Below are 457,771 nucleotides of genomic sequence, written 5' to 3' on the forward strand. Positions count from 1 at the left end.
CTCAGCATTGCTGCTGGCCGGTGCGCTGCTGGGCAGTCTGCACGCCGACTGGGATTTTTCCCTGATCAGTCAACGTGCCACGGCGCTTTACGGTCCCCTGGGCGAAGGTCAGCAACGTATCGACGCCTGGCAGCACCTGCTGGCGACGCAGAAGCAGGTCCCCGAGCGTGAGCAACTGAAAGTGGTCAACCTGTTCTTCAACAAGAACGTGCGCTACGTGGAAGATATCGACCTGTGGGGCCAGGTGGACTACTGGGAAACCCCGATCCAAGCCCTGTGGAAGGGCGCTGGCGATTGTGAAGACTACGCGATCGCCAAGTACTTCAGCCTCCGCCACCTGGGGGTGTCCAGTGACAAACTGCGCATCACCTACGTCAAGGCATTGCGCCAGAATCGCGCGCACATGGTCCTGACCTACTATTCCAGTGCGGACGCCATGCCGCTGGTGCTCGACAGCCTGGAGGACACCATCCGCCCGGCCAGCGAGCGGACCGACCTGTTGCCGGTGTACTCCTTCAATGCCGAAGGCTTGTGGCTGCCGGGCGCCAAGGGCAACAAACGGGTTGGTGACACCAAGCGCCTGTCCCGTTGGCAGGACGTGTTGAAAAAAATGCAGGCCGAAGGTTTTCCGGTCGAGACGACTAACTAGGAGCACGAGCTCAGATGTCTTTGTTTAAACAGCTGTTGATCGCAATCTGTGTGTTCCTGGTGGTCGCCTTCAGCGGCAGCTTCATGGTCAGCCTGGAAAGCTCGCGCACCCAATATGTCAATCAACTGCGCTCCCATGCCCAGGATGCGGCCACAGCCCTGGCCTTGTCGCTGACGCCGAACATCGATGATCCGGCGATGGTCGAGCTGATGGTCAGTTCGATTTTCGATAGCGGCTACTACTCCAGCATCCGGGTAGTGGACCTGGCCACCGACAAGACCATCGTCGAGCGCAGCGGCATTCCCGAGGTCGGCAATGTGCCCCAGTGGTTCGTCACGCTGATTGGTCTGGAGCCGGCCGGCGGCGACGCCATCGTCAGCCGTGGCTGGGAGCAGGCGGCTCGGGTCGAGGTGCTCAGCCACCCGATGTTCGCTGTGGCCAAGCTCTGGCAGAGCGCCCTGGGCAGCCTGGGTTGGCTGCTGATCTGTGGCGCGGTGAGCGCGGTGCTCGGTGCCCTGTTGCTGCGGCGCCAGCTCAAGCCACTGGACTACATGGTCCAGCAGTCCCATGCCATTGCCCGGCGAGAATTCCTCAGCCTGCCGCAATTGCCTCGCACCCCGGAACTGCGCCGCGTAGTGCAGGCCATGAACCAGATGGTGGAGAAGCTCAAGGCCCTGTTCCAGGAGCAGGCCGAACGCAGTGAAAAACTGCGCATCGAGTCGTATCAGGACAGCCTGACCGGGTTGGCCAACCGACGTTATTTCGAAATGCAGCTGCATGCCCGCGTCAGCAACCCGGAGCAGGCCAGCTCCGGTTACCTGCTGCTGTTGCGGGTCAAGGATCTGGCCGGCCTGAATCAGCGCCTGGGGGGCCAGCGCACCGACCAACTGCTGCAGGCAGTGGGTGAGCAACTGCTGCGCGAATGCAACAAGTACCCCGAGACCCATAACCTGGTGACCCGGGTCCGTGGTGGTGAGTTCGCTGTGCTAGCGCCGGGTCTGGTGCGCAATGAAGCCATCCAGCTGGCCCAGAGCCTGGAAAGCGCGCTGGGCAACCTGCATGCCACGGGCGCTACCGATGTTGCCGCTGTAGCTTCCATCGGCCTGGCAGCCTTTGCCCACGGTGATTCGCCCCAAGCAGTGCTCAGCCTCGGCGATCAGGCCCTGGCCCAGGCCGAAGGCCAGGGCGACACCCACTGGGCGTGCCTGGACCAGGGCACCGGTGCCCAGGTCGGCGACGATCACCATGCCTGGCATACCTGGTTGGACCGGGCGCTGTCGGAGCAACGCTTCCAGCTGTACTTCCAGCCGGTGGTGGCGGTCCAGGACACGGCGCGGGTGCTGCATTACAAGGTGCTTTCACGGCTGCTGGACGAGCAGGGCCAGGCCATTCCCGCCGGCCGCTTCCTGCCGTGGCTGGAACGCTTTGGCTGGACCTCGCGCCTGGACGTGCTGATGCTCGAGCAGGTCCTCAAGCAGATGGCCGGGCATGACCGCAGCCTGGCCCTGAACCTTTCAGCGGCCACCCTGGAAGATTCCCAGGCCTTGAGCCGGGTAATGGACATTCTGCGCCAGTACTCCGACCTAGGGCCGCGCCTGACCCTGGAGATCGGCGAGGAACAGTTGCCCGAGCAGGTCCAGCTGGAACAGTTGACCCGGCGCCTGCGGGAGTTGGGGTTCTCCCTGAGCCTGCAGCGCTTTGGTGGCCGCTTCAGCATGATTGGCAACCTGGCCCGCCTGGGCCTGGCTTATCTGAAGATCGACGGCAGCTACATCCGCAACATCGACCAGGAAAGTGACAAGCGCCTGTTTATCGAAGCCATCCAGCGCGCGGCGCACAGCATCGACCTGCCACTGATTGCCGAGCGGGTTGAAACCGAGGGCGAGCTGCGAGTGATTCGCGAGATGGGGCTGTACGGCGTGCAAGGGCAGCTGTTCGGCGAACCGGCGCCCTGGAGTTGAAAGCGCTTTCGCCGGCAAGCCGTCTCCTGGCGTAGGAGCCGGCTTGCCGGCGAAGAATCTCAGATCAATCCGGTTTCATCATCGTTGATCAACCGGCTCAAGCCTCCCAGGGCCACCCGGGCCTGGGTGCGATCCATCAGCTTGGCCTGGGCCGCCGTCGGCAGATCGGTGACACGAATCACGCCCTTGCTGGTCAGGACCTGAATCAGGTCGTCCAGAACCCGGATCATCTCCAGGTCGCTCTGCTTGAGTTGCTTGAGACTGACCTCCACCGCTTCATTGGCGAACCAGGTCTGGATCTCGAGGTGATCGGCAGGCAGCGTCTCGGTAGCCTCGGCGTATGCGGCGGCTTCCACCCGAATCAGCTGACCTTGCGCATCGCGTTGCACGTAGAACATGGCAAATCCCTCAGGCTTTTTATTCGGCGTCCGGCACTCAGCGACATAGGCCAACGCCACATCCAGCGCGTGAGTATGCGGTGCTGCGCGACAATCGTCACGGCGCAGGTTGTCTGCCAGCAGCCGGCAACCACCCGCAAGGGGTGGCTGCCGGGAGCCCATCAGCTGTTGTTGTGATCGATCTTGATGGTCGGGTCGCTACCGGCGATCAACGAATTGATGTTGGCGTTGGACCAGTTGTTGCCTTCCAGCTTGATCGTCACGTCGGCGTTGGCCAGGCCTCCGGCCGCGTTGAGCTTGCCTTCGGAGCTGACCTGCAGGGTCGAGACCCCGTCCACGGTGGTGATCTTGAGGAAGTTGTCGATGGTGCTGGCGCTCTCGCCCTGCAGCAGATCCCGCAGGTCGATGCGGTCACCTTCGCTGGCCTTGAAGTCCTTGATCACATCGTTACCGGTATCGCCGGCCTTCCAGACGAAGGTATCGGCACCCGAACCGCCAATCAGGATGTCATTGCCCTTGCCGCCGATCAGTGTGTCGTTGCCGGTGCCGCCCAGCAGGATGTCATTGCCCCGGCCGCCGTCCAGCAAGTCGTTGCCGCCCTGGCCGAAGAGGATGTCATTGCCATCGCCACCCAGCAGGGTGTCGTTGCCGTCGTGGCTGCCGGACACATCGAACTCGGTGTAGTGCTCGGTGATGTACTGGTGCACGTTGCTGGTGCTGACTTGGCTGACATCGACCCCGGTCTGCTTGGCCACATAGGCCTGCATGGCCTGGTAGCCCTCGCCGGCGATGCCGTTGAAGCTCACCAGGTCGCCGAACAGGATGTCGTTGCCGTTGCCGCCACTGACGGTGTCGGCGCCGGGCATGGTGGCTTCGGTGTGGCCGATGATCGAGTTGGCCAGGTCGTTCGGGTCGATGTTGGTCTGCGGCTTGCCGTCGCTGTCGTAAGGCTTCAGGTCGTTGAGGCTGACATCGCTGTTCAGGCCGATGGCTTCCACCTGGGACAGTTTGCTCAGCAGTACGAAGCCGTCATTGGAGTTGCTGGTGGTGGCCGAGTTGGTGCTGTTGCCGTTACCCGCCAGGCTCGACAGCTCATAGGTACCGTCTCCCTGGGCGTGCAGGGTGCCCAGGGTCGTGCTGTTCCAGCCGCTGCCCCACCAGTTGCTGCTGTAGGTCTGCAGTACCACCGTACCGTTGGCGTTCACGCTCAGGGCATGGGTGTTGTCGATGTAGGTGCTGAAGGTGTCCCCCAGCTTGTAGTTGCTGGTGGTCACCACATCGTCGAGGCGCACGTTGCCGTAAAGCGTCGGGTTGGTCTGCTCGCCAGTCTGGTAGTAGGTCGGCTTACCGTCGGTGATGAAGTACGTCAGGTTGGTGGCATTGGTGTTGCCGGTGGCCTGGCTGCTCTGGAAGAAGTTGGCCGTGGCCTTGAACACGTCTTCATAGTTGGTGCCGCCACCGGAAACCATCGAATCGAGCACCGCCTTGAGCTGGGCCAGGGCATTCGGATCGTTGAGGTTCACCGATACCGACTTGTTGACCTGGGTATCGAAGTCGGCCAGGAAGATGTTCACGGTGCCCGAGCCGGCGCTGCCGATGCTGTTCTTCAGGGTATTGAACACCGAGGTCAGGGAGTTCTTGGCCGCGGTGATCGAGGCACTGCTCATACTGCCCGAGCTGTCCACCATGAAGGCGATGTTGTAGTTGGTGCCCGGGACCACGGTCAGGCCGCCGATGTCCGCGACCACGATGTCGTTGCCGTCGGTGCCGGTAACGGTATCGTCGCCGGAGGTGGCGACCACGGCGTTGTAGGTGGCCGGGTAGACCTTGACCGGGATCTGCGCCGTGGAGCTGGCAGAACCACCCAGGGACTCGGTGGAGGTCGAGGTCACGTTGAGGTTGAACGAGCCGTTGTAGTAAGGCGGCGGCGTGACCATCAGGTTGCCCAGGTTCCAGCCGGTGACGTTGGCTTCGCCGGAGCTCGCGGTGGCGGTGAAGGTATGCCCGGCACCATCGCTGAGCACGGAGCCTGCAGGAATGCCGCTGATCTTCACGCTCAGGGTTTCCGAACCGTCGGTATCGGTCAGCCCGGTGCTGATCTTCGACAGGTGCACGCTGCCGCCTTCGCCGCCTTCGTTGAGCTTGTAGCCGTCGTAGTAACCCTCGCCGTTGGTGCCGTGCAGCTCGGACACCGAGACTCCAGCGTTGGTCAGGTCAGTGACGCCGGTGTACAGCGGCACGCCAGCGTTGCTCAGGTCCACCGGGGCCCCGCCGTTGACCGACAGGTTGACGTCGTAGTTGCCCGGGCCGCTCTGGTTGTGGTGGTAGATATCGATGGTGTAGTAGCCACTGGTGGTCGGGGTGAAGGTCCCGTTGAGCTTACCGCCCGCGCCCCAGGTGGTGCTGGCCACGTTCTTGCCGCCGATGGTCACCAGCAGGCTGTCGTCGCCGGTGCCGGAGAAGGTGTAGGACTTGCCGGCTTCCAGGTAGATCAGGCCGGAGGTCTTCGATGCAGTACCCGGAGTGATGTTGCCGTCGGACTGGACGTTGGTCGCCAGGCTGCTGCTGTTTGGCGTACCGGCGGCGTCGATCACCGATTTCAGGGTGCTGGCGGACGCGCCGCTGCCGTCGGTGCCCAGGCCGCTGAGGCCGGTCCAGACTTCCTTGAGCAGGCCCACCGAGTTCACGTTGTTGCCGGCCACGCTCAGGGTCGGCGCATCGGCCACTGGGGTGATGTCGACCGTGACCGTACCGGTGCTGCCGAGGGCCTGGCCATCGGTTGGCTGGAACTTGATCTGGGCGTAATCGGCCTGCTGGTTGCCCACGCCACTGCCGCCGTAGCCGTTGGTGCCGGATTCGTTGGCGTCCGGGGTGAAGCGCAGTTTGCCGGCATCGATATCGGCCTTGCTGAAGGTCTGGTTGTTGGCCACATCCTTCCAGGTCGAACCGTCCAGGTACTGCAGTTTGCCGTCACTTGGTAGCTGGGTGATCTTCACCCCGAGGCTGGATGCCGGGCTGTCGACGTCGCTGACGCCGAAGTTCGACCAGGTCAGGGCCAGTGGGGTGTCTTCGCTGCCGGTCACGGCGCCGCCGGTGGCGGTTGGGGCGTCGTTGACCGCCACCACGTTGACCGTGGTGGTGGCGACGTTGGAGTAGTTGCCACCGTCGGTCACGGTCACGGTGATGGTCCGTGGCGTGGTGCTCGGATCATGGCTGTTGTTGGTGAAGGTGATGTTCTTGATCTGCTGCATGTAGTCGGCCAGCGTCGCGTTGCCCGACAGGGTCAGGGTGATCGAACCGTCCTTGCTGTTGGCATTGATGCTGATGCCGTTGACGCTGTTGCCCAGGTTCAGCGAGTCCCCTGGCTGACGGTTGGTCAGCACGATGGTCGCGCCGGTGAGCATCGTGCTGTCCGGGTCGGTGATGCTCAGGTCGGTGTCGGCGATCGACACGCCAGGGCCCGCGGTGCCTTCGGTGAAGGTGACCTTGTAGTCGGCCCCGGTGGCGCCGCTGGAGTTGTTGGCGTCCAGATCGATGACCGGCGGAGCATCGTTGTCGATGATCGAGGTGGTGACGCTGTTGTTGCTGCCCACCACCAGGTTTTCGAAGTTGCCTCCGGTGGCCGAGTCGATCTTGACCACGAAGTTTTCCGTGCCTTCGGTGATCTTGTCGTCGATGGTGGCTACGTTGAAGGTGGCGCTGCTGGCGCCGGCCGGAATCTTCACGGTGTACACGCCGCTGAAGTCCGAGCCGTCGGTGGCGGTGCCGCTGTAGCTGATCTTCAGGGTGACTTCGGTCTGGGCCGGGTGGGTCAGGCTCACGGTGTAGCTGGCGGTCTGGCCTTCGGTGACCGAGGTGCTGCCGGTGATGCCCACCGAAGTGGTATCCACGGTGTCGGTGACGTTGGTCACCGCTGGGGTGGTGTCCGGCACCAGCTTCTCGAAGTTGCCTCCGGTGGCGCTGGTGATCGAGGCATTGACCTTGCCGGCGTCGATGTAGACGTCGTCGGCCGGCGCCGCGACGGTGACGGTACCAGTGGTTTTGCCGGCAGCGATGTTGATCACCGCACCATTGGACAGGGTCACGGTGACCGGCGTACCCGCGGCGTTGGTCAGGGTGGCGGTGTAGATGATCGAGCCGCCTTCGGCCACCGTGCCGGTGGCGCTGAGGCTGACGCTGGTGGTGTCGATGGTATCGGTCACGGTGGTGCTGACCGGGGTCTTGTCGGCGACCAGATTCTCGTAGTTACCGCCACTGACATTGGTGATGGAGTTGGTCAGCGGAGTGTGACCGACCAGTACATCGTTCGGCGCATTGATGCTCACCGAACCGGTGGTTTCGCCAACTGGAATGGTGATTTTTTCGCCATTGGCCAGGGTTACCACGACCGGCGAGTCGGTCACCGGAGCGGTCACGGTTGCGGTGTAAGTGACATTGCCACCTTCAGCTGCCGAAGGCGTGGCCTTCAGCGATACGGTGCTGGTGTCGATGGTGTCGGTGACATCAGTCACAGCCGGTGTGGTGCTTGGTACCAGCTTCTCGAAGTTGCCGCCTTCGGCCTTGGTGATGGTGGCTTCTACTTTGCCGGCGTCTTTGTAGACGTCGTCGGCCGGTGCCGCCACGGTGGCAGTGCCAGAGGTAGCGCCAGCAGCAATGGTGATTACAGCACCGTTGCTCAGGGTTACGGTGACCGGAGTACCTGCGGCATTGCTCAGGGTGGCGGTGTAAACAATCGAACCGCCTTCCGCTACCGACGGTGTGGCACTGAGGCTCAGGTTAGTGGTGTCGACGGTATCGGTCACGGTAGTGCTGACCGGGGTCTTGTCGGCGACCAGATTTTCGTAGTTGCCACCGCTGACATTGGTGATGGAGTTGGTCAGCGGAGTGTGGCCGACCAGCACATCGTTCGGCGCAGTGATGCTCACCGAGCCGGTGGTTTCGCCGACCGGGATGGTGATCTTCTCGCCATTGGCCAGGGTTACCACGACCGGCGAGCCGGTCACCGGAGCGGTCACGGTTGCGGTGTAGGTGACGTTGCCACCTTCAGCCGCCGAAGGCGTGGCCTTGAGCGACACGGTGGAGTTGTCGATGGTGTCGGTCACATTGGTGACGGCCGGCGTTGTGCTTGGTACCAGCTTCTCGAAGTTACCGCCGTCGGCCTTGGTGATGGTGGCTTCGACCTTGCCGGCGTCCTTGTACACGTCATCTGCTGGCGCGGCGACAGTCACGGTGCCACTGGTTGCCCCAGCGGCGATGGTGATTACCGCGCCGTTGCTCAGGGTTACGGTGACTGGGGTGCCGGCGGCGTTGGTCAGGGTCGCGGTATAAACGATGGAACCGCCTTCTGCCACCGACGGAGTAGCGCTCAGGGACAGATTGGTGGTGTCGACGGTGTCGGTCACGGTGGTACTGACCGGGGTCTTGTCGGCGACCAGGTTCTCGTAGTTACCGCCACTGACATTGGTGATGGAGTTGGTCAGCGGAGTGTGGCCGACCAGTACATCGTTAGGCGCAGTGATGCTCACCGAGCCGGTGGTTTCGCCGACCGGGATGGTGATCTTCTCGCCATTGGCCAGGGTTACCACGACCGGCGAGCCGGTCACCGGAGCGGTCACGGTTGCGGTGTAGGTGACGTTGCCACCTTCAGCCGCCGAAGGCGTGGCCTTGAGCGACACGGTGGAGTTGTCGATGGTGTCGGTCACATTGGTGACGGCCGGCGTTGTGCTTGGTACCAGCTTCTCGAAGTTACCGCCGTCGGCCTTGGTGATGGTGGCTTCGACCTTGCCGGCGTCCTTGTACACGTCATCGGCTGGTGCGGCCACGGTCACAGTACCGCTGGTTGCCCCAGCGGCGATGGTGATTACCGCGCCGTTGCTCAGGGTTACGGTGACTGGGGTGCCGGCGGCGTTGGTCAGGGTCGCGGTATAAACGATGGAACCGCCTTCTGCCACCGACGGAGTAGCGCTCAGGGACAGATTGGTGGTGTCGACGGTGTCGGTCACGGTGGTACTGACCGGGGTCTTGTCGGCGACCAGGTTCTCGTAGTTACCGCCGCTGACAGTGTTGATGGCATTGGTCAGCGGAGTGTGGCCGACCAGTACATCGTTCGGCGCAGTGATGCTTACCGAGCCGGTAGTTTCACCAACTGGAATGGTGATTTTTTCGCCATTGGCCAGGGTCACCACGACCGGCGAGCCGGTCACTGGCTCGCTGACAGTGGCTGTATAAGTCACGGTGCCGCCTTCGGCCGCCGTTGGCGTGGCCTTGAGCGTAATGGTGGAGTTGTCGATGGTGTCAGTCACGTCGGTGACCACTGGCCTAGTGTCAGGCACCAGCTTCTCGAAGTTGCCACCATCAACCTTGGTGATGGAAGCCTCGACCTTGCCGGCGTCCTTGTACACGTCATCGGCTGGCGCGGCCACGGTCACAGTACCGCTGGTTGCCCCTGCGGCGATGGTGATTACCGCACCGTTGCTCAGGGTTACGGTGACGGGTGTACCAGCAGCGTTGGTCAGGGTCGCGGTGTAGGTGATCTGGCCACCTTCGGCGACAGTGCCGGTAGCGCTCAGGGACAGATTGGTGGTGTCCACTGTATCGGTCACGGTAGTGCTGACCGGGGTTTTGTCGGCGACCAGGTTCTCGTAGTTGCCACCGCTGACATTGGTGATGGAGTTGGTCAGCGGAGTGTGGCCGACCAGCACATCGTTCGGCGCGCTGATGCTCACCGAACCGGTGGTTTCACCAACTGGAATGGTGATTTTTTCGCCATTGGCCAGGGTCACGACTACCGGAGAACCGGTGACCGGAGCAGTCACGGTTGCGGTGTAGGTGACGTTGCCACCTTCAGCCGCCGAAGGCGTGGCCTTGAGCGATACGGTGCTGGTGTCGATGGTGTCGGTGACATCAGTCACAGCCGGTGTGGTGCTTGGTACCAGCTTCTCGAAGTTGCCGCCTTCAGCCTTTGTGATGGTGGCTTCGACTTTGCCGGCGTCTTTATAAACGTCATCGGCTGGGGCTGCGACGGTAGCGGTGCCCGAAGTAGCACCGGCAGCGATGGTAATGACTGCGCCGTTGCTCAGGGTCACGGTAACCGGAGTACCAGCAGCGTTGGTCAGGGTGGCGGTGTAGATGATCGAACCGCCCTCGGCCACCGATGGCGTAGCGCTGAGGCTGAGGTTAGTGGTGTCGACGGTGTCGGTCACGGTAGTGCTGACCGGGGTCTTGTCGGCGACCAGATTCTCGTAGTTACCGCCACTGACATTGGTGATGGAGTTGGTCAACGGAGTGTGGCCAACCAGCACATCGTTCGGCGCGCTGATGCTCACCGAACCGCTTGTTTCACCAACTGGAATGGTGATTTTTTCGCCATTGGCCAGGGTCACGACTACCGGCGAGCCGGTCACCGGAGCGGTGACAGTCGCGGTGTAGGTGACATTGCCACCTTCAGCTGCCGAAGGCGTGGCCTTCAGCGATACGGTGCTGGTGTCGATGGTGTCGGTGACATCAGTCACAGCCGGTGTGGTGCTTGGTACCAGCTTCTCGAAGTTACCGCCTTCGGCCTTGGTGATGGTGGCTTCTACTTTGCCCGCATCTTTATAGACGTCATCAGCTGGAGCCGCGACGGTGGCGGTGCCAGAGGTAGCGCCGGCAGCGATGGTAATGACTGCGCCGTTGCTCAGGGTCACGGTAACCGGAGTACCAGCAGCGTTGGTCAGGGTGGCGGTGTAGACGATCGAACCGCCTTCTGCCACCGACGGTGTAGCACTCAGGGACAAATTGGTGGTGTCGACGGTGTCGGTCACGGTGGTACTGACTGGGGTCTTGTCGGCGACCAGGTTCTCGTAGTTGCCGCCGCTGACATTAGTGATGGAGTTGGTCAGTGGGGTGTGACCGACCAGCACATCGTTCGGCGCAGTGATGCTCACCGAACCGGTGGTTTCGCCAACTGGAATGGTGATTTTTTCACCATTGGCCAGGGTTACCACGACCGGCGAGCCGGTCACCGGAGCGGTCACGGTTGCGGTGTAGGTGACGTTGCCACCTTCGGCCGCCGAAGGCGTGGCTTTCAGCGACACGGTGGAGGTATCGATGGTATCCGTGACGTCCGTGATGGCCGGTGTGGTGCTTGGTACCAGCTTCTCGAAGTTGCCGCCTTCGGCCTTGGTGATGGTGGCTTCTACTTTGCCGGCGTCTTTATAAACGTCATCGGCTGGGGCTGCGACGGTCGCGGTGCCCGAAGTGGCACCGGCAGCGATAGTAATCACCGCGCCGTTGCTCAGGGTCACGGTGACCGGAGTACCTGCGGCATTGCTCAGAGTGGCGGTGTAGATGATCGAACCGCCTTCAGCTACCGAAGGTGTGGCACTGAGGCTGAGGTTGGTGGTGTCGACGGTATCGGTCACGGTAGTGCTGACCGGGGTCTTGTCGGCGACCAGGTTCTCGTAGTTGCCACCGCTGACATTGGTGATGGAGTTGGTCAGCGGAGTGTGGCCGACCAGTACATCGTTCGGTGCGCTGATGCTCACCGAGCCGGTGGTTTCGCCAACTGGAATGGTGATTTTTTCGCCATTGGCCAGGGTCACGACTACCGGAGAACCGGTGACCGGAGCAGTGACAGTCGCGGTATAGGTGACATTGCCACCTTCGGCCGCCGAAGGCGTGGCCTTGAGCGATACGGTGCTGGTGTCGATGGTATCGGTGACATCAGTCACGGCTGGCGTGGTGCTTGGTACCAGCTTCTCGAAGTTACCGCCTTCAGCCTTGGTGATGGTGGCTTCGACTTTGCCGGCGTCTTTATAAACGTCATCGGCTGGGGCTGCGACGGTAGCGGTGCCCGAAGTAGCACCGGCAGCGATGGTAATCACGGCGCCGTTGCTCAGGGTCACGGTAACCGGAGTACCAGCAGCGTTGCTCAGGGTGGCGGTGTAGACAATCGAACCACCTTCGGCCACCGAGTCGGTAGCGCTCAAGCTCAGAGTGGTGGTGTCTGGTGTATCGGTAACCGAGGTTTCAGCCGGCTTGTCGTTGATCTCCAGCTTCTCGTAGTTACCGCCGTCCGCTTTGGTGATGGTGGTGCTCAGGGAGCTACCGCCAGCCAGGGCGTCGTTTGGCGCGGTGAAGTTCACAGTGCCGGAGGATTCACCAACTGGAATGGTGATGGTCTGGCCGTTGGACAGGGTTACTACGACCGGCGACCCGGTCACTGGCGCGGACACCGAAGCGGTGTAAACGACAATGCCGCCTTCCGCGACGCTCGGCGTAGCGGTCAGGCTGACAGTCGAAGTATCGATAGTGTCAGTGACGTCAGTCACGGCTGGAGTCGGATTAGTCTCCAGGTGCTCGAAGTTGCCGCCATCAGCCTTGGTGATGGTGACTTCAACCTTACCGGCGTCTTTATAGACGTCATCGGCCGGTGCAGCGACGGTAGCAGTGCCCGAAGTGGCGCCGGCAGCGATGGTGATGACTGCACCGTTGCTCAGGGTCACGGTGACGGGAGTACCAGCAGCGTTGCTCAGGGTGGCGGTGTAAACAATCGACCCGCCCTCTGCCACGGTATCGGTGGCGGTGAGGCTCAGCGTTGTGGTGTCTGGTGTATCAGTAACGCTGGTTTCAGCCGGCTTGTCGTTGATCTCCAGCTTCTCGTAGTTACCGCCGTCCGCTTTGGTGATGGTGGTGCTCAGGGAGCTACCGCCAGCCAGTGCATCGTTAGGTGCGGTGAAATTCACCGAACCGTGGCTTTCGCCAACGGGGATGGTGATGGTCTGGCCGTTGGACAGGGTCACTACAACCGGTGAACCAGTCACAGGGGCAGAAACCGACGCGGTGTACACCACGATGCCGCCTTCAGCGACGCTCGGCGTGGCTGTCAACGAAACGGTACTGGTGTCGATGGTGTCGGTAACGTCAGTGACGGCCGGAGTGGTGCTTGGCACCAGGTTTTCGAAGTTGCCACCCTCTGCCTTGGTGATGGTGGCTTCAACCTTGCCGGCGTCCTTGTACACGTCATCTGCTGGCGCGGCGACAGTCACGGTGCCACTGGTTGCCCCGGCGGCGATGGTGATCACCGCGCCGTTGCTCAGCGTTACGGTCACCGGTGTACCAGCGGCGTTAGTGAGGGTCGCGGTGTAAACGATTGAACCGCCTTCCGCTACCGAAGGTGTAGCCGCCAGGGACAGATTGGTAGTGTCGACGGTGTCGGTCACGGTGGTGCTGACTGGCGATTTATCCGCCACCAGGTTCTCGTAGTTGCCGCCGCTGACATCGGTGATGGAGTTGGTCAACGGAGTGTGGCCAACCAGCACATCGTTCGGTGCGCTGATGCTCACCGAGCCGGTGGTTTCACCGACCGGGATGGTGATTTTTTCACCATTGGCCAGGGTCACCACGACCGGCGAGCCGGTCACCGGAGCGGTCACGGTTGCGGTGTAAGTGACGTTGCCACCTTCGGCTGCCGAAGGCGTGGCTGTCAGCGACACGGTGGAAGTATCGATGGTGTCGGTGACGTCGGTCACGGCTGGAGCAGGGTTGGTAACCAGGTTCTCGAAGTTGCCACCGTCAGCCTTGGTGATAGTGGCTTCTACTTTGCCGGCGTCCTTGTACACGTCATCGGCGGGTGCCGCGACGGTGACGGTGCCAGTGGTCTTGCCTGCTTCAATGGTGATCACCGCACCGTTGCTCAGGGTCACGGTGACCGGCGTGCCGGCAGCGTTGGTCAGGGTTGCGGTGTAAACGATGGACCCGCCTTCTGCTACCGAGTCAGTAGCGCTCAGGCTCAGAGTGGTGGTGTCTGGTGTATCGGTAACCGAGGTCTCGGCTGGCTTGTCGTTGATCTCCAGCTTCTCGTAATTACCGCCGTCAGCCTTGGTGATGGTGGTGCTCAAGGAGCTGCCGCCTGCCAGGGCGTCGTTTGGCGCGGTGAAGTTCACGCTGCCGGACGATTCGCCAACCGGAATGGTGATGGTCTGGCCGTTGGACAAGGTCACTACGACCGGTGAACCAGTCACAGGGGCAGAAACCGACGCGGTGTACACCACGATGCCGCCTTCAGCGACGCTCGGTGTGGCGGTCAGGCTGACAGTCGACGTATCAATAGTGTCAGTCACATCGGTGACCGCAGGCGCTGGGTTGGTGACCAGGTTCTCGAAGTTGCCGCCTTCGGCCTTAGTGATGGTGGCTTCGACTTTGCCGGCATCCTTGTACACATCGTCGGCAGGTGCGGCGACGGTGGTCGTGCCGGAAGTGGCACCGGCGGCAATGGTGATTACTGCACCGTTGCTCAATGTCACGGTGACCGGAGTGCCAGCAGCGTTGGTCAGGGTGGCGGTGTAGACGATGGAGCCACCCTCGGCCACGGAATCGGTGGCGGTGAGGCTCAGCGTTGTGGTGTCTGGTGTATCGGTAACCGAGGTTTCAGCCGGCTTGTCGTTGATCTCCAGCTTCTCGTAATTACCACCGTCAGCCTTGGTGATGGTGGTGCTCAAGGAGCTACCGCCAGCCAGGGCGTCGTTAGGCGCGGTGAAGTTCACGGTGCCGGAGGACTCGCCGACTGGAATGGTGATGGTCTGGCCGTTGGACAGGGTTACTACGACCGGCGAACCGGTCACTGGTGCCGAAACCGACGCTGTGTAAACGACGATGCCGCCTTCGGCCACGCTTGGCGTAGCGGTCAGGCTGACAGTCGATGTGTCGATAGTGTCAGTGACATCGGTAACCGCAGGAGCTGGATTGGTTTCCAGATTTTCGAAGTTGCCGCCTTCAGCCTTGGTGATGGTCGCTTCAACTTTGCCAGCGTCCTTGTAGACGTCATCGGCAGGTGCAGCAACAGTGACGGAACCTGTGGTCTTACCGGCCTCAATGGTGATGACTGCACCGTTGGACAGGGTGACGGTCACTGGTGTGCCGGCAGCGTTGGTCAGGGTTGCGGTGTAGACGATGGAGCCACCTTCGGCCACGGAATCGGTAGCCGAAAGGCTCAGCGTGGTGGTGTCTGGTGTATCAGTAACCGAGGTTTCAGCTGGCTTGTCATTGATCTCCAGCTTCTCGTAATTACCGCCATCAGCTTTGGTGATGGTGGTGCTCAGGGAGCTGCCGCCTGCCAGAGCATCATTGGGTGCAGTGAAGTTCACCGAACCATGGCTTTCACCAACCGGAATAGTAATGGTCTGGCCATTGGACAAGGTCACCACAACTGGCGAACCGGTCACTGGTGCAGACACAGACGCGGTGTACACGACGATGCCGCCCTCGGCGACGCTCGGCGTGGCTGTCAGGGAAACGGTGCTGGTATCGATAGTGTCAGTGACATCAGTCACAGCTGGCGCTGGATTGGTAACCAGGTTCTCGAAGTTGCCACCGTCCGCTTTGGTGATGGTGGTTTCGACTTTGCCAGCGTCTTTATAGACGTCATCGGCCGGTGCAGCCACGGTGGTGGAGCCAGAGGTGGCGCCAGCGGCAATGGTGATTACCGCGCCATTGCTCAAGGTCACGGTGACCGGCGTACCTGCCGCATTACTCAGTGTCGCGGTATAGACAATGGAGCCGCCTTCAGCCACGGAGTCGGTGGCCGAGAGGCTCAGTGTGGTTGTATCCGGAGTATCGGTAACGCTGGTTTCAGCGGGCTTGTCGCTGATCTCCAGCTTCTCGTAGTTACCGCCGTCGGCTTTGGTGATGGTGGTGCTCAGGGAGCTACCGCCAGCCAGGGCATCGTTCGGTGCGGTGAAGTTCACGCTGCCGGACGATTCGCCAACCGGAATAGTGATGGTCTGGCCATTGGACAGGGTCACCACAACCGGCGAACCGGTCACCGGAGCGGTGACCGAAGCGGTGTAAACGACAATACCGCCTTCGGCCACGCTCGGCGTGGCGGTCAACGAAACGGTGCTGGTATCGATAGTGTCGGTGACGTCAGTCACAGCAGGAGCTGGATTGGTAACCAGGTTCTCGAAGTTGCCACCGTCCGCTTTGGTGATGGTGACTTCAACCTTGCCGGCGTCCTTGTAGACGTCATCAGCAGGTGCAGCAACGGTAACGGAACCTGTGGTCTTACCGGCCTCAATGGTGATAACTGCACCGTTGGACAGGATCACGGTGACGGGAGTACCGGCAGCATTGGTCAAGGTCGCGGTGTAAACAATCGAGCCGCCCTCAGCCACAGTATCGGTAGCGGTCACGCTGAGGGTGGTGGTGTCTGGTGTATCGGTAACCGAGGTTTCAGCCGGCTTGTCGTTGATCTCCAGTTTCTCGTAATTACCACCGTCAGCCTTGGTGATGGTGGTGCTCAAGGAGCTACCGCCAGCCAGGGCATCGTTTGGCGCGGTGAAGTTCACAGTGCCGGAGGATTCACCAACCGGAATGGTGATGGTCTGGCCGTTGGACAGGGTTACTACGACTGGCGAACCAGTGACTGGTGCAGACACCGAAGCGGTGTAAACGACGATGCCGCCCTCAGCGACGCTTGGAGTCGCCGTCAGGCTGACAGTCGAAGTATCGATAGTGTCGGTGACGTCAGTCACAGCAGGAGCTGGGTTGGTAACCAGGTTCTCGAAGTTGCCACCGTCAGCCTTGGTGATAGTGACTTCAACCTTACCGGCGTCTTTATAGACGTCATCGGCTGGGGCCGCGACGGTGGTGGTGCCGGAGGTGGCACCTGCTGCGATGGTGATCACCGCACCGTTGCTCAAGGTCACGGTGACGGGGGTGCCAGCAGCATTGGTCAAGGTCGCGGTGTAAACAATCGAGCCGCCCTCGGCCACAGTATCGGTAGCGGTCACGCTGAGGGTGGTGGTGTCTGGTGTATCGGTAACCGAGGTTTCAGCCGGCTTGTCGTTGATCTCCAGCTTCTCGTAGTTGCCGCCGTCAGCTTTGGTAATGGTGGTGCTCAAGGAGCTGCCGCCTGCCAGGGCGTCATTTGGCGCGGTGAAGTTCACGCTGCCGGACGATTCGCCAACCGGGATGGTGATGGTTTGACCGTTGGACAAGGTCACCACAACTGGCGAACCGGTCACAGGTGCAGATACCGAAGCGGTGTAAACGACGATGCCGCCTTCAGCGACGCTTGGAGTCGCGGTCAACGAAACGGTGCTGGTATCGATAGTGTCGGTGACGTCAGTCACAGCAGGAGCTGGGTTGGTAACCAGGTTCTCGAAGTTGCCACCGTCCGCTTTGGTGATGGTGACTTCAACCTTGCCTGCATCTTTATAGACGTCATCGGCTGGGGCCGCGACGGTAGCGGTACCGGAAGTGGCGCCCGCTGCGATGGTGATTACCGCACCGTTGGAGAGGGTCACGGTCACTGGTGTGCCGGCAGCATTGGTCAGCGTGGCGGTGTAAACGATGGACCCGCCCTCAGCCACTGTATCGGTGGCCGTTACGCTCAGCGTCGTGGTGTCCGGCGTATCGGTAACGCTGGTTTCAGCCGGCTTGTCGTTGATCTCCAGCTTCTCGTAATTACCACCGTCAGCCTTGGTGATGGTGGTGCTCAAGGAGCTACCGCCAGCTAGGGCATCGTTCGGTGCGGTGAAGTTCACGCTGCCGGACGATTCGCCAACCGGAATAGTGATGGTCTGGCCATTGGACAGGGTCACCACAACCGGCGAACCGGTCACCGGAGCGGTGACCGAAGCGGTGTAAACGACAATACCGCCTTCGGCCACGCTCGGCGTGGCGGTCAACGAAACGGTGCTGGTATCGATAGTGTCGGTGACGTCAGTCACAGCAGGAGCTGGGTTGGTAACCAGGTTCTCGAAGTTGCCACCGTCCGCTTTGGTGATGGTGACTTCAACCTTGCCTGCATCTTTATAGACGTCATCGGCTGGGGCCGCGACGGTAGCGGTACCGGAAGTGGCGCCCGCTGCGATGGTGATTACCGCACCGTTGGAGAGGGTCACGGTCACTGGTGTGCCGGCAGCATTGGTCAGCGTGGCGGTGTAAACGATGGACCCGCCCTCAGCCACTGTATCGGTGGCCGTTACGCTCAGCGTCGTGGTGTCCGGCGTATCGGTAACGCTGGTTTCAGCCGGCTTGTCGTTGATCTCCAGCTTCTCGTAATTACCACCGTCAGCCTTGGTGATGGTGGTGCTCAAGGAGCTACCGCCAGCTAGGGCATCGTTAGGCGCGGTGAAGTTCACGGTGCCGGAGGACTCGCCGACTGGAATGGTGATGGTCTGGCCGTTGGACAGGGTCACTACGACCGGGGAACCGGTGACAGGTGCAGACACCGAAGCGGTGTACACCACGATGCCGCCTTCAGCGACGCTTGGCGTAGCGGTCAGGCTGACAGTCGAAGTATCGATAGTGTCAGTCACATCGGTGACCGCTGGCGCTGGGTTGGTGACCAGGTTTTCGAAGTTGCCACCATCGGCTTTGGTGATGGTGACTTCAACCTTGCCGGCGTCCTTGTAGACGTCATCAGCAGGCGCAGCAACGGTAACGGATCCTGTGGTCTTACCGGCCTCAATGGTGATGACTGCACCGTTGCTCAAGGTCACGGTGACGGGGGTGCCAGCAGCATTGGTCAAGGTCGCGGTGTAAACAATCGAGCCGCCCTCAGCCACGGTATCGGTAGCGGTTACGCTCAGCGTCGTGGTGTCCGGCGTATCGGTAACCGAGGTTTCAGCTGGTTTGTCATTGATCTCCAGCTTCTCGTAATTACCACCGTCAGCCTTGGTGATGGTGGTGCTCAGAGAGCTGCCGCCTGCCAGTGCATCGTTTGGCGCGGTGAAGTTCACAGTGCCGGAGGATTCACCAACCGGAATGGTGATGGTCTGGCCGTTGGACAAGGTCACCACAACTGGCGAACCGGTCACAGGTGCGGATACCGAAGCGGTGTAAACGACGATGCCGCCCTCAGCGACGCTTGGAGTCGCCGTCAGGCTGACAGTCGACGTGTCGATAGTGTCGGTGACGTCAGTCACAGCAGGAGCTGGATTGGTAACCAGGTTCTCGAAGTTGCCACCCTCTGTCTTGGTGATGGTGACTTCAACCTTGCCCGCATCCTTGTAGACGTCATCCGCCGGTGCGGCCACGGTGGCAGTGCCGGATGTGGCGCCGGCGGCGATGGTGATCACCGCGCCATTGGACAGGGTGACGGTCAACGGCGTACCGGCCGGGTTGGTCAAGGTCGCGGTATAGACGATGGAGCCGCCCTCGGCCACGGTGCCGGTGGCCGACAGGCTCAGGCCGGTGTCGTCGATCGTGTCGGTGACCGTGGTGACCGCTTTGTCGGCGCTCGGCTGCAGGTTCTCGAAGTTGCCGCCTTCGGCTTTGGTTATGCCGACCTCGATGATGCTGCCGTTCTTGTAGACGTCATTGGCCGGAGCCGCTACGTCGACCGAGCCGCTGGACTTGCCCGCTTCAATGGTGATCACCGCGCCGTTGGACAGGGTGATGGTCACAGGCGTCTGTGCCGGATTGGTCAGGTTGGCGGTGTAGGTGATCTGTCCGCCTTCGGAGACGCTGGCATCGGCGGTCAGGGTGACGGTGGTGGTGTCGATGGTGTCGGTGATCTGAGTCACCGCCGGAGTGGGATCTACCGTGACCACCAGGCCGCTGCCGCCGGTGGTGCCGGTTACGCTCACACTGATCTGGCCAGGGTCGATGTAGACGTTGTCCTGGGGCGCCAGAGGGACTTGCACGCTGCCAGTGGTCTGGCCTGCGCTGATCACGATGACCGCGCCATTGGACAGGGTGACGGTCAGGTCGGTCAGCGGAGCCTGGGTCAGGGTGGCGGTGTACACCAGCACACCACCGGCCTCGGTAATGGTCGGAGTGGCGCCCAGGGTCAGGGTTGCCGGGCGCAGCGAATCACTGCCGTTGCCGTTGGTGGTGGCCAGGCCGTTGTTGGTCAGTCCACCAAGGTTGTTGTCCACGGCCGAGGTGGCTTGACCCAAGCCGGCCGTCGGGAAGCCGATGGTCGGGTCTACCCGGCCTGCGGTTTCTTCCAACTGGACGAAGCTGTGGCCACCGCCCGCGGCGCCTCCGGTGCCGGCAGCGGTCGGGCCGGCTGCGGTGGCTTCCATATCGGTGGTCGGGTCGGCACCGGCGGCGATCGCCTGCTGCAACTCTGCCACCGAAGGGGCAGCTTGCGCGCTGGCCTGTGCCAGGTCGGTGCCGGAATCCGGCGCGGCGCCGCTCCACTGAGTGTCACGACCAAGATCGAGTGTGCGCCCGTCGGTCAATTCCAGGGTGACCGCACCGGCCGGGCCGGTATCGACCTGGTCACCCACGAACAGGCGGTCGCCTTCGATGAGTACGCGCCGGATTCCTTCCGGGGAAACTACGAAAACCTGACCGACAATGCTTTTGACGATGGCAACAACACTGCTCATTGGGGACTCTCCGATGTACCGCTTAATCGACTTCCATGTACCGGCTTGGGCTCGGGCCGCAACTCAGTCAGGAGGTACATTGCTGTGTAATTGAAAACGGGTATTTGACAGTATAGCTGTCAATATATTGGCTAGTTTTTTTCGAGATTAACTTTATGCCAAACTATTGACCTTATGGGTGCCATCCTAAACAATCGCTGAATTAATGTCACATTGATATTCGTGCAGTAACCTGACTTGAAGTATGTGAACCAGTTCTTAGTTTGAACTTTCCGACGGGCGGTCGTTAATGGTTGTAATCAATCAATGTGGCGCCACGTTTTGACGTGTTTCTGGACATGCTGTCCGAGGGAAATTTCTATCATGCGTTTTCACCTGTTAAAGGCCCTGCCGTTCGCCTTGGCCGCGAGTTTCGTGCAGGCACAAACACTCCCCGAAGCCATGCAGAAAGCACTGGATGTGCACCCGGAAATTCAAGCCGGGGTCAACAGCCGTCTAGCCGCTGACTATCAACTCAAAGCCGCCAAAGGTGGCTATCTGCCACGTGTCGACATGCTCGCCGGCTATGGTCGCGAGGGCACTGATAACCCCAGTACTCGTGCGGGTACTGGCAGCAATCACTGGGAAACCTTGAATCGCGGAGAGTCAAGTTTACGTCTCCAACAGATGGTTTTTGACGGTTTTGCCACCTCCAGTGAAGTGGGGCGTCAACAAGCCACCGTCAATTCCCGGGCTTATTCCCTGCTCGGCACCTCCGAGCGCACGGCGCTGACCGTAGCCCAGGTGTACCTGGACGTACTGACCCGCCGTCAATTCGTGCAGTTGGCGGAAGACAATCTGCGCAATCACGAACGCATCTACGACCAGATCAGACTGCGCACCCAACGCGGAGTGGGCAGCGGTGCCGACCTCGATCAGGCCGAAGCGCGCATGGCCCAGGCCCGCAACAACCTGATCACCGAGCAGACCAACCTGGCCGACGCCCAGACCAACTACCTGAGTGCGGTAGGACAGATGCCCGATCAACTGGAGCGTCCTGCCAGCTTTATGGCGATGATGCCGGCCAACCTTGATGAAGCCCGGCGCCAGATGCTGGAAAACAGCCCGATCCTGCGCTCCGCGGAATCCGACATCGTTGCCGCCGAGAAGCAGTACGACGCCGCCAAATCGGCGTTCTACCCACGTTTTGATGCTGAACTGGGACGCACTGCCGACAACGATCTGGACGGTCAGAACGGCCACAACAATGAATGGCAGGCCATGCTGCGCATGCGCTTCAACCTGTTCGCCGGTGGCAGCAACAAGGCCGATCTGGAGTCCAAGGCCTACCAGTCGAACCAGGCCCTGGATATCCGCAACAACGCCTTGCGGGTCTTGAACGAGGAACTGGGCCTGGCCTGGAACGCCTTGAACAACGCCAACGCCCAAGTGCCGATTGCCCAGGAATACGTTGACCGCAGCACGGCAGTGCGCACCGCTTACCAGAAGCAGTTCAGCCTGGGCGAACGTACCCTGCTGGACTTGCTCGACAGCGAAAACGAGTTGTTCACCGCGTCCCGGCGTTTGGCCGAGATCAAGAACATTCAGTTATTTACTCAGTATCGAATCAAGGCGACCATGGGCGAGTTGCTCAAGAGCCAGGGAGTGGTCGCACCTATGGCTTCCGTCGTGCAGAACGATGCGAAGCCCAAGGTCCAGCTGCCTGGGATGAATTGAGCTATTTTCATCCAACAGCCAGCCAAGAGTGTCCAGCGTGGAATCAGAAGCCAGTCGAGCGCAATTCAGTCATGATCCACGCGGTATGCATGACGACCCCTTGCTGGATGGATTGCTGACCCTTTGTTTCCTGCATCAAAAGCCCGCCAGTGCGGCAATGCTGACCACCGGTCTGCCATTGCCGTCACAGCGCCTGAGCGCCGAGTTGCTGCCCCGCGCAGCGGCCCGGGCGGGGCTGCAGGGGCGCGTGTTGCGCCGCAAGCTCGAGCAGATTCCGAGCATCGCCATGCCCGCCCTGTTGTTGCTCAAGGACGGTCGCAGTGCCGTGCTCCTAGGCTGGCAAGGTGAAGACAAGGCGCGCCTGCTGCTCAGCGAGAGCGATGGCGGCGAGGTGTGCGTCGATCGCCAATTGGTGGCCGAGGACTACAGCGGGCGAGTGTTCTTCGCCCAGCCCCAGCACAAGTTCGACGTCAACCACGGTTCGCTGATTCCCCGGGCCCGCTCCTGGTTCCGCGACACCCTCAAGCGCTCGCGCTGGCTGTATGCCGACGCCATCGCCGCCAGCCTGTTGATCAACATCATCGCCATGGCCGCGCCGCTGTTCGTGATGAACGTCTACGACCGGGTGGTGCCCAACCAGGCCACCTCGACCCTGTGGGTGCTGTCCATCGGCATCATGGGCGCTTATATCTTCGACCTGATCCTCAAGAGCCTGCGCAGCCTGTGCCTGGATCTGGCAGGGAAAAAGACCGACCTGATCATTTCCGCCACGCTGTTCGAGCGCATCGTCGGTATGGCCATGAAGTACCGCCCGGCCCGGGTCGGCAGCTTCGCCCAGAACATCCATGAGTTTCAGAGCCTGCGGGACTTCCTCGCGTCCCTGACCCTCACCAGCCTCATCGACCTGCCCTTCACCCTGCTGATCTTCCTGGTGATCGCCATCCTTGGCGGCCACCTGGTGTGGATCCCGGTGCTGGCCTTCCCGATTGCCCTCGGCATCGGCTACGCCTTGCAGAAGCCCCTGGTGGCGACCATGGAAAAAACCATGGCCCTGGGCGCCGAGCGCCAGTCGAGCCTGATCGAAACCCTGGCCGGGCTGGACGCCGTGAAGGTCAACAACGCCGAGAGCGAGCGTCAGTACCAGTGGGAGCAGACCATCGGCACCCTCAGCCGTCTGGAGCTGCGGGTGAAGATGCTCTCCAGCCTGGCGATGAACATCACCTTGCTGATCCAGCAACTGGCCGGGGTGACCATGATCGTCTTCGGTGTGTACCAGATCATCGACGGCAACCTCAGCATGGGCGGCCTGATCGCCTGCTACATGCTCAGCGGCCGGGCCCTGAGCCCGCTGGCTTCGCTGTCCGGCTTGCTGACCCGTTACCAGCAGGCGCGCGTCACCATGACCTCGGTGGACCAGATGATGGAGCTGCCCCAGGAGCGCAATTTCGACGAGCGCCCCCTGAGCCGCAGCGTGCTGCAGGGCGCTATCGAATGTCGGCTGCTGAATTTCACCTACCCGGGGCAGCAGAACCCGGCGCTGAAGAACATCAACCTGGTGATCAAGCCGGGCGAGAAGGTCGGCATCATCGGCCGCAGCGGCTCCGGCAAGAGTTCCCTGGCCAAGCTGCTGGTGGGGCTCTACCAGCCTGACTCCGGGGCCTTGCTGGTGGATGGTGTAGACATCCGCCAGATCGACGTCAGCGAATTGCGCCACAACATTGGTTACGTGCCCCAGGACATCCAACTGCTGGCCGGCACCCTGCGTGACAACCTGACCTCCGGTGCCCGTTACGTCGAAGACGAACTGGTGCTGCAAGCCTCCGAACTGGCAGGGGTGCATGAATTCGCCCGGCTGCATCCACAGGGCTATGAACTGCAGGTCGGCGAGCGCGGGCAAAACCTCTCCGGCGGTCAGCGCCAGAACGTCGCCCTGGCCCGTGCCCTGCTGCTCGATCCGCAGATCCTGCTGCTCGACGAGCCCACCAGCGCCATGGACAACACCGGCGAAGAGCGTCTCAAGCAGCGCCTGGAGTCGGTGGTGCAGAACAAGACCGTGGTCCTGGTGACGCACCGGGCGTCGCTGTTGTCCCTGGTGGACCGGTTGTTGGTGGTGGACCGTGGACAGATCCTGGCCGATGGCCCGAAAGCGGTGGTGATGGAAGCGTTGAAGAAGGGGCAGATCAGTGTTGCTTAAGCCGGGATTCAAGGACTCGATCCGCCGCTATTTCAAAGGCAGCGATTCCCTCAAGGGGCAGCCACTGCCCGAAGTCAACAAGGCCCTGATCGAGGATGCGCCACGGGTCATTCGCCTGACCATCTGGGGCATCATCGCCTTCTTCCTGTTCCTGCTGCTGTGGGCCAACTTCGCGGTGATCGACGAAGTGACCAAGGGCGAGGGCAAGGCCATTCCGTCGTCCAAGGTGCAGAAGATCCAGAACCTGGAGGGCGGGATCGTCTCCGAGCTGTACGTCAAGGAAGGCCAGGTGGTGGAGGCCGGTGCGCCGCTGATTCGCCTGGACGACACGCGCTTCCAGTCCAATGTCGGCGAAACCGAGACCGTGCGCCTGTCGATGCTGCTGCGGGTCGAACGCCTGAGCGCCGAAGTGGATGAGCGCGAACTGAACTTCCCCGCCGACGCGGTCAAGGAAGCGCCCGGCCAGGCGGCCAGCGAAAAATCCCTGTACCAGAGCCGTCGCCAGCAACTGCATGACGAAATCGGCGGCCTTCAGGAACAGCTGATCCAGAAGCAGCAGGAACTGCGCGAGTTCACCTCCAAGCAGGCCCAATACCGCCAGCAACTGGGCCTGCAGCGTCAGGAAATCGCCATGTCCGAGCCCCTGGTGGCCCAGGGCGCGGTGTCGCCGGTGGAAGTGCTGCGGCTCAAGCGCGCCGAAGTGGAAACCCGTGGCCAGCTGGACGCCACCACCCTGGCCATTCCCCGTGCCGAATCGGCGATCAAGGAAGTGCAGCGCAAGATCGATGAAACCCGCGGCAAGTTCCGCAGCGAGGCCCTGACCCAGCTCAACGAGGCGCGCACCGAACTGAACAAGGCCAGCGCCACCGGCAAGGCCCTGGAAGACCGGGTCAGCCGGACCCTGGTGACCTCGCCGGTGCGCGGTATCGTCAAGCAGCTGATGGTCAACACCATTGGCGGGGTGATCCAGCCGGGCAGCGACATGGTGGAAATCGTGCCGCTGAACGACACCCTGCTGGTGGAAGCCAAGATCCGTCCCCAGGACATCGCCTTCCTGCACCCGGGGCAGGAAGCGGTGGTCAAGTTCAGCGCCTATGACTACACCATCTATGGCGGTCTCAAGGCCCGCCTGGAGCAGATCGGCGCCGACACCATCACCGACGAAGACAAGAAGACCACCTACTACATGATCAAGCTGCGCACCGACCGCAGCCACCTGGGCACCGATGAGAAACCGCTGCTGATCATCCCCGGGATGGTGGCCTCGGTGGACATCATCACCGGCAAGAAAAGCATCCTCAGCTACCTGCTCAAGCCGATCATCCGCGCTCGCGCCGAAGCCCTGCACGAGCGCTGATCCGCGTAAAAGGCGACCTTGTCTGTAGGAGCTGGCTTGCCAGCGAAGGGGCCCGTGAGAGCGCCTTCGCCGGCAAGCCGGCTCCTGCAGTTCGTCCCATCGAACCGTCGACAGTGCAGCGTCCCCAGGCATCGCGTCGCCCGATTCAACATATCGTTATTCACTAACGGTATTTAAATTTGCTTTCTTATATCTATAAAGTCGACTCCCTGCGTACCTGCCGACCAATCGGCGCGCCGCACGAAATGAACCCACACGGGATCTCCGTGAGTTTCTGATCGACGCGCGCGCCTTCGGCGCGCCTGCGCGGGAGTTTCAGTCATGTCTGCATCAGCCAGTGCCGCGCCCATCGCCGCACAAGCCTTCGAAATCCGTCCTTTCAACGACGCTGTCGGCGCCGAAATCATCGGCCTGGACCTGTCCCGGCCGGTCAACGACCAGGACTTCGCCCGCATCCATCGCGCCCACCTGGATCATCATGTGGTGGTGTTCCGCGACCAGCGCATCAGCCCCGAACAACAGATCGCCTTCAGCCGTCGCTTCGGCGTGCTGCAGATCCATGTGCTCAAGCAGTTCTTGCTGGCCGGGCACCCGGAAATCCTCATCGTTTCCAACATCATCGAGAACGGCCAGTCCATCGGCCTGGGAGATGCCGGCAAGTTCTGGCACTCGGACCTGTCCTACAAGGAACTGCCAAGCCTGGGCTCGATGCTGCACGCCCAGGAACTGCCGGCCGAAGGCGGCGACACCCTGTTCGCCGACATGCACAAGGCCTGGGACAACCTGCCCGAGGCGCTGCGCAAGGCGGTCGAGGGCCGCAGTGCGGCGCATTCCTACACGGCGCGCTACAGCGAGACCAAGTTCGAGGGCAACTGGCGTCCGACCCTGACCCCGGAGCAACTGGCCCAGGTCGCCGAGGTGGTGCACCCGATCGTCCGCACCCACCCGGAAAACGGCCGCAAGGCGTTGTTTGTCAGCGAAGGCTTCACCACCCGCATCATCGGCCTGCCGGAGGACGAAAGTGCCCAGGTGCTGGCCGAGCTGTACGCCCACAGCGTGCTGCCGGACAACGTCTACCGCCATCAATGGCAGCCCCATGACCTGGTGTTCTGGGACAACCGCTCGCTGATCCACCTGGCCGCCGGTTGCCCGAGTCACCTGCGCCGCAAGCTGTATCGCACCACCATCCAGGGCGACGCCCCTTACTGATCGGCCGGCACGGCAGGAGAATCACCATGTCCTTATCCATTCCCTTCATTCCCCGCCTCGGCAAACTGGCCACGGCCATCGGCCTGGGTTTCAGCCTGCTGGCCGGCAGCCTGGTGGCGCCCGCAGCCGCCCAGGCCGAAGGCCAGATCCGCATCGCCGAACAGTTCGGCATCGTCTACCTGTTGCTCAATGTGGTGCGCGACCAGAACCTGATCGAAAAACACGGCAAGCAAGAGGGCATCGACATCCAGGTCGACTGGACCCAGCTGTCCGGCGGCGCCGCGGTCAACGACGCCCTGCTGTCGGGCTCCATCGACATTGCCGGGGCCGGCGTCGGCCCGCTGCTGACCATCTGGGACCGCACCCACGGCCGGCAGAACGTCAAGGCGGTGGCCTCCCTGGGCAACTTCCCCTACTACCTGGTGAGCAACAATCCCAAGGTCAAGACCATCGCCGACTTCACCGAGAAGGACCGCATCGCGGTGCCGGCGGTGGGTGTCTCGGTGCAGTCGCGCTTCCTGCAATACGCCGCGGCCAAGCAATGGGGCGACCAGGAATTCAATCGCCTGGACAAATACACCATCGCCGTGCCGCACCCGGACGCCACGGCGGCGCTGATTGCCGGTGGCACCGAGCTGACCGGGCACTTCTCCAACCCGCCGTTCCAGGACCAGGCCCTGGAGAACCCCAACGTGCACGTGGTGCTCAACACCTACGACCTGCTGGGCCCGAACTCGCCGACGGTGCTGTTCGCCACCGAGAAATTCCGCAACGACAACCCCAAGACCTACAAGGCCTTCGTCGAAGCCCTGGCCGAGGCGGCCGAGTTCGCCCAGAACGACAAGGGCGCGGCTGCCGATACCTACATCCGCGTGACCAAGGCCAAGATCGACCGCGCCGCCTTGCTCAAGATCATCGACAACCCGCAGTTCGAATTCAGCGTGACGCCGAAAAACACCTACCCGCTGGCAGAGTTCCTGTACCGGGTCGGCGCCATCAAGAACAAGCCGCAATCGTGGAAGGACTACTTCTTCCAGGACGCCAAGCCGCTGCAAGGGAGCTGATAGCCATGAATGCCCCCTTGCCAGGCCACACGGCCAGCAACTCCGCCGCCACCGCCGAAGCGCTGCTGGCGGTGGATCGAGTCAGTTTGGAATACCGCACCCCGCAGCGCGTGGTGCGGGCCACCCACCAGGTCAGTTTTGAGATCGATCCGGCTGATCGTTTTGTCCTGCTGGGGCCTTCGGGCTGCGGCAAGTCGACCCTGCTCAAGGCCGTGGCCGGGTTCATCCAGCCCTGCGAGGGCGAGATCCGCCTGCAAGGCCAGCACGTCAGCCAGCCCGGGCCGGACCGCATCGTGGTGTTCCAGGAGTTCGACCAGTTGCCGCCCTGGAAAACCGTGAAGCAGAACGTGATGTTTCCCCTGCTGGCGTCGAACACCCTCGGCCGTCGCGCAGCCGAGGAGCGCGCCCTGCATTACCTGGAGAAAGTCGGACTGGCGGCCTTTGCCGATGCCTACCCGCACACACTGTCCGGTGGCATGAAGGCCCGGGTGGCGATCGCCCGGGCCCTGGCCATGCAGCCGAAGATCCTGCTGATGGACGAACCCTTCGCCGCCCTCGACGCCCTGACCCGGCGCAAGATGCAGGAAGAGTTGCTGCTGCTCTGGGAAGAGGTGCGCTTCACCTTGCTGTTCGTCACCCACTCCATCGAGGAGGCACTGGTGGTGGGCAACCGCATCCTCTTGCTGTCGCCGCATCCGGGGCGGGTGCGGGCGGAGGTCCACAGCCACCAGTACGACCTGCAAAGCCTCGGTGGTGTGGACTTCCAGCAGACCGCGCAGCGTATCCACCGCCTGCTGTTCGATGAAGGCCAATCGCCGGAAACTGAAACCGAGCTGGATTTCGCCGATATCCGCATCGCCTATTGAGCCGTCAGGCCACCGTTGAACGAGGAACGCCCGATGAGCCATTCATCTCCCGCGCGCGAAGAATACGAAGTTGTCCTGCAGCCCCTGTTGCAAGTCCCCCTGGAACGGGAACTGCCCCTGGCCCAGCGACTCTGGCAACAGGGCTGGCTGCGCAAGGGCCTGATCCTGGTCCTGCTGGCGCTGCTCTGGGAAGCCGTGGCCCGCTACCAGAACAACGACCTGCTGCTGCCGAGTTTCCTGCAGACCGCCAGCGCGCTTTACCAGGGCCTGCTCAGCGGCGAATTGCTGGGCAAGGTGGGCATTTCCCTGGTGGTGCTGCTCAAGGGCTACCTGATCGGCATTGTCCTGGCCTTCGCCCTGACCACTCTGGCGGTGTCGACTCAGTTCGGCCGCGACCTGCTGAGCACCCTGACCTCGATGTTCAACCCGTTGCCGGCCATTGCCCTGTTGCCCCTGGCGCTGCTGTGGTTCGGCCTGGGGCAGAACAGCCTGATCTTCGTGCTGGTGCATTCGGTGCTCTGGGCCCTGGCCCTGAACACTTACGCCGGGTTTCTCGGCGTCTCGGAAACCCTGCGCATGGCCGGGCGCAACTACGGCCTCAAGGGCCTGCGCCTGGTGCTGTTCATCCTGATCCCGGCGGCGCTGCCGTCGATCCTTGCCGGGTTGAAGATCGGCTGGGCCTTTGCCTGGCGCACCCTGATCGCCGCCGAACTGGTGTTCGGCGCCACCAGCGGCAAGGGCGGCCTGGGCTGGTACATCTTCCAGAACCGCAACGAGCTGTACACCGACAAGGTATTTGCCGGGCTGGCGGTGGTGATCCTCATCGGCCTGCTGGTGGAGAACCTGATCTTCGACACCCTGGAGCGGATCACGGTGAAACGCTGGGGCATGCAGCGCTGAGCTGCCTCGTCCGCCAGAACCACCCCCGACCGTAGGAGCTGGCTTGCCAGCGAAGGCGTCCTCAAGGGCGATGCAAGGTTCGAGGGCCCATTCGCCGGCAAGCCGGCTCCTACGCGGCTAGTGGGTTCATGGGTCAGGATTGATCTCCCTCATTTTCCTCGGCGCCAAGCCTGCTAGCATTGCGCGTAGATCAATCCTGATCAGCCATGAGTGCTCAGCATGCAACTTCCGGACATGAACCTTCTGGTGGCCCTCGACGCCCTGCTCGACGAGGGCAGCGTGCGGATTTCGGAGCACCGTGACCGGCCGTTTCGGTTGATCGTGACCGGTCATTTCGCTAACGCGTGACCGCTCATTTCGGTAGCAACGTGACCGATTTTCCGCCTGTTCCGAAACAGGTGGTCACGGCTTACCGAAATCGCCGGTCACGACTTAGCGAAAGCCTTCCCCTTCGTTGCGCATGACCTGATGCGCCGCCATCCTCGACCGATTTCGGGAGAGGAAGATGGCGGCGCCGCGAGTAGCCATGCGAAACATCAAAGAATGTCTGCGCCTCAAGTTTGAGGCCGGCTTGTCCCACGAGAAGATTGCCCGTGCCTTGCAGCTGTCCAAGGGCGTGGTTAGCAAGTACATCGCGGCGGCGCGGGTGGCCGGGCTGGACTGGCCGGCGCTGGTGGCCATGGACGAGGCCGCGCTGGCGGCCGCCTTGTTTGCACCGACGTCGACGAACAAGCCGCGCGGTGAGCGAGTGCTGCCCGATGTGCTGAGCATCCACCGCGAGTTGCGACGCAAGGGCGTGACCTTGCAGCTGCTGTGGGAGGAATATCTCGCCGCGCATGCGGGCCAGCCGACCTACCGCTACACCCAGTTCGTCGAGCACTACCGGCGCTACGCCCAGACGCTCAAACGTTCGATGCGTCAGCTGCACCGTGCGGGCGAGAAGCTATTCATCGACTATGCCGGGCCGACGCTGCCGGTGGTCGACCCGGCCACCGGCGAAGTGCGCCGGGCGCACATCTTCGTCGCCGCCCTGGGCGCCTCGAATTACACCTATGCCTGCGCGACGCCAGGCGAAACCCAGGTGGACTGGCTGACCTCGCTGGGCCAGGCTCTGACCTACTTTGGCGGCGTGCCGGAAATGGTTGTGCCGGACAATCCGCGCGCCCTGGTCGCCCAGCCGGATCGCTACGAGCCGGGCCTGAACCGGGCCACGCTGGAGTGCGCGCGTCATTACCAGACGGTGATCCTGCCGGCACGGCCACGCAAGCCTCAGGACAAGGCCAAGGCCGAGGTGGCGGTGCAGGTGGTCGAGCGCTGGATCATGGCGCGGCTGCGCCATCGGCAGTTCTTCAGCCTGCATGCGCTTAACCAGGCCATCGCCGAGCTGCTGGAGGATCTGAATCGGCGCCCGTTCAAGCGGCTCGATGGCTGCCGGCGCGACTGGTTCGAGCGCCTGGATCGCCCGGCCTTGCGAGCGCTGCCGGTGCATCCCTACGAGGTCGCCACCTTCAAGCGCTGCAAGGTCAGCATCGACTACCACATCGAGGTCAATGGCAGCTTCTACAGCGTGCCCTCCGCCCTGGCCCGGCAGAACGTGGACGTGCGACTGACGGCACACACCCTGGAAGTGCTGCATGGCAACCGGCGGGTGGCCAGCCACCTGCTGCTGGGGCGACGCGGCGCTTACAGTACCCAGCGCGAGCACATGCCCGCGGCGCACCAGGCGCATCGCGAATGGACGCCACAACGCCTGCTCGACTGGGGCGCGCGGATCGGCCCCTACACGCGCCAACTGATCGATCACCAACTGACCCACAAGCCGCACCCGGAGATGGGCTACCGCGCCTGCCTCGGCCTGCTCTCGCTGGCCCGGCGCTATGGCAATGCACGCCTGGAAGCCGCTGCCGAACGTGCCGTACACCTGCGCGCCTTCACCGGGCGCAGCGTGCGCAACCTGCTCCAGCAAGGCCTGGATCAACAGCCGCTGCCCCAGCGTGCCGCCGAAACGACCTTACCCGGCGACCACGAGAACGTCCGTGGCGCCGACTACTACCAACCCCCGCAACAGGAGCTGTTCGATGATGCCGCAACACACCCTGAATCAACTGCACCAGCTACGCCTGGACGGCATGGCCCGCGCCCTGGAAGAGCAATGGACGCTGCCGGCCAGCCACAGCCTGAGCTTCGATGAACGCCTCGGCCTACTGCTCGACCGCGAACTGGCCTGGCGTGACAACCAGCGCCTGGTACGGCTGCGCAAGAAGGCCAAGCTCAAGTACGCCAACGCCTGCCTGGAAGATCTCGACCGCCGCACCGGACGCGCCCTGGACGAGCGTCTGATCGCCACCCTGGCCAGTGGCGACTGGATCCGCCAGCAGCACAACCTGCTGCTGACCGGCCCGACCGGTGCCGGCAAAACCTGGCTGGCCTGCGCCCTGGGCAACCAGGCCTGCCGCCAGGGCTATAGCACCCTGTACCTGCGCACCCCGCGCCTGCTGGAACAACTGCGCATCGCTCATGGCGACGGCAGCTTCGGCCGTACCCTGCAACAGCTGGCAAAGGTCGACGTCCTGGTGCTGGACGACTGGGCGCTAGCCCCGCTGGAGGAAGGAGCCCGGCATGACCTGCTGGAGGTGATCGACGACCGCGCTGGCAGCCGCTCCACCATCCTGACGAGCCAACTGCCCATCGAGCACTGGCACGGCTGGATCAACGACCCGACCCTGGCCGATGCCATCCTCGACCGCCTGGTGCACAACGCCTACCGACTGACGATGAAAGGCGAGTCGCTGCGCCGAAAAAAAGCCGAGGAACAAGCCGCATCGTGACCGATGCGATTACAATCCAGAACCCGCGCAACCGGGGTGGAAGCACCGGTCACGTATTAGCGAAACGCTCGGTCACGTTCACCGAAATCCGCAGGCAGCGTGGTCGGCGCGGCGCGGCGCATGAACCTCAGCCCGGCGGCCATGAGCCGGACCCTGACGCGAATTCGCGACGCCCTGGGCGACCCGGTGCTGGTGCGCGCCGGGCGTGGCCTGGTGCCCACCCCCAAGGCGCTGGAGCTGCGCAGCCAGGTGCGTGATCTGGTGGAGCAGGCGGCGCTGGTGTTTCGCTCGGCGGATCAGGTCGACCTGCTGGCGTTGCGCCGGCGCTTCAACGTGCGCGCCAACGACTTTTTCATCGGTGTCTACGGCGGACGCCTGATCGACACGCTGGAGCGGCAGGCGCCGTTGTGCGAACTGCGTTTCGTGCCCGAAGGCGACGGCGACGACGGGGCCCTGCGCGAAGGGCGGATCGATCTGCGCATCAGCAACACCCGGCCGCTGACCCCGGAAGTGAAGGTGCAGAACCTGTTCACCACCGCCTTTGTCGGCCTGGTGAGGGAAGGCCATCCGCTGCTCGATGACGAGATCACCGCCGAGCGCTTTGCCGCGTTCCCCCATATCAGCATGTCGCGCCGCGGCATTGCCCGCGGACCGATCGACGTGGCCCTGGCGGAGCAGGGCCTGGAGCGGCGGGTATCGCTGATTGCCCCGAGCTTTCATGCGGCCATGTTCATGCTGCCGGATTCGGACCTGATCCTGCCGGTGCCCCAGGAAACCCTGCTCAGCGTTTCGCGCCTGGGCTTGCGCCTGCGTTCGTTCGTGCTGCCGATTTCTCTGCCGACCCTGGTCCTGACCCAGGCCTGGCACCCGCGCTACGACAAGGATCCGGCGCACAAATGGTTCCGTGAAACCCTGCGCAGTTCCTGCCAGGCCACCTGGCGTGAAGCCCAGCCTGCCGCCTCGTAGGAGCCGGCTTGTAGTGGTCCAGCTTTTTTGGACCACTCTGTAGGAGCATTAGGCCGCCAGCCTTTCAAAAGCAGCGGGTGGCAGATCGTTCGAGGCGCTGTGGCAACGCCGATGGTTGTAATGGGCAATGAAATGCATCACATCCTTCTGCGCCTCAAAATGATTCTGGTAGCCATTTTCAGGCGACCAATCGTGTTTCAGTGTCCGGAAATAACGCTCCACCACCGCGTTGTCCCAGCAGTTTGCGCGTCGACTCATGCTCTGCACGATCTGCTTTTCAGCCAGGTATTCGACAAAGCGATCCGCGGTGTATTGGCAGCCCTGGTCCGAGTGGAATACCAGCGCTGAACCAGGCCGACGTATGCCAACAGCCAGCCGTAACGCCTTGAGCGACAGCTCGGCATCGGCGGTCCTGGAAAAGGCCCAGCCGATGATCCGACGTGAAAACAAATCCATCACGATTGCCAGGTACAGCCAGCTTCCACCGACGCGAATGTAAGTGATGTCTCCGGCCCAAAACGTATTGGGTGATGCAGGATTAAAGCGACGATCGAGGAGATTGGCTGCGGTATTGCTGGGCTTTCCGGTCCGACGATAGTGAGCGTAACGGGCTCGTCGCCTGACCAGCCCAAGGTTTTTCATCAGACGGCCCATACGATGGCGCCCAACCGCTACGCCCTGTTTTTTGAGCTCCCTGGCAAATCCCCGGGCGCCCAGGGCACCTCGATGCTCCCGGTGCAGCTGCCGAATGGTCTTTTCCAGTTGCCGCTCGACCCCAGGTTCAGACCGAGCCACGGGCTTGGCGTAATAGCTGCTGCGAGGCACGCCCAGAAGTCGACAGCAGTGCCGAATGGAGAGCTGTCCTTTCAACCCCTCGATCATTTGATTCGGCTGAACAGCACCTTCAGATGAGAGGGCAATTGCTTTTTTAGGACGCTATTCTCGGCTTCCAGCAAGGCGAGTCTGGCCTGCAGTGAATCAATCAGTTCCTGGTCCTGAGGGCGTGTGGGCAGCAAGGCTCCTTCATGCTCCTTGCGCCATCTGGCGACCCAGCGTCGCAGGGCTGTAGGCCCAACCCCAGTTTGCTCACATGCCTTAGGCACCGAGTAATTCATTTCCACGACCAAGCGAATGGCTTCGGCCTTTTCTTCAGCGCTAACAACCCGAAATCCCATGATGCTTCCTTAGGCTGAAACTCCTACAGAGTGGTCCAGGAATATTGAGCCACAACAGCTTGCCGGCGAATGCGTTCTTGAGGGCCTCTTCGCTGGCGAGCCAGCTCCTACGGTCCCGCTGCAGGCCGCACTGCCCCTGTAGGAGCCGGCTTGCCGGCGAATGCGTTCTTGATGTCCCCTTCGCTGGCAAGCCAGCTCCTACGGTCCTGTTGCAGGCCGAACTGCCCTTGTAGGAGCCGGCTTGCCGGCGAATGCGTTCTTGAGGCCCCTTCGCTGGCAAGCCAAGGCCTACGATCAATAGCTCTAATCGTTGCGTCTGACGCACTTATAACCTGTCGATAAGTCAATTTTCGTCAGTACTGGCTGTTCATAAACTGCTCTGGTTTTCTTGTCTGGAGCAGTACTTCCATGAGTTCCCTCGCTGTCGCTGCGCCTGCTTCGGTTGACGCCGCCAGCAAGCCGGCAGCCATTGCCCCACCGCTGTTCGGACCGCGAATCATCATCGGCCTGGTGGGGGTGCTGCTGGCGGTGCTGGTTTCCGGTCTGAACGAGATGGTGACCAAGATCGCCCTGGCAGATATCCGCGGTGCGTTGTTCATCGGATTCGACGAGGGCACCTGGCTGGTGGCGTGCTACACCGCTACTTCTGTGGCGGCCATGGCCTTTGCGCCCTGGTGTTCGGTGACCTTTTCCCTGCGCCGTTTCACCCTGTTTGCCATTGCGCTGTTCACCCTGCTGGGGGTGCTGTGCCCCTTCGCCCCGAACTACGAAAGCCTGTTGCTGCTGCGCACCCTGCAAGGCCTGGCCGGGGGTGCGCTGCCGCCGATGCTGATGACCGTGGCCCTGCGCTTCCTGCCGGCCAACGTCAAGCTCTACGGCCTGGCCGGCTATGCCCTGACCGCCACCTTCGGCCCCAGCCTGGGCACGCCCCTGGCGGCGCTCTGGACCGAATACGTGGGTTGGCAGTGGGCCTTCTGGCAAGTGGTAGCGCCCTGCCTGTTGGCGATGGCGGCGGTGGCCTACGGCCTGCCTCAGGATCCGCTGCGTCTGGAGCGCTTGAAACAGTTCAACTGGCGGGGCCTGCTGCTGGGCTTCCCGGCGATCTGCATGCTGGTGATCGGCACCCTTCAGGGCAATCGCCTGGACTGGTTCCAGTCGCCTTTGATCAGCGGGCTGCTGGGGGGCGGGCTGGTGCTGCTGGTGCTGTTTCTGATCAACGAATGGTCGCAGCCGGTTCCCTTTTTCAAGCTGCAGATGCTCGGCATCCGCAACCTGTCCTTCGCCTTGCTGACCCTGGCCGGGGTGCTGGTGGTGCTGACCGCGGTGATCATCATCCCCTCTGCCTACCTGACCCAGGTCCAGGGCTATCGCCCATTGCAGACGGCGCCGGTGATGCTGGTGATGGCCCTGCCGCAACTGCTGGCGCTGCCCCTGGTGGCGGCCTTGTGCAACCTGCGCTGGGTGGATTGCCGCTGGGTGCTGGGGATCGGCCTGGGCATGCTGGTGCTGTCCTGCCTAGGCGGCACGCACCTGACCGCGGCCTGGATTCGCGACGACTTCTATGTGCTGCAACTGCTGCAGATCTTCGGTCAGCCCATGGCGGTGCTGCCGTTGCTGATGCTTTCCACCGGCAGCATCACTCCGCTGGATGGTCCCTTTGCCTCGGCCTGGTTCAACACCGTGAAAGGCCTGGCGGCGGTGATCGCTACCGGAGTGCTGGATGTGCTGACCACCCACCGCCTGCATTTCCACTCGACGATGCTGGTGGACAGCCTGGGCAACTCGCCCCTGGTGGACGACCGGCTGGCCGGGCTGGCCCAGCGCCTGCACCAGCAAGCCGTGGTGCTGACGTCCGCCGATCTCTACTTCTGCATGGCGGGAGTGGCCGCTGCGCTGATCCTGCTGATTTTCTGGATGCCGACGCGGATCTATCCACCGCGGGCAGCCACTTGAACGAGAAGGTTTTTATGACGATCCAGAGCAAAGACAAAATCGCCATCACCGTGGTGGCGGTGGCCGCCCTAGGTGCGCTGGCCTATGTGGCCGCGCCGGGCCTGTTCGGCCGTGGCAGCGAACAGAGCACCAACGATGCCTTCATCGCCGCCGACTACACCCTGGTGGCGCCGCGGGTGGCCGGGTTCATCAAGGAGGTGCTGGTGGAGGACAACCAGCAGGTCAAGGCCGGGCAACTGCTGGCGCTGATCGACGACCGCGACCTGCGGGCCGCGGCCCAGGCGGCGGATGCCGAAACCCTGGTGGCCCAGGCCCAGTTGCAGAACGCCCGGGCGACCCTGGACCGGCAGAGCTCGGTGATTGCCCAGGCCCAGGCAGCCTTGAGCGCGGCCCAGGCCGAGCGCGCCTTTGCCGAGCATGAGTTGAACCGCTACAACCACCTGGCCGGGGTCGGCGCCGGCACGGTGCAGAACGCCCAGCAAGCCAGGACCCGCATCGACCAGGCCAGCGCCCGCTTGGCCACCGCCACCGCGGCCTTGGCGGCGGAGCGCAAGCAGGTGGAGATCCTCACGGCCCAGCGCGATGCCGCCGAAGGTGGCCTGAAGCGGGCCCAGGCAGCCCTGGAAATGGCCAGCTACGAGCTGTCCTACACCCGCATCGTGGCGCCAGTGGACGGCATGGTCGGCGAGCGCGCGGTACGGGTCGGCGCCTATGTCACTCCGGGCAGCAAGATCCTCGCCGTGGTGCCCTTGCAGCAGGCCTACGTGCTGGCCAACTTCCAGGAAACCCAGCTGACCGCCATGCACGCCGGGCAGAGGGTCGAGGTGCGGGTCGACAGCCTGGGGGGTGAAACCCTGCACGGCCGGGTCGAGAGTCTGGCCCCGGCCACCGGTGTGACCTTCGCCGCGGTGAAACCGGACAACGCCACCGGCAACTTCACCAAGGTGGTGCAGCGCATTCCGGTGAAGATCGTCCTGGAGCCCAACCAGCCCATGGCCGAGCGCCTGCGGGTCGGCATGTCGGTGGAGGCCAGCGTCGACACCCACAGCTCGGCCACCAATGCGCGCGAGGTGACCCAGCGATGAGCACCTTACGCCGCCAGTACACAGGCTCCTCGTGGCGAGGGAGCTTGCTCCCGCTGGGTAGCGCAGCTACCCCGGAACCGCTCGCCGCGGTGGCCCAGGCCGCCGACCAAGGCTGCCAGGCGAGTGCTCCGCACTCGAACGGGAGCAAGCTCCCTGGCCACGGGCTTCGCACCCTGCTGGCGCTGAGCCTGCTGGCACTGGCCGCGTGCAACGTCGGTCCGGATTTCCAGCGGCCCCGGGCGACCCAGGTCCAGGCCTGGCCGGTGCCTGCGCAAGGCGCCGCCAGCCGGGCGGTGGACAGCCCCATGCAGGAGCGCTGGTGGGAGGTGTTCAACGATCCGCAACTGTCGGCCCTGAGTCGTCGGGCCCTGAGCGACAACCTTGACCTGCAGCTGGCCAGCAGTCGCTTGCAACAGAGTCGGGCGGCGCGTCAGGTGATCAGCGCCGAGCGCTACCCGAGCACCTCGGCCAATGGCGGCTACGCACGCAAACGCAACAGCGCCGAAGGCCTGAACGACCCTTCGGGGAACAGCGGCAAGTCGGCGTTCAATCTCTGGGAAGCGGGTTTCTCCGCGGCTTGGGAGCTGGATCTGTGGGGCCGGGTCCGGCGCGAAGCCGAGGCCGCCGACGCGACCCTGGAGGCGGCGGAAAACGATCGCCGCGGGGTGCTGCTGTCGGTGCTGGCGGAAGTCGCCCAGGACTACATTCAGTTGCGCGGTGTACAGAACATCCTGGCCGTCACCGAGCAGAACCTGGAGGTTGCCCGGCACAGCCTGAAGCTCTCGCAATTGCGCCTGGCCGATGGCGTGGCCACCGACCTCGACGTGGCCGAGGCCGCCGCCCAGGTTGCCACCATCGAGGCGCAACGGCCTGCGCTGCAACAGCGTCAGGCGCAGTTGATCAATGCCCTGAGCCTGCTGCTCGGGGAGCCGCCCCAGGCCCTGCACCAGCAGCTGGCCAGCGCCGCACCCGTGCCGCAGCCGCCGTCTCGTGTGGCTATCGGCCTGCCTTCGCAACTGGCCGAGCGACGCCCGGATATCCGTCAGGCCGAGGCCCGGCTGCACGCGGCCACGGCCAGCATCGGCGTGGCCAAGGGCGATTTCTATCCGCGGATTACCCTGTCCGGCAACGTCGGTTCCCAGGCCCTGCAACTGGCGGATTTCGGCACCTGGGGTTCGCGCCAGTTCGGCATCGGGCCGCAGTTCAGCCTGCCGCTGTTCGACGGTGGTCGCCTGCGGGGCATGCTCCAGTTGCGCGAGGCCCAGCAGCAGGAAGCGGCCCTGGCCTACCAGCAGACCGTGCTGCGGGCCTGGCATGAAATCGACGACCAGCTGACCCGCTACAACGCCAGCCAGTTGCGGCGCGACAGCCTGGCCGAGGCGGTGCGGCAGAACCAGATTGCCCTGCGTACCGCGCAGCAGCAGTACGTCGAGGGCGTGGTGGATTTCGTCAATGTCCTGACCGTGCAGGGCGCCTTGCTGGCCACCCAGGAGCAGTGGGTGGAAAGCTCCGCCGGGGTGTCCCTGGCCATGGTCGGGCTGTACAAGGCGCTGGGCGGCGGCTGGGAGTCGGTGTACCCGTTGCAGGTCGCCAGCCAGCCGCACTGAAAAGCGTTTTGCCTGGATTGAGAAAAAAGTGTAATGATAATTGCTCTCAATCATGTGCGCAGTTTCATTCATGCCAGCCACCACTGACGGCAACGCTCAGCTCCATCGTCTGTATCAGGATCACCACGGCTGGTTGCAGGGCTGGTTGCGCAAGCGCCTGGGCGATCGCGAGCATGCGGCGGATGTGGCGCAGGACACTTTTCTGCGCCTGCTGCTGTCGGGACGCTTTCCCGGGCAGCAGGAAAGCCGCAGTTACCTGGCGCAGATCGCGCGCAATCTGGTGATCGACCAGTGGCGCCGCGCGCGCATCGAGCGCGCCTACCTGGACAGCATCGCCTACTTGCCGGAGCCGCAGACCCCTTCCCTGGAAAGCCGCGCGCTGATCCTGGAAACCCTGATGCAGATCGACACCATGCTCGATCGCATGCCGGACAAGGTGCGCCAGGCCTTTGTCATGTCGCAGTTCGAAGGTCTGGGTTATGCGCAGATCGCCGAGCGCCTGGAGGTGTCCGTCAGTTCGGTGCAGAAGTACATGACCCGCGCGATCCAGGCCTGCTATCAGGTGCTCTACGCAGAATGAAACCCCATCAGGCTCCCATTGCCCCCAGCATCGTCGAGCAGGCCAGCGAGTGGCTGATGCTGCATTGGGGCGGCCAATTGAGCCCGCAGCAGCGTGCCGCCTTCGAGGCCTGGCAACAGGCCGATCCCGAGCACCTGCGGGCCTGGCAACGCTTGCAGCATCTGCAACAGACCTTGCAAGGCGTACCGGAGCAGGGCGCCCATGTGCTGCTGGCCAAGGCCCCGGACCGGCAGCGCCGGGCGGCGCTGAAGCTGCTCGGCTTGCTGCTGGTGGCGGGCGGCAGTGGTTATCTGCTGCAAGGCAGCCAGCCCTGGCGCGCGACCTTTGCCGGGGAGCGCAGCGCCACCGGGCAGGTGCGTCATCTGACCCTGAGCGACGGCAGTCGCCTGGACCTCAACAGCGCCAGCGCCGTCGATGTGCTGTTCACGGCCAGCGAACGGCGGATTCGCCTGATCCAGGGCGAGATCCTGCTCACCAGCGGGCATGACCCGTCGCGGCCGTTGATCGTTGAAACCGCCGCCGGCGATATCCAGGCCCTGGGTACGCGCTTTGCGGTGCGCGAGCTGGAGGGCGGCACCCGGGTCGATCTTTACCAGGGCGCGCTGCGGGTCAGCCCACGGCATGCCCAGGCCCTGCAACTCAAGGCCGGCGAGCGCCTGTGGTTCAGCGCTGAGCGGGTTGCCCCGCGGCAAGTGGCCGAGGTCAACGCCAGCAGCTGGAGCGAGGGCCGGCTGATAGCCGAGCGCCAGCCCCTGGGGCAGTTCATCGCCGAGCTGGCGCGCTATCGACCAGGGGTGCTGCGCTGCGACGAGCAGGTGGCGGGCCTGTTGCTCACCGGCGTCTTTCCCCTGGCGGACAGTGACGCGGTGCTTGCGGCGCTGGAGCGTTCGTTGCCGGTGCGGGCGCACGCGGTGACGCGCTACTGGGTGACCCTCAAGCCACGCGAGTGAATAAAAATCTGTCGGGCCGTTGTCGGTTCCGCTGAGCTGTTCGGGATACCCCATGAAAGCCGATCAAGACGCATTCTCATGGGGAGTTCAGGAATGCCTTACCAGACCACAGCATCCATTTTGACCCTGGGCACCGCTGCCCGCCGCCACGCCCTTGTCGCGCTGCTGGCCATGGCCCCGGTGTGTCCGGGCATGGCCCAGGCCAGCGGCGACAGCCTCAGCCAGGCGCGGGACTACCAGATCGCCGCCGGCAATCTGGACCAGGTCCTGAACCGTTTTGCCGGTGCCGCGGGGATACTTCTGTCGGTGGATGCAAGTCTGACCGCCGGTAAGCACAGCGCCGGCCTGCAGGGCCGCTACGAGGTGGCGCAGGGCCTACAGACCCTGCTCGCCGGCAGTGGCCTGCAGGCGGTGCAAAGGGGGGGCAGTTGGGGTCTGCAACCTTTGCCCCAGGACGGCGCCCTGCAACTGGCGCCGACCCGGGTCGGCATCACCCAGATTGATGAGAGTGCCTGGGGCGCGGTGCCGGGCATCGTCGCCAAGCGCAGCGCCACCGGGAGCAAGACCGACTCGGCGCTGGTGGAGATTCCGCAGACCATCAACGTGATCGGCGCCAGGGAAATCAAGGCCCGCGGCGCCCAGAGCGTGACCGAGGCGCTGCTCTATACCCCGGGCATGACCGGTGGCGGCTTTTCCGACCGGGTGAAGATTTTCGACGAACCCACCTCCCGCGGTTTTTCCCCGACGCCGATGTACCTCGATGGCCTGCATTTGCCCTACGGCGGCGGTAGCACTGGCGGTGCCCTGCAGATCGAGCCCTATGCCCTGGAGCGCATCGAAGTGCTCAAGGGCCCGGCCTCGGTGCTCTACGGGCAGAACCAGCCGGGCGGGATCGTCAACATGGTCAGCAAGCGGCCCACCGACACCCCCTTGCATCAGTTGGTGCTGGAAGCCGGCAGCTATGACCACAAGAGCATCGCCCTGGACCTGGGCGGGCCGCTGGATGAGCAGGGGCAGTTCCTCTACCGCCTGACCGGGCTGGCCAGCGACAGCCAGGACGCTGTCGATTACGTCCAGCGCCAGCGCCAGTTCATCGCCCCGAGCCTGACCTGGCGGCTCGACGACGATACCCAGCTGACGCTGTTCGCCCAGTTCCAGAAGGACAACGACGTGCCCGAGGCCCAGGGCCTGCCCAGTGTGGGCACGGTGTTCGCCAACCCCAACGGCAAGATCGACCGCGACTTGTTTCTCGGCGAGCCCGGGGTCAATGCCTACGACCGCGACCAGTTCGTCCTCGGCTACGAGTTCTCCCATCGCCTGAACGATGTCTGGACCCTGAAGCAGAACGCCCGCTACGCCGATGTCGATGACCGTTACCGCGCGCCGTTGCACGGCTACAAGTTCGTCAGCAATCCCAAGACCGGGCTCAATGACCAGCGCTACATGACCCGCTACGGGGTCGACTGGAAGCAGCACAACAAGGTTTTCGGCGTGGATAACATCGCCCAGGCCGAGTTCGACACTGGGCCCTTCAGCCATACCCTGCTGGTGGGCCTGGACTACTACCGCTTCAATTCGAAATTCAACGGCAAGTACGACTTCAACCCGCCGATCCTCGACATGTTCACCCCCACGTACGGCCAGTCGCTGAATTTCGGCAATCCTTACCAGTGGGACAACACCATCAGCCAGACCGGCCTGTATGTGCAGGACCAGATCAAGTACGAGCAGTGGGTGCTGGTGCTGGGCGGTCGCAACGACTGGGCGGAAACCGATAACAAGACGCCGCTCGACGGAGGGCATACCAACGCCAAGCATCAGTCCTTCACCGGGCGCGGTGGGCTGGTGTACCTGTTCGACAACGGGCTGGCGCCCTTTGTCAGCTATTCGGAATCCTTCTTGCCGTTGAGTGGCACCAGTGTTCAGCGCAGCGCTTTCGAGCCGTCCACGGGCAAGCAGTACGAAGTGGGGGTGAAGTTCCAGCCACCGGGCCAGGAGAGTTTCGTCCAGGTGTCGGCCTACCAGCTGGACCAGGAAAACATCCTGACCTCCGACCTGGCCAACCCCGGGTTCAGCATCCAGAGTGGCGCGGTACGCTCCCGGGGCATCGAGCTGGAAGCCAAGGCCAGCCTCGGCGAGTCGCTGGACGTGATCGCCTCGGCGTCGCGCAACGACATCAAGTACACCAAGGACAATGACGGTCGCCAGGGGCGGCATCCTGCCGGCATGCCGCCGTTGACCGCGTCGCTGTGGCTCAACTACACCCTGCTTGGCGACACGCCGCTGGCGGGCCTGGGCGCGGGTATCGGCACCCGCTACGTCAAGGGCAGCTACGGCACCGATTACGACGGCGCTTTCCAGATCCCGTCCTACACCGTGTACGACGCCAGCCTGACCTACGACCTGGAAAAATCGCCATTGCAGTTCAAGGGCGTGAAGCTGGCGCTGAACGTGAAGAACCTCACCGACAAGACCTACGTCGCCAACTGCACCAGCATCTGGGACTGCTACTACGGCGAAGGCCGGACCATGGTGTCGAGTTTGACCTATGACTGGTAAGGGGACGCCTTGCTCTTAAGGGTTCTGCAAGAACACCACATAGCCCCTGAACCAGGGGCTGTCGCGCAGGGCCTGGGGTTCCTGCCAGTCGCCACCCTGGATCAGGCCGACCTTGTAGGGCAGGCCCATGCGGTCCAGGCGCGGCAGGTAGGCGGTGTAGTTGGAAATGCTCCGGCGGCCCTGATAGGTCTGCACCACCACCTCGTCCACCACGCCCTTGAGCTGGCCGATGGCTTGCGGATCGGCGTTGCTGCTCCAGTCCATCAGGCCAGTGATGCTCAGGCGGTACTGCGCGGGCAGGCGCTGGCGCAGATCGCGGAGGAAATGGCCGTAGCGTTCGAGATCGTGGGTGCTGCTGTCGAAGTCGATCTGGATGCCCACCACCGCGCTGCCCGTGGCCTGCCAGCGCTGCACCTGGTCGAGCAACTGGCGATACACCGGCTCGGTCCAGGCCAGGGTGTGGGCGCGGTATACCACCCACACCTGTTCCTGGGGCAGGCGCGACACTGGCAGGCCCTGGGCGATGAGCTCGACACCGCGCCCGGGATGGCGCCGCGAGCGGCTGATCTGGCCCTGGAGGATGTACAGGGTCTTGGCCTGGCCCAGCACCGGCTGGGTCTTGACCCCGCTCCACAACCAGAAGGCGTTGTATTCGGCGGCGTCCACCACGGCGTTCGCCGGTGTTGCCCAGCACAGCCATAACGGCAGCAGGCCAAAGCCCAGGCGCCTCATGCCTACCAGTAGTAACGCTGTGACTGGCCCCATTGGGTATCTCCCAGCTTGGTCTTCAACTGACGGAACCAGGCCTTGCGCACCGCCGGTTCGACCCCGGCGCCGCCACAGTTGTTGTGGCCCGAGGAGGCATAGCAGTTGATGGCCCGGTACAAGGCGTAGGCACGATCATCACGGCTGGCCTTGGGGTTGTTGATGATCACCTGATAGCCGTCGAGCCGCGAGAACGGTTTGCCCGGAAACGCATCCGGGGTACCACCCAGGTTCTGGGCCGGTGGCGGGGTATCCAGGGGCATGCGGTCGAAGCCACTGAAGCGCATGAACTCGCCGAGGCAGAGCAGCCCGGCCGGGGCCTTGGGGTCACGCTGCAGGAGGGCGGCCGTCTCCACCAGGCTCGGGCAGCGGTAGTCGGGGTTTTCCTCTTCGGGCTGTGGGCCATTCCAGTGGAAGTTCTGCAACGGCGGGGTAACGAGGTAGATGTAGCCCAGGCTGGCGGCAAGACTGGCGTCGGGCAAGGTGGGCGGCAGTTGCTCGTAGTCTTGGCCGAAGGCCGCGTACTGGCCGCGGGTCAGGTCCTTGTACAGCAGGATAAAGCGTGCGGCGTTGCGTTCCGCTGCCGAGTCAGCCTTCTGTGCCTGTTGGCGCAGCAGTTTGGGCGAGGCCACCTGGCGCAGGAGAATGGCCCGCACTTGGGCGGTCTTGATCGGCGAGTCGGCGGCGAACACCTTGGCTAGCTGGCCGCTGCGCTCGTAGGTGTAGGCCAGGGCCAGTTCCAGCTGTTCCCGTTGCAGCGGTTGCTGGGCCAGGGGCAGCAATTGCAGCCACAGCGCCTCGGCGCCTTTCCAGTCCTGCTGGGCCTGCAGGGCCAGGCCGCGCAGGGTCTGCTGGCTGAAGCTCAGGTAGTCCAGTTGCGCCGGCAACTGGCTGGGCAGTTGCTTGAGCGCCGCGGCCGGTTGCTGTTCGACATACAGGCTGAAAGCGGCCTGGAGGTAGTCGAACAGCGCCGGTTGGCTGGCGAACAGGGCCTTTTGCTGCTGCAGGGTGTCGCGGGTCAATGCCGCCGGCGTGGCGCCGCGCATGTGCATCAGGTCCTTGACCGCCAGCAGCAGCGGGGCCTTGAAGTGGTCTTCGGGCAGGCTCAGCAGTTTGTAGTCGACTTCTTCCACCAGATCGTCCAGCGGCATGTTGCGCGGGGTGCCCGGTGCCTCGGTCAGTTGCCGGGCATAGTCATCGGCCAGGGCCTGGGTGTCGCCCGTCAGCCAGTGCACACGGCGGATCAGGCCTCTGGCGGACACGGCGTAACGGCCCTGTGGATAAGCCTTCAGGTAGGCCTCGAAACCGGCCTCGGCCTGTTGCAGGACGGCTTTGTCCACATGCTCCAGATTGACCATGCTCCATTCATCGAAGGCGTTCTGCTGGGCCAGGTTGAGCGTGGTACGCGGGCTCATATAGGCCGCGGTTTCGGCCAGCCAGGGCTGGGGATTGTCCTTGAGCGCGGCAAAACCGTTGCCGGCTTCGCTGAAGCGACCGCTGTAGAAGTCGGCGGCGGCCTGCAGGTAGCTGGCGAACGTCTTGGCCGTTGCCGAGTTCAGGTTGCCCGGCAGCAGCCGGCTCATTTCGCTGGCGTTCCAGCTGCAACTGGCCAGCAGCTGCACCCGGGCTTCGGCCAGGGCCTGGCGTTCTTCCGGGCTCAGTGACGCCTGGTTGAGCTGCTCGACAAAGGCCAGGGCGCTGGGGTCCGAGTTGCTGCGGCAGCGGCTGCCCTCCCCGGATAGAAAGGCGTCTCCGGCGGTTTCCTTGCTGTCGCGTCGCAGGCCCACGGCCTGCAGCAGGCTGTCGAGCTGCTCGGTGGCGGGCGAGGGGCCGGGCTTGGGTGGGTTGCCGGTGTCGGGGTCGAGCTTGGGTTCCGCTGGGTGCAGGCGATAGTGCATGAAGGGCACGGGACCGTACCCCATGCCCAGCTCGTCCTGGCTCAGGGGCTGAGGCGTCAGGGGCAGGCTGCCCTGGTCGGCCAGCAGCAGCCGCAGGTTGACCCGGCTATCGTTGCCCGGACTGAGAAAGGGCAGGTTGCTGCAACCGTCCAGCTGATTGGCGTACAGCTTCCAGGTCGGTGAGCAGATGTCGTCCGAGCTGGCTTGAGCCTGGCCGGCGCAGAGCGCCGCGAGGGCCAGGGTCAATGACGGGAGCAGAAGCTTGCGCATGAATTGTCCTTAATTCAGAAAAGCCGGGAGGGCAGGTTCCGAGTGTGGCGAAAATCATACAGAAGGCGCCGGCTGGCACCTACGTCGCTGATTAGAAAATCTGCCGTTCTGTGACGCGACTTTGCTGTCCTCCGGTCTATGTTCATCCATGGCCGGGCCTGGCTCCGGACCACGGTGCCCGAGGGCAATCGGCAGGAGTCGCGCATGACATTCGATGAGCGGCTTTTTGCCCGCGTGTCTGAGCTTTGCGGTTTTCCAGGCAAAGGACGATGCTGTCGGGGTTTGAGCGACCAGATCATGCGAATTTATGGGGAGCAAGGAATGGATTTTCGCAGAGCGCCGGAGTTGATCGGGCGTTTGCAAGAGCAGGCCGTCGTGCCTCGGGAGCAGGGCGCGCAGCGGCTGATGCGCCAGGTGCTTGAGTACTGGTTGCTGCCGGTGTTGCTGTTGGCGGCGGCCGTCCGCTTTTATGACCTGACCGCGGCGGCCATCTGGGGCGATGAAGGCTCCAGCCTGGTGCTTAGTCAGTATTCGCTGAGCGATATCTGGGTTCATGCGGCCCGCGACGTACATCCCCCGCTGTATTTCATGCTGTTGCGCGGCTGGATCGAACTGTTTGGCGACGGGATCTTTTCCATTCGCACCTTCAGCGCGCTGCCGGGGATCGTCACCGTGGGGCTGGGCGTCTGGCTGGTGGCGCTCATGGCGACCCGTCGCGCGGCGATTCTCGCCGGTGTGTTGCTGGCGCTGCTGCCCACGGCCGTGCGCTACAGCCAGGAAGTGCGCATGTATGCGCTGCTCGGCCTGTTGCTGTTGGGGGCGACCCTGGCCCTGGTGTACTGGCTGCGCCAACCCTCGCGCTGGGGCCATCTGGTCAGCTACGCGCTGCTGATGACCCTGGCCTTCTACACCCATTACTTCACGGCCTTCTGCGTGCTGGCGCACTGGTTGTACCTGGCCGTATCGGGCGTACGCGGCGAGGGCGACGGCCGTCTGATCGTCCGTCCGGCCTGGTGGCTGGCGAATGCGGCGATCGTGCTGCTGTACCTGCCCTGGGTGCCGGAGTTGCTGGACCTGCTGCGGCATATGGACGAATTGAAGGCCAACGGCGATGTCGGCTGGGAGCCTCCGGTGACCTGGTCGTCGCTGCCGGCGATGGTCTGGCAGTTGCTGATCCAGGACGAGGGCGACGACCTGCCCGGGGCGTTGTTCGTGGGCATGCCGCTGCTGTTGCTGGCGCTCTGCAGCGTACCGGCCTGGCGTAAGTGGGCACCGGTCCGCTTCGGCGGGCTGCTGGCGAGTTTCACCCTGCTGCCGTTGTTGCTGGTGTTTGCGGTGTCGTTCGCCTCCCCGGTGTTTATCGAGCGCTACCTGACCGCCTATGCCCTGGGTATGCCGATGATCATTGCGGTGCTCGTCGATCGCTGGCTGAAATCGGCCCGGCTGGCGGCGCTGGCGCTGTTGTTGGGGTTTGTCGGGCTGGAAGCGGTGGGGCTGAAAAACAATGTCGATGTCGACGCCAATGACCAGATCAGCGTGATGGTCGACTACGTCAACCGGCACTACGTGGCCGGCGATCGCATCGTGATCAGCGACATGCTCTGGTACCTGAGCTACATCTACTACAACCGCACCGATGCCCAGCCGATGCTCTACACGCCGCCGCTGCCGGGAGGCGCCTCCAGCAGGCCGAACGCCTACGGCTTCGGCACCCTGATCGACCACCCGGAGCAGGTCTACCTGGATCAGTTGAGCGCCTTGCCAGTGGGCAGTGGACGCTACTGGCTGGTGGGTTCGGACGATCAGTCCGAGGAGTTCGCGCCGTTGCCACAGGGCTGGCACAAGATCGTTCAGTTCGCCGCAGGCGGTACCCGGGCGCGGCTGTTTGTCCTCTGTGGCCCTGCAACGGGCGCGCCCTGCGCCGGGCAATGAGTGCGCAGGGTGCCGTTCGGAAGTTCGGGGCATTGAGTTCCGCGGCGCGACCTAGACTTGCATCAGGAGTCACAGTCCTGTCCCCGTTCGCGGGGCACCGAGGTGCATCATGCGTATGGCAAGAACCGTACAGCGCAGTCTGGAACAGGCAGCGTGCGAGTTTGATCTGGTGACCCACCCCCATTCCGCCAGCAGCCTGGAAACGGCGCGGGTGGCGGGGGTGCCGGCGGAACGGGTGGCCAAGTCGGTGATTCTCGACGATCACCACGGCCACTACCTGATGGCGGTGTTGCCGGCCAGTCGTCACCTGGACCTTGGCAAGGTGCGCGGCAGCGGCGAATGGCAGATCACCCGGGAAAGCACCCTGGCTCACCTGTTCAACGATTGCGAGCGCGGCGCCGTGCCGGCCCTGGGCGAGTCCTATGGGCTGGACGTGGTGATCGACCCGCTGCTGACCCGGCAGAAAGACATCTACCTGGAAGCCGGCAACCACCACAACCTGGTGCACTTGAGCATGGCCCAGTACCTGAAGCTGGTGCCCCACGCCGAAGTCTGCGAAGTCTCGCGCTGATCAGGAGCCCGACCATGGAAGCACCGACCCACAATCTGCCGGCGTTGTTCAAACAGTTGGGGCTGGCCGATGACCCGGAGAGTATCGATCGTTTCATCGCCACCCATTCGCCGCTGAAACCGGAGCTGCACCTGGCGGATGCGTTCTTCTGGAGCAAGAGCCAGGCGGATTTCCTGCGCGATGAAGTGCTGGATGACGCCGATTGGGCCGAGGTGGTGGATCAGTTGGATGTGTTGTTGAGGAAGGGGCGCGGGGGCTAGGTCGGTGGCGGCCATTGGCGAGCGGTGTGGACCAGGGCCAGGATCCAGACGTGGTCCTGGCTTATCTGATAGACCAGGCGATAGCTCGGGTGGGGAATCAGTTCACGGGTTCCTGCCACAAGTCCCGTGGAGCCGATCTGCGGGTTGAGGATCAGATGACCGACGCATTCGCTGAAGCGCCTGTCCATGTCGACCGCAGCCCTCGGGTTGAGTGCATGCAGGTAGTCCCAGATATCCATGCGGTCCTGTACGGCTTCGGGAACCCAGACAACCTTCATTCCAGCCTCGATGCCCGAACGCGACGGGCAGCGAACTCTGCCTCTACCTCTTCATGGTTGTGCCCGCGTTGAGCGTCTACGGAGGCTCGAGCCAGCAGGACTTTCTGTTGCAGGAAGGCCTCGTACTCTCGGGATTCGTGCTGTTTTTGCACGAATTCGCGCATCAACTCACGCACGATCTGTGAGGCTGGGCGATGTGCGGCCTGTGCCTCCGCCATAAACTGATCCCGCAGTTCAGTTTCCAGTTTCATCGTAAAGATGGCGTGCTTGGGCATGAGCCTGCTCCTCAAAAAGTACTGAAAAAGTATATACCCTTTCAGTACTTTCTCTGTTTTGTAGGCGCTGGATCCAAGGCTTGGCCGAGGTATTTGTTACAAAACTTGACTGGATTTATTCGTCGATGCCATATTGATAGTTAGCAAACTAACAGTGTGCGAACAGTCTTGTGCCCAACTCCCTTGAATCACTCCACATGAACATCAGCAGTGGCATGGTGGTCGCGTCGCGGCATTGGCGGCGGATCTGCCAGAGCACCCTGGTCAATTTCGGCATTTCCGAAGCCTGCGCGGTGCCCCTGTTGATGATCGGGCGCCTGGGGGAGGGCGTGCGCCAAGTCACCGTGGCCCAGGCCGCGGGGATGGAAAGCCCGTCGCTGGTGCGCCTGCTGGACCAGCTGTGCGGCGCCGGCTACGTGTGCCGCAGTGAAGACCCCAACGATCGCCGGGCCAAGTGCCTGAGCCTGACCGACAGCGGCCGCGAGTTGGTGCAGGCGGTGGAAAGCGAGCTGGTGCGCCTGCGTCATGAAGTCCTGGAAGGCATCAGCAGCACCGACCTGGAAGCCGCGCTGCGGGTGATCCGCGCCTTCGAGTCCGCCAGCCATGGGCCGGTGCTGCCATCTTGAAAGGCTTCTTTACCGGCATGCCCCCCGCACGGGACTGGTTCTACGGCGTGCGCACCTTCGCCGCCTCGATGATCGCCCTGTACATCGCCATGCTGATGCAGATGCCCCGTCCCTATTGGGCCATGGCCACGGTGTACATCGTTTCCAGCCCCTTTGTCGGCCCCACCAGCTCCAAGGCGCTGTACCGGGCGATCGGTACTTTTATCGGTGCGGCCGCCGCCGTGCTGCTGGTGCCGATGTTCGTGCAGAGTCCCTATGTGCTGGTGCTGATCATTGCCCTGTGGACCGGGATCCTGCTGTTCCTGTCCATGCACCTGCGCACCGCCAACAACTACGCCCTGATGCTGGCCGGCTACACCCTGCCGCTGATTGCCCTGCCGGTGGTGGACAACCCCCTGGCGGTGTGGGACGTGGCCGAGGCGCGGACCGAGGAAATCTTCCTCGGCATCATTTGCGCCGCGGTCATCGGCAGCCTGTTCTGGCCCCGGCGGCTGGCCCCGGTGTTCGTCGACTCCGCCGGCAAGTGGTTCGCCGATGCCGCGCTCTACAGCCAGCGCTTCCTGGCTCGCAACGTCCAGCCTGAGGAAGTCAGCGCCTTGCGTGCCTCGATGGTGGGCACCTTCAACACCCTGGAGCTGATGATTGGCCAGTTGCCCCACGAAGGCACCCGGCCACAGACGGTACGCAACACCAAGGAGTTGCGCGGGCGGATGATCCACCTGCTGCCCGTGGTGGATGCCCTGGATGACGCCCTGTATGCCCTGGAACGACGGACCCCGGAACTGGTAGCGCAGTTCGCCCCCTTGCTGGCCAAGGCCGAGGCCTGGCTGCAAGGCACTGCCCGGGACGCCTCGGTGGAGCACTGGCAAGCCCTGCGCAACGAACTCGAAGCCCTGCAGCCCAGCGCCGAAGCCTTGGATGACCGGCGCCAGTTGCTGTTCTCCAATGCCCTGTATCGCCTCGGCGAGTGGATCGACCTCTGGCAGGACTGCCGCAGCCTGCAGCACGCCATCCAGTGCGAAAGCCAGGACACCTGGCGCGCGGTCTACCGGCATTGGCGCCTGGGCCGGCTGACGCCGTTTCTCGACCGCGGGCTGATGCTGTATTCGGCGGGCTCGACGGTGCTGGCGATCATCGTCGCCTCGGTGCTGTGGATCCTCCTGGGCTGGACCGACGGCGGCAGCGCAGTGATTCTCGCGGCGGTGGCCTGCAGCTTCTTCGCCTCGATGGACGACCCGGCGCCGCAGATCTACCGGTTCTTCTTCTGGACCGCGATGTCGGTGCTGTTCGCCAGCCTCTACCTGTTTTTGATCCTGCCCAACCTGCACGACTTTCCGATGCTGGTGCTGGCCTTCGCCGTGCCCTTTATCTGCGTCGGCACCCTGACGGTACAGCCACGCTTCTACCTGGGCATGCTCCTGACCATCGTCAACACCTCGTCCTTCATCAGTATCCAGGGTGCCTACGACGCGGACTTCCTGAGTTTTGCCAACTCCAACCTGGCCGGGCCCATGGGCCTGCTGTTCGCCTTTGTCTGGACCCTGATCGCCCGGCCGTTCGGCTCGGAGCTGGCGGCCAAGCGCCTGACCCGCTTCAGCTGGCGCGACATTGTCAGCCTTTCCGAGCCCGCAACCCTGGCCGAGCACCGGCACATGGCCGCGCAGATGCTCGACCGGCTGATGCAGCACCTGCCGCGCCTGGCCATTACCGGCCAGGACACCGGCGCCGCCCTGCGCGAGCTGCGGGTGGCGCTCAATGTGCTGGACCTGCTGGCCTACGCGCCGCGGGTGCGGGGCCTGGCCCAGGCCCTGCTGCGCCAGGTGGTGGCCGAGGTCGGCGACTACTTCAAGGCCTGCCTCAAGGCCGGCGAGCGCCTGCCGGCTCCCGGCGGCTTGTTGATGACGCTGGATCGCACCCGCCGGGCCTTGGGCAGCCAGGGCCTGCAAGGCGACGACGAAACCCGCCTGCACCTGTTGCACGCCCTCAGCGGCCTGCGTCTGGCGCTGCTGCCGGGGGTGGAATTCGTCGCCACCGGCGAGCTTGAACAACCCTTTCCCCATGGCATCGATGGAGCGCCCTTGTGATCGGTGATCTGGATATCAGCGGGGTGTTCCTGCCCACGCTGCTGGTGCTGATGGGCATCACCTATGGCTTGTACCTGCTGGTGCACGGGGTGCTGACGCGCTTGCACTTTTATCGTCTGGTCTGGCACCGGGCGCTGTTCAACGTCGGTCTTTACGCGCTGCTGCTGGGCGCGGTGGACTCTCTCAGTCGATACCTGATGACATGAAAAAACCCTTATTGACCATTGGCCGTGTGGTCCTGACGTTATTGGTGGTGACCTTCGCGGTCGTGGTGGTCTGGCGCATGGTGATGTACTACATGTTCGCGCCCTGGACCCGGGACGGGCACATCCGCGCCGATATCGTGCAGATCGCCCCGGACGTGTCCGGGCTGATCCAGCAAGTGGAGGTGCGCGACAACCAGTTGGTCAAGCGCGGCCAGGTGCTGTTCAGCATCGACCAGGACCGCTTCAAGCTGGCCCTGCGCCAAGCCAGGGCGGCCCTGGCCGACCGTCAGGAAACCCTGGCCCAGGCCCAGCGCGAGGCCAAGCGCAACCGTGGCCTGGGCAACCTGGTGCCGCGCGAGCAACTGGAAGAAAGCCAGTCCCGCGAGGCCCGCGCCCAGTCGGCCCTGGCCGAGGCCCAGGTGGCGGTGGACAGCGCCCAGCTCAACCTCGATCGTTCGGTGGTGCGCAGCCCGGTGGACGGCTACGTCAACGACCGTGCGCCACGCACTCAGGAATTCGTCACCGCCGGCCGCCCGGTGCTGTCGGTGGTGGACAGCAATTCCTTCCATATCGATGGTTACTTCGAAGAAACCAAGCTCGATGGCATCCATCTCGGCCAGGCGGTGGATATTCGCGTGATCGGCGACCGCGCGCGGCTGCGCGGGCATGTGGAAAGCATCGTCGCCGGGATCGAGGACCGTGATCGCAGTAGCGGCTCCAACCTGTTGCCCAACGTCAATCCGGCCTTCAGCTGGGTGCGCCTGGCGCAACGGATTCCGGTACGGATCGCCTTCGATGAGGTGCCGGCGGACTTTCGCATGATCGCCGGGCGTACCGCCACGGTGTCGATCCTCGACGATCAGGCCAAGCGGGAGCCCGGCCAATGAACTATGGCGCACGTTTGGCCCTGGCCGGGCTCGGCCTGCTGCTCTCGGCCTGCCAGATGGTCGGGCCGGACTACCGGCTGCCCAAGGATGCGGCGCTGCAACGCCAGGACCTGCAGGGCGCATTGAGCGCCAAGGGCGCCAATGTGGTGTCGGCGCCGGTGCCCGCCGACTGGTGGCGGCTGTACCAGGACCCGCGCCTGGACCAGCTGGTGCAGCAGGCCCTGGCGTCCAACACCGACTTGCGGGTGGCCGCGGCCAACCTGGCTCGCGCTCGGGCCCAGGTGGATGAAGCCCAGGCCGCCGGCGGCTGGAGCGGCGGGGTCAAGGCCGGGGTCGAGCGCCTGCAGGAGTCCGGCGAAGCCTTCCTGCTGCCGGAAAAAGTGCCGGTGGCCAACGTCGGCAACCTGTCCATCAGCACCTCTTACCAATTCGACCTGTTCGGCACCTTGCAGCGCGGCATCGAGGCGGCCCAGGCCAATGCCGATGCGACCCAGGCCGCGGCCGATACCGCGCGCATCACCCTGGTGGCGGATGTGGTGCGGGCCTACACCCAGGTCTGTGCGGCCAACGAAGAGCGGGAAATCGCCGAGCACTCCCTGAGCCTGCAAGCCCAGAGCACCGAACTGACCCAGCGTCTGCGCGACGCCGGGCGTGGCGACGAAACCCAGGTCACCCGCTCCCAGACCCAGTTCAAGTCCCTGCGCGCCGAGCTGCCGCGCTATGAAGCCGCGCGCCAGTCGGGGCTGTTTCGCCTGTCGATGCTGCTGGCCAGGCCGGTGGATCAGTTGCCCGCTGGCACCAGCAGTTGCGCCGAGTTACCGCACATTGCCCAACTGTTGCCGGTGGGCGACGGCGCGGCGCTGCTCAAGCGCCGTCCCGATGTACGCCAGGCCGAGCGCCAACTGGCCGCGGCCACCGCACGCATCGGCGTGGCCACCGGGGCCCTGTACCCGGACATCAGCATCGGCGCGACGGTCGGCACCGTGGGCATTCTCGACAACCTGGGCAAGCCGTCCACCAACCGCTGGGGCTTCGGCCCGCTGATCAGCTGGACGGTGCCGGCCAACGGCGCCCGCGAGCGCATTCATGAGGCCGAGGCCGCGAGCCAGGGCGCCCTGGCGCATTTCGACGGGGTGGTGCTCAACGCCATTCGCGAAACCCAGACCGGCCTGGCCCAGTACAGTGCGCAACTGCAACGCCGCGAGGCCCTGGCAGACGCCGAGCAGTCGGCGCAACGGGCGGCGGACCAGACCCACCGCTTCTTCCAGGCCGGGCGCGCGTCCTTCCTCGCCGACTTGCAAGCCACCCGCACCTACACCGACATGCGCGCGCAACTGGCGGCAGCCAATACCCAGGTGGCAATGAGTCAGATCGATCTGTTCCTGGCCCTGGGTGGTGGCTGGGAAAGCGGACGAACGCAAGCCTCGCAGCCGATCAAACCCTGAGGCCGTTGCTATGCTTTGAACAGTTGCAAAGCCCGCGGTGCAACGGGGTTTGCAACCGATCAAAGCATGTGATGGTCATGGGGATTCCAATAATGAAAAACCCTTATGCTCCGGGCTTCTGGTGCGCGCTCTGTGCGCTGGTGCTGCTCTCTGCCACCTATTTCTACGGCATCATGCTGGCCCATCAGATCGACAAGGCCATGGTCTTTCTCGACAGCGCCAGCGCGCTGATCGCGGTGATGGCCATCGGCGTGGTGGCCTGGGCCTCCTGGCAGAATCAGAAAATCAAGAAGCGACAGCTCGAACAGAGCAAGACCCTGGTGGTGATCTGGGACACCAAAGTGGCCCTGCGCCGGGTCGAAACCGTGTTCGACCGCTATTTCTGGGGCAGCTACTGGCAACCGGGGCGGACCTTCGCCGAAGTCATGGGCGAGCTGACCGGCACCCCGCTGGAAAAGAGCCTGGAGGCCTTGAAGAAGCAGTGCATGCTGCTCGACAAGCAGGCCGACGACGGCCACCACTGGCTGAGCAATGCCCGCGAGCTGTCGGACGTCGCCACCGCTATGGCCCGGGAACGCTATCAGCTGGACTTCTGCGACCCCCGGGGCGAGTCCCGGGGCAACAGCATGGTGATCGACCGGGATTTCGAGGTCCTGGTGTACACCTGGAGCGCGCGCCTCAAAAGCTTCGACCATCAACTCGATGCCCTGGAAGTCCAATACTCCTGAGCCGCAAGCCGCAAGCCGCAAGCCGCAAGCCGCAAGCCGCAAGCCACCTGCTGCCTCTGGCTTGCAGCTTGCAGCTGGTTTAGCTTTGGCCGCCAATGGTAATCTGCGCCGGTTTTACGCGGAGTCGAGCCGCGACCCGTCATGGGTTCAGGGAAGACCAGCACACCTTCAAACAACGGATATTGATCGGGTCAGACATGAATAAATCAGCAGGCGTACTGTTAGGAATCGTCGTCGCAATAGGTGCAATCAGTGCGGGCGGCGCCTGGTACACCGGCACCAAGCTCGAAGGGGTCCTGCAGCAGCAGGTGATCGAAAGCAACAAGGAGCTGCAAGCGGCGCTGATCGGCTACGACGCCACCGCCACTCTGGAGCTGGTGTCCCTGGAGCGTGGCGTGTTCAGCAGCAACGCCCGCTACCGCCTCAAGGGCCAGGGCGAAGTGTTTCGTGGCGATCTGGAACTGCTGATCGCCGATCATATCGAGCACGGCCCGCTGCCTTTCTCGCGCCTGATCCGCCTCAAGTTGCTGCCGGTCATGGCTGCCAGCCATTACGAGCTGGAGAAGAGCCCGCAGACCGACAAATGGTTCGCGGCGACCAAGGGCGTTGCGCCGTTCAAGGGCGTAGTCAACGTTGGCTACGACCTGTCCGCCGAAGGCACCCTGGATTTCGCGCCGATGGAGCTGGCCCTGGATGAGCAGAACAGCCTCAAGTTCTCCGGCCTGAACTCCACCTTCAGCGTCAGCGACAACCGCCAGAAGGCCAAGGTCGATGGCTACATGGACAGCCTGAGCCTCTCGTTCAACTCGCCGGACAAGGCCCCGGGCAAACTGGAAATCAACGGCCTGACCCTGGCCAGCAACCTGCAAAAGAGCAGCTTTGGCTACTACCTGGGGCAGAACACCCTGGAACTGACCGGCACCAAGGCCACCTTTGGTGACAAGCAGTCGGTGCTGACCCTGAAGAACTTCGAACAGAAGACCTTCAGTGAAGAAACCGGCAGCACCGTGGCCGGTCGTGCGGACTACCGGGTGGGCGAGATCACCTTCGACGGCAAGGCCGTGGGTTCGGCCGAGATGCTCTGGAGCATGAAGAACCTCGACAGCCAGGGCATGCTCGATCTGCTGCAGATCTACCAGACCGTGCTGCAGCCGTATCAGCAGGCTGCCACCGCGGCCACTGCCGAGGGCGAGCCAGCGCCGGAACTGCAGATGAGCGAAGCTCAAGAGGTCAAGGTACGTGCGGCGGTGAACAAGGTCCTGGAGGCCAAGCCGCAGATCGCCTTGGAAAGCCTGGCGTTCAAGACCGCTGGCGGTGAAAGCCGTTTCAGCCTGAGCCTGGACCTGGCCAAACCGCAGAACCTGGAGCTGCCGCCGGCCGAGCTGGGCAAGCAACTGATCAGCCAGCTGGATGCCAAGCTGTCGCTGTCCAAGCCAATGATGGCGGACGTGGCGGCCTTGCAGGCCCAGGCCGAGGGCCTGACCGATGCCAAGCAGATTGCCGAGCAGAGCGCGGCCACCGCGGAAATGCTCAGCGCCATGGCCCTGGCCACTCAACTGGCCAAGCTGGAAGGCAATAACGTGGTGTCGGCGCTGCACTACGCCAACAACGAGGTGAATTTCAACGGCCAGAAGATGAGCGTTGAACAGTTCGTTGGTTTTGTCATGAGCAAGATGGGCGGTGCTGGCGCCCTGCAATAAGTTCGTACAGGGCGGCTTAACCCGCCTCCTGCCCCTCAACGCCCGGTGCTGTGTGACACAGCCCGGGCGTTGTGCTGTCTGCAGCCCCGTGCCTGCGACGGGTGAACACCGATTGCTCTGGCGCGGGGGGGCACAGGTCCTAAAAACTGATTCTGAACAAATATGGTGTTTCAAATTCTCGACTACCCTTCGTGGAAGAATTTCCCGGACAGCTTTGCCGGGTCATGCGTTCCCGTTACCTGACGTCTGCAAGGGCGAGGGTCCGGGCAGAGCTTTGGCTTGCTATGTAAGGATGCTGACGAAATGCCACGTACTGCTCATCCCGCTCGCCGTTGTAATCTGCGCCCGCTGTTTGGTCTGGCGTTGTGCGGCCAACTGCTCTGGTCCGGTGGGGCCTGGGCCGATGCGGCCTATGACCAGTTGATCATCCAGGCTCGGGCCGGCAGTTATGCCCCGGCACTCGACCATCTGCGGAAGGTGCCAGACAGTGCCTTGAACAACGGGTTGGTCAGTGATCACTTGCAGATCGCCAGCTGGGCCGGGCTCGATGCCGAAGTGGTGAAGGTCTATGAAACCCAGGGGCGCAACCGCGTGCTGCCGTTGCAGGCGCTGACGGCCACGGCCCGGGCCTATCGCAACCTCAAGCAGTTTGACAATGCCACCCGGCTTTATCGCCTGGCCCTGGAGCGCGAGCCGCAGAATGCCGACCTGCAACTGGGCCTGGCCCTGACCCAGGCCGATGCCGGTCTGCCGGCCCAGGCAGTGGCCCAGGCCCGGGCTTTGGTGGCGGCCAAGCCCGATGATCCGTCGCGGCGCCTGGCGCTGGGCTATGCACTGACCCGGGCCAATCAGCCCTACGAAGCCCTGGCCGAGTACGACCAGGCCTTTGTTCGCGCCGGCGACAAGCCCGAGGTCCTGCGTGAATACATCTACGCCCTGCAACGGGCGCGCTTGCCGGAGCCGGCCCTGCGCCTGGCCCAGCAGCATCCCGGGTTGATCGATCCGGTCATCCAGCGGCGGATCCAGGCTGATCTCGCGGCCGAACGGGTGCGTTTGTCGGAGCTGGCCAGCCGTGGCGAAAAGGAACGGTTCGTGGTGGCCGACCGCGCCCTGGCCGACTACGACGCCCTGTTCGCGGCCTGGGGCCAGGACCCCAAGGCCCAAGACGAGTTGACCCGCTGGCGCATCGACCGGCTGGGGGCGCTCAAGTCCCGGGCGCGTACCGCAGAGGTGATCAGCGAATATGAGCAACTCACCGCTGCCGGTGCGGCCATTCCTCCCTATGCCCTGCGCTGGGTGGCGGCTTCCTACCTCGACCAGCGCCAGCCGGAGATGGCCGCGGATCTGTATCGGCGCGTACTGTCGGCCCCGGATGGCGATGCCGCGTACCGTCTGGAAGACACCACCGCCCTGTATTACGCGCTGTTGGAGAGCGAACGGCCGGAAGAGGCGCTGAAGCTCGCCAATGACTTGGCCGACAGCACGCCGCGGCGGATTCAACTGACCGGGCAAATCGTCGGCGACCCCAATGACGATTGGGTCGATGCCCAACTGCTGGCGGCCCAGGCCGGTGCTGCCGGCGCTTCGGGGGCGGACTTGCCGGGCACCGAGCAACGCCTGGAGGACCTGGCCGTGCAGGCGCCCGGCAATATCAGCGTGCGCCTGGCCCAGGCCGACCTGTATCGGGTGCGCGACTGGCCGCGGCTGTCGGAAAGCCTGCTCAAGGAAACCGAGAGCGTGGCGCCCCGCGATGTCAGCCTGGAAGTGTCCCAGGGGCACACCGCCCTGGAACTGCAGGAATGGCGGCAACTGGATGCCTTGACCGACGATGTGCTCCAGCGCTTCCCGGAAAGCCGTCAGGTGCAGCGCCTGGCCCGTGAGCGCGAAGTGCATGACATGGCCGAGTTGCGCGTCTCGACCTACGGCGGCAAGAGCTATGGCGGCGGCAGCAGCGGTGCCGGCGCAGTGGCCGGGAGTCGGGATTTCGGTATCGAAAGCCGGCTCTACACACCGCCCATTGCCGAGGACTGGCGCCTGTTCGGCGGGCTCGGCTACGCCATGGGCGATTTCCCCGAAGGCATCGGCCACCACCGCTGGCAGGTCCTGGGGGTGGAGCGGCGCACCCGTGACATGACCCTGGAAGCCGAAGTTTCCAACCATTCCTACGGCTACGGCGACAAGACCGGTGCCCGGGTGTCCCTGGCCCGCGACATCGACGATCACTGGCAATACGGCGGCAGCCTCGACTACTTATCGGCCAACACCCCGCTGCGGGCGCTGAACAGTGACATCAGCGCCAATGGCGGCAGCGCCTTCCTACGCTGGCGGGCCAATGAAAGCCGGGAATGGAAACTGTCCCTCAGCCCGTCGCATTTCAGCGACGGCAACAACCGTTTCGAGGCGCTGCTCACTGGCCGTGAAGGGGTCTACCGCTCACCCAAGGTGCAGGTCGACCTCGGCCTGGAAGTGGGCGCCAGCCACAACACCCTGAAAGACACGCCCTATTACAACCCCGAGGCGGATCTCAGCGTGCTGCCCACGGTTACCGTCAACCACGTGCTCTATCACCGCTATCAAACCGCCTGGAGCCAGCAGTTCCAGGCCGGCGCCGGGACTTACAGCGAACGCGGCTACGCCACCGGAGCGGTGGGGCTGCTCAGCTACGGCCAGCGCTACAGCTGGAATGACGTGTTCGATATCGCTGGGGTCTTGAGCGTAATCAACCGGCCCTACGACGGCGATCGGGAAACCGATCTGCGTCTGGCGGTCGACCTTACCTATCGTTTCTAGAGACGAGCGTGATGATGCGCCTGATCAACCGTTGCATCTTCCTGCTGGGAGTCCTGATTCTCAGCGCCTGTTCCCGGCCCGCGGCGGAATTTGTCGTCCCGGCGCAGCGCCCCTTGCCTCATAGCGAGGCGCCGTGGCCGAAAAACCACGTGCTGGGCATTGCCTACCACGACATCGAGGATCGCGACCCGGACCAGCGGGTGGTGGCGGTGCGCACCGAGCGGATGATCGAGCAACTGGCCTGGCTGCGGGAGAACGGCTACCGGCCGGTGACCGTGGACCAGATCCTGGCGGCGCGCAAAGGTGGGCCGGAACTGCCGGCCAAGGCCATCCTGCTGACTTTCGACGATGGCTATTCGAGCTTCTACACCCGTGTGCTGCCGGTGCTGCGCGCCTACCACTGGCCTGCGGTGCTGGCGCCGGTGGGCGTGTGGATCGACACCCCGGCCAACCAGCCGGTGGATTTCGCCGGTGACCTGCGGCCCCGTTCGCAGTTCCTGACCTGGGCACAGGTGCGTGAGATTTCCCGTTCCGGGCTGGTGGAAATTGCCGCCCATACCGACCACAGCCACCTGGGCATTCTCGCCAACCCCCAGGGCAACCTGCAGCCGGCGGCGGCCACCCGACGCTATGACGCTGCCAGCGGTCGTTATGAAAGCGAGGCGGATTTCCAGGCGCGGATGCGCCAGGACGTGACCAGCATCTCGGACAAGATCCTGGCGGTGGCCGGTTATCGCCCGCGGATCTGGGTCTGGCCTTACGGCACGGCCGACGGCTCGACCCTGCAAGTGGTCGACAGCCAGGGTTTCAAGATGGCCCTGACCCTGGACGATGGCCTTGGCACCCTCGATAACCTGATGAGCAGCCCGCGCTTCCTGGTGGTTTCCGACCCGGACGGCATGCACTTCTCCAACAGCATCGTCGGCACCGAGGCCAGCGCCCCGATGCGCGTGGCGCACGTGGACCTGGACAATGTCTACGACCCGGACCCCAAACAGCAGGAAATCAACCTCGGCAAGCTGGTCCAGCGCATGGCCGATCTGGGGGTCAATACCGTATTCCTCCAGGCGTTCGCCGATCCCAAGGGCGACGGCCTGGTGCAGTCGCTGTACTTCCCCAATCGCCACCTGCCCATGCGCGCCGACCTGTTCGACCGGGTCGCCTGGCAATTGCGCACCCGGGCCCACGTCAAGGTCTACGCCTGGATGCCGGTGCTCAGCTTTGCCCTGGATGCCCATCTGCCGCGTGTCACGCGCTGGGATCCGGCCACCGGCCAGAGCACAATCGACCCGAAACAGTATCAGCGCCTTTCACCCTTCGACCCGCAGGTACGGCGCCTGATCGGCGACCTGTACCAGGACCTGGCGCGGCTGACCTCGGTGGACGGCATCCTGTTCCACGATGATGCCGTGCTCTCGGACTTCGAAGACGCCAGCCCCGAGGCCTTGCGCGCCTATGCCGCCCAGGGGCTGCCGGATTCCATCGCCGGCCTGCGCAATGATCCGGCGACCCTGCAGCGCTGGAGCCGTTTCAAGAGTCGCTACCTGATCGATTTCACCCATGAGCTGACGGCCAAGGTCCGGGCGATCCGCGGGCCCCAGGTACAGACTGCGCGCAACCTGTTTGCCGAACCGATCATCAATCCGCAGAGCGAAGCCTGGTTCGCCCAGAACCTCGACGACTTCCTGGTCAGCTACGACTGGACCGCGCCCATGGCCATGCCACTGATGGAAGGGCAGAGCCTGAAGCAGTCCGGACCCTGGCTGGAGGCCCTGGTGGATCAGGTGCGGGCCCGCCCCGGTGCCCTGCAGCGCACGGTGTTCGAGCTCCAGGCCCGGGACTGGCGACACAAGCCCGCCAGCGAGCTGTCGGCCCAGCAGATGGCTGACTGGATGGGCCGGCTCAAGCGCCAGGGGGCGACCCACTTCGGTTACTACCCGGACAACTTCCTCGAGAACTCACCGGACCTGAAAACCCTGCGGCCCGCGCTCTCCAACAAATGGAGCCCATGAATCATGATGGATCGTATATTCGCCCTGGTGGTGCTGGCGCTGGTCCTCGGGGTGCCCCTGGGGCTGATCTTCCTGGTGACCGGCGAGTTCCTCATGGACTTCGTCTTCTATTACCCGCTGTTCATGTCGGCGCTGTGGATCGCCGGTGGCCTGTATTTCTGGCTGCACTGGGAGCGCCACTGGCCCTGGTCCGATGACACGTTGCCGCCGCCGTTGGCCGGTGAGCCGCTGATCAGCATCCTCATCCCCTGCTACAACGAAGGGGACAACGTCACCGACACCATCCACGCGGCCCTGGCCCAGCACTACCCGAACATCGAAGTGATCGCCATCAACGATGGTTCCAAGGACAACACCGCCGAGATCCTCGACGCGATCGCAGTCCAGGACCCGCGCCTGCGGGTGTTGCACCTGGCGCAGAACCAGGGCAAGGCCGTGGCCCTGCGCATGGGCGCGGTGGCGGCACGCAGCGAGTACCTGGTGTGCATCGATGGCGATGCCTTGCTGGCGCCCAACACCGCCGCCTACCTGGTGGCGCCGATGCTGGACAACCCGCGCCTGGGCGCGGTCACCGGCAACCCGCGGATTCGCACCCGCTCGACCCTGGTGGGCCGGGTCCAGGTAGGCGAATTCTCCTCGATCATCGGCCTGATCAAACGCACCCAGCGGGTGTTCGGCAAAGTCTTCACCGTCTCCGGAGTGATCGTCGCCTTTCGCCGCACGGCCTTGCACCGGGTGGGCTACTGGAGCCCGGACATGATCACCGAAGACATCGACATCAGCTGGAAGCTGCAACTGGATCACTGGTACGTGTTCTACGAGCCCCGGGCGTTGTGCTGGATTCTCATGCCGGAAACCTTGCGCGGCTTGTGGAAGCAGCGACTGCGCTGGGCCCAGGGCGGCGCCGAAGTGCTGTTCAAGAACATCCGCGGCATCTGGGAATGGCGCCACCGCTACCTGTGGACCCTGCTGTTCGACTACTGCCTGTCCACCGGCTGGGCCTTCACGTTCCTGCTGTCGATGATTTTCTGGGTGCTGGGCAAGTTCATCGTCATGCCCGAGGCCATCGCGGTGCACTCCATTTTGCCGCCGGCCTTTACTGGCCTGGTGCTGGCGATGGTGTGCCTGGTGCAGTTCGCGGTCAGCATCCTGATCGACCGGCGATATGAGAAGGACCTGTGGAAGACCATGTTCTGGGTGGTCTGGTATCCGTTGGTGTTCTGGTTCATCAGCCTGCTCACCACCCTGGTGAGTTTTCCCAAGGTGCTGTTTGGCGAGCATCAGAAACGGGCGCGTTGGGTGAGCCCGGACCGGGGTATCAAGCCCATCGATGACGAAGAGGAAGCGCGCTGATGAAAATCATCAGAACTCGTCAACGGCCCTTCATGCTCGTGGTGGATATCATCCTCACCGTGCTGGCCTGGGTCGGCCTGTTGTATTTGCTGATCCGTGGGCTTATCCCCTTGCTGGACGAGCATCAGGGGCCGCGTATCGAAGTGGGCATGCTCGATGCTCTGACCACCTTGCAGTTCTATGGCCTGGTCGCGGTAATCAATGCCCTGCTGCTGGTTTCCTGGGCCCGCTATCGCCAGCGTCGCAACCGCAACTACCCGCCACGGCTGCCGGCGCCGGTGGTGGACGACAAGCGCTTGAGTGAAAGCTTCAAGCTCAGCGATGAAACCTTCACCCAGATGCGCCAGCCCGGGGTCATCACTGTGTACAACGATGAAGAGGGGGGCATCATGCATGTCGCCACGCAGTTCTACCGTATCCGGCCCGAGGATCAGCAACACCCTCCATTGGTGGTAGAGCTGCCGCCGCGGGTGATTCATCTGCATTCGGAGGAGGGGGAGAAGTAGGCAGGTCCTTGTTCTGGACTTGATCTGGCGAGAATCGTGAAGGTGCGGCACTGGAGAGCTCGGCTCATCACCCAATGTTGCCGGAGGGTCAGAGCCGCTCGACCATGATGGGATATTCCCGCTCTTGAGGAAGCAGGCTGTAAGCCTTTTCCAGGTCCCCATCCTCAATCAGTCGATGAATCTCGTGAGCCAGGGGCGTGACATCGGTGATGCGCTTGATCCACTGGTTCACGTACAGCTGCACGGCCTCCTTGCTCAGGCCGATCTGGATCGCTCGGTGTTCCTGTGGCCGCAGGTACAGATCCCGTTCCGGGTCCCACTGAATGCGCACCGGCGACTGGTCTTTCAACTGCAACCACTCTTCCTTGCTCATGGACTCGTCGGCATGGCTCAGGCAGCCGTTGGCCAGGGCCCATTCGAAGCCTTCGCGGCTGATGTCGATGGCCAGGATGCGGGTCTGTCCGGCGTCTTTGTAGCCCCAGCCGGCGCGGTACATCATCCATAGGAAAGACGGCTTTATCCAGGTCATGCGCTCCATCTTGAACGGTGGGGAGACGAAGGTGCCGTGGGCCAGGGCGGCGTCGGCAATGCTGTCGGAGTAGGCCTGGTAGACGCGGATGGTGTCGGCGTCGTAGAGCGCGCGGATCTGGCGCTGGGGGAGTTCTGTTGCGGGTTTATGCATGGCATTTCCTTATGAAAAGCGGGCGGCCGCTAAGCCGCCCGGGGGTGTTTAGAGTACGGCCTGCGGTTGCAGGCGCCGTGATGTCACATCCAGCAGATCACAGCCATCGCGCAGCAGGATGCTGCACACCAGGGTCAGTTCCTGCAGCACCACCGGTTCGCTGCGCAGGGTATCGGCGGCGAAGTGCTCCAGCAGTTGGGTCGCGGCGCGGATGCGAAAGGCTGCGGCGTCGTGCAGCACATCGATGGGCGCCTGGGTGTCGATCAGCAGGGAAGGAATCAGGCAGTCGTGGCCGGTTAGGGATATATAACGGTTCATTAGTACACCTCGCTTAATGGATAGATGTACTCGTTATTCCGGTCGCCAAACCAGGTCGCCATCTGGGCGACGGCCGGACTATAAGCCGCGGGCTTCCAGCGGTGCAAGGCAAGTGTGGTGGCGTCTTTTCCGAGAACGTTGTAGGGCTTTTTCCGCACACATCCATCCCGCTTGCGACTGTATTTCCAGGTATTTACCCAGGGCGCTTTTGGCGAACGCTCGGCTAGTCTGTATGTACATTTGTAAATACGGAAATGCTCATGTACTTTGAATGGGACGAGGCCAAGAACCACGCCAACCTGCTCAAGCACGGCATCGATTTCAACGATGCGGTGTTGATGTTCCAGCGTCCGGTGCTGTCCTTGCGCGATGAGCGCCTGGACTATGGCGAGGAGCGCTGGGTCAGCCTCGGTTGGATCAGAACCCTGGTGGGCGTGGTGGTCCATACCGAGCGGCGGGGTCATGCGGTGCGCATCATTTCGGCGCGCAAAGCCACTAAACGGGAGGCTAAACACTATGTCCAACGGATCGAAAACTGACGGATCGAAAACGGATTGGGAGCGCCTGGCGAAAACCGATGACCAGGACATCGATACCTCGGATATCCCCGAGCTGGATGACGATTTCTTTCGCCGCGCCGAGGTGCATCTGCCGGGCAAGAAAGCCGTGACCATTCGCCTGGACGCGGATGTGCTGGCCTGGTTCAAGGGCCAGGGCGCGGGTTACCAGACGCGGATCAACCAATTGCTGCGTCAGTACATGCAGGCCCATCAAGGCTGAGGGCCTGCTGTGTCATTTCAGGCGCAGTTCCTGGCGGGCGGTTAACCGTGCCCGCTATCGCGGTTGGCGTCTGAAATATCCATTTACAACTACCCCTGTCCTCAAGCTCAATCTGTCCCGCGCCGTGCACGAAGCGGCGCGCTCTGTCCTGCAGGCTATAGTCTTTTGGCTCATCCCGATCTCATCCGCAAAAAGGTGCTTTCGTATGTCTCGCTTTGCCTCCCGCAATACTTGGCTGGCCGCTGGTGCCGTGCTGCTGTGTCTGCAGTTTCCCGTGCAGGCCCAGGAGCGTTTTACCCTGAACATTCCCGGGGTCTCGGATGACCGGCTGTTCACCACCGGCAATGCCAGCGATGCCAAGGGCTGTGGCGGGCACAACAATTCTCCGGCCTTGAGCTGGACCGCCGGGCCCGAGGGCACCTTGAGCTACGCCATCGTCATGCACGATCCGGACGGCGCCAAGGGCCAGGGCGTGGACCACTGGGTGCATTACGGGATCAAGCCGACCACCCGCCAGTTGCCGGCCGGCGCCGGCACCAAGCCGACCCTGGAAGGACTGGCTGGGCTCAACAGTCGCAACGGCACTTTCTACATGGGGCCGTGCCCGCCGGTGGGCGATAGCGCTCATCACTACATCATCCAGATCTTTGCCTTGGACCTGGCGCCCGAGGTGCTGCCCGCCGGGCTGACCCGCGCCCAGTTGCTGGAGAAGATCAACGGCCACGTGCTGCGCAATAGCAGCGTGGTGCGCCGTTATTCGCGCTGAGTGAAATTTTTTTCCGGGGCTTAACCCGAATCGCCAAGGGGCTTCGTCTGAAGGGGGGAATGGATCATTTCTTCCCGAGGTCAGCCCCCATGTCCCTTCCTCTGCATTTTCTTCGTCCGGCCGCCCAGGGTTTCGCCGCCGGCCTGCTGCTGGCGGTGGCCGGTTGTGGTGTGTCGTCCAAGTCTGAATCCGCCGCGGGGGCTTCGACCCGGGGCGCACTGCAGGCCGCACCCGAAATACAGTACGAGGTGCAGCGCGCCGATGCCGCGATGATCAAGCGCAATGTGCATCCTGTAGGCTTGTCTGCGCCTATGCCGGCGCCGATGGCCGCCCGCGATTCGAGCCTGGCCGGCTACCGCGACGAGCCGCGGGAGCAGTACCAGAAGCTGGCGGACAACCCGATCCACAGCGTTGCCCAAGCGCCGGTGTCGACCTTCAGCGCCGACGTCGACACTGGCGCCTATGCCAACGTCCGCCGTCTGCTCAACCAGGGCAGCCTGCCGCCGGAAGGCGCGGTGCGCCTGGAGGAGCTGGTCAACTACTTTCCCTACGATTACGCCCTGCCCAGCGATGGCTCGCCCTTCGGCGTGACCACCGAGCTGGCGCCTTCGCCGTGGAATCCCCACACCCGCTTGCTGCGCATCGGCATCAAGGCTTCGGACCGCGCGGTGGCGGAACTGGCCCCGGCCAACCTGGTGTTTCTGGTGGATGTCTCCGGCTCCATGGACCGCCGCGAAGGCCTGCCCCTGGTGAAAAGCACCCTCAAGCTGCTGGTGGATCAGCTGCGGGATCAGGACCGGGTATCGCTGGTGGTCTACGCCGGCGAATCGCGGGTGGTGCTGGAGCCCACATCCGGACGCGACAAGGCGAAGATTCGCACGGCCATCGACCAGCTCACCGCCGGCGGCTCCACGGCCGGCGCCTCGGGCATCCAGCTGGCCTACCAGATGGCCCAACAGGGCTTTATCGACCAGGGCATCAACCGCATCCTGCTGGCCACCGACGGCGACTTCAACGTCGGCATCAGCGATTTCGACAGCCTCAAGGCCATGGCCGCCGAGAAGCGCAAGAGCGGTGTCTCCCTGACCACCCTGGGTTTCGGTGTGGATAACTACAACGAGCACCTGATGGAGCAATTGGCCGATGCCGGTGATGGCAATTACGCTTACATCGACAACCTGCGTGAAGCACGCAAGGTGCTGGTTGACCAGCTCAGCTCGACCCTGGCGGTGGTGGCCAAGGACGTGAAGCTGCAAGTGGAGTTCAACCCGGCTCAGGTCAGTGAATACCGCCTGCTGGGTTATGAGAACCGTGCCCTCAAGCGTGAAGACTTCAGCAACGACAAGGTCGACGCCGGGGAAATCGGCGCTGGGCATACGGTGACCGCGCTCTATGAAATCGTCCCGGCAGGCGAGAAGGGCTGGCTGGAACCCCTGCGTTATGCACCGGCCAAGGCGCCGGAACAGAGTGGCAAGAATGGTGAACTGGCGATGCTGCGGGTGCGCTACAAGGCGCCGGAAGGTGGCAGTAGCCGCTTGATCGAACGGCCGATCAGCGCGCAGCAGCCAGCCAAGCTGGCCGAGGCCAGCCCGGACCTGCGCTTTGCCGCCGCCGTGGCGGCGTTCTCCCAGCAACTCAAGGACGGCCGTTACACCGGCAACTTCAGCCTGAGTGACACCGCCAAGCTGGCCCGGGGCGCCAAGGGCGACGATCCTTACGGGCTGCGGGGCGAGTTCGTACAACTGGTGGAACTGGCGCAAAGCCTGCAAACTCAGGCGCCGAAAGCCCAGGCCGGGCATGCGCCCCAGGCCGAGGCTCAGCCCGTGGACATGAGCCAGTTGCAGAGCCGCCTTGAATAGCCCCCTCACGAGCAGTGAACAGGAGTTCATCCGCCCCATGTCTGCTCCCCAAGTGTCCACCGATGCCAGCAGCGATGAAGCGCTGCTGGCGCGTTATCGCGCCGGAGATCCAGCGGCTTTCGAGGTGCTGTACCAGCGCCATCGTCAGGGTTTGTATGGTTTTGTGCTGGGCTTGTGCGGCAAGGCCGAGCTGGCGGAAGAGGTCTACCAGGACACCTGGCTCAGCCTGATCCGCAGCGCCAGCCAGCCCCAGGGCCGGGCCAGCTTTCGCACCTGGCTGTATCAGATCGCGCGCAACCGCCTGATCGACCACTGGCGCAAGCACGGCCAGCGCAACCCGCTGCACGACAGCTACGACGAACAACTGCACGGCGAAGCCGACCAGGCTCCCGGTCCCGAACAGCAACTGAGCCTGTGCCGCGACCAGCAGCGTATCGAAGCCGCCTTGCAGGATTTGCCCGAAGACCAGCGCGAAGTGTTCCTGCTGCGGGCCCACGGCGACCTGGAACTGCCAGAGATCGCCAGCCTGACCCAGGCGCCGCTGGAAACGGTGAAAAGCCGTTTCCGTTATGCGCTGAAAAAATTGCGTCGGCTCCTGGCCGAGGAGGTACTCACATGACTGACGCCCGACAGACCCCGTCCCCTGAAGAGCAGATGCTGGCGCACATTCGCCAACACGGCGCCCAGGAGCCACCGGCCCATCTGGATGCCCTGATCCTGGCCACCGCGCGCCGCGAAGCCCCTGCGCCCAAGCCGAGCCTCTGGCAGCGCTGGATGCAGGCCTGCCAACGGCCGCGTTATCAACTGGCCTTTGCCAGCCTGTTTGGCGTGGCGCTGGTCATTGGCTTGCTGCGGCCTTCCCCGGAGCACTATCCACAAGAGCAGGCCTTTGTCCCCGCCCCCGCTCCAGCGCCTGCTGCGCCCATGGCGCGCCAGGCGGCGCCCCGCTCCGCCGAGCTGGCCGGGGCCTTGAGTGCCCCTGAGCCTGCTGCTTCTTCGCCCATCGCTCCGGCGGCCCCTGTGGGCAGTTTTGCCGCAGCGCCAGAGATAGACGCGCTAAGCGACGCAGCACCAGCTGCGGTGGCCAAACCCAGGGCGGAGTCGAGCAAGTTGGCCCAACGCATGTCGGCCCCGGCCGAGCCGCGGACCATCAAGCGGCTGGATAAGCAACTTCAGGCGGTCTTGCGCCTGTGGGAAGGTGGCCAGAGCCGCGAGGCGGCCGAGCTGCTGCTCCAGCTGCATGAACAGTACCCACAGGAGGATCTGGACGCGCGCCTGCAAGCCTTGCGTCGTCAATAAAGAGCGGGGGTTGGCTGTCGCCGGGGAAAGCGCGCACTATCTGCCCAGTTTCCAGCAAGTGAGAGGCCGGTCATGGCACCCCGCATCGACCGTATAGCGGCAATGTTGAACTGCCCGATCAAGGGCGCGGATATCCGTCAGGCCATCAAGGAGAGTCGCAAGGACTTTGGCCTTGAAGAGGCTGAAGAGGGCGCCGACGCCGAGGCGCAGGACGAAGCCGAGCAAGCACAGCAGGACGCCAACGCCGCCGAGGATGAATAGTCCTGGCGGCCGCCGGATTCAGTTGTAGGGCAAGGCGGGCAGGTCGATGAACTCGGCGCAGGCACCATCCGCGGTCATGCGCCGGGCTCGTTCCGGTAGCAGCCGGGCGTGGTTTTCCACCTGCCAGCGATACCAGCTCAGACGCTGCACGATGCGCCGCCGGCAAGGCTCCGGCAATTGCCCCAATAGATCGATGCTCTCGGGCGCCCAGTGGGTCCGGGTCGAGTAGTAACAGAACAGGTTTTCCCGCAGGCCGAAGCAATCCTCGATGGTTTCCACAACGCTGTAGACGTAGAGCTCGAAGGCGCTGCTCAGTTGTTGTGCACCGTCGGCGTGGTCCCGCAGGTAAGCGAAGACTCCCGGCCAGTTGATGCAGTACAGGTGCTCGTCCCAATCGCCATCCCGGGTCAGGTACTGGCCCTGGCCGCGAAAGAACTGGGGCATTTCCTGACGCTCCAGGGCCACTTCAAAATTGCTTTTCATCGCGTATTCCTTCGACGTCGGTGATGCTCGCGGACAGCGCTACGCATTCGATCACGCAGTCGAAGCCGATTTCCAGGCGCAGGTAATAACCGGGATTGAGACGGGTGAGCTGGGTGCGCAGGCGGCCATCGAAACGCGTACCGCTGACCGCCAGTTCGCTGATGCCCTGGACCTTGAGCAACAAGCGGCAGTGGGTCGGGGCCTGGCTTGCCGGCCAGGTGCAAGGCAGCGACAGACGCCCCAGGTTGCCATACAGCTGCAGGTTCAGTTGCTCGCCTTGAAACACCGGGCCCGGGGTATCGAGGTCATAGGGTGTGGCCGCCTCATTGAAGACTGCCCGCCAGGCTTCGGCGTTGTCGATGTTGAACAGCCAGTCGCGGGTGCCCCGATCCCGCTCCGGGATCGCCCGGCACTCTGCCAGTGAGGGTAACTGCGCGCGGGTCAGATCTTCGTGCCATAGCTCCCGGGCCGCGATCAGCAGGCGCTGGAAGAAGTCCCGGCTGTCGTCGATCACCGCTGGCCAGCCGCTGGGCCATTGATCGTATTCGTCGGCCTCCTCGACCGGCTCCCAGACACTGTCGAAAGCGTAGTCCGGGTCGTCCAGGGCCGCTTGCAGGACCTGCACCAGCCGTTGCCGATGACGGAAATTCTGCTGGGGGTAATCGCGCCTCAGCGCGTAGTGGCGGATCAGGTATTCGCGGTCTTCGGGGTCGTTGGGGTTGAAGCGGCTCAGTTCCGCATCCCGCTCAGGGGGCATGTCATAGCCGGTGAAACAGCTGATCCAATCACGGAGTTCTGGCTCGAAGGGCTGGTTACACAACGGATGGCAGAGCATGGGGACCTCCTGTCCGGGGGCGTGGAATGTAGCAAGTTGCGCCTTGTCGGGACAGCCACCCGGCGCCGTTCGGGTTCCGGTTGTCGATGATGGCTGCGGCCGGAAACCTTGAAGCCCGAAAACAAAAAAGCCCCAGGCCATCAGACCTGGGGCTTTTTCGCTAAAGCTGGCGCACTCGGCGGGATTCGAACCCACGACCCCTGCCTTCGGAGGGCAGTACTCTATCCAGCTGAGCTACGAGTGCAGTGCGGGCGACATCATACCTATGTCGACTCGGGGCGTCCACGCCGGTTTTCATTGGCGTGCGGTTGTCCGTCGCCACCCGAGGAAACCCGGGCCGTAGCGGCAGTTTTTCCCGCTGCAGTGTCTTCGTACCTGCGCGCAACCTGCAGCCATATCCGTGCGGTCACGGGGCACAGGGAGGTGCGGGAGATGAATTGTTCGATGCAAGAGGGCCTGCCGACACGGTTGGCGGATCATCTGTTCGAGGCCAGCTGGAAAGCGGTGCTGCCCGGGTTGCAGCGTCGCGCCCGGCAGTTGGCGCGGGGCAACGCCGATGGCGCCCAGGAGTGGCTGGCGGCCACGGCGATCAAGGCGCTGCTGTTCTTTCGCCGTTCGCCGGAGCGGATTCGCGATCCCCAGGGCTTTCTGTTCCTGGTGCTCGATCATGTGTTTGTCGACAGCTGTCGGCGGCGGGCGCGGGAGCAGCGTCTGTTCGTGGATTTCGCCGATTTCGAGGACGACCCGCTGCAGCAGCTGGAGGCCCCGCAGATGTCGGTGCTGGAGCAGGTGGAGCTGCTGGAAACCCTGGCCCTGCTGAGTCAGCGGGTGGCGCAATTGCCCGTTAAGAAACGCCGCTTGTTTGAACTGAAGTTCGTCGACGATCTGCCCTACCCGAACATTGCCGCCGAGCTGGGGATGAACCAGCCCCTGGCGCGCAAGCACGTGCAATTGTTGCGCGAGGCCCTGCGTTGAGGTCGTGACAGGATTCACAGCAGGCCCGCCGGGACGTTCTTGTTCAGTGAGCCTGTTTTCGACGCTGTAGCCGGTGCCGCCGCCTTCTGCGGTGGGCCATTCCATCTAAGGAGAGATGTATGCCAGATCCAATGGTCAACTCGCAGATCACCGACGCGGTGACCCAGACCAACGTCAAGGTGGTGGCCGAAGCCCCGGCCCAGGCCATCGCCTCGTTGTATCAGGTGGCCAGCCATTCGACGGGCCTGTCGTTGCAGAACGCGGTCAACAGCCAGCAAGCGCTGAACCAGATCTCCAACGCGGTGGTGTCCAAGGCCGTGGCGTTGATCATGGCGATCGGCGAGTAGGGCTGACAGCCCGGGAGAATCGTCATGGCATGGTTCAAGAAGAAAACCCCACCCGCGGCCGCGGCCGATGAAACCGCGAGCGCGGCGGCCGACCCCAGTTCGGGGGAGCAAGCGGCAGAGCCTCGGGTGGCGCCCCGCGAGGCCGCGTCGAACGGCACCGATCCGGCGCCCGAGGCTGCGCCTTCTCCGCCACCCGCCGCCGCGCAACCTTCGGTGATGGAGACGATGAACGCGCAGTTGCTGAAGCAGGCCAGCAGCCCCAGCACCGACAGCACCGATGCCCTGAACAGTCAGATCGTCCAGGCGGTGCAGTTCACCAATGCCCAGACCTTCAGTTATGCCCCGGCGCAGATCGCGATCGCTCCCGACATGATGATCAGCCAGGCCGCCGGTCTGGTGGCGCAGTCGGCGGCGGGGTATTTCGACGGGGTCAGCAAGCTGGCCCTGGCGGCCCAGGCGGTACTGCTCAAGCAGATGACCGAGAACATCGTCAAAGAGAACGTCAAGGGCGCCGCCGAGGATGCCCTGGGCGTACTGGCTACCGACCTGATGGTGGGCGCCGCTGCCGCCGTGGCGGCGGCGGCCGGTGCCATGGAAGCCGATGCAGCGGGCATGGCCATCGACAAGATCGACGCCAGCATCGCCAAGTACAGCGCCACCCTGGCCAATCGACCGTCGTCTTCCTGAATGCGCCCCTCGGGCGCGCAAGGCGCCCGGGGCTGTCGCGCAAAAGGCGCCGGCGTTCCCCGGCCGCTCTGTTCACCCCAGGCGTTGAAGTTCGACGGACCCGGTGCCAGCCCTTCAACGCCATTCATCGATAAAGGAGCAAGCAATGGCGAATGAAGAGCAAACCCCGATGGCGACGATACTTCTCTTTGCCGAGAGGTACCTGAAGCGTCCGTTGACCCAGGTCGAGCGCCAGGTACTGGAGGCGTTTGTCCAGGACAAGCCGCTGGACATGTCCAAGTCTGCGCAACAGAGCGTTGATCAGGCGCGGCAGCGAGCCGCCGAGCTGATACAGGCCGATGAACAGCGCACGCGCAATATCATCGAGCAGTTGTCGGGTTTCGGTGTCGGCAGGGCCGATCCCCAGGCGCGCGAGCTGGTGCTGCGTCAGCTACTGGCGGCGGCCGAGAGTCAGGCTGCGGCCTCCACTTCAGCCCCGACTGGCGCCTCGGAGCCGGCGGCGCCGAGTTCGGACCAGACCGGGGGCGCGGTATCCGCCCCTGACCCCACCCCCAGCCTGGCCCCTGCCGACGATCCAGCCCTCAAGGCGATGATCAGCGCCCAGGTGCAGCAGGAGGTGAAAGCCGCCGTCGAGGCGCGCATGGCCGAGTTGTCGCAGAAAGTCGAAGACACCCTCAAGCAGGTGCTCGCCGCTGCAGGGCAATGAGTCCCCCCTGAAATAAGCCGAGAGTCCCAGGCCCCACGGTTCACAGGAAAACGGCTGCCACGTTCACTCAAAGACACGGAATGCTCCGTGTGCCTAACAAAGGAAGTTGAGCCATGCCACTTGTAAACGAACAAATCACCGATGCCGTCACCCAGACCAACGTCAAAGTCGTCGCCGAAGCGCCGGCCATGGCGATGGGCACCATCTACCAATCCATGGCCCAGGCCACCGCGATCCTGTTCCAGAACTCGGTTTCGGCGCAGCAGCAGCAAAATACCCTGGCCCAGGCCGCGACCAACCAGGGCGTGATGCAGATCTACAGCGTCGACACCACCGCCGGCGCGGCGGCCACCGAGAAGGTTGCCCAGGGCGGCGTATCCGACAACCTCACCAGCCTGCTGACGGTGCTCAAGTCCTTCCAGGGCTGAGTGGCTGAACGCCTGATTTCCCGTTGAACTTTCCTGCTGAAAAAATGGAGTTTTTATGAGCACAGTCAGTCCGCAAATCACCGATGCCGTCACCCAGACCAACGTCAAGGTGGTTGCCGAAGCACCGGCCATGGCCATGGGCACCGTCTACCAGTCCATGGGCCAGTCCGTGGCCATCCTGTTCCAGAACTCGGTGTCGGCGCAGCAACAGCAAAACACCCTGGCCCAGGCCGCGACCAACCAGGGCGTGATGCAGATCTACAGCGTCGACACCACCGCCGGTGCCTCGGCTACCGAGAAAGTCGCCCAGGGCGGTGTGGCCGACAACCTCACCAGCCTGCTGACGGTGCTCAAGTCGTTCAGCAGCTGATCCTTCTCCAGGCGTCACGCCAACGCCCCCGCGGTCTGCAGACCGCGGGGGCGTTGTCTTTTGCCCGGCGGCATGGGAGGTTGAAGCGGATTTTTTACCGCTAGGCGCCTTTACGTTCTTTTTTTCGAACAACCTATTGTCCTTTACCCCCGTTGACCCTAGGATTCGTTTGAGATTTCAAACGCTCTTGCCTGGGTGCCCAAGCGCACGTCTATCCTTGTGTGCGACATTTTCGTGCTTTTACCCAGTGAACGATTTTCCTGACGGCAGCTTTGTCCCGGCTTTCGGACGCGCCAGCGCGGTCCGTGCCTGACAGGGCGCCTTTTCAACAATCACAATTCGCCCCGCGTATGCGCGGTGCTGTTAAGGAAGCCGACATGCAGCTCAAAGACGCCCAGTTGTTCCGCCAGCAAGCCTTCATCGATGGAGCTTGGGTCGACGCGGACAACGGCCAGACGATCAAGGTCAACAACCCCGCTACCGGTGAAATCCTCGGTACCGTACCCAAGATGGGCGCCGCCGAAACCCGCCGCGCCATCGAAGCCGCCGACAAGGCCCTGCCGGCCTGGCGTGCGCTGACCGCCAAGGAGCGCGCCACCAAGCTGCGCCGCTGGTATGAATTGCTGATCGAAAACCAGGACGACCTGGGTCGCCTGATGACCCTGGAGCAGGGCAAGCCGCTGGCCGAAGCCAAGGGCGAAATCGCCTACGCCGCCTCCTTCATCGAATGGTTCGCCGAAGAAGCCAAGCGCATCTACGGTGACGTGATCCCCGGCCACCAGCCGGACAAGCGCCTGATCGTGATCAAGCAGCCGATCGGCGTCACCGCGGCCATCACTCCGTGGAACTTCCCGGCGGCGATGATCACCCGTAAAGCCGGCCCGGCCCTGGCCGCCGGTTGCACCATGGTCATCAAGCCAGCCTCGCAAACCCCGTTCTCGGCCCTGGCCCTGGTGGAACTGGCGCACCGCGCCGGGATCCCGAAAGGCGTGCTCAGTGTGGTCACCGGCAGCGCCGGCGACATCGGCGGCGAGCTGACCAGCAACCCGATCGTGCGCAAGCTGTCGTTCACCGGCTCCACCGAAATCGGTCGCCAGCTGATGGCCGAATGCGCCAAGGACATCAAGAAAGTCTCCCTGGAACTGGGCGGCAACGCGCCGTTCATCGTGTTCGATGACGCCGACCTGGATAAGGCCGTCGAAGGCGCGATCATCTCCAAGTACCGCAACAACGGTCAGACCTGCGTCTGCGCCAACCGCCTGTACATCCAGGATTCGATCTACGACGCCTTCGCCGAGAAGCTGAAAGCGGCCGTGGCCAAGCTGAAGATCGGCAACGGTCTGGAAGAAGGCACCACCACCGGCCCGCTGATCGACGAAAAAGCCGTGGCCAAGGTCCAGGAACACATCAGTGACGCCCTGAACAAAGGCGCGACCCTGCTGGCTGGCGGCAAGTCCATGGAAGGCAACTTCTTCGAGCCGACCATCCTGGTCAACGTGCCCAAAGACGCGGCCGTGGCCAAGGAAGAAACCTTCGGCCCGCTGGCGCCGCTGTTCCGCTTCAAGGACGAAGCCGAAGTCATCGCCATGTCCAACGACACCGAGTTCGGCCTGGCCTCGTACTTCTATGCCCGCGACCTGGGTCGCGTGTTCCGTGTGGCCGAGGCCCTGGAATACGGCATGGTCGGGGTCAACACCGGCCTGATCTCCAACGAAGTGGCGCCATTCGGCGGCATCAAGGCCTCGGGCCTGGGCCGCGAAGGTTCCAAGTACGGGATCGAGGATTACCTGGAAATCAAATACCTCTGCCTGGGTATCTGATCCGGTTTCAAGCGCCGGGGGCACGAGAGCGCTGCCCCCCGGCGCGGCTTTAAAAAACGTACTTTTCAAGGTGGCCCGGGAAGGTCCCGACAGTCGATCAACGCATGCTGTCGCAGCCTCTTCCCCGCCCCGCAACCCTTGAATCACACCGCTGTAGCCGCGGTGAACGAGGACACTATGAGCAAGACCAACGCATCTTTGATGAAACGCCGTGAAGCCGCTGTACCACGCGGTGTTGGCCAGATTCACCCGATCTTCGCCGACAGCGCGAAGAACGCCACCGTTACCGACGTTGAAGGCCGCGAGTTCATCGACTTCGCCGGCGGCATCGCGGTACTCAACACCGGTCACGTGCATCCGAAAATCATCGCGGCGGTGACCGAGCAACTGAACAAGCTGACCCACACCTGCTTCCAGGTCCTGGCCTACGAGCCCTATGTGGAGCTGTGCGAAAAGATCAACGCCAAGGTCCCGGGTGACTTCGCCAAGAAAACCCTGCTGGTGACCACCGGTTCCGAAGCCGTGGAAAACGCCGTGAAGATCGCCCGTGCCGCCACTGGCCGCGCTGGCGTGATCGCTTTCACCGGTGCCTACCACGGCCGCACCATGATGACCCTGGGCCTGACCGGCAAGGTCGTGCCTTACTCGGCCGGCATGGGCCTGATGCCTGGCGGCATCTTCCGCGCGCTGTACCCCAACGAACTGCATGGCGTGAGCATCGACGACTCCATCGCCAGTATCGAGCGCATCTTCAAGAACGACGCCGAGCCTCGTGATATCGCCGCGATCATCATCGAGCCGGTACAGGGCGAAGGCGGTTTCTACGTTGCCCCCAAAGAGTTCATGAAGCGCCTGCGCGCCCTGTGCGACCAGCACGGCATCCTGCTGATCGCTGACGAAGTGCAGACCGGCGCCGGCCGTACCGGCACCTTCTTCGCCATGGAACAGATGGGCGTGGCCGCCGACCTGACCACCTTTGCCAAGTCCATCGCTGGCGGCTTCCCGCTGGCCGGTGTCTGCGGCAAGGCCGAATACATGGACGCCATCGCTCCAGGCGGCCTGGGCGGCACCTACGCCGGTAGCCCGATCGCCTGTGCCGCCGCTCTGGCGGTGATGGAAGTGTTTGAGGAAGAGCACCTGCTGGATCGCAGCAAGGCAGTGGGCGAGCGCCTGGTGACCGGCCTCAAGGCCATCCAGGCCAAGTACCCGGTGATCGGCGAAGTGCGTGCCCTGGGCGCGATGATCGCGGTGGAACTGTTCGAAAACGGCGACAGCCACAAGCCGAACGCCGCGGCGGTGGCCCAGGTCGTGGCCAAGGCTCGGGACAAGGGGCTGATCCTGCTGTCCTGCGGCACCTACGGCAACGTCCTGCGGGTCCTGGTGCCGCTGACCTCGCCAGACGAGCAGTTGGACAAAGGCCTGGCCATCATCGAAGAGTGCTTCTCTGAGCTCTGAAATGGTTGCTGCTGTGACCTGATCGACAAAAAAACCCGCTTCGGCGGGTTTTTTTCATCCCCAGGCGGTCCATAGGGGATTTGCGCTGTATGGAAGCCCGCGCATTGACTAAGGTGCAAGGGATTGCCTAGGGAGCGTGCTGCATGACCGCTGTTGATCTACCCGCTGTACCTCGCGTGCTGATTGCCGAGGCTGACCCTTGGTCCCGCGATTTGCTCAAGCAAGTGCTGCTCAACGTGCGCTGTGACGCGCGCCTGGACCTGTGTGGCGATGGTCAGGAAGCCCTGGAGCTGTTGAGCGAAAAAACTTATGACCTGATCATTGCCGACTGGGAGCTGCCGGGCGTCGACGGCCTTTCAGTGTTGCGCGCAGTGCGTCAGCGCAAGCGTAACCCGCTGCAGCCGTTCATTCTGCTCAGCGCTCGCAACGACAGTGCCAGCGTGCGCGAAGCGTTGCCCCTGGCCCCCACTGCCTACCTGACCAAACCCTTGAACATGGAAGGCCTGACCCAGCGCCTGCAGGGCTTGCTGCTGGACGCTGGCCAGGAAGTCTCCTGCGAGGTGCCGGCTCTGGCCCCGGGCATGAGCCTGTGGACCTTTCTCGAGCGCCGGCGCGAAGTCGCCGATGGCGCGCCGTTGCTGACCGATGTGCAACAGGCGGTCAAGCGCAGCCTCAATCCCGACGGTCTGGACCTCAAGCAACTGGAGGAAGAGATCCGCACCGACCCCCAGGTCACCGCGGTGCTGATCGCGGCCGCCAACAGCGCTGCGCAGCACCACGGCGACGGCGTGCAGACCCTGTCCCAGGCCCTGCACCGGTTGGGTACCGGACAGAGCATGAACCTGATTCTCGGGCTGACCCTCAAGCGCAGCGCGCGCCTGAGCGATCCGGCCCTGGCTGACTACGCCGAGCGCTATTGGGAACTGTCGCTGCATACCGCGGAATATGGCCGCACCCTGGCGCGCCTGCTGGATCTGGACCAGGAGCGTTGCTACTGCGCCGGGCTGTTGCATCGCCTGGGTGATCTGGCGCTGCTGCGCTGCCTGCAGGAGTGGCAACAGGCTGGCGGCGAACTCGACGATCAGGAAGAGATCGGCGATGCCCTGGAGCGTTTTGGCGCGGCCTACGGTTCGGCGCTGCGCACCCGCTGGCGCATGCCCCTGGAACTGCGGGAGCTGATTGCCTCCAGCTACCAGTTGGGCGGTGGGGTGTACTCCCGCGAGGCGCTGGTGATGAACCTGGCGGCGCAGCTGGCGCGCTTGACCGAGCATGAGGGGATCGAAGAACTGGCCCGCAGCAAGACCGCCCGCCTGCTGAAAATCGGTCTGCCGGAGCTGACCCGCCTGCGCAAGGGCTGAGCCGCCGTAGGAGCCGGCTGGCCGGCGAAAGCGTCCCTCCTGACACACCGCAGCGCGCGGTTCGCTGGCAAGCCAGCTCCTACCAGAAGGTTCGCACCACACCCGTAGGAGCCGGCTTGCCGGCGAAGAGGCCCGCCAGCCATGTGCACGCCTTGAAGATGCCTTCGCTGGCAAGCCAGCTCCTACGAGTTCGGGCCGGGTGCTTATCCGCTGACGATGCGGTTCTTGCCCTGGCGCTTGGCGTGGTACATCGCCGCGTCGGCGCGGGCGAACAGGCTGTCGAGGCTTTCGTCATCGCGCCGCAGGTCGGTCAGGCCCTGGCTGACGGTGATAGTGAAGACCTGGCCCTGGTGGCTGAAGCTCTGGCGCTGGATTTCCCGTTGCAGACGTTCGGCCACCTGGTGCGCCCGGTCCGCGCTGCAGCCGGGAAACACCGCGGCAAATTCCTCGCCGCCAATACGCCCGAACAAGTCGCCACGGCGCAGTGCGGCGCGCCCGCTTTCGGCGATGCGCTGCAGGACGATGTCACCTTCGGGGTGGCCGTAGGTGTCGTTGATCACTTTGAAGTCATCGATATCCAGCAGCAGGAAGGCCAGGGGCGAGCCTTGCAGCCGCGCTTGCTCGAACTCGCGGTTGGCGCATTCGAAGAAGTGCCGGCGGTTGCTGCTCTGGGTCAGCACATCGGTGGTGGCCAGGCGTTGCAGTTCGGCTTCCAGCCGCTTCTTCTCGGTGATGTCTTCGGCGATGCCGACTACGATCAACCGTTGCCCGGGCTCGGCATTGCGGTTGATGAAGCATTTGTCGCTGAGCCAGCGCACCTGGCCCTGGGCATCGATGATGCGGTATTCGCGATCTTCCACCGCGCCCCTGTCCAGGACCTGGGCCAGGCTGCGTTCGGCGTATTCCAGGTCATCGGGGTAGATGCTGTCGCGCCACTGGTTGCAGTCCGCCAGTAGCAGGCCGGCGGGGCGACCGAAGATCCGTTCATAGGCCGGGCTGACGTACAGCACCTGGCGGTTCTCCCAATCGAAGGCCCAGAGCACGGCGTTGACGCTGACCAGCAGGGAGCTGAACAGCTGCTCGCGTTCGGTCAGGCGGGCTACTTCGCCCTGTGCATGCATCAGGGCCATCAGGGTTTGCGCGGCCTCGGGCCACTGGGGAAGCGAAGATGGAGTGTGTGGGTTCTTATTGACCATCGGCACAGATCTCAAAGGGCGTGCCGCGCGATGTTCGACAGCGGCTACAACCAAGCCCGCCTGGGTGGCGAAGTGTTCAGTGAGATAGGGGATCGGACGCTAAGTTCCCAGCCGTTGCGGCGATACCTGGCGCGCCCGCCGGACGGTCGCAGTCGCCCCTCGCCAGCTTGTGGCGAGGGGCTCTGGCTCAGGCTGCGGTGGGCCGCAGAGAGTAGGTTTTCAACTGATGGGCAAAGTCCCGCAGCGACTGGATGCCGCTGGCTTCGGCCTCGTGCACCCAGTCCTTGATCGCCGCCAGCATGTCGTGGCCGTTGGCGCTGGTCTTGACCCAGATCTGCTGCAGGGCCAGGCGTTTTTCGTAGATCACCTTCAAGGCCTGGCTGTGTTCCAGCATGTTCTGGATACGCAGGTGGTGGCGCTCTTCCAGCAGGCTGGTTTCCCGCGATAGCAGGCGCTTGGCGCGGTGGAACTGGTGGCGCACCGAGTGATCGACCTTGGCCAGTTCCTGTTTCACCAGCGGGCCGATCACCAGCTTGCGGTACTGGGCCATGATCTGGAACCGGTTGTTGAGGATGGCCATGGCGGTGTCCATGTCCAGGTGCCCCTTGCCTTCGACCCGATGGGCGATCGGCGCCACCCGCTGGACCTTGGCCAGCCGTAGCAGGCTGAACAGCTTGATCCAGGCCCAGCCCATGTCGAACTCCCATTTCTTCACCGAGAGCTTGGCCGAGTTGGGGTAGGTGTGATGGTTGTTATGCAGCTCTTCACCGCCAACGATGATGCCCCAGGGCACCAGGTTGGTGGCGGCGTCGCGGCATTCGAAGTTGCGGTAGCCCACCGCATGGCCCAGGCCGTTGATCACACCGGCGGCCCAGAACGGAATCCACATCATCTGGATGGCCCAGATGGTGATGCCGATGGTGCCGAACAGCAGCAGGTCGATGACCGCCATCAGCGCGATGCCACCCAGCTTGTAGCGGCTGTAGAGGTTGCGCTCGATCCAGTCTTCCGGGCAGTTCTTGCCATAGATGCGCAGGGTTTCCGGGTTCTTCGCCTCTTCGCGGTACAGCTCGGCGCCCTTGCGCAGCACGGTGGACAAGCCCTTGATCACCGGGCTGTGGGGGTCGTCGACGGTTTCGCATTTGGCGTGGTGCTTGCGGTGGATGGCGGTCCACTCACGGGTGTTCTGCGCCGTGGTCAGCCACAGCCAGAAGCGGAAGAAGTGTTTCAGGCCGGCGTTGAGTTCCAGGGAACGGTGCGCGGAGTAGCGATGCAGATAAATGGTGACCGCGACAATGGTCACGTGGGTCATCAAAAGAGTGACTGCCACCAGTTGCCAGGCGGACAAGCCAAGTAAACCTTCGTACCACATAGGCGATAAGGCCCTCGATAAAGAAAAAAACAGCTCAGGCATTATCACTATGCCCACTGAGAAAACCAGTCGCCCTTTCAGATAAGAGTGGCGGCATGTTTCTTCCTCTATAATCCCGAACTTTTCGTGTGGAAATAGACGGACTTATGTCGGTTTCTTATCGCAATGGCTTGCGTGCCGCGCTGCTTTACCTGCTGCTGTCGCTGATCTGGCTACAGTTCAGTGGTTATTTACTGAGCAGTTTCTTCGATGAATTCTCCGATCAGGCGCACTGGCACCAGATCAGTGGCTACGCCTGGGCACTGGTCAGCGCGGTGCTGATTTTCTTTGCCCGGGCTCGCCTGTTGCGGGTCATGGGGGCCGATCGCTGGTTGCGCCATCAACAGACCGATCGCGAGCGTCTGCGCCAGGCGGCGGCGGTGTTCGACTGCACCCGCGAAGGGGTGCTGGTCAGCGACACCCAGGGCCAGATCGTCCACGTCAATCGCGCCTTCATCGAAATCACCGGCTACCAGAGCGAAGAGGTGCTGGGGCGCCAGCCGAGCCTGTTCAAGTCCGGCCATCATTCGGCGGATTTCTACAAGGCGATGTTCGACTCGCTGCAGAAGACCGGAGAGTGGAGCGGCGAAATCTGGAACCGGCGCAAGAGCGGCGAGATCTACCCGCAGTGGCAGAGCATTCGCGCAATCCGCGATGAGCAGGGTGAGCTCACCCACTATGTCGCGGTGTTCTCCGACATCAGCGCAATCAAGGATTCCGAGCACGAACTGGCGCACCTGGCCCACCACGATCCGCTGACCGACCTGCCCAACCGCCTGCTGTTCACCGACCGCGCCGAACAGGCCCTGGCCTCGGCGCAGATCCACAAGCGCGGCTGCGCCATGCTGATGATCGACCTCGATCACTTCAAGATGATCAACGACAGCCTCGGTCACAACGTCGGCGACCAGTTGCTCAAGGCCGTGGGCGAGCGCCTGGGAGGCATGTTCGGTCCAGGCATGACCCTGGCGCGCCTGGGCGGCGACGAGTTCGCCGTGCTGGCCGAAAGCTGTCCGCAGCTGGTGCAGGCCGCGGCCCTGGCCCAACGCATCATCGACGGCCTCAGGGAACCCTTCCAGCTGGGCGAACAGCAGGTGGTGATCAACGCCAGCATCGGCATCAGCCTGTTTCCCAGCGATGCCCTGAGCGCCAGCCAGCTGCTGCGCAACGCCGACGCGGCGCTGTTCAAGGCCAAGAGCGCCGGACGCAACGGTTACGCGTTGTACACCGAAGAACTCACCGCCCATGCGCAGCAGCGAGTGGAAATTGCCTTCGAACTGCGCCGGGCCCTGGAGCAGCAGGAACTGCGGGTCTACTACCAGCCGGTACACGATCTCAAGAGCAGCCGCCTGATCGGCGTCGAGGCCCTGGTGCGCTGGGAGCATCCGCAGCGTGGCCTGGTATCCCCGGCGGAGTTCATCCCCATCGCCGAACGCACCGGGATGATTGCCGAGATCGACGCCTGGGTCATGCAGCAGGCCTGTCGGCAGATGTGCCAGTGGCAGGCCGACGGCGTGGTGCTGTCGTTTATCGCGGTGAACGTTTCGACCCGGCTGTTCGCCCGCAGCGAGCTGTACCAGCAGGTCGCCCAGGTGCTGCACGACACCGGCCTGGACCCGGCCTACCTGGAGCTGGAGGTCACCGAGAGCGCGGTGATGGATGACCCGGAAGTGGCCCTGGAACAGATGCACCGGCTGCGCGAGTTGGGCATTCGCCTGGCCATCGACGACTTCGGCACCGGCTATTCCTCGCTGTTGCGGCTCAAGCGCCTGCCGGTGCAGAAGCTCAAGATCGACCAGGGCTTTGTCGCCGGCCTGCCGCTCGATGAAGACGATGCGGCCATCTCTCGGGTGATCATCGCCCTGGCCCAGAGCATGGGCATGCAGGTGCACGCCGAAGGCATCGAACAGGTGGAGCAGGCGCGCTTCCTGCTCGAACACGGTTGCGACCTGGGGCAGGGCTACTGGTTCGGTCGGCCGATGCCGGCGCAGGAGTTGAACTGGAGCAACGCACCGCCGATTCACTGACGGCCATACCTCAGGCTGTTATCCGCTTGCAGCTTGCAGCTTGCAGCTTGCAGCTGCAGGCCGCGATCCACCTGCAAATCGCTCCTGGTTATATAAAAATTCTTAAATAGTATTTTTAAGAATATCCGTGCCTATCTACTATTGCTCCCACGCCGCAAGCAGTGCCGCCACTGCCAGGCACATCTCACTCAGGAGCAGCACCATGAGCGCATCTCTACGTAGCGTTGACGGCCAGGACGAAGCAACCATCTTGCGTGAAATTCAAAGCGCTCTGCGCGACCTGCGTTTTGGCGCGGTGGAAATCACCGTGCACAACGCCCAGGTCGTGCAGATCGAACGCAAGGAAAAATTCCGTCTGCAGCAGCCCGGCCACAAGCCCGGCTAATGCCGCCCCGCGCAATACCGCATCACCCTCTCGCCATCGAGAGGCCCGACTGGACAACCGGAGGGCGTCATCCATGACCCCCAGTCTGATTCCCAGCGTTCACCCACGAATGCGGGCCTGATTCGCCATAAGAAAAATGCCAGCACTTTAAAAAAATTCGGGAGCTCCATCATGTCGTCGATTCGCCGTTATGCCCTGGCCGCCCTCGCCAGCGCCATTTTTGCCGGTTCCGCCGTTGCCAAGGATTACGAGCTGCTCAACGTGTCCTACGACCCGACCCGCGAGCTGTATCAGGACTACAACGCCGAGTTCACAAGCTTCTGGAAGCAGTCGCATCCCGGCGACAACGTGAAGATCCAGCAATCCCACGGTGGTTCCGGCAAACAGGGGCGGGCGGTGATCGACGGCCTGCGTGCCGACGTGGTGACCCTGGCCCTGGCCGGTGACATCGACGAAATCGCCAAGCTCGGCAAGAGCCTGCCGGTGGACTGGCAGAAGCGCCTGCCCGATGCCAGCACTCCCTACACCTCGACCATCGTGTTCCTGGTGCGCAAGGGCAATCCCAAAGGCATCAAGGACTGGGGCGACCTGATCAAGAAAGACGTCTCGGTGATCACCCCGAACCCGAAAACCTCCGGCGGCGCCCGCTGGAACTTCCTCGCCGCCTGGGCCTATGGTCTGAAGGCCGGTGGCAGTGAAGCCCGTGCCCAGGAGTACGTGAAGGAGCTGTACAAGCACGTACCGGTACTGGACACCGGTGCTCGCGGCTCGACCATCACCTTCGTCAACAACGGCCAGGGCGACGTGCTGCTGGCCTGGGAAAACGAAGCCTTCCTGGCCCTCAAGGAAGACGGCGGCGCCGACAAGTTCGACATCGTCGTGCCTTCGCTGTCGATCCTCGCCGAGCCACCGGTGGCGGTGGTGGACAAGAACGCCGAGAAGAAAGGCAACAGCGAAATCGCCGAGGCCTACCTCAAGCACCTGTACAGCCCGGCCGGCCAGGAAATCGCCGCGAAGAACTTCTACCGTCCGCGGGACAAGAACGTCGCCGCCAAATACGCCCAGCAGTTCCCCAAACTGGAGCTGGTGACTATCGACAAGGACTTCGGCGGCTGGAAAACTGCCCAACCGAAATTCTTCAATGACGGTGGCGTGTTCGACCAGATCTACACGGCCCAATAAACCCGACCCTCCGTAGGAGCTGGCTTGCCAGCGAAGGCGCCCCGAAGGGCAACGCACGACTTGCAGGCCTTTCGCCGCAAGCCGGCTCCTGCGAGGCAGAGCCCGCATTCAGTTGCGGGCTTTGCGTATCCGTTCCGTTAACCAAGGACTTTTATGTCGCGTCGTATCTCCCCCGTCATACCCGGCTTCGGGCTGACGCTGGGCTACACCTTGGTGTACCTCAGTCTGATTGTGCTCATTCCCCTGGCGGCGATGTTCGTGCATGCCGCACAACTCACCTGGGAACAGTTCTGGGCAATCATTTCGGCGCCACGGGTGCTCGCCGCACTCCAGCTGAGTTTCGGTACCGCGTTGTACGCGGCCATCATCAACGGCGTCATCGGTACTCTGCTGGCCTGGGTCCTGGTGCGCTACAGCTTCCCCGGGCGCAAGATCATCGATGCCATGATCGACCTGCCCTTTGCCCTGCCCACCGCCGTGGCGGGCATTGCCCTGACCGCGCTCTACGCACCCACCGGCCTGGTGGGGCAGTTCGCCACCGACCTGGGCTTCAAGATCGCCTATACGCCCCTGGGCATCACCCTGGCGCTGACCTTCGTCACCCTGCCGTTCGTGGTACGTACGGTGCAGCCGGTGCTGGCGGACATTCCCCGTGAAGTGGAAGAGGCCGCCGCCTGCCTCGGCGCCAAGCCCTGGCAGGTGTTCCGCCATATCCTGGTGCCGGCCTTGCTGCCGGCCTGGCTCACCGGTTTTGCCCTGGCCTTCGCCCGGGGCGTAGGCGAGTACGGTTCGGTGATCTTCATCGCTGGCAACATGCCGATGAAGACCGAGATCCTGCCGCTGCTGATCATGGTCAAGCTCGACCAGTACGATTACACCGGCGCCACTTCCATCGGCGTGCTGATGCTGGTGGTTTCCTTTGTCCTGTTGCTGCTGATCAACCTGCTGCAGCGGCGCATCGAACGTCCATAAGGAGGCGCGAACATGTCCCAATCGTCTATTTCCGTCGCCGCCTCCGCCAACGCCGCCCGCCGTGGCAGTGCCACCTCGCGGCGGCTGCTGATCGGCCTGGGCTGGCTGATCTTCGCCCTGTTCCTGCTGCTGCCGCTGTTCATCGTGGTGTCCCAGGGCCTGAAGCTGGGCATCGGCGCCTTCTTCGAGGCGATCTTCGAGCCCGACGCCCTGTCGGCGCTGAAGCTCACGGTGATTGCCGTGCTGGTTTCGGTGCCCCTGAACCTGGTGTTCGGGGTCAGCGCCGCCTGGTGCGTGAGCAAGTACTCGTTCCGCGGCAAGAGCATCCTGGTAACCCTGATCGACCTGCCGTTCTCGGTGTCGCCGGTGATCGCCGGCCTGGTCTACGTGCTGATGTTCGGCGCCCAGGGCCTGTTCGGCCCGTGGCTTTCGGATCACGACATCCAGATTGTCTTCGCCTTGCCGGGCATCGTCCTGGCCACCATCTTCGTCACCGTGCCCTTCGTCGCCCGGGAGCTGATCCCGCTGATGCAGGAGCAGGGCACCCAGGAAGAGGAGGCCGCCAGGTTGCTGGGGGCCAACGGCTGGCAGATGTTCTGGCACGTCACGGTGCCCAACATCAAATGGGGCCTGATCTACGGCGTGGTGCTGTGTACCGCCCGGGCCATGGGCGAATTCGGCGCGGTGTCGGTGGTCTCCGGGCATATTCGCGGGGTCACCAACACCCTGCCGCTGCACGTGGAAATCCTCTACAACGAGTACAACCACGTGGCCGCGTTTGCCGTCGCCAGCCTGTTGCTGATCCTTGCGCTGTTCATCCTGCTGCTCAAGCAGTGGAGCGAATCCCGAATCAACCGCCTGCGCGCCAGCGCCGCGGAGGAATAACTCATGTCGATCGAAGTCCGTAACGTCAGCAAGAACTTCAACGCCTTCAAGGCCCTGAACAGCATCAACCTGGATATCCACAGCGGCGAGCTGGTGGCGCTGCTGGGGCCGTCCGGCTGCGGCAAGACCACCCTGCTGCGGATCATCGCCGGCCTGGAAACCCCGGACGACGGCAGCATCGTGTTCCACGGCGAGGACGTGTCTGGCCACGACGTGCGTGATCGCAACGTCGGTTTCGTGTTCCAGCACTACGCGCTGTTTCGCCACATGAGCGTGTTCGACAACGTCGCCTTCGGCCTGCGCATGAAGCCCAAGCACCAGCGCCCCAGCGAGAGCAAGATCGCCGAGAAGGTCCACGAGCTGTTGAACATGGTGCAGCTGGACTGGCTCTCCGACCGCTACCCGGAGCAACTTTCCGGTGGCCAGCGCCAGCGCATCGCCCTGGCCCGCGCCCTGGCGGTGGAGCCCAAGGTACTGCTGCTGGACGAACCTTTCGGCGCTCTCGACGCCAAGGTGCGCAAGGAGCTACGGCGCTGGCTGGCGCGGCTGCACGAAGACATCAACCTGACGTCGGTGTTCGTCACCCACGACCAGGAAGAAGCCATGGAAGTGGCCGATCGCATCGTGGTGATGAACAAGGGCGTGATCGAGCAGATCGGCTCCCCAGGCGATGTCTACGAGAACCCGGCCAGCGACTTCGTCTACCACTTCCTCGGTGACTCCAACCGCTTGCACCTGGGGGAGGACCACCACGTGCTGTTCCGTCCTCACGAAGTGTCGCTATCGCGTTCGGAACTCGAAGACCACCACGCCGCCGAAGTGCGCGACATCCGTCCGCTGGGCGCTACCACCCGGGTCACCCTCAAGGTGGAAGGGCAGAGCGAGCTGATCGAAGCCGAAGTGGTGAAGGACCACGACAGCCTGATCGGCCTGGCCCGTGGCGAGACGCTGTTCTTCAAGCCCAAGGTCTGGCAGAAGCACACCAGCCTCTGACCCCGCCGACATCACGCCCGCTGTAGGAGCTGGCTTGCCAGCGAAAGGGTCCTTCAGGCTTGCACCTGGCTCGAAGGCTCCTTCGCCGGCAAGCCGGCTCCTACAGCGGTCCGGCTCAATCCTCCCGAAGCGTGCCAGGGCTTCAGATCATGGCTTTCTTGTGGCGCAGGGCCACCGGGCCCGAGCGCTGCTCGATGGCCTGTTTCAAGTCATGGCGCAGCCCCAGCAGGAACGCCAGCTCGGCCACCACGAACAGCGGGCCGACGATCAGGCCCGACAGATCATCGACAAAGGCCGGCTTGCGGCCTTCGTAGTAATGGCCGATGAACTGGATCACCCAGCCGACCACGAACAGCCCCAGGCCGCAGCTCAACCACAGCCCGGTGCTCTGCGCTGCCAGCGCCTGCCCGGCCCAGACCGACAGCCCCATCAGCACACTCATCAACACGCCCAGGCGCAACTCCAGGCGCAGGTAGAACACGCACGAGGCCAGGGCCAGCAGCACGGCCGGCGACACCAGGATCCCCGCCAGTGGCCAGGCGGGACGGGACAAGAGCACGGCCACCGCCACCACAATCAGCGGAATGCCGATAAAGTGGCTGGCGATATTGCGCGGGTCGCGGTGGTAGGCGGCGTATTGACTGAGATGATCAACGAGGCTTTTCATTGTTGTTCCTCCGTTAGGGTGGCCCGATCATGCCCGGCGCTGGTTTGCGGTTCTGTCAGCTAGGCGACAATCATTGCGATGCCCTGAGGGAAAGACCTGTTCATGGACCTGCACCCGTGGCGTGAATGCCTGATGAACGGCCAGTGGTTCAGCCACTTGCCGGTTTCCTTACAGAATAGTTTGCTCGACAACGCCCGCCTGCGCCGGCTGGCGGCGGGGCAGTGCCTGTTCCTGCGCGGCGATCCGCCCTGCGGGTTGTACGCGGTAGTCGAGGGCACGGTACGGGTGGGCGCGGTCAGCGAACAGGGCAAGGAGGCGTTGCTCAGCTTGATGCAGGCGCCTCACTGGTTCGGCGAGATCAGCCTGTTCGATGGCCAGCCACGCACCCACGATGCCTACGCCGAGGGCGCCTGTACCTTGCTCCAGGTGCCGCAGGCGAACCTGCTGCAACTGCTGGAGCAACAGCCGCAGTACTGGCGCCAGTTCGCCCTGCTGATGAGCCACAAACTGCGCCTGGCCTTTATCAATCTGGAGCAGTTGAGCCTGATGCCGGCCCCGGCGCGGGTGGCCAGCCGCCTGCTGGCGATGGCCACCGGCTACGGCGAAGTCAGCCAGTGCCGCAGCCTGCTGCAATTGCCCCAGGAGCAGTTGGCGCTGATGCTTTCGCTGTCGCGCCAGACCACCAACCAGATCCTCAAGGACCTGCAGCACCAGGGCATCCTGCGCCTGAGCTACGGCGAGATCGAAATCCTCGACACCGAGCGCTTGCGCGCCCTGGCCGGCCTGTAGGAGCTGGCTTGCCAGCGAAGAGGCCCTCAAGACCGCCTTCGCCAGCAGTCCGCTCCTACGAACCGCGATAGGTCGAGAAGCCATAAGGGCTGAGCAACAACGGAATGTGGTAGTGCTGCTCGGTCTGCTTGACCTCGAAGATCACCGGAATCTCCGGGAAGAAGGTGTCGCGCTTGGCCTGCTTGAAATATTCGCCGGTCTTGAATACCACTCGATATTCGCCGGCGGTCAGCGCCTGGCCCGTGGGAAACAGTTCGCTGATCCGCCCTTGCTCGTTGGTCACGCCTTCGGACAAGGCTTTCCAGTCCTGGCCCACATGCTGCTCCAGGGTCACCTTGACCCCCGGCGAGGGCAGGCCGTTCTCCAGGTTCAGCACATGCACGCTCAACGGATTGCCCGCCGCCAGGGCCAGGCTCGACAGGCCGCAGAGGCCGACAGCGGCCAGGCTATTACGCAAAAAGTTCATGCAAGACTCCTCATTACACTGATCAAACAACACACACGCCGGCCGCGTTACAACACGGCCCGCAAACCGATGTTCTGCGCTGCTTTGAGCGCACATTCTTCGTCCTGCGCGGCGCCACCGGCACCGGCAATGCCCATGGCGCCCACCAGCTCGCTTCCGGCGAACAGCGGAATCCCGCCCCCCAGCAGCAACAGCTCGGGCAAGGTATTGAGATTGGCCGCCTCGGGGTTGTTGCGCGCCCGTTCGGCGAACAGCCGGCTCGGGGTCTTGCTGGACAGCGCGGTATACGCCTTGCGCTGGCTGGCGACGGTGTTGTGCGGGCCGACGCCATCGGCGCGCAGGGTCACCAAGAGGTTGCCGCCACGGTCCAGCACCGACACCACGGCCGTGCACTGGGCCAGGCTGGCGTCCGCCAGCTGACGGGCGGTGGCCAGGTCTAGCTCGGCGTGGCGAGGCAGTTCCGGGGCCGCCAGGGCGCTGCCGGCAAGGCCCAGACCAATGCTTAGAACCAGGGGTTTGAAGATCATGGGAAGGCTCCTGAAAGACAGGTCGCCACCTTAGCCAGCGGTCCTCGTCAGAACCTCGTCAGTTGGATTACAAGTTTGTAATGGGCAAGCGCGCGCCGGGCGCCTAGCCTGTGCCGATCATTTCCGAGGTGCGCCATGCGTTTGCTGGTAGTTGAAGACGAAGCCAAGACCGCGAATTTCCTTGCCAAGGGCCTGGGAGAGTCCGGATTCGCCGTGGACGTGGCCCTGAACGGCCTGGACGGGCGCTATTTCATCGAGCAGCAGGCATACGACCTGATCATCCTCGACGTGATGCTCCCCGGCCTCAACGGCTGGCAGTTGCTGCAACTGATCCGCCAGCGCGGCGCCACCCCGGTGCTGTTCCTCACCGCCAAGGACGCCATCGAAGACCGGGTTCGCGGCCTGGAGCTGGGCGCCGACGACTACCTGCTCAAGCCCTTCGCCTTCGCCGAACTGCTGGCCCGGGTGCGTACCCTGTTGCGTCGTGGGCCGCTGCGCGAGGCCGAGTCCTTCAGCATCGCTGACCTGGAGATCGACGTGCTGCGCCGCCGCGTCAGCCGCGGCGGCCAGCGCATCGCCCTGACCAACAAGGAATTCGCCCTGCTGCACCTGTTGGCCAGCCGCCAGGGCGAAGTGCTGTCGCGGACCCTGATCGCTTCCCAGGTGTGGAACCTGAATTTCGACAGCGACACCAACATGGTGGAAGTGGCGGTGCGCCGGCTGCGGGCCAAGGTCGACGATCCCTACATGCCCAAGCTGATCCACACCGTGCGTGGCGTCGGCTACCAGCTGGAAGCCCCGGATGCAGCGCTCTAGTTCCATTGCCTGGCGGCTGGCCCTGGCCTTTGCCGCGGTCTGCGCCCTGGTGCTCAGCATGATCGGGGTGTTTCTCTACCGCTCCCTGGCCGGGGAGATCGCCTACCGCGACGACCTTGCCCTGATGGGCCGACTGGAACAGGTGCGGGCCCTGCTGCAGGACAGCGACAGCCTGGACGCTCTGCAAGCCCGGCCACGGCTGTACCAGAACATGCTGGGCAACCAGGAAAGCCTGCTGCTGGTGCGGCGGGCCGATGGCTCGACGGTGATCGGCATCAACCCCCGGCAGCAGCGCTTGCCCGAGTTGCAGCCGATCGCCCAGGAACTGCGTCCACAACGCCGGGACATTCTCCTCTGGCCGGGCAGCGACCAGGTCCCGGTGGCGTTGCTGGCGGGGCAGGCCAGCGGCCCAGAGGGCGAGGTCCTGACGGTGATCGCCGGGAAGATCCTCAGCGAGCGCGAGCAGATGCTCGCCAGCTACCGCCTGCGCCTGTACCTGGCGGTAGGCCTGGGGGCCTTGCTGGCCTTTGCCTTGGGCCTGCTGCTGTTGCGCCGGGGCCTGCAGCCGCTGCGCCAGCTCAGCGAGGCGGTGCGCGAGATCGATTTGCGCAGCCTGGACCGACGCCTGCACAGCACCGGCATCCCGGCCGAATTCCACGAGCCGGTGCAAGCCCTGAACGCCATGCTGGCGCGCCTGGAGGAGAGCTTCCAGCGCCTGTCGCAGTTTTCCGCCGACCTGGCCCATGAAATACGCACGCCGTTGCACAACCTGTTGGGCAGCAACGGCCTGGCCCTGAACCAGCCCCGCAGCGCCGCGGAGTACCAGGAAGTGCTGGCCTCCAACATGGAGGAATTCGAGCGCCTGGGACGCATGGCCGAGAACCTGCTGTTCCTGGCTCGGGCCGAGCAGGCCGATGCGGTCCTGGACCGCCAGCTGCTGTCACTCTCGGCTGTCGGCGCGCAATTGTGCGACTACTTCGAAGCCCTGGCCGATGACCGGCAGATTCGCCTGGAGAACGGTTTTTACGGTGAGCTGTGGGCCGACCAGCAACTGCTGCAACGGGCCCTGGGCAACCTCTTGGCCAACGCCGTGCGCCACGCCGACCCGGGTTCGCCGATCAGCCTGCGGCGCCGCGACGAAGCGGGCTGGTGCTGGCTGCAGGTGCACAACCAGGGCCCGGCGATTGCCCCCGAACACCTGCCGCGGTTGTTCGATCGCTTCTACCGGGTCGACCCCTCCCGTGCCGAACCGGGAGATTCCGGCGGCCTGGGGCTGGCCATCGTGCGCTCGATCATGCTGCTGCATGGCGGTCAGGTGCGGGTAGCTAGCGAGGGACAGGCCACGGTGTTCGAGTTGGGTTTTGCCGTGCTTTGACGGTCACTGGATCAGCTCGTCAGGCTGCGCGCCACACCGGTTTTCCAGGCTTCGCTCATGGCTTCGGCCATGCCCTTGAAGGCGGGATGGGCAGCGGTATAAATCCGCATTTCGCTCATCGCCTGTGCCATGCCGTGCTCGACCTGTTGCAACAGTTCATGGCTGCGACCTTCGCTGAGGTTGCAGGCCGTGCGGGCGAAGCGCAGCAGCGCCTTGCGTTTGGGCCAGGCCTTGGAGCCTCCCAGCAATAGCGCCAGGCTGTCTGCCTTGATGTAGACCGAGGTGGTGACCAGATCAAAGGCCGGGGCCAGGCTGACGGGGGCATCCACATCCGTGTCGGGGTACAGCACGCCGAAGTTCTTCAGATGAGCATCGCCGTTTCTCAGCCCGGCCGATAACGCCACGATCTTGAAGAACGACTCCAGGGCCTGGTTCAGCAGAGGGGGTGAGACAAAGGCCTTGATCTGTTTCGCCGCGCCTTCGTAGGAGCCGTCGTACTTGGCTTTTGCCGGCCAGGCGTTGAGCACGCAGAAATCCTCGAAACCCAGGTAGCCCTGGGCGCTCAGGTCGAAACGTTTGACCACCAGGAACTGGCCATTCTGGCTGAGCTCGATCTCCGGTACTTGCAGGCCGGCATGCAGCGCCGCACGCATGCAGAAGAATTCGTTGGTGGCCAGGTGCGGGTATTGATCGGCGCGGAAAGCCTTTACCAAATGCGTGGCGCCGCGATGGGTCAGGCGTTCGACGCTGCTGGCGCTGTCGCGGATCAGGACTTTGGGCTGCACCCCGGAAACGCCTGAATACCGGCCATAGGTCGCCAATAGATCCTCGAACAGGCCCTCGGCTCCGTCATGCACCAACAGGTCCTCCAGGCTGGTTTCCGGCAGGGGTGCCTGGAGGGCTTGTGCTGTGCTGATGGCCACCCGGCCCAGTTGGTGCGGCCCCACGATCGAGAGCAGGGCGAAGTCGTCGAAACCCCGCACCGCCTTGCTGAAACGGCGCAGCAGTTCATCACGCAGCGAACCTTCCGGCAGGTGCATATCGAACACCGGTGGAAGGCCCTGGTCCCAGTCATAGCTCGCCAGGCGTGGCGGCATGGTCAGGGAGATCGCGTCGCGGGGCGAGGTGCTTTCGCTGTAGGTGAACACCGAATCCGTCCGTGTCTGACCACGGCCGAGGGTGCCCACCGCCGTGTTGGCCACGCGGATGTGCAGCCGCTGTTCTTCAGTCATGGAAATGCGCCTGCTTCAGGCTCTCCAGGGTCGGACGTTGCCGAGGCCGGGGCACGGCGCTGAGCTCGTAGCCAAAACCATTGAGAATGGCTTCGACCTTGCGCAGGCCTATTTCCGTAATGGTGTTGTTCTCAATCCCCGAGATGGTGGCGCGGCTCATGCCGTATTGCTCCGCCAATGCTTGCTGCGAGAGTTTTCGCTCTTTGCGCAAGGTTCGGATCAGTTGTCCAAGGCTTTCCATTAGCTTCATTCCGCATCATATGCGATGCATTTTTATCGAAAATTATTTAATGCATCGTATTTGATGCATTTTCAGTGTAGGCCAGGTGGATGTCTCGCGGCGATTTTCATGGGGGACGTTTTCATCGGCCGCTTCGCCTGCGGGCGCCGGCAAGCCGGCGCAGGGGGCTCAGCGCAAACCGTCGCGAAACTGCCCCGGGGTCATCCCGGTCCAGCGCTTGAAGGCCCGGCTGAAGCTGCTGGCGTCGGCGAAACCCAGGAGGTAGCTGATCTCGCTCAGGGAACATTCCAGGTCCCGCAGGTGCAGCAGGGCGAGGTTTTCCCGGCATTCGTTGAGCAGGGTGTCGAAGCGCGTGCCTTCATCCGCCAGGTGCCGTTGCAGGCTGCGCAGGCTCAGGTGCAGGGCCTCGGCCACCCGTTCGGCGGAGGGTTCGCCTTCGGGCAATTGGGCTTCGATCACCCCGCGCACCTTGCGCTCCCAGGTCAGGGGCCGCAGCTGCAACAGGGTGCGCTTGAGCACCGCTTCGTTGTGCTCGGCCAGTTCCGGGTTGGCGTCGTCCAAGTGGCTGTCGAAATCGTGCAGGCCGAATTCCAGGCAATCATCGCTAGCGGCAAAGTGCACCGGACAGCGGAACACCTTGTGCCACTGGCTCGGGTCCGCCGGTGCCGGGCGCCGCAAATGCACGGCCAGCGGCGCGTAGTCGCGGCCCAGGCGATTGCGGCAGGTGCGCACGTAGATCGCGGCAAACGCGTCGATGGCTTCAAAGGCCGGCTGCGGCGCGCCTTCGGGCACCTTGAGGAAGAACCGGTAGCGGTCCGGCTCCCGGGTCAGGGCCAGCTCCAGGGCGTCGCTGACCACCTGGTGATAACGCACGATGCGCTCGAACACTTCCCGCAGGCTGCCGCTGGCCACCAGGGCGTAGCCCAGGGCATGAAAGGTGGTGGGGCTGACAAAGCGCGAGACGCGCAGGCCAATCGCCGGGTCGCCGCTGGCCTGCACGGCCAGATGCCACAGGCGGGTGGTGGCCGACAACGGGTAGCGGGCGTTGGGGTCGTCCATCAATTGCGGGTCGAGCCCGGCCTCGCGGCACAGCGCGCCGCTATCGAGGTCGAGGGCGTCCAGTTGCTTGCGCAAGGCGCGGGTCCAGCTGGCAAGGGAAGTGGCTTCGGTCATGCGATTGGCGCGTCCGGTCAACAGGTTGGCGTTTACGGCTAGCGCCCGGAGCCGGGGCTCGGGGCAGGATGCACACATCACTGACCAGAGGATGGAATCATGCAGGGTACTTCTGCAAGCCCCGAACGGATGAACGCACAGCAGCGGGCGGCACATATTCGCCAGGTGGTCCTGGCCCGGGGCGATGAGCTGCGCCGGCGTTTCCCCGTGCTGCGACATCAGGACGCCCTGGGCGCTGGGATCCTGTTCGTGGCCTTGTCCGGGATGCTGGGGTCAGCGGCGCTCTATATCGGCGGCTACCTGGCCTGGTGGGCGTGCCTGCTGCTCAACGCGTTCTTCGCTTCCCTGACCCACGAGCTGGAACACGACCTGATCCACAGCATGTATTTTCGCAAGCAGCGCTTGCCCCACAACCTGATGCTGGCGCTGGTCTGGCTGGCGCGGCCGAGCACCATCAACCCCTGGGTGCGGCGTCATCTGCACCTGAATCACCACAAGGTTTCCGGCAGCGAAAGCGATATCGAGGAGCGCGCCATCACCAATGGCGAACCCTGGGGCATCGCCCGCCTGCTGATGGTGGGGGACAACATGATGGCGGCCTTCATCCGCCTACTGCGGGCGCCGGGGGCCAAGCGCAAGCTGGGCATTCTCATCCGCACCCTGGCGGTGTACGCGCCGCTGGCGCTGCTGCACTGGGGCGCCTGGTACCTGTTCCTCGGTTTTCATGGAGCCAACGCCGTCGCTGCCTTGCTCGGCAGCCCGATCCAGTGGTCACAAGACACCCTGGCGCTGATGCACGGCATCGATATCGCCGTGGTGGTGCTCATCGGCCCCAACGTGCTGCGCACCTTCTGCCTGCATTTCGTCAGCTCCAACATGCATTACTACGGTGACATCGAGCCGGGTAACGTGATCCAGCAGACCCAGGTGCTCAACCCCTGGTGGATGTGGCCGCTGCAGGCCTTCTGCTGCAACTTCGGCAGCACCCACGGCATCCATCATTTCGTGGTCAAGGAGCCGTTCTACATCCGCCAGATGACGGCGCCGGTGGCGCATAAAGTGATGGCCGAGATGGGCGTGCGCTTCAATGATTTCGGCACCTTTGCCCGGGCCAACCGCTTTCATCCCCGGGAGCAGGTGCAGGAGGATGCGACGCGTGAGGTGCGGGCGTAGGGCCTGTCGTCAACCAAACGCACTCCGTAGGAGCCGGCTTGCCGGCGAAAGGGCCCTGGAGACTGGTGTTGCTCTGGAGGACGCTTTCGCTGGCAAGCCAGCTCCTACACAAGCAGGCTCCTCCAGGGGCCGGTTCATAGACAAGCCAGCTCCTACAAGCTCAATCCGGCTGGAACGGCGATTCGCTGAGGATCACCCCGGTTTCGTCCACGTAGCGCTGCCACTCTTGCAGCAGGGTGCGCAGTTTGTCCGGCTGGCTCTGGGCCAGGTCATGGATCTCGCCCGGGTCCTGGCTCAAGTCGTACAGCTGCCAGGTCGCCGGGCCCACCGGCCCGGGGATGTACACCGCCTTCCACTGGCCCTGGCGAATCGCCCGGCGGCCGAACAGTTCCCAGCCGGTCACCGTGTGCTGGTCATGCACCTGGGCGGTTTCGCCGGAAAGAAAGCCCAGCCAGGACTTGCCCCGCAGCGGCGCCACGTCGCGCCCGCGCCAGCGCTTGCCGGGGTGGCGCACGCCGGCCAGGTCGAGCAAGGTCGGGGTGATGTCCATCACCGTGCCAAAGCCGTGGCTGATCTGCCCCTTGAGCGGCAGTTGCGGGTAATGCAGCAGCGCCGGCACGCGAATCCCGCCCTGGGTGGTGAAGGCCTTGAACAGCCGCGACGGCGCGGTGGCCGCCTGGGCCCAGGCCGGGCCGTACCAGACGTAGGAGTTGGCCCGGCCAATATTTTCCAGGCGGTTGTCGTAGTGCTGGTTGAGGTAGGTCAGAAGTTCCGGGCCGAACTTGGGAAAGGCTTCCAGCAGCGCGCCCTCGGCGCCGTTATCGGACATGAACAGGATCAGGGTGTTGTCCAGCTGGCCCTGCTGGCGCAGGTAGTCCACCACCCGGCCGATGTTCCAGTCCATACGCTCGACCATCGCCGCATATACCTCCATGGCCCGAGCCGACAGTTGCCGTTGCTCGTCGCTGAGGGCGTCCCATTCGGCGTTGAGGTTGATCAGCGGATGGGGTTCGACCTCGGCATCGATCAGGCCCAGGGCCTTGAGTTTTTCCAGGCGCTCGCGGCGCAGCACCTCGGGGCCGGCGTCATAGCGGCCGCGGTATTTGGCGACGATTTCCTCGGGGGCCTGCAGCGGCCAGTGGGGCGCCGAGAACGGCAGGTAGGCGAAGAACGGCCGGGTCTGGTCGCGCTCTTTCAGGTACTGCAAGAGCTTGTCGCCAAAGGCGTCGGAGGAATAGAAGTCCGCCGGCAGTTCATCGATGAAACGGTCGTCCTCGATGTACAGCGCCGGGGTGGATTTCAGCAGCCCGGGGGTGTGTTCGTCGTAGGTCGGCTCGAAGCCGTAGTGGTTGGCCGCCCCCGGCAGCAGCGAGAACGAACGCTCGAAACCCCGGGCATGGGGCGCGCGCTCGGCGGTCAGGCCCAGGTGCCATTTGCCGCTCATCAGGGTCTGGTAGCCGGCTTCGCGCAGCAGCTCCGGCAGGGCCACCACGCGGTCATTGAGGTAACCCTCGTAGCCCGGCTTGCCGATCAGGTCGGGGGTCAGGGCTTCGGCCATGGTGCCGATCCCGGCAATGTGGTGGTCGGTGCCGGTGAGCAGCATGGAGCGGGTCGGCGAGCAGGTGGGGGCGGTGTGGAAGTCGGTCAGGCGCAGGCCACCTGCGGCCAGGGCATCGAGGTTCGGCGTGGCGATCTCGCCACCGAAGGCGCCGAGGTCGGAGAAGCCCAGATCGTCGGCCAGGATCACCAGAAAGTTGGGACGTTGCGGCATCGCGGCACTCCTGTTCAGCAAGCAATGAAGGTCAAAGGCAGGTCGCGGATCTGCGCCGGCTGCGGCGCCTGGTAGTGATCATCGCTGGTCAGTTCGTGGAGCAGTTCTTCGCGCAACTGGTGGAAGTCGAAACTGCTGCGCTGGCGCGGGTGCGGCAAGGCCACCTGAACCACGCGCTTGATCCGGCCCGGGCGCGGCTCCATCACCACCACCCGGTCGGCGAGGAAGATCGCTTCCTCGACATCGTGGGTCACCAGCACGGTGGTGATTCTTGCCCGCTCGCGGATCGCCAGCAGCTCGTCCTGCATCTGCTGGCGGGTCAGGGCGTCGAGGGCGCCGAAGGGTTCGTCCAGCAGCAGAATGCGCGGGCTGGCCACCAGCCCACGGGCAATGGCCACCCGCTGCGCCATGCCGCCGGAGAGCTGGTGGGGATAGGCTCGGGTAAAGTCCTTGAGCCCCACCAGCTCGATGAAGTCGTCGATCCGCCGCTGGCGCTCGGCGGCGCTCAAGGGTTCGTTGACCAGGCCCAGGCCGATGTTCTCGGCCACGGTCAGCCAGGGGAACAGGCGGTGTTCCTGGAACACGATGCCGCGTTCGCTGCCGATGCCGCTGACCCGCTGGCCGTCGACCCGGATCTCGCCGCGAAACTCGGTGTCCAGGCCGATCAGCAGGCGCAGCAAAGTGGACTTGCCACAGCCGCTGGAACCGACGATGGCGACGAACTCGCCTTCGGCGATGTCCAGGTTGAATTCACGGATCGCCTCCACCTCGCCACCGGTGACGGTGAAGGTCTTGCCCACGTGATTGAAACTGACCAGGGGTGCGTTCATGCGTGTCTCCAGCGGGTGGCGCGAATTTCGAGCTGTTGCCCGATCAGGTTGAGCAGGGCTCCGGTAAGGCCCACCAGGAGCATGCCGGCCATGATCAGGTCCATGCGCAGCAGTTGCTGGGCACTGATCATCTGGCTGCCGATGCCGCCGTTGGACGGCATGAAGTATTCCGCGCCGATGGTGCCCAGCCAGGCATAGATCAGGCTGATGCGCAGGCCGGCGAAAATCCCCGGTGCGGCGCCGGGCAGCACCAGCCGGCGCAGCCGCTGCCAGAGGTTCAGGCGCAGCACCTGGGCGGCTTCCGCCAGTTGCGGCGAAAGCTGGGCGACGCTGCGCTGGGTGGCGATGAACAGCGGGAAGAACGCGGCCAGGGCGACAAACACCCACTTGGCCAGTTCCCCCAGGCCGAACCAGGCAGTGAGCAGCGGCACCCAGGCGAAGATGGCGATCTGGCGGATGGCGGCCAGGGTCGGCCCCAACAGCCGTTCGCTGAGCCGTGACAGGCCCAGCAGCAGGCCAAAGCCCAGGCCCAGGCCACCGCCCAGCAGCAGGCCGCCGAGGGTACGCCCCAGGCTCAGGCCCATGCCGCCCAGCAGGCTGCCGTCGAGCAGGCCGGTGCCAGTGGTGGCGAGCACCGCCAGCGGGCTGGGGAGAATGTTCGGGTCGACCCATTGCTGGTCGCTTGCCGCCTGCCACAGGGCCAGCAGCGCCAGGGGCAGCAGCCAGGGTTGCAGGCGCTGCCAGCCCTGGTAGCGCGGGCCACGACGGAATTCGGCGGTGGCCGGGTGCGGCCAGTACACCAGCTTGCGGTCGAGCCAGCCGATGCCGCGGTCCATGAAAACTCCCAGCAGGCCGATCACCAGGATGCAGACGAAGACGATGTCCAGCATGAACAGCTGTCGCGCCCAGACCATCAGGTAGCCGATGCCTTCGCTGGAGGCCAGCAGCTCCACCGCCAGCAGCGAGGTCCAGCCGGTGGCCAGGGCCAGGCGCACCCCGGCCATGAACGCCGGCAGCGCGGCGGGCAGCACCAGGCGCCGGATCAGCAGCGCAGGGGGCAGGCGCAGCACCGCGGCAGCTTCCCGCAGCTTGGGCTGGGCATCACGCACGCCCACCAGCGTATGCAAGGTCACGGGGACCACCACGGCCTTGATCAGCACCACCAGCTTGAGCACTTCACCGATGCCGAAAAACACCATGAACAGCGGAATCCAGGCCAGGGTCGGGATCTGCGACAGGGCGCCGAAGGTCGGAAACACCAGGCGCTCCAGGCGTCGGCTGAAACCCAGCGCGCCGCCCAGTAGCGCCCCGGCGGCGATGCCCGCCAGCAAGCCCCAGAACAGCCGTTGCAGGCTGATTGCCAGGTGGCTCCACAGTTCGCCGTGAGCCAGCTCCAGGGCGCTGCTCCAGACCAGCGCCGGAGCCGGCAGGATCTGCTCGCTCATCCACAGGTTGCGGCTGGCCAGCCACCACAGGACGAACAGGCTCAGGGGCAGCAGCCAGGGCAGCAGGCGCTGATGGATGGCGGGCCAGCCCGGGCGTCCGTTGGACGGTGCCGCCAGGGGCAGGCTGAGCAGGGAAACACGGGCCATGGATGACCTCCGTCGTCGGGTTCTGCATGGCGTGGGTCGATGCCGTGGGGGCTGGCGTGTCGGCGAATCAGCCCTTGAGGGCGACGCAGGGCTTGCGGGCCTCTTCGTCGGCAAGCCGGCGCCTACGGGATATGCATTTGTGATCTATTAAAATTCTTATCGATTCAATTGGGAGATAAGAAAGGCCATTTAAGGCTTCTCGCCGACACGCATCCAATGCATTTGAAGAATATTTTTCATGCGTTTCATGCATGTCCCCGGGGATGCCCGTGGATGCTGGTTTATTCGAATCGGTTCTTAAAATGTGAATTTATAGTATTTATATGTTGATCGATTCCGTGCCTACCTTCTGCGCATCACCGCCTTTGTCAGCAGGAGCCGCACCCATGAACCTTCCCTTCAAACGAGTCATCAGTCTGTTCGCCGCGCCGGCCCTGGCGGGGCTCCTGGGCTGCCTGCCGCTGCTGGCCCAGGCCGCCGAACTCAAGGAGATCCGCATCGCCGTGCCCGACCTCAGCGCCGGCACCCAGCACAGCGGCGGCGGGGTGGTGGACGTGTTGCGCCAGCAGCAGATCTTTGAAAAGGCCTTCGCCGACCAGGGCATCAAGATCCAGTGGAATTTCTTCAAGGGCGCAGGCCCGGTGATCAACGAAGCCTTTGCCAACGGCCAGGTCGACCTGGCTTATCTCGGCGACCTGGCGGCCATCATCGGCAAGTCCAATGGCCTGGATACCCGTTTGCTCAGCGCCTCGGCCCGTGGGGTCAAGCACTACCTGGGGGTGGTGCCGGGCTCCGGGATCAAGACCCTGGAAGACCTCAAGGGCAAGCGCGTGGCGGTGTTCCGTGGCACGGCTACCCAGCTGTCGTTCGACGCGGCCCTGGCCAGCCGGGGCCTTAGCGAGAAGGACCTGAAAGTGGTCAACCTCGACTTCAACGCGGCGGTGGCGGCCCTGGCGGCCAAGCAGATCGATGCTTCCTGGGGCAGCACCGGGCTCTCGGCCCTGCGCAGCAAGGGGCTGGCCGAACTGCCCCTGAGCACCAAGGACCTGGGCGGCGCCGGCAGCGTGCAGAGCGTGCTGGTGGGCGCCGGCAAGTTTGTCGACGAGCATCCCGAGGCCGTGGAAAAACTGCTCAAGGCCCAGCAGCAGGCGGTGCAGTGGCTGACCCAGGACAGCAACAAGGACGCCTATATCCAGCTGGTGTCGGGCCTGGCCAGCTACCCGCCGGTGATCTTGCAGGAGGACCTCAAGGACCAGCGCCTGAGTGAGATCTTCCCCTCGACCCTGGACCCGGTGTTCCTCGGCAAACTGCAGGAATCGGTGGACCTGGCGGCCAAGGAGCGGTTGATCCGCAAGCCGTTCAAGGTCGATGCCTGGGTGGCGCCGCAACTGGCTGCTGCCGGTCTTTGAAGTCGACGCCATGCGCCGACAAGCCGGCTCCTGCGTAGCCCTGTAGGAGCCGGCCTGCCGGCGAGGGCGGTCTTGAGGGCCTCTTCGCTGGCAAGCCAGCTCCTACGGTCGGCGGGGATATCGTGCGGGATCTTGCCGACGAAGCCGTTCTACACGGCGATGGCGTGCCCCTGCCGATCCACCTCCACCAACACCTCGATCAGCTTGCGCGCCGCCGGCGACAGGCGAAAACCGCTGCGGCTGACGATGCCGCAGCGGGCGTTCAGGCTGTCGAGGTTCTGCGGCAGGTTGCGCCAGTGCAACAGCACCAGCGATCCCTGCTCGATGTCTTCGGCAAAGGCCTCGGCGGTGCCCACGCCAATGGCGTTGGACTGGCGGACGATCTTCACCAGCGCCGGAAAGTGTTCGGTTTCGATGGTCGGTGAAAAGTCGATGCGTCCGCTGAGGTTGGCCAGCAGTTTGCGAATCCCCGGGGGGATCAGGGTGGCGGCCAGGGGGTAATCGAACATGTCGTTGGTGGACAGGCTTTCCTTGGCCAGCAGCGGGTGCCCGGGGCGGCAGAAGAACACCCCGCGCTTGGGCGTCAGCGGTTGGGTCTGGTAGTTCGGATCGGCCTCGAAATGGCGGATGTCGGCGATGAAGAATTCGATCTCTTCACGGTTCAGGCTGCGGCTGAGTTTCTCCCAGTTATCCACGGCAAAGCAGGTGCGCACCTTGGGGTGGGCACTGGTGAATTGCGCCACCGCGTCGGGCACCAGTTTCACCGCCGGCGCCGGGCCGCAGCCGAAGCGCACCTCACCGGCGTCGAGCTTGGTCATCTGCGTCACTTCACTGCTGAGCAAGGCCGCGCCCTGGACCAGGCTCAAGGCGTGCTGCAGCACCACCTGGCCTTCCGGGGTGGGGCGCAGGTCCTTGTTGCCGCGGTCCACCAAGACACAACCGAACTCCTGTTCCAGGCCCTGGATACTGCGGCTGAAGGCCGGCTGGGTAATGCCCATGGCATCGGCGGCACGGACAAAACTGCGGTGTTCATTAAGGGCGATGAAGTAACGCAATTGGCGAAGATCCATATGCTTTCCCGGCATCCGAAAAATAGCTCGAAGGCATTTGCGACGAGTGAGGCATGAGGTTTTAAATGCAAGCTCTTATTCCGTCAACGAAGCATGTGGTTATCTATTAGATCTAAATTGAATATAGATAGAGCGTTGTTTCGCGGCGGTTCCAACCGTAAGCAGTCGATGAGGGTGTACCTGATGAGCAATGCCGCCTTAGCCGTTAAACCCGCTGTCCATGCCCTTGATATCCACCCGGTGGCCGGTCGCATCGGCGCCGAGATCCGTGGCGTGCAACTGTCCGGCGAGCTGGACGCCGCCACCGTGGAAGCCATCCAGCAGGCGCTGGTGCAGTACAAGGTGATCTTCTTCCGTGGCCAGACCCACCTCGACGACCAGAGCCAGGAAGCCTTCTCGCACCTGTTGGGCGAGCCGGTGGCCCACCCCACCGTGCCTGTGCGCGACGGCACCCGCTACCTGCTGGAACTGGACGGCGCCGAAGGCCAGCGGGCCAACTCCTGGCACACCGACGTGACCTTCGTCGACGCCTACCCAAAGGCCTCGATCCTGCGCTCGGTGGTGGCCCCGGCCTCCGGAGGCGACACGGTGTGGGCCAACACCGCCACCGCCTACAACGAACTCTCGGCAGAACTGCGGGAGCTGGCGGACAAACTCTGGGCGGTGCACAGCAACGAATACGACTACGCCGGGGCCAAGCCCGATGTCTCGGCAGAGAAGCTGGAGCGCTACCGCAAAGTCTTTACCTCCACCGTATTCGAGACGGAACACCCGATCGTCCGCGTGCACCCCGAGAGCGGCGAAAAGAGCCTGGTGCTGGGGCATTTCGTCAAGCGCATCAAGGGCTATTCCCAGGCCGATTCGGCGCACCTGTTCAACCTGCTGCAAAGCCACGTGACCCGCCTGGAAAACACCGTGCGCTGGCGCTGGAGCGCCGGTGACGTGGCGATCTGGGACAACCGCTCGACCCAGCATTACGCCGTGGACGACTACGGCACCCAGGACCGCATCGTGCGCCGCGTGACCCTCAAGGGCGATGTCCCGGTGGGTGTCCACGGCCAGCGCAGCCAGACCATCAAGGGCCTCTGACCCGTCCCATCTACCCGATGAGCCCGCCTGCCGTAGGAGCTGGCTTGCCAGCGAAGGCGTCCCTGAGCGCGAGGCAAGGTTTCAGGGCCTCTTCGCCGGCAAGCCGGCTCCTACCGGCATTTACCCGATGAGCCCGCCTGCTGTAGGAGCTGGCTTGCCAGCGAAGGCGTCCCTGAGTTCGAGGCAAGGTTTCAGGGCCTATTCGCCGGCAAGCCGGCTCCTACCGGCATTTATCCGATGAGCCTGCCTGCTGTAGGAGCTGGCTTGCCAGCGAAGGCGTCCCTGAGCGTGGGGCAAGGTTCAAGGGCCTCTTCGCCGGCAAGCCGGCTCCTACGGTGGGAGGCGCGGTTGGGCCTACCACACGCCGATCGGCACCAGCTTCTCGCTTTCCGGTTCGCCGTAGCGAAAACGCTGGCCGCGCAGGTCGATCTCTTCATGGCTGATGGTGGTGCGGCGTTTCAGGCCACGCAGCCACTCCAGCAGATACCCCAGGTGTTCTTCACGCACCGCGGCATAGGCCGGGTCGGCCCCTAGGTCATGCAGTTCCTGAGGGTCGTTGTGCAGGTCGAACAGCTGTGGGCGCAAGCCGTCATAGGCCAGGTACTTCCAGCGCTCACTGCGCACCATGGTCATGCGGCAGCGGTCGATGGGCTGGCCCAGGCGCTCCCGGGCCGGGGCCTGGAAGGCGTAGTCGTATTCGCTGATGGCGTAGCGGCGCCAGTCCGCTGTCGCGCCGTGCAGCAACGGGATCAGCGAGCGGCCTTCCAGGCGGTGTTCGGCCCCCGGCAGGCCCAGGGCATCGAGGAAGGTCGGCAGGGCGTCGATGGTTTCCACCAGGCGCTCGTCCACGCTGCCACGACGGCTGTCCGCCGCCGCCCGCGGGTCGCGGACAATCAGCGGCACGCCCACCGCCGGCTCCAGCAGGAACTCCTTTTCTCCCAGGTAGTGGTCGCCGAGGAAGTCGCCGTGGTCGCTGGTGAAGACGATCAGGGTGTCGTCCCAGCGGCCATTGCTCTGCAGGAAATCAAATAGCCGGCCCAACTGATCGTCCACCTGCTTGATCAGCCCCATGTAGGTTGGCACCACGTTCAGGCGCACCTCATCCCGGGAAAAATTCAGGCTCTCTTGATGCTGGCGAAACGCAGCGTAGACCGGGTGATCGCTGAGCTGCCCGGGCGCGGCGCGCACCGCCGGGATCACCTGCTCGGGGCCATACAGGGCGTGGTACGGCGCTGGGGCGATGTAGGGCCAGTGCGGCTTGATGTAGGACAGGTGCAGGCACCAGGGCTGCTCGCCCTGCTCATTGATGAAGTCGATGGCGCGGTCGGTGGTGTAGACGGTTTCCGAGTGTTCTTCGGCGACCCGGGCCGGCAGGTGGGCGTTGCGCATCTTCCAGCCGCTGAGGATCTGCCCCTGCTCGCCGGCCCCGGCGTTGGCCCAGTCGTGCCAGGGGTTGAGCCCGTCGTAGCCGAGGCTGCGCAGGTAATGGGTGTAGGGCGCGGCATCGCGCTTGTCGTCGAAGATCGGGTCGTCGGGGTAGATGCCGTCGTGACGCAAGTAGGGTTCGAAGCCGACCTCGTTGAGCGCCTCGGCCTGGGGGCTGTCGGGATCGATGGCCAGGCGTTGCAGGGCATCGAGATTGGGCGTGGCGTGGGTCTTGCCCACCAGCGCGGTGCGGATGCCGTGGGGCCGCAGGTAGTCGCCCAGGGTCAGTTCTTCCAGGGGCAGGGGCACGGCGTTCCAGGCCACCTGATGGCTGCTGACATAGCGCCCGGTGTAGGCCGACATGCGCGAAGGGCCGCAGATGGTGCCCTGGGTGTAGGCGCGGCTGAAGCGCACCCCGGCGGCGGCCAGGCGATCGATGTTCGGGGTGTGCAGGTGCGGGTGGCCGTAGCACGAGAGGTAATCCCGGCGTAGCTGGTCGCACATGATGTAGAGCACGTTGCGCACGGGTGGAAGGCTATTGGACATGGGGTTCACCGAAGGAAAGACAGGCGAGGTTTTTCGCCTTCGGCGGGGGCTATCGGCAAGCGCATTTGCCGAATAGTTTTGATGCAGGGCGCGCATAACCGCAGGTGTTGGCGTCTCAGGGTTACGAAAGCACTTCAGTGTGAGGTGCGGGCTTGTTATCCGTTGAGCGTCTGTTGGCAGAGCAAGCTATTATCCGACGTTATGTTTCTGTGTGATTTCAGCGTCATTCAAACCTTGATAACAAGATTTACCAAGTAAGACTCCTGACAGTGTTAACGTCTGCCGGCGGCTAATTTTCACATCGCCATCGCTCTTATCTCGAGGAAAGCATGCTCAAACGACTCCACATCAAAAACTTCACAGTCTTTGAAGAGGCCGATCTGCAGTTCAGTAAACAGCTGAATGTGATCGTGGGGGAGAATGGCGCGGGAAAGACGCATCTGTTGAAGCTGGCATACGCCGGGCTCGCGACCAGTTCCGAGGAGCGCAACCGGCCGAATGCGGCATCCATGGAACCGACAAAATCTGTTTTGCAGTTGCGAATGGCCGATAAGCTGGTGGGGGTTTTCCGTCCTGAGTCACTAGGAAGACTGGCCCGGCGCAAGCGAGGCCGCGAGCGATGTGATGTGAAGTTTTTCTTCGATAAGAGTGAATACGACCTGGCTTTCAGTTTCGCCACTAACAGCAAGACCGAAGTCAGTGTCGAACATCTGCCCAAATGTTGGCTCAAGGCAACACCTACGTATTTACCGACGCGTGAGTTGTTGAGCATCTACCCAAACTTTCTTGCGGTTTATGAGAACCACTACCTGGAGTTTGAGGAAACCTGGCGTGACACCTGCAGGCTACTTGGCGGGTTATTGCGTAAGGGACCGACCGAAGATCGTATTCGCGAGTTGCTCAGCCCTCTGGAAACCGCGATGCAGGGCAGTATTGAGCTGGATAAAAATGGGCGTTTTTATCTACGTAATGTCAGCGGCAGAATGGAAATTCCACTGGTAGCGGAGGGTTTGCGAAAGTTGGGCATGCTGGCACGTCTGATCAGTACGGGGGCCTTGCTGCATCAGGGGTATCTGTTCTGGGATGAACCGGAAGCGAACCTCAACCCTCGCTTGATCAAGCAAGTGGCCAAAACCATCGTTGACTTGAGCGCGAGTGGCATCCAGATATTCATAGCCACCCACAGCCTGTTTTTACTACGTGAGCTGGACATTCTGTTAACTGAAAAGCCTCAGGATGCAGCGTTTTTTGGTCTTCACAGCAGTGAAGGCGGGATTACCGTGAAACAAGGTGGGAGTTTGGAAGATATCGGCGATATCACCGCTCTTGAAGAAAGCCTGCAACAGTCCGACCGTTATCTGGCATTGGAGTGAAGGGCATGTCGGTTTTGCAGATTGAGAGGCTGACCTTTACGTTTCCGGCCCATTGGCAAGCCAGCAAGTTCGATGACTGGGGTTTCTATCGCAATCATTTCGTTAGGCAGCGCAATGATATTCAAGCTGTAGATATCCTGGCGCTGTCCCCGGATCAAATAGCCTTTTTCATCGAGGTCAAAGATTATCGTCACCCTCAGGCGCTCAAGCCATCGGCCTTACCCGAAGCGATTGCCAACAAGGTGTTTTGCACTTTGGCAGCTTTGCTGCCGGCCCGTCTGAATGGCAATACCTTGGAGCATGAGCGGGCGCTGAGCCAAGCCGTTCTCAATTGTCACAGGTTGCATGTGGTCGTGCACATCGAACAGCCTGCCGCACACCAGCCCAAGGTCGAACTTGCGGACATCAAGCACAAGCTTAAACAACTACTGCGAGCTATAGACGCTCACCCAAAGATAGTCAGCATGAAAAGGCCTCAAGCAATGGCGTGGCTTGTTACGGCCCGTTAATCAAAGCTTTCGCGAGTATTTCATCACGCCGTCATTTCTTCTCACGCTGCCTTCAGCTGTTGTTTATCAGCATACGCCTGCAATTTCCCTGCTCTTCACATTCGAAGACAGTCCTGAAACCCATCAGACGGCGATCTTGTCCAGGCTGCACACGTCCTCGTCCTGTTCGTCGGTGGCCTTGATCTCTTCGATCATCGCCGCTGCCAGGGGCGACAGGCGGTAGCCGGCGCGGCTGACGATGCCGTAGCGGGTGTAGAGCTCTTCCAGGTCGTCGGCCAGGCCGTCGATCTTCAGGCACACCAGTTCGCCCTTGGCGTTGTGCAACGCGTCGCTGTAGGAGCCGACGATGCCGATGGCGTCCGAGCGCAGCACCACCCCCAGCAGGCTGTAGCTGTTTTCGCATTCCACATTGGGCGTGTAGTCCGGCTTGCCGCAGAGGTCGACGATGACCTTGCGCAGGTTCGGCGGGCGGATGGTCACCGCCAGCGGGTAGCTAATCAGTTCGCTGGCGCTGACGCTGTCGCGCTGGGCCAGCGGATGCCCGGCGCGGCAGCAGAAATGCCATTTGCGCGGGCGCAGGCGGTGAGTCAGGTAGTCCGGGTCGGCTTCGAAGTGGCGGGTGTCGGCCACGAAGAATTCGAACTCTTCGCTGAGCAGGCGCTTGCTCAGGCTTTGCCAGTCATCCACCTGGAACTGCACCCGGGCCTTGGGGTAGCGCCCGATGAAGCGGCCGATGGCCCGGGGGATCAATCCCGAGGCCGGCGCCGGGCCGCAACCGAAGCGCAATTCCCCCGCCTCCAGGCCATTGAACTGACTGATCTCGTTGGCCATCTGCTGGGCGCCGCTGACCAGCCGGCGGGCGTGCTCCAGCAATAGCTGGCCCTGCTTGGTCGGTGCCAGGTCCTTGCGCCCGCGATCCACCAGTTGGCAACCGACGCTGTGTTCCAGGGCCTGGATGCTGCGGCTGAAGGCCGATTGCGAAAGGTGCGGATTTCGGTGAACGTGACCGAGCGTTTCGCTAATACGTGACCGGTGCTTCCACCCCGGTTGCGCGGGTTCTGGATTGTAATCGCATCGGTCACGATGCGGCTTGTTCCTCGGCTTTTTTTCGGCGCAGCGACTCGCCTTTCATCGTCAGTCGGTAGGCGTTGTGCACCAGGCGGTCGAGGATGGCATCGGCCAGGGTCGGGTCGTTGATCCAGCCGTGCCAGTGCTCGATGGGCAGTTGGCTCGTCAGGATGGTGGAGCGGCTGCCAGCGCGGTCGTCGATCACCTCCAGCAGGTCATGCCGGGCTCCTTCCTCCAGCGGGGCTAGCGCCCAGTCGTCCAGCACCAGGACGTCGACCTTTGCCAGCTGTTGCAGGGTACGGCCGAAGCTGCCGTCGCCATGAGCGATGCGCAGTTGTTCCAGCAGGCGCGGGGTGCGCAGGTACAGGGTGCTATAGCCCTGGCGGCAGGCCTGGTTGCCCAGGGCGCAGGCCAGCCAGGTTTTGCCGGCACCGGTCGGGCCGGTCAGCAGCAGGTTGTGCTGCTGGCGGATCCAGTCGCCACTGGCCAGGGTGGCGATCAGACGCTCGTCCAGGGCGCGTCCGGTGCGGCGGTCGAGATCTTCCAGGCAGGCGTTGGCGTACTTGAGCTTGGCCTTCTTGCGCAGCCGTACCAGGCGCTGGTTGTCACGCCAGGCCAGTTCGCGGTCGAGCAGTAGGCCGAGGCGTTCATCGAAGCTCAGGCTGTGGCTGGCCGGCAGCGTCCATTGCTCTTCCAGGGCGCGGGCCATGCCGTCCAGGCGTAGCTGGTGCAGTTGATTCAGGGTGTGTTGCGGCATCATCGAACAGCTCCTGTTGCGGGGGTTGGTAGTAGTCGGCGCCACGGACGTTCTCGTGGTCGCCGGGTAAGGTCGTTTCGGCGGCACGCTGGGGCAGCGGCTGTTGATCCAGGCCTTGCTGGAGCAGGTTGCGCACGCTGCGCCCGGTGAAGGCGCGCAGGTGTACGGCACGTTCGGCAGCGGCTTCCAGGCGTGCATTGCCATAGCGCCGGGCCAGCGAGAGCAGGCCGAGGCAGGCGCGGTAGCCCATCTCCGGGTGCGGCTTGTGGGTCAGTTGGTGATCGATCAGTTGGCGCGTGTAGGGGCCGATCCGCGCGCCCCAGTCGAGCAGGCGTTGTGGCGTCCATTCGCGATGCGCCTGGTGCGCCGCGGGCATGTGCTCGCGCTGGGTACTGTAAGCGCCGCGTCGCCCCAGCAGCAGGTGGCTGGCCACCCGCCGGTTGCCATGCAGCACTTCCAGGGTGTGTGCCGTCAGTCGCACGTCCACGTTCTGCCGGGCCAGGGCGGAGGGCACGCTGTAGAAGCTGCCATTGACCTCGATGTGGTAGTCGATGCTGACCTTGCAGCGCTTGAAGGTGGCGACCTCGTAGGGATGCACCGGCAGCGCTCGCAAGGCCGGGCGATCCAGGCGCTCGAACCAGTCGCGCCGGCAGCCATCGAGCCGCTTGAACGGGCGCCGATTCAGATCCTCCAGCAGCTCGGCGATGGCCTGGTTAAGCGCATGCAGGCTGAAGAACTGCCGATGGCGCAGCCGCGCCATGATCCAGCGCTCGACCACCTGCACCGCCACCTCGGCCTTGGCCTTGTCCTGAGGCTTGCGTGGCCGTGCCGGCAGGATCACCGTCTGGTAATGACGCGCGCACTCCAGCGTGGCCCGGTTCAGGCCCGGCTCGTAGCGATCCGGCTGGGCGACCAGGGCGCGCGGATTGTCCGGCACAACCATTTCCGGCACGCCGCCAAAGTAGGTCAGAGCCTGGCCCAGCGAGGTCAGCCAGTCCACCTGGGTTTCGCCTGGCGTCGCGCAGGCATAGGTGTAATTCGAGGCGCCCAGGGCGGCGACGAAGATGTGCGCCCGGCGCACTTCGCCGGTGGCCGGGTCGACCACCGGCAGCGTCGGCCCGGCATAGTCGATGAATAGCTTCTCGCCCGCACGGTGCAGCTGACGCATCGAACGTTTGAGCGTCTGGGCGTAGCGCCGGTAGTGCTCGACGAACTGGGTGTAGCGGTAGGTCGGCTGGCCCGCATGCGCGGCGAGATATTCCTCCCACAGCAGCTGCAAGGTCACGCCCTTGCGTCGCAACTCGCGGTGGATGCTCAGCACATCGGGCAGCACTCGCTCACCGCGCGGCTTGTTCGTCGACGTCGGTGCAAACAAGGCGGCCGCCAGCGCGGCCTCGTCCATGGCCACCAGCGCCGGCCAGTCCAGCCCGGCCACCCGCGCCGCCGCGATGTACTTGCTAACCACGCCCTTGGACAGCTGCAAGGCACGGGCAATCTTCTCGTGGGACAAGCCGGCCTCAAACTTGAGGCGCAGACATTCTTTGATGTTTCGCATGGCTACTCGCGGCGCCGCCATCTTCCTCTCCCGAAATCGGTCGAGGATGGCGGCGCATCAGGTCATGCGCAACGAAGGGGAAGGCTTTCGCTAAGTCGTGACCGGCGATTTCGGTAAGCCGTGACCACCTGTTTCGGAACAGGCGGAAAATCGGTCACGTTGCTACCGAAATGAGCGGTCACGCGTTAGCGAAATGACCGGTCACGATCAACCGAAACGGCCGGTCACGGTGCTCCGAAATCCGCACGAAAGGTTCACCGCCGCTGCGGCCGCAACAAAGCTGCGCTGTTCAGCGAGGGCAATGAAGTGACGGAGCTGGCGCAGGTCGATATGCATTTTTCACATAAAAAATATCGGGGAAATGCATTGGCTATGCATTAGGTCGACTCCTTATAAAGGCAATCTCTTATGCAGTAAATCTTTGTAAAAACATAAATAAATAACTTTAAGGAATATACGAGGCTGTATATTTTCTGACCAGGAGCCGCCCATGAGTCCGTTGTCCCTCGCTTCACCCCTCTCGCCCCGGCGGCTCAAGCGCCTGCCCCTGGCCCTGTTGCTGGCCGGCAGCGCGAGCTGGACGCCAAGCTGGGCCGAAGACGCCCCGGCGCCGGACACCACGCCGGCCAAGAGCAGCGCGAGCAAGGTCAAGGCCGATGATGGCCAGTTGCAGACGGTGACCGTGACCGCGCGGCGCCGCGAGGAAAGCTCGCAGAACGTGCCCACGCCCATGAGCGTGGTGGGCGGCCAGGCCCTGGAGAGCCAGCGGGTGTATCGCATTCAGGATCTGCAGCAACTGGTGCCCAGCGTCAACGTCGCCTACATGCATGCGCGCCAGTCCAGCGTGTCGATCCGCGGCCTGGGCAACAACCCGGCCAGCGATGGCCTGGAAGGCAGCGTCGGGCTGTACCTCGACAACGTCTACCTCGGCAGGCCGGGGATGGCGGTGTTCGACCTGATGGACATCGAGCAGCTGGAAGTGCTGCGCGGCCCCCAGGGCACCCTGTTCGGCAAGAACACCACCGCCGGGGTGATCAACATCAGCACCCGGGCGCCGAGCTTCACCCCGGAGCGCAGCATCGAAACCTCCCTCGGCGAGGACGGCTACTTCCAGACCAAGGGCACGATTTCCGGGCCGCTGACCGATGAACTGGCGGGGCGTTTCTCGGCCTATCGCACCCGCAGCGACGGCGACATCAAGAACGAATTCGACCGCCACGACCTCAACGGCGGATCGCGCCAGGGCTTTCGCGGGCAACTGCTGTACAAGCCCAATGAAAGCTTCAACCTGCGCTGGATCGGCGACTACAACGAAGAGGACTCCAGCGCCGGCACCCGGGTGCTGTACAGCACCGGGCCGACCATCAACGGCACCAACGTCTACCAGTCCCGCGCGGCGGCGGCCGGGGCGACCCTGGTCAACGGCTCGCACCGCAAGGTCAACCTGGACAACGACCAGCATGTCACGGTGTTCCAGGGCGGTACTTCGCTGGAAGCCAACTGGACCCTGCCCAGCGATTTCACCCTGACCTCGGTCAGCGCCTACCGCTGGTGGAACTTCACCCCGCGCAACGACGACGGCCTCAACGTGCCGGCCAGCTACAACGCCGGGGTCTCGGTGGAAGACAAGCAGTGGTCGCAGGAATTCCGTCTGGCCTCGCCCACCGGTGGCTTCTTCGACTACGTGTTGGGCGCCTACTACTTCGGCTCCGACCTGGACAACAAATCCTTCGCCTATTACGGGCCCCAGGCGGATATCTGGAACGGCACGCCGGCCGGGGCCCTGAGCAACGTCACCAGCATCGGCAACGGGCATATCCAGACCAACAGCTTCGCCCTGTTCGCCCAGGGCACCTGGCACCTGACCGAGCGCCTGGATTTCACCGCCGGGCTGCGCGGCACCTACGAGGAAAAAAGCGCCTGGGTCAGCCGTAACGCCCCGCTGGGCGGCGCAGCGGTGGCCGGTGCCGCCGCCAACGCCCGTCGCGGCCGCACCGGGGCCTATGATTCCGGCGACCTCAACCAGTACAGCACCAGCCCTTCGGGCCTGCTCAACCTCAGCTACCGCTTCACCGATGACCTGCTGGGCTACGCCACCTTGTCCCACGGCGAGAAGTCCGGCGGGGTCAACCTGGCGGTGGGCTCGGCGCCGACCGCCGGGGCCGACTCGCTGCTGATTGGCACCGAGCGCGCCAACAACGCCGAGCTGGGGTTCAAGAGCACCCTCTGGGATCGCCGTCTGCAACTCAACGCCAACCTGTTCTGGACCCAGGTCAACGGCTACCAGACCAACGCCTACGACAATGCCAACCGCGTGCAGTACCTGACCAACGCCGGTTCGGTGCGCTCGCGCGGGGTGGAAGTGGAAAGCACCCTGGTGCCGATTCGTGGCCTGACCCTGAACCTCAACGGTTCCTACAACGACGTGCGCTACCTGTCCTACAAGGATGCGCCGTGCCCACCGGAAGTCAGCCTGCGCCCCGGTGCACCGGCCTCCTGCGACCTCAGCGGGCACCAGGTGGTGGGCGCCTCGAAATGGATCGGCAACGCCAACGGCGAATACAAGTGGAACCTGGACAACGGCCTGGAAGAGTACGTCACCGCCAGCTACGCCTTCCGTTCCAAGGCCGTGGGCACCGTGGAAGATTCCGCTTACGGGCAGATCCCCAGCTACGCCGTGGTCAACCTGTCCACCGGCCTGCGCGGCAACTACGAACAGGGCCAGTGGGACGTCTCGCTGTGGCTGAAGAACGCCTTCGACAAGACCTACTACACCACCCTCTGGACCGCCGGCAACGGCGGTTACGAAGGCCTGCTGGGCACCCCGCGGACCCTCGGCGTGACCGGTCGCTACGACTTCTGATACCCGGCTTTTCGCACCTCGCGCCGGGTTCGCCGGCGCCCTTCGACTTGAACAGGAGTGCTTGTCATGTTGCGCCTCACCACCGCGTTGCCCCTGCTGTTGTCCACCGCCCTGCTGGCCTCGGCGGTGCAGGCCGCCCCCAGTGTCTACCCCACCGGAGTGACCCGCTACGATCCGGCCAGGGCCTATAACCAGTACGTGATCTTCAGCGGCGCCGATAAACAGACCCACCTGATCGACATGAACGGCAACGAGGTGAAGAACTGGCCGCAAGCCGGTTTTCCCTCGGCGATCATCGACCCGCAACTGGTGAACGGCGAGCGTGGCCGGGTGCTGTTGCAGCTCAAGGACAAGGAGCCCGGGCCCCTGGGCTCGGCCGGCAACGGCCTGGGCAACCAGAGCGTCGGTGAGCTGGACTGGAATGGCAAGGTGCTCTGGCAGTGGGGCGACCAGGCCCCGGGTGGCGCCGCCCAGCAGCACCACGACCAGCGCCGGCTGAGCAACGGCAACACCCTGGTGCTGGCCAACAAGGTGCACAAGGTGGCGGGGTTCAAGGTGCCCCAGGTGATCGACGATGCGATCTATGAAGTCAGCCCCGAGGGCCAGGTCAAATGGCAGTGGCTGGCCTCCGAGCACCTCAGGGAATTCGGTTTTACCCCGGCGCAACTGAAGCTGGTGTACGGCACCGACAACCCGGACTACCTGCACATCAACAACCTCAGCGTGGTGGGCCCCAACCGCTGGTTCGACGCCGGTGACCAACGCTTCGCCCCGGACAACCTGCTGATCGATTCGCGCAACGCCAACTTCATCGCCATCCTCGACAAGCACAGTGGCAAGGTGGTCTGGCGCCTGGGGCCGAACCTGGCGCCGATCAACCCCAAGACCGCGGGCAAGGTGCCGCGTCCGGTGGATCAGTTCGTCGGCCAGCATGACGCCCACATCATTCCCGCCGGCTTGCCGGGGGCCGGCCACCTGCTGGTGTTCGACAACCAGGGCACGGCCGGTTACCCCTCGGTGCCTCTGGGGCTGATCGCCGGCTCCCGGGTGCTGGAGATCGACCCGATCAAGAATGAGATCGTCTGGCAGTACAGCGCCGCCAGTTCCCGGCAGCCGGGCTGGGCCTTCTACAGTTCGTTCATCAGCAGCGCGCGGCGTTTGCCCAACGGCAACACGCTGATCGACGAGGGCATGAACGGGCGCTTCTTCCAGGTCACGGCTGGCGGCGAAATCGTCTGGGAATACGTCAGCCCCTACCTGGGCAAGGCCCCGGGCAGCGAGGCCATCAGCAACTGGGTGTACCGCGCCTTGCCAGTGAATTACGACTGGGTGCCCGAGGGCACGCCGCGTTCGCAAACCGCGGTGAGCGTGCCGGAGTCGGGGCTGAAGCAGGCCAGTGCCAGCACGGGGATTTGAGCTAGAGGCCGTGCTGCTGCGGTCAGGTCGGGCTGGCAGCCCAGCGGGAGCAAGCTCCCTCGCCACAAATGAGGTGCGGGAGCAGCTCTGGAGGATGACCTCAAAAGTAGAAGAACAGGCCGGTGTCCCGTTCCAGGGCCAGTCGATTCAGGGCGATGAGCTTGTGGATAAGTTCATCCTCCGCCGTCGCGGTCTGGGTGAGGATCGACAGCGCCGTGGCCAGGGCGGCCCGACCCTGGATCGAAGCGTCTTCGTAGTCGTCGATCAGAGTGCCCAGGGCGTGGTTCAGGCTCGGTAGCAGGTCGCTGCTGCACAGGGCGGTCCACTGCTCCGCGGACAGCGCCAGTTCCTCCAGGTCCCCCGGCAGGCACTGGTCCAGATCCAGGCGTTGCATGGCGTCCTTGCTGGTGGGCACGACTATCCATTTGCGCGGTGTGTTCATGGCTGCCAGCGCTCGACGAAGGCCTTGAAGTCTGCGGCCACCGGGTAGCGGCTGGCGTTCTCGGGGTCGAAGATTTCCACCGCCACCTGCGGGCTGTTGAAGTCCAGGCAGATCAGCAGGCCGCCGGCATCCCGGGCGATCGGCAGGCAACCGGCGGGCAGTCCCGGCACGCGGCCAGGGCTGGCGTACCAGAGCAGGGTCCAGGGTTCGCTGGTCAGGCTGAAATCGAAGAACTCGCTGATGCAGGCGTAGCCGCCGTCATAGGCAAAACGGCCGATCCCCGGCGTGGCGGCCTCGGCGTATTGCACCAGCTCCAGGTACAGCGGCGGGAGCTCGACGCCGAGGCGTTGCTGCACCTGGGTGATCCGCTGTTCATCCACCGCCGATCCGGGTTCTATTTCCCAGGCATTCCAGTCCGTGGTCATGTTCGACATGCGCCTTGTGATTGAAGACATGCGCCCGCGCGCGGGGGCGAGCGGGCGATTGTAGGCGTGTCGTCCGGTGCGCGGTAGGCGCTAGTTGCAGCTCTGGCCTTCGGGCAGGGTGACGCTGTATTTGCGTTGCACGCGGTTGCGAAAGTCCAGGTTATCGAGGCTTTCCTGCACCAGGAAATCCTCGACCTTGGCGTCCTGGCAGTCCTCGTTATAGGACGAGGCCCGCAGCAGGAATACCGTGCGCCGGCTCTGCTCGTCCTTGGCCTTGATGTTGAAGGTCGAAAGGGTGGTGTAGCCGGTGCGCTCCGAGGAGCCGATGGCGCGGTAGGACATCACCGGGGTGCTGGTGCACACCGTCTGCTGGTGCTTGCCGGGCATGCATGTGGTTTTGGTGCTGCTGGGCACCTGGCCGTAGTCGGTGGCGGTGTAGCGGTAGCTGGTCTTTTTACTGCCCACAGCAAGGGCAATGTTCATGCGAAACGGCGGGTGGTTTTTCGGCAGCGACGATTCGGTATACACCTGGGTAAAACCCATGCCATGCAGGGCGGCGACCATGTCGCGCAGGTAGTAGCTGGCCTTGAGGCCCTGGGCATCCTTGGCGCCGTCGACGGTCACCAGCACCGGAGCCTTGGGGTCGAAGTAATAGTCTTGGGCCGGGGTGGCGTCGATCGCCACTTCCAGTTTGTTGGCGCAGCCGGTCAAAAAACAGGCGAGCAAAAGCAGCGGGCAGAGCAGGTAGCGAGTCATGAATAAGCCAATGTGCAACGTGAGGAATGGATAAGGCTTTAACGATCGAGACTCGGTTCGAACAAACGTGGGGGGTTACGCAGGCTCGCTGGCCTGATACTCCAGCAGGTCGCCGGGTTGGCAGTCGAGTGCAGCGCAGAGTTTGTCCAGGGTCTCGATTTTCATCCCCTTGACCTTGCCATTTTTCAGCAACGACAGATTCGCCTCGGTAATGCCCAGGATGGCGGCCAGCTCTTTGGAGCGAATCTTGTTTTTAGCCATGACAACGTCAAGCCGAACGATAATGGTCATCTCATTGTTCTATATGTAGTGACTGTGCTCATCACTGAGGACTTTGGCGTCGCGCATGATAATGGAAAACGAGCAGAGCAAGATTCCTTTGACCACCTCGTAAGCGGCGTAGGACGAGAAGCCCGCGGAGATCTGCAGAATGCGCTGGCCGGGCGGCAGGTCGATGGACAGGGCCAGGCCTTGCAGGGTTTCCATCATCGGGAAAGTGGCCGGGGCGACGATCCACAGCATGCCCACGCGCCAGAGGATGCGGATGTTGCGATCGCTCCAGGTTTCGCCGCGCGACAGCCGCAGGAAGAACACCCCGGTCAGGTACAGGGCGAAGCTCGACAGCAGCAGGGGCAGGAAGTCGAGGATCACCAGCAGGGTGAAGCTTGCGGACGACAGCTTGAAATCGGCTTCCAGCAGGCGCGGCGAGTGTTCGGCGAATACGCTGAGCAGGGCACCGAGCATCTGGTCCTTGTTATAGATCCACATTCCGGCATTGCCGCCGACCTCGACGACACCCATGACCCAGGCCAGGATCGCGGCCAGCAGGCCGACCCGTCGCAAGCGGTATTGGGCCGAGCCGTTGATTGGGGAGTGCATGCGTTATTCCTTGCAAAACGGGGGAGGTGGCTGATTATTGATAAAAAATTATCGAATTACAATAATTTATTTCTTTGTGAATGCCTTGGCTCTATAGCTTGGACTAATGATGTGGCGAGGGAGCTCGCTCCCGTCCGGGCGCGCAGCGCCTCTTTGATTTTTCGGAATGTTAGGTATACGTTACGTTCAATCAATTTTGTTGCGTATACAGAACATGGACTACTTTCTGATCACTGCGCGCCTTGGCGAGCAGGTTCGCCAGCGTCGTCTGCACCGTGGCCTGACCCAGGCCAGTCTGGCCGCCCTGGCCGGTGTGACCCGGCAGAAGGTCATTGCCATCGAGCGCGGCGACTTGTCGGTGGGCATGGCGGCCTATGCGCGAGTGCTGGGCGCCCTGGACTGTGAATTCACCCTGGTGCCGGCCGCCATGCCCACCTTGGACGAGATCCAGGGAGTGTTCGACTGATGGCCACGGTGTTGCAGGTAGCCACCCCGGCCGGTGAGAGCGGGAAAGTCCACCGTGGCGCAGACGACTATCTGTTTCGCTATCACGATGATGCTCGGGCACAGGCTGCGATCAGTCTGCTGATGCCCGTGCGGCTGGATGAATACCGTTATCGGGAGTTGCACCCGATCTTCCAGATGAACCTGCCCGAAGGCTATGTGCTGGAGCAATTGCGCAACCGCCTGGCCAAGGTGCTGAAGGTCGACCCGATGTTGCTGCTGGCACTGTCCGGCAGCAGCGCGCCGATCGGGCGGGTCGCGGTGAGCTCGCCTGAAGTCGATGGGCTGTTGCAGCGACAGCAGTTTCCCGGGGAAAAACTGCAAGAGATCCTCGCGTGGGATGGCGCCGAGGACATCTTTGCCGATCTGGTGGAGCGCTACATCCTGCGTGCCGGGATATCCGGCGTGCAGCCCAAGGTCATGGTGCCGGAGCGGCCTGATGCGGCGTCGCGGCGTTTTACCTCGAACACCTCGGAGTTGATCATCAAGAGCGGCCGGGATGAGTTTCCGGGTTTGGCGATCAATGAATTCCTGTGCATGTCGGTGGCCAGGGAGTCGGGGATGGCGGTGCCCGAGTTCTACCTCTCCGATAACGCCAAGTTGTTCGTCATACGCCGCTTCGACCGGGACGAGCAGCTCGGTTGCCTGGGGTTTGAAGACATGGCGGCGCTGATGGGACTGGGTGCGCAGCAGAAATACAGCAAGAGCTATTCGGCCATTGCCAAGGCTGTGCGCCTGTTCTGTCCACCTGAGCAGGTGCCGGGTTCACTGGCGCAGTTGTTTGCCATGGTCAGCCTGAGCTGCATCGTGGGGAATGGCGATGCCCACCTGAAGAACTTCGGGCTGCTGTATTCCGACCCTGGCCAGCGCGATGCGCGGCTGGCGCCGGCCTACGACATCGTCAATACCACGGCCTACATACCGCAGGACGTGCTGGCCCTGGATCTGCTGGGCAACAAGTCCCTGTTTGCTTCTCGGCAGGGGTTGTTGGAGTTCGCCAAGGTCTGTGATGTGGCTCGTCCGCAAGAGGTTATTCGCGGGCAGTTGGCAGCACTGGAGCGGGTGTTGAACCGATCGGCCGAATGGGGCGAACGGGCGCCGCATGTCGTCGCGGCGATCCGGCAATGTGCCGAGCCCTTTATGAAAACCTTTGGCTAGTGCCTTGGTTGCCGGGCCGTGCCTTGCGGCCGCTTGCTACGCATGGCTACGGGGTATCTCGTGCCATCGTAGGAGCGGGCTTGCCCGCGAAGGCGGCCGCAAGAGCGCTGCAAGACGTCGGCACAAATCGCGTGAGGAATACAGTTGCTACGCAAAGCAGCCTGGTTGGCGATAGGGCACGGCTCAGTCGCGCTGCGGCTCCAGCAAGTCGAACGACAGGACCTTGATCTGCATGTCGGCGTTATAGACCAAACCAACCCGCGCACTGGGATGCAGAGGCTCCGGCAGGCGGTAGCTCTCCCAGGCGTTGAGCGTGTATTGCCCATCGGCTGATGGCCTGCGTTCCCCCGATCGCAGGGGCGTGCCCAGCAGGCTGCGGATTTCCTCGTGGGTCATGGTGCGCGAGAAGGGGGCAGGCAGCTCGCCGCGGTAATACGAGCGCCCCTGTTCAAGGGGCATGAATTCGATCAGTACCTTTTCCAGGGCCAGGCTGTCTTCCCAGAAGTCCAGCATCAGGCCGGGCTCGACGACCACGGTCAGCCATTCGAATTCATCGTAGATCTTGCCCGTCGGGCGCTCGATGCGCTCTCCCCGGGCGATCAGTGCTTCATGGCTGAGCCCGAGGCTGCTTACCCAGCGGCTGATCGTTTTAGCGTCCATGGTTTCTCCATTGTCCTGTGCTGAGTGGGGGCTCGTTGGCGGCCGATCTTAGCCGGTTGAAAAGACCAGTGGCTCCGTTGGGACACAAAGAAAGCCGCCTGCAATACCGGCAGGCGGTTGGTTTGAGGCGCGCTGTCAGGTCGGTTGTGGTGCTGTGTCGAGCTGGGCCCGGCCCTGATAGCTGGCCGGGCTGAAGATCCGCGTCAACAGCAGCATCGCCAGGACACCCACGATCAGCACCCACCATGCGCTGACAAAGCTGCCGGTGACTTGCCGCAGCCAGCCGCTCAGCCACGGCGAGATGGCATTGATCAGAAAGCCCACGCCCTGGACGAAGGCCGCCAGTTGCCCGGCTTCCCGGGGATCACGGCGGTGATCCAGGGTCAGGATCAGGCTCAGGGCAAAGCAGGCTCCCAGGCCGAAGCCGATCAGCGCTACCCACAGGTGCGGGCTCTGCAAAGGCCACAGCACCAGCCCGAGAAACCCCACGGCCTGGGCCGCGAGGCTGATGCCCAGCAGTGGCCGGCGGTCGCTGCTGCGCTGGGCCAGGGCCGGCATCAGCAGGGCGGCGGTGACTTGGAACAGGGTCATGAAGGCCAGCAGCGAGCCGCTCTGGCTGGCGCTCCAGCCCAGTTGCAGGTAGTAGGCCGGCAGCCACGCCACCATGCTCATGTAGCCGCAGTTCACCAGGCCGAAATACAGGGCCAGCAGCCAGGCGCGACGGTTGTTCCACAGTGTTTGGCTGGGGGCCTGGCTGACGTTGCGGCGACCGGCGCCCAGGGGCAGGCACCGCCACAGCAGCAGGGCGGCCATGGCCGGCAGCAGCCAGACGCCCAGCCCCACTTGCCAGTTGCCGAAGTGGCTGGCCACCTGCGGGCTGAGCAGGGCGGCGAGGCCGCCACCGCCCATCAGCGAGGCCGAGTAGACGCCCATGGCCAGGGCCACGCGCTGCTGGAACTGGCGTTTGATCAGTGCTGGCACCAGGGCCTGGATCAAGGCCACGCCGGCGCCACCGAGCAGGGCGGTGGCGAGCAGGGCCGTGGCCTGGCCAAAGCACAGCCGCACCCCACAGGCCAGCAGCACCAGCAGCAAACCCAGGGACACGCCACGGCGTTCGCCGAGGCGGGCTTCGATCCGTACCCCGAGCAAGGCCACCAGGCCCATGCAGATCACCGGCAGGCTGGTGAGCCAGGCGCTGCCCTGGAAGCTCAGGCCGGTGGCGCCACGGATCTCGTCGAGCAGCGGGCTGACCGAGCTGAGGATCGGCCGCAGGTTCAGGCCCAGGCACACCAGCAGGGCCCAGCCGGCCCAGCGCTGGAAGGTGGATTCAGTTCGCGGCATGGCGCTGCTGCCAATCCTGGTACAGGGCGACCATCGCCGCCTGGGGCAGGTGCAGCAGCGGCAGGCGCTGGGCTTCCAGGGGCTTGCTCAGCTGTTGGTAAATGGCCGCGGTGGACAGGCCGAACGGCTCTGCCTGTTCATTGCTGGCGGCGAACACCGCGCGAGATACGCCGCACAGGTACATGGCGGCCAGGCACATGGGGCAGGGCTGGCCACTGGCGTAGATCACGCAGTCGTCCAGGCGCGGGCCCAGTTGCCGGCTGGCGGCGCGGATGGCGAGCATTTCGGCGTGGGCCGTGGGGTCCTGGCTGAGGTGGATTTCATTCACCGCCTCGGCCAGCACCCGGCCGTTGCGCACCAGCAGCGCGCCGAACGGGCGGCCACCGTGTTCGACGTTGCGCCGGGCCAGTTCAACGGCCCGTTGCAGGTAGTGTTGATCGTCGTTCATCAAGGTTTCCGTGGAAGAGGAGGCGGGACCACGCACTGAAGTTGCGTCAGAACCGCTGGTTCCGGTTGCTGGAGGGGCAGTATGGTGAGTGGCCTTGGTATTCTGAAATTAAATATAACCATGCCAATCAGTGGCATTGAGGATGGTGAGTGAACATGCTGGACCCCGTGTTGCTTCGCAGTTTTGTCGCGGTGGCCGACAGCCAGAACTTCACCCGCGCCGCCGAGCGCCTGCACCTGACCCAGTCCACCGTGAGTCAGCAGGTGCGGCGCCTGGAAGAGAGCCTGGGCTGCCAGTTGCTCGATCGCGACCAGCGCCGGGTGGTGGCCACGGTGGAGGGCGAGCGCCTGCTGGCTTATGCCCGGCGCATCCTGGCGCTGCATGAAGAAGCCTGTGATGTGCTGCTCAACCAGCGCGGCGAGGAGGTGCTGCGCCTGGGTGTGCCGGAAGACTTCGCAGCCGAGCGCCTGATGCCGATGCTTTCGCGCTTTGGCCTGGACTACCCGGCGGTGCGCCTGGAGGTCACCTGCGGCCTGGGGCCGGAGCTGCTGCGCCAGTTCCGCCGTGGCGAGTTCGATCTGTTGCTGGTCAAGCAGATGGGCCACAGCGACGACTGCCTGGAGTCCTGGCCCGAGCCTTTGTGCTGGGTCGACAGCTTGCGCCAGCCGGCCTTGGGCCGCGATCCGCTGCCGCTGGTGGCGTTTCCGGTGGGCGGGTTGTATCGCCAGGAAATGCTTCACCACCTGGAGGTCGGCGGCTGGCCGTGGCGCATCGCCTATTCCAGCGCCAGCCTGGCCAGTGTCTGCTCGGCGGTGGCGGCGGGTCTGGGCATCAGCCTGTTGCCGGTGCGGGTGCTGGGCAAGGGCCATCGACTGCTCGACGCCGCCAGCGGCCTGCCGGATATCCAGGGCGTGCGCTTGGCGCTGTACGCCGGCAGTGGCCTGAGTCGGGCCGGCAAGGCATTACAAGAGCAGTTGAGGGCAGTGGCCAGCGTCAAGCCGCAAGTTGAAAACACCGGGAAGTTATAAGTGCTTTTGTTTCGGTCATAACTTATAGAGAGCCGATTGTAGGCTATAGCTATTTAATTAGTTGTTGCGCAAGTTTGTTTTGGACAGAGTTATAAACGCCGACCATGCTGGGTTGTAAGTTCCAGGGGGAACTTGCTTCATTGGACGAAACATTCAACCGCATAAGGAAACCCGCATTATGTCGAGCATCAATGGAACCTATGTAAACTCCAACGCTGACGCCCGTCTGATCGTGACCGACGGCAACGACGCCAACGGTTCGTTCAGCGGTGAGTTGACCCAGGCCGGGGTCAAGTACAGCGTGGCCGGGCATTACCACTTCCAGAACAGCACCGGGCAGCCGACCATCATCAATGTGTCCGGGTACAACGATGGCTACGGCTACCAGGCCTGGGCGCTGTTCTCGCCCGATCACAACTATTCCCGCTTGCGCGCCTCCGGCGCCCGCAGCAACTTCAGCGGCGATGTGGTCGGTCTGAGTGGTGAGTTCGTCAAGCAATAACAAGTTCGATGAAAAGTAGCCGCTGAATACTCGCCGCTCTATATAAAGTGGCGTGCTGGTTCAGCGGCTTTGTCGTGTCCGCTTATAAAGTTTATTTAAAGAGTTGCCAGTCAAGTGACTTGAAAGTGCCGTGGATGGCTATTGTCTTTTGCACTAACGGGCCTGTTTCGATGCTTTACAAGAATATTTTCAATGCCTGCAAGGCATGGGTTTTTTCCTGCTCGGCTACAGCCCTTGAATTACGGGGCCTGGGGCGATTCGGGGAAATCTTATATTCGAATTCGATCTATCTATAACTTGAAAGATTACTTTAAGAGATAAGCGCGGGGCGCCGATCATTGAGCCCGCGGCACCGTTGTGTGGGGGTTGTTCAAACGCCGGTGTCGGGCTTTTCAAAAAGATCGTAGGGAGTGAATCCATGGGCAATGTCCAGACCGCCGCCAGTGCACACGAGGTGCTTTGGCGCCAGGCACCGAGCGGCGAGTTGGTCGACCTCGGCCGGCCTCACCGCTCGCCGCTGGGCCAATTGCGTCTGCAACGCACGCCCAAGGGGGTATTGCGTCGTCGTGAGGCGATCCTCCTGGGCGTCGCGGCTCTGGTATTGCACGGTGCAGTGATCTACTGGCTGAGCCAGAAACCGACCCCGGTGCTGCCCATCGTGCCGCCGGAGATTCCGCCCATGACCATCGAGTTCTCGCATCCGGCGCCGCCGGTGGTCGAGCCGCCTCCGCCTGTGCCGGTACAGCCGGTGGTGGAGCCGCCGCCTCCGGTGGAGGACGAGCTGGCGGTCAAGCCGCCACCGCCCAAGCCGGTGCCCAAACCCAAGCCCAAACCGGTGCCCAAGCCCGAGCCGAAACCCGCGCCCAAGCCGGTGCAGCAGACGCCGGCGGCGCCGCAACCTGCGGCGCCAGTAGCCGCTCCGACAGCGCCCGCGCCACCGGCCCCGGCCCCTGTGACACCGGCTTCGGCCAGCGCCGCGTACCTGAAGAACCCGGCGCCGGAATACCCCTCCCTGGCCCAGCGCCGCGGTTGGGAAGGCACGGTGCTGTTGCGGGTGCATGTCCTGGCCAGCGGCAAGCCGGGGGAGATCCAGATCCAGAAGAGCAGCGGTCGCCAGCAACTCGACGATGCGGCCCTGGCCGCGGTCAAGCGCTGGAGCTTCGTCCCCGCCAAGCAGGGTGACGTGGCCCAGGACGGCTGGGTCAGCGTACCCATCGACTTCAAGATTCATTGAGCCGCAAGGCCGATCAAATAACGCGCGCTAAACGCTTACACAGAGGGAACACATCATGACGTTACTGGCATCTCCACTGGAATCCATCGAAAGCGCGGTGATCTGGCTGTTGGTGGTCTTCTCCGTCGCCACTTGGGGCCTGGCCCTGGTCAAGGGCGTGCAGTTCGCCCGCCTCAAGTCCCAGGATCGCAAGTTTCACAATCAATTCTGGGCCGCTTCCAGCCTCGACTCCGCCGCCGCCCTGAGTGAAACCGCGCCCGGCGCGGCGGCCCGGGTGGCCCAGGCCGGCTATGCGGCGATCCAGGTCGGCGACGCGCCGCATGCGGCGGACCTGAGCCAGGCGATCAATCACCAGGACCGCCTCGAACGCGCCTTGCGCCAGCAGATCGTGCGGGAACGCCGCTCCCTGGAAACCGGCCTGGCGGTGGTCGCCAGTATCGGTAGCACCTCGCCCTTCATCGGCCTGTTCGGCACCGTGTGGGGGATCATGGAAGCCCTGAAAGGCATCAGCGCCGCCGGCTCGGCGAGCCTGGAAACCGTGGCCGGGCCGATCGGCGCGGCGCTGGTGGCCACCGGCGTGGGGATCGCCGTCGCGGTGCCGGCGGTGCTGGTCTACAACTACTTCCTGCGGCGCCTGAAGCTCACCGCCGCGGACCTCGACGACTTCGCCCACGACTTCTACAGCCTGGCGCAGAAGAGCTCGTTTCGCGTGCTGATCCACCCGAGCGCGCACAAGGTGGCGGCCCAGGGCGGCCAGCAGAAAGTCAAGGAGGCCTCCTGATATGGCCTTCTCCACCCAAGACAGCGATGAAGTGCAGAGCGAGATCAACGTCACCCCGTTGGTGGACGTGATGCTGGTGCTGCTGGTGGTGTTCATCGTCACCGCGCCGCTGCTGACCAACGCCATTCCGATCAACCTGCCCAAGACCGAGGCCGTGGCCCCGGTGGAGCAGAAGGACCCGCTGGTGGTGAGCATCGACGGCACCGGCAAACTCTTTATCAACAAGGACCAGATCCAGCCGGACCTGCTGGAAACCAACTTGCAAGCGGCCAAGGCCAAGGACCCGCAAGTGCGGGTCCAGCTGCAGGCCGACGATGGCGTCAACTACGGCGAAGTGGCCCGTGCCATGGCGTCCATCGAGCGTGCGGGCATCACCAAGCTTTCGGTGATTACCGCACGCTGACACCGAGCAACAAAGCCACGACTTTTCAGGCCGTCTCCTTGGCAGGGTGCGGCCTTTTTTTTGCCTGACAAAAAGTTCCGCAAAGCCCCTGCCGAAATGCCCTGGCGGAGCAAGGCTCGAGGGCCTCTTCGCCAGCAAGCTGGCTCCTACGGTGGGCGTGTTGCGCTGAGTCTTGTAGGAGCTGGCTTGCCAGCGAAAGCGTCGGCGAGGGCGGTGCAAGGCTTGGGTGGCCTCTTCGCCGGCAAGCCGGCTCCTACAAGGCCGTCAGCGAAATTGCTCGGCTCCTGTGGAGGGCTAAGGGTTTTTTTGATATTCATTTTGGGTATTAATAAATAGCTTCTTATTCCTTAACGAATATAAATCCCCTCCCTATACTCGTTCGGGAACAGACACGCAGCAGGAGAGTTCCCCATGCGCAACGAATCCATTCGCTACTTGATTGTGCCGGGCTGGCAAGGATCGCCAGAAGATCATTGGCAAACCCATTGGCAGAACAGCCTGCCCAACAGTGCGCGGGTGGAGCAGGCCGATTGGCTGACGCCGCGCCGCGAGGACTGGGTGGCGGCCCTGGCCGAAGCCATCGCCGCCGACGACACCCCGGTGATCCTGATTGCCCACAGCCTGGGCTGCATCACCGTGGCCCATTGGGCAGCGCGGGCGCCTCTGGCCGCTCTGCGTCAGGTGCGTGGCGCGCTGCTGGTGGCTCCGGCGGACGTCGAGCGTCCGGCCTGTGCCCCGGCGCTGCGCAATTTCGCGCCGATTCCCCGGGACCTGCTGCCGTTCCCCAGCCAGGTGGTCGGCTCGGACAACGACAGCGCCGTGAGTGCCCCGCGGGCTCTGCAGCTGGCCCGCGACTGGGGCGCCGAAGCCGGGATCCTGGCCGGTGCCGGGCATATCAACGTCAAGTCCGGCCACCAGCGCTGGGAGCAGGGCTTCGCCTATCTCTACCGTCTGCAGAACCGTATGGAGCAACACGCCCTGCGTCGTGCCTGATTGTCCTTTTCCTGTTTAAACGCCCCCGTCCCCAGGCGGCCTGGGGCGGGAGTCTGCCATGAGTTCTCACACCCCTTTCGGCCAGCCATTGCTGACCTTTCCCGATGCGGAAAAAAGCCCCCTGAGCATCCGCGCCAAGGCGCTGGTGTTCGTCGACCCGCGTTCGCGGCAACTGCGTGAAGAACTGGAGCAGCTGGCGCCGCGCGCGGTGTCGGTGCTGATCCGTGGCGAAACCGGCACCGGCAAGGAACTGCTGGCCCGGCATATTCACCGCGCCAGCGACCGTAGTGGCCTGTTCGTCTCGGTCAACTGCGGCGCCATCAGCCCGACCTACGCCGACGCCGAACTGTTCGGCTATGCCGCCGGCAGTTTCAGTGGCTCGGCCAGTAGCCGCGCCGGCTGGTTCGGCTCGGCCAATGGCGGGACCCTGTACCTGGACGAGATCGGCGACCTGCCGTTGCCGATCCAGACCAAGCTGCTGGCGGCCCTGGAGAACCACGAAGTGACCCGGGTCGGCGCCCAGCAGCCGAGCCCGGTGGACGTGCGCCTGGTGGCGGCCACCAGCATCGACCTGGCCCAGGCGGTGGCGGCGGGCAAGTTCCATGAGCGCCTGTATCGCTACCTCAGCGAGGGCCAGCTGGAGTTGCCGGCGCTGCGCGAGCGAGTGGGGGACATCGAGTCCCTGGCCGAGTACTTCCTGGGCATTTACAGCCAGCGTCTGGACCTGCCGGTGCCGCTGATCAGCGAAGCCGCGCAGCAGGCCCTGGAGCGCCATAGCTGGCCGGGCAATACCCGCGAGCTGGAGAACGTCATTCACTTTGCGCTGCTGGTCAGTAGTGGCGAAGAGATCCTGCCGGAGCACCTCAACCTGCCGCCGGCGCCTTCGCCCCTGGAGCAGGTCGAGCAACTGCTGCGGCAGATCGGCGACAGCGGGTCCGCCGCCGAGCGCCAGGCGTTGCACCAGTTGTTGCAACGCACCGCCCTGACCTGAAACCCCGGCCATCGTAGGCGCTGGCTTGCCAGCGAAGGCGTTCGCCAGAGCGATGCAATGCCTCGGGGCCTCTTCGCCGGCAAGCCGGCTCCTACCAAGACGACTTCAGATCCGACTCGTAGGAGCTGGCTTGCCAGCGAAGGCGTTCGCCAGGGCGATGCAATGCCTCAGGGCCTCTTCGCCGGCGAGCCGGCTCCAACCAAGACGACATCAGATCCGCCCTGTAGGAGCTGGCTTGCCAGCGAAGGCGTTCGCCAGGGCGATGCAATGCCTCAGGCCCTCTTCGCCGGCAAGCCGGCTCCTACGCAGGTTGGCCCGGCAGGCGGGAGGGCGCAGGCCAGAGCCTTGGGTTGCTGTATGAACAAAATGGAATATGAACGTGAATAAAAGATATTTTTAGGGAATAAAAAATCTCGGTATTGTCCGCTTCACGCCAGCAGTGGCACATCACTGGCACCTCAATCAGTTCCCTATTTGAAGCCGTCGGCGATTCCGACCCCTAAGGACCTTGCATGAAAAAAGTTCTGTTGTTCACCGCACTGGCGGCAGCCCTGAGCGCCGGTATTGCCCAAGCCGCCGAGAAGCTGGTGGTCGCCGCGACTCCGGTGCCCCACGCCGAGATTCTCGAGCTGATCAAGCCCACCCTGGCCAAGGAAGGCGTGGACCTGGAAATCAAGGTCTTCACCGACTACGTACAACCCAACGTGCAGGTCGATCAGAAGCGTCTGGACGCCAACTACTTCCAGACCCTGCCGTACCTGAAGAACTTCAACGAAGGCAAGGGCACGCACCTGGAAACCGTGATCGGTGTGCACGTCGAACCCTTCGGCGGCTACTCGAAGAAGGTCAAGTCCCTGGCCGAGCTGAAAGACGGCGCCACCATCGCCATCCCCAACGAAGGCAGCAACAGCGGCCGGGCCCTGATCCTGCTGCAGAAGGCCGGGCTGATCGAGCTCAAGGATCCGAAGAACGCCGTGTCCACGCCCAAGGACATCGCCAAGAACCCGCACAACTTCAAGTTCAAGGAACTGGAGTCGGCCATGCTGCCGCGGGTCCTGGATCAGGTTGACCTGGACATGATCAACACCAACTACGCCCTGGAAGCCGGCCTGAACCCGGCCAAGGATGCGCTGGTGATCGAAGGTGCCGATTCGCCTTACGTGAACTACCTGGTGGCGCGTCCGGACAACAAGGACAGCGCGGCGATCCAGAAGCTGGCCAAGGCCCTGACCAGCCCCGAGGTGAAAGCTTTCATCGAGAAGAAGTACAACGGCGCGGTATTGCCAGCGTTCTGATGAACTAGGCTACTGACCCGATAAACCCCTTCAAGGTTTGAACGTCGACGGCTAGCACAGCGTCGGCGTTTTTTATTGCGCCCGCGCAAGCGGCAGGAGCCGGCCGGGCGGCGTTCCGCTTGCCTGTCCCTACAGTGGAGCGCTTTTGGCGGTGGCTTGGAGGGCTCGGCGCAAGGCCGTCAGCCATTTCACCAGCTCATGGGGATCCAGCGGTTGCGGGGTCTTCGCGTCGGCCATGCTGATTGTCCTGGTCAGGCTCAAGGGCAGAAAAGGTAGTTGCTCGGCGCCAGCCCGGCAAATCCGCGGGTTAGGTTTTTGGGTGATATCAATATGCCGTAACGGTATTTAAATTCTGCTTTTTATAGCTATAAAGTCGCGGCAGCCGGGCGGTTACCCACTGCCCCACGGACTGCACCACCGCCGCTGTACCCCAGCGGCGTCCAGGACTTTCAATGACCCTCGATTACGCTTTTATCCTCAGCACCCTGCCGGCCTTTCTCAAAGCCGTGGGGGTGACCCTGCAGGTCGGCCTGATCGCCATCGGCACTTCCTTGCTGGTGGCCCTGATCAACGCCACCATCCTGGTGTTTCGCACCCCTTACCTGCGGCGGCTGATTGGCCTGTACGTGGAGCTGGCGCGCAACACACCGCTGCTGATCCAGCTGTTCTTCGTCTATTTCGCCTTGCCGGCCCTGGGCATCAAGGTTTCCGGTTTCGCCGCGGCGATCATCACCATGACCTTCCTTGGCGGTGCCTACCTCACCGAAGTGCTGCGCGCCGGGGTCGAAGCCGTGCCCCAGGCGCAGCTGGAATCGGGCCGCTCCATCGGCCTGTCGCAGTGGCAACTGCTGCGCTACGTGATCCTGCCCCAGGCCGGGATCCTCAGCCTGCCGTCGCTGTTCGCCAATTTCATTTTCCTGCTCAAGGAAACCACCGTGGTTTCGGCGGTGGCGGTGCCGGAGATTCTCTACACCACCAAGAGCTACATCGCCCTGTACTACAAGACCTATGAAATGCTCGCGGTGCTGACCCTGATCTGCGTGCTGCTGTTCTTGCCGCTGTCGCTGTTGCTCAGCCGTCTGGAAAGGAGGTTGCAACATGGCCAGTTCGGGTCTTGAGCTGTTGCTGGTGTCCCTGCCGCAACTGGCCCGGGGCGCCGCGCAGACCTTGTCGATTTCCCTGTTGAGCATTGCCTTCAGCACCTTGGGCGGGGTGCTCTACGGCGTGTTGCGCAGCCTGCAACGCAAGGTGCTGGACGTGCCGCTGCGGATCTACCTGGAGCTGTTCCGGGCGATTCCGGTGCTGGTCTGGCTGTACCTGTTGTTCTTCGGCTTTCCGATCTTCTTCGGCCTGAGCATTCCCAGCTTCACCTGCGCGGTGCTGGTGCTGTCGCTGTGGGGCGCCAGCGAGGTTGGCGAGGTGGTGCGCGGCGCGTTGCAGTCGCTGCCCCGGGGCCAGCGTGAAGCCGGCCTGTCCATCGGTCTGTCCGGGGCCCAACTGTACGGCTACGTGTTGCTGCCCCAGGCGCTGAAACGCATGACGCCACCGACCATCAACGTCTACACGCGGATCATCAAGACCAGCTCCCTGGCGGTGCTGATCGGCGTGGTGGACGTGATCAAGGTCGGCCAGCAGATCATCGAGCGCACCTATGAATCGGTGCTGATCTACGGCGTGCTGTTCCTGTTTTTCTTCTTTATCTGCTACCCGCTGTCGGCCGCCTCCCGCGTGCTGGAGCGGCGCTGGACGCAAGCATGAGCGCATTGATCGAGTTCCAGGGTTTCAACAAGTTCTTCGGCCCGCAGCAGGTGCTCAAGGAGGTCGACCTCAGCGTGGCGGCGGGGGAGGTGATCGTCATCCTCGGCCCCAGCGGCTGCGGCAAGAGCACCTTGCTGCGCTGCCTCAACGGCCTGGAAACGGCCCACAGCGGGCACCTGCGTTTTGCCGGGCGCGAGCTGCTCGGCCCCGCCACCGACTGGCGCCAGGTGCGCCAGCAGATCGGCATGGTGTTCCAGAGCTACCACCTGTTCCCGCACATGAACGTGCTGGACAACATCCTCCTGGGGCCGCTCAAGGTGCAACAGCGCGAGCCCCGCGAAGCCCGGGCCCAGGCCGAAGCGCTGCTGGAGCGGGTAGGCCTTCTGGACAAGCGCGAGGCCTTTCCCCGGCAGCTGTCCGGCGGCCAGCAGCAACGCATAGCCATCGTCCGCTCGCTGTGCATGAACCCCCAGGTGATGCTGTTCGACGAGGTCACCGCGGCCCTTGATCCGGAAATGGTCAAGGAGGTGTTGCAAGTGATCCAGGGCCTGGCCCGGGACGGCATGACCCTGTTGATCGTCACCCACGAAATGGCCTTCGCCCGGGCCGTGGCCGACCGCATCGTGTTCATGGATGGCGGGCGCATCGTGGAACAGAACACCCCCGAGGCTTTCTTCACGAACCCGCAGAGCGCACGCGCGCAGCAGTTCCTGGAGAAGTTCTCCTTCGTTGAAGCACTGCCCAAGAAAGCCCCTAAAAAGGAACCGGAGCTCTTATGAAAACTGCCAAGTCTTCGCTGTTGTTACTGCCGCTTTTCGGTCTGGCCCTGCTGGCCGGCTGCGATAAATCCAATGATGCGCCCAAGCCGGCGGCCAGCGCTGCCAGCGCCGCGCCGGCGGCCGGTTACCTGGACAAGATCAAGGCCCGGGACAAGCTGATCGTCGGCGTGTTCACCGACAAGCCGCCGTTCGGTTTCGTCGATGAAACCGGGCGCTACGTGGGCTTCGATACCGACATCGGCCGCCAGTTCGCCAAGGACCTGCTGGGGGACGAGAACAAGGTGGAGTTCGTCGCCGTGGAACCGGCCAGCCGCATTCCCTTCCTGCAGAGCGACAAGGTCGACCTGATCCTGGCCAACATGACCGTGACCCCGGAGCGCAAGCAGGCGGTGGAGTTCACCAACCCCAACCTCAAGGTGGCGGTGCAGGCCCTGGTGCCCGATGGCAGCGCGGTGAAGAGCCTGGATGACCTGGCGACCCGCACCACCATCGTCACCACCGGCACCACCGCCGACCTGTGGCTGACCCAGAATCACCCGGACTGGAAACTGCTCAAGTTCGAGAAGAACACCGAATCCCTGCAAGCCCTGGCCAATGGTCGCGGCGATGCCTATGCCCAGGACAACCTGATCCTGTTCAGCTGGTCCAAGCAGAACCCTGGCTACCGCGTGCTGCCGCAGACTTTGGGCGAACAGGCACCGATTGCCCCGGCGGTGAAGAAGGGCAACCTCGAACTGCGCGATTGGGTGAATGCCGAACTGGCCAAGCTGGGTGAAGAGAAATACCTGCTCAAGCTGTATGACCAGTACGTGCGCAAGGAACTGAGCGACGACACCAAGCCTGAGAGCGTGATTGTCGAAGGCGGCAAATGGCAGGGCTGATCCCTTCCATGTAGGCGCTGGCTGCCAGCGAAAGCGTCGGCGAGGGCGGAGCAAGGCTCGAGGGCCTCTTCGCCAGCAAGCTGGCTCCTACGGTGGGTGTGTTGCGCTGAGCCTTGTAGGAGCTGGCTTGCCAGCGAAGGCGTCGGCGAGGGCGGTGCAAGGCTCGAGGGCCTCTTCGCCAGCAAGCTGGCTCCTACGGTGGGTGTGTTGCGCTGAGCCTTGTAGGAGCTGGCTTGCCAGCGAAAGCGTCGGCGAGGGCGGAGCAAGGCTCGAGGGCCTCTTCGCCAGCAAGCTGGCTCCTACGGTGGGCGTAATGCGCTTGAGCTCTGTAGGAGCTGGCTTGCCAGCGAAGGCGTCGGTGAGGGCGGAGCAAGGCTCGAGGGCCTCTTCGCCAGCAAGCTGGCTCCTACGGTGGGCGTGTTGCGCTGAGCTCTGTAGGAGCTGGCTTGCCAGCGAAGGCGTAGGCGAGGGCGGAGCAAGGCTCGAGGGCCTCTTCGCCAGCAAGCTGGCTCCTACGGTGGTGGTAGGGAAATGAGGGCTGGGGCGCTTCAGTCCGGCCAGTACCATGCCGGTTCGTCCAGCGGGCGCTGGCCGACGATGCCGGTCTGGCCCAGCTCTTTCTCCAGCACGATGCAGTTGCATTCGGGGTCTTCCTGCAGGGCCGCGATCAGGCGTCGGGCGTGGGACACCACCCACACCTGGCACTGCTGCGAGGCGCGAATGATCAGGCGCGCCAACGCTGGCAGCAGGTCCGGGTGCAGGCTGGTTTCCGGTTCGTTGAGCACCATCAGGCTCGGCGGACGCGGGGTCAGCAGGGCCGCTACCAGCAGCAGGTAGCGCAAGGTGCCGTCCGACAGTTCCGCTGCCGACAGTGGTCGCAGCAAGCCTTCCTGGTGCAGATGCACGCCGAACAAGCCCCCCGGAACGGCATCGATCTCCAGCCGCGAGTCCGGGAAGGCGTCGCTGATGCTCTCGTGCAATGCCTGCTGATCGCCCACCTCGATAATGGTCTGCAACGCGGCGGCCAGGTCCCGGCCATCGTGGTGCAGCACCGGGGTGCGGGTGCCCAGTTGTGGTCGGCGCGCGGGAGCCTGGCTGTCGGTGCGCAAGTGGTCATAAAAACGCCAGCCACGAATCTGCTCGCGCAGATGCAGAACCTCGGGCGATGAGCTCAGGTTGCCCACCTGGTCGAACAGGCTGTCGCCGCTGCTCGTATGCTGCGCCAGCACTTCCCACTGGCGGCCCGCGCGGGCTCGTATCATCGGGCCCTGGCGGTCCACCAGGGCACTGGCCGTGCGATACAGGGGCCCGCCCCAGATGCTCTCGCGCTTGATCCATGGGTCGAGGGTGAAGCGCGAGGCAATCGGCAAGCTGTGCCCGGGCAACATGAAATGACCGCTGGAATCCGGCAGCCCCAGGCTGATCGCGTACCCGAAGTCCTCACCGGCAAAGCCCAGTTGCAGGCGTCTGGCGGCCTTGCGCGGCCCGCCCTGGATCGGCACCTCGCCCTGGCGCATGCGCCGGCTGATCTGTTCCGGCCCGGCCCAGAAGGTCGAGTCCAATCCGCCTTCCTTGGCCAGGGCATTGACCACCCCGCCCTGGGCCGTCTCCGCCAGCAGGCGCAGGGCGCGGTACAGGTTGGGCTTGCCGCTGCCGTTGGCGCCGGTGATCAGGTTCAGTCTGCCTAAGGGCATCACCAACGTGTTGATGGAGCGGTAATTGGCCACCGCCAGGGTCTTGAGCATGTCGAGTCTCCTGTTGCGTGGCGCGCAGTGTGCCTGATTTGTCGGGAGGCGGCTTGCTCGCCGCCGCCCTCGAAACCGCTGTTGCGCTTGCCTGGTCAGAGCGTGCCAATGGCTCTGGCAACGGCTGCGCTCCGGGTTGCGCAGGAGCCCGCGCTCTCCTCTCCTGGGCCTGCTTCACAAGAGCCGCGTGCAAGGGTTGAACCCTGTTCTACGCTCACAGTCGTAACGTCACTGGCGCGACGAACAAGCACAAGGAGCCTGCATGGCCGGTCTCAATTCAAGGTGGATAGTGGGGCTGAGCCTGCTGGCTCTGCTCGGTGGCTGCGGGGCGGAAAAACCGACCGAGAAGGAGCGCCCGCGGGTGCGAATCCAGTCGGTGCAGCGCAGCGATTTCGCGCCTTCGGTAACCCTCACCGGCGACATCCAGGCCCGGGTGCAGACCGAGCTGTCGTTCCGCGTCGGCGGCAAGATCATCCAGCGTCTGGTGGATGTCGGCGACCGGGTCAGCGCGCAGCAGGTGCTGGCCAGGCTCGACCCGAAGGACTTGCAGACCCAGGTCGACTCCGCCGCCGCCTCGGTGTTCGCCGAGCAGGCCCGGGTCAAGCAGGCCAGCGCGGCCTTTGTCCGCCAGCAGAAACTCTTGCCCAAGGGCTACACCAGCCAGAGCGAATACGACTCGGCCCAGGCCGCGCTGCGCAGCAGCCAGAGCGCCTTGAGCGCGGCCCAGGCGCAACTGGCCAATGCCCGCGAACAGCTGGGCTACACCGAACTGGTGGCCGAGGCGCCGGGGGTGATCACCGCGCGCCAGGCCGAAGTCGGCCAGGTGGTGCAGGCCACCATGCCGATCTTCAGCCTGGCTCGGGACGGCGAGCGCGACGCGGTGTTCAACGTCTACGAGTCGCTGTTGATGCAGCCGTCGGGCCAGGCAACTATCCACATCAGCCTGCTGGACAACCCCGCGGTCACCACCACCGGCAAGGTTCGCGAAGTGACCCCGGTGGTCTCGGCCCAGAGCGGCACGGTGCAGGTCAAGGTGGTGCTCGATGCACTGCCGGCGGGCATGGACCTGGGCTCGGTGGTCAGTGCCACTGCCCGGGCCAAGGGCAAGGCCAGCGTGGTGCTGCCCTGGTCGGCGTTGACCAAGAATCTCAGCGAGCCGGCGGTGTGGCTGGTGGGCGAAGACGGCAAGACGGTGCTGCACAACGTCAAGGTCGGGCGTTACCTGACCGGCAAGGTGATCATCAGTGATGGCCTCAAGGGCGGCGAGAAGGTGGTGGTGACGGGTGGGCAGTTGTTGCATCCGGGGATGAGGGTGGAGATTGCCGCCAGCGGCGACGATCAGGGAGCGCAACCATGAAGCGCCTGCTGCCATTGTTGTGCGCCGCCGTCCTGCTATCGGGCTGTTCCAAGGAAGAGGCGGCGCCTGCGCCGGTGCGTCCGGTGCTGTCGATCCGGGTGGTGGCGCAGTCCGAGGAAAGCCTGGGGCGCTTTGCCGGCAACATCCAGGCCCGTTATGAAACCAACCTGGGCTTCCGGGTGCCGGGGCGCATCGCCAACCGCACGGTCGATGTCGGCGCCGAAGTCGGTCCCGGTGACCTGCTGGCGACCCTCGATCCCACCGACCAGCAGAACCAGCTGCGGGCCGCCCAGGGCGACCTGGCCAAGGTCGAGGCGCAATGGATCAACGCCCAGGCCAATGCCCGACGCCAGCAGGAACTGTTCGACCGTGGCGTCGGCGCCCAGGCGCAACTGGACATCGCCCAGACCGACCTGAAGACCACTGGCGCCGCCCTGGACCAGGCCAAGGCCGCGGTGCGCCAGGCTCAGGATCAGCTCAACTACAGCCAGCTGCACAGCGATCACGGGGGCGTGGTCACTGCCTGGAACGCCGAAGCCGGACAGGTAGTGACGGCCGGCCAGCAGGTGGTGACCCTGGCCCGACCGGAGATCAAGGAAGCGGTGATCGACCTGCCGGCGACCCTGGTGGACCAACTGCCGACGGACGTGGAATTCAAGGTCGCCGCGCAACTGGACCCGAGCATCAGCACCACCGCCACGGTGCGCGAGATCGAGCCTCAGGCCCAGAGCGCGACCCGCACCCGACGCGCGCGCCTGACCCTCAAGGACACCCCCGAGGCTTTCCGCCTGGGCACCGCCATCAGCGTGACCCTGAGCTCGGCCATCGAACCGCGCACCGAGTTGCCCCTGAGCGCCCTGCAAGAGGTGGATGGCCAGACCCGGATCTGGGTCATCGATCCGCAGAGCCAGACCGTCGCCCCGCGTGCAATCAAGGTGCTCAGCCGCGACGGCGATTCGGCGCTGATCGGCCAGGGCGTCAAGCCCGGTGAGCGGGTGGTCAGTGCCGGGGTCAACAGCCTCAAGCCGGGGCAGAAAGTCAAAATCGACGAGGATCGCGCGCAATGACGCCTGCCAGCAAAGCAAGCTTCAACCTCTCCGAATGGGCGATCAGGCATCAGTCCTTCGTCTGGTACCTGATGTTCGTCGCGCTGCTGATGGGGGTGTTTTCCTACCTGAACCTGGGGCGTGAGGAAGACCCGTCCTTCACCATCAAGACCATGGTGATCCAGACCCGCTGGCCCGGCGCGACCCAGGAAGAAACCCTGAAGCAGGTCACCGACCGCATCGAGAAGAAACTCGAAGAGCTGGATTCGCTGGACTACGTGAAAAGCTACACCCGTCCCGGCGAGTCGACGGTGTTCGTCAACCTGCGCGATACCACCGCCGGCAAGGACATCCCCGAGATCTGGTACCAGGTGCGCAAGAAGATCAACGACATTCGCGGCGACTTTCCCCAGGGCTTGCAGGGGCCGGGTTTCAACGATGAGTTCGGCGATGTGTTCGGTTCGATCTACGCCTTCACCGCCGACGGCCTGAGCATGCGCCAGCTGCGCGACTACGTGGAACAGGTGCGCGCCGAGATCCGCGAAGTGCCGAACCTGGGCAAGGTGGAGATGGTCGGCGAGCAGGACGAAGTCATCTACCTGAACTTCTCCACCCGCAAGCTGGCGGCCCTGGGCATCGACCAGCGCCAGGTCCTGCAAAGCCTGCAAGCGCAGAACGCGGTGACCCCGGCCGGGGTGATCGAGGCCGGGCCGGAGCGGATTTCGGTGCGCACGTCCGGGCAGTTCGCCTCGCAGAAGGACCTGGCCACGGTCAACCTGCGGCTCAATGACCGTTTCTATCGCCTGGCCGACATCGCCGACATCAGCCGCGGCTACGTCGACCCTGCCACACCGCTGTTCCGCTTCAATGGCCAGCCGGCCATCGGCCTGGCCATTGCCATGAAGAAGGGCGGCAACATCCAGGATTTCGGCAAGGCCCTGCATGTGCGCATGAATGAGCTGACCGCCGACCTGCCGGTGGGCATCGGCGTGCACAAAGTGTCCGATCAGGCCGAGGTGGTGCAGGAAGCGGTGGGCGGTTTCACCAGCGCCCTGTTCGAGGCGGTGATCATCGTCCTGGTGGTGAGCTTCGTCAGCCTCGGGGTGCGCGCCGGGCTGGTGGTGGCGTGTTCGATCCCGCTGGTGCTGGCCATGGTCTTCGTGTTCATGGAATACAGCGGCATCACCATGCAGCGGATCTCCCTGGGGGCGCTGATCATCGCCCTAGGGCTGTTGGTGGACGACGCCATGATCACCGTGGAAATGATGGTCACGCGTCTGGAAAAAGGCGAGAGCAAGGAGCAGGCGGCGACCTTCGCCTACACCTCCACTGCATTCCCGATGCTCACCGGGACCCTGGTGACCGTGGCCGGCTTCGTGCCCATCGGCCTCAACGCCAGCTCCGCCGGCGAGTACACCTTCACCCTGTTCGCGGTGATCGCCGTGGCCATGCTGGTGTCGTGGATCGTCGCGGTGCTGTTCGCCCCGGTGATCGGCATCCACATTCTCAGCACCGAGGTCAAACCTCACTCCGAGGAGCCGGGGCGCGTCGGTCGGGCCTTCAATGGCGGCCTGCTGTGGGCCATGCGCAACCGCTGGTGGGCGATCGGCATCACCGTGCTGCTGTTCGTGGCTTCGGTGTTCGGCATGCGCTTCGTGCAGAACCAGTTCTTCCCGTCTTCCGACCGGCCGGAGATCCTGGTGGACCTCAACCTGCCGCAGAACGCCTCGATCAACGAGACGCGCAAGGCGGTGGACCGCCTGGAAGCGACCCTCAAGGACGATCCGGACATCGAGCGCTGGAGCACCTACATCGGCGAGGGCGCGATCCGGTTCTACCTGCCCCTGGACCAGCAGTTGCAGAACCCCTACTACGCCCAGCTGGTGATCGTCAGCAAGGGCCTGGAGCAGCGCGAGGCCCTGAGCGAGCGCTTGCGCAAACGCCTGCGCGAAGACTTCGTCGGCATCGGCAGCAACGTGCAGGCCCTGGAAATGGGCCCGCCGGTGGGGCGGCCGATCCAGTACCGGGTCAGCGGCAAGGACATCGACCAGGTGCGCAAGCACGCCATCGACCTGGCCACCGAGCTGGACCGGAACCCGCACATCGGCGAGATCATCTACGACTGGAACGAGCCCGGCAAAGTGCTGCGCATCGACATCGCCCAGGACAAGGCGCGGCAGCTCGGGCTGTCATCGGAGGATGTGGCGCGGCTGATGAACAGCATCGTCAGCGGTTCCACCGTGACCCAGGTGCATGACGACATCTACCTGATCAACGTGGTCGGCCGCGCCGACGACAATGAACGCGGCTCCCCGGAAACCCTGCAGAACCTGCAGATCGTCACCCCCAATGGCACTTCGATTCCGCTGCTGGCTTTTGCCACCGTGGGCTACGAGCTTGAGCAGCCGCTGGTGTGGCGCCGCGACCGCAAGCCGACCATCACCATCAAGGCCGCGGTGCGCGACGCGATCCAGCCCACCGACCTGGTCAAGCAACTCAAGCCGAGCATCGAGCGCTTCGCCGCCAGCCTGCCCGCCGGTTATTCGGTGGCCACCGGCGGCACCGTGGAGGAAAGCGGCAAGGCCCAGGGCCCGATCGCCAAGGTGGTGCCGCTGATGCTGTTCCTCATGGCGACCTTCCTGATGATCCAGCTGCACAGCGTGCAGAAGCTGTTCCTGGTGGCCAGCGTCGCGCCCCTTGGGCTGATTGGCGTGGTCCTGGCCCTGGTGCCCACCGGCACGCCCATGGGTTTTGTGGCGATCCTCGGGATCCTTGCGCTGATCGGCATCATCATCCGCAACTCGGTGATCCTGGTGACCCAGATCGACGAATACGAGCGCGACGGCTATCACCCCTGGGACGCGGTGCTGGAAGCGACCCACCACCGCCGCCGGCCGATCCTGCTGACTGCCGCGGCGGCCAGCCTGGGGATGATCCCGATTGCCCGGGAAGTGTTCTGGGGGCCGATGGCCTACGCCATGATTGGCGGCATCATCGTTGCCACCTTGCTCACCCTGCTGTTCCTCCCGGCGCTGTACGTGGCCTGGTACAAGATCAAGGAGCCAAGCCCGGACCCCGCCCGCCCCAGCGCCACGTAGGAGCTGGCTTGCCAGCGAAGGGGCCCTGGAGGCGGGCGCCTGATCCGGAAAACGCCTTCGCCGGCAAGCCGGCTCCTACGAGGTTGGCGGTGCTGCGAATGGCGTAGGCGGCCCACAGCCGTAGGAGCTGGCTTGCCAGCGAAGGGGCCCTGGAGGCGGGCGCCTGATCCGGAAACGCCTTCGCCGGCAAGCCGGCTCCTACGAGGTTGGCGGTGCTGCGAATGGCGTAGGCAGCCCACGGCCGTAGGAGCTGGCTTGCCAGCGAAGGGGCCCTGGAGGCGGGCGCCTGATCCGGAAACGCCTTCGCCGGCAAGCCGGCTCCTACGAGGTTGGCGGTGTTGCGAATGGCGTAGGCAGCCCACGGCCGTAGGAGCTGGCTTGCCAGCGAAGAGGCCCTGGAGGCGGGCGCCTGATCTGGGACCGCTTTCGCCGGCAAGCCGGCTCCTACCGGGTTGGCGGTGTGGCGGGGGTGGGGTCAGGCCTTGCGCCAGACGCTGGCCAGCCAGGGTTGCTGTTCACGGGGCAGGCCGGCGGGGCGGTAGTAATGCTCCAGTTCGACAAAACCTGCTTCGGTCAGCAGTGCCTGCCAGGCCGCGAGGTCGTGGTAGGCGCCGTAGCGCGGGCCGTTCCAGCCTTCCTGGTTGTCGCCGCGCGGGTTGGAGCTGAATAGCACGCCGCCGTCCTTGAGGCTGGCATGCAGCTGCTTGAGCACCCGTGGCAGTTCCTGGCGGGGAATGTGAAACAGCACCGCGTTGGCGAAGATGCCGTCGAAGTGGCTCGCCGGTAGATCGAGCTTGAGAAAATCCTGTTGCCACACCTCGCAGCCGCTGTCGTCCCGGGCCATCTGGGTGAAGCGTTCGCAGCCGTCGAGGCCGATGGCGATATGGCCGAGGCGGGTGAAGGTCTGTAGATCGCGCCCCGGGCCGCAGCCAAAATCCAGCACGCGGAACGGCGCCGGGCCCCGGATATGCCGCAGCAGCGCGTCGATGTTCTGGCTGACGTCGTGGTCGCGGGTGCCTTGGCGAAAGTCTTCGGCCACTTGCTGGTAGTGGCCGAGGGTGGTGGCGGTGATGCTGTCGAGATCGTCGGGGGCGAGTTTCATGGCGGGCTGCGGAGGTCGAGGGCAGGGTGGCCAATATAACGCCAATGGCGGCCTTGAGGGCCCTATCGCGAGCAAGCTCGCTCCTGCACAGGGCATCCGAACGGACACCCCGTCCCTCAACGCTTGTTCAGCACCCGCGCCAGGCGGTCGCCGCCCAGCTGGATCGCCGCCACCAGGATCACCAGCAGCACGATCACCGTGAGCATGATCTGGCTGTCGAAACGCTGGTAACCGTAGCGGTAGGCAATGTCTCCCAGGCCTCCCGCGCCAATCGCGCCGGCCATGGCCGAGGAGTTGATCATGGTCACCAGGGTGATGGTGAAACCGCCGACGATGCCCGGCAGCGCTTCCGGCAGCAGCACATGCCAGACGATGTGCCAGCGGCGGCAGCCCATGGCCTGGGCCGCTTCGATCAGGCCGTGATCGACTTCCCGCAGGCTGACTTCGGCAATCCGCGCGAAGAACGGCGTGGCGGCGATGGTTAGTGGCACCACCGCGGCCCACACGCCGTAGGTGGTGCCGACGATCAGCCGGGTGAAGGGGATCAGCGCCACCATCAGGATCAGGAACGGGATCGAGCGGAACAGGTTCACGAAGGCCCCCAGCACCCGGTTCAGGTTCGGCGCCTCATAGATTCCGCCCTTGCCGCTGGTGACCAGGATCACCGCCAGGGGAATCCCTGCCAGCAGGGCGATCAGCGAGGACACGCCGACCATCAGCAGGGTGTCGAGAATGCCCTGCAACAAGCGATCAAACCACATAGCCCAGTACCTCCACTTGCTGTGCCCATTGCCCCGCGCGCTGGCGCAGTGCTTCGGCGTCCAGGGGCGATCCCTGGACCGCCAGCAGCAGTTGCCCCAGGGCGTGGCCCTGAATGCGTTCCACGCCACCTTGCAGCAGGCGCACGCGGCCCCCGAGGGCGCTGAACAGCGCCGCCAGGTCCGGTTCATCATGGCTGCTGCCGGTGAAGCGCAGGCTCAGCACCACGGCCGCCGCGGACGATTCGGGGTGACTGCGCAGGCGGTTTTGCAGCTCTGGCGGCAGGCCATGTTGCAAGGGCGCCAGCAGGGTCTTGCTGACCTCGTGCTGCGGGTTGCCGAAGACTTCCCAGACCGGCCCCTGTTCGACGATGCGCCCGTGTTCCAGCACCACCACGCGGTCGCAGATCTCGCGGATCACCGCCATCTCGTGGGTGATCAGGATGATGGTCAGGCCCAGGCGCTGATTGATCTCCTTGAGCAGGCCGAGGATCGACTGGGTGGTTTCCGGGTCCAGGGCCGAGGTGGCTTCGTCGCACAGCAGGATCTCGGGATCGTGGACCAGGGCCCGGGCGATGCCCACCCGCTGCTTCTGGCCGCCGGACAGTTGCGCCGGGTAGGCCTGGTGCTTGTCCTTGAGGCCCACCAGTTCCAGCAGCTCGCGGACCTTGCGCTGGCGCTCGGCCTTGGGCACCCCGGCCACCTTCAGCGGCAGCTCGACGTTGTGCCATACGGTCTTGGCCGACATCAGGTTGAAGTGCTGGAAGATCATGCCGATGCGCCGGCGCAGGGCCACCAGGCGGTCTTCGTCGAAGTCGCCGATGTCCACTTGATCGATCAGCACCCGGCCGCTGCTGGGCTGTTCCAGGCGGTTGATGGTGCGGATCAGCGACGACTTGCCGGCGCCGCTGCGGCCGATGATGCCGAACACTTCGCCGCGCTGGATCGAAAGATCGATGCCGTGCAGGGCCTGCACCGGACCCTGCTGGCCTTGGTAGGTCTTGCCCAGGCCGATGAAGCGCACCTGGGCGCGGTTCAGTTCGGGGTGCAACTCGGTCTGCTCGGCACGCTGGGGCGCAGGTTCCGACAGCTTGCGCTGTAGCGTCGCGGCACTCATGTCAACCTTCCCAGCCGGCTTGGTAGAGCTTGCCGTGGGCTTTGTCCAGGGCCGCGCGAACGGCGGGCGAATGCTGGTAGATATCGACGAACTTGATCAGCCGCGGGTCGTTCTTGCTCTTGGGCTGGATCACGAACTGGATCACGTATTCCTTGTGGTCCAGGCCGTCGAACAGCAGCGCCGAGCCGGCGTCGAAGGTCTTGGCCAGGCGGATGTAGGCCGGGTAGCCCTGGACCAGGTCGGCGTCGTCATAGGCGCGTACCAGTTGCACGGCTTCGACCTGGAGGATCTTGATCTTCTTCGGGTTGCTGACGATGTCTTCTTCGGTGGCCTTGTAGCCGACTCCCGGCTTGAGGGTGATCAGCCCGGCCTTGGCCAGCAGTTGCAGGCCGCGTCCGCTGTTGATCGGGTCGTTGGCGATGGCCACGCTGGCACCCTCGGGCAGTTCGGCGAAGCTTTTGTATTTCTTCGAGTACAGGCCGACGTTGTTGATGATCCCCGGGGCGAAGGGCACCAGGTCGAAACCGGCGGCGGCCTTGGCGTTTTCCAGGAAGGGGATGTGCTGGAAGTAGTTCACGTCGATGTCGCCTGCGGCCAGGCTGACGTTGGGCGCGATCCAGTCGGTGAACTCCACCAGCTCAACTTTCAGGCCCTGCTTGCCGGCCTCTTCCACGGCGGCCTCCAGGGGAATGGCGAAGGCGGCGGTGGTGCCGACCTTGAGCGGCGCGTCGGCGGCGAACAGGGCGCCGCTGAACAGGCCGAGGGCGAGGGCCAGGGCTTTGACCGGGTGGCGCAGGCGTTTGCTTTTCATGTGGGTCAGGGTCCAAGTCGGGGCGAGGGAATGTGCAGGTTTTGCGGGCCTCTTCGCTGGCAAGCCAGCTCCTACAGGTGAGGTGTGCAGGAGCCGGCTTGCCGGCGCAGCGGTTAGCGGCGGTAGGCCGCGCCGGTGTGTCGTTCAGGCAGTTTGCGGCCTTGGTGGAACAGTTTTTCCCGCAGGGTGCCGTCGTCGTAGGCGGTCTTGTAGGAGCCGCGACGCTGCAGTTCGGGGATCACCAGGTCGATGAAGTCGACATAGCTTTCCGGGGTGACGATGCGGGTCAGGTTGAAGCCGTCCAGACCGGTCTCGGCGATCCAGGATTCCAGCTCGTCGGCCACCTGTTGCGGCGAGCCGACCACGGTGAAGTAGCGGCCGCCCAGGGCGTGCTGCTCCAGCAGCTTGCGCCGGGTCCAGTCGTTGTTCTGCAGGTTCTTGGTGGCCGACTGGATGGCGTTGCTTTTCACGTACTGGATGGGTTCGTCGATCTCGTACTGGGAAAAGTCGATCGCGGTGGACGCGGAAAAATGCGCCACGCCGGCTTCGGCGCTGGCATGGCTGCGGTACTCGGCATGCTTCTGCCAGGCCAGCTCCTCAGTTTCGCCAACGATCACGTTGAGGCCCATGAACACCTTGATGTCCTCTGGGTTGCGTCCGGCGGCCACGGCGCTGGCACGGACCTTGTCCACCTGGGCCTTGGTCGCGGCCTTGTTCTGCCCGCTGATGAACACGCACTCGGCGTGGCGCCCGGCGAACAGCAGGCCGCGATCCGAGCTGCCGGCCTGGAACAGCACCGGGGTGCGCTGCGGCGACGGCTCGCACAGGTGATAGCCGCTGACCTGGTAGAACTCGCCCTGGTGCTCGACCTTGTGCACCTTGTCCGGCTGGGCATAGACGCGCTGCTCGCGGTCGTTGAGTACCGCGTCGTCTTCCCAGCTGCCTTCCCAGAGTTTGTACAGCACCTCCAGGTACTCGTCGGCCTGGTCGTAGCGGCGGTCGTGCTCGATCTGCTGCTTCAGGCCCATGGCCTGGGCGGCGCTGTCCAGGTAGCCGGTGACGATGTTCCAGCCGACCCGGCCACGGCTCAGGTGGTCGAGGGTGGAAAGACGCCGGGCGAACAGGTAGGGCGCCTCGTAGGTGAGGTTGGCGGTCAGGCCGAAGCCCAGGTTCCTGGTGACTGCGGCCATGGCCGAGACCAGCAGCAGTGGGTCGTTGACCGGCAGTTGGATCGACTCCTTGAGGGTCACGTCCACCGAGTTCTGGTAGACGTCGTAGACCCCGACGATGTCGGCGATGAACAGCCCGTCGAATAGCCCGCGCTCCAGCAACTGGGCCAGTTCGGTCCAGTATTCCAGGGTCTTGTACTGGGTCGAGTTGTCCCGCGGATGGGTCCACAGGCCGTGGTTGATGTGCCCGACGCAGTTCATGTTGAAGGCGTTGAGCAGGATCTTCTTTTTCGCGGTTTCTGGCGCGGCCATCAGATGGTCCCCCGCAGTGGCGGGTTCTGCTGGTTGAGGTAGTAGTTGCCCACCGCGTGGTACTTCCAGCGCACCGGATCGTGCAGGGTGTGCACCCGGGCGTTGCGCCAGTGGCGGTCCAGGCCGTGCTCGGCCAGGGTCGCCTGGCTGCCCGCCAGTTCGAACAGGGTGCTGCCGGCGGCCAGGGAAATTTCCGTGCTCAGGGCGCGCACCTCGGCCACGGCGATGGACGCGGCGGCCACGGTGTCGGCGTTGGTCTCGGCCTGGGCCTTGTCGAGGAATTCCCCGGCGCGTTCCAGCAGGGCCTCGGTGGCGTGCAGGCGGATGCTCAGGTGGCCGAAGCTCTTGATGGTCAGCGGGTCTTCGGTGGCCTTGTCGGTGCCGGAGTCGATCCACGGCCGGGTTTTGGTGCGCACGAAGCGCAGGGCGTCTTCATAGGCGGCGCGAGCGATGCCGGTGTCGATGGCGGCGTGGAGGATCTGCGCCAGGGGGCCGACCGGGGTCGGGCGTTCGAAGGCGCTCTGGAACGGCACCACGTCGGCCTCGTCCACCGCCACGTTGTCGAACTGCACCGAGCCGCTGCCGGTGGTGCGCTGGCCGAAGCCGCTCCAGTCGTCGATCACGTTCAGGCCCTGGGCGTCGGCGGGGACGAAGGCCAGTTGCTGCACGCCGTGTTCATCCACCACCGAGGTGGGGATGCGCTGGGCGTAGATGGCGCCGGTGGCGTAGAACTTGCGCCCGTCGATGCGGTAACCCTGGCCGCTGCTGTCGCGGCTCAGGCGGGTGGTGCGGTCGTGGGCGGTCTTGGTGCCCAGTTCGGCCAGGGCGTTGCCGAAGCGGCGGCCGGCCAGGACTTCGGCGTACAGCCGTTGTTTCTGCGCTTCGCTGCCGTTCACCCGCAGCACTTCCAGGGCGTAGAAATGGTTCTGCGGGATCTGCCCCAGGGAGGCGTCGGCCTCGGCGATCAGGGCGATGACCTTGGCCAGGGTGACGTTGGACACTCCAGCGCCGCCGTAGGCCTTGGGCACGCTGATGCCCCACAGGCCGGAGCGGGTGAAGGCTTCCAGTTCCGGGTGCGGCAGGCGCCGTTCGCGGTCGCGCAGGGCGCTGTCGCGTTTGAAGTCTTCAGCCAGGTCGCTGGCGACAATCAGGGCTTGTTCATCGCTGGTGATAACCGCGATGTGTTGAGAAAGAGACATGTGTTTCTCCAGAGATCTGGTCAAAAGCGTTCTGGGCGGTTAAATCCAGGAGTGCCGGGCCGGCAGCGTGCCGTTCAGGTGGTAGGCGCCGACGGCGTGGTACTTCCAGCGCACCGGGTCGTGCAGGGTGTGCACCCGGGCGTTGCGCCAGTGACGATCGAGGTTGAATTCGGCGAGGGTGGCGCGGCTGCCGGCAAGCTCGAAGAGCTTTTCGCTGGCCAGCAGCGAGATCTCGGTGGTCAGCACCTTGGCCTCGGCCACGGTGCGGATTTCGGAGCACCGTGACCGGCCGTTTCGGTTGATCGTGACCGGTCATTTCGCTAACGCGTGACCGCTCATTTCGGTAGCAACGTGACCGATTTTCCGCCTGTTCCGAAACAGGTGGTCACGGCTTACCGAAATCGCCGGTCACGACTTAGCGAAAGCCTTCCCCTTCGTTGCGCATGACCTGATGCGCCGCCATCCTCGACCGATTTCGGGAGAGGAAGATGGCGGCGCCGCGAGTAGCCATGCGAAACATCAAAGAATGTCTGCGCCTCAAGTTTGAGGCCGGCTTGTCCCACGAGAAGATTGCCCGTGCCTTGCAGCTGTCCAAGGGCGTGGTTAGCAAGTACATCGCGGCGGCGCGGGTGGCCGGGCTGGACTGGCCGGCGCTGGTGGCCATGGACGAGGCCGCGCTGGCGGCCGCCTTGTTTGCACCGACGTCGACGAACAAGCCGCGCGGTGAGCGAGTGCTGCCCGATGTGCTGAGCATCCACCGCGAGTTGCGACGCAAGGGCGTGACCTTGCAGCTGCTGTGGGAGGAATATCTCGCCGCGCATGCGGGCCAGCCGACCTACCGCTACACCCAGTTCGTCGAGCACTACCGGCGCTACGCCCAGACGCTCAAACGTTCGATGCGTCAGCTGCACCGTGCGGGCGAGAAGCTATTCATCGACTATGCCGGGCCGACGCTGCCGGTGGTCGACCCGGCCACCGGCGAAGTGCGCCGGGCGCACATCTTCGTCGCCGCCCTGGGCGCCTCGAATTACACCTATGCCTGCGCGACGCCAGGCGAAACCCAGGTGGACTGGCTGACCTCGCTGGGCCAGGCTCTGACCTACTTTGGCGGCGTGCCGGAAATGGTTGTGCCGGACAATCCGCGCGCCCTGGTCGCCCAGCCGGATCGCTACGAGCCGGGCCTGAACCGGGCCACGCTGGAGTGCGCGCGTCATTACCAGACGGTGATCCTGCCGGCACGGCCACGCAAGCCTCAGGACAAGGCCAAGGCCGAGGTGGCGGTGCAGGTGGTCGAGCGCTGGATCATGGCGCGGCTGCGCCATCGGCAGTTCTTCAGCCTGCATGCGCTTAACCAGGCCATCGCCGAGCTGCTGGAGGATCTGAATCGGCGCCCGTTCAAGCGGCTCGATGGCTGCCGGCGCGACTGGTTCGAGCGCCTGGATCGCCCGGCCTTGCGAGCGCTGCCGGTGCATCCCTACGAGGTCGCCACCTTCAAGCGCTGCAAGGTCAGCATCGACTACCACATCGAGGTCAATGGCAGCTTCTACAGCGTGCCCTCCGCCCTGGCCCGGCAGAACGTGGACGTGCGACTGACGGCACACACCCTGGAAGTGCTGCATGGCAACCGGCGGGTGGCCAGCCACCTGCTGCTGGGGCGACGCGGCGCTTACAGTACCCAGCGCGAGCACATGCCCGCGGCGCACCAGGCGCATCGCGAATGGACGCCACAACGCCTGCTCGACTGGGGCGCGCGGATCGGCCCCTACACGCGCCAACTGATCGATCACCAACTGACCCACAAGCCGCACCCGGAGATGGGCTACCGCGCCTGCCTCGGCCTGCTCTCGCTGGCCCGGCGCTATGGCAATGCACGCCTGGAAGCCGCTGCCGAACGTGCCGTACACCTGCGCGCCTTCACCGGGCGCAGCGTGCGCAACCTGCTCCAGCAAGGCCTGGATCAACAGCCGCTGCCCCAGCGTGCCGCCGAAACGACCTTACCCGGCGACCACGAGAACGTCCGTGGCGCCGACTACTACCAACCCCCGCAACAGGAGCTGTTCGATGATGCCGCAACACACCCTGAATCAACTGCACCAGCTACGCCTGGACGGCATGGCCCGCGCCCTGGAAGAGCAATGGACGCTGCCGGCCAGCCACAGCCTGAGCTTCGATGAACGCCTCGGCCTACTGCTCGACCGCGAACTGGCCTGGCGTGACAACCAGCGCCTGGTACGGCTGCGCAAGAAGGCCAAGCTCAAGTACGCCAACGCCTGCCTGGAAGATCTCGACCGCCGCACCGGACGCGCCCTGGACGAGCGTCTGATCGCCACCCTGGCCAGTGGCGACTGGATCCGCCAGCAGCACAACCTGCTGCTGACCGGCCCGACCGGTGCCGGCAAAACCTGGCTGGCCTGCGCCCTGGGCAACCAGGCCTGCCGCCAGGGCTATAGCACCCTGTACCTGCGCACCCCGCGCCTGCTGGAACAACTGCGCATCGCTCATGGCGACGGCAGCTTCGGCCGTACCCTGCAACAGCTGGCAAAGGTCGACGTCCTGGTGCTGGACGACTGGGCGCTAGCCCCGCTGGAGGAAGGAGCCCGGCATGACCTGCTGGAGGTGATCGACGACCGCGCTGGCAGCCGCTCCACCATCCTGACGAGCCAACTGCCCATCGAGCACTGGCACGGCTGGATCAACGACCCGACCCTGGCCGATGCCATCCTCGACCGCCTGGTGCACAACGCCTACCGACTGACGATGAAAGGCGAGTCGCTGCGCCGAAAAAAAGCCGAGGAACAAGCCGCATCGTGACCGATGCGATTACAATCCAGAACCCGCGCAACCGGGGTGGAAGCACCGGTCACGTATTAGCGAAACGCTCGGTCACGTTCACCGAAATCCGCAGCCACGGCGATCGAGGCGCGGGCCGCGGACTCGGCGGTGATCGGCGCCGCGCTGACCTGGTCCAGCACCTGCCCGGCCTTGCGCAGCAGGGCCTCGGCGGCGTGCAGTTCGATCTGCAACTTGCCAATGTCGGCGATCACGTACAGGTCGTCGCTGGCGCGCTCGACGTTGGCGTCGATCCACGGGCGGGAGCGTTCACGGACAAAGGCGATGGCGTCGGCCACGGCTTCCCGGGCGATGCCGGCATCGATGGCGGCCTGGATCAGTTGCGACACCGCGCCCTGGATATTCGGCGACTCGTTGATCCGCCAGTTGTCCAGCACCAGCTCGGACTCGACCCGCACATCGTTGAGCAGGATGGTGCCGCTGGCGGTGGTGCGCTGACCGAAGCCCGACCAGTCGTCGACGATACGCAGGCCTGGTGTGCCGCGACGGACGAAGGCCAGTACCTGGCGGCCTTCTTCGTTCAGCGCCTTGACCGCCACCCAGTGGGCGAACAGCGCGCCGGTGGAGTAGAACTTCTGGCCGTTGAGCACATGGCCGTCGGCATCTTTGGTGATTCGCGCCTTGAGTTCCAGGGTGTTCTTGGTGCCACGTTCCGGGCCGGCATTGCCGATGCGCCAGCCTTCCAGAACGCTTTGCAGCAGCTGTTTCTTTTGCCGCTCGGTGCCGCAGCCGAGGATCAGGCCGAGGATGCCGAACTGGTTCTGCGGGATCTGTCCCAGGGCCGGGTCGGCCGCGGAAACGATGGCGAAGACTTCGGCCAGGGTGACGAAGGACACCTGTGGCCCGCCGTAGGCGCGGGGCACGGAAATGCTGCCCAGGCCGCTGCGGGTGAATTGTTCGATCTGCGCCCAGGGCAGCTTGCGCTGACGGTCGCGTTGGGCGGCTTGCTGACGGGCTGCGTCGGCCAGTTCATGGGCAGCCTGAAGGGCTTCGGCGTCGTTGCGCAGTACCCGAGCGGGCAGCAAAAGGGGAGCAATATCCAGGTCACTCTGGACCTGGGCTTCGATCAGACTGGACATCAGCGCCACTCCTTGGCTGCACGCAATGCCCTGGCGATCTGCACTGGGGTGATTGTGTTCCGGACCATACCTACCTCACATCTTTTGGATAGGCCGCGTTGTGCGGCGAAATCAGAATCAAGAATGTCCGGTGGTCCGGTGCATATACCCTATGCGCGTATAAAAATTAAATAAACTAACTTTTAGGAATATGAATAGAAGGGTTGAATCGGAGCCCGCAGGCGTTATGGATCAAGGCCTTAGAGTGCTTCTACGGCCGTGGTTCTGGCGACGAATGGCCCCCCAAAACCACCTGTATCTGCACGTAGGAGCTGGCTTGCCAGCGAAGGCGCCCGCGAGGGCATTGCAAGGCTTGAGGGCCTCTTCGCCGGCAAGCCGGCTCCTACGGGAATTGTGGTGAGGGGGCGGGTCTGCTGTAGGAGCTGGCTTGCCAGCGAAGGCGCCCGCGAGGGCGGTGCAAGGCTTGAGGGCCTCTTCGCCGGCAAGCCGGCTCCTACGGGGGTGTCAGGCGGGGGACTGGCCGTGCTGGAGAAACTTGCTGAGAAACTGTCGGGTGCGCTCGTGCTGGGGGTTGGCGAACAGCGCCTTGGCTTCGCCCTGTTCGACGATCACCCCCTTGTCGAAGAAGATCACCCGGTTGGCCACGTCCCGGGCAAAGCCCATTTCGTGGGTGACGATGACCATGGTGCGTTTCTCTTCGGCCAGGCTACGGATGGTGGCCAGGACTTCGCCCACCAGTTCCGGGTCCAGGGCCGAGGTCGGCTCGTCGAACAGGATCACTCCGGGTTCCATGGCCAGGGCTCGGGCAATCGCCACCCGCTGTTGCTGACCACCGGACAGGCGCCTGGGGTAGCTGTCTTCCTTGCCCGCCAGGCCAACCTTGGCCAATAGCTTGCGGCCCAGGGCCAGGGCTTGCTCCCGTGGGGTTTTCTTCACCACCAGCGGGCCCTCGATGACGTTTTCCAGGGCGGTGCGGTGGGGGAACAGGTTGAAGTTCTGGAACACGAAACCCACGTGCTGGCGCAATTGGCGTATCCGCCCCTGCTGCTGGCTCAGGGGGATGTTGCTGTCGATGGCGATGTCGCCGATGCGGATGCGTCCGCTGGTCGGTTCTTCAAGAAAGTTCAGGCAGCGCAGGAAGGTGGTCTTGCCCGAACCGCTGGGGCCGATGATGGCGACCACCTCGCCTTCCTTGACCTGCAGGTCGATGCCATTGAGCACCGTCTGGCCCTTGAACTGCTTGGTCAGTTTTTCCACCACGATCATGGTTTCAAGACTCCTGGTCGTGCCGATTGACCCGCTGTTCCAGACGGTTCTGCAGGTGCGCGAGCACGCTGGCGAGAATCCAGTAGATCAGCGCGGCGGCAAGATACATGGTGAATATTTCGAAGGTACGGGCAGTAATCAGCTGCGCCTGGCGGAACAGTTCCGGTACCTGGATGGTGGCGGCCAGGGCGGTGTCCTTGACCAGGGAAATGAAGCTGTTGCCCAGCGGCGGCAGGGCCGTGCGCATGGCTTGCGGGAGGATCGCCCGGCGCAGGGTCTGGGCCCGGGTCATGCCGATGCTGGCGGCCGCTTCCCATTGACCGCGTTCGATGGAACCGATGGCAGCCCGAAGGATTTCACAGGCGTAGGCCGCCATGTTCAGGGAGAAGCCGATCAGCGCGGCGGGCAGTGGGTCCAGTTCCAGCCCCAGTTGCGGCAGGCCGTAATAGATCACGAACAGCTGCACCAAAAGCGGTGTGCCACGAAAGAACGACACGTAGACCCGGGCAATCCAGCTCACCAGCTTGAAGCGGGACAGGCGCATCAAGGCCAGGCCAAAGCCCAGCAGCAGTCCGAAGAACATGCCGCCGAGGCTGAGGATCACTGTGTAATACGCGCCCTTGAGGAGAAATGGCGCTGAATCCAGCGCCAGTTGCAGGCCTGCTTCCATTATTGAGTGACGTCAGCGTTGAAGTATTTCTCCGAGAGTTTTTTCAGCGTGCCATCGGCCCGCAGCTCTTCGATCGCCTTGTTCACTGCGGCCAGCAGTTCAGGCTCGCCCTTGCGCAGGGCAACACCGGCTTCCTGGCGGGAGAAGGGTTCGCCGGAAACTACCAGGGTGTCCTTGGTTTTCTTGATCAGTTCGAAGGCCGCCAGGCGGTCCACCAGAATGGCGTCGATACGGCCTACGCGCAGGTCCTGGTATTTGGTCGGATCATCGTCGTAGGTCTTGATGATGGCGTTCGGCACGTTGTCCTTGAGCCATTGCTCGTAGTTGGTGCCCAGGCCCACGCCGACCTTGTGGCCACCCAGGTCGGCGGCCGTCTTGAACTTGCCTTCGTCCTTTTTCTGGGTCAGGGCCTGGATCCCGGAGATGGTGTAGGGGGTGGAGAAGTCGTACTTTTTCTTGCGCTCTTCAGAGATGGTCACCTGGTTGATCACCGCGTCCAGGCGCTTGGATTCCAGGGCCGCGAGAATGCCGTCCCACTTGGTCGGCTGCAGCTTGACCTTGACCCCGAGCTTGTTCGCCAGGGCCTCGGAGAATTCCACTTCGAAGCCGGCCAGCTTGCCGTTTTCATCGACATAGCTGAAGGGTGGGTAGGTGCCTTCCAGGCCGACGTTGATCACGCCTGCATCCTTGATCTTCTGCAGTTGCTCGCCGGCAACCGCTTGTCCCATCAGTCCGGCACCGAGGGCCAGGCCCAGTGTGCCAATCAGCAGATTGCGACGCAGTACGGAAAAATTCATGACAAGCCCCTGTGATGTTCTTATGCACGATGCGGGTGGGAGATGCAGGCCAATCGGTGAGCCGAGAGTGACGCCTTATCCTGCCTTAATGCAGCGTATGCGTCTTTTGCCAAATCAGCCTGCGGCGCGACTATAAGGCGACGTTGATAGGATTAAAAATAATATAAATTCACTTTGTTATTCGTTTTTGTTTGGTTTCCTTTGGTCAATCCCCTTTGTGGTAGCTGGCTTGTCAGCGAAGGCGTCCGAGAGGACGACGCAAGGCCAGCGAGCCTCTTCGCCGGCAAGCCGGCTCCTACAGAAATCTGTGCTGTGTCCCCTGCGTAGGAGCTGGCTTGCCAGCGAAGGCGTCCGTGAGGGCGACGCAAGGCTTGTGGGCCTCTTCGTCGGCAAGCCGGCTTCTGCAGTTCAGGCGAAGGCGCCGGGGTAGGCGAACAGCGCCGGGGCGCCACCGGTGTGCAGGAAGATGATCGGGCCATCGTTGAAACGCTGGCGGCCAACGCCATCCAGCAGGCCGGCCATGGCCTTGCCGGTGTACACCGGGTCCAGCAACAGGCCTTCCTGGCTGGCCAGCAATTTGACCGCGGCCAGGGTGCCGGCATTGGGTTCGCCGTAACGGGGGGCGAAGTATTCGTCCCACAGTTGCACGTTGAAGCTGTCCGGCAGGGTGACCCCCAGCAGCTCGGCGGTGCGTTCGGCCAGGCCCTGGACCTTGGGCCGCTGATTTTCGTCGCTGCGCGAGACGGTCACGCCGATCACCGGCAACTGCGGCAGCACTTCGCTCAAGGCCAGGGCCAGGCCACTGTGGGTGCCGGCGCTGCCGGAGGCCAGGACCACCGCGGCGAATTCCAGGCCGCTGTCTTCGATCTGCTGGGCCAGCTCCAGGCCAGCCCTTACGTAACCCAGGGCCCCCAAGGCGTTGGAGCCGCCGATGGGCACCAGGTAGGGTTTCTTGCCGTTGCTGCGCAGGCGCGCGGCCAGTGCCTGCAACTGTTCGTCGGCCTGGTCGAGGTTCTCCACCAGCTCGACCTTGGCGTCGAACAACTCCAGCAGCAGGCGGTTGCCGTTGCCCAGGTAGCTGGGGTCTTCGGTGCCGATGGGGTTTTCCAGCAGGGCCACGCAACCCAGGCCGAGCTTGGCGGCCAGGGCCGCAGTCTGGCGCACGTGGTTGGACTGGATCGCGCCAGCGGTGATCAGGGTATCGGCGCCCTGGGCCAGGGCGTCGGCGGCCAGGTATTCGAGTTTGCGCAGCTTGTTGCCGCCCATGGCCAGGGGCGTGGTGTCGTCGCGCTTGACGTAGATATCGCGGCCGATCCAGGACGACAGGCGTTCGAGTTTTTCCAGGGCGGTGGTAGACCCGAGCAGGTCGAGACGGTGAAAGCGGGCAAGCTGTTGTTTGATCATGAGTTCGCACGGAACAGGAAAGGTGCAAGGACTATAGGCAGCGATATTTGCCCGGGCAACCGCCAATCGCTTATGCGAAAAAGTATTGTAAACCGAACAATTAGTTCTTAAACCCCGCCCTGGCGGGGCGTAAAGTGATCGCCGTTTGCGCGGCCCGATTGTCCGGCCGCCCGAGTAAGGAGTCTTATCGTGAGCGAGCGTTCCAGCCATTGGCAATTGCAGACCATCGTTGGCCAACTGCGCGATGCCCGTGACCAGTGGCGTACCCGCAACGGTCGGGTCAGCGGCGAGCAGGGCGGCCGTGAATTGCCCTCGCGAGCAGCCATGGCGGAGATCCTTGAGGCCCTGTGCGGAGCCTTGTTCCCCATGCGCCTGGGGCCGGTGGACCTGCGTGAAGAGAGTGAAGACTTCTACGTCGGCCACACCCTGGACGCCGCCCTCAACTCGTTGCTGGCCCAGGCGCGCCTGGAGCTGCGTTATGTGGCCCGGCAGAACGGCGAGGCGGATGCCGAGGTCGATGCCAAGGCGATTCGCCTGATCCAGGATTTCGCCCTGGCCCTGCCGGGCCTGCGGGTGTTGCTCGACACCGACGTGCTGGCCGCCTACCACGGTGACCCGGCGGCCCGCAGCGTCGATGAAGTGCTGCTGTGCTACCCGGGCATCCTGGCGGTGATTCACCACCGCCTGGCGCATCATCTGTACCGCGCTGGCCTGCCGTTGCTGGCGCGGATCAGCTCGGAAATCGCCCACTCGGCCACTGGCATCGACATTCACCCGGGGGCGCAGATCGGCCGCAGTTTTTTCATCGACCACGGCACCGGCGTGGTGATCGGCGAGACCGCGATCATCGGCGAGCGGGTGCGCATCTACCAGGCGGTAACCCTGGGCGCCAAGCGCTTCCCGGCGGACGAGGACGGCCAGTTGCAGAAGGGTCACCCGCGCCACCCGATCGTCGAGGATGACGTGGTGATCTACGCCGGCGCGACCATTCTCGGGCGCATCACCATCGGCAAGGGCTCGACCATTGGCGGCAACGTCTGGCTGACCCGCAGCGTGCCGGCCGGTTGCAACCTGACCCAGGCCAACCTGCAGCACGACGACGGCTCGCAGAAGTAGGAGCTGGCTTGCCAGCGAAGGCGTCCCCGAGAACGATGCAGGTCTTGCGGGCCTCTTCGCCGGCAAGCCGGCTCCTACCCAGGAATGTGCACGGCCGCTTGCTGTAGGAGCTGGCTTGCCAGCGAAGGCGCCCCTGAGAGCGGTGCAGATCTTGCGGGCCTCTTCGCCGGCAAGCCGGCTCCTACCCAGGAATGTGCACGGCCGCTTGCTGTAGGAGCTGGCTTGCCAGCGAAGGCGTCCCTGAGAGCGGTGCAGATCTTGCGGGCCTTTTCGCCGGCAAGCCGGCTCCTACGGAGGGGGGACGTTTTGTTCTGCTGAACGATTCCGTTCGACATCCGTCATACCCTTCCTTGAGCTAGCGTACTGAACGGTACCGCTGAGCCCTGCGATTAGTCCTGAAACGCCTATCCATGTTTAACTTGAACGCTCGTTCAAGTTAAACCGGCGGTTCGCTGCCCGCTCACAACAGGAGGCTTGCCTTTGCTGAGTCCGTACATTTCAGCCATGTTTCATCCCTTCGAGGTGCACCGATCATGAGTGCGCCATCCAGCTCCGCGAATACTCTGATTCGCATGAACCCCCCGGTGTTCTACTTCGCCGCGAGCTTTATCCTGATCTTCGGCGTGGTGGTGATTTCCATGCCGGAACAGGCCGGCGCCTGGCTCCTGGCCGCGCAGAACTGGGCGGCCAATACGGTCGGCTGGTACTACATGCTGGCCATGACCCTGTACCTGGTCTTCGTGGTGGTCACCGCCTTGTCCGGCTACGGCAAGATCAAGCTCGGTGCCGACCACGACGAACCCGAGTTCAGTTACCTGTCCTGGGCCGGCATGCTGTTCGCCGCCGGGATCAGTATCACCCTGTTCTTCTTCTGCGTTTCCGAACCCCTGACCCACATGCTGCAACCGCCTCAGGGCGAGGCCGGCACCGCCGAGGCGGCGCGCCAGGGCATGCAGTTGCTGTTCCTGCACTGGGGCCTGCACGGCTGGGGGGTGTTCGCTTTCGTCGGCATGGCCCTGGCCTATTTCGCCTACCGGCATAACCTGCCGCTGGCCCTGCGTTCGGCGCTGTATCCGCTGATCGGCAAGCGCATCAACGGCCCCATCGGCTACGCGGTGGACGGCTTCGGCATCATCGCCACGGTGTTCGGCTTGGGCGCCGACATGGGCTTTGGCGTGCTGCACTTGAACTCCGGTCTCGATTACCTGTTCGGCATTGCCCATACCCAGTGGATCCAGGTTGGCCTGATCACCCTGATGATGGGCGCGGCGATCATTGTCGCGGTGTCCGGAGTCGACAAGGGTGTGCGGGTGATGTCCGACATCAACATGCTGCTAGCGGTGGCGCTGCTGCTGTTCGTGCTGTTCGCCGGTCCGCCCCAGCACTTGCTCAACACCCTGATCCAGAACCTCGGGGACTATCTGGGGGCGTTGCCGACCAAGAGTTTCGATGTCTACGCCTACAACAAGCCCAGTGACTGGCTGGGCGGCTGGACCGTGTTCTACTGGGCCTGGTGGATTGCTTGGTCGCCGTTCGTGGGGTTGTTCATCGCGCGGATTTCCCGGGGCCGGACCATCCGCGAGTTCGTCTTCGGCGTGCTGCTGATTCCCCTGGGCTTCACCCTGGCGTGGATGTCGATCTTCGGTAACAGCGCCATCGACCAGGTGCTCAACCATGGCATGAGCGCCCTGGGCTTGTCGGCCATCGACAACCCCTCGATGACCCTTTACCTGCTACTGGAAACCTACCCCTGGAGCAAGACCGTGATCGCGGTCACGGTGTTCATCAGCTTCGTGTTCTTCGTCACTTCGGCGGACTCCGGCACCGTGGTGCTCTCGACCCTGTCGGCCAGGGGCGGCAACGCCGACGAAGACGGGCCGAAATGGCTGCGGGTGTTCTGGGGCGCGATGACCGCGCTGGTCACCAGCGCGCTGTTGTTCGCCGGCAGCATCGACTCGCTGAAGTCGGCGGTGGTGCTGACCTCGCTGCCGTTCTCGCTGATCCTGCTGCTGATGATGTGGGGGCTGCACAAGGCGTTCTACCTGGAATCGCAGCGGCGCATTGCCCAGCTGCACTCTCTGGCGCCGGTCGCGCCTTCGCGGCGGGGCAAGGGCGGCTGGCGCCAGCGCCTGAGCCAGGCGGTGCATTTCCCGTCCCGCGATGAGGTGTATCGCTTCCTCGACCAGACGGTGCGCCCGGCCATCGAGGAGGTGACCGCGGTGTTCGCCGAGAAGGGTCTGAACGTGGTGACCCAGCCCGACCCGGCCAATGACAGCGTCAGCCTGGAGATCGGCCATGGCGATCAGCACCCGTTCATCTACCAGGTGCAGATGCGCGGCTACTTCACTCCGTCTTTCGCCCGTGGCGGCATGGGCCCGAAGGAGCTGCGCAACCGCCGCTACTACCGGGCCGAAGTGCATCTGGCCGAGGGCAGTCAGGATTACGATCTGATGGGCTACAGTAAGGAGCAGATCATCAACGACATCCTCGACCAGTACGAACGCCACATGCAGTTCCTGCATCTGGTGCGCTGAGCCAGGTGCTCAGGCCCTGGTGAGCAGCAGGTAGAGCACCAGGGCCAGCACCGGCACGGCAAACACCAGACTGCCGACCATCAGTTCCGACCTCAGGGGCTGATGGGCGGTGACCATCCCCACGGCGCCGTTGATCACCGTCAACGCCAGCCACAACCCGGTAAATCCGTAGCTCAATGTCGCTCGGGAAAAGCCCAGCCGCTCGCCGATGAACAGCAGCAGTGCCAGCAGAATCAGGCCGAAGGTGATGATGATGGTGGTGTGCATGGAAAGCGTCTCCTGCAGGAGCGGTCGGACGATGTCGCGCCAGCCGGCTCGGGGTGTTTGCCGGCCTGTTCATGGAGCATAGGCGGCAAACCGGCTCGCTTGCGGTCGGTGCAAGGCTTGAGCAAATCTTCGCCGACAAGTCGGAGTTCGCGTTCCGGCATTGTGCTCGGCGCTGCGCGAACTGCCGGCCTGAGGCTAGGTGCTTTCGCGCTCTATCACCTGGCATTGCAGCAGGTTCAGGCGCTGCACTGGCGCGCGGGTTGGCAGCACCCCGAGGCTTTCCAGGACCCGGGTCGCGGCCAGTACGCCGATCTCCAGCGCCGGTGGCTGGATGGTGCTCAGGCTGGGCAGCAGCATCTGGGCAAAGGGGTAGTCGCCAAAGCCCAGCACCGCGCAGTCTTGGGGAATCTTCAGCCCGGCGCGTTGCCCCGCCAGCAGGCCGCCGGCGGCCAGGTTGTCGTTGGCGAAGATGATGGCGTCGGGGCGCGGTGAGGCGCTCATCAGGGTCTGCATGGCCTGTTTCCCTGCTTCGAAGGGGGGCAGGTCGGGTTCCGGGGCAAACACCCTGGGGGGCAATTCCAACTCTTCCAGGGTGGCGAGATAGCCGTCGCGGCGCTCCAGGGCGCTGTAGTCGCCGGGGGCGCTGTTCTGCACGAAGGCAATGCGCCGGTAGCCCTTGGCGTGCAGGTGGCGAACCGCGCTGACCCCGACCTGAAAGTGAGAAAAGCCGATCTGCATGGGCTGGCGCTGTGGCTGGTAGTCCCAGGTTTCGATCAGCGGGATCTCGGTTTCGGCGAGCATCTTTTCCGTGCCTGGGCTGTGGAAGTGGCTGGTCAGCACCAGGGCTGCCGGCGACCAGCCGAGAAAGGCCCGTACCGCGCTCTCTTCCTGTTTCTCGTCGAAGTAGCTGGAGGCCAGCAGCAACTGATAGCCATGGCGGCTGAGGGTGTCGCTGAAGCCCTGGATGGTCTGGGCGAAGATCGGTCCGGAAATGTTCGGAATGACCATGGCGACGATTCTGCCCCGGGCCGAGGCCAAGCCGCCGGCCACCAGATTGGGCACGTAGCCGAGTTCCGCCACCACGGCGGCGATGCGTTCCCGACGTTCGGGAGAGACGCTCTCGGGCTGGTTGAAGTAGCGCGACACGGTGATCGCCGAGACCCCGGCCTGGCGCGCCACGGTGTTCAGGGTCACGCGGCCGGCGCCGCGGCGCTTGCGGCCAGGCGCTGGGTCAGTGGTCATGAGGGCATTCCTTGGACTGAACAAAAAGGCATATAAAAGTAATTTTTCAGTATTTGACGCTCTATGCAGAGCGTGTCGATACTGGCGATGTTAGCGCTAACAAGGCGTCATGTCTGCTACTCGCTCGAGCGAATGTCCAAGACAGATTTCAGGCACTGCCGGCGCAGATCGGCAGCGGTTCGGGGCATTTTCCAGCAGGTGCAGCATGCAGAATTTTCTTGGGGAGCAGCACAGACTCGCGCGGTCGATCCGTGGCACCACTTCATCTCGGCCGCATCTGGGCTGGTTGCTGGCGGGGCTGGCGGCCCTGCCGTTGCCCGCGGCCCATGCCGCCGTCGACGGCGGAGTTGGCGCACAGGATCAGGAGCCGACGCTGAAGTCGGTGACCGTCACCGCCACCCGCCGCGAAGAGTCGCTGCAGAAGGTGCCGGTGGCGGTTTCAGTGGTGGATGGCGAGCAGTTGGAGCGGGACAACCGCAACGGCGTGGCGAGCATCGTGCAGCAGGTGCCGTCGCTGAATTTCCGTACCGGGGCGTCGAACAAGGACACCTCGCTGTTCATCCGTGGCGTGGGGACTATTTCCACCTCGCCGGGCGTCGAACCGACGGTGGCCACCGTGATCGACGGCGTGGTCTACGGGCGGCCCGGACAGGCCACCCTGGATCTGCTGGACCTGGAGCGCATCGAGGTGCTGCGGGGTCCCCAGGGCACCCTGTTCGGCAAGAACGCTTCGGCCGGGGTGCTGAATATCGTGACCAAGGCGCCTTCCGCCGAGACGCACGGTTACATCGATCAGTCCTACTACAGCGGCAACGAAAGCCGTACCCGTTTCGGTATTGGCGGCAGCCTGATTCCCGACACCCTCAAGGGTTCGGTCACCGCCTTGTTCGGCAGTTACGACGGCAATGTGGACAACCTGCACAACGGCCAGGAGGTCAACGGCTACAACCGCAAGGGCGTGCGCGGCAAGCTGGAGTTCACTCCCAGCGAGGATCTCAAGTTCACCCTGGCCGCGGACTACATGCAGGCCCACGACGACGCACCCAATGGCGTGGTGAGCAAGGCCCTGACCCCGGCCTTCGCCAATGCCCTGAACCCGGTCCGGGCCAGCAGCGACAACCGCGACATCAACACCGATACCCGCACCCACGTGGACGACATCAACAAGGGCCTGTCCGGCCAGCTGGACTGGAACCTCGGCGATTACACCCTGACATCCATCACCGCCTGGCGTGGCTGGAACAACACCCAGTATCAGGATGGCGACCGTCTTGGCACGGTCACCGCGGCGTTTCCCGGGACCGCCGACAAGGGCGACCTGGACTACAACCAGTACTCGCAGGAGCTGCGCCTGGCCTCACCCAAGGGGCAGTTCCTGGAGTACGTCGGCGGCCTGTTCTACATGCACGGCAAGGACGAGGAAACCTACCGGCGCACCCTGACCACCACCACCAGCGTCAACCGTGGCGTCGCCGATTACAGCACCACCAACGACAGCTACGCCGTGTTTGGCGAGAGCACCCTGAACTTCACCGGGGACTTTCGTGGTATCGCCGGTTTGCGCTGGACCCACGATGACCTGAAATACGACCACCGGCGGGTGTCGACTTCACCCACCACGGTCAGCGGGATCCAGCCGGGCACCCAGAGTTCCGGCTCGGTGGATGAGGACGGCTGGTCCGGTCGCCTGGGCCTGCAATACGACCTCAGCGACACGGTCACCAGCTACCTGACCTATTCCCGCGGCTACAAGGGCCCGGCCTACAACGTGTTCTTCAACATGCAGCCGCGGGACACCGGCGCGCTGAAACCCGAAACCTCCAATACCTGGGAGGCGGGGATCAAGGCCAGCACCTGGAACAATCGTCTGACCACCAACCTCGCGGTGTTCCACAGCGAGTACGACAACTACCAGGCCAACTTCTTCGACACCGTGGCCGGGCAGGTGGTGACCCGCCTGATCAATGCCGGCAGCGTCAGCAGCGAGGGTGTCGAGCTGGATTACGCCTTGCAGGCCACCCAGCAACTGAAGCTCTCCGGAGCCCTGGCCTACACCCGGGCGCGGATCGACGAATTCGCCTGCCCGGCGGGGGCGGCGGCCTCCTGCAACGTCAATGGCAAGCCGTTGCCCTTCAGCCCGGATTGGAAAAGCTATGTGCGGGCCGACTACAGCATTCCCCTGGACAACGGCCTGGATATCGAACTGGGCACCGACTACAGCTGGCAAAGCGAAGTGCAGTACGACATCAGCCAGAACCTCGACACCAAGCAAGGCGCCTACGGCATCTGGAACGCCAGCATTGCCCTGGCCGACTACAACGATGGCTGGCGCGTGGCGTTGCTGGGCAAGAACCTGGCTGACAAGTCCTATTCGCCGCTATTGGCCAGTGGCGGCAACTACATCTATCGCGCGGTGCCCCGGGATGACGAACGTTATTTCGGCGTACAGCTGCGCAAGGACTTCTGATGCCTGCCCGACTGTAGGAGCCGGCTTGCTGGTGAAGGGGGCTGCGAGATGGGCGTAGGTCTTGCGATTGCTTTCGCTGGCAAGCCAGCTCCTACGGCGGGTGTTGGGGTGTTCCTTTTGCAGCATGAACCAGGAGTGATCCATGTCTCGTTCCACTCGCCAGCTCAAGCTCGGCGCTTTTCTCATGGCCACCGGTCATCACGTTGCCGCCTGGCGGCATCCGCAGGTTCCGGCCCAGGCAGGGCTGGATTTTGCGGTCTATAAAGAACTGGCGCAGATCGCCGAAGCCGCGCGCTTCGATGCGCTGTTCGTCGCCGACAGCCTGGCAGCGCCTACCGGCGTCATTGCCAGCCGCATGGCGCGCTCCGATTACTTCGAGCCCTTGACTTTGCTATCGGCCCTGGCCGCCGTGACCGAGCGGATAGGGCTTATTGCCACTACTACTACGAGCTATAACGTACCGTACCACGTAGCACGTAAATTCGCTTCGCTGGACCATCTTTCAGGAGGCAGGGCGGGGTGGAACCTGGTGACGTCGGACAATGCCGCCGAAGCGCAGAATTTTGCTCGGGATGAGCATTTCGGGCACGCCGAACGGTATCGCAGAGCCCGGGAGTTCTATCAGGTGGTCACCGGGCTCTGGGACAGTTGGGAGGACGACGCCTTCGTCCGGAACAAGGCCAGTGGCGAGTATTTCGACCCGAAAAAGCAGCATTTACTGGATCATCGCGGCGAATTCTTCCAGGTCAAAGGGCCCTTGAATGTGCCGCGCCCACTGCAGGGTTACCCGGTGATCGTGCAGGCCGGCTCCTCGGAAAGTGGCCGCGACCTGGCGGCGCAGACGGCCGAGGTGGTGTTCACCGCGCAACCGTCCCTGGCCGCTGCACAAGTCTTTTATGGGGACCTGAAAGGGCGTCTCAAGCAGTACGGTCGTAGTACGGAATCGCTGAAAATCATGCCCGGGGTGTTCGTGGTGGTGGGCGACAGCGAAAGTCAGGCACGGGAGAAATTCGAATCGTTCCAGGCACTGGTGGAGCCCGAAGTGGGGGTGGCCCTGCTCGGACGCATGCTGGGCAATTTCGATTTGTCCGGTTTTCCGCTGGATGGGCCTTTGCCGCCATTGCCGCTGACCGAAAGTGGGCAGCAAAGTCGTCAGCAGTTGCTCACCGAACTGGCCGGTAAGGACAACCTGACTCTGGCCCAACTGGGGCGCAAGATTGCCGGCGGCCGTGGGCACTACAGCCTGATCGGCACGCCGGCGCAGATTGCCGACGAGCTGCAGGCCTGGTTCGAGGAGGGCGCCGCCGATGGTTTCAATGTGCTGGTGCCGCATCTGCCGGGTGGCCTACGGGATTTTGCCGACGGGGTGATCCCGGAACTGCGGCGGCGCGGACTGTTCAGAACTGAATATGAAGGCCGCACGTTGCGGGAAAACCTGGGGCTGGCACGGCCCAAGAATCAGTTTGCGTCACTGTAGGAACTGGCTTGCCAGGGAAGGTGCTGGTGAGGGCGGTGCGCGGCTTGAAGGTCTGTTCGCCGGCAAGCCGACTCCTGCGGGGCGTGTTTATCGACGTTAGTTGTTTTGCAAAGACCTGACCCAGAGAGGATTCGATGACCTACATAGCTGCCGAAAACCGTTACGACTCCATCCCCTATCGCCGTGTCGGCCGCAGTGGATTGGTGCTGCCAGCGCTGTCCCTGGGGCTTTGGCACAACTTTGGCGACAGCACGCCAATCGATACCCAGCGGGCCTTGCTGCGCACCGCCTTTGACCTGGGAATCAACCACTTCGATCTGGCCAACAACTACGGCCCGCCCTACGGCAGCGCCGAGATCAATTTCGGTCGTCTGCTGCGGGAGGACTTCAAGGCCTATCGAGATGAGCTGATCATCTCCAGCAAGGCCGGCTGGGACATGTGGCCCGGGCCTTACGGGCAGGGCGGCGGTTCGCGCAAGTATGTGCTGGCCAGCCTCGATCAGAGCCTGCAGCGCCTGGGTCTGGATTATGTGGATATCTTTTATTCCCACCGCTTCGACCCTGATACGCCGCTGGAGGAAACCGCCAGCGCCCTGGCCACCGCGGTGCAGCAGGGCAAGGCCTTGTACATCGGCATTTCCTCCTATTCCGGGGCGAAGACCCGGGAAATCGCCGCCTTGTTGAAGGAATGGAAGGTACCGCTGCTGATCCATCAGCCGGCTTACAACATGCTCAATCGCTGGGTGGAGAAGGACCTGCTGGAGACCACCGATGAGCTGGGCGTGGGGGTGATCGCCTTTACTCCGCTGGCCCAGGGGCTGCTCACCGATAAATACCTCAATGGCATTCCCGAGGATGCGCGGGTCAATCGTCCGGGCGGCGGCTCGCTGCAGGCTTCGCACCTGTCAGAGGCCAACCTGGCCCATGTGCGGGCTCTCAACGAGATCGCCAGGAACCGCGGCCAGAGCCTGGCGCAACTGGCCCTGGCCTGGACCCTGCGCGATCCACGGGTGACTTCGGCCTTGATCGGTGCCAGTCGTCCCGAGCAGATCGTCGAGAACGTCGGGGCCTTGCAGAACCTGAGTTTCAGTGTGGAGGAGCTGGCGCAGATCGATCATTTCGCCAAGGAGGGGCGGATCAACCTGTGGGAAAAACCCTCGCTGGCGCAATAGCGGCGTTGGCGGACGGCAATTCATCCAGCCCCCGGCAGAGTGATCTGCCGGGGGCTGTTGCTCTGGTGCTTCAAAGCTTGCTTTGCGCAGGTTGGGTGGGGGCTTTGCTCGGGCCATGACATTGGCTTTGTATTGAAAATATTATGAATATAATATTAGTATGTCGATCGAAATTCCAAAGGCAGATGTCTGCCACGGCTGCAAGCTCGACAGCCCATCTCGACCGAGGTCTTTAGCCGGTCCGTGATCGGTAGCAGCGCAGATGACGACCCTTCGCGATCAGGGCCTGCCGCGGGTGCGTGGCGTAGACCGGTAACCAGATCGTGGCGCCTGGGCTGTTCGCCGCGCCGTCACTCATGGCCACGGTGGCTGTGGCCGAATTCGTTTGCATGAAGGACGACAACCTATGAATGAGCAATACGATGTGATCGTGATCGGCGCGGGTCCTGGCGGCTATGTCGCGGCGATCCGGGCGGCGCAGTTGGGATTGAAGACGGTCTGTATCGAGCGCTACAAGGGCAAGGACGGCAAGACTGCCCTGGGTGGCACCTGCCTCAATGTCGGCTGCATTCCTTCCAAGGCGCTGCTGGACAGCTCCCATCACTATGATGAAGCGCGCAACCGCTTTGCCGTGCACGGCATTGGCATCAGCAACCCGCAGATCGATGTGCCGGCCATGCTGGCGCGCAAGGACAACGTGGTGCGCAATTTCAACGCTGGCATCGCCTCATTGTTCAAGGCCAATGGCGTGGCCCTGCTGGAAGGTCACGGCAAGCTGCTGGCCAACAAGCAAGTGCAAGTCACCGCGGCCGATGGCAGCACCCAGCGCATCAGCGCCACCAGCATCATCCTCGCCCCCGGCTCACGGCCCATCGATATTGCCGCAGCGCCGCTGACCGACCCAGTGATTGTCGACTCCACCGGAGCCCTGGAATTCACCCGCGTGCCCCAGCGCCTCGGCGTGATTGGCGCCGGTGTCATCGGCCTGGAACTGGGCTCGGTCTGGGCCCGCCTGGGCGCCGAAGTGACGGTGCTCGAAGCCCTCGACAGCTTCCTGCCGGCAGTGGACGTACAGATTGCCAAGGAGGCGCAGAAGATCCTCGGCAAGCAAGGCCTGGATATCCGCCTGGGGGCCCGGGTGACGGCCTGCGAAGTGCAGGGCGACAGCGTCACGGTCAGCCTCAGCGAAGGCGGCGAGGACAAGCAGCAGACCTTCGATCGCCTGATCGTCGCCGTGGGGCGTCGGCCCCTGACCGCCGACCTGTTGGCTCCCGACAGCGGCGTGCAACTGGATGAGCGCGGCTTCATCCACGTCGATGGCCAGTGCCTGACCAGCGTGCCTGGGGTGTTCGCCATTGGCGACGTGGTGCGCGGCCCGATGCTGGCGCACAAGGCGTCGGAGGAAGGGGTGATGGTCGCCGAGAGCCTTGCCGGGCATCAGCATCCGCTCAATTACCCGCTGATTCCGTCAGTGATCTATACCCATCCGGAAATCGCCTGGGTCGGCCAGACCGAACAGGCCCTCAAGGCTCAGGGCATCGAGTTGAACATCGGCACCTTCCCGTTCTCCGCCAGCAGCCGCGCCATGGCCGCCAACGACACCGCCGGGCTGGTCAAGGTGATTGCCGACGCCGCCACCGACCGGGTGCTTGGGGTGCATGTGATCGGGCCGGGCGCTGCGGAACTGGTCCAGCAAGGTGCAATCGGCATGGAGTTCGGCACCAGCGCCGAAGACCTGGGGATGATGGTGTTCTCCCACCCGACCCTGTCCGAAGCCCTGCATGAGGCGGCGTTGGCGGTGAATGGCCAGGCGATTCATATCGGCAATCGCAAGAAAAAAGCGCCTGCCAGCGTCAAATAGCCTGCTGTCCCCGGCTTCGCTCATCCAGCGCGGCCGGGGTCTGCAGCATCTCCCCGCGTTTCAGCGAAAGAACGGCACATCCCCAAGAATGGTCGCGCGGTGCATGACTCGGCGCTGGGGACGGTAGTCGTCCACGGCATAGTGCTGGGTTACGCGGTTGTCCCAGAAGGCCACGTCGTTTTCCTGCCAGCGCCAGCGAATGGTGAATTCCGGGCGGGTGGCGTGGGCGAACAGCAGCTTGAGGATGGCCTCGCTTTCGCTCTCGGACAGTTCGTTGATGCGGGTGGTGAAGCCGTCGTTGACGAACAGCGACTGGCGCCCGCTCACCGGGTGGGTGCGGATCACCGGGTGCGACAGCGGCGGATTCTTGCGCCGGGTTTCCTCCCAGCGCGCCAGGTCTTCTGGGGTGTTGCCGAAGCGCTCCAGAGGGAAGGACTTGATGAATTCGTGGGTCGCGGTCAGGCCCTGCAACAGGCGCTTCAGCGGCTCGGACAAGGCCTCGTAGGCAGCGATGCCGCTGGCCCACAGGGTATCGCCGCCGAACGCCGGCAACTGCTTGGCGCTGAGCACCGCGCCCAGGGCCGGAGTTGGCAGGAAGGTCACGTCGGTGTGCCAGATGGCGTTGTCGCGCACGTCGGTTTCGGCGGTGTCGAGAATCAGCACTTCCGGCTGCTCTGGCACATTGGGGTAGATCGGGTGAATGTGCAGGTCACCGAAGTGGGCGGCGAAGCGCGCCTGCTGCTGTGGGGTAAGCGGCTGGTCGCGGAAGAACAGCACCTGATGGTTGAGCAGCGCCTGCTCGATGGCGTCGCGCTGTTCGACGCTGAGCGGCTGGCTGATGTCGACGCCGCTGATCTGGGCGCCGAGGGCGGAGCTTAAGGGGGTAATGGTCAGGCTCATGGTCATTCTCGTATTCGCTGTGTGCAGGAGCCGGGCGGCGTTCCGCTCGCTGGCGCAGGCCGCCGAGAGGATGGTCCGAGGCTTGAGGGCCTTTTCGCTGGCAAGCCAGCTCCTACGCAGGAGAGGGGATCCGTTGTGGTCAGTGGGATTGGCCGTGCCAGGGCACCAGCTTGCGTTGCAGGGCGCGCAGGCCCATCTCCATGGCAAAGGCGATCAGGGCAATCACCAATATCCCCAGCACCACCACATCGGTGACCAGGAACTGCGCGGCGGATTGCACCATGAAACCCAGGCCGCTGGTGGCGGCAATCAGCTCCGCCGCCACCAGGGTCGACCAGCCCACGCCCAGGCCGATGCGCACGCCGGTGAGAATGTCCGGCAGGGCGCTGGGCAGGATCACGTGGCGAATCAACTGCGCACGGGTGGCGCCCAAGGACTGCGCGGCGCGCAGCTTGGCCGGGTCGACGGTGCGCACGCCGGTGGCGGTGGCGATGGCAATCGGGGCGAAGATCGCCAGGTAGATCAGCAGCACCTTGGACAGCTCGCCGATACCGCACCAGATGACGATCAGCGGCAGGTAGGCCAGGGGCGGAATCGGCCGGTAGAACTCGATCAACGGGTCGAGCACGCCGCGGGCAACGCGGTTGGCGCCGATGGCGATGCCCACCGGAATGGCCGTCAGCACGGCAAAGCCCAGGGCCAGGCCGATGCGTTCAAGGCTCGCCGCCAGGTGCTGCCAGAGGGTGGAATCCATGTAGCCGCTGGTGGCCAGCAACCAGCCTTTTTGCAGCACGGCGGCCGGTGGTGGCAGGAACAGCGGTTCGATCAGGCCGCTGGCGGTGACCGCCCACCACAGGGCCAGCAAGGTGACCAGGGTCAGGACGCTGATCCAGCGGGTGCTCAGGCTGCGGCGCACGGCTTGTGGTGCTTTCGGGTTGGCGTCGCGGGTCGCAGTGGCGGGAATCTCGTAGCTGCTCATGGGCGCTCCTGTTGCTGGGTGGCGCTGCGTTGGGAGAACACCCGGGACAGCACATGTTCGCGGGTTTCGATGAACAGCGGGTCGGACTTGATCGCCCGGGCCGACTCGCCGGCGGCGTAGCGCTGGCCGAAGTCCAGGTTCAGGCGTTCGACGATCTGTCCCGGGTTGGGCGCCAGGAGGATCAGGTCGGTGGCGAGGAATACCGCTTCCTCGATGTCGTGGGTAATCAGGAACACCGGCTTGGCGGTGCGCCGCCAGACTTGCAGCAACAGCTCCTGCATCTGCTCGCGGGTGAAGGCATCCAGGGCGCCGAAGGGTTCGTCCATCAGCAGCACTCGCGGGTCGGCGGCCAGGGCGCGGGCCAGGCCCACGCGCTGTTTCTGTCCACCGGAAAGCTGCCAGATACGGCGTTGGTCGAAGCCGGCCAGGTCCACCAGGGCGAGCATTTCCCGCGCCTTTGCTTCACGCAGTTCGCGGGCGACGCCGGCCAGTTGCAGGCCGAAGGCAACGTTGCCCAGCACATCCTGCCAGGGCAGCAGGGCATCGTCCTGGAACACCACGCCGCGCTCGGCGCTGGGGCCCTTGACCGGCACGCCGTCGAGGCTGATGCGCCCGGCGCTGGGGTCGACGAAGCCGGCAATCAGGTTCAGCAGCGAGGTCTTGCCGCTGCCGGAGGGACCCAGGGCGACCAGCAGTTGCTGTGGCCCCAGGGTCAGGGAAATATCCGCCAGCACCGGTTCGGCGGCGCCGGGGTACTGTGCGCTGATGCGCTCCAGTTGTAGCAAGGCCATGACGGCTATCTCCTGTCCGGTCGCGGGTTATTCAGGGATGAACTTGGCGCTGACGTAGGGGGCGTAGTCCGGCAGCACCGCTTCGACCTTGCCTTGCTCCTTGAGGAACACTGCGGTGTCGGTGATGGCCTTGGTGGTCGGGGCGCCGAGGCTGACCACCTGATCGGCGGCCAACGGGTAGACGTTGCCTTGCAGCAGCAGCGGGATATCGCTGGCCTTGGCCCCGGAGAGCTTCACCAGCTTGTCGACGTTGCCCTGGTTGGCGAGCCAGGCTTGTGGATCCTTGCGGTATTGGGCGTAGGCATCCAGGGTCACCTTGGCGAAGGCGGTGACGATCTCCGGGTGCTTCTCGGCGAAGTCCTTGCGCACGATCCAGGCGTCGAAGGTCGGCGCGCCGAACTTGGCCAGCTCGCCGGAGGTGATCAGCACCTTGCCGTTTTCCTTGGCCACGCCCAGGGCCGGGTCCCAGACGTAGGTGGCATCGATATCACCGCGCTTCCAGGCGGCGATGATCGCCGGTGGCGCGAGGTTGAGAATCTGTACTTTCGACGGGTCGATGTTCCAGTGCTTCAACGCCGCCAGCAGGCTGTAGTGGCCGGTGGAAACGAACGGCACGGCGACCTTCTTGCCGATCAGGTCCTGAGGGCTGTTGATCCCGGAACCGTCACGGGCTACCAGGGCTTCGGCGGCGCCGATCTGGGTGGCGATGAGGAAGGTCTGCACCGGCACCTTGCGGGTGATGGCGGCGGTCAGCGGGCTGGAGCCCAGGTAGCCGATCTGCACATCGCCGGAGGCGATGGCGGCGATGACGTCGGCACCGTTATCGAATTTGCGCCAGTTGATCTTGGCCTGGGTGGCTTTTTCGTAGCTGCCGTCGGCCTGGGCGACCTTGGCCGGGTCGACGGTGGTCTGGTAGGCGACGGTGACGTCGGCGGCCTGGGCAAAGAAACTCGCGGCAGCCAGGGACGCGGCCGCCAGGAGGCGAAGGGGGAAGTGCAGTTTCATGGGGGTGCTCCTCATAGGCGACCGGTGATCGGCGTGTGAGGAGACTAAATGATCTAAGAATGCAGAAATAAATAACTTATTTGCATTAGCTTATGAGGGGAATATGCAGCGAGCTGTTCGCCAGCAAGCCGGCTCCTACGGGATGGCTGTAGGAGCCGGCTTGCCGGCGAGGCGTCAGTTGCTGATGGCCAGGATGCTGGCCTGGTAGGCGCCGACGAACACGTCGAAATCACCCACTTCGTTCTGTTCCAGCTCGGTCTGCTGTTCCAGGGATTTGCGCGCCGCGTCTTCGAAGGCGGCTTGTTCTTCCTTGGCCAGGGGCTGGTTGCGGAAGTACTCGGCATGCACCTGGCTCTGGCGCAGGGAGAACTGGCTGAAGCTCTCCTTGTGCTCGCTCATGGCCGCCAGCACCTGGGCCGACGGGGTCAGGGACGAATCCTTGACCTTGGCCCGCTGGGCGTCCAGCGCCTTGCTGTGCACATCGCTGCCGTGGCTCTGGTCGAGCAGGGCGGCCAGTGGCGCGATCTGCTCCAGCAGTTCGGTGGCCCACTCCTTCATTTCCACCGGCTGGCCCTGGCGTTGCAGTTGCAGGCCCGGACGCCGGCCTTCCTTGACCACGGCGAGGAAGTTCGAGGTGGCATTGCCGCACTCGTTGTTCTCGAACAGCGGGCTTTCGTTGAGCGCGCAATACAAGAGGAAGGCGTCGAGGAAGCGGGCTTCCTGAATGTCGATCCCCAGGGGCAGGAACGGGTTGATGTCCAGGCAACGGGCTTCGACGTACTGGATGCCTCGGGCCATCAGCGCCTGGATCGGCCGCTCGCCGGTGTAGGTCACGCGCTTGGGGCGGATGTTGGAGTAGTACTCGTTTTCGATCTGCAGGATGTTGGTGTTCAGTTGCACCCACTCGCCATCCTTGTGGGTGCCGACCGCCACGTAGGGCGCGTAGGGCGTGGCCACGGCCTTGCGCAGGCTGTCGGTGTAGCTGTTCAGGTCGTTGTAGCAAGGGGTCAGGCCGGCCTGGGCCTTGCTCTGGTAGCCCAGGTCGCTCATGCGCAGGCTGGTGGCGTAGGGCAGGTACAGGGTTTCGGCGTCCAGTTGTTCCAACTGGTGCGAGCGGCCGCGCAGGAAACCCGCGTCCAGGGCCGGCGAGGCGCCGAACAGGTACATCAGCAGCCAGCTGTAGCGGCGGAAATTGCGGATCAGGGCGATATAGGCCGAGGACTGGTAGTCACGGTCGCTGCCGACGAAGCCTTCGGCTTCCTTGAGCAGGGGCCACAACTGTTCCGGCAGGGAAAAGTTGTAGTGGATCCCGGCAATGCACTGCATGGTCTTGCCGTAGCGCAGGGCCAGGCCCTTGCGGTACACGTACTTGAGCTGGCCGATGTTGGAGGTGCCGTAGTAGGCGATCGGGATGTCTTCCTCGGCCGGCAACGGGCACGGCATCGATGGACTCCACAGGTACTCGTTGCCGAGCTTGCTGTAGGCGAAGCGATGAATCTTGTCGAGGCTGGCCAGGGTATCCGCCGGGTCCGCGAGGGCCGGGGTGATGAACTCAAGCAGCGACTCGGAATAGTCGGTGGTGATCTGTTCGTTGGTCAGCGCGGAACCCAGTTCTTCCGGGTGCGGGGTCTGTGCCAGGCGGCCTTCGCCGGTGACACGCAGGCATTCACGTTCGATACCGTGCAGGCACTGCTCGAGCAGGGAGAGGTTAGCGCGCTCGCCGAGCAGAGCCAGGCGGCGGTTGAGAAGTTCGCTCAAGTTGGATTCCTTCACGCGTCAGTCGCCCCAATATGGGGGTGGGCAGGACGGTCTACAAGGGTGAAGTTAAAACTGGCGTTTTCGCCTGGTTTTTGAGTCAAGCCGACTCGCCTGAAAACGCCAACACTCCATCCTTGAATCTGGCTTCAGCGCAGGCAAGAAAATTCCGACGCCGCTTTCGCAGCGCCGAAATTAACCCAAATTCATGACGGGGAGCTATAGGACCGCGAAGGTGCCTTGTGCTTTAGCGACCAGTTTGTCGCCCTGGATCACGTCCGCTTCGACCACCAGGGTGCGGCGGCCAGGGTGGATCACCTTGGCCCGGCACAGCACCTCGCCCTCGGCCACCGCGCGGATGTAGTTGATCTTGCACTCGATGGTGGCGCTCTGCTGGTCAAAGCCGTGGGTGCTGGAACAGGCCAGCCCCATGGCAATGTCCACCAGGCTGAAGATCGCCCCGCCGTGCAGCTTTTGCCCGCGATTGCGCAACTGCGGGGTCAGCTCCAGGGCGACGTCCGCCTCGCCGGTTTCCAGGCGTTGCAGACGGCAGCCGAGCAATTGGCTGAAGGCGCTTTCGGTCAGGCCGGCAGGGATTTGCATCAGCGCTTCTTCAACTGCTTGGCATTGGCGAACAGCGAGGCCATGGCGTTGTTGCTCGGGGCGGCTGCGGTGGTTTCCTTGCGTGGCGCATTGCCTTGGGAGGAGCGCGGCGCCGAGCCTGGGCGGGAGCCGCGAGCACCGTCGATCTTCTCGCCCGGGGTGTCGCTCATGCGCATCGACAGGCCCACGCGTTTACGCGGGATGTCGACTTCCATGACCTTGACCTTGACCACGTCGCCGGCCTTAACCGCTTCACGCGGGTCCTTGATGAACTTCTCCGACAGCGCCGAGATGTGCACCAGGCCATCCTGATGCACGCCGATGTCGACGAAGGCGCCGAAGTTGGTGACGTTGGTCACCACGCCTTCGAGGATCATCCCCAGTTGCAGGTCCTTGAGGTCTTCGACGCCGTCCTGGAACTCGGCGGTCTTGAACTCCGGACGCGGGTCGCGGCCCGGCTTGTCCAGTTCCTGGAGGATGTCGGTGACGGTGGGCAGGCCGAAGGTTTCGTCGGTGAATTTCTTCGGATCCAGGCGCTTGAGGAAGCCGCTGTCGCCGATCAGCGAGCGAATGTCGCGGCCGGTGTCGGCGGCGATGCGCTGTACCAGCGGGTAGGCTTCCGGGTGCACCGCCGAGGCGTCCAGCGGGTTGTCGCCGTTCATCACCCGCAGGAAGCCGGCGGCCTGTTCGAAGGTCTTTTCACCCAGGCGGGCGACCTTTTTCAGCGCGGCGCGGGTCTTGAATGCACCGTGTTCGTCGCGGTGGCTGACGATGTTCTGCGCCAGGGTCGCGTTGAGGCCGGAGATCCGCGCCAACAGGGCCACGGAAGCGGTGTTGACGTCAACGCCGACGGCGTTCACGCAGTCTTCCACCACAGCGTCCAGGCCGCGGGCCAGTTTCAGCTGCGAGACGTCGTGCTGGTACTGGCCGACACCGATGGATTTCGGATCGATCTTCACCAGTTCCGCCAGTGGGTCCTGCAGGCGGCGGGCGATGGACACCGCGCCACGGATCGACACGTCCAGGTCCGGGAATTCCTTGGCCGCCAGTTCCGAGGCCGAGTACACCGATGCACCGGCTTCGGAAACCATGACCTTGGTCATCTTCATCGCGGGGTATTTCTTGATCAGCTCGGCGGCCAGCTTGTCGGTCTCGCGGCTGGCGGTGCCGTTGCCGATGGCGATCAGGTCCACCGAGTGCTTGGCGCACAGCGCGGCCAGGATGCCCAGGGTCTGGTCCCACTTGTTGTGCGGTACGTGGGGGTAGACGGTGGCGTGGTCCAGCAGCTTGCCGGTGGCATCCACCACCGCCACCTTGCAGCCGGTGCGCAGGCCCGGGTCCAGGCCCAGGGTGGCGCGCGGGCCGGCCGGAGCGGCCAGCAGCAGGTCGTGCAGGTTGTGGGCGAAGACGTTGATCGCCTCGGTTTCCGCGTTGTCGCGCAGCTCGCCCAGCAGGTCGGTTTCCAGGTGGGTGTAGAGCTTGACCTTCCAGGTCCAGCGCACCACTTCGCCGAGCCATTTGTCGGCAGGGCGGTTCTGGTTCTGGATGCCCACGTGCTGGCCGATCATGCCTTCGCAGGGGTGCATGGTGCCCGGCAGCTCGTCACCGACTTTCAGCGCGGAGCTGAGAATGCCTTCGTTGCGGCCGCGGAAAATTGCCAGGGCACGGTGCGACGGCATGCTTTTCAGTGGTTCATCGTGTTCGAAGTAGTCGCGGAACTTGGCGCCTTCTTCTTCCTTGCCGGCGACCACGCGGGCGCTGAGGGTGGCTTCCTGTTTGAGGAAGTTGCGCAGCTTGTCCAGCAAACCGGCGTCTTCGGCGAAGCGTTCCATGAGGATGTACTTGGCGCCTTCCAGCGCCGCCTTGACGTCGGCTACGCCCTTCTCGGCGTTGACGAAGCGCGCGGCTTCGGCTTCCGGAGCCAGGTTGGGGTCGTTGAACAGGCCGTCCGCCAGTTCGCCGAGGCCGGCTTCCAGGGCGATCTGGCCCTTGGTGCGGCGCTTCTGTTTATAAGGCAGGTAAAGGTCTTCGAGGCGGGTCTTGGTGTCGGCCAGTTTGATGTCGCGGGCCAATTCCGGGGTCAGCTTGCCCTGCTCTTCGATGCTGGCCAGGATGCTGATCCGCCGTTCGTCGAGTTCTCGCAGATAGCGCAGGCGCTCTTCCAGATGACGCAGTTGGGTGTCATCGAGGCTGCCAGTGACTTCTTTCCGGTAGCGGGCGATGAAGGGCACGGTGGAGCCTTCATCCAATAGAGCGACGGCCGCTTCGACCTGTTGTGGGCGTACACCGAGTTCCTCGGCAATGCGGCTGTTGATGCTGTCCATAAAACCACCTGACAAATTGTGAAAGCAGGCCCGCGGGCACGAAAGTTGAGGCCCGGAGGGTCTGGTTGAGCGGCCTGGCACGCGCCGCCACCTGGATCAAAAGGCTGGCTGTTGACCCGTGAAATCGAAAAAATACTGCCGGCCGAGGTAAAAAAATAATCCGGCCGAAGGCGTACTGATCAGATATTGCCCAACACAAAAGGCGGCGCATTATACCCAGCGTTAGCGGTTGCGGGGTGATCGCCGGCCTCAGGCCGACAGCGGGTTTGCTGGCGATAGAGGAAAAATCTGCTAACAATGCACACGGTGCGTATAACGGCAGCTACGCCATAATGCGCACCGAGATTAGAGGAGCATCCAATGAGCAGCACTGCACAAACTGCTGAAGGCGAAAAAATTCTTATTGTTGACGATGACCCGGGGCTGAGCAGCCTGCTGGAGCGTTTCTTCGTCAGCAAGGGCTACCGTGCCCGCGCTGTACCGAACACCGAGCAAATGGACCGTCTGCTGGGTCGCGAAGTGTTCAACCTGGTGGTCCTCGACCTGATGCTGCCTGGCGAAGACGGCCTGACCGCTTGCCGCCGCCTGCGCAGCGCCAACAACCAGATCCCGATCATCATGCTCACCGCCAAGGGCGACGAACTGAGCCGCATCAAGGGCCTGGAACTGGGCGCCGACGATTACCTGGCCAAGCCGTTCAACCCTGACGAGCTGATGGCGCGGGTCAAGGCCGTGCTGCGTCGTCAGTCGGCTCCGGTGCCGGGTGCGCCGGGCAGCGAAGACGAAAGCGTGAGCTTCGGTGACTACGAACTGTCCCTGGCCACCCGCGAGCTCAAGCGCGGCGATGAAGTGCACATGCTCACCACCGGTGAGTTCGCGGTGCTCAAGGCCCTGGTGATGAACGCTCGTCAGCCGCTGACCCGCGACAAGCTGATGAACCTGGCCCGTGGCCGCGAGTGGGACGCCCTGGAGCGTTCCATCGACGTGCAGATTTCCCGCCTGCGGCGGATGATCGAGCCCGACCCTTCCAAGCCGCGCTACATCCAGACCGTCTGGGGCGTGGGTTATGTCTTCGTGCCGGATGGCACCGCGACCAAGTGATAAGTGATTTGTAGGAGCGAACGCCCGGGCCGGCAACGACCCGGGCGTTCGCATTCCGCAACTGTGCGAGCGCGAGCCGCTCCTGCAAAGTGTGTAGTGGCTGTTATGAAAACCCCGCTGTGGTTCCCCCAGAGTTTCTTCTCCCGCACCCTGTGGCTGGTGCTGATCGTGGTGCTGTTTTCCAAGGCATTGACCCTGGTTTATCTGTTGATGAACGAGGACGTGCTGGTGGACCGGCAGTACAGCCACGGCGTGGCCCTGACCCTGCGCGCCTACTGGGCCGCCGACGAATCCAACCGCGACCAGATCGCCGAGGCCGCCGGCCTGATCAAGGTGGTGGGTAGCGGCGTGCCGGCCGGCGAGCAGCACTGGCCCTACAGTGAGATCTACCAGCGGCAGATGCAGGCCGAGCTGGGCGCCGACACCGAAGTGCGCCTGCGCATGCATGCGCCGCCGGCGCTCTGGGTACGGGCCCCGAGCCTGGGGGATGGCTGGCTCAAGGTGCCGCTGTATCCGCACCCGCTGCGGGGGCAGAAGATCTGGAGCGTGCTGGGCTGGTTCCTGGCCATTGGCCTCTTGTCCACCGCCTCGGCGTGGATCTTCGTCAGCCAGCTCAACCAACCGCTCAAGCGCCTGGTCTACGCCGCCCGGCAACTGGGCCAGGGGCGCAGTGTGCGCCTGCCGATCAGTGATACACCGAGCGAGATGACCGAGGTCTATCGCGCCTTCAACCAGATGGCCGAGGACGTGGAACAGGCGGGGCGCGAACGCGAGCTGATGCTGGCGGGTGTGTCCCACGACCTGCGCACGCCACTGACCCGCTTGCGCCTGTCGCTGGAGCTGATGGGCGCGCACACCGACCTGACCGACGACATGGTCCGGGATATCGAGGACATGGATGCGATCCTCGACCAGTTCCTGGCGTTTATCCGCGACGGCCGCGACGAGTCGGTGGAAGAGGTGGACTTGAGCGATCTGGTGCGCGAAGTGGCCGCGCCCTACAACCAGAACCAGGAGCGGGTGCACCTGCGCCTGGAGCCGATCCAGCCGTTCCCGCTGCGTCGGGTATCGATGAAGCGCCTGCTCAACAACCTGATCGGCAACGCCTTGAATCACGCTGGGACGGATGTCGAGGTGGCGGCCTATGTGTCCGGAGACACCAAGGCGCCGTATGTGGTGCTGAGCGTGATGGACCGCGGCGCGGGGATCGACCCTTCGGAACTGGAAGCGATCTTCAACCCCTTCACCCGTGGCGACCGTGCCCGGGGTGGCAAGGGCACCGGCCTGGGCTTGGCCATCGTCAAGCGGATTGCCGCCTTGCATGGCGGCAACGTCGAACTGCGCAACCGTCCCGATGGCGGCCTGGAAGTGCGGGTGCGCCTGCCGCTGGGGCTGCTGCTGCCGCGCGATGCAGACTAAAAGCAGCTGCAAGTTTCCAGCTTCAAGCGACAAGTGAGGCTCAGCGCTTCTACTTGCCGCTTGCAGCTGGAAACTTGCCGCTGCTTTTAACCTTTGCCTTTGGTGCGGGTCATGTTCGGGCCGCCGTTCTTTTCGATGTGCTCGATGATGATTCCGGCGACGTTCTTGCCGGTGGTGGTCTCGATGCCTTCCAGGCCCGGGGAGGAATTGACTTCCATCACCAGCGGCCCGTGATTGGAGCGCAGGATGTCCACCCCCGCCACGCTCAGGCCCATGACCTTGGCTGCCCGCAGCGCGGTCATGCGTTCTTCCGGGGTGATCTTGATCAGGCTGGCGCTGCCGCCGCGATGCAGGTTGGAGCGGAACTCCCCCGGCTTGGCCTGGCGTTTCATCGCCGCAATTACCTTGTCGCCCACCACGAAGCAGCGAATGTCGGCGCCGCCGGCTTCCTTGATGTATTCCTGGACCATGATGTTCTGCTTCAGGCCCATGAAGGCCTCGATCACCGACTCTGCTGCCGTGGCCGTTTCACAGAGCACCACGCCGATGCCCTGGGTGCCTTCCAGCACTTTGATCACCAGGGGCGCGCCGTTGACCATCTCGATCAGGTCGGGAATGTCGTCCGGCGAGTGGGCAAAGCCGGTCACCGGCAGGCCGATGCCGCGCCGCGACAACAGTTGCAGCGAACGCAACTTGTCCCGGGAACGGGCGATGGCTACCGACTCGTTGAGGGGGAAGACCCCCATCATTTCGAACTGGCGCAGCACCGCGCAGCCGTAGAAAGTCACCGAGGCGCCAATCCGCGGGATCACCGCATCGAAGCCTTCCAGGGGCTTGCCGCGGTAGTGGATCTGCGGCTTGTGGCTGGCGATGTTCATGTAGGCGCGCAGGGTATCGACCACTACCATTTCATGGCCACGCTCGGTGCCGGCCTCGACCAGACGACGAGTGGAATACAGACGCGGGTTACGCGACAGCACAGCGATCTTCATGCAACACCTGTGGCAGAGGTAGTGGATACCGGGAACACCGGTTTGTCTTGTACGTATTTGATGCCCGGATTGACCACCAGCTGGCCGTCGATCAGGGCCTTGGAGCCCAGCAGCAGGCGATAGCGCATGGCCTTGCGGCAGGCGAGGGTAAATTCCACCCGCCACACGCGATCGCCCAGGGCCAGGGTGGTGCTGATGACATAGCGCACCTGGGCCTGGCCGTTGGAGCTTTTAATGGTCTTCATCGCCACCAGCGGTGCTTCGCAACGCCGGTGCCGCAACTGCACCACACTGCCCAGGTGGGCATTGAAACGCACCCACTGCTCACCGTCGCGCTCGAACGGCTCGATCTCGGTTGCATGCAGGCTGGAGGTACTGGCTCCGGTGTCGATCTTGGCACGCAGGCCGGCCACTCCCAGATCAGGAAGCGCCACCCACTCGCGCAGACCGACAACGGTCAAATGGTCAAAAGTCTTCAAATAGGGGAAATCCGCAATTAGCTTTTCCAGGCCGCGGCCGAAACCTCGGCCAGGGCTTTGAATGCAGGTTTGGCGAACCAGTAACCCTGCATCAGGTAAATTCCACAGTCGCTGAGAAAGTCTCGTTCACCGGCGCTTTCAATGCCTTCGGCAATGACTGTAACCCCCAACTCCGCACAGATTGTGACAATCCCGCGGATGATCGCCTGGCGTACGCGATCCTGGTCGACATCGCGAATCAGCGCCATGTCGAGCTTGATCAGGTCGGGTTGGAAATTCGCCAGCAAGTTCAGCCCCGAGTATCCCGCGCCGAAGTCATCGATGGCGGTCTTGAAGCCGAATTCGCGGTATTCACGCAGAATATGGGTCAAATGGCGACTGTTATCTACGTGCTGGCTTTCCAGGGTTTCGAAAATCAGCCGGTCCAGGGGAAAGTGCTGGGCCCGGGCGGCTTCCAGGGTGCTGCGGATGCACAGTTCCGGACGGTAAACGGCGTTGGGCATGAAGTTGATCGACAGGTGGCTGCGCATCCCCAACTGCGCCGCCGTGGTGATGGCCAGGGTTCGGCAGCGTTGGTCGAAGCGATAGCGGTTGCTGTCGTCGACCTGGTTCAGCACGGTGTTGGCGCCTTCGCCATTGACCCCGCGCACCAGGGCCTCATGGGCAAAGATCGAGCGGTCGCGCAGATCGACTATGGGTTGATAGGCGAAGGAAAAATCGAAGCCCAGTGGCGGGCTTTTCTGGCAGCCTTCGCAGCGGTTGCCCGGCGAGGTCAGGGATGTGGGGAAATCAGTCACGGGGACTCCTCGCGTATCAGGGCGCAACCTGGGTTACTTTAGTTGAGCGGCAGGGTATATGAGAGCCCGGTCGCAGGCTCTACCGTTGCGACATTTTTCAGCAAGAGGAATTCCAGTGGCGCACAAGCAGGAAGAAGAGGACAAGGTTCGTCTGGATAAGTGGCTGTGGGCGGCGCGCTTCTACAAGACCCGTGCCCTGGCCAAGGCGGCCATCGAAAGCGGCAAGGTGCATCACCGTGGCGAGCGCTGCAAACCGGGCAAGGAGCCGCGGGTAGGCGATGAATACCAGATTCGCGCCGGCTTCGATGAGCGCACCGTGGTGGTCCAGGCCCTTTCCATCGTCCGTCGGGGGGCGCCCGAAGCGCAGACCCTCTACACGGAAACCGAAGCCAGCATCGCCAAACGCGAAGCCGCCGCGGCCCAGCGCAAGGCTGGCGCCCTAGGGGTCAGCACCGACGGCAAGCCCACCAAGAAACAGCGCCGGGACCTGTTCAAGTTCCACGGCAGCAGCCACGAGTGAAAGCGTAGGAGCCGGCTTGCCGGCGAATGGGCCCTCGAGGACGCCTTCGCCGGCAAGCCGGCTCCTACAGGGCTTTTTAGCGCAGCAGGCTGCTGGCGCGGACCACGTTCATGCGCGACAGCAGCGGCATCCGGCTCACCAGCTTGAACAGCGGGTGCGTCAGGCGCAGCAGGAAGTTCGACATCCGCGCCGCATACGGTGTGTAGTAGCCCCAGCCCAGGGCCAGCACTGCCAGCAGCACGCCGCCGATGTAGTCGTCCTGGCCCCAATGCGCGCCCGCCACCAGGCGCGGCATCATGAACAGCAGGGTCAGGCCCCAGACGATCAGGAACTGGCCGACACTGCGGCTGAACAGGCCCATGAACAGCCCCCAGATCAGCAGCACCGAAGCGTGGTCGCCGGGGAAGCTCTGGCTGGAGCGGTCCTTGAGTTCCCAGGTCTTCTCCCAGGCGGGGAAGTAGTCGCTCATGTGCACGGCGCCTTCAAGCACCATGGACGGGCTGTTGTGTTGCCAGTTCATCAGCGCCACCAACTTGGAAAACAGCGCGCGAATCACCACCATAAGAATCAGGATCGACAGGAAGCCGAAAAACGCCCGGCGCACGTCCACCGCCTTGAACACCCAATCACCACGAATCAGCAGGCCGAGCATGATCAGGCCCACCACGATATCGAAGGGGCGCAGGCTGGCCACGGCCCAGATATGCAGCCAGGTAGAGTTTGTCGCGAGGGGGGTGTTGAGGTGACGGAACAGCCACTCGTCGAACATCAGGCAGTACATCTGCCCGGTCGGCCACAACCAGAATCCCAGCAGGGCCAAAGGGAGTAAATTGCACAGAACCAGCTTGCCGAGGTTCCACCTTGCTTGGAACAAACCCGGATTGTTCATAAAATATCTCCAATCACCGCAAAAACTGCACCCTTATGGTGCAAAACCGCAATTTTCGGTGCTTGTAACCTTTTTGTCATCATTCAGATACCCAGACCTATGACTGATTTGCCGGATACCGACTTCACTCAACGCTTCATCTTCGATGAGAGCGACGCCCGCGGCGAGCTGGTGGCGCTGGAGCGCAGTTACGCTGAAGTCCTCGCCAAACACGCCTATCCCGAGCCGGTGGCACAACTGCTCGGTGAACTGATGGCGGCGGCATCGTTGCTGGTTGGCACCTTGAAGTTCGATGGCTTGCTGATTCTCCAGGCCCGCTCCGAAGGCCCGGTGCCGCTGCTGATGATCGAGTGCTCCAGCAACCGCGAGATCCGTGGCCTGGCTCGCTACGATGCAGCGCAGATCGCCCCTGATGCGACCCTCGCCGACCTGATGCCCAACGGCGTCCTGGCCCTGACCGTGGACCCGACCCAGGGCCAGCGTTACCAGGGCATCGTCGATCTGGACGGCGCCACCCTGGCCGAATGCTTCACCAACTACTTCGTCATGTCGCAACAGACCGGCACCCGTTTCTGGCTCTACGCCGACGGCCGCAATGCCCGCGGCCTGCTCCTGCAACAACTGCCTGCCGACCGCCTGCGCGACCCAGAAGAGCGCGAGGCCAACTGGCAGCACCTCACCGCCCTGGCCAGCACCCTGACCGCCGATGAACTGCTGAGCCTGGACAACGAAACCGTGCTCCACCGTCTGTACCACGAAGAGGCCGTGCGCCTGTTCGACGTGCAACCGCTGCGTTTCCGCTGCAGTTGCTCCCGCGAGCGCTCGGGCAACGCGCTGGTCAGCCTGGGGCTGGAAGATGCGCAGGAACTGGTGGTGGAACACGGCGGCAGCATCGAGATCGATTGCCAGTTCTGCAACGAACGCTACCTGTTCGATGCCGCCGATATTGCGCAATTGTTTGCCGGTGCGGGCGTCGACACGCCGTCAGATACTCGTCACTAAAACGGTTCAGCGCAGGTAAATCACCTGGCAAACGCCGGAATTACGCCGTACTGACGGGAGGACCCTACTATTTTTGGGCTTTTCTGGCATAATCCGGCGCACTTTTTTCGCGGTAGTAGTGCGCGAGTTTCTACTACAAAACGTTTGGAGCACTCGGCCACTGGCCGACGGGGAACCTCATGACGCAAGCCAATAACGCCGTGTACACCGATCTGAGTGTGGATGATCTGGTCAAAGAAGCCCTGAACCGCGGTGAGGGCGAACTGGCCGATACCGGCGCTCTGGTGGTTCGCACCGGTCATCGTACCGGCCGTTCGCCAGTGGACCGTTTCATCGTTGAAGAGCCCACCACCCAGGACGCCATCGCCTGGGGCCCGATCAACCGCAAGTTCCCGGCGGCCAAGTTCGACGCCCTGTGGGACCGCGTCGAAGCCTACCTGGGCGAGCGCGAGCGTTTTGTTTCCCATGTGCATGTAGGTTCCGATCCGGCGCACTACCTGCCAGTGAAAATGACCACCGAGACTGCCTGGCACAACCTGTTCGGCCGTTGCCTGTTCATCAACCCCGAGCAGTACAACGCCGGTGGCAAGGATGAATGGCAGATCCTCAACGCCCCTAACTTCGTCTGCGAGCCTGAGCGCGACGGCACCAACTCCGACGGCACCGTGATCCTCAACTTCGCGGCCAAGAAAGTGCTGATCGCCGGCATGCGCTACGCCGGTGAAATGAAGAAAGCCCTGTTCTCCGTGCAGAACTTCCTGCTGCCGGCTGCCGACGTACTGCCGATGCACTGCGCCGCCAACATGGGCGAAGACGGCGACGTGACCCTGTTCTTCGGTCTGTCGGGCACCGGCAAGACCACCCTGTCGGCCGACGAAAGCCGTTACCTGATCGGTGACGACGAACACGGCTGGGGCGTGGGCGTGGTGTTCAACATCGAAGGCGGTTGCTATGCCAAGTGCATCGACCTGTCGGAAAAGAACGAGCCGGTGATCTGGAAAGCCATCCAGCACGGCGCCGTCCTGGAAAACGTGGTGATCGACCCGGTCACCAAGAAAGCCGACTACGCCGACGACAGCCTGACCCAGAACAGCCGTGCTGCTTACCCGCGCGAGCTGATCGAAAAACGCGCACCGAAGAACCTCGGTGGCGAGCCTAATGCTGTGATCTTCCTGACCTGCGACCTGACCGGCGTACTGCCACCGGTGTCGATCCTCAGCGAAGAACAAGCCGCCTACCACTTCCTGTCCGGCTACACCGCTCTGGTGGGCTCGACTGAAATGGGTTCGGGCTCGGGCATCAAGTCGACCTTCTCCACCTGCTTCGGTGCCCCGTTCTTCCCGCGTCCGGCCGGCGAATACGCCGAGCTGCTGATCAAGCGCATCCGCGGCTTCGGCTCCAAGGTCTACCTGGTCAACACCGGCTGGACCGGCGGTGGCTACGGCGTGGGCAAACGCTTCAACATCCCCACCACCCGTGGCGTGATTGCAGCAATCCAGAGCGGCGCGCTGATCGGTGCCGAGACCGAGCACCTGGACATCGTCAACCTGGACGTGCCGAAAGCCGTACCGGGCGTCGACACCGCCCTGCTCAACCCACGCAACACCTGGGCTGACAAAGCCGCCTACGACGAAGCCGCCAAGGCCCTGGCTGGCCTGTTCATCGAGAACTTCAAGAAGTTCGACGTGAGCGACGCGATCAAGGCTGCCGGTCCGAAGCTGTAAGCCTCGACCTGCGATGAAAAAGCCGCCCTTCGGGGCGGCTTTTTTGTACCTGCTATTTGAGATCGGAGCGGCTCAGGGCATGCGCAAGTGGGCGTGTTCCAACAGATCACAGCCGTCCTGCACCAATAGATAAAGCGCGTTGACGACATGGGTGGTGTCTTTGCTGTCCGCCTGATCAAAGCTCAGGCAAGTGAGGGTCTCCAGTAAGTCGGAGGCCGCCCGTAGGCGTTGTCTTGCGCAGCTATGCAGGTCCAGAGCATCGGCCTGGGTGTCGATTACTAGGGCTGCGGTGCTGGTGAAGTTGCTCTTGAGCGGTTGATAGCGGGTTCGATCAAGGTCCATTGCGTTCATGGTATGGGTCGCTTTAGGTCGTAAACAGATGCACCCGTGAGGAGTGGTGCGTTTTGCTGTTCTCGGGTGACCAAACCCGCTCGCTGTATCTTTCAGCGATGTCCGAACTATAGGTTCGATTGCTCAGGGGGCTCCATCAGCCCAATTCGACGCATTCTGTAGGGCGTGTCTTTTATGGGCTGCGAATAGCCGTTCGCCTCACGTCTTCAAGTGCAACACCAACGCCCCCAGCAACACCAGCACCACCCCGGTCACTTGCACCGCCGTCAGCCGCTCTTTGAAGAACACATAGCCCAGCACCGCAGCGATACCACCGGACAGGGTGCTGATTACCGTCACCACCGACACCGAGCCACTCATGGCACCCCAGGAAAAGGCGAAGAAGGCGCCCAGGTTCATCAGGCTGGTGGCGGCCAGCAGGCCGCAGTTCTTCAGCGGCGGGATCTTCAGCCCGTCCGCGACTTTGAGCACCATCAGCAGCATCACGCCGCTACCCACTGCGTAACCCAGCCAGAGCATGCTGATCGGCCCCAGTTGCGGCAGGGTGTAGCGGCCCTGCAGCCAGAAGCTGGTGCCATACAGCAAGGCCGAGAGCAGGGCGAAGAAGATCGAGCGGCCGGCGGCGGTGCTGTGGGGCAGTTTGGGGTTCGAGTGCAGGCTGGAGAGGATCACGCCGATCACGCACAACAGGATGCACATGAGCTGCAGCAGGCTGATCTGTTCGCCGCTGGCCCAGGACAGCAGGGTGGTGACCACGCCGTAGGAGGTCACCAATGGGGCGACGATGGAGGCTTTGCCCAGGGCGAAGGCCTTGCCCAGGGCCAGGGCGCCGGAGACGGTAAAGGCCGCGGCGAGCACGCCCATCAGCCAGACTTGCGCGGGCGCGGCCAGGGCCTTGTAGAGGATGGCGGGAAAGATCACCAGTAGTAGGCTCATCAGGATGAACCCCAGGCTCTGGCTGAAGAACACCGCTCGTTTCACGCCTACGGCGCGGACGTTGAGCCCCACGAGAAAATCGGTGCCGCCCCAGAGCAGGGCGGCGAGCAAGCCCATCAATACGTCCACTGACTGTCCTTGTCGATTGACGGGTTGGCGAAGTCCAACGGCCGTGCTGTTTACTGCTGTGCGAGTCGAAACGCCGGCGCCATGCGTTCTTGCTCGCGCCGGGACAGCCCCAGGGCCTGGGCCAGGGTCGGCCATTGGCGAACCACGCTCTGGCAGTGTTCGATGATGCCTTCGGCCTCTGCACGACCGAGGCGGAAATATGCCGCTACTTCCCGTGCCAGTTCAAGGTCCAGCGCATTGTCGGCTTCAGTGATGTTGAGTTTCAGCCCGCTGGCGTGGGCGCAGGGATTCATGTCGTAGGCCGGGGACAGGCGCCAGCCGCGCCCGGGTTCGAGCAGGAAGCCATGGTTGCGCAGGTGGTCGTCGCTGTTGCACACCAACAGGTTGAAGACCATCCGCGACCACAACTCACGCAGGTCGGCACGGGTTTGTGCGCCGTGGGCGATCAGCACTTCGGCCAGTTCCAGGTAGCTGGCGCCGGTGGAGGCGTCGTCGCCGTCGCTGCGGTCGGTGAGGGTCATGGCCGAGGCAAAGTGCAGTCGGCCGCCCGTTTCGGTACGGTCGAAGCGCTTGACCATGAAACAGTGTTGGTCGCTGGCGAAGCGTCGCGCCATGGCCCCGGGCACCCGCAAGCCGCAGTGGCTGGCCAGGGCGTTGACCAGCATCTCCCAGGCGCCAACGTCATGTTCGTCGCGGACGCTGGGAAACTTGGCGATCCACAGATGGCCCTCGTCGTCGGCGACACTGGCCTTGGGGCGGGCGCCGCCCAGTGATCCACCCGGGGCGATCAGCATGCGCAGCCATTGGCCACCGTCGGCGGCGCTGTTGTGGGGATCGTTTTCCAGGGCGCGGCTAGCCTGTTCCAAGGCCCGCAGTTCGACGAACGGCGGCGCTGCCAGGCCATCGCGATCATCGAGGAACGGGCCTTGATCATTGAGGCGGTAGCGCAGGGCGCCGACCCGATACAGGTCATGCACGCCCAGCAGCAGGTCGGCGTCCTGCAGGCGCGTGCCGACGGGCGCCAGGCCTTCGCGAATGTCCCGCTCCAGCCGGCGTTGCATCAGCAGATGGCCCCAACGATCGGGGCTGGAGTCGGAAAACAGTCCAAAGCGGTTTTGTTGCTGGCCGCTGAATTGCCGGCCGGCGAAGCGCCCGATGCGCGGGTCCAGGGCGATTTGGGTGAGCTCGGGATCGAGCAGCGCCGCGGGGTCATATTCGAATTCGAAGACGCTGGCAGCGCGGACTGTCCCGACATGCAGCCAGCCCAGGCGCCTTGGCCCGCCCAAGGATTGCCAATCGGCATGGACGGCGATCAGGGTCATGGCTCATCCATCCTTGGCGTGGGCTTTTTCGCGGGCTGCAGCAGGCTGCTCAGCGACTGGGTATTGATCGGGAAGCCAGCCGAGGGCGGTGCTGGAGTGAGCAGCTCGGCCGCGGCTTCATGCAGGGTCAGTCCGGCGGCAGGCGCCTTGGCCGAACGCAGGCTGGGGGCGCGGCGTGCTTTGCCTGGCGCGTTGCTGTCTCTCGGCAAGAGCCGGGCATCTTGCAGTTGGCGGCCCAGCTCATCGCGGGCCGCCAGTTGCTCCAGGTCCCGTTCCAGCCCCAGCACCTGCATCACCGACAGGTAGGCTCCCATGGTCACGCCGGACCCGCCCGACTCCAGGGAGCGCAATGTGGTCAGTGACATGCCTGCTCGTTCGGCCACTTGCTTGGCGGTCAGCTTGCGCCGCAGGCGAGCCAGTTTCAGGCGTTCGCCAAAGGCATTGAGCAGCTTGTTTGTGGCAGGCAGGAGTGGGGCGGTCTTCTTAGCCATGTGCCATTATTCCTAAGTTTTTCAGCGTTAACTGCTAGAATATTAGCACTTAATGCCCGGTGCGCCAGTGTGCTCCAAGGCTGGGCAGGTCGCCGCTGCGGATGTTGTTCGAGGGTGGATTGACCCCTGCCGGGCTTAGAGCGCTTCCAGCGCCTGGGTGTCCCAGCGCTGTTGCCTGGTCGCCTGGTACAGCATGCCGATGGTCAGCGGCACCTTGTCGCCACGGCCCTTGGCTCGGCGTTTCTGGAACGGGTCGAAGCCTTCGGGCTGGAAGTAGCGATAGCTGTCGAAGTCGACAAAATCGATTCCGAACTGCTCTTCCAGGGCCAGCAGCAAATGCCGGGCGTCGGCGCCGTCGCAGCCCAGGTCGAGGTTGATGGCGGTGCTCAAGCGCAGGGTCTTGCGCTCGGGCAGGCCGATTTCCTCATGCAGCAGTTGCATCAGTTGACGCATGACGGCGTCGTCGGGAAAACCGGGGGCCAGTTGCATGATCGGGTTCGCTTGCGGTGTTTGAGAAGGCGCAGTGTACGGCGATTCTCCGGCAGCTTTGCAACCAGCGGGCGGCTGGGCAAGTTGTTCATTGCACGACGGCTCTGGCGCCTTTTTGCCCGCGGTTTCCCAGGTTGGACCGAGCATTGGCGGGCAAAACTGTGTATGGTTCGCCGCTGGCTGGTGGGCCGGGATAGAGGCCCGGTCACCCTTATCTACAGGGATTTTGTTATGGCTTTTTTTCGCCTCGCGGCGCTGTTGTGGCTAGGGATGCTGTCGGTTTCGGTACAGGCCCAGGCCGTGTCGATTCAGGTGCTGGACGCGGTGGCCAAGGGCGCGCCGCTGGCTGATGCCCAGGTGCAGCTGCAACAGGGCGCGACTCAGGTTGCAGGCAGCACCGATGCCCAGGGCCGGGTAACCCTGACGGCCCAGGTGGCCGATTCGCCGGCCAGTGAGCTGCTGATCCGTAAGGCCGGTTACGCCGACCTGCGGGTCAAGTGTCCTTGCCAGGGGCTCAACTACGCCCTGAGTCCGCTGCTGGACAACCCGGAAAGCCTGCGCATAGTGCTGAGCTGGAGCGCGCCGGGGCAAGACCTCGATGCCCACCTGAGTTATCCCCACAAGCTGTTGTACTTCGCCACCGGCAAGGGCCCCGGAGCTCGCCTGGATTCGGACAGCAGCGACAGCAGCCGGCCGGAAACCATCACCATCGACCAGCGTGTGCCGGGCGACGCCTACGTCTTTGCCGTGCACGACTTCACCAACAGCACCAGCTACGAAGCGTTGTCCCTGGGCCGCAGCCAGGCGCGGGTCTTCGTCTATAAAGGCGCTGCGCTGATCCGCAGCTACCGGGTGCCGCAGAACCGCAAGGGCAATCTGTGGGTGGTGTTTCGCCTGACCGCCGATGGCCGTTTGCAGGATATCGACCGGCTGCTGCAAGGCAGCGAGGAGCCGGAATCGGTCATGAGCGCGCTCGACCCGCTGCTGGAGAATGCCAAGTCCATCGATGAAGTGGTGGCCAAGGACTTCGGGCCGGTGGATGCCAAGAGCCTCAACCTCAAAGGCGAGGAGTCCTACCGCAAGGGCGATTTCGGCGGGGCGCGGATCTTCTACAGCGAAGCCATCGAGCTCGAGCCAAGCTTTGCCCAGGCCTACAGCAACCTGGCCCTGGCCAATCGCAAGAACAGCCGCCCCGACGAGGCCATCGCCGCGGATCGCAAGGCCATCGCCCTGGCCAGCGGCCCGGCCGCATCGACCATTCGCGCCAGTGCCTACTACGACATGGCGCGCATCTACGAGGACGCCGGGCAGTTGGCCACGGCGCTTGAGCACTACCAAAAAGCCCGGGAGCAGAAGGCCAACCCGGTGTACGACAAGGCCATAGAGCGGCTGCAAAACCGCTGATCACACAGGCAGAAGTTATCTCCACAACGCGCCGGCAGCGGCGCGTTGTGCATTTATGGAGGTTGATATGCGATTTCGTGTTTTCCCCTGGTTGCTGGCGCTGTGCCTGTCCGGCGGTGTGGCACAGGCGGCCGGGCCGCAGATGTTCGCCACCATCGACCGCAGTGGCTGGCCCAATTCCCTGACCCGCCCAGAGGATTTTGACAGCGCTTCACGGGGCGAGATTCTGATGTTCGGCAAGGCGTTGCTGGACAGTGAAACCCTGGACGAGCCGGCCTTGAAGCAGCGCCTGGGCGTCAGGCAGTTGGACCTGAAATCGGTGAATCAGGTGCGCCAGCGCTTCTGGGAACTGTTGCTGAACAACTATCGCCTGGCCAGCCAGGGCTGCGAGGGCATGCCGTTCTGCCTGCCGGTGCGCAACCTGGGGGAGCTGCGCCAGTTGGTGGCCAGCTTCACTGCCGGCAGCAAGGTCAGCTATGAGCGCTGGGCCGAGGCCAGCGCTGTGTTTCACCAGCAGTACCTGAACGAGCAGTTGCGTTTGGCGGCGCTGTTTCCCACGGTCAGCAGTGAGATCCAGCGTATGGATCCGGCGGAGCAGTTGGGGGACGAGCTGGCGGACCGGCAGTTCATGCTGACGTTCGATGACGGCCCGACTGCGCGCGGTGGACGTACCGATTCATTGATCGATGTGTTGCGTGCCCAGGATCTGCACAGCCTGTTCTTTGTGCTGGGGGACTCTTTCCAGGCACGCCTGAGCCAGTCCTCGGCCTTGCAGATGCGTGAGCTGTATGACGGCCAGTGCGTGGGCATACATGGCTGGGAGCATAAATCCCACGCCTCGTGGCGTGATTGGCAGAGCTCGGTGATCCACAGCGCCAATCTGGCCAATCGCACGCTGGCGGACCAGTACCAGCCCTTGTTTCGCCCGCCCTACGGCCAGCGCCGCAGCGACAGTGCCGGGTTCTTCAAGGCTCAGGGGCTACAGGTGATGCTGTGGAACATCGACTCCCAGGACTGGAGCAAGAAGGTCAGTGCCACGGGCGCCGTCCAGCGGGTGCAGACCCTGATGCTGCTCTGGCGCCGCGGCATCATTCTGTTTCATGACACCCACGCCAAGGCCGCCCGGGCGGTGCCGGCACTGCTTGAGGCCAATCGGCACAATGGCGTGCAATGGCTGGACTGTCGGAACCTGCGTTAGGTTTTGCCATTTGCTTCGCCGGCCCGCCGGCTCCCAGGGGCGGACTTGCGAGGCAAAGCGCTATCACCCGGTATCATCCGGTATCCGTTTTTGCGCGACCTTTTCTCGACCCGCCGACCTGTGCCGCTAGTCTTCAACACAGGTCGGCGGTCAAAGGAGTGACCCTTATGCACAGCACCCTCGAACAGGTCTTCGGTTATCCACAGTTTCGTCCGGGCCAGGAAGCCGCGGTCAGTGCGGTACTGGCCGGACGCTCGGCGGCGGCGATCTTTCCCACCGGCTCCGGCAAGTCCCTGTGCTACCAATTGCCGGCCCTGCTGCTGCCGCACCTGACCCTGGTGGTTTCGCCGCTGCTGGCGCTGATGCAGGATCAGCTGGCCTTTCTCCAGCGTCACGGCGTTGCCGCCGCCAGCATCGATTCGGCCCAGGGCCGCGATGAAGCCAATGACGTCATGGCCCGGGCCCGCAGCGGTGAGCTGAAGATCCTGATGATCTCGGTGGAGCGCCTGAAGAACGAGCGCTTCCGCAACTTTCTGCAGCAGGTGCCCATCTCCCTGCTGGTGGTGGACGAGGCCCACTGCATTTCCGAGTGGGGCCACAACTTCCGTCCCGATTACCTGAAGCTGCCGGACTACCAGCGCCAGTTCAATATTCCGCAAACCCTGCTGTTGACCGCCACGGCCACGCCCAAGGTGATCGCCGACATGCAGGCCAAGTTCGCCATTGCCCTGCAGGATGTGGTGACCACCGGCTTCTACCGGCCCAATCTCAACCTGCTGGTGGAGCCGGTGCGCGGCGCTGACAAGCGCCAGCGCCTGGTGCAGTGGATGGGTGAGCGGGCCGGGCAGCCGAGCATTGTCTATGTGACCCTGCAAAAGACCGCCGAGCAGATCGCCGAGCACTTGAGCCGCCAGGGCATCGCCGCCGAGACCTACCATGCCGGTTTGCCCCACGAGCAGCGCGAGTCGATCCAGCGCCGCTTCATGGAAGGGCGCGGTAACTGCATCGTCGCGACAATCGCCTTCGGCATGGGCATCGACAAGAGCGACATCCGTAACGTGGTGCATTTCGACTTGCCCAAGTCCATCGAAAACTACAGCCAGGAAATCGGCCGCGCCGGGCGCGACGGCCAGCCTTCGGACTGCCTGGTGCTGGCCAACCGCGACAGCCTCAACGTGCTGGAGAATTTCGTCTACGGCGACACCCCGGAACTGAGCGGCATCCGCTGCGTGCTGGATGAGTTGCAAGCGTCGGCGCCGGAGGGGCAGTGGGAGTTCCTGCTTGGGCCCCTGGCGGATCAGAGCAACATTCGCCAGTTGCCGCTCAAGACCCTGCTGGTGCAGTTGGAACTGCGCGGCCTGATCGCTCCGCGCTACGCCTATTTCGCCGAATACCGTTTCAAGTTCGTTGAGCAACCGCAGGCCCTGCTGGCGCGTTTCGAAGGCGAGCGCCGGGACTTTGTCGAAGCCATCATCAACACCTCCAGCCGGGCCCGGACCTGGGCCACGGTGAATTTCGACGCGCTCTACGAGCAGTACCAGGCGCCGCGCACCCGGGTGGTCAAGGCCCTGGATTATTTCCAGGAGAAGGGCTGGGTGGAGCTGGAAAGCAAACAGATGACCGAGGTCTACAGCCTGCTGCAAACCGACTTCGATGCCGGTGCCTTGAGCACTGATCTGCACGCTTACTTCACTCGGCATGAAGGCAGCGAGATTGCACGGATTCACGCCATGCTCGACCTGTTCGCCACCGAGCAGTGCCTGGGGCATCGCCTGGCGCAGTATTTTGGTGACGCGCAGGCGCCCCGGCGTTGTGGGCATTGCTCGGTCTGTCATAGCCAGGTGGCGCGATTGCCGGAACCTCCCGCGTTGCCCGCGCTTGTGGATAAACACTTCGACGGGCTGTGCGGCGATTTTATCCACAGGCACCAGCAGCACACCGGCGACGTACCGGGAGCGGAGCGGCTGACGCGCTTTCTTTGCGGCATCAGCGTGCCCTTGTTCACCCGGCTCAAGGCCCGCAGTATTCCCGGTTTCGCGGCGTTGGAGGATTACCCTTACGCCGCGGTGCGTGAGTGGTGCGAGGCCCATCTGGCTGCCTGACAAGCCACCGGCGCTATCGATGCAAAAGGGTTTGCGAAGGCTTGGGCGTCTGCGGTGAAATGCCGGGCGATCAGCCATCCAAGGGAGAGAGCCCCGATGTCCGAGCCTATGCCGCAACGCGGCGACTATCGCCACTTCCAGCCGATCATCACCCGCTGGCACGACAACGACGTCTATGGCCATGTGAACAACGTCACCTACTACAGCTTTTTCGACACGGCGGTGAATACCTACCTGATCGAACAGGGCGGCCTGGATATTCACGGGGGTGAGGTGGTGGGATTCGTGGTCAGCTCGGCCTGCGACTACTTTGCGTCGATCGCCTTCCCCGAACGAATCGAGATTGGCCTGCGGGTCGGCAAGCTGGGCAACAGTTCAGTGCAATACGAACTGGCGGTGTTCAAGGCGGGAGAGGCCGACGCCTGTGCGGCGGGACGTTTCGTCCATGTGTTCGTGGATCGGGGATCGAACCAGCCGGTGCCGACTCCGCCCGCGTTGCGCGCGGCTCTGGAGCGTCTGCAGCTGGTTTGATCCCGATAGCTGTCGCGACAGATCAGTCGCGATAGTGGTGGTGTTTGCGATGCCCGTAGGCATGGCCACGGCCACGGTGGTCGTCGCGGTAGTAGCGGCGGTCGTCGCGGCCACGGTAGTCGCGATCTTCCCGGGCGCTTTCGTTGCCCATGTAGTTGCCCAGTGCACCGCCGGCGCCACCGCCTGCCGCGGCACCGATCAGGCTGCCGGAGTTGCCGCCCATGCTGCGGCCGACCACGTTGCCGCCGGCTGCGCCCAGGGCGCCGCCAATGGCTGCCTGGCCACGGCTGCGTTTGTCCGCACCCACTGCGCTACCGCCGGCACCGCCCAGGGCCGCACCAATGGCCGAACCGGTGTTGCCGCCGATCTGCTGACCGACCACCGAACCTAGAACCCCGCCCAATGCGCCGCCCACACCTGCTTCAACGGTGCCACCGGCAGAGGCGACGCCGCTGACCAGGCCAAGGGACAACAAGAGAATCGAGGAGAACTTCATGGGGGAACCTCAAAGGGATGACGGCGCGATCCTGAGGCTGTACCGCGATGCTTACAAACGAAATCCGACGAATAGCACGAGAGCTGCACAATCTCATAACTTGTTGTTTTTATTGCGGAACTTAAGTGGTTTTTACGAGTCTTTAGCTACTTCGCAGAGGCCGCTTTTATACAAAGGCGGCCTTTTTTGTGCCTGCGATTCAGCCCCGTGGGGAGGCGTTCGCCGGCAAGCCGGCTCCTACCCTAGCCGTAGGAGCTGGCTTGCCAGCGAAGAGGCGCTCAAGCCAGGAGTCAGGCCGAACGCGCCATGATCAGGCCGTTGTCGCTGGCCGCCTCCAGGCGGATGGCGATGAACTTCGAGGTCGGGGTGTGGCTGCCGTCACCGGTGCTTTCCAACGGTACCAGCGGGTTCACTTCCGGGTAGTAGGCCGCGGCCTGGCCGGCCGGAATGTCGAAGGCCAGCAGGGTGAAGCCCTTGACCCGACGCTCGCGGCCGTCATCCCACAGGGAAACGATGTCGGCTTTCTGCCCCGGCTTGAAGCCCAGGCGGATGATGTCCGCCTCGTTGGCAAACAGGACGTCGCGTTGGCCCTTGACCCCGCGGTAGCGGTCATCGAGGCCGTAGATAGTGGTGTTGTACTGGTCGTGGGAACGCATCGATTGCAGGATCAGGTCCGGCAACTGGCCGGTGGCCCGGGTGCGTTCGTGGATCAGGTCCTTGGGCAGCAGGTTGGCGCGGAAATTGGCCCGCCCCGAAGGGGTGTTCCATTGGCGCGAACCGGCGCTGTTGCCCAGGTAGAAGCCGCCCGGGTGCTTGAGCCGTTCATTGAAGTCCTTGAAGCCGGGAATGGTGTCGGCGATCAGGTCGCGGATGCGCCCGTAATCCGCCGCCAGCCAGTTCCAGTCCAGCGGATGGTTGCCCAGGGTCGCGGCAGCGATTCCCGCCACGATCCAGGGCTCGGAGCGCATTTGCGCTGACAGTGGCTGCAACTGGCCGTTGGAAGCGTGAACCATGCTGAAGGAGTCTTCCACGGTCACCGCTTGCGGGCCGCCGGCCTGCAGGTCGATGTCGGTGCGGCCCAGGCACGGCAGGATCAACGCGTCCTTGCCGTGGGCCAGGTGGCTGCGGTTGAGCTTGGTGCTGATCTGCACGGTGAGGTCGCAGTTGCTCAGGGCCTGGAAGGTTCGCGGGCTGTCCGGAGTGGCCTGGGCGAAGTTGCCCCCCAGGCCGATGAACACCCTGGAGCGGCCTTCGAGCATGGCGTGGATCGCCTCGACCACGTTGTGGCCGTTGTCCCGCGGCACCTTGAACTGGAAGCGCCGCTCCAGGGCATCGAGGAAGGCCACTGGCGGGCGTTCGTTGATGCCCATGGTGCGGTCGCCTTGCACGTTGCTGTGGCCGCGTACCGGGCACAGGCCGGCGCCAGGCTTGCCGACGTTGCCGCGCAGCAGCATCAGGTTGGCGATTTCCTGGATGGTCGGCACCGAGTGGCGATGCTGGGTAATGCCCATGGCCCAGCACATGATCACGTTCTTGCCCTTGGCGTACATGCGCGCCGCTTGCTCGATCTCCACCAGGGTCAGGCCGGACTGCTCGACGATCTGCTCCCACGGGGTGTCATCGATCGTGCCCAGGTAATCCAGCACGTGAGCGGTGTGGGCGTTGAGGAAGTCGTGATCGAACACCGATGCTGCGCCGGCTTTCTGTGCGTCGCGTTCCCACTGCAGGAGGAACTTGGCCATGCCCCGCAGCAGCGCCATGTCGCCGCCCAGGGCCGGGCGGAAGTAGGCGGTGTTGGTCGGGCGGTTGCCGTTGGTGAGCATTTCGATCGGGCTTTGCGGGTGCTGGAAGCGTTCCAGGCCGCGCTCCTTGAGCGGGTTGATGCAGACCACCTGGGCGCCGCGCTTCACTGCTTCGCGCAGAGGTTCAAGCATCCGCGGGTGATTGGTGCCGGGGTTCTGGCCCCAGACGAAAATCGCATCCGCGTGTTCGAAATCATCGAAGGTCACAGTGCCCTTGCCGACTCCGACGCTCTGCGCCAGGGCCACGCCGCTGGCCTCGTGGCACATGTTCGAGCAGTCGGGAAAGTTGTTGGTGCCGTAGGCGCGCACGAACAGCTGGTACAGGTAGGCCGCTTCGTTGCTGGCTCGGCCCGAGGTATAGAACTCGGCCATGTCCGGGCTGGGCAGGTTGTGCAGGTGCTTGGCGATCAGGCTGAAGGCGTTGTCCCAACTGATGGGCTGGTAGCGGTCGGTTTCGGCGTCGTAGCGCATCGGCTCGGTCAGCCGGCCCTGGTACTCCAGCCAGTAGTCGCTCTGCTCCAGCAGCGAGGTGACGCTGTGCTTGGCGAAGAAGGCCGCATCCACCCGGCGCTTGGTGGCTTCCCAGTTCACCGCCTTGGCGCCGTTCTCGCAGAACTTGACCATGCCGCTTTCCGGCGAGTCGCCCCAGGCGCAGCCCGGGCAGTCGAAGCCGCCGTTCTGGTTGGTCTTGAGCATCATGCGGATGTTCTTCAGCGCGTTGTCGCTGGTCAGCCAGGCCTGGGCCACGCTGATCAGGGCACCCCAGCCACCGGCCGGTCCCTTGTAGGGCTTGTAGCGGGCCACGGGTTTCTGATCGGCTTGGTTGTGTGTACTCACGGGCGACTCTCCATCGCGGGCTGTGGACCCGCAGCGCACTCTCAGGCGGCAGGTGGACAAGGTTGAGACGCTGTTGGCGCGGCCAGCCCATGGCCAGGCAAGCGCGATGGCGTACTCGCGTTCGAAGGGTGTTGTGGGGCTGGCTGGCAGCGGGGCGGGTGCCCGTTTCGCCGAGGCTGGGCGACCAGTCGCGTAACGGCTCACAAGACTAAGCGCGGCAATCTGTCGCGTCTAATTGCTAGTGCCGATCCATTGATAGATGGCGTCGATCAATAACCGCTGAAGGACTGCTGGTAGAGGGCAAAGCAGGCTTGCGCCAGGGCTGAGGTTGGCGCGCTGCGGCGCATGATCAGGCCCAGTCGGGCCAGGGTCTGGGCGTCTTCGATGGGGTGCAGGCGCAGGTGTTCGGTGAGGGTTTCCAGGCTGCTGTCCAACGGCATCACCGCGCAGCACAGGCCGCCATGGACCATCTGCACCAGTTGGTGGACGGCGTCGGTCTGCAACACCGGTTGTGGTTGCAGGCCGCGAATGTGGAAATTGTGGTCGATGGACTGGCGAAAGTGCATGCCGCTGGTGAGCAGGCCCAGGGGCAGTTCGATCAGCGCCTCCCAGCTCAGAGGTTGCTCGCCGAAGCTGAAGTGTCGCTGGTCGTAGAGCAGACCCATGTGGGTGGGCTCCAGGGGCAGCGAGTCGAAGTGCTCGCCGTCCAGGCGCTCCAGGTAGGAAACCCCCAGGTCCAGGCGGTTGCTCGCCAGTTGTTCGAGAATCTGCTCCGAACTCAATGACGACAGTTCGAAGCGCAGGTTCGGGTGTTCGGCGTGCAGGCGCTGCAGCAATGGCTGCGGATTGAAGCTCGACAGCGGCACGACGCCCATCCGCAGAGTGCCCACCAGGTTGCCGCGGCAGGCGGCGGCCTCGGCGAGCAACCCGTCATGGGCGGCCATGACCGTGCGGGCCCAGGCCAGGACCCGTTCACCGGGCGCGGTGAAGCCTTCGAAACGCTGGCCACGGTTGACCAGAGGCAGGTCGAGTTCTTCCTCCAGGCTGCGCAGGCGCATGGACAGGGTCGGCTGGGTGATGTGGCAGCGCGCGGCGGCCTGGCCGAAGTGGCGGGTTTCGTCGAGGGCGATGAGGAATTTCAGCTGCTTGAGGTCCATCTTCGCTCCTGAGCGGCAAAAGGCCGGGATTCTACCGCGCCGCTGCGCCCCCGGGTCACTGGTCGCCCGGGAACCTCACCCGGTCGGGCTGGTCTAGTCTTTCGCGTCTGGATCTATCAACCAAGGAGTGTGCGACATGAGCATTTTCAGCTTTGTGAAGGAAGCCGGAGAGAAACTGATTGACCTGTTGACCCCGGGTAACGCCAATGCCAGCGAGCAACTCAAGGAGCACATCGAAAAGGTCGGCCTGGGCAATCCCAACGTCCATGCCACGGTGGAAGGCGACAAGGTGATCGTCAGCGGTGAAGTGGCGAGCCAGGAAGAGAAGGAAAAAATCCTCCTGGCCCTGGGCAACATTGCCGGCGTCGGCAGTGTCGAGGACCAGATCACGGTGACCGGTCCAGTGGTGGTGTCCGCGGTGTTCGTCACCGTGAAGAAGGGCGACACCCTGAGCGCCATCGCCAAGGTGCAATACGGCGATGCCAGCAAGTACCACAAGATCTTCGAGGCCAACAAGCCGCTGCTGTCTCATCCGGACAAGATCTATCCAGGCCAGGTGCTGCGTATCCCTGAATGATCGAGGCTGTTCTTTCGCGGGCAAGCCCGCTCCTACGGGATGGTGTGGGAACGGGCTTGACCGCGAAGGGCCTCACAGCCCTTCGAGCAACGCCCGGTAATCTTCCAGGGCCGCGAACTCCGCGGTGTCCTTTGGTCCTTTGCGACTGTCCGGCCGACTGACCGCCAGCAACTGCGCTACACCAAAGTCCCGCGCACTGCGCAGGATCGGCAAGGTGTCGTCGATGAACAGGCTGCGGGCCGGATCGAACTGGATATCGGCCCGCAGCGCGTCCCAGAACTGTGGATTTTCCTTGGGGAACCCGTAGTCGTGGGAGCTGATCAGGCGCTCGAAGTAAGGTGCCAGCTCGACCCGCTCCAGTTTCAGGGACAAGGAATCGCGATGAGCGTTAGTGATCAGGATCACCCGCTTGCCAGCGTTCCTGATGGCGGCGAGAAAGGTGTCGGCGTCCGGGCGCAGGGCAATCAGGTGGGCCGTTTCCAGCTTCAGCTCGCGTACCGGGAGCTTCAGTTCGGCACTCCAGAAGTCCAGGCAGTACCACTGCAGCTGCCCGGCATTGCGTTCGAACAGCGGTTGCAGCTCAAGCTCGGCCATGGCCCGGCTGACCCCATGCAATTCGGCGTAGCGCTGGGGCAAATGTTCCATCCAGAAGTGGTTGTCGTAGTGCAGATCCAGCAGGGTGCCGTCCATGTCCAGCAGGACGGTATCAATATCGCGCCAGGGCAGCAGGGCCATTGAACACTTCTCCAGCGGTAAGAAAACAGCCTGTATAGTAACCCGCTATCGCCAAGGAGCCCGCTATGCGCCAGAAACCCACTGTACTCGCCCGCGAGATCGTCGCCACCAGTCGTCTGTTCTGTGTCGAAGAGGTGCAGTTGCGGTTTTCCAATGGCGTGGAGCGCACCTATGAGCGCCTGGTGGGCAAGGGGGCGGGTTATGGCGCGGTGATGATCGTGGCCATGCTCGATGCCGAGCATGCGGTGCTGGTGGAGGAATATTGCGGCGGCACCGACGCCTACGAGTTGTCCCTGCCCAAGGGCCTGATCGAGCCGGGGGAAGATGTGCTGGCGGCGGCCGAGCGTGAACTCAAGGAAGAAGCCGGGTTTGGCGCGCGGCAACTGGAGCATCTGACCGAGCTGTCGTTGTCCCCGGGCTACATGAGCCAGAAGATCCAGGTGGTATTGGCCACCGATTTGTATGAAGAGCGCCTGGAGGGCGATGAGCCGGAACCGATGCGGGTCGACAAGATCAACCTGCGCGAGCTGGCCAGCCTGGCGCAAAATCCTCAGTTCAGCGAAGGCCGGGCCCTGGCCGCGCTGTACCTGACCCGCGACCTGCTGAGCCAGCGCGGAGCCTTTCCAGCATGAGCATGACCTCGATGAATTTCCCCCATCCTTTATTGGCCCCGGTGGCTGAGCTGGCCTTGCGCGCTGGCGAGGCGATCGTGCCGTTCTGGCGCACCGAAGTGGCGGTCAACCACAAGGCCGACGAGTCGCCGGTGACCGCCGCCGACCTCGCCGCCCATCACTTGATCGTCGCTGGACTCAGGGCCCTGGATCCCGGCATTCCGGTGCTCTCCGAGGAAGACGCCGACATCCCCCAGGACATCCGCGCCGGCTGGCAGCGCTGGTGGTTGGTGGACCCACTGGACGGCACCAAGGAGTTCATCTCCGGCAGTGAAGAGTTCACCGTCAACATCGCCCTGATCGAACAGGGACGGGTGGTGTTTGGCGTGGTGTCGATGCCCACCAATGGCCGTTGCTATCTGGGTGGCGCTGGCCTGGGCGCCTGGCGCGTGGATCCGGGGCAGGCGCCGCAAGCGATCCGGGTGCGTGAGCAGCCGGGTGTTGGCGAGGCCTTTACCGTGGTGGCCAGCCGGCGCCATTCGAGTCCGGAGCAGGAGCGTCTGCTGGGTGGCTTGAGCGCGGCCCTGGGTGAGTTGCAATTGGCCAATATCGGCAGCTCGCTGAAATTCTGCCTGCTGGCCGAAGGCGCGGCCGATTGTTATCCGCGTCTGGCACCGACTTCCCAATGGGACACCGCTGCGGCCCAGGGCGTGCTCGAAGGGGCAGGTGGCGAAGTGCTGGACCTGTCCGGTGCGCCGTTCTGCTATCCACCTCGGGAGTCGTTGCTCAACGGCTTTTTCCTCGCACTACCGGCCAAGGCTGCGTGGCGCGGCAAACTGCTGGAGCTGGCCCGCGCCTGATCGCCCTGTGGCGATTGCCTCTGCAACCTCTTGTGCAGGAGCCGGCTTGCCGGCGAAGGGACCCTTGAGCCCTGTGCAAGGGTTTCCGACCTCTTCGCTGGCAAGCCAGCTCCTACAGATTTGCGCTGGTTCCGAAACGGGTCAGCGGTGCAGGACGTACTGGCCGGTAAAGCGGACCGCGTCCGCTTCGCTGCCGACGTTGACCACCCGGGTGTGCAAGGTCAGGCGGGCACGACCGTAGCGCTGGTACATCGAAAGGAATTTCTTCCAGACCTTGTCTTCCGGCGCCGGGCAGATGGCCACGGCATCGCCGGTGACCGGGAGCGGGTAGCTGATCTGGCCTTCCTGGATGACGATATGCCCGTCATCAATCCCTTCTTCCTTGAGCCGTAAATGCAGCCAGCCCCAACCGGCCAGTACCGCGCCGCAATACAGGCTGCCGCCGAACATGGTGCTCTTGTGGTTGACGTTGGCCTCCAGCGGCAGTTGCAGGCGCAGTTGTTGCGCCTGCCAGTCGAGCACCTTCAGGCCCATGTCCCGGGTCAGGGGAATGTCGTGGTGGAGGATGGATTCCAGGTATCGACTGTCGCGGTTCATGCACGGGCCTCTAGGGTGGAAGGGTGGCTGCTGCGGTTCATTCGGATTCATCGCCGGGCTGGCTGGCACTGTTGTCGGCGAAGCTCAGGCCGTGTTTGCGCAGCTTGTCGTGCAGGGTCTTGCGCGGAATGCCCAGGGCTTCGGCAAGGCTGCGCATCGAGCTGTGGTGCTGGGCCAATTCGGCGGCGATCAGGCTCTTTTCGAAGTGTTCCACCTGCTCGCTCAAGCCGCCGCTGATCAGTGTCGGGACGGCGACCGTGCCCTGTTCCGGCTCGTTGTTGTCCAGGGCCAGCTCCAGGCCCAGGGCAAAGCGTTCGGCGGCGTTCTGCAGCTCGCGCACGTTGCCCGGCCAAGGGTGTCTCAACAGCAGGGTGCGATGCCCGGGTTGCAATTCCTGGCGCGGCAGGCCGTGGCGAGTACTGGCCTCGTCGGCAAAGTGCTGGAACAGCATCAGTACGTCCTCGCCTCGTTCGCGCAGTGGAGGAATGCGCAACGGGGCGACGTTCAGGCGGTAGTAGAGGTCGGCGCGGAAGCGCCCCTGGTCCGCGGCCTGGCGCAGGTCTTCCTTGGTGGCGGCGATGATGCGGATATCCAGGGGGATCTGCTGGTTGCCGCCCAGGCGCTCGACCACCCGCTCCTGGAGCAGGCGCAGCAGCTTGACCTGGACATCCAGGCTCATGCTTTCGATTTCGTCGAGGAACAGGGTGCCGCCGTTGGCGAATTCGAACTTGCCGATGCGGCGCTTCTGCGCGCCGGTAAAGGCCCCGGGTTCATGGCCGAACAGCTCGCTTTCCACCACCGACTCGGCCAGGGCCCCGGCATTGATCGCCACGAAGGGACCGTTGCGCCGCGCGGAAAGGTCGTGCAGGGCGCGGGCCACCACTTCCTTGCCGGCGCCGGTCTCGCCGAGGATCAGCACATCGGCGCGGGTCGCCGCCAGCGCACCGATCTGCTGGCGCAGGCGCAGCATCGGCGCCGACTGGCCCACCAGCCGCGCACTCAGTTCCTGGCGGTCGCTGAGGGCCAGGCGCAGGCTGCGGTTGTCCAGCACCAGGCGCCGCCAGTCCAGGGCGCGGCGCACGCTGTCCAGCAGGGCGTCGCTGGCGAAGGGCTTTTCCAGAAAATCATAGGCGCCGGCGCGCATCGCCTGCACCGCCAGGGGCACATCGCCGTGGCCGGTGATCAGCAGCACCGGCAGTTCCGGGTCCTGGGCATGCAGCTGGTTGAGCAGTTCCAGGCCATCCATGCCGGGCATGCGGATGTCGCTGACCACCACCCCGGGCCAGTCTCGCTCAAGACGCGGCGCCAGGCCCTGGGCCTCGGCCAGGGACAGCACCTTGAGCCCGGCCAGGTCCAGGGTCTGGCTCAGGGCCTGGCGCAGGTGCGGATCGTCGTCGATCAACACCACTTGCAACTGAGGGTCGAGGCTGTCGGGACGGGTCATCGCTCACTTTCCAGGTCGTGTCGTGGCCGGCAACGCCGGGCCGGGCGTGGTTGCTAGGTGGTTGCCGCTACGCTTCATACCCCGCGATCCTCGGAGGGCTGCAGGCTGACTCCGGGGGCGCCGGCGCGCAGGCGCAGGGTGATCAGGGCGCCGCCTTCGCGGTGATTGGCGAACGACAGCTCACCGCCGAAGGCGCGCATCAAGGTGTCGCAGATCGCCAGGCCCAGGCCCAGGCCTTGGGTCCGTGTCTTGGTGGTGTAGAACGGCTCTCCGGCGCGGCCCAGGGCTTCCATGCAGAAGCCCGGGCCGTTGTCGCGGATGTACAGGTTGACGCCCGTGGCGGTGGATTCGGCACTCAGCCAGAGTTTGCGCGGCGGGCCTTTTTCGGTCAGGGCGTCCAGGGCGTTGGCCAGCAGGTTGCCCAGTACCTGGCGCAAGCGGGTTTCCCCGGCCTCGACCCACAGGGTGGCCGCCGGCAGGTCGCGGATCAGTTCCACTTCCATGGCCCGGCGCCGCTTGGCCAGCAGGGCCAGGGCGTCATCCAGGGCCGGCTGCAGGGCCACGCTCTCCGGGGCGTGATGATCGCGTCGGGCGAAGGCCCGCAGGTGGGCGATGATCGAGGCCATGCGCCCGGTCAGTTCGCTGATCAGTTTGAGATTGCACCGGGCATCATCGGTGCGCTGATGGTCCAGCAGCACCTCGGCGTTTTCCGCGTAGCTGCGGATCGCCGCCAGGGGCTGGTTGAGTTCGTGGCTGATGCTCGCGGACATGGTGCCCAGGGCCGAGAGCTTGCCGGCCTGGACCAGATCGTCCTGGGCGCGCACCAGTTCCTGCTGGGCGGTTTCACGCTCCAGCACTTCCTGTTTCAGGCGCCGGTTGAGGCTTTCCAGGTCACTGGTACGCTCGGCCACGCGCATTTCCAGTTCACGCCGGGCTTTGGCTTCGAAGGCGATCCGTTCCAGATAATGGCGGCGGCGCTGCATCATCAGCCCCAGCAGCAGCATCAGTACCAGCAGCGCCGCGGCGCCGACCGCCACCACGGTGCGCACCGGGCGATCGATCAGGGTGCGCGGAGCGAGGATGCTGACGCTCCAATGGGTTTCCTCGATCTGCTGGGTCTGGGTCAGCCAGGCATCGGGATTGAGGTTCAGCGGGCGCGGGTCCTGGGTCGGGTAGGGCTGGATGGCGACGATCGCCTGGCGTTCTTCATCGCTCAAGGGACGGGTCGCGCGAAAGCGCCATTCGGGGCGCGAAGTGATGATCACCACGCCATTGTGGTCGGTCAGCAGCAATTGCTCCGGGGTCCGGCCCCAGAGGCTTTCGGTGTGGTCCAGGTCGACCTTGACCACCAGCACGCCGAGAATCCGCTCACCGTCGCGCACCGCGGCGGCGAAGAAGTAGCCGCGTTTGGCCGAGGTAGTGCCCAGGCCGAAGAAACGTCCGAGGCGCCCGGCCATGGCTTCGCTGAAATACGGGCGGAAGGCGAAATTGCGGCCGACGAAGCTGTCGCGCTTGTCCCAGTTGGAGGCCGCCAGGGTCTTGCCGCTGGCGTCCATCAGGTACATGACTTCGGCCCCGGTCTGGGCGCTGATGTTCTTCAGCAGGCGGTTGGCGTTGCCCTGGGTCACGCCATCGTCGGGCGCGCCGAGCACGGCACGCAGGGCCGGCAGGTCGCCGAGAATCTGCGGCAGCACTTCGTAGCGGTGCAGGGTGCCCAGCAGGTTGGCCACGTACAGGTCGAGGGTCTGGCGATTCTGGCTGGTCAGCTCGTTGCGGTAGTAGCGTTCGGCCAAGTGTTGCAGCGGCCACAGCAGCGGCGCCAGGCACAGGGCCAGCAAGGCCAGGCTGCGCCAGCGGGGACGACGGGGAAGGGGTGCGGTCATGGAAATGGCGCCTGTGGATACAGGCGCATTATGCCTAGCCCTGCTCGGCAAGACACTCGCGCAGTGCGCTGTGCCAGTCTGGCTGGGTCACGCCCCATTCCCGAGCCAGGCGGCTGCAGTCCAGGCGCGAGTTCAACGGCCGCGGGGCCGGTGTCGGGTAGGCGCTGGCGGGGATGGCTTGCAGCACTGCGCAGGGTTTGCCGTTGGCCAGCAAGTGCTCGCCGATGGCCTGGGCGAAACCGAACCAGGAAGTCTCGCCCTGGGCGCTCAGGTGGTAGGTGCCCCAGGCACCCGCTCTGCCGGCCAGCCAGCGTTCGATCAGGGCCCGAGTGCTGTTGGCGATGCTACCGGCCCAGGTCGGCGCGCCGATCTGGTCGGCCACCACCCGTAACTCGGGGCGCTCCTGCAGCAGGCGCTGCATGGTCAGCAGGAAGTTCTTGCCATGGCTGGCATAGACCCAGCTGGTGCGCAGGATCAGGTGCTGCCCCTGAACCTCACGGATGGCCCGCTCGCCGGCCAGTTTGCTCTGGCCGTAGACCCCCAGTGGATTGGGCTCGTCGTCCTCCACATAGGGCGTGTCCTTGCGCCCGTCGAACACGTAGTCGGTGGAGTAGTGGATCAGTGGCACGCCCAGGGCCTGGGCTTCTTCGGCGAAGATCCCGGGGGCCCTGGCGTTGATTGCAAAGGCCAGCTCCGGCTCGTTTTCGGCCTGATCGACCGCGGTGTGGGCGGCAGCATTGATGATCAGGTCCGGCCGCACGGCGCGTACTTGCTGGCGGATCTGCTCCGGGTGGCTCAGGTCCAGCTGCCCGCGGCCCAGGACCACCAACTCGCCCAGGTCGCCGAGTCGCTGCTGCAGCTCCCGGGAAACCTGGCCGTGCTGGCCGCTGATGAGGATTTTCAAGGGGGTGGTCATGGGAAGACTTCAGCCTCTGCCAGCAAGGTACCTGCCTGATCCTTGGCGGACAGTTGCGGTGGCTCGGTGAGCTCCCAGTCAATGGCGAGCGTCGGGTCGTCCCAGCGAATGCTGCGCTCGGCGGAAGGTGTGTAGTAATCAGTGGTCTTGTAGAGGAACTCGGCGAAGTCGCTGAGCACCACGAAGCCATGGGCAAAGCCTTCCGGCACCCAGAGCTGGCGATGGTTCTGGGCCGACAGCCGCACCGCGACCCATTGGCCAAAGTGGGGGGAACTGCGACGGATGTCGACCGCGACGTCGAGCACTTCGCCCTGGGTGACGCGCACCAGTTTCCCCTGGGTGTTCTGCAACTGATAGTGCAGGCCGCGCAGCACGCCTTTTTGCGAGCGGGAATGATTGTCCTGGACGAAATCCACGCGAACACCAGTGGCCTCTTCGAAGGCTCTGGCATTGAAGCTCTCGTAGAAGAAACCGCGCTCATCGCCAAACACCTTGGGTTCGATGATCAGCACGCCGGGCAGCTTGGTGGGGATGACCTTCATTGCGCCTCCCCGGCCAGGGTGAACAGGTACTGGCCATAGCCGGTCTTGCCGAAATAGGCGGCGCGCTCCAGCAGGTGCTCGCGGCTGATCCAGTGGTTTTCGTAGGCGATTTCTTCCAGGCAGGCGACTTTCAGGCCCTGGCGGTGCTCGATGGTCTGCACGTACTGCGAGGCTTCCAGCAAGCTGTCGTGGGTGCCGGTGTCGAGCCAGGCGAAGCCCCGGCCGAAGCGCTCCACATGCAGGTCGCCACGCTTGAGGTAGGCGTTGTTGACGTCGGTGATCTCCAGTTCGCCACGGGGCGAGGGCTTGACCGCCTTGGCGATCTGCACCACGTCGTTGTCGTAGAAATACAGGCCGGTGACGGCGTAGCTGGATTTTGGCTTCGTGGGTTTCTCTTCGATGGACAGGGCACGGCCTTCGCTGTCGAAATCGATGACGCCGAAACGCTCCGGGTCCTTGACCCAGTAGCCGAACACCGTGGCCCCGGAGCTGCGCTTGACGGCGTCGCGCAGTTGTTCGCCGAAGTACTGTCCGTGAAAGATGTTGTCACCGAGGATCAGGCAAACCGGGTCATTGCCGATGAACGCCTCGCCGATCAGGAAGGCCTGGGCCAGACCATCCGGCGAAGGCTGCTCGGCGTAGCTGAAGCGCACCCCGAACTGGCTGCCATCGCCCAGCAGGTTGCGATACTGCGGCAGGTCCTGGGGGGTGGAGATGATCAGGATGTCCTGGATGCCGGCCAGCATCAGCACCGAGATCGGGTAGTAGATCATCGGCTTGTCATAGATTGGCAGCAGCTGCTTGGAAACGCCGAGGGTGATGGGGTGCAGACGGGTGCCGGAGCCCCCCGCCAGAATAATGCCTTTGATCATGCAATCAGATCCTTGATGTCGGTGGAACCCAGGCGTTCGCCCTGGTAGCTGCCGTCCTGTACCCGGCGGCACCACTCGAGGTTTTCCAGGTACCACTGCACGGTCTTGCGCAGGCCGCTGGTGAAGGTTTCTTCCGGTACCCAGCCCAGTTCCCGCTCGATCTTGCCGGCATCGATGGCGTAACGCAGGTCGTGGCCAGGACGATCCTGGACGAAGGTGATCAGGTCGGCGTAGTGCACGACGCCCTGGGGTTTTTGCGGGGCCAGCTCTTCCAGCAGGCTGCAGATGCCCTGCACCACGTCGATGTTTTTCTGCTCGTTATGGCCGCCGATGTTGTAGGTTTCGCCGACCACGCCCTCTGTCACCACCTTGAACAGGGCACGGGCGTGATCTTCGACGTACAGCCAGTCGCGAACCTGCAGGCCGTTGCCATACACCGGCAGGGGCTTGCCGGCCAGGGCATTGAGGATCACCAGCGGGATCAGCTTCTCGGGGAAGTGGAACGGGCCGTAGTTGTTGGAGCAGTTGGTGATCAGCACCGGCAGGCCGTAGGTGCGCTGCCAGGCGCGGACCAGATGGTCGGACGCGGCCTTGCTGGCGGAGTAGGGCGAGCTGGGGGCGTAGGGCGTGGTTTCGGTGAACAGGTCGTCGACGCCATGCAGGTCGCCATAGACCTCGTCGGTGGAAATATGGTGGAAGCGGAAGGCCTGCCTTTGCGCTTCGGGCAGGTCGTGCCAGTAGGCGCGGGTTGCCTCCAGCAGGCTGTAGGTGCCGACGATATTGGTCTGGATGAAATCCGATGGCCCGTCGATGGAGCGGTCGACATGGGACTCCGCCGCCAGGTGCATGATCGCCTGGGGCTGAAAACGTGCCAGCACGGTGCTGACGGTGGCCTGGTCGACGATGTCCGCCTTGACGAACTCATAGCGGCTGTCGCTGGCGATGCTCTGCAGCGATTCCAGGTTGCCTGCGTAGGTCAGTTTGTCCAGGTTCAGCACTTCGTGTTCGGTGTTTTGGATCAGATGGCGGACCAGAGCCGAGCCGATAAATCCGGCTCCGCCGGTGACGAGAATGCGCATGTTGGAGGGCCTGTGTCCTTGAAAACGGTCATTTGCTGCAAAAAAGCAGCATAGCTTGTCGACATGGCGTCTGAGGTGCAATAGGCGCCATCAGTCGATTTCACCGCAAGCGGTCGGAAATTTCGCAAAGTGAAGGTTTGAGGCAGGGACGGTTACTCCCTGGTTCCCCGTTTTTTTGGCTTGCACAACACCCTGCACAATGGCGATATAAGCGCCCGATAACAATTCCAGGGGTCGTTGTATGTTGCTCGCCACCTTGATCCACCGTGCCAGTCTGCCCAGTCCCCAGGTTAGCGCGCAGCAAGCGCTGGACCTGCTGGAAACCCATTACGGCCTGCAGGGGACCCTGCAGTCCCTGGGCAGCCAGCAGGACCTCAACTATCGCCTCGACTGTCCCCAGGGGCGCTTTGTCCTGAAGATCTGTCGCGGTGACTATTCGGTCCTGGAGTTGCAGGCGCAGCACGCGGCGCTCAAGCATCTGCAGCAACATCCCGAGCTGCGAGTGCCGAGGGTGATTGCGGCGAAGAACGGTGCGGACCTGCTGTCCCTGGAGATTGCCGGGCAAGCGCTGCACGTCCGACTGCTGGACTATATAGAAGGGCGCTCCCTGACCCACCTGCCGCACCTGAGCGGGGAACTGGTGGCGGGCCTGGGTCGGCTCTGCGGGCAGATGGACCTGGCCCTGGCGGATTTCCAGCACCGGGGCCTGGAGCGCACCCTGCAATGGGATGCGCGGCATGCCCAGGCGCTGATCGGGCATTTGTTGCCGGTGATCCGCGACCCGCAGCAACGGGCCTTGATCGCCGACAGCGCACAGCGCGCCGAGCGACGCCTGCAACCTTTGCTTGCGCAGTTGCCGGTGCAGGCGATCCATATGGATATCACCGATGACAACGTGGTCTGGCAGCGCGATGCCCTGCGTCACTGGCAGTTGCAGGGGGTGATTGATTTTGGCGACCTGATCCGCACCTGGCGCATCACCGATCTGTCGGTGACCTGCGCGGCACTGCTGCATCACGCCGAGGGCGATCCGCTGCGCATCCTGGCGGCGATCCAGGCCTACCACCAGGTCAATCCGTTGCAACGGGCGGAGCTGCTGGCGCTCTGGCCTCTGATCGTGGCGCGTGCCGCCGTGCTGGTGCTCAGTGGCGAGCAGCAGGTCAGCATCGATCCGGGCAACGACTACTCCCGCGCGAACCTGGCCCATGAGTGGGAAATTTTCCGGGTGGCCAGTTCCGTGTCTTTCGAGTTCATGGAAGCGGCCATCCTCAGCGCCGTCGGTCAGTCGTTGCCAGCCATCGGTAGCGAGGGTTTCGCCCCGCTGTTGCCGAGCCTGGTGGGCCGCGAGTTTGCCCTGATCGACCTGGGCGTGCTCAGCCCGCACTTCGAAGCCGGCAACTGGGAACAGCCGGGGATCGATGATCAGCTGTTGGCCGAAGCCGGCGCCGCACATGGCCTGGCCGCCAGCCGTTATGGCCAGTACCGCCTGTCGCAAACCCGTCCCGACAGTGCCGAAGAACCCTCCACCTGCGCCCTGCACGTGCAACTGCAAGTACCGGCGGGCACTGCGGTGGAAGCGCCATTCGCCGGAGTCCTGCACCGTGGCGAGCAAGGCCTGTTGCGCCTCGATGGCCCGACCCTGAGCGTGCTCCTGTGGGGCGTCGAGCCTTCACTGCACCCGGGGGCGGCCCTGGTCAAGGGCCAGGTGCTGGGCGCAGTGGCGGCGGATGGCCGGCTCAAGGTCCAGCTGTGCCGGGGAGCCGAACTGGACCCGCCGCTGTTTTGCAGCCCGTCCCGGGCCCCGGCCTGGCAAGCCCTGTGCCCCTCGCCAGCGGCGCTGCTGGGGCTGGCCTGCGACGCCGAACCGGAGCTGGATCCACAGACCCTGCTGGAGCGCCGCGATGCCAGCTTTGCGCGCTCGCAGAAGCACTACTACGTCGACCCGCCGCGGATCGAACGCGGCTGGCGCAATCACCTGATCGACATGCAGGGGCGTTCCTACCTGGACATGCTCAACAACGTCGCGGTGCTCGGCCATGGCCATCCACGCATGGCGGCCGTGGCGGCGCGGCAATGGTCGCTGCTCAATACCAACTCGCGTTTTCACTATGCCGCGATCGCCGAATTCTCCGAGCGCCTGCTGGCCCTGGCGCCGGACTCCATGGACCGGGTGTTCCTGGTCAATAGCGGCACCGAGGCCAATGACCTGGCGATCCGCCTGGCCTGGGCCTACAGCGGTGGGCGCGACATGCTCAGCGTGCTGGAGGCCTATCACGGCTGGTCGGTGGCGGCCGATGCGGTATCCACTTCCATTGCCGACAACCCCCAGGCCCTCACCAGTCGCCCGGACTGGGTGCACCCGGTCACGGCGCCCAATACCTATCGTGGCGAGTTCCGCGGCGCGGACAGCACACCGCAGTATCTGCGCAGCGTCGACCAGCAGTTGCACAAGCTGGAGCAGCAGGACCGCCAGTTGGCCGGCTTCATCTGCGAACCGGTGTATGGCAATGCCGGGGGCATCTCCCTGCCGCCGGGCTATCTGCAGGCCGTCTACGAACGGGTCCGGGCTCGGGGCGGAGTGTGCATCGCCGATGAGGTCCAGGTCGGTTACGGGCGCATGGGCCAGTTCTTCTGGGGCTTTGAAGAGCAGGGCGTGGTGCCGGACATCATCACCATGGCCAAGGGCATGGGTAACGGCCAGCCTCTGGGCGCGGTGATCACCCGGCGCGAGATCGCCGAGGCGCTGGAGGCCGAAGGCTATTTCTTTTCCTCGTCCGGCGGCAGCCCGGTCAGTTGCCGCATTGGCCTCGCGGTGCTGGATGTGATGCAAGAGGAAGGGCTCTGGGACAACGCCCGGGTGGTGGGCGAACACTTCAAGCAACGCCTGGAGGCGCTCAAGGAGCGGCATCCGCTGGTGGGGGCGGTGCACGGTTCCGGTTTCTACCTGGGGCTGGAGCTGATCCGCAATCACCAGACCCTGGAGCCGGCCACCGAGGAAACCACCCTGCTGTGCGATCGCCTGCGGGAACTGGGGATCTTCATGCAACCCACCGGTGATTACTTGAACATCCTCAAGATCAAGCCGCCGATGGTCACCAGCCGGCAGAGCGTGGATTTCTTCGTCGACATGCTGGACAAGGTGCTGGGCGAGGAGCTGTAAGGGCTCGTCGTTCGCTTGCGTTCCTCTCCATTCGCCGGCAAGCCGGCTCCTACACCCCCTCTGTAGGAGCCGGCTTGCCGGCGAATGTGCTTATTATTAATCGATTGTTATCGGCTTTTTGTCGGAAATTATCCACGGGCACGATTTTTTAAGCTTCTAAAGTCGATATTTATCGGATATAAAGTGGCCGTCGCCGGGCACGGCCCTACCCTGTCCCGACCTTTTCCCATTGTCATCGACCGCGTCCATTGCCCGGGAGTTGTTCCATGAGCCGTATCGTTACCGTCGCCGCTACCCAGATGGCCTGTTCCTGGGACCTTGAGGCCAATCTCGAAACCGCCGAAAAACTGGTCCGTGAAGCCGCCGCCAAGGGCGCGCAGATCATCCTCATCCAGGAGCTGTTCGAGGCCCCGTACTTCTGCCAGAAGCCCAACCCGGACTACCTGCAACTGGCCACCACGGTGGACCGCAACGTCGCCATCGCGCATTTCCAGAAAGTTGCCAAAGAGCTGCAGGTGGTGCTGCCCATCAGCTTCTACGAGCTGGCCGGGCGGGCGCGCTTCAACAGCATCGCGATCATCGATGCCGACGGCAGCAACCTGGGGATTTATCGGAAAAGCCACATCCCGGACGGCCCCGGCTACCACGAGAAGTACTACTTCAACCCGGGCGATACCGGCTTCAAGGTGTGGAACACTCGCTACGCGAAGATCGGCGTGGGCATCTGCTGGGACCAGTGGTTCCCCGAGTGCGCCCGCAGCATGGCCCTGCAAGGTGCGGAGCTGCTGTTCTATCCCACCGCCATCGGCAGCGAGCCCCACGACAGCAGCATCTCTTCCCGTGATCACTGGCAGCGCGTGCAGCAGGGCCATGCCGGGGCCAACCTGATGCCGCTGATTGCCAGCAACCGCATTGGCAACGAAGAGCAGGACGGTTACGACATCACCTTCTACGGTTCGTCCTTCATCGCCAATCAGTTCGGCGAGAAGGTTCAGGAGCTCAACCAAACTGAAGAAGGTATCCTTGTGCACCGCTTCGACCTCGACGAGCTCGAACACATTCGCAGCGCCTGGGGCAGTTTCCGTGACCGCCGTCCTAACCTCTATGGCGCATTGAAAACCCTCGACGGTTCCCTGGAGTCCTGAACACTATGAGCACTTTGCACAGCACGCCGCGCGCCGACGGTTTCTACATGCCGGCCGAATGGGCGACCCAGACCCAGACCTGGATGATCTGGCCCGAGCGTCCGGACAACTGGCGCCTGGGTGGCAAGCCGGCCCAGGCCGCCCACGCCGCGGTGGCCAAGGCCATTGCCCGTTTCGAACCGGTGACCGTGGCGGTGTCCGCGGCCCAGTATGAAAACGCCCGGGCGCGCCTGGACGTGCCCAATATCCGCGTGGTGGAAATGTCCAGTGACGATGCCTGGGTCCGCGACACCGGCCCGACTTTCGTCATCAACCACAGCGGCGAGGTGCGCGGTGTGCACTGGGGCTTCAATGCCTGGGGCGGTTTCGAGGGCGGCTTGTACTCGCCGTGGAATCGTGACGAACAAGTGGCCAGCAAAGTGTTGGAAATCGAGCGTTGCCAGGAGTACCGCACCGAAGGTTTCGTGCTTGAGGGCGGCTCGATTCACGTCGACGGCGAAGGCACCCTGATCACCACCGAGGAATGCCTGCTCAACCACAACCGCAACCCGCACCTGTCTCGCGAGCAGATCGAGGCGGTGTTGCGCGAGCATCTGGCGGTGGAGCGGATCGTCTGGCTGCCGGACGGTCTGTACAACGACGAAACCGATGGTCATGTGGATAACTTCTGCTGCTACGTGCGTCCGGGTGAAGTGTTGCTGGCCTGGACCGACGACCCCCAGGACCCCAACTATCCACGTTGCCGGGCGGCCATGCAGGTGCTGGAAAACACCCTCGACGCCAAGGGGCGCACCTTTAAGGTGCACAAGATGTCGATTCCCGGCCCGTTGTACGCCACCGCAGAGGAATGCGCCGGGGTCGATGCGGTGCAGGGCAGTCAGGAGCGCAATCCTTCCGTGCGCCTGGCCGGTTCCTATGTGAACTTCCTGATCGTCAATGGCGGGATCATCGCCCCGAGTTTTGACGATCCGATGGATGCCCAGGCCAAGTCCATCCTCCAGGCGCTGTTCCCCGAGCATGAAGTGGTGATGGTGCCGGGGCGCGAACTGTTACTGGGGGGCGGCAATATCCATTGCCTTACCCAACAGCAGCCTGCGCCACAGCGAGTTTGAGTGCCGTTGTAACAGTGATCGCGCAAGGCCGGTCGCTGTATCACTCCTGAGGCTTTTCAGCGAGCCCGCAGCCCAGAAGGGTTGCGGGCTTTTTCATGGCCGTATGTCGGCACACCCGACACATTGGCATAGCTCTTGTATCTGCCATGAAGTGATTCTGAGACATGTGGAACTTATGTTGTTCTGTCATAAACCTTGGATAAGTTAAGTCGCTCAGGAACCAGGAGAGAGCGCTGGAATGAACATGGTCAGCGAGCGTGCATCCCATCCCTTGGCAATGAGTAACGAGTCGCTGCAGGCTCTGGCGCAATGGTTGAAGTCCAATGGAACGCGTCAGATCAGGGAACCTGATCCGCGCCGGATCATCGTTGAGCGTTACCCCGCTGGATTGCTCAGCGAGGCGGAACTGCAGGCACTGTGGGATGTGGTCAAAGGATAGAAAACGACGGATTGTAAAAAGCGCTGCCGGGATGGCAGCGCTTTTTTTTCGCCGGTCGTTTTAGAAGCGGTAGTTGCCGGTAACCACCAGGCTGCGCGGTTCGCCCGGCTGGATCTGAAAGGCGCTGGTGGCCGAGCTGTAGTACTCGCGGTCGGCGATGTTGTTCAGCGCCGCGCGCACGTCCCAGTCCTTGTGTCGGTAGCCGGCCAGGGCATCCCAGCGGCCGTAGCCCGGCAGCACAACGGTGTTGGCGCTGTCGGCGTAGCGGTCGCCCACCAGGGTCAGGCCGGTTTCGGCGTACCAGCCCAGTTCCGGCTTCCAGGTGATGAACAGGCTGCCATTGCGCTTGGCCACGTTGTTCACCCGCTTGTCTTCGAAGCCGTTGTTGTCCTTGACCACCACCGCGTCCTGCAGGCCGATGCCGCCGCGCAGGTACCAGTTGCCGACGAGCTTGCCGTTGGCAGTCAACTCGATACCCCGGGAGCGTTGCAGGCCGGTCATGAGGATGATGTTGCGGTCCAGTGGGTCGGTGGTGCGACGGTTGTAGAGCTCCAGTTCGTACACCGCCAGGGTGGTGCTCAGGCGTTCGTCCAGCCAGTCGCTCTTGACCCCGACTTCCTTCTGTCGGGTCAGCTCCGGGCTCAGGTCGTTGCCATTGCCAGCCGCGTTCGGGGTGATGCCGATCAGGCCACCGCCCACCGGCGCGAACGACTTGCTCCAAGAGGCATAGAACGAGTGGTGCTCCAGCGGCGTCCAGACCACCCCCAGGCGCGGGCTGACGCTGTGGCTGTCGCGGCTGTCGGAAACCCCGGTGCGACGGTTGGTGGTCTGCACCTCGAAATTGTCGTAACGCAGTCCGGCCAGCAGTTGCCACTGATCGTTCAGGCGCAGTTGGTCCTGCACGTAGAGCGCCCGGCTTTCCACCTCGGTGTGGTTGTTGCTCCAGACCTGCATGCGCCCGGTATGGCTCTGGTACGGGTTGGGGTTGTACAGGTCGACGGCGGGCACTTCCTGGTTGCCGGGGCCCGAGGTGGCGGCGTTGTAGAGGATCGGGTCGCGGCGCTGGCTGCCGAACTCCAGGCCGGTGAGCAGGCGGTGCTCCAGGCCGAAGGTGTCGAAGCGGCCTTCCAGTTCGCTGTTGTTGTAGATGTTGCGGGTCTTCAGGTCTTGCTGCCAGCGTTGGCGCTGCACCTTGCCGGTGCTGGCGTTGTAGCCGGTCTGGTAGGTGTTGTCGAAATCGCTGTCGAGCTTGAACAGCCCCAAGGTGTGGCGCAGCTGCCAGCTGTCGTTGAGCTCGTAAGTCAGCTTGGAGCGCAGGGATTGGGCCTTGTCATCGATGTAGTCGCGGTGGTCGCCGTAGGTGGTTTCCTTCCCGACGTTCGCCGGGCGGCCGTTGAGGCTGGTGATGCCGCGGTCCGGGGTGCGGTTGTAGCGGCTGTATTCGTACTGCACCAGCCAATTCAGCTCCGGGGTGAGTTGCCAGCTCATGGACGGTGCGAACAGCTGGCGATTGCCGCTGACGCCGTGGCGGAAACTGTTCTGGTCCTGGTTGCCCAGGTTCAGGCGCAGGCTGAGGTTCTCCGTCGGGTCGGCGCTCAGGTCGGCGTACAGGCTGCGCAGGTCCTGGCTGCCGCCCTGGACTTCGACGCTGGAACGACGGCCGAACTCCGGCAGCTTGCTCACTCGATTGACGATACCGCCCTGGCTGCCACGGCCGTAGAGCACGGCTGCCGGGCCCTTGAGCACTTCGATGCGCTCGATGTTGTGCAGGTCGCGTACGTACTGGCTGTCGTCGCGGATGCCGTCCAGGTAGAAGTCGTTGCTGGCGTCGAAACCGCGGATCCGCAGGCTGTCGAAGCGGGTGTCGGCACCGCTGCTGACGTTGGGAATGCCGCTCAGGGCGCTACCCAGATCGTTGTGGCCGTAGTCCAGCACGTTGGCGGTCTTGATCGTATCGATGGCCTGGGGCACATAGCGTGCAGCGGTGGCGGTGCGAGTCGCGGTGCTGACTTCCTTGACCCGGGGATCGTCGGGATCGGCCTCGGCTTCGACGCTGATGGAGGTGGTTGGCAGAGAGGTGCTGGCGGCGCAGGCGAAACCGGCGGTCAGCAGGGTGCAGAGTCCCAGGGACAGGGGCGTAAGGCGGAAATGGGCAGGCATCTGAAGCGCATCCGAAAGGCAGGTGAGTCGATGGGTGCGAATGATAATGCGTGCTATTTACTAACGTTAATTATTATCCAAAGGTTCCCTTGCTCTATTGTTTCTAATTATGTCGTTGCCGTATCTGCCCGCATACACGGACTAAACAGAGGGATTCGTCCGGTTCGCGCAACAGACTAAAAGCCATTTCGAGGTTTTTCCCCTGGCGTCCGGGGCATAGTCTGCATGCCATCGAACACTCAAGATCCTGTTGGAGTCCCCATGTCCTCGGCCACCCTTCACTACATCTATGACCCGTTGTGCGGCTGGTGCTACGGCGCCAAGCCGCTGGTGCAGGCGGCCCTGGCCGTGTTGCCGGTGCAGGCCCATGGGGGCGGCATGATGACCGGCCGCAACCGCCAGCCGGTGTCGCCACAGCTGCGCGATTACGTCATGCCCCATGACCGGCGCATTGCCGAGTACACCGGGCAACCTTTCGGCCAGGCCTATTTCGAAGGCCTGCTGCGCGACCACTCGGCGGTATTCGATTCGGCGCCGCCGATTGCCGCCGTGTTGGCGGCCGAGGCCCTGGATGGGCGCGGACTGCAATTGCTGGGACGCCTGCAGACCGCCCATTACCTGGAAGGCCGGCGGATTGCCGATCGCGAAGTCCTGCTGGAATTGGCGCAGGGCCTGGGCTTGGCTGTCGAGGCATTTGCCCCGGCTCTCGATCGGGCTACGGCCACTGAGCTGGATGACCACATAAAGGCCAGCCGCGCGCTGCTGGCCAAAGTCGGTGGTCAGGGTTTTCCGACCCTGGTGCTGGAGCGCGATGGTCGCTATCAGTTGCTCGATATCAGCCCCTGGCTGGGCAAACCGGAGGCTTTTGCCCACTGGCTGAAAACCTCCCTGGGCGCTGGTTCCGGCCCGCAAGACGGCGCCGTCCAGGCCTGTGGCCTGGACGGTTGTGCGCTCTGATCTCACCTGACCTGCATGGAGTCACCCATGGATAACCTCGCGTTGATCAAGAGCACCTACGAAGGTGCCAACTCCCAGGAAAATGCGCGCAACACCGCCGCGGCCCTGGCCCCCGATGCACGTTGGACCGAAGCGGCAGGCTTTCCCTATGCCGGCACCTACGTCGGCTTCGAGGCGGTGCTGGAGCATGTCTTCAAGCGCCTGGGCTCGGAATGGCAGGACTTCACCTTCAAGGTGGAAAACTACGTGGCCCAGGGCGACAAGGTCTTCGCCTATGGCAACTACCAAGGCATCTATAAGGCTTCGGGCAAGCCGATCGATGTACGGGTGGCCCATTTATGGACCCTCAAAAACGGCAAAGTCACCCACTTCGAACAATTCGTCGACAGCCACAGCGTGCAGCTGGCAATGCTCTAGCACGCAGTTCTTAGAATATTTTCAGCTATTCAAAGACGATTCACGAAATTGACACGTTGTTCAGGGCGCAGATAGGATTCGCCCCCAACGCCTGTGGCCAAGAGCCATATTTCAGAATAATAAAAGGCCCGCCGCGATCCCTCGTGGGCGGGTCTTTTGTTTCGTCGGTAGAAGAGCGTTTAAACGCCATAGCCGTGAGTGCTCACAGCGCGTCTCTAACCGTAATAAGGAAAATAAAATGTTGAAACAGCGGATCTGCCTGATTGCACTGGGGATTTTGAGCGCTACACAAGCCATGGCCGATGGCCAGGCCGACGCCAAGGGTTTTGTTGAAGACAGCAGTCTGAAAGTGCTGCTGCGCAACGCCTACATCGATCGCGACAAGAAAGACGGTAACCGTGACCAGAGCGAGTGGGGCCAGGCGGCCATCGGCACCTTCTCCTCGGGCTTCACCCAAGGCACCGTGGGCGTGGGCGTGGATGCCTTCGGTCTGTATGCACTGCGCCTGGACAAAGGCAGCCACAGCGGCGGCCAGGGCATCGACTTCTTCAAGCGCAGCGAGCACGGCAACCAGACCCCAGCAGGCGACCTGGCCAAGGCCGGCGCCGCGGTCAAGTTCCGCCTGTCCAACACCGTCCTGACCTACGGCGACCAGATGCCGTCCCTGCCGGTCCTGAACTACGACAACGCGCGCCTGCTGCCGGAAAGCTACACCGGTACCCTGATCACCTCCAAGGAGATCAAGGGCCTGGAGCTGAACGCCGGTCGCTTCACCGCCGAATCGCGCAAGAGCGCCGAAGGCCGTGACAGCGGTGGCCTGAAGTCGATCAACGTATTGGGCGGTAGCTACCAGTTCACCGAGCAGTTCAAGGGCGCGCTGTACGCTTCCGACGTCGAAGACGTGCTGAAGAAGCAATACGTCAACCTGAACTACGTGTTCCCACTGGCCACCGATCGCTCCCTGACCCTGGACTTCAACGGCTACCAGACCAAGCTGGACAAGGCCTATGCCAAAGATGCCGGCGCCGGCGGCCAGGACAACAAGATCTGGAGCCTGGCGGCCACCTACGCCATGGGCCCGCACTCGTTCACCCTGGCGCACCAGCGCAGCACCGGCGACAGCCACCTGGGCTACGCCTACGGCGGCTACCAGCGTGGTCAGAACCGCGTGGGCGATGGCGGCGGCACCATCTACCTGGCCAACTCCTACTGGTCCGACTTCAACGCTGAAGACGAGCGCAGCTGGCAGCTGGGCTACGGCCTGGACTTCGGCGCCTTCGGCGTACCGGGCCTGACCTACAACGTGGCCTACGTGCGTGGCGACAACATCACCACCTCGACCTCCACCGGCGGCACCGAGCGGGAAATCTTCAACCAGCTCAAGTACGTGGTGCAGAGCGGCCCGGCCAAGGACCTGAGCGTCAAGGTACGCAGCTCGATCCTGCGCGTATCGCAGAAATCCAGCGAGTACAACGACAGCGGCAACGAACTGCGGGTGTTCGTCGACTACCCGATCAACGTGTTCTGATGAGCGTTTGATCACCACCTGATTCTGGGTGGTTGTCGTGCAAAAAGCCCCGACTGGTTCGGGGCTTTTTCATGTTCGTCGGTTTCGCCATTGTCTTCGCTGACCGGGTCGAACAGCTTGTTGTGCCGGTAACCGTAAGGCCGCTGGTTGGTCGCTGGATCGAAGTCAGGGCTATGGGCCGGTGGATTGTTGCGCTCGAAGTCCTTGATCGCCGAAATGATGAATGACTCATACACCCGCCCGATCCAGCTGGGATTGTTCTTGAGGATTTTCAGTAGTCTTTCTGACAGTTCCATCTGCGGGTGGTCCTTGAGGGCAGGGCAGAGATTCTCGGCAAGTGCTTGGCCGATATCAATCTTGTTACAGTTCGCCTCTCCTTTCTGTCACGGATCATGTCGATGTTCCGTACCCTGCTTCGGGCCTGTGCCTGCTGAGCGTCGCCAGCATCGCCCACGGCCAGCCAGCGATGAACCCCTTGCAGGAAGGCGGCCGCTATCAGGCGTTCGAACAGCCGCTGCTGGTCAACGGTGTGCGCTTGCTGCGGATTTCGGAGCACCGTGACCGGCCGTTTCGGTTGATCGTGACCGGTCATTTCGCTAACGCGTGACCGCTCATTTCGGTAGCAACGTGACCGATTTTCCGCCTGTTCCGAAACAGGTGGTCACGGCTTACCGAAATCGCCGGTCACGACTTAGCGAAAGCCTTCCCCTTCGTTGCGCATGACCTGATGCGCCGCCATCCTCGACCGATTTCGGGAGAGGAAGATGGCGGCGCCGCGAGTAGCCATGCGAAACATCAAAGAATGTCTGCGCCTCAAGTTTGAGGCCGGCTTGTCCCACGAGAAGATTGCCCGTGCCTTGCAGCTGTCCAAGGGCGTGGTTAGCAAGTACATCGCGGCGGCGCGGGTGGCCGGGCTGGACTGGCCGGCGCTGGTGGCCATGGACGAGGCCGCGCTGGCGGCCGCCTTGTTTGCACCGACGTCGACGAACAAGCCGCGCGGTGAGCGAGTGCTGCCCGATGTGCTGAGCATCCACCGCGAGTTGCGACGCAAGGGCGTGACCTTGCAGCTGCTGTGGGAGGAATATCTCGCCGCGCATGCGGGCCAGCCGACCTACCGCTACACCCAGTTCGTCGAGCACTACCGGCGCTACGCCCAGACGCTCAAACGTTCGATGCGTCAGCTGCACCGTGCGGGCGAGAAGCTATTCATCGACTATGCCGGGCCGACGCTGCCGGTGGTCGACCCGGCCACCGGCGAAGTGCGCCGGGCGCACATCTTCGTCGCCGCCCTGGGCGCCTCGAATTACACCTATGCCTGCGCGACGCCAGGCGAAACCCAGGTGGACTGGCTGACCTCGCTGGGCCAGGCTCTGACCTACTTTGGCGGCGTGCCGGAAATGGTTGTGCCGGACAATCCGCGCGCCCTGGTCGCCCAGCCGGATCGCTACGAGCCGGGCCTGAACCGGGCCACGCTGGAGTGCGCGCGTCATTACCAGACGGTGATCCTGCCGGCACGGCCACGCAAGCCTCAGGACAAGGCCAAGGCCGAGGTGGCGGTGCAGGTGGTCGAGCGCTGGATCATGGCGCGGCTGCGCCATCGGCAGTTCTTCAGCCTGCATGCGCTTAACCAGGCCATCGCCGAGCTGCTGGAGGATCTGAATCGGCGCCCGTTCAAGCGGCTCGATGGCTGCCGGCGCGACTGGTTCGAGCGCCTGGATCGCCCGGCCTTGCGAGCGCTGCCGGTGCATCCCTACGAGGTCGCCACCTTCAAGCGCTGCAAGGTCAGCATCGACTACCACATCGAGGTCAATGGCAGCTTCTACAGCGTGCCCTCCGCCCTGGCCCGGCAGAACGTGGACGTGCGACTGACGGCACACACCCTGGAAGTGCTGCATGGCAACCGGCGGGTGGCCAGCCACCTGCTGCTGGGGCGACGCGGCGCTTACAGTACCCAGCGCGAGCACATGCCCGCGGCGCACCAGGCGCATCGCGAATGGACGCCACAACGCCTGCTCGACTGGGGCGCGCGGATCGGCCCCTACACGCGCCAACTGATCGATCACCAACTGACCCACAAGCCGCACCCGGAGATGGGCTACCGCGCCTGCCTCGGCCTGCTCTCGCTGGCCCGGCGCTATGGCAATGCACGCCTGGAAGCCGCTGCCGAACGTGCCGTACACCTGCGCGCCTTCACCGGGCGCAGCGTGCGCAACCTGCTCCAGCAAGGCCTGGATCAACAGCCGCTGCCCCAGCGTGCCGCCGAAACGACCTTACCCGGCGACCACGAGAACGTCCGTGGCGCCGACTACTACCAACCCCCGCAACAGGAGCTGTTCGATGATGCCGCAACACACCCTGAATCAACTGCACCAGCTACGCCTGGACGGCATGGCCCGCGCCCTGGAAGAGCAATGGACGCTGCCGGCCAGCCACAGCCTGAGCTTCGATGAACGCCTCGGCCTACTGCTCGACCGCGAACTGGCCTGGCGTGACAACCAGCGCCTGGTACGGCTGCGCAAGAAGGCCAAGCTCAAGTACGCCAACGCCTGCCTGGAAGATCTCGACCGCCGCACCGGACGCGCCCTGGACGAGCGTCTGATCGCCACCCTGGCCAGTGGCGACTGGATCCGCCAGCAGCACAACCTGCTGCTGACCGGCCCGACCGGTGCCGGCAAAACCTGGCTGGCCTGCGCCCTGGGCAACCAGGCCTGCCGCCAGGGCTATAGCACCCTGTACCTGCGCACCCCGCGCCTGCTGGAACAACTGCGCATCGCTCATGGCGACGGCAGCTTCGGCCGTACCCTGCAACAGCTGGCAAAGGTCGACGTCCTGGTGCTGGACGACTGGGCGCTAGCCCCGCTGGAGGAAGGAGCCCGGCATGACCTGCTGGAGGTGATCGACGACCGCGCTGGCAGCCGCTCCACCATCCTGACGAGCCAACTGCCCATCGAGCACTGGCACGGCTGGATCAACGACCCGACCCTGGCCGATGCCATCCTCGACCGCCTGGTGCACAACGCCTACCGACTGACGATGAAAGGCGAGTCGCTGCGCCGAAAAAAAGCCGAGGAACAAGCCGCATCGTGACCGATGCGATTACAATCCAGAACCCGCGCAACCGGGGTGGAAGCACCGGTCACGTATTAGCGAAACGCTCGGTCACGTTCACCGAAATCCGCACGCTTGCTGGGCTACTACAACGAAGCCCGGTCGCTGAAGTCGGTGGGTAACCTGCTGTTCTGGGGGGTTATTGCCGAGGGTGAGCCCCATGAAGTGGCTGCAGCGCTCAAACCTCTGTCAGAAAGGCTCGTCGCATGGCGAGCCTTTTTGTTCAATAACCTTGCCCGTCAGTCATCCGGATTGATCGCCAACTTCAGCTGATCGCCTTCCAGGTACACCACCGCCTCACGGCCATGGATATCCACGGGACGGGCTGAAATCGCCTCATGCTCCGGGACGATCTTGGACAGCACCTTGTACTGCACGTCGACCCGCCAGATACAGGCCCGCGGCCCCTCGTTATCGAAGTACATCACCGGGCGGGTTTCGCTCCAGGTGGGATTGACGATGCTCCAGCCGGCTTCGACTTCATTGTGCTCGGTGACGTTCTCGGAGTAGGTGTTGTTGCTCTGCCGGTCGTAGTCCAGGGACAGGCTGTAGTTCTCCTGATTGAGATCCTGGCCGACCCGCGCCCGGGCATGGCGCAGGGTGTTGGAGGGCGACTGGAACACCTGCTGGCTGGCTTCGGGCGCACTGCGCGAGCCCAGGCGATAGCGCATGCTGTGCTGCAACTCGCCGCCGCTGCGCTGGCGGAAATAGAACATCCCGTCGACGATGCCGGCGAAGCGCTGCCCCTGATCGTTGGCCCCCGGAGTGGCCCAGCCGACAAAGCCGATATCCCGGGCAATGGGGTACAGGCCGGGCTGGTCATCAGCGTATTCGTAGAGGGTGCCGACATAGCCTTCCAGCCCTCTCTGGTACTGACCGACGAACAGCACCACATGCAGCACGCCATCCAGCACCTGGGCGTCGACGATCTGCTGATCGCCCTGGGGCGGGGCGGCGGTGAACTTGGCCAGGGTGAAGCGCTGCCAGTCATCAGGGTCCTGCAGGCGGTACTGACGGGTGGGATCCATTGGCAGCAAGTCGCCCTTGGCGGGTGCCGGAGGGATCGGCAACAGCGTGAGCATTTTCACCTGGGCCCGATAGGCCGACTCCAGGCAGTCGCTGTCGATGCAGGTGTCGCGCACTTCCCGCAGCCACTGGGTTTGCAACAAGCGAAACACCTGCAGGTGCTTGAGCGTCTTGTAGCGGCGGTTCAACTCATCGTCCTGGGCGGACAGGGTCGGCGTGGCGCAGACGGTTTTTTCCACCAGGGTCGAGGCCTTGGCGCAGTCGAAACCGGCGGCCTGCACCTGGGACATGCACGCAGCCAGGGCCAGGCCCGTAACGACAAGCGACGGCAGAGGAAACTTCATCAAAACATCCTTGTAGGCAAGCGAGCGCAGATCAGGGGGCGGGGAAGGTTTGCAGATAGGCCAGCAGATTATCGATTTTTTCCTCATCGCTCAGCCCCCAGAAAATCATCCGCGTGCCGGGCACCACGGCCTTGGGATCTTCCAGGTACTGGATGAGCTTGTCCCGGGTCCAGACAATGCCCGATGACTTCATGGCGGTTGAATATTGATAGTCTGCGGCGCTGCCGGCCGGTCGATCGATGATGCCGTTGAGCTGCGGCCCGAATGAGCTGCGCACTGAAGGGCCGATGTTATGGCAGCCGCTGCACAGGCGCTTGAACAGCTTGGCACCGGCCTCGGCATCGCCGGCCATGGTCGGCGCGCTGAACAGCAGGGAGTGGAGTAACAGGGTCAGGATCGATACGGCGATGGGCTTCATGTTCTGTCTGCATGCAGCGGAAATCGGCGGCTATTTGATCATGAAGAGCCTCTGTTCGGGAGAACGTGCGGCAATTTTCTGTGACGCCGCTGCAGGCACCCGAAACAACAGGCGCCTCGTGTTTCTGCCGACCGGCTTGAGAACCTTGGGTGCTGAGGGGGCGCTCATCGCAGCAGAAAAAATCTAAATCCATCCTCTTGTTTTTACGAGGTTTAAACCTGCACCGCAGGTTCAGTCCTGCTGCCGGCGCTCGTGTCACCGGCGGAGTACTAGACTGTATCTGTACCTCTGAAGCACAGATCGTTGCAGAGGCAAGGAGGTGTCAAGTGGATGTTCGTGATACCTATCGGGAAATTGAGCAGGCCCTGGGCCAGGTACCTGAGTGGATCAAGCAGATGCCGGAAGGCGGGGCGAATGGATTCTGGGGAATGGCACGGGATTTTTGGCTGGCTGAGACAAAAATTCCTAATAAATATAAAGAGTTGATAGGTCTGGCAGTGTCCGGGGCGACTCGCTGCAAGTACTGCGCCCTGTTCCATACGGAAGCTGCGCGGCTGTTTGGCGCCAGCGATGAAGAAATATCCGAAGCCAGCTTCATGGGGGCATTGACCATGATGGGCAGCACTTTCATTAATGCCCAGCAAATTGACTATGAGCAGTTCCAGCAGGAAACGTTGAGTATCGTCCGGTATGTCAAAGACCACTCACAAGCCAAGGCCGCCTAGGCCGCTGCAGGAACCCGCCCTGCGTCAGCTGGTAAAGGATCAGTTGCTTGTCACCACCGGCGATGGTCCGAGGACCACCGCTCGGTGGCAAGCGGCTGTGCTGCGAGCCATCGGCGAACTGATGCAGGACGGCGAAAGCGCCCGCGAAGAAAACCAGGACCTGCGCATCCCCTTCGCCAAAGCCCTGCATGACCTCTATGGAGGCCGCAAGTCCGATGCCGAGTTGACGGAAATGGTCTTGCTGATGCTGGAAGTGGAAACCGTCCCCCTGCTTGGCAAAGGCGGGCAGTGACCGTTCCTGGCGCTGTATGGTGGCAGGTGTTGTCGGTAAGGGGGCCGTTGTGCGAGTCATAAGGGTACTTTCCAATATCGAATTGGTAGGTACCCTTATTAGCGCTGGCTACCCTCGGAATCCAACGGAACGCCAAAACGAAAAAACCCGCCAGAAGGCGGGTTTTTCGGGGGTTCCAGAGATTTTGAAAGCCTTCTCTGGAACCTTGTATGGTGCCGGCACCAGGAATCGAACCCGGGACCTACTGATTACAAGTCAGTTGCTCTACCAACTGAGCTATACCGGCGTGTCAGGGCGACGATTATAGCGATTGGCGGGGTTCTGTAAACCCCTGAAATCTGACTATTTTTATCTGGGCACCGGGTTTTCGTCCGTGAGCCAAAAAAACGGGGTAGGTCGCTGCTCAAGGAACGTCAGGGCCGGGTGGGGCGCGGAGGTATCTCTCGGGCTTTGATCGTGGAGGTGGCGGTAGGTTTATCGCGTTGTGCTGTTGTTGCTTGCCAATTATTAATTGGAATATGCCCAGTCTCTCAAGTTCTTGTAAAACATGACCGTATATCCCGACAGGTTGAATTAAAAAATAACTGGTCTAGGTTTGATTGGAGCCCCGTTGTAGCAGGCGGCTAACTTGTCGGCCTATATGGCCTGTGCAAAAAATGGAGAGAGTCATGTCGAAGGAAGCTATCAAGCACCATCATCTAACGGCGATCCAGCATCATGAGGCAGCGAAAAAGCACGAGGAGGCGGCGATTCACCATAAACACCTGGCTGAGCGCCACCAGTCGGCAGTTCAGGCCCATGAAAACTCGAGGGATGGTGTTGTTTCGAAACTCAAGGGCGACTGGCGCAAGCATTTGGACGAGTCCAAGAAAAAAGTTGAGTCTGCGTATAAAACCTCGGCGCGGGCACACAAGAAAACCAGGGAAGTTGCCAAGTAACAACCCTGCTTGAAACTTGAAGCTGATGAGTTGTCTATTTTAAAGACAACTTTCTGATCAAGTCTGAAACAGATTGGCTATCTGTGGCGTATCCCCCCTCAAGTCATCGTGAAGTGTATGGGCATGATTATATGAGGGGGGATATCTTTAATTAACGTTGCTGTGGCTGCTTATAAAATCCGTGTTTTCCGGCTCGCCCTGGGCGTTGTGAAACACGCTATCGGGATAGGGGTACCACCAGCTCTGAATACGTGGCTTGTGGTCGATGATGACCATCTTCGAACGGCGAAACGCGTCCAGTCCCTGGCGGCCCAGTTCGCTGCCGATCCCTGACATTTTCCAGCCGCTCAATGGCAGGGCGTCGTTGTCCACCAGGGGGTTGTTGATCCATACCATCCCCGCTTCAAGGCGCTCGGCCGCCTCCATCGATTCGGTCAGGTTGGTGGAAAACAGTGAGGCTCCCAGGCCGAATGGCGAGTCGTTGGCGCGGCGGATGGCCTCGTCGAAATCGGCGACGCGACACACCGCCGCCACTGGCCCGAAGCATTCTTCCTGGAGAATCGCCATGTCACCGGTGACGCCACTGAGGATGGTCGGCTCGTAGAACCAGCCGACCGGGCGATCCTGTGGGATGCGTCCGCCGCAAAGCACTCGGGCGCCTTTGGACACGGCGTCTTCCACCAGGCGTATGACTTTGTCCCGTGCTGCTTCGCTGACCAGCGGTCCGATCTCGGAGCGCTCCAGGCCGTGGCCAATGCGCAGTTGGCGGGTCTGCTCGACGAAGCGGGTGACAAATGCCTCATAGATGTCATCGACCACGTACAGGCGTTCGGCCGAGGTGCAGATCTGCCCGCTCAGGTGAAAGGCGGCGGTCACTGCGCCTGCTACCGCGACGTCCAACGGTGCGTGTTTGGAGATGATCATCGGATCGCTGCCACCGGCCTCGATCACGCAAGGCTTCATCAGGTCGGCACAGGTCACGGCCACGGCGTGGGCAGCGGCGATACCGCCGGTAAAGGCCACCGCGTGGGTGCCGGATGATTGCACCAGCAATTGGGCCGTGAGGGCGTCTCCCGGTACGCAACACACCAGGCCCGGCAGCAGATTGGTGAAGTGACTGAGAAATTTCAGGGTGCAGAGGGTGGCGCTTTCCGCCGGCTTGATGATGCAGGCGTTGCCCGCTGCCAGGGAGGCCGCGACGGTCCAGCACATCAGCAGAATGGGGTAGTTGAAGGGCATGATGTGCACGCTGACCCCGTAGGGTTCATAGCGCACATGCTGGAATGAGCCGGTTTGCGTGGTGCCTGCCACTTTGCCGGCCTCGTCCCTTGCCATCTCCGCGTAGTAGCGGAAAACCGATGCACAGTTGGCCAGTTCGCCCATGGCTTCCGGAAAGGGTTTACCGGTTTCCAGGGTCATCAGCCGTGCCACTTCACGGTTGAGTCCGATCGCTTTCTCTATGCTTTCGGCCAGTTCGTGCAGGCGTGCGGCCCGGCTTCGGGCATCCACTCTGGCCCACTGCTGTTGCGCCGTATTGGCGGCATTCACGGCTGCTTGCACATCAGCCTTTTCGCCGAGGCTCATGCGCCCGACCCGTTCCAGGGTCGCCGGGTCGAAGATTTCTCGGAGCCTGCCGCTAGCAGGCGTCAGGTAGTGGGGATTGATAAAGTACAAAGCGCTTTCACAGGTAAAACGGGTCATTGTTCTGTCCTTGAAACCCAGCGTGAATGAAGAGCCCTCAGTAGCGGCTTTCAGCGAATCATGTAGACCTTCTTGACTGTCTGGTGGACGGTGCAGGTGCCTTTCCAGCCCTGGCCAAAGAAAGCGCTGCTGCCCGGTCGGATCTCGATCACTTCCCCAGACTCATGGACATAGGTGCAACGCCCTTCAAGAAAGTGACAGAACTCATCCCGGGTCACGTGGCACCTCCACTTGCCGGGAGTGCAGCGCCACAGGCCGCATTCCGACTGGCCTTGCGCGCCCTTGTGCAACAGCACGCCGGCAACCCGTGACTGGCCTTCCAGCATCTCTGGTATCTCGCCCCAATCCTGCAGGTCGGTGATCTGCAGCGGGTCCTGTAGCAGTGGTGTATTCATCGGTCACGCTCCTTGTGTTGCACGCCCTTTTGAGCGTTGGGCCGGGTCTTGCGCTTGAGAAGGTTGTCGAGCAGGTGTGCCGCTTCTTCGGTGCCCTGGCGCGATTGCATCTGGGCGCTGGTGCGTTGCAGGCGTTGGCGCAGCAGGCTGTCGTTGAGGCAGGCGTGCAGGGCTTCGGCCAGCTGTGCCTCGGTCCATTGGTAGCGATCGAGCCTAAAGCCATGGCCGGTTTCCTGGGCCCGCATGGCGTTGTCATGGCCGTCCCAGACATAGGGCATGACGATAGCCGGCTTACCGAAGTACAGGCACTCGGTGAAGCTGTTGTTGCCACCGTGGTGGATGACCACGTCCACTTGGGCGATCACCGAAGGCTGTGGCAGCCAGTCGGCAATCTGCACGTTGTCCGGCAATGCCGGGTACTGGTCCAGGTGCTCGCCGACATTGACCAGGGCTCGGTAGGGCAGTTTGCCGAGGGCGTTTATCAGGCGCTTGAGCAAGGGGATGTCACTGCTGCCCAGGCTGCCGAAGCTCACGTACAGCAACGGCTGGTGGCGTTGTGCCGGGAACTCGGGAATTGCATAGGGGCTGTCCTGGCGCACGCTGCCTTGCAGGTAGTGGAAGCGTTCGGCAGGCAGGGGATGGCGTCGCTTGAACCTGACGGCATCGGGATAGAGCAGCAGGTTCATGAATGGCGAAGGTTCACAGAAGGTGCCCAGGGGGTAGGGCTGCTCGCCGTGGGCCTGGAGGAAAAGGTTGAAGTCCTCGTGGATCGGGCGGATCACCTCCTCGAAACGCGCTCGGAAACGCTGGTGCCCGGCTTTGTCCTGAACACTCATCCCGGACAGGTGCGGCGGGATGTCCGGGTCGCCGATTTCGTTTTCCGAGCAGGAGATGATGCGCACCCAGGGCGCCTGGTATTGCTTGATCGCGGGAAACATGACGACGTTGTCCACGCAGACCAGATCGGGCTGGAGCCGCTGCAGAACGCCCGGCAGCTCCTTCTGTGCCCATTTCGCAGTATCGACGATCGCCGCCCAGCATTCCTTCACATAGGTATCGATCTGCTCCAGGGGCGTCTTGCGAAAGTTTGGCAGGTGGCCGTTGATGAAATCGACCCAGTACCGGGCCATGTCCTCGGCCGGCATCGGTGCGGACATGTTCACCGGGTGTTCCTCAAAGCCAAACCGGGCATACACGCCTTGCATGCCGGGGTCCGTGAGAAATACGGCCTTGTGCCCGAGTGCCTCGCAGGCCTGGGCAATGCCGACAGAGTTCAAGGCCGGCCCATAGGCGGCCTCAGGAAAAAAGGCGATGACTTTTTGTGACATGGATAGAGGCTCCCGCCCGGGCTTCAGCCGGGCTCGCTAGTCCATTAGGGGTTTCCTATCGCGCACAACAGCGCTCTCCAGAGCGAAGCGTTCCAGGTGTGTAAACGAAGATCGGTAAGACGCAGGAACGAACACGCGTGAGGTGTTCGGCACGGGGCGCTTAATAGGGCGGGACGAGCGTGGGCAGCGATCTGTTGATGCCGCGCCGGCACACTGGGCGCAGCAGGCGTCGAGTGCTGATTGGCTGGGGAAGGTAAGCCGGTTGCAGGGGACGCATCGAAACCCGCGGAGGGGGCTGGTTGTGGTGCAGGGGATTGGGCTTGTTCACTGGGTTTACCTGAGTGTTTGCTGGCTGACTCAAAGGCACGGCCTTGGAAGCTAGTGCCGACTCAGGCGACTGTCAAACCGCGGCTGCCTGAGACAGATGTTCCAGTGAAGACCGCCACCACTCGGCCGATAGCCTGCTCAGCCGCTCATGCCGCTTCGAATAAAGGAAAGATCAGTCATGCAACTCAGAAATATCGCCTCGCTGGCGCTGTTGTCGTTACTTGGAGCCTGCAGCGTCAAACCGGTGCTGCCTTACTCGGAACCGCCCCTGAATGTGCCCACCGCGCAGTTGCGGGTGATCACCAATGGCGAAGTGCGTGGAGAGGCTTATGCCGGTTGCCTGGGGGACAGCAAGCGCCTGGCCAAGGCCGGGCGTTTTGGCAGTAATCAGCAAGCCAATGTCAATTACCCGCAGTTCCCGTTGCAGCCACGGCAGATCGACATGCTGCCGCGTTTTGCGCCGAAACTGCCGGCCTATATCGGCTCGATCCGCATGGGCGAGGGCGCCTACCACGAGATCGTCACCGAGTATCGGGTGCCGGCGGGGCGGCCTTTTTTGCTGGAAGGAGGTGGGGTGTCGGCCGCTGGATCCGGCAGCAGCTATCGCACCTGTCCCGAGGTGAAGAAGGTGGTGGTGTTCGAGCCGGGCAAGAGTTACGAAGCCTACGTTGGCCTGAACTACATTCCCCAGGCCAGTGGCGAAGCCGAAGCGATGTGTGTCTTTGCGGTGTACCAGCTGTTGCCGCTTGGCAAGCCGGGAGCGGTGATGCCGCTGGCGCTCCAGACCAAGCCACCAGCGGACAGAACGTGCCCGGGTAACTGAGCCGTTGCGGGGTTCCCCGGCCTGTTGCAACAGGCCGGGGCGTGCCGGTTCAGGCCTCCCAGCCGCTGTCGCTCAGCGCTTGTTGCACCAGTGGGTGCAGTTCGGCGCCTTGCTGCTCGGTCTGCCAGGCCAGCAGTTCCTTGCGCATGGCCGGGGTCCAGAACAATTGCATGTGGTTGCGCACGCTGAGCGCCGCCTGCACCTGGTCTGGCTCGTTGGCAAAGTAGGCGGCGATCTGGTTGGCCATCTTGATCAGGTTGGCGGTGCTCATCGGCGCACCTCCGCCTTGCCGCCCCGGGAGCGCCGGCGTTCATCCAGCAGGCGATGCTGCTCGTCGCTGAAGGCCTGGTAGCGCTTCTGCCATTCGGAAGGGTGGTAGACGCGGCTGACTTCCACCGCCGTGACCTTGTATTCCGGACAGTTGGTGGCCCAGTCGGAGTTGTCGGTGGTGATCACGTTGGCCCCCGATTCGGGGAAGTGGAAGGTGGTGTAGACCACCCCTGGCGCCACCCGCTCGGTCACCCGGGCGCGCAGCACGGTCTGCCCGGCGCGGCTGCCGATGCCCACCCAGTCGCCTTCGTTGATGCCCCGGCTCTCGGCGTCGGTGGGGTGGATTTCCAGACGGTCCTCGGCGTGCCAGGCGACGTTGTCGGTGCGCCGGGTCTGGGCGCCGACGTTGTACTGGCTGAGGATCCGGCCGGTGGTCAGCAACAGCGGGTAGCGGCCGTTGACCTTCTCATCGGTGGGCACGTAGCCGGTGAGCATGAAGCGCCCCTTGCCACGCACGAACTCGTCGATGTGCATGGTCGGCGTGCCGTCTGGCGCGGCGTCGTTGCACGGCCATTGCAGGCTGCCGTGACGGTCCAGGCTGGCGTAGCTGACGCCGGTGAAGGTCGGGGTCAGGCGGGCGATCTCATCCATGATTTCCGAAGGATGGTTGTAGTGCATCGGGTAGCCCAGGGCCGCCGCCAGGGCCAGGGTGCCTTCCCAGTCGGCCTTGCCGCCCAGGGGCGCCATGACCTTGCGCACCCGCGAGATACGCCGCTCGGCGTTGGTGAAGGTGCCGTCCTTTTCCAGGAACGAGCTGCCCGGCAGGAACACGTGGGCGAACTTGGCGGTTTCGTTGAGGAAGATGTCCTGCACCACCACGCATTCCATGGCCGACAGCGCCGCGGTCACGTGCTGGGTGTTGGGGTCGCTCTGGGCGATGTCCTCGCCCTGGCAGTACAGGCCCTTGAAGCTGCCGCCCAGGGCCGCTTCGAACATGTTGGGAATGCGCAGCCCGGGGTCGGCTTGCAGGGTGACGTTCCAGGCCTGCTCGAACTCCTGGCGCACCGCCTGGTTGGAGATGTGCCGATAGCCCGGCAGCTCGTGGGGGAAGGAGCCCATGTCGCAGGAACCCTGGACGTTGTTCTGCCCCCGCAGTGGGTTCACCCCCACCCCTTCGCGACCGATGTTGCCGGTGGCCATCGCCAGGTTGGCGATGCCCATCACCGAGGTACTGCCCTGGCTGTGTTCGGTCACTCCCAGGCCGTAGTAGATCGCTGCGTTGCCGCCGGTGGCGTACAGGCGCGCGGCGGCGCGGATATCGTCGGCGGGAACGCCGCAGATGGCGCCGAGCACTTCTGGCGAGTTGTCGGCGCGGCTGACGAAGGCGCTCCATTGGGCGAAGGCTTCAGGCTCGCAGCGGGCGTCGACGAAGTCCTGGTTGACCAGGCCTTCGGTGACGATCACGTGGGCCAGGGCATTGAGCATGGCCACGTTGGTGCCGGGGCGCAGGGCCAGGTGCAGTTCGGCGCGGGCGTGCACCGAGTCCACCAGATCGATGCGCCGTGGGTCGATGACGATCAGCTTGGCCCCTTCACGCAGGCGCCGCTTGAGCTGGGAGCCGAACACCGGGTGGGCATCGCTGGGGTTGGCGCCCATCACCAGGATCACGTCGGCCTGCATCACTGAGTCGAAGCTCTGGGTGCCGGCGGATTCCCCCAGGGTCTGCTTGAGGCCATAGCCGGTGGGCGAGTGGCAGACCCGGGCGCAGGTGTCGACGTTGTTGTTGCCGAAGGCCGCCCGTACCAGCTTCTGCACCAGATAGGTTTCTTCGTTGGTGCAGCGGCTGGAGGTGATGCCGCCGATGGAGTCGCGGCCGTACTTGAGCTGGATGCGTCGCAGCTCGCTGGCGGCGTAGGTCACCGCTTCATCCCAGCTGACTTCCTGCCACGGGTCGCTGATGTGCTTGCGGATCATCGGCTTGGTGATGCGGTCCGGGTGGGTGGCGTAGCCCCAGGCGAAGCGGCCCTTGACGCAGGAATGGCCGTGGTTGGCCTGGCCGTTCTTGTCCGGGACCATGCGCACCAGTTGCTCGCCCTTCATCTCGGCGCGGAACGAACAGCCGACCCCGCAGTAGGCGCAGGTAGTGATCACCGCCCGCTCCGGCTGGCCCATTTCCACCACGCTTTTTTCCATCAGGGTCGCGGTGGGGCAGGCCTGCACACAGGCACCACAGGACACGCATTCAGAGTCGAGGAAGTTGTCGCCACCGGCCGCCGCGACCCGAGACTCGAAGCCGCGGCCGCTGATGGTCAGGGCGAAGGTGCCCTGGGTTTCCTCGCAGGCGCGCACGCAGCGGTTGCAGACGATGCACTTGCTCGGGTCGTAGTCGAAGTAGGGGTTGGAGGTGTCTTTCTGATCGTCCAGGTGGTTGGCGCCGTCATAGCCGTAGCGCACTTCCCGCAGGCCCACCTGGCCGGCCACGGTCTGCAGTTCGCAGTTGCCGTTGGCCGAGCAGGTCAGGCAATCCAGCGGGTGATCGGAGATGTACAGCTCCATCACGTTGCGCCGCAGGGTCGCCAGTTTCGGCGTTTGCGTGTGCACCACCATGCCTTCGCTGACCGGGGTAGTGCAGGAGGCCGGGTAGCCGCGCATGCCGTCGATCTCCACCAGGCACATGCGGCACGAGCCGAAGGCTTCCAGGCTGTCGGTGGCGCAGAGTTTGGGGATGGTGGTTCCCATCAGCGCGGCGGCGCGCATCACCGAAGTGCCCTGGGGCACGCTGATGCTGCGCCCGTCAATGCTCAGGCTGACCTGCACCTGGCTGTCGCGGGCCGGAGTGCCGAAGTCCACGGCATTGAGGTCGATGTCTGTGGCTGGGTCGAAAATACTGATCATTGCTCGGCCTCCGAGGGCGCCAGACCGAAGTCGGCGGGGAAGTGCTTCAGGGCGCTGGCCACCGGGTAGGAGGTCATCCCGCCCAGGGCGCACAGCGAGCCGTATTGCAGGGTGTCGCACAGGTCCTTGAGGATGATCGCCTGCTCATCGCGACGGCCTTGATCGGGCGCCGCCAGCAGGCGGTCGATGACCTCCACGCCGCGGGTCGAGCCGATGCGGCACGGGGTGCATTTGCCGCAGGATTCCTCGGCGCAGAATTGCAGGGCGAAGCGCGCCATGTGGGCCATGTCCAGGCTGTCGTCGGCCACCACCACGCCTCCGTGGCCGAGCATCGCGCCCATGGCGGCGAAGGCCTCGTAATCCAGCGGCGTATCGAACTGCGCCGGCGGCACCCATGCACCGAGCGGGCCACCCACTTGTGCGGCCTTCAGCGGCCGGCCGCTGGCGGTGCCGCCGCCGTAGCCTTCCACCAGTTCGCGCAGGGTCAGGCCGAAGGCCCGTTCCACCAAGCCGCCATGCCGCACGTTACCCGCCAGCTGGAAGGGCATGGTGCCCAGGGAGCGGCCCATGCCGTAGTCGCGATAGAAGGCCGCGCCCTTTTCCAGAATCAGCGGCACCGAGGCCAGGGTCAGCACGTTGTGCACCAGGGTCGGCTGGCCGAACAGGCCTTGCAACGCCGGGATCGGCGGCTTGGCGCGGACGATGCCGCGCTTGCCCTCCAGGGAGTCCAGCAGGGCGGTTTCCTCGCCGCAGATATAGGCCCCGGCGCCGACCCGTACTTCAAGGTCGAAGGCCTGGCCACTGCCGCCGACATTGGCCCCCAGGTAACCGGCATCCCGGGCGATATCCAGGGCCTCGCGCAAGGTTGCCACCGCCTGTGGATATTCCGAACGCACGTAGATGTAGCCATGGCTGGCGCCGACCGCGAGGCCGGCAATGGCCATGCCCTCGATCAGCAGGAACGGGTCGCCTTCCATCAGCATGCGGTCGGCGAAGGTGCCGGAGTCGCCTTCGTCGGCATTGCACACCACGTACTTCTGCTGCTGCGGGGTGTCGCGCACGGTGCGCCATTTGATTCCGGCGGGGAACGCCGCGCCGCCACGGCCACGCAGGCCGGAGTCGAGCACCGCGGCCACGGTCTGCTCACCGCCCAGGGCGATGGCGCGGCTCAGGCCCTCGAAACCGCCGTGGGCCCGATAGTCGGCCAGGGACAGTGGCCGGGTGATGCCGGCGCGGGCGAACAGCAAACGTTGCTGGCTTTTCAGGTAGGGCAGGTCTTCCACCCGGCCCAGGGCCAGGGGATGGCTGGCGGCGCTGTCTTGCAAGGCGTCCAGCAGCGAGGGCACATCGGCGACGCTGACCGGACCAAAGCCCAGGCGGCCGTCCGGGGTGTCGACTTCCAAAAGCGGCTCCAGCCAGTACAGGCCACGAGAACTGGTGCGTTGCAGTTGCAGCGGCAGTTGGCGCTGCTCGGCCTGGGCAGCGATGGCTTCGGCCACCGCGTCGGCGCCCACGGCCCGGGCCAGGGAATCACAGGACAGATAGAGGCTTGGCATTACGCGTCCTCCCGGCAGCTTTCCAGCAGGGCGTCCAGGCGTTCGGCGCTGACCCGCGCATGCAGTTGCCCGTCCAGCTCCAGGGCTGGCGAACAGGCACAGGCCCCCAGGCAATACACCGGACGCAAGCTGATGGAACCGTCGGCGCTGCTGCCGTGGTCATCCAGTTGCAGGCGCTGGCGCAGTTGCGCCGCTAGTTGCTCGGAGCCGCGGCTCTGGCAGGACTCGGCACGGCACAGGCGCAGGATGTGCCGCGCCGGCGGCGCGGTACGGAAATCATGGTAGAAGCTGATCACCCCGCGCACTTCCGCCTGGCTCTGATTGAGCGCGTGGGCGATCTCGGGGATGGCCAGATCGGGGATGTAGCCGAGCTCTTCCTGGATCTGGTGGAGCAGGGGCAACAGCGCACCCGGGACGCCTTTGTGGCGCTCCAGCAGGGTGTGGATCAACGGCAGATGCAGCGTTTCATCAGGCATACAGCAATTCCTCACGGTCACGGACACACCTGATGGTTGTCGGCTGTCCGAAAGTGTCGGCTGCGGCACTGTTTGCCACGTCACGGTAGCGCGGCGTTTCAGGCCGTTGGCCATGCACCCTGAATGGGCATCTTGTTGGACCCGGCGCGGTCGTTGCCGCACCTGTTCAGGGCATAAAGGGCAGCTTGACACGCTGCCTCTGATTGAACCGCACGAAAACGACGTGTCCGGTTCCGAATGCGACCACCCAATGAGTCTAGAAGAGCCCGGGCAAGCGGGTGGAGCGAGCTGCGCACTATCGGATAAAACGCGGGGAGGGGGGCATGACTTCGGTCAGTTTGAAGGCGATTAGTCACGAGTGCGAAGGAGGGCGGTTGCGGGCGGACGCTCCCGCCACCGCCCCCTGGGCGCGGGCCGTTATACCCGTTCGCTCAAGTGTTTATGCACAACGGATGGGCTGCCGGGGCGAGAAACCGCCGGATTTGTGCAGTCGTTCTCATCTTTTTGCAACTGGCTGTTTTTTCGGGATTTTATTGTGTGAACAAAAAATGACCAGTTGCGGATTGCGCTTGCGCGTCCTGCAATCCCGGGCCTTCTCAAGATTCCATCAACAGACTTATCCACAGGTTGCGACGCCCTGTCGCAGAGGCGTGCAGCCTGCTCGTCAAGCTGATGGCGCGGGCCGCCGGAAGGCTTGATCGAGCACGCTGTGGTCATGCCGGTGTGGTGTGTCGAGGCCGGAACCTACTCGGTCCTTGTGGGCGGAATGGACAGTTCATGACGAAACAGGTTGTGCGGGTCAATGGCGGCTTTGAGGTTGGAGAGCCTGGTGATGAGCTCGCTATTCCAGCCGTAGTACAGGTTCAGCCAGTTGGGGTCTAGCGCGCCGGTGTCGGTGTACTTCATGTCGACATCGGGGTAGTTGATGTAGCAGCCATCGTAGGCGGGTCTTTGCGGCTTGCCGCCATGCACGGCAGTGAAGATGTTGCGGATCCAGGCCAACTGCACCGCGTCATCGGCGGCATGAGTCCAATAGGTCTGGTATTGGGCTTTGAGCAGCGAGCTGCGTTGAGGAACAGCGGTGGTGCCCATGCCCTTCTTGTTGATGGCCCCGCCGTAGGAGTCGATCTGCACCAGCGACTGGCTGAAGCGTTTGTCTGGCGTGGCTTCGGTCAAGTGCGTCAGCAATGCGTTGCAGGCCTGCTCGGAGAACTGTTCGACCTGATAGTCGGACTTGTATTTGCCCCGCTGGTTGTTGCCCGAGCCGTTGATCATTTGCGTGACGTACAGCCAGTCCATCGCCGTGTGTTGAGCCGCAGCCCCTTTGAACTTCCTGCCCGCATGCGGGTGCCTGAGCGGGGCAATGTTGGGCGCGATGAAACCGTCATGCAGGGTCGGCGTCAGGCCCGCCGCGGCGTTCATCTTGTTGATGAAGTCGTTGAGCGGTATGTCGTTGGCGCCGCCGACCCGGCCATTGGGGCCGGTGTACTGGATTGCCAGCACCACGTGGTCGGAGGTATCCACGTGGTTGAGTTTCAACAGGGTGAACAAGCCGCCGTTGCCAATGCCCTCCACCGTGCTGGTTGCAGCGGCGTCGTTATCGGCGAACCACTGCCAATAAGTTCGCAGGAAGTTCGAGAAGTTGGGAATCAGCTCTTTCCACGGGTAGGCCAGGGGAATCCAATAGGCTTTTTGCGGGGCTTGGGGCAGTTGGTCGAAGTAGTAGCCGATGATGATGCCGAAGTTGCCACCGCCGGCTCCGCAACAGGCGGTGAACAATGCCTTGTCGTTGTCTGATGGGCTGTCCGCGCGAACATGCCGGAACTCCAGTTGCCGCGAGTTTTCCACAGGCACAAGAATGTCGACGCCGGTGACCCAGTCCACGGTCAAGCCCTGCAGGCGCGATAACAACCCATAACCGCCGCCGCTGATATGCCCGCCCACGCCGACCGAATAACACGAGCCGCCCGGAATGGTGCGCCCGGCCTGCTTGTACAGCGACAGGTAGCCGTCCCAGTTCTGGTTGCCGGTCAAGGTCATGAATCGGTACTTGTTGTTCCGGCTGTCCCAGGGAGAAGTGATGGAGGGGCTCTCGTCGTATTTCAGGCCTTTCATTTCCCCCAGGTCGATAATCGCCAGGCTTTCTGTCTCGCCGCTCAACTTGTTGGATACAAAGCCCTCGTAGCAGTGGCCGCCACTGCGCACCGTGATGCGATAGCCCTCACGCAGTGCGCTATTGGCTGCCGCCAGGACTTCATCGGGGGTTGTACAGACATAAATCCGCTGTGCGCCCTGTTCGACACTGGGCGGCCAGCGCAGGTTGAAGCCCTTTTGCAGGGTTTCATAAGTGTGTGCCTGGTGGTCTATGACGTTCATGGAAAACTCCCTGTAAGTGATGGTGAACCTGGCGACTTCCTGTCGAAAAATGACCGCCCTGTTGCGCCGGATCGGTTGCCCGAGTGTTGCTTGTGGCCGGCACGCCTAGAGACTAGTAGCAGTCACGAACTTGGTTTTTCTTTCGTGGGGGTGAGCGCAACCGGCAAGGGGTGGGGCAGGCCCAACGGCGGGTTATCGGCGTTCTGCCAGCAACAGCAGATTGCGCGGGGTCAAGGCGGCCTCGCAGAAGGTTCCCAGGCGCACGGCATAGCCCTGCTCTTGCAGGAACAGCGCCCGGTCCAGCACCAGCCATAACTCCAGCGGGCGGCGGAACAGGCCGCGCAGCAGTTCCAGGTTGCGCACCTGGGCCAGGCGCTGCCAGCCGGCGGCTTCAAGGGCGGACCAGTCCTGGCAATCGACTGTGGATAAGTCCTTGAGGGCGGCGAGGTGGCGGCAGTAGTCGGCGAACGGCTCGTCCAGCCACTGGCTGGGCAGAGAGGGCGTGGGCAGGTATTGGTCGATGCCCCGCACTTGCCGTTGCAGCAAGTCGAAGGCCAGGCGTCGGGCCATGGAGGCGTCGCGCTGGCGCCGCACCCGGGCGCCGGCGGTGACGGTTTCGCTCATGGGCAGGGCCAGGTCTTCCAGGGACAGTTGCAGGCGCGAAGCCTGGGCCGCTGTGGATAAGCCCTGGTAGTGGCTGGCGCGGGTGCGGTTGTAGCAGCAGGGGGCAATGGCCAACTGTGGACAACCCTGCTGGCTGGCCAGCTGGATCAGGCGCACATGCAGATCGCCGCAGGCATGCAGGGCCACCGGGGTGCATTGCAGGTTCAGGTGCGAGGCGGCGTCTGCCGCCAGCACATCCTGCTGTACATGGCGGGCGGGCAGGCCGTGGTGTCGGCTCAGTTGCTCGCCGCTGGCCACCAGCGCCGGGTCGTATTCCAGGCAGGTCAGTTGCTGCCCGGCTTGCAGCAGGCGCCGGCCGAGGTGGCCCTTGCCGGAGCACCAGTCGAGCCAGTGAGTGGGTGTGCGGTGGAATTGCAGGCTGGCGGTGAAGGCTTCGATCTGTTGCCATTTGCGCCCGGGCACATCGACATTGAGGCGAGGATGCAGAGCCGCTTCTGTCCTGGCGGGTAGTTCAGCCACGGTGCCGAGTATCCGGGAGCGCTCCGCCAGCTGGGCAAAAGGAGCCGGCGCCTGCAGTTGCTCTGGTTGGTTGTGGGCCGCTTCGGCGTCCTCAAGGGAGCGCTGGCGCAGCCACTGGGCCAGTTCGGGATGGGCGGTTTCCCAGGGCAGTTGCAGGTGGGTGAAGGGGCGCGGGCGCCAGAGCGCCTGGTGTTCAAGCAGGAAGCCGTCCAGGGCCTGGAAACGATCGAGCAGCGCGGGGCCTTGGAGGATCGAGGGCATGGGCGGCGAGTCCGGGGCAGGCCCGCTCCCTGGCGGGAGCGGGGGGAAGATCAGCGTCCCTGGCAGGCGTCGACTCGCAGCCAGCGTTCCAGTTGGCGGAAGGCCTGGACCAGGATGAACGACATCAGCAGGTAGAACACCCCGGCGGTGAAGAACATGTCCACCGTCAGGTAGTTGCGGGCAATGATGGTGCGCGCCATGCCGGTCAGTTCCAGCAGGGTCACGGTGCTGGCCAGGGAGCTGGCCTTGAGCATCAGGATCACTTCGTTGCTGTAGGCCGGCAGGCCGATGCGCGCCGCCCGCGGCAGGATGATGTAGAACAGCGCCTTGGGCCGGGACATGCCCAGGGCCCGTGCGGCTTCGATCTCACCGGGGGGAATGGCCTGGATCGCGCCGCGCAGGATCTCGGCGATGTAGGCCGCGGTGTGCAGGGTCATGGTGGCGGTAGCGCACCAGAACGGGTCGCGCAGGTAGGGCCACATGAAGCTCTCGCGCACCGCATCGAACTGCGCCAGGCCGTAATACACCAGGAACAGCTGCACCAGCAGCGGCGTGCCGCGAAAGAAGAAGATGTAGGCGTAAGGCAGGGCGCGCACGTACCAGAGCTTGGACGAGCGGGCGATGCCCAGCGGGATGGCCAGCAGCAGGCCGAGAATCACCGCGATGCCTACCAGTTCCAGGGTCAGCGTGGCGCCCTGGATGAACTTCGGCAGCCATTTGTAGATGACTTCCCATTCCATTACGTCGTCCTCACAAAGCCGCGGGCGGCGCGTTTTTCCAGGAAGTGCATGCCGATCATGGACAGCACGGTCAGGCCCAGGTACATGACGGCCGCAACCATGTAGAAGGTGAACGGGTGCCGGGCGAAGGTCACGGCGTTCTGCGCCTGGCGCATGATTTCTTCAAGGCCGATCACCGACACCAGGGCGGTGTCCTTCATCAGGATCATGAACAGGTTGCCCAGGCCCGGCAGGGCGATGCGCCACATCTGCGGCAGGATCAGGCGGCTGAAAATCCGCCATCTGGAAAGGCCCAGCGCGACGCCGGCTTCGCGGTGGCCCTTGGGAATGGCCAGGATCGCGCCACGAAACACTTCCGTGGCATAGGCACCGAAGCACAGGCCGAGGGCGATCACCCCGGCAACGAACGGGCTGAGGGCCAGGTCGGGGTTGCCGAATTGCTCCCCCAGCGCGTTCATCATGTTCACCGTGCCCAGGTAGATCAGCAGCACCCACAGCAGTTCCGGGACGCCGCGCACGATGGTCGAATAGGTTTCGCCAAGCCAGCGCAGTGGCTTGTACGGGGAAGTCTTGGCCAAGGCGCCGAGCAGGCCGAGCACCAGTCCCAGGCATAACGCCGAGAGGGCCAGCTTGACGGTCATCAGCGCGCCGGCGGCGAGCACCGGGCCGAATCCGAAGAGATCGATATTCATGGGGTCTGGATGGCTTTGCTAAGGACCGGCGCCCAGGGGGCGGGCACCGGTCAGGCAAGTCAGTATCAATAGATGCTGAACGGGAAGTACTTGTCGTTGATCTTCTTGTAGGTGCCGTCGGCCACGATTTCCTTCAGGGCGGCGTTCAGCTTCTCGCGCAGAGGATCTTTCTTGCGCACGGCAATCCCGATCTTGTCGCTTTCTACCATCGGCTCGCCCTTGAACTCATAAGGCTTGCCGGCGTCGCTCTTGAGCCACTCGTAGTTGACGTACTTGTCGGCCAGGATCGCGTCCAGGCGGCCGGAGGTCAGGTCCAGGTAGGCGTTTTCCTGGGTGTCGTAGAGCTTGATGGTGATGTCGTCGCCCAGGTTGTCTTCCAGCCAGGTGCCGGCCAGGGTCGCCCGTTGCGCGCCGATGATCTTGCCCTTGAGCGAGGCCTTGTCGGTCTTGAACTCGGTCTTGGCCTTGGGCGCGATGAACTGCAGCTTGTTGGAGTAGTACGGGTCGGTGAAGTCCACCGCCTGCTTGCGCTCGTCGGTGATCGACAGCGAAGAGATCAGGAAGTCGAATTTCTTCGCGTTCAGGGCCGGGATGATGCCGTCCCAGTCGGAGGTGACCACGGTGCATTCGACCTTCATCTTGGCGCACAGGGCGTCGCCGATGTCCTTGTCGAAGCCGACCACCTGGCCGCTGGCATCCTTGTTGTTGAACGGTGGGTAGGCGGCCTCGATCCCCATTTTCAGGGTCTCGGCGGCAGCGCTGGCGCTGAATGCCAGAGTGACGGCAGCGGCCAGGAGGATTTTCTTATAGCTCTGCATGCGTGTAGCTCCGTTAGCGGTTGCTGGACATGAATTGTTTGCAGCGTGCCGAAAGCGGGTTCTCGAAGACCTGCTGTGGCGATCCCTGCTCCTCGATCAGGCCCTGGTGAAGGAACACCACTTCACTGGAAACCTGGCGGGCAAAGCTCATTTCATGGGTGACCAGCAGCATGGTACGGCCTTCTTCGGCCAGGGCGCGGATCACGTTGAGGACTTCCTGGACCATTTCCGGGTCCAGGGCCGAGGTCGGTTCGTCGAACAGGATGACCTTGGGCTGCATCGCCAGGGTGCGGGCGATGGCGGCGCGTTGCTGCTGGCCGCCGGACAGCTGGGCCGGGTAGGCGTGGCGCTTGTCGGCGATACCGACCTTGGCCAGCAGCGCCTCGGCCACTTCAGTGGCCTCGGCCTTGCTCTGGCCCAGCACCCGACGCGGCGCCTCGATGATGTTGTCGAGCACGCTCATGTGGGGCCAGAGATTGAAATTCTGGAACACGAAGCCGATTTCGCTGCGCAGGCGGTTGATCTGCTTGCCGTCGGCGGCCACCAGCTCGCCGTTTTTCGCGGCCTTGAGCTTGAGCTCTTCGCCGGCCACCAGGATCTGCCCCTGGTGCGGGTTTTCCAGCAGGTTGATGCAACGCAGGAAAGTGGATTTGCCGGAGCCGGAGGAACCCAGGATCGATATCACGTCACCGTCGCGTGCGGTCAGCGAAATACCCTTGAGTACCTCCTGAGAGCCGTAGCGTTTGTGCAAGTTGCGGATTTCAAGCGCGGGCGTGGCCTCAGCCATGTGCGGTCCTCATAGAGTTCATTGTGCTCCTGCTGTTGGCGGCCTTCCTGGCGAGGCGCCAAGCTAGCATAGGGTTCCAAGCGCAGCCAACAGCGCTACCGGAGGTAAACAGACGGCGTGTGGCAGGTTGTCGCATCAGCACAGAAGACTGTCGCCCCATCAACAACCGAACGCCCGTTTGAACCCGGAATCCGCCTGGAATCCGGTAGGTGTCGCGTAAAAAAAGGCGCGATGGTGCCAGCTTTGGCCGGGTGTTGGAAGGGTTAACGGGCCAAAGGTCATGGATCTGCCCTCTAATTGTGCATCGAGCACTTTCGGGGTGTGTTTCTGGTGCGCGGTTTCGTCCTACAAAGTGAGTCGGCCAGTAACGAAATGGCGAAATGCCATTGAACTCAATGACTTGAGATTCCCGCCGGTCGGTTCGCCAAGCCTTGTTCCCCGGGACTCTGTAACATTTTGGCGCAAATCTTGCGTGCGAAATAAAGAACGCCCCGTTGAATTCTTTTTACGAGAACGAATGCCGACCGGGTGGAGTGACTCTTTTTTCGTTGCAAAGGTGCTTTTCATGAGCGGTACGCAACTCTCCAATGACCTCGAACAGGGGCTCAAACCACGGCATGTGACCATGCTGTCGATTGCCGGCGTGATCGGCGCGGGTCTCTTCGTCGGCTCCGGCCACGCCATCGCCGAAGCCGGCCCGGCCGTTCTCCTGGCCTATGCCGCTGCCGGCACCCTGGTGGTGCTGGTCATGCGCATGCTGGCGGAAATGGCCGTCGCCTCGCCGGACACCGGATCGTTTTCGACCTACGCCGATCGGGCCATCGGCCACTGGGCCGGCTTCACCATCGGCTGGCTGTACTGGTGGTTCTGGGTGTTGGTGATCCCGCTGGAGGCCAACGCCGCCGCGACCATCCTGCATGCCTGGTTCCCCAACGTGGCGATCTGGGTCTTCACCCTGGTGATCACCCTGCTGTTGACCGCCACCAACCTGTTCAGCGTGAAGAACTATGGCGAGTTCGAGTTCTGGTTCGCCCTGATCAAGGTAGTGGCCATCATCGGTTTCGTGATCCTTGGCCTGGCGGCCATTTGCGGCTTGCTGCCCAATAGTCAGGTCAGCGGTGTCTCGCACCTGGTGGACACCCAGGGCTTCATGCCCAATGGCCTGGGCGCGGTGTTGGCGGCCATGCTGACCACCATGTTCTCCTTCATGGGCACCGAGATCGTCACCATCGCCGCGGCGGAATCCCACAACCCGGGCAAGCAGATCTCCAAGGCCACCAACTCGGTGATCTGGCGGATCGGCCTGTTCTACCTGGTGTCGATCTTCATCGTCGTGGCCCTGGTGCCGTGGAACGACCCGAGCCTGGCCCAGGTCGGTTCCTACCAGACCGTGCTTGACCGCATGGGCATCCCCAACGCCAAGCTGATCGTCGATCTGGTGGTACTGGTGGCGGTGACCAGCTGCCTGAACTCGGCGCTCTACACCGCCTCGCGCATGCTGTTCTCCCTGGGCAAGCGTGGCGACGCCCCGGCCGCGGCCAAGCGCACCAACGCCAGCGGCACGCCTTACTGGGCGGTGATCCTGTCCACCGCGGCGGCCTTCCTGGCAGTGTTCGCCAACTATGTGGCTCCGGCAGCGGTGTTCGAGTTCCTGCTGGCCAGTTCCGGTGCCATCGCCTTGCTGGTGTATCTGGTGATTGCCGTGTCGCAACTGCGCATGCGCCAGAAGCGCGTGGCCGCTGGCGAGAAGATCGCCTTCCGCATGTGGCTGTTCCCGGGCCTGACCTACGCGGTGATCGTGTTCATCGTGGCGATCCTGGGCATCATGCTGTTCCAGGAAGAGCACCGGGTGGAGATCCTCGCCACCGGCCTGCTGAGCATCCTGGTGATTGCCGCCGGCCTGCTGGTGGCCCGTCGGCGCCAGATCGAGGGTAAGGCGGCCCTGGTACTGAACTGACGGTTTGACGCTTTGCCATACAAAAAGGCCGCCGTCAGCATTGACCGCGGCCTTTTTTATCGGATTTGTGAATTGTTACCTGGCGTTTCGTGGACAGCCCGCTGGTGAAATAGTAGCCTGCGCGCTCTTCGATAAGAGCTCTTGCGTGCCTGCGTGAGAGGAGCTATGGAATAGCGCTGTCATGTCAGGGATTGAACGCTTGTCGGAACTCCGAATCCGTCTTCCGCTTCCCACCCCCCTGATCCATCCGCGCCGACCCATGCTCCTGATTGTCCGCACTTGCCTACGGCATGGCTGACGGTCCCGGCTCGAAGAATGAGCATTCAGGGTCCAATGGCGATCGCCCGGTCGTTGGTTCCTCAAAATGGGGCGGCAAGGAGACGCGCATGGCGTTCACTAAAATCATCTTCAAAAACCCGAACACCGGAGCCATCAAGGAAGCGCCAGTTGGTTTCTCCTGGACCGTGTTCTTCTTCGGTTTCATCCCGGCCCTGTTCCGCGCTGACTGGAAATGGGCGGCCATCATGTTCCTGCTGTCGATGTTCACTTTCGGCCTGAGCAACCTGGTGTTCATGTTCATGTACAACAAGCTGTACGTGCGCGACCTGATCGGCGCAGGCTTCAAGGCCCAGTCCATCGCCAGCGGCGACCTGAACTTCGCCAGCTCGCGCATCGGCATGGAAATCCCTCGGCTGGAAGCGGCCTGAGTCTCGGCCCGGCTTTTTCAGCGTGAAACAAAAAGGGCGCATTCATTGCTGAATGCGCCCTTTTTTCATGCCCGCGCGCGGCTCAGCCCTGGTTGCTGAACAGCGCCTGGGACGCGGCCATGTAGTCGTTGCGGAAGGCTTCGGACTCGATCCACTCCAGCGCTGCCGCCTCGTCGGCCTCGGTGGACCAGTTGCGGTACTCGATCAGCGCCGCAAGGATGAAGTCCGTGGCGCCTTCGTCGCCCTCCTGCTCATACACCAGCTCCAGCAACGGGTCCGAGAGGAACACCGTGCACATGGCCTGCAGGCTGGTTTTCTCGGCGTCGCGCATTTTCACGAACAGCTCGGTCAGGTCCACCGACTCGAAGTCGATGCGGCTGTCGTTGGGGTCCAGTTCCAGCTCCGAGGTGGGAGCGGTGCGCTTGGCGCGGTTTTGCTTGGCCTTGGTTTTCGCCCGCTGGGCCCTTTTGTGTTGCTTGTTCGCAGATGCCATGGGCGCCTTACCTTGATGCTGGGAGGTGTATCGCGTGGGTCGCCGGCCAGCGGCGACCTTTTCAGGCGGCCAAGGATGCCAGCAAATCGAGGCTGGAGCACCTGCCGCCGGGCAAGCGGGGCGGCTCAGGCGCGCGGTACTACCCGTCCCGGGCAGCTGGTGTCGAGTTCGCCGTGGCGCAGCCAGCCCAGGATGATGGGCCAGAGCCGGGTGTCGAAACGGCTATGGAAAAAGGCGAAATGCCCGACCTCGGTTTCGCCGATATCCTGCGGGGCGATGCGCAAGTGGGTGCGCGGACTGTTACTGAAGTAAGCCAGCAGGCGCTCGATGGCCGCCACCGTGCCGAAGGGGTCGTCGCTGAGGCTGATGGCGAGTACGGCGGCGCTGACCCGGGCGAAGGGCTGGCCATTGCGCTTTGCGGCGAGCCTGCGGCCGCTGGGTCGACCTTCATAGCGTGGGTGCGGGGTGGCCCAGTCGCGGACCACGCCGGCGGGTGTGTCCTCCATCCAGCCCAGGCGCTTGCCGGGGAAGTAGCCATACAGGCGGGTCAGCAGGGGCATCAGCACGTGCCATTTGCCCAGCATGCGCCAGCGCAGCCCGGGCGCGTAGTCGCGCCAGTAGGCGAACTGCGCGCCCATGGTCGCCACGCGGCGGATCGCCCCGGCGGAGGCTGCCAGGCCCACGGCGCAGCCGCCGAAGCTGTGGCCCACCACATCGATCGGCTGCCCGGGAAATTCGCGCCGGGCCCGTTGCAGCATGGCTTCGAAATCCAGCGCGCCCCAATCCGACCAGGACGCCTTGAGCCCCTTGAGCGAGGCCGGACGCGACTCGCCGATGCCGCGATAGTCATAGGTCATCACATCGAAGCCATTGGCGAACAGGTAGTCGGCGAAGCGCAAGTAGTAGCGGCAGCGCACCGAGGTGGCGGCGTTGATGATCACCACCGGCCTGCTCGGATCGGCTTGCGGGTGACGCCAGGCAAAACCGCCAAGCACAAAGCCATCCGCCGCTGGTTCGCTGAAGGTTTCGCTGGGGCCTGGGCGGGCAGCGGCGAGGCGGGTGGCAGGCAGGTCGGGAGGAGACAGCAGGGACATGGGCGCTTGTTCCTGGGCGGCTGCACCGTGCCGGATTGGCATCCGGCATCAGCGATGTTTTTTTTGTGCGCCCATTAATACCCGGCCGATCCACAGCGCGGCAACGGCCAGTGCACCCAGCAACAGGGTGCCGGCGCCTTGCCAGAGCAGCTCGAAATAGAACTGGGTGGGCTGTTGTACCAGGCTGTAGGCGAGTTTCGGTCCGGCGCGGTTACGGGTGACGATCAGGCCGTCCAATACCGCGCTGACCAGCGTCCAGCCCAACAGGGTCGTTGCTGCCAGCAGCACGCCGCCGAACAGCAGGAATATCCAGGCGCCCCTGCCGGTCTTTGCGGGCGCGGGGTGGGGCAGGCGTACCCGGGTTCTTTTCTGGTTCACGCGAGCAGGTCCTTGGCAGTCGAATGGGCGCGAGCTCGCAACTTTACTCCGATGCGCTGCCATGGGAATAATCCGGACCCGGTCGAAGCCGGGTATCCCTGGACGTCGATGGAGCCTTGAGCATGGAAGTGAAGCAACAGATGAGCCCGGAACAATGCCAGGGCATGGAAGATATCCGCCGGGAAATCGACACCCTGGATCGGGCGGTCATTGTCCTGCTGGGCGCGCGTTTCAAGTACGTGCTGGCGGCGTCGAAGTTCAAGACCTCGGCGGCCACCGTGCGCGCCGAGGAGCGCTTCAAGGCGATGCTCGCCACCCGCCGCCAATGGGCCGAGGCCGAAGGGCTGAGCGCGGATGCCATCGAGAAGCTGTACAGCGATTTGGTGCAGCATTTCATTGCCGAGGAGATGAAGCATTGGCAGGCGGCGCAGGCGCCCGCTTGAGTTTGTAGGCCGGCGTTCGGCGTTGATCGGATTGGGCTGTGCTCCTGATCTGGGGCGGCGTGGGTATGCTGGCGACCTTTTTCGATCGATCAGGAACCGCAACCATGCAATTTCGCTCATGGACAGGGCTGGCGCTGGCAGCGCTATTGGCAGCGACCGGGCAGGTACAGGCGAGCGAGCCTTCCTCGGTGTATCTGCGTTGCAGCATGACCCCCGAGCAGTACGCCAAGGCCATGGCTGCGCCGCCACGCCCGGCGATCTCCTACAGCGATTGGCAGAAGTGGTTCGACAGCAAGGACATGTACGGCTCGGCCCGGGTCGATGCCGAGTGGTTGCAGGACTCCGGTGCGAAGAGCCTGCAGGAAGTGGCGCAGATGTGGACGGGAGCGGGCGGCACTTCTCGCTATGACCCACAGACCGGCCGCTGGCAGTTCGCCCTGCTGGAGTTCACCGACAACTATGGCGAGATGATCCAGCTGCTGGCGCCGCTGCGCAGCGTCGCCCCTTACTGCCAGCCCGATTCCGACAGTTTCCTGCTGATCTATTCCTACATCTGGGGCGATGGCGATAACGCCTACCTGACCCTCGACAAGCAGCGCAGCCGATTTGCCGATAAGCCCACCAAGGCCCAGCGTGCCGAGGCCGATGCGGCGCTCAAGGTGTTGATGGACGCCAGTTCGCAGTGACGAAGTGACTGGGCGGGCAAGGTATCCGAGTTGGCGAGCCTAGATTCCTTTGGTTAAAGGCTTCACGCCGAATCGATCTAAACCGCTCTCTGTCGCGGCATACACTGAAAACAGGAGCTGCAAGCGCAAGGCCGCTTGCCTGAGAGAGGCTGGTCATTCAGAGACAGTAGGGGAGACCCAGTCACCGCCATCCTGGGGCTGAAGATATGGCGGTGATGTTCTGTTCACCGGTTCGAGACGAACCCGGGAGTGGTCATCATGAAATCCTTTCCTGTGAGTGTCATATCCGGCGTTGTGGCGGTGTTGTTGTCAGTGACGCCACTTGGCCTGCAGTCCGCCAGCATCAGCAGCGAGCCGATCGATCCGGCCGGCGTGCAGTTGGAGCCGCAACAGCAGAATGGCATCACCTATCTTTGCGGCGGTATCGGCCTGGACGAGTCGCGGGCTATCCAGCTGGTCAAGGGTTACAACCTGCACATGATCTTTTCCGTGGGACCGCAAAACCAATACACCTCGGATATCGATGTGGCGATTCAGAACCTGCAAGGGCGGTCGGTGCTGAACCTGAACCAGGTGGGCCCGTTCGTCTATGTGCAGTTGCCGGCCGGAAAATACCAGGTCGTCACCACTCGCAACGGGCATGCGCAACACAGCATGGTCGATACGCGAATGGCTGCCACGCGTGACCTCAACCTTCACTGGAGTGACGCCTACTGAGTGAAGGCAGGGGTGTTGCCCGGCGTTGAGCGGGGACAATGCCCAATTCCAGGCCTGAAAGACCCTGGATCGAATGATCCAGGGTTTTTTCTATTGGCGGGCAGAAAAGGGGGGGCATGCGCTGGTCCGTTGCAGGGGATTCACATCATTTCCACACGGGCAGCGCCATCATGCACCACCGCATGCCGCGAGCCTGAAAGGCGATCCGAATATGAATCCGAGTGTTCTCTATGCCTTGGCCGCCGCCGCCTTGTTCGGTGCCAGCACGCCCTTGGCCAAGCTGTTGGGGGTGGGTGTTCCGCCGATGCTCCTGGCTGGGGTTTTGTACCTGGGCAGTGGCCTCGGCCTGGCCATTGTTCGTTTCGCTCGGGATCGAGGTTGGCGACGTTCGGGGCTGACGGTGCGCGAGTGGCCGTGGCTGATGGGAGCCATCTTCTTTGGCGGCGTGCTGGCACCGGTTGCCCTGATGTTCGGTTTGACACGAACTGCGGGTGCGACGGCCTCGTTGATGCTCAACCTGGAGTCGGTGCTCACGGCGGTGTTGGCGTGGGTGGTATTCAGGGAGAACGCCGATCGCCGGATCGTCATCGGCATGCTCGCCATCGTGTTGGGCGGAGTCGTCCTGTCATGGCCGCAGCAGCATGCCGCTACTGATGGCTGGCTGGGGCCGCTGGCCGTGGCCTTCGCCTGCCTGTGCTGGGCCATTGATAACAACCTGACCCGTAAGGTCTCGGCGTCCGATGCGTTGTTCATCGCCGGCAGCAAGGGGGTGGTGGCGGGTGTGGTCAATTCCAGCCTGGCGCTGCTGATCGGTGCGCAACTGCCCGCCGTCGCCACGTTGGGGCCGATACTCCTGGTGGGGTTCCTGGGCTATGGCGTGAGCCTGGTGTTGTTCGTCCTGGCCCTGCGAGGGTTGGGCAGTGCGCGTACTGGGGCCTATTTTTCCACGGCGCCCTTTCTTGGCGCGGCGCTGTCGATTCTGATCCTCGGCGAGTCGGTTTCCCTATGGTTCATGGTGGCGGCGGCACTGATGGCCATCGGCGTCTGGATTCACCTGCTGGAGCATCATGCCCACGAGCATCAGCATGAGCCCCTGACGCACAGCCATCGCCACCGGCACGACGAGCACCACCAGCATCAACATGACTTTGAGTGGGACGGTACGGAGCCCCACAGCCACCCTCATGAGCACGCGCCGATCCGGCATAGCCATGCGCACTTTCCCGATGTTCATCATCGGCACCGGCATTGAGTCGGCTGGTTACTTTCAGTCACCAGGTGAGGGCTTGCGCTGACCTGACCTGCTCTTTACTCTGCGCCGGTCGCTGCCAAATCAGCGGCCGGGCGTAGGAACCCGTTCATAAGATGCGTACAGGCACCCAACTCTTTGGGTGTCTTTTGCTGCCTGTGTGTTATGGCGGCTGTACGCGGGCACGCTTCGGCGTGGCCGGATCTTGTGACCGGTTCCTACCCCCGCGTGCAGCTGCCACCTGGCCGGTAGGAAGTTGGGTGGTAGCTCCTCATACACAAGGAGTTTCACCTATGAACGGATATATCCCTCTTTCACACACGCCAGCGGACAACCCCGTCCTGCTGATCAATCCCCATGCGCCGCTGGTCGATCTTCTGGCCTGCGCCGATCAGCGCATACGCGCCCTGCACAAACTGATGAACAGCCTGTCCTGCATGACCGCGCAAACGGCTGACGCCAGCGACCTGTTCCAGATTGCCGACATCGCCTCGCTGTTGCTCGGCGACGGCGTGGCCCTGCTCGATGTGGCCCAGGGGCAGGCGATGGAACGGGCGGATAAGGCTTTCTGATCGGCGCGGGCAGTGCGCGTGGGTACGGCCAGGATCAGTTTGATTCTGGTCGCCCTCGCAGAGCCTGAGGGCCTTTCATGGCGCCTCAAGCGGTGCCGGTATGAACCCTTGTTCGCGGAGCGCCTTGATCATGCCTCTGATGAGGTAGCTGTTGGAGAAACCGATGGTGTATTGCCGGGCCTTGGCGCTGATGGGCAATAGCATGCCTTGGTCCACCAGTTTCTTGATCTGGTAAGTCCTTTGCCCGGCGGTCAGCTTGGGCAGTGCATGGGCGATGTCGCTCGATTTGACAACGCCCGACTTGATCGTTGTGGCCAGTACGGTTTCTTCCGCTGCCGTGATCCATTGCCGATCCCGGGCAAAGGTAATAGCGGGAGCCAGTATGTGCCGGGCCAGGTGGCGATAGTCGGTGAGGCGGTTGACCTTCTCAAGGTCGTCCCTGATGCCCTCCAGAACGTAGGTGCACCAGGTCTCCAGCCCGGCCTTGGTGCCTGGGTCCGCGGTGGCGAGCATGGCGTAGTAACGTTCCCGGTCATTGAAGAAAACAGCTGTGGGGTTGAGTACGCGGCCACCCGTATCGACGTTGAAGCCATATTTCATCAGCTGTGCATAAGTCAGGAGACGCACCACGCGGCCGTTGCCGTTGCCAAATGGATGAATCCAGGCAAACCGGTGATGGGTCAGGGCCACTTTCATCAGGTCGTATTTGGGCAGGTCCTCCCGATTGACGAACTCCACCAGCTCTTGCATGTAGCTGGGCACCATCAGGGCGTCGGGAGGCAGGTGTGTGGCCTGAGCGATCTGTACGGGCCCCCGGCGATAGGCTCCAGGCGTCTTGTCGCCCTCTCGCTCCAGGTCCTGGACGGTCATCGCATGCAGCTCTCTGATGGTGAGCTCGGTGATGGGTGTTCCCGGGCCAATGGTTTGCTCGATGTAATCCATGGCTTTTTCGATGTTCGCCACTTCGCGTAGCGGGTCGGTGTCCTGGGCTGTGCCTTCCACCTTGCTCTCGATGTAGTCGGCAAGCGTGGTGTGGTTGCCCTCGATGCGCGCCGAGCCCAGGCTTTCCAGGATGTGGAAGATGGATTTCAGCTGATAGAACACCGCAGGAGGCGTATCGCCTTCCAAGCGCAAGCGCCGAAGGTGCTCAAGCTCGCTGAGCACGTCCACCAGATGGGAGTCGAAGGACGGATTTAGCAGCTCAAGGTCGTGATGGAAGAATGCAGGCATTGTCCAAACATCTCGAAGGCCGGAAAAATTATCTATGATTTTTCTGCTGTAGGCCCTGTTCTATAGGGGTTCCGCTCGAATATCAAAAGATGATTATCTCAAAATGGTTCTTCGCTTAAGTGAACGCTTGAGAAAAACCGAGGCGTGATGCGCTGTGTTGGCGGCGTAATGGTCGTGCGGAGGCCTGGTTGTGCAGGAAAAAAGGCCGGGGTGTCGAGCGGGGGGAGGGGGGCTGAATTGCAGGCAACAAAAAACCCGCACTAGGCGGGTTTTCTGGTTGCTTTCACGTGATGCAAACACCACCTGAAAGCTGAATGTGGTGCCCAGAGACGGAATCGAACCGCCGACACGGGGATTTTCAATCCCCTGCTCTACCGACTGAGCTATCTGGGCAACGGGGCGCATTAAACGGGTTTTTCAGGGGGGCGTCAAGCAAGTTTTGAAAAAAAGTTTAATTATTACCGCCGCTTACGTTCCGCCCCCGATTTTCCGTGGGTTTACTCCGCCGGCGGCACGTAGCCTTCGGCCTTGGCGTATTCCTCGCCGGAGAAAAATTTGTCCATCTCGCCCTGCAGATATTTGCGGTCTTCGGCATTCATCATGTTCAGGCGCTTTTCGTTGATCAGCAGGGTCTGGTGTTTCTGCCAGTCGGCCCAGGCCTTGGCCGAGACGTGTTCGAAAATATCCTGGCCCTTGGCGCCCGGGTAGGGGGGGCGTTCCAGGCCCGGCAGTTCTTCCTGGTATTTGCGGCACATTACGGTGCGGGTCATGACGACTCTCCTGCATTCAAGACTTCGGCCGCGCGTTTGAGCAGTGTCTTCACCGGGGCGGCAAGGCCCAGGCGCGGCGGGGTGGCGAGGTTATACCAGAGCCAGTCGGCCTCGGCGACGTGCCGCGCCGACTCTTCGACCCGGACCAGCCAGGGCTCGATGGCCAGTTGGAAGTGGCTGAAGGTGTGGACCAGGCCGGGCATCTGCTGTTGCTGGCCCAGTTCCAGGGAGTGCTGCAGTGCCAGGTGCTGGATGTCTTGCAGGTCGTCCAGTTCCGGCAGGCTCCACAAGCCGCCCCAGAGGCCGCTGGAGGGCCGTCGGTAAAGCAGGATGGCGCCTTCGCGGTTGGCCAGCAGCGGCATCAGGGTGCGCTTCTGCGGCACCTCCTTGCGCGGCTTGGGAATCGGGTAGCGGGTTTCCAGGCCGAGCATGTGGGCTTCGCAGTCGCGCTCCAGGGGGCACAGCAGGCAACTGGGCTTGCTCCGGGTGCAGAGGGTCGCCCCCAGGTCCATCATCGCCTGGGTGTAGTGGTTGACCCGGCTATGGGGTGTGAAACGCTCCGCGGCGGCCCACAACTGCTTGGCCACCTTGGGTTCTCCCGGGTAGCCCTCCTGGGCGGTGAAGCGTGCCAGCACCCGTTTGACGTTGCCATCGAGGATCGGCGCCCGCAGGCCCATGCTGATGCTGGCAATGGCGCCTGCGGTGGACAGGCCGATGCCCGGCAGTTCGGTGAGTTTCTCCACGTCCCTGGGGAACTCGCCGCCGTACTCGGTCATGACGATCTTCGCGGTCTTTTGCAGGTTGCGCGCCCGGGTGTAGTAGCCCAGGCCGGTCCACAGGTGCAGCACTTCGTCTTCTGGGGCCTCGGCTAGGGCCTGCACCGTGGGCAGCGAGGTCATGAAACGGTCGAAGTAGTTGAGCACGGTGCTGACCTGGGTCTGTTGCAGCATGATCTCCGAGACCCACACCCGATACGGGTTGATGTCCTGCTGCCAGGGCAGGTCATGACGGCCGTGGCGGTCGTACCAGTCCAGCACCGCCGTTGAAAACGCCTCGGCTCTCATCGTTTGAACAGCCCCTTGAGCGCGTTTTTCAGTTCCGGGCTGACCTTGTCACCCAGCTTTTCGTCGATTTTCTGCTGCAACCGGTCACCGGCCAGCTTGGCCGCGACCTGGCCCAGGCCGTCCTTGTCCAGGCGGCAGGCCTTGGCCCCCAGCTCCAGCGGGCCACGGCAGCGCAAGGGCAGTTCTATGCCGGTAAAGCGTTCGCCCACTTGGCAGGCCGGGTCCGGGTTGTCGCTGAGGTCGCCCTCGACGACGATGCCGACCCGGTAGTCCATGCCCAGCACCCGCAGGTCGATATCGCCATTGCCGTTGACGCTCAGGCCGGGGATGCGCACTTTCAGGTCCGGGTTGCTGGCCACGCCGTTGCGCAGGGTCAGGTTGCCCTTGAGTTCCTGGAACGGGGTGTCCTTGCCCCGCGGGGTGCTGGTGAGGTTTTTGCGGTTGAGCACGGCGATGCCCTGGCACAGCTGCTGTTCGATATTGGCGTTGAGCAATACGCCGTTGTTGATGACGAAGCTGGCAGTGCCGTTGAGGCTGTCGATCAGTGCTTTCTGGCTGTTGCCGTTGCCACTGAGGTTGCTGTTCAGGGTCACCAGGCCCTTGACCGGAGGCGTCTGGCCCTGGCTTTCGAGGATGCGTTCCACCGGCACCCGGTTGATCTTGGTCTGCAGGTTCAACTGCGGTGTGCTCTGGCGCACATCGAGGTTGCCGCTGGCTTCGAAACTGCCGTTGTACAGCTCGCCGCGCAGGTTGGAAAGCTTCAGCAGGCCGCCCTGGCCGCTGGCCTTGAGTGCGGCATTTTGAATCGGCAGTTTGTCCAGGGTCAGCTGGCCGAAGCTCAGGTCGGCGTCGATGTCGAGCTTGCTCAGACGCTCCACCGGTAGCAGTTTGTCGGTGCTCCAGGCGCCCTTGGTTGGCGAGTTGGGCAGCGGCGTGGTGCCGGCGCCGGCTATGGCGTCGGCTTCGCTGCTCTGCACTTCGGCCTTGCGCGCGGTGGCGGCGCTGTTGGCGGCGGCGGACTTGGGCGGCAGGTAGCGGTCGACATTGAAGGTGTCTGCCTTGAGCTGGGCGCGCAGCGATTGCTTGTCGAAGTCTTCGATCGCCAGGCGGCCGTTGAAGCTGCTGTCGTCGATCTTCAGGTTCAGGTCTTCCAGGGCCAGGCTGCTGGGCGTGCCTTGCAGGCGGCTGACCAGCTCGACCTTGCTCAGGCTGCCTTCAGCCATGGCTGGCAGGGTCTGGCCGATGCTGTCGACGAATTTCGCCAGGTCGAACTGGGCGATGGAAATCCCGCCGCTGATCTGCGGGGTCTTGTCCAGGTCGTTGACCTTCAGTTCGCCCAGGGCGCGCAGCTGGTTGAGGGAGACTTTGAGGCCGGTCCACTGGCCGACGTTGGCGGCCTTGTCCAACAGCAGCTGGCCCTGGGCGGCGAAGGTCACGGTCTTGCCCTGCAACGGATCACCGGTGGCCTCGCCGGACAGGCGCATGTCCTCGAACTGATAGCGCTGCAGGGCGCGGTCGAAGCGCAGTTCGCCATTGAGTTCGGTGCGCACGCGCACAGCGGGCTGGCTGCTGGCGAGGAAGGCGGTGAGCTTGACCGGAGTGTTGCTGGCTTCGTGAATCGGCCCGGTGCTCAGCTGGATGCTTTCGGCGGTGAACTGCTTGTCGGTCTGTTCATCGTTGTATTCAACCCGGGCGTTGTTCACGGTCAGGCTGTCGATGTCCAGGCGGATCGGCTGTGACGACTTGTCCGGGCTACTGCCGGGCTGGCTTGCTTCGCCAGTGCTGGTGGCCGGGGTTTCGGCCTGCTTGTCGGCCGGCGCGGCCTTGCCGATATCCTGCCAGTTGCCGTGGCCATCCTTGTTGCGGGTCAGGCGCAGGTTCAGGCCTTCGACCCGTACATCGCTCATCTGCACTTCACGGCGCAGCAGCGGCAGGACTCGCACCGACAGGCCGAGCATCTGCAGGTCGGCAAAGGGCTGGGTCGGGTTGGCCAGGGTGGCCACTCCGGCATCGTGCAGTTCCAGGCCAAGCCAGGGGAACAGGCTCCAGCCGATATCGCCATTGAGCGTCAGCTCGATGTGGGCCTTGTCGCGGGCAATCTGGCGAATCTCGTCTTTGTAGTCGTTGGGATCAAACAGGTGGGTCAGGGCGAAGCCCAGAGCCACGATGATCAGCAACAGCCCGAGAATTACCAGACCCAGGATTTTGCCGAACGCTTTCATGGGCGAGTCCTTTGTATGTCGAATTCAAAATTTAGCCGGGGAGTATAGCGCTCTGAACCTGGCGACTGGTCACCCATTGCGGTCAGAGGTTTTTTCGTTTTGGCGGTGCTCTTTTTGCCTCTGGCCCGGCTTTCGGGCAATGCAGTTGCCGGAAAAAAGGTGAGGTCAGTTTGGTTTTTTAATGTGTCGCAAATGGTAACCTCTCGCGGTTCGTCCGTCCTTCCGCGACTTATTGTCGCGTCTGCAAAAAGGCAGCTTTACTCATAAAACGACCGTGCCCATGGGCCAAGGTCGCCGCAGAGGAGTGGCCGATGAACAATTCTAATAATTGGGGGAAACAACCATGAGCTCCAGCATCGCGTCCGCCAGTTCGGGCGCTCAGCCAGCGTTCTTGTCCAAGGAACGCATCATCGCCAAGCCCGGCTTCAACCGCTGGCTGGTTCCACCGGCCGCCCTGGCCATCCACTTGTGCATCGGCATGGCCTACGGCTTCTCGGTGTTCTGGTTGCCGCTGTCCAAGGCGCTGGGCATCAGCGCGCCGGTGGCGTGCGCACCGGACATGGGCTTCATCGCGCAGATCTTCTCGTCCCAGTGCGACTGGCCGATCTCCATGCTCGGCTGGATCTACACCCTGTTCTTCATTTTCCTCGGCTGTTCGGCGGCGATCTGGGGTGGCTGGCTGGAACATGCCGGGCCGCGCAAGGCCGGTGTGGTTTCGGCGCTGTGCTGGTGCGGCGGCCTGTTGATCTCGGCGCTGGGGGTCTATACCCACCAGATCTGGCTGATGTGGATCGGCTCTGGGGTCATCGGCGGTATCGGTCTGGGCCTGGGCTACATCTCTCCGGTATCGACCCTGATCAAGTGGTTCCCGGACAAGCGCGGCATGGCCACCGGCATGGCGATCATGGGGTTCGGCGGCGGCGCCATGGTCGGCGCGCCCCTGGCGGCGGCGCTGATGAGCCACTTCGCCACCCCGACCAGCGTCGGCGTGTGGCAGAGCTTCCTGGTAATGGCCGCGATCTACTTCGTGTTCATGATCGGCGGCGCCCTGGCGTACCGGGTCCCGCCTACCGGCTGGAAGCCCGAAGGCTGGACCGCGCCGGCGAAGAAAGCCGCCAACGCGATGATCACCCACCGCCATGTGCACGTGAACGTGGCCTGGAAGACCCCGCAGTTCCGCCTGGTCTGGCTGGTGCTGTGCCTCAATGTGTCGGCCGGTATCGGCATCCTCGGCATGGCTTCGCCGCTGCTGCAGGAAGTGTTTGCCGGCAAGCTGCTGGGCAATGGCCTGACCTTCAGCCAGCTGGATGCCGGGCAACTGGCGCAGATCGCCGCCATCGCGGCCGGCTTCACTGGTCTGTTGAGTCTGTTCAACATCGGCGGGCGGTTCTTCTGGGCGTCGTTCTCCGACTACCTGGGCCGCAAGAACACCTATTTCGTGTTCTTCGCCCTGGGCTTTGCCCTGTATGCGCTGATTCCGAACCTCGGTCACCTGGGCAATATCGCCCTGTTCGTGGCGGCGTTCTGCATCATCCTGTCGATGTACGGCGGTGGTTTCGCCACGGTGCCGGCCTACCTGGCGGACCTGTTCGGCACGCAGATGGTGGGCGCGATCCACGGTCGCCTGCTGACTGCCTGGGCGGCGGCGGGGGTGCTGGGCCCGGTGCTGGTGAACTACCTGCGTGAGTACCAGCTGAGCATCGGCGTCGAGCGCGCCGCGGCCTATGACATCACCCTGTACATCCTCGCCGGCCTGCTGGTGCTGGGCTTCTTGTGCAACCTGCTGGTGCGTCCGGTGGCCGACAAGTACTTCATGACCGACGAGCAACTGGCGGCCGAACAGGCCCTGGGCCACGACAAGGGCGCCGACAGCAGCGTCGTGCTGGAGTGGAAAGCGTCGTCCGCCAGCCTGCCGCTGGTGGTCGCTGCCTGGCTGGTGGTGGGCATTCCGCTGGCCTGGGGCGTGTGGGTGACTCTGCAGAAGACCGCAGTGCTGTTCCATTAAGGGCTTCGCCGGCAAGCCAGCTCCTGCGTAGGAGTCGGCTTGCCGGCGAACGCATCGGCGCTTGTCATGACAGGTACAGCCCCGTATTTGTTGGCTGGCGCCCGTCAGGATATTGTCCAGCGTGTTTCTGTTTGGTCGCCGTCGGGCCTATACTATTCGCCTTTTTCGCCCAATGATTTTGCGGAGCTGGTGATGGCCGAACGTAAGGCATCTGTCGAGCGCGACACTCTGGAAACCCAGATCAAAGCCTCGATCAACCTGGATGGCACCGGAAAGGCCCGATTCGATATCGGCGTGCCTTTCCTTGAGCACATGCTGGACCAGATCGCCCGGCACGGGCTGATCGACCTGGACATCGAAAGCAAGGGTGACCTGCATATCGACGACCACCACACCGTGGAGGATGTCGGTATCACCCTCGGCCAGGCGTTCAGCAAGGCCATCGGCGACAAGAAGGGCATCCGTCGCTACGGCCACGCCTATGTGCCGCTGGACGAAGCCCTGTCCCGCGTGGTGATCGACTTCTCCGGCCGTCCCGGCCTGCAGATGCACGTACCCTTCACTCGCGCCACCGTCGGCGGTTTCGACGTTGACCTGTTCCAGGAGTTCTTCCAGGGCTTCGTCAACCACGCCAACGTGACCCTGCACATCGACACCCTGCGCGGCACCAACACGCACCACCAGATCGAGACGGTGTTCAAGGCCTTCGGCCGCGCACTGCGCATGGCGGTGGAACTGGACGAGCGCATGGCCGGCCAGATGCCGTCCACCAAGGGCGTGCTGTAATGCAGACCGTCGCCGTTATCGACTACGGCATGGGCAACCTGCACTCGGTGGCCAAGGCCCTGGAGCACGTGGGTGCCGGCAAGGTACTGATTACCAGCGATGCCAGCGTGATTCGCGAAGCCGATCGGGTGGTGTTTCCCGGTGTGGGCGCGATTCGCGACTGCATGGCCGAAATCCGTCGCCTGGGCTTCGACGCCCTGGTGCGTGAAGTCAGCCAGGATCGGCCGTTCCTCGGGATCTGCGTGGGCATGCAAGCCTTGCTCGACCACAGCGAAGAGAACGAGGGTGTTGACTGCATCGGCCTGTTTCCCGGCCAGGTGAAGTTCTTCGGCAAGGGCCTGATCGAGGACGGCGAGCACCTGAAGGTGCCGCACATGGGCTGGAACGAGGTGAAGCAGGCAGTGGATCACCCGCTGTGGCACAACATCGCGGACCGGGCGCGCTTCTACTTCGTGCACAGCTACTACATCAATGCCGGCAACGCGCGGCAGGTGGTGGGCAGCGGTCACTACGGGGTGGACTTTGCCGCGGCGCTGGCCGATGGCTCGCGTTTCGCCGTGCAGTTCCACCCGGAGAAGAGCCATACCCACGGCCTGCAGTTGCTGCAGAACTTCGCTGCCTGGGACGGTCGCTGGTAAATGGCGATCAAGAAATCCAAGCCGCCGATCCTGAGCCTCACTGCCGAACAAGAGAGTGAGGCGACGCACAAGATCAAGCGCTTCATGGAGGAGCGCTTCGAGCTCGACCTGGGCTCGTTCGAGGCGGCGGAGATTCTTGAACTCTTTACCCGGGAAATTGCTCCGCACTATTACAACCGGGCGATTTTCGATGTGCAGACCCACCTCAAAGAGAGGTTCGAAAGCATCGAAAGCGACCTATGGGCATTAGAGAAGAGCAGCTGAAAGCTCCAAGCTTCGAGCTGCAAGAACAACAGACACGCATGCTTGCAGCTTGTGGCTTGCAGCTTGCAGCTCTTTTGACGAAGGAAAAAGCATGCTGATTATTCCCGCTATCGATCTTAAAGACGGTGCCTGTGTACGTCTGCGTCAGGGCCGTATGGAAGATTCCACGGTGTTCTCCGATGACCCGGTGAGCATGGCTGCCAAGTGGGTTGAAGGGGGTTGCCGTCGTCTGCACCTGGTGGACTTGAACGGTGCCTTCGAAGGCCAGCCGGTCAATGGCGAGGTGGTGACCGCGATTGCCAAGCGCTACCCGAACCTGCCGATCCAGATCGGCGGTGGCATCCGTTCCCTGGAAACCATCGAGCACTACGTCAAGGCCGGCGTGAGCTACGTGATCATTGGCACCAAGGCGGTCAAGGAGCCGGAGTTCGTTGCCGAGGCCTGCCGCGCGTTCCCGGGCAAGGTCATAGTTGGCCTGGACGCCAAGGACGGTTTCGTCGCCACCGACGGCTGGGCTGAAGTCAGCAGCGTGCAGGTGATCGACCTGGCCAAGCGCTTCGAAGCCGACGGCGTGTCCGCCATCGTTTATACCGACATCGCCAAAGACGGCATGATGCAGGGCTGCAACGTGCCGTTCACTGCAGCGCTGGCGGCGGCCACCAGGATCCCGGTGATCGCCTCCGGTGGTATCCACAACCTGGGCGACATCAAGGCCTTGCTGGATGCCAAGGCCCCGGGAATCATCGGTGCCATCACCGGCCGCGCGATTTACGAGGGCACGCTGGATGTGGCGGAAGCCCAGGCCTTTTGTGATGGCTACTCGGCCAGCTGCAAGTCATAAGCTGCAAGCGGCAAGTCAAAGCCCGACTGCGATCGGCTCTGACTTGCCGCTTGTTGCTTGCAGCTTGCAACTCTTAATCGGAGATTAAGCCCATGGCCTTAGCCAAACGCATCATCCCTTGCCTGGACGTGGACAACGGCCGGGTGGTCAAGGGCGTCAAGTTCGAGAACATCCGCGATGCCGGCGACCCGGTGGAAATCGCCCGTCGCTACGATGAGCAGGGTGCCGACGAGATCACCTTCCTCGACATCACCGCCAGCGTCGATGGTCGCGATACCACCTTGCATACCGTCGAGCGCATGGCCAGCCAGGTGTTCATCCCGCTGACCGTGGGCGGTGGCGTGCGCACCGTGCAGGACATCCGCAACCTGCTCAATGCCGGTGCGGACAAGGTTTCGATCAACACCGCGGCGGTGTTCAACCCCGAGTTTGTCGGTGAAGCGGCGCAGCACTTTGGTTCTCAATGCATCGTGGTCGCCATCGACGCGAAGAAAGTCTCGGGCCCGGGTGAAACTCCGCGCTGGGAAATCTTCACCCATGGCGGGCGCAAACCCACCGGGCTGGACGCGGTGGAGTGGGCGAAGAAGATGGAAGGCCTGGGCGCCGGCGAGATCCTGCTCACCAGCATGGATCAGGACGGCATGAAAAACGGCTTCGACCTGGGCGTAACCCGGGCCATCAGCGATGCCCTGGGAATCCCGGTCATCGCCTCCGGCGGCGTCGGCAACCTTCAGCATCTGGCCGACGGCATCCTCGAAGGCCATGCCAGCGCGGTGCTGGCGGCGAGTATTTTCCACTTCGGCGAATACACGGTTCCCGAGGCCAAGGCCTACATGGCGCAGCGCGGGATCGTGGTGCGATAGCCACTGGACAGCATGGCGTGCTCGCGGCACTCTTGAGCACGCCATGGATTCTGGTAACCCGTCATGTTCAAACGTCTTCTTGTGGTTGTCGCCAGCGCGACCTTGCTCCTTAGCACTCTGGCCCGCGCCGCTGAAACCGCCGACACCTCCCTGGTGCTGCTGACGGAAAATTTCCCTCCCTACAACATGGCCAAGAACGGCAAGAACTTCGCGCAAGGCGAGAACATCGACGGCATCGCCGTGGATATCGTCCGCGAAATGTTCAAGCGCGCCGGGATCAATTACAGCCTGACCCTGCGTTTCCCTTGGGAGCGCATCTACAAAATGGCCCTGGAACAGCCGGGTTATGGGGTGTTCGTCATGGCCCGGCTGCCGGAGCGCGAGCCGCTGTTCAAGTGGGTCGGTCCCATCGGTCCGGATGACTGGATCATGCTGGCCAAGGCCGGCAGCAAGATCACCCTCGAATCCCTGGAGCAGGCGCGCAAATACAAGATCGGCGCTTACAAGGGTGATGCCATCGCCGAGACCCTGACCAAGCAGGGCCTGGCCCCCCAAGTGGTGCTGCGTGACCAGGACAACGCCAAAAAGCTGGTGGCGGGTCAGATCGACCTCTGGGCCACTGGCGACCCGGCCGGTCGTTACCTGGCCAAGCAGGAAGGCATCAGCGGCCTCAAGACCGTGCTGCGTTTCAACAGCGCCGAGCTGTACCTGGCCTTGAACAAGGACGTGTCCGATGAGGTAGTGGCCAAGCTCCAGGCGGCCCTGGACGCGATGCGCGCCGAGGGCCTGGTGGAAGAAATCATGGGCCGTTATCTCTAGATCAGCGGCAAGCTACAAGCAACAGCAGGTCGGCGGCGCTTTGGCTTGCAGCTTGAGGCTTGCCGCTGCCCTATCTGTACTTGCCGTTCTTGCCATGCCCGGCCATGGCTTCGTTGCTGCGCAGGCTGATCATCGACTTGATATCGATCCACTCGATGCCCTGGGCCTTGAGCTTGGGTAGTTCGCGTTCGAGCACCGCCAGGGTCTGTGGATAAGGGTGGCCGATCATTACCGCCGAGCCCTGTTTGTGCGCGAGCTTGATCGCGGTCTGCAACTGTTGGCTGATGGCCGCTTCAGTCCGCTCGTCGTCCAGGAATACATCCCGGGAAACGCTGGCCAGGCCGATTTTCTGCGCTTGGGCGGCGGCGACGGTCTGGGCGCTGGTGCGGCTGTCGACGAAGAACTTGTGGCGTCGCTGCAAGTCGGCCATCAGCCAGGCCATGGCTTGCGGTTGGGCGGTCATGCGGCTGCCCATGTGGTTGTTGATGCCGCTGGTGTAGGGCACGGCCTGGAAGGCGGCGTCCAGGCGCTTTTGCAGCTCTTCGATGGGCAGCTCGGGGTGCCAGGCGAAGGGGCCGGTGGCCGGGTCCATGGGCATGTGCAGGATGACGATCTTGCCGGCGCTATGAGCCTCGCGGGCGAATTCGGCGGCATGGGGCGTGTCGGGCATGATCGCCGTGGTCACCGGGCCGGGCAGGGCCAGCACGCGGCGGTCGCGAGGCAGGTTCTGGCCGAGGTCGTCGATGATCAGGCTCAGGTAGGCCTTTGGCGCGCTGGCGGTGGGTTCCGCGGCTTGGGGGGCCAGGGGCAAGAGGCACAGCAGGGCCAGCAGCGTGGTGCGGAGCGAGGGGAGCAGAGGTAAGCGGCGGGAAATCATGGGGATCGGAGTCGGGCCTTCAAGGGATGGGCGCCCTGGCGGGCGCTTCGCTGGCAAGCCAGCTCCTACACAAGCCAGCTCCTGTAGGAGCCGGCTTGCCGGCGAAGGGTTCAATCACTTGCCGCGGGTGATGCTCAGCCCTTTGAGCAGGCTCAGGGCCTGGGCCAGCTGGTAGTCGTCATCCTGCGGCATCGGCTTGGCCTTGCTGGCCGAACCGCTCGGCTTGTCGGCGCCGCCGTTGCCGTTGCCCAGGTGACCCTGCAGGTCGGCTTCCTTGAAGTACTCGCCGTCCTGGGCCTCGCTGGTGATCTTGGCGCGGCGCACTTCGATGTCCGGAACGATGCCCTGGGCCTGGATCGAACGCCCGTTGGGGGTGAAGTACAGGGCGGTGGTGATCTTCAGCGCGCGGTCGTTGTTCAGCGGCAGCACGGTCTGCACCGAGCCCTTGCCGAAGCTGGTGGTGCCCATCAGCACCGCGCGTTTCTGGTCCTGCAGGGCGCCGGCGACGATTTCCGAAGCCGAGGCGCTGCCGCCGTTGATCAGCACCACCATCGGCACGGCTTCGCTTTCGTCCTTGCCGGTGGCGGAGAAGCGCAGCTCGGAGTTGGCGATGCGGCCCTTGGTGTAGACGATCAGGCCTTTGGTGATGAAGTGGTCGACCACTTCCACCGCGGCCTGCAGCACGCCGCCCGGGTTGTTGCGCAGGTCGAGGATGATGCCGTTGAGCTTCTTGCCGTTGTCCTTGCGCAGCTTGGCCAGGGCCTTGGAGACTTCCTCGCCGGTCTTGACCTGGAACTGGGTGATGCGGATGTAGCCGTAGCCTGACTCCAGCAGCTGGCTCTTCACGCTCTTCACCTGGATGGTGGCGCGGGCCAGGGTCACGTCGAATGGCGTACCGCCGTCGCGCACCAGGGTCAGGGTGATTTTCTGGCCGATCTTGCCGCGCATCTTGTCCACGGCTTCGGTCATGGTCTGGCCGCGGGTCGGCTGGCCGTTGATCTTGACGATCAGGTCGCCGGCCTGGATCCCGGCCTTGGAGGCCGGGGTGTCGTCAATCGGCGACACCACTTTGATGAAGCCGTCTTCGGCACCGACTTCAATGCCCAGGCCACCGAATTCGCCGCTGGTGCTTTCCTGCAGCTCGGCGAAGTCTTCCGGGCCCAAATAGGCCGAGTGTGGGTCGAGGTTGCTGAGCATGCCCTTGATGGCATTCTCCAGCAGGGTCTTGTCGTCCACGGGTTCGACATAGGCTGCCTTGATCCGGTCCATGACCTCGGCAAAGGTGCGCAGTTCTTCCAGCGGCAAAGGCGCCTTGGTGGTCGCGGCGGTCGCTGATTGAGCGGTTTCGGCGGCAAACGCCAGAGGCGCTCCGATCACCAGGGCGATCGTCAGGGCCAGCGAGGTAAGGCGGGACAAATGCAGCATGTCGAACGAACTCCTAATTTAGATGCGGCGCTTATCCTTGCGCGTGGCACCACTGTGCCGGGTCGCTGGGGCGGCCCTGCTGACGAATTGCAAAGTACAGCGCAGGAGTGTCCTGTCCGCCACTATTACCCACGGTGGAGATGGACTCTCCGGCCTTGACCACATCACCGGCTTCCTTGAGCAGGGTCTGGTTGTGCCCGTAGAGACTCAGGTAGCCGTTGCCGTGATCGAGGATCACCAGCAGGCCGGCGCCGCGCAGCCAGTCGGCGAACACCACCCGGCCACCGTGCACGGCGTGCACCTGGCTGCCGGCGGCGGCGCTGATCATCACCCCGTCCCACTTGGAGCGGGAGTCGTCGCCTCGGGTTTCACCAAAGCGCGCCAGCAATCGACCATCAACCGGCCATGGAAGTTTTCCCCGGGCTGCGGCAAATGCACCGCCAAAGGATGGGCCGGCGCTGGAAACCAGGGCGCCAGGGCTTGATCTTGCGGGCTTGCGCGGCGCGTCGCTGGCTTCGGCCTGGGCCTCACGCAAACGCTTTTTTTCGGCTTCCTGCTGGGCGATCAGCGCTTTCTGGCGCGCTTCCTCTGCCTCGCGGGCCTGGCGGGCCAGGGTTTCTTCAATGGTTTTGAGGACCTTGGCCAGGTCGGCCTGGTCCTGCTCGCGGGCCTTGAGCTTGTCGTCACGGGCCTTCACGTCGTTGTTCAGCTTGGCCAGGGCCAGCTGGCGCTCCTTGCGCACTTTGTCGAGTTCTTCGCGCTGGGTGTCGAGGCTGCTTTTCTGCACCAGCAACTGGGCCTGCTGCAGGGAAATGTCCTTTTCCACATTGGCCAGCTGGCGCAGGGTTTCGTTGAAATTCTTCAACTGCTCCAGGCGCGCCTGGCTCAGGTAGTCGTAGTAGGTCAGGGTGCGGGCGAATTTTTCCGGATTCTGCTGGTTGAGCAGCAGCTTGAGGTATTCCTGGCGCCCGTTCTGGTAGGCCGCGCGGGCCTGGATGGCGATCAGTCGCTGTTGTTCAGTGCGCGCGCTCTGGAGTTTTTTTTTCTCCTCATCGAGTCGCTGCAGCTCGGCTTCGCTTTTCTTCAGCTCTTTCTGCAGGGCTTCGACCTGCTTTTCCAGCTTGCCCATTTCGGTTTCGGTGCCGCGCAGTTCTTTCTGCACCCCGGATTTCTCTTCCTGCAGCTTGCCCAGCAGTTTCTTCAGCTCGGCAATGTCCTGACGCGTGGCGTCCAACTGTTGTTGGGTTTGCGCGCGCTCATCGGCAAAAGCCGGTTGGAGCAGGCAGATCAGAGCAAGGGTAATCAGGGCGCGAAGCATAGAGGCGGGCGACACCAGGGAAAGGGACGGCCTAGTATGCCCGCCCATCGCGGCAAAAAAAACGCCTCAAAGCCAACTGCTTTGCGGCGTTCGTCATAAAAAGCCGTTTCCGGGCGGTTATTGGGCCATTTGCTATCAGCACGCCGCCGATTTCCGGCGTGATCAGCCAGGCGCTTGTGAGTGAGATGGATGCTGCGGCGCCTGAGCGCTGCGCTCCGAGGCCGATGCATCCCCTGACAGGTCGGTTTGCCGGGCGCGCAGGACCACGATTCCCGGGACATCTCGGACGTATTCCATGAACGGCGAGTCGATCACCACGCGCTGGTTCTGCTTCGAGGACGCATTGCGCAGGACGGGCCCCCGGGCGGTTCTGATGAACAACCCGGTGTGGGTGACGTCCAGACCCGAGAGCGGGGTGTAGATACCGATGTAGTCGCCGGTGCGCAGGTGGCTGAGCACATGCTGGTCAATCCGCGCACTGGGAATGTAGGTGATGTCGCGTTCGGCCACGGGCAGGCCCGACAGGTAATGGCCGCCATCGGCCTTCTGATTGAGGTGCTTGGCGACGGTCACCGCATCGGCCCCCAGCAGGGCGGTGACGTCATCGGCCAGGGGCTGTCCGGCCTGGGCCCAGTCGCTGAAGAAGTGGCGGCGGTTGAGGAAGTTGATATCGCCGTTGACGTAGCGAATCTGCACCAGGTTGTTGATGAAGCCGGCTTCATCGTGGGACTGGCGCAATGCCTCGACGTAATCCAGGTAGGTGAAGCAGTCCAGGCCTCTGAAGTCCACCACCAGTTTCTCGGCCTGGGTTGCAGAGCCTTGCAGCTTGTTCGGCGCATAAGGGGTGTGCAGGAACTCCCGCGAGATCAGGTCGTTCATCTGCCCGATGTCGGCAGCCTGCTGCGGGGGCTTGATCTCCAACAGCGCGCGCAATTTGTCGGCGGTCAGCGGGTCCATGGCCACCCGGGTGTGCTGCTGTTCCAGCGTACTGACCCTGGGATCTGCCGACTGTTGAGCAGGAGCCTGGCTTGCGCAGCCTGACAGGAGGGAGGCTAGAAGCAGCGTAGCCGTCTTGTGCATGGGGATTCTCTCTGCGGGCATTTCTGATAACGATAATCATTATTCAGTAAGTGGCAGGTGTTTGTCTGGTGCCGCTGCCAGGATCTTGCGCCTTGAGCATGGCAAGGCCGCAATGAAAAACGCCCGATGGACTGTATCGGGCGTTTTTCATGCAACGGCGATCTGGCGGTTTAGTGCGCGGGGTCGACCAGGATCGAGGTGCCGGTCATTTCCTCGGGCTGAGGCAGATCCAGCAGCTTGAGCATGGTGGGCGCCACATCCGCCAGCACCCCGCCTTCGCGGACTTTCAGGGCGCGCTTGCCGTAATAGATGAAGGGCACCGGCTCGGTGGTGTGGGCCGTGTGGGCCTGGCCGGTGGAGGCATCGGACATCTGCTCGACGTTGCCGTGGTCCGCAGTGATGAGGGCTTCGCCTCCCACCTTTTCCAGAGCATCGACGATGCGCCCGACACACAGGTCCAGGCATTCCACGGCTTTCACTGCGGCGGCGAACACACCGCTGTGGCCGACCATGTCGCCGTTGGCGTAGTTGACGATGATCACGTCGTAACGCAGGTTTTCGATGGCGTCGACGATCTTGTCGGTGACTTCCGGGGCGCTCATTTCCGGCTGCAGGTCGTAGGTGGCGACTTTCGGCGACGGGATCAGGATGCGTTCCTCCCCCGGGAACGGCTCTTCACGGCCACCGGAGAAGAAGAAGGTCACGTGGGCGTACTTTTCGGTTTCGGCGATGCGCAGTTGGGTCTTGCCGTTTTTCGCCAGATAGTCGCCCAGCACGTTTTCCAGGCTGCCCGGAGCAAAGGCTGCCGGCGCGGGGATGCTGGCGGCGTACTGGGTGAGCATGACGAAGCCGGCCAGCTTGGGCTGGCGCGGGCGCTCGAATTCCTTGAAGTCGTCCTCGACGAAGACCCGGGTCAGCTCGCGGGCGCGGTCGGCGCGGAAGTTCATGAACACCACGGCGTCGCCGTCTTCGACCTTGACCGGCTCGCCGATGGTGGTGGCCTTGACGAATTCGTCGCTCTCTTCACGGGCGTAGGCCGCTTGCAGGCCTTCCTGGGCGGTGGCGGCATTGAACTGGCCCTGGCCGTCGACGATCAGGTTGTAGGCCTGGGCCACGCGGTCCCAGCGATTGTCACGGTCCATGGCGAAGTAGCGGCCGATCAGGCTGGCGATGCGGCCCTTGCCCAGGGTCCTGAAGCTCTCGTCCAGCAGTTCGATGAACGACTGGGCGCTTTTCGGCGGGGTGTCGCGACCGTCGAGGAAGGCGTGCAGGTAGATCTTCTCGGCGCCGCGCTTGAAGGCCAGTTCGGCCATGGCGATCAGGTGATCCTGGTGGCTGTGCACGCCGCCGTCCGACAGCAGGCCGAGGATATGCACGGCCTTGCCGGCGGCCACGGCCTTGTCCACGGCCGCGCACAGGGTCGGGTTGTCGAAGAACTCGCCGTCACGGATGGCCTTGGTCACCCGGGTGAAGTCCTGATACACCACGCGACCGGCGCCCAGGTTCATGTGGCCGACTTCGGAGTTGCCCATCTGCCCATCCGGCAGGCCGACGTCCATGCCCGAACCCGAGATCAGGCCGTTGGGCATGCTGGCGCACAAGCGGTCCAGGACCGGCTTCTTGGCCGCATAGACGGCGTTGGATTCGTGGCTCTCGCTGTGACCGAAGCCATCCAGAATCATCAGGACCAAAGGTTTAGGCGTGGTAGTCATGGCGTCCACTCGTGGCTGGATAGGAAAGAGTTGAAAAAAGGAGGTGTTGAAAAACGGAGTGGCAGTTTAAAGCGAAGTTCCGGTGGCGTCACCGCCGGGCGGGGTTTGGCCGACCTTGAGGGCTGTGTATACTGGCCGACATTTTAACGCCCTGGAACCTCCTTAGATGGTTGCTCACCTGATTCAATTCGCCACTGAACACTACTTGCTCGTCGGCGCCTTCGCCATCCTGCTGGCTCTGTTGATCGCTCATGAATTGAGCCGCGGTGGCCGCAGCCTCAGCACCCGTGAACTGACCGCGCTGGTCAACAGCGAGCAGGGCGTAGTGATCGATATCCGTCCGTCCAAGGAATACGCCGCCGGCCACATCGTCGGTGCGCTGAACATTCCCCAGGACAAGCTGGCCGCTCGTGTCGGCGAGCTGGAGAAGCACAAGGCCAAGACCATCATCCTGGTGGACGCCCAAGGCCAGCACGCCGGCACCCATGCCCGTGAACTGATGAAGTCCGGTTTCACCGCCGCCAAACTGTCCGGCGGTGTTTCCAGCTGGAAAGCCGACAACCTGCCATTGGTGAAGTAATGCCCGAGGTCATCGTCTACTCCAGTGATTACTGCCCTTACTGTTCGCGGGCCAAGCATCTGTTGGCGAGCAAAGGCGTAGCCTTCGAAGAGATCAAGGTCGATGGCAAACCGCAGGTACGCGCCGACATGGCCCAGAAGGCCGGACGCACCTCCGTGCCACAGATCTGGATCGGCGCCACCCACGTAGGTGGTTGTGATGATTTGTTTGCCCTGGAGCGCGCCGGCAAGCTCGACGCGCTGCTGGCGGCCTGAAACTCCTAACCCTATAGACCCAAGAGTGAAGAAGGATCTGAGATGACTGACCAACAGAACACTGCTGCCGAAGACGAAAGCGCACCGCAATTCTCCCTGCAGCGCATCTACGTGCGTGACCTGTCCTTCGAAGCGCCGAAAAGCCCGGCCATCTTCCGCCAGCAGTGGGAGCCAAGCGTCGCCCTGGACCTCAACACCCGTCAGAAAGCCCTGGAAGCCGACTTCCACGAAGTGGTGCTGACCCTGTCCGTGACCGTGAAGAACGGTGACGAAGTGGCCTTCATCGCTGAAGTGCAACAGGCCGGTATCTTCCTGATCAAGAACCTGGACGAGGCTTCCATGAGCCACACCTTGGGTGCCTTCTGCCCGAACATCCTGTTCCCTTACGCCCGTGAGGCGCTGGACAGCCTGGTGACCCGTGGTTCGTTCCCGGCCCTGATGCTGGCCCCGGTGAACTTCGACGCGCTGTACGCCCAGGAACTGCAACGCCTGCAGTCCGCTGGCGAAAACACCGTTCAATAAGAACGTCGTCCGAGCATGAAAAAAGCGCCTGTAATGGCGCTTTTTTCATGCTCGGGTGAAAACCCGGGCCTTACTTGAACCCCAGTTGCCGCCAGCCTTCATAGACCGCCACGGCCACGGTGTTGGACAGGTTCAGGCTGCGGCAGCCTTCGCGCATGGGCAGGCGCAGGCGTTGCTCGCCGGGCAGGGCGTCCAGCACGTCCGCCGGCAGGCCGCGGCTCTCGGGGCCGAACAGGAAGGCGTCACCCTCCTTGAAGCTGGCGTCATGGAAGGGCCGCGAGCCCTTGGTGGTGAAGGCGAACAGGCGCGGCTGGCCAAGGCTTTTCAGGCAACTTGCGAGGTCGGCGTGGCGTTGCAGGGTGGCGTATTCGTGATAGTCGAGGCCGGCGCGGCGCAGGCGCTTGTCGTCCATTTCGAAACCCAGCGGCTCGATCAAATGCAGGTGGCAGCCGCTGTTGGCGCACAGCCTGATAACGTTGCCGGTATTCGGCGGAATTTCTGGTTGAAAGAGGATGACGTGAAACATGCACGGCTCCGAAGAGAAAGACAGGCTGCATTCTACGCCTGAAGAAGACCCGCGACCGAAGCTAATGCCGAAGGTATTCGGCTCCCTGGCGATTGTCGGAATGATGGTGGGGCTGATGATCGGTCGACTGACCCAGCCCGACCCGGTCGAGTTGCAACAGGTCGAGGTGGCCGCCGATGGCCTGGTGGTCTGGTTCAACCAGGAACCCAAGGTTCACGGCGAACATATCGATGGCACCATCGCCTTGCTGTTCGATGCACAAGGACGGGCGCAGAACGGTCAGTTGCAGGTCAATCAGAAGACGGTGAACTGGCGGGTACGGCTGGCGGACCAGGGCTTGCTGCTGAACCTGGTGGCTGCCCGGCCGCTGCGGGGCGAGTGGAGCGCCAGCCAGGTGGACGGGCGCTGGCGCCTGGCGATCCACCTGCGGGAGGAATAAAAGAGGGAAACCCCGGCCTGCCTGTACCAAGGCCCCCAAAAACGGGAGGGGCTGATCGCCCGTTTGGGGCGATGAGTCCCGGTGTAAAGAAGGGGATTCCCGGCCTGCCTGTACCAGGGTCCCCGAAAGGGTTGTGGGCACGTCGCTCGGAGCGTGATGAGCCCGGTGTTAAAGAGGGAAGCCCCAGCCTGCCTGTACCGAGGTTCCCGAAAACGTGGCCCGTCGCTATGAGCGTGATGGGCCGGTTGTTAAAGAGGGAATCCCCGGCCTGCCTGTACCGAGGTTCCCGAAAGCGTGGCCCGTCGCTATGAGCGTGATGGGCCGGGTGTTAAAGAGGGGAATCCCCGGCCTGCCTGTACCAAGGTCCCCGAAACTGGGTAGTGACTGGGTTAATGCAGGGCGCGTGCCAGCTTTGGCGCAATCCGCGCGTGTTGCGGTGAAAAAAGTCGAAAGCCCCGTAATCCGGGGCTTTTGCGTTTTCGACCTGGGGCTTTTCAGAGGCGAGGCCCGGGTTGTGCCCGGGCCCGATGGCGCTGCACCGCGCCTTGGGGCAGTGCATGCAGCCCATCCTGGTGCACGCACGTCATCGTCGTAGGAGCCGGCTTGCCGGCGAAAGCGCCGCTCGGCGCTCTGCAAGGCTCAAGGGCCTTTTCGCTGGCAAGCCAGCTCCTGCATGCTGCGGGTTGGGGCTTCAGCCCTCTTCGCTTTCGTCCTCGTCGCCACCGTCGACCTTCATCCCCAGTTCTTTGATCTTGCGGGTCAGGGTGTTGCGGCCCCAGCCCAGCAGCACGGCGGCGTCGCGGCGGCGGCCGGCGGTGTGCTTGAGGGCGGTTTCGATCATGATCCGCTCGAAACTCGGCACCGCGCTGTCTAAAAGGTTCGACTGGCCGCGGGCCAGGGCCTGATCAGCCCACTGGCGCAGAGCCTGTTCCCAGTTGGTCACCGGCGCCGAATCCTGGGGCAGGCTCAGTAGTTCCGGCGGCAGGTCGCTGATATGCACTTCGCGCCCCGAAGCCATCACCGTGATCCAGCGGCAGGTGTTCTCCAGCTGGCGCACGTTGCCCGGCCACGGCAGGTTCTTCAGGTACTCCTCGGTTTCGTTCTTCAGCAGCTTGGGTTCCACCGCCAGTTCCTGGGCGGCGCGGCTGAGGAAGTGCTTGGCCAGGGTCGGGATGTCTTCGCGACGGTCCGACAGGCGCGGAATATGGATGCGGATCACGTTGAGGCGGTGGAACAGGTCCTCACGGAACTTGCCGGCATGCACCAGGGTTTCCAGGTTCTGGTGGGTCGCAGCGATGATCCGCACATCGACCTTGACCGGGGTATGGCCGCCGACCCGGTAGAACTCGCCATCGGCCAGGACCCGCAGCAGGCGAGTCTGGGTGTCAGCCGGCATGTCGCCGATCTCGTCGAGGAACAGGGTGCCGCCGTCGGCCTGTTCGAAGCGTCCGCGGCGCAGGTTGGCGGCGCCGGTGAAGGCGCCTTTTTCATGGCCGAACAGCTCGGATTCCATCAAGTCCTTGGGGATAGCGGCCATGTTCAGGGCGATGAACGGCGATGCCGCCCGTGGGCTGTGGCGATGCAGCGCGTGGGCCACCAGTTCTTTACCGGTGCCCGACTCGCCGTTGATCAGCACGGTGATGTTGGAGTGGCTCAGGCGTCCGATGGCGCGGAACACCTCCTGCATGGCCGGCGCTTCGCCGATGATTTCCGGGGTACGGGCCAGGGTCGGCGCCACTTCCAGGCCCTGCTGCTCCTGGGCATGCTGGTTGGCGCGCTTGACCAGCGACACCGCCTCATCCACATCGAACGGCTTGGGCAGGTACTCGAAGGCGCCGCCCTGGTAGGAGGCGACAGCGCTATCCAGGTCCGAGTGCGCGGTCATGATGATCACCGGCAGGCGCGGGTGCAGCTCGCGAATCCGCGCCAGCAGGTCCAGGCCGCTGGCACCGGGCATGCGGATGTCGGAGATGATCACGTCCGGCTGCTGGCGCGCCAGGCGGCTCATTACGCCGTCAGCGCTGTCGAAGCTCTGGGTGGTCATGCCTTCCTGCTGCAGGGCCTTTTCCAGGACCCAACGGATAGAACGGTCGTCATCGACGATCCACACGGTTTCACTACGGCTCATGTCGATGGGGCTCCTTGTTCCAGAGGCAGAAAGATCGAGAAGGTGGTGTGGCCGGGATGGCTGTCACATTCGATCAGGCCCTGGTGCTGGCTGATGATGTTCTGGGTAATGGCCAGGCCCAGCCCGGTACCGTCCGGGCGGCCGCTGACCATGGGAAAGAAGAGGGTGTCCTGCAGCTCGGCGGGAATGCCCGGGCCGTTGTCGATGATCTCGATCTTGGTCACCAGGCGATGGCGCACATGACCGATGGTGAACTGGCGCATGGTGCGGCTGCGCAAGGTGATGCGCCCCAGGCGCATCTCGTTCTGGCTGCTGATGGCCTGCATGGCGTTGCGCACGATGTTGAGCACCGCCTGGATCATCTGCTCGCGGTCGATCAGGACGTCGGGAATGCTCGGGTCGTAATCGCGCACCAGGGTGATGCAGCCCTGGCTTTCGGCTTCCACCAGGCTGCTGACCCGCTCCAGCACCTCGTGGATGTTGGTCAGGGCCAGCGATGGCAGCTTGTTCGAGCCGAGCATGCGGTCCACCAGGTTCCGCAGGCGGTCGGCCTCTTCGATGATGACGTTGGTGTAGTCCTTGAGGCTTTCCTCGGGCAGCTCGCGAGCCAGCAATTGGGCGGCGCCGCGAATCCCGCCCAGGGGGTTCTTGATTTCGTGGGCCAGGCCGCGCACCAGCATCTTGCTGGTTTCCTGCTTGGACAGCTGGGCCTCTTCCTTGGTGATGCGCAGCAGCCGGTCCCGGGGGTGGACTTCCAGCAGCAGCAAGGTGTCGCCGTTGCTGAGGATCGGCGTCACCGCATAGTCGACGGTCAGGGTCTGGCCGGTCAGGGCGGTGAGCATGGCTTCGCGCTTGGTAAACGGATGCGCCTGTTCCACCGCCTGGCGCAGGGAGCTCAGGGCCTCGGCGGATTCGGTGAACAGCTCGCTGATGAATTGCCCATGGCTGCGCTGGCCGCTGATGGCCAGGAGCATCTCCGCCGCCGGGTTCATGTACTCAAGGCGCAGGTCGGCGTTGAGCAGAATGGTGGCGGTGGTCAGGTTGTCCAGAAGCAGGCGGTGCAGTGGGTCGCTGATGGTCATTCGGACCTCTTTTGGAGCAGGGCGAGCCGGAGCTGGTCCGGGATCGCGCGCGGGGTTAAAGCGCTGATGTGGAGAAAATGCAAAAACCAAACCAAGGCTCCGAAAAGAAGCGTTCGCGGCCTGAAACAGGCGTTTGAAGCCCGATTGCGTGGCGCTTTGCCAGCTTCGCCGGGTATTTTCGAACCAAAATGGGCTGGGAGTGGTCTGTGGGTGCACGGTATTGCACCAATATAGTGCATGATTCTGCGGGGCGCTTGGCGGCTGCACGGATCGATGAGAATCAACGCCCGTTTTTCAGCGGCAGCGCACAGAGCGCGGGTTTAGAGTGCTCGAACCCGACGCTTCAAGGTTCAGGATGCGGCCATGGAAAACGCCACTCTGCTGTTTCAGCTCCCCGACGACGACACCCTGTATCAGGCCCTTCTGGACCGCGACCCGGCCTATGAGGGCTTTGCCTACGTCGGGGTCAAGAGCACGGGGGTGTTCTGCCGCCTGACCTGTGCCGCGCGCAAGCCCAAGCGCGAGAACACGGTGTTCTTCAGCTCGATCAAGGGTTGTGTCGAAGCGGGATTCCGTGCCTGTCTGCGTTGTCGGCCGCTGGAGCGGGCCGGGGTGCAGGAACCCTGGGTACAGACCCTGCTGGAGCAACTGCACAGCGATCCCGAACGCCGCTGGTACGAAGATGATCTGACCCGGCTGGGGCTGGACCCGTCCACCGTGCGTCGCGCCTTCAAGCGCTACTTCGGAGTGACTTTCCTGGAAATGGCCCGCCTGCGGCGCATGGGCCAGGGCATGCAGCAGCTGGCTGGCGGAGAGTCGGTGATCGACGCGCAGATCAGTGCCGGCTTCGATTCCGACAGCGGCTTCCGGCGGGCCTTCCGTCGTCTGGCGGGCCAGCCACCATCGAGCCTGCGGGGGCGCGAGCTGCTCAAGGCCGATTGGCTGCAAACCCCGATCGGCGTGATGCTGGCGGTGGCCGATGCCCAGGTCCTGCATCTGCTGGAGTTCTTCGATCGCCCGGCGCTGGCCACTGAGCTGCAGGCTCTGCAAAAACGCAGTGGTTCGAGCATAGGTTTCGGGCGCTTTGCTCCGATCGATCTGATCGAGGCCGAGTTGCGGCGCTACTTTGCCGGGGAGGCGCTGAGCTTCACCACGCCGTTGGCCATGAACGCCTCGGCTTTTACTCGCACGGTCTGGTGGGCGTTGCGTGATATTCCCCCGGGGAGCACCTGCAGCTACGCCGAGGTGGCGAGCCGGATCGGCTCGCCCTCAGCGGTGCGTGCGGTGGCCCGGGCCAACGGCGCCAATCAGATCGCCATCGTCATTGCCTGTCACCGAGTGATCGGCAGTGACGGCGCCCTCACCGGCTATGGCGGCGGCCTGTGGCGCAAGCGCTGGCTGCTGGAGCATGAGCGGCGCTTGCGCCCTCTGTCGGGCGAGTCAGCGAGCGGGCTGTAACGGGCTTGCGGGAGTGGCAGCAGGTGGAAGGTTATCCACAGGCAACTGGGCCAAACGCTGGTTGTCCGCTTCTCGCGCCAGTTCGTCGGCATCCGCCTGTTCCGCCGTGGACAGCTCGGCGGCGTTGTGACCGATGCGCTTGAGCAGGGCCAGCATGCACAGCAGCGAAACCAGGGCGTAGCAGGCCGAGGCGATGGCCACGCCGATGATGCTGCCGGTGCCGTTGAGGATGCTTTGCGCCAGCACCGGAGTGGCGCCGCCGACCAGCAGCGAGCACAGCTGGTAGGAGATCGACAGCCCGCTGTAGCGCACCCGGGTCGGAAAGGCCCGGGCCAGGATGCCGCCCACCGCGCCGTAGAACATCGAATGCGGCACCGTGGCCAGGCACATGCCGAGCACGGCGATCCAGTAGTTGCCGGTCTCCACGGCGAAGAACATCGCCGGCATCAGCAACTGTTCCGGTACCACCATCAGCACCATGGCCTTGCGCATGTCCATGCGCGAAACCAGCACCGCTCCCAGGGGTTGGGTGATGAACTGCACCACCAGGGCGATGACGATCACGCTGAGGAAGCTGCTCTGGGTGTAGCCCAGCTCCTTGGTGGCCCAGGACAGGGCAAAGGTGCTCTTGAAATAGGTGACGTGGATGATCGGCAGCACTCCGGCGCCCAGCAGCACCAAGCGCCAGTGGTCGCGCAGCACGTCGAGAATCGGCAGCTTGACGGTCTTCTTCTGCGCCATCAGGCGCTGCATGTCATCGGATTCTTCGAGCTTGAGGCGGATGACCATGCCGACGATCACCAGCAGCGCCGAGAGCAGGAACGGAATGCGCCAGCCCCAGAGCAGGAAGTCCGGTGTCGGCAGGGCGCTGATGCCAAAGAACACCAGGGTCGCCAGCAGGTTGCCGGCGGGCGAGCCTTGCTGGGCAAAGGCGGCGTACAGGATGCCCTTGCCCTTGGGCGCGCTTTCGCTGGCGATCAGGACCGCCCCGCCCCATTCGCCACCCACCGCGATGCCCTGGATGATGCGCAGGGCCACCAGGGCGATCGGTGCCCAGACACCTATCTGCAGGTAGCCGGGCAGCAGGCCGATGCAGGTGGTGGCCACGCCCATCATGATCAGGGTGATCACCAGGGTGGTCTTGCGGCCGATCTTGTCGCCCATGTGGCCGAAGATGATGCCGCCGATGGGGCGGGCGACAAAGCCCGCCCACAGGGTCAGGAAGGACAGCAGGGTGGCCGTGCCCGGGGGCAGGTCGGCGGGAAAGAAGATTTTGCCGAACACCAGGGCGGCGGCGATTCCATAGGCGTAGAAGTCATACCATTCGATGGTGGTGCCGATGAACGAGGCTATGCCCGCCTTGCGGGCTTTCTTGTGGGCGGCAGCTTCCAGGGTGGCGCTCATGTGCAACTCCTGCTTGTTATTGTTATGGGCGCCCAGGCGGGGCGCGTGGGCGTCATGCAAGGCCCGACCGCTGGGAGCCTATACAGGCAGGAATCGAAAAATATAATGATTAAATCTTATGGTTTGATACGTGATTTCGTATCGCCGGGGCCTGCCCAGGAGCCCGTGCCAGCGGCTTGCAGCAAGGATCTGAACAGGGCCAGGAAACTGTCTGCGGCAGCCGAGGGTTGGTCCGCCAGATGGATGGCCAGGATCTCCGAAGGCGCTCCCCGACCTTCAATCTCGCAGTAACTCACCCCCGGTTGGCCGAGCAGGGCCAGGGTCTGGGGCACCAGCGCCACGCCCATCTCATGGGCCACCATCGTCACCACGGTTTGCCAGAGCCTTGTTTCGTGGCGGATCCGCGGGCTGAACCCGGCGGCCACGCAGCGGGCGATGATCAGGTCGTGGTAGTGGGGCGATGCCTCCCGTGGAAACAGGATGAAATCATCATTGGCCAGTTGCTTGAGGTCGACCCGCGTCTGCCCGGCCAGGGGGTGGTTCTGCGGCAGGCAGCAAAGGAAGGGTTCGGCCAGCAGTGTCGCGCTGCGGATGCCGGCGGCGAAGGTGCCACCGTGAACGAAGCCGATGTCGATCTGTCCGCGCTGCAGGGCCTGGGCCTGACTGGCGCTGTTCATTTCCATCAGCACGATCTCGGTGTCCGGGTGATCGCGCTCGAAGGCCTTGACCGCCTGGGGCAGGCCGCGGTGCAGGATCGAGTTGACGAAGCCCACGCTCAGGCGTCCGCTGAAGCCTTCCGCCGAGCGCTGGGTCAGGCGCCGCGCCTGGTCGGCCCGCAGCAGCAGGTAGCGCGCTTCGCCCAGCAGCACCTGGCCGGCATTGGTCAGGCTCACGGACTTGTTGTTGCGGTTGAGCAACTGGATGTCCAGTTGCCCCTCCAGCTTCTTGATGTCGAAACTCAGCGCCGGCTGTGAAATGCACAGGCGCTCCGCGGCACGCCCGAAATGCAGCTCCTCGGCCACGGCGACGAAGTAGCGCAGCTGTTTGAGGTCCACGATGATTTCGCCTTCTTCGATATGGTTTTATTATCGTAGTTGATGGATTTTGTATTAGATACTTATCGATGGCGACTCTAGTCTCGGCCTACAAAAACCAGGAGACGCGCCATGACCGCCAAGCCTTGCCCCCTCGAAGACCGCCTGAACATTCCCGACAGCCGTGGCATCAACCTGTTTGCCTGCGACGCCGGCCTGGCCGCGTTGCTTCAGGTGTATCTGCCGCCAGCGGTCTATCAGCAATGGCTGCCGACCCTGCAGCAGCTGGGCGCCCGGGCCGGTGGCGAGCTGGACGTGCTGGCCTTGAGCGCCGACAAGCACCCGCCGGTGTTGCAGCCCCGCACCCGCCGTGGCGAGAACCTGCAAAGCATTGCCAAGCACCCGGACTATGTCGCACTGGAACGGGTGGCCTACGCCGAGCTGGGCCTGGCCTCGATGAGCCACCGCCCTGACGGCCCGCTGCCGCTGGTCAAGTACGCCCTGACCTACCTGTTCGTCCAGGCCGAGTTCGGCCTGTGCTGCCCGGTGAGCATGACCGACTCCCTGGCCCGCACCCTGCGCAAGTTTGGTGCCCCCGAGCTGGTGCAGCGCTACCTGCCGCAGTTGCAGTCCCAGGATTTCGACGAGCTATTCCAGGGGGCGATGTTCATGACCGAGCAGGCCGCCGGTTCCGATGTCTCGCGCACCGAAACCCGTGCCCGGCTGGAAGACGGTCAATGGCGGTTGTATGGCGAAAAATGGTTCTGCTCCAACCCGGATGCCGACCTGGCCATGGTCCTGGCGCGGCCGGACCATGCGCCCTCGGGCATGGCCGGGGTGACCCTGTTCCTGCTGCCGAAGGTGCTGCCCGATGGTTCGCGCAACGCCTATCGAATCCAGCGCTTGAAGGACAAGCTCGGCAGCCGCTCCATGGCCAGCGGCGAGATCACCCTGGAAGGTGCCACGGCCTACCTGATCGGTGACGTCGGCCGCGGCTTTCAACAGATGGCCGACATGATCAACATGTCGCGCCTGTCCAATGGCGTGCGTGCAGCGGGGCTGATGCGCCGGGCCCTGAGTGAGGCGTTGTACATCGCCCGCCAGCGTCGGGCCTTCGGCAAGCATCTGATCGACATGCCGCTGATGCAGCGCCAGTTGCTGAAGATGATGCTGCCCACCGAGCAGGCGCGCTCGATGTTCATGCAGATCGCCACCTTGCTGCCCCGGGCCGATGGCGGCGACGAGACGGCGCGCCAGTGCGTGCGGATTCTCACGCCGCTGATCAAGTTCCGTGCCTGCCGTGATGCCCGGCGGGTGACCGGCGATGCCATGGAGGTGCGGGGCGGGGTTGGGTACATCGAGGAATGGAGCGATGCCCGGCTGGTGCGTGATGCCCACCTGGGATCGATCTGGGAAGGCACCAGCAACATCGTTGCCCTGGACATCGCCCGGGCGGTGACCCGCGAGCAGGCGCTGGAGCCGCTACAGGGCTACCTGGCCGGACTGCTGGCCGAAGCCGACCTGCCGCCAGCCAGCCGCCAGCTGTTCGACTCGGCCCTGCGGCGTGCGGTCACCTGTTTCCACAGGGTGGCGCTGCAGCGCCTGGATGAGCAGGTGCGGCAGGCCGGCAGCGTCCTCTATCACCTGACCAGCGCGATCTTCATGGCCTGGGAAGCGGCGCGCCAGGCCGGAGATTTTCGACGCCTGGCCCTGGCCCATCTGGTGTTGACGCACAAGGTGCTGCCGCGGGACCCCTTGAGCCTGGAGCCGGCCATCGATGCTCAACTGCTGGCGCGGCTGGCCAATGAAAGCCCGCTGTCGCAAGCCGAGGCGATGCAACTGCTACCGGCCTGAAGGGTCGCCCACTGCCACTTTCCGGAGTACCCACATGAAGCACGCCCAAGGGGCCCTGTCGGGTCTGAAAATCATCGATCTCAGCCGTGTGCTGGGTGGTCCTTACTGTTCCCAGGCCCTGGCCGATCATGGCGCCGAGGTGATCAAGCTGGAGCCGTTGAGCGGCGACGAAACCCGTGGCTGGGGGCCGCCGTTCGAAGGTGACGACGCCTCGTACTTTCGCGGTATCAACCGCAACAAGCAGGGGATTGCGGTCGACCTGTCGCGCCCCGAGGGCCTGGAACTGCTGATGCAGTTGCTCGAAGGCGCCGACGTGCTGATCGAGAACTTCAAGCCGGGCACCCTGCAGCGGTGGGGCATAGGTTACGAGGAGGTGCTGAGCCAGCGGTTTCCGGGGTTGATCCACTGCGGGATTTCCGGTTTTGGCGCCGATGGCCCGTTGGGTGGCCTGCCCGGTTACGACGCGGTGATTCAGGCCATGGCCGGCTTGATGAGTGTCAACGGCGAAGGTGAGGGCGGGCCGCTGCGCATCGGCCTGCCGATCGTCGATATGGTCACCGGGCTGAATGCCCTGGCGGGGATTCTCCTGGCCCTCAACGAGCGCCAGCGCAGCGGCCTCGGGCAGTCCCTGGACATCTGCTTGTATGACTGCGGCGTGTCCTTGCTGCACCCCCACCTGCCGAACTACTTCGCCTCTGGCAAGACCCCGAAGCGCACGGGCAATGCCCACCCCAACATCGCCCCCTACGACAGCTATCGCACTGCCGGCGAACCGATCTTCCTCGCGGTGGGCAATGATCGGCAGTTCGCCAGGCTGTGCCAGGAGCTGGGGGCCGACGAGTTGCTGCAAGACCCGCGGTTTGCCAACAACGGCCAGCGTTCGGTTAATCGCGAGGCCTTGAAGCAGCGGCTGGAACATTACCTGGCGGCACACGACGGCGCCTCGCTGGCGCCACGGCTGATCGATCTGGGCGTGCCCTGCGGTTCGATCGCCACGGTGGATCAGGTGGTGGCTCATCCTCATACCCGACATCGCGGCCTGCTGGTGGAACTCGATGATTACCGCGGCATAGGTTCACCGGTGAAGCTCTCGCGAACGCCGGCCAGTTATCGCACTGCGCCACCCAGGTTGGGCCAGGACACTCGCGCGGTGCTGCAGGGATTGGGGCTGGATGAGCCGACGATTGCCAAACTGCTGGCCAGTGGCGTGGTGCGCGGCTGAGGCCCCTGATCAGCGACGGTGGGCGCGCAGCAGGGTGAAGGTGATGCTCGGGCTCTGTTGCAGCACCCGCGTGCCCTCAAGGATCTGCACCGCCAGGCGATGTTGGCCACGGTCGATGTTCACCAGCGCCAGCTCGTGGCCCCGGCTGGTGGCGCCATAGGCCTGATCGTCCAGCAGCAGGCGCAGACGATGCTGGGGTTGCAGGGCCGGGGCCAATAGCACCCGTACATTGAAGCTGCCGTTGTTGGCCCGCAGCGCGCCGTGCTCGGGCACGCCGAGCACCTGCAATTGCGCATAAGGCTCTGCGCAGGCGGGCAGGGCTGTTATCCACAGCAGGCAAAAGGCAGCAATGCGCATCATGCTGAGTCCGCTCGTTGAAGGGCTGCGGTTGAAAGGCTCCAGCATAGGGCGCGACCGGGCATGGCGCGGGCGTGGTTAACCTTTGAACACACATAACTCGGCGGTGGCGCGGACCATCGCCAGCTGCCGCAACGGCTCGTTGCTGGCGGCCTGATTGGCCCGGGCCAGCCATTGCGGGCATTGCGGGTCGGTCTGGTACGGGGCGAAGTCGGCCAGTTGTTGCAGCAGGCGCTTTTGTAACTGATCGAGTCGTGGGCGGATCTGTCCGGCCAGATCCTGGCGCGGGGTGTCCGGTGCCTGGCCTTGCAGGTGCCAGCTGGACAGCCTGGCGTACTGCAGCAGTTTGTTGGCCTCAATCTGGGCGGCGAAGAATTGCCCGACCGTTTCTTCACTCAGGTGATAGGTGGCGGCCTGGGCCGTGGCACCGGCAATCACCTGCTGTTCCCGAGGGCGGTCTTCCACGGCCTTGTGGCTGTCCCATTTGCTCAGGGCCACCTGATCGGCAATCGTCAGGCGCTCGCTGATGCTTTGCAGCAGAGGGGCAAGGGTGGGCGGGGCATCGTTGGCGCAGGCTGCGCCGGTGAACAGGCTGCAAGTCAGGGCGAAGCACAGAGTGAGGCGCGAAGTCATGGGCGGGCTCGGCTGTCGAGGGGAAAGACGGCGCCCATGATGCACGCAACTAACTCGGACGGGGTAAAGGCGCGGGCATAAAAAAGGCCTCCCGAAGGAGGCCTCTTGTTCACGCGGCTTGCGCCGACGCTAGCGGATCAGCAGCTGTAGTACAGCTCGTACTCCAGTGGGTGCACGAAGGTACGGACCTTGATCTCTTCTTCGCTTTTCAGGGCGATGTAGGCGTCGATGAAGTCGTCGCTGAAAACGCCGCCTTTGGTCAGGAACGCACGACCTTTGTCCAGCTCTTCCAGGGCTTCCTTCAGGCTGCCGCAAACCTGTGGGATCTCTTTGGCCTCTTCAGGCGGCAGGTCATACAGGTTTTTGTCAGCAGCGTCGCCAGGGTGGATCTTGTTCTGGATACCGTCCAGGCCGGCCATCAGCAGGGCGGCGAAGGCCAGGTACGGGTTGGCAGCCGGGTCCGGGAAACGCGCTTCGATACGGCGGGCTTTAGGGCTCGACACGTAAGGAATGCGGATCGAAGCGGAACGGTTGCGCGCCGAGTAGGCCAGCATCACCGGAGCTTCGAAGCCTGGAACCAGACGCTTGTAGGAGTTGGTGGCCGGGTTGGTGAAGCCGTTCAGGGCCTTACCGTGCTTGATGATGCCGCCGATGAAGTACAGGGCGGTATCGGACAGGCCGGCATAGCCTTCGCCTGCGAAGGTGTTCTTGCCGTCTTTCCAGATCGACATGTGGACGTGCATGCCCGAACCGTTGTCGCCGTACAGTGGCTTGGGCATGAAGGTGGCGGTACGACCGTAGGCGTCGGCCACGTTGTGCACCACGTATTTCAGGGTTTGGGTTTCGTCGGCCTTCTTCACCAGGGTGTTGAACTTGACGCCGATTTCGTTCTGGCCGGCAGTCGCCACTTCGTGGTGGTGAACTTCAACGGTCAGGCCCATTTCTTCCAGTGCGTTGCACATGGAGGTACGGATTTCGTGGTCGTGGTCGAACGGTGGAACCGGGAAGTAGCCGCCCTTGACGCCTGGACGGTGGCCCTTGTTGCCGCCTTCGATGTCCTGGTCGGACATCCACGAACCTTGCTCGGAGTAGATCTTGAACATCGAGCCGGAGATGTCGGACTTGAATTTCACCTGGTCGAAGATGAAGAACTCAGGCTCTGGACCGGCGAATACGGTGTCGCCGATACCGGTGGCCTTCAGGTGCTCTTCAGCGCGCTTGGCGATGGCACGTGGGTCGCGATCGTAACCTTGCATGCTCGAAGGTTCGATGATGTCGCACACCAGGATCAGGGTCGGCTCTTCGGTGAACGGATCCAGCACGGCGGTTTCGTCGTCCGGCATCAGGATCATGTCGGAGGCTTCGATGCCTTTCCAGCCAGCGATGGAGGAACCGTCGAACATCTTGCCGGATTCGAAGAAGTCTTCATCCAGCGCATCACGGGCCGGCATGGTCACGTGATGTTGAGTGCCCTTGGTGTCAGTGAAGCGCAGATCAATCCATTTGACGTCATGATCTTTGATGAGTTGAACCGACTTCGACATAGTGTCCTCCGGGTGGCTTCGGGCTTGGTGTTGGAGTGCCCTTAGAATGTGGGTGATGCCGGCGCGAATACTCTGCCATGGCAACCTGCCTCACAAGGGAGCAAATTGCATGCCAGTGCCCTGCGATGGGTTTTCTGCCCCAAAATCAGGCTTTGTGCGGCGGATTTGGCTAAATCTCGGCGTGTGGCGCACTGCAATGTAGCGCCTTACTTGATAAATGACCTGTTTTGGTGCGCCGAAAACCTTCTGCACATTAATTGGTTAAACCTTGAGCAATTTCCGCTATAATCCGCGCCCCCCTTTTTCGGCTGGCCCAGCGCGCACAGTTTTCATGAAACTAATCGTTAAAGTTTTCCCGGAAATCACCATCAAGAGCCGCCCGGTACGGATGCGTTTCATCCGTCAGCTGGCCAAGAACATCCGTGCCGTGCTCCGCGATCTGGATCCGGCGGTGGTGGTCAATGGTGTGTGGGACAACCTTGAGCTGGAAACCACCCTCAGCGAGCCCAAGGCCCTGAAGGAGTTGACCGAGCGCCTCTGCTGCATGCCCGGTATCGCGCACTTCCTGCAGGTCGACGAATACCCGCTGGGCGACTTCGACGACATGGTCGCCAAGTGCAAGCAGCACTTCGGCGAGGCCTTGCCCGGGAAGATTTTCTCCGTGCGCTGCAAGCGTGCCGGCAAGCATGAATTCAGCTCCATGGACGTGGAAAAGTACGTCGGCAGCCAGCTGCGTCGGCAGTGCGGCGCCGCCGGAATTTCCCTGAAAGAGCCGGAAATTGAAGTGCGGATGGAAATTCGCGACCAACGGTTGTTCGTGATCCACAGCCAGCACAACGGCATCGGCGGCTACCCGCTGGGCGCCCTGGAACAGACCCTGGTGCTGATGTCCGGCGGTTTCGATTCCACGGTGGCGGCCTACCAGATCATGCGCCGCGGCTTGATGGGGCATTTCTGCTTCTTCAACCTGGGCGGGCGTGCCCACGAATTGGGCGTGATGGAAGTCGCGCACTATATATGGAAGAAGTACGGCAGCTCCCAGCGCGTGCTGTTCGTCAGCGTGCCGTTCGAGGAAGTGCTCGGGGAAATTCTCGGCAAAGTCGACAACAGTCATATGGGCGTCATTTTGAAGCGTATGATGTTGCGTGCCGCCTCGAGCATCGCCGACCGCCTGCACATCGATGCACTGGTGACCGGCGAGGCGATTTCCCAGGTGTCCAGCCAGACCCTGCCGAACCTGTCGGTGATCGACTGCGTGACCGAGAAGCTGGTGCTGCGTCCGCTGATCGCCAGCCACAAGCAGGACATCATCGACCTGGCCGAAGAGATCGGCACCGCCGACTTCGCCAAGCACATGCCGGAGTACTGCGGGGTCATCTCGGTGAACCCCAAGACCCATGCCAAGCGCCATCGCGTCGAGCATGAAGAGAAAGAATTCGATATGGCGGTGCTCGAGCGTGCGATCGAGCGGGCCAAACTGGTGCCGATCGATCGGGTGATCGACGAGTTGGGCCAGGATTTGCAGATTGAAGAAGTCAGCGAGGCGCTGGCCGGTCAGATCGTCATCGACATCCGTCACCCGGATGCCCAGGAAGACGACCCGCTGGAGCTCCCTGGCATCGAAGTACAAGCGCTGCCGTTCTATGCATTGAATGCCCGCTTCAAGGAACTGGACCCTACGCGCCAGTACCTGCTGTATTGCGACAAAGGCGTCATGAGTCGCCTGCATGCTCACCATCTGCTCAGTGAGGGACATGCCAATGTGCGCGTTTATAGACCGAGCTAAGTGCCCGGGGATGTTCGCCTGTGGCTTGCGTCACCGGCCCCCCGACGCCGCCGTCCAGCTGTAACGGCCAGGCCTGACTCTATTGTTAATCGCTGCCAGCATTTGTCAGCACACCGAATCCTCTGATCGAGATACACAAGTGATCGAAAATCTACGCAACATCGCCATCATTGCCCACGTTGACCATGGTAAGACCACCCTGGTAGACAAACTCCTGCGTCAATCCGGCACCCTGGAGCGCAACGAGCTCAACGACGAGCGCGTGATGGACTCCAACGACCAGGAAAAAGAACGCGGCATTACCATTCTGGCGAAAAACACCGCCATCAACTGGAACGGCTACCACATCAACATCGTGGACACCCCGGGCCACGCCGACTTCGGCGGCGAAGTTGAGCGCGTCATGTCCATGGTCGACTCCGTGCTGCTGCTGGTCGACGCCCAAGACGGCCCTATGCCGCAAACCCGTTTCGTGACCAAGAAGGCTTTCGAAGCCGGCCTGCGTCCAATCGTGGTGATCAACAAGGTCGACCGTCCGGGCGCGCGTCCTGACTGGGTTCTGGACCAGATCTTCGACCTGTTCGACAACCTGGGTGCCACCGAAGAACAGCTGGACTTCAAAGTCGTCTACGCCTCGGCCCTGAACGGCATCGCCGGTCTGGACCACACCGACATGGCCGAAGACATGACCCCGCTGTACCAGTCGATCGTCGACAACGTACCCGCGCCAGCCGTTGACCGTGACGGTCCGTTCCAGATGCAGATCTCCGCTCTGGACTACAACAGCTTCCTGGGTGTGATCGGCGTTGGCCGTATCGCCCGTGGTCGCGTCAAGCCGAACACCCCGGTAGTGGCCATCGACGTCGACGGCAAGCGCCGCAACGGTCGTATCCTCAAGCTGATGGGTCACCACGGCCTGCACCGCGTGGACGTTGAAGAAGCTGCCGCCGGCGACATCGTCTGCATCAGCGGTTTCGACGAGCTGTTCATCTCCGACACCCTGTGCGACCCGACCGCTGTTGAAGCGATGAAGCCGCTGACCGTCGACGAGCCGACCGTTTCCATGACCTTCCAGGTCAACGACTCGCCATTCTGCGGTAAGGAAGGCAAGTTCGTGACCAGCCGTAACATCAAGGAGCGTCTGGACAAGGAGCTGCTGTACAACGTTGCCCTGCGCGTTGAAGAAGGCGACTCGGCCGACAAGTTCAAGGTATCCGGCCGTGGTGAGCTGCACCTGTCGGTACTGATCGAAACCATGCGTCGCGAAGGCTTCGAGATGGGCGTTGGCCGTCCTGAAGTGATCATCCGTGAAGTGGATGGCGTGAAGCAGGAACCGTTCGAAAACGTCACCATCGACATCCCTGAAGAATCCCAGGGCAAGGTCATGGAAGAAATGGGCCTGCGTAAGGGCGACCTGAGCAACATGGTTCCTGATGGCAAGGGCCGTGTACGCCTGGAATACAACATTCCAGCCCGTGGTCTGATCGGTTTCCGTAACCAGTTCCTGACCCTGACCAACGGTGCAGGCATCCTGACCTCGATCTTCGACCGTTACGCTCCGATGAAGTCCGGCCACATGTCCGGTCGTCAGAACGGCGTACTGGTATCGGTAGAAACCGGCAAGGCCCTGACCTACTCCCTGGAAACCCTGCAGGCGCGCGGCAAGCTGTTCGTCGAGCACGGCCAGGAGATCTACAACGGTCAGATCGTTGGTCTGAACAGCCGTGACAACGACCTGGGTGTGAACCCAACCAAAGGCAAGAAGCTCGACAACATGCGTGCTTCGGGCAAAGACGAAACCATCGCCCTGGTTCCACCTGTTCGCTTCACCCTGGAACAGGCTCTGGAATTCATCCAGGACGATGAATTGTGCGAAGTGACTCCTAAGTCCATCCGTCTGCGCAAGAAGATCCTGGACGAAGGCGAGCGTACCCGCGCGGCCAAGAAAGCCAAGAACTGAGTCTTTAGTTCCGGCTGAATGAAAACGCCCCCGGTCTTGCGACCGGGGGCGTTTTTTTTCGCCTCAAGAAACCCTGTGTCTGGATTGCCGCTGCCGTGTCCGCAAGGCTGCGACCGATAGCGTGGTGCTCGTCAATCCAGGCGCTGTCCTGGCTGCTGGCAGCCGATCGCAGCGCCGCTGTCGCAGGGCTTAGAAGCGTTCCAGGGTCCGACTGCTGGTGTTGGTCGGGCGCTCCAGGGGCTTGGGCTTGTAGGCGCAGTAGCCCGGACGCGGGCCGATCTTCGGATGGTTGCGGCAGGTGTCCGGACGCTTGTCATAAATGGTGCACAGGCGGCTTTTACGATCCAGATACAGGCAGTCGTTGTTGCTCATGCGCTGCAACGTGAAGATTTCCGACTTCTGGTTGTAGCGCTCGACGATGCCTTCTTTCTGCAGGCGCTTGGCGATGTTCTTCGCCGGCTCACCGCGCTCGAATTCATCGACGATGCCGATGCGGATCAGGTCCTTGATCTTCACTTCCACCGGCAGGGTGCAGCAGCTGGACATGCAGGAGCCGCACATGGGCGCGGAGTATTTGGCCCAGGTATCGAGACGATCGATTTCCGCGGCGGCGATCAGGTTGGACTTCATCAAGGTGGTGGTTCCGGCATGTTCCAGGGCGCGCGATCATACCGGGACTGGTGGATTTTTGAACGACTTTGGGTCGGATTTTTCTTAATGGTCGTCGGATTTATACCTGGCGGCACGGCATCTGCATCTTTTTTCCTGCAGGCGCCGAAGACTCCCCCCTTGAGCCGAGCCATTTGCAGCAGCGCCGAACCGGAGCCTTTGCCTCGTGTCAGACCGACTAGGCTCAGACCATTCCATGCTCACTGTGTATCTCGTCAGAGGTCGTATCGATGACTCAGGAACCCCTAGCTCGTGACGCTGAGGTGGCGGCTTTTCGCGAAGCCGTCTTGACCAAACTCACCTACGCGGTCGGCAAAGATCCGGACCACGCCTTCGACCACGACTGGTTCGAGGCCATTGCCCTGGCTGCGCGGGACCACATGGTCGACCACTGGATGGATCACACGCGACAGATCTATCGCAAGGGCCAGAAGCGGGTGTACTACCTGTCCCTGGAGTTCCTCATCGGCCGGCTCTTGTTCGACAGCCTGAGCAATCTCGGCCTGCTGGACGTGGCCCGCGAAGCCCTCACCGACCTTGGCGTGGACCTGGAGCGGATCCGCCTGCTGGAGCCCGATGCAGCCCTGGGCAACGGCGGCCTGGGGCGCCTGGCGGCGTGCTTCATGGAAAGCATGTCGACCCTGGGTATAGCCGGTCACGGCTATGGCATTCGTTACGAGCACGGCCTGTTTCGCCAGGCCATTGTCGACGGCTGGCAGCAGGAGCAGACCGAACACTGGCTGGATTTTGGCAACCCCTGGGAGTTCGAGCGCCCCGAGGTGATCTATTCCATCGGCTTTGGCGGCAGCGTCGACAGTGTGACCGACGCGGCGGGCAACACGCGCCAGGTCTGGTGGCCGGCGGAGACGGTGCGCGCGGTGGCCTATGACACCCCGGTGGTGGGCTGGCGCGGAGCCAGCGTCAATACCCTGCGCCTGTGGCGGGCCCGGGCCATGGAAGACCTGCATCTGGAGCGCTTCAACGCCGGCGATCACTTGGGGGCGGTGGCGGAAGTGGCTCGCGCCGAGAGCATCTCCCGGGTGCTGTACCCGGCCGACAGCACCGAGGCTGGCCAGGAATTGCGCCTGCGCCAGGAATACTTCTTCGTCTCGGCGTCGCTGCAGGACCTGCTGCGGCGCCACAAGAACATGCACGATTCGGTGCTCAGCCTTGGCGAGCACGCGGCGATCCAGCTCAATGACACCCATCCGTCGATCGCCGTGGCCGAACTGATGCGCCAATTGGTCGACCTGCACGGCATCGCCTGGGACGCGGCGTGGCAGATCACCGTGGACACCCTGGCCTACACCAACCACACCCTGCTGCCCGAGGCCCTGGAAACCTGGCCGGTGGGGCTGATGGAGCGCATGCTGCCGCGGCACATGCAGATCATCTACCTGATCAACGCCCAGCACATCGATGCCTTGCGGGCCAAGGGCCTGCACGATTTCGACGTCCTGCGGGCGGTGTCGCTGATCGAGGAGGACAACGGCCGCCGGGTGCGCATGGGCAACCTGGCGTTCCTCGGCTCCCACAGCGTCAACGGCGTGTCCGGCCTGCATACCCAATTGATGCGCAGCACGGTGTTCTCCGAGTTGCACAAGCTGTACCCCGAGCGGATCAACAACAAGACCAACGGCATCACCTTTCGCCGCTGGCTGTACCAGGCCAACCCGCCCCTTACCGAAATGCTGGTGGACGCCCTGGGCCCCGAGTTGCTGGACAACCCCGAGCAGTTGCTGCTCGGGCTGGAGCCCTTTGCCGAGAAGCCGGCCTTTCGCAAGCAGTTCGCCGAGCAGCGCCTGCACAGCAAGCGCGCCCTGGCCGCGCTCATCCATGAGCGCCTGGGGATCGCGATCAACCCGGCGGCGCTGTTCGATGTGCAGGTCAAGCGCATCCACGAGTACAAGCGCCAGTTGCTCAACCTGCTGCACACCGTGGCGCTGTATCAGGCGATCCGCGCCGAGCCGGAAACCGACTGGGTGCCGCGGGTGAAGATCTTCGCCGGCAAGGCGGCGGCCAGCTATCACCAGGCCAAACTGATCATCAAGCTGACCAACGACATCGCCCGCACGGTGAACAGCGATCCGACCGTGCGCGGTCTGCTCAAGGTGGTGTTCCTGCCCAACTACAACGTCAGCCTGGCGGAAAGCATCATTCCCGCCGCCGACCTGTCGGAGCAGATTTCCACTGCCGGCTTCGAGGCTTCGGGCACCAGCAACATGAAGTTCGGCCTCAACGGTGCCCTGACCATCGGCACCCTGGACGGCGCCAACGTCGAGATGTGCGAGCAGGTCGGTGCCGAACACATGTTCATCTTCGGCCTCAGCGCCCAGCAGGTGGAGGCGCGCAAGCGCAATGGCGAATTCAGCGCGGTGCCGGACATCGCCGCCTCGCACCGGCTCAACGATGTGCTGCAGGCGATTCGCGGCGGGGTGTTCTCTCCGGACGATCCGTCGCGCTACAGCGGGCTGATCGATTCGCTGATCGACTATGACCGGTTCCTGGTCTGCGCCGATTTCGACGCCTACTGGGACGCCCAGGCCCGGGTCGAAGCGCGCTGGCACGATTCCGCCGAATGGTGGCGCTCGGCGGTGCTCAATACCGCGCGCATGGGCTGGTTTTCTTCGGACCGGACCATCCGCGAATACGCCACGCAGATCTGGAAGGCCCTGGACTGAGAGGCCCGGGAAAATCCGCGAACTGTGCACAAGGCCCAACGTTTGTTGGGCCGGGTCGATATACTGAGCGGCGTTTTTATCTCCCGGATGGTGTCTTTTGGGTCGCGTTCGGCTTCCAATCGGGGAGAAATCTTCGCCGGCAAGCCTCAACACCGCCGTACCCGTCCGTCAGTGGACCGCTTAGGGATATCGACACATGCAATGGATGTTCATGCTGCTGGGTGCCGTGCTGGGCTGGATCGTCGACCAGTCCATCAGCGATGCCCTGATTGGCGCGTTACTGGGTCTGGTGCTTGGCCTGGCCATTCGTTTCGGTGCCCTGCAGCGACAGGTGCTCGACCAGCACCGTGAGCTGGAGCAGGCGAAAAACACCCTGGCCACCCTGGGCCAGCGCCTGGCCCTGCTGGAAACCCCCGGTGGCGCTGCCCAGGCGTTTGCCGAAACCCAGGTCAGCACCCCGCCTGCCGAGGCAAGCAGCGGCTTGAGCGCCGCGCCGGAGCTGCAGGACCTGCCCGAATTCATTCTTGACGAAGTCCGGCCCGTGGAACCGGCACCGGCGGCTGCCGAGCTGGTCTGGGAGTTGCCTGCCGCGGCGCCGCCCGGTGCGGCAATCGAAGCCAGCCCGCCGCTGCCGGAGTCGGTCTGGCAGCCCCAGGCAGCGGCCCGTGAGCCTGCCGTGGCGCAGCCGCGGGAGCCGAACCTGATCGAGCGCGCCATCAGCGGGGCGCGCAACTGGCTGTTCGGCGGCAACACCGTGCTGCGGGTCGGCGTGGTGCTGTTGTTCCTCGGCCTGGCCTTCCTGCTGCGCTACGCCACCGAAGGCATGGTGGTGCCCATCGAGCTGCGCTACGCCGGTGTCGCGGCCAGCTCCCTGGGCCTGCTGGGGTTGGGCTGGTGGTTGCGGCGGCGCAACAGCAATTACGCCCTGATGCTGCAGGGCACCGGCATCGCCGTGCTCTACCTGACGGTGTTCGCCGCCATGCGCTTGCACCCGTTGCTCGACCCTTCCGCGGCCCTGGGCCTGCTGGTGGCGGTCACGGTGTTTTCGGCGATTCTGGCCATCACCCAGGATGCCCTGGGGCTGGCGGCCGCTGCGGCCCTTGGCGGTTTCGCCGCGCCGATCCTGACCTCCACCGGTGCCGGCAGCCATGTGGCGCTGTTCAGCTACTTCGCGCTGCTCAATGCCGGCATTCTGGGCATTGCCTGGTTCAAGGCCTGGCGCCTGCTCAACCTGATCGGCTTTGTCGGCACCTTCGGCATCGGCTTTGCCTGGGGCCTGCGCTCCTATACGCCAGAGCTGCTGTGGAGCACCGAACCCTTCCTGATCCTGTTCTTTGTCATGTACCTGGCCATCGGCCTGCTGTTCACCCGGCGCAAGCTGCTGGATATGCGCGATGCGCCGACGGACGACAGCCGCCAGGCGCTGCTGCACTGGTCCGCGCGCAAGGGCGACTACGTCGATGGCAGCCTGCTGTTCGGCCCGCCGCTGGTGGGCTTTGGCCTGCAACTGGCGTTGGTCCAGCACCTGGAGTTCGCCGCCTCCTTTAGTGCCCTGGCCCTGGGTCTGATCTACATGGTCCTGGCGCGGCTGCTGATGGGCGGTCGCGCGCTGTTGCTCGGTGAAACCTGCCTGGCCCTGGGGGTGATTTTCGCCACCCTGGCCATTCCTTTGGGCCTGGATGCGCGTTGGACGTCCGCGGCCTGGGCCGTGGAGGGCGCGGGAGTCTTCTGGCTCGGCCTGCGTCAGCAACGGCCTCTGGCCCGGGCTTTTGCCCTGTTGCTGCAAGTGGGTTCGGCCCTGGCCTTCCTCAGTGAGCTGCAGCCTGGCGACAGCAGCTTGCTGGCCGGCGCGCCTTTGGGGGCATTGCTGCTGGGAGGCGCCTTGCTGTTCAGCTTCGACCAGTTGCGACGGGCAGAGCAGGCTCGGGTCGCCAGTTGGGAGCAGGGCACTGCGCCGATCCTGGCAGTCGCCGGACTGGGTTTTCTGTATCTGCTGGCACCGCTGTTCTTCTTCACTCAGGGCACGGCCATCAGTTGGGCACTGGCCGGGCTGGCGACGCTGTTCGTCGGTCTGCGCCTGCAATCGCGGACCTTCCTGTTCACGGCCTTTGCCGTGCAGCTGTTGGGCGGTGGGCTGTTCCTGATGCGCCTGCAAGGCGCGGACGGCGAAGCCGGCGCGGTATTGAGCGCCGGCTGGAGCGGCCTGATGAGTGCCTCGCTGATTGGCCTGACCCTGATCGGTGGCATGCTTCTGGCCGCCCGCAACGACATGGTGCGCCATGACCCGCGCCTGCTGCGGGGCTTGTCGGTGGTGCTGCTGGCCGGGCTGATGATGATCAACCTGGCGGTGCTGTTCGTGTTGCCCTGGCGTACCGCCAGCGGCGTCTGGGCCGCCAGTGGCCTGTTGATCATCTGGCTCAGCCTGTATCTGCAGCAGCGCGCCAGTTTTGCCTTTGGCCTGCTGTTGCAGGTGATCGGTGGCAGCACGTTCCTGCTGGCCGGCACGGACGGGTTCTTCAGTAGCGTGGTCGAGGGCGTGCGGCCGTTGGCCAATGGCGACTTCTGGACGCCGATGGTCCTGGCCCTGGCGGCATTGCTCGGGGCGTGGCGCTTGCAGCGGGGCAATCACGGCTCGGCTTTCGACGCCTTGAGCCTGGGGCATCTGTCCGATCTGTTGCTGGCTTGGGGCGTGTGCTGGTGGGCATTTACCTGGTTCAAGGAAGTGCTGCGTTTCGCCCCGGCACATTGGCAGGCCAGCCTGTTGCTGCTGATCACCGCCCTCAGCGTGCTGCTCTGTGCGCTGTTGGCTCCGCGCCTGCGGTGGAAGTCCTTGGGATTGGTGTGCAGCCTGTTGATACCGGCGGGGGCCCTGGTGCTGCTGGCTTCCTGGACGTCGCGCTATCACCCGGCGGCGGATCTGGGCTGGCTGGCCTGGAGCCTGTTGTTCGTCGTGCACTTCTTCAGTGTGCGGCGCCTGGAGGCCTGGCTGCCGGCGCGGGTCTTGAGCATTGCCCATGTGCTGGGTTGCTGGTTGCTGATCGGCGTGCTGGCGTTGGAGCTGCGCTATGGCTTGCTGCTGTTGTCCGAGCAGTACAACGCCTGGCGCTGGCTGGGCTGGGCGATCCTGCCGAGCCTGCACCTGGTGGCGATGGCCGCGCCGCGAACCTGGCCGTGGCCGGTCAGGGCGCATGCCCGTGAATATCGCCTGTATGCCGCGCTGCCCCTGGCGCTGCTGATGCTGGGCTGGTTCTGGCTGGCCAATACCTTCAGCGATGGCCGCGCCGAACCGCTGCCGTACCTGCCGCTGCTCAACCCCCTGGAACTGGGGCTGCTGTTTGCCCTGTTCGGCGTCTATGTCTGGTCGCGCAGTGCGCTGCAGGACCTGGCGATCCGCGCCGATTACGCCGAGCGTGGCACGCAGCTGCTGGCGGGGATTTCCCTGTTCGCCTTCTTTACCGTGCTGGTGATGCGCGCGGCCCATCACTGGAGCGGCGTGCCGTTCCAGGCGGATGCCTTGCTTGAGTCGATGATGGTCCAGGCCGGGCTGTCCATCGTCTGGACCCTGATTGCCCTGGGCCTGATGATCGGCGGGCACTTGCGCCATCGTCGCGAAGTCTGGCTGATCGGCGCGGTGCTGATCGCCGTGGTGGTGGCCAAGCTGTTCCTGGTGGAGTTGAGCAACCGTGGCGGGCTGGCGCGGATCGTCTCGTTCATCGGGGTGGGGGGACTGCTGCTGGTGGTGGGCTATTTCGCGCCGTTGCCGCCCAAGCGCGCCGAGGCCGAATCCGCGCCCGGAAAACCGTTGGATGAAGGAGTGTCATCGTGAGTTCGAAGCTGAGCCTGGGCTGGTTGGGCGCTGTGAGCCTGTGTGTGGCGCTGTCCGCCGTGGCCCAGGACAAGCCGGGGGACTTCAAGTCCCAGGCTCCCTTGACCCTGAGTGGCGAGGGCCCCTGGTATCGCCTGGAGCTGCCGCTGGACGTGCTGTTGCAGGCCAGCCAGGCCGATCTTCGGGATGTTCGGGTGTTCAATGCTGCCGGCGAGCCGCAGGCCTATGCCCTGGCTCGTCAACAGGCGCAGACCCGCGAGCAGCAGAACCTCACCGAGGTGAAGTGGTTCCCGCTCTATAGCTCGGCGCAAGCCGGCGACAGCAGCCCCAGCGTGCGGGTGCAATCCGGCGCCAACGGCACTCTGGTGGAGGTGCAACCGGCCACGCAGTTGGAGGCGGGCGAGGAAGTGCTGCGCGGCTGGCTGCTGGATGCCAGTGGCATCAAGGCCCCGCTGCAGCAACTGCTGCTGGACTGGACCAGCGAGCGCGATGGTTTCCAGCGTTTCAGCATCGAGGCCAGCGACGACCTGCAGCACTGGCAATCCTGGGGCGACGGCCAGGTGGCGCGCCTGTCATTTGCCGACGAGCGGATCGAGCAGCATGAAGTGGCCCTGCCCGGGCAGTCGGCGCGCTACCTGCGCCTGCTGTGGAATACCCCGCAATCGGCGCCGGTGCTGACCTCGGCGCAACTGCAGAGCAGCAGCACCAGCAGCCTGCCGTCGCCGCTGGTGTGGTCCCAGCCCCTGCGCGGGACCTCCGCCAAGGCGGGTGAATACACCTGGCAACTGCCCATGGGGCTGAATGTCGAGCGGGTGCGGATCGATCTCAAGGAGGCCAACACGCTGGCACCGGCGACCCTGTATGGCCGCCGTGACAGCAGCCTGCCCTGGCAGACCCTGAACAACGGCCTGCTGTACCGCCTGACTCAGAATGGCCAGGACGTGCAGCAGAATGAACTGCAAGTACCTGGGCAGACCGTGCAACAGTTGAAACTGACGGTGGACGAGCGTGGCGGCGGCCTCGGGGGCGAGGCGCCGACCCTGGCGTTTGCCGTGCGCGGTACGCAACTGGTGTTCCTGGCCCGTGGCGCCGGGCCTTACACGCTGGCGCTGGGCAACCCGAGCGCGGTGGCGGCCAACCTGCCGCTGACCACGCTGATTCCCGATTACAGTCCGCAGCGCCTCAAGGAACTGGGCCAGGCCAAGGTCGAGGGCGCGACGCCATTGACGCCAGCCACCGCCACGGCAGCCGCCGGCGCCGTGGCCGCCGGGCCGGACTGGAAGAAGATCGGCCTGTGGGCCGTGCTGCTGCTGGGCGTGCTGGCCCTGGCCGGGATGGCCGTGAGCCTGCTGCGCAAACCGGCAGCCAAATCCTGATCACTGTGGCGGGGGCCAGTGCCCTCGCGACAAATCCGCCTACGCTGAAATGCAGTGCCTGAACTCTATCTGCCAGTTCCCTGTCTGAGAGGAGGAAATGCGCCCCGACTCGCGTTAAACTGCGCGGGTTTTCAACCTCCCCCATTCCTCCGGAGCCGTCCATGTCCCGCGTTACCCTGAGTCGCTATTTGATTGAGCAGACCCGCAGCAACAATACTCCTGCCGATCTGCGCTTCCTGATCGAAGTGGTGGCGCGTGCTTGCAAGGAGATCAGCCACGCCGTGTCCAAAGGCGCCCTGGGCGGTGTCCTGGGCAGCATGGGCACGGAAAACGTGCAGGGCGAAGTGCAGAAGAAGCTCGATGTGATCTCCAACGAGATTCTCCTGGAAGCCAACGAATGGGGCGGTCACCTGGCCGGCATGGCGTCCGAGGAAATGGACAATGCCTACCAGATTCCTGGCAAGTACCCCAAAGGCGCCTACCTGCTGGTATTCGACCCGCTGGACGGTTCGTCGAACATCGACATCAACGCCCCGGTCGGCACCATCTTCTCCGTGCTGCGCTGCCCGAACGAGTACCTGAGCCAGAACGAAGCCTTGAACGAAAAGGCCTTCCTGCAGCCGGGCACCCAGCAGGTCGCTGCCGGTTACGCCATCTACGGTCCGCAGACCATGCTGATCCTGACCCTGGGCCACGGCGTCAAGGGCTTCACCCTGGATCGTGAGATGGGCAGCTTCGTGCTGACCCACGAAGACATCAAGATTCCGGAGTCCACCCAGGAATTCGCCATCAACATGTCCAACGAGCGTCACTGGGAAGCCCCGGTCAAGCGCTACGTGGAAGAGCTGCTGGCCGGTGATACCGGTCCGCTGAAAAAGAACTACAACATGCGCTGGGTCGCGGCGATGGTCGCCGACGTGCACCGTATCCTGACCCGTGGCGGCCTGTTCATGTACCCACGGGACAGCCGCGAGCCGGAGAAACCGGGCAAGCTGCGCCTGATGTACGAGGCCAATCCGATGTCCTTCCTCATCGAGCAGGCCGGTGGTGCTTCCACCGACGGTCACCAGCGCATCCTCGACATTCAGCCCGAAGGCCTGCACCAGCGTGTAGCGGTATTCCTCGGTTCTAAAGAAGAAGTGGCTCGCGTGACCGGCTACCACAAGGAGTAAGACATGGCCGCGCCCTGGCAGCCTCTGCTTGATTGGTGGTTCGGCTCAGCCGAAAAGCCGGCAGAGATTGTCGCTGCCAAGGGCCGGCTGTGGTTTGGCAAACGCGACAGCCAGGACCTCGAAGCGCGCCAGCGCTTTGGTGGCCTGGTGGAGCAGGCACTGGCCGGCGAATTGGCCGAGTGGACGCAAAGTCCGCAAGGTTGGCTGGCTCTGGTGCTGCTGCTCGATCAGTTGCCGCGCATGATCCACCGCGACACCCCCAAGGCTTTCTCTGGCGACGCCCGTGCCCAGGCACTGGTGGCGCAAGGCATTGCCGCGGATTTTGACCGGCGCCTGCCGCCCATGCAGCGTTGCTTCATCTACCTGGTGTTCGAGCATTGCGAGCACCTGGCGGTGCAGAACGAAGGGGTTTCGCGCTTTGCCGCCCTTCACGACGAACAGCCCGAGGACGATCGTCCGGTATTCGCCGATCATCTGGACTATGCCGAGCGGCACCAGAAAGTCATTGCCCGCTTCGGGCGCTTTCCCCATCGCAATGCCATCCTCGGCCGTGAATCCACTGCCGAAGAGCTGGCTTTCCTGCGCGAGCCTGGTTCGCGTTTCTGACGGACGGCAAGCATTACTTGTCCGCTCGCAACAGGCGCCTCATCAGCAATGACTGCAGGTCTTTGCGCGTATCGGCAATGATGTGGATAAAGACGGTGTTCTCCCGCACTTCGTAGATCACCCGGTTCATGCCGCAAAGTACCTGGCGATAGTGGCGCAGATTGAGCTGCTGAATTTCGTCAGGTACCACGCCAGCGTAGGGCGAGGTCGCCAGTTGAGCCACGGTGGATTTCAAGTGCTGGAAGGTGCTGTGCCAGGCTTGGGGAGAGAATCGACTGATCAGGTAGTGTCTGAGCTCTTTCAGGTCATGTTCTGCCGAATGCAGAATGACCACCTTGAATCTCATTGCGGGTCGTCCCGCTCCAGGTCGGCAAACACCTGCTCTGCATCACGGAACTGGCCGGCTTCAATCTCCCGGTTGCCCAAGGCCAGAAGTTTCAACATGGCCAGGGTCGCTTCCTGTTCCTCAAAGCTCCGTACATCCATAACCACCAGCTTGGCTTCGCCATTCTGGGTAATAACCAGAGGCTCGCGGCTTTCCGTCAGTTGCTTGACGATCTCGGCGGTGTGGCTTTTCAGGTAACTGATGGGCTTGACCTGGGATGAAAGCTTCATGGGGCGGGCTCGACTGGAAAGGCAGGCCTGAGTTTAGTCTTAATCCAGTTCAGTTGGGGGCGTGCAGACCAGCGACTGTATTGCCGAATGTCCGCAATCGAATGATTTCGCCGGCAAGCCGGCTCCTACGCAATAGTGGTAGGAGCCGGCTTGCCGGCGAAGCTGCTGCTCAGATACGGAAGCTGCCCACCAGATGCTGCAGGCGCTTGGCCTGTTGTTCCAGGTCGGCGCAGGCGCGCAGGGTGGCTTGCAGGTTTTCCACCCCTTCCTGATTGAGGGTGTTGATTTCGGTGATGTCGACGTTGATCGACTCCACCACGGCGGTCTGTTCCTCGGTGGCGGTGGCTACCGACTGGTTCATGCCGTCGATCTCGCCGATGCGCTGGGTCACGCTGCCCAGGCGCTCGCCGGCCTGGTTGGCGATGCCGACGCTGCTTTCGCTTTCGCGCTGGCTCTCGGTCATGGTGCCCACCGCTTCACGGGCACCGACCTGCAGTTCCTCGATCATTTTCTGCACTTGCTGCGCCGAATCCTGGGTGCGGTGCGCCAGGTTGCGCACTTCGTCCGCCACCACCGCGAAGCCGCGCCCGGCCTCACCGGCGCGAGCAGCTTCGATGGCGGCGTTGAGCGCCAGCAGATTGGTCTGCTGAGAGATGCTGGTGATCACTTCAAGGATCTGCCCGATGTTCACCGTATTGCTGTTGAGCGTCTCGATGTTGTCGCAGGAGCTGCTGATCTTCGCCGACAGCTGATGCATGGCGGCGATGGTCTGGTCCACCACTTGCTGGCCGTCTTGCGCCAGGCTGCGGGCCTCGCTGGAGTGCTGCGAGGCGAGGGCGGCGTTCTGGGCGATTTCCTGGGCGGCGGCGCCCAGCTGGTTGATGGCCGCGGCCACGCTGCTGGTGCGCGAAGCCTGCTGGTCGGAGTTGAACATCGACGAGTTGGAGGCGGCGACCACGCGCAGGGCCACTTCGTTGACCTGGCCGGTGGCCGAGGACACTTCGCGGATCGAACTGTGGATGCGCTCGACGAAACGGTTGAACGACAGGCCCAGGGTGCCGAATTCATCGTGGCCATGGATCACCAGGCGCTTGGTCAGGTCGCCTTCGCCTTCGGCGATGTCGTGCATGGCCCGGCCCATCACGTGCAGCGGCTGCATCAGTATGCGGATCAGCATGCCCAGCAGGCTGATGATGATCACCACCGCAATCAGCATGGCGATGATCGCCGAGGTGCGAAACTCGCTGAGCACGGCGAAGGCGGTGTCCTTGTCCAGCACCAGGGCCACGTACCAATCGGCCGAGGGCACGCCGTTGACGTGGGTGAAGGAGATCAGCTGGGTCTTGCCATTGAGCTGCACTTCCTTGAGGCCGGGGCTAATGTTCGGGGCACCCGCGGGATAGGCCTCGGCGAGACTCTTGAGCACCAGCTTGCTGTCGGGGTGGATGAGGATCTTGCCGTCGGCGCTGACGATGAAGGCCTGGCCATGACCGCCGAAGTTCAACGAGTTGATGATGGCGCTGATGCTCGACAGATCGATGTCGGCGCCGGCCACGCCGATCATCTGGTTCTGGTGCTGTACCGGGGTGGCCACGGTGATCACCAGCTTGCCGGACGAAGCGGCGATGTAGGGCTCGGTGACGATGGTCCGTTGCGCGCCCGTGGCCGCCTTGTACCAGCCACGGGCGCGGGGATCGTAGTCGGCGGCGCGATTGCCGGCCGGCACCGAAAACATCACGCCGTCCTGACCGCCGAAGTAGCTGAGCTGGAAGTTGCCGGTGTAGGCGGGCAGGCCCACGCTGCGTTTCAGGCTCTCGGCGCCACTGCCGTCCACGGCGATCTGTTGGGCCAGAGACTGCAGGAGCTGGATGCGGCTTTCCAGCCAGGTCTGGATATTGCTGGTGGTCAGGCTGCCCAGTTCCTGCATGGTTGATTCGGTGCTATTGTGCGGATTTCGGTGAACGTGACCGAGCGTTTCGCTAATACGTGACCGGTGCTTCCACCCCGGTTGCGCGGGTTCTGGATTGTAATCGCATCGGTCACGATGCGGCTTGTTCCTCGGCTTTTTTTCGGCGCAGCGACTCGCCTTTCATCGTCAGTCGGTAGGCGTTGTGCACCAGGCGGTCGAGGATGGCATCGGCCAGGGTCGGGTCGTTGATCCAGCCGTGCCAGTGCTCGATGGGCAGTTGGCTCGTCAGGATGGTGGAGCGGCTGCCAGCGCGGTCGTCGATCACCTCCAGCAGGTCATGCCGGGCTCCTTCCTCCAGCGGGGCTAGCGCCCAGTCGTCCAGCACCAGGACGTCGACCTTTGCCAGCTGTTGCAGGGTACGGCCGAAGCTGCCGTCGCCATGAGCGATGCGCAGTTGTTCCAGCAGGCGCGGGGTGCGCAGGTACAGGGTGCTATAGCCCTGGCGGCAGGCCTGGTTGCCCAGGGCGCAGGCCAGCCAGGTTTTGCCGGCACCGGTCGGGCCGGTCAGCAGCAGGTTGTGCTGCTGGCGGATCCAGTCGCCACTGGCCAGGGTGGCGATCAGACGCTCGTCCAGGGCGCGTCCGGTGCGGCGGTCGAGATCTTCCAGGCAGGCGTTGGCGTACTTGAGCTTGGCCTTCTTGCGCAGCCGTACCAGGCGCTGGTTGTCACGCCAGGCCAGTTCGCGGTCGAGCAGTAGGCCGAGGCGTTCATCGAAGCTCAGGCTGTGGCTGGCCGGCAGCGTCCATTGCTCTTCCAGGGCGCGGGCCATGCCGTCCAGGCGTAGCTGGTGCAGTTGATTCAGGGTGTGTTGCGGCATCATCGAACAGCTCCTGTTGCGGGGGTTGGTAGTAGTCGGCGCCACGGACGTTCTCGTGGTCGCCGGGTAAGGTCGTTTCGGCGGCACGCTGGGGCAGCGGCTGTTGATCCAGGCCTTGCTGGAGCAGGTTGCGCACGCTGCGCCCGGTGAAGGCGCGCAGGTGTACGGCACGTTCGGCAGCGGCTTCCAGGCGTGCATTGCCATAGCGCCGGGCCAGCGAGAGCAGGCCGAGGCAGGCGCGGTAGCCCATCTCCGGGTGCGGCTTGTGGGTCAGTTGGTGATCGATCAGTTGGCGCGTGTAGGGGCCGATCCGCGCGCCCCAGTCGAGCAGGCGTTGTGGCGTCCATTCGCGATGCGCCTGGTGCGCCGCGGGCATGTGCTCGCGCTGGGTACTGTAAGCGCCGCGTCGCCCCAGCAGCAGGTGGCTGGCCACCCGCCGGTTGCCATGCAGCACTTCCAGGGTGTGTGCCGTCAGTCGCACGTCCACGTTCTGCCGGGCCAGGGCGGAGGGCACGCTGTAGAAGCTGCCATTGACCTCGATGTGGTAGTCGATGCTGACCTTGCAGCGCTTGAAGGTGGCGACCTCGTAGGGATGCACCGGCAGCGCTCGCAAGGCCGGGCGATCCAGGCGCTCGAACCAGTCGCGCCGGCAGCCATCGAGCCGCTTGAACGGGCGCCGATTCAGATCCTCCAGCAGCTCGGCGATGGCCTGGTTAAGCGCATGCAGGCTGAAGAACTGCCGATGGCGCAGCCGCGCCATGATCCAGCGCTCGACCACCTGCACCGCCACCTCGGCCTTGGCCTTGTCCTGAGGCTTGCGTGGCCGTGCCGGCAGGATCACCGTCTGGTAATGACGCGCGCACTCCAGCGTGGCCCGGTTCAGGCCCGGCTCGTAGCGATCCGGCTGGGCGACCAGGGCGCGCGGATTGTCCGGCACAACCATTTCCGGCACGCCGCCAAAGTAGGTCAGAGCCTGGCCCAGCGAGGTCAGCCAGTCCACCTGGGTTTCGCCTGGCGTCGCGCAGGCATAGGTGTAATTCGAGGCGCCCAGGGCGGCGACGAAGATGTGCGCCCGGCGCACTTCGCCGGTGGCCGGGTCGACCACCGGCAGCGTCGGCCCGGCATAGTCGATGAATAGCTTCTCGCCCGCACGGTGCAGCTGACGCATCGAACGTTTGAGCGTCTGGGCGTAGCGCCGGTAGTGCTCGACGAACTGGGTGTAGCGGTAGGTCGGCTGGCCCGCATGCGCGGCGAGATATTCCTCCCACAGCAGCTGCAAGGTCACGCCCTTGCGTCGCAACTCGCGGTGGATGCTCAGCACATCGGGCAGCACTCGCTCACCGCGCGGCTTGTTCGTCGACGTCGGTGCAAACAAGGCGGCCGCCAGCGCGGCCTCGTCCATGGCCACCAGCGCCGGCCAGTCCAGCCCGGCCACCCGCGCCGCCGCGATGTACTTGCTAACCACGCCCTTGGACAGCTGCAAGGCACGGGCAATCTTCTCGTGGGACAAGCCGGCCTCAAACTTGAGGCGCAGACATTCTTTGATGTTTCGCATGGCTACTCGCGGCGCCGCCATCTTCCTCTCCCGAAATCGGTCGAGGATGGCGGCGCATCAGGTCATGCGCAACGAAGGGGAAGGCTTTCGCTAAGTCGTGACCGGCGATTTCGGTAAGCCGTGACCACCTGTTTCGGAACAGGCGGAAAATCGGTCACGTTGCTACCGAAATGAGCGGTCACGCGTTAGCGAAATGACCGGTCACGATCAACCGAAACGGCCGGTCACGGTGCTCCGAAATCCGCACTATTGCGCAGGGCTTCGCGCTGTCGGTAGTCGTTGAACAGAATAAAACAGGCGAACGCGACGGCCACCACCAGGGCGGCGGCGAGCAGGATCTTGTGGCTGAACTTCATGTTTCTGGTCATTAAGTGAACTACCGCGATGGGCTGGTCAACGAGGGGGCGTCAATTTGCCACAGTGGAGGGCTTTACGCTGCAGTTATGTCGACTGGCCATCAAGGAAGATGAGGAGCAGGCGGGGAAAACCGACGAACTGCAGGGCTGGGTGAAAAGGTGCTTGATTTGCCGGGAAAATGCCCCGCCCGCCGGGCAAGAAATACCCGGCCGCGCGGGGAACCAGAAGGGGGTTTTCTCTTCTAAGCTTCTGGTTGGCTGACAGGCCTTCCTCCCTTCGTCCAGGAGTTCACCATGTCCCTGCGTTCTCTCGCTCTGTTGTCCTTCTGCGTGCTGCTGGCCGCGTGCAGCAAGGTCAATCAGGAAAACTATTCCAAACTCTCGGCGGGCATGCCCAAGGCCGAGGTCGAACAACTTCTGGGTAAGCCGACTGACTGTTCGGGCGCGCTGGGTATGTCCAGTTGCACCTGGGGCGACAAGAACAGCTTTATCAGCGTGCAGTATGCCGGTGACAAGGTTCTGATGTTTTCCGGGCAAGGCCTGAAGTAAGAACCGGGGCTTTGGGCCCACGGGAGAAAAATAATGATGCGTTTTGTTTTCACTCTTCTGGTCGGCCTGCTCTTGGCCGGCTGCGCCACGTCCCGGGACGATTCGCTGGCGCCCAAGACCGTCAACCACGTCGATCTCAAGCGTTACCAGGGGACCTGGTACGAGCTGGCGCGGTTGCCGATGTACTTCCAGCGTAACTGTGCGCAATCCGAGGCACGTTACACCCTGTTGCCCGAGGGCAACGTGGCCGTGCTCAATCGTTGCCTGACCCCGGAGTGGAAGTGGGAAGAGGCCCGTGGCACCGCCACGCCTCAAGTGACGGGCAAGACCGACAAGCTGTGGGTGCAGTTCGATAACTGGTTCTCGCGGCTGCTGCCGGGAGCGACCAAGGGCGACTACTGGGTGCTGTATGTCAGCGATGACTACAAGACCGCGATTGTCGGCAACCCGAACCGGCGCTACCTGTGGTTGCTGTCGCGCACGCCTGAGGTCAACGAAACGGTGCGAGAAGAGTTGCTGAGCAAGGCGCGTCAGCAGGGCTATGACACTACGCGACTGATCTGGCGAGTGTCGGACTCGGCCATGGCCAAGACCTCGAAATAGACCTGTAGGAGCCGGCTTGTCGGCGAAGTCGCTTTCATGACGCTTTCGCCGGCAAGCCGGCTCCTGTGCCTATGGGTCAGTTGAGCAGGTCGCGCAGAACCTGGGTGAAGGCCCGGCTACTGTCATCTTCGGCGGCGTGATGCCCGTCGCGCACCACCCATTGTCCACCCACCATCACATCCCGCACCTGACGGCCGCCACCGGCGAACAGCCAACGGTTGAGAATGCCGTCGCCCTCGGCCGTGGCCAGGTAGGGGTCATTGCCATCCAGCACCAGCCAGTCGGCGCGCTTGCCCACGGCCAGGGCGCCAATGCCTTGCCCCAGCGCCTGGGCGCCGCCATCCAGCGCGGCGTCGTACAAGGTCCGGCCAACCATGGGCTGGTCGGCGCGGTACAGGCGGTTGCGCCGTTGATCCCGCAGGCGCTGGCCGTATTCCAGCCAGCGCAGTTCTTCCACCACGCTCAGCGATACATGGCTGTCGGAACCGATGCCCAGGCGACCGCCCTGGGCGAGGAAATCCACGGCCGGGAAGATGCCGTCCCCCAGGTTGGCTTCGGTGGTCAGGCACAGGCCGGCAATCGCCCGGCTCTTGGCCATGAGGCTGACTTCTTCCGGGTTGGCGTGAGTGGCGTGGACCAGGCACCAGCGCTGATCCACCGCGACGTTTTCGTACAGCCATTGCAGGGGGCGGCGTCCGCTCCAGGCCAGGCAGTCGTCAACTTCCTTCTGCTGCTCGGCAATGTGGATATGTACCGGGCATTGGCGGTCGCTGGCGGCCAGCACTTCGCTGACCTGCTGGGGCGTGACCGCGCGCAATGAGTGAAAGCACAGGCCCAGTTGCTGGTTGGCCTGCTGCGCCAGCATGGGTTGCAGTTGCTGTTGCAGCTTGAGGTAGTTTTCCGTGCTGTTGATGAAGCGGCGCTGGCCGTCATTCGGCGCCTGGCCGCCAAAGCCCGAGTGGCTGTACAGCACCGGCAGCAGAGTCAGGCCGATGCCGCTGCCGGCAGCCGCCTGGCTGATGCGTCGGGACAGCTCGGCGGGGTCGGCATAGGGCCGGCCATCGCTGTCGTGGTGCACGTAATGGAATTCGGCCACCGAGGTGTAGCCGGCCTTGAGCATTTCGATGTACAGCTGGCGGGCGATGACCTGCAGTTGGTCTGGGGTGATCTTGCCCACCAGGCGGTACATCAGGTCGCGCCAGGTCCAGAAGCTGTCATTGGGGTTGCCGGCCACTTCCGCCAGCCCGGCCATGGCCCGCTGGAAAGCGTGGGAGTGCAGGTTGGGCATGCCGGGCAGCAGCGGGCCCTTGAGCCGTTGTGCACCTTCAGCGCTGGCGTTGGCCTGGATCTGTGTCAACAGGCCATCGGGGCTGACTTCAAGACGTACATGATTGGCCCATCCATCAGGCAGCAGCGCGCGTTCGGCAAAGAAGGCGGACATGGTTCAAGCACCCCATCGTGTGTTATTTGTATATACATATACAGACGTTTGCCTGCCCGGTAAACTCCGGCAAGCTAGTCACCTTTTTTGCTCAACAAGGATTTCCTGTGCCGACTCCGCCTGCCAAATCGCCGCTGGCTGCCCATCTGGGCGATAGTCCGGCGCCCTTGTATGCCCGCGTCAAACAGATGATCACCCAGCAGATCGAGAGCGGAAACTGGCCGCCGCATTATCGGGTTCCCTCGGAGAGCGAGCTGGTCAACCAGCTGGGTTTCAGCCGCATGACCATCAACCGCGCGCTGCGCGAGATGACTGCCGAAGGCCTGCTGGTGCGCATGCAGGGCGTGGGGACGTTCGTCGCCGAGCCCAAGAGTCAGTCGGCCTTGTTCGAAGTGCACAACATTGCCGACGAGATCGCTTCCCGCGGTCATCGGCATACCTGCCAGGTCATTACCCTGGGGGAAGAGGCCGCCGGTTCCGAGCGCGCCCTGGCCCTGGACATGCGTGAAGGGCAGAAGGTCTTCCACTCGCTGATCGTGCATTTCGAAAACGACATCCCGGTGCAGATCGAAGACCGCTTCGTCAACGCCCTGGTGGCGCCGGAGTACCTCAAGCAGGACTTCACCCTGCAAACCCCCTACGCCTATCTGTCCCAGGTGGCGCCGCTGACCGAGGGCGAACATGTGGTCGAGGCGATCCTCGCCGAGCCCGAGGAGTGCCGGCTGCTGCAGATCGAGCGCGGCGAGCCGTGCCTGCTGATTCGCCGTCGTACTTGGTCCGGACGTCAGCCGGTAACCGCCGCCCGGTTGATCCACCCCGGTTCCCGTCATCGCCTGGAAGGACGCTTTCATAAATGATCCGGCCCACCCTGTTACGCGCCGCCGACTACCCGCGCATGCCCTGGAAGAACGGCGGTGGCAGCACCGAGGAAATCACCCGTGATGCCGGCACTGGCCTGGAAGGTTTTGGCTGGCGCCTGTCGATTGCCGACATCGGCGAGTCCGGCGGCTTCTCCAGCTTTGCCGGTTATCAGCGGATCATTACCGTGCTGCAAGGCGCGGGCATGCAGCTGACGGTGGATGGCGAAGAGGTACGGCCGTTGCTGCCGCTGGATCCCTTCGCCTTCAGTGGCGCCAGCCAGGTGAGCTGTGCGCTGCTGGACGGGGCGATCCGCGACTTCAACCTGATCTACTGCCCTGAGCGTTATGTCGCTCGTTTGCAGTGGTTCGATGGTCAGCAGCGCTTCTTTACCCAGGCCCACACCGTGCTGGTGTTCAGTGCTGCCGAGCAAGCCTGGGTCGACACGGGCGGTACTCCGTTGCAGGCCCTGGGTCGTTACGATTGTCTGCGCCTGGATCGCAATGCCGGCGTAGTGGAGATCGCCACCGACGGACGCTGCTGCGTCATCGAACTCACCGCCCGCTGATTCCCAAGGGCCGTCGCAGACCGGGATACGGGCTGCGACGGCCGCAGATTTTCCCTCCTGATCCCTTCCCTTCGAGTGCCTCCCGCTGCGGGTCCGCGGCGCCGGTTTGTGCAGCGCATCTTTCCCCACCGGGGCGGTGTCCCCCCGCGCACCCATTTGTTACCGAACGCCCCAGAACAGCGCAAAACCGCTGTCTGGTAACAGTCTCGCGGCTGAGAAAAATTCCCTTCTTGAAAAATGTCGCTCTGTTGGAAGCCTTATTCCACAAGGCCTGCAGTTTTATCCCAGGGCTTTTCAGTTACGTCTCAAGCAAGTTGGCCGCTTGATTGCATATGCTTGTATGTACAAGTAAATATGTGTGCGTAAGAGTCGATGGAATCCTCTTCGCACCTTGGACTCATCGCCGAGGAGTTTTTCCGTGACTGACAGCAAACCCACCAAGTTCCGCAACGTCGAAATTCGCGCCGCACGTGGCAACAAGCTGACCGCCAAGAGCTGGCTGACCGAAGCGCCGCTGCGCATGCTGATGAACAACCTCGATCCGGAAGTCGCCGAGAACCCCAAGGAGCTGGTGGTCTACGGCGGCATTGGTCGCGCCGCGCGCAACTGGGAGTGCTACGACAAGATCGTCGAGGCCCTGACCCAGCTCAATGACGACGAAACCCTGCTGGTGCAGTCCGGCAAGCCGGTCGGTGTGTTCAAGACCCACAGCAATGCGCCACGGGTACTGATCGCCAACTCCAACCTGGTGCCGCACTGGGCCAGTTGGGAGCACTTCAACGAACTGGACGCCAAGGGCCTGGCCATGTACGGCCAGATGACCGCTGGCAGCTGGATCTACATCGGCAGCCAGGGCATCGTCCAGGGCACTTATGAAACCTTCGTCGAGGCCGGTCGCCAGCATTACGACTCCAACCTCAAGGGCCGCTGGGTCCTGACCGCAGGCCTGGGTGGCATGGGTGGTGCGCAACCTCTGGCCGCGACCCTGGCCGGGGCCTGCTCGCTGAACATCGAGTGCCAGCAGACCAGCATCGACTTCCGCCTCAAGACCCGTTACGTCGACGAACAGGCCACCGACCTGGACGACGCCCTGGCGCGGATCAAGAAATACACCGCCGAAGGCCGCGCGATCTCCATCGCCCTGTGTGGCAACGCCGCTGAAATCCTGCCGGAACTGGTACGCCGCGGCGTGCGTCCGGACATGGTCACCGACCAGACCAGCGCCCACGACCCGCTCAACGGCTACCTGCCCAAGGGCTGGACCTGGGAGCAGTACCGCGATCGCGCCAAGACCGAGCCGGCCGCCGTGATCAAGGCCGCCAAGCAGTCGATGGCCGAACACGTCAAGGCCATGCTGGCCTTCCAGAAGATGGGCGTGCCGACCTTCGACTACGGCAACAACATCCGTCAGATGGCCCAGGAAGAAGGCGTCGAGAATGCCTTTGACTTCCCGGGGTTCGTCCCGGCCTACATCCGCCCGCTGTTCTGCCGCGGCATCGGCCCGTTCCGTTGGGCGGCGCTGTCCGGCGACCCGCAGGACATCTACAAGACCGACGCCAAGGTCAAGGAACTGATCCCCGACGACGCCCACCTGCACAACTGGCTGGACATGGCCCGCGAGCGCATCAGCTTCCAGGGCCTGCCAGCGCGGATCTGCTGGGTCGGCCTGGGCCAGCGCGCCAAGCTCGGCCTGGCGTTCAACGAAATGGTGCGCAGCGGCGAGCTGTCGGCGCCGATCGTCATCGGTCGCGACCATCTGGACTCCGGTTCCGTGGCCAGCCCGAACCGTGAAACCGAATCCATGCAGGACGGCTCCGACGCCGTGTCCGACTGGCCGCTGCTCAACGCCCTGTTGAACACCGCCAGCGGTGCGACCTGGGTTTCCCTGCACCACGGCGGCGGTGTCGGCATGGGCTTCTCCCAGCATTCGGGGATGGTCATTGTCTGCGACGGCACCGATGAAGCAGCCGAGCGGATTGCCCGGGTGCTGCACAACGATCCGGCTACCGGGGTCATGCGTCACGCCGACGCCGGCTACCCGATCGCGATCGACTGCGCCAAGGAACAGGGCCTGAACCTGCCGATGATCACCGGCAAGTAACCTGAGCATCGGTTCACCCCACCCTCCCTGTAGGAGCCAGCTTGCTGGCGAAGCAAGCACCGCGGTGCATCAACTGCACCGCCTCGCGAGCAAGCTCGCTCCTGCAGTGGAAGTCGTCTGTAGTGCCCATAGAGGTTTGACGTCCATGGCCTTAGGAAATGATCGTGCAAGCAGCAAGCCGTTGATCGAAAGGCGCTCGATCGACTACATCCCGGAAGCGGAAAGACACGGTCGTCTCTTGAGCCAGTTCACTCTGTGGCTGGGTGCCAACCTGCAGATCACGGCGATCGTCACCGGCGCTCTGGCGGTGGTGCTGGGCGGTGATGTGTTCTGGTCGTTGATCGGTCTGCTGATCGGGCAATTGCTGGGCGGCGGGGTGATGGCGCTGCATGCGGCGCAAGGGCCGAAGCTCGGGCTGCCGCAGATGATTTCCAGTCGGGTGCAGTTCGGGGTCTATGGCGCGGCCATCCCGATGGTGCTGGTGTGCCTGATGTACCTGGGGTTCACCGCGACTGGCACGGTGCTGTCCGGGCAGGCGCTGGGGCAGATGTTCGGTGTCAGCGACAGTCTCGGCATCCTGATGTTCGCCAGCATCATTGTGCTCGTCACCGTGCTCGGCTATCGGGTGATCCACTACATCGGCCGGGTCGCCAGCGTGATCGGCGTGGTCGCCTTCTTCTATCTGTTCAGCCGGCTGCTGAGCCAGACCGATATCAGTGCCTTGCTGGCCATTCGGCACTTCAGCTGGAGCAGTTTCCTCCTGGCGGTGTCGCTGGCCGCGTCCTGGCAGATCGCGTTCGGCCCTTACGTGGCCGACTACTCGCGCTATTTGCCGAGCAAGACGTCGCCGTTGAAGACGTTCTTCGCCGCGGGCGCGGGTTCGGTGATCGGTGCCCAGGTGGCGATGGTGCTCGGCGTGTTCGCCGCAGCGCTGTCCAAGGGCCAGTTCGCCGGTCGTGAAGTGGCCTACATCGTCGGCCTGGGCGGCAGTGGCGCGATTGCCGCGATGCTCTACTTCAGCATCGCCTTCGGCAAGGTGACCATCTCGACGCTGAACTCCTACGGCAGCTTCATGTGCATCGCCACCATCATCAGCGGCTTTCGCGGCGAGTTGAAAGTGACGCGCCTGCAGCGGTTGGTCTTCGTGTTGCTGATCGTCGGTGCCGCGACCCTGATCGCACTGCTGGGCCAGCACTCGTTCCTTGGCGCATTCAAGTCTTTCATCCTGTTCCTGCTGGCGTTCTTCACGCCCTGGAGCGCGATCAACCTGGTGGATTTCTACTGCATCACCAAAGAACGCTATGACATCCCGGCCCTGTCCAACCCGGACGGTCGCTACGGTCGCTGGAATGTCATGGGCATCGGCATTTATGTATTCGGCGTGCTGGTCCAGATGCCGTTCATCTCTACCCACTTCTATACCGGCCCGCTGGTGGCGAGTCTGGGCGATACCGACATCTCCTGGATCATCGGCCTGGTGGTGCCCGCGGCGTTGTATTACGCCTGCGCGAAGAAGTGGCATGGCGCGGTGCCCGAGCAGTTGATCCTGCCGGTAGAGCAGGGCGCGGCCAACGAACAAAAGCTGAGTGAGGCCGGCCGCGCTGCTGCGGTGTGAGTCTTGACGGGACGTGGACTGGGCTGGATGCCTCTTGACTGCCGTAAGCCAACTCATGATTAGGAGCGTCACACAATGAAAATGCACAAGACCCTGCTGACCACGTTACTGTCCATGGGCTTGCTGGCTGCCTCCGGTGCCCAGGCGGCCGGTTGGTGCGAGTCGGGCAAGCCGGTGAAATTCGCCGGCCTGAACTGGGAAAGCGGCATGTTGCTCACCGACGTTCTGCAGTTCGTCCTGGAGAAGGGCTACGACTGCAAGACCGACAGCCTGCCGGGCAACTCCATCACTATGGAAAACGCCCTGGGCAGCAATGACATCCAGGTCTTCGCCGAAGAATGGGTGGGCCGCAGCGAGGTGTGGAACAAGGCCGAGAAGGCCGGCAAGGTGGTGGGCGTCGGCGCGCCGGTGGTGGGTGCCATCGAAGGCTGGTACGTGCCGCGCTATGTGATCGAGGGCGATGCCAAGCGCAAGCTAGAAGCCAAGGCGCCGAACCTGAAAAATATCGCCGACCTGGGCCAGTACGCCAGCGTGTTCAAGGACCCGGAAGAACCGAGCAAGGGCCGTTTCTACAATTGCCCGGCCGGCTGGACCTGCGAGCTGGACAACAGCGAGATGCTCAAGAGCTACGGCCTGGAAAGCAGCTACACCAACTTCCGTCCGGGCACCGGCCCGGCCCTGGATGCGGCGGTGCTGTCGAGCTACAAGCGTGGCGAGCCGATCCTCTTCTATTACTGGTCGCCGACGCCGCTGATGGGCCAGGTGGACCTGGTCAAGCTGGACGAGAAGCCCGGTGTCGACAAGAGCGTGAGCATCAAGGTCGGCCTGTCCAAGACCTTCCACGACGAAGCCCCGGAACTGGTGGCGGTGCTGGAAAAGGCCAACCTGCCCATCGACCTGCTCAATCAGAATCTGGCGCGGATGACCAAGGAACGCATCGAGTCGCCGAAACTGGCGAAACTCTTTCTCAAGGAACATCCTGAAGTCTGGCACCCATGGGTCAGTGAAGACGCAGCCAGGAAAATCGACGCGGCCTTGTAGGTCGAGCCTTTCCGGCGGTTCGCAAGCACCGCCGGAAGCCGGACCACAACCTCCTTAGATCGAGAGTTTCTTATGTTTCCAGACCGCTTCACTTTTTCCATCGCCGACTGGGTCAACGGCTGGGTCGACGCCCTGGTGACCCAATACGGCGACGTGTTCCGGCACATCTCCGACACCCTGCTGTGGGCTATCGTCAATCTTGAGGGGTTGCTGCGCCTGGCGCCCTGGTGGCTGATGCTGGCGATTGTCGGCGGCATCGCCTGGCATGCGACCCGCAAGCTGCTGACCACGGCGGTGATCGTCGGCCTGCTGTTCCTGGTGGGCGCCGTCGGCCTGTGGGACAAGCTGATGCAGACCCTGGCCCTGATGCTGGTGGCGACGCTGATCTCGGTGCTGATCGGCATCCCCCTGGGGATCCTTTCAGCCCGCAGCAACCGCTTGCGTTCGGTGCTGATGCCGCTGCTGGACATCATGCAGACCATGCCCAGCTTCGTGTACCTGATCCCGGTGCTGATGCTGTTCGGCCTGGGCAAGGTGCCGGCGATCTTCGCCACGGTGATCTACGCAGCTCCGCCGCTGATCCGTCTCACCGACCTGGGCATCCGCCAGGTGGATGGTGAAGTCATGGAGGCGATCAACGCCTTTGGTGCCAACCGCTGGCAGCAGCTGTTCGGCGTGCAACTGCCCCTGGCCTTGCCGAGCATCATGGCCGGGATCAACCAGACCACCATGATGGCTCTGTCGATGGTGGTGATCGCCTCGATGATCGGTGCCCGTGGCCTGGGCGAGGATGTGCTGGTGGGCATCCAGACCCTCAACGTCGGGCGTGGCCTGGAAGCGGGGCTGGCGATCGTGATTCTGGCGGTGGTGATCGACCGCATTACCCAGGCCTACGGTCGTCCACGTCATGAGGTGAGCAAATGAGCAGTGCTGCCGTGAGCAAGATCGAAGTCAGGAACGTCTTCAAGATATTCGGCAACCGCCCCGCTGACGCGCTGGCGATGATCCGCCAGGGCCAGAGCAAGGATCAGGTACTGGCCCAGACGGGCTGCGTGGTGGGGGTCAATGACTTGTCGCTGAGCATCGGCACTGGTGAGATCTTCGTCATCATGGGCCTGTCCGGTTCCGGCAAGTCGACTCTGGTGCGCCACTTCAACCGTCTGATCGACCCCACCAGTGGCGCGATCCTGGTGGACGGCGAAGACATCCTGCAATACGACATGGAGGCCCTGCGCCAATTCCGCCGGCACAAGATCAGCATGGTGTTCCAGAGCTTCGGCCTGCTACCCCACCGCAACGTGCAGGACAACGTCGCCTATGGCCTCAAGGTGCGCGGCGAGAGCAAGGCGCTGTGCGCCGAGCGGGCCCTGCACTGGATCAACACCGTGGGCCTCAAGGGCTACGAGAAGAAGTACCCGCACCAGCTGTCCGGTGGCATGCGCCAGCGGGTCGGCCTGGCCCGGGCCCTGGCCGCGGACACCGACATCATCCTCATGGACGAAGCCTTCAGCGCCCTGGACCCGCTGATCCGCGCCGAGATGCAGGACCAGTTGCTGGAGCTGCAGAAGACCCTGCACAAGACCATCGTCTTCATCACCCACGATCTGGACGAGGCGGTGCGCATCGGCAACCGCATCGCGATCCTCAAGGACGGCCGCCTGATCCAGGTCGGTACGCCGAAAGAGATCCTGCATTCGCCGGCGGACGAGTATGTCGATCGTTTCGTCCAGCGTCGCGCCGCGACGGTGTAGGAGCCGGCTTGCCGGCGTAAGGTCCGGCAAAGCGGCAGACAACCCAAGGTTTGCAAGAAGAGGTCCCCGATGTCCCAGGCTGAAAAAATCGTTATCGCCGACGCCCCCCTGGGTTGGCAGGATGTAGTCGCCGTCGCCCGTCATGGCGCGCAGCTTGAACTGTCGGCCCAGGCCTGGGCGCGTATCGACAATGCCCAGGCCATCGTCCGCCAGGTGGTGGACAGCGGCGAGCGCGCCTATGGCATCAGCACCGGTCTGGGCGCCTTGTGCAACGTGCTGCTGGCCGGTGAGCAACTCAGCCAGCTGTCGCGCAACACCTTGCTCAGCCACGCTTGCGGGGTCGGGCCGGCGTTGGCCGACGAACAGACCCGGGCGATTCTCTGCGCCGCCATCATCAACTACAGCCACGGCAAGTCCGGTATCCACCGCCAGGTGGTCCAGGCGCTGCTGAACCTGCTCAATCGCGGCATCACCCCGCAAGTGCCGTCCCAGGGCTCGGTGGGTTACCTGACCCACATGGCCCATATCGGTATCGCCTTGCTGGGTGTCGGTCAGGTCAGCTATCGCGGACGTCTTGTCAGCGCCGAACAGGCCCTGGCCGAGGAAGGGCTGCAGCCGGTGCAACTGGGAGCCAAGGATGGCCTGTGCCTGGTCAACGGCACGCCGTGCATGACCGGCCTCAGCTGCCTGGCCCTGGCCGACGCCAGCCGCCTGTTGCAGTGGGCCGATGTGATCGGCGCCATGAGTTTCGAGGCCCAGCGCGGCCAGATCGACGCCTTCGATGCCCAGATCATTGCCCTCAAGGCGCACCCCGGCATGCAGGTGGTGGGCAGCAATCTGCGGGCCTTGCTCGACCGTAGCGAAGTGATCGCCGCCAGCCGTGGCATCCGCACCCAGGACGCCTTGAGCATCCGTTCCATTCCCCAGGTGCATGGCGCTGCCCGGGATCAACTGGCCCACGCTGTCAGGCAGGTGGAAATCGAACTCAATGGCGCCACCGACAACCCGTTGCTGCTGGGCACTCCGGACCGCTATCGGGTGGTGTCCCAGGCCAACCCTCACGGGCAGTCGGTGGCCCTGGCGGCGGATCTGCTGGCGATCGCCATGGCCGAGATCGGCTCGATTGCCGAGCGCCGCCTGGACCGCCTGATCAACCCTCATGTCAGTGGCTTGCCGGCGTTTCTGGTGAGCGAGCCTGGGGTCAACTCCGGGATGATGATCGTGCAGTACGTGGCCGCCTCGCTGTGTGCCCAGAACCGTCAGCTGGCCCAGCCGGCGGTGCTGGACAACTACGTGACCTCGGGTCTGCAGGAAGACCACCTGAGCCTGGGCACCAATGCCGCCCTGAAGTTGCATCAGGTACTGGAGAACTGCACCCAGATCCTTGCCATCGAGTACCTGCTGGCAGCCCAGGCTTTCGAATTTCTCAAGGCGCAGCGCTTCGGCACCGGCACCGGTATCGCCTGGTGCCTGTTGCGCGAGCGGGTCCCGGCCTATGACCAGGACCGCTGGCTGGCGCCGGACATTGCCAGCGCGGCGGCGCTGCTCAAGGACCCGGAGCTGCTGCACAAACGTTTTTCCAAGGTGCAATAAACGGTTTTTCCATCACCAGCGTGCCAAGGCGTCACTCGCGCAGAACCGCAAATGACGACGGATAACGGAAACTTCCGGAGCGACTGGTAGTTATTACAAAACTCTCAAAAGGAGCATGAATGTGACTGCGCTTAATCTGATTCCCGGCCAACTGACCCTGGCCCAACTGCGGGCCATCTATCAGCAGCCGCTGACCCTGACCCTGGACCACAGCGCCTCGGCGCAGATCGACGCCAGCGTGGCCTGTGTCGAGCAGATCCTTGCCGAGAACCGCACCGCCTACGGGATCAACACCGGTTTTGGCCTGCTGGCCTCGACCCGCATCGCCAGCGCCGACCTGGAAAACCTCCAGCGCTCCCTGGTGCTGTCCCATGCCGCCGGCGTGGGCGAGCCGATCAGCGACGATCTGGTGCGTCTGATCATGGTGCTCAAGGTCAACAGCCTGAGCCGCGGCTTCTCCGGCATCCGCCGCCAGGTGATCGACGCCCTGATCGCCCTGATCAATGCCGAGGTCTATCCGCATATTCCGCTCAAGGGTTCGGTGGGCGCTTCCGGCGACCTGGCGCCGCTGGCGCACATGTCCCTGGTGCTGCTGGGCGAGGGCAAGGCGCGCTACAAGGGCCAGTGGCTGGACGCCACCGCAGCCCTGGAAATCGCTGGCCTGAAGCCCTTGACCCTGGCCGCCAAGGAGGGCCTGGCGCTGCTCAACGGTACCCAGGTGTCTACCGCGTTCGCCCTGCGTGGCCTGTTCGAAGGCGAAGACCTGTTCGCCGGTGCCCTGGTCTGCGGTGGCCTGACCGTGGAAGCGGTACTGGGTTCGCGCTCGCCGTTCGACCCACGGATTCATGCCGCTCGCGGTCAGCGCGGGCAGATCGATACCGCCGCGGCCTACCGGGCGTTGCTGGGCGAGAGCACCGAGGTTTCCGCTTCGCACCAGAACTGCGACAAGGTTCAGGACCCGTACTCCCTGCGTTGCCAGCCTCAGGTGATGGGCGCCTGCCTGACCCAGTTCCGCCAGGCCGCTGAAGTGCTGGTGGTCGAAGCCAACGCCGTGTCCGACAACCCGCTGGTGTTCGCTGCCGAAGGCGACGTGATTTCCGGCGGCAACTTCCACGCCGAGCCGGTGGCCATGGCGGCCGACAACATGGCCCTGGCCATTGCCGAGATCGCGTCCCTGAGCGAGCGCCGTATCTCGCTGATGATGGACAAGCACATGTCCCAGCTGCCGCCGTTCCTGGTGGCCAATGGCGGGGTCAACTCCGGCTTCATGATCGCCCAGGTGACCGCTGCGGCCCTGGCCAGCGAGAACAAGGCCCTGGCCCACCCGCACTCGGTGGACAGCATTCCCACTTCCGCCAACCAGGAAGACCACGTTTCCATGGCGCCGGCCGCCGGCAAGCGTCTGTGGGAAATGGCCGAGAACACCCGCGGTGTGCTGGCCGTGGAATGGCTGGCGGCCTGCCAGGGCCTGGACCTGCGCGAAGGCCTGAAAACCTCGCCGACCCTGGAAAAAGCTCGCGCCACCCTGCGCGAGAAAGTGGCGTACTACGAGAAGGACCGTTTCTTTGCACCGGATATCAACGCGGCCAGCGAGTTGTTGGCTTCGCGGTGCCTGAATGGGCTGTTGCCAGCCCAGTTGTTGCCGAGCCTGTAATGCACGCCGGGCCGCCAGACAACGCCGTGTTCGGCCAATGGCGGCCCTCGTGGGTTTGCTGTATCTGCAAGACAGGCGCGGAGCGCCTGCTTCTTCTGCCTCGCGCACCTGCGCGGGGCGTATGTGTCCGATAACAATAAAAGGGACGATGACATGCAATCGCAAGAGACTGGATTACGTCGGGGGCTGACAGCTCGCCATATACGCTTCATGGCCCTGGGGTCGGCCATCGGCACCGGATTGTTCTACGGTTCGGCCTCCGCCATCCAGATGGCTGGCCCGGCTGTGTTGCTGGCCTACCTGATTGGTGGCGCGGCGGTGTTCATGGTGATGCGCGCCCTGGGGGAGATGGCGGTACACAACCCGGTGTCCGGCTCCTTCGGGCAGTACGCCAGCCAGTACCTGGGGCCCTTGCCGGGCTTCATCCTGGGCTGGACCTATGCCTTCGAGATGCTCATCGTCTGCCTGGCGGACGTCACGGCCTTCGGTATCTACATGGGCTTCTGGTTTCCCGAGGTGGCACGCTGGATCTGGGTGCTGGGCATCGTCCTGCTCATCGGCGGGCTGAACCTGTGCAGCGTCAAGGTCTTCGGCGAGATGGAGTTCTGGCTGTCGCTGCTCAAGGTCGGGGCGATCATCGCGATGATCCTCGGCGGCTTCGGCATCATGCTGTTCGGCATGGGCAGCGCCTTCACCGAGCAGGCCACCGGCGCCAGCAACCTCTGGGCCCATGGCGGCTTCATGCCCAATGGCATCAGCGGGGTGATCGCCTCCTTTGCGGTGGTGATGTTCGCCTTCGGTGGCATCGAGATCATTGGCGTCACCGCTGGTGAGGCCAAGGATCCGCAGCGGGTCATTCCCAAGGCGATCAACGCGGTGCCTCTGCGCATCCTGCTGTTCTACGTGCTGACTCTGTTCGTGCTGATGTCGATTTTCCCCTGGCCACAGATTGGCACTCAGGGCAGTCCGTTCGTGCAGATCTTTGACAGCCTGGGCATCAGCTCGGCGGCCACCATCCTCAATATCGTGGTGATTTCGGCGGCAGTGTCGGCCATCAACAGCGACATCTTCGGCGCTGGGCGCATGATGTACGGCCTGGCCCAGCAAGGGCAGGCGCCCAAGGGCTTTGCCCAGGTGTCCAAGGCCGGGGTGCCGTGGATGACCGTGGTGGTGATGGCCGTGACCCTGTTGGGCGGCGTGGTGCTGAACTACCTGATCCCGGAAGACATCTTCCTGCTGATCGCTTCCCTGGCCACGTTCGCCACGGTCTGGGTGTGGCTGATGATTCTGCTGACCCATGTGGCCATGCGCCGCTCCATGACCGCCGAGCAGGTAGCCAGGTTGCAGTTCAAGGTGCCGTTCTGGCCTTGGGCGCCTGCGGCGGCGATCGCCTTCATGCTGTTCATCTTTGGCGTGCTGGGCTACTTCCCGAAAACTCAAGCGGCGCTGTTGGTGGGCGCGGTGTGGATCGTGCTGTTGGTGGTGGCCTATCTGTTGTGGGTCAAACCGGCGGCGGGACAGGCTCAGCAGATCCGCGTCGATTCTTCTTTACCTACTGATCATTAACGGAGGCCTTGGATGAAAACTCTTTGGCAACACTGCAACGTCGCCAGCATGGCCCAGGGCACTTACTCGATCATCGAGGACGCGGCCATCGTGACGTCAGGGGCGCACATCGAGTGGATCGGCCGGCGCCAGGCGGCGCCGGTCGCCGATTATTCCCAGGTCCAGGACCTGGGCGGTGCCTGGGTCACCCCTGGGCTGATCGATTGCCACACCCACATCGTGTTTGGCGGCAACCGCAGCGGTGAGTTCGAACAGCGCCTGCAGGGCGTGAGCTACGCCGAGATCGCCGCCGCCGGTGGCGGGATTGCCAGCACCGTGCGAGCCACTCGCGCCGCCTCGGAAGAGGAACTGTTCGTCAGCGCCCGCAAGCGACTGCTGAGCCTGCTGCGCGATGGCGTCACCAGCGTCGAGATCAAGTCCGGCTATGGCCTGGACCTGGCCAGCGAGCGCAAGCTCCTGCGGGTCATCCGCCGCCTGGGCGAAGAGTTGCCGGTCAGCGTGCGCAGCACCTGCCTGGCGGCTCATGCCCTGCCGCCGGAATACGCCGAGCGCAGCGACGACTACATCGAGCACATCTGCATGGAAATGCTCCCGGCCCTGGCGGCCGAAGGGCTGGTGGATGCGGTGGACGCCTTCTGTGAATACCTGGCGTTCTCCCCGGCCCAGGTGGAGCGGGTATTCATCGCTGCGCAGCAGCTCGGACTGCCGGTCAAGTTGCATGCCGAGCAACTGTCGTCCCTGCATGGTTCGAGCCTGGCGGCACGCTACCGGGCGCTTTCCGCCGATCACCTGGAGTTCATGACCGAGGACGATGCGATCGCCATGGCGGCCTCGGGAACCGTCGCGGTGTTGCTGCCGGGAGCGTTCTATTTCCTCCGGGAAACCCAGCTGCCGCCGATGGCCGCCTTGCGCAAGCATGGGGTGAAGATGGCAGTGGCCAGCGACCTCAATCCCGGCACGTCGCCGGTGCTGTCGCTGCGCCTGATGCTGAACATGGCCTGCACCTGTTTGCGCATGACCCCCGAGGAGGCGCTGGCCGGGGTGACCCTGCACGCGGCCCAGGCCCTGGGCATGGACAAGACCCATGGTTCGCTGGAAGCGGGCAAGGTGGCGGACTTCGTCGCCTGGCAGATCGAGCGCCCCGCCGACCTGGCTTACTGGTTGGGCGGCGACCTGGAAAAGCGCGTCGTGCGACACGGGGTTGAAGTGACTGTTTAGGAGAAGGCTTGTGGATAAGGTTCTGACGTTCAAACAAGGCCGGGTGCCGCTGCTGATCAGCATGCCCCACGCCGGTACGCGCCTGACCCCGGAAGTGGCGGCCGGCTTGGTGCCCCAGGCGCAGAGCCTGCCGGATACCGACTGGCACATCCCGCGGTTGTATGAATTTGCCGAGGAGATGGGGGCCAGCACCCTGGCCGCCGAGTACTCGCGTTTCGTCATCGACTTGAACCGGCCCTCCGATGACAAGCCGCTGTACGCGGGCGCCACCACCGGGCTGTATCCGGCGACGCTGTTCGATGGCCAGCCCTTGTTCGTCGAGGGGCAGGCACCGTCCAAAGAAGATCGGCAGCACTACCTGGAACAGGTCTGGGTGCCTTATCACCGCACCCTGCAGGAGGAGCTGGCGCGGCTCAAGGCCGAGTTCGGCTACGCCCTGCTGTTCGATGCCCATTCCATCCGCTCGCTGATTCCGCATCTGTTCGAGGGCAAGCTGCCGGATTTCAATCTCGGCACCTTCAATGGCGCCAGCTGCAATCCGCAACTGGCCGGCCGCCTGGAGAGCATTTGCGCGGCCCATGGCGATTACACCCACGTGCTCAACGGCCGTTTCAAGGGCGGGCACATCACCCGGCATTACGGAAACCCGGCCGCGCACATTCATGCGGTGCAACTGGAGCTGGCGCAGAGCGCCTACATGGAGGAGTTCGAGCCGTTCCGCTATCGCGAGGATCTGGCGGCACCGACCCAGGTGGTGCTCAAGGCATTGCTGCAGGGGCTGCTGACCTGGGGCCAGGAGCATTACCGCTGACATTGCTTTTGCCAGCAAGCTGGCTCCTACCGCGGTTTCACGCCTTTGCGTAGGAGCGAGCTTGCTCGCGAAATGCCCTGCGCGACTCGTCGCATGCCCCTGAACAACCCTGTTTTCTTCAAGGACATGCTGATTGCGTGATTCGGGTTTATGATGCCGAACGGCAGAATAAATGAAGTCCCACCAGGGATGAACCCGACCTCCACGGAGCGCGTAATGCAGACTTTGTACCCGCAGATCAAACCCTATGCCCGGCACGATCTGGCTGTCGACGAGCCCCATGTGCTGTATGTCGACGAAAGCGGTTCACCGGAAGGTTTGCCGGTGGTGTTCATTCATGGCGGGCCGGGGGCCGGCTGCGATGCCTCCAGCCGCTGCTACTTCGATCCGAACCTGTACCGTATCGTCACCTTCGACCAGCGCGGTTGCGGGCGCTCCACCCCTCACGCCAGCCTGGAAAACAACACCACCTGGGACCTGGTGGCCGACCTTGAGCGGATTCGCCAGCACCTGGGCATCGACAAATGGGTGCTGTTTGGCGGTTCCTGGGGTTCGACCCTGGCCCTGGCCTACGCGCAAGCCCATCCTGATCGGGTGCTGGGGCTGATCGTGCGGGGGATCTTCCTGGCCCGTCCCCAGGAAATCCAGTGGTACTACCAGTGTGGCGCCAGCCGCCTGTTCCCCGACTACTGGCAGGACTATGTGGCGCCGATTCCCCTGGAGGAGCGCCACGATCTGGTCAGTGCCTTCCACAAGCGCCTGACCGGCACCGACCAGATCGCCCAGATGCATGCGGCCAAGGCCTGGTCCGGCTGGGAAGGGCGCACCGCGACCCTGCGTCCCAATCCGTTGGTGGTGGACCGTTTCTCCGAGCCGCAGCGAGCGCTGTCGATCGCCCGGATCGAATGCCATTACTTCATCAATAATGCCTTCCTCGAACCCGACCAGCTGATCCGCGACATGGGCAAGATCGCCCATCTGCCCGGGGTCATCGTGCATGGTCGCTACGACGTGATCTGCCCGCTGGACAATGCCTGGGAACTGCATCAGGCCTGGCCCAACAGCGAACTGCAGGTGATACGCGACGCAGGTCACGCTGCGTCCGAGCCGGGCATCACCGATGCCCTGGTGCGTGCCACTGATCAGATGGCACGGCGCCTCCTCGACCTGCCGCCCGAAGAAGCATGAAGGGGCTGTTGCAACGCGTAACCGGCGCGCGGGTCGAGGTGGCCGGGGAAATCGTCGGCGCGGTGGACCAGGGGTTGCTGGTGCTGGTGGCGGTGGAGCCCGAGGACACTCGGGCCAGCGCCGACAAACTTCTGCATAAGCTGCTTAACTATCGGGTGTTCAGCGATGCTGAAGGCAAGATGAACCTGTCCCTGACCGATGTGCAGGGCGGGTTGCTGCTGGTGTCGCAATTCACCCTGGCAGCGGACACCAAGAGCGGGTTGCGTCCAAGCTTTTCCACGGCCGCGCCACCCGCCCTTGGCGAGGAGCTTTTTGACTATCTGGTAGTGAAGGCGCAACAGTTGCATGGCAAAGTGGCATCAGGGCGTTTCGGCGCGGACATGCAGGTGCATCTGGTCAATGACGGCCCGGTAACCTTCCTGTTACAGACCTGAAAACGCCTGAAACAGCTTTTTCCACCGAATTGCGGCGCAAACAGCTGTTTTTCGCGATAAATACTTTGTTACCCCTGATGCGTTGTAACGCGGGCTACTAGATAATCGCGCGCTACGGGGATCAGCGTTCGTTGGTCCATTTTGACTTAAGTAGAGACTTGTCCACGGCCGCTTGGGGAATCATTTAGCCCCATCGGAGTCGGAACAATGCTCGCCAACCTGGCATATAGATAGCTGGCCGTTGGTTTTTTGATCTGTTTTCGGCGAGGGTTGCTCGTGATTGTTAGTCCCTGTAATGCACCAAACTTGTTTGCCAAACGGTTACGAAACGCACTGGTGACGGGCTCTGCGCTGGTCTGCCTGTTCGGTGCCGGTCAACTCATGGCATTCAATCTGGATGATGTGTCGGCCAAGGCCAAGGACCTGGCCGGGCAGAAGTACGAGGCCCCGCGCAGTAACCTGCCGAACGAGTTCCGTGAGATGAAGTTCGCGGACTACCAGAAAATCCGCTTCCTCAGCGAAAAAGCCGAATGGGCCGATCAGAAGACCCCGTTCAAGCTGTCGTTCTATCACCAGGGCATGCACTTCGACACGCCGGTGAAGATCAACGAGATCAGCGCCAACACCGTATCCGAGATCAAGTACGACCCGAACCGTTTCGATTTCGGCGACGTGAAGTTCGATCCCAAGGCCACCGAGAAGCTCGGCTACGCCGGTTTCCGTGTGCTGTACCCGATCAACAAGGCTGACAAGCAAGACGAAATCATGACCATGCTCGGCGCCAGCTACTTCCGCGTCGTCGGCAAGGGTCATACCTATGGCCTGTCCGCCCGGGGCCTGGCGATCGATACCGCCTTGCCGTCCGGCGAAGAATTCCCGCGTTTCAGCGAATTCTGGATCCAGCAGCCCAAGCCGACCGACAAGCACCTGGTGATCTACGCCCTGCTGGACTCGCCACGGGCCACCGGCGCCTATCGCCTGACCCTGCGTCCGGGCGCCGACACCATCGTCGACGTCAAGGCCCGGGTGTTCCTGCGGGACAAGGTCGGCAAGCTGGGCCTGGCCCCGCTGACCAGCATGTACCTGTTCGGCGCCAACCAGCCGTCGAAAGTCCTCAACTACCGTCGCGAGCTGCATGACTCCAGCGGCCTGTCGATCCATGCCGGCAATGGCGAGTGGATCTGGCGTCCGCTGAACAACCCGAAACACCTGGCCGTGAGCAACTTCTCGGTGGAAAATCCGCGTGGTTTCGGCCTGCTGCAGCGTGGCCGCGACTTCAGCCACTATGAAGACCTCGACGACCGCTACGACAAGCGTCCAAGTGCCTGGATCGAGCCGAAGGGCGACTGGGGCAAGGGCACCGTCGACCTGGTAGAGATCCCGACAGCGGACGAAACCAACGACAACATCGTGGCGTTCTGGAACCCGGAAAAACAGCCGGAACCAGGCCAGCCGCTGGACTACGCCTACCGTCTGCACTGGACTATCGACGAAGCCGCCCTGCATTCCCCGGACAGCGCCTGGGTGCAACAGACCCTGCGTTCCACCGGCGACGTCAAGCAGTCCAACCTGATCCGTCAACCCGATGGCAGCGTGGCTTACCTGGTGGACTTCCAGGGCCCGTCCCTGGCGGCATTGCCGGAGAACGCCGAAGTTCGCAGCCAGGTCAGCGTCGGCGACAACGCCGAGCTGGTGGAAAACAGCGTGCGCTACAACCCGGAAACCAAGGGCTGGCGCCTGACTCTGCGCATGAAGATCAAGGACGCGAGCAAGTCCACCGAGATGCGCGCCGCCCTGGTCCGTGACATTGCCCAGCCCGAGCCGGCCAAGGCCTCGATGCCGAACTCCAACTCTTCTGTGGCCAAGGCCGACAAACTCGCCGCCAAGCAGCAGGAGAAGAAGGACAAGGAAGCCGCCGCAGCCGCCGCCAAGCTGGCTGAAGCCAAACCGGCCAAGGATGCCAAGAGCGCCAAGGACAAGGACCACAAAGACGCCAAGCAGCCTGCTGCTGCCGAAGCGGCCCCTGCCACACCGGAACCGGTTAAAACTGAACAAGTCCTGACCGAGACCTGGAGCTATCAGTTGCCTGCCGATGAGTAACTCTCAACTACAGCCAGAGTCTCTTGCCGAGTACCTGGCGCACCTGCCGATGTCGGACCAGCAGCGCGCGGAACTCGCGGGCTGCCAGTCCTTCAGCGAATTGCACCAACGCCTGTCGTCAGGCACCTTCGACGCTCCCACCGATGCCGCCCAGGCCTCGGTGGGCCAGCGCCTGAACATGAGCACCGCCGCCGAACTTGAAGAGGCGGAGATGCTCGGTGTCGACGCCGAAGGCCGGGTCTGCCTCAAGGCCACGCCGCCTATCCGCCGCACCAAGGTGGTGCCGGAGCCATGGCGCACCAATATCCTGGTGCGTGGCTGGCGGCGCCTGACCGGGCGCAGCAACCCGCCAGCGCCGAAGAAGGACGAGCGCGTACTGCCGGCTGCCCGCTGGCGCACCGTGGGGTCGATCCGGCGCTACATCCTGCTGCTGTTGATGCTTGGCCAGACCATCGTCGCCGGCTGGTACATGAAAGGCATCATGCCGTACCAGGGCTGGTCGTTCGTCGACCTGGAAGAGGTCATGCACCAGCCGCTGATGCAGACCGCCCAGCAAGTGCTGCCCTATGCCCTGCAGACCAGCATCCTGATTCTGTTCGGGATTCTGTTCTGCTGGGTTTCTGCAGGTTTCTGGACCGCCCTGATGGGCTTCCTGGAACTCTTGACCGGTCACGACAAGTACCGCATTTCCGGGGCCAGTGCCGGCAACGAGCCGATCCCCAAGGATGCGCGCACCGCCCTGGTCATGCCGATCTGCAACGAAGACGTGCCGCGGGTGTTTGCCGGCCTGCGGGCGACTTTCGAGTCGGTGGCGGCCACCGGTGACCTGGATCGCTTCGACTTCTTCGTCTTGAGCGACAGTAACGACAGCGATATCTGCGTCGCCGAGCAGCAGGCCTGGCTGGATGTCTGCCGCGAAGCCAAGGGCTTCGGCAAGATCTTCTATCGCCGGCGCCGTCGCCGGGTGAAGCGCAAGAGCGGCAACCTCGACGACTTCTGCCGTCGCTGGGGCGGCGACTACAAATACATGGTGGTGCTCGACGCCGACAGCGTGATGAGCGGCGAATGCCTGACCAGCCTGGTACGCCTGATGGAAGCCACGCCGGACGCCGGGATCATCCAGACCGCGCCACGGGCCTCGGGCATGGACACCCTGTATGCGCGCATGCAGCAGTTCGCCACCCGGGTCTACGGCCCGCTGTTCACCGCTGGCCTGCACTTCTGGCAGTTGGGTGAGTCCCACTACTGGGGCCATAACGCGATCATCCGCATGCAGCCGTTCATCGAGCACTGCGCCCTGGCGCCGTTGCCCGGTAAGGGTGCCTTCGCCGGTGCGATCCTGTCCCACGACTTCGTCGAAGCTGCGCTGATGCGCCGTGCCGGTTGGGGTGTGTGGATTGCCTACGACCTGCCGGGCAGCTACGAAGAACTGCCGCCGAACCTGCTGGACGAGCTCAAGCGTGACCGTCGCTGGTGCCACGGCAACCTGATGAACTTCCGCCTGTTCCTGGTCAAGGGCATGCACCCGGTGCACCGCGCGGTGTTCCTCACCGGGGTGATGTCCTACCTGTCGGCGCCGTTGTGGTTCTTCTTCCTGGTGCTGTCCACGGCCCTGCTGGCGGTCAACACCCTGATGGAGCCGCAGTACTTCCTCGAACCGCGGCAGCTGTATCCGCTGTGGCCGCAGTGGCACCCGGACAAGGCCATCGCGCTGTTCTCCACCACCATCGTGCTGCTGTTCCTGCCGAAGCTCTTGAGCATCATCCTGATCTGGGCCAAGGGCGCGAAAGAGTTCGGCGGCAAGTTCAAGGTGACCCTGTCGATGCTCCTGGAGATGCTGTTCTCCATGCTGCTGGCGCCGGTGCGGATGATTTTCCACACCCGTTTCGTTCTGGCCGCGTTCCTTGGCTGGGCCGCGACCTGGAACTCGCCGCAGCGTGACGACGACTCCACGCCATGGAGCGAAGCGGTGCGCCGCCATGGTCCGCAGACCCTGCTGGGCTTCTGCTGGGCACTGCTGGTGATCTGGCTGAACCCGAGCTTCCTCTGGTGGCTGGTGCCGATCGTCGGTTCGCTGATGTTGTCGATCCCGGTGTCGGTGATCTCCAGCCGAGTCGGCCTGGGCCTGAAGTCCCGTGACGAAAGCCTGTTCCTGATCCCCGAGGAATATGCTCCGCCCCAGGCGCTGCTGGCCACCGACCAGTACACCCACGAGAACCGCTGGCATGCGCTCAACGACGGCTTTATCCGGGCCGTGGTCGATCCGCAGCAGAACGCCCTGGCCTGTGCCCTGGCGACGTCCCGTCATACCCAGGCCGAGCCGATCGAATGGCTGCGTCAGGAACGGGTGCGCCACGCCCTCAAAGCCGGGCCGGCGGCCTTGAACAACAGCGAGCGCCTGGCGCTGTTGAGCGATCCGGTGGCCCTGGGACGCCTGCACGAGCAGGTCTGGAGCGAGGGCCATAGCGAATGGCTGAGCGCCTGGCGCCAGTCGGTGGATACCGATCCCCATGCCCCCCTGCTACCGTTGCAGCCGCTGAACGCGGTGCCGCAACCGGCCTGAAGCCAACGCCCTTGAGCTCCTGCTCAAGGGCGTTTTGCTGTGTGCGGCCAATCGTCTTCGTCCCCTTGGCAGGCAACAAAAATCCTTGTGCAAATGGCCGAGTGCGTTAGCATCGCACCCGCAAATTTCTGTGCGTGATCGATAACGGCTTGATCGTCGGGGATTTTCCTTTCCAGGCCCGCCGCGTGCAGACACCACAATAAAATGGCTTCAGGGGACTTGAGATGAAGAAGTATCTTTCGCTGCTGCTGGCAGGCGCTGCCGCCATGCTGGCGGTCAATACCGCCCAGGCCGGCGCCATCGATGATGCGGTCAAGCGCGGCACGCTGAAAGTCGGCATGGACCCGACCTACATGCCGTTCGAAATGACCAACAAGCGTGGCGAAATCATCGGCTTCGAAGTCGATCTGCTCAAGGCCATGGCCAAGTCCATGGGGGTCAAGCTGGAGATGGTTTCCACCGGCTATGACGGCATCATCCCGGCCCTGCTGACCGACAAGTTCGACATGATCGGCAGCGGCATGACCCTGACCCAGGAACGCAACCTGCGCCTGAACTTCAGCGAACCCTTCATCGTGGTCGGCCAGACCCTGCTGATCCGCAAGGAGCTGGAAGGCACCATCAAGTCCTACAAGGACCTGAACAGCGCCGATTACCGCATCACCTCCAAACTGGGCACCACTGGTGAAATGGTCGCCAAGAAGCTGATCGCCAAGGCCAAGTACCACGGCTACGACAACGAGCAGGAAGCGGTGCTGGACGTGGTCAACGGCAAGGCCGACGCCTTCATCTATGACGCCCCGTACAACGTGGTGGCCGTCAACAAGGTAGGCAATGGCAAGCTGGTATTCCTCGACAAGCCGTTCACCTACGAGCCGCTGGCCTTCGGTCTGAAGAAGGGCGACTACGACAGCATCAACTTCATCAACAACTTCCTGCACCAGATTCACGAAGACGGCACCTACGATCGCATCCATGACAAGTGGTTCAAGAGCACCGAGTGGCTCAAGGACATGGAATAGGTATCAGGTAACTGATGTGCGGTTGATCGCGAGCAAGCTCGCTCCTACAGGGCGTACCGCGTTTTTGTAGGAGCGAGTTTGCTCGCGATGAGGCCCGCCTGGGCTCTGCCGAACCTCCCCCCGCTGCAAACCGCTGGAACCTGCAAAGTGAACAAACAGAAAAAAGCCCAATGGCCCTGGCACGTGCTGACCGTGCTGGTGCTGATCGGTCTGGCTGGCGCGTTGTACTACGCCACTTCGTTGATGTCCTACGAATGGCGCTGGAACCGCGTCCCCCAGTACTTCGCCTATCAGGCTGAAGAGTCCCAGCGGGCGGCGGAGATATCCACCGTCGCCGAAGTGGTGCGCCAGGGTGGCAAGGCACAGGTCACCCTGCGCGGTGAGTCGGGTGCCGAGCAGCATCTGAGCGTCGATGAAAGCAGCCTGCAGGTGGCCAACGGCGATGACGTGGCCGAGGGCGATGTCATCGGCGTGACCCGGCACTGGGCCGCGGGGCCGCTGTTGTGGGGCCTGTGGACCACCCTGTGGTTGTCGGTGGTGTCCGGGGTGCTGGGGTTGATCATCGGCCTGGGCACCGGCCTGTGCCGCCTGTCGAACAACCCGACCCTGCGCGACCTGTCGACGATCTATGTCGAGCTGGTGCGGGGCACGCCGCTGCTGGTGCAGATCTTCATCTTCTATTTCTTCATCGGCACGGTGCTCAACCTGTCCCGGGAGTTTGCCGGGATCGCCGCGCTGTCGCTGTTCACCGGGGCTTATGTGGCGGAGATCGTCCGTGCCGGGGTGCAGTCCATCGCCCGCGGCCAGAACGAAGCCGCCCGCTCCCTGGGGCTCAGCGCCGGCCAGTCGATGCGCCATGTGGTGCTGCCCCAGGCCTTCAAGCGGGTGCTGCCGCCCCTGGCCGGGCAGTTCATCAGCCTGGTCAAGGACACCTCGCTGGTGTCGGTGATCGCCATCACCGAGCTGCTCAAGAGCGGCCGGGAAGTCATCACCACCTCGTTCTCGCCGTTCGAAATCCTGTTCTGTGTGGCGGGCCTGTATTTGTTGATCAACCTGCCGCTGTCGAAGATGGCCAGCCGGCTTGAGCGGAGGCTCGCGCAAAGTGATTGAAGTCCGCGATCTGGTAAAAGTCTTCGACACCCGCGGCCAGGTGGTGCGCGCGGTGGATAACGTCACCACCCGAGTGGCCAAGGGCGAGGTGCTGGTGGTGATCGGTCCTTCCGGTTCCGGCAAGTCGACCTTCCTGCGCTGCCTCAATGGCCTGGAGGAGTTCGACTCGGGCTCGGTGAGCATCGACGGCCTGCAACTGGCCGATCCCAAGACCGACGTGAACGCCTATCGCCGGGAAGTCGGCATGGTGTTCCAGCATTTCAACCTGTTTCCCCACATGACCGTGCTGGAAAACCTCTGCCTGGCGCAGAAGGTGGTGCGCAAGCGCGGCAAGCAGGAGCGCGAGGCCAAGGCCCTGGCGCTGCTGGAGAAGGTCGGTATCGCGCAGAAGGCCCATGAGTTTCCTTCACGGCTTTCCGGCGGTCAGCAGCAGCGGGTGGCGATCGCCCGGGCCCTGGCGATGGAGCCCAAGGTGATGCTGTTCGACGAGCCGACCTCGGCCCTGGACCCGGAAATGGTCGGCGAGGTGCTGGACGTGATGAAGACCCTGGCCCAGGAAGGCATGACCATGGTTTGCGTCACCCACGAGATGGGCTTTGCCCGGGAAGTGGCGAATCGGGTGCTGTTCTTCGATCACGGCAAGCTGCTGGAAGATGCGGCGCCGGATGTGTTCTTCGAGGCGCCGAAAGACCCTCGGGCCCAGGCTTTCCTGCGTCAGGTGCTGTAGGCCTTCGCCGGCAAGCCGGCTCCTACAGGGGATGTAGGAGCCGGCTTGCCGGCAAAGCGACTCAGACCCGGAAACGCCCCACCAGGCTCTGCAAGTGAATCCCCAAGCGTGCCAGCTCGGCGCTGGAGGCCGCGGTTTCCTCGCTGGCCGATGATGTCTGTTCGGACACATCCCGCACATTCAACACACTGCGATTGATCTCTTCGGCGACGGCACTCTGCTGCTCGGCGGCGGCGGCGATCTGCTGGTTCATCGCCTGGATCGCCGACACGGTGCGGGTGATGTTCTCCAGGGAACCGCCGGCCCGGCGGGTCAGCTCGACGCTGCTGTCGCTCAGGCTGCGGCTGGTGTCCAGGGTGCTGGCCACTTGCTGGGTGCCGCTTTGCAGGCCGACGATCAGCTCGGCGATTTCCTCGGTGGATTGCTGGGTGCGTTGGGCCAGGCTGCGCACCTCGTCCGCGACCACGGCGAAACCGCGTCCGGCTTCACCGGCTCGGGCGGCTTCGATGGCGGCGTTGAGGGCCAGCAGGTTGGTCTGCTGGGCCACGGACTTGATCACGTCCAGCACGCTGCCGATCTTGTCGCTTTCCTGCTTGAGGTGGCCCATGGCTTCGGTGGAGTTGCCCACCTTGCGGATTTCGGTGAACGTGACCGAGCGTTTCGCTAATACGTGACCGGTGCTTCCACCCCGGTTGCGCGGGTTCTGGATTGTAATCGCATCGGTCACGATGCGGCTTGTTCCTCGGCTTTTTTTCGGCGCAGCGACTCGCCTTTCATCGTCAGTCGGTAGGCGTTGTGCACCAGGCGGTCGAGGATGGCATCGGCCAGGGTCGGGTCGTTGATCCAGCCGTGCCAGTGCTCGATGGGCAGTTGGCTCGTCAGGATGGTGGAGCGGCTGCCAGCGCGGTCGTCGATCACCTCCAGCAGGTCATGCCGGGCTCCTTCCTCCAGCGGGGCTAGCGCCCAGTCGTCCAGCACCAGGACGTCGACCTTTGCCAGCTGTTGCAGGGTACGGCCGAAGCTGCCGTCGCCATGAGCGATGCGCAGTTGTTCCAGCAGGCGCGGGGTGCGCAGGTACAGGGTGCTATAGCCCTGGCGGCAGGCCTGGTTGCCCAGGGCGCAGGCCAGCCAGGTTTTGCCGGCACCGGTCGGGCCGGTCAGCAGCAGGTTGTGCTGCTGGCGGATCCAGTCGCCACTGGCCAGGGTGGCGATCAGACGCTCGTCCAGGGCGCGTCCGGTGCGGCGGTCGAGATCTTCCAGGCAGGCGTTGGCGTACTTGAGCTTGGCCTTCTTGCGCAGCCGTACCAGGCGCTGGTTGTCACGCCAGGCCAGTTCGCGGTCGAGCAGTAGGCCGAGGCGTTCATCGAAGCTCAGGCTGTGGCTGGCCGGCAGCGTCCATTGCTCTTCCAGGGCGCGGGCCATGCCGTCCAGGCGTAGCTGGTGCAGTTGATTCAGGGTGTGTTGCGGCATCATCGAACAGCTCCTGTTGCGGGGGTTGGTAGTAGTCGGCGCCACGGACGTTCTCGTGGTCGCCGGGTAAGGTCGTTTCGGCGGCACGCTGGGGCAGCGGCTGTTGATCCAGGCCTTGCTGGAGCAGGTTGCGCACGCTGCGCCCGGTGAAGGCGCGCAGGTGTACGGCACGTTCGGCAGCGGCTTCCAGGCGTGCATTGCCATAGCGCCGGGCCAGCGAGAGCAGGCCGAGGCAGGCGCGGTAGCCCATCTCCGGGTGCGGCTTGTGGGTCAGTTGGTGATCGATCAGTTGGCGCGTGTAGGGGCCGATCCGCGCGCCCCAGTCGAGCAGGCGTTGTGGCGTCCATTCGCGATGCGCCTGGTGCGCCGCGGGCATGTGCTCGCGCTGGGTACTGTAAGCGCCGCGTCGCCCCAGCAGCAGGTGGCTGGCCACCCGCCGGTTGCCATGCAGCACTTCCAGGGTGTGTGCCGTCAGTCGCACGTCCACGTTCTGCCGGGCCAGGGCGGAGGGCACGCTGTAGAAGCTGCCATTGACCTCGATGTGGTAGTCGATGCTGACCTTGCAGCGCTTGAAGGTGGCGACCTCGTAGGGATGCACCGGCAGCGCTCGCAAGGCCGGGCGATCCAGGCGCTCGAACCAGTCGCGCCGGCAGCCATCGAGCCGCTTGAACGGGCGCCGATTCAGATCCTCCAGCAGCTCGGCGATGGCCTGGTTAAGCGCATGCAGGCTGAAGAACTGCCGATGGCGCAGCCGCGCCATGATCCAGCGCTCGACCACCTGCACCGCCACCTCGGCCTTGGCCTTGTCCTGAGGCTTGCGTGGCCGTGCCGGCAGGATCACCGTCTGGTAATGACGCGCGCACTCCAGCGTGGCCCGGTTCAGGCCCGGCTCGTAGCGATCCGGCTGGGCGACCAGGGCGCGCGGATTGTCCGGCACAACCATTTCCGGCACGCCGCCAAAGTAGGTCAGAGCCTGGCCCAGCGAGGTCAGCCAGTCCACCTGGGTTTCGCCTGGCGTCGCGCAGGCATAGGTGTAATTCGAGGCGCCCAGGGCGGCGACGAAGATGTGCGCCCGGCGCACTTCGCCGGTGGCCGGGTCGACCACCGGCAGCGTCGGCCCGGCATAGTCGATGAATAGCTTCTCGCCCGCACGGTGCAGCTGACGCATCGAACGTTTGAGCGTCTGGGCGTAGCGCCGGTAGTGCTCGACGAACTGGGTGTAGCGGTAGGTCGGCTGGCCCGCATGCGCGGCGAGATATTCCTCCCACAGCAGCTGCAAGGTCACGCCCTTGCGTCGCAACTCGCGGTGGATGCTCAGCACATCGGGCAGCACTCGCTCACCGCGCGGCTTGTTCGTCGACGTCGGTGCAAACAAGGCGGCCGCCAGCGCGGCCTCGTCCATGGCCACCAGCGCCGGCCAGTCCAGCCCGGCCACCCGCGCCGCCGCGATGTACTTGCTAACCACGCCCTTGGACAGCTGCAAGGCACGGGCAATCTTCTCGTGGGACAAGCCGGCCTCAAACTTGAGGCGCAGACATTCTTTGATGTTTCGCATGGCTACTCGCGGCGCCGCCATCTTCCTCTCCCGAAATCGGTCGAGGATGGCGGCGCATCAGGTCATGCGCAACGAAGGGGAAGGCTTTCGCTAAGTCGTGACCGGCGATTTCGGTAAGCCGTGACCACCTGTTTCGGAACAGGCGGAAAATCGGTCACGTTGCTACCGAAATGAGCGGTCACGCGTTAGCGAAATGACCGGTCACGATCAACCGAAACGGCCGGTCACGGTGCTCCGAAATCCGCACACCTCGCTGGCCAGGCGCTCGATCTGGGCGATGGCTTCGTTTACCACCCGGTCGCCTTCGCGTGCCTGCTGATCGGCGGCTACGGCCGCTTCCGAAGCCTCTTCGGCGTTGCGCGCCACTTCCTGCACCGTGGCGGCCATTTCATTCATGGCTGTGGCCACCTGGTCGGTCTCGACTTTCTGGCTGTTGACCCCGGCGCTGGTCTGCTCAGTGACGGCGGACAGTTGTTCGGCGGCGCTGGCGATCTGGGTCACGCCGTCGCTGATGCCGCCGATCAGCTCCCGCAGGCCCAGGGTCATGCGTTGCATGGCGCGTTGCAGTTGGCCCATCTCGTCGCGGCGATCGACTGCCAGGTCCTGGCTGAGGTCGCCGGAAGCCACGCGCTCGGCGGCCTTGAGGGTCTGTTGCAAGGGCTGGATGATCTGCCGGGTGATGGCCCAGGCAGCGACCATGCCGAATACCAGAGCCAGTAGCGTGGCGATCAACAGGGTGCTCTTGGCCTGGCCAGCCTCGCTGTCACGCTTGGCGGTCTGAGCAGTGGTCAGTTGCTTGCTCAGGTTCATCAGGCGGTCGCCCTGGGCGGCCATGCGCTTGAGGGCGGCGGCGCTGGCTTCCTCGGCGTCGCTGAAGGCGCTGACCGCCGCGCGGTAGGCCTTGAGCGAGTCGCTGGCCTGTTGCAGGTTGGCGATATGCTGATCCGGCAGGCGCGAAGGCAGGCCGGTGAGGTTGTTCAGGGCGTTGTCGATGGCGTCCAGGGCCGGCTGCTTGGCTTCGGGCTTGCCGCTGTAGGTGTAGCCGCGAACCTGGAAGCGTGCCTGCTGGATCAGCCTGGAAAGCTCGATGACGTTGTTGAACTGGGTCACGCTGTCGCCTTGCAGCAGCGACTTCTCGACTTCGGCGACCCGGGCCGCGGCGTTGTCCGCGCTGGCGCCGAGCTGGGAGCGGGCGGCCTCACGGGCGGCGGTGGCGCGTGTCATGTCGTTGAAGGCCCGGTGATACTCGGCAACGGCATCCAGTTGCTGCTCGACCATGGCGATGCTTTCGGGCTGCTGCAACTGTTGGCGGGCGGCGCGCAGGCCCTCGTCGAGCTGTTGGAGCATGCCGTTGACGGCATCGGGACCTTGTTCGCCATGGAGCATCTCGTAGTTGAGGCGGGCGATGCGCAGGTCCTTGGTCATGGCGTAGAGGGTGGAGATGTTGCCCAGCTTATCGCCACGATCGATGACTCCCGCCAAGCCCGTCCAGCCGGTGGCGGTGATCAACAGGGTCAGCAGCAGTACCAGGCCGAAGCCGATGCCGAGCTTGAGGCTGACGCTCAGGTTTCCCAGATTTTTGGCTAGCCAACCGTACATGCTGCGAACTCCCTTTTAGCAATATGGGCTTAACCATAGGCTATCGGCGGGAACCCTGGATTCTGTAACGATAATGGCGGTTTGATATTGCGCGCGACAGACCCGGCTGTGGCCGGGTCCATCCTCAGAACAGACGGGCGAGCAGGGCGGTGACGGCAGTTTCCACCCGCAGGATGCGTTCGCCCAGTTGCACCGGTTGCAATCCGGCCTTGCCCAGCAGGTCGATCTCGTAGGGAATCCAGCCGCCTTCCGGGCCGATGGCCAGGGTCACCGGCCGATCCACGTCGCGTGGGCAGGGCGGGTACTGGCCCGGGTGACCCACCAATCCCAGGGTGCCGGTACAAAGGGCCGGCAAGCGGTCCTCGACGAAGGGCTTGAAGCGTTTCTCGATCACCACGTCGGGCAGCACACTGTCGCGTGCCTGCTCCAGGCCAAGGATCAGTTGTTCGCGAATGGCTTCGGGTTCAAGGAACGGGGTCTGCCAGAAGCTCTTTTCGACCCGGTAGCTATTGACCAGCACCAGCCGGGGCACACCCATGGTGGCTACGGTCTGAAACACCCGGCGCAGCATTTTCGGCCGCGGCAGGGCCAGCACCAGGGTCAGGGGCAGCTTCGCCGGTGGCGCTTGCTCCAGGCTGATTTGCAGTTCGGCTTCGCCTGTTTCCAGGCGCAGGACCCGGGCGCTGCCCATCAAGCCGCCAATGCGCCCCACGCGCAGGCTGTCGCCCACGGCTACCCGATGCACTTCCTGCATGTGGGTCAGGCGTCGATCGCGCAGCACCACTCGGTCGGCCGCGATGAAGTCGGCCTCCTCCAGAAGCAGCAGGTTCACGCTTGGGTCGCTGGCGGCTGGTCGTTGTGATCGTCGACCGGGGCGTCGTCCGGATGCTCGCCGCGCTTGCTGATCAGCCCGCCGAACAGCACGCCAATCTCGAACAGCAACCACATGGGTACGGCCAGCAGGGTCTGGGAGAAGATGTCCGGCGGCGTGAGGATCATGCCCACCACGAAGCAGCCGATGATCACGTAGGGGCGGATCTTGCGCAGGTACGCCACGTTGACCACGCCGATCCACACCAGCAGGACCACGGCCACCGGGATCTCGAAGGCCACGCCGAAGGCGAAGAACAGGGTCATGACGAAATCGAGGTAGCTGGTGATGTCGGTCATCATTTCCACGCCGGCCGGGGTGGCGGCAGCGAAGAACTTGAAGATCAGCGGGAACACCAGGAAGTAGGCGAAGGCCATGCCGACGTAGAACAGCAGGATGCTCGATACCAGCAAGGGCACGGCGATGCGTTTCTCATGCTTGTACAGGCCTGGTGCGATAAAGCCCCAGATCTGGTGCAGGATCACCGGAATGGCCAGGAACAGCGACACCATCATGGTCAGCTTCAGCGGCGTCAGGAACGGCGAGGCGACGTCGGTGGCGATCATCGTCGCGCCGACCGGCAGGTACTGGCGCAGCGGGGTGGAGACGATGGTGTAGATCTGCTGGGTGAAGGCGAACAACCCGGCGAAGATGATGAAGATCGCCGCTACGCAGCGCAGCAGGCGGGTACGCAGCTCGGTGAGGTGCGATACCAGCGGCATGTGTTGGTCGTTCTCTGGGATATCGCTCATGGTGCTCGCGGCGGCAAGGTGGAGTCGTGGGGGGCCGTGGTGGCGGGTGTTGCCACCGGGGCTGCTGGCTCTGCGGTCGGTGCCGACGTCGCTGTCGCGGGGGCGGGCACTTCGCTGACTGGCGCGGCTTCGGCCTGCGGTGTGGTGCCTGGCGCGTGGATCGTCTGCTCGGCCACAGGCTCCACTGGAGTGGGTTGCTGCTGGGTCGGGGCGAGGATTTTTCGCGCCTCCTGCTCCAGGGACAGAATGTGCTCGTTGTGCAGTTGCCGACGAATTTCATCGGCCCCGATTTCCCGTTCAACTTCCTGTTTTATCGCGTTGAAGCTGCGCTTGAGGCGCCCGACCCACAGGCCGGCGGTGCGCGCAGCGCCGGGCAGGCGCTCGGGGCCGAGCACCAGCAGGGCCACCAGGCCCACCAGCAGCAGTTCAGAGAAGCTGATACCAAACATTAGTCAGTGCTCACGAGTCTTTGCGGGTCGGCTCTTCGACTTTCTGGGCCTGCACGTCGATGGTGTGCGGCTGGTTCAGTGGCGCAGTGTGCTGGGGCTGAACCGGTGGTACCGGTTGGGCCGCTGGAGGGACCACTGGCTCGGCCGGTTTTTCGTCGTCGTTCATGGCCTTGCGAAAGCCCTTGATCGATTCGCCGACGTCGGTGCCCAGGTTCTTGAGCTTCTTGGTGCCGAATACCAGTACCACGACCACCAGGATGACGATCCAGTGTTTCCAGTCAAAAATGCCCATGCTGCGTTTCCTCTTAGAAAGTTGTTCAGGCGGACGGGCGCGAGGCTTTCTCGGCGTGTCCGGACAGACCGAAGCGGCGGTCCAGCTCATCGAGCACGGCCTGGGGGTGCTGTCCCAGCTGCGCCAGCATGACCATGGTGTGGAACCACAGGTCCGCGGTTTCGTAGATTAGGTCGCTGCAGTCGCCGCTGATGGCGGCGTCCTTGGCGGCGATGATGGTTTCCACCGACTCTTCGCCGACCTTTTCCAGGATCTTGTTCAGGCCCTTGTGATACAGGCTGGCGACGTAGGAGCTGTCGGCTGCGGCGTCTTTGCGTTCTTCCAGCACCTGGGCCAGACGGGTGAGGGTATCGCTCATGTCAGTGTCCTGCAGAATAAATCGCGTGCGGGTCCTTGAGGACCGGTTCGACGGTTTTCCACTCGCCGTCTTCGTAGACGCGGTAGAAACAGCTGTGGCGGCCGGTGTGACAGGCGATGTCGCCGATCTGCTCGACCATCAGGATGATCACGTCGGCGTCGCAGTCCAGGCGCATTTCATGCAGCTTCTGCACGTGCCCGGACTCTTCGCCCTTGCGCCATAGCTTGCCACGGGAACGTGACCAATAGATGGCGCGGTTCTCAGTGGCGGTCAGGCTCAGGGCCTCGCGGTTCATCCAGGCCATCATCAGTATGCGCCCGGTCTTGTGGTCCTGGGCGATGGCCGGCACCAGGCCGTCCGCGTCCCATTTGATCTGGTCCAGCCAATCTTTCATGTTCGACTCCGACAACCGGGCACAACCCGCTGGTGGCGCCTCGGCGATTGCGACAGTTTGCCAGCAGGTCGCGCCACTGGCTATCGGCGCACGATCAGATACAGGCCCACTGCGATCATCACGCCGGCAGGCCAGTGCCCCAGTTCCTGCAGCGGGCCGCCGGCGGCCAGAACGGCGCCGCCGCCCAGATGGGCAGTGCCCAGCAAGCGCAGGAACCAGTCGTCCTTGCGTCGCTGCCAGGGCGCCGGAGGGTCGGCGACGTGGGGCTGCGACATGCGCTCCAGCAGGTCACGGGTCATGTTGGCCAGGTGCGGCAGTTGCTCGATCTGGCTGTGGATATTGCCGATCACGGCCTTGGGGCTGACCCGCTCGCGCATCCAGCGTTCCAGGAAGGGTTGCGCGGTATTCCACAGGTCCAGGTCCGGGTACAGCTGGCGGCCCAGGCCTTCGATATTGAGCAGGGTCTTCTGCAGCAGCACCAGTTGTGGCTGCACTTCCATGTTGAAGCGCCGGGCCGTCTGGAACAGGCGCATCAACACCTGGCCGAAGGAAATATCCTTCAGCGGTTTTTCAAAGATCGGCTCGCACACGGTGCGGATCGCCGCCTCGAATTCGTTGAGCTTGGTTTGTGCCGGGACCCAGCCAGAGTCGATGTGCAGCTGGGCCACGCGGCGGTAGTCGCGCTTGAAGAAGGCGAACAGGTTGCGCGCCAGGTAGTCCTGGTCTTCCGGGGTCAGGCTGCCGACGATGCCGCAGTCGATTGCAATGTACTGCGGGCTCCAGGGTTGCACGGTGCTGACGAAGATGTTGCCCGGGTGCATGTCGGCGTGGAAGAAACTGTCGCGGAATACCTGGGTGAAGAAGATCTCCACGCCGCGCTCGGCGAGCATCTTCATGTCGGTGCGCTGGTCGGCCAGGGTGGCCAGGTCGGTCACCTGAATGCCGTAGATGCGCTCCATCACCAGCACTTTCGGCCGGCACCAGTCCCAGTAGACCTGGGGCACATACAGCAGCGGCGAGCCTTCGAAGTTGCGCTTGAGCTGGCTGGCGTTGGCCGCCTCGCGCAGCAGGTCGAGCTCGTCGTAGATGGTCTTCTCGTAGTCGCTGACCACGTCCACCGGATGCAGCAGGCGCGCGTCGGCGGAGAGCTTTTCCGCGGCGCGAGCGAGGATGAACAGCCACGCCAGGTCCTGGGCGATGATCGGCTTGAGCCCGGGGCGGATCACCTTGACCACCACTTCTTCGCCGGTCTTGAGCTTGGCGGCGTGAACCTGGGCCACCGAGGCCGAGGCCAGGGGTTCGATGTCGAAGCGGCTGAACACGTCGCTGATCTTCTTGCCCAGTTGCTCCTCGATCAGGGCCACGGACTTTTGCGAGTCGAAGGGTGGCACCCGGTCCTGCAGCAGCATCAGCTCGTCGGCGATGTCTTCCGGCAGCAGGTCGCGGCGGGTGGAAAGGATCTGCCCGAACTTGATGAAGATCGGGCCCAGGTCCTGCAGCGCCAGGCGCAGTCGGGCTCCGCGGCTCAGGTCCAGCGACTTGCGCGGGAACCAGCGCCAGGGCAGGGCGAAGCGCAGGGCCAGGAGAAACCAGGGCAGGGGCAGGGCGAACAGCAGGTCATCGAGGCGGTAGCGGATCACGACGCGCTGGATGCGCAACAGACGGCGGACGGCAAGCAGCTTCATGCGTTATCGCTTGGGTCAAGGGAGCGGGAAAGGCGCTCGAAGCGCGCCTCAAGGCGTTCCAGGTCGAGTTTGGCCTGATCCAGTTCGCGAAAGCGCGCTTCGGCTTCGCGCTGACCCACCAGGGTCCGCGATTCTTCGGCAAGGAATTCGGCAAGGTTCTGATTCAGGCTGGCAAAGCCCTGTTGATACCAGCGTGCGCGGCTGCGCACATGGCCACTGAACAGCTGGGTGGCCACCGGCCCCAGCCAGCGCGACAGTTCGTATTCCCAGTCCAGCTCCAGGTCCTGGAGGATGGCCGCCAGGTCCAGCAGCGCGCCGCTGTCGCCTTCCAGCTCCACCTCCGGTGCGTGCAGGACAGCGGTCTTGTCCTTGCTCAGGGCCAGGCGTACCAGGCTCGATGCCGGCGCGCGGAGGGTGCAGTCAGGGTCGGCGGCCCACTGGCTGGCCAGTATCAGGCCTTCATCACTGGGCAGGATAAACAGCTGCAACGCCGGGCTGCGGCAGTCGACGGCGATCACCTTGCCATTGAGGTGCTGCAGGCGCGGCAGGGCCGTGCTGTCCAGGCGCAGCACCCGGTTGATGCCGGTCTCGACGCTGGCGAGCAGGCCGCTGAGCAACATCAGGGCTTGATGCCGCGGTGCAGGGCGACGATGCCTGCGGTCATGTTGTGATAGGTCACGCGGTCGAAACCGGCCTCGACCATCATCGACTTCAGGGTTTCCTGATTGGGGTGCATGCGGATCGATTCGGCCAGGTAGCGGTAGCTTTCCGAGTCGTTGGTGATCAGCTTGCCGGCCAGGGGCATGAAGGCGAACGAATAGGCGTCGTAGACCTTGGACATCAGGGCGTTGGTCGGCTTGGAGAATTCCAGCACCAAGAGGCGGCCGCCGGGTTTGAGCACCCGCAGCATGGAGCGCAGGGCGTCTTCCTTGTGGGTGACGTTGCGCAGACCGAAGGCGATGGTCACGCAGTCGAAATGGTTGTCCGGGAACGGCAGTTTTTCCGCATCGGCCTGGACGAATTCGACGTTGCCGGCCACACCCAGGTCCAGCAGGCGATCACGGCCGACCTTGAGCATGGATTCGTTGATATCGGCCAGCACCACTTGGCCGGTAGGGCCTACCAGGTGGGAAAAACGCTTGGTCAGATCGCCCGTGCCGCCGGCGATGTCCAGCACGCGATTACCGGCGCGCACGCCGGAGAGCTCGATGGTGAAGCGTTTCCACAAACGGTGCATGCCGCCCGACAGTACGTCGTTCATCAGGTCGTACTTGGCCGCTACCGAGTGGAACACTTCTGCGACTTTTTCCGCTTTCTGGCTTTCAGGAACGTTCTTGAAGCCGAAGTGCGTGGTGGGTTCGGCATCGCTGCCTTTGCGCTGATCAGTCATATCGCTGTCACCAAAAGAGAATGCGCGACATTCTAATCCCGGTGGCGGCCTTTGTCTTGGCAAGGCTGAATGTAAGATAGCGAACCGCCGGGACGTTTTGACGCACGCAGGGTCAAGATGCTTCAGGCAAGTCCGGAAACAGCAGGAGTCCTTCGATGGCCCGTATTAGTGTTGAACGCGCCCATGGCCTGGGTAAGCAGGTAGCCCGTGAAAAGGCCGACAAACTGGCGCAGAAACTCGCCGATCAGTATGGCCTGGAGCCGCAATGGGCGGGGGATACGCTGAACCTCAAGCGCTCCGGGGTCAAAGGCGCTGTGCATGTGGGTGAGGCGTCGATCCGGATCGATGTGGAACTGGGGCTGTTGATGTCGGCCATGAGCGGCACCATCAAGTCCGAAATTGAAAAAGCCCTGGACAAGGCCCTGGCCTGACCCCCGATCCCCAGGCGCCGGCTGCAGGCAAATTGCAGGTACTGCAATGGCGCCATGCTCAAGAGCCTCGCCGGCGAACCGGCTCCTACATCAATTGATGACATTCGTTAGGGTGCCGATTCTAATTTTTCCCTTTAGGTTGTGTCTCAGGTCCTCGTTCCGAGGACAGTTCCTCAAACCTTCCGCGCGTGAGGTGCACCATGGCCAAAGTGATTCTGAAGAAAAAAGTTGATGTTCAATCGACTGCTCTGAGCGAAGTCAAATCCTATGCCCGCAAGATCTGGCTGGCTGGCCTGGGTGCCTACGCCAAAGTCGGTCATGAGGGCAGCGAATACTTCCAGGAGTTGATCAAGGCCGGTCAATCCGTTGAAAAGAAAGGCAAAAAAGTTGTCACTGAACAACTTGAAGCCGCCAACAGTCAGATAGATAGCGTTAAAGGGGATGTCAGTACGCTTAAAGGCAAGGTCGAAGTGCAACTGGACAAGGTCGAAAAGGCCTTTGACACGCGCGTCGCCAGTGCCTTGAATCGCATCGGCATTCCGTCTAAACATGACGTTGAGACACTCTCTGCTAAGCTCGATGAGCTGACGGCGTTGCTCGAACGTGTCGCGCGTAAACATTAAGGAGAACGGGATGGCTGGTAAAAAGAATACTGAAAAAGAAGGCAGCTCGTGGATCGGGAAAGTCGAAGAGTACTCCCGTAAAATTTGGCTTGCTGGTTTAGGCGTGTACTCGAAAATCGACTCTGACGGCAGCAAGCTTTTCGAGACATTGGTCAAGGACGGTGAGAAAGCCGAGAAACTGACCAAGAGCGTAGTCGGCAAGAAAGTTGATGCCGCCAAAGACTCCGCAAGTTCGGCCAAGTCGCGCATCAGCGACGTCAAGGACCGCGCCCTGGGCAAGTGGGACGAACTGGAAGGCGCTTTCGACAAGCGTTTGAACAGTGCCATCTCGCGTCTGGGCGTACCGAGCCGCAATGAGGTGAAAGCGCTGCATGACAAGGTCGATACCCTGACCAAGCAGATTGAAAAACTCACAGGTGCCAAGGTCACGCCGGTTGCGGCCAAAACCGCCGCTGCCAAGCCTGCGGCTAAACCTGCAGCCAAGCCTCTGGCCAAACCAGCGGCCAAAGCTGCAGCGAAACCCGCCGCCAAGCCCGCCGCGAAAACCGCTGCTGCCAAACCCGCTGCCAAGCCGGTTGCAGCAAAACCTGCGGCCAAGCCCGCCGCCAAGCCAGCGGTGAAAGCCGCCGCCAAACCCGCGGCTAAGCCGGCGGTGGCGAAAAAGCCTGCTGCCAAGAAGCCTGCTGCCAAGCCCGCGGTAGTGGCCAAGCCTGCAGCGACAGCGCCGACGGCTTCGGCCAGTACGGCAAACTCCGCCGCAGCCCCGAGCCCGGCGGTCGCGCCGACTGCTGCGCCAGCTCCAGCGACACCAAGCAGCCAGTCCTGATTGCATCGGGCATAAAGAACGCCCGGTCTGTAAAGGCCGGGCGTTTTTTATTGGGCCGAATTCGCTACTCGCCAGCTGCGCCTAGCCCTGTTCTTCCAGGTAGCGCAATGCCATTTGTTCGGTGGCCAGCTTCGCCGGCGGCAACAGGTGCGGTGCCACCAGCATCATGATCTGGTAGACCACCAGGCGCACTTCCCCTTCGCGATCCAGAATCCGCTGGTAGTCCAGGGAGAACAGCAGGGTCAGGGTGATCTGCTCCACCAGTTGGCCCAGGGCCTGGGTCCCGCTGACCAGCTGTCCCCGAGTCTTGAGTCGGGCCAGCAGCGAGGCCAGGGTTCGCTTGAGGGCGTTGAGCAGGTTGCGAATGCCCTTGGCCAGTTTCGGTAAGCGTCCCGCCAGGTTGGACAGATCCTGGAACAGGAAGCGGTAGTGGGCCAGGCGTTCGACAATCAGGTGCAGGAACAGCCAGTAGTCTTCCGGTGCCAGCTGGGCATCGGACGGCGGATCCAGCAGCGGTGTCAGCTCGTTCTGGAAACGTTCGAACAGGCCGAGCACCAAAGGCTCCTTGCCATGGAAGTGGTAGTAGAGGTTGCCGGGGCTGATGCCCATCTCGTTGGCCACCTCCATGGTGGAGACGTTGGGCTCGCCCTTCTGGTTGAACAGTTGCAGGGCACATTCGAGTATCCGGTCGCGGGTCTTCATCCTGACTTCTTGTCGGTCCATTGGGGGCACGACTCCAGCATGGAGTCGTGGAGCAAAGTGTTTTCAGCGCACGCGCACGTAGGTGCCCGGAGCATCCTCCATGGGCGGATAGTTCTGGTTGCCGAGGGTGGTCAGGGTTTCCCGCTGCGCTCCCGAGCGCTCCTGGACCCAGCTCAGCCACTGGCCCCACCAACTGCCGTCGACATGCTTGGCGTCGTAATACCAGGCTCGCGGATCACTGCTGAGCTTGTGGTTTTCCACGTAGTTGGCCTTGGGGTTGCTCGGGGGATTGAGAATGCTCTGCACATGCCCGCTGTTGGACAGCACGAAGCGTCGTTCCCCGCCCAGCAGCAGGGTCGAGCGATACACCGCATCCCAGGGGGTGATGTGATCGTTGATGCCGGCCACGCTGAAACTGTCCACCGTGACCTTCTGCAGATCGATCGGGGTGCCGCAGACTTCAAGTCCGCCTTCGTGGCTCAGCGGGTTGTGCTTGAAAAAGTCCAGCAGGTCGCCGTGCAAGGCGGCGGGCAGGCGGGTGCTGTCGTTGTTCCAGTAGAGAATGTCGAAGACCGGCGGCTCCTTGCCCAAGAGGTAGTTGTTGACCCAGTAGTTCCAGATCAGGTCGTTGGGACGCATCCAGGCAAACACCTTGGCCATGTCGCGGCCATCGAGCACCCCTTGCTGGTAGGAGCGACGCTTGGCCGCTTCCAGGGTTTTTTCATCGGCAAACAGGGTGGCCGGGCTGTCCAGTTGGCTGTCCAGCAGACTCACCAGGTAAGTGGCGCTGGCGACTCGGCGCAGTTGACGCTTGGCCTGCAGGTGACCTTGCAGGGCGGCGATGGTCAGGCCGCCGGCGCAGGCACCTACCAGGTTGACTTCCCGACTGCCGGTGATGGCCCGGGTGACATTCAGTGCCTCTTCGGTAGCCTCTACGTAGCTCGACAGGCCCCACTCGCGATGGCGCACGTCCGGGTTGCGCCAGCTGATCATGAACACCTGCAGGCCGTTCTTCAGGGCGTACTGGACGAAGCTGTTGTGCGGGCTGAGGTCGAAGATGTAGTACTTGTTGATTTGCGGCGGCACGACCAGCAACGGCTTGGCGTACTGTTTCTCGCTCATGGGGCTGTACTGGATCAGTTCCAGCAGCTCATTGCGAAACACCACCGAGCCTGGGGTCACGGCCAGGTTCTTGCCGATCTCGAAGGCGTGCTTGGTCACCTGGCTGGGCAGTCCGTTGTTGTGCAACAGGTCGTCCAGCAGGTTGCCGATGCCGCGCACCACGCTATTGCCGCCGGTGTTGAAGATTTCCTTGAGGGCCAGGGGATTGAGCAGAGTGTTGGAGGGCGACACCGCGTCGTTGAGCAGGGAGAAGGCAAAGTGCGCCCGGGCCCGGTCGTCCTCGCTCATACCGCTGTCATCGATCCAGTGCCGAACCTGCTTCTGCCAGCTCAGATAGGCCTGCAAGCCTCGTTTGTAAAAGGGGTTTAGGGTCCAGGCCGGGTCGGCGAAGCGGTTGTCCTTGGGGCTGGGTTTATGCAGGGTTTGCCCCAGCAGTACGCGTCCCAGCTGGCCACCCAGGGCCAGGGTATGGCGGGCACTGTGCAATGGGTTGCGCAAGCTGTGGGCCGCAATGCTGCGCAATGTAGAGAACAGATCCCGGCCGCGCAGACCGGTGATCGCGCTCTGTGCGTTGATGTAGGCCGCAGGGGCCGGAAGCGAACCCTGTGCAGGCTTGTCTTGCATGAGTCAACACTCCTTCGTCAAACCACTAACAAGCAGACCAATCCAAGACAGACAACATAGTCGCTCCTGGCCTTTCTTGCGCGCGACGACCCTGTCGGCAGCGTTGTTTTATTTCATTGGGTGCGATGGCAGTGGATGCGGGTGCATCACGGCGCGCTGTCGCTCTTCCTGGAGGAATTTCATGATGATCGGGGCGACGGCCTCGGCCCGGGTGATCAGGAACAGGTGGCCGTCGTCGATGATGTGCAACTGCGCGTTGGGAATCCGCCAGGCCAGCATGCGCATGTTGATCAGGGGAATCAGTGGGTCATCGTCGCCGGCCAGCACCAGGGTCGGCTGGTGGATCTTGTGCAGCCAGTGGATGCTGGTCCAGCCCAGTCCGGCGAACAGTTGCCAGTAGTAGCCCAGCTTGCCGGCCGAGCGGACCTTGGCGGCGTGTTCGGCGGCCAGGTTCGGATCGCGACGGAAGGCGCCGCCGTAGATCAGCGGCGCGATGCGCATCACGTGGGAAGGCTGCACGTAGCGCCGTGGACTGGCCATCATCCACAGCACCTTGGGTTTGCCGGGAACCATGAAGGCGCCGGCGGCAGTGGCCGCCAGTACCAGTTTCTTGCAACGCTCGGGGTAGTCGTAGGCGAACTGCTGGGCCAGGGCTCCACCCCAGGACACACCCACGGCATTGACCTGGCCGTAGTCCAGGTAATCGAGCATGCGGGCGGTCAGCTTGGCCAGGCCGGGAAAGCGATAGGGCCGGCTTGGGGTCGAGGAGCCGCCCACGCCGGGGACGTCGAAGGCAATGACTTCCAGGTCAGGGTCCAGGGCCTGGACAAAGGGAAAGACCAGCTCCAGGTTGGCGCCGATACCGTTGAAGATCAGCAGCGGCGTCAAGTGCGGCTTGCCGGGGCGTACCGCCGTGCGGATGGTCTGTCCATCCAGATCAACGGTGCGAAAGATGAAAGAGTGTGGCATGCCATAGCCCTGTGAATTGAACCATGGGCGACGCCGTCCCGGGCGTCGTCCGGATTTTCCGAGGCCGGGCCTCGTACCAAGAATAGGGCTTGGCGACGCCTCCTGGCGTCGCGTCGTTGAATGCCTTGCCTTAGCGCTCGTGGACGTAGGTCCCCGGTGCGGCCTCGGCGGCGGGGTACTTTTTGTTGCCCAGCGTGCTGGGAGCCGCTTTCAGCTCACCGGAACGCTCCGCCTGCCAGGCTTGCCAGTGCAGCCACCAGGAGTCGGTGTGCTTGATCGAGTTTTCCTGCCATTGATCGGGGCAGGCCGGGATCTCGGTGCTGGTCATGTAGCGCGCCTTGGGATTGCCTGGCGGATTCAGGATGCTCTGGATATGCCCGCTGCTGGACAGCACGAACTCCACGTTGCCGCCAAACAGTTGCGCCGACTTGTAGCAGGACTTCCAAGGGGTGATGTGATCGTTGGTGCCGGCCAGGGAAAAGATATCGGCGGTCACCTGTTTCAGGTCGATGGGCGTGCCGCACACTTCCAGTGCATTGGGGCGTACCAGCGGGTTGTTTTTGAACATTTCGATCAGGTCGCCGTGGAACGCCGCGGGCAGGCGGGTGGTGTCGTTGTTCCAGAACAGGATGTCGAACACCGGTGGTTCGTTGCCCAGCAGGTAGTTGTTGACCCAGTAGTTCCAGATCAGGTCGTTGGGGCGCATCCAGGCAAATACCTTGGCCATGTCGCGACCTTCGAGCACGCCGGCCTGGTAGGAGTGGCGCTTGGCCGCTTCCAGGGTCTGCTCGTCGACGAACAGCGCCACCTGGGTATCCAGGGTGGTGTCGAGAACACTGACCAGCAGGGTCAGGGCATTGACCTTCTTTTCTCCGAGCGCGGCGTAGTGGCCCAGCAGTGCGGTGCAGGTGATACCGCCGGAGCAGGCCCCGAGCATGTTCACATCCTTGCTGCCGGTGATGGCGGTGACCACGTCGACCGCCTCCTTCAGGGCCTCGATGTAGGTCGACAGGCCCCATTCCCGCTGTGCCTTGGTGGGGTTGCGCCAGCTGACGATGAAGGTCTGCACGTTGTTGCGCAGGCAGAAGCGCGCCAGGCTCTTGTCCGGGCTGAGGTCGAAGACGTAGAACTTGTTGATCTGGGGCGGCACCACCAGCAGTGGGCGCTCATGCACCTGTTCGGTGATCGGCCGGTACTGGATTAGCTCCAGCACGTCGTTGCGGAACACCACCGCGCCTTCGCTGGTGCCGAGGTTCTTGCCCACCTCAAAGGCGTCCATGTTGACCTGGCTGGGCATGCCGCCGTTCTGCACCAAGTCCTTGGCCAGATGGGACAGGCCGTCCAGCAGGCTCTTGCCGCCAGTTTCGAAGAAGCGCTTGACCGCGGCGGGGTTGGCCATGCTGTTGGTCGGGGCCATGGCCTCGGTCATCAGGTTGATCACGAAGTGGCCGCGGCTGATGTCCTGATCGGACAGGTTGCTGTCGCCTATCCAGTCGTGAAGTTCCTTGCGCCACGCCAGGTAGGTTTGCAGATAGCGTCGGTACAGCGGGTTCTGGCTCCAGGCCGGATCGTTGAAGCGACGGTCGTCGCTCTCCGGTTGCAGGGTCGACTTGCCGAACATCACGTTCTTCAGCTCAAGGCCGAAATGGGCGACATGCTTGACGCTGTGGATGGGTTGTTTGATGGCCTGGGCGAGCACCATTCGAGCAGAGGTAAGCAGATCCTTTCTACGCAAGCCGATGACCGGATTGAGCCCCAGTGTGTTTTCCGAGGCTTGGCGTTTCAGGTCATCGATATTCTTGTTACTCATCTACGACGCTCCATTGTCCTGAGACGAGTACCGGACCTGCTGTGCAGTCACACAGCACGATGCCAGGTACTACTGCTCGGGTGACCGTTGATTGCGTACCGCTGCTTTAAAAGTGCAGAGAACTCTGCAGGGAACTTGCCAGTTCCATTGGTTACCCGAGTTTAATTTTTTTCGCAAGCAGGCCATTCATTGGCCATACAGCCCAGCATTCAAACAGATGAAATTAGAAAATGCCCTCTAAACAGCCGGAGGCTCGGACTAGAGCATCAGCTTGATTATCGACTCATTCGGATCGCGGGATTTTCCGGCCGTTTTGAGCTCTGCCAGATAATCGCTCCACAGCTCGTCCTGACGCTGAGCCAACTGGTACAGGTAGTCCCAGGTGAACAGCCCGCTGTCATGGCCGTCGTCGAAGGTCAATTTCAGTGCGTACTGGCCCGCCGGTTCAACCTTGCTCAGGCCCACGCCAAGCTTGCCGAACTGCAGGATGGGTTTGCCGTGGCCCTGGACCTCGGCGGAGGGAGAGTGCACCCGCAGGAACTCTGCAGGCAGGTGATAGACCTCGTCCGGCCCGTAGGTCAGGGTCAGGGTTTTCGAGGCTTTGTGCAGGTTGATGCCGGTGGGGAGTTTAGTCATGACGGCAGCTTAAAGCTGCCAGCCGCAAGCTACAAGATGACCGCGGTCAACTTGCAGCTTGAGGCTTTGAGCTTGTCGCTTAGAGGATGTAACGGGACAGGTCTTCGTTCTGCGCCAATTCGCCCAGGTGGCTGTTGACGTAGGCCGCGTCGATGCGGATCGGCTCTTCGCTGTGGGCGCTGGCCAGGTCGCCGGCGCTGAACGACACCTCTTCCAGCAGGCGCTCGAGCAGGGTGTGCAGGCGACGGGCACCGATGTTCTCGGTCTTCTCGTTGACCTGCCAGGCAATCTCCGCCAGGCGCTTGATGCCTTCGGGCAGGAACTCGATGTTCAGGCCTTCGGTCTTGAGCAGCTCACGGTATTGCTCGGTCAGCGAAGCGTGAGGCTCGCTGAGGATGCGCTCGAAGTCTTCCGGCGATAGCGCCTTGAGTTCGACGCGGATCGGCAGGCGCCCTTGCAGCTCCGGAACCAGATCGCTGGGCTTGCTCAGGTGGAAGGCACCGGAAGCGATGAACAGGATGTGGTCGGTCTTGACCATGCCCAGCTTGGTGTTGACGGTGCAGCCCTCGATCAGCGGCAGCAGGTCGCGCTGCACGCCTTCGCGGGACACATCGACGCCGCCGGAGTTGCCGCGCTTGGCCACCTTGTCGATTTCGTCGATGAACACGATGCCGTGCTGCTCGACCGCTTCCAGGGCCTTGGCCTTGAGCTCTTCGTCATTGACCAGGCGGCTGGCCTCTTCGTCGCGCACCAGCTTCAACGCTTCCTTGACCTTGAGCTTGCGGCTCTTGCGCTTGCCCTTGCCCATGTTGGCGAACAGGTTCTGCAGCTGGTTGGTCATCTCTTCCATGCCCGGTGGCGCGGAGATGTCGACACCGGTGACTTCCGCCACTTCGATCTCGATTTCCTTGTCGTCCAGCTGGCCTTCGCGCAGGCGCTTGCGGAACAGCTGGCGGGTGTTGGAGTCCTGGGCCGGCGCTTCATCGCTGCTGAAGCCCATGCGCGCCGGCGGCAGCAGGGCGTCGAGGATGCGTTCTTCGGCGGCGTCTTCGGCGCGGTGGCGAACCCGGATCATTTCCTGTTCGCGGAACATCTTGATCGCCGCATCGGCCAGGTCACGAATGATCGATTCGACATCGCGACCCACATAACCGACTTCGGTGAACTTGGTGGCTTCGACCTTGATGAACGGTGCATTGGCCAGCTTGGCCAGGCGGCGAGCGATTTCGGTCTTGCCGACACCGGTGGGGCCGATCATCAGGATATTCTTGGGCGTCACTTCAACGCGCAGTTCGGCCGGCAGTTGCATCCGGCGCCAGCGGTTGCGCAGGGCGATCGCGACGGCGCGCTTGGCATCGTCCTGGCCGATGATGTGGCGGTTGAGTTCGTGGACGATTTCGCGGGGTGTCATGGACATAGTAATTGGCGGTCCTCAAGCAAGAATGAATGCCGTGGCGCGAGCGCCGCAACAGGCTTATTCCGCGAGATCCTGCTCCTCGATGGTTTGAGTGTGATTGGTGAATACGCAGATGTCGCCGGCAATGCCCAGGGCCGTCTCGACGATTTCGCGAGCCGACAGGTCGGTCTTTTTCAGCAGGGCGCTGGCCGCGGCCTGGGCGTAGGCGCCACCGGAGCCCATGGCGATCAGGCCATCTTCGGGCTCAACCACATCGCCGTTGCCGGTGATGATCAGGGAGGCGTCCTTGTTGGCGACGGCCAGCATGGCCTCCAGACGGCTGAGGGAGCGGTCGGTGCGCCATTCCTTGGCCAGTTCGACGGCAGCGCGCACCAGGTGACCCTGATGTTTCTCCAGCTGGCCTTCGAAACGTTCGAACAGGGTGAAGGCGTCAGCGGTGGCCCCGGCGAAACCGGCTATAACCTGGCCGTGGTACAGGCGACGGACTTTTTTCGCGTTGCCTTTCATCACGGTGTTGCCGAGAGAAACCTGGCCGTCGCCGCCCATGACGACTTTGCCGTGGCGGCGGACTGAAACGATGGTGGTCAAGGGGAAGTCTCCACACAGCGGGGCGAAAGTGCCCTGATGGAAACTCATATGGGGGTGGCTGGGCGTTTTTCAACCGGAGGTTGTAGCGGGGGACCGACGGTATTTTTTGCAAGCTGCAAGAGCTTCGCGGGCAAGCCCGCTCCTGCGGCGCGTTGTGCAGGAGCGGGCTTGTTCGCGATCGATCGTCTAGCCGTTGGCTTAGCGGCTCTGGCGCTGTTGTAACAGCAGGTTGCTGAAACCGGCGCCGGCCAGTTGCTTCTGGGCCACGGTCAGTTGTTCGCGGTTGCTGAACGGCCCGACCAATACCCGGTACCAGGTTTCTTCCTTCACCGTGCCGGATTCCACCGCCACCGACTGGCCCAGCAGGATGATCTGCGCCCGTACCTTGTCGGCATCGGCTTGCTTGCGGAACGAACCGGCCTGGAGGAAGAACTTGGTCACCGGCGCCGCCTTGGCCACCGGTGGCGCCGGTGGTGGGGTGATGCCGGCCAGGGCGGCCTGGGCCCGCGCGGTGTCGATCTTCGCCGCTTCCGCCGGGGTTACCGGGGTGGTCGGCACCGGTGGCACTTGAGGCGTCGGCAGGGTTTTCTCCGGCACCGCTTCCGGCGGCACTATGACCTCCGATTCCGGCAGCAGGGTATAGAAGTCGTACTTCGGCTTCACCGGTTGCTGCGGGCTCGGCGGGGTCTTGTTGGCCTCGGCGATCTTGCTGGCTTTCTGCTGTTCGATCTTCTCGCGCTTGACGCTGTCGCCGCCCTTGCCCGGTTCGAGCTTCATCAGGAACACGATGAAGGCGCCAATGGTCAGGCCGATGGCCAGCCACAGCCAGCCCGGGATCGGCTTCTTGGCCGGGGCCTGGTAGCGGCTGGCGCCACGCTTGGGTGCAGGTTTTTTCTTGGCAGCCAACTTACATTTGCTCCAGGACTTTGAGGCCCAGCAGTTCCAGACCTTGCTTGAGGGTACGGCGGGTCAGCTCGGTGAGGCGCAGGCGGCTGTGCATCTGCGTCGGCGTCTCGGCCGCCAGGATCGGGCAGTTCTCGTAGAAGCTGGAGAACAGGCCGGCCACGTCGTACAGGTAGGTGCAGAGGATGTGCGGCGTGCCCTTGTCGGCGACGTTGTTGAGGATCTCGCCGAACTGCGCCAGCTTGGCCGCCAGCTCCAGTTCCTGGGGCGCGTGCAGTTCGATCTGGCCGCCGACTTCGCTGAAATCCTTGCCCAGCTTACGGAACACACCGGCGGCGCGGGTGTAGGCGTACAGCAGGTACGGCGCGGTGTTGCCTTCGAAGTTGAGCATCAGGTCGAAGTTGAAGCTGTAGTCGCTGGTGCGGTGCTTGGACAGGTCGGCGTATTTCACCGAATCGATGCCCACCACCTTGGCAATGCTGCGCAGATCGGCTTCCGGCAGTTGCGGGTTTTTCTCCTTGACCAGGGCGTAGGCGCGTTCTTCGGCTTCGGTCAGCAGGTCGATGAGCTTCACCGTACCGCCGTCGCGGGTCTTGAACGGACGGCCGTCAGCGCCGTTCATGGTGCCGAAGCCCATGTGTTCCATCTCCATCGGATGGGTCACGAAGCCGGCCTTGCGGGCCACGGCGAACACTTGCTGGAAGTGCAGGGCCTGGCGCTGATCGACGAAGTACAGGGCGCGATCGGCCTTGAGCGTGCCGCTGCGGTAGCGTACGGCGGCCAGGTCGGTGGTGGCGTACAGGTAGCCGCCATCGGCCTTGACGATGATCACCGGCAGCGGCTCGCCTTCGGCATTCTTGAACTCGTCGAGGAACACGCACTGGGCGCCGTTGCTTTCGACCAGCATGCCCTGGGCCTTGAGGTCGTTGACCACGTTGATCAGGTCATCGTTATAGGCGCTCTCGCCCATGACGTCGGCCATGGTCAGCTTGACGTTGAGCAGCTCGTAGATCTTCTGGCAGTGGGACAGCGAGATGTCCTTGAACTTGGTCCACAGCTCCAGGCAGTCCGGGTCGCCGGCTTGCAGCTTGACCACCAGGCCACGGGCACGGTCGGCAAAGGCTTCGGATTCGTCGAAGCGCTGCTTGGCGGCGCGGTAGAAGTTCTCCAGGTCCGACAGCTCGTCACTGGTGATCGGGTTCTCTTCCAGGTAGGCCATCAGCATGCCGAACTGGGTACCCCAGTCGCCGACGTGGTTCTGGCGAATCACCGTGTCGCCGAGGAACTCCAGGACCCGTGCCACGCCGTCACCGATGATGGTGGAGCGCAGGTGGCCAACGTGCATTTCCTTGGCCAGGTTCGGTGCCGACATGTCGATCACCGTGCGCTGCACCGGGCCGGCCTTGCGCACGCCCAGGTGCTCGTCGCCGAGGGCGGCGTCCAGGCGCGCGGCCAGGGCCTGGGTGTTCTGGAAGAAGTTGATGAAGCCCGGGCCGGCGATTTCCGCCTTGCTCAGGTCCTCATGGGCCGGTAGCGCGGCGATGATCTTTTCCGCCAGGTCACGCGGCTTCATGCCGGCGGGCTTGGCCAGCATCATGGCGATATTGCTGGCGAAGTCGCCGTGGGTCTTGTCGCGGGTGTTTTCGACCTGGATCGCCGGCGTCAGGCCTTCTGGCAACACACCTTCGGTGACGAGTTGGGTGATGGCTTGCTGGATGAGCTGGCGAATGGTGTCTTTCATGGTCTTCTCGTTCGACCGCTGGCGCGGCGGCGCGTTGGTGCGCGGGTGGAAAAACTGGGCATTATCCGTTGCTGGAACGGCCTTGCCAACTATAGAGGGCTGCTGGTGGATCGGTGGTGGCTATTCGGTCCTGTTCGCGGGCGAGCCCGCTCCTACGGGTTTGATACCGCCCCATTGTAGGAGCGGGCTAGCCCGCGAAAACGCGATATCGATCAATACAAATCCACCGGGTCCACGTCCAGCGACCAGCGCACCTGGCGTCCGCTGGGCATCTGCTCCAGCACCAGCAGCCAACTGCTCAGCAGCCGATGCAGCGGTGCCCGGGCATTGGCTTGCAGCAGTAACTGCGCACGATAACGCCCGGCGCGCCGTTCCATCGGTGCCGGAACCGGTCCCAGCAGCTCGATGCCCCCCAGGTTCTGTTCCGCCAGCAGGCGTTCGGCCTCGCTGCAGGCTTCATCGAGAAAACCTTCGGCTTGCCCCGGCTTGTGCGCCTCGGCTCGCAGCAGGGCCAGGTGAGCGAAGGGTGGCAGGCCGGCGGCGCGGCGCTCGCTCAGGGCCTGTTCGGCAAAGGCGAAGTAGCCCTGTTCGGTCAGTTGCACCAGCAGCGGGTGGTCGGCGAGGTGGGTCTGGATGATCACCTTGCCGGGCTCTTCGGCACGCCCGGCGCGTCCGGCGACCTGGACGATCAGTTGCGCCATGCGCTCGCTGGCGCGGAAGTCTCCGGAAAACAGGCCGCCGTCGGCATCGAGGATCGACACCAGGGTGACCCGGGGGAAGTGGTGCCCCTTGGCCAGCATCTGGGTGCCCACCAGGATGCACGGATGACCTTTCTGAATGGTGGCAAACAGCTGGTTCATCGCGTCCTTGCGCGAGGTGCTGTCGCGGTCCACCCGCAATACCGGGTAGTCGGGAAACAGAATGCCCAGGCGTTCTTCCGCGCGCTCGGTGCCGGCGCCCACGGGACGCAGGTCGACCTTGCCGCATTGCGGGCAGTGCCGGGGCACCCGCTCCACATGGCCGCAATGGTGGCAGCGCAGTTCGCCGGAGCGCTGGTGCACCGTCATGCGAGCGTCGCAGCGCTGGCATTCGGACATCCAGCCGCAGTCGTGGCAGAGCAGGGTCGGGGCGAAGCCGCGGCGGTTGAGGAATACCAGGACTTGCTGGCCGGCGGCCAGGGTCTGGCCGATGGCCTGCTGCATGGGGCCGGAAATGCCGCTGTCCAGAGGGCGGCTCTTCACATCCAGGCGTAGGAAGCGCGGTTGCTTGGCGCCGCCGGCTCGCTCGTTCAGGCGCAGCAGGCCATAGCGGCCGGTGTAGGCGTTGTGCAGGCTTTCCAGAGACGGTGTGGCCGAGCCCAGGACGATGGGAATGTTTTCCTGGCGGGCGCGCACCAGGGCCAGGTCCCGGGCGTGGTAGCGCAGGCCTTCCTGTTGCTTGTACGAACCGTCGTGCTCCTCATCGATGATGATCAGTCCGGGATTCTTCATCGGTGTGAACAGCGCCGAGCGGGTGCCGATGATGATATCGGCCTCGCCATCCCGGGCGGCGAGCCAGGCATCCAGGCGTTCGCGGTCGTTGACCGCCGAGTGCAGCAGGGCGATGCGGGCGTTGAAGCGTTGTTCGAAGCGCGCCAGGGTTTGCGGCCCCAGGTTGATCTCCGGGATCAGCACCAGGGCCTGTTTGCCGGCTTCGAGGGTTTCGCGGATCAACTGCAGGTAGACCTCGGTCTTGCCGCTGCCGGTGACCCCAGCCAGAAGAAAGGCGTGGTAGCTGTCGAACCCGGCGCGGATCGCTTCATAGGCGGCGCGTTGCTCGCTGTTGAGCGGCAGTTCGGGCTGGGCCAGCCAATGCTCATGGCGCACGCCCGGGGCGTGCTTGCGCACTTCTACCTGCACCAGATCCTTGGCCAGCAACAGGTCCAGGCTGTCCTTGCTCAGCATCAGCTTGCTCAGCAGGGCGTGGGGCACGCCATGGGGGTGTTGGGCCAGGGTGGCCAGCGCTTCGCGCTGACGCGGGGCGCGGGCGATGCGCGGGTCATCAAGGCGGGCGCCTGGGGCTATCGACCAGAAGCGTTCCTGACGGGCCTCGGCCAGCTCGCCCTGGCGCAGCAGCACCGGCAAGGCCCAGCTCAGGGTGTCGCCGAGGCTGTGCTGGTAGTACTGGGCGGTCCACAGGCACAGCTTGAACAGGGCTGGGGGCAGTGGTGGCGTGGGGTCCAGCAGGGCCAGGGCCGGCTTGAGCTTGTCGGCCGGAACTTCACTGTGATCCGCCACTTCCACCAGGATGCCGATCATTTCCCGGCGGCCGAAGGGCACTCGCAAGCGCATCCCCGGATGCAGCTGGGCGCGCAGCACACCGGCTGGGGCACGGTAGTCGAAGAGGCGGCGCAGAGGCGAAGGCAGGGCGAGGCGCAAGATGGCGTCGGGCACGCGGGACAATCTCGATGAGCAGACGGTAAATAGGCTCCGGAGCCTAACAGACGAGCCGTGGGGTGTCCTGTATAAGCGTGCGCGCGTCCTGGTCTGTGGAGGTTTTCCCGCGGCCGAGGTGGCGCTGCAGTTGGGTGCGTGGCAAAGACGGGGCTGTCAAGGTTTCGCCGGCTTTTTCTGATGGGGGGTACTCAGGATCTCTTGCGCGTTTGACGCGGTCTGGTAGAATCCGCGCCCTAATTCGTGCGGTATTCAACAATAGTGTTGGGTGGCGGCACGCTAGCCTGAGGAATACACCATGAAAGCCGATATCCATCCAGTATACGAAGCCGTTACCGCTACCTGCAGCTGCGGTAACGTCATCGAAACTCGCTCCACCCTGGCCAAGCCTCTGAGCCTGGACGTGTGCAACGAGTGCCACCCGTTCTACACCGGTAAGCAAAAGACTCTGGACGTTGGCGGTCGTGTCGACAAGTTCAAGTCGCGCTTCGGTGCTTTCGGCGCAACGAAAAAGGCCTGAGGCTGATCGTTCTGGAAAGCCGATACCGACTTTCCTCGCTGATAAAAAAGGCGTCCCATGTGGGCGCCTTTTTTGTGTCTGCGATTTGGCTGACCGCCGCCGAGGCGTTTTGCCCGGCTCCAGAGGGGCTGACTCCTACAACGGTCCAGCGGGTGGTGGATGGCGATACCTTGCGTCTCAAGGATGGTCGCAGCGTGCGGATGATCGGCCTCAATGCGCCGGAGCTGGCCCGTCGGGGGCGCCCGGCCGAGCCTTTTGCGGTGGCGGCGCGGCAACGTTTGCAGCGCCTGGTGGCGCAGAGCGGTGGTCGGGTCGGCTTGCTGCCCGGGCGTGAGCGGCACGATCGCCACGGTCGGACGCTGGCCCATGTCTATGACGTCAACGGGACCAATCTGGAAGCCCAATTGATTGCCGAGGGGCTTGCCTATCAGATCGCCATCGTGCCGAACGTCGCCCTGGTCGCTTGTCAGCAGGCTGCGGAAAAGCACGCGCGTCGAGCGGGGCTGGGGCTCTGGCGACGCTCAACTGTACTGAAAGCGGAGCAGATCCGCCGTTCGGGCTTTGTCGTGCTCGAGGGGCGTGTGAGCAAGGTCGAACGCAATCGTGGCGGGGTTTGGATCACATTGCGCGGTGCAGTTGTATTGCGTGTTGCACCCAATGTTCTGGGGCGTTTCGATCGTCAGTGGCTCAAGGGGCTTGTCGGGCGGCGGATCGAGGCTCGGGGCTGGGTACGGGTACGTTCGCGTTCCGGCGGTTTCAGGTCGAGCGGGGCAGGCTGGATGTTGTCGCTGACCGACGTTTCCATGGTCAGACTTCTCTGATAAAGAAAAATTGTAGACATTTTTTAATTGGATTGTGAACAGTTGAAAGCCTTGTACCCCGTGGCTCTTGGCCCAAAGTCGTACGCTACGGGCCTTGACAGGGGTGACTGGGCAGTCTTGTAGGGACTATGCGACACGCGTATCCTCGGCGGTCCGTCTGTCCAACAGTAAAAAGCGGAATGCCCACATGTCTGATTTGAAAACTGCCGCTCTCGAATATCATGCCAATCCTCGTCCAGGAAAGCTGAGTGTCGAGCTCACCAAGGCCACTGCTACCGCTCGTGATCTGGCGCTGGCCTACAGCCCCGGCGTAGCCGAGCCGGTACGCGAAATCGCTCGCGATCCGGAACTGGCCTACAAGTACACCGGCAAAGGCAACCTGGTTGCCGTCATTTCCGATGGCACCGCGATTCTCGGCCTGGGCAACCTCGGCCCACTGGCCTCCAAGCCGGTGATGGAAGGCAAGGGCGTGCTGTTCAAGCGTTTCGCCGGTATCGATGTATTCGATATCGAAGTCGACTCCGAGAGTCCGCAGGCTTTCATCGACACCGTCAAGCGCATCTCCATCACCTTCGGTGGCATCAACCTGGAAGACATCAAGGCGCCAGAGTGCTTTGAGATCGAACGCGCTCTGATCGAGCAGTGCGACATCCCGGTGTTCCACGATGACCAGCACGGCACCGCGATCGTGACCGCCGCCGGCATGATCAACGCCCTGGAAATCGCAGGCAAAACCCTGGCCGATGCCAAAATCGTCTGCCTGGGCGCCGGTGCGGCCGCCATCTCCTGCATGAAGCTGCTGGTGAGCATGGGCGCGCAGATCGAGAACATCTTCATGGTTGACCGTACCGGCGTTATCCACGCTGGCCGTGACGACCTGAACCAGTACAAGGCGGTCTTCGCCCACACCACCGACAAGCGCACCCTGGCCGATGCACTGCAAGGCGCCGACGTGTTCGTTGGCCTGTCCGGTCCGAACCTGCTGAGCGCTGAAGGCCTGAAGTCGATGGCGCCGAACCCGATCGTGTTCGCTTGCTCGAACCCGGATCCGGAAATCGCTCCAGAGCTGGCTCACGCCACCCGTGACGACGTGATCATGGCCACCGGTCGTTCGGACTACCCGAACCAGGTGAACAACGTGCTCGGCTTCCCGTTCATCTTCCGTGGTGCCCTGGACGTTCGCGCCAAGCGCATCAACGAAGAAATGAAGATCGCCGCGGCCAACGCCCTGCGCGAGCTGGCCAAGCTGCCAGTACCGCAGGAAGTGTGCGACGCGTACGGTGGCATCAAGCTGGAATTCGGTCGTGAGTACATCATTCCGAAGCCAATGGATGCCCGCCTGATCACCGTGATCTCCGATGCCGTGGCCAAGGCCGCTATCGAGACTGGCGTGGCGACCCTGCCGTATCCGAAGAACTACCCGCTCAAAAACGTGGATGATGTGTTCAACGGCTAACAGCCGCCCATGAAAAAACCCGGCCATCGAGCCGGGTTTTTTTATGGGCAAGCAATCAGCGGCTAGCTCCAAGTTTCCAGCTGCAAGAGCAGGGCGCGCTCTTGCTTGCCGCTGATCACTTGCAGCTTGCCGCTGCCCTTAGAAGAGGTCGATCGGCGCCGCTTCGTCCGCCGGCAGCGGGCTGCCCGGTGCGACGCCATTGCCCAGCTCGTTGACCGAGGGTGGGGTGTCTTCGCTCTTGAACAGCTCGAAGTAGGCATTCGGCGTGCCCGGAGTGGCGGCGCGGCCGCTGACCGGGTCGACCCGCAGGCTGAGGATGCCCTCCGGTTCGGCCTGGGTGTGCGCAGGCTTGCCCTTGAGCGCGGCGCCCATGAAGTTCATCCAGATCGGCAGGGCCACAGTGCCGCCGTATTCGCGACGTCCGAGGCTTTCCGGCTGGTCGAAACCGGTCCAGACCGTGGTCACGTAGTCGGCGTTGTAGCCGGAGAACCAGGCGTCCTTGGACTCGTTGGTGGTACCGGTCTTGCCGGCCAGGTCCGAGCGGCCCAGGGCCAGGGCTCGGCGGCCGGTGCCCAGCTTGATCACGTCCTCGAGCATGCTGTTGAGGATGTAGGTGGTGCGTCCGTCAATGATTCGTTCGGCGACGGCAGGCGTCTGTACCGGAGCCTGGACCGGGCTTTCGCCGGCCACGGTGTTGACCGTGAAGTTGTGCTCTGGCGCCGCGATGCCGCTGCTGGCCGTGTTCCCGGTGGGGACGCTGGGCGGGTTGGCGCTGAACAGCAGCTCGCCGTTGCGGCTTTCGATCTTGTCGATGATGTACGGGGTGATCTTGTAGCCGCCGTTGGCAAAGGTACTCCAGCCGGTGGCGATCTCCATGGGGGTCAGGGTCGCGGTGCCCAGGGCCAGGGACAGGTTGCGCGGCAGGTCCTGCTTGTTGAAGCCGAACTTGCTGATGTAGTCGATGGTGTGGTCCACGCCCATGCTTTGCAGCAGGCGGATCGATACCAGGTTGCGCGATTTGTACAGCGCTTCGCGCATGCGAATCGGGCCGAGGAAGGTATTGGTGTCGTTCTTCGGCCGCCAGACCTTGTCCAGGTATTCGTCGACGAACACGATCGGCGCGTCATTGACCAGGCTGGCCGCGGTGTAGCCATTGTCCAGGGCCGCGCTATAGACGAACGGCTTGAAGCTCGAACCGGGCTGGCGCTTGGCTTGCATTGCGCGGTTGTAGTTGCTCTGCTCAAAGGCAAAACCACCGACCAGGGCGCGGATCGCACCGTTTTGCGGGTCCAGGGTTACCAGGGCGCCCTGGGCGACCGGAACCTGGCTGAACTTCAGGGAATTGTCCGCCTGGCGCTGCACACGTATCAGGTCGCCGACCTGGGCCACGTCCGCCGGCTGGCGAGGAGCAGCGCCCATGCTGTTGGTGTTGAGGAACGGCCGGGCCCATTTCATGCTCTCCCAGGCCACATGTTCCTCGCCGTTGCGGGTCAGCACCTGGATGCCGTTCTTCTCGACCTGAGTGACGATCGCCGGTTCCAGGCTGCTGATGGTCCGCTGCTTGGTCAGCTCTGTGGCCCAGGCGGCATGGGTCTTGCCGGGCAGGCGCGACTCGGGACCACGGTAGCCGTGGCGCTGGTCGTAGGTCATCAAGCCTTCCTGGACCGCGGTATTGGCCATTTCCTGCAGGTCACTGGGCACCGTGGTGGTGACGCGGAAACCTTCGGTGTAAGCGTCGCTGCCATAACGGCCGACCATCTCGGCGCGGGCCATCTCGGCGATGTAAGGCGCGTTCACCTCCGGCGTCGGCACGTGGTAGCTGGCGTTCAGCGGTTCGTTGATGGCTTCGGTGTAGGCCGCTTCGGTGATCTTGCCCAGCTTGTACATGCGGCCGAGGATCCAGTCGCGGCGCTCCTTGCTGCGCGCCGGATTGGCCAGCGGGTTGAAACGCGAAGGGGCTTTGGGCAGGCCGGCGATCATCGCCATCTGTGCCAGGCTCACGTCACGAATGGACTTGCCGTAGTACACCTGGGCTGCCGCCTCGATCCCGTAGGCGCGGTTGCCCAGGTAGATCTTGTTGACGTACAGCTCGAGGATCTCGTCTTTGGTCAGCTGCCGCTCGATCTGCAGGGCCAGGAGAATCTCGGTGGTCTTGCGCGAAAAGCTGCGCTCGCTGCTGAGGAAGAAGTTCTTCGCCACCTGCATGGTGATGGTGCTGCCGCCGGACTGGATGTGTCCGCTCTTGACCAATTGGGTCGCGGCGCGCATCAGGCTGCTGGGGTCAACCCCGTAATGGTTAGCGAAGTTGTCGTCTTCAGCACTTAGTAACGCATTGATGAAGTTGGGGGGAATTTCGGCGAAACGTATGGGTGTGCGGCGCATTTCGCCAAATTCTGCGATCAACTTGCCGTCGCTGCTGTACACCCGCAGAGGAATCTGCAACTGGATGCTTCTCAGGGCCTCAACCGATGGAAGGCCGGGACTAAGATAGAGAAACGCACCGGAGAGGGCGAGAAGCAGCCCGCAGAACACAGCGACGATGGACCACCCGAAAAACTTCAGCAGACGAATCAAGGCTTTTGGATTTCCAGAGAAAGGAATGAATTAGGCGTCAGGGCATTCAAGGTAATCAGGGACCGACCCACGCAGCAGGGAAAGCGGGAAAAAACGCTGGGCATTATAAGCATTTTCCGCCGAGAGCGTCATTTGCCCGTCTGTCAAGGTGTGGCGATTCAATGCGCTGCTGCTCGTGGGGTTCGTAAGTCACGGATAGTCAAAGGGAATTGGTGTGCTTGGAGTCTTCAGCAGAAAGTCGAGTTCCCTCCTGGGGGTCGATATCGGCGCCACATCGGTCAGGCTCCTGTCCTTGAGCCGGGATGGCCGGGGCTATCGGGTCGAGGCTTATGCCTGGCAAGACCTGGCCCTCGACTCAGTTTTCGAATCGGGCGGTATCGATCCCGAGGCGCAGGCCATGGCGCTGTCCCGGGCCTGGCGCACCAGCGGCAGTCGTCTCAAGGCAGTCGCGGTGGCGGTGCCTGGTGAAGCGGTGATCAGCAAGCTGATCGAGATGCCGGCGGGGCTGGATGAGGCGGAGCTGGAGTGCCAGCTCAGTCTGGAAGCAGGCCAGTACATTCCCTACCCCCTGGAAGAGGTGGCCATCGACTTTGAGGTGCAGGGCAGGGTGCCGGGCAATCCCCGGCGGGTCCAGGTGCTGTTGGTGGCCTGTCGCCACGAGACGGTCGAAGCCGCGGAGGCGCTGCTGGCCCAGGCGGGTCTGACGCCACAGGTGGTGGAGAGCGCGCCCCTGGCCCTGGAGCGTTGCCTGGCGCTGATGACGGCGCAGAATCCGCTGGCTGCGCAGTCTGCGTTGGCGTTGTTGGACGTGGGGTCGAGCGTGAGCAGTTTCAGTGTGATGCGCGACCAGCGAATCATTTATAGCCGCGAGCAACTGTTCGGTAGCCGACCGCTGAGCCAGTTCCTTGAGCAGCGTTTTTCGCTGACCCTGGATCAGGTGCTGCAAGCCGAGCACCAGGGAGGTTGCTCGCCAGTCGGTATCGAGGAGGCGCTGCAGTCCTTTGAGCGGGACGTGCTGCAGAATGTCCAGCGCGCCCTGCAACTGTTCGCCGAGTCGCCACAGCGGCAACCGGTGCAGTGGTTGCTGCTGGCTGGCGAGGGCAGTCGCCTTGCCGGGCTGGCGCGGCGGATCGAGCGGCAATTGGGGATAGCCACGGCCCTTGCCAATCCGTTCGTCGGCATGAGCGTCGGGCCTCGGGTCGATGCCCAGGCCCTTGCCGAGCGGGCGCCGGAGCTGCTGCTAGCCTGCGGCCTGGCCCTGAGAGGGTTCGACTGATGGCCCGGATCAACTTTCTTCCCTGGCGGGAGACTGCGCGGGTGCAGCAGCATCGGCGCTTTCTGCAGGCACTGGCAGTCATCATGCTGCTGGGATTGGGGCTGGTGCTGCTGGCCGATGTCGGTATCGAGCGCTTGAATGCTCGGCAGCAGGCCCGCAACCAGTACCTGGAACAAGCGAACGTGGGCCTGGATCAGCAGATTGCCGCTGTTCGCGAGCTCAAGGCCCGGCGCCAGCAACTGCTTGAGCGCATGAGGGTTATCGAGGACCTGCAAGGCAACCGTCCGACCCGTGTGCGGATTTTCCAGGAGCTGACCCGCAGCGTGCCCGATGGCCTGCACTTCACCGAGGCCGATCTGCAGGGGCAGAACTTGAGCATCAGTGGGGTTGCCCAGGCCAATGGCCGGATTGCCGACTTGCTGCGCAATCTGCAAGCGGCCGCCGGTTTTGCCGCTCCCAGCCTGGCCGAAGTGAAAAAGGCCAGCGAAGTGCAGCCGCAGCCGAGCAATCTGTTTCGGCTCAGCGTCGGCTTGATGCTGTTGCCTGAGGAGGCGAAGCGATGAAGCCGAGCGGGTGGCTGGCGCAGCTGCGAGGCACCGATCTGCGAGAGCTGGAGCTGAGCAACCTCGGCTCCTGGCCGACGCCGTTGCGGGCGCTGACGGCGGCCTTGCTACTGCTGGTGATTCTGGCTGCAGGCTATGGCCTGTACCTGAGCCCTCATCTGCGGCAACTGCAGCAGGTGCGCCAAGAAGAAACCCGTCTCAAACAGCAGTTCGCCAGCAAGGCCCGGCAAGTGGCCAATCTCGAGCTTTATCGGGAGCAGCTTGCGGCCCTGCGCAACAGTTTCGAGCAGTTGCTGCGTCAGTTGCCCAGCGATAGTGAAGTCCCGGGGTTGCTTGAAGACATCAGTCGCCTGGGCATGGGCGGTGGCCTGGCGTTCGAGGAGATCAAGCTGCAGCCGCAAGTGCCGCGGCCGTTTTATGTCGAGCTGCCGATCCAGATCACGGTTACGGGGGGCTATCACGATCTGGCGACCTTCGTCAGTGGCGTCGCCGGCCTGCCGCGAATCGTCACCTTGCATGATTTTCAGCTCAGGCCCCTGGAGCCGGGTGATCCTGCACGATTGCGCTTGAGCATCGGGGCGCGAACCTACAGGTACGACAGACCGGAACCGCAATCATGAGGGGCTGGCGCTGGCTGCTGGGCGCTTGCGTTGGTCTGGGCTTGTGTGGGTGCGAGGGAGTCGCAGACTTGGCTGAAACCCAGGCATACATGAACCAGATGCTCCGACAAGCGCCGGAGCCGATTGAGCCGCTGCCGGTCATTCGGTCCTACCCTGCATTCATCTATGACGCCAGCGGGTTGCGCAGCCCATTCCAGCCCCCGCAGAGCGTCGAGCGAGTCGAGCGTCGGCGGGGAGCGCGCGCAGTCCGGCCCGATCCGCAGCGACCCCGGCAGCGTCTGGAGGGCTTTGATATCGAGCAGTTGCAGATGGTCGGAACCTTGTCCGGCGCCAGCGCAAGCTTCGCCCTGTTGCGCAGCGCCGATGGTGTCCACCCTTTGCAGATTGGCGACTACCTGGGGCGAAGCGAAGGTCGGATCGTGGCGATCAGCGAGTCTCGGGTAGAGGTAGTGGAAATTGTTGCCGATGGGGCGGGGGGCTGGCAGGAGCGACCACGGACGTTGCTGCTGAAAAAACACTCTTAGGTGGAATCCGCACAATGAACAGGACTGTTTCAGCCAGCGGTGTGGTGCTATGGATGGCGCTGCTGGCACCGCTGATCGGCGCCGCCGAGCTCACGACCACCTCGGCCGGTGAGGCTGCTCGGGTATCCGCGCCGCTTCAGGCAGGGGCCGCAACCCCGACGCACTCGATCGGCGGCGCTGTGACCCGGCCTGCTTATGGTGGCGCCAAGCTTTCGTTGAACTTTCAGGACATCGAAGTGCGTTCGGTGCTGCAACTGATCGCCGACTTCACGGGCCTCAACCTGGTGGCCAGCGACACGGTGCAAGGCAGCATCACCCTGCGTCTGCAGCACGTGCCCTGGGATCAGGCCCTGGATCTGGTGCTCAAGACCAAGGGCCTGGACAAGCGCCAGGTGGGGGATGTCTTGCTGGTGGCCCCGGCGGATGAAATGGCCGCCCGGGAACGCCAGGAACTGGAGTCGCAGAAGCAGTTGCAGGACCTGGCGCCGCTGCGCCGGGAGCTGCTACAGGTCAACTACGCCAAGGCCGCGGACATCGCCAAGCTGTTCCATTCGGTGACCGGCGTCGAGGACCGTGCCGGCGAGCAGGGTTCGATCACCGTGGACGAGCGCACCAACAACATCATTGCCTACCAGACCCAGGAACGGCTCGATGAGCTGCGGCGCATCGTTGGTCAATTGGACGTCGCGGTGCGCCAGGTAATGATCGAGGCACGGATCGTCGAGGCCAACCTTGATTACAATAAGAGCCTGGGAGTGCGCTGGGGCGGTTCGCTGCACAAAAGGGGCAACTGGCAGGCTTCCGGAGTGCCGGGCGGAGGCGGCTCATCGATCGTCGGGGCGCCGGACAGCAGCGCGCCGTTCGTCGACCTCGGGGCCGTGGCCAACACCTCGGGCATCGGCATCGCCTACATCACCGACAACGTGCTGCTGGATCTGGAGCTGAGCGCCATGGAGAAGACCGGCAATGGCGAGATCGTTTCCCGGCCCAGGGTAGTCACCTCCGACAAGGAGACCGCGAGGATCCTCAAGGGCACCGAGATTCCCTATCAGGAAGCCAGTTCCAGTGGCGCCACTTCCGTGTCATTCCGCGAGGCCTCGCTGTCCCTTGAGGTGACGCCGCAGATTACCCCCGACAACCGCATCATCATGGAGGTCAAGGTCACCAAGGACGAGCCGGACTACCTGAACAAGGTCCAGGATGTGCCGCCGATCAAGAAGAACGAGGTCAATGCCAAGGTCTTGGTCCGTGATGGTGAAACCATTGTCATTGGCGGGGTTTTTTCCAATACCCAGAGCAAGGTTGTAGATAAAGTGCCATTTCTTGGCGATGTGCCGTATCTTGGCCGCCTTTTCCGGCGTGACGTGGTGTCGGAGAAAAAATCCGAGCTGCTGGTATTTCTCACTCCGCGTATCATGAACAACCAGGCGATTGCTGTGAGTCGTTGATTCTGTGCGAAATTTGATTCTTGTTGGGCCGATGGGGGCTGGAAAAAGCACCATAGGCCGCTTACTGGCCAAAGAGCTGCGCCTGCCATTCAAAGATTCCGATAAGGAAATTGAACTGCGTACCGGCGCGAACATCCCGTGGATCTTCGATAAGGAAGGCGAGCCGGGCTTTCGCGATCGCGAGCAGGCAATGATCGCCGAGCTCTGTGGTACCGACGGCGTGGTCCTGGCCACTGGTGGTGGCGCGGTCATGCGCGAAGCCAATCGTCGGGCGTTGCATGCCGGCGGACGAGTGGTCTATCTGCACGCCTCGGTGGAGCAACAGGTCGGTCGGACTGCCCGGGACCGCAATCGTCCCTTGCTGCGCACCGCCGATCCGGCCAAGACCCTGCGCGACTTGCTGGAAGTCCGCGATCCGCTCTATCGGGAAATCGCCGATCTAGTGGTGGAAACCGATGAGCGGCCGCCGCGAATGGTGGTGCTGGACATCCTGGAGCGCCTGCAGCAGCTGCCACCCCGTTAATGCGTCGAGCGAAATGCGCTATTCTCGGCGTCGCGCCATGACCGCCAGGGTGTGGCGCAGAGCTATCGGGCAGCGTCAGAAGACCTGACGAGGCCCATCGTCAATACAAGGCACAACGCCTGCTTCCATCTTCACTGTGGGGACACATGCAGACACTTAAGGTCGATCTAGGCGAGCGCAGCTACCCGATTCACATTGGTGAAGGACTGTTGGACCGGCCCGAGCTGCTGGTGCCACATATCGCCGGGCGGCAAGTGGCGATCATTTCCAATGAGACGGTCGCGCCGCTGTACCTTGAGCGCCTGACCCGCAGCCTGGAGCAATACTCGGTGATCTCGGTGGTCCTGCCCGATGGCGAGGCCCACAAGAACTGGGAAACCCTGCAGTTGATCTTCGATGGCCTGCTGACCGCGCGTCATGATCGGCGCACCACCCTCATCGCCCTCGGTGGCGGGGTAATCGGTGACATGGCCGGCTTTGCCGCTGCCTGCTATCAGCGCGGTGTGGACTTCATCCAGATCCCGACCACCCTGTTGTCCCAGGTGGACTCTTCGGTGGGTGGCAAGACCGGTATCAACCACCCGCTGGGCAAGAACATGGTCGGCGCCTTCTATCAGCCGAACGTGGTGCTGATCGACACCGCCAGCCTCAATACCCTGCCCAGCCGGGAGTTGTCGGCGGGTTTGGCGGAGGTGATCAAGTACGGCCTGATCTGCGACGAACCCTTCCTCACCTGGCTGGAAGAAAACGTCGACCGCCTGCGGGCCCTGGACCAGCAGGCCCTGACCTACGCCATCGAACGCTCCTGTGCGGCCAAGGCCGCCGTGGTGGGGGCCGACGAGCGTGAGTCTGGGGTGCGCGCCACCCTCAACCTGGGTCACACCTTTGGCCATGCCATCGAAACCCATATGGGCTACGGTGTCTGGCTACATGGCGAGGCGGTTGCCGCGGGCACCGTCATGGCCTTGGAAATGTCTGCGCGCCTGGGCTGGATCACCCACCAGGAGCGTGATCGCGGTATTCGCTTGTTCCAGCGCGCGGGCCTGCCGGTCATCCCGCCTGAAGAGATGACTGAAGCGGATTTTCTCGAACACATGGCAATTGACAAGAAAGTGATCGACGGTCGTTTGCGTCTGGTGCTGTTGCGCCGCATGGGCGAAGCCGTAGTGACCGACGATTATCCGAAAGAGGTTTTACAGGCCACGCTGGGAGCGGATTACCGCGCCCTGGCTCAGCTTAAAGGTTAATAAAATCCCGATGACTAGTTTGCACGCCGACGAGGCTTTCCTCGGCCATTACCAGTTGAGCCATGATCCTTTCGCTCCCCGGGTTCCTGGCTTCAAATTCTTTCCTGCCCAACGCAAGCCCGTGTTGGGGCAGTTGCATCACCTGGCTCGCTATAGCCAGTTGTTGCTGGTGGTTACCGGTCCCCAGGGCAGCGGCAAGACCCTGCTGCGCCAGGCGCTGGTCGCCAGCACCAACAAGCAGTCGGTACAGAGCGTGGTGGTTTCCGCCCGCGGTGCCGGCGATGCCGCCGGCGTATTGCGCCAGGTGGCCCAGGCGCTGAATGTGGCCCAGGCCGAGATCGGCGCAATTCTGGCCCAGGTGGTGCAACTGGCCCTGACCGGCCAGGAGGTCTATCTGCTGGTGGATGATGCCGAGCAGCTCGACGAGTCCGCGCTCGAGGCGCTGCTGGCACTGGCGGCGGGTGCTCCGGAAGGCCGCCCGCATGTCTTCCTGTTCGGCGAGTCGTCGCTGATCGCCACCCTGGACCAGTTGAGCACCGAGGAAGAACGCTTCCACGTCATCGAACTGCAGCCCTACACCGAAGAGGAAACCCGTGAATATCTGGCCCAGCGCCTCGAAGGCGCGGGTCAGGGCATCGAACTTTTCTCCGCAGATCAGATCAGTGATATTCACGAAAGCTCCGATGGCTGGCCGGGCAACATCAACCAGGTCGCCAGGGATGCAATGATCGAAGCCATGATCGCCAGCCGCTCTGCGGTCAAGCGTCCAAGTATGGGGTTCAACATGCCGAAGAAACACGTATTGGCCATTTCCGCTGTAGTGGTGGTGGCCGTGGCTGCCGCCTGGCTGATGCCGGGGCGCAGCAAGGCACCGACCAGCGGTACGCCGACCAATGAACAGGCGCAGTTGCCTCTGGGGCAGACGCCGACGCCAAATGCCAATGGCAGTCCATCAGTGGAGTTCGCCGGCTCATCCCAGCCGATGCCTCTGCCGTTGGTCGGCCAGTCGCAGCCGGTGATGCGTGGCCCTCTGGCGGAAGCCGCGGGCGGTATTACCGAGGGTGATGACGGGGTTCCGGTGGCAGGCTCCAGCGCGGTTCCGCCCACTGTGACCACCACCGCGCCACCTGCCGGCGCCGTAGCTGGTCCAGCACCGACTCCGGCAGCGCGACCAACCCCGGCGCCGACCCAGGTTGCCACCGCCAAGCCGACGCCAGCGCCCAAGCCGGTGGAGAAACCGGTTGCCGCCAAGCCTGCTCCAGCCGCCAAGCCGGCGGAGAAGCCGGTCACCGTGGCCAAGGCCGCCGGTGGCAGCTGGTACGCCGGTCAAGCGCCGGGCAACTACGTGGTGCAGATCCTTGGCACCAGTTCGGAAGCCACGGCCCAGAGCTTCGTCAAGGAGCAGGGCGGCGAGTACCGCTACTTCAAGAAAGTCCTCAACGGCAAGCCGCTGTATGTGATCACCTACGGCAACTTCTCCAGCCGCGATGCCGCGGTCAGCGCCATCAAATCCTTGCCAGCGAAGGTTCAGGCTGGTAAACCTTGGCCTCGCACTGTCGCTAGCGTTCAACAAGAACTGGCAACAACTCGCTGAAGATTCGGCGGCCTTACCCAGGCCGCCTCTCCCGGCAACCTCAAATTTCCGCATCGGCATGCTGCCTTACAGGCCGCGTGCCTTGTGGTGTCTGCGTCACAGTAGTTTTTGAGTCGCGGCGGTCAAAAATAAAACTTTTTGACTAGCACAGCATATCGCTTTAAAACGTTCATAAATACGACATAAATTTGCGATAGATCGTCGCTAAATTTGTGGGCCTTTGTGTCGGTGTGTACAATGACCTCCCTTTTGCCCCCGCAAAGTCGGCGTACGTTCGGCGTGGATGGTAAGTGGTTGAATTGAAAAGAAATTTGTCTCGAAAAGAGGCAGCCTGGTGAGAAAGTGTCTATGAAAGCAGGTCTGTACCAACCAGATGAATTTAAGGATAACTGTGGTTTCGGCCTGATAGCCCATATGCAGGGCGAACCCAGTCATACCCTGTTGAAAACGGCCATTGAGGCCCTGACCTGCATGACCCACCGCGGTGGGATCAACGCGGACGGCAAGACCGGCGACGGTTGCGGTCTGCTGATGCAAAAGCCCGACCTGTTCCTGCGCGCTGTCGCCAAGGAGCACTTCGGCACCGACCTGCCCAAGCAATATGCCGTGGGCATGGTGTTCTTCAACCAGGATCCGGCCAAGGCCGAAGCCGCTCGCGAAAACATGAACCGCGAGATCCTGGCCGCCGGCCTGCAGCTGGTGGGCTGGCGCAAAGTGCCGATCGATACCAGTGTGCTCGGGCGTCTGGCCCTGGAGCGCCTGCCGCAGATCGAGCAGGTGTTCATCGGTGGCGAAGGCCTGAGCGATCAGGATTTCGCCGTCAAGCTGTTCAGCTCCCGTCGTCGCTCCTCGGTGGCCAACGCTGCCGACACCGATCACTACATCTGCAGCTTTTCCCACAAGACCATCATCTATAAAGGCCTGATGATGCCGGCGGACCTCGCCGCCTTCTATCCGGACCTGGGTGATCCGCGCCTGCAAACCGCGATCTGCGTGTTCCACCAGCGCTTCTCCACCAACACCCTGCCGAAATGGCCGCTGGCCCAGCCATTCCGCTTCCTCGCCCACAACGGCGAGATCAACACCATCACCGGTAACCGCAACTGGGCCCAGGCCCGGCGCACCAAGTTCAGCAACGATCTGATGGATCTGGAAGAACTCGGGCCGCTGGTCAACCGCGTGGGGTCCGACTCTTCCAGCATGGACAACATGCTCGAACTGATGGTCACCGGTGGCATCGACCTGTTCCGCGGCGTGCGCATGATCATTCCGCCGGCCTGGCAGAACGTCGAAACCATGGACCCGGATCTGCGGGCGTTCTACGAATACAACTCCATGCACATGGAGCCCTGGGACGGCCCGGCCGGCGTGGTCATGACCGATGGTCGCTACGCCGTCTGCCTGCTGGACCGCAACGGCCTGCGTCCGGCCCGCTGGGTCACCACCAAGAACGGCTTCATCACCCTGGCTTCGGAAATCGGCGTCTGGAACTACCAGCCCGAAGACGTGATCGCCAAGGGCCGGGTCGGCCCGGGGCAGATCTTTGCCGTGGACACCGAAACCGGGCAGATCCTCGACACCGACGCCATCGACAACCGCCTGAAGTCGCGCCATCCGTACAAGCAATGGCTGCGCAAGAACGCCCTGCGCATCCAGGCCACCATGGAAGACAACGACCACGGTTCGGCCTTCTACGACGTCGACCAGCTCAAGCAGTACATGAAGATGTACCAGGTCACTTTCGAAGAACGTGACCAGGTCCTGCGTCCGCTGGGCGAGCAAGGCTACGAAGCGGTGGGTTCGATGGGCGACGACACGCCGATGGCGGTGCTGTCCCAACGCGTGCGCACCCCTTACGACTACTTCCGCCAGCAGTTCGCCCAGGTCACCAACCCGCCGATCGACCCGCTGCGCGAAGCCATCGTCATGTCCCTGGAGATCTGCCTCGGTGCTGAGCGCAACATCTTCCAGGAATCGCCCGAGCACGCCTCGCGGGTGATCCTCAGCTCGCCAGTGATCTCTCCGGCCAAGTGGCGCTCGCTGATGAACCTCGACCGCCCGGGCTTCGAGCGGCAGATCATCGACCTCAACTACGACGAGAGCGTCGGCCTGGAAGCGGCGATCCGCAACGTCGCCGATCAGGCGGAAGAGGCGGTGCGCGCCGGTCGTACCCAGATCGTCCTCAGCGACCGCCATATCGCTCCGGGCAAGCTGCCGATCCACGCTTCCCTGGCCACCGGCGCGGTGCACCACCGCCTGACCGAAAAAGGCCTGCGCTGCGACTCCAACATCCTGGTGGAAACCGCCACTGCCCGCGATCCGCATCACTTCGCGGTGCTGATCGGCTTCGGTGCCTCGGCGGTCTATCCGTTCCTGGCCTACGAGGTGCTGGGCGACCTGATCCGCACCGGTGAAGTGCTGGGCGACCTCTACGAGGTGTTCAAGAACTACCGCAAGGGCATCACCAAGGGCCTGCTGAAGATCCTGTCGAAGATGGGCATCTCCACCATCGCCTCCTACCGGGGCGCGCAGTTGTTCGAAGCCATCGGCCTGTCCGAGGAAGTCTGCAACCTGAGCTTCCGTGGCGTGCCGAGCCGGATCAAGGGTGCGCGTTTCGTCGACATCGAAGCCGAGCAGAAAGCCCTGGCGACCGAAGCCTGGAGCCCGCGCAAGCCGATCCAGCAAGGCGGCCTGCTGAAGTTCGTCCACGGTGGCGAATACCACGCCTACAACCCGGACGTGGTCAACACCCTGCAAGCCGCCGTGCAGCAGGGCGACTACGCCAAGTTCAAGGAATACACCGCGCTGGTGGACAACCGCCCGGTATCGATGATTCGCGACCTGTTCCAGGTGAAGACCCTGGACACGCCGATGGACATCAGCGAAGTCGAGCCACTGGAGTCGATCCTCAAGCGCTTCGACTCCGCCGGCATCTCCCTGGGCGCCCTGTCGCCCGAGGCCCACGAAGCCCTGGCCGAAGCCATGAACCGCCTCGGCGCGCGTTCCAACTCCGGTGAAGGCGGCGAAGATCCGGCGCGCTACGGCACCATCAAGAGCTCCAAGATCAAGCAAGTGGCCACTGGCCGTTTCGGCGTGACCCCGGAATACCTGGTCAACGCCGAAGTGCTGCAGATCAAGGTGGCCCAGGGCGCCAAGCCCGGCGAAGGCGGCCAACTGCCCGGCGGCAAGGTCAACGGCCTGATCGCCAAGCTGCGCTACGCGGTGCCGGGCGTGACCCTGATCTCGCCTCCGCCGCACCACGACATCTACTCCATCGAAGACCTGTCGCAGCTGATCTTCGACCTCAAGCAGGTCAACCCTCAGGCCCTGGTTTCGGTGAAGCTGGTGGCGGAAGCCGGCGTCGGCACCATCGCCGCCGGTGTGGCCAAGGCCTATGCCGACCTGATCACCATTTCCGGCTACGACGGCGGCACCGGTGCTTCGCCGCTGACCTCGATCAAGTACGCCGGCGCGCCGTGGGAACTGGGCCTGGCGGAAACCCACCAGACCCTGCGCGGCAACGACCTGCGGGGCAAGGTTCGGGTGCAGACCGACGGTGGCCTGAAAACCGGCCTCGACGTGATCAAGGCGGCCATCCTCGGCGCCGAAAGCTTCGGCTTCGGCACCGCGCCGATGATCGCCCTGGGCTGCAAGTACCTGCGCATCTGCCACCTGAACAACTGCGCCACCGGCGTTGCCACCCAGAACGAGAAGCTGCGCAAGGATCACTACATCGGCACCGTCGACATGGTGGTGAACTTCTTCACCTACGTCGCCGAAGAAACCCGTGAGTGGCTGGCCAAGCTCGGCGTGCGTTCCCTGGAGGAGCTGATCGGTCGCACCGATCTGCTGGAGGTGCTGGAAGGCCAGACCGCCAAGCAGCACCACCTGGACCTGACCCCGTTGCTGGGCAGCGACCATATCCCGGCGGACAAGCCGCAGTTCTGCCAAGTGGACCGCAACCCGCCGTTCGACCAGGGCCTGCTGGCGGAAAAAATGGTCGACATGGCGCGCTCGGCGATCAACGACAAGAGCGGTGCCGAGTTCGACCTGGACATCTGCAACTGCGACCGCTCCATCGGCGCGCGGATCTCCGGCGAGATCGCCCGGCTCCATGGCAACCAGGGCATGGCCCAGGCGCCGATCACGTTCCGCTTCAAGGGCACGGCGGGCCAGAGCTTCGGCGTGTGGAACGCCGGCGGCCTGAACCTGTACCTGGAAGGCGATGCCAACGACTACGTGGGCAAGGGCATGACCGGCGGCAAGCTGGTCATCGTTCCGCCCAAGGGCAGCGTCTACAAGACCCAGGACAGCGCCATTATCGGCAACACCTGCCTGTACGGCGCCACCGGCGGCAAGCTGTTCGCCGCCGGCACCGCGGGCGAGCGTTTTGCCGTGCGTAACTCTGGTGCCCACACCGTGGTGGAAGGCACTGGCGATCACTGCTGCGAGTACATGACCGGTGGTTTCGTCTGCGTCCTGGGCAAGACCGGTTACAACTTCGGCTCAGGCATGACCGGCGGTTTCGCCTACGTGCTCGACCAGGACAACACTTTCGTTGACCGGGTCAACCACGAACTGGTGGAAATCCAGCGGATCAGCGGCGAAGCGATGGAAGCCTATCGCAGCCACCTGCAAAACGTGCTGAACGAGTACGTTGCGGAAACCGACAGCGAGTGGGGGCGTGAACTTGCCGAGAACCTTGACGACTACTTGCGTCGCTTCTGGCTGGTCAAGCCCAAGGCGGCGAGCTTGAAGTCCCTGCTCTCCAGTACTCGTGCCAACCCGCAATAAAGCAGCTGCAAGTGGCAAGCCTCAAACTGCAAGTGAAGCAGTGCGAGGTTTGCCGGGCATACGTGATCGACTTGCGGCTTGCAGCCTAGAGCTTGCAGCTGCTGTATAGAGGTTTTGAAAATGGCTGAACGTCTGAATAACGACTTCCAGTTCATCGAGGTCGGGCGCAAAGACCCGAAGAAGAAACTGCTGCGTCAGCGCAAGAAGGAGTTCGTGGAAATCTACGAGCCCTTCAAACCCCAGCAGTCGGCCGACCAGGCCCACCGCTGCCTGGGTTGCGGCAACCCGTACTGCGAATGGAAGTGCCCGGTGCACAACTTCATTCCCAACTGGCTCAAGCTGGTGGCCGAGGGCAACATCCTCGCCGCCGCCGAGCTGTCGCACCAGACCAACACCCTGCCGGAAGTCTGCGGCCGGGTCTGCCCCCAGGATCGTCTGTGCGAGGGCGCCTGCACCCTCAACGACGGCTTTGGCGCGGTGACCATCGGTTCGGTGGAGAAGTACATCACCGACACCGCCTTCGCCATGGGCTGGCGCCCGGACATGTCCAAGGTCAAGCCCACCGGCAAGCGCGTGGCGATCATCGGCGCGGGCCCGGCGGGCCTGGGTTGCGCCGACGTGCTGGTGCGCGGCGGGGTGACCCCGGTGGTGTTCGACAAGAACCCGGAAATCGGCGGCCTGCTGACCTTCGGCATCCCCGAGTTCAAGCTGGAGAAGACCGTGCTGAGCAATCGTCGCGAAGTCTTCACTGGCATGGGCATCGAGTTCCGCCTCAACACCGAGGTGGGCAAGGACGTGACCATGGAGCAACTGCTCGCCGAATACGATGCGGTGTTCATGGGCATGGGCACCTACACCTACATGAAGGGCGGCTTCGCCGGCGAGGACCTGCCGGGGGTGTATGACGCCCTGGATTTCCTGATCGCCAACGTCAATCGCAACCTGGGCTTTGAAAAGTCGCCGGAAGATTTCGTCGACATGAAAGGCAAGAAAGTCGTGGTGCTGGGCGGTGGCGACACCGCGATGGACTGCAACCGCACCTCCATCCGCCAGGGCGCCAAGTCGGTGACCTGCGCCTACCGTCGTGACGAAGCCAACATGCCCGGCTCGCGCAAAGAGGTGAAGAACGCCAAGGAAGAAGGGGTGAAATTCCTCTACAACCGCCAGCCGATCGCCATTGTCGGTGAAGACAAGGTCGAAGGCGTGAAGGTGGTCGAGACTCGTCTCGGCGCACCGGACGCCCGTGGCCGCCGCAGCCCCGAGCCGATCCCCGGTTCCGAGGAGATCATCCCGGCCGATGCCGTGGTCATCGCCTTCGGTTTCCGCCCGAGCCCGGCGCCGTGGTTCGAGCAGTTCCAGATCCAGACCGACAGCCAGGGCCGGGTCGTTGCACCTGAGCAAGGTCAGTACAAGCACCAGACCAGCAACCCGAAGATTTTCGCTGGTGGCGACATGGTGCGTGGTTCTGATCTCGTGGTGACGGCGATCTTCGAAGGGCGCAACGCCGCCGAAGGCATCCTCGACTACCTGGGCGTCTGATAGCGACCCCTTGTAGGAGCGAGCTTGCTCGCGATAGCGGTGTATCAGCCAACCACGGAGGTTGCCGGACACGCCCCCATCGCGAGCAAGCTCGCTCCTACAGGTCCTTGGGTTGTGGCGCGACAAATTGACCCCATAGACATAAAGAAACGGCTCTTGCCGTGCCTTTTATGCCCGGCTCTGAGAAAATGCCCCCACTTTTTTTCCGGATGCCGACATGACTGCCCTGAAGAACGACCGTTTCCTTCGTGCCCTGCTCAAGCAACCCGTAGACGTCACCCCGGTGTGGATGATGCGTCAGGCTGGGCGCTACTTGCCTGAATACCGCGCCAGCCGTGCCAACGCCGGTGACTTCATGAGCCTGTGCATGAACCCGGCGTTCGCCTGCGAAGTCACTCTGCAGCCTCTGGACCGCTATCCCCAGCTGGATGCGGCGATCCTTTTCTCCGACATCCTGACCATTCCCGACGCCATGGGCCAAGGCCTGTATTTTGAAACCGGCGAAGGCCCGCGCTTCAAGAAAGTGGTCAGCACCCTGGCCGACATCGAAGCCCTGCCGATCCCTGATCCACAAAAGGACCTGGGCTACGTGATGGATGCGGTCAGCACCATTCGTCGCGAACTCAATGGCCGCGTGCCGTTGATCGGTTTTGCCGGCAGCCCCTGGACCCTGGCTACCTACATGGTCGAAGGCGGTTCGTCGAAAGACTTCCGCAAATCCAAGGCCATGCTCTACGACAACCCGCAAGCCATGCACCTGCTGCTGGACAAGCTGGCGCAGTCGGTCACTTCCTACCTCAACGGGCAGATCCTCGCCGGTGCCCAGGCGGTACAGATTTTCGACAGTTGGGGCGGCAGCCTTTCGTCGGCGGCTTACCAGGAGTTCTCCCTGGCCTACATGCGCAAGATCGTCAGCGGCCTGATCCGCGAGCACGAAGGGCGCAAGGTGCCGGTGATCCTGTTCACCAAGGGCGGCGGCCTGTGGCTGGAAAGCATTGCCGATGCCGGCGCCGATGCCCTGGGCCTGGACTGGACCTGCGATATCGGCGAAGCCCGCCGCCGCGTGGGCAGCAAGGTTTCCCTGCAAGGCAACATGGACCCCACCGTGCTCTACGCCAACCCCCAGGCGATCCGCGGCGAAGTCGCGCGTATCCTCGCCAGCTACGGCAAGGGCAGCGGCCACGTGTTCAACCTGGGCCACGGCATCACCCCGGAAGTGAAGCCGGAGCACGCCGGTGCCTTCCTGGAGGCGGTGCACGAGTTGTCGGCGCAATACCACGCATAAGCGCCACCCCATAAAAAACGCCCGGCACCTGCCGGGCGTTTTCATTGGCGAACCCTTTCTGTAGGAGCCAGCTTGCTGGCGAATAGGCCCTCGAGACCTGCGCCTGCCTGTCGGCCGCCTTCGCTGGCAAGCCAGCTCCTACAAGGGCCCGCCGGCACAGACCCGATCCGTGTAGGAGCTGGCCAGGCGCTATAACGGCGGCAGTTTCGCCAGCTTCAGGGCAATCAGCAGTGCCCCGAGCAACAGGGCGCCGATAAATAGGCCGATGCCGTTCCACCCCGCCAGGTGCCAGAACACCCCGCCCGCGGTGCCGGCAATGCTCGACCCGGCGTAGTAGCTGAACAGGTACAACGAGGAGGCCTGGCCCTTGGCCTTGGTGGCGCGGCGGCCGATCCAGCTGCTGGCCACCGAGTGGGCGCCGAAGAAGCCGAAGGTGAACAGCAACATTCCGACCAGCACCAGGACCAGTGGCGCGAGCAGGGTCAGGGCAATGCCCGCGAGCATCAGCACGATGGTGCCCCATAGCACCCGGCGCCGGCCCAGTTGGTCGGCCAGGGCACCGATCTTCGCCGAGCTGTAGATGCCCGACAGGTAGACCACCGACAGCAGGCCGACCAGGGCCTGGCTCAGGTGGTAGGGCTCGGCCAGCAGGCGATAGCCGATGTAGTTGAACAGGGTGACGAAGGCCCCCATCAGCAGGAAGGCTTCGAGAAACAGCCAGGGCAGGCCGGCGTCGCGAAAGTGCATGGCAAAGCCGTCCAGCAGGCTGCGCGGGTGCAGCGAGCGCGGGCGGAAGTTGCGCGACTCCGGCAGGATGCGCCAGAACACCGTGGCGGCGATCAATGCCAGGCCGCCGATCACCAGCATCGCCGTGTGCCAGCTGACAAAATCGATCAGCACGCCGGTGATCAGCCGCCCGCTCATGCCGCCAATGGCGTTGCCGCCGATGTACAGGCCCATGGCCAGGCCGATGTGCTGGGGATGGATTTCTTCGCTGAGGTAGGTCATGGCCACCGCCGCCAGTCCGCTCAGGGACAGGCCGACCAGCGCACGCATCAGCAGCACCCCATGCCAGCTCGGCATCAGCGTGCTGGCAATGGTGCACAGGGCGGCGGCCAGCAGGGCCGTGACCATCACCGGCTTGCGGCCGATGCGGTCGGAAATCGGCCCGGTGATCAACAGTCCGATGGCCAGCATGCCGGTGGCGACCGACAGGATCAGGCTGCTCTGGGCCGCGTTGATGGCAAAGTCCCGGGACAGCAGCGGCATCATCGGCTGCACGCAGTACAGCAGGGCAAAGGTGGCAAAACCGCCGGAGAACAGCGCCAGCACCGTGCGCATGAACAGCGGCGTGCCTTTTTCGATATAGACCTCGCTGAGCTGGGCGACCACCTCGTCCAGGGGCGTGGAGGGGATTTCGTGGGCAAGGGGGGCGACAGCGGATTTCACGGGGAACCTCGGGGGAGCGCAGCCGGTCAGGCAATGGAAAAAAGCATATAGCTGGCTAATGTTCCTTTCCAATATATTGTTCGACCTGTTTGATAGCTTTAACGACTCAATGGAGCCGCCCCATGGAATTGCGTCACTTGCGCTACTTCATCGCCGTGGCCGAAGAGCTGCACTTCGGCCGCGCGGCCCAGGTCCTGGGCATTTCCCAGCCACCGCTGAGCCAGCAGATCCAGGCCCTGGAACAGGAGGTGGGCGCCCGCCTGTTCGAGCGCACCAATCGTCGGGTCGAGCTCAGCGAAGCCGGCCGCCTGTTCCTCGAAGAGGCGCGCCTGGTGCTGGCCCAGGTGGACAAGGCGGCGGACGTGGCGCGGCGCGCGCAGCTGGGCGAGCTGGGGGAACTGAAGATCGGCTTCACCTCCTCGGCGCCGTTCAACTCGACCATTCCCCAGGCGATCTTCGCCTTCCGCCAGCGCTTTCCCGCGGTGCACCTCAAGCTCAAGGAAATGAGCAGCACCCAGGTGGCCGAGGCGCTGGTGGACCAGTCGATCCAGGTCGGCATCATGCGGCCCCTGCCATTGCCGGACTCGCTGTCGGTGGTGGAACTGCTGCGCGAGCCGCTGGTGGCGGTGCTCAGTTCCAAGCACCCGCTGGCGGGCGGCAGCGAAGAGGGGCTGCACCTGGCGGCGCTGGCCCAGGAGCCCTTTGTGTTCTTTCCCCGCAGCTACGGCAGCGGGCTGTATGCCCAATTGCTCAACCTGTCCCGAGACGCCGGTTTCACCCCGCATTTTGCCCAGGAGGCGGCGGAGGCCATGACCATCATCGGCCTGGTGGCGGCGGGCCTCGGTGTTTCGGTGCTGCCGGCGTCCTACCAGCGCATGCGCATCGACGGCGTGGTCTACCGCCGCCTGCTCGACCCCGAGGCCATGACCGCGGTGTGGCTGGTGCAGCGCCAGGATCAGTGCTCACCCATGGCCAGGGCCTTTGTCGAACTCCTGACGCGCAAGACCGGGGGCGTGTCCTGAGGGGGACTTGCCGGCGGTGCAGCATCAGACGATTGTCATGCAGGGGACGTTCGCAGCCGACAAAAAAGGGCGCCTCAAGGCGCCCTTCGTGGTCCGCAACAGCTCACTGCACCTTGGACAGATCCCCGCGCAGCGCCACGCCCGCCATGATCGCGCCGGCATGGCACTCATAGGTCGTGGCGTCCTTGCGCTCGCGGCTCTTGTAGAAGCTGGCGATGTCGGTCACGGCATTGGCGCCGACTTTCTTCGCCGCTTCATGCAGGGTGATCAGTGCCGACTGCAAGGCCCACTCGCAGGCCACCTGATCGGCCTTGCCGAAGGCGTTGGTCTTCTTGTTGGTCACGGCGCCGGGGCTCAGCACGCTGACCTTGCCGGCCGGCTTGTTGCCCGCCAGGTAGAACTTCACGCTGCCGTCGATCTTGCCGGTGCTGATGGCCTCGGCGACCACCTTGTCGAACGGCAGGAACAGGGCGGTGTCGCGGGCCTGGCTGACGCCGGGCAGGGTGCACAGCAGCAGGGTGGCGGTAGCCGCCAGGGTGTTCAAACGCATCGCAGTCTCCTTGACTGGAAAAGGGGGCAAAGCAGCCCGGTGACCGCGGTCACAGGGGGAGGATCACTGGCCGGCCGGGAAGCTCTTGGTCGCAGCGTCCGACAGTTGTTGCGCGGTCCGCTCGTTCTGGTTGTCTCGCAGCTCGCGCAGGATGCCCTTGTCCAGCAGGCGCACCCAGCGGATGTAGTTCTTGTGGATCTTGCCGTCCTTGTAGTCCAGGTCGCGGCTGTCGCGGTAGACGATCTTGTAGGTGCTGGCGCTGTAGGGGATATCGATCTCGGCGTGGAACTGGCCGCGCACGGTGATCTCGGCCTGGATCAGCTCCGGGCTGATGCGCTGCACGGTCCACTTGCGGGCCACCAGGTTCTTCAGGATCGCCTGTTTGACCTGCTCCTGGCTGGCCTGGATGGTGGCCGGGATCACCCGGTTCGGGGTGTACATCGGTTTGCTGGTACAGGCGGCCGTGCTCAGCAGGGCCAGGACGATCAGCGTCGCGCGAAACAGGGAAGACATTCCATTTCTCCAGTGGGGTTGGGCATCAAGTCCAGCGGCGGAAGATCAACGAGGTGTTGACCCCGCCAAAGGCAAAGTTGTTGTTCATCACGAATTCGTGGCTCATGGCCCGGAAGCCGCCCTGCAGGTAGTCCAGCTCGCCGCAGCGCGGATCGACCTGGTCCAGGTTGCAGGTGTGTACGTACAGGTCGCGGTTGAGCATCTCGATGCTGAACCAGGATTCCAGCGCGCCGCAGGCGCCCAGGGTGTGGCCGAGAAAGCTCTTTTGCGAACTGATGGGCATGCGGCTGCCGAACAGGCTGCTGGTGGCCAGGGTCTCGGCGATATCGCCCTGCTCGGTGGCGGTGCCGTGGCCGTTGACATAGCCGATGGCCGAGGGGGCCAGGGCCGCGTCTTCCAGCGCCAGCTCCATGGCCCGGCGCATGGTGCTCTGCTCGGGACGGGTGGTGTGCTGGCCGTCGGCGTTGCTGCCGAAACCGACGATTTCCGCGTGAATGCGCGCGCCACGGGCCAGGGCGTGCTCCAGCTCTTCGAGCACCAGCATGCCGCCGCCTTCACCGATCACCAGGCCGTCGCGGTCGGTGTCGTAGGGCCTGGGGCTGGTGTGTGGCGCATCGTTTTTCAGGCTGGTGGCGTAGAGCGCGTCGAACACCATGGCTTCGGTGGGGCACAGCTCTTCGGCGCCGCCGGCGAGCATCAGCGGCAGACGGCCGAACTTGATCGCTTCATAGGCATAGCCGATGCCCTGGCTGCCGCTGGTGCAGGCGCTGGAGGTGGGAATCAGGCGTCCGGTGAGGCCGAAGAAGATGCTGATATTGGCCGCGGTGGTGTGGGGCATCATGCGCACGTAGGAGTTGGCGTTGAGCCCCTCGGCCACCGAGTTCAGCAGCATGTTGCCGAAGGCCTTGATCTCGTCGGTGCTGCCGGTGGAAGAGCCGCAGGCCACGCCCATGCGCCCGTCCCTGATCGACGGCTCGCCCAAGAGCCCGGCATCGGCCAGGGCCTGCTCGGCGGCGCCGACCGCCAGCCGCGACACCCGACCCATGCTGCGCAGTTGCTTGCGGGTCCAGTGGCTCGGCACCTGGAAGTCATCGATGGGGCCGGCCAGGCGGGTGTTGAGCTCGCTGAACCGATCCCATTCGTCCATGCGCCGGATGCCAGTGCGGTTGGCGGCAAAGCGCTCGGCGATGCTGGCCCAGTCGTTGCCCAGGGCGGTGATGCCGGCCATGCCGGTGACGACCACGCGTTTCATCAGCACAGGCCCCCGTTCACCGCCAGCACCTGGCGGGTGATGTAGGCGGCCTCGGCGGACATCAGGAAGTTCACCGCCCCGGCCACCTCTTCCGGGGTGCCCATGCGCTGCGCGGGAATCATCTTCATCAGCTCGTCCACCGGCACGTTCTCATCGAGCATGGCGGTGTCGATCAGCCCCGGTGCCACGCAATTGACGGTGATCTTGCGCTTGCCCAGCTCGATGGCCAGGGCCTTGGCCGCGCCGATCAGCCCGGCCTTGGAGGCGCTGTAGTTGACCTGGCCGCGGTTGCCGATCAGCCCCGACACCGAGGTGATGCAGACAATGCGCCCGGAGGCGCGGCGGCGGATCATCGGCATCATCACCGGGTGCAGGACGTTGTAGAAACCGTCGAGGTTGGTGCGCAGCACCTGGTCCCAGTCGTCTTCGCTCAGGGCCGGGAAGGCGCCGTCGCGGGTCAGCCCGGCGTTGAGCACTACGCCGTAATAGGCGCCATGGGCTTCGACGTCGGCCTCCAGGGCCGTCCGGCAGGCTTCCCGGTCCGCTACATCGAATTGCAGAATGCGGGCGCCGCGGCCCAGGGCTTCGATCTCGCCCTTGACGGCTTCGGCTTCGCTGCGGCCGCTGCGGCAGTGCAGCACCAGGTCATAACCGGCCCGGGCCAGACGCAGGGCGATGGCGCGGCCGATGCCACGGCTGGAGCCGGTGACCAGTACGGAGTCAGTCATGAGGGAGTTCCTGTAGAAGAGGCAGGTGTTTCATGCAGATAGTCGGCGGCCTGGGGTGGACGGTACACGTTCAGGCGCGCCGTGGCGGCAATGCCGGGGCCGCTGAGGTGGCATTCGAACACGCCCATGCCGTTGTCGTCTTCGAGGGAGCGCAGGGCATGGATCTCCAGCAGGCTGTCGACCGGGAAGTGCTCGACATTGCATTCGAACTTGCGCGTGCCCAGCAAAAATCCCAGCTCCACCGGCAGGCCCTGCTGGCGCGCGCGACAGCCGGCGTAGGCGGCCACGCTCTGGGCCATCAGCTCGACCCCGACCCAGGCCGGCAGGCTGCCGTCGGGGCGGTTGAACAGGCCGCCGGGGCGAACCTGGAGGCGGGTGCGGATCTGCTCTTCATCAAAGGCCAGGACCTGATCGATGAGGATCATGTCCCCGGCGTGGGGCAGCAGTTCGGCGAGCGGCCAGTCGATCATGGGGCGTCTCCGATTATCAGGCTGACGTTGTTGCCACCGAAGGCGAAGGAGTTGCTCATCAGGTGGCGTGGTGAATGCGCCGCCAGCCGGTCGGCCGGGGTCACCCAGTGCAGGGGCGGCAGGGCCGGGTCGGCCGCGCCGTCCCAGACATGGGGTGGCAGCGCCTGGTCGGGGTTGTCGGCGCTCAGGGCCAGCCAGCAGAACGCCGCTTCCAGGGCTCCGGCGGCGCCCAGGGTGTGGCCGCTCATGGGCTTGGTCGAGGAACAGGGCAGGCCCTCGGGGAACAGCTGGGCCACTGCCAGGCTTTCCATGGCGTCGTTGTGCTGGGTGGCGGTGCCGTGCAGGTTCAGGTAGTCGATCTGCTGCGGTTGCAGGCCGGCGCTGCGCAGCGCCAGGCGCATGGCCTGCAAGGCACCGCGGCCATCGGGGGCCGGGGCGGAAATATGGTAGGCATCGGAGCTGGCGCCACCGCCGAGCAGGGCCACAGGGGCGTCGCCGGCGGCCTCCCTGCTCATCAGGAACAGCACGGCCGCCTCGCCGATGTTGATCCCGTCACGGTTGCGCGAGAACGGATTGCAGCGCTGCCCGGATACCGCTTCCAGGGCGCTGAAGCCGTTCAGGGTGAGCTTGCACAGGCTGTCGACCCCGCCGCACAGCACGGCGTCGCACAGGCCCAGGTCGAGCAGGCGTCGGGCGCTGATCAGGGCTCGGGCGCTGGAGGTGCAGGCGGTGGAAATCACATAGGCCGGGCCACGGAGTTGCAGCCACTCGGCAAGAAAGTTCGCCGGCGCGCTGAGCTCCTGCTGGCGGTAGTCGTAGTCCGCCGGGAATTGCCGGTCCTGCAGGTAACGGGCAATGCCGCGGCTGGCCTCGTCGATGCCCGAGGTGCTGGTGCCCAGGACGATGCCGATGCGGCCATGGCCGTAGCGCTGGATCGCCTGGCGGATGTCGTCCTCGATCTGCAGCGTGGCCTCCAGCAACAGCTGGTTGTTGCGGCTGCTCTGCGCTTGCAGGCCGGCCGGCATGCTGGCCAGCGCGCCGCGCACCGCCGCCACCGGCAAAGTGCGTTCGGGCACCCAGTGGCTTTCGTCGCGCAGGCCTGAACAGTCGCCGGCAAACAGGCTGCGGGCGACTTCCCGGCGATTGCGGCCCAGGGCGCAGATCACCCCGAGGGCATTGAGGTAGGCCGTCATGGGCTGGCCTCGGTACTCAGTGCAGTGATGTGGTAGTGCGGGCCTTGAGGCAGGTTCAACTCGAAATCCAGAGGTTGTTGATAGTCAATCCGCCAGCGTGGGCCGAGGGTACGTTGAGCGCCTTGCTGACGGGCGCCCGGGTAGTTGGCGGCCAGTTCCGCCTCGGGTGTGAGGGCGAACAGCAGCGCTGCGAACAGTTCCCGGGCCTCTGGGTTGGGGGGTAGCAGACCATCGGCCTGCCACTGGCCGGCCACCAGGCGCTGACGGGCCTGGGGAATGCCCAATGGGTCCATCAGCGACCAGCGCAGGTCCGGGCCTTCGGCCTGGATCACCAGCAGCCAGTCCTGGCGCTGATCCCCGGCCTGGCGCTGCACGTGCAGTTGCAATGGCAGGGCCAGCGAGGGCGTGTGCTCGGGCAGCGGCGCCTGACTGACGCAAGCGCTCAACAACAAGACACAACCGAGCAGCAGGGCGCGGATCATGCGGGCAGGCCTTCCTCGACAGCGGCGGGTTCCAGGGGCTTGCGGGCCACTACGTTGACCAGGGTTTCCTCGCGCTGGCCCACCGGCGGCGGCTGGCGCAGGCCAAGGCGCTCCAGCAGGCCGAAGTCCTTGGCGCGGCTCCACCACAGGTAGGGATAAGACACGTTCTGCGGGCCGAATTCAAAGCCCTGCCGACGAATCATCTGCAAATATTCGGCGGCGCTTTTCTGCACATGCATCGGATGGCGGAACAGCCAGCGGATCACCCAGGTATCGATGTAGGCCTCGGTGGATTCGGCGAACAGCAGGTAGCCCCCGGGCTTGAGCACCCGGTAGAACTCGGCCAGGGCCTTTTCCTGTTCCACCAGGTGATGGAAGGTCTGATGGCAGAACAGCAGGTCGACACTGGCGTCGGCCAGTTGCAGGGTCGCGCAGTCGCTGCCGATCAGTTCCACCGGCAACTGCTGGCGTTGGGCTTCCTCGGCGCTGAGCTTGAGGCTGTGAGGGTCGGCGTCGATCCCGATCAGGCGCTGCGGGGCGAACACCTGGCGCAGGTGCTGGAACGACTTGCCCTGGCCGCAGCCAGCATCCAGCAGCACCGGATGGGCCGGCGGCTCGCCGTCGAACAACGAGCGCAGGTCGTTGATCGCCACCCGCAGCACATGGTGCTGCCAGGTGTGGCTGCGCAGGAACCAGAAGCCGAAGCGGGTTTCCTCGACGTAGCTGGGGCTCAGGTACTGGCTGCTCTGCTCGCTCATGCCACGTCCCTCGCGCAGACTTCCGAGAGGGCCTTGAGCCGGCGCTTGGGCTCGCTGACGAAGGGGTTGCGTTCATCCCAGGCGTAACCGGCGAGGATCGAACTGATCATGCGGCGGATCTCCGGCGAGCTGCCCGGGTGGTAGATCACGTCCTGGAAGGTGCCGGCGTACCAGCCCTCGACGTAGCAGCGGAAGGTATCGACGCCGCGCTTGAGCGGCTCGGCGAACTCGCTCGCCCAGTCGACGCGTTCGCCCTGCAATTGCCGGTGCAGCACGGCGGCGGCCATGCTCGATGAACGCATGGCGATGGTCACTCCGGAGGAGAACACCGGATCGAGGAATTCCGCGGCATTGCCCAGCAGCGCAAAGCCCGGGCCGTGCAGGGTAGTGACGTTGGCCGAGTAGCCGCCGATGGTCCGCGCCGGGGTGTCCCACTCGGCGTTTTCCAGGACCCTGGCCAGGCTCGGGGTTTGCTCGATGAAGTCGCGCAGGCAGGCGTCCAGGTCGCCATCGCGTCCGGCGAAGTGTTGATCGGCGGCCACCACGCCCACCGAGCAGCGGCCGTTGCTGAAGGGGATGGTCCAGAACCAGATGTCGCGGTGTTGCGGGTGGGTGGTGATGAGGATCTTGTCGCGGTCGAAATGCTCGCAGTCGATACGGTCTTCGACATGGGTGAACACCGCCCGGCGTACCGGGAAGTTCGACGGCGCTTCCAGCTCCAGCAGGCGCGGCAGCACCCGGCCGTAGCCGCTGGCGTCGAGGATGAAATCGGCCTCGATGCAGTACTGGCTGCCGTCCTCGCGACGGCAGTCGAGCTGTGGCAACGGCCGCTCCAGGTCCACCGCGATGATCTCCTCGCCGTAGCGGATCTCGACCCCTTGCAGCGCCGCCTGATCGGCCAGCAACTTGTCGAAATCGGCGCGCTGCACCTGGAAGGTGGTGGGCTTGCCTTGGCTGAAGGTGTCGCCGAAATCGAAGGTGCTGTAGTGCTCGCCCCAGGCGAATGCCGCGCCGTTTTTCAGCTGGAATCCAGCAGCCTGCACCGCCTCCAGCATCCCGGCTTGCTCGACGAAATCCAGGCAGTGGGACAGCAGGCTTTCGCCGATGGAGAACCGCGGGAAATGTTGCCGCTCGACGATCAGCACGTCGTGGCCCTGGCGCTTGAGCAGCGCGGCCGCGATGGCCCCGGAGGGGCCGGCACCGATCACCACGACCTGGCGACGTTGCATTTCAACTGTTGGCACTGGGGCTCCTTGCCGGTTTGGCGATGTTCAGATTCAAGGGGGCGACGTGTGGCGTTGCCTGGGGCGTTCGGTGCATCCCGGCCAGGGCCGGCAGCAGGGTGGCGATCAGGCCCATGAGCATCAGCGCGAAGTACAGCGCCGGGCTGATCAGCTGTTGTTGCAGCAGCAGGTTGAGAAAGACGATCTCGCTCAAACCGCGAATGTTCAGCAGCAGGCTTTCCCGCCAGCGGCTGGCGCCCGCGAAGGAGGCGCCGGCCCAGTGCAGGCCCAGCCAGTTGCCCAGCAGCTTGCTGGCAATCGGCAGCACCAGCAGCGCCGCCAGTTGCACCCAGCCGAGGCTGTCCATGGCGCTGTGCACATTGATCTGCACGATGCCGAACGTGAGGATCAGCGGGATGGCGACAAAGGTCTGCAAACGGTTCATCCAGGCAGCCTTTAACGGCAGCACCAGCGGCAGCTTGAGGGCGGCCATGCACAGCAGGTAGCCGATGCCGAAGATCAGCGCATTGAGCTTGTAGTGCTCGGCCACCACCAGCAGGCCGAAGAACCCCAGGCTGTGCAGCAGCGGCTGGCGCAGGCCCAGGCCACGCAGCAGCAACGGCAGGCAGGCGCCGGCCAGGGGCAGCAGCAGGCTGGCAAGGTGCAGGCTGCCCTGGGCCAGGGCGAACAGGCTCCAGCAGATCAGGTCGATGAGGATCGCCGTCTGCACCAGGCGTCGGGTGGCGGTGGGCGGGTACTGGATGTGCCGCAGGTACAGGTAGAGCACCGGGATTGCCGTGATGGCGAACAGCAGGCCCAGCGCCAGGGAGCTGATCCAGGGTTGCGCCGGCAGCAGCCAGAAGGCCGTGGCCAGGCCGCAGGCGAAGGGAATGCCGAAGCTCGGCACGGCGATCTTCAGGCTCTGGCGGTCCAGGCGCAGGTCGATCACGTCGCTGAGGATATGCCCCAGCAACAGGGCGAAGCTCAGGCCGTACAGGTGCTTGAGCCATTGCGGCGCCACCAGTTGCGCGCCACTGAGCTGCCAGTGCGGCTCGATCCACAGCAGCATCAGCAGCGGCAGGCCGAAGGTCGCCAGTAGCAGTTGGCTGACGATGGGAATCAGGCCCAGGTGCCGCCCGAGATAGGTGGCCAGGGCGAACAGCCCCAGGGCCAGCAGCCAGAACAGCAGGATCAGCATGGGTTGCGCTCCGCCTCGGGCGTCGGGTGCGGCGTGTGCCCGGCCCAGGGCGCGAGGATAAAGCTGAAGGCCAGCCCCAGGCTTACCGCCAGCCCGAAGTTGCTCACCGCCGGGGTGCTGGATACCGCCAGCAGTCCGAACGACAGCCAGGTGGTCAGGGCCGCCAGCAGGGTGCCCAGCAGGCTGACGGCGGCACCGCCGATCTGCTCGCGCATGAGGATCGCGTAGTCGACGCTGATGGCGGTTACCAGCAACAGGCCGAACAGGCTGAACAGGGTCAGCGGCTGCCCCAGCCAGCCGAGGCTGGCCAGGCTGCACAAGGCTGCCAGCAACGGCAGCGCCACCAGACGCAAGGCACCGCCGACGCCGAAGGGCAGGATCAGCAGCAGCACGATCAGCACGCAGGAGGCCAGCTTGAGTTCGGCGGCGCTGACCTGGGTTGCGGCAAACACCCGGTTCAACTCACCGAGGCGGTCCACCAGTTGCACCCCGGGCAGGTCATGGGCCTGGACCTGCAGCAGGGCAGCGTCGTTCAGGCCTTGCAGACTGACCATGGCTGCCACGCCGTCGGCATTGGGCCCCAGCCACAATGGGCGATAAGGCTCGGCCAGGGGCCCGGCCAGGGCGCTGTCGATATCGGCTACGGGCAAGTCCTGCAGCTGCTGCAATTCGGCCTGCAGCGCCGCCAGTGGCACCCCCAGTTGCAGCAGCGGCTGCCAGACGTTCGGCAGTTGCTTGAGCGCTTCGCGTACCTGCTGCTGTTCGGCGGGTTGGCCAAGCAGTTGCTCCAGAGAAAGGTAGCCCTTGAGCTTGCCCAGGTTCACCAGCTGTTGCAGGCGTTCGTCCAGGCTTTTCAAGCGTTGCAACAGCTGTGGCTGGTCGGCGGCGCGCACCAGAAAGAACTGGCTGGTGGGTTGATAGCCGGTGATCCGGGCAATGGCCTGGGCCTCTTGCAGCAGTTGCGGCGGCGCGCCGACCCACTGGCGGATATCGTTCTTGCTTTCCAGTTGCCACAGGCCGCCGGCGCAGAACAGCGCCAGCAGGGCCAGCAGCACCGGGCTCGGCACACGCTTGAGCAGCGCCTCGCGCACGCTGAGCAAGGTTTCGGCGACCCGCAGCGGCCATTGCGCCGGATGCAGCTCGACGCCCTTGAGCAGCGCCGGCAGCAGGCACACCGCCGACAGGTAGGCCCCCAGCAGGCCGGCGGCGGAGAACGCGGCGATCTGGGTCAGGGCCGGAAACGGGGTCCAGGCCAGGGCCAGGTAGCCGATGCAACTGGTGATCAGGCTCAGGCTCAGCCCCGGCAGGGTCAGGCGCAGGGCCGGCCAGCTGCGCCAGGGTTTCAGGCTCCAGCTCTTGGACAGGTAATGCAGCGGGTAGTCGACGGCCACGCCGATCAGGCTCGACCCCAGCACCAGGGTCATCACGTGCATGTGGCCGAACAGGGCGACACAGGCCACCGCGCCGAACAGCATGCCCACCAGCACCGGGACGAAGGCCAGCAAGGCGCGCCAGCGGCGAAAGGCCAGGAGCAGCAGCAACAGGATCCCCAACGTCGCGCCACCGCCAACCCAGGTGATTTCGCGGCTGGCCTGCTGCTGACCGTTGGCGGCGTACAGCAGGCCACTGGCGGCCAGCAGCTGGACATCGCCCTGGCTCGCCTGTTCCCGGCTGTGGCGCAGCAGCTCGGCCACTTGCAGGGGCAACTGCATGTTGAACGCGTTGCCGCGGGTATGGGCCCGCAGCAGCACCCAGTGCCGGCCCTCGGCTTCGGCCACCAGGGCGCCGCTGCCGATATCCAGCTGCACCGCGCCATGTTGCGGCTGGTTGTTCTGGATGCGTCCGGTCAGGCCCAGCCAGTCGTCCTGGCTCGGCACCAGGGAGAAGCCGGCAAAGGGGTCGAACAGGCTTTGCACCCGCTGCTCGATGAACGCCTGGGGCTGGTTGATCAACTGCTCCCGGTCCTTGGCCGCGAGCATCGCCAGCCGTCCCTGGAGCAATTGCTTGCGCAAGGCCGGCAGGTCGGCCTGGAGGTTCCACTGCACCTTGTCGAACAGCCCGCTGGCCTGCCACTGCTCGGCCAGCTGGCGGGCCATGTCCACCGCCTGCGGGCGCTCGGCGTGCCCCACCAGCACCAGGATTTCCCGGTTCAGCGGCTCTTGCATGCGTTGTTCGGCCAGCAGCTCCAGGGCGTCGGGAGCGGTGCCGGGCACCAGCTCCATGAGGTTGGCCGACAGCGGCGCGCCGTGGCGCCACTGCCAGGCACCCAGGGCCAGTATCGCCAGCAGCAGGATCAGGAAAACACGGGGCAGCCAGCGTTCACTCGGCAAAATCATGTTGCTCCGCTTCGCTCAAGGGCAGGGCGCTGCTGCTGTCCTGCATGATCAGCAGGGTGCGGTCGCCCTGGGCTTCCAGCAGCTCGATGCGTTGCACCAGTGCGCCGCCGTCGATGTTGATCTGGTTGAAGATCTGTTTCAGCAGCAGGGAGCGGGGGATCAACTGCAGGTGCCAGTCTTCGGCGCTGCCTTGCAGCTTGAGCTCGAAGTCCCGTTGCAGGCCGCTGCTGTCGCCTTGCAGCACGGCCAGGAACAGCCGGTTCTGCTCGGCCCCGGCGCTCTTGCCGGGGAGCATCTGCCAGCTGCTGGCATCGCGCCGGGCAATGCCGGCGGCGGTGATGCGGTAGTCCTGCTGCAGCGGGGTTTGCAGCAGCCACAGCAGGCCGTGGTTTTTCGCCAGGACGAAGTGGCCCTTGCTGGTCAAAGGCTGGGGCAGGGCCCGCAGGTGTTTTTCCTGGATGAAGCGGCCGTGGATCACCTCCGGCCGCGACAGCTGGTCGCTCAACTGTTGCAGATCGAAGGCCCGGGCCAACCCCGGCACAGCCAACAACACCAATAGCGTAGGAGCGAGCTTGCTCGCGAACCGCCGCACCACGGTAATCAGCCTCATGCAGCGGACAGACCGACCGACGCTTTTCGCGAGCAAGCTCGCTCCTACGGTCACGGTAGGGCCCTCGCCACGGCGTCGGTGAAGACCTTGGGCGAGGCCAGCTGCATTTCCCGGCTGGCGATCTCCACCGCCACCTGCACCGAACTGGCGCGGGTCAGGCGCTCGCCACTGGCCAGGTCGGTGATCAGGTAGTTGATCTTCAGGCGGTTCTCCCACTCCACCAGGCTGGCGCGCACGTTCAGGGTCTGGCCGAACACCGCGCCGCGCACGTAGCGCAGTTGCAGGTCGATCACCGGCCAGGCGTAGCCGGATTCGAGCATCTGGTTGTAGTTGTGGCCGAGCTTGTCCAGCAGGGCGCAGCGGGCCACTTCCAGGTACTTGACGTAATGCCCGTGCCAGACGACGTGCATGGTGTCGACGTCGAAGAACGGCACCAGGATCTGGGTGTCGGCGTGGATCACTCCCTTGCTACGCATGCAGCCTCCAGTGTTGTTCGCTGATGCGCTGCAGGCACAGGCGCAGTTCGCGCTCCAGGGCGCGGTCCTCGATCACCGGCGCGAAGTCCGCGGCCAGTTCCCGGTGCATGGCATCCAGGGCCGGCGGCAGTGGCCGGGCGTCGGCTTCCTGGCTGCGCAGCCAGACCCCCTGGTTGGCCGCGAGCAAGGTGGCGGCGGCCACTTGTTCGGTCAGTTCCAGAACCCGGATGGCGTCGCGGGCGGCGATGGTGCCCATGCTCACCTTGTCCTGGTTGTGGCACTCGGTGGAGCGCGAGAACACGCTGGCCGGCAGGGTGTTCTTCAAGGCTTCGGCGGTCCAGGCGCTGGCGCCGATCTGCACCGCCTTGAAGCCGTGATTGAGCATGGCGCGTTCGGCGCTGGCGCCGGACAGGTTGCTCGGCAGGCCGTGGTTGTAGCGCACGTCCACCAGCAGCGCCAGTTGCCGGTCCAGCAGGTCGGCGACGTTGGCCACCAGGTTCTTCAGGCTGTCCATGGCAAAGGCGATGTGTCCGCCATAGAAGTGCCCGCCGTGCAGCACGCGCTCGGCTTCGGCGTCGATGATCGGGTTGTCGTTGGCGCTGTTGAGTTCGGTTTCGATAAAGCTCCGCAGCCAGTTCAGGCTGTCGGCCAGCACCCCCAGCACATGGGGCGCGCAGCGCAGCGAGTAGCGGTCCTGCAGGCGGTGCAGGGGCGCGGTCGGCGCGTCGATCGCCAGGTCCTGGCGCAGCCACGCGGCCACTTGCATCTGCCCCGGGTGCGGCTTGGCGGCGAACAGGCGCTCGTCGAAGTGCTCCGGGTTGCCTTGCAGCGCCACCACGTTGAGGGCAGTGATGCGGGTCGCCAGGTGCAGCAGGTAGTCGGCGCGGGCGAAGGCCAGGCAGGCCAGCCCGGTCATCACCGCGGTGCCGTTCATCAGCGCCAGGGCTTCCTTGGGCCGCAGCACCAAAGGCTCCCAGCCCAGCTCGCGGTGCACGTCGGCGGACTGACGACACTCGCCACGGAACAGCACCTCGCGTTCGCCGGACAGGGTCGCCGCCACATAGGACAGCGGCGTCAGGTCGCCGCTGGCGCCCACCGAGCCCTCTTCGGGGATCAGCGGCAGGATGTCCTGGTCGAGGAAGGCTTGCAGGCGCTCCAGCAGTTCCACCCGCACCCCGGACACACCGTGGCACAGCGACTGCAAGCGTGCCGCCAGCACCGCGCGAGTGGCCTGGGCGTCCAGCAGCTTGCCCAGGCCGCAGCCGTGGAAGGTATACAGATGACGGGGCAGGGCCTCGACGTGTTGCAGCGGCACCGCCACCACGCAGGAGTCGCCATAGCCGGTGGTCACGCCATAGATCACCCCTTCCTTGTCCAGCAGGGAATCGAGGAACTGCGCGCCCTTGGCGATCCGCTGGCGCCAGGCGGCGTCGTCTTGCAGGCGGGTCGGCGCCTGGCGGTTGGCCAGGGCCAGCACGTCTTCGATGCGCAAGGGGTGTTCGCCGAAGGTTACCGGCTCATGGGTCGAGGTCGTCATCGGTCTTCCAGAATGGGTAAAAGTTGAACCATTGTTGCGGTGCCTGCAGGCAGTACTGGCCCAGGCGCTCGGCGTAGCGGGCGGTCCACTGGGCGATCACCTGCTGGCGGTCGTTGCGCTTCCACTGCACGGCTTCGGCGAAGGGTTCGAGGGTCACCTGATAGCGGCCCTGCTGTTTCAGGCACAGCAGCAGGTTGACCGGGCACTTGAGCAGCCCCGCCAGCAGCCAGGGCCCCTGGGGGAAGGCCGCCGGATGGCCGAGGAAATCCACCCGCACATTGCGCCCGCCGTGCAGCGGCACACGGTCGCCGGCAATCGCCAGCCACTCGCCGCGATCCAGGCGCTGGCTCAGTTGCAGCATGATCGCCGGGTCCAGCTCGCTGACCTGGATCAGCCGCAGGTGGCTGGCCCCGGCTTCGCCCAGCAGGCGGTTGAAGCGTTCGGCGTGCTTGGTGTGCACCAGCACGTTCATGGTCACCTGCTCCCCCAGCTCGGCCAGGGCCCGGCACACTTCCAGGTTGCCCAGGTGCGCGCCCACCAGCAGTTGCCCGCGTTCACCGCGCAGTTGGTGGCGCAGCATCGCCGGGTCGATGATCTCGATCTGTTCGATGCGCAGCTTGCCGTTCCATACGTCGAGCTTGTCCAGCAGGGCATCGGCAAAGGCCATGAACTGAGCGAACACCCGCCAGTGGCTGGGGTGCAATTCCGCGCGTCCGCTCCATTGCGCCAGACGCTGCTGGTACTGCCAGATGCTGCGCCGGGCGCGGCGGCCGAACAGGAAGAAATAGAACACGATGACGTACAGCACCGGGCTCAGGATGCGGCGTCCCAGGACCCGCACGCCGAAGGCGGTGAGCTTCATCAGCCAGAAGCTGCCGCGTTCCTGGTGCTCGGCCCAATGTTGGTTGGGAGGCGTCTGGCTCATGGGCGCCACCGGCGCCAGAGGATCAGCGGCAGGCGTGCCAACATGCCGAAGAACAGCTTGGCGTGCATCTTCGAGATCAGCGCGTTGTCGTGGAACAGGCGAAAGTGCGAGAGGCCGTCCTGCGGGTAGTGCACCCGGGTCGGCAGCCAGTGCATGGGCTGGTTGCGCCAGGACAGGCGCACCAGGATCTCCGGGTCGAAGTCCATGCGTCGTCCCAGTTGCACCGAGTCGATCAGGGCCAGCGCCGCAGGCAGGGGATAGACCCGGAAGCCGCACATCGAATCGGGGATCTGCAGTGACAGGCTGTTGATCCAGACCCAGACATGGGTCAGGTAGCGGGCATACAGGCGGCCCTTGGGCACGCTGGCGTCGTACTGTGGATAACCGCAGATCAGCGCCTCGGGATCGGCCTGGGAGCGCTGGATGAAGTTATCCACATCCGTGAGGTCGTGCTGGCCGTCGGCGTCCACTTGCAGGGCGTGGCTGAAGCCCAGCTGCGCGGCTTCGCGCAGGCCGGCCATGACCGCGCCGCCCTTGCCCTGGTTGATCGCCAGGCGGATCAGGAACACCTGCTCGCGCTCGGCCATTTGTTCCAGCACCGCCGCGCAGGCCGGGCTGCTGGCATCGTCCACCAGCACGCAGGGCAGGCCCCGGGCCAACAGCGCGTCGATTACCGCGGGCACGGCGGTTTCATGGTTGTAGACCGGGATGACGGCGCAGGGATTATGCATGGAGGCGGGCCCCTGCACGGTAGGCGCTGGCTGGCCAGCGAATCCCGGGTTCAACGCCCGACAACTTATCCACAGCTGGCCTCCAGCACGATGCGCCCGCTGGAACAGGGAACGCCGTCATTGAGGTAGGCGAAATACAGTTTCTGGCGCTGGGCATCGAAGCGCAGGTTGAGCTGGATGCGATCACCGGGGCGCACCAGTTGCTGGAACTTCAGCACTTCCATGCCGGCGAAGCGGCCCGGCAGCTCCAGCAGTTGCTGGCCCAGGGCCAGGGCCCAGTCCACTTGCACGACCCCCGGCAGCACCGGGGTGGCGGGGAAGTGCCCGCTGAAGTAGGCCAGGTCCGGCGGCACCGCCAGTTGCAGTTGCCATTCGTCGGCGTGCTGCACCTGCTCCAGCACTTCCGGGGCTTGCGGACGCGGCGCCAGCAACAGGGCCTGGACCTCGGCCTGGGGCAGCTTGCCCTGGTTGTTCAGCGGCAGTTGCCGCACCAGGCGCCAGCGTCGTGGCAGGGCCAGGGCCTCACAATGCCGGGACAGGTGCTGGCGCAGGGCCTGGGTCAGGTGACGCCGGCCCTGGTTGCGCAGGGCATGCAGGCCGGACTCGCTAAGCACCAGCAGGGCACCGAGGTAGGCGCGATTGTCTTCGACCACCCCCAGGCGCGCTTCCGCCACCCAGTCGTGGCTCTCCAGGGCTTGTTCCAGCATGGGCAGGGAGATGCGTTTTTCTTCCAGTTTGACGATGCGGTCCAGGCGGCCCAGCAGTTCGAAGCGACCGTCGGCGGCTATGCGCGCGGCATCGGCGGTGTGTTCGACATGCCCGGCCGGCAGATAGGGCGAGGCGATCAGCAGCGCGCCGTCACTGTCCTGGCTCAGTTGGACACCGGCAAAGGGCTGCCACAGGGTGTCGCCCTGGCGCCAGGCAATGCCGCCGGTTTCCGAGCTGCCGAGGATCTCCGTTGGCCATTGCTGCAAGCGTTGTTGCAGGCTGGCGGCGGCGTCGGCGGGCAAGGCACCGCCGGAAGAAAATACCCGCCGTACCTGGCTCAGGGCCGGCCAGTCGAGGTTATCGCCCATGCGCTTGAGCAGCGCCGGGCTGGCCACCCAGGCAAAGGCCGGGCATTCGCGGCTGGCCCGTTGCAGGTCTTCGGGGAAAGGCAGTTGGCGGCGCACGAAGGGGCGTCCGGCGCACAGCGGCCAGAGCACGCGGAACAGCAAGCCGTAGATGTGCTGGGTGGCGACGCTGCCGATGATCCAGGCCGGGCCCAGGTCGGCACCCCACAGTTGCTCCAGGGCGCTGACCTCGTTGGCCAGCTGGCGCAGGCTTTTGTCGATGCGCTTGGGCTCGCCGCTGGAGCCGGAGGTGCACAGGCTCAACTGGCAGGCGTCCAGGTCCAGCTCGGCCGGTTCCAGGGGCTGGGCCTGCAACTGTTGCAGCGGTGTGTCCTGATCGGTCAGCCACAGGTCGACGTCCGCCGCCCAGCGCTGGCGGGTCTGGGGCTGCAGGTCGGCGGGCAGCAGCACGCTGACCCCGGCACGCCAGGCGCCGAGCAAGGCCACGGCCAGGTCCACGGCATCTTCCAGGTGCAGCGCCAAGCGGGTCACGCCGCGCTGTTGCAGGGCGCCGGCCAGGCTCAGGGCCTGTTGCTGCAGATTCTGCAGGTCGATCCCGGGCTGGGCACTGACCACTCGCGGTGCTTGGGTCCTGAGCAACAGCCGCTCAAGGGCAATCCAGTTCATCTACGGCCTCGTACCCGTTGTCGTAAAAGCCATTCAATGGCAAACAGCAGACCCATCAGCCCGTAGGCGATCAGGCCGTTGTACAACGTCCACCAGCTCAGCGGCGCCCACAGGGTCAGGGCCGCGGCGAGCACGCCGTTACAGAGAAAAAACACACTCCAGGCGATGGTCACCTGGCGGGTATAGCGTATGGCTTTCTCCGGCAGGTCCGGCTCGCCAAGGCGCGCCAGGCGCTCCGCCACCGGCGGGCCATATTTCAGGCTCAGGCCGAACAGGCCGAGCATGAAGCTGCTGATCAGCACCGGGTACCAGCGCAGCAGCGCCGGGTTGTCGAACCAGGCCAGGAGCAGGCAGAAGACGATCGCTGCCAGGGCCATCCACAGGCTGCCGGGGCGGCGTTCGCCGGTCAGCGCCCGGGCCAGCCACAGGCCGCCCAGCAGCAGGCCGAACTGCCAGGGAGCGAAGTGCTCCATGCCGAAGTACACCGCGAAGGGGTAAAGCAGGCCGGCCAGCAACAAGCCCAGGCCGATCAGGCGGCTCATGCGGCCGGCTGGACCAGACGGTAGACCGCCTCGACCACGTCGTTGACGGTGCGCACCGACTTGAATTCCTCGGCGGCGATTTTCTTGCCGGTCTGACGCTTGATGTGGTCGATCAGGTCGACGGCGTCGATGCTGTCGATTTCCAGGTCCTGGTACAGGTTGGAGTCCAGGCTGATGCTCTCGGGTTCCAGTTCGAAGAGTTCGACCAGGGCATCGCGCAGGGTGTTGAAGATGTCGTCACGGGTTTGCATGGTCGGTTCTCAAGCTGCCTGTTTTGCAGTGACGAACGCCGCAAGGCTCGCCACGTTACTGAAGTGGTTGCGGGTGTCCTTGGCGTCGGCATCGATCTTGATGCCGTACTTTTTCTGGATCGCCAGGCCCAGTTCCAGGGCGTCCACCGAGTCCAGGCCGAGGCCTTCGCCGAACAGCGTCTGATCGTTGCCGATGTCCTGGGCGCTGATGTCTTCGAGGCCCAGGGCGTCGATGATCAGCAGTTTGATTTCAAGCATCAGGTCCGGGTGTGTATCGCTCATCTCTGGCGAGCTCCTTAATGAAGTAGTGGTGCAAGTGCTCATTGAGCTTGCGCGAAGCCTGGGGCGCCGGGCCTTGGGCGGCAAAGGTCTGTGGGTCTATATCGGCACCGACGTGAAAACTGAAGTGCACACGGCGTGATGGGATGCGGTACCAGGGCTCGGCCTTGGTCAGGGTGCTGGGGCTGACCCGGATCACTACCGGAGTGATGATTTTCGCACCGCGCAGGGCGATGGCCGCGGCTCCCCGATGAAAGGCCGGGGCGCTGCCGGGCTGGGTGCGGGTGCCTTCGGGAAAGACGATCAGGGTCTGGCCTTCCTGCAGTGCCCCGGAGGCCGCATCGAGCATGTCCATGCTGCCGTCGTTGCTGATGTACTGGGTGGCGCGCACCGGGCCGCGGGTGAAGGGGTTGCTCCACAGGCTCTGCTTCACCACGCAGTTGGCGTCGCGCACCAGGCCGATGAGGAACACCACGTCGATCAGCGACGGGTGGTTGGCGATGATCATCTGCCCCGGTCGCCCGAGCCGCTCGGCGCCCTGCACCTCATAGGTGAGCACGCCGCTCCTGGCCATGAAGCGGATAAACAGCCAGAACAGTCGGCTGACGGTGTTGCGCGCCCGCTGGCGATGGCTGTGGGCATCGCCGGGCAGGCAGGCGAGCAGCGGGAAAATCACCAGGCGCAGGCACAAACCACCTATTCCGAACAGGGCAAAGCTCAGGGCGGTGGCCATCAGGCGCCAGTAGTAGGCATTGCGGCCCTTGGCGCTCAGTGCTGGTGTTGCCAGGTCCATACACGATTCATCCAGGCATGTTGGCAAGTGTTCTGTGCACCGAGCAGCAGGCGCAGCAGGTTCAAGGCGTGGGGCCACGGGGCCTTGGGGGTTTGACCGTCGTCGCTGCCCAGGGACAGCTGCCAGTCGTCGCCTGGGGTCAGCAGCAGGCCCAGGGCGTAGGGAAAGGGCACGTCGTCGATCCAGTTGGCATAGGCTTCGGGCGGCTGTTCCTCGGTGATGACCAGGAGCACGTGGGGCGCGCCCTCGGCCAGCAGGGTGGCGGCTTCCAGCAGGCCGTGTTCCAGGCCATCGCCGGCGGCGGCCAGGGCGGTCATCTCGCTGGTTTCACCGCGCATGATCGACCACAGGCCGATTACCGCGTTGTGCACCGACAGGCTGAACTGGGTGGGCGACAGCGGCTGCTCGGCGGCCAGGTCGCTGAGGATCTCGAAGGTGCGCGGGGTTTCGCCATGCCGGGAGATGAACACCAGCGGCAACTGTTCCAGGCCCTCGGCCAGGGGCCAGCCGACGCTGAAGGCCATGCGCGCCAGGCGGCTGAGGCGCCGCCGTTGCATGGCGGGCAGAAAGGACACATCGGGAGCGGCATCGCTGCTTTGCGGCAGGGTCGGCTGGTGGCTCCAGGCCTGCCAGGCGTCCACGCTTTCGAGCCCAGGGGCCCACGCACGCCATTGAGCGATGTTGAACTTGATCACTTGATTTCATCCCGCCCCTGCGGGCTTCCTTGACGCGGTGTATCGCTTCGATTGGCGATTGACCTGAGTGACGCGAAGGCGTCAGTGGCGCGCATTATCCCGGTGCGACTGGCTTGTAGCAAATGCTGCTTGGGTTGTTGGTCGCAAAAGCGCCGAATGCACCCTGAGCGAATGTGTCTATTTGCCACTATCGAGGTCCGCTCCGGGCGCAAGCCGCCGTGGCCAAGCCCTTGTCGGGCCCGGCCCAGCGGCGCCGGGACTGCGCAAACTCTTGCGCTGTCGAGGTAGCTAAGGGCAGACGAGGCCTACTACACTCGGTGATCTTTGATACAGGGAGGTCTAGACATGCGGCGTGTGGTGTTCAATCAGAAAGGTGGCGTCGGCAAATCCAGCATTGCCTGCAATCTGGCGGCGGTCAGCGCCAGCGAGGGCTATCGCACCTTGCTGGTGGACCTGGATGCCCAGGCCAACTCGACCCAGTACCTCACCGGCCTGACCGGCGAGGACATTCCCATGGGCATTGCCGACTTCTTCAAGCAGACCCTGTCGTCGGGGCCGTTCGCCAAGAAGAACCAGGTGGATATCTACGAAACGCCCTTCGACAACCTGCACGTGGTCACGGCCACCGCGGAACTGGCGGACCTGCAGCCCAAGCTGGAGGCCAAGCACAAGATCAACAAGCTGCGCAAATTGCTGGACGAGTTGGCCGAGGATTACGACCGGATCTACCTGGACACCCCGCCGGCCCTGAATTTCTACGCGGTATCGGCGCTGATCGCCGCTGATCGCGTGCTTATTCCCTTCGACTGCGACAGTTTTTCCCGGCAGGCGCTGTATGGCCTGCTGGCGGAGATCGAAGAGTTGAAGGAAGACCACAACGAGGAGCTGGAGGTCGAGGGCATCGTGGTCAACCAGTTCCAGGCTCGGGCCAGCCTGCCGCAGCAGATGCTCGACGAGCTGATCAGCGAGGGCCTGCCGGTGCTGCCGGTGTACCTGGGCAGTTCGGTGCGCATGCGTGAATCGCATCAGGCCAGCATGCCGCTGATCCATCTCGACCCACGGCACAAGCTGACCCAGCAGTTCGTCGACCTGCACAACCTGCTGGAAAACTCCTGATCTTCAACCTGTCGTGAGCGCAGGGTCGGCCCTGCGGCTCAGATCCCCTGGCTGCGCAACCAGCCCAAGAGTTGTGGCAAAGGCAAGGCGCCGCTTTGCCGGGCCACTTCCCGGCCGTTCTTGAACAGGATCAGGCTGGGAATCGAGCGAATGCCCAATTGCCCCGACAGTTGCGGGTTGGCTTCGCTGTCGAGCTTGGCCAGCCGGCATCGGCCGCTCAGTTGCGCGGCGGCCTGGGTGAAGATCGGCGCAAAGGATTTGCACGGTCCGCACCAGTCGGCCCAGACGTCCACCAGCAACGGCAGGTCGCCCTTGATCTGGCTGGCATAGTCGCCCTGTTTCAAGTCAAAAGGCTTGCTCAGCAAGACCTCGGCCTTGCAGCGTCCGCACTTGGGGTGATCGCCCAGGCGTTCGCCGGGAATGCGATTGAGGCCGTTGCAGTGCGGGCAGGGGATCAGCAGTGGCTCGGACATGATGGGCTCCGCAAATAGGTAGAGCGCCTTAGATGGCGGCGCCCGGGGTGAATATCAAGTTGGCCCCCGCCCCGGGTTCACCGGCTGGGCGCGGCCAGTTCGACGCTGACCAGGCGATCCAGGCTGCGGCCCATGTGAAAGGTGAATGGCCGGCCTGTGGCCTGCATCTTCTGATTGCACAGCTCCTGCAGCTCGTCCTTGCGGGTGTCGAAAGGCAGGGCCGAGGTCAGGGTCTGGACGCCGATGGAGCCGATGACAATGGCGAATTCGTCAAGGGGCACGGGGGCGGGCCGGGTGACTTTCGAGCTGGATGGCCAGGCCTGGACGGTTTTTTGTTGCATGAGGCGGTTCAGGTCCGGGTCATCGAAATGCACCTTGAGCGGCACCTTGGCAATGCTGCCGCTGCGGGTCAGCAAGGAGATCAGGCCGCGCTCGCTGTTGTCCTGTTCAAGGGCTTCGTAGGCGACCAGTTTCAAGGGCATAGGCATGCTCAGGCGCGCGGTGATCTTGCAACTGACCGGGCCTTCGATTTCCCTCGCGTTGACGATGGCCTGCATGCTGTCTTCGTAGCTGCGGTCCAGCAGCATGCCGAACTCCGGCTCGAACGCCAGGCTGGCGTCGATGCTGTCCGGCAAGTCGCTGCTGCCCGACGGAGTGACCTTGGCCTGGGCGTTGTCCAGTTCCAGGTGCAGGTTCATCGAGCTGGCCTTGCGCGCCTCGGTGACTCGTTCGAAGACCGCCCTGAGACGGCCCCTCTGTTCCGGGCTCAGGGAATAGTCCACCAGGCGCAGGTGGATCACTTTGTCATCGTCCTTGTCGCGTTCCAGGGCGATGGCATCCGGGTCCAGGCCCTGGGCGCCGAGCGCCGTGTAAATACTCTGCTTGTACGCCTCGTGCACCAACTGATCGGAGTATTGCGGGCCGGCCTTGGGGTCGGAGCGCACCGAGTCCTGGAAGTGCAGGGTGGCGAAGTCTTCCTTGCACCCGGTCAGGACGAACAGCAGGGGCAACAGCAGCAGGTAGCGAGGTTTCATCGTGGGCTCTTGCAGGGGATCGACGGGAGCAGGGCTCGCGGCGTGGAGTGGGCAGGCCGTCGGCGTGTCACGGGGCCAGGCGGTGCTTGGGGCGGCGGCTCAGGCAGATGACGACCGCCCCCTGGCTGACGACCAGCAAAGCCACGATGACCGGGTTGAGAAACAGGTTCATGCGCATCCTTGCAGGCACTGGACATCCGGGGGGCGCATTATCCGTATCCGCTGCCGACGGGTCCATGCGCCATCTTGTGTTTGGCGCTTTTCTGCACCACGGCCGAGGCGTTGGTCGAAGCTCATGAGTCCGTCGCAATCGCTCACACACTGCTCGGCAAGCCCGTTCGTTGGCTGTCTAGGCTTTAAGCACGTGAGCGCCGCTGGTCTGGCCGCGGGCATAGCATCTTGAGATACCTAATGCTCGCATCTAACGTTAATAGCACTATGCGATAGGGACATTGCATGCACATCATCACCGCAAAACGTATCCGGCAGGCCAAGGAGCAATGGCCGCAAGTCGCGCGGGCACTGGATACCTGGTACCGCAAGGCCAAAGGCGCCAGGCCGGCTGATTTCTCCGACATGAAGGCTTTGTTCCCGGTGCTAGACAAGGTCGGGCGCTTTCATGTTTTTGATATTGGCGGCAACAAACTGAGACTGATCGCAATCGTGCGTTATGGAGGGCAGCGCCTCTATATCAGGCATGTGCTGGATCACGGCGAATACGACAAGGGGCTGTGGAAGGAGGAATCACAATGAGTCTTCAGGTTAGGCAAGCGGCGGAGCACTGGCAGTTCGTTGCGCCCATATTGCGCAAGCCCAAGAGCGAGGCCGATTACGACGCCCTGGCCCTGGCACTCGATGAGCTGTTGGACATCATGGGCGAAGACGAATCGCACCCACTGGCTTCGCTGGTGGACATCATCGGTGACTGGATCGAGGCCTACGACGAAGAGCATCATCCGATGCCGGCGGTCAGTGCGGTGGAGGTTCTACGTTCGTTGATGCGTGAACATGGCCTGTCTCAAAGCGACCTGCCCGGGGTGGGCGCGCAATCGGTGGTGTCGGAAGTGCTCAGCGGCAAGCGCCAGCTCAACCTGCGGCAAATCCGCTGGCTGGCCGAGCGCTTCAAGGTGTCGATGGAGATCTTCGTCTGACTCAGGACGAGCAACTGATCTCCAGGTGCTTGCCCCACTCTGGGGGACGTTCGGCATACCCTTGCATGCCCTCTTGCTCCTCAAAAGGCCGGCTCAGCACCTGATGCAGGCGCCGCACTTCCGAGTAGTCCCCCGACTCGGCGGCGTCGATGGCTTTCTGCGCCAAATAGTTGCGCAGGATGTACAGCGGATTGACCGCGTGCATGCGCTGCCGGCGCAGGTCCTGGCTCTGGATCGGATCCCGGGCGACCCGTTCCCGGTATTGCCCGGCCCAGGCATCGAAGCCGTTGCGGTCGACGAAATCGTCCCGCAGCCGGGCCAGCGCCAGCTCCGGTGCCTCGTCCCCCAGGCGGCGGAAGAACAGGCTGTAGTCCACGCCGCTGTTCTGCATCAGTTGCAGCAGGCGTTCCACAAGTTTCTGATCGTCGTCCTCGGCCTGGGTGAAGCCCAGGCGCCGACGCATCAGGTCCAGATAGTGGGCCTGATACAGCGGCAGGAACAGGCCGAGACTTTCCCGTAGCGCCTCTACGCTGATGAACGGCGTCAGGGCCTGGGCCAGGGCGCTGAGGTTCCACTGGCCGACGGGCACCTGGTTGCTGAAGGAATAGCGCCCCTGGTCATCGGAGTGGTTGCAGATGAAATGGGCGTCGAAATCATCGAGGAAGGCGAACGGGCCGAAGTCGAAGGTGATGCCCAGGATCGACATGTTGTCGGTGTTCATCACACCGTGGCAGAAACCGTAGGCCTGCCATTTGGCGATCAGCTCGGCATTGCGCTCGACGATCTCGCGAAACATCGCCAGGTAGGGTTCCGGCTGCTCCAGGCACTCGGGGAAGTGCAGGGCCAGCACATGCTCCCCCAGCTGCTTCTGCTGTTCGGCTTTCTTGGTGTAGTAGAAATACTCGAAATGGCCGAAGCGGACATGGCTCGGCGCCAGGCGCAGGACCATTGCCCCGCGTTCCTGCTTCTCGCGCCATACCGGGGTGTCGGAGCCAATCACGCACAGCGCGCGGCTGCTGGGAATGCCCAGGGCATGCAGGGCCTCGGAGGCGAGGAACTCGCGGATCGACGAGCGCAACACGGCGCGACCATCGCCCATGCGCGAGTAGGGCGTCTGTCCGGCGCCCTTCAGGTGCAGGTCCCAGTGTTCCCCCGCCTGGTTGTAGACCTCGCCCAGCAACAGGCCGCGACCGTCCCCCAGTTGCGGGTTGTAGGAGCCGAACTGATGCCCGGAATAGACCATGGCCCGGGGCTCGGCCTCGGCCCACAGCTTGTGCCCGCCGAACAGCTCGGCGAACACTGGGCTTTCGGCCACGGCCGGGTCCAGGTCCAGCAGCGCCATGGCCGCCGGGCTGGCGGCCACCAGCCTGGGGTTGTCGAGGGGTTCGGGCAGTACGTGGGTCGAGAAGGCGTCGCCCAGGCGGGCGAAGCGGTTGTCGAAGGTCAGTTCGTCGAGGGCTTTCAACGGCCATCTCCCAGCAGAATGTCCGAGCATTCTGCTGGGCAAAGACGCCTTAGTCGAGTTTGCTCGGTGGTGGTTCGGGTGCGCTCTTGTCCTTGGACGCGATGCTGCCGTCGGCCTCGATCGGCACCATCTTGTACTCCTGGCCGTGGAGGTTCTTCAGGTACACCTCCATCTGCCGGAACGAGATGTTGATGTGGTTCTTCTTGAACTCGCGGTTGATGAAGCGGTTGACCTCGTCCACCACCGGGTTGCGATCCCCCAGCTCGCGCACGTGCATGCGCAGTTCGTGGTCCAGGGTGCTTTCGCCGAAGTTGAGGAAGTACACCTGAGGCTCGGGTTCCTTGAGCACCCGCGGGTTGTCCCGGGCGGCCTTGAGCAGCAGTTCCTTGACCAGGTCCAGGTCCGAGCCGTAGTCGACGCCGAGCTTGAGGGTCACCCGGGTCACGGTGTCGGTCAGCGACCAGTTGATCAACTGCCCGGTGATGAAGGTCTGGTTGGGGACGATGATGTCCTTGCGGTCGAAGTCGGTGATGGTGGTGGCGCGGATGCGGATCTTGCTCACCGTGCCCGACAGGTTGCCGATGGTGATGGTGTCGCCGATCCGCACCGGCCGCTCGAACAGGATGATGATGCCGGAGATGAAGTTGGCGAAGATCGCCTGCATGCCGAAGCCCAGGCCGACGGATAGGGCCGCTACCAGCCATTGCAACTTGTCCCAGCTGACCCCGAGGGTCGAAAGGGTGGCGACGAAACCTATCCCGGCGATGGCATAGGACAGCAGGGTGGTGGTGGCGTAGGCGCTGCCCTGGGCCAGGTTCAGCTTGGACAGCACCAGCACCTCCAGCAGCCCCGGCAGGTTGCGCGCCAGGGCGAAGGTGATGCCGACTATGATCAGCGCCCCGAGCATATCGCCGATGCTGATGGGCACCATGCTCATGTTGGCGCCGGTGCCGCTGGTGTATTCGTACAGGGTGACCCGGTCCAGGTACGAGAACACGGTGATCAGGTCGGCCCAGACCCAGTACAGCGCCACCATGAAGCCGCCCAACAGGGCCAGGCGGATCAGGCGCAGGGACTGTTCGTTGACCTTCTCGATGTCCATGGTCGGTTCCTCGACCACGGCCTCGCCGCTTTCCCCCGCTTCCTTGGCCGCCTGGCGCTTGCTCAGCGCCCGCTGGTAGGCCAGGCGCCGCGCCGCCACGGCAAGGCCGCGGACGAAAGTGGCCTCGACCACCAGCCAGAGCATCAGCAGGTACAGGGTGTTGATCAGGCGGTCGCTGAGTTTCAGCGCGGTGTAGTAGTAGCCGAAGCACACGGCGATGAACAGGGCGATGGGCAGCAGGGTGAAAAGCACGCCCACCGCCTTGCGGAACAGCGAGGCGTTCTGGTGGGTCGGGCTGCTCAACAGCAACCGGCTCAACAGCCAGGCCATCAGCGCGTAGCAGGTCAGCACCACGGCGATGCCCAGCACGTCGTCGGCCAGTGCTGCGGGTTGCAGCTCGGCCACCGAAACCACCGCTACCAGGGCCAGGACCACCAGTCCCAGGCGCCGGATCCAGCCGCGGAGAAACTCCACCTGGGGCCTCTCCCAGCGGAAATGCAGTTCGGCCACGCCGCCGGGGGCGAGTATCCGGTAGGAGGTGTAGAACACCAGCCAGGCCTGGGCGATCTGCAGCAGTGCCGCGCCCAGTGTGGCGTTCTGCCCGCGGGCGTCGATCTGCAGGGCATAGCCGCACAGGGCCAGGGCCAGGGCCACCGGCATCGCCAGCAGAATGTTCACCAGGATCGCCAGGGGCGTGTGCCACTGGCTGTCGCGTTTGAAGTGGCCGATGTCCTTGTGCACCTTGTTCAGGCGCGCATAGAGGTTCTTGCGGCGCCACAGCAGGGCGCCGATCACCAGCAGCAGCGGCAGGAACAGCAGCGGTCGCTGCACCAGGCCGTCGGTCAGCTCGCTGAAGCTGGATGCCCAGGGCAGGGTGGTCACCTGGTTCTGCAGGCGCTCGGGAACGTCGTGCAGCCATTCGGCGTCCAGCGGTTTGTTGCTGGGAATCCAGAACATCTGCTCGTCGAGGGTGGCCCGCAGGTTCTGCGAGGTGACCAGCAGCTGCTTCTGGTTCAGCTGCAGGGTGATGGATTCGTTGAGCAGGGCGCTGAGCTCGCGATTCAGGCGGTCCAGCAGGTCGATCCGGGTGGTCGCCAGGTCGATCAGGGTCTTGCGCAACTGCGGCGTGGCCTGCTCGGCCGGCTGGCTCTTGAGCAGGTTATCGACGTAGGTGCTGGGGCTGCTGAGCAGTTCGCGCTGCTGGTTGACCTCGAACTGATAGAGGCGGATATCGGCGATTTCATCAGCCAGGCCGCGGTCCAGTTTCAGCCGTGGCAGGGCCTGCTTCTGCTTGTAGAGGATCTTCGACAGCAGCAGGCTGCCCTTGAGCACGCTGATCTGCTCGTCCAGGGCGGCGTCGCTCTGGGTCACGCTGTCGAGCTGCTGCTTGGTCTGCAGGTTGCGCTGGGTCTGCTCGTTGAGGCGGTCGGTGCTCATCAGCAGGTAGTCGGAGAGCTTGAGGTTGGTGGCGCTCTCGGTGGCCAGCAGGCTGCTGCTGCCGGCCTTCTGGGCCTCGATCGACTGCTGGGTCACGGTTTCCTGGGACTGGGCCAGGCGCTTCTGGTTGATCAGGGTCTGCAGATCCTGGATTTCCTGCTCCAGACGCGCGGTCTTCTCCACCAGCAGGTCGTGCTGGCTGTTACCCAGGTCCTGCAGTTGGCTGTTGCCGGCCAGTTCCTGGCGGCGCAGCGGAATCAGGGCATTGAGCGCCGCCAGCTCGGCATTCAGCAGGTTGCGCTGGTCGCTGCTGAGCAGCTTGCCACCGTCCCTGCCGGCCTTGAGCGCGGCATTGATCTGCAGGATGCGGGTCTGGCTGTTGCTGATCTCGGCCTGGGCCCGCTCGGGGCGGGTCTGGGCGGTGATGATCAGGCTGTTGGCGTCCGAAAGGGCCTTTTGCAGGTCGCTCTGGTTGGTGCTGCGTTCGGCCAGCAACTGCTCCAGTTGGGCCACCGACATTGCCGCGTAGCGCTGCGCCACCGGCAGCACCTTGCTGGCCTTGAGGCGCACCAGTTCACGCTGGTTTTCGCTGGTCAGGCGTGGCGCATTGAGCAACTGCTGCTTGAGTTCGGCCAGGCGCCGCTCGTAGTCCTGCTTGTTGTTGAGCTGGTTCAGGGTGTTCTGCAACACCGTTTGCAGTGCCTTCTGATCGGCCTCCGGCAGCTTGCGCTCGGCGATCTTGTCCAGGCTTTGTTGCACCGCTTCGGTGCTGGGCGGGTCGCCGCCCTGTGCGGCGCCAACGGAAAGACTCAGGCCCAGCAGGGCAATGGCGAAAAGTTTCTGCAGGGTAGGCATAGAAGTCGGTCAGGCAATCAGGAAAAGGGGGAGCGCCATACTGGCGGCTGATGCGCTCCCGAGTTTAGAGGAAGAGTCCGGGGCCGGGGCGACTTCCTTCGGGGAATCTGACGCCCACCTTGCCGATCTTGTTCCCGTCCATCACCGCCACGGTCCAGATGGTGTTGTTCCATTCCACCTGGTCGCCGACCACCGGCGCGCCGCCGACCTTCTGGGCGATGAACGCCCCCAGCGGCATGTCCGCGTCCTGGCCGTCGAGCTTGAGCCCGTAGAGCGCCGACACCGCGCCCAGCTGGGCGTCGCCTTCGAGGACGAAGTCGCCGAAGAAGCGCAGGTCCAGGCCACGTTCCGGCGCCTGGCTGAAGAGTTTGCCCAGGGCCGGCAGGTTGTGTTCATGGCCGATCACGCACAGCAAGTCATCGGCTTCAAGCACGGTACTACCCGACGGATGGAGCAGTTGCTGGCCGCGAAACAGCGCGGCGATCCGCGTGCCCTCGGGCATCTTCAGTTCCCGCAGGGCGGCGCCGATGCACCATTTCTCCGCTCCCAGGCGGTAGACGAACATCTCCCATTCGCTGGTGACATGGACTTCCAGGGCCGACCGGGAGATCGGCGCCGGGTCCGGCGGCACCGTGACCTTCAGCCACTTGGCCACCCACGGCAGGCTGGTGCCCTGCACCAGCAGCGAGATCAGCACGATGAAGAACGCCAGGTTGAAGTACAGCTGGGCGTTGGGCAGCCCGGCCATCAACGGGAACACCGCGAGAATGATCGGCACCGCGCCGCGCAGGCCGACCCAGGAGATAAAGGCCTTTTCCCGGCCGTGGAAGGCCTTGAACGGCGCCAGGCCCACCAGCACCGACAGCGGCCGGGCGAACAGGATCATCCACAGCGCCAGGCCCAGGGCCGGCAGGGCGATGGGCAGCAGGTCGTGCGGGGTAACCAGCAGCCCCAGCACCAGGAACATGCCGATCTGTGCCAGCCAGGCCATGCCGTCGAGCATGTGCAGGATGCCGTGGCGGCTGCGCACCGGGCGGTTGCCGATCATCAGGCCGCACAGGTACACCGCCAGGAAGCCGCTGCCGTGCAGGGCGTTGGTCAGGGCAAAGACCACCAGACCGCCGGCGATCACCAGGATCGGGTACAGGCCGTTGGCCAGGTGGATGCGGTTGACCAGTTGCAGCATCAGCCAGCCGCCGCCCAGGCCGATCACCGCGCCGATGCCGAATTCGCGGATCAGGTCCCCCAGCAGGCCCCAGTGCAGGCCGGTGTGGCCGCTGGCGAGCATGTCGATCAGGGTCACGGTGAGAAACACCGCCATCGGATCGTTACTGCCGGACTCAATCTCCAGGCTGGCGGTGACCCGTTCGTTGAGGCCCTTGCCCCCCAGCAGCGAGAACACCGCCGCGGCGTCGGTGGAGCCGACGATGGCGCCGATCAGCAGGCCCTGGATCAGGTTGAGGTCGAACAGCCAGGCCGCGGCCATGCCGGTCAGCCCGGTGGTGATCAGCACCCCCACCGTGGCCAGGGACAGCGCCGGCCACAGGGCCACGCGGAAACTCGCGACCCGGGTGCGCAGGCCGCCGTCCAGCAGGATCACGGCCAGGGCCAGGTTGCCCACCAGGTAGGCGGTCGGGTAGTTGTTGAAGATGATGCCGCCGCCGTCGACCCCGGCGGTCATGCCCACGGCGAGGATGATCACCAGGATCGGGATGCCCAGGCGCGACGAAAGTGAGCTCACCAGAATGCTCGCACCTACCAGCAACGCGCCGATCAAGAACAGGCTGTTGATGGTCGTCGCATTCAAAGGCAGTACTCCAGGGTGTAAAAGGCGGGCGCAAACTGACCATGCAGTCTGCGTGCCAGCGATTCTAACCTGTTGAAATGTGCCGCTGTCAAAAAGCTTTCAATGACCGCGGCCGACCCGGCGCAACAGCTGTGCGCCGGGGCTTTGCCGAGCCTGGTCCGGCGCTTCAAAGGCTGAAGCGCGCCACCAGGCTGTTGAGGTCAACGGCCAGGCGCGACAGCTCGTTGCTGGCTGCACTGGTCTGGTTGGCACCGGTGGCCGACTGCACCGACAAGTCGCGGATGTTGACCAGGTTGCGGTCCACTTCCCGGGCCACTTGGGCCTGTTCCTCGGCGGCGCTGGCGATCACCAGGTTGCGTTCGTTGATCTCGATGATGGCGCTGTTGATGGTGTCCAGGGACAGGCCGGCGCCACGGGCGATGTTCAAGGTCGATTCGGCGCGTTCGGTGCTGTTGCGCATCGAGTCCACGGCATGCTCGGTGCCGCTCTGGATGCTGCCGATCATGCGTTCGATTTCGCTGGTGGACTGTTGGGTGCGATGGGCCAGGGCTCGCACTTCGTCGGCGACCACGGCAAAGCCGCGACCGGCTTCACCGGCCCGGGCGGCCTCGATGGCCGCGTTGAGGGCCAGCAGGTTGGTCTGGTCGGCCAGGCCGCGGATCACGTCCAGTACCTTGCCGATGTCCCGGGATTCGTTGGCCAGGTCGCCGATCAGGCTGGCGGTGCTCTGTACATCGGAGCTCATGCGTTCGATGGCCGCGACGGTTTCCTGCACCAGGTCGCGGCCATCGCCGGCCGAGGTGGTGGCGTTCTTCGAGGCTTCGGAGGTGCTGACGGCGTTGCGCGCCACTTCTTCCACGGCGCTGGTCATTTCATTGACTGCCGTTGCGGCTTGCTCGATCTCGTTGTTCTGCTGGGTCAGGCCGCGGGCGCTTTCCTCGGTGACGCTGTTGAGCTCTTCGGCTGCCGAGGCCAACTGGGTGGCGGAGCCGGAGATGCGTTGCAGGGTGTCGCGCAGTTTTTCCTGCATCTTGGCCATGGCCTGCAACAGGCGCCCGGCCTCGTCGCTGCCGTCGACCCGGATCGGCCGGGTCAGGTTGCCTTCGGCGATCTCTTCGGCGGCGCTCAGGGCGTTGGCGATCGGCAAGGTGATGCTGCGGGTCAGCAGCCAGGCGAACAGCAGGGTCAGGGCGGTGGCCAGCACCAGCAGCGTCACCACCAGGGTGAAGGCCGAGGAGTACTGCTCGGCGGCTTGCTGGTTGGTGTCCAGGGTCTGCTGGGTGTTGATCTCTAGCAGGCGGTTGAGCACGGTGTTCATGGCTTCGGAGTTGTTCAGCAGGTCGGTGTTGAGCAGGTTGCGCAACTCGTCCACCTGATTGCTGCGCGACAGGCTCTTCATCCGCTCTTCGATCTGCCGGTACTGGCCCAGCAGCTGCACGTACTGGTCGTAGGCGGCTTTTTCCGCCGGGCTGCTGATCAGCTTTTCATAGGTGGTCTGGGCCGTGCGGATCTGCTGGTTGCGCATATCCAGCAGTTCCACGGTCTTTTGCTGGACATCCGGCTCGCGGTTGACCAGCAAACGGTAGGACAGCACCCGCAGGCGCAGGGTCAGCTGGGTGAACTCATCGAGGCTCTTGATGCTCGGCACGCTGCTCCGGGTGATGTCCTCGGCGGCACCGCGGATCTTGCTCATCTGGTTCAGGGCGAACACTCCCAGGATCAGCATCAAGCCGCCGATCATGGCAAAGCCGAGGAAGGCCCGCGGAGCGATATTCATATTGCGAAGGGACATGGTAGGTACCAAAGAAGGCGCATCCGTGCGGGGCTTGAGACTGATCTACCGTGACTTATCGGTCGTACGACTAAAGTCTTGAGTCTTGCCGCGGATTTAGCCGCTTGGTTGCGCCCCGTCCCGGGGGCGCCTACCACCGGCGATGCCGGCACCAGCCCCGCAATAGAGAGCTGGAGCCGGGCAGGCAGGCGGTTTTACAGCTGGAACCGGGTCACCAGATTGTTCAGATCGACGGCCAGGACCGACAACTCGCTGCTGGCGGAACGGGTCTGGTTGGCCCCGGTGGTGGATTGCACCGACAGGTCGCGGATGTTCACCAGGTTGCGGTCCACTTCCCGGGCCACCTGGGCCTGTTCTTCGGCGGCGCTGGCGATCACCAGGTTGCGTTCGTTGATCTGGATGATGGCGCTGTTGATGGTGTCCAGGGACAGGCCGGCGCCACGGGCGATGTTCAGGGTCGATTCGGCGCGCTCGGTGCTGTTGCGCATCGAGTTCACGGCATGCTCGGTGCCGCTCTGGATGCTGCCGATCATGCGTTCGATTTCGCTGGTGGACTGCTGGGTACGGTGGGCCAGGGCGCGGACCTCGTCGGCGACCACGGCAAAGCCGCGACCGGCTTCACCGGCCCGGGCGGCCTCGATGGCCGCGTTGAGGGCCAGCAGGTTGGTCTGATCGGCCAGGCCGCGGATCACGTCCAGCACCTTGCCGATGTCCCGGGACTCGTTGGCCAGGTCGCCAATCAGGCTGGCGGTGCTTTGCACGTCGCCGGTCATGCGTTCGATGGCGGCGACGGTTTCCTGAACCATGTCCCGTCCGTCGCCGGCGGACTGGGTGGCGTTCTGCGAGGCTTCAGAAGTGCTGACGGCATTGCGTGCCACTTCTTCCACGGCGCTGGTCATTTCATTGACCGCGGTGGCGGCCTGTTCGATTTCGTTGTTCTGCTGGGTCAGGCCGCGGGCGCTTTCGTCGGTGACGCTGTTGAGCTCCTCGGCCGCCGAGGCCAGCTGGCCGGCGGAGGCGGTAATGCGTTGCAGGGTGTCGCGCAGTTTTTCCTGCATGGTGAGCATGGCCTGCAACAGGCGGCCGGCTTCGTCCCGGGCATCGACGCGGATCGGTTGGCTCAGGTTGCCTTCGGCAATGGTTTCGGCCGCATGCAGGGCATTGGCGATCGGCAGGGTAATGCTGCGAATCAGGCGCCAGGCGAACAGCAGGGTCAGGGCGCTGGCCAGCACCAGCAGGGTCACCACCAGATTGACGGCGGTGCGGTATTGCGCGGCGGCCTCCTGATCGGCGGTGCTGGAGTACTGGGTGTTGATCTGCACCAGTTGGTTGAGGGTCGCGCTGATCTTCTCGGCGCTGTCCATCAGTTCGTGGTTCAGCAGTTTTTGCATGCTGTCGAGCTGATTGTCGTGCGAAAGCTCGATCAGTTGCTGTTCCAGCTGGCGATGATGGGTCAGCAGCTCGACATACTGATCGTAAACGGCCTGCTCGTCCGGGCTGCTGATCAGGGGCAGGTACTGGGTCCGGGTTTCGTCGATTTTCCGATTGCGCTCGTTGATGGCGTTCAGGGTCTGCTGCTGCTCCTGGGGATCGCGGTTGAGCAGCAATCGATAGGCCTGGACCCGCAGGCGCAGGCTCAGTTGGGTGAAGTCGTCGACGCTCTTGATGCTGGGGAGGGTGTCCTGGGTGATGCGTTCGGTCGCCGCGCGGATCTTGCTCATCTGGTTCAGGGCAAAGATCCCCAGAAACAGCATCAGGCAACCTATCAGGGCAAAGCCGAGGAATGCCCTCGGAGCGATATTCAGGGTACGCAGGGACATTGAACCTACCTCGGATGTGCGCGGCTTGCGCGTGTGGGGCTGGGAAGTACCTGTGCTATCGCGTTGAAAAAGTGCTTCTTGAATCGTCAGGAGCAGTTTCAGAAAAATCTGAGTGCTCGTTGGGAAATGTCAGAAAAGTCCTGATCGACCGACGGAGTGTCAGGAACCCAGGGGACGAATGACAGTCTCTAGCAGCTCTCGCGGAAGGGTCATCGCCAGTAAAATCAAGGCCTTGCGCCCGGATAGCCCTGGTATCCGAGGTGACTTTTCTTTATCGTACGCGCCCTTTGCAAAAAGCCTGGAAGATCAAAATGTTGGAAGCATCCCTCAGCCAATTGGAACAGCTGGTCAGCGACCTGGTGCTACAGAACCAGGAGCTGCTTGGCACGAACGCAGCCCTCAAGGAACAACTGAGCCAGGCCAAGGATGAAAACGAAAGCCTGCAACTGAGCCTGATGGAGCAGGAAGAGAAACAAGGCGCGACCGCCGCCCGTATCCAGGCCCTGGTTGAGCGCGTCAGCGCAGGTCCGGTCACCCCATGAGGCACCCTATCGATGGGGTCAAGGTGATCTCGATCCTGGGCGAGGATTACTCGATCAAGGCCCCGGCCGGCGAGGAGCAGACCCTCATGGACGCCGCGCTGATGCTCAAGGCGGCCCTGGCCGACACCAAGCGCAAATACCCGACGCTGATCGGCGAGCGCCTGCTGGTGCTGGCGGCGATGAACCTGTGTTCGCAGCAGATCGAAATGAAAAAACAGCATGCCCAGGAGCTGGAGCGCTATCAGGAGCAGGTGAGCGCCACCGTCGAGGTGATCGCCAAGACCATTCAACAGAATTGATGGAAGTGCACACAGCCTGCGGGTGATGGGTTGGACAAGCAGAGTCATTGTTTGTATACAACCTTCCGCGGCTGGCGCGGTATCTCAGCCTCTTATAACCATAAGAAAGAGGTGTTCCATGCAATTCTGGCGACGCAGTATTCAATGGCAGCTGATCCTCAGCATGGGATCGGCCCTGCTGGTCAGCCTGCTGGTGGTAGTAGCCATCTACACGGTACTGATCAATCACCTGACCCAGAACTACCTGGTGGACAGGGCGCTACCTTCGAGCATCGAAGCCATGCGCAACGATATCGAGCGCATTCTCACCCAGCCGCTGACCGCCGCCCGCGACCTGGCCGGCAATGGCATGCTGCGCGACTGGCTGGCGGCGGGCGAAGACCCGGCCCAGGCGCCGCAGTACATCAGCTACCTGGAAGATATCCGCGCCGAGAACCAGGCCTTCACCACCATGATGGCCAGCCCGCTCAGCCATCATTATTACAACCAGAAAGGCCTGGACCGGACCCTCAGTCGGGATAACCCCAAGGACGTCTGGTTCTATCGCTTCATCGACGGCGGCAAGCCGCGGGTGCTGAACATCGATATCGACGTTGCCAGCGGCGAGCTGGCGCTGTTCATCAACTACCGGGTCGAGAAAGACGGTGAGCTGGTGGGCGTCACCGGCCTGGGCTTGCGCATGACCGAGCTATCCAGGCTGATTCACGACTACAGCTTTGGCGAGCGCGGCCGGGTGTTCCTGGTGCGCAGCGATGGTTTGATCCAGGTGCATCCGGACGCCGAGTTCAGTGGCAAGCGACAGTTGTCCGAGCAGATCGGCGCGACCGCCGCCGAGGCGCTGATGGGGCATGAAGGCCTGACCAGCACTCATTTCCAGCGCGACGACGAAGATTACCTGGCCCTGAGCCTGCCCCTGCGCGGCTTTGGCTGGAGCCTGGTGGCCGAGGTGCCGCAGGCGCAGATCTACGCCGAGGCGCACCGCGCGATCTGGCTCACCAGCCTGATCGGCCTGGGCATTGCCGCGGTCTGCCTGGTGCTGGTGGTGCTGCTGGCCCGCGGCTTGGTGCGTCCGGTCCGGCAAGTGACCGAGGGGCTGGTGGCCATCGGCAGCGGCGGCGGTGACCTGACCCTGCGCCTGGACGCCAGCCGCGCCGACGAACTGGGGGACCTGGCCCGGGGGTTCAACCGCTTCCTCGACAGCCAGCGCGGCATGATCGGCGAGGTGCTGGCCACCACCGAACGCCTGCGTTCCTCGGTGCGCCAGGTGGCGGCGGTGGTGGAGAACACCGCCGAGCGCTCCGGACAGCAACAGGAGATGACCGACACGGTGGCCACCGCGGTGCACCAGATGGGCCTGACGGTCCAGGACATTGCGCGCAATGCAGGGCAGGCGGCGGACGCTTCCCAGGCGGCTCGGGATGAAGCCCAGCAGGCCCAGGAAGTGGTGGGCGGTTCGATCCGGCATATCGAGAGCATGTCCGGGGAAATCGCGCTGGCCGCAGGCGCCGTGGGCGAGCTGGCGGAACAGGTGGCCTCCATCGATCAGGTACTGGCGGTGATTCGCGGGGTTTCCGAACAGACCAACCTGCTGGCCCTCAATGCCGCCATCGAAGCGGCCCGGGCTGGCGACATGGGTCGCGGCTTTGCCGTGGTTGCCGATGAAGTGCGCACCCTGGCCCAGCGTACTCAGGCCTCCACCGATGAAATCCAGCAGATGATCCAGAGCCTTAAGCAAGGGGCGGAGAACGCGGTGACCTCGATGCATGCCGGGCAGACCGCGACGGGCACCGGTGTTGAATCCAGCCAGCGTACCGGCGCCTCGCTGACCGCGATCACCGGGCAAGTGGAGCGCATCAGCGACATGAATCAGCAAGTGGCCACGGCCACGGAGCAGCAGTCGGCGGTGACCGAAGAGATCAACCGCACGGTGCGGGGGATTTCCGATCTGGCCCGGGCCACGGCGGGCGAAGTGCATGGCTGTCGTGAAGATTGCCGGACCCTGCAGCGCCTGGCCGAGGATCTGGTGCGCCAGGTGGGCGGCTTCAAGCTGCACTGACCGCCAGAGGCGCGGGCCTGCCAGCGAACCGCATGCTGCAGTGTGCCAGGCCCGCCGCTTTCGCCGGCAAGCCGGCTCCTACGGGTGGGGGTGAACCTTCCGGTAGGAGCTGGCTTGCCAGCGAACCGCGCGCTGCGGTGTATCAGGAGGGACGCTTTCGCCGGCAAGCCGGCTCCTACGGGTGTGGTGTGAACCTTCTGGTAGGAGCTGGCTTGCCAGCGAACCGCGCGCTGCGGTGTGTCAGGAGGGACGCTTTCGCCGGCAAGCCGGCTCCTACGGGTGTGGTGTGAACCTTCTGGTAGGAGCTGGCTTGCCAGCGAATAGCGCGCGGTATGTCAGGCCGCCTCGGCCTCAGAACCAGGCGTCCTGCATCTCCAGGCAGGTGGCGTCCCGCGCTTCCAGCAGGGTCAGTTCATGCTGGCAGGCCGGCACTTCCCAGGTCAGGAAGTAGCGTGCGGCCTGCAACTTGCCCCGATAGAAATCCCGATCCGCCGCCACGTCGCGGGCCAGTCCTTCCTCGGCCCTGATGGCTTGCTCCAGCCAGCGCCAACCGACCACCGCGTGGCCGAACACCTTCAGATACAGCGCCGAGTTGGCCAGGGTCGCCGTGACCTTGCCACTGGCCAGGTCCCCCAGCAGACCCAGGGTCACGCTCTGCAAGCGCGACACCAGTTGCTCCAGAGGCTGACGCAGGGCATCCAGCGACGGATGGGCGCGGGCCCGCTCGCCCGTCTCGGCGATCAGGCGGATCAGGCGCTTGAGCCCGGCACCGCCGTTCTGCGCCAGCTTGCGTCCCAGCAGGTCGAGGGACTGGATGCCGTGGGTGCCTTCATGGATCGGGTTCAGGCGGTTATCGCGGTAGTACTGCTCCACCGGGTATTCCCGGGTATAGCCGTGGCCGCCGAGGATCTGGATCGCCAGCTCGTTGGCCTTGAGGCAGAACTCCGACGGCCAGGATTTGACGATCGGGGTCAGCAGGTCCAGCAATTCATGGGCCTGCCGGCGCTCGGCCTCGTCGGCCAGGGTGGTGGTGTCGTCGAACAGCCGCGCCGCATACAGCCCCAGGTCGAAGGCGCCTTCGACGTAGGCCTTCTGGGTCAGCAGCATGCGCCTGACATCGGCGTGCTGGATGATCGATACCGGCGCGGTGCTCGGGTCCTTGCTGTCCGGCAGGCGACCTTGCGGGCGTTCGCGGGCGTATTCCAGGGAATACAGATAGCCGGCATAACCGAGCATCACCGCGCCCATGCCGACGCCGATCCGTGCCTCGTTCATCATCTGGAACATGTAGCTCAGGCCCTGGTGCGGCTGGCCCACCAAATAGCCGACGCAGTGGCCGTTATCGCCGAAGTTCAGCGCGGTGGAGGTGGTGCCGCGCCAGCCCATCTTGTGGAACAGCCCGGCCAGCAGCACGTCGTTGCGCGGCCCCAGGCTGCCGTCGTCGTTGACCAGGAACTTGGGCACGATAAACAGCGAAATGCCCTTCACCCCGGGGGGCGCGTCCGGCAGCTTGGCCAGGACCATGTGCACGATGTTTTCCGACAGCGGATGGTCGCCGCCGGAGATGAAGATCTTGTTGCCCTTGAGCCGGTAGCTGCCGTCGGCAGCCGGTTTGGCACGGGTGCGGATATCGGCCAGCGAGGAGCCGGCATGGGGCTCGGTCAGGGCCATGGTGCCGAAGAAGCGCCCGTCGATCATCGGCTGCAGGAAGCGTTGTTTCTGCTCCTGGGTGCCGAAGCTCTCGATCAGGTTGGCCGCGCCCATGGTCAGGAACGGATAGGAGGTTGTGGCCGCGTTAGCTGCCTGAAAGTGCGCGAAACAGGCCTGGGACAACAGGGTTGGCAACTGCATGCCGCCGGCCTCGAAACTGCGGGCTGCATTGAGAAAGCCAGCCTCAAGGAAGGCATCCACCGCCGGTTTCACTTCAGGAATCAGCCTCGCCTGGCCGTCTTCGTAGCGTGGTTCGTTCTCATCGCCCTTGCGGTTGTGCGGGGCAAAGTACTTCTCGGCGATGCTGCGCGCGGTGCCGATGGCGGCGTCGAAGGTTTCGCGATTGTGCTCGGCAAACCGCTCGCGCTGAGTCAGGCCCTCGGCGTCGAGCACCTCGTACAGCTCAAAGGCCAGATTGCGGGAACTGAGCAGCGTCTCGGACATGGCGGCATACCTGTGGGATAGGGAATGGGCCGAGTCTAGTCGCGTGAATAAACGCTGAATAGCAAGATTGATTTCGGTGATGAAAAGCCCAAAAAACCTCGATAGGCGTCGGCTTCTGCAGGAGCGGGCTTGCCCGCGAAGGCTTCATGGGAGGGCGATGCAGGGCTCAAGGGCCTCTTCGCCGGCAAGCCGGCTCCTACAGAGGACGGGCAAAAAAATGGGCGCCGGTCAGGGCGCCCATCGATGCAGCAGAACCTTCGGCGATCAGCCGATGGTCATCAGGCTGGCGTTGCCGCCGGCCGCCGCGGTGTTGACGCTCAGGGCGCGCTCGATCACCAGGCGCTCCAGGGCAATCGCCGTCTCGCCCTGGGACAGGCCCTGGACGCCGACGATGGCGCCGGCGCGCTGGGCTACTTGCTGGCAAACGCCGCGCAGTTGGTCCGAGTCGCCATGATGCAGGACCGCGTCGAATACCACTTCGTCCTTGGTCCAGTCGGCCACACGCTGGATGCGTGCCTGCACGTCCTTCGGCAGACGGGCGAACAATGCCTTGCCGAGGTCGCTTTCGGGCCACACCGCCGAACCGCCAACCGCCAGCACCGCCGCCAGTTGGGCCAGCAGATCGCCTTCGATTTCCGCCAGGCACAGCACGTGCTCGCGAGGCAGGATCGCATAGCTGTTGCGTTCGCCGGTCGGGCCGGTCAGTTGGCGGGTGATGCCGCTTTGCGACTGGCCGGCGAACTGTTTGCACAGGGTCGCCAGTTCCGCCAGCTTGTTGCTCTCGGCCCAGGCTTGCAGGGCATTGAGCGGCTTGCCGAGGGCTTCGCGCAGGCGCAGGTCCGGGGCGTTCTCGGCATCGGCACGGGCGAAGGACTGCTCGATGGCGTCCACTGGACGGGTCGACAGCAGGCGGTACAGGTACAGCGGGCCGCCGGCTTTCGGGCCGGTGCCCGACAGGCCTTCGCCGCCGAACGGCTGCACGCCGACCACGGCACCGACGATGTTGCGGTTGACGTAGACGTTACCGGCGTGGACGTTGTCCACCACCTTGGCGATGGTTTCGTCGATCCGGGTGTGCACACCCAGGGTCAGGCCATAGCCGGAAGCATTGATCTGGGCGATCAGCTGGTCGATGTCCTTGCGCTTGTAGCGCACCACGTGCAGCACCGGACCGAAGATCTCGCGTTGCAGCTCGTCGAAGCTTTCCAGCTCGATCAGGGTCGGCATGACAAAGGTGCCGCGCTTGCATTCTTCGCTGTCGGCAATGGCCATCTGGTACACGCTGCGACCTTTGTCGCGCATGGCCTGGATGTGCTTCTCGATGCCAGCCTTGGCTTCGGCGTCGATCACCGGGCCGATGTCCACCGACAGGCGCTCCGGGTTGCCCAGGCGGCTTTCGGCCATGGCGCCCTTGAGCATTTCGATCACGCGGTCGGCGGAATCTTCCTGCAGGCACAGCACGCGCAGGGCCGAGCAACGCTGGCCGGCGCTGTCGAAGGCCGAGGACACCACGTCGATGACCACTTGTTCGGTCAGGGCCGAGGAGTCGACGATCATTGCGTTCTGGCCGCCGGTTTCAGCGATCAGCGGGATCGGCCGGCCCTGGTTGTCCAGGCGCCCGGCGATGTTGCGTTGCAGCAGGCGCGCGACTTCGGTGGAACCGGTGAACATCACGCCCTTGACGCGTTCGTCACCCACCAGGCGGGCACCGACGCTTTCGCCCTGGCCCGGCAGCAGTTGCAGCACGCCTTCGGGAATCCCGGCTTCCAGCAGCAGGCGCACGGCCTGGGCCGCCACCAGCGGAGTCTGTTCGGCCGGCTTGGCCAGTACCGGGTTGCCGGCGGCCAGGGCGGCGGCCACCTGGCCACTGAAGATCGCCAGCGGGAAGTTCCACGGGCTGATGCACACCACGGGGCCCAGCGGACGATGGGCGTCGTTGCTAAAGTCGTTGCGTGCCTGCACCGCGTAGTAACGCAGGAAGTCCACGGCTTCACGCACTTCGGCGATGGCGTTGGCGAAGGTCTTGCCGGCCTCGCGAGCCAGCAGGCCCATTAGTGGCTGGATCTCGCCTTCCATCAGGTCGGCGGCGCGTTCGAGGATCGCGGCGCGTTCGGCCGGCGGCGTGGCCTGCCAGATCGGCGCGGCATTCAGGGCGCACTGGATGGCGTTGTCGACATCTTCGACCGTGGCTTCCTGAACGTGGCCCACCACATCGCGATGGTCCGACGGGTTGAGGACCGGCGCCGGGGTTTCGTTGCTGGCGGCGCAACCGAGCATCGGCGCGGCTTTCCAGTGGTTGTGGGCGGTGGCCAGCAGCGCGCAGGACAGCGATGCCAGGCGGTGTTCGTTGGCCATGTCGATGCCCGCGGAGTTGGCGCGTTCGCTGCCATACAGGTCACGCGGCAGCGGAATGCGCGGGTGCGGCAGGCCGAAGCCGCCTTCCAGGGTGGCCATCTGCTCGATCTGCGCCACCGGGTCGGCCACCAGTTCCTGGATCGAGATCGACTGGTCGGCAATACGGTTGACGAACGAGGTGTTGGCGCCGTTTTCCAGCAGGCGGCGAACCAGGTAGGCCAGCAGGGTTTCGTGGGTGCCGACCGGTGCGTACACGCGGCACGGACGGTTCAGCTTGCCATCGGCGACCTTGCCCACCACTTGCTCGTACAGCGGTTCGCCCATGCCGTGCAGGCACTGGAACTCGTACTGGCCGGGGTAATAGTTCTGACCGGCAATGTGGTAGATCGCGGACAGGGTGTGGGCGTTGTGGGTGGCGAACTGCGGGTAGATGACTTCCGGCACCGACAGCAGCTTGCGTGCGCAGGCAATGTAGGAAACGTCGGTGTACACCTTGCGGGTGTAGACCGGATAGCCTTCCAGGCCTTCGACCTGGGCGCGCTTGATCTCGCTGTCCCAGTAGGCGCCCTTCACCAGGCGGATCATCAGGCGGTGACGGCTGCGGCGGGCCAGATCGATCACGTAGTCGATCACGTATGGGCAGCGCTTCTGGTAGGCCTGGATCACGAAGCCGATACCGTTCCAGCCGGTCAGCTGCGGCTCGAAGCACAGGCGCTCCAGCAGGTCCAGGGACAGCTCCAGGCGGTCGGCTTCCTCGGCGTCGATGTTCAGGCCGATGTCGTACTGCTTGGCCAGCAGGGTCAGGGACAGCAGGCGCGGGTACAGCTCTTCCATCACGCGCTCGTACTGGGCGCGGCTGTAGCGCGGGTGCAGGGCCGAGAGCTTGATCGAGATGCCCGGGCCTTCATAGATGCCGCGGCCGTGGGAGGCCTTGCCAATGGAATGGATGGCCTGCTCGTAGGAGGCGAGGTATTTCTGCGCGTCGTGCTCGGTCAGTGCCGCTTCGCCGAGCATGTCGTAGGAATAGCGGAAGCCCTTGGCTTCGAACTTGCTGGCGTTGGCCAGGGCTTCGGCGATGGTTTCGCCGGTGACGAACTGCTCGCCCATCAGGCGCATGGCCATGTCCACGCCCTTGCGGATCATCGGCTCGCCGCTCTTGCCGATGATGCGGCTCAGGGAGGAGGTCAGTCCGGCCTCGTTGTGAGTCGACACCAGCTTGCCGGTGAGCAACAGGCCCCAGGTGGCGGCGTTGACGAACAGCGACGGGCTGTTGCCCAGGTGCGGCTGCCAGTTGCCGGTGCTGATCTTGTCGCGGATCAGCGCGTCACGGGTGCCCTTGTCGGGGATGCGCAGCAGGGCTTCGGCCAGGCACATCAGGGCCACGCCTTCCTGGGACGACAGGGAGAATTCCTGCAGCAGGCCCTGGACGATCCCGGCACGGCCGCCGGCGCTCTTCTGGTTGCGCAGCTTCTCGGCGATCGAGGCGGCCAGCTTGTTCGCGGCTTCGGCGGTGGCGGCCGGCAGGCGCGCCTGCTCCAGCAGCATTGGCACCACTTCCGGCTCCGGACGCCGGTAGGCGGCGGTGATCGAGGCGCGCAGTACCGATTGCGGGAGGATGCTCTCGGCAAATTCGAGGAAGCATTGATGAGCGTGATCGGTCTGCACCTCGCCGGCGTCATCGCCGTCTTTGGCGGTGACACTGCTCAGCTCGGACAGGGTTGCACCACCCTCGAGTTTTTCCAGGTAATTGAAAATCGCCTGCTTGATCAGCCAGTGCGGCGTACGATCGATCGAGGCCGCGGCGGCCTTGAGGCGCTCGCGGGTTGGGTCGTCGAGTTTGACCCCGAGGGTGGTGGTAGCCATATTTTTATCCTCATGTTTGCCACGCACGTGTGGCATCAGCTGGCGGCAAGATTATCCGTGCGCCGAAATAGGTGCAACCGGGTGCAACCCATTTTCAGACGGAAAAAACCGCAGCTTGTCAGGAATAAAATTCCTGCCTGATCCGCCCTGCCTCCTGATGGTGCATTTACTTCTGAAAAATCGCTTTCTTGCTCCAAAAAGGGGCAAAAGCGTCGTCGGTGGCCGATTATTCGACAAGGTGCAACTTAAACGCCGCAAATTGGTTGCACCTTGTTCATTTTGTTGCATAGGATTCGCGCCCAAGGTGCAACCGCCCCCCTTTTCGGGGTGGTTCATCGGCTGATGGCTTTCCTGGGGAAACATCAGTCATAAATGCGCGGCTCGCCTGACCGTCTGCCAAATACCATCGTTTGGCGGCGGCGGGCAGTGACCGCCGCACCATAAAAACAAAGCCAGGGCGTAACTCAATGAGTGCAAGCAATCCCACCCTGATCACCTTCGTGATCTACATCGCAGCAATGGTGCTGATCGGTTTCATGGCCTATCGCTCCACCAACAACCTTTCCGACTACATTCTGGGCGGCCGTAGCCTGGGCAGCGTGGTGACCGCGCTTTCCGCCGGTGCTTCCGACATGAGTGGCTGGTTGCTGATGGGCCTGCCGGGCGCCATCTACATGTCTGGTCTGTCGGAAAGCTGGATCGCCATCGGCCTGATCGTCGGCGCCTACCTGAACTGGCTGTTCGTGGCCGGTCGCCTGCGGGTACAGACCGAGCACAACGGCGATGCCCTGACCCTGCCGGACTACTTCTCCAGCCGTTTCGAAGACAAGAGCGGCCTGCTGCGGATCATCTCGGCGGTGGTGATCCTGGTGTTCTTCACCATCTATTGCGCCTCCGGCATCGTTGCCGGCGCCCGTCTGTTCGAAAGCACCTTCGGCATGCCTTACGAGACAGCCCTGTGGGCCGGCGCGGCCGCGACCATTGCTTACACCTTTGTCGGTGGTTTCCTGGCGGTGAGCTGGACAGATACCGTACAAGCCACCCTGATGATCTTCGCCCTGCTGCTGACCCCGATCATCGTGCTGCTGGCCACCGGTGGCGTCGATACCACCTTCCTGGCTATCGAGGCTCAAGATCCGACCAACTTCGACATGCTCAAGAACACCACCTTCATCGGCGTGATCTCGCTGATGGGCTGGGGCCTGGGCTACTTCGGCCAGCCGCACATCCTGGCGCGCTTCATGGCGGCGGACTCGGTGAAGTCGATCGCCAACGCGCGTCGCATCTCCATGACCTGGATGATCCTGTGCCTGGGCGGCACCGTGGCCGTGGGCTTCTTCGGCATCGCCTACTTCTCGGCGCATCCGGACGTGGCCGGCCCTGTGAGCGAAAACCCTGAGCGGGTGTTCATCGAACTGGCCAAGCTGCTGTTCAACCCGTGGATTGCCGGTGTACTGCTGTCGGCCATCCTGGCGGCGGTGATGAGTACCCTGAGCTGCCAGCTGCTGGTGTGCTCCAGCGCCCTGACCGAAGACTTCTACAAGGCATTCCTGCGTAAGCACGCCTCGCAGCTGGAACTGGTATGGGTCGGTCGTGCCATGGTGCTGGTGGTGGCATTGATCGCCATCGCCATGGCGGCCAACCCGGAAAACCGCGTACTGGGCCTGGTGAGCTACGCCTGGGCCGGTTTCGGCGCCGCCTTCGGTCCTGTGGTGTTGATCTCGGTGATGTGGAAAGGCATGACCCGCAACGGCGCGCTGGCCGGCATCATCGTCGGTGCCGTCACCGTGATCCTGTGGAAGCACTTCGCTCTGCTGGGCCTGTACGAAATCATCCCGGGCTTCATCTTCGCCAGCCTGGCGATCCTGCTGGTGAGCAAGATGGGCACGCCGACCGCTGGCATGGTTCAGCGTTTCGAAGCGGCCGAGAAGGACTTCAAGCTCAACCACTGAGTGCGAATGCCTGGCCCTGACTTCCCAGGGCGCTGAACAACGGCCCGCTGCGTTACCGCAGCGGGCCGCTTTTTTTGCGCTTCGGCTAGCCGCTGGCGTGGCCTCGCCGTGGCTCTGCGGTGCAGAGGGTCAGTGCAGCTCGGCGTCGGGCTGGTTGAGGAAGATCAGCACCCCCAGGATCGCCATGTAGAACTTGAAGGCGGCGTCCTGGCCGTTCCAGACCTTGGACTGCCACATCATGAACCACTCGCCGCCCACCACCATGAAGCCGAAGAACCAGACACAGAAGCCCAGGCAGAAACCGGCAATCGCCCAGCCCTTGGAGCGGTTGAAGTAGCTGGCGACGCCGTGCCGTGCCAGCCACAGGCGCAGCGCGCCGACCACCAGCAGCACCCCGGTCAGGGCTTCGCCGCCGATGATCAGCCAGTAACCGAGATTCCACAGCAGCGGCAGGGTCACGGCGCGGTCGGTGGCGGTGTTGTCGGGGAACACGCTGTCCATGCTCAGCACATGCTGGACAAAGGCGAAGTTGGAGCCGTAGTCGCTGATGTTGTTGTAGGCCACCAGCAGCGCGAAGGCCGCGACAGCCAGGGTCATGGTGATCTTTACGTAACGCACAATCATGGTTGAGTCCTTTGCGGGTAAGGGAGGGTCCTGGGGGCTGTTGGGGGGAGGGCGCGTCGGTGCCGACGCGAATGAGTTCGGGGCAAGGGCCCGCCAGCCTCAGGCGGCGGGCCCAGGGCTCAGGCCTGGCGCAGCGCCTGATCGAGGTCTTCGAGCAGGTCTTCGATGGCTTCGATGCCCACCGAGAGACGGATCATCTCCGGCTTGACCCCGGCCTTGGCCTGCTCTTCTTCGTTCATCTGCCTGTGGGTGGTGGAGGCCGGGTGGCAGGCCAGGGACTTGGCGTCGCCGATGTTCACCAGGCGCTTGAAGATCTGCAGGGCGTCATAGAATCGCACGCCCGCGGCGTAGCCGCCCTTGAGGCCGAAGGAGAGGATCGCCGACGGCTTGCCCTGCATGTACTTGCGCGCCAGTTCATGGTGCGGGTGATCGGGCAGGCCGGCGTAGCTGACCCAGGCCACCAGCGGGTGGTCCTTGAGAAACTGCGCGACCTTGATGGCGTTATCGGTATGGCGCTCCATGCGCAGGGCCAGGGTTTCCAGGCCTTGCAGCAGCAGGAAGGCGTTCATCGGCGCCAGCGCCGCGCCGGTGTTGCGCAACGGCACGGTGCGGGCCCGGGCGATAAAGGCCGCCGGGCCGAATTTCTCGGTGTAGACCACGCCGTGGTAGGCCGGCTCCGGGGTATTGAGGCTGGCGAACTTCTGCGGATGCTCGGCCCAGGGGAAGTTGCCGCTGTCGACGATCACCCCGCCCAGGGAGTTGCCGTGGCCGCCGACGTACTTGGTCACCGAATGCACCACGATGTCGGCGCCGAACTGGATCGGCTTGCACAGGATCGGCGTGGCCACGGTGTTGTCCACCATCAGCGGCACGTTGCGGGCGTGGGCGGCCTGGGCCAGGCCCTCGATGTCGACGATATTGCCCGCCGGGTTGCCGATGCTTTCGCAGTACACCAGTTTGGTCTTGTCGTCGATCAGCTCGGCGATGGCGGCAGGGGAATCGTCCCGGGCGAAGCGCACTTCGACGCCGAAGCTCGGCAGCAGGTGGGCGAACAGGGTGTAGGTGCCGCCGTACAGCTGTGGCGTCGAGACGACGTTGTCGCCGGCCTGGGTCAGGGTCTGGATCGCGTAGTGGATCGCGGCGCTGCCAGCGGCCACCGCCAGCCCGGCGATCCCGCCTTCCAGGGCGGCGATGCGCTGTTCCAGCACATCGTTGGTGGGGTTCATGATGCGGGTGTAGATGTTGCCGGGCACATCCAGGTTGAACAGGTCGGCACCGTGCTGGGCGTTGTCGAACTCGAAGGCGACGTTCTGATAGATGGGCACGGCCACGGCCTTGGTGGTCGGGTCCGACTTGAATCCATGGTGCAGCGCAATCGTTGCGTCTTTCATAAATCCTCGACTCAGCATTCATCCATTATTGAGTGCAGCAGTCAGTGGTCCCGTGTGTCTGAGTCGCCAGCAACCGCTTGCTGTATCCGCCGCTCGGTGGCGGGCGGGTCAGTGTCCAATAGGTGCGGCGCTTGGGCAAGATGGCAGTACCGGGGCAATGCGATGGTCTGTCCTGACGAGCCTTGCGGCACAAGGTAAACTTGCGCTCCTGCGCAGGAGCAACCATGAACTATCGTCACGCCTTCCACGCCGGCAATCACGCCGACGTCTTCAAACACCTGACCCTGACCCGCCTCATCGCCCTGATGTCGCGCAAGGAGCAGCCGTTCGCCTACCTCGACAGCCACGCCGGCATCGGTCTGTATGACCTCAAGGGCGACCAGGCGAGCCGGACCGGCGAGTACCTGGAAGGCATCGCCCGCTTGTGGGGCGAGCAGGATCTGCCGGCGCTGACCGCCGATTACATGCGGGTGCTGCACAAGATGAACCCCGATGGCGAGCTGCGTTACTACCCAGGCTCGCCGGAGCTGGCGCGGCGCCTGACCCGCTCCCAGGATCGGGTGCTGCTCAACGAGAAACACCCGGAAGACGGCCTGCTGCTCAAGGACAACATGAAGGGTGATCGCCGGGTGGCGGTGCACCTCGGTGAGGGCTGGCATGTGGCCCGGGCCTTGCTGCCGGTGGCGGAGAAGCGCGCGGTGATGCTGATCGACCCGCCCTTCGAGCAACTGGACGAAATGCAGCGCTGCGCCGCATCGCTCAAGGAGGCCATTGGCCGCATGCGCCAGACCGTGGCGGCCATCTGGTACCCGGTCAAGGACCAGCGCGCCCTGCGGCGCTTCTACCAGGACCTGGCCGGCACCGGCGCGCCGAAACTGCTGCGGGTGGAATTGCTGGTGCATCCGCTGGATACCCCCAACAGCCTCAACGGCTCTGGCCTGGCGATCGCCAACCCGCCGTGGGGCCTGGAGGAGGAGTTGCGCGAGCTGCTGCCCTGGCTGTCGAAGAAGCTCGGTCAGACCCAGGGCGGCTGGCAGATGGACTGGTTGATCGCGGAGTAAGTGTTCGCTGGCAAGCCAGCTCCTACGAGAGGTTGTAGGAGCCGGCTTGCCGGCGAAAAACTCAGATTGGGCAGGTCACGCCGGTGCCGCCGATGCCGCAGTAGCCTTCCGGGTTCTTCGCCAGGTACTGCTGGTGATAGGCCTCGGCGAAGTAGACGGTGGGCGCTTCTGCGATTTCAGTGGTGATGGTGCCAAGGCCGGCCTTGGTCAGTTCCGCCTGGAACACGTCCTTGCTGTGCAGTGCCTGCTCCAGCTGGGTCGGGGTGGTGGTGTAGATCACCGAGCGGTACTGGGTGCCGACGTCGTTGCCCTGGCGCATGCCCTGGGTCGGGTTGTGCAGTTCCCAGAACATGGCCAGCAGTTCCTGGTAGCTGACCTTCTCCGGTTCATACACCACCAGCACCACTTCGGTATGCCCGGTCAGGCCCGAGCAGACTTCTTCGTAGGTCGGGTTCGGGGTGAAGCCGCCGGCATACCCCACGGACGTGCTGAACACGCCTTCGCGCTGCCAGAAGCGCCGCTCCGCGCCCCAGAAACAGCCCAGGCCGAAGATGGCGAATTCCACGTTGCCTGGAAAAGGCCCCAGTAGCGGGTTGCCGTTGACGTAGTGTTCGGCGGGCACGGCCATAGGGGTTTCACGGCCGGGCAGGGCTTGTTCTTTGGTTGGAAGCACGTTTTTGTTCACCAGAATTTCCGAGCGCAAGACCATGGGGCAGTCCTCCAGTCAGGTTGGGGAGTCAGTAGGAAGATAGACACGCAGTTTGCCCGAGTGTTACAGCGCTGTCAGGCAATTGGGCCGCGCGGATAGCGCTTGAGCTTGGCAATCAGCTCGGTGCCCGGAATCGGTCGGTCAAACAGGTAGCCCTGGCCGACGTCGCAGCGATGGCGACGCAGGAACGCCAGTTGCTCGGCGGTTTCGATGCCTTCGGCGACCACCTTGATCTTCAGGTTGTGGGCCATGGCGATCACCGCCGAGGTGATTTCCATGTCGTCCTGGTTGTCCGGGATCTCATGGATGAAGCTGCGATCGATCTTGATGATGTCGATGGGGAATTTCTTCAGGTAGCTCAGGGACGAATAGCCGGTGCCGAAGTCGTCCATGGCCAAGGTCAGGCCGAGCTTTTTCAGTTGTTCGAGCTGCTGGTGGGTGTCCTCGGTGGCTTCCAGCAACAGTCCCTCTGTCAACTCAAGCTCCAGCAGTGACGACGGCAGTTGTTCTTCCCTGAGGATGCTGGCGATGGAGGCCACCAGATCCGGGTCGGAGAACTGCTTGGGCGACAGGTTGATGGCCACGTGCAGGTTGCCCAGGCCGGCGGCGGTCAGCTGTTTGCTCATGCGGCAGGCCTGACGGGCGATCCACTTGCCGATGGGGATGATCAGGCCGGTTTCTTCCGCCACGCTGATGAACTGGTCGGGACGGATCATGCCCTTTTCCGGGTGATTCCAGCGCAACAGCGCTTCCATGCCCAGCAGGCGGCCGCTGCGCAGGCACAGCTTGGGCTGGTAGAACACGTCCAGCTCGTTCTGGGTCAGGGCGCGACGCAGGTTGTTCTCGACGAACAGTTTGTAGCTGGCTTCGGCGTTGAGCGCCTCGGTGAACACCTGCACCTGGTGCTTGCCGTTGGCCTTGGCCTTGTGCAGGGCCAGGCCGGCGTTGCGCATCAGGGTCTGGGGATCGCGGCCGTGCAGCGGCGCACTGGCCAGCCCCACCGAGCCAGTGACGCTGATCAGCTGGTTGTCGACGAACATCGGCTTGTCCAGGGTCATCAGCAGTTGGCTGGCGATCTGTTGGCCGGATTCCAGGTCGGTGTTGTCCAGCAGCACGGCGAACTCGTTGCTGGCAAAACGCGCCAGGCTGCCGCTGGGGTTCAGGCTGTTGCGCAGGCGCCGGGCCAGGCTGATCAGCAGTTTGTCGCCGGTCTGGTGGCCGAGGCTGTCGTTGATCCGCTTGAAGTTGTCGATGTCCACCAGCAGCAGGCTGATCGGGGTATCGCTGTCTCGGGCGAAACGCTCATCCAGGTTGCGGATGAACGCGGGGCGGTTGCCAAGGTTGGTCAGGTTGTCGGTGTAGGCCAGGCGCTCGATGCGCTGCTGGGCGAGCTTGGTCTGGGTGATGTCTTCGTAGATGCCGATGTAGTGGGTCAGCTCACGATTGTCGCCGTAGACCTTGGAGATCGACAGCTGGCCCCAGTAGGGCTCGAGGTTCTTGCGTCGGCTCTTGAACTCGCCTTGCCAGCTGTTGCTCTTGGCCAGGCTGGAGGGGGCATCGAACAGCAGTTCGCTGAGGTTTTCCAGGGCCGGAAGTTCGGACAGGCGATGGCCGTGGACCTCTTCGGTGCTGTACTGGGTGATGGCGGTGAAGCTCGGGTTGACGTACTCCACCACGCCGTCGCAGTTGACCAGCAGGAAGGCGTTGGCGCTCTGTTCCACGGCGCGCTGGAACAGGTGCAGGGCGCTGGTGGCAGCGCGTCGGTTGTGATTGTTGATGACCTGGGCGAACTGGTCCGCCAGTTCGCCGGCGAAGGCGATCTCGTCGGATTGCCAGGCGCGGGTCATGCCGGTCTGTTCCAGGCAGAGGACGCCGACCACCTGGCCGTCGATGCGGATACTGGCGTCGAGCATGGCGTTGACGTCCCGCGGACGCAGGCTCTCGGCCATCTCCCGGGTGCGCGGGTCGCGCATGGCATTCTGCGCATCGATGGCGCGAGAGCTGTGCAGGGCTTCCAGATAATCGGGAAAGCTGCTGGCGTCGATGGACTCCGGCATGCGGTATTCCTGCGGACCGCGATGGTAGGCGGCAATCGGCACCAGTTGCCGGTCTTCCAGGTTCCAGATGCTGGCACAGTCGATCTGGTAGATATCGCAGGCGCAGCGGGTGATCAGTTCGGCGGCTTCCTTCAGGGAGTTGCCGCTGCTGTAGCGCTGGCGGGTCAGCAGTAGAATCAGGTCCTGCTGGGCGCGCACCCGTTCCAGGTGCTGTAGCTGTTCCTGCTGGGCCCGTTGGTTGAGTTCCAGGGCGATCTGCAGGCGGGTGTTCTGGGTTTCCAGGTCCTGGGTCGGCATGGGCGCGGAGCCGCTGAACAGGCCGTCGACGACCAGCAGGTAGCCGCGCAGCAGGTGCCGGTTGTGCTGTTTGTAGGCTTCCCCCAGCTCCAGGATGCTCAAGGGGCCCTGGCCGGTGTGCAGGGTGTAGCGGATCAGGTAATGGGGGCTGCTGCTCAGCTGTTCCTGGATGGTGTCGTGCAACTGATAGCGCGCTTCGGGCTCCATCAGGCTGGCGTAGGGCGAACCCACCAGGGCGCAGAGTTCGACGGCAGGCAGGCCGAACTGGCGTTCGCAATTGGGATCGAGAAATAGCAGCGCCCAGCTTGCTTCATTCAGCCGTTCGAAACGCAACATGCCGAGCCGCGAGGGCACAGGCAACTGCGTCACTACCTCGGCCGCCATACGGCTGGCGGCATCGGGTTGGCTTTTCATGGGGAAACTCGCTTCGAAATTGCTGATCGCGCCGGGCTCGCGCCCTCTTTACTGCTGCCTGCGGCAAGGTTGCATCATGGCGCATCGACTGACAAGTAAGATGAAGGCTAAGTGCTATAAACCTGTATCGGCAGGCTGAAGGATTTCTGCAAAGTTACTTTTCTGGGGCTTTGCCTCATGAAATGACGGGCGATTGGCGACGTTTTTCCGGCAAAAAAAGCCCCGCCAAGTTGACGGGGTTGAGGTACGAGCGTGGCGCTCGGAAAGCGTGCGTTGCCGGCCCACCCATGTCGGGGGGGGCCGGTTCGCGGGTTACAGCAGAATGGTGCGGATGTCCGCCAGCAGGTCGCTCAGACGCTTGGTGAAGCGTGCGGCGGCCGCGCCGTTGATCACTCGGTGATCGTAGGACAGGGACAGCGGCAGCATCAGCTTCGGCTGGAAGGCCTTACCGTCCCAGACCGGCTGGATGGTGGCCTTGGAAACGCCGAGGATCGCCACTTCCGGCGCGTTGACGATCGGCGTGAAGCCGGTGCCGCCAATGTGCCCGAGGCTGGAGATGGTGAAGCAGGCGCCTTGCATCTCGTCCGCGGAGAGCTTCTTGGTCCGGGCTTTTTCGGCCAGGGAAGCAGCCTCGGCGGCCAGTTGCAGCAGGCTCTTCTGGTCGACGTTCTTGATCACCGGCACCAGCAGGCCATCCGGGGTGTCCACGGCAAAGCCGATGTTCACGTACTTCTTGCGGATGATCGCCTTGCCACTTGGTGCCAGGGAGCTGTTGAAGTCAGGCAGTTCCTTGAGCAGGTGCGCGCAGGACTTGAGCAGCAACGGCAGGATGGTCAGCTTGACGCCGGCCTTCTCGGCCACGGCCTTCTGGGCAACGCGGAAGGCTTCCAGCTCGGTGATATCCGCCGAGTCGAACTGCGTCACGTGCGGCACGTTCAGCCAGCTGCGGTGCAGGTTGGCGGCACCGGCTTGCATCAGGCGGGTCATCGGCACTTCTTCGATTTCACCGAAGCGGCTGAAGTCCACGACCGGGATCGGCGGAATGCCCGCGCCACCGGTTGCGCCGGCAGCCGGTGCTTCCTTGGCCTTCTGCATCATGGCCTTGACGTAGACCTGGACGTCTTCCTTGAGGATGCGACCGTGTGGGCCGCTTGGGCTCACGGCGTTCAGCTCGACACCGAATTCACGGGCCAGTTGGCGTACAGCCGGGCCGGCGTGAACTTTCGCGCCTGGCTTGGCTGGCGCGGCAACCGCAGCTGCAGGCGCAGGCGCAGCGGCGGCAGGAGCAGCTTCAGCTTTCGCCGGGGCAGGGGCGGCGGCAGGTGCCGGAGCGGCTGCCGGAGCGGCGCCCTTGACCTTGAGCTTGAGGATCAGGTCGCCGGTGCCGACTTCGTCGTCCAGCTTGATCGATACGCTTTCCACGATGCCGGCGGCTGGCGATGGGATTTCCATGCTGGCTTTGTCGGATTCGAGGGTGATCAGTGATTGGTCGGCAACCACGCTGTCGCCGGCCTTGACCAGCACTTCGATGATCTTGGCCTTGCCGGCCGAGCCGATATCCGGAACGTGGATGTCCTGCACGCTGTCGGCCACCGGGGCGGCGGGTGCAGCGGCTGGCGCAGGTGCGGCGGCCGGAGCTGCGGCCTGGGACGGGGCGGCAGCGGCAGGCGCCGAGGCACCGGCCACTTTCAGGGCCAGGATCAGGTCGCCCGTGCCGACTTCGTCGTTGAGCTTGACGCTGATGCTCTCGACCACGCCGGCAGCCGGCGATGGGATTTCCATGCTGGCCTTGTCGGATTCCAGAGTGATCAGCGATTGATCAGCCTCGACGGTGTCGCCGACCTTGACCTGGATCTCGATGATCTGGGCCTTGCCCGACGAACCGATGTCCGGCACGTGAACCTGTTGCACCGAGGCAGCGGCAGGCGCGGCAGCCGGTGCTGGCGCTGCTTGTGCGGGTGCTGGTGCAGCGGCGGCAGGTGCAGGGGCCGCTGCGGCGGCACCCTCGACTTCCAGTTCCAGCAGTTCGTCGCCTTCTTTCAGGCGGTCGCCCAGCTTCACTTTCAGGCTTTTGACCACGCCGGACTTGGGTGCAGGGATTTCCATGCTGGCCTTGTCCGACTCCAGGGTCAGGATGCTCTGGTCGGCTTCGATGCGATCGCCGACCTTGACCATCAGTTCGATTACTTCACCTTCACCGCTGCCGATGTCAGGTACGCGAATGAGTTCGCTCACAGAAAGTCTCCTCAGCAGTCCAGTGGGTTGCGTTTTTCCGGGTTGATACCGAACTTGGTGATGGCTTCAGCCACGACCTTGGGTTCGATGTCACCACGGTCAGCCAAGGCTTCCAGGGCTGCCAACACCACGAAATGACGGTCTACTTCGAAGAAGTGACGCAGTTTCTTGCGGCTGTCGCTGCGGCCGAAACCGTCGGTGCCCAGGACTTTGAATTCCTTGGAAGGGACCCACTGGCGGATCTGTTCGGCGAACAGCTTCATGTAGTCGGTAGAGGCAATGACCGGACCCTTACGGCCGTTCAGGCACTCTTCGACGTAGCTCAGCTTAGGCTTCTGGCCAGGGTGCAGACGGTTGCTGCGCTCTACGGCCAGGCCATCGCGACGCAGTTCGTTGAAGCTGGTCACGCTCCACACGTCGGCAGCGACGTTGAACTCGTCACGCAGGATCTTCGCGGCTTCGCGGACTTCGCGCAGGATGGTGCCGGAGCCCATCAGTTGCACGTGGTGCGCGGCTTCGCGGGTGTCTTCTTCCAGCAGGTACATGCCCTTGATGATGCCTTCCTCGACACCGGCCGGCATGGCTGGCTGCTGGTAGGACTCGTTCATCACGGTGATGTAGTAGAAGACGTCCTGTTGCTCTTCGGTCATCTTCTTCATGCCGTCCTGGATGATCACCGCCAGCTCGTAGCCGTAGGTCGGATCATAGGTGCGGCAGTTCGGGATGGTCCCGGCCAGCATGTGGCTGTGACCGTCTTCGTGCTGCAGGCCTTCACCGTTGAGGGTGGTACGGCCGGCGGTGCCGCCGATCAGGAAGCCGCGGGTACGGCTGTCGCCGGCAGCCCAGGCCAGGTCGCCAATGCGCTGGAAGCCGAACATCGAGTAGAAGATGTAGAACGGCAGCATCGGCTGGTTGTGGCTGGAGTACGAAGTACCGGCGGCGATGAAGGAGCTCATGGCGCCCGCTTCGTTGATGCCTTCTTCGAGGATCTGGCCCTTCTTGTCTTCGCGGTAGAACATCACCTGGTCTTTATCGACTGGCTCGTAGAGCTGGCCGACGGAGGAGTAGATGCCCAACTGACGGAACATGCCTTCCATGCCGAAGGTACGGGCTTCGTCCGGGATGATCGGCACGATGCGCTGGCCAATTTCCTTGTCCTTGACCAGCTGCGCGAGGATCCGCACGAAGGCCATGGTGGTGGAGATTTCGCGATCGCCGGAACCGTCGAGGATGGCCTTGAGGGTATCCAGTGGCGGCGTCGGGATGCTGAAGCTCTTGGCGCGACGCTGAGGCACGAAACCGCCCAGCGCAGCACGACGCTCGCTCAGGTAGCGGGCTTCGGCGCTGCCTTCTTCAGGCTTGAAGAACGGCAGGTTTTCGATGTCGTCGTCTTTCACCGGAATGTCGAAGCGGTCGCGGAACAGCCGCAGGCTTTCAACGTCGACTTTCTTGGTGTTGTGCGCGGTGTTCTTCGCTTCGCCGGCGCCGGTGCCATAACCCTTGATGGTCTTGGCCAGGATGACGGTCGGCTGCTCTTTGTGGTTGACCGCCTCGTGGTAGGCCGCATAGACCTTGTACGGGTCGTGGCCGCCACGGTTGAGTTTCCAGATCTCGTCGTCGGACAGATCGGCAACCATCGCCTTGAGTTCAGGGGTGTTGAAGAAGTGCTCACGGACGAACGCGCCGTCCTTGGCCTTGTAGTTCTGGTACTCGCCGTCGATGACTTCGTCCATGCGGCGTTGCAGGATGCCGTCGACGTCCTTGGCCAGCAGTGGGTCCCAGAAACGGCCCCAGACCACCTTGTTGACGTTCCACTGGGCACCACGGAACACGCCTTCGAGTTCCTGGATGATCTTGCCGTTGCCGCGAACCGGGCCGTCGAGGCGCTGCAGGTTGCAGTTGATGACGAAGATCAGGTTGTCCAGCTTCTCGCGGCCGGCCAGGGAGATCGCGCCCAGGGATTCCGGCTCGTCGCACTCGCCGTCGCCCATGAAGCACCAGACTTTCTGCTTGCCGGCCGGGATGAAGCCGCGGGCTTCCAGGTACTTCATGAAGCGCGCCTGGTAGATCGCCTGGATCGGACCCAGACCCATGGAAACGGTGGGGAACTGCCAGAAATCAGGCATCAGCCAAGGGTGTGGATAGGACGACAGGCCGTTGCCATCCACTTCCTGGCGGAAGTTGTTCATTTGCTCTTCGGTGATGCGGCCTTCCATGAACGCACGGGCGTAGACGCCTGGCGATGCGTGACCCTGGAAGTAGATCAGGTCGCCGCCGTGTTCGTCGGTCGGGGCCTGGAAGAAGTAGTTGAAGCCGATGTCATACAGGGTGGCGCTGGAGGCGAAGCTGGAGATGTGACCGCCCAGGTCAGAATCTTTCAGGTTCGTACGCATGACCATGGCCAACGCGTTCCAACGTACCAGCGAGCGAATGCGGCGTTCCATGAACAGGTCGCCAGGCATGCGTGCTTCGTGGGTGACGGGAATCGTGTTGCGGTACGGCGTGGTGATGGCGTAGGGCAGTTGCGAGCCGCTGCGGGTCGCGAGTTCGCCCATACGGGTCATCAGATAGTGAGCACGGTCTTCGCCTTCTTTGTCGAGAACCGATTCCAGGGCGTCCAGCCATTCCTGGGTTTCGACGGGATCGAGGTCTTGCATGGCTTGCTCCAGGGCGGAAAGGCTTCCAGAATCGGTTGCCTGAGTTTGCGACTGGCCTTGTGGGCAGACGATTATAAATTCTTGGATTGCCGGAGGTTGATCCGGCGGCGTGTAGTTTTACTACAAATCGTCGGCCATTTCAGCCTTTCGAATGTATATACGAGTAGTAAAACTACAGAAGAGCGGCTTATGGCCTCCTGCTGCGTTGTGAGAATAATCGTTACTGTTGGTCGGTGACTAACGGGAATAGGTAAAAAATTAATGCCGGCTGCCAAAAAAAACCTATTTTCAGCTATTTCTAACTTTTGTTCGACAGTCCATCAGGCTGCTTGCCCTCGATATCCCTCTCCGCCTGCCGTTTCCACGCCGATCAAGGATAGCCCATGAGTCTGCCCGAGCTTGCCCCCGTTCCCGCGATTCTTCTGCCATTGGTCAGCCGTGCAGAGCAGTCGTTCCGCGCTGCGGTGGCGGCCCTGGAAGACAGCCCCGGAGTCGCGGATTGGACTGCCGAGCGCTGGGCCGAGTTTGCCCGGGTCGGTGCCGCCAGCGACTTCGTCATTGAACAGAGTCTGCGTGACCCTTTGATGTTGCTGGAACTGGTGCGCAGCGGCGAACTCGATCGAGGTTTCGCGCCCGGAGAACTGTGCGCGCAGATTGCCGCAGCCGTGCACACCGCCGAGAACGACGATCAACTAGGGCGTGTGCTGCGGCGCCAGCGTACCCGGCAGCAGGTGCGGATCATTTGGCGCGATCTGACCCGCCGGGCGGATCTGGTGCAGACCTGCCGCGACCTTTCCGACCTGGCCGACGCCTGCATCGACCAGGCTTATCAATGGTTGTACCTGCGTCATACCCAGCAATTTGGCGTGCCCACCGGCGGGCGCAGCGGCGAGCCGCAGCAGATGGTCATTCTTGGCATGGGCAAGCTGGGGGCGGTGGAACTCAACCTGTCGTCGGACATCGACCTGATCTTCGCCTACCCCGAAGGCGGCGAGACGGTGGGGGTCAAGCGTGCCCTGGATAACCAGGAGTTCTTCATTCGCCTGGGCCAGCGCCTGATCAAGGCCCTGGACCCGATGACCGTCGACGGTTTCGTGTTCCGCGTCGACATGCGCCTGCGGCCCTACGGTTCCGCCGGGGCCCTGGTGCTGAGCTTCAATGCCCTGGAGCAGTACTACCAGGATCAGGGGCGTGACTGGGAGCGCTACGCCATGATCAAGGCCCGGGTGGTCGCGGGGGATCAGGTGGCCGGGGCGCAATTGCTGGAGATGCTGCGGCCCTTCGTCTATCGCCGTTACCTGGACTTCTCCGCCATCGAGGCGCTGCGCACCATGAAGCAGCTGATCCAGCAGGAGGTGCGGCGCAAGGGCATGGCCGACAACATCAAGCTGGGTTCGGGAGGCATTCGTGAAGTCGAGTTCATTGCCCAGGCCTTCCAGCTGATTCACGGCGGTCGCGACCTGAGCTTGCAGCAGCGTCCTTTATTAAAGGTGCTGGGCACGCTGGAGGGGCAGGGCTATTTGCCGGCGGCGGTGATCAGCGAGCTGCGCGAGGGCTACGAGTTCCTGCGTTACACCGAGCACGCGATCCAGGCCATTGCCGATCGCCAGACGCAGATGCTTCCGGACAATCCCCAGGACCAGGCGCGAATCGCCTTCATGCTCGGCTTTGCCGACTGGAGCGCCTTCCATGAACAGTTGATGTACTGGCGCGGGCGTGTGGAATGGCACTTCCGCCAGGTGATTGCCGATCCCGATGAAGATGACGGCGCGGAAAACGAAGTGGTGGTGGGCGGCGAGTGGCTGCCGCTGTGGGAGGAGGCACAGGACGAAGAGGCCGCCTGCCGACAGTTGCAGGAGGGCGGCTTTGTCGATGCGCCCAAGGCCCTGCGAGCCCTGGCCAGTTTGCGTGGCAGCCCGCAGCTGCGGGCAATGCAGCGTCTGGGGCGCGAGCGCCTGGATGCCTTTATTCCACGCTTGCTGGCCCAGGCCGTGGAGCACGCCAATCCGGATCTGGTGCTGGAGCGGGTGCTGCCATTGGTCGAGGCGGTAGCCCGGCGTTCGGCCTATCTGGTGCTGCTCACCGAAAACCCGGGCGCTCTGCGTCGCCTGCTGACCTTGTGTGCGGCGAGCCCCTGGATTGCCGAGCAGATCACCCGCTTTCCGCTGCTGCTGGATGAATTGCTCAATGAAGGGCGCCTGTTCAAGCCGCCCCTGGCGCCGGAACTGGCGGCCGAGCTGCGCGAGCGCCTGACGCGGATTCCCGAGGACGACCTGGAACAGCAGATGGAGGCTCTGCGCCACTTCAAGCTGGCCCACCGACTGCGGGTGGCCGCCTCGGAGATCGCCGGCAGCCTGCCTTTAATGAAGGTCAGCGATTACCTGACCTGGCTCGCCGAGGCGATTCTGGAGCAGGTGCTGGCCCTGGCCTGGCGCCAGACCGTGGCCAAGTACGGTGCGCCACAGCGCAGCGATGGCACCTTGTGTGACCCGGGTTTCATCATCGTCGGCTACGGTAAGGTCGGCGGCATTGAGCTGGGCCATGGCTCCGACCTGGACCTGGTGTTCATCCATGATGGCGACCCCCAGGCGGAAACCGACGGACCCAAACCCATCGATGGCGCACAGTTCTTCACCCGGCTGGGACAGCGCATCATCCATCTGCTGACCACCCAGACCAACTCCGGCCAGCTGTACGAAGTGGATATGCGCCTGCGGCCGTCCGGCGCGTCGGGGCTGCTGGTCAGCTCCCTGGGAGCCTTTGCCCGCTATCAGGAAAACGAAGCCTGGACCTGGGAACATCAGGCGCTGGTCCGGGCCCGGGTGCTGGTGGGCAGCCAGGATGTGGGGCAGGCCTTTGAACAGGTCCGGGCCGTGGTGCTGGGCAAAAAGCGCGACCTGCCGACCTTGCGCCAGGAAGTCAGCGAGATGCGGGCCAAGATGCGCGACAACCTGGGCAGTCGCCTGACCGCCGCCGGAACGGCGGCCAACGCCTTCGAAGCCACGGCGCCGTTCGACCTCAAGCAGGACGCCGGAGGTATCGTCGATATCGAATTTATGGTGCAATACGCGGCCCTGGCGTGGTCCGAAGAGCACCCGTCATTGCTGCGCTACACCGATAACATCCGCATTCTGGAAGGTCTGGAGCAGGTCGGCCTGATGCCGGCGAGCGATGCCAGTCTGCTGCGCGAGGTCTACAAGGCCTATCGTTCCGCGGCTCACCGACAGGCATTGCAGAATGAGGCCGGAATCATTGCTGGTGATCAATTCGTGACCGAACGACGGGAAGTGTTACGGATTTGGCGCGAGCTGGGGCTAAGCTAAGCGGCCTGACAGGGTCACTCCTATTTCGGCGAGCCTTGTGGGCTCGCCCAAACTGAACCGGCGGTGAAGGCCACGGTGCTGGATTCTCGAGGCGGGGAGGCGTATGCCTCCCCGGCTCGTTTATGGAAACCACATGAATATTCTGATCGTTGGGCCCAGTTGGGTCGGTGACATGGTGATGGCGCAGACACTCTTCGAGTGCCTGAAACAGCGTCATCCACAATGCGAGATCGACGTGCTGGCCCCCGAGTGGAGCCGGCCGATCCTGGAGCGCATGCCCCAGGTGCGTCGGGCCTTGAGCTTTCCCCTGGGCCACGGCGCCCTGGAACTGGCTACCCGCCGGCGGATCGGCAAGTCCCTGGCCGGCCAGTACGACCAGGCGATCCTGCTGCCCAATTCGCTGAAGTCGGCCCTGGTGCCGTTCTTTGCCGGTATCCCCAAGCGCACCGGCTGGCGCGGCGAGTTCCGCTACGGCCTGCTCAACGATGTGCGCAAGCTCGACAAAGAACGCCACCCGCTGATGATCGAGCGCTTCATGGCCCTGGCCCATGAGCCGGGCGCCGAACTGCCCCGGCCTTATCCGCGTCCGAGCCTGCAGATCGATCCGCAAAGCCGCGAGGCGGCCCTGGCCAAGTTCGGCCTGGTGCTCGATCGCCCGGTGCTGGCGCTGTGCCCGGGGGCGGAGTTCGGCGAGGCCAAGCGCTGGCCATCCGAGCATTACGCCCAGGTGGCTGAGGCGAAGATCCGCGAGGGCTGGCAGGTCTGGCTGTTCGGTTCGAAGAACGATCATGCCGTGGGTGAAGAGATTCGCGGGCGACTGATTCCCGGGCTGCGCGAAGAGTCGACCAATCTCAGCGGCGAAACCTCCCTGGCCGAGGCCATCGACCTGTTGTCCTGTGCCGACTCGGTGGTGTCCAACGACTCCGGGTTGATGCACGTCGCGGCGGCGCTGAATCGTCCGCTGGTGGCGGTGTATGGTTCCACCTCGCCGGGCTTCACTCCGCCCCTGGCGGATCAGGTCGAAGTGGTGCGCCTGGGCATCGAGTGCAGCCCGTGTTTCGACCGCACTTGTCGCTTCGGCCATTACAACTGCCTGCGCCAGTTGTTGCCGCAGCCGGTGAATGAAGCCTTGCAGCGCTTGCAGGGCTCCCCGGTCGAGGTTCAATAAGTTGCGGGTACTGTTGATCAAGACCTCGTCCCTGGGGGATGTGATTCACGCATTGCCGGCGCTGACCGATGCCGCGCGAGCCATCCCCGGGATCAAGTTCGACTGGGTGGTGGAAGAAGGCTTTGCCGAGATTCCCACCTGGCATCCGGCGGTCGGCAAGGTGATTCCGGTGGCGATCCGTCGCTGGCGCAAGAACATCTGGCAGACCATCAAGAGCGGCGAGTGGCGCCGCTTCAAGCAGAGCGTGCGCTCGACCAAGTACGACCTGGTGATCGATGCCCAGGGTCTGCTGAAAAGCGCCTGGTTGACTCGCTACGTGCGCGCCCCGGTGGCCGGGCTGGACAAGAACTCGGCCCGTGAGCCCCTGGCGTCGCGTTTCTATTCGCGGCGCCTGGCCGTGGCTCGTGGGCAGCACGCGGTGGAGCGGGTGCGACAGCTGTTCGCCGTGGCCTTGGGCTACGACCTGCCGCAGGGCCTGGGCGACTACGGTCTGAATGTCGAAAAGCTGGTGGAGCTGCCGCGCAAGAATCCCTTCGTGCTGTTCCTGCACGGCACCACCTGGGACACCAAGCACTGGCCCGAAGCCTATTGGCGCGAGTTGACCGAGCGCATGGGCATGCTTGGCGTCGAGGTCAAGCTGCCCTGGGGCAACGCCGCCGAGAAAGCCCGGGCCGAGCGCATCGCCAACGGCCTGAAAAATGCCACGGTGCTGCCCAAGCTGAACCTGGCCGGAGTCGCCAAGGTGCTGGCCGATGCCCAGGCCTGTGTGGCCGTGGACACCGGGTTGGGCCACCTTGCCGCGGCCCTGGATGTGCCGACCATCTCGTTGTTCGGCCCGACCAATCCGGGCCTGACCGGCGCTTACGGCAAGGTCCAGATCCACCTGGGCAGTAACTTTCCCTGCGCGCCGTGCCTGCAGAAAAAATGCACCTACCAGCCCTCCGCTGTGGACCAGCAGCGCTATGACATCAAGCGCGAGTGGCCACTGTGCTTCACTCGCCTGAACCCCGAGCGTGTCGCCAGCCGACTGAGCGCCTTGTTACTGGCTGAGGAGCCGCTCTGATGCAATTGGCTTTTGTCCTTTATAAGTATTTTCCCTTTGGCGGCCTGCAGCGCGACTTCATGCGCATTGCCCTGGAGTGCCAGCGGCGCGGGCACCAGATTCGCGTCTACACCCTGATCTGGGAGGGCGATGTGCCTCCCGGCTTCGAAGTGCTGGTGGTGCCGGTCAAGGCCTTGTTCAACCATCGTCGCAACGAAAAGCTCAGTGCCTGGATGGCCGCCGACCTGGCCAAGCGTCCGGTGGATCGACTGATCGGTTTCAACAAGATGCCGGGGTTGGATGTGTACTACGCCGCCGACGGCTGTTTCGAGGACAAGGCGCAGAACCTGCGCCATTCCCTGTACCGTCGCTGGGGTCGCTATCGGCATTTCGCCGAGTACGAGCGGGCGGTATTTGCCCGGGATGCCAAGACCGAGATCCTGATGATCTCCGAGGTCCAGCAGCCGCTGTTCATCAAGCACTACGACACCCCGCTGGAGCGCTTCCACCTGCTGCCGCCGGGCATTGCCCAGGACCGTCGGGCCCCGCCCAATGCCGCCGAGATCCGCACCGAGTTCCGTCGCGAGTTCGCCTTGCGGGATGACGAGTTGCTGCTGGTGCAGATCGGCTCCGGGTTCAAGACCAAAGGTGTGGACCGCAGTCTCAAGGCGCTGGCGGCATTGCCGTCGGCGCTGAAAAAACGCACCCGGCTGTTTGTAATCGGCCAGGACGACCCCAAGGTATTCCAGGTGCAAAGTGCGGCGCTGGGTTTGAGCGATCAGGTGCAGTTCATGAAGGGGCGCAGCGATATCCCGCGGTTCCTGCTGGGCGCCGATGTGCTGATTCATCCGGCCTACAACGAAAACACCGGCACCGTACTGCTTGAGGCCCTGGTGGCTGGCCTGCCGGTGCTGGTGAGCGCGGTCTGCGGCTACGCCCATTACATCGCCGAGGCCGAAAGCGGCCTGGTGCTGGATGAGCCGTTCGAGCAGAGCCAGCTCAATCAATACCTCAATACCCTGTTGACCGACGACGCAGCACGCGCGACCTGGAGCCGTAATGGCCTGGCGTTCGCCGAGACGGCCGACCTTTACAGCATGCCGCAGCATGCTGCGGATGTGATTCTGGCGGAGCAACACCGATGAAGTTGATGCTTGCCGAACCCTTCAAGAGCCTGTGGGCCGGACGCGATGCGTTCGATGCTGTCGAGGGCCTGGAGGGCCAGGTCTACCGTGAGCTGGAAGCGCGCCGTACCTTGCGTACGGAGGTCGCTGGCCGCGGTTATTTTGTGAAGATCCATCGTGGTATCGGTTGGGGCGAAATCGTCAAGAACCTGGTCACCGCCAAGTTGCCGGTGCTGGGCGCCGGTCAGGAGTGGCGGGCCCTGGAGCGTCTGCATCAGGTTGGCGTGCCAACCATGACCGCGGTGGCCTACGGCGAGCGCGGCAGCAATCCGGCGGAGCAGCACTCGTTCATCGTCACCGAAGAGCTGGCGCCGACCGTCAGCCTGGAAGATTTCAGCATCGACTGGGTCAAGCAGCCTCCGGCGCCGGCCCTCAAGCGGGCGCTGATCGCCGAGGTGGCGCGCATGACCGGCATGATGCACCGCGCCGGGGTCAACCATCGCGACTGCTACATCTGTCATTTCCTGCTGCACACTGATCGGCCCATCACCCCAGAAACCCTCAAGCTTTCGGTGATCGATCTGCATCGGGCCCAGACCCGGCCGAAGATCACCTTGCGCTGGCGCAACAAGGACCTGGCGGCCCTGTATTTCTCGGCCCTGGACATCGGTCTGACGCGCCGCGACAAGCTGCGCTTCCTCAAGGGTTATTTCCAGCAGCCGCTGCGGCAGATTCTGGCCGAGGAAGCGGCGCTGCTGTCCTGGCTCGAAGGCAAGGCGGAAAAACTCTACGCCCGCAAGCAACGTTACGGAGACGCACTCTGATGGCGAGTTGGAATCTGGACCCCGCCTATCAGGAGTTGACGCAGGATTTCGGCAGTCTGGAAGCGGTATTCGCCCTGCAGGGCGAGCATCTGACCCGTGATCCGCTGTCCGAAGTGATTCGCGTCGAACGGGGTGGCATTCATTATTACGTCAAGCGCTACACCGGCGCCGGCAAGAACCTGCGGCGCTACCTGGGCAAGCCCCGGGTCAAGTTCGAGTGGCAGAACCTCAAGCGCTTCGCCAAGTGGGGCATTCCCACGGCGGATGTGGTGGCCTGGGGTCTGGAGCGGCGCTGCCTGGCCTATTCCCGAGGCGCGATGATCACCCGCGAGTTGCCGCGTACCGAGGATCTTTCGGTGCTGGCCGAGCGCAATGATCCACGGCTCAAGGACCGGCGTTGGGTCGATGGCGTCAGCCAGCAGCTGGCAACTCATACCCGGGTCATGCACGACCATCGCTTTACCCACAACGATTTGAAATGGCGCAACTTGCTGGTCGACGATCAGGGTCGCCTGTACCTGATCGACTGTCCGAACGGCGATTTCTGGCGTGGATTCTGGCTCAAGTACCGGATCACCAAGGATCTGGCCTGCCTGGACAAGGTGGCCAAATATCATCTGTCGGCCACTCAGCGCCTGCGTTTCTATCTGCAGTACCGCGAGCGCAACCGGCTGAGTGCCTCCGACAAGGAGCGCATTCGCCACGTGGTGAGATTTTTTGAGGGGCGTGAATGACTGATTTCCTGGCGCCCGAGGAGCGTGCGCTGTTGGAGCGTAACGGCCTCGGCACTTTTGACCAGTTGTGGGCCGTGCAATTGGCTGCGGTGGATGAGCCCAATACCAGCCGCGGCGGCAGCAGCAGTGTCTTTCGCCTGGATGTGGAAGGGCAGGGGTTCTATCTCAAGCGTCAGACCAACTACCTGACCCGTACCCTGCACCGGCCTTTCGGCGAGCCGAGTTTCGCTCGGGAGTTTCGCAATATCCGGCGCTATCAGCTGCTGGGCATTCCGGCCCTGCAGGCGGTGTTCTTTGGCATGCGCAAGGTGGCGGGTGAGTCCCGGGCGATTCTCCTGACCCGGGCCCTGGATGGCTGGGACGACCTGGATGGGCTGCTGCTGCGTTGGGCTGAGCTCGGCGAACTGCAGCGTCAGGCGGTGCTCAAGGCTTGCGGGCAACTGGCCCGGCAGCTGCACAGCCTGCGTCAGGTGCATGGCTGTTTCTATCCCAAGCATATTTTTCTGCGCAGCCACGGCGACGGCTATGAGGCGCAGTTGATCGACCTGGAGAAAACCCGGCCTCTATTGTTCGGGCAGCGTGATCGGGTCAAGGATCTTGAGCCTTTGCTGCGCCGGGCCTCGGTGTGGAGCGTCGACGACGTGCGTGCGCTGCTGGCGGCGTACCTGGATCAGTCTCCAGACAGTTCCCTGGTACAGGCCTGGCTAGCCCGTCTCAGTGCTCGCAGCAGTCATAAGGAATCTCGCTGATGCGTTTGTCCGAGCTGAAGAACAGCGGGCGCAGCCCGGTCCTGCCCCTGAGCCTGGAGCTGGCGGATGCCGCCGGCCCGGCGCAACTGCAGTTGCTGAGCTTGCTGCGGGTGCTACCGGGGCAGCGCTATGTGGGCGCCGGGGTCTGGCGAGGCCGCCCGGTGCTGGCCAAGTTGCTGGTGGGCCCCAAGGCCGCGCGGCATTTTCAGCGAGAGTTGAACGGCGTGCGCCTGTTGGCGCAACAGGGCCTGACCACGCCTCTGCTGCTGGCCGACGGCTTGCAGGAAGGCGAGGGCGGCTGGCTGCTCTTTGAGTTTCTGCAAGACTCGCAGAGCCTGGGCGAGGCCTGGCAGCGGGTAGAGAACCTGCCGGTGCTGGCCGATGAGCAGACGGCTGTACTGGCCGAGGCGCTCGGGGCGATTGCCCAGTTGCACGCCAAGGGCCTGTGGCAAGAGGACCTGCATCTGGACAATCTGCTGCGCCATGGCGGCCAGTTGTATTTGATCGATGGCGCAGGAATTTGCGTCGAAGAGGCCGGCAAGCCTCTGTCCCGGTCCAGGGTGCTGGAGAACCTCGGGGTGTTCTTCGCCCAGTTGCCCAAGAGCCTGGAGCCCTTCACCGAAGAGTTGCTGGTGCACTACCTGCTCGGCAATGCCGAGCATGCCTTGCCCCTGGAAGCCCTGGAAAAACAGGTGAACAGGGTGCGTGGCTGGCGGCTGCGGGATTTTCTCAACAAGGTCGGCCGCGACTGCAGTCTGTTCAGCGTGCAGCGCGGGCCGTTTGCCCTGCGGGCGATCCGTCGCGAAGAAGAGGCGACGATGCTGCCGGTGCTGGAGCAGGCCGATGCCTTGCTGGACCAGGGGCATCTGTACAAGACCGGCGGAGCGGCCAGCGTCGGCCGGGTCGCGGTGGCGGGTCGGACCCTGGTGGTCAAGCGCTACAACATCAAGGGCTTGGCTCATTGGCTCAAGCGTTTCTGGCGCCCGAGCCGGGCCTGGCACTCCTGGCGCGAAGGCAATCGCCTGGCGTTTCTCGGTATCGCCACGCCCAAGCCCCTGGCACTGCTGGAACAGCGCTTTTTCTGGTTGCGCCGGCGCGCCTACCTGGTCACCGAATACCTGCCGGGGCCGGACATCATCGAGCGTTTTGCGCCGTTCGTGGACAGCGGCGAAGCGCCGGAGTCGGAGTTGCTGGCATTGGATCGGCTGTTTGCCGAGCTGATCAGGGAACGCATCAGCCATGGCGACTTCAAGGGCCACAATCTGTTCTGGCACGAGGACCGTTGGGCGTTGATCGATCTTGACTCCATGTGCCAGCACGCCAGCCTGAGCAGCTTCGCCCCGGCTTATGCCCGGGATCGCGCGCGCTTCATGCGCAACTGGCCCGAAAGCAGCCATTTGTATCAAGTGATTGATCAGCGCTTGCCCAAGACCGCCCATTCCACCCAGGCCTGACCTGCGACCCATGGCCGCTGTTGCCGGCAGCGGCTGCGGGCCCTGCTGGCCGTGGCGCCCAGGCTTGCCGCTTGCCGCTAGAGGCTTGCCCCTGCTTTTCAGTTATAATCGCGCCCTTTCGTTGTTTCTCGCCCCTTGCGAGCACACTTTATTTTCAAGGCGCATCGCGCCCGCATGCAGACTAAACGAGGCTAGACCCCTGTGGCATTGACGATTCTTGGCCTGTCCGGCGCCCTTAGCCATGATCCTTCAGCAGCCCTGTATATCGACGGCAAGCTGATCGCGGCTGCTGAAGAAGAGCGTTTCGTGCGCGACAAGCATGCAAAGAACCGCATGCCCTACGAGTCGGCGAAGTTCTGCCTGGAACAGGCCGGTATCAAGCCTTCCGACGTTGACGTGGTAGCGATCCCCTTCGCGCCCATCAGCCTGTTCGGCAAGGCCCGTTGGCACTACGCCAAGCGTTACTGGTACGCCCCGGACCGCGCCCTGGACGCGATCCTGATGGGCAACCGTCGCTACAAGCGCTACCGCAAGAAGATCGTCTGGTGCCTGGAGCAACTGGGCTTTGACCCGAAAAAGGTCAAGATCGAGCCGGTGGAGCATCACCTGGCCCACGCCTCCAGTGCCTACCACTGCTCGGGCTTCAAGGAGAAGACCGCGATCCTCGGGATCGACGGCAAGGGCGAATACGCCACCACCTTCTTCGGCTACGGCGAGAACGGCAAGATCCACAAGATCAAGGAGTTCTTCGATCCGGACTCCCTGGGCGGCCTCTATGGCGCCATCACCGAGTTCCTCGGTTTCGAGATGCTCGATGGCGAGTTCAAGGTCATGGGCATGGCGCCTTATGGCGATGCCAGCAAGTACGACTTCTCGCGTCTGGCCAGCTTTGAAAACGGCGAGCTGGTGATCAACACCGACTACGCCAACGTCATCGGCCTGCGCCGCTACAAAGAGAAGGGCAAGGGTTTCTACTTCTCGCCAAAACTCATCGAGTGGCTGGGTCCCAAGCGCGAAGGCGACATCGCCGACGAGCCGTACATCCACTACGCGGCGAGCATGCAGGCACTGTTCGAGAAGCTGGCCCTGCAGATGATCGACCACTACCTGGGCGACATCCTCAAGGAAACCGGCAAGCTGGCCTTCGCCGGTGGCTGCGCGCTGAACGTCAAGCTCAACCAGAAGATCATTGCCCGTCCCGAGGTCAAGGAGCTGTTCGTACAGCCGGCTTCTGGCGACGCCGGTACCGCGGTCGGTGCCGCGGCCTATGTTTCCCACGCCCGTGGGGTGCCGGTGGAGAAGATGGAACACGTCTATCTCGGCCCGTCCTACAGCAACGAAGACGTGATCGCCGCTTGTGCCCGCCACCCGAACAAACCGGCCTGGCGGCAGATCGACAACACTCCGGAACGCATCGCCAAGATCATGGTGGACGGCAACCCGGTGGCCTGGTTCCAGGGCCGCATGGAGTTCGGTCCGCGGGCCCTGGGCGGCCGCTCGATCATCGGTTGCCCGAGCGCCACCGGTGTGGCCGATCGGATCAACGAGCAGATCAAGTTCCGCGAGCGCTGGAGGCCTTTCTGCCCGTCGATGCTGGATACCGTTGGTCCGCAAATGATCAAGGTCGACCACCCGGCGCCGTTCATGACCTTCACCTTCGAAGTGGCTGAAGAGTGGAAGACCCGGGTGCCGGAAGTGGTCCACGAGGACGGCACGTCCCGGGCCCAGGTGCTCAAGCGCGAATACAACCCGCGCTACTACGACATGATGAAGGCCCTGGAAGTCCTGACCGGCAACGGCGTGTCGCTGAACACCTCGCTGAACCGCCGCGGCGAGCCGATGATCTGCTCGCCTACCGACGCCTTGAACATGTTCTATGGGTCCGATCTGCAGTACCTGATCATGGAAGACATTCTGGTGGTCAAAGACGGCGTGGACCCTTATGACACGCTCGGCTGAACGCCATGTGCTGCAGTTCTGTCACGGCTATGACGGGCCGTTCCTGGACTGCGCCCGGCAATACGCCAATCTGTTCGCCGGCAGCGGCTATCGGGTGACCACGGTGTTTCTGACCGGGGCCGCCGATGCCGATGTCGCTGCGGGCTGTGCGTCAGATGAAGTGCTGTTCATGGAGTACAGCTCCAAGGCCATTCGTGGCCTGAAGCTGGGCGCGATCCGTGACTTGCGCAAGATCGCCGCCTCGCGCGATTTCAGCTTGTGCATCGCCCATCGCTTCAAGCCGATCTACATTGCCCTGCTGGGCACGGGCTTGCCGGTGATTGGCGTCCATCATGCGTTTTCCGATTACAAGCGTGGCAGCCGCAAGCTGTTCGCCCAGCTGTTCCGCAAACGCCTGAGCCTGCTCGGGGTGTCGGATGCGGTGCGTGACGATATGCGTGCCTGCCTGCCGAAATGGCCGGCACAGCGTATTCAGACCCTGTACAACCGAATCGACCTTGAGGCACTGCAGGCCGAACAACTGAGCGCAGCCCAGGCCCGCAGCGAGCTGGGCCTGTCCGCTGAAGCCTGGATTGTCGGCAATGTCGGGCGCCTGCATCCGGACAAGGACCAGGCCACTCTGCTGCGGGGTTTTGCCGCCGCCGTGCCGCAACTGCCGCCGCACAGCCAGTTGGCGATCCTGGGCACCGGCCGCCTGGAGAAGGAGCTGAAATCCCTGGCTCGGGAGCTGGGTGTCGCCGATCGCGTGCTGTTCCTCGGGCAGGTGCCGCAGGCCCGGCGCTACTTTCGCGCATTCGATGTGTTTGCCCTGAGTTCCGATCACGAGCCCTTTGGCATGGTCCTGCTGGAAGCCATGGCCGCCGGCGTGCCCCTGCTGGCCACCGCCTGCGGTGGTGCGAAGGAAGTGGTCGAGGGCGTGGGCATCCTGTTTCCGCTGGGTGACGTCGAGCACATGGCGCAAGGCCTGCAGCACCTGGCCGCGATGGATGATCATCAGCGTCGGGTCTGCGCCGAATTGATGCTTGATCGCCTGCGTGAGCGTTTCTCCGACCGTGCCGTACGCGACGTATTCTGGCGTTTGCCGCAAGTCACCGATCTGACCGCGAGGGGCTGATGCTCAATCGATTTCAAGGCTGGCGCGAACGCGGCTGGTCAGTCATTGACGCATCGACCTATGCCGATGCCTGGCAGCGCTTTGGTGGCAGCGTGGCGACTCACCCGCTGGTGGTCGAGCAACTGGCGGACCTGGCGCAGATTCCCGTGCGTTATCTGGCCTGGGAACAGGGCGGCCAGCTGCAGGCGGCCATCGCCACTTGGGGGCGGGATCTGGCGCTGTCCAAGGACGTGCTCAAGCGTGCCGGCAAGAAGGGGTTGTTCGATATCGGCAATGCCGAGCTGATCCTGCCGGCCGCCGCGGATGCCCAGGCCGTTCTGCGCCATCGCGGGCGTTACCTTTCCGCGCTCAACGAAGGGCGCTTCACCGCCCTCAGGCCGCAAGCCGAACAATTGGCCATGGCCCGCACCCCGGAAGAGCTGTCGAAGAAGTTTCGCTACAACCAGCGCCGCGAGCTGCGCCTGCTGGAGGAGGCTGGCGGCGTGGTGCGTGCAGTCGCTGACTTCACCAGTGCCGAGCTGGCGGCGATCTACTGTGATCTGTTCCAGCGCCGCTGGGGCTTTCCGGCCACTGGCGCCGAGCGCATGGCCGAGGTATTGGAGCGCCTGCGCGAGCTGCTGATCGGCTCGGTGATCTTTCTCAACGATGCGCCGATTGCCGTGCAGTTGATCTACCGGGTCGAAGCCCCGCAGTGGATCAGCGTTGAGTACGTCAATGGCGGTGTCGATCCCGAGACCCGGGAGTTCAGCCCCGGCAGTGTGCTGAGTTTCCTCAATACCCAGAGCGCCTGGGAGCAGGCCCGGGCCCTGGACAAGCCGCTGCGCTTTTCCTTCGGTCGCGCCGATCGTGAATACAAGGATCGTTGGTGCAATCCTGTGCCGGTTTTCCAGGTGTGAGTCCGTCCATGAGTCGCAAGCAGCAATTGCTCAAGCGCCACCGGCGCAACAAACGAATCGTCCTGTTGGTGGGGCTGGTCCTGTTGCTGCTGGTGGGTGTACTGGTGGCCTGGTGGTTGCCGCTGCTGTTGGCAGTGCTTGGCTGGGTGGCTCATGAGGCCTGGTTTGCCGATCACCTGTTCTACTCGCCCAAGGATGACTACTGCTACGACTTCGGCCATGAAGCCCAGCAGGTCGCGGTGCGCCTGGAGGCGGGACGCCTGTTGCTCGATTCGGCGCCTGAGTTGGGCACGAATGAAACCCTGATTCTCGGAGTACAGGTCAAGAGCTCCTGGATCGGGCGTTTTCTCGACCCGGCCATTGAAGTGCTGGGTGGCCCGAGCGCCGATCGCCAGGCGTTCGAGCGCGGGGTCAATGGCCTGCGCTATCTCAACCTCAGTGGCCTGGCCGGTCCCCTGGTTCGCGGCGAGCTGCAACTGCGTGGGCGCTTCTGCCGGATTCAGGTCCAGCCTCGGTTGCTGGCTTGGCGCGACCCCGACTACCGGCGTCAGCGGGTGATGGTGATCGCACCCCATGCCGATGATGCCGAACTGGCAGCCTTCGGCTTGTACAGCCAGGCTGACGAAGCCTGGATCGTGACCCTGACGGCGGGTGAAATCGAGGCCGAACATTATCAGGCCATGGGCATGAGCCCGGTCGAGGCGGCGCGCATCAAGGGCCGCCTGCGGGCCTGGGACAGTATTGCCGTGCCTCGCTGGGCGGGTGTGCCCGAGACTCACTGCGTGCAACTGGGGTATTTCTGCCTGCAACTGCCGGCCATGCAGGCCGATCCGCAGCAGCCGGTGGCCTCGCGCGAGGCGCAGTTGAGCGATATCCGCCTGTTCCGCCAGTTCAATCCATTCCCCTTGCCTGCCGACCGGGACGGCCTGCCGACCTGGGACAACCTGCTGGCGGATCTGCGAGCCTTGTTGCTCAAGGCCCGGCCTGAAGTGATAGTGCTGCCGCACCCGTCACTGGACCCGCATCCCGACCATATCTGCGCCCAGGCGGCGGTGATGCAGGCGCTTGAGGGGTTGGACTGGCAGCCGACCACCGTGCTCGGCTACGCCAATCACCTGCATGACAATGATCGTTGGCCGATGGGCGATTCTGGGGCAGGCGTTGCCTTGCCACCACTCTTCGATGCGACGGCCGCCTTGCGTCCGTGGTGCTTGTCGCTGTCCCGGGCCGAGCAGTTTGACAAGGCCATGGCGCTGGGGATGATGCATGACTTGCAGCCACCAGCGCCCTTCAAGCGACGTGTACGACGATACCTGCAGCGTTGGTTGGCCGGCCGTTCAGGATCGACCTACGGTGAAAATGAGTTTTTCCGCAAGGCGGTTCGCAGGCATGAGTTGTTCTGGCGTTTGTGAGTCGCTGCTTTAAAACTGCCTTGTGCCAAGACAACAGGGCAATGTCGATTTTTTCTCGGACTGCTCAGCTTCGAAAGGAAGATGATGAAGGTTTTATTTCTGGTGCAGAAAGAACAGCGAGCCATCCTGGATCGTTTGTACGAAGGCGTCGCCGAGAATTGTGAATGCGATGTGCGCTGGCTGAGCAGCGACGAGCAACGCAACTTGCGTCGTTACTTCCGGCGGGAGGTCGATGTTTCCCGTTATGACCGCATCATCTTCTTCCTGCGTTTCAAGCAGGAGATACGCCAGGTCGGGTTCATTCGTACTGTGCCCAACTTGGTGATTCTCGAGCACGATGCTTATCAGAATTACATTCCCTGCAAGTACACGGGCAAGTTCAGTGCCCATTACCGCCGCTTGCCTTGGGCGCGGGTGATCAGTTCAGGGCATATGGTGACCGAGCGCTTGCGCGAGGAAGGTTTCGACGCGGTGTTCGTACCTAAGGGTTACGATCAGGCGCTTTTGCAGGAGCAAGGGCGGGAGCGTGATATCGAACTGGCTTTTGTCGGCAGTACCAACAGCGTTGCCTATAGCGGCCGCAAGGCACTGCTGGATGAACTGGCGCGGGTTGAACCGTTGGTGGTCACGCGAACCAAGTCAGGGGAGGAGTACTGCGCGACCCTTAATCGGATTCGTTTTTTCGTCAGTGCCGATGTGGGCATGGGCGAATACATGATCAAGAACTTTGAAGCAATGGCTTGTGGCTGTGTTTTGTTGGCCTTCGATCAAGGGGCTGCCGAGAATGAGGCCCTGGGGTTCAAAGACATGGTCAACGTTGTGTTTTACAAGGACATCCCTCAGTTGCAGGAGAAGTTGCTCCAATTGCGCATGAATCCGTTACTGGCGGCGGATATTGCTCGTAATGGACAGGAACTTGCAGTCCAACAGTTCAGTTTCGCGCAAATTGGCCGGCGTATCGTTGATGCGCTCCAACCGCCCCTGAGAGCGCGTGCTCCCTTGAGTCTGGTGGAGAGATTGCGGTTGCGACTGGGTGTTTGATATCAACTTGTCGGGAATGCTTAGTGGCTTTTTGATACTGTTTGGGCCGGGATTCAGTTCTTTGATCAATGGCCAACCTGGCATCACTGAATTGCACATGGCGGGCTTGCGAAACCACGTATCAAGGTCATTTTTTCAATGAGCATTCTTAACATCATGTGGGCCGGCGGCTCCGCTTTTGCTTCGGTGCAGAAGGTACATCAACAGATACTTTCTCGCGTTGAGGACTGTGCATCGATCAATACCTGGCTGCTTCAAGGAAGTGCGGGTATTGGCGATCTGGGCGACCAAGTCGTTGAGTGGAATCTTTCTTCTGACCAGCTCAAGGAGCGGCGCATCTGGAAGTTGCTGGCTCCCTGGATGCGCGCGCGTTTTAAAAAGGCCCTGCCGAAAGACCTGGAAGTGGTGCTTCTGGATGGCATCGGTGTTGCGCGAGCGTTACTGCCAGTACTCAGGACTGTGCCAGGGGTGCGTGCAGTGGTCATTTTTCATGGCACCACTCGACTGCGCGGGAGCGATCTAAAACTGTTTGAGCGTTTCTCGGACTCTGAGTTGACGCTGGTTGCGGTGTCGAACACCCTCGCCCAATCCCTTGAATCTGATACGCACCGGCCTGTAGCGGTCTTGCGCAGCGCCTACGATCCGGTCGCTTTTCGTGCCGCGTCACTGCCTCGTGAGCAGGCTCGAGCTCGTTTGGGAGTGCCAATGGAGGCCTCACCAGTGCTGGGTGCGGTAGGCCGCCTGGTGAGTGGCAAGGGCTTTGCCTGTTTGCTGGAGGCCTTTGCTGCAGCGTCGGTACATCGACCCGATGCGCGCTTGGTCATTGTCGGCGAGGGTCCCGAGCGGCTTGCCCTTGAGGCCGGCATCGAGCGTTTGGGCTTGCGTGGCAAAGTTTCTCTCCCCGGTCATTTGCCGGAGGCAGCGACGCTTTATCGAGCGTTTGACTGGGTAGCCATTCCTTCGCTGGACGAGGGGCTGGGCCTGATCTTGCAAGAGGCGGTGATCTCAGGAGTTCCGGTGCTCACCAGTGAGCTTGCGGTATTCCGGGAGCAGTTGGCTGAGGCCGGCTGGTACGCGCCGCCGGACGATGCCGGTGCCTGGAGCAAGCTCATGGAGCGCGCATTTTCAGCGTCTGCCGAGGTGATCCTTGACGGTCAGTCTCGAGCACTGGCGCCGGAGCGGGCCTGGACAGATTTCACTGAAACCTCGCGGCGGCTGTTTTCATCCCGGTAACAGCGCTTGTTCCAGCGCTTGCATGGGAAAGCGTTCGTTCAGCTCTTCGCGCGCAATATAGCGTGCGAAGTGCTGCAAGTTGCGCTTGATCAGCCTGGGAGGCAGCGGCGCCCGCAAGAAACGCATATCGGCTACATCGATCAGCCCCATTTCATTCTCGGGCGTGATCACGATATTGCCCAAGTGTAATGAGCGGAAGTAGATGCCGGCCGCGTGCAATCGACGAATCAGCGCCACCAGCGGCTCAAGGTTTTGTTGCCAGTCAAAGTCTTTCTGGCTGGCCATTTGACGCAGTGTCTGCCCGGGTAATGGTCGATAAAGCACCGCGGTCATGCCGGGGGCGCTTAGCTCGAAGAACTTGAGTACGGTCAAGGTGGGGATTCCACGCTTGCGCAACTCTGCTGCGTTGTCGATAAAGCGTTTGGAGTAGGGGTGAAACAACGCTGACGAAAAAAGGCGTTTGCGGCGAAACAGTTTGAGGATGTCACCGTCTGCCAGCAGGTAGACTTTAGGACCGTAGCTGTCGGCTTCCAATATTCTGGCGCCTTCAGTCATTGAAGTTAGAGCGGCTTGGGAAAGCCTTGAACATTGCATCGTCGGAGCCTTCTCGGAGTCGCGGGCACAGTGGTCGGTAATGATGCCGAAAGTTTTGGGTTTTAACCATGCCGGGCAGGGTGGTTAGCCATGATGAGGAGTTAGGAATGCAAGCAAGTCGTTGGGCGCAGGGATGGATGGTCGGTGGACTGTTATGGTTCTTACTGGCTATTGCATTTGCGCCGACCAACAAGATTTATCAGCAGGGTCTGGTGCTTTTTCTCTGGTTGCCGGCCCTGGTTTTTGCCTGGCCTGCCCGTGATCGGCTCAAGGAAGTCTGGCGTTCGCAACCTTGGATCTGCCTGATGATCCTGCTATTGGCGACGTGGGGCGGGATCAGTTTGCTCTGGACCAACGCAGAAGATCCTTCCCGTGAGGCCAAGCGCCTGCTTTACATCGGCGTCTTCCTGCTGTTCTTCCCGGTGTTTGCCAATGCTCGGCCTGAGCGGGTCATACGAGTCATGCAATGGGGAGGTTTCGGACTGGCATTGTCGTCGCTGATTGCAGTGATCAAATTCTATGGCATTGAAGGAAATGCCTGGTATGCCCGTCTTGAAGGGTTAGGCCAGCTTTCTCATCCCATTCTCGGTGCTTACGTCATTGGTTTGGCTGCGGTGTGGATGCTGCACTGGGTGCCTCGCGGCCGTTGGATGCAGGTGGCTTGGTTGTTGGCGATGGGGCTGCTCGCGCTCTTTGTGGTGCTGAGCCAAAGCAGAGGCGCCGCTCTGGCACTGCTTCTGAGCATCGTGGCTATGCCTATCTGGTGTCGTGACCGGCGCAGTACGTTGATTGCCGCAGCGGCGGTTGTCACCGCGTTGGCGGTGTTCTGGGCAATGGAATCTCTGGTCTTGTCGCGTGGCGTTTCCTATCGTCCTCAGATTTTCATGGCGGCTTTGCACATGATTGCCGAGCGGCCCTGGGGCGGCTTGGGATTGGGCGGCGATTACAAGGTCTTTGCCGATAACATCTATTTCGATCACTCTCATAATCTGTTCACCCATGTGACCATCGAACTCGGTCTGCCGGGCCTGCTGCTTTGGTGTGGGCTGTGGTTCGGAGTGTTATGGCAAGCGTGGAAGATGCGTGATACCCAATATGGCAAGGGCATCATCGGGATATGGGTGTTCTCATTTCTGGCGATGCAGTTCGATGCTGCAAGCCTGACCGGTACGCCTCGTGCCGAGTGGTTCATCTCCTGGTTTCCAATTGCATTGGCCAGCGTTTTGGTCTGGGCACGGGGCAAGCCCGAGGCTTGTGATAAAATTCGCCGTTCTACCTAACCAGTGAGCCCGATGATGAGTGACGCACCGCCCAAAGCGGAACAGGATTCCAGCCTGAAAATCTATTTCCGGCTGCTGGGCTATGTAAGGCCGTACCTTGGCATGTTTCTGTTGAGTATCGTGGGCTTCGTGATCTTTGCGTCTACCCAGCCGATGCTCGCGGGAATCCTCAAATACTTCGTTGATGGCTTGAGCAATCCCGATGTGGTGTTCTTCCCCAACGTGCCGTATTTGAGAGACCTGAAGTTGCTGATGGCTGTTCCGCTGCTGATCGTCCTGATCGCCGCGTGGCAAGGTTTGGGATCTTTTCTGGGCAACTACTACCTGGCCAAGGTTTCCTTGGGACTGGTCCACGACCTGCGTGTCGAACTGTTCAACAAGCTGTTAGTTCTGCCCAATCGCTATTTTGATACTCATAGTTCTGGGCATCTGATTTCCCGTATCACTTTCAATGTGACTATGGTGACGGGGGCGGCCACCGACGCGATCAAAGTGGTCATTCGCGAAGGCCTGACAGTGGTCTTTCTATTTGGTTATCTGTTGTGGATGAACTGGAAGCTGACGCTGGTGATGTTGGCAATCCTGCCAGTGATTGCCCTGATGGTCGGCAGTACCAGCAAGAAATTTCGTAAACAGAGCAAAAAGATTCAGGTCGCCATGGGAGATGTGACCCATGTTGCTTCGGAAGCGATCCAGGGGTACCGAGTGGTGCGCAGTTTCGGTGGTGAAGGCTATGAGCAGCGGCGCTTTGCTGCGGCTAGCCAGAGCAACACCGAAAAGCAGCTGCGCATGACCAAGACTGGCGCTGTATACACCCCCATGTTGCAACTGGTGATTTACTCCGCCATGGCCTCACTGATGTTTTTGGTGTTGTTCTTGCGGGGCGATGCAACGGCAGGTGATCTGGTGGCCTATATCACTGCCGCGGGTTTGCTGCCTAAACCGATTCGGCAGTTGTCGGAAGTCAGCTCAACGATTCAAAAGGGCGTTGCGGGTGCCGAAAGTATCTTCGAGCAGCTGGATGTTGAGCCTGAAGTCGATAGCGGAACGGTCGAACGGGATCGTATCAGTGGTCGTCTTGAAGTTCGCAATTTGAGCTTCACGTATCCGGAGACGGGGCGTGAGGTTCTCAAGAACATTAGCTTCAGTGCCGAGCCAGGGCAGATGATTGCCTTGGTTGGGCGCTCTGGTAGTGGTAAGTCGACATTGGCCAGCCTGATTCCGCGTTTTTACCATCATGAAACCGGGGAAATTCTGCTCGACGACGTGGAAGTCGAAGACTACCGGTTGCGTAACTTGCGCCGACACGTAGCTCAGGTCACGCAGCATGTGACCTTGTTCAACGATACCGTTGCCAACAACATTGCATACGGGGACCTGGCCGGTGCGCCGCGTGCGGATATCGAGAAGGCTGCCCAAGACGCCTATGCGATGGACTTCATCGCTGAGCTGCCCCAGGGCCTGGATACCGAAGTCGGAGAGAACGGCGTGCTTCTTTCGGGTGGCCAGCGTCAGCGCTTGGCTATCGCCCGGGCGTTGCTGAAGAATGCGCCGTTGCTGATTCTTGATGAGGCAACATCAGCACTGGACACCGAGTCGGAGCGGCATATTCAGGCGGCGTTGGACAAGGTCATGAAAGGGCGTACCACCCTGGTTATCGCTCATCGGTTGTCCACTATCGAGAAGGCTGACCAGATCCTGGTGATGGACCACGGCGAAATTGTCGAGCGTGGTACCCACGTCGAGTTACTGGCCATGGGCGGGTACTACTCGCGGCTGCACGCCATGGGGCTGGACGCGCCGACTGAGGCCGATATCGTCTGATATTCCCGGGCGCGCAATGCGCTCGGGCATTTGTATCAATGCCCTTACAGGGTTGACCAAAGCTAAATAATTCCTTATCCGGCGTTTGTTATGTTGGCCCTCTCGATTCGAATGATGAACGAGAGGGTCAACCTTCTTGCGTGGATAATCGGATGTTGCAACGTCTGTTGTGGAAATTGCTTCCCAAGAATCAAAGGGCTTTCTTGCTGGGACGTTTGTCAGTGGTTGATCGGCAGGCTGTGAACAAGTCACTGTCTGCGATCATTACGCTTCCAACAAGTTTTGTGACGCATAAGTGTGTGTTCATTCACGTGCCCAAATGCGGGGGCAGTAGCCTGTGCTCTGCGCTTCTAGAGGGTCGGTGGCCTGGGCACTTACCGTATTACTGGTATCAGCAGCAGTTCCCTGAACACTGCGCGCGCAGTTTCAAGTTCGCTTTCGTCCGCGATCCCTTGGAGCGGGCTTATTCGGCATACGCTTACTTGCGGAGCAATAACATGAGTCGACGTGACCATGAGGCTCAGGCCTTGGTGGCCAGTTACCGAGATTTCGACGATTTCGTTGCGCAGTGGTTGCATCCGGACAACCTGCGTCGTCAGCTTCACTTTGCGCCTCAGACGGACTTTCTTGTTGATCAAATGGGGCGGATGTCCATGGATTTTCTAGGTCGGCACGAGCATATCGAGCGAGATTTCCGCTATCTGTGTGAGCGACTCGGAGTGGACACATCATTGCCACATCTGAATGTTTCCCTTGAGCGTCGAAACGAGCCGGTCAGGGAGTTCTGCTCCTTGCGTACGCGGCGCTTGGTCAGGCGTGCTTATCAGCGTGATTATGAGGTCCTGGGTTATGAGTGACTCTTCAGTTTTTCCGAACTCTACTGGGGTTGCTCCCGCTATCCGTCCCTTTTCCCTATCGTTGTCAGTGGATGCCCGCTCTGCGTTAAAGCACCAGCAGCCTTGTTGTCTGTGGCTGACGGGGCTGTCGGGTGCCGGAAAGTCCACTCTGGCCAATGCGTTGGAGATCAAACTCAATGAGCTGGGCCGCCATACATTTGTGCTGGACGGTGACAACCTGCGCACCGGGTTATGCAGCGATCTGGGGATGGGAATCGAGGCGCGCAAAGAGAATGTTCGGCGTATTGGCGAGGTGGCGCGCCTGATGGTCGACGCCGGATTGATTGTGATCGTCTCGGCTATTTCGCCCTTCAGTGCTGGTCGGGCGATTGCCAGGGCGTTGTTTGCTCCGGGGCAGTTTTTCGAGGTCTATGTCAGCACGCCGTTTGATGTGTGCGCCCGACGCGACCCCAAGGGCTTGTATCAAGCTGCGCTGCAAGGAGCAATCAAGGATTTCACCGGACTGGACAGTCCTTACGAAGCGCCAGAGCGGGCAGATTGCGAGATCAATACCGATGAAATCGAATTGTCCGAGGCGGTGCAGTTTGTTTTGAGTCGAGTGTTCAAAAAATGATCAGATAATGTGCGTGATACATCCCGCGTAACGCTCTCAAACGAGACGGCGCCAACCCTGTGTTAATATCGCGCCCCTGTTCATTTTGTATGTGGGATGCTCCATGAAGTTGTCCATGCCGCGATTCGATCAAGCCCCTGTCTTGGTGGTCGGCGATGTCATGCTCGACCGTTACTGG

The 457,771-nt window shown here is 63.5% G+C and carries 391 protein-coding genes, 3 tRNA genes and 12 pseudogenes (2 of these 406 only partly in view); 213 read left to right on the forward strand and 193 right to left on the reverse strand.

The genetic code is table 11. The annotated features are described in order from the left end of the window. Together lapG and lapD are read left to right on the forward strand one after the other, a co-directional pair. Positions 1–649: the 3' portion of a cysteine protease LapG gene (gene lapG, locus BLV47_RS24025; RefSeq protein WP_092318350.1), read on the forward strand. It extends 44 nt beyond the left edge of the window; the window shows 649 of its 693 coding nt (coding positions 45–693); its start codon lies off the left edge, out of view; the stop codon is at positions 647–649. A 14-nt stretch (positions 650–663) separates the two neighbouring features. Next, complete coding sequence (lapD, locus tag BLV47_RS24030) at positions 664–2,610, forward strand: cyclic di-GMP receptor LapD (protein ID WP_092318353.1); 1,947 nt, start codon at positions 664–666, stop codon at positions 2,608–2,610. A gap of 59 nt (positions 2,611–2,669) precedes the next feature. Here lapD and BLV47_RS24035 read toward each other — a convergent pair whose 3' ends face one another. Together BLV47_RS24035 and BLV47_RS24040 are read right to left on the reverse strand one after the other, a co-directional pair. Further along, on the reverse strand, positions 2,670–3,008 hold the full coding sequence (locus tag BLV47_RS24035; RefSeq protein ID WP_092318356.1) for a tryptophan synthase subunit beta: 339 nt from the start codon (positions 3,006–3,008) through the stop codon (positions 2,670–2,672). 161 nt (positions 3,009–3,169) lie between these two features. Next, positions 3,170–20,332 carry a LapA family giant adhesin gene (locus BLV47_RS24040; protein WP_092318359.1) on the reverse strand — a complete coding sequence of 5,721 codons (17,163 nt, stop codon included), beginning with the start codon at positions 20,330–20,332 and terminating at the stop codon, positions 3,170–3,172. Positions 20,333–20,695: 363 nt separating this feature from the next. Between BLV47_RS24040 and BLV47_RS24045 the strand changes: the two genes are divergently transcribed. From BLV47_RS24045 to BLV47_RS24090, 11 genes are all read left to right on the forward strand, one after another. Then, positions 20,696–22,048: a TolC family outer membrane protein gene (locus BLV47_RS24045; RefSeq protein ID WP_092318362.1), complete on the forward strand. Its 1,353-nt coding sequence runs from the start codon at positions 20,696–20,698 to the stop codon at positions 22,046–22,048. A gap of 37 nt (positions 22,049–22,085) precedes the next feature. Continuing rightward, positions 22,086–24,242 (forward strand): type I secretion system permease/ATPase, encoded by a 2,157-nt coding sequence (locus tag BLV47_RS24050; RefSeq protein WP_092318365.1) that lies wholly within the window; start codon positions 22,086–22,088, stop codon positions 24,240–24,242. Then, on the forward strand, positions 24,232–25,599 hold the full coding sequence (locus BLV47_RS24055) for an HlyD family type I secretion periplasmic adaptor subunit (RefSeq protein WP_092318368.1): 1,368 nt from the start codon (positions 24,232–24,234) through the stop codon (positions 25,597–25,599). Before BLV47_RS24050 ends, BLV47_RS24055 begins: the two co-directional genes overlap by 11 nt. A 321-nt stretch (positions 25,600–25,920) precedes the next feature. Then, a complete protein-coding gene (locus BLV47_RS24060; protein ID WP_092318371.1) occupies positions 25,921–26,808 on the forward strand; it encodes a TauD/TfdA dioxygenase family protein in 888 nt (295 codons plus the stop codon). A gap of 26 nt (positions 26,809–26,834) precedes the next feature. After that, a complete protein-coding gene (locus BLV47_RS24065) occupies positions 26,835–27,872 on the forward strand; it encodes an ABC transporter substrate-binding protein (RefSeq protein WP_092318374.1) in 1,038 nt (345 codons plus the stop codon). 5 nt (positions 27,873–27,877) lie between these two features. Then, positions 27,878–28,738, forward strand: coding sequence for an ABC transporter ATP-binding protein (locus BLV47_RS24070; protein ID WP_092318377.1), 861 nt, complete (start codon positions 27,878–27,880; stop codon positions 28,736–28,738). A 33-nt stretch (positions 28,739–28,771) separates the two neighbouring features. Beyond that, on the forward strand, positions 28,772–29,638 hold the full coding sequence (locus tag BLV47_RS24075) for an ABC transporter permease (RefSeq protein ID WP_092318380.1): 867 nt from the start codon (positions 28,772–28,774) through the stop codon (positions 29,636–29,638). 219 nt (positions 29,639–29,857) lie between these two features. Continuing rightward, the gene (locus BLV47_RS36780) at positions 29,858–29,986 is read left to right on the forward strand and encodes a hypothetical protein (protein WP_279626612.1); all 129 of its coding nucleotides are present in this window, start codon (positions 29,858–29,860) and stop codon (positions 29,984–29,986) included. Positions 29,987–30,143: 157 nt separating this feature from the next. Continuing rightward, positions 30,144–31,829: an IS21 family transposase gene (gene istA, locus BLV47_RS24080; protein ID WP_062838241.1), complete on the forward strand. Its 1,686-nt coding sequence runs from the start codon at positions 30,144–30,146 to the stop codon at positions 31,827–31,829. Continuing rightward, positions 31,717–32,466, forward strand: a complete 750-nt coding sequence (gene istB, locus BLV47_RS24085; protein WP_062838242.1) for an IS21-like element IS1474 family helper ATPase IstB — start codon at positions 31,717–31,719, stop codon at positions 32,464–32,466. Before istA (BLV47_RS24080) ends, istB (BLV47_RS24085) begins: the two co-directional genes overlap by 113 nt. A 99-nt stretch (positions 32,467–32,565) precedes the next feature. Beyond that, positions 32,566–33,432: a LysR family transcriptional regulator gene (locus BLV47_RS24090; RefSeq protein WP_092318382.1), complete on the forward strand. Its 867-nt coding sequence runs from the start codon at positions 32,566–32,568 to the stop codon at positions 33,430–33,432. A 48-nt stretch (positions 33,433–33,480) separates the two neighbouring features. On the opposite strand, the gene BLV47_RS24095 is transcribed toward BLV47_RS24090, so the two are convergent. Both BLV47_RS24095 and BLV47_RS24100 read right to left on the reverse strand, forming a co-directional pair. Then, positions 33,481–34,314 carry an IS3 family transposase gene (locus BLV47_RS24095; RefSeq protein ID WP_092318384.1) on the reverse strand — a complete coding sequence of 278 codons (834 nt, stop codon included), beginning with the start codon at positions 34,312–34,314 and terminating at the stop codon, positions 33,481–33,483. Continuing rightward, positions 34,311–34,607, reverse strand: coding sequence for a transposase (locus tag BLV47_RS24100; protein WP_092308884.1), 297 nt, complete (start codon positions 34,605–34,607; stop codon positions 34,311–34,313). Before BLV47_RS24100 ends, BLV47_RS24095 begins: the two co-directional genes overlap by 4 nt. Before the next feature lie 408 nt (positions 34,608–35,015). Between BLV47_RS24100 and BLV47_RS24105 the strand changes: the two genes are divergently transcribed. The 6 genes from BLV47_RS24105 (at position 35,016) to BLV47_RS24130 (ending at position 43,341) form a co-directional block, all read left to right on the forward strand. Next, a complete protein-coding gene (locus BLV47_RS24105; RefSeq protein WP_092318386.1) occupies positions 35,016–36,560 on the forward strand; it encodes an MFS transporter in 1,545 nt (514 codons plus the stop codon). 14 nt (positions 36,561–36,574) lie between these two features. Then, positions 36,575–37,645 carry an HlyD family secretion protein gene (locus BLV47_RS24110; protein WP_092318388.1) on the forward strand — a complete coding sequence of 357 codons (1,071 nt, stop codon included), beginning with the start codon at positions 36,575–36,577 and terminating at the stop codon, positions 37,643–37,645. Then, positions 37,642–39,252, forward strand: coding sequence for an efflux transporter outer membrane subunit (locus BLV47_RS24115; RefSeq protein ID WP_244168952.1), 1,611 nt, complete (start codon positions 37,642–37,644; stop codon positions 39,250–39,252). The genes BLV47_RS24110 and BLV47_RS24115 overlap by 4 nt, the downstream gene beginning before the upstream one ends. Positions 39,253–39,322: 70 nt before the next feature. Continuing rightward, complete coding sequence (locus BLV47_RS24120; protein WP_092318392.1) at positions 39,323–39,832, forward strand: sigma-70 family RNA polymerase sigma factor; 510 nt, start codon at positions 39,323–39,325, stop codon at positions 39,830–39,832. Further along, the gene (locus BLV47_RS24125) at positions 39,829–40,782 is read left to right on the forward strand and encodes a FecR domain-containing protein (RefSeq protein ID WP_092318394.1); all 954 of its coding nucleotides are present in this window, start codon (positions 39,829–39,831) and stop codon (positions 40,780–40,782) included. Before BLV47_RS24120 ends, BLV47_RS24125 begins: the two co-directional genes overlap by 4 nt. 93 nt (positions 40,783–40,875) lie before the next feature. Then, positions 40,876–43,341: a TonB-dependent siderophore receptor gene (locus BLV47_RS24130; RefSeq protein ID WP_092318396.1), complete on the forward strand. Its 2,466-nt coding sequence runs from the start codon at positions 40,876–40,878 to the stop codon at positions 43,339–43,341. 15 nt (positions 43,342–43,356) lie between these two features. Here the strand turns inward: BLV47_RS24130 and BLV47_RS24135 are convergent, their stop codons facing one another. Both BLV47_RS24135 and BLV47_RS24140 read right to left on the reverse strand, forming a co-directional pair. Further along, positions 43,357–44,106 carry a DUF3142 domain-containing protein gene (locus BLV47_RS24135; RefSeq protein WP_092318398.1) on the reverse strand — a complete coding sequence of 250 codons (750 nt, stop codon included), beginning with the start codon at positions 44,104–44,106 and terminating at the stop codon, positions 43,357–43,359. Next, the gene (locus BLV47_RS24140) at positions 44,076–46,274 is read right to left on the reverse strand and encodes a PA5441 family protein (protein WP_092318400.1); all 2,199 of its coding nucleotides are present in this window, start codon (positions 46,272–46,274) and stop codon (positions 44,076–44,078) included. Before BLV47_RS24140 ends, BLV47_RS24135 begins: the two co-directional genes overlap by 31 nt. A 321-nt stretch (positions 46,275–46,595) precedes the next feature. On the opposite strand from BLV47_RS24140, the gene BLV47_RS24145 reads away from it, so the two are divergent. The 3 genes from BLV47_RS24145 to BLV47_RS24155 all read left to right on the forward strand — a co-directional run bounded on the left by BLV47_RS24145 (position 46,596) and on the right by BLV47_RS24155 (position 49,037). Continuing rightward, positions 46,596–48,206, forward strand: a complete 1,611-nt coding sequence (locus BLV47_RS24145; RefSeq protein WP_092318402.1) for a glycosyltransferase family 39 protein — start codon at positions 46,596–46,598, stop codon at positions 48,204–48,206. A 109-nt stretch (positions 48,207–48,315) separates the two neighbouring features. After that, positions 48,316–48,777, forward strand: a complete 462-nt coding sequence (locus BLV47_RS24150; RefSeq protein WP_092318404.1) for an aminoacyl-tRNA deacylase — start codon at positions 48,316–48,318, stop codon at positions 48,775–48,777. A 14-nt stretch (positions 48,778–48,791) separates the two neighbouring features. Beyond that, positions 48,792–49,037, forward strand: a complete 246-nt coding sequence (locus BLV47_RS24155; protein ID WP_092318406.1) for a DUF2789 domain-containing protein — start codon at positions 48,792–48,794, stop codon at positions 49,035–49,037. Here the strand turns inward: BLV47_RS24155 and BLV47_RS24160 are convergent. Then, positions 49,034–49,315: a type II toxin-antitoxin system RelE/ParE family toxin gene (locus tag BLV47_RS24160; RefSeq protein WP_016967887.1), complete on the reverse strand. Its 282-nt coding sequence runs from the start codon at positions 49,313–49,315 to the stop codon at positions 49,034–49,036. The genes BLV47_RS24155 and BLV47_RS24160 overlap by 4 nt on opposite strands. Further along, entirely contained in the window at positions 49,312–49,590 is a 279-nt protein-coding gene (locus tag BLV47_RS24165; protein ID WP_092318408.1) for an antitoxin of toxin-antitoxin stability system, read from the reverse strand. The genes BLV47_RS24160 and BLV47_RS24165 overlap by 4 nt, the downstream gene beginning before the upstream one ends. 197 nt (positions 49,591–49,787) lie before the next feature. On the opposite strand from BLV47_RS24165, the gene BLV47_RS24170 reads away from it, so the two are divergent. The 11 genes from BLV47_RS24170 to pgaD all read left to right on the forward strand — a co-directional run bounded on the left by BLV47_RS24170 (position 49,788) and on the right by pgaD (position 63,927). After that, complete coding sequence (locus tag BLV47_RS24170) at positions 49,788–50,216, forward strand: MarR family winged helix-turn-helix transcriptional regulator (RefSeq protein WP_092318410.1); 429 nt, start codon at positions 49,788–49,790, stop codon at positions 50,214–50,216. Continuing rightward, complete coding sequence (locus BLV47_RS24175; protein ID WP_092318412.1) at positions 50,213–52,300, forward strand: FUSC family protein; 2,088 nt, start codon at positions 50,213–50,215, stop codon at positions 52,298–52,300. Before BLV47_RS24170 ends, BLV47_RS24175 begins: the two co-directional genes overlap by 4 nt. Further along, complete coding sequence (locus BLV47_RS24180; RefSeq protein ID WP_011058538.1) at positions 52,297–52,506, forward strand: DUF1656 domain-containing protein; 210 nt, start codon at positions 52,297–52,299, stop codon at positions 52,504–52,506. Before BLV47_RS24175 ends, BLV47_RS24180 begins: the two co-directional genes overlap by 4 nt. Next, entirely contained in the window at positions 52,503–53,393 is an 891-nt protein-coding gene (locus BLV47_RS24185; RefSeq protein WP_092318414.1) for an efflux RND transporter periplasmic adaptor subunit, read from the forward strand. Before BLV47_RS24180 ends, BLV47_RS24185 begins: the two co-directional genes overlap by 4 nt. Then, a complete protein-coding gene (locus tag BLV47_RS24190) occupies positions 53,390–54,838 on the forward strand; it encodes an efflux transporter outer membrane subunit (protein WP_092318416.1) in 1,449 nt (482 codons plus the stop codon). The genes BLV47_RS24185 and BLV47_RS24190 overlap by 4 nt, the downstream gene beginning before the upstream one ends. Positions 54,839–54,930: 92 nt before the next feature. After that, positions 54,931–55,566 carry an NADH:ubiquinone oxidoreductase subunit N gene (locus tag BLV47_RS24195; RefSeq protein WP_092318418.1) on the forward strand — a complete coding sequence of 212 codons (636 nt, stop codon included), beginning with the start codon at positions 54,931–54,933 and terminating at the stop codon, positions 55,564–55,566. A gap of 197 nt (positions 55,567–55,763) precedes the next feature. After that, positions 55,764–57,266 (forward strand): YdgA family protein, encoded by a 1,503-nt coding sequence (locus BLV47_RS24200; protein WP_092318420.1) that lies wholly within the window; start codon positions 55,764–55,766, stop codon positions 57,264–57,266. 303 nt (positions 57,267–57,569) lie between these two features. Continuing rightward, complete coding sequence (gene pgaA, locus BLV47_RS24205; protein WP_092318422.1) at positions 57,570–60,056, forward strand: poly-beta-1,6 N-acetyl-D-glucosamine export porin PgaA; 2,487 nt, start codon at positions 57,570–57,572, stop codon at positions 60,054–60,056. A gap of 14 nt (positions 60,057–60,070) precedes the next feature. Continuing rightward, positions 60,071–62,068 (forward strand): poly-beta-1,6-N-acetyl-D-glucosamine N-deacetylase PgaB, encoded by a 1,998-nt coding sequence (gene pgaB / locus BLV47_RS24210; protein ID WP_092320562.1) that lies wholly within the window; start codon positions 60,071–60,073, stop codon positions 62,066–62,068. A gap of 3 nt (positions 62,069–62,071) precedes the next feature. After that, on the forward strand, positions 62,072–63,421 hold the full coding sequence (gene pgaC, locus BLV47_RS24215; RefSeq protein WP_092318424.1) for a poly-beta-1,6-N-acetyl-D-glucosamine synthase: 1,350 nt from the start codon (positions 62,072–62,074) through the stop codon (positions 63,419–63,421). Then, on the forward strand, positions 63,421–63,927 hold the full coding sequence (pgaD, locus tag BLV47_RS24220) for a poly-beta-1,6-N-acetyl-D-glucosamine biosynthesis protein PgaD (protein ID WP_092318426.1): 507 nt from the start codon (positions 63,421–63,423) through the stop codon (positions 63,925–63,927). The genes pgaC and pgaD overlap by 1 nt, the downstream gene beginning before the upstream one ends. 88 nt (positions 63,928–64,015) lie before the next feature. On the opposite strand, the gene BLV47_RS24225 is transcribed toward pgaD, so the two are convergent. Both BLV47_RS24225 and BLV47_RS24230 read right to left on the reverse strand, forming a co-directional pair. Then, entirely contained in the window at positions 64,016–64,609 is a 594-nt protein-coding gene (locus BLV47_RS24225) for a DUF4291 domain-containing protein (protein ID WP_092318428.1), read from the reverse strand. A gap of 48 nt (positions 64,610–64,657) precedes the next feature. Beyond that, positions 64,658–64,927, reverse strand: coding sequence for a hypothetical protein (locus BLV47_RS24230; protein WP_092318430.1), 270 nt, complete (start codon positions 64,925–64,927; stop codon positions 64,658–64,660). Between the two features lie 260 nt (positions 64,928–65,187). On the opposite strand from BLV47_RS24230, the gene BLV47_RS24235 reads away from it, so the two are divergent. The 7 genes from BLV47_RS24235 to BLV47_RS24265 all read left to right on the forward strand — a co-directional run bounded on the left by BLV47_RS24235 (position 65,188) and on the right by BLV47_RS24265 (position 69,892). Continuing rightward, on the forward strand, positions 65,188–65,466 hold the full coding sequence (locus BLV47_RS24235; RefSeq protein WP_092318432.1) for a BrnT family toxin: 279 nt from the start codon (positions 65,188–65,190) through the stop codon (positions 65,464–65,466). Next, positions 65,444–65,707 (forward strand): BrnA antitoxin family protein, encoded by a 264-nt coding sequence (locus tag BLV47_RS24240; protein ID WP_092318434.1) that lies wholly within the window; start codon positions 65,444–65,446, stop codon positions 65,705–65,707. The genes BLV47_RS24235 and BLV47_RS24240 overlap by 23 nt, the downstream gene beginning before the upstream one ends. 205 nt (positions 65,708–65,912) lie before the next feature. Further along, entirely contained in the window at positions 65,913–66,473 is a 561-nt protein-coding gene (locus tag BLV47_RS24245; protein WP_092318436.1) for a YbhB/YbcL family Raf kinase inhibitor-like protein, read from the forward strand. Positions 66,474–66,562: 89 nt separating this feature from the next. Then, positions 66,563–68,332 carry a vWA domain-containing protein gene (locus BLV47_RS24250; RefSeq protein WP_092318438.1) on the forward strand — a complete coding sequence of 590 codons (1,770 nt, stop codon included), beginning with the start codon at positions 66,563–66,565 and terminating at the stop codon, positions 68,330–68,332. A 37-nt stretch (positions 68,333–68,369) separates the two neighbouring features. Further along, positions 68,370–68,951 carry an RNA polymerase sigma factor gene (locus BLV47_RS24255; protein WP_092318440.1) on the forward strand — a complete coding sequence of 194 codons (582 nt, stop codon included), beginning with the start codon at positions 68,370–68,372 and terminating at the stop codon, positions 68,949–68,951. Then, complete coding sequence (locus BLV47_RS24260; RefSeq protein ID WP_092318442.1) at positions 68,948–69,631, forward strand: hypothetical protein; 684 nt, start codon at positions 68,948–68,950, stop codon at positions 69,629–69,631. Before BLV47_RS24255 ends, BLV47_RS24260 begins: the two co-directional genes overlap by 4 nt. A 72-nt stretch (positions 69,632–69,703) precedes the next feature. Beyond that, positions 69,704–69,892, forward strand: a complete 189-nt coding sequence (locus BLV47_RS24265; protein ID WP_092318444.1) for a hypothetical protein — start codon at positions 69,704–69,706, stop codon at positions 69,890–69,892. 18 nt (positions 69,893–69,910) lie between these two features. Here BLV47_RS24265 and BLV47_RS24270 read toward each other — a convergent pair whose 3' ends face one another. The 3 genes from BLV47_RS24270 to BLV47_RS24280 all read right to left on the reverse strand — a co-directional run bounded on the left by BLV47_RS24270 (position 69,911) and on the right by BLV47_RS24280 (position 71,454). Next, positions 69,911–70,375 (reverse strand): hypothetical protein, encoded by a 465-nt coding sequence (locus BLV47_RS24270; protein WP_092318446.1) that lies wholly within the window; start codon positions 70,373–70,375, stop codon positions 69,911–69,913. Then, complete coding sequence (locus BLV47_RS24275; RefSeq protein WP_092318448.1) at positions 70,359–71,210, reverse strand: hypothetical protein; 852 nt, start codon at positions 71,208–71,210, stop codon at positions 70,359–70,361. The genes BLV47_RS24270 and BLV47_RS24275 overlap by 17 nt, the downstream gene beginning before the upstream one ends. A 167-nt stretch (positions 71,211–71,377) precedes the next feature. After that, positions 71,378–71,454: transfer RNA gene (locus BLV47_RS24280), tRNA-Arg, on the reverse strand. A 200-nt stretch (positions 71,455–71,654) separates the two neighbouring features. On the opposite strand from BLV47_RS24280, the gene BLV47_RS24285 reads away from it, so the two are divergent. The 9 genes from BLV47_RS24285 (at position 71,655) to BLV47_RS24325 (ending at position 79,356) form a co-directional block, all read left to right on the forward strand. Next, entirely contained in the window at positions 71,655–72,185 is a 531-nt protein-coding gene (locus tag BLV47_RS24285; RefSeq protein ID WP_167365712.1) for an RNA polymerase sigma factor, read from the forward strand. A gap of 119 nt (positions 72,186–72,304) precedes the next feature. Beyond that, on the forward strand, positions 72,305–72,532 hold the full coding sequence (locus BLV47_RS24290) for a RebB family R body protein (RefSeq protein WP_092318452.1): 228 nt from the start codon (positions 72,305–72,307) through the stop codon (positions 72,530–72,532). A gap of 24 nt (positions 72,533–72,556) precedes the next feature. Beyond that, complete coding sequence (locus BLV47_RS24295) at positions 72,557–73,219, forward strand: hypothetical protein (protein WP_092318454.1); 663 nt, start codon at positions 72,557–72,559, stop codon at positions 73,217–73,219. 145 nt (positions 73,220–73,364) lie between these two features. Next, entirely contained in the window at positions 73,365–73,925 is a 561-nt protein-coding gene (locus tag BLV47_RS24300; RefSeq protein ID WP_092318456.1) for a hypothetical protein, read from the forward strand. A 113-nt stretch (positions 73,926–74,038) separates the two neighbouring features. Continuing rightward, the gene (locus BLV47_RS24305) at positions 74,039–74,353 is read left to right on the forward strand and encodes a RebB family R body protein (RefSeq protein WP_025128569.1); all 315 of its coding nucleotides are present in this window, start codon (positions 74,039–74,041) and stop codon (positions 74,351–74,353) included. Positions 74,354–74,408: 55 nt separating this feature from the next. Next, on the forward strand, positions 74,409–74,723 hold the full coding sequence (locus tag BLV47_RS24310; RefSeq protein ID WP_092318458.1) for a RebB family R body protein: 315 nt from the start codon (positions 74,409–74,411) through the stop codon (positions 74,721–74,723). Positions 74,724–75,100: 377 nt separating this feature from the next. Continuing rightward, positions 75,101–76,543 carry an NADP-dependent succinate-semialdehyde dehydrogenase gene (gabD, locus tag BLV47_RS24315; RefSeq protein ID WP_092318460.1) on the forward strand — a complete coding sequence of 481 codons (1,443 nt, stop codon included), beginning with the start codon at positions 75,101–75,103 and terminating at the stop codon, positions 76,541–76,543. A 177-nt stretch (positions 76,544–76,720) separates the two neighbouring features. Beyond that, positions 76,721–77,998, forward strand: a complete 1,278-nt coding sequence (gabT, locus tag BLV47_RS24320) for a 4-aminobutyrate--2-oxoglutarate transaminase (RefSeq protein ID WP_092318462.1) — start codon at positions 76,721–76,723, stop codon at positions 77,996–77,998. Positions 77,999–78,141: 143 nt separating this feature from the next. Beyond that, positions 78,142–79,356, forward strand: coding sequence for a response regulator (locus BLV47_RS24325; RefSeq protein WP_092318464.1), 1,215 nt, complete (start codon positions 78,142–78,144; stop codon positions 79,354–79,356). 203 nt (positions 79,357–79,559) lie between these two features. Here the strand turns inward: BLV47_RS24325 and BLV47_RS24330 are convergent, their stop codons facing one another. Continuing rightward, positions 79,560–80,552 (reverse strand): GGDEF domain-containing protein, encoded by a 993-nt coding sequence (locus BLV47_RS24330; protein ID WP_092318466.1) that lies wholly within the window; start codon positions 80,550–80,552, stop codon positions 79,560–79,562. Positions 80,553–80,739: 187 nt separating this feature from the next. Beyond that, complete coding sequence (gene desA / locus BLV47_RS24335) at positions 80,740–81,924, reverse strand: delta-9 fatty acid desaturase DesA (RefSeq protein WP_092318468.1); 1,185 nt, start codon at positions 81,922–81,924, stop codon at positions 80,740–80,742. A 146-nt stretch (positions 81,925–82,070) separates the two neighbouring features. Between desA and dibA the strand changes: the two genes are divergently transcribed. The 6 genes from dibA (at position 82,071) to BLV47_RS24365 (ending at position 88,407) form a co-directional block, all read left to right on the forward strand. Continuing rightward, a complete protein-coding gene (gene dibA, locus BLV47_RS24340; RefSeq protein ID WP_092318471.1) occupies positions 82,071–83,990 on the forward strand; it encodes a phosphodiesterase DibA in 1,920 nt (639 codons plus the stop codon). Positions 83,991–84,192: 202 nt separating this feature from the next. Next, complete coding sequence (gene oscA / locus BLV47_RS24345) at positions 84,193–84,375, forward strand: sulfur starvation response protein OscA (protein WP_016965985.1); 183 nt, start codon at positions 84,193–84,195, stop codon at positions 84,373–84,375. Positions 84,376–84,546: 171 nt separating this feature from the next. Continuing rightward, complete coding sequence (locus tag BLV47_RS24350; protein ID WP_092318473.1) at positions 84,547–85,557, forward strand: sulfate ABC transporter substrate-binding protein; 1,011 nt, start codon at positions 84,547–84,549, stop codon at positions 85,555–85,557. A 153-nt stretch (positions 85,558–85,710) separates the two neighbouring features. After that, positions 85,711–86,529: a sulfate ABC transporter permease subunit CysT gene (gene cysT, locus BLV47_RS24355; RefSeq protein ID WP_016968483.1), complete on the forward strand. Its 819-nt coding sequence runs from the start codon at positions 85,711–85,713 to the stop codon at positions 86,527–86,529. A 12-nt stretch (positions 86,530–86,541) separates the two neighbouring features. Then, a complete protein-coding gene (cysW, locus tag BLV47_RS24360; RefSeq protein WP_092318475.1) occupies positions 86,542–87,414 on the forward strand; it encodes a sulfate ABC transporter permease subunit CysW in 873 nt (290 codons plus the stop codon). 3 nt (positions 87,415–87,417) lie between these two features. Further along, a complete protein-coding gene (locus tag BLV47_RS24365) occupies positions 87,418–88,407 on the forward strand; it encodes a sulfate/molybdate ABC transporter ATP-binding protein (RefSeq protein ID WP_092318477.1) in 990 nt (329 codons plus the stop codon). Positions 88,408–88,549: 142 nt separating this feature from the next. Here BLV47_RS24365 and BLV47_RS24370 read toward each other — a convergent pair whose 3' ends face one another. Next, complete coding sequence (locus tag BLV47_RS24370) at positions 88,550–89,074, reverse strand: Mpo1 family 2-hydroxy fatty acid dioxygenase (protein WP_092318479.1); 525 nt, start codon at positions 89,072–89,074, stop codon at positions 88,550–88,552. A gap of 102 nt (positions 89,075–89,176) precedes the next feature. Here BLV47_RS24370 and BLV47_RS24375 point away from each other — a divergent pair, with 102 nt between their 5' ends. After that, a complete protein-coding gene (locus BLV47_RS24375) occupies positions 89,177–89,863 on the forward strand; it encodes a Crp/Fnr family transcriptional regulator (protein ID WP_092318481.1) in 687 nt (228 codons plus the stop codon). A 55-nt stretch (positions 89,864–89,918) separates the two neighbouring features. Here the strand turns inward: BLV47_RS24375 and uraH are convergent, their stop codons facing one another. Together uraH and BLV47_RS24385 are read right to left on the reverse strand one after the other, a co-directional pair. Further along, positions 89,919–90,329 carry a hydroxyisourate hydrolase gene (gene uraH / locus BLV47_RS24380; protein ID WP_092318483.1) on the reverse strand — a complete coding sequence of 137 codons (411 nt, stop codon included), beginning with the start codon at positions 90,327–90,329 and terminating at the stop codon, positions 89,919–89,921. 47 nt (positions 90,330–90,376) lie between these two features. Next, on the reverse strand, positions 90,377–90,856 hold the full coding sequence (locus tag BLV47_RS24385; RefSeq protein ID WP_092318485.1) for a GlcG/HbpS family heme-binding protein: 480 nt from the start codon (positions 90,854–90,856) through the stop codon (positions 90,377–90,379). A gap of 135 nt (positions 90,857–90,991) precedes the next feature. Between BLV47_RS24385 and BLV47_RS24390 the strand changes: the two genes are divergently transcribed. Next, entirely contained in the window at positions 90,992–91,672 is a 681-nt protein-coding gene (locus BLV47_RS24390) for a heavy metal response regulator transcription factor (RefSeq protein ID WP_092318487.1), read from the forward strand. Further along, positions 91,659–93,047, forward strand: a complete 1,389-nt coding sequence (locus BLV47_RS24395) for a heavy metal sensor histidine kinase (RefSeq protein ID WP_092318489.1) — start codon at positions 91,659–91,661, stop codon at positions 93,045–93,047. Before BLV47_RS24390 ends, BLV47_RS24395 begins: the two co-directional genes overlap by 14 nt. Positions 93,048–93,058: 11 nt before the next feature. Here the strand turns inward: BLV47_RS24395 and BLV47_RS24400 are convergent, their stop codons facing one another. The 3 genes from BLV47_RS24400 to BLV47_RS24410 all read right to left on the reverse strand — a co-directional run bounded on the left by BLV47_RS24400 (position 93,059) and on the right by BLV47_RS24410 (position 95,693). Continuing rightward, positions 93,059–94,279: a type II toxin-antitoxin system HipA family toxin gene (locus BLV47_RS24400; RefSeq protein ID WP_092318491.1), complete on the reverse strand. Its 1,221-nt coding sequence runs from the start codon at positions 94,277–94,279 to the stop codon at positions 93,059–93,061. After that, the gene (locus tag BLV47_RS24405) at positions 94,272–94,520 is read right to left on the reverse strand and encodes a helix-turn-helix domain-containing protein (RefSeq protein WP_092318493.1); all 249 of its coding nucleotides are present in this window, start codon (positions 94,518–94,520) and stop codon (positions 94,272–94,274) included. Before BLV47_RS24405 ends, BLV47_RS24400 begins: the two co-directional genes overlap by 8 nt. A 168-nt stretch (positions 94,521–94,688) precedes the next feature. Beyond that, a complete protein-coding gene (locus BLV47_RS24410; RefSeq protein ID WP_092318497.1) occupies positions 94,689–95,693 on the reverse strand; it encodes an AraC family transcriptional regulator in 1,005 nt (334 codons plus the stop codon). A 99-nt stretch (positions 95,694–95,792) separates the two neighbouring features. Here BLV47_RS24410 and BLV47_RS24415 point away from each other — a divergent pair, with 99 nt between their 5' ends. Next, entirely contained in the window at positions 95,793–96,866 is a 1,074-nt protein-coding gene (locus BLV47_RS24415) for a fatty acid desaturase (protein ID WP_092318499.1), read from the forward strand. Between the two features lie 160 nt (positions 96,867–97,026). On the opposite strand, the gene BLV47_RS24420 is transcribed toward BLV47_RS24415, so the two are convergent. From BLV47_RS24420 to BLV47_RS24430, 3 genes are read right to left on the reverse strand one after another with little or no spacing between them, the layout of a single operon-like run. Then, a complete protein-coding gene (locus BLV47_RS24420; protein ID WP_092318501.1) occupies positions 97,027–98,637 on the reverse strand; it encodes an arylsulfatase in 1,611 nt (536 codons plus the stop codon). A gap of 14 nt (positions 98,638–98,651) precedes the next feature. After that, positions 98,652–99,467 (reverse strand): ABC transporter ATP-binding protein, encoded by an 816-nt coding sequence (locus BLV47_RS24425; RefSeq protein WP_092318503.1) that lies wholly within the window; start codon positions 99,465–99,467, stop codon positions 98,652–98,654. Beyond that, positions 99,464–101,059: an ABC transporter permease gene (locus BLV47_RS24430; protein WP_092318505.1), complete on the reverse strand. Its 1,596-nt coding sequence runs from the start codon at positions 101,057–101,059 to the stop codon at positions 99,464–99,466. The genes BLV47_RS24425 and BLV47_RS24430 overlap by 4 nt, the downstream gene beginning before the upstream one ends. 386 nt (positions 101,060–101,445) lie before the next feature. On the opposite strand from BLV47_RS24430, the gene BLV47_RS24435 reads away from it, so the two are divergent. Beyond that, the gene (locus BLV47_RS24435; protein WP_092318507.1) at positions 101,446–102,468 is read left to right on the forward strand and encodes an ABC transporter substrate-binding protein; all 1,023 of its coding nucleotides are present in this window, start codon (positions 101,446–101,448) and stop codon (positions 102,466–102,468) included. A 149-nt stretch (positions 102,469–102,617) separates the two neighbouring features. Here the strand turns inward: BLV47_RS24435 and BLV47_RS24440 are convergent, their stop codons facing one another. Beyond that, positions 102,618–103,538: a LysR family transcriptional regulator gene (locus BLV47_RS24440; RefSeq protein WP_092318509.1), complete on the reverse strand. Its 921-nt coding sequence runs from the start codon at positions 103,536–103,538 to the stop codon at positions 102,618–102,620. Between the two features lie 183 nt (positions 103,539–103,721). On the opposite strand from BLV47_RS24440, the gene BLV47_RS24445 reads away from it, so the two are divergent. Next, a complete protein-coding gene (locus BLV47_RS24445; protein WP_092318511.1) occupies positions 103,722–104,627 on the forward strand; it encodes a TauD/TfdA dioxygenase family protein in 906 nt (301 codons plus the stop codon). A 354-nt stretch (positions 104,628–104,981) separates the two neighbouring features. Here the strand turns inward: BLV47_RS24445 and BLV47_RS24450 are convergent, their stop codons facing one another. Beyond that, a complete protein-coding gene (locus tag BLV47_RS24450; RefSeq protein WP_092318513.1) occupies positions 104,982–106,598 on the reverse strand; it encodes an alkaline phosphatase family protein in 1,617 nt (538 codons plus the stop codon). Between the two features lie 329 nt (positions 106,599–106,927). On the opposite strand from BLV47_RS24450, the gene BLV47_RS24455 reads away from it, so the two are divergent. Then, positions 106,928–107,971, forward strand: a complete 1,044-nt coding sequence (locus BLV47_RS24455) for an AAA family ATPase (RefSeq protein WP_092318515.1) — start codon at positions 106,928–106,930, stop codon at positions 107,969–107,971. A gap of 5 nt (positions 107,972–107,976) precedes the next feature. Then, complete coding sequence (locus BLV47_RS24460; protein ID WP_092318517.1) at positions 107,977–108,480, forward strand: hypothetical protein; 504 nt, start codon at positions 107,977–107,979, stop codon at positions 108,478–108,480. Between the two features lie 123 nt (positions 108,481–108,603). On the opposite strand, the gene BLV47_RS24465 is transcribed toward BLV47_RS24460, so the two are convergent. The 4 genes and pseudogenes from BLV47_RS24465 to BLV47_RS35680 all read right to left on the reverse strand — a co-directional run. Next, the gene (locus tag BLV47_RS24465; protein WP_425272209.1) at positions 108,604–109,503 is read right to left on the reverse strand and encodes a LysR family transcriptional regulator; all 900 of its coding nucleotides are present in this window, start codon (positions 109,501–109,503) and stop codon (positions 108,604–108,606) included. 55 nt (positions 109,504–109,558) lie between these two features. Beyond that, positions 109,559–110,308, reverse strand: coding sequence for an IS21-like element IS1474 family helper ATPase IstB (istB, locus tag BLV47_RS24470; protein ID WP_062838242.1), 750 nt, complete (start codon positions 110,306–110,308; stop codon positions 109,559–109,561). After that, positions 110,196–111,881 (reverse strand): IS21 family transposase, encoded by a 1,686-nt coding sequence (gene istA / locus BLV47_RS24475; protein WP_062838241.1) that lies wholly within the window; start codon positions 111,879–111,881, stop codon positions 110,196–110,198. The genes istB (BLV47_RS24470) and istA (BLV47_RS24475) overlap by 113 nt, the downstream gene beginning before the upstream one ends. Before the next feature lie 225 nt (positions 111,882–112,106). Further along, positions 112,107–112,196: pseudogene (locus BLV47_RS35680) on the reverse strand (helix-turn-helix domain-containing protein); the annotation flags it as partial. 154 nt (positions 112,197–112,350) lie between these two features. Between BLV47_RS35680 and BLV47_RS24480 the strand changes: the two are divergent. Both BLV47_RS24480 and BLV47_RS24485 read left to right on the forward strand, forming a co-directional pair. Further along, positions 112,351–114,723 (forward strand): TonB-dependent receptor, encoded by a 2,373-nt coding sequence (locus BLV47_RS24480; protein ID WP_092318519.1) that lies wholly within the window; start codon positions 112,351–112,353, stop codon positions 114,721–114,723. Between the two features lie 66 nt (positions 114,724–114,789). Further along, positions 114,790–116,139: an aryl-sulfate sulfotransferase gene (locus tag BLV47_RS24485; RefSeq protein WP_092318521.1), complete on the forward strand. Its 1,350-nt coding sequence runs from the start codon at positions 114,790–114,792 to the stop codon at positions 116,137–116,139. Between the two features lie 100 nt (positions 116,140–116,239). Here BLV47_RS24485 and BLV47_RS24490 read toward each other — a convergent pair whose 3' ends face one another. From BLV47_RS24490 to BLV47_RS24510, 5 genes are all read right to left on the reverse strand, one after another. Continuing rightward, on the reverse strand, positions 116,240–116,581 hold the full coding sequence (locus tag BLV47_RS24490; RefSeq protein ID WP_208605312.1) for a hypothetical protein: 342 nt from the start codon (positions 116,579–116,581) through the stop codon (positions 116,240–116,242). Beyond that, positions 116,578–117,015, reverse strand: coding sequence for an SMI1/KNR4 family protein (locus tag BLV47_RS24495; protein ID WP_092318525.1), 438 nt, complete (start codon positions 117,013–117,015; stop codon positions 116,578–116,580). The genes BLV47_RS24490 and BLV47_RS24495 overlap by 4 nt, the downstream gene beginning before the upstream one ends. Positions 117,016–117,096: 81 nt before the next feature. Continuing rightward, positions 117,097–117,762, reverse strand: a complete 666-nt coding sequence (locus BLV47_RS24500) for a hypothetical protein (protein WP_092318527.1) — start codon at positions 117,760–117,762, stop codon at positions 117,097–117,099. A gap of 75 nt (positions 117,763–117,837) precedes the next feature. Beyond that, a complete protein-coding gene (locus tag BLV47_RS24505) occupies positions 117,838–118,053 on the reverse strand; it encodes a helix-turn-helix domain-containing protein (RefSeq protein ID WP_016963103.1) in 216 nt (71 codons plus the stop codon). 9 nt (positions 118,054–118,062) lie between these two features. Next, positions 118,063–118,641: a hypothetical protein gene (locus tag BLV47_RS24510; protein WP_092318529.1), complete on the reverse strand. Its 579-nt coding sequence runs from the start codon at positions 118,639–118,641 to the stop codon at positions 118,063–118,065. Between the two features lie 214 nt (positions 118,642–118,855). On the opposite strand from BLV47_RS24510, the gene BLV47_RS24515 reads away from it, so the two are divergent. Both BLV47_RS24515 and BLV47_RS24520 read left to right on the forward strand, forming a co-directional pair. Continuing rightward, positions 118,856–119,107 carry a helix-turn-helix transcriptional regulator gene (locus BLV47_RS24515; RefSeq protein ID WP_092318531.1) on the forward strand — a complete coding sequence of 84 codons (252 nt, stop codon included), beginning with the start codon at positions 118,856–118,858 and terminating at the stop codon, positions 119,105–119,107. Continuing rightward, positions 119,107–120,303, forward strand: coding sequence for a type II toxin-antitoxin system HipA family toxin (locus BLV47_RS24520; protein WP_092318533.1), 1,197 nt, complete (start codon positions 119,107–119,109; stop codon positions 120,301–120,303). The genes BLV47_RS24515 and BLV47_RS24520 overlap by 1 nt, the downstream gene beginning before the upstream one ends. A gap of 183 nt (positions 120,304–120,486) precedes the next feature. Here BLV47_RS24520 and BLV47_RS24525 read toward each other — a convergent pair whose 3' ends face one another. The 3 genes from BLV47_RS24525 to BLV47_RS24535 all read right to left on the reverse strand — a co-directional run bounded on the left by BLV47_RS24525 (position 120,487) and on the right by BLV47_RS24535 (position 122,752). Next, complete coding sequence (locus BLV47_RS24525; RefSeq protein ID WP_092318535.1) at positions 120,487–120,963, reverse strand: DUF6392 family protein; 477 nt, start codon at positions 120,961–120,963, stop codon at positions 120,487–120,489. 135 nt (positions 120,964–121,098) lie between these two features. After that, positions 121,099–122,304 (reverse strand): CynX/NimT family MFS transporter, encoded by a 1,206-nt coding sequence (locus BLV47_RS24530; protein ID WP_092318537.1) that lies wholly within the window; start codon positions 122,302–122,304, stop codon positions 121,099–121,101. Further along, complete coding sequence (locus BLV47_RS24535; RefSeq protein WP_092318539.1) at positions 122,291–122,752, reverse strand: nucleoside deaminase; 462 nt, start codon at positions 122,750–122,752, stop codon at positions 122,291–122,293. The genes BLV47_RS24530 and BLV47_RS24535 overlap by 14 nt, the downstream gene beginning before the upstream one ends. A 155-nt stretch (positions 122,753–122,907) precedes the next feature. On the opposite strand from BLV47_RS24535, the gene BLV47_RS24540 reads away from it, so the two are divergent. The 12 genes from BLV47_RS24540 (at position 122,908) to BLV47_RS24595 (ending at position 133,397) form a co-directional block, all read left to right on the forward strand. Then, positions 122,908–123,780 carry a LysR substrate-binding domain-containing protein gene (locus BLV47_RS24540; RefSeq protein WP_092320563.1) on the forward strand — a complete coding sequence of 291 codons (873 nt, stop codon included), beginning with the start codon at positions 122,908–122,910 and terminating at the stop codon, positions 123,778–123,780. A gap of 178 nt (positions 123,781–123,958) precedes the next feature. Beyond that, complete coding sequence (locus BLV47_RS24545; RefSeq protein WP_092318541.1) at positions 123,959–124,282, forward strand: hypothetical protein; 324 nt, start codon at positions 123,959–123,961, stop codon at positions 124,280–124,282. Positions 124,283–124,700: 418 nt separating this feature from the next. Then, complete coding sequence (locus BLV47_RS24550) at positions 124,701–125,516, forward strand: energy transducer TonB (RefSeq protein ID WP_092318544.1); 816 nt, start codon at positions 124,701–124,703, stop codon at positions 125,514–125,516. A 55-nt stretch (positions 125,517–125,571) separates the two neighbouring features. After that, positions 125,572–126,297: a MotA/TolQ/ExbB proton channel family protein gene (locus BLV47_RS24555; protein WP_092318546.1), complete on the forward strand. Its 726-nt coding sequence runs from the start codon at positions 125,572–125,574 to the stop codon at positions 126,295–126,297. 1 nt (position 126,298) lies between these two features. Further along, entirely contained in the window at positions 126,299–126,700 is a 402-nt protein-coding gene (locus BLV47_RS24560) for an ExbD/TolR family protein (protein ID WP_092318548.1), read from the forward strand. 411 nt (positions 126,701–127,111) lie between these two features. Next, positions 127,112–127,693: an alpha/beta hydrolase gene (locus tag BLV47_RS24565; RefSeq protein WP_092318550.1), complete on the forward strand. Its 582-nt coding sequence runs from the start codon at positions 127,112–127,114 to the stop codon at positions 127,691–127,693. Between the two features lie 58 nt (positions 127,694–127,751). Further along, positions 127,752–128,684 carry a sigma 54-interacting transcriptional regulator gene (locus tag BLV47_RS24570; RefSeq protein ID WP_092318552.1) on the forward strand — a complete coding sequence of 311 codons (933 nt, stop codon included), beginning with the start codon at positions 127,752–127,754 and terminating at the stop codon, positions 128,682–128,684. A gap of 512 nt (positions 128,685–129,196) precedes the next feature. After that, a complete protein-coding gene (locus BLV47_RS24575) occupies positions 129,197–129,979 on the forward strand; it encodes a MetQ/NlpA family ABC transporter substrate-binding protein (RefSeq protein ID WP_060836999.1) in 783 nt (260 codons plus the stop codon). A 452-nt stretch (positions 129,980–130,431) separates the two neighbouring features. Then, positions 130,432–131,097, forward strand: coding sequence for an amino acid ABC transporter permease (locus BLV47_RS24580; protein ID WP_092318554.1), 666 nt, complete (start codon positions 130,432–130,434; stop codon positions 131,095–131,097). Beyond that, on the forward strand, positions 131,078–131,737 hold the full coding sequence (locus BLV47_RS24585; protein WP_011058612.1) for an amino acid ABC transporter permease: 660 nt from the start codon (positions 131,078–131,080) through the stop codon (positions 131,735–131,737). The genes BLV47_RS24580 and BLV47_RS24585 overlap by 20 nt, the downstream gene beginning before the upstream one ends. Then, positions 131,734–132,516, forward strand: a complete 783-nt coding sequence (locus tag BLV47_RS24590) for an amino acid ABC transporter ATP-binding protein (RefSeq protein WP_092318556.1) — start codon at positions 131,734–131,736, stop codon at positions 132,514–132,516. The genes BLV47_RS24585 and BLV47_RS24590 overlap by 4 nt, the downstream gene beginning before the upstream one ends. Beyond that, complete coding sequence (locus BLV47_RS24595) at positions 132,513–133,397, forward strand: transporter substrate-binding domain-containing protein (protein ID WP_092318558.1); 885 nt, start codon at positions 132,513–132,515, stop codon at positions 133,395–133,397. Before BLV47_RS24590 ends, BLV47_RS24595 begins: the two co-directional genes overlap by 4 nt. A 548-nt stretch (positions 133,398–133,945) precedes the next feature. Here the strand turns inward: BLV47_RS24595 and BLV47_RS24600 are convergent. After that, positions 133,946–135,142, reverse strand: coding sequence for an AAA family ATPase (locus tag BLV47_RS24600; RefSeq protein WP_092318560.1), 1,197 nt, complete (start codon positions 135,140–135,142; stop codon positions 133,946–133,948). 262 nt (positions 135,143–135,404) lie between these two features. Between BLV47_RS24600 and BLV47_RS24605 the strand changes: the two genes are divergently transcribed. Genes BLV47_RS24605 through BLV47_RS24615 form a run of 3 tightly spaced genes read left to right on the forward strand, consistent with a single transcriptional unit; the run spans position 135,405 to position 140,643 of the window. Then, the gene (locus tag BLV47_RS24605) at positions 135,405–136,499 is read left to right on the forward strand and encodes an efflux RND transporter periplasmic adaptor subunit (protein ID WP_092318562.1); all 1,095 of its coding nucleotides are present in this window, start codon (positions 135,405–135,407) and stop codon (positions 136,497–136,499) included. Next, positions 136,496–137,566: an efflux RND transporter periplasmic adaptor subunit gene (locus BLV47_RS24610; RefSeq protein WP_092318564.1), complete on the forward strand. Its 1,071-nt coding sequence runs from the start codon at positions 136,496–136,498 to the stop codon at positions 137,564–137,566. The genes BLV47_RS24605 and BLV47_RS24610 overlap by 4 nt, the downstream gene beginning before the upstream one ends. Next, positions 137,563–140,643 (forward strand): efflux RND transporter permease subunit, encoded by a 3,081-nt coding sequence (locus tag BLV47_RS24615; RefSeq protein WP_092318566.1) that lies wholly within the window; start codon positions 137,563–137,565, stop codon positions 140,641–140,643. The genes BLV47_RS24610 and BLV47_RS24615 overlap by 4 nt, the downstream gene beginning before the upstream one ends. A 475-nt stretch (positions 140,644–141,118) precedes the next feature. Here BLV47_RS24615 and BLV47_RS24620 read toward each other — a convergent pair whose 3' ends face one another. The 7 genes and pseudogenes from BLV47_RS24620 to BLV47_RS24650 form a co-directional block, all read right to left on the reverse strand. Beyond that, positions 141,119–141,745: a class I SAM-dependent methyltransferase gene (locus tag BLV47_RS24620; RefSeq protein ID WP_092318568.1), complete on the reverse strand. Its 627-nt coding sequence runs from the start codon at positions 141,743–141,745 to the stop codon at positions 141,119–141,121. Between the two features lie 116 nt (positions 141,746–141,861). Further along, a complete protein-coding gene (locus BLV47_RS24625) occupies positions 141,862–142,506 on the reverse strand; it encodes a methionine ABC transporter permease (protein ID WP_092318570.1) in 645 nt (214 codons plus the stop codon). Continuing rightward, the gene (locus BLV47_RS24630; RefSeq protein ID WP_092318572.1) at positions 142,496–143,620 is read right to left on the reverse strand and encodes a methionine ABC transporter ATP-binding protein; all 1,125 of its coding nucleotides are present in this window, start codon (positions 143,618–143,620) and stop codon (positions 142,496–142,498) included. Before BLV47_RS24630 ends, BLV47_RS24625 begins: the two co-directional genes overlap by 11 nt. Before the next feature lies 1 nt (position 143,621). After that, a complete protein-coding gene (locus BLV47_RS24635) occupies positions 143,622–144,431 on the reverse strand; it encodes a MetQ/NlpA family ABC transporter substrate-binding protein (protein WP_092318574.1) in 810 nt (269 codons plus the stop codon). A 113-nt stretch (positions 144,432–144,544) separates the two neighbouring features. Further along, positions 144,545–145,912 carry an LLM class flavin-dependent oxidoreductase gene (locus BLV47_RS24640; RefSeq protein WP_092318576.1) on the reverse strand — a complete coding sequence of 456 codons (1,368 nt, stop codon included), beginning with the start codon at positions 145,910–145,912 and terminating at the stop codon, positions 144,545–144,547. After that, entirely contained in the window at positions 145,912–147,111 is a 1,200-nt protein-coding gene (locus BLV47_RS24645) for an SfnB family sulfur acquisition oxidoreductase (RefSeq protein WP_092318578.1), read from the reverse strand. Before BLV47_RS24645 ends, BLV47_RS24640 begins: the two co-directional genes overlap by 1 nt. A 39-nt stretch (positions 147,112–147,150) precedes the next feature. Next, positions 147,151–147,372: pseudogene (locus BLV47_RS24650) on the reverse strand (SfnB family sulfur acquisition oxidoreductase); the annotation flags it as partial. A gap of 227 nt (positions 147,373–147,599) precedes the next feature. Between BLV47_RS24650 and istA (BLV47_RS24655) the strand changes: the two are divergent. Together istA (BLV47_RS24655) and istB (BLV47_RS24660) are read left to right on the forward strand one after the other, a co-directional pair. Next, positions 147,600–149,285, forward strand: coding sequence for an IS21 family transposase (gene istA, locus BLV47_RS24655; protein ID WP_062838241.1), 1,686 nt, complete (start codon positions 147,600–147,602; stop codon positions 149,283–149,285). Continuing rightward, complete coding sequence (gene istB, locus BLV47_RS24660) at positions 149,173–149,922, forward strand: IS21-like element IS1474 family helper ATPase IstB (RefSeq protein WP_062838242.1); 750 nt, start codon at positions 149,173–149,175, stop codon at positions 149,920–149,922. The genes istA (BLV47_RS24655) and istB (BLV47_RS24660) overlap by 113 nt, the downstream gene beginning before the upstream one ends. Positions 149,923–150,014: 92 nt before the next feature. Here istB (BLV47_RS24660) and BLV47_RS24665 read toward each other — a convergent pair. From BLV47_RS24665 to BLV47_RS24685, 5 genes and pseudogenes are all read right to left on the reverse strand, one after another. Then, positions 150,015–151,040: pseudogene (locus BLV47_RS24665) on the reverse strand (SfnB family sulfur acquisition oxidoreductase); the annotation flags it as partial. Positions 151,041–151,544: 504 nt separating this feature from the next. After that, positions 151,545–152,306 carry an L-cystine ABC transporter ATP-binding protein TcyN gene (tcyN, locus tag BLV47_RS24670; RefSeq protein WP_092318580.1) on the reverse strand — a complete coding sequence of 254 codons (762 nt, stop codon included), beginning with the start codon at positions 152,304–152,306 and terminating at the stop codon, positions 151,545–151,547. Between the two features lie 4 nt (positions 152,307–152,310). Next, entirely contained in the window at positions 152,311–152,976 is a 666-nt protein-coding gene (gene tcyL, locus BLV47_RS24675) for a cystine ABC transporter permease (protein ID WP_092318582.1), read from the reverse strand. Continuing rightward, on the reverse strand, positions 152,976–153,773 hold the full coding sequence (gene tcyJ / locus BLV47_RS24680; protein WP_092318584.1) for a cystine ABC transporter substrate-binding protein: 798 nt from the start codon (positions 153,771–153,773) through the stop codon (positions 152,976–152,978). The genes tcyL and tcyJ overlap by 1 nt, the downstream gene beginning before the upstream one ends. A gap of 408 nt (positions 153,774–154,181) precedes the next feature. After that, the gene (locus tag BLV47_RS24685) at positions 154,182–155,177 is read right to left on the reverse strand and encodes a D-cysteine desulfhydrase (protein ID WP_092318586.1); all 996 of its coding nucleotides are present in this window, start codon (positions 155,175–155,177) and stop codon (positions 154,182–154,184) included. A gap of 189 nt (positions 155,178–155,366) precedes the next feature. On the opposite strand from BLV47_RS24685, the gene epsC reads away from it, so the two are divergent. After that, positions 155,367–156,293, forward strand: coding sequence for a serine O-acetyltransferase EpsC (gene epsC, locus BLV47_RS24690; protein WP_092318588.1), 927 nt, complete (start codon positions 155,367–155,369; stop codon positions 156,291–156,293). A 572-nt stretch (positions 156,294–156,865) separates the two neighbouring features. Next, complete coding sequence (betT, locus tag BLV47_RS24695; protein WP_167365730.1) at positions 156,866–158,827, forward strand: choline transporter BetT; 1,962 nt, start codon at positions 156,866–156,868, stop codon at positions 158,825–158,827. 9 nt (positions 158,828–158,836) lie between these two features. Here the strand turns inward: betT and BLV47_RS24700 are convergent, their stop codons facing one another. Together BLV47_RS24700 and BLV47_RS24705 are read right to left on the reverse strand one after the other, a co-directional pair. Continuing rightward, the gene (locus tag BLV47_RS24700) at positions 158,837–159,094 is read right to left on the reverse strand and encodes a hypothetical protein (protein WP_092318592.1); all 258 of its coding nucleotides are present in this window, start codon (positions 159,092–159,094) and stop codon (positions 158,837–158,839) included. A gap of 195 nt (positions 159,095–159,289) precedes the next feature. Then, positions 159,290–160,336 (reverse strand): LacI family DNA-binding transcriptional regulator, encoded by a 1,047-nt coding sequence (locus BLV47_RS24705; protein ID WP_092318594.1) that lies wholly within the window; start codon positions 160,334–160,336, stop codon positions 159,290–159,292. A gap of 205 nt (positions 160,337–160,541) precedes the next feature. Between BLV47_RS24705 and BLV47_RS24710 the strand changes: the two genes are divergently transcribed. The 4 genes from BLV47_RS24710 (at position 160,542) to lpdA (ending at position 167,313) form a co-directional block, all read left to right on the forward strand. Further along, complete coding sequence (locus BLV47_RS24710; RefSeq protein ID WP_092318596.1) at positions 160,542–162,803, forward strand: TonB-dependent receptor; 2,262 nt, start codon at positions 160,542–160,544, stop codon at positions 162,801–162,803. 142 nt (positions 162,804–162,945) lie between these two features. Then, positions 162,946–164,280, forward strand: coding sequence for an LLM class flavin-dependent oxidoreductase (locus BLV47_RS24715; protein WP_092318598.1), 1,335 nt, complete (start codon positions 162,946–162,948; stop codon positions 164,278–164,280). 134 nt (positions 164,281–164,414) lie between these two features. Beyond that, positions 164,415–165,452 carry an L-glyceraldehyde 3-phosphate reductase gene (mgrA, locus tag BLV47_RS24720; RefSeq protein WP_092318600.1) on the forward strand — a complete coding sequence of 346 codons (1,038 nt, stop codon included), beginning with the start codon at positions 164,415–164,417 and terminating at the stop codon, positions 165,450–165,452. 406 nt (positions 165,453–165,858) lie between these two features. Beyond that, on the forward strand, positions 165,859–167,313 hold the full coding sequence (lpdA, locus tag BLV47_RS24725; protein WP_092318601.1) for a dihydrolipoyl dehydrogenase: 1,455 nt from the start codon (positions 165,859–165,861) through the stop codon (positions 167,311–167,313). Positions 167,314–167,373: 60 nt separating this feature from the next. Here the strand turns inward: lpdA and tauD are convergent, their stop codons facing one another. From tauD to BLV47_RS24760, 7 genes are all read right to left on the reverse strand, one after another. Beyond that, on the reverse strand, positions 167,374–168,213 hold the full coding sequence (tauD, locus tag BLV47_RS24730) for a taurine dioxygenase (RefSeq protein WP_092320564.1): 840 nt from the start codon (positions 168,211–168,213) through the stop codon (positions 167,374–167,376). 139 nt (positions 168,214–168,352) lie between these two features. Next, positions 168,353–169,192 carry a taurine ABC transporter permease TauC gene (gene tauC, locus BLV47_RS24735; protein WP_092318603.1) on the reverse strand — a complete coding sequence of 280 codons (840 nt, stop codon included), beginning with the start codon at positions 169,190–169,192 and terminating at the stop codon, positions 168,353–168,355. Beyond that, positions 169,189–169,983 (reverse strand): taurine ABC transporter ATP-binding subunit, encoded by a 795-nt coding sequence (gene tauB, locus BLV47_RS24740; RefSeq protein WP_092318605.1) that lies wholly within the window; start codon positions 169,981–169,983, stop codon positions 169,189–169,191. Before tauB ends, tauC begins: the two co-directional genes overlap by 4 nt. Positions 169,984–170,010: 27 nt before the next feature. Further along, positions 170,011–170,988, reverse strand: a complete 978-nt coding sequence (tauA, locus tag BLV47_RS24745; RefSeq protein WP_092318607.1) for a taurine ABC transporter substrate-binding protein — start codon at positions 170,986–170,988, stop codon at positions 170,011–170,013. Between the two features lie 174 nt (positions 170,989–171,162). Further along, on the reverse strand, positions 171,163–172,746 hold the full coding sequence (gshA, locus tag BLV47_RS24750; protein ID WP_092318609.1) for a glutamate--cysteine ligase: 1,584 nt from the start codon (positions 172,744–172,746) through the stop codon (positions 171,163–171,165). 216 nt (positions 172,747–172,962) lie between these two features. Continuing rightward, a complete protein-coding gene (locus BLV47_RS24755) occupies positions 172,963–173,346 on the reverse strand; it encodes a PaaI family thioesterase (protein WP_011058654.1) in 384 nt (127 codons plus the stop codon). Further along, entirely contained in the window at positions 173,346–175,670 is a 2,325-nt protein-coding gene (locus BLV47_RS24760) for a Tex family protein (protein WP_092318611.1), read from the reverse strand. Before BLV47_RS24760 ends, BLV47_RS24755 begins: the two co-directional genes overlap by 1 nt. A gap of 360 nt (positions 175,671–176,030) precedes the next feature. On the opposite strand from BLV47_RS24760, the gene ompR reads away from it, so the two are divergent. Together ompR and BLV47_RS24770 are read left to right on the forward strand one after the other, a co-directional pair. Continuing rightward, complete coding sequence (ompR, locus tag BLV47_RS24765; protein WP_092318613.1) at positions 176,031–176,771, forward strand: osmolarity response regulator transcription factor OmpR; 741 nt, start codon at positions 176,031–176,033, stop codon at positions 176,769–176,771. A gap of 105 nt (positions 176,772–176,876) precedes the next feature. Then, entirely contained in the window at positions 176,877–178,190 is a 1,314-nt protein-coding gene (locus BLV47_RS24770; RefSeq protein WP_092318615.1) for an ATP-binding protein, read from the forward strand. An 86-nt stretch (positions 178,191–178,276) separates the two neighbouring features. Here BLV47_RS24770 and rimK read toward each other — a convergent pair whose 3' ends face one another. Genes rimK through rimA form a run of 3 tightly spaced genes read right to left on the reverse strand, consistent with a single transcriptional unit; the run spans position 178,277 to position 180,458 of the window. After that, positions 178,277–179,182: a 30S ribosomal protein S6--L-glutamate ligase gene (gene rimK / locus BLV47_RS24775; protein WP_007931744.1), complete on the reverse strand. Its 906-nt coding sequence runs from the start codon at positions 179,180–179,182 to the stop codon at positions 178,277–178,279. Then, the gene (gene rimB / locus BLV47_RS24780; protein ID WP_007931742.1) at positions 179,179–179,661 is read right to left on the reverse strand and encodes a retropepsin-like aspartic endopeptidase RimB; all 483 of its coding nucleotides are present in this window, start codon (positions 179,659–179,661) and stop codon (positions 179,179–179,181) included. Before rimB ends, rimK begins: the two co-directional genes overlap by 4 nt. 17 nt (positions 179,662–179,678) lie before the next feature. Further along, positions 179,679–180,458 carry a S6 modification regulatory phosphodiesterase RimA gene (gene rimA / locus BLV47_RS24785; protein ID WP_092318617.1) on the reverse strand — a complete coding sequence of 260 codons (780 nt, stop codon included), beginning with the start codon at positions 180,456–180,458 and terminating at the stop codon, positions 179,679–179,681. A 115-nt stretch (positions 180,459–180,573) separates the two neighbouring features. On the opposite strand from rimA, the gene BLV47_RS24790 reads away from it, so the two are divergent. Next, positions 180,574–180,978: an RNA-binding S4 domain-containing protein gene (locus BLV47_RS24790; RefSeq protein WP_092318619.1), complete on the forward strand. Its 405-nt coding sequence runs from the start codon at positions 180,574–180,576 to the stop codon at positions 180,976–180,978. A gap of 76 nt (positions 180,979–181,054) precedes the next feature. Here BLV47_RS24790 and BLV47_RS24795 read toward each other — a convergent pair whose 3' ends face one another. Then, positions 181,055–181,867 carry a phosphatase PAP2 family protein gene (locus BLV47_RS24795; protein WP_092318621.1) on the reverse strand — a complete coding sequence of 271 codons (813 nt, stop codon included), beginning with the start codon at positions 181,865–181,867 and terminating at the stop codon, positions 181,055–181,057. Positions 181,868–181,966: 99 nt separating this feature from the next. On the opposite strand from BLV47_RS24795, the gene hslO reads away from it, so the two are divergent. Both hslO and BLV47_RS24805 read left to right on the forward strand, forming a co-directional pair. Beyond that, positions 181,967–182,869 carry an Hsp33 family molecular chaperone HslO gene (gene hslO / locus BLV47_RS24800; protein WP_092318623.1) on the forward strand — a complete coding sequence of 301 codons (903 nt, stop codon included), beginning with the start codon at positions 181,967–181,969 and terminating at the stop codon, positions 182,867–182,869. A 179-nt stretch (positions 182,870–183,048) separates the two neighbouring features. Further along, complete coding sequence (locus tag BLV47_RS24805) at positions 183,049–184,593, forward strand: phosphoenolpyruvate carboxykinase (RefSeq protein ID WP_092318624.1); 1,545 nt, start codon at positions 183,049–183,051, stop codon at positions 184,591–184,593. Between the two features lie 72 nt (positions 184,594–184,665). Here BLV47_RS24805 and BLV47_RS24810 read toward each other — a convergent pair whose 3' ends face one another. The 5 genes from BLV47_RS24810 to BLV47_RS24830 all read right to left on the reverse strand — a co-directional run bounded on the left by BLV47_RS24810 (position 184,666) and on the right by BLV47_RS24830 (position 188,311). Continuing rightward, positions 184,666–184,944 (reverse strand): hypothetical protein, encoded by a 279-nt coding sequence (locus BLV47_RS24810; protein WP_092318626.1) that lies wholly within the window; start codon positions 184,942–184,944, stop codon positions 184,666–184,668. A gap of 198 nt (positions 184,945–185,142) precedes the next feature. Beyond that, complete coding sequence (locus tag BLV47_RS24815; RefSeq protein ID WP_208605327.1) at positions 185,143–185,997, reverse strand: DMT family transporter; 855 nt, start codon at positions 185,995–185,997, stop codon at positions 185,143–185,145. A 62-nt stretch (positions 185,998–186,059) separates the two neighbouring features. Next, entirely contained in the window at positions 186,060–187,331 is a 1,272-nt protein-coding gene (locus tag BLV47_RS24820; RefSeq protein WP_092318630.1) for a type II toxin-antitoxin system HipA family toxin, read from the reverse strand. Beyond that, on the reverse strand, positions 187,328–187,822 hold the full coding sequence (locus BLV47_RS24825) for a helix-turn-helix domain-containing protein (protein ID WP_092318632.1): 495 nt from the start codon (positions 187,820–187,822) through the stop codon (positions 187,328–187,330). The genes BLV47_RS24820 and BLV47_RS24825 overlap by 4 nt, the downstream gene beginning before the upstream one ends. Positions 187,823–187,957: 135 nt before the next feature. Then, positions 187,958–188,311 carry a DUF1493 family protein gene (locus tag BLV47_RS24830; protein WP_092318634.1) on the reverse strand — a complete coding sequence of 118 codons (354 nt, stop codon included), beginning with the start codon at positions 188,309–188,311 and terminating at the stop codon, positions 187,958–187,960. A 231-nt stretch (positions 188,312–188,542) separates the two neighbouring features. Here BLV47_RS24830 and BLV47_RS24835 point away from each other — a divergent pair, with 231 nt between their 5' ends. The 4 genes from BLV47_RS24835 (at position 188,543) to BLV47_RS24850 (ending at position 193,546) form a co-directional block, all read left to right on the forward strand. Beyond that, positions 188,543–189,715 carry a tetratricopeptide repeat protein gene (locus BLV47_RS24835; protein ID WP_092318636.1) on the forward strand — a complete coding sequence of 391 codons (1,173 nt, stop codon included), beginning with the start codon at positions 188,543–188,545 and terminating at the stop codon, positions 189,713–189,715. A gap of 67 nt (positions 189,716–189,782) precedes the next feature. Beyond that, entirely contained in the window at positions 189,783–190,913 is a 1,131-nt protein-coding gene (locus BLV47_RS24840; RefSeq protein ID WP_092318638.1) for a polysaccharide deacetylase family protein, read from the forward strand. Positions 190,914–191,080: 167 nt separating this feature from the next. Then, a complete protein-coding gene (locus tag BLV47_RS24845) occupies positions 191,081–193,015 on the forward strand; it encodes a RecQ family ATP-dependent DNA helicase (RefSeq protein ID WP_092318640.1) in 1,935 nt (644 codons plus the stop codon). 96 nt (positions 193,016–193,111) lie between these two features. Next, positions 193,112–193,546 carry an acyl-CoA thioesterase gene (locus BLV47_RS24850; RefSeq protein WP_092318642.1) on the forward strand — a complete coding sequence of 145 codons (435 nt, stop codon included), beginning with the start codon at positions 193,112–193,114 and terminating at the stop codon, positions 193,544–193,546. Positions 193,547–193,568: 22 nt separating this feature from the next. Here the strand turns inward: BLV47_RS24850 and BLV47_RS24855 are convergent, their stop codons facing one another. From BLV47_RS24855 to BLV47_RS24865, 3 genes are all read right to left on the reverse strand, one after another. Beyond that, on the reverse strand, positions 193,569–194,042 hold the full coding sequence (locus BLV47_RS24855; protein ID WP_092318644.1) for a glycine zipper domain-containing protein: 474 nt from the start codon (positions 194,040–194,042) through the stop codon (positions 193,569–193,571). A gap of 290 nt (positions 194,043–194,332) precedes the next feature. Next, positions 194,333–196,681, reverse strand: coding sequence for an FdhF/YdeP family oxidoreductase (locus BLV47_RS24860; RefSeq protein ID WP_092318646.1), 2,349 nt, complete (start codon positions 196,679–196,681; stop codon positions 194,333–194,335). 269 nt (positions 196,682–196,950) lie between these two features. Continuing rightward, positions 196,951–197,838, reverse strand: a complete 888-nt coding sequence (locus BLV47_RS24865) for a LysR family transcriptional regulator (RefSeq protein ID WP_092318648.1) — start codon at positions 197,836–197,838, stop codon at positions 196,951–196,953. Positions 197,839–197,974: 136 nt separating this feature from the next. Between BLV47_RS24865 and lysM the strand changes: the two genes are divergently transcribed. Beyond that, a complete protein-coding gene (gene lysM / locus BLV47_RS24870) occupies positions 197,975–198,415 on the forward strand; it encodes a peptidoglycan-binding protein LysM (RefSeq protein WP_092318650.1) in 441 nt (146 codons plus the stop codon). A gap of 72 nt (positions 198,416–198,487) precedes the next feature. Here lysM and yrfG read toward each other — a convergent pair whose 3' ends face one another. Further along, positions 198,488–199,150, reverse strand: a complete 663-nt coding sequence (yrfG, locus tag BLV47_RS24875; RefSeq protein ID WP_092318652.1) for a GMP/IMP nucleotidase — start codon at positions 199,148–199,150, stop codon at positions 198,488–198,490. 65 nt (positions 199,151–199,215) lie between these two features. Between yrfG and nudE the strand changes: the two genes are divergently transcribed. Beyond that, positions 199,216–199,782, forward strand: coding sequence for an ADP compounds hydrolase NudE (nudE, locus tag BLV47_RS24880; RefSeq protein WP_060837055.1), 567 nt, complete (start codon positions 199,216–199,218; stop codon positions 199,780–199,782). Between the two features lie 11 nt (positions 199,783–199,793). Next, complete coding sequence (cysQ, locus tag BLV47_RS24885) at positions 199,794–200,621, forward strand: 3'(2'),5'-bisphosphate nucleotidase CysQ (protein ID WP_092320565.1); 828 nt, start codon at positions 199,794–199,796, stop codon at positions 200,619–200,621. Between the two features lie 141 nt (positions 200,622–200,762). Here cysQ and BLV47_RS24890 read toward each other — a convergent pair whose 3' ends face one another. The 7 genes from BLV47_RS24890 to rfbB form a co-directional block, all read right to left on the reverse strand. After that, positions 200,763–201,218, reverse strand: coding sequence for a YiiD C-terminal domain-containing protein (locus BLV47_RS24890; protein WP_092318656.1), 456 nt, complete (start codon positions 201,216–201,218; stop codon positions 200,763–200,765). Positions 201,219–201,255: 37 nt separating this feature from the next. Further along, a complete protein-coding gene (locus BLV47_RS24895) occupies positions 201,256–202,662 on the reverse strand; it encodes a sigma-54-dependent transcriptional regulator (protein WP_092318658.1) in 1,407 nt (468 codons plus the stop codon). Between the two features lie 74 nt (positions 202,663–202,736). Beyond that, positions 202,737–204,545 (reverse strand): sensor histidine kinase, encoded by a 1,809-nt coding sequence (locus BLV47_RS24900; protein WP_092318660.1) that lies wholly within the window; start codon positions 204,543–204,545, stop codon positions 202,737–202,739. A 34-nt stretch (positions 204,546–204,579) separates the two neighbouring features. Continuing rightward, positions 204,580–205,461 carry a dTDP-4-dehydrorhamnose reductase gene (gene rfbD / locus BLV47_RS24905; protein WP_092318662.1) on the reverse strand — a complete coding sequence of 294 codons (882 nt, stop codon included), beginning with the start codon at positions 205,459–205,461 and terminating at the stop codon, positions 204,580–204,582. Further along, positions 205,458–206,003: a dTDP-4-dehydrorhamnose 3,5-epimerase gene (gene rfbC, locus BLV47_RS24910; protein ID WP_092318664.1), complete on the reverse strand. Its 546-nt coding sequence runs from the start codon at positions 206,001–206,003 to the stop codon at positions 205,458–205,460. The genes rfbD and rfbC overlap by 4 nt, the downstream gene beginning before the upstream one ends. Beyond that, positions 206,000–206,875 (reverse strand): glucose-1-phosphate thymidylyltransferase RfbA, encoded by an 876-nt coding sequence (gene rfbA / locus BLV47_RS24915; protein ID WP_092318666.1) that lies wholly within the window; start codon positions 206,873–206,875, stop codon positions 206,000–206,002. Before rfbA ends, rfbC begins: the two co-directional genes overlap by 4 nt. Continuing rightward, a complete protein-coding gene (gene rfbB, locus BLV47_RS24920) occupies positions 206,872–207,954 on the reverse strand; it encodes a dTDP-glucose 4,6-dehydratase (RefSeq protein ID WP_092318668.1) in 1,083 nt (360 codons plus the stop codon). Before rfbB ends, rfbA begins: the two co-directional genes overlap by 4 nt. Positions 207,955–208,195: 241 nt before the next feature. Here rfbB and BLV47_RS24925 point away from each other — a divergent pair, with 241 nt between their 5' ends. The 4 genes from BLV47_RS24925 to BLV47_RS24940 all read left to right on the forward strand — a co-directional run bounded on the left by BLV47_RS24925 (position 208,196) and on the right by BLV47_RS24940 (position 213,810). Next, positions 208,196–211,114, forward strand: a complete 2,919-nt coding sequence (locus BLV47_RS24925) for an aminotransferase (RefSeq protein ID WP_092318670.1) — start codon at positions 208,196–208,198, stop codon at positions 211,112–211,114. A 266-nt stretch (positions 211,115–211,380) separates the two neighbouring features. Next, positions 211,381–212,259, forward strand: coding sequence for an N-carbamoylputrescine amidase (gene aguB, locus BLV47_RS24930; RefSeq protein ID WP_092318672.1), 879 nt, complete (start codon positions 211,381–211,383; stop codon positions 212,257–212,259). Positions 212,260–212,264: 5 nt separating this feature from the next. Next, complete coding sequence (aguA, locus tag BLV47_RS24935; RefSeq protein WP_092318674.1) at positions 212,265–213,371, forward strand: agmatine deiminase; 1,107 nt, start codon at positions 212,265–212,267, stop codon at positions 213,369–213,371. Positions 213,372–213,609: 238 nt separating this feature from the next. Then, positions 213,610–213,810, forward strand: a complete 201-nt coding sequence (locus tag BLV47_RS24940) for a hypothetical protein (RefSeq protein ID WP_092318676.1) — start codon at positions 213,610–213,612, stop codon at positions 213,808–213,810. Positions 213,811–213,870: 60 nt separating this feature from the next. On the opposite strand, the gene BLV47_RS24945 is transcribed toward BLV47_RS24940, so the two are convergent. Continuing rightward, positions 213,871–215,970 (reverse strand): TonB-dependent receptor, encoded by a 2,100-nt coding sequence (locus tag BLV47_RS24945; RefSeq protein ID WP_092318678.1) that lies wholly within the window; start codon positions 215,968–215,970, stop codon positions 213,871–213,873. A 261-nt stretch (positions 215,971–216,231) separates the two neighbouring features. On the opposite strand from BLV47_RS24945, the gene BLV47_RS24950 reads away from it, so the two are divergent. The 3 genes from BLV47_RS24950 to BLV47_RS24960 all read left to right on the forward strand — a co-directional run bounded on the left by BLV47_RS24950 (position 216,232) and on the right by BLV47_RS24960 (position 218,872). Continuing rightward, positions 216,232–216,927: a DsbA family protein gene (locus BLV47_RS24950; RefSeq protein WP_092318680.1), complete on the forward strand. Its 696-nt coding sequence runs from the start codon at positions 216,232–216,234 to the stop codon at positions 216,925–216,927. A gap of 27 nt (positions 216,928–216,954) precedes the next feature. Then, positions 216,955–217,344, forward strand: coding sequence for a nuclear transport factor 2 family protein (locus tag BLV47_RS24955; protein WP_060842195.1), 390 nt, complete (start codon positions 216,955–216,957; stop codon positions 217,342–217,344). Between the two features lie 238 nt (positions 217,345–217,582). Beyond that, positions 217,583–218,872 (forward strand): OprD family porin, encoded by a 1,290-nt coding sequence (locus BLV47_RS24960; protein ID WP_092318682.1) that lies wholly within the window; start codon positions 217,583–217,585, stop codon positions 218,870–218,872. Between the two features lie 11 nt (positions 218,873–218,883). Here BLV47_RS24960 and BLV47_RS24965 read toward each other — a convergent pair whose 3' ends face one another. Continuing rightward, positions 218,884–219,168, reverse strand: a complete 285-nt coding sequence (locus BLV47_RS24965) for a hypothetical protein (RefSeq protein WP_092318684.1) — start codon at positions 219,166–219,168, stop codon at positions 218,884–218,886. A gap of 170 nt (positions 219,169–219,338) precedes the next feature. Between BLV47_RS24965 and BLV47_RS36265 the strand changes: the two genes are divergently transcribed. From BLV47_RS36265 to BLV47_RS36415, 4 genes are all read left to right on the forward strand, one after another. Continuing rightward, positions 219,339–219,479 carry a hypothetical protein gene (locus BLV47_RS36265; protein ID WP_167365707.1) on the forward strand — a complete coding sequence of 47 codons (141 nt, stop codon included), beginning with the start codon at positions 219,339–219,341 and terminating at the stop codon, positions 219,477–219,479. A gap of 157 nt (positions 219,480–219,636) precedes the next feature. Beyond that, positions 219,637–221,322, forward strand: coding sequence for an IS21 family transposase (istA, locus tag BLV47_RS24970; RefSeq protein ID WP_062838241.1), 1,686 nt, complete (start codon positions 219,637–219,639; stop codon positions 221,320–221,322). Then, complete coding sequence (istB, locus tag BLV47_RS24975) at positions 221,210–221,959, forward strand: IS21-like element IS1474 family helper ATPase IstB (RefSeq protein WP_062838242.1); 750 nt, start codon at positions 221,210–221,212, stop codon at positions 221,957–221,959. The genes istA (BLV47_RS24970) and istB (BLV47_RS24975) overlap by 113 nt, the downstream gene beginning before the upstream one ends. Before the next feature lie 96 nt (positions 221,960–222,055). Next, on the forward strand, positions 222,056–222,253 hold the full coding sequence (locus BLV47_RS36415) for a hypothetical protein (RefSeq protein WP_092318686.1): 198 nt from the start codon (positions 222,056–222,058) through the stop codon (positions 222,251–222,253). On the opposite strand, the gene BLV47_RS24985 is transcribed toward BLV47_RS36415, so the two are convergent. Then, positions 222,220–223,350, reverse strand: coding sequence for a lysozyme inhibitor LprI family protein (locus BLV47_RS24985; protein ID WP_092318688.1), 1,131 nt, complete (start codon positions 223,348–223,350; stop codon positions 222,220–222,222). The genes BLV47_RS36415 and BLV47_RS24985 overlap by 34 nt on opposite strands. A gap of 31 nt (positions 223,351–223,381) precedes the next feature. Next, positions 223,382–223,768, reverse strand: coding sequence for a c-type cytochrome (locus BLV47_RS24990; protein ID WP_092318690.1), 387 nt, complete (start codon positions 223,766–223,768; stop codon positions 223,382–223,384). Between BLV47_RS24990 and BLV47_RS24995 the strand changes: the two genes are divergently transcribed. From BLV47_RS24995 to BLV47_RS25005, 3 genes are all read left to right on the forward strand, one after another. Continuing rightward, positions 223,758–223,955, forward strand: coding sequence for a hypothetical protein (locus BLV47_RS24995; RefSeq protein WP_092318692.1), 198 nt, complete (start codon positions 223,758–223,760; stop codon positions 223,953–223,955). The two genes, BLV47_RS24990 and BLV47_RS24995, sit on opposite strands and share 11 nt — an antisense overlap. Positions 223,956–224,094: 139 nt before the next feature. After that, complete coding sequence (locus tag BLV47_RS25000; RefSeq protein WP_092318694.1) at positions 224,095–224,493, forward strand: carboxymuconolactone decarboxylase family protein; 399 nt, start codon at positions 224,095–224,097, stop codon at positions 224,491–224,493. A gap of 97 nt (positions 224,494–224,590) precedes the next feature. Continuing rightward, the gene (locus BLV47_RS25005; protein WP_244168953.1) at positions 224,591–224,785 is read left to right on the forward strand and encodes a hypothetical protein; all 195 of its coding nucleotides are present in this window, start codon (positions 224,591–224,593) and stop codon (positions 224,783–224,785) included. Positions 224,786–224,995: 210 nt separating this feature from the next. Here BLV47_RS25005 and BLV47_RS25010 read toward each other — a convergent pair. Next, positions 224,996–225,071: transfer RNA gene (locus BLV47_RS25010), tRNA-Thr, on the reverse strand. Positions 225,072–225,453: 382 nt separating this feature from the next. Between BLV47_RS25010 and BLV47_RS25015 the strand changes: the two genes are divergently transcribed. Next, positions 225,454–225,723 carry a hypothetical protein gene (locus BLV47_RS25015; protein ID WP_092318696.1) on the forward strand — a complete coding sequence of 90 codons (270 nt, stop codon included), beginning with the start codon at positions 225,454–225,456 and terminating at the stop codon, positions 225,721–225,723. A 147-nt stretch (positions 225,724–225,870) separates the two neighbouring features. On the opposite strand, the gene BLV47_RS25020 is transcribed toward BLV47_RS25015, so the two are convergent. Genes BLV47_RS25020 through BLV47_RS25030 form a run of 3 tightly spaced genes read right to left on the reverse strand, consistent with a single transcriptional unit; the run spans position 225,871 to position 229,147 of the window. After that, a complete protein-coding gene (locus BLV47_RS25020; protein ID WP_092318698.1) occupies positions 225,871–227,424 on the reverse strand; it encodes an aldehyde dehydrogenase family protein in 1,554 nt (517 codons plus the stop codon). Positions 227,425–227,474: 50 nt separating this feature from the next. Continuing rightward, positions 227,475–227,819, reverse strand: a complete 345-nt coding sequence (locus BLV47_RS25025) for a cupin domain-containing protein (protein WP_092318700.1) — start codon at positions 227,817–227,819, stop codon at positions 227,475–227,477. Further along, complete coding sequence (locus BLV47_RS25030) at positions 227,816–229,147, reverse strand: nucleotide disphospho-sugar-binding domain-containing protein (protein ID WP_092318702.1); 1,332 nt, start codon at positions 229,145–229,147, stop codon at positions 227,816–227,818. The genes BLV47_RS25025 and BLV47_RS25030 overlap by 4 nt, the downstream gene beginning before the upstream one ends. 505 nt (positions 229,148–229,652) lie before the next feature. Here BLV47_RS25030 and BLV47_RS25035 point away from each other — a divergent pair. After that, positions 229,653–230,297, forward strand: a complete 645-nt coding sequence (locus tag BLV47_RS25035) for an amidase (protein ID WP_092318704.1) — start codon at positions 229,653–229,655, stop codon at positions 230,295–230,297. A 49-nt stretch (positions 230,298–230,346) separates the two neighbouring features. On the opposite strand, the gene BLV47_RS25040 is transcribed toward BLV47_RS25035, so the two are convergent. The 10 genes from BLV47_RS25040 to BLV47_RS25085 all read right to left on the reverse strand — a co-directional run bounded on the left by BLV47_RS25040 (position 230,347) and on the right by BLV47_RS25085 (position 242,311). Next, positions 230,347–230,568 carry a formate dehydrogenase subunit delta gene (locus tag BLV47_RS25040; RefSeq protein ID WP_092318706.1) on the reverse strand — a complete coding sequence of 74 codons (222 nt, stop codon included), beginning with the start codon at positions 230,566–230,568 and terminating at the stop codon, positions 230,347–230,349. Then, on the reverse strand, positions 230,565–233,462 hold the full coding sequence (gene fdhF / locus BLV47_RS25045) for a formate dehydrogenase subunit alpha (RefSeq protein WP_092318708.1): 2,898 nt from the start codon (positions 233,460–233,462) through the stop codon (positions 230,565–230,567). Before fdhF ends, BLV47_RS25040 begins: the two co-directional genes overlap by 4 nt. Beyond that, positions 233,459–235,018, reverse strand: a complete 1,560-nt coding sequence (locus BLV47_RS25050; RefSeq protein ID WP_092318710.1) for a formate dehydrogenase beta subunit — start codon at positions 235,016–235,018, stop codon at positions 233,459–233,461. The genes fdhF and BLV47_RS25050 overlap by 4 nt, the downstream gene beginning before the upstream one ends. After that, positions 235,018–235,494 (reverse strand): formate dehydrogenase subunit gamma, encoded by a 477-nt coding sequence (locus tag BLV47_RS25055; protein ID WP_092318712.1) that lies wholly within the window; start codon positions 235,492–235,494, stop codon positions 235,018–235,020. Before BLV47_RS25055 ends, BLV47_RS25050 begins: the two co-directional genes overlap by 1 nt. Positions 235,495–236,238: 744 nt before the next feature. Beyond that, positions 236,239–237,870, reverse strand: coding sequence for a BBE domain-containing protein (locus BLV47_RS25060; protein WP_092318714.1), 1,632 nt, complete (start codon positions 237,868–237,870; stop codon positions 236,239–236,241). Positions 237,871–238,062: 192 nt separating this feature from the next. After that, on the reverse strand, positions 238,063–239,274 hold the full coding sequence (locus BLV47_RS25065) for a methyltransferase (protein ID WP_092318716.1): 1,212 nt from the start codon (positions 239,272–239,274) through the stop codon (positions 238,063–238,065). A gap of 50 nt (positions 239,275–239,324) precedes the next feature. Then, complete coding sequence (locus tag BLV47_RS25070; protein WP_060837084.1) at positions 239,325–240,014, reverse strand: ABC transporter permease; 690 nt, start codon at positions 240,012–240,014, stop codon at positions 239,325–239,327. Further along, positions 240,014–240,706, reverse strand: coding sequence for an ABC transporter permease (locus tag BLV47_RS25075; RefSeq protein ID WP_092318718.1), 693 nt, complete (start codon positions 240,704–240,706; stop codon positions 240,014–240,016). Before BLV47_RS25075 ends, BLV47_RS25070 begins: the two co-directional genes overlap by 1 nt. Before the next feature lie 65 nt (positions 240,707–240,771). After that, positions 240,772–241,524, reverse strand: coding sequence for an ABC transporter substrate-binding protein (locus tag BLV47_RS25080; protein ID WP_025128410.1), 753 nt, complete (start codon positions 241,522–241,524; stop codon positions 240,772–240,774). Between the two features lie 13 nt (positions 241,525–241,537). Continuing rightward, positions 241,538–242,311 carry an ABC transporter ATP-binding protein gene (locus BLV47_RS25085; RefSeq protein WP_092318720.1) on the reverse strand — a complete coding sequence of 258 codons (774 nt, stop codon included), beginning with the start codon at positions 242,309–242,311 and terminating at the stop codon, positions 241,538–241,540. Positions 242,312–242,876: 565 nt separating this feature from the next. Here BLV47_RS25085 and gabP point away from each other — a divergent pair. Together gabP and BLV47_RS25095 are read left to right on the forward strand one after the other, a co-directional pair. After that, positions 242,877–244,268 (forward strand): GABA permease, encoded by a 1,392-nt coding sequence (gene gabP, locus BLV47_RS25090; protein ID WP_092318722.1) that lies wholly within the window; start codon positions 242,877–242,879, stop codon positions 244,266–244,268. Positions 244,269–244,654: 386 nt separating this feature from the next. Then, positions 244,655–244,975: a hypothetical protein gene (locus BLV47_RS25095; protein ID WP_092318725.1), complete on the forward strand. Its 321-nt coding sequence runs from the start codon at positions 244,655–244,657 to the stop codon at positions 244,973–244,975. Positions 244,976–245,057: 82 nt separating this feature from the next. Here the strand turns inward: BLV47_RS25095 and BLV47_RS25100 are convergent, their stop codons facing one another. The 3 genes from BLV47_RS25100 to BLV47_RS25110 form a co-directional block, all read right to left on the reverse strand. Further along, complete coding sequence (locus tag BLV47_RS25100) at positions 245,058–245,468, reverse strand: hypothetical protein (RefSeq protein WP_092318727.1); 411 nt, start codon at positions 245,466–245,468, stop codon at positions 245,058–245,060. A 125-nt stretch (positions 245,469–245,593) separates the two neighbouring features. Beyond that, entirely contained in the window at positions 245,594–246,562 is a 969-nt protein-coding gene (locus BLV47_RS25105; RefSeq protein WP_092318729.1) for an alpha/beta hydrolase family protein, read from the reverse strand. Positions 246,563–246,610: 48 nt separating this feature from the next. Continuing rightward, the gene (locus BLV47_RS25110; protein ID WP_092318731.1) at positions 246,611–246,940 is read right to left on the reverse strand and encodes a hypothetical protein; all 330 of its coding nucleotides are present in this window, start codon (positions 246,938–246,940) and stop codon (positions 246,611–246,613) included. A gap of 122 nt (positions 246,941–247,062) precedes the next feature. Here BLV47_RS25110 and BLV47_RS25115 point away from each other — a divergent pair, with 122 nt between their 5' ends. The 5 genes from BLV47_RS25115 to BLV47_RS25135 all read left to right on the forward strand — a co-directional run bounded on the left by BLV47_RS25115 (position 247,063) and on the right by BLV47_RS25135 (position 250,607). Then, entirely contained in the window at positions 247,063–247,383 is a 321-nt protein-coding gene (locus tag BLV47_RS25115) for an isochorismate lyase (protein ID WP_092318733.1), read from the forward strand. Positions 247,384–247,487: 104 nt separating this feature from the next. Next, positions 247,488–248,069, forward strand: a complete 582-nt coding sequence (locus BLV47_RS25120) for a hypothetical protein (RefSeq protein WP_092318735.1) — start codon at positions 247,488–247,490, stop codon at positions 248,067–248,069. Positions 248,070–248,327: 258 nt separating this feature from the next. Beyond that, complete coding sequence (locus BLV47_RS25125) at positions 248,328–248,786, forward strand: hypothetical protein (protein WP_092318737.1); 459 nt, start codon at positions 248,328–248,330, stop codon at positions 248,784–248,786. A 211-nt stretch (positions 248,787–248,997) separates the two neighbouring features. Continuing rightward, positions 248,998–250,038, forward strand: coding sequence for a DMT family transporter (locus BLV47_RS25130; protein ID WP_092318739.1), 1,041 nt, complete (start codon positions 248,998–249,000; stop codon positions 250,036–250,038). A gap of 290 nt (positions 250,039–250,328) precedes the next feature. Beyond that, the gene (locus BLV47_RS25135) at positions 250,329–250,607 is read left to right on the forward strand and encodes a hypothetical protein (RefSeq protein ID WP_092318740.1); all 279 of its coding nucleotides are present in this window, start codon (positions 250,329–250,331) and stop codon (positions 250,605–250,607) included. A 75-nt stretch (positions 250,608–250,682) separates the two neighbouring features. Here BLV47_RS25135 and BLV47_RS25140 read toward each other — a convergent pair whose 3' ends face one another. The 5 genes from BLV47_RS25140 to BLV47_RS25160 all read right to left on the reverse strand — a co-directional run bounded on the left by BLV47_RS25140 (position 250,683) and on the right by BLV47_RS25160 (position 255,893). After that, positions 250,683–251,837: a Fic family protein gene (locus BLV47_RS25140; protein WP_092318742.1), complete on the reverse strand. Its 1,155-nt coding sequence runs from the start codon at positions 251,835–251,837 to the stop codon at positions 250,683–250,685. Positions 251,838–252,154: 317 nt separating this feature from the next. After that, a tRNA-Phe gene (locus tag BLV47_RS25145) sits at positions 252,155–252,230 on the reverse strand. A gap of 104 nt (positions 252,231–252,334) precedes the next feature. Continuing rightward, positions 252,335–252,607, reverse strand: coding sequence for an oxidative damage protection protein (locus BLV47_RS25150; protein WP_047301095.1), 273 nt, complete (start codon positions 252,605–252,607; stop codon positions 252,335–252,337). After that, complete coding sequence (mutY, locus tag BLV47_RS25155) at positions 252,604–253,671, reverse strand: A/G-specific adenine glycosylase (protein ID WP_092318744.1); 1,068 nt, start codon at positions 253,669–253,671, stop codon at positions 252,604–252,606. Before mutY ends, BLV47_RS25150 begins: the two co-directional genes overlap by 4 nt. Continuing rightward, positions 253,668–255,893 carry an AsmA family protein gene (locus BLV47_RS25160; RefSeq protein ID WP_092318745.1) on the reverse strand — a complete coding sequence of 742 codons (2,226 nt, stop codon included), beginning with the start codon at positions 255,891–255,893 and terminating at the stop codon, positions 253,668–253,670. The genes mutY and BLV47_RS25160 overlap by 4 nt, the downstream gene beginning before the upstream one ends. A 343-nt stretch (positions 255,894–256,236) precedes the next feature. Between BLV47_RS25160 and BLV47_RS25165 the strand changes: the two genes are divergently transcribed. The 7 genes from BLV47_RS25165 to BLV47_RS25195 all read left to right on the forward strand — a co-directional run bounded on the left by BLV47_RS25165 (position 256,237) and on the right by BLV47_RS25195 (position 262,109). Continuing rightward, the gene (locus tag BLV47_RS25165) at positions 256,237–257,898 is read left to right on the forward strand and encodes an OFA family MFS transporter (RefSeq protein ID WP_092318747.1); all 1,662 of its coding nucleotides are present in this window, start codon (positions 256,237–256,239) and stop codon (positions 257,896–257,898) included. 192 nt (positions 257,899–258,090) lie between these two features. Next, positions 258,091–258,684 (forward strand): imidazoleglycerol-phosphate dehydratase HisB, encoded by a 594-nt coding sequence (hisB, locus tag BLV47_RS25170; protein WP_011058736.1) that lies wholly within the window; start codon positions 258,091–258,093, stop codon positions 258,682–258,684. Continuing rightward, the gene (hisH, locus tag BLV47_RS25175) at positions 258,684–259,322 is read left to right on the forward strand and encodes an imidazole glycerol phosphate synthase subunit HisH (RefSeq protein ID WP_092318749.1); all 639 of its coding nucleotides are present in this window, start codon (positions 258,684–258,686) and stop codon (positions 259,320–259,322) included. Before hisB ends, hisH begins: the two co-directional genes overlap by 1 nt. Beyond that, positions 259,323–259,586 carry a DUF2164 domain-containing protein gene (locus BLV47_RS25180; protein WP_092318751.1) on the forward strand — a complete coding sequence of 88 codons (264 nt, stop codon included), beginning with the start codon at positions 259,323–259,325 and terminating at the stop codon, positions 259,584–259,586. Positions 259,587–259,677: 91 nt separating this feature from the next. After that, positions 259,678–260,427: a 1-(5-phosphoribosyl)-5-[(5-phosphoribosylamino)methylideneamino]imidazole-4-carboxamide isomerase gene (hisA, locus tag BLV47_RS25185; protein ID WP_092318753.1), complete on the forward strand. Its 750-nt coding sequence runs from the start codon at positions 259,678–259,680 to the stop codon at positions 260,425–260,427. A 92-nt stretch (positions 260,428–260,519) separates the two neighbouring features. Further along, positions 260,520–261,290 (forward strand): imidazole glycerol phosphate synthase subunit HisF, encoded by a 771-nt coding sequence (hisF, locus tag BLV47_RS25190; protein WP_020299543.1) that lies wholly within the window; start codon positions 260,520–260,522, stop codon positions 261,288–261,290. Between the two features lie 63 nt (positions 261,291–261,353). Next, positions 261,354–262,109, forward strand: coding sequence for a substrate-binding periplasmic protein (locus BLV47_RS25195; protein ID WP_092318755.1), 756 nt, complete (start codon positions 261,354–261,356; stop codon positions 262,107–262,109). Positions 262,110–262,179: 70 nt separating this feature from the next. On the opposite strand, the gene BLV47_RS25200 is transcribed toward BLV47_RS25195, so the two are convergent. From BLV47_RS25200 to gpmI, 5 genes are all read right to left on the reverse strand, one after another. Next, on the reverse strand, positions 262,180–262,986 hold the full coding sequence (locus tag BLV47_RS25200) for a divergent polysaccharide deacetylase family protein (protein WP_092318757.1): 807 nt from the start codon (positions 262,984–262,986) through the stop codon (positions 262,180–262,182). A 114-nt stretch (positions 262,987–263,100) separates the two neighbouring features. Continuing rightward, on the reverse strand, positions 263,101–264,411 hold the full coding sequence (locus BLV47_RS25205; protein WP_060842223.1) for a S41 family peptidase: 1,311 nt from the start codon (positions 264,409–264,411) through the stop codon (positions 263,101–263,103). A gap of 31 nt (positions 264,412–264,442) precedes the next feature. Then, a complete protein-coding gene (locus BLV47_RS25210) occupies positions 264,443–265,729 on the reverse strand; it encodes a murein hydrolase activator EnvC family protein (RefSeq protein ID WP_092318759.1) in 1,287 nt (428 codons plus the stop codon). A 162-nt stretch (positions 265,730–265,891) separates the two neighbouring features. Then, positions 265,892–266,809 carry a DUF1460 domain-containing protein gene (locus BLV47_RS25215; RefSeq protein ID WP_092318761.1) on the reverse strand — a complete coding sequence of 306 codons (918 nt, stop codon included), beginning with the start codon at positions 266,807–266,809 and terminating at the stop codon, positions 265,892–265,894. Positions 266,810–266,979: 170 nt separating this feature from the next. After that, positions 266,980–268,521 (reverse strand): 2,3-bisphosphoglycerate-independent phosphoglycerate mutase, encoded by a 1,542-nt coding sequence (gene gpmI / locus BLV47_RS25220; protein WP_092318763.1) that lies wholly within the window; start codon positions 268,519–268,521, stop codon positions 266,980–266,982. Between the two features lie 166 nt (positions 268,522–268,687). Between gpmI and BLV47_RS25225 the strand changes: the two genes are divergently transcribed. The 3 genes from BLV47_RS25225 to secB are packed head-to-tail and all read left to right on the forward strand — an operon-like array spanning position 268,688 to position 269,877. Then, complete coding sequence (locus BLV47_RS25225; RefSeq protein WP_092318765.1) at positions 268,688–269,101, forward strand: rhodanese-like domain-containing protein; 414 nt, start codon at positions 268,688–268,690, stop codon at positions 269,099–269,101. Beyond that, the gene (gene grxC, locus BLV47_RS25230; RefSeq protein WP_092318767.1) at positions 269,101–269,355 is read left to right on the forward strand and encodes a glutaredoxin 3; all 255 of its coding nucleotides are present in this window, start codon (positions 269,101–269,103) and stop codon (positions 269,353–269,355) included. The genes BLV47_RS25225 and grxC overlap by 1 nt, the downstream gene beginning before the upstream one ends. Before the next feature lie 42 nt (positions 269,356–269,397). Continuing rightward, positions 269,398–269,877 carry a protein-export chaperone SecB gene (gene secB, locus BLV47_RS25235; protein WP_092318769.1) on the forward strand — a complete coding sequence of 160 codons (480 nt, stop codon included), beginning with the start codon at positions 269,398–269,400 and terminating at the stop codon, positions 269,875–269,877. A gap of 70 nt (positions 269,878–269,947) precedes the next feature. Here secB and BLV47_RS25240 read toward each other — a convergent pair whose 3' ends face one another. Then, positions 269,948–270,403, reverse strand: a complete 456-nt coding sequence (locus tag BLV47_RS25240) for a tRNA (cytidine(34)-2'-O)-methyltransferase (protein WP_092318771.1) — start codon at positions 270,401–270,403, stop codon at positions 269,948–269,950. On the opposite strand from BLV47_RS25240, the gene BLV47_RS25245 reads away from it, so the two are divergent. After that, positions 270,402–270,842, forward strand: a complete 441-nt coding sequence (locus BLV47_RS25245) for a hypothetical protein (RefSeq protein WP_092318773.1) — start codon at positions 270,402–270,404, stop codon at positions 270,840–270,842. The two genes, BLV47_RS25240 and BLV47_RS25245, sit on opposite strands and share 2 nt — an antisense overlap. A 691-nt stretch (positions 270,843–271,533) precedes the next feature. On the opposite strand, the gene ntrC is transcribed toward BLV47_RS25245, so the two are convergent. Further along, on the reverse strand, positions 271,534–272,970 hold the full coding sequence (gene ntrC, locus BLV47_RS25250; protein WP_092318775.1) for a nitrogen regulation protein NR(I): 1,437 nt from the start codon (positions 272,968–272,970) through the stop codon (positions 271,534–271,536). Further along, a complete protein-coding gene (glnL, locus tag BLV47_RS25255; RefSeq protein ID WP_060837111.1) occupies positions 272,967–274,052 on the reverse strand; it encodes a nitrogen regulation protein NR(II) in 1,086 nt (361 codons plus the stop codon). The genes ntrC and glnL overlap by 4 nt, the downstream gene beginning before the upstream one ends. Positions 274,053–274,415: 363 nt before the next feature. Here glnL and BLV47_RS25260 point away from each other — a divergent pair, with 363 nt between their 5' ends. After that, the gene (locus BLV47_RS25260; RefSeq protein WP_092318777.1) at positions 274,416–275,510 is read left to right on the forward strand and encodes a bifunctional transcriptional activator/DNA repair enzyme AdaA; all 1,095 of its coding nucleotides are present in this window, start codon (positions 274,416–274,418) and stop codon (positions 275,508–275,510) included. Here BLV47_RS25260 and BLV47_RS25265 read toward each other — a convergent pair. After that, on the reverse strand, positions 275,493–276,914 hold the full coding sequence (locus tag BLV47_RS25265) for an MFS transporter (protein WP_092318778.1): 1,422 nt from the start codon (positions 276,912–276,914) through the stop codon (positions 275,493–275,495). The genes BLV47_RS25260 and BLV47_RS25265 overlap by 18 nt on opposite strands. A gap of 116 nt (positions 276,915–277,030) precedes the next feature. Then, entirely contained in the window at positions 277,031–277,969 is a 939-nt protein-coding gene (locus BLV47_RS25270) for a LysR family transcriptional regulator (protein WP_092318780.1), read from the reverse strand. A 111-nt stretch (positions 277,970–278,080) separates the two neighbouring features. On the opposite strand from BLV47_RS25270, the gene BLV47_RS25275 reads away from it, so the two are divergent. Next, a complete protein-coding gene (locus BLV47_RS25275; protein WP_092318782.1) occupies positions 278,081–279,802 on the forward strand; it encodes an acyl-CoA dehydrogenase family protein in 1,722 nt (573 codons plus the stop codon). Between the two features lie 34 nt (positions 279,803–279,836). Beyond that, entirely contained in the window at positions 279,837–281,024 is a 1,188-nt protein-coding gene (locus BLV47_RS25280) for a CaiB/BaiF CoA transferase family protein (protein WP_092318784.1), read from the forward strand. Between the two features lie 9 nt (positions 281,025–281,033). On the opposite strand, the gene BLV47_RS25285 is transcribed toward BLV47_RS25280, so the two are convergent. The 3 genes from BLV47_RS25285 to glnA form a co-directional block, all read right to left on the reverse strand. Then, positions 281,034–281,384, reverse strand: coding sequence for a hypothetical protein (locus tag BLV47_RS25285; protein ID WP_244168954.1), 351 nt, complete (start codon positions 281,382–281,384; stop codon positions 281,034–281,036). Positions 281,385–281,459: 75 nt separating this feature from the next. Next, on the reverse strand, positions 281,460–282,014 hold the full coding sequence (locus BLV47_RS25290) for a chorismate mutase (protein WP_092318786.1): 555 nt from the start codon (positions 282,012–282,014) through the stop codon (positions 281,460–281,462). Between the two features lie 137 nt (positions 282,015–282,151). Beyond that, positions 282,152–283,558, reverse strand: coding sequence for a glutamate--ammonia ligase (gene glnA / locus BLV47_RS25295; RefSeq protein WP_016965623.1), 1,407 nt, complete (start codon positions 283,556–283,558; stop codon positions 282,152–282,154). A gap of 331 nt (positions 283,559–283,889) precedes the next feature. Between glnA and thiI the strand changes: the two genes are divergently transcribed. After that, entirely contained in the window at positions 283,890–285,344 is a 1,455-nt protein-coding gene (gene thiI, locus BLV47_RS25305; RefSeq protein ID WP_092318790.1) for a tRNA uracil 4-sulfurtransferase ThiI, read from the forward strand. Between the two features lie 139 nt (positions 285,345–285,483). Beyond that, entirely contained in the window at positions 285,484–287,304 is a 1,821-nt protein-coding gene (gene typA, locus BLV47_RS25310; protein WP_016965621.1) for a translational GTPase TypA, read from the forward strand. A 189-nt stretch (positions 287,305–287,493) separates the two neighbouring features. On the opposite strand, the gene BLV47_RS25315 is transcribed toward typA, so the two are convergent. Continuing rightward, positions 287,494–287,937 carry a YkgJ family cysteine cluster protein gene (locus BLV47_RS25315; RefSeq protein WP_173655882.1) on the reverse strand — a complete coding sequence of 148 codons (444 nt, stop codon included), beginning with the start codon at positions 287,935–287,937 and terminating at the stop codon, positions 287,494–287,496. Between the two features lie 266 nt (positions 287,938–288,203). On the opposite strand from BLV47_RS25315, the gene BLV47_RS25320 reads away from it, so the two are divergent. The 5 genes from BLV47_RS25320 to BLV47_RS25340 all read left to right on the forward strand — a co-directional run bounded on the left by BLV47_RS25320 (position 288,204) and on the right by BLV47_RS25340 (position 297,634). After that, the gene (locus BLV47_RS25320; RefSeq protein ID WP_092318792.1) at positions 288,204–290,654 is read left to right on the forward strand and encodes a glycogen/starch/alpha-glucan phosphorylase; all 2,451 of its coding nucleotides are present in this window, start codon (positions 288,204–288,206) and stop codon (positions 290,652–290,654) included. 196 nt (positions 290,655–290,850) lie between these two features. Beyond that, positions 290,851–294,480 carry a DUF2339 domain-containing protein gene (locus BLV47_RS25325; RefSeq protein ID WP_092318794.1) on the forward strand — a complete coding sequence of 1,210 codons (3,630 nt, stop codon included), beginning with the start codon at positions 290,851–290,853 and terminating at the stop codon, positions 294,478–294,480. Then, positions 294,477–295,856 carry a DUF3999 domain-containing protein gene (locus tag BLV47_RS25330; RefSeq protein WP_092318796.1) on the forward strand — a complete coding sequence of 460 codons (1,380 nt, stop codon included), beginning with the start codon at positions 294,477–294,479 and terminating at the stop codon, positions 295,854–295,856. The genes BLV47_RS25325 and BLV47_RS25330 overlap by 4 nt, the downstream gene beginning before the upstream one ends. Before the next feature lie 161 nt (positions 295,857–296,017). Continuing rightward, positions 296,018–297,028 carry a class 1 fructose-bisphosphatase gene (locus tag BLV47_RS25335; RefSeq protein WP_092318798.1) on the forward strand — a complete coding sequence of 337 codons (1,011 nt, stop codon included), beginning with the start codon at positions 296,018–296,020 and terminating at the stop codon, positions 297,026–297,028. 3 nt (positions 297,029–297,031) lie between these two features. Continuing rightward, the gene (locus BLV47_RS25340; RefSeq protein WP_092318800.1) at positions 297,032–297,634 is read left to right on the forward strand and encodes a DUF924 family protein; all 603 of its coding nucleotides are present in this window, start codon (positions 297,032–297,034) and stop codon (positions 297,632–297,634) included. 13 nt (positions 297,635–297,647) lie between these two features. Here the strand turns inward: BLV47_RS25340 and BLV47_RS25345 are convergent, their stop codons facing one another. From BLV47_RS25345 to BLV47_RS36785, 7 genes and pseudogenes are all read right to left on the reverse strand, one after another. Then, a complete protein-coding gene (locus BLV47_RS25345; protein ID WP_092318802.1) occupies positions 297,648–297,980 on the reverse strand; it encodes a type II toxin-antitoxin system RelE/ParE family toxin in 333 nt (110 codons plus the stop codon). Continuing rightward, entirely contained in the window at positions 297,977–298,249 is a 273-nt protein-coding gene (locus tag BLV47_RS25350) for a type II toxin-antitoxin system Phd/YefM family antitoxin (protein WP_092318804.1), read from the reverse strand. Before BLV47_RS25350 ends, BLV47_RS25345 begins: the two co-directional genes overlap by 4 nt. A 169-nt stretch (positions 298,250–298,418) precedes the next feature. After that, positions 298,419–299,183 carry a methyl-accepting chemotaxis protein gene (locus BLV47_RS37150; RefSeq protein WP_371826192.1) on the reverse strand — a complete coding sequence of 255 codons (765 nt, stop codon included), beginning with the start codon at positions 299,181–299,183 and terminating at the stop codon, positions 298,419–298,421. Positions 299,184–299,276: 93 nt separating this feature from the next. Further along, a pseudogene (locus tag BLV47_RS37155) lies at positions 299,277–300,176 on the reverse strand (HAMP domain-containing protein); the annotation flags it as partial. Between the two features lie 112 nt (positions 300,177–300,288). Beyond that, the gene (gene istB / locus BLV47_RS25360) at positions 300,289–301,038 is read right to left on the reverse strand and encodes an IS21-like element IS1474 family helper ATPase IstB (RefSeq protein WP_062838242.1); all 750 of its coding nucleotides are present in this window, start codon (positions 301,036–301,038) and stop codon (positions 300,289–300,291) included. Then, positions 300,926–302,611 carry an IS21 family transposase gene (gene istA / locus BLV47_RS25365; protein ID WP_062838241.1) on the reverse strand — a complete coding sequence of 562 codons (1,686 nt, stop codon included), beginning with the start codon at positions 302,609–302,611 and terminating at the stop codon, positions 300,926–300,928. Before istA (BLV47_RS25365) ends, istB (BLV47_RS25360) begins: the two co-directional genes overlap by 113 nt. Before the next feature lie 218 nt (positions 302,612–302,829). Then, a pseudogene (locus BLV47_RS36785) lies at positions 302,830–302,958 on the reverse strand (hypothetical protein); the annotation flags it as partial. A gap of 282 nt (positions 302,959–303,240) precedes the next feature. On the opposite strand from BLV47_RS36785, the gene BLV47_RS25375 reads away from it, so the two are divergent. Next, a complete protein-coding gene (locus BLV47_RS25375) occupies positions 303,241–303,495 on the forward strand; it encodes a hypothetical protein (protein WP_011058771.1) in 255 nt (84 codons plus the stop codon). 33 nt (positions 303,496–303,528) lie between these two features. Continuing rightward, positions 303,529–304,098 carry a lipocalin family protein gene (locus BLV47_RS25380; RefSeq protein WP_092318809.1) on the forward strand — a complete coding sequence of 190 codons (570 nt, stop codon included), beginning with the start codon at positions 303,529–303,531 and terminating at the stop codon, positions 304,096–304,098. Between the two features lie 76 nt (positions 304,099–304,174). Here the strand turns inward: BLV47_RS25380 and BLV47_RS25385 are convergent, their stop codons facing one another. Beyond that, positions 304,175–305,539, reverse strand: coding sequence for a formimidoylglutamate deiminase (locus BLV47_RS25385; protein ID WP_092318811.1), 1,365 nt, complete (start codon positions 305,537–305,539; stop codon positions 304,175–304,177). Between the two features lie 107 nt (positions 305,540–305,646). On the opposite strand from BLV47_RS25385, the gene hutC reads away from it, so the two are divergent. The 19 genes from hutC to BLV47_RS25480 all read left to right on the forward strand — a co-directional run bounded on the left by hutC (position 305,647) and on the right by BLV47_RS25480 (position 329,459). Beyond that, positions 305,647–306,396, forward strand: coding sequence for a histidine utilization repressor (hutC, locus tag BLV47_RS25390; protein WP_092318813.1), 750 nt, complete (start codon positions 305,647–305,649; stop codon positions 306,394–306,396). Continuing rightward, positions 306,393–306,965 (forward strand): HutD/Ves family protein, encoded by a 573-nt coding sequence (locus tag BLV47_RS25395; RefSeq protein ID WP_092318815.1) that lies wholly within the window; start codon positions 306,393–306,395, stop codon positions 306,963–306,965. The genes hutC and BLV47_RS25395 overlap by 4 nt, the downstream gene beginning before the upstream one ends. Before the next feature lie 418 nt (positions 306,966–307,383). Further along, positions 307,384–309,066 (forward strand): urocanate hydratase, encoded by a 1,683-nt coding sequence (gene hutU, locus BLV47_RS25400; RefSeq protein ID WP_092318817.1) that lies wholly within the window; start codon positions 307,384–307,386, stop codon positions 309,064–309,066. A gap of 145 nt (positions 309,067–309,211) precedes the next feature. Beyond that, positions 309,212–310,681, forward strand: a complete 1,470-nt coding sequence (locus tag BLV47_RS25405) for a purine-cytosine permease family protein (RefSeq protein WP_092318819.1) — start codon at positions 309,212–309,214, stop codon at positions 310,679–310,681. Between the two features lie 75 nt (positions 310,682–310,756). Beyond that, positions 310,757–311,722 (forward strand): ABC transporter substrate-binding protein, encoded by a 966-nt coding sequence (locus BLV47_RS25410; RefSeq protein ID WP_092318821.1) that lies wholly within the window; start codon positions 310,757–310,759, stop codon positions 311,720–311,722. Between the two features lie 72 nt (positions 311,723–311,794). Further along, on the forward strand, positions 311,795–312,646 hold the full coding sequence (locus BLV47_RS25415) for an ABC transporter permease (protein WP_092318823.1): 852 nt from the start codon (positions 311,795–311,797) through the stop codon (positions 312,644–312,646). After that, the gene (locus BLV47_RS25420; protein WP_092318825.1) at positions 312,643–313,473 is read left to right on the forward strand and encodes a quaternary amine ABC transporter ATP-binding protein; all 831 of its coding nucleotides are present in this window, start codon (positions 312,643–312,645) and stop codon (positions 313,471–313,473) included. The genes BLV47_RS25415 and BLV47_RS25420 overlap by 4 nt, the downstream gene beginning before the upstream one ends. A gap of 69 nt (positions 313,474–313,542) precedes the next feature. Next, entirely contained in the window at positions 313,543–315,066 is a 1,524-nt protein-coding gene (locus BLV47_RS25425) for an HAL/PAL/TAL family ammonia-lyase (protein ID WP_092318827.1), read from the forward strand. Between the two features lie 115 nt (positions 315,067–315,181). Continuing rightward, positions 315,182–316,720 carry a histidine ammonia-lyase gene (hutH, locus tag BLV47_RS25430; protein ID WP_092318829.1) on the forward strand — a complete coding sequence of 513 codons (1,539 nt, stop codon included), beginning with the start codon at positions 315,182–315,184 and terminating at the stop codon, positions 316,718–316,720. A gap of 153 nt (positions 316,721–316,873) precedes the next feature. Next, positions 316,874–318,286: an amino acid permease gene (locus BLV47_RS25435; RefSeq protein ID WP_092318831.1), complete on the forward strand. Its 1,413-nt coding sequence runs from the start codon at positions 316,874–316,876 to the stop codon at positions 318,284–318,286. A 12-nt stretch (positions 318,287–318,298) separates the two neighbouring features. Continuing rightward, complete coding sequence (gene hutI, locus BLV47_RS25440) at positions 318,299–319,504, forward strand: imidazolonepropionase (RefSeq protein WP_092318833.1); 1,206 nt, start codon at positions 318,299–318,301, stop codon at positions 319,502–319,504. A gap of 10 nt (positions 319,505–319,514) precedes the next feature. Further along, the gene (gene hutG, locus BLV47_RS25445; protein WP_092318835.1) at positions 319,515–320,315 is read left to right on the forward strand and encodes an N-formylglutamate deformylase; all 801 of its coding nucleotides are present in this window, start codon (positions 319,515–319,517) and stop codon (positions 320,313–320,315) included. A 216-nt stretch (positions 320,316–320,531) separates the two neighbouring features. Next, positions 320,532–321,503: a prolyl aminopeptidase gene (pip, locus tag BLV47_RS25450; RefSeq protein WP_092318837.1), complete on the forward strand. Its 972-nt coding sequence runs from the start codon at positions 320,532–320,534 to the stop codon at positions 321,501–321,503. Further along, positions 321,500–321,937 carry a D-aminoacyl-tRNA deacylase gene (gene dtd, locus BLV47_RS25455; protein ID WP_016962703.1) on the forward strand — a complete coding sequence of 146 codons (438 nt, stop codon included), beginning with the start codon at positions 321,500–321,502 and terminating at the stop codon, positions 321,935–321,937. Before pip ends, dtd begins: the two co-directional genes overlap by 4 nt. A 276-nt stretch (positions 321,938–322,213) precedes the next feature. After that, on the forward strand, positions 322,214–324,037 hold the full coding sequence (locus BLV47_RS25460; RefSeq protein ID WP_092320567.1) for a glucan biosynthesis protein G: 1,824 nt from the start codon (positions 322,214–322,216) through the stop codon (positions 324,035–324,037). Next, complete coding sequence (mdoH, locus tag BLV47_RS25465) at positions 324,030–326,600, forward strand: glucans biosynthesis glucosyltransferase MdoH (protein WP_092318839.1); 2,571 nt, start codon at positions 324,030–324,032, stop codon at positions 326,598–326,600. The genes BLV47_RS25460 and mdoH overlap by 8 nt, the downstream gene beginning before the upstream one ends. Before the next feature lie 224 nt (positions 326,601–326,824). Then, positions 326,825–327,622: a transporter substrate-binding domain-containing protein gene (locus BLV47_RS25470; RefSeq protein WP_092318841.1), complete on the forward strand. Its 798-nt coding sequence runs from the start codon at positions 326,825–326,827 to the stop codon at positions 327,620–327,622. 147 nt (positions 327,623–327,769) lie between these two features. After that, positions 327,770–328,732, forward strand: a complete 963-nt coding sequence (locus tag BLV47_RS25475) for an amino acid ABC transporter permease (protein WP_092318843.1) — start codon at positions 327,770–327,772, stop codon at positions 328,730–328,732. After that, entirely contained in the window at positions 328,725–329,459 is a 735-nt protein-coding gene (locus BLV47_RS25480) for an amino acid ABC transporter ATP-binding protein (RefSeq protein WP_092318845.1), read from the forward strand. The genes BLV47_RS25475 and BLV47_RS25480 overlap by 8 nt, the downstream gene beginning before the upstream one ends. 61 nt (positions 329,460–329,520) lie before the next feature. Here BLV47_RS25480 and BLV47_RS25485 read toward each other — a convergent pair. From BLV47_RS25485 to ubiE, 13 genes and pseudogenes are all read right to left on the reverse strand, one after another. Next, positions 329,521–330,081 (reverse strand): annotated as a pseudogene (locus BLV47_RS25485) (methyl-accepting chemotaxis protein); the annotation flags it as partial. 101 nt (positions 330,082–330,182) lie between these two features. Next, positions 330,183–330,932 (reverse strand): IS21-like element IS1474 family helper ATPase IstB, encoded by a 750-nt coding sequence (gene istB, locus BLV47_RS25490; protein WP_062838242.1) that lies wholly within the window; start codon positions 330,930–330,932, stop codon positions 330,183–330,185. Next, entirely contained in the window at positions 330,820–332,505 is a 1,686-nt protein-coding gene (gene istA, locus BLV47_RS25495) for an IS21 family transposase (RefSeq protein WP_062838241.1), read from the reverse strand. The genes istB (BLV47_RS25490) and istA (BLV47_RS25495) overlap by 113 nt, the downstream gene beginning before the upstream one ends. Before the next feature lie 225 nt (positions 332,506–332,730). Beyond that, positions 332,731–334,083: pseudogene (locus BLV47_RS25500) on the reverse strand (methyl-accepting chemotaxis protein); the annotation flags it as partial. Between the two features lie 124 nt (positions 334,084–334,207). Continuing rightward, complete coding sequence (locus BLV47_RS25505) at positions 334,208–334,915, reverse strand: 16S rRNA (uracil(1498)-N(3))-methyltransferase (protein ID WP_092318847.1); 708 nt, start codon at positions 334,913–334,915, stop codon at positions 334,208–334,210. Continuing rightward, on the reverse strand, positions 334,912–335,706 hold the full coding sequence (gene tatC / locus BLV47_RS25510) for a twin-arginine translocase subunit TatC (protein WP_092318849.1): 795 nt from the start codon (positions 335,704–335,706) through the stop codon (positions 334,912–334,914). The genes BLV47_RS25505 and tatC overlap by 4 nt, the downstream gene beginning before the upstream one ends. Then, a complete protein-coding gene (gene tatB, locus BLV47_RS25515) occupies positions 335,703–336,155 on the reverse strand; it encodes a Sec-independent protein translocase protein TatB (protein ID WP_092318851.1) in 453 nt (150 codons plus the stop codon). Before tatB ends, tatC begins: the two co-directional genes overlap by 4 nt. 10 nt (positions 336,156–336,165) lie before the next feature. Next, positions 336,166–336,447, reverse strand: a complete 282-nt coding sequence (locus BLV47_RS25520) for a twin-arginine translocase TatA/TatE family subunit (protein WP_092318853.1) — start codon at positions 336,445–336,447, stop codon at positions 336,166–336,168. Between the two features lie 25 nt (positions 336,448–336,472). Next, positions 336,473–336,805, reverse strand: coding sequence for a phosphoribosyl-ATP diphosphatase (locus tag BLV47_RS25525; protein ID WP_060837142.1), 333 nt, complete (start codon positions 336,803–336,805; stop codon positions 336,473–336,475). A gap of 1 nt (position 336,806) precedes the next feature. After that, positions 336,807–337,199 (reverse strand): phosphoribosyl-AMP cyclohydrolase, encoded by a 393-nt coding sequence (gene hisI, locus BLV47_RS25530; protein WP_092318855.1) that lies wholly within the window; start codon positions 337,197–337,199, stop codon positions 336,807–336,809. 80 nt (positions 337,200–337,279) lie between these two features. After that, positions 337,280–338,884 carry a ubiquinone biosynthesis regulatory protein kinase UbiB gene (ubiB, locus tag BLV47_RS25535; RefSeq protein ID WP_092318857.1) on the reverse strand — a complete coding sequence of 535 codons (1,605 nt, stop codon included), beginning with the start codon at positions 338,882–338,884 and terminating at the stop codon, positions 337,280–337,282. Then, the gene (locus BLV47_RS25540) at positions 338,881–339,504 is read right to left on the reverse strand and encodes a ubiquinone biosynthesis accessory factor UbiJ (protein ID WP_092318859.1); all 624 of its coding nucleotides are present in this window, start codon (positions 339,502–339,504) and stop codon (positions 338,881–338,883) included. Before BLV47_RS25540 ends, ubiB begins: the two co-directional genes overlap by 4 nt. Then, positions 339,504–340,274: a bifunctional demethylmenaquinone methyltransferase/2-methoxy-6-polyprenyl-1,4-benzoquinol methylase UbiE gene (ubiE, locus tag BLV47_RS25545; protein WP_011058802.1), complete on the reverse strand. Its 771-nt coding sequence runs from the start codon at positions 340,272–340,274 to the stop codon at positions 339,504–339,506. The genes BLV47_RS25540 and ubiE overlap by 1 nt, the downstream gene beginning before the upstream one ends. 155 nt (positions 340,275–340,429) lie before the next feature. On the opposite strand from ubiE, the gene BLV47_RS25550 reads away from it, so the two are divergent. From BLV47_RS25550 to BLV47_RS25560, 3 genes are all read left to right on the forward strand, one after another. Further along, the gene (locus tag BLV47_RS25550) at positions 340,430–340,705 is read left to right on the forward strand and encodes a polyhydroxyalkanoic acid system family protein (protein WP_060842246.1); all 276 of its coding nucleotides are present in this window, start codon (positions 340,430–340,432) and stop codon (positions 340,703–340,705) included. A gap of 200 nt (positions 340,706–340,905) precedes the next feature. After that, positions 340,906–341,328 carry a phasin family protein gene (locus tag BLV47_RS25555; protein WP_060837147.1) on the forward strand — a complete coding sequence of 141 codons (423 nt, stop codon included), beginning with the start codon at positions 340,906–340,908 and terminating at the stop codon, positions 341,326–341,328. A 10-nt stretch (positions 341,329–341,338) separates the two neighbouring features. Then, positions 341,339–342,154, forward strand: coding sequence for a phasin family protein (locus tag BLV47_RS25560; RefSeq protein ID WP_092318862.1), 816 nt, complete (start codon positions 341,339–341,341; stop codon positions 342,152–342,154). A gap of 81 nt (positions 342,155–342,235) precedes the next feature. On the opposite strand, the gene BLV47_RS25565 is transcribed toward BLV47_RS25560, so the two are convergent. The 10 genes from BLV47_RS25565 to BLV47_RS25610 all read right to left on the reverse strand — a co-directional run bounded on the left by BLV47_RS25565 (position 342,236) and on the right by BLV47_RS25610 (position 355,098). Further along, positions 342,236–342,856: a TetR/AcrR family transcriptional regulator gene (locus tag BLV47_RS25565; protein WP_092318864.1), complete on the reverse strand. Its 621-nt coding sequence runs from the start codon at positions 342,854–342,856 to the stop codon at positions 342,236–342,238. A gap of 63 nt (positions 342,857–342,919) precedes the next feature. Next, positions 342,920–344,602, reverse strand: a complete 1,683-nt coding sequence (gene phaC, locus BLV47_RS25570; RefSeq protein WP_092318866.1) for a class II poly(R)-hydroxyalkanoic acid synthase — start codon at positions 344,600–344,602, stop codon at positions 342,920–342,922. Positions 344,603–344,710: 108 nt separating this feature from the next. Next, positions 344,711–345,571 carry a poly(3-hydroxyalkanoate) depolymerase gene (gene phaZ, locus BLV47_RS25575; protein WP_092318868.1) on the reverse strand — a complete coding sequence of 287 codons (861 nt, stop codon included), beginning with the start codon at positions 345,569–345,571 and terminating at the stop codon, positions 344,711–344,713. Positions 345,572–345,701: 130 nt separating this feature from the next. Beyond that, positions 345,702–347,381: a class II poly(R)-hydroxyalkanoic acid synthase gene (phaC, locus tag BLV47_RS25580; RefSeq protein WP_092318870.1), complete on the reverse strand. Its 1,680-nt coding sequence runs from the start codon at positions 347,379–347,381 to the stop codon at positions 345,702–345,704. Positions 347,382–347,639: 258 nt separating this feature from the next. Further along, entirely contained in the window at positions 347,640–348,017 is a 378-nt protein-coding gene (locus tag BLV47_RS25585; RefSeq protein WP_092318872.1) for a gamma-butyrobetaine hydroxylase family protein, read from the reverse strand. 79 nt (positions 348,018–348,096) lie between these two features. Beyond that, a complete protein-coding gene (gene hslU / locus BLV47_RS25590) occupies positions 348,097–349,434 on the reverse strand; it encodes an ATP-dependent protease ATPase subunit HslU (RefSeq protein WP_092318874.1) in 1,338 nt (445 codons plus the stop codon). A 57-nt stretch (positions 349,435–349,491) separates the two neighbouring features. After that, the gene (gene hslV, locus BLV47_RS25595; RefSeq protein WP_003186641.1) at positions 349,492–350,022 is read right to left on the reverse strand and encodes an ATP-dependent protease subunit HslV; all 531 of its coding nucleotides are present in this window, start codon (positions 350,020–350,022) and stop codon (positions 349,492–349,494) included. A 198-nt stretch (positions 350,023–350,220) separates the two neighbouring features. Continuing rightward, positions 350,221–350,928: an SPOR domain-containing protein gene (locus BLV47_RS25600; RefSeq protein ID WP_092318876.1), complete on the reverse strand. Its 708-nt coding sequence runs from the start codon at positions 350,926–350,928 to the stop codon at positions 350,221–350,223. Between the two features lies 1 nt (position 350,929). Beyond that, the gene (argS, locus tag BLV47_RS25605) at positions 350,930–352,666 is read right to left on the reverse strand and encodes an arginine--tRNA ligase (protein WP_092318878.1); all 1,737 of its coding nucleotides are present in this window, start codon (positions 352,664–352,666) and stop codon (positions 350,930–350,932) included. Positions 352,667–352,878: 212 nt separating this feature from the next. Next, on the reverse strand, positions 352,879–355,098 hold the full coding sequence (locus BLV47_RS25610; protein WP_092318880.1) for a primosomal protein N': 2,220 nt from the start codon (positions 355,096–355,098) through the stop codon (positions 352,879–352,881). 298 nt (positions 355,099–355,396) lie between these two features. On the opposite strand from BLV47_RS25610, the gene rpmE reads away from it, so the two are divergent. The 3 genes from rpmE to BLV47_RS25625 all read left to right on the forward strand — a co-directional run bounded on the left by rpmE (position 355,397) and on the right by BLV47_RS25625 (position 357,895). Beyond that, entirely contained in the window at positions 355,397–355,618 is a 222-nt protein-coding gene (rpmE, locus tag BLV47_RS25615; RefSeq protein WP_016962748.1) for a 50S ribosomal protein L31, read from the forward strand. A 41-nt stretch (positions 355,619–355,659) separates the two neighbouring features. Continuing rightward, complete coding sequence (locus tag BLV47_RS25620) at positions 355,660–356,439, forward strand: thermonuclease family protein (RefSeq protein ID WP_092318882.1); 780 nt, start codon at positions 355,660–355,662, stop codon at positions 356,437–356,439. Positions 356,440–356,626: 187 nt separating this feature from the next. Further along, entirely contained in the window at positions 356,627–357,895 is a 1,269-nt protein-coding gene (locus tag BLV47_RS25625; RefSeq protein WP_092318884.1) for a malic enzyme-like NAD(P)-binding protein, read from the forward strand. A gap of 138 nt (positions 357,896–358,033) precedes the next feature. On the opposite strand, the gene BLV47_RS25630 is transcribed toward BLV47_RS25625, so the two are convergent. Next, a complete protein-coding gene (locus tag BLV47_RS25630; protein ID WP_409258960.1) occupies positions 358,034–360,466 on the reverse strand; it encodes a penicillin-binding protein 1A in 2,433 nt (810 codons plus the stop codon). 217 nt (positions 360,467–360,683) lie between these two features. Here BLV47_RS25630 and pilM point away from each other — a divergent pair, with 217 nt between their 5' ends. The 11 genes and pseudogenes from pilM (at position 360,684) to hemE (ending at position 375,882) form a co-directional block, all read left to right on the forward strand. Next, positions 360,684–361,745: a type IV pilus assembly protein PilM gene (gene pilM / locus BLV47_RS25635; protein ID WP_092318888.1), complete on the forward strand. Its 1,062-nt coding sequence runs from the start codon at positions 360,684–360,686 to the stop codon at positions 361,743–361,745. Continuing rightward, entirely contained in the window at positions 361,745–362,308 is a 564-nt protein-coding gene (locus tag BLV47_RS25640; RefSeq protein WP_092318891.1) for a PilN domain-containing protein, read from the forward strand. Before pilM ends, BLV47_RS25640 begins: the two co-directional genes overlap by 1 nt. Further along, positions 362,305–362,928 carry a type IV pilus inner membrane component PilO gene (locus BLV47_RS25645; protein ID WP_092318893.1) on the forward strand — a complete coding sequence of 208 codons (624 nt, stop codon included), beginning with the start codon at positions 362,305–362,307 and terminating at the stop codon, positions 362,926–362,928. The genes BLV47_RS25640 and BLV47_RS25645 overlap by 4 nt, the downstream gene beginning before the upstream one ends. Next, positions 362,925–363,452 carry a pilus assembly protein PilP gene (locus tag BLV47_RS25650; protein WP_092318895.1) on the forward strand — a complete coding sequence of 176 codons (528 nt, stop codon included), beginning with the start codon at positions 362,925–362,927 and terminating at the stop codon, positions 363,450–363,452. Before BLV47_RS25645 ends, BLV47_RS25650 begins: the two co-directional genes overlap by 4 nt. A gap of 191 nt (positions 363,453–363,643) precedes the next feature. Next, positions 363,644–364,900, forward strand: a pseudogene (locus BLV47_RS25655) (type IV pilus secretin PilQ); the annotation flags it as partial. 4 nt (positions 364,901–364,904) lie between these two features. Then, entirely contained in the window at positions 364,905–365,423 is a 519-nt protein-coding gene (gene aroK, locus BLV47_RS25660; RefSeq protein ID WP_016966152.1) for a shikimate kinase AroK, read from the forward strand. A 146-nt stretch (positions 365,424–365,569) separates the two neighbouring features. After that, the gene (aroB, locus tag BLV47_RS25665) at positions 365,570–366,670 is read left to right on the forward strand and encodes a 3-dehydroquinate synthase (RefSeq protein ID WP_092318899.1); all 1,101 of its coding nucleotides are present in this window, start codon (positions 365,570–365,572) and stop codon (positions 366,668–366,670) included. A 10-nt stretch (positions 366,671–366,680) separates the two neighbouring features. Further along, on the forward strand, positions 366,681–368,264 hold the full coding sequence (locus BLV47_RS25670) for an SPOR domain-containing protein (protein ID WP_092318901.1): 1,584 nt from the start codon (positions 366,681–366,683) through the stop codon (positions 368,262–368,264). 348 nt (positions 368,265–368,612) lie between these two features. Continuing rightward, positions 368,613–373,058: a glutamate synthase large subunit gene (gene gltB, locus BLV47_RS25680; RefSeq protein ID WP_092318903.1), complete on the forward strand. Its 4,446-nt coding sequence runs from the start codon at positions 368,613–368,615 to the stop codon at positions 373,056–373,058. A gap of 120 nt (positions 373,059–373,178) precedes the next feature. Further along, the gene (locus tag BLV47_RS25685) at positions 373,179–374,597 is read left to right on the forward strand and encodes an FAD-dependent oxidoreductase (protein WP_092318905.1); all 1,419 of its coding nucleotides are present in this window, start codon (positions 373,179–373,181) and stop codon (positions 374,595–374,597) included. A 217-nt stretch (positions 374,598–374,814) separates the two neighbouring features. Beyond that, complete coding sequence (gene hemE, locus BLV47_RS25690) at positions 374,815–375,882, forward strand: uroporphyrinogen decarboxylase (protein ID WP_092318907.1); 1,068 nt, start codon at positions 374,815–374,817, stop codon at positions 375,880–375,882. Positions 375,883–376,071: 189 nt separating this feature from the next. Here the strand turns inward: hemE and BLV47_RS25695 are convergent, their stop codons facing one another. Further along, on the reverse strand, positions 376,072–377,331 hold the full coding sequence (locus BLV47_RS25695; protein WP_092318909.1) for an MFS transporter: 1,260 nt from the start codon (positions 377,329–377,331) through the stop codon (positions 376,072–376,074). Positions 377,332–377,453: 122 nt separating this feature from the next. On the opposite strand from BLV47_RS25695, the gene BLV47_RS25700 reads away from it, so the two are divergent. Beyond that, positions 377,454–378,353: a LysR family transcriptional regulator gene (locus tag BLV47_RS25700; protein WP_092318910.1), complete on the forward strand. Its 900-nt coding sequence runs from the start codon at positions 377,454–377,456 to the stop codon at positions 378,351–378,353. Positions 378,354–378,456: 103 nt separating this feature from the next. Here BLV47_RS25700 and BLV47_RS25705 read toward each other — a convergent pair whose 3' ends face one another. The 22 genes from BLV47_RS25705 to BLV47_RS25810 form a co-directional block, all read right to left on the reverse strand. Further along, positions 378,457–378,903 (reverse strand): excinuclease, encoded by a 447-nt coding sequence (locus tag BLV47_RS25705; RefSeq protein ID WP_092318912.1) that lies wholly within the window; start codon positions 378,901–378,903, stop codon positions 378,457–378,459. A 63-nt stretch (positions 378,904–378,966) separates the two neighbouring features. Beyond that, complete coding sequence (locus BLV47_RS25710) at positions 378,967–379,416, reverse strand: hypothetical protein (protein ID WP_092318914.1); 450 nt, start codon at positions 379,414–379,416, stop codon at positions 378,967–378,969. Positions 379,417–379,441: 25 nt separating this feature from the next. Next, entirely contained in the window at positions 379,442–380,668 is a 1,227-nt protein-coding gene (locus BLV47_RS25715; RefSeq protein WP_092320568.1) for a beta-ketoacyl-ACP synthase, read from the reverse strand. Further along, positions 380,668–381,396 carry a 3-oxoacyl-ACP reductase FabG gene (fabG, locus tag BLV47_RS25720; RefSeq protein ID WP_092318916.1) on the reverse strand — a complete coding sequence of 243 codons (729 nt, stop codon included), beginning with the start codon at positions 381,394–381,396 and terminating at the stop codon, positions 380,668–380,670. The genes BLV47_RS25715 and fabG overlap by 1 nt, the downstream gene beginning before the upstream one ends. After that, positions 381,393–381,866, reverse strand: coding sequence for a hotdog family protein (locus BLV47_RS25725; RefSeq protein WP_092318918.1), 474 nt, complete (start codon positions 381,864–381,866; stop codon positions 381,393–381,395). Before BLV47_RS25725 ends, fabG begins: the two co-directional genes overlap by 4 nt. Beyond that, entirely contained in the window at positions 381,863–383,059 is a 1,197-nt protein-coding gene (locus BLV47_RS25730) for a beta-ketoacyl-[acyl-carrier-protein] synthase family protein (protein WP_092318920.1), read from the reverse strand. The genes BLV47_RS25725 and BLV47_RS25730 overlap by 4 nt, the downstream gene beginning before the upstream one ends. Further along, entirely contained in the window at positions 383,056–383,541 is a 486-nt protein-coding gene (locus BLV47_RS25735; RefSeq protein ID WP_092318922.1) for a DUF3261 domain-containing protein, read from the reverse strand. Before BLV47_RS25735 ends, BLV47_RS25730 begins: the two co-directional genes overlap by 4 nt. Beyond that, positions 383,538–384,299, reverse strand: coding sequence for a class I SAM-dependent methyltransferase (locus tag BLV47_RS25740; protein WP_092318924.1), 762 nt, complete (start codon positions 384,297–384,299; stop codon positions 383,538–383,540). Before BLV47_RS25740 ends, BLV47_RS25735 begins: the two co-directional genes overlap by 4 nt. Then, positions 384,296–385,543 carry an NAD(P)/FAD-dependent oxidoreductase gene (locus tag BLV47_RS25745; protein ID WP_092318926.1) on the reverse strand — a complete coding sequence of 416 codons (1,248 nt, stop codon included), beginning with the start codon at positions 385,541–385,543 and terminating at the stop codon, positions 384,296–384,298. The genes BLV47_RS25740 and BLV47_RS25745 overlap by 4 nt, the downstream gene beginning before the upstream one ends. Then, positions 385,530–386,720, reverse strand: a complete 1,191-nt coding sequence (locus tag BLV47_RS25750; RefSeq protein WP_092318928.1) for a cation:proton antiporter — start codon at positions 386,718–386,720, stop codon at positions 385,530–385,532. Before BLV47_RS25750 ends, BLV47_RS25745 begins: the two co-directional genes overlap by 14 nt. Then, positions 386,714–389,056, reverse strand: a complete 2,343-nt coding sequence (locus BLV47_RS25755; protein WP_092318930.1) for an MMPL family transporter — start codon at positions 389,054–389,056, stop codon at positions 386,714–386,716. Before BLV47_RS25755 ends, BLV47_RS25750 begins: the two co-directional genes overlap by 7 nt. Continuing rightward, the gene (locus BLV47_RS25760; RefSeq protein ID WP_244168955.1) at positions 389,040–389,666 is read right to left on the reverse strand and encodes an outer membrane lipoprotein carrier protein LolA; all 627 of its coding nucleotides are present in this window, start codon (positions 389,664–389,666) and stop codon (positions 389,040–389,042) included. Before BLV47_RS25760 ends, BLV47_RS25755 begins: the two co-directional genes overlap by 17 nt. A 50-nt stretch (positions 389,667–389,716) precedes the next feature. After that, entirely contained in the window at positions 389,717–390,142 is a 426-nt protein-coding gene (locus tag BLV47_RS25765; RefSeq protein ID WP_092318934.1) for an acyl-CoA thioesterase, read from the reverse strand. After that, positions 390,135–391,679 (reverse strand): HAL/PAL/TAL family ammonia-lyase, encoded by a 1,545-nt coding sequence (locus tag BLV47_RS25770; protein WP_092318936.1) that lies wholly within the window; start codon positions 391,677–391,679, stop codon positions 390,135–390,137. Before BLV47_RS25770 ends, BLV47_RS25765 begins: the two co-directional genes overlap by 8 nt. Then, the gene (locus BLV47_RS25775; protein WP_092318938.1) at positions 391,660–392,604 is read right to left on the reverse strand and encodes an LpxL/LpxP family acyltransferase; all 945 of its coding nucleotides are present in this window, start codon (positions 392,602–392,604) and stop codon (positions 391,660–391,662) included. The genes BLV47_RS25770 and BLV47_RS25775 overlap by 20 nt, the downstream gene beginning before the upstream one ends. Beyond that, positions 392,601–393,335, reverse strand: coding sequence for a glycosyltransferase family 2 protein (locus BLV47_RS25780; RefSeq protein WP_092318940.1), 735 nt, complete (start codon positions 393,333–393,335; stop codon positions 392,601–392,603). Before BLV47_RS25780 ends, BLV47_RS25775 begins: the two co-directional genes overlap by 4 nt. Before the next feature lie 65 nt (positions 393,336–393,400). Beyond that, positions 393,401–395,074: an ApeI family dehydratase gene (locus BLV47_RS25785; protein ID WP_092318942.1), complete on the reverse strand. Its 1,674-nt coding sequence runs from the start codon at positions 395,072–395,074 to the stop codon at positions 393,401–393,403. Next, positions 395,071–395,616, reverse strand: a complete 546-nt coding sequence (locus BLV47_RS25790) for a COG4648 family protein (RefSeq protein WP_092318944.1) — start codon at positions 395,614–395,616, stop codon at positions 395,071–395,073. The genes BLV47_RS25785 and BLV47_RS25790 overlap by 4 nt, the downstream gene beginning before the upstream one ends. Beyond that, entirely contained in the window at positions 395,613–395,867 is a 255-nt protein-coding gene (locus BLV47_RS25795; protein WP_047301236.1) for an acyl carrier protein, read from the reverse strand. The genes BLV47_RS25790 and BLV47_RS25795 overlap by 4 nt, the downstream gene beginning before the upstream one ends. 9 nt (positions 395,868–395,876) lie before the next feature. Further along, entirely contained in the window at positions 395,877–396,149 is a 273-nt protein-coding gene (locus tag BLV47_RS25800; RefSeq protein ID WP_011058851.1) for a phosphopantetheine-binding protein, read from the reverse strand. Next, a complete protein-coding gene (locus BLV47_RS25805; protein WP_092318946.1) occupies positions 396,118–396,939 on the reverse strand; it encodes a lysophospholipid acyltransferase family protein in 822 nt (273 codons plus the stop codon). The genes BLV47_RS25800 and BLV47_RS25805 overlap by 32 nt, the downstream gene beginning before the upstream one ends. Continuing rightward, positions 396,915–397,634: a beta-ketoacyl synthase chain length factor gene (locus BLV47_RS25810; protein WP_092318948.1), complete on the reverse strand. Its 720-nt coding sequence runs from the start codon at positions 397,632–397,634 to the stop codon at positions 396,915–396,917. Before BLV47_RS25810 ends, BLV47_RS25805 begins: the two co-directional genes overlap by 25 nt. A 345-nt stretch (positions 397,635–397,979) precedes the next feature. Here BLV47_RS25810 and BLV47_RS25815 point away from each other — a divergent pair, with 345 nt between their 5' ends. Next, positions 397,980–398,750, forward strand: a complete 771-nt coding sequence (locus BLV47_RS25815; protein ID WP_092318950.1) for a ParA family protein — start codon at positions 397,980–397,982, stop codon at positions 398,748–398,750. 38 nt (positions 398,751–398,788) lie between these two features. Here BLV47_RS25815 and trxC read toward each other — a convergent pair whose 3' ends face one another. Beyond that, positions 398,789–399,223, reverse strand: a complete 435-nt coding sequence (trxC, locus tag BLV47_RS25820; protein ID WP_092318952.1) for a thioredoxin TrxC — start codon at positions 399,221–399,223, stop codon at positions 398,789–398,791. A gap of 77 nt (positions 399,224–399,300) precedes the next feature. After that, positions 399,301–400,257 (reverse strand): hypothetical protein, encoded by a 957-nt coding sequence (locus BLV47_RS25825; protein ID WP_092318954.1) that lies wholly within the window; start codon positions 400,255–400,257, stop codon positions 399,301–399,303. A 456-nt stretch (positions 400,258–400,713) separates the two neighbouring features. Here BLV47_RS25825 and BLV47_RS25830 point away from each other — a divergent pair, with 456 nt between their 5' ends. Then, complete coding sequence (locus BLV47_RS25830; RefSeq protein ID WP_092318957.1) at positions 400,714–401,010, forward strand: type II toxin-antitoxin system HigB family toxin; 297 nt, start codon at positions 400,714–400,716, stop codon at positions 401,008–401,010. Continuing rightward, on the forward strand, positions 401,007–401,408 hold the full coding sequence (locus BLV47_RS25835) for a helix-turn-helix domain-containing protein (protein ID WP_092318959.1): 402 nt from the start codon (positions 401,007–401,009) through the stop codon (positions 401,406–401,408). Before BLV47_RS25830 ends, BLV47_RS25835 begins: the two co-directional genes overlap by 4 nt. 1 nt (position 401,409) lies before the next feature. On the opposite strand, the gene selO is transcribed toward BLV47_RS25835, so the two are convergent. The 7 genes and pseudogenes from selO to BLV47_RS37170 form a co-directional block, all read right to left on the reverse strand. Further along, positions 401,410–402,873, reverse strand: a complete 1,464-nt coding sequence (gene selO / locus BLV47_RS25840) for a protein adenylyltransferase SelO (RefSeq protein WP_092318961.1) — start codon at positions 402,871–402,873, stop codon at positions 401,410–401,412. A gap of 49 nt (positions 402,874–402,922) precedes the next feature. Then, the gene (mscK, locus tag BLV47_RS25845; RefSeq protein ID WP_092318963.1) at positions 402,923–406,267 is read right to left on the reverse strand and encodes a mechanosensitive channel MscK; all 3,345 of its coding nucleotides are present in this window, start codon (positions 406,265–406,267) and stop codon (positions 402,923–402,925) included. A 64-nt stretch (positions 406,268–406,331) separates the two neighbouring features. After that, positions 406,332–408,074 (reverse strand): potassium/proton antiporter, encoded by a 1,743-nt coding sequence (locus BLV47_RS25850; protein ID WP_047301248.1) that lies wholly within the window; start codon positions 408,072–408,074, stop codon positions 406,332–406,334. Positions 408,075–408,240: 166 nt separating this feature from the next. Further along, the gene (locus tag BLV47_RS37160) at positions 408,241–409,113 is read right to left on the reverse strand and encodes a methyl-accepting chemotaxis protein (protein WP_371920259.1); all 873 of its coding nucleotides are present in this window, start codon (positions 409,111–409,113) and stop codon (positions 408,241–408,243) included. Continuing rightward, a pseudogene (locus BLV47_RS37165) lies at positions 409,096–409,866 on the reverse strand (MCP four helix bundle domain-containing protein); the annotation flags it as partial. The pseudogene BLV47_RS37165 and the gene BLV47_RS37160, both read right to left, overlap by 18 nt. A gap of 194 nt (positions 409,867–410,060) precedes the next feature. Continuing rightward, positions 410,061–411,191 (reverse strand): annotated as a pseudogene (locus BLV47_RS25860) (methyl-accepting chemotaxis protein); the annotation flags it as partial. After that, a pseudogene (locus tag BLV47_RS37170) lies at positions 411,192–411,686 on the reverse strand (MCP four helix bundle domain-containing protein); the annotation flags it as partial. 311 nt (positions 411,687–411,997) lie between these two features. On the opposite strand from BLV47_RS37170, the gene BLV47_RS25865 reads away from it, so the two are divergent. From BLV47_RS25865 to BLV47_RS37180, 4 genes and pseudogenes are all read left to right on the forward strand, one after another. Continuing rightward, positions 411,998–412,228, forward strand: a complete 231-nt coding sequence (locus BLV47_RS25865; RefSeq protein ID WP_092318969.1) for a hypothetical protein — start codon at positions 411,998–412,000, stop codon at positions 412,226–412,228. Continuing rightward, positions 412,225–412,527 carry a cell division protein ZapA gene (locus BLV47_RS25870; protein ID WP_092318971.1) on the forward strand — a complete coding sequence of 101 codons (303 nt, stop codon included), beginning with the start codon at positions 412,225–412,227 and terminating at the stop codon, positions 412,525–412,527. The genes BLV47_RS25865 and BLV47_RS25870 overlap by 4 nt, the downstream gene beginning before the upstream one ends. 163 nt (positions 412,528–412,690) lie before the next feature. Then, a pseudogene (locus tag BLV47_RS37175) lies at positions 412,691–413,716 on the forward strand (HAMP domain-containing protein); the annotation flags it as partial. Positions 413,717–413,842: 126 nt separating this feature from the next. Continuing rightward, positions 413,843–414,583 carry a methyl-accepting chemotaxis protein gene (locus tag BLV47_RS37180; RefSeq protein ID WP_371921011.1) on the forward strand — a complete coding sequence of 247 codons (741 nt, stop codon included), beginning with the start codon at positions 413,843–413,845 and terminating at the stop codon, positions 414,581–414,583. Positions 414,584–414,934: 351 nt separating this feature from the next. Here the strand turns inward: BLV47_RS37180 and BLV47_RS25880 are convergent, their stop codons facing one another. Both BLV47_RS25880 and putA read right to left on the reverse strand, forming a co-directional pair. Beyond that, positions 414,935–416,737: an acyl-CoA dehydrogenase gene (locus BLV47_RS25880; RefSeq protein ID WP_092318975.1), complete on the reverse strand. Its 1,803-nt coding sequence runs from the start codon at positions 416,735–416,737 to the stop codon at positions 414,935–414,937. Between the two features lie 264 nt (positions 416,738–417,001). Continuing rightward, positions 417,002–420,955 (reverse strand): trifunctional transcriptional regulator/proline dehydrogenase/L-glutamate gamma-semialdehyde dehydrogenase, encoded by a 3,954-nt coding sequence (gene putA, locus BLV47_RS25885; protein ID WP_092318977.1) that lies wholly within the window; start codon positions 420,953–420,955, stop codon positions 417,002–417,004. A 467-nt stretch (positions 420,956–421,422) separates the two neighbouring features. Between putA and putP the strand changes: the two genes are divergently transcribed. Continuing rightward, positions 421,423–422,907 carry a sodium/proline symporter PutP gene (gene putP / locus BLV47_RS25890; RefSeq protein WP_047301260.1) on the forward strand — a complete coding sequence of 495 codons (1,485 nt, stop codon included), beginning with the start codon at positions 421,423–421,425 and terminating at the stop codon, positions 422,905–422,907. A 129-nt stretch (positions 422,908–423,036) separates the two neighbouring features. Here putP and BLV47_RS25895 read toward each other — a convergent pair whose 3' ends face one another. Continuing rightward, a complete protein-coding gene (locus tag BLV47_RS25895) occupies positions 423,037–423,531 on the reverse strand; it encodes a DUF2165 family protein (RefSeq protein WP_060837205.1) in 495 nt (164 codons plus the stop codon). Between the two features lie 119 nt (positions 423,532–423,650). Then, positions 423,651–424,922, reverse strand: a complete 1,272-nt coding sequence (locus BLV47_RS25900; protein ID WP_092318979.1) for an O-acetylhomoserine aminocarboxypropyltransferase/cysteine synthase family protein — start codon at positions 424,920–424,922, stop codon at positions 423,651–423,653. A 224-nt stretch (positions 424,923–425,146) separates the two neighbouring features. Between BLV47_RS25900 and BLV47_RS25905 the strand changes: the two genes are divergently transcribed. Further along, complete coding sequence (locus tag BLV47_RS25905) at positions 425,147–425,983, forward strand: 23S rRNA (adenine(2030)-N(6))-methyltransferase RlmJ (protein WP_092318981.1); 837 nt, start codon at positions 425,147–425,149, stop codon at positions 425,981–425,983. A 61-nt stretch (positions 425,984–426,044) separates the two neighbouring features. On the opposite strand, the gene msrA is transcribed toward BLV47_RS25905, so the two are convergent. The 4 genes from msrA to aceE form a co-directional block, all read right to left on the reverse strand. After that, positions 426,045–426,692: a peptide-methionine (S)-S-oxide reductase MsrA gene (gene msrA / locus BLV47_RS25910; RefSeq protein ID WP_092318983.1), complete on the reverse strand. Its 648-nt coding sequence runs from the start codon at positions 426,690–426,692 to the stop codon at positions 426,045–426,047. A gap of 74 nt (positions 426,693–426,766) precedes the next feature. After that, the gene (locus tag BLV47_RS25915) at positions 426,767–429,460 is read right to left on the reverse strand and encodes a sensor domain-containing phosphodiesterase (RefSeq protein WP_092318985.1); all 2,694 of its coding nucleotides are present in this window, start codon (positions 429,458–429,460) and stop codon (positions 426,767–426,769) included. Positions 429,461–429,772: 312 nt separating this feature from the next. Continuing rightward, the gene (gene aceF / locus BLV47_RS25920; protein ID WP_092318987.1) at positions 429,773–431,695 is read right to left on the reverse strand and encodes a dihydrolipoyllysine-residue acetyltransferase; all 1,923 of its coding nucleotides are present in this window, start codon (positions 431,693–431,695) and stop codon (positions 429,773–429,775) included. 11 nt (positions 431,696–431,706) lie between these two features. Next, positions 431,707–434,352: a pyruvate dehydrogenase (acetyl-transferring), homodimeric type gene (gene aceE, locus BLV47_RS25925; protein ID WP_092318989.1), complete on the reverse strand. Its 2,646-nt coding sequence runs from the start codon at positions 434,350–434,352 to the stop codon at positions 431,707–431,709. A 383-nt stretch (positions 434,353–434,735) separates the two neighbouring features. Between aceE and glnE the strand changes: the two genes are divergently transcribed. The 14 genes from glnE to BLV47_RS25995 all read left to right on the forward strand — a co-directional run bounded on the left by glnE (position 434,736) and on the right by BLV47_RS25995 (position 452,425). Then, positions 434,736–437,675 (forward strand): bifunctional [glutamate--ammonia ligase]-adenylyl-L-tyrosine phosphorylase/[glutamate--ammonia-ligase] adenylyltransferase, encoded by a 2,940-nt coding sequence (glnE, locus tag BLV47_RS25930; protein ID WP_092318991.1) that lies wholly within the window; start codon positions 434,736–434,738, stop codon positions 437,673–437,675. Positions 437,676–437,808: 133 nt separating this feature from the next. Then, complete coding sequence (gene waaF / locus BLV47_RS25935) at positions 437,809–438,843, forward strand: lipopolysaccharide heptosyltransferase II (protein WP_092318993.1); 1,035 nt, start codon at positions 437,809–437,811, stop codon at positions 438,841–438,843. 1 nt (position 438,844) lies between these two features. Next, entirely contained in the window at positions 438,845–439,906 is a 1,062-nt protein-coding gene (waaC, locus tag BLV47_RS25940; RefSeq protein ID WP_092318995.1) for a lipopolysaccharide heptosyltransferase I, read from the forward strand. Continuing rightward, positions 439,906–441,030: a glycosyltransferase family 4 protein gene (locus BLV47_RS25945; protein WP_092318997.1), complete on the forward strand. Its 1,125-nt coding sequence runs from the start codon at positions 439,906–439,908 to the stop codon at positions 441,028–441,030. Before waaC ends, BLV47_RS25945 begins: the two co-directional genes overlap by 1 nt. Beyond that, positions 441,027–441,833: a lipopolysaccharide core heptose(I) kinase RfaP gene (rfaP, locus tag BLV47_RS25950; RefSeq protein WP_092318999.1), complete on the forward strand. Its 807-nt coding sequence runs from the start codon at positions 441,027–441,029 to the stop codon at positions 441,831–441,833. The genes BLV47_RS25945 and rfaP overlap by 4 nt, the downstream gene beginning before the upstream one ends. Continuing rightward, positions 441,833–442,567, forward strand: a complete 735-nt coding sequence (locus BLV47_RS25955) for a lipopolysaccharide kinase InaA family protein (protein WP_092319001.1) — start codon at positions 441,833–441,835, stop codon at positions 442,565–442,567. The genes rfaP and BLV47_RS25955 overlap by 1 nt, the downstream gene beginning before the upstream one ends. Further along, a complete protein-coding gene (locus BLV47_RS25960) occupies positions 442,564–443,316 on the forward strand; it encodes a lipopolysaccharide kinase InaA family protein (protein ID WP_092319003.1) in 753 nt (250 codons plus the stop codon). The genes BLV47_RS25955 and BLV47_RS25960 overlap by 4 nt, the downstream gene beginning before the upstream one ends. Then, positions 443,316–444,770 (forward strand): lipopolysaccharide kinase InaA family protein, encoded by a 1,455-nt coding sequence (locus BLV47_RS25965; protein WP_092319005.1) that lies wholly within the window; start codon positions 443,316–443,318, stop codon positions 444,768–444,770. The genes BLV47_RS25960 and BLV47_RS25965 overlap by 1 nt, the downstream gene beginning before the upstream one ends. Before the next feature lie 201 nt (positions 444,771–444,971). After that, positions 444,972–446,729, forward strand: coding sequence for a carbamoyltransferase family protein (locus tag BLV47_RS25970; protein WP_016968301.1), 1,758 nt, complete (start codon positions 444,972–444,974; stop codon positions 446,727–446,729). After that, positions 446,713–447,843: a glycosyltransferase gene (locus BLV47_RS25975; RefSeq protein ID WP_092319007.1), complete on the forward strand. Its 1,131-nt coding sequence runs from the start codon at positions 446,713–446,715 to the stop codon at positions 447,841–447,843. Before BLV47_RS25970 ends, BLV47_RS25975 begins: the two co-directional genes overlap by 17 nt. Continuing rightward, entirely contained in the window at positions 447,843–448,739 is an 897-nt protein-coding gene (locus tag BLV47_RS25980) for an antimicrobial resistance protein Mig-14 (RefSeq protein ID WP_092319009.1), read from the forward strand. Before BLV47_RS25975 ends, BLV47_RS25980 begins: the two co-directional genes overlap by 1 nt. Positions 448,740–448,747: 8 nt before the next feature. Continuing rightward, positions 448,748–450,151 (forward strand): PIG-L deacetylase family protein, encoded by a 1,404-nt coding sequence (locus BLV47_RS25985; protein ID WP_092319011.1) that lies wholly within the window; start codon positions 448,748–448,750, stop codon positions 450,149–450,151. An 84-nt stretch (positions 450,152–450,235) separates the two neighbouring features. Next, positions 450,236–451,192, forward strand: coding sequence for a glycosyltransferase family protein (locus tag BLV47_RS25990; RefSeq protein ID WP_092320569.1), 957 nt, complete (start codon positions 450,236–450,238; stop codon positions 451,190–451,192). Between the two features lie 138 nt (positions 451,193–451,330). Further along, a complete protein-coding gene (locus BLV47_RS25995; RefSeq protein ID WP_092319013.1) occupies positions 451,331–452,425 on the forward strand; it encodes a glycosyltransferase in 1,095 nt (364 codons plus the stop codon). On the opposite strand, the gene BLV47_RS26000 is transcribed toward BLV47_RS25995, so the two are convergent. Beyond that, entirely contained in the window at positions 452,414–452,980 is a 567-nt protein-coding gene (locus BLV47_RS26000; protein WP_177431249.1) for a lipopolysaccharide kinase InaA family protein, read from the reverse strand. The two genes, BLV47_RS25995 and BLV47_RS26000, sit on opposite strands and share 12 nt — an antisense overlap. A gap of 146 nt (positions 452,981–453,126) precedes the next feature. On the opposite strand from BLV47_RS26000, the gene BLV47_RS26005 reads away from it, so the two are divergent. The 5 genes from BLV47_RS26005 to hldE all read left to right on the forward strand — a co-directional run. Beyond that, complete coding sequence (locus BLV47_RS26005; protein ID WP_092319017.1) at positions 453,127–454,299, forward strand: O-antigen ligase family protein; 1,173 nt, start codon at positions 453,127–453,129, stop codon at positions 454,297–454,299. Between the two features lie 15 nt (positions 454,300–454,314). Continuing rightward, positions 454,315–456,123: a lipid A export permease/ATP-binding protein MsbA gene (gene msbA, locus BLV47_RS26010; protein WP_092319019.1), complete on the forward strand. Its 1,809-nt coding sequence runs from the start codon at positions 454,315–454,317 to the stop codon at positions 456,121–456,123. A gap of 152 nt (positions 456,124–456,275) precedes the next feature. Beyond that, complete coding sequence (locus BLV47_RS26015) at positions 456,276–456,980, forward strand: sulfotransferase family 2 domain-containing protein (RefSeq protein ID WP_092319021.1); 705 nt, start codon at positions 456,276–456,278, stop codon at positions 456,978–456,980. After that, positions 456,973–457,593 (forward strand): adenylyl-sulfate kinase, encoded by a 621-nt coding sequence (cysC, locus tag BLV47_RS26020; protein ID WP_092319023.1) that lies wholly within the window; start codon positions 456,973–456,975, stop codon positions 457,591–457,593. Before BLV47_RS26015 ends, cysC begins: the two co-directional genes overlap by 8 nt. Positions 457,594–457,696: 103 nt before the next feature. Beyond that, positions 457,697–457,771 carry the start of a bifunctional D-glycero-beta-D-manno-heptose-7-phosphate kinase/D-glycero-beta-D-manno-heptose 1-phosphate adenylyltransferase HldE gene (hldE, locus tag BLV47_RS26025; RefSeq protein WP_092319025.1) on the forward strand. Its footprint extends 1,359 nt past the window's final position, so the window shows 75 of its 1,434 coding nt (coding positions 1–75); the start codon lies at positions 457,697–457,699; the stop codon falls past the right edge of the window.

Source organism: Pseudomonas saponiphila (assembly GCF_900105185.1).
GTDB classification, from domain to species: domain Bacteria; phylum Pseudomonadota; class Gammaproteobacteria; order Pseudomonadales; family Pseudomonadaceae; genus Aquipseudomonas; species Aquipseudomonas saponiphila.

Excerpts from the sequence above, each read along its gene's own strand:
- BLV47_RS24865 (WP_092318648.1), bottom strand. The coding sequence starts at position 197,838 with ATGGACCTCAAGCAGCTGAAATTCCTCATCGCCCTCGACGAAACCCGC.
- BLV47_RS24070 (WP_092318377.1), top strand. The coding sequence starts at position 27,878 with ATGAATGCCCCCTTGCCAGGCCACACGGCCAGCAACTCCGCCGCCACC.
- BLV47_RS25700 (WP_092318910.1), top strand. The coding sequence starts at position 377,454 with ATGGAATTGCGTCACTTGCGCTACTTCATCGCCGTGGCCGAAGAGCTG.
- rfbB (WP_092318668.1), bottom strand. The coding sequence starts at position 207,954 with ATGCGCATTCTCGTCACCGGCGGAGCCGGATTTATCGGCTCGGCTCTG.
- BLV47_RS24040 (WP_092318359.1), bottom strand. The coding sequence starts at position 20,332 with ATGAGCAGTGTTGTTGCCATCGTCAAAAGCATTGTCGGTCAGGTTTTC.
- BLV47_RS25915 (WP_092318985.1), bottom strand. The coding sequence starts at position 429,460 with ATGAAAAGCCAACCCGATGCCGCCAGCCGTATGGCGGCCGAGGTAGTG.
- putA (WP_092318977.1), bottom strand. The coding sequence starts at position 420,955 with ATGGCTACCACCACCCTCGGGGTCAAACTCGACGACCCAACCCGCGAG.
- BLV47_RS25030 (WP_092318702.1), bottom strand. The coding sequence starts at position 229,147 with ATGTCACAAAAAGTCATCGCCTTTTTTCCTGAGGCCGCCTATGGGCCG.
- BLV47_RS25725 (WP_092318918.1), bottom strand. The coding sequence starts at position 381,866 with ATGATCGACTGGCCGCTCGCCGAACTGCTGCCCCACGCCGGGGACATG.
- putP (WP_047301260.1), top strand. The coding sequence starts at position 421,423 with ATGAGTGCAAGCAATCCCACCCTGATCACCTTCGTGATCTACATCGCA.
- fdhF (WP_092318708.1), bottom strand. The coding sequence starts at position 233,462 with ATGATCAGTATTTTCGACCCAGCCACAGACATCGACCTCAATGCCGTG.
- BLV47_RS24820 (WP_092318630.1), bottom strand. The coding sequence starts at position 187,331 with ATGACCCTGATCGCCGTCCATGCCGATTGGCAATCCTTGGGCGGGCCA.
- BLV47_RS24240 (WP_092318434.1), top strand. The coding sequence starts at position 65,444 with ATGTCCAACGGATCGAAAACTGACGGATCGAAAACGGATTGGGAGCGC.
- gltB (WP_092318903.1), top strand. The coding sequence starts at position 368,613 with ATGAAAGCAGGTCTGTACCAACCAGATGAATTTAAGGATAACTGTGGT.
- istA (WP_062838241.1), top strand. The coding sequence starts at position 30,144 with ATGGCGGCGCCGCGAGTAGCCATGCGAAACATCAAAGAATGTCTGCGC.
- BLV47_RS24710 (WP_092318596.1), top strand. The coding sequence starts at position 160,542 with ATGCAGAATTTTCTTGGGGAGCAGCACAGACTCGCGCGGTCGATCCGT.
- tauC (WP_092318603.1), bottom strand. The coding sequence starts at position 169,192 with ATGAGCAGCTACGAGATTCCCGCCACTGCGACCCGCGACGCCAACCCG.
- ompR (WP_092318613.1), top strand. The coding sequence starts at position 176,031 with ATGAGCAGCACTGCACAAACTGCTGAAGGCGAAAAAATTCTTATTGTT.
- BLV47_RS24770 (WP_092318615.1), top strand. The coding sequence starts at position 176,877 with ATGAAAACCCCGCTGTGGTTCCCCCAGAGTTTCTTCTCCCGCACCCTG.
- thiI (WP_092318790.1), top strand. The coding sequence starts at position 283,890 with ATGAAACTAATCGTTAAAGTTTTCCCGGAAATCACCATCAAGAGCCGC.
- BLV47_RS24405 (WP_092318493.1), bottom strand. The coding sequence starts at position 94,520 with ATGGAAAGCCTTGGACAACTGATCCGAACCTTGCGCAAAGAGCGAAAA.
- BLV47_RS25960 (WP_092319003.1), top strand. The coding sequence starts at position 442,564 with ATGACTGATTTCCTGGCGCCCGAGGAGCGTGCGCTGTTGGAGCGTAAC.
- BLV47_RS24150 (WP_092318404.1), top strand. The coding sequence starts at position 48,316 with ATGCGTATGGCAAGAACCGTACAGCGCAGTCTGGAACAGGCAGCGTGC.
- BLV47_RS24625 (WP_092318570.1), bottom strand. The coding sequence starts at position 142,506 with ATGTGGTTTGATCGCTTGTTGCAGGGCATTCTCGACACCCTGCTGATG.
- BLV47_RS24310 (WP_092318458.1), top strand. The coding sequence starts at position 74,409 with ATGAGCACAGTCAGTCCGCAAATCACCGATGCCGTCACCCAGACCAAC.
- BLV47_RS24895 (WP_092318658.1), bottom strand. The coding sequence starts at position 202,662 with ATGACCCGTCCCGACAGCCTCGACCCTCAGTTGCAAGTGGTGTTGATC.
- dibA (WP_092318471.1), top strand. The coding sequence starts at position 82,071 with ATGTCGGTTTCTTATCGCAATGGCTTGCGTGCCGCGCTGCTTTACCTG.
- BLV47_RS24795 (WP_092318621.1), bottom strand. The coding sequence starts at position 181,867 with ATGAACAATCCGGGTTTGTTCCAAGCAAGGTGGAACCTCGGCAAGCTG.
- BLV47_RS24990 (WP_092318690.1), bottom strand. The coding sequence starts at position 223,768 with ATGAAGCCCATCGCCGTATCGATCCTGACCCTGTTACTCCACTCCCTG.
- betT (WP_167365730.1), top strand. The coding sequence starts at position 156,866 with ATGAACCCCCCGGTGTTCTACTTCGCCGCGAGCTTTATCCTGATCTTC.
- BLV47_RS24430 (WP_092318505.1), bottom strand. The coding sequence starts at position 101,059 with ATGGCCCGTGTTTCCCTGCTCAGCCTGCCCCTGGCGGCACCGTCCAAC.
- tauB (WP_092318605.1), bottom strand. The coding sequence starts at position 169,983 with ATGGCCTTGCTACAACTGGAGCGCATCAGCGCACAGTACCCCGGCGCC.
- nudE (WP_060837055.1), top strand. The coding sequence starts at position 199,216 with ATGCGCCAGAAACCCACTGTACTCGCCCGCGAGATCGTCGCCACCAGT.
- BLV47_RS24125 (WP_092318394.1), top strand. The coding sequence starts at position 39,829 with ATGAAACCCCATCAGGCTCCCATTGCCCCCAGCATCGTCGAGCAGGCC.
- BLV47_RS24290 (WP_092318452.1), top strand. The coding sequence starts at position 72,305 with ATGCCAGATCCAATGGTCAACTCGCAGATCACCGACGCGGTGACCCAG.
- BLV47_RS24190 (WP_092318416.1), top strand. The coding sequence starts at position 53,390 with ATGAACTATGGCGCACGTTTGGCCCTGGCCGGGCTCGGCCTGCTGCTC.
- BLV47_RS24570 (WP_092318552.1), top strand. The coding sequence starts at position 127,752 with ATGAGTTCTCACACCCCTTTCGGCCAGCCATTGCTGACCTTTCCCGAT.
- BLV47_RS25125 (WP_092318737.1), top strand. The coding sequence starts at position 248,328 with ATGAAATCCTTTCCTGTGAGTGTCATATCCGGCGTTGTGGCGGTGTTG.
- uraH (WP_092318483.1), bottom strand. The coding sequence starts at position 90,329 with ATGAACTTTTTGCGTAATAGCCTGGCCGCTGTCGGCCTCTGCGGCCTG.
- hisA (WP_092318753.1), top strand. The coding sequence starts at position 259,678 with ATGCTGATTATTCCCGCTATCGATCTTAAAGACGGTGCCTGTGTACGT.
- BLV47_RS24645 (WP_092318578.1), bottom strand. The coding sequence starts at position 147,111 with ATGTCTCTTTCTCAACACATCGCGGTTATCACCAGCGATGAACAAGCC.
- BLV47_RS25640 (WP_092318891.1), top strand. The coding sequence starts at position 361,745 with ATGGCCCGGATCAACTTTCTTCCCTGGCGGGAGACTGCGCGGGTGCAG.
- BLV47_RS24835 (WP_092318636.1), top strand. The coding sequence starts at position 188,543 with ATGGCTTTTTTTCGCCTCGCGGCGCTGTTGTGGCTAGGGATGCTGTCG.
- gabP (WP_092318722.1), top strand. The coding sequence starts at position 242,877 with ATGAGCGGTACGCAACTCTCCAATGACCTCGAACAGGGGCTCAAACCA.
- BLV47_RS24170 (WP_092318410.1), top strand. The coding sequence starts at position 49,788 with ATGAACATCAGCAGTGGCATGGTGGTCGCGTCGCGGCATTGGCGGCGG.
- BLV47_RS24575 (WP_060836999.1), top strand. The coding sequence starts at position 129,197 with ATGAAAAAAGTTCTGTTGTTCACCGCACTGGCGGCAGCCCTGAGCGCC.
- glnA (WP_016965623.1), bottom strand. The coding sequence starts at position 283,558 with ATGTCGAAGTCGGTTCAACTCATCAAAGATCATGACGTCAAATGGATT.
- BLV47_RS24635 (WP_092318574.1), bottom strand. The coding sequence starts at position 144,431 with ATGAAAAGCAAACGCCTGCGCCACCCGGTCAAAGCCCTGGCCCTCGCC.
- BLV47_RS24505 (WP_016963103.1), bottom strand. The coding sequence starts at position 118,053 with ATGACCATTATCGTTCGGCTTGACGTTGTCATGGCTAAAAACAAGATT.
- hslU (WP_092318874.1), bottom strand. The coding sequence starts at position 349,434 with ATGTCCATGACACCCCGCGAAATCGTCCACGAACTCAACCGCCACATC.
- secB (WP_092318769.1), top strand. The coding sequence starts at position 269,398 with ATGACTGACCAACAGAACACTGCTGCCGAAGACGAAAGCGCACCGCAA.
- BLV47_RS25020 (WP_092318698.1), bottom strand. The coding sequence starts at position 227,424 with ATGACCCGTTTTACCTGTGAAAGCGCTTTGTACTTTATCAATCCCCAC.
- aguA (WP_092318674.1), top strand. The coding sequence starts at position 212,265 with ATGAGCACTTTGCACAGCACGCCGCGCGCCGACGGTTTCTACATGCCG.
- BLV47_RS25550 (WP_060842246.1), top strand. The coding sequence starts at position 340,430 with ATGGCCCGTATTAGTGTTGAACGCGCCCATGGCCTGGGTAAGCAGGTA.
- BLV47_RS25730 (WP_092318920.1), bottom strand. The coding sequence starts at position 383,059 with ATGACGGCCTACCTCAATGCCCTCGGGGTGATCTGCGCCCTGGGCCGC.
- hisF (WP_020299543.1), top strand. The coding sequence starts at position 260,520 with ATGGCCTTAGCCAAACGCATCATCCCTTGCCTGGACGTGGACAACGGC.
- BLV47_RS25835 (WP_092318959.1), top strand. The coding sequence starts at position 401,007 with ATGAGTCTTCAGGTTAGGCAAGCGGCGGAGCACTGGCAGTTCGTTGCG.
- BLV47_RS24185 (WP_092318414.1), top strand. The coding sequence starts at position 52,503 with ATGAAAAAACCCTTATTGACCATTGGCCGTGTGGTCCTGACGTTATTG.
- BLV47_RS25025 (WP_092318700.1), bottom strand. The coding sequence starts at position 227,819 with ATGAATACACCACTGCTACAGGACCCGCTGCAGATCACCGACCTGCAG.
- BLV47_RS25395 (WP_092318815.1), top strand. The coding sequence starts at position 306,393 with ATGATCCGGCCCACCCTGTTACGCGCCGCCGACTACCCGCGCATGCCC.
- BLV47_RS25470 (WP_092318841.1), top strand. The coding sequence starts at position 326,825 with ATGAAGAAGTATCTTTCGCTGCTGCTGGCAGGCGCTGCCGCCATGCTG.
- BLV47_RS25805 (WP_092318946.1), bottom strand. The coding sequence starts at position 396,939 with ATGGACCTGGCAACACCAGCACTGAGCGCCAAGGGCCGCAATGCCTAC.
- BLV47_RS37150 (WP_371826192.1), bottom strand. The coding sequence starts at position 299,183 with ATGTTCAACTCCGACCAGCAGGCTTCGCGCACCAGCAGCGTGGCCGCG.
- istA (WP_062838241.1), bottom strand. The coding sequence starts at position 111,881 with ATGGCGGCGCCGCGAGTAGCCATGCGAAACATCAAAGAATGTCTGCGC.
- BLV47_RS24420 (WP_092318501.1), bottom strand. The coding sequence starts at position 98,637 with ATGCCGCAACGTCCCAACTTTCTGGTGATCCTGGCCGACGATCTGGGC.
- BLV47_RS25985 (WP_092319011.1), top strand. The coding sequence starts at position 448,748 with ATGAGTCGCAAGCAGCAATTGCTCAAGCGCCACCGGCGCAACAAACGA.
- hutI (WP_092318833.1), top strand. The coding sequence starts at position 318,299 with ATGAAAACTCTTTGGCAACACTGCAACGTCGCCAGCATGGCCCAGGGC.
- BLV47_RS25055 (WP_092318712.1), bottom strand. The coding sequence starts at position 235,494 with ATGCCTGATGAAACGCTGCATCTGCCGTTGATCCACACCCTGCTGGAG.
- BLV47_RS24585 (WP_011058612.1), top strand. The coding sequence starts at position 131,078 with ATGGCCAGTTCGGGTCTTGAGCTGTTGCTGGTGTCCCTGCCGCAACTG.
- BLV47_RS25705 (WP_092318912.1), bottom strand. The coding sequence starts at position 378,903 with ATGCGTTTGAACACCCTGGCGGCTACCGCCACCCTGCTGCTGTGCACC.
- tauA (WP_092318607.1), bottom strand. The coding sequence starts at position 170,988 with ATGAAACTGCACTTCCCCCTTCGCCTCCTGGCGGCCGCGTCCCTGGCT.
- BLV47_RS25335 (WP_092318798.1), top strand. The coding sequence starts at position 296,018 with ATGTCCCGCGTTACCCTGAGTCGCTATTTGATTGAGCAGACCCGCAGC.
- mutY (WP_092318744.1), bottom strand. The coding sequence starts at position 253,671 with ATGAGAGCCGAGGCGTTTTCAACGGCGGTGCTGGACTGGTACGACCGC.
- cysT (WP_016968483.1), top strand. The coding sequence starts at position 85,711 with ATGTCGCGTCGTATCTCCCCCGTCATACCCGGCTTCGGGCTGACGCTG.
- BLV47_RS24160 (WP_016967887.1), bottom strand. The coding sequence starts at position 49,315 with ATGAAGGTTGTCTGGGTTCCCGAAGCCGTACAGGACCGCATGGATATC.
- BLV47_RS25095 (WP_092318725.1), top strand. The coding sequence starts at position 244,655 with ATGGCGTTCACTAAAATCATCTTCAAAAACCCGAACACCGGAGCCATC.
- istA (WP_062838241.1), bottom strand. The coding sequence starts at position 332,505 with ATGGCGGCGCCGCGAGTAGCCATGCGAAACATCAAAGAATGTCTGCGC.
- BLV47_RS25755 (WP_092318930.1), bottom strand. The coding sequence starts at position 389,056 with ATGATTTTGCCGAGTGAACGCTGGCTGCCCCGTGTTTTCCTGATCCTG.
- BLV47_RS24115 (WP_244168952.1), top strand. The coding sequence starts at position 37,642 with ATGAGCACCTTACGCCGCCAGTACACAGGCTCCTCGTGGCGAGGGAGC.
- BLV47_RS25180 (WP_092318751.1), top strand. The coding sequence starts at position 259,323 with ATGGCGATCAAGAAATCCAAGCCGCCGATCCTGAGCCTCACTGCCGAA.
- lysM (WP_092318650.1), top strand. The coding sequence starts at position 197,975 with ATGAGCATTTTCAGCTTTGTGAAGGAAGCCGGAGAGAAACTGATTGAC.
- BLV47_RS25375 (WP_011058771.1), top strand. The coding sequence starts at position 303,241 with ATGTCCCTGCGTTCTCTCGCTCTGTTGTCCTTCTGCGTGCTGCTGGCC.
- BLV47_RS24045 (WP_092318362.1), top strand. The coding sequence starts at position 20,696 with ATGCGTTTTCACCTGTTAAAGGCCCTGCCGTTCGCCTTGGCCGCGAGT.
- BLV47_RS24595 (WP_092318558.1), top strand. The coding sequence starts at position 132,513 with ATGAAAACTGCCAAGTCTTCGCTGTTGTTACTGCCGCTTTTCGGTCTG.
- BLV47_RS25415 (WP_092318823.1), top strand. The coding sequence starts at position 311,795 with ATGTTTCCAGACCGCTTCACTTTTTCCATCGCCGACTGGGTCAACGGC.
- BLV47_RS25385 (WP_092318811.1), bottom strand. The coding sequence starts at position 305,539 with ATGTCCGCCTTCTTTGCCGAACGCGCGCTGCTGCCTGATGGATGGGCC.
- BLV47_RS24995 (WP_092318692.1), top strand. The coding sequence starts at position 223,758 with ATGGGCTTCATGTTCTGTCTGCATGCAGCGGAAATCGGCGGCTATTTG.
- BLV47_RS24525 (WP_092318535.1), bottom strand. The coding sequence starts at position 120,963 with ATGGACGCTAAAACGATCAGCCGCTGGGTAAGCAGCCTCGGGCTCAGC.
- glnE (WP_092318991.1), top strand. The coding sequence starts at position 434,736 with ATGAGTCTGCCCGAGCTTGCCCCCGTTCCCGCGATTCTTCTGCCATTG.
- istB (WP_062838242.1), top strand. The coding sequence starts at position 221,210 with ATGATGCCGCAACACACCCTGAATCAACTGCACCAGCTACGCCTGGAC.
- BLV47_RS24120 (WP_092318392.1), top strand. The coding sequence starts at position 39,323 with ATGCCAGCCACCACTGACGGCAACGCTCAGCTCCATCGTCTGTATCAG.
- istB (WP_062838242.1), top strand. The coding sequence starts at position 31,717 with ATGATGCCGCAACACACCCTGAATCAACTGCACCAGCTACGCCTGGAC.
- BLV47_RS25165 (WP_092318747.1), top strand. The coding sequence starts at position 256,237 with ATGAGCTCCAGCATCGCGTCCGCCAGTTCGGGCGCTCAGCCAGCGTTC.
- BLV47_RS24425 (WP_092318503.1), bottom strand. The coding sequence starts at position 99,467 with ATGAACGCACCCCTGGTCAGTTTCAATCACGTGGGCAAGACCTTCACC.
- BLV47_RS25560 (WP_092318862.1), top strand. The coding sequence starts at position 341,339 with ATGGCTGGTAAAAAGAATACTGAAAAAGAAGGCAGCTCGTGGATCGGG.
- BLV47_RS25990 (WP_092320569.1), top strand. The coding sequence starts at position 450,236 with ATGAAGGTTTTATTTCTGGTGCAGAAAGAACAGCGAGCCATCCTGGAT.
- BLV47_RS25795 (WP_047301236.1), bottom strand. The coding sequence starts at position 395,867 with ATGCAAACCCGTGACGACATCTTCAACACCCTGCGCGATGCCCTGGTC.
- BLV47_RS24600 (WP_092318560.1), bottom strand. The coding sequence starts at position 135,142 with ATGCTCAAGACCCTGGCGGTGGCCAATTACCGCTCCATCAACACGTTG.
- mgrA (WP_092318600.1), top strand. The coding sequence starts at position 164,415 with ATGACCTACATAGCTGCCGAAAACCGTTACGACTCCATCCCCTATCGC.
- BLV47_RS25790 (WP_092318944.1), bottom strand. The coding sequence starts at position 395,616 with ATGAGCCGCCTGATCGGCCTGGGCTTGTTGCTGGCCGGCCTGCTTTAC.
- BLV47_RS24610 (WP_092318564.1), top strand. The coding sequence starts at position 136,496 with ATGAAGCGCCTGCTGCCATTGTTGTGCGCCGCCGTCCTGCTATCGGGC.
- BLV47_RS24400 (WP_092318491.1), bottom strand. The coding sequence starts at position 94,279 with ATGACTGAAGAACAGCGGCTGCACATCCGCGTGGCCAACACGGCGGTG.
- lpdA (WP_092318601.1), top strand. The coding sequence starts at position 165,859 with ATGAATGAGCAATACGATGTGATCGTGATCGGCGCGGGTCCTGGCGGC.
- BLV47_RS24225 (WP_092318428.1), bottom strand. The coding sequence starts at position 64,609 with ATGCATAAACCCGCAACAGAACTCCCCCAGCGCCAGATCCGCGCGCTC.
- BLV47_RS24485 (WP_092318521.1), top strand. The coding sequence starts at position 114,790 with ATGTTGCGCCTCACCACCGCGTTGCCCCTGCTGTTGTCCACCGCCCTG.
- BLV47_RS24270 (WP_092318446.1), bottom strand. The coding sequence starts at position 70,375 with ATGAAAAGCAATTTTGAAGTGGCCCTGGAGCGTCAGGAAATGCCCCAG.
- BLV47_RS24035 (WP_092318356.1), bottom strand. The coding sequence starts at position 3,008 with ATGTTCTACGTGCAACGCGATGCGCAAGGTCAGCTGATTCGGGTGGAA.
- BLV47_RS25815 (WP_092318950.1), top strand. The coding sequence starts at position 397,980 with ATGCGGCGTGTGGTGTTCAATCAGAAAGGTGGCGTCGGCAAATCCAGC.
- BLV47_RS24840 (WP_092318638.1), top strand. The coding sequence starts at position 189,783 with ATGCGATTTCGTGTTTTCCCCTGGTTGCTGGCGCTGTGCCTGTCCGGC.
- aguB (WP_092318672.1), top strand. The coding sequence starts at position 211,381 with ATGAGCCGTATCGTTACCGTCGCCGCTACCCAGATGGCCTGTTCCTGG.
- msbA (WP_092319019.1), top strand. The coding sequence starts at position 454,315 with ATGAGTGACGCACCGCCCAAAGCGGAACAGGATTCCAGCCTGAAAATC.
- BLV47_RS24415 (WP_092318499.1), top strand. The coding sequence starts at position 95,793 with ATGCAGGGTACTTCTGCAAGCCCCGAACGGATGAACGCACAGCAGCGG.
- BLV47_RS24495 (WP_092318525.1), bottom strand. The coding sequence starts at position 117,015 with ATGTCGAACATGACCACGGACTGGAATGCCTGGGAAATAGAACCCGGA.
- BLV47_RS24965 (WP_092318684.1), bottom strand. The coding sequence starts at position 219,168 with ATGGAACTGTCAGAAAGACTACTGAAAATCCTCAAGAACAATCCCAGC.
- phaC (WP_092318866.1), bottom strand. The coding sequence starts at position 344,602 with ATGCAAGACAAGCCTGCACAGGGTTCGCTTCCGGCCCCTGCGGCCTAC.
- BLV47_RS24615 (WP_092318566.1), top strand. The coding sequence starts at position 137,563 with ATGACGCCTGCCAGCAAAGCAAGCTTCAACCTCTCCGAATGGGCGATC.
- BLV47_RS24945 (WP_092318678.1), bottom strand. The coding sequence starts at position 215,970 with ATGCCTGCCCATTTCCGCCTTACGCCCCTGTCCCTGGGACTCTGCACC.
- phaC (WP_092318870.1), bottom strand. The coding sequence starts at position 347,381 with ATGAGTAACAAGAATATCGATGACCTGAAACGCCAAGCCTCGGAAAAC.
- istB (WP_062838242.1), top strand. The coding sequence starts at position 149,173 with ATGATGCCGCAACACACCCTGAATCAACTGCACCAGCTACGCCTGGAC.
- BLV47_RS25650 (WP_092318895.1), top strand. The coding sequence starts at position 362,925 with ATGAGGGGCTGGCGCTGGCTGCTGGGCGCTTGCGTTGGTCTGGGCTTG.
- BLV47_RS24755 (WP_011058654.1), bottom strand. The coding sequence starts at position 173,346 with ATGCAAATCCCTGCCGGCCTGACCGAAAGCGCCTTCAGCCAATTGCTC.
- BLV47_RS24455 (WP_092318515.1), top strand. The coding sequence starts at position 106,928 with ATGCTCAAACGACTCCACATCAAAAACTTCACAGTCTTTGAAGAGGCC.
- BLV47_RS24590 (WP_092318556.1), top strand. The coding sequence starts at position 131,734 with ATGAGCGCATTGATCGAGTTCCAGGGTTTCAACAAGTTCTTCGGCCCG.
- BLV47_RS25325 (WP_092318794.1), top strand. The coding sequence starts at position 290,851 with ATGCAATGGATGTTCATGCTGCTGGGTGCCGTGCTGGGCTGGATCGTC.
- BLV47_RS25350 (WP_092318804.1), bottom strand. The coding sequence starts at position 298,249 with ATGAAGCTTTCATCCCAGGTCAAGCCCATCAGTTACCTGAAAAGCCAC.
- BLV47_RS25870 (WP_092318971.1), top strand. The coding sequence starts at position 412,225 with ATGAGGCACCCTATCGATGGGGTCAAGGTGATCTCGATCCTGGGCGAG.
- aceE (WP_092318989.1), bottom strand. The coding sequence starts at position 434,352 with ATGCAAGACCTCGATCCCGTCGAAACCCAGGAATGGCTGGACGCCCTG.
- tcyL (WP_092318582.1), bottom strand. The coding sequence starts at position 152,976 with ATGGAAGCAGGCCTGCAACTGGCGCTGGATTCAGCGCCATTTCTCCTC.
- BLV47_RS26005 (WP_092319017.1), top strand. The coding sequence starts at position 453,127 with ATGCAAGCAAGTCGTTGGGCGCAGGGATGGATGGTCGGTGGACTGTTA.
- BLV47_RS24255 (WP_092318440.1), top strand. The coding sequence starts at position 68,370 with ATGTCTGCTCCCCAAGTGTCCACCGATGCCAGCAGCGATGAAGCGCTG.
- BLV47_RS24235 (WP_092318432.1), top strand. The coding sequence starts at position 65,188 with ATGTACTTTGAATGGGACGAGGCCAAGAACCACGCCAACCTGCTCAAG.
- BLV47_RS25210 (WP_092318759.1), bottom strand. The coding sequence starts at position 265,729 with ATGCTTCGCGCCCTGATTACCCTTGCTCTGATCTGCCTGCTCCAACCG.
- BLV47_RS25980 (WP_092319009.1), top strand. The coding sequence starts at position 447,843 with ATGCTCAATCGATTTCAAGGCTGGCGCGAACGCGGCTGGTCAGTCATT.
- tcyN (WP_092318580.1), bottom strand. The coding sequence starts at position 152,306 with ATGATCGTGGTGGAAAAACTGACCAAGCAGTTCAAGGGCCAGACGGTG.
- BLV47_RS24445 (WP_092318511.1), top strand. The coding sequence starts at position 103,722 with ATGAGCAATGCCGCCTTAGCCGTTAAACCCGCTGTCCATGCCCTTGAT.
- BLV47_RS24260 (WP_092318442.1), top strand. The coding sequence starts at position 68,948 with ATGACTGACGCCCGACAGACCCCGTCCCCTGAAGAGCAGATGCTGGCG.
- BLV47_RS25135 (WP_092318740.1), top strand. The coding sequence starts at position 250,329 with ATGAACGGATATATCCCTCTTTCACACACGCCAGCGGACAACCCCGTC.
- BLV47_RS24940 (WP_092318676.1), top strand. The coding sequence starts at position 213,610 with ATGAACATGGTCAGCGAGCGTGCATCCCATCCCTTGGCAATGAGTAAC.
- BLV47_RS25015 (WP_092318696.1), top strand. The coding sequence starts at position 225,454 with ATGTCGAAGGAAGCTATCAAGCACCATCATCTAACGGCGATCCAGCAT.
- BLV47_RS25345 (WP_092318802.1), bottom strand. The coding sequence starts at position 297,980 with ATGAGATTCAAGGTGGTCATTCTGCATTCGGCAGAACATGACCTGAAA.
- BLV47_RS25245 (WP_092318773.1), top strand. The coding sequence starts at position 270,402 with ATGCACGGCTCCGAAGAGAAAGACAGGCTGCATTCTACGCCTGAAGAA.
- BLV47_RS25995 (WP_092319013.1), top strand. The coding sequence starts at position 451,331 with ATGAGCATTCTTAACATCATGTGGGCCGGCGGCTCCGCTTTTGCTTCG.
- gpmI (WP_092318763.1), bottom strand. The coding sequence starts at position 268,521 with ATGACTACCACGCCTAAACCTTTGGTCCTGATGATTCTGGATGGCTTC.
- BLV47_RS24685 (WP_092318586.1), bottom strand. The coding sequence starts at position 155,177 with ATGATCAAACAACAGCTTGCCCGCTTTCACCGTCTCGACCTGCTCGGG.
- tatB (WP_092318851.1), bottom strand. The coding sequence starts at position 336,155 with ATGTTTGGTATCAGCTTCTCTGAACTGCTGCTGGTGGGCCTGGTGGCC.
- gabD (WP_092318460.1), top strand. The coding sequence starts at position 75,101 with ATGCAGCTCAAAGACGCCCAGTTGTTCCGCCAGCAAGCCTTCATCGAT.
- desA (WP_092318468.1), bottom strand. The coding sequence starts at position 81,924 with ATGTGGTACGAAGGTTTACTTGGCTTGTCCGCCTGGCAACTGGTGGCA.
- BLV47_RS24250 (WP_092318438.1), top strand. The coding sequence starts at position 66,563 with ATGTCCCTTCCTCTGCATTTTCTTCGTCCGGCCGCCCAGGGTTTCGCC.
- BLV47_RS25150 (WP_047301095.1), bottom strand. The coding sequence starts at position 252,607 with ATGACCCGCACCGTAATGTGCCGCAAATACCAGGAAGAACTGCCGGGC.
- BLV47_RS25540 (WP_092318859.1), bottom strand. The coding sequence starts at position 339,504 with ATGTTGCTCAGCGGCCTGCTCGCCAGCGTCGAGACCGGCATCAACCGG.
- BLV47_RS25285 (WP_244168954.1), bottom strand. The coding sequence starts at position 281,384 with ATGATGCGCATTGCTGCCTTTTGCCTGCTGTGGATAACAGCCCTGCCC.
- dtd (WP_016962703.1), top strand. The coding sequence starts at position 321,500 with ATGAAGGGGCTGTTGCAACGCGTAACCGGCGCGCGGGTCGAGGTGGCC.
- istA (WP_062838241.1), top strand. The coding sequence starts at position 219,637 with ATGGCGGCGCCGCGAGTAGCCATGCGAAACATCAAAGAATGTCTGCGC.
- BLV47_RS25215 (WP_092318761.1), bottom strand. The coding sequence starts at position 266,809 with ATGCACAAGACGGCTACGCTGCTTCTAGCCTCCCTCCTGTCAGGCTGC.
- BLV47_RS25050 (WP_092318710.1), bottom strand. The coding sequence starts at position 235,018 with ATGCCAAGCCTCTATCTGTCCTGTGATTCCCTGGCCCGGGCCGTGGGC.
- hslO (WP_092318623.1), top strand. The coding sequence starts at position 181,967 with ATGACTGATTTGCCGGATACCGACTTCACTCAACGCTTCATCTTCGAT.
- BLV47_RS26000 (WP_177431249.1), bottom strand. The coding sequence starts at position 452,980 with ATGACTGAAGGCGCCAGAATATTGGAAGCCGACAGCTACGGTCCTAAA.
- BLV47_RS24550 (WP_092318544.1), top strand. The coding sequence starts at position 124,701 with ATGGGCAATGTCCAGACCGCCGCCAGTGCACACGAGGTGCTTTGGCGC.
- rfbC (WP_092318664.1), bottom strand. The coding sequence starts at position 206,003 with ATGAAGGTCATCCCCACCAAGCTGCCCGGCGTGCTGATCATCGAACCC.
- pip (WP_092318837.1), top strand. The coding sequence starts at position 320,532 with ATGCAGACTTTGTACCCGCAGATCAAACCCTATGCCCGGCACGATCTG.
- BLV47_RS25800 (WP_011058851.1), bottom strand. The coding sequence starts at position 396,149 with ATGAGCGATACACACCCGGACCTGATGCTTGAAATCAAACTGCTGATC.
- oscA (WP_016965985.1), top strand. The coding sequence starts at position 84,193 with ATGAGCGCATCTCTACGTAGCGTTGACGGCCAGGACGAAGCAACCATC.
- BLV47_RS25105 (WP_092318729.1), bottom strand. The coding sequence starts at position 246,562 with ATGTCCCTGCTGTCTCCTCCCGACCTGCCTGCCACCCGCCTCGCCGCT.
- BLV47_RS25785 (WP_092318942.1), bottom strand. The coding sequence starts at position 395,074 with ATGAACTGGATTGCCCTTGAGCGGCTGTTGCTCAGGACCCAAGCACCG.
- BLV47_RS24450 (WP_092318513.1), bottom strand. The coding sequence starts at position 106,598 with ATGTCCAATAGCCTTCCACCCGTGCGCAACGTGCTCTACATCATGTGC.
- BLV47_RS25195 (WP_092318755.1), top strand. The coding sequence starts at position 261,354 with ATGTTCAAACGTCTTCTTGTGGTTGTCGCCAGCGCGACCTTGCTCCTT.
- BLV47_RS25740 (WP_092318924.1), bottom strand. The coding sequence starts at position 384,299 with ATGAGCGAGCAGAGCAGCCAGTACCTGAGCCCCAGCTACGTCGAGGAA.
- BLV47_RS24145 (WP_092318402.1), top strand. The coding sequence starts at position 46,596 with ATGGATTTTCGCAGAGCGCCGGAGTTGATCGGGCGTTTGCAAGAGCAG.
- BLV47_RS24435 (WP_092318507.1), top strand. The coding sequence starts at position 101,446 with ATGAACCTTCCCTTCAAACGAGTCATCAGTCTGTTCGCCGCGCCGGCC.
- BLV47_RS24705 (WP_092318594.1), bottom strand. The coding sequence starts at position 160,336 with ATGACCACTGACCCAGCGCCTGGCCGCAAGCGCCGCGGCGCCGGCCGC.
- BLV47_RS25225 (WP_092318765.1), top strand. The coding sequence starts at position 268,688 with ATGGTTGCTCACCTGATTCAATTCGCCACTGAACACTACTTGCTCGTC.
- BLV47_RS24535 (WP_092318539.1), bottom strand. The coding sequence starts at position 122,752 with ATGAACGACGATCAACACTACCTGCAACGGGCCGTTGAACTGGCCCGG.
- BLV47_RS25760 (WP_244168955.1), bottom strand. The coding sequence starts at position 389,666 with ATGAGGCTGATTACCGTGGTGCGGCGGTTCGCGAGCAAGCTCGCTCCT.
- BLV47_RS24985 (WP_092318688.1), bottom strand. The coding sequence starts at position 223,350 with ATGAAGTTTCCTCTGCCGTCGCTTGTCGTTACGGGCCTGGCCCTGGCT.
- BLV47_RS25060 (WP_092318714.1), bottom strand. The coding sequence starts at position 237,870 with ATGAACGTCATAGACCACCAGGCACACACTTATGAAACCCTGCAAAAG.
- tatC (WP_092318849.1), bottom strand. The coding sequence starts at position 335,706 with ATGAGCGATATCCCAGAGAACGACCAACACATGCCGCTGGTATCGCAC.
- trxC (WP_092318952.1), bottom strand. The coding sequence starts at position 399,223 with ATGTCCGAGCCACTGCTGATCCCCTGCCCGCACTGCAACGGCCTCAAT.
- rfaP (WP_092318999.1), top strand. The coding sequence starts at position 441,027 with ATGAAGTTGATGCTTGCCGAACCCTTCAAGAGCCTGTGGGCCGGACGC.
- BLV47_RS24580 (WP_092318554.1), top strand. The coding sequence starts at position 130,432 with ATGACCCTCGATTACGCTTTTATCCTCAGCACCCTGCCGGCCTTTCTC.
- BLV47_RS24810 (WP_092318626.1), bottom strand. The coding sequence starts at position 184,944 with ATGAACGCAATGGACCTTGATCGAACCCGCTATCAACCGCTCAAGAGC.
- BLV47_RS25260 (WP_092318777.1), top strand. The coding sequence starts at position 274,416 with ATGGAAAACGCCACTCTGCTGTTTCAGCTCCCCGACGACGACACCCTG.
- BLV47_RS24395 (WP_092318489.1), top strand. The coding sequence starts at position 91,659 with ATGCAGCGCTCTAGTTCCATTGCCTGGCGGCTGGCCCTGGCCTTTGCC.
- BLV47_RS25670 (WP_092318901.1), top strand. The coding sequence starts at position 366,681 with ATGACTAGTTTGCACGCCGACGAGGCTTTCCTCGGCCATTACCAGTTG.
- rfbD (WP_092318662.1), bottom strand. The coding sequence starts at position 205,461 with ATGACCACCCCCTTGAAAATCCTCATCAGCGGCCAGCACGGCCAGGTT.
- istB (WP_062838242.1), bottom strand. The coding sequence starts at position 301,038 with ATGATGCCGCAACACACCCTGAATCAACTGCACCAGCTACGCCTGGAC.
- BLV47_RS25765 (WP_092318934.1), bottom strand. The coding sequence starts at position 390,142 with ATGCGTAGCAAGGGAGTGATCCACGCCGACACCCAGATCCTGGTGCCG.
- BLV47_RS25965 (WP_092319005.1), top strand. The coding sequence starts at position 443,316 with ATGCGTTTGTCCGAGCTGAAGAACAGCGGGCGCAGCCCGGTCCTGCCC.
- BLV47_RS25240 (WP_092318771.1), bottom strand. The coding sequence starts at position 270,403 with ATGTTTCACGTCATCCTCTTTCAACCAGAAATTCCGCCGAATACCGGC.
- BLV47_RS24300 (WP_092318456.1), top strand. The coding sequence starts at position 73,365 with ATGGCGAATGAAGAGCAAACCCCGATGGCGACGATACTTCTCTTTGCC.
- istB (WP_062838242.1), bottom strand. The coding sequence starts at position 330,932 with ATGATGCCGCAACACACCCTGAATCAACTGCACCAGCTACGCCTGGAC.
- BLV47_RS24245 (WP_092318436.1), top strand. The coding sequence starts at position 65,913 with ATGTCTCGCTTTGCCTCCCGCAATACTTGGCTGGCCGCTGGTGCCGTG.
- ubiB (WP_092318857.1), bottom strand. The coding sequence starts at position 338,884 with ATGAAGCTGCTTGCCGTCCGCCGTCTGTTGCGCATCCAGCGCGTCGTG.
- BLV47_RS25750 (WP_092318928.1), bottom strand. The coding sequence starts at position 386,720 with ATGCTGATCCTGCTGTTCTGGCTGCTGGCCCTGGGGCTGTTCGCCCTG.
- phaZ (WP_092318868.1), bottom strand. The coding sequence starts at position 345,571 with ATGCCACACTCTTTCATCTTTCGCACCGTTGATCTGGATGGACAGACC.
- cysW (WP_092318475.1), top strand. The coding sequence starts at position 86,542 with ATGTCCCAATCGTCTATTTCCGTCGCCGCCTCCGCCAACGCCGCCCGC.
- BLV47_RS25200 (WP_092318757.1), bottom strand. The coding sequence starts at position 262,986 with ATGATTTCCCGCCGCTTACCTCTGCTCCCCTCGCTCCGCACCACGCTG.
- BLV47_RS24490 (WP_208605312.1), bottom strand. The coding sequence starts at position 116,581 with ATGAACACACCGCGCAAATGGATAGTCGTGCCCACCAGCAAGGACGCC.
- BLV47_RS24700 (WP_092318592.1), bottom strand. The coding sequence starts at position 159,094 with ATGCACACCACCATCATCATCACCTTCGGCCTGATTCTGCTGGCACTG.
- BLV47_RS24350 (WP_092318473.1), top strand. The coding sequence starts at position 84,547 with ATGTCGTCGATTCGCCGTTATGCCCTGGCCGCCCTCGCCAGCGCCATT.
- BLV47_RS24100 (WP_092308884.1), bottom strand. The coding sequence starts at position 34,607 with ATGGGATTTCGGGTTGTTAGCGCTGAAGAAAAGGCCGAAGCCATTCGC.
- BLV47_RS25555 (WP_060837147.1), top strand. The coding sequence starts at position 340,906 with ATGGCCAAAGTGATTCTGAAGAAAAAAGTTGATGTTCAATCGACTGCT.
- BLV47_RS24275 (WP_092318448.1), bottom strand. The coding sequence starts at position 71,210 with ATGCTCTGCCATCCGTTGTGTAACCAGCCCTTCGAGCCAGAACTCCGT.
- BLV47_RS24390 (WP_092318487.1), top strand. The coding sequence starts at position 90,992 with ATGCGTTTGCTGGTAGTTGAAGACGAAGCCAAGACCGCGAATTTCCTT.
- BLV47_RS25080 (WP_025128410.1), bottom strand. The coding sequence starts at position 241,524 with ATGCAGAGCTATAAGAAAATCCTCCTGGCCGCTGCCGTCACTCTGGCA.
- pgaB (WP_092320562.1), top strand. The coding sequence starts at position 60,071 with ATGCGCCTGATCAACCGTTGCATCTTCCTGCTGGGAGTCCTGATTCTC.
- BLV47_RS24135 (WP_092318398.1), bottom strand. The coding sequence starts at position 44,106 with ATGGGGCCAGTCACAGCGTTACTACTGGTAGGCATGAGGCGCCTGGGC.
- glnL (WP_060837111.1), bottom strand. The coding sequence starts at position 274,052 with ATGACCATCAGCGACCCACTGCACCGCCTGCTTCTGGACAACCTGACC.
- BLV47_RS25425 (WP_092318827.1), top strand. The coding sequence starts at position 313,543 with ATGTCCCAGGCTGAAAAAATCGTTATCGCCGACGCCCCCCTGGGTTGG.
- BLV47_RS24375 (WP_092318481.1), top strand. The coding sequence starts at position 89,177 with ATGGACCTGCACCCGTGGCGTGAATGCCTGATGAACGGCCAGTGGTTC.
- BLV47_RS25115 (WP_092318733.1), top strand. The coding sequence starts at position 247,063 with ATGGAAGTGAAGCAACAGATGAGCCCGGAACAATGCCAGGGCATGGAA.
- BLV47_RS24540 (WP_092320563.1), top strand. The coding sequence starts at position 122,908 with ATGCTGGACCCCGTGTTGCTTCGCAGTTTTGTCGCGGTGGCCGACAGC.
- BLV47_RS25280 (WP_092318784.1), top strand. The coding sequence starts at position 279,837 with ATGAAGCACGCCCAAGGGGCCCTGTCGGGTCTGAAAATCATCGATCTC.
- BLV47_RS25340 (WP_092318800.1), top strand. The coding sequence starts at position 297,032 with ATGGCCGCGCCCTGGCAGCCTCTGCTTGATTGGTGGTTCGGCTCAGCC.
- BLV47_RS24555 (WP_092318546.1), top strand. The coding sequence starts at position 125,572 with ATGACGTTACTGGCATCTCCACTGGAATCCATCGAAAGCGCGGTGATC.
- BLV47_RS25880 (WP_092318975.1), bottom strand. The coding sequence starts at position 416,737 with ATGTCCGAGACGCTGCTCAGTTCCCGCAATCTGGCCTTTGAGCTGTAC.
- istA (WP_062838241.1), top strand. The coding sequence starts at position 147,600 with ATGGCGGCGCCGCGAGTAGCCATGCGAAACATCAAAGAATGTCTGCGC.
- BLV47_RS24630 (WP_092318572.1), bottom strand. The coding sequence starts at position 143,620 with ATGAGTGCCGCGACGCTACAGCGCAAGCTGTCGGAACCTGCGCCCCAG.
- istB (WP_062838242.1), bottom strand. The coding sequence starts at position 110,308 with ATGATGCCGCAACACACCCTGAATCAACTGCACCAGCTACGCCTGGAC.
- BLV47_RS24510 (WP_092318529.1), bottom strand. The coding sequence starts at position 118,641 with ATGCACTCCCCAATCAACGGCTCGGCCCAATACCGCTTGCGACGGGTC.
- BLV47_RS25775 (WP_092318938.1), bottom strand. The coding sequence starts at position 392,604 with ATGAGCCAGACGCCTCCCAACCAACATTGGGCCGAGCACCAGGAACGC.
- BLV47_RS24545 (WP_092318541.1), top strand. The coding sequence starts at position 123,959 with ATGTCGAGCATCAATGGAACCTATGTAAACTCCAACGCTGACGCCCGT.
- rfbA (WP_092318666.1), bottom strand. The coding sequence starts at position 206,875 with ATGATCAAAGGCATTATTCTGGCGGGGGGCTCCGGCACCCGTCTGCAC.
- BLV47_RS24515 (WP_092318531.1), top strand. The coding sequence starts at position 118,856 with ATGGACTACTTTCTGATCACTGCGCGCCTTGGCGAGCAGGTTCGCCAG.
- BLV47_RS24530 (WP_092318537.1), bottom strand. The coding sequence starts at position 122,304 with ATGCCGCGAACTGAATCCACCTTCCAGCGCTGGGCCGGCTGGGCCCTG.
- BLV47_RS36265 (WP_167365707.1), top strand. The coding sequence starts at position 219,339 with ATGAACCCCTTGCAGGAAGGCGGCCGCTATCAGGCGTTCGAACAGCCG.
- BLV47_RS25130 (WP_092318739.1), top strand. The coding sequence starts at position 248,998 with ATGAATCCGAGTGTTCTCTATGCCTTGGCCGCCGCCGCCTTGTTCGGT.
- BLV47_RS25380 (WP_092318809.1), top strand. The coding sequence starts at position 303,529 with ATGATGCGTTTTGTTTTCACTCTTCTGGTCGGCCTGCTCTTGGCCGGC.
- argS (WP_092318878.1), bottom strand. The coding sequence starts at position 352,666 with ATGAAAGACACCATTCGCCAGCTCATCCAGCAAGCCATCACCCAACTC.
- BLV47_RS25290 (WP_092318786.1), bottom strand. The coding sequence starts at position 282,014 with ATGACTTCGCGCCTCACTCTGTGCTTCGCCCTGACTTGCAGCCTGTTC.
- BLV47_RS37180 (WP_371921011.1), top strand. The coding sequence starts at position 413,843 with ATGACCGACACGGTGGCCACCGCGGTGCACCAGATGGGCCTGACGGTC.
- ntrC (WP_092318775.1), bottom strand. The coding sequence starts at position 272,970 with ATGAGCCGTAGTGAAACCGTGTGGATCGTCGATGACGACCGTTCTATC.
- BLV47_RS24285 (WP_167365712.1), top strand. The coding sequence starts at position 71,655 with ATGCAAGAGGGCCTGCCGACACGGTTGGCGGATCATCTGTTCGAGGCC.
- BLV47_RS24890 (WP_092318656.1), bottom strand. The coding sequence starts at position 201,218 with ATGAACCGCGACAGTCGATACCTGGAATCCATCCTCCACCACGACATT.
- BLV47_RS25275 (WP_092318782.1), top strand. The coding sequence starts at position 278,081 with ATGACCGCCAAGCCTTGCCCCCTCGAAGACCGCCTGAACATTCCCGAC.
- lapD (WP_092318353.1), top strand. The coding sequence starts at position 664 with ATGTCTTTGTTTAAACAGCTGTTGATCGCAATCTGTGTGTTCCTGGTG.
- msrA (WP_092318983.1), bottom strand. The coding sequence starts at position 426,692 with ATGGTCTTGCGCTCGGAAATTCTGGTGAACAAAAACGTGCTTCCAACC.
- BLV47_RS24105 (WP_092318386.1), top strand. The coding sequence starts at position 35,016 with ATGAGTTCCCTCGCTGTCGCTGCGCCTGCTTCGGTTGACGCCGCCAGC.
- BLV47_RS25770 (WP_092318936.1), bottom strand. The coding sequence starts at position 391,679 with ATGACGACCTCGACCCATGAGCCGGTAACCTTCGGCGAACACCCCTTG.
- waaF (WP_092318993.1), top strand. The coding sequence starts at position 437,809 with ATGAATATTCTGATCGTTGGGCCCAGTTGGGTCGGTGACATGGTGATG.
- BLV47_RS25685 (WP_092318905.1), top strand. The coding sequence starts at position 373,179 with ATGGCTGAACGTCTGAATAACGACTTCCAGTTCATCGAGGTCGGGCGC.
- yrfG (WP_092318652.1), bottom strand. The coding sequence starts at position 199,150 with ATGGCCCTGCTGCCCTGGCGCGATATTGATACCGTCCTGCTGGACATG.
- mdoH (WP_092318839.1), top strand. The coding sequence starts at position 324,030 with ATGAGTAACTCTCAACTACAGCCAGAGTCTCTTGCCGAGTACCTGGCG.
- BLV47_RS24410 (WP_092318497.1), bottom strand. The coding sequence starts at position 95,693 with ATGACCGAAGCCACTTCCCTTGCCAGCTGGACCCGCGCCTTGCGCAAG.
- BLV47_RS24830 (WP_092318634.1), bottom strand. The coding sequence starts at position 188,311 with ATGCAACTGGCCCCCGGTTTTCCCGACGACGCCGTCATGCGTCAACTG.
- BLV47_RS25780 (WP_092318940.1), bottom strand. The coding sequence starts at position 393,335 with ATGCATAATCCCTGCGCCGTCATCCCGGTCTACAACCATGAAACCGCC.
- BLV47_RS24130 (WP_092318396.1), top strand. The coding sequence starts at position 40,876 with ATGCCTTACCAGACCACAGCATCCATTTTGACCCTGGGCACCGCTGCC.
- BLV47_RS25520 (WP_092318853.1), bottom strand. The coding sequence starts at position 336,447 with ATGGGCATTTTTGACTGGAAACACTGGATCGTCATCCTGGTGGTCGTG.
- BLV47_RS25075 (WP_092318718.1), bottom strand. The coding sequence starts at position 240,706 with ATGAATATCGATCTCTTCGGATTCGGCCCGGTGCTCGCCGCCGGCGCG.
- BLV47_RS24850 (WP_092318642.1), top strand. The coding sequence starts at position 193,112 with ATGTCCGAGCCTATGCCGCAACGCGGCGACTATCGCCACTTCCAGCCG.
- cysC (WP_092319023.1), top strand. The coding sequence starts at position 456,973 with ATGAGTGACTCTTCAGTTTTTCCGAACTCTACTGGGGTTGCTCCCGCT.
- fabG (WP_092318916.1), bottom strand. The coding sequence starts at position 381,396 with ATGACTGACTCCGTACTGGTCACCGGCTCCAGCCGTGGCATCGGCCGC.
- pgaC (WP_092318424.1), top strand. The coding sequence starts at position 62,072 with ATGATGGATCGTATATTCGCCCTGGTGGTGCTGGCGCTGGTCCTCGGG.
- BLV47_RS24110 (WP_092318388.1), top strand. The coding sequence starts at position 36,575 with ATGACGATCCAGAGCAAAGACAAAATCGCCATCACCGTGGTGGCGGTG.
- BLV47_RS25945 (WP_092318997.1), top strand. The coding sequence starts at position 439,906 with ATGCAATTGGCTTTTGTCCTTTATAAGTATTTTCCCTTTGGCGGCCTG.
- BLV47_RS24560 (WP_092318548.1), top strand. The coding sequence starts at position 126,299 with ATGGCCTTCTCCACCCAAGACAGCGATGAAGTGCAGAGCGAGATCAAC.
- BLV47_RS24065 (WP_092318374.1), top strand. The coding sequence starts at position 26,835 with ATGTCCTTATCCATTCCCTTCATTCCCCGCCTCGGCAAACTGGCCACG.
- BLV47_RS25410 (WP_092318821.1), top strand. The coding sequence starts at position 310,757 with ATGAAAATGCACAAGACCCTGCTGACCACGTTACTGTCCATGGGCTTG.
- BLV47_RS25320 (WP_092318792.1), top strand. The coding sequence starts at position 288,204 with ATGACTCAGGAACCCCTAGCTCGTGACGCTGAGGTGGCGGCTTTTCGC.
- hisB (WP_011058736.1), top strand. The coding sequence starts at position 258,091 with ATGGCCGAACGTAAGGCATCTGTCGAGCGCGACACTCTGGAAACCCAG.
- BLV47_RS24305 (WP_025128569.1), top strand. The coding sequence starts at position 74,039 with ATGCCACTTGTAAACGAACAAATCACCGATGCCGTCACCCAGACCAAC.
- BLV47_RS25645 (WP_092318893.1), top strand. The coding sequence starts at position 362,305 with ATGAAGCCGAGCGGGTGGCTGGCGCAGCTGCGAGGCACCGATCTGCGA.
- BLV47_RS25865 (WP_092318969.1), top strand. The coding sequence starts at position 411,998 with ATGTTGGAAGCATCCCTCAGCCAATTGGAACAGCTGGTCAGCGACCTG.
- BLV47_RS25120 (WP_092318735.1), top strand. The coding sequence starts at position 247,488 with ATGCAATTTCGCTCATGGACAGGGCTGGCGCTGGCAGCGCTATTGGCA.
- pgaA (WP_092318422.1), top strand. The coding sequence starts at position 57,570 with ATGCCACGTACTGCTCATCCCGCTCGCCGTTGTAATCTGCGCCCGCTG.
- BLV47_RS24925 (WP_092318670.1), top strand. The coding sequence starts at position 208,196 with ATGTTGCTCGCCACCTTGATCCACCGTGCCAGTCTGCCCAGTCCCCAG.
- BLV47_RS24385 (WP_092318485.1), bottom strand. The coding sequence starts at position 90,856 with ATGATCTTCAAACCCCTGGTTCTAAGCATTGGTCTGGGCCTTGCCGGC.
- BLV47_RS25975 (WP_092319007.1), top strand. The coding sequence starts at position 446,713 with ATGACACGCTCGGCTGAACGCCATGTGCTGCAGTTCTGTCACGGCTAT.
- BLV47_RS25625 (WP_092318884.1), top strand. The coding sequence starts at position 356,627 with ATGTCTGATTTGAAAACTGCCGCTCTCGAATATCATGCCAATCCTCGT.
- hutH (WP_092318829.1), top strand. The coding sequence starts at position 315,182 with ATGAATGTGACTGCGCTTAATCTGATTCCCGGCCAACTGACCCTGGCC.
- BLV47_RS25205 (WP_060842223.1), bottom strand. The coding sequence starts at position 264,411 with ATGCTGCATTTGTCCCGCCTTACCTCGCTGGCCCTGACGATCGCCCTG.
- BLV47_RS24955 (WP_060842195.1), top strand. The coding sequence starts at position 216,955 with ATGGATAACCTCGCGTTGATCAAGAGCACCTACGAAGGTGCCAACTCC.
- gabT (WP_092318462.1), top strand. The coding sequence starts at position 76,721 with ATGAGCAAGACCAACGCATCTTTGATGAAACGCCGTGAAGCCGCTGTA.
- BLV47_RS25955 (WP_092319001.1), top strand. The coding sequence starts at position 441,833 with ATGGCGAGTTGGAATCTGGACCCCGCCTATCAGGAGTTGACGCAGGAT.
- BLV47_RS24900 (WP_092318660.1), bottom strand. The coding sequence starts at position 204,545 with ATGACCGCACCCCTTCCCCGTCGTCCCCGCTGGCGCAGCCTGGCCTTG.
- BLV47_RS24960 (WP_092318682.1), top strand. The coding sequence starts at position 217,583 with ATGTTGAAACAGCGGATCTGCCTGATTGCACTGGGGATTTTGAGCGCT.
- tcyJ (WP_092318584.1), bottom strand. The coding sequence starts at position 153,773 with ATGAATTTTTCCGTACTGCGTCGCAATCTGCTGATTGGCACACTGGGC.
- tauD (WP_092320564.1), bottom strand. The coding sequence starts at position 168,213 with ATGAGCCTGACCATTACCCCCTTAAGCTCCGCCCTCGGCGCCCAGATC.
- BLV47_RS24155 (WP_092318406.1), top strand. The coding sequence starts at position 48,792 with ATGGAAGCACCGACCCACAATCTGCCGGCGTTGTTCAAACAGTTGGGG.
- BLV47_RS25065 (WP_092318716.1), bottom strand. The coding sequence starts at position 239,274 with ATGCCCTCGATCCTCCAAGGCCCCGCGCTGCTCGATCGTTTCCAGGCC.
- BLV47_RS24460 (WP_092318517.1), top strand. The coding sequence starts at position 107,977 with ATGTCGGTTTTGCAGATTGAGAGGCTGACCTTTACGTTTCCGGCCCAT.
- BLV47_RS24760 (WP_092318611.1), bottom strand. The coding sequence starts at position 175,670 with ATGGACAGCATCAACAGCCGCATTGCCGAGGAACTCGGTGTACGCCCA.
- BLV47_RS24640 (WP_092318576.1), bottom strand. The coding sequence starts at position 145,912 with ATGGCCGCGCCAGAAACCGCGAAAAAGAAGATCCTGCTCAACGCCTTC.
- mscK (WP_092318963.1), bottom strand. The coding sequence starts at position 406,267 with ATGCCTACCCTGCAGAAACTTTTCGCCATTGCCCTGCTGGGCCTGAGT.
- BLV47_RS24440 (WP_092318509.1), bottom strand. The coding sequence starts at position 103,538 with ATGGATCTTCGCCAATTGCGTTACTTCATCGCCCTTAATGAACACCGC.
- BLV47_RS25525 (WP_060837142.1), bottom strand. The coding sequence starts at position 336,805 with ATGAGCGATACCCTCACCCGTCTGGCCCAGGTGCTGGAAGAACGCAAA.
- BLV47_RS24620 (WP_092318568.1), bottom strand. The coding sequence starts at position 141,745 with ATGAAACTCGCCCCCGACGATCTCGACAGCATCACCGCCACCACCCTC.
- BLV47_RS24825 (WP_092318632.1), bottom strand. The coding sequence starts at position 187,822 with ATGGCTAAGAAGACCGCCCCACTCCTGCCTGCCACAAACAAGCTGCTC.
- BLV47_RS25265 (WP_092318778.1), bottom strand. The coding sequence starts at position 276,914 with ATGAGCGCCACCCTGGAAGCTGCCGCCCACAAGAAAGCCCGCAAGGCG.
- BLV47_RS24330 (WP_092318466.1), bottom strand. The coding sequence starts at position 80,552 with ATGGTCAATAAGAACCCACACACTCCATCTTCGCTTCCCCAGTGGCCC.
- ubiE (WP_011058802.1), bottom strand. The coding sequence starts at position 340,274 with ATGACTGATCAGCGCAAAGGCAGCGATGCCGAACCCACCACGCACTTC.
- BLV47_RS24060 (WP_092318371.1), top strand. The coding sequence starts at position 25,921 with ATGTCTGCATCAGCCAGTGCCGCGCCCATCGCCGCACAAGCCTTCGAA.
- BLV47_RS25035 (WP_092318704.1), top strand. The coding sequence starts at position 229,653 with ATGCAACTCAGAAATATCGCCTCGCTGGCGCTGTTGTCGTTACTTGGA.
- BLV47_RS24325 (WP_092318464.1), top strand. The coding sequence starts at position 78,142 with ATGACCGCTGTTGATCTACCCGCTGTACCTCGCGTGCTGATTGCCGAG.
- cysQ (WP_092320565.1), top strand. The coding sequence starts at position 199,794 with ATGAATTTCCCCCATCCTTTATTGGCCCCGGTGGCTGAGCTGGCCTTG.
- istA (WP_062838241.1), bottom strand. The coding sequence starts at position 302,611 with ATGGCGGCGCCGCGAGTAGCCATGCGAAACATCAAAGAATGTCTGCGC.
- BLV47_RS25160 (WP_092318745.1), bottom strand. The coding sequence starts at position 255,893 with ATGAAAGCGTTCGGCAAAATCCTGGGTCTGGTAATTCTCGGGCTGTTG.
- aroB (WP_092318899.1), top strand. The coding sequence starts at position 365,570 with ATGCAGACACTTAAGGTCGATCTAGGCGAGCGCAGCTACCCGATTCAC.
- BLV47_RS24140 (WP_092318400.1), bottom strand. The coding sequence starts at position 46,274 with ATGCGCAAGCTTCTGCTCCCGTCATTGACCCTGGCCCTCGCGGCGCTC.
- BLV47_RS24075 (WP_092318380.1), top strand. The coding sequence starts at position 28,772 with ATGAGCCATTCATCTCCCGCGCGCGAAGAATACGAAGTTGTCCTGCAG.
- BLV47_RS24565 (WP_092318550.1), top strand. The coding sequence starts at position 127,112 with ATGCGCAACGAATCCATTCGCTACTTGATTGTGCCGGGCTGGCAAGGA.
- BLV47_RS25830 (WP_092318957.1), top strand. The coding sequence starts at position 400,714 with ATGCACATCATCACCGCAAAACGTATCCGGCAGGCCAAGGAGCAATGG.
- BLV47_RS24845 (WP_092318640.1), top strand. The coding sequence starts at position 191,081 with ATGCACAGCACCCTCGAACAGGTCTTCGGTTATCCACAGTTTCGTCCG.
- BLV47_RS25905 (WP_092318981.1), top strand. The coding sequence starts at position 425,147 with ATGAACTATCGTCACGCCTTCCACGCCGGCAATCACGCCGACGTCTTC.
- BLV47_RS24365 (WP_092318477.1), top strand. The coding sequence starts at position 87,418 with ATGTCGATCGAAGTCCGTAACGTCAGCAAGAACTTCAACGCCTTCAAG.
- hemE (WP_092318907.1), top strand. The coding sequence starts at position 374,815 with ATGACTGCCCTGAAGAACGACCGTTTCCTTCGTGCCCTGCTCAAGCAA.
- BLV47_RS25100 (WP_092318727.1), bottom strand. The coding sequence starts at position 245,468 with ATGGCATCTGCGAACAAGCAACACAAAAGGGCCCAGCGGGCGAAAACC.
- BLV47_RS25040 (WP_092318706.1), bottom strand. The coding sequence starts at position 230,568 with ATGAGCACCGCCAACCTGATCAAGATGGCCAACCAGATCGCCGCCTAC.
- BLV47_RS24855 (WP_092318644.1), bottom strand. The coding sequence starts at position 194,042 with ATGAAGTTCTCCTCGATTCTCTTGTTGTCCCTTGGCCTGGTCAGCGGC.
- BLV47_RS25735 (WP_092318922.1), bottom strand. The coding sequence starts at position 383,541 with ATGATCCGCGCCCTGCTGCTCGGTTGTGTCTTGTTGTTGAGCGCTTGC.
- BLV47_RS24195 (WP_092318418.1), top strand. The coding sequence starts at position 54,931 with ATGAAAAACCCTTATGCTCCGGGCTTCTGGTGCGCGCTCTGTGCGCTG.
- BLV47_RS25715 (WP_092320568.1), bottom strand. The coding sequence starts at position 380,668 with ATGAAACGCGTGGTCGTCACCGGCATGGCCGGCATCACCGCCCTGGGC.
- BLV47_RS25085 (WP_092318720.1), bottom strand. The coding sequence starts at position 242,311 with ATGGCTGAGGCCACGCCCGCGCTTGAAATCCGCAACTTGCACAAACGC.
- BLV47_RS24805 (WP_092318624.1), top strand. The coding sequence starts at position 183,049 with ATGACGCAAGCCAATAACGCCGTGTACACCGATCTGAGTGTGGATGAT.
- BLV47_RS25565 (WP_092318864.1), bottom strand. The coding sequence starts at position 342,856 with ATGAAGACCCGCGACCGGATACTCGAATGTGCCCTGCAACTGTTCAAC.
- BLV47_RS24265 (WP_092318444.1), top strand. The coding sequence starts at position 69,704 with ATGGCACCCCGCATCGACCGTATAGCGGCAATGTTGAACTGCCCGATC.
- BLV47_RS37160 (WP_371920259.1), bottom strand. The coding sequence starts at position 409,113 with ATGGCCAAGATGCAGGAAAAACTGCGCGACACCCTGCAACGCATCTCC.
- BLV47_RS25710 (WP_092318914.1), bottom strand. The coding sequence starts at position 379,416 with ATGTCTTCCCTGTTTCGCGCGACGCTGATCGTCCTGGCCCTGCTGAGC.
- BLV47_RS24370 (WP_092318479.1), bottom strand. The coding sequence starts at position 89,074 with ATGAAAAGCCTCGTTGATCATCTCAGTCAATACGCCGCCTACCACCGC.
- BLV47_RS24500 (WP_092318527.1), bottom strand. The coding sequence starts at position 117,762 with ATGACTCGCTACCTGCTCTGCCCGCTGCTTTTGCTCGCCTGTTTTTTG.
- BLV47_RS25070 (WP_060837084.1), bottom strand. The coding sequence starts at position 240,014 with ATGGAATGGGAAGTCATCTACAAATGGCTGCCGAAGTTCATCCAGGGC.
- BLV47_RS24480 (WP_092318519.1), top strand. The coding sequence starts at position 112,351 with ATGAGTCCGTTGTCCCTCGCTTCACCCCTCTCGCCCCGGCGGCTCAAG.
- BLV47_RS25405 (WP_092318819.1), top strand. The coding sequence starts at position 309,212 with ATGGCCTTAGGAAATGATCGTGCAAGCAGCAAGCCGTTGATCGAAAGG.
- BLV47_RS36780 (WP_279626612.1), top strand. The coding sequence starts at position 29,858 with ATGCAACTTCCGGACATGAACCTTCTGGTGGCCCTCGACGCCCTGCTC.
- rimK (WP_007931744.1), bottom strand. The coding sequence starts at position 179,182 with ATGAAGATCGCTGTGCTGTCGCGTAACCCGCGTCTGTATTCCACTCGT.
- BLV47_RS25420 (WP_092318825.1), top strand. The coding sequence starts at position 312,643 with ATGAGCAGTGCTGCCGTGAGCAAGATCGAAGTCAGGAACGTCTTCAAG.
- BLV47_RS24605 (WP_092318562.1), top strand. The coding sequence starts at position 135,405 with ATGGCCGGTCTCAATTCAAGGTGGATAGTGGGGCTGAGCCTGCTGGCT.
- BLV47_RS24200 (WP_092318420.1), top strand. The coding sequence starts at position 55,764 with ATGAATAAATCAGCAGGCGTACTGTTAGGAATCGTCGTCGCAATAGGT.
- BLV47_RS24295 (WP_092318454.1), top strand. The coding sequence starts at position 72,557 with ATGGCATGGTTCAAGAAGAAAACCCCACCCGCGGCCGCGGCCGATGAA.
- BLV47_RS24230 (WP_092318430.1), bottom strand. The coding sequence starts at position 64,927 with ATGAACCGTTATATATCCCTAACCGGCCACGACTGCCTGATTCCTTCC.
- BLV47_RS25140 (WP_092318742.1), bottom strand. The coding sequence starts at position 251,837 with ATGCCTGCATTCTTCCATCACGACCTTGAGCTGCTAAATCCGTCCTTC.
- hisH (WP_092318749.1), top strand. The coding sequence starts at position 258,684 with ATGCAGACCGTCGCCGTTATCGACTACGGCATGGGCAACCTGCACTCG.
- BLV47_RS25585 (WP_092318872.1), bottom strand. The coding sequence starts at position 348,017 with ATGACTAAACTCCCCACCGGCATCAACCTGCACAAAGCCTCGAAAACC.
- BLV47_RS24950 (WP_092318680.1), top strand. The coding sequence starts at position 216,232 with ATGTCCTCGGCCACCCTTCACTACATCTATGACCCGTTGTGCGGCTGG.
- BLV47_RS24095 (WP_092318384.1), bottom strand. The coding sequence starts at position 34,314 with ATGATCGAGGGGTTGAAAGGACAGCTCTCCATTCGGCACTGCTGTCGA.
- BLV47_RS24815 (WP_208605327.1), bottom strand. The coding sequence starts at position 185,997 with ATGGGCTTGCTCGCCGCCCTGCTCTGGGGCGGCACCGATTTTCTCGTG.
- grxC (WP_092318767.1), top strand. The coding sequence starts at position 269,101 with ATGCCCGAGGTCATCGTCTACTCCAGTGATTACTGCCCTTACTGTTCG.
- BLV47_RS25900 (WP_092318979.1), bottom strand. The coding sequence starts at position 424,922 with ATGAAAGACGCAACGATTGCGCTGCACCATGGATTCAAGTCGGACCCG.
- BLV47_RS24715 (WP_092318598.1), top strand. The coding sequence starts at position 162,946 with ATGTCTCGTTCCACTCGCCAGCTCAAGCTCGGCGCTTTTCTCATGGCC.
- pgaD (WP_092318426.1), top strand. The coding sequence starts at position 63,421 with ATGAAAATCATCAGAACTCGTCAACGGCCCTTCATGCTCGTGGTGGAT.
- BLV47_RS25825 (WP_092318954.1), bottom strand. The coding sequence starts at position 400,257 with ATGAAACCTCGCTACCTGCTGCTGTTGCCCCTGCTGTTCGTCCTGACC.
- BLV47_RS25895 (WP_060837205.1), bottom strand. The coding sequence starts at position 423,531 with ATGATTGTGCGTTACGTAAAGATCACCATGACCCTGGCTGTCGCGGCC.
- BLV47_RS24165 (WP_092318408.1), bottom strand. The coding sequence starts at position 49,590 with ATGCCCAAGCACGCCATCTTTACGATGAAACTGGAAACTGAACTGCGG.
- hisI (WP_092318855.1), bottom strand. The coding sequence starts at position 337,199 with ATGAAAGATTGGCTGGACCAGATCAAATGGGACGCGGACGGCCTGGTG.
- BLV47_RS24520 (WP_092318533.1), top strand. The coding sequence starts at position 119,107 with ATGGCCACGGTGTTGCAGGTAGCCACCCCGGCCGGTGAGAGCGGGAAA.
- BLV47_RS26015 (WP_092319021.1), top strand. The coding sequence starts at position 456,276 with ATGTTGCAACGTCTGTTGTGGAAATTGCTTCCCAAGAATCAAAGGGCT.
- rpmE (WP_016962748.1), top strand. The coding sequence starts at position 355,397 with ATGAAAGCCGATATCCATCCAGTATACGAAGCCGTTACCGCTACCTGC.
- BLV47_RS25435 (WP_092318831.1), top strand. The coding sequence starts at position 316,874 with ATGCAATCGCAAGAGACTGGATTACGTCGGGGGCTGACAGCTCGCCAT.